Origin of the sequence: Orrella marina, assembly GCF_003058465.1 — a bacterium.
In the GTDB taxonomy this organism is placed as follows: domain Bacteria; phylum Pseudomonadota; class Gammaproteobacteria; order Burkholderiales; family Burkholderiaceae_B; genus Algicoccus; species Algicoccus marinus.
In genome coordinates this window covers 3,226,077-3,687,449 of sequence record NZ_CP028901.1, presented here as the reverse complement: position 1 = coordinate 3,687,449, position 461,373 = coordinate 3,226,077, and the positions used below count along the sequence as shown (strand labels likewise).

Sequence of the window (461,373 nt, the reverse complement as noted above, 5' to 3'; positions counted from 1 at the left end):
GAGATCTGGCCAGTCATGACGGTCAGGGGGTGATCAGCATGCAGACTCACTGGATGACGGCGACCGAGATCGCCCAGGCTTATCGCAACCGGTCTCTCTCACCGCGAGAGCTTGTCAAAGACCTGCTCGACCGGATTGAGACAGTCGATTCTCGTACAAACGCTTTTCTTCAGGTGCAATCCGAAGATGCACTTGCACAGGCAAAAACAGCCGAAAACGATTTCATGAAAGGACGCTTAGGCGGTCCTTTGCACGGCATTCCTTTCGCACTGAAAGACATCATTGACGTCGCAGGGCAGCGAACGAGCTGCCACTCCAGTGTCATGCTGGATCATGTTGCGACTCAGGATGCCGTGGTGGTCAACAAACTGCGGGCAGCCCAGGCCATCAATCTGGGCAAACTCGCCCTTCACGAGTTTGCCATTGGCGGACCTTCGTTTGATCTGCCCTTTCCTCCCGCGCGCAACCCATGGAACCTGGATCACCATCCGGGTGGCTCATCGTCAGGTTCAGGCTCAGCGGTCGCAGCGGGTCTGGTTCCGCTTGCACTCGGAACCGATACCGGCGGATCGGTTCGGCATCCAGCCGCGGCATGTGGCATTGTCGGGCTCAAACCCACCTACGACCTGGTCAGCCGGCAAGGCGTATTTCCGCTTGCTTTCAGCCTGGATCACGTCGGGCCCATGACGCGCAGCGTTGCCGACGCGGCACTACTACTGCAAGCGATCGCCAGCCCACCGGGGGCAACAGTACCGTTCGACGCAGATCTCGACAAGGGCGTGCGAGGCATGCGGGTTGGATTTGTCCGGCATTTTCACGAGCAGGACATGGTCGCTGACGCCGAGATGGCCGCGTCACTTGAGGCTGCCGCCACTGTCTTTAAAGAACTCGGTGCCAGCGTTGTCGATATCCAGCTGCCAAGCCTTGATACCTTCGCATCCGTGCAAAAGGTCATCCAGATGTCCGAATGCTGGACTGTCCATCACCGCTGGCTGGAAGAACGACCGCAGGATTATGCACGCATGTCAAGACGCAAACTCCTGCCCGGTGCGTTTCTGGGCGCATCCGACTATGTCATGGCCATGCAGCAACGGGGCCAGCTGATCCAGTCCGTCAACGAACACCTTCGGGATGTGGATGTCCTGCTGGTCGTCAACTCAATGGAGCCTGCCTGCCGGATCGATGATGAGGCGGCAGCCGTACGCACCTACCCACGACAAGCTCGCGCTCCGTTCAATCTGACCGGACACCCTGCGCTGGCTTTGATGAGCGGGCTGTCCAGCGCCGGCCTACCCCTTTCATTGCAGTTGGTCGGGCGGATGTACGATGAGGCAACCGTACTCCGGTTCGGCGCAGCATACGAACGCGAGACGGGCTGGCAAAAGCAGCATCCGGGTATCTGAGCGTACAGATCCAATCGTCGCCGTTTGATGTATTGCGTTTCTGTCCTGGTTGAGTGAGCTGGTCAGAAACGCACGCCCGCCAGGCTTGCCAGCACACCAGCGAGTGCTCCTGCTGCCAGTAGCAGGAGCAGATGGAGCCGGGTTTTCCAGACCAGAACAGCGGTCACAACGGTCAGTAACCACAGACGCCAGTCGCCAGACCCTGACTCGTCGGCCTGCATGAGCATCCAGCCCGTTGACGCCAGTAAACCGCTGGATACGGGGGCCACCGCGATCTTGAATGCCCTGACCCAGGGTCTGGACTGGTTTTGTCGCACCCAGCGAGTGCCATAGACGGTGCAGATGGAACTCGGCAACAGAAAGCCCGCAAGCGCGGTCAGCAAGGCGATCACACCCCAGGTCCATTGCCCCTGCGCAGTGCCCACATTCCATCCAAACAGTGCAACAAACAGCATGTTTGGCCCGGGAGATGCCTGGGCAATGGCAATGGATGTGCTGAAGGCTGTTGCCGACAGCCAGCCCTTCTGGACCACCAGAAAGAGATACATCTGAGGCGTCGTGGTCAAGGCGCCTGCCCCGATGCTGAGCAGCGACAAAGACGCAAACAGACCCAGCAAGGCAAACCAGTCGGACCAGTTCAGCGCCCAGTCCATCATCGCACCTGCCCTCGCTCGCGTGCAATCAAGCCTAGCTGGCGATGTGCCCACCAGGTCGCGGTGACTGCCAGCACCAGCAGCACCCAGATCAAAGGCCACCGGAACACGCCCACCGCCACAAACGGCAAAACAGCCAGTCCGATCGTTGTCGCCGTCCCCAGCACGCTTCGTTCAATGGATGAGAGCAACTTAAGTGCGGTACCAATGATCAAACCAGCAGCAACTGCTGCCATTGCCTTGAGAGCGGAGGCAACCATCTCGTGGTCGGAGTATTCGTTATACAAAGCGGCCAGACTGACCGCAATCAGGACTGGCAGGCAGGTCATGCCAGCAAGGCTCGCGGCGGCGCCTTTGCCTCCAAAAAACCGGTCGCCCACCATCAATGAAAGATTGATGGCGTTTGGACCAGGCATCAACTGGGCGACCGCCCAGTCCTGCGCAAAATCCTGCGAACGAATCCAGCGTTGCCGCTCCACAAGCTCGCGATAAGCAACCGGTGCTGCTGCCCCAAATCCTTGAATTGCCAGCCAGCTGAATCCCAGAAACAATGCCCAGAGTGACCTGGGAGGACAAACGCCATCATCTCTCGCACTGCGTATTTCCTGACTCTCGCTTGCCATTTGCCACTCCGAAACTGCGCCAGCACCAACCAGTCACTGCCAGAATCACTTCTCTGAAACAGAAGTCTACAACGGTAGACGCGCGACCCGACACGCTCAGACCACCCCTCTCTGTTATCTCTACACGACTTTCCTGCGGCATGGCGCGCAAGCAGGCAGGGGTTGAAACACCAGATGGCCAGGGAATCTGGGCGACTTATCCAGATTCCCTGGCCATCTTTGAACTGACTCAGATCAGGCTCATGCCTGCGCGGCCAGATTTTCCCGCTTCTTGCGAGTGCGATAACGCCAATACGGTGGCACGACAGCGACCAGAACAGCGGCAACCCACAACCCAATGGTGATACCGCTCTGGAACAGGATAGCAAGATCGCCATTGGTAATGGACAGAGCCCTGCGCAGGTTCTGTTCCATCATGTTGCCCAGCACCACGCCCAGCACCATGGGTGCCATCGGGACGTCCATCTTCCTGAGGAAGTAGCCAATCAAACCAACACCCACCATCAGCATCAAATCAAACGTCGTGCCGTTCAAGGCGTACACCCCAATGAAACTGGTCGCCAGAATGCCCGGAACCAGCAACCAGGGTGGTATTGACAGCATGGACGCAAACACCCGAACCAACGGCACGTTCATCAAGAACAGCATGACGTTGGCAATAAAGAGTGACGCGATCAGACCCCACACAATCTGTGGTTGCGCATCAAACAGCACCGGGCCGGGTGTGATGTTGTAGAGGGTCAGCGCACCCATCATGACGGCTGTCGTGCCAGAACCAGGTACGCCAAGCGTGAGCATGGGAATGAACGAGCCCATTGCGGCACTGTTGTTGGCAGCCTCTGGCGCGGCCAGGCCTCTAAGGTCACCCCGACCGAACTTTGCGTTCGGGTCTTTTCCCTCGGTGATTTTCTTCTCGTTTGCATATGCCACAGCAGACGCAACGCTGGCACCCGCACCAGGCAGCACACCAATACAGAACCCCAGCACCCCTGACCGGACAGTGGTCCACCAGGTAAAGGCCAGTTCCTTGAAATTGAAGAGCTTTCGCTCACTCTTTGGCACATCGATCGACACTCCGCCGAGGAGCTTCTCAAGCATTTGCATCATCTCGGCTACGGCAAACAGACCGATCACTACGACCACAAAGTCCATTCCGTCAGCCAGATTGGGAATATCAAACGTATAGCGGTAAACGCCCGAATTCGCGTCGACGCCAATCGTGGAAATCGACAACCCCACCATGGCGGCCAGAATGCCTTTGACTGGTTGCTCTCCAAGCAAGCTGGTCAGTGCGCAGAAAGCGAACACCATCAGCACAAAGTATTCGGCAGGACCGAAAGCTATCGCCCAGCCCGCCAGTAAAGGAGCCAGCAACAGGATCCCGAAAATTGCAATTGCCGAACCAATGAAAGAAGCCCAGGCAGACAGGGAAAGCGCCACGCTGGCCAGACCTTGTCGCGCAAGCGGATACCCGTCCATGGTCGTCATCACCGCAGCAGCTTCGCCTGGCACGTTGATCAGAATAGATGTGATACGACCACCATACTCGGCACCGACATAAACCGCTGCCAACAGGATCAGCGCAGTTTCAGGTGGCAACTGCATGGCAAACGCAATCGGTACCAGCATGGCCACACCGTTGATGGGGCCCAGTCCTGGCAAGACCCCGACAATCGTACCGATGAAGGATCCAATGGCCGCCACCAGCAGATTGGTCCAGGAGAATGCAACCCCGAAGCCAATCGATAGATGATCAAGAAGAGCACTCACAGCAGATCTCCCAGAATACCGGCCGGCAGCACGACATCCAGTCCCTTGTCAAACGCCAGAAATAGCCCGATGCCCATCAGCACGGCACCAATTGCCGTCTTGAGCCAGCCGCCACCAAACAGCTTGCCGACCACCAGCGACATCAATGCTGTAGAGATGACAAATCCAAGCCACTGAAAGAAGAATGCGTACGCGGCCAAGGCTGCGACCATGCTCGCAATCCGCAGGTTCGCCCCTGGCGGGTTCGCTTCCACGTCATTTCCGCCTTTGAACACCAGGCGTAATCCGCACAGGGCGATGATCAACGCAAGTAGCAGTGGGAACGCTTTGGGGCCAACAGGTTCATAGGAGAACGGGGCTTCAAGGTCGTGACCAAACCAGGTCAGAAATGCCGCAAAGACCAGTGCCGCCACACCTAACAAACGATCATTCAGAGTCATTGTCGTGATTCCTGCAATCATGGGCGTGCGCCTGTCGCGTACGCCCATGATCAGTCAGTATGAAATCAGGCTTATTTCTTGATCAGACCAAACGAGTCTGCAAGCTCGGTGAAGAACTTCACACGTTCCTTGATGTAACCATCGAGCTCGTTACCAGTCATGTCAAACGGAAACAGACCGTTTTGCTCCTGCAGCTTGGCAAACTCTGGGGTTTTCATCAGCTCGTTAAAGCTGTTAGCCCACCAGTCATAGCTCTCATCAGCCACTTTGGGGCCCATGTAGAAACCGCGGATGATGGGCCAGTCGATATCAAAACCCTGCTCGGCAGCTGTCGGGATGTCACCCATCTTGCCCGGAAGACGCTTGTCACTGAACACGGCGAGCACCCGGATCGGTGTGCCACCGTCGAGCATCGTGCGAGCCTCGGCTGCATCACCCATGTACGCCTGGATGTGGCCGCCGCGCAACGCAGTCACCGCCTCGCCACCGCCCTCAAACGCCACGAAACGCATCTTCTTGTAGTCCACACCAGCTGCCTTCGCAGTCAGCGCTGCCTTCATCCAGTCCTGGCTACCGATTGATCCTCCCGCACCCAGCACAATCTTGGTTGGATCTTCCTTGAAAGCTTCCATCAGGGACTTCAGATCTTTGTAGGGAGAGTCATCACGAACGATCGCCACCCCATAGTCACTTCCGATTGCAGCCAGCCAGCGGACATCATCTGCGTTGTACTTGCCAAACTTGCCCTGGGCCAGGTTCAGCAAAGAGCCTCCGGAGAACGCCACAATCGCGTTCGGATCAGCTGGACGCTGTGCCACGATGTTGTTGTAGGCAACCGCACCAATACCGCCGGGCATGTAAACGATGCGCATGGGTTCGGACAAAATCCCGGTTTCAGCAAAACCACCCACGGCAAGTCGACAAGTCAGGTCAAAGCCTCCCCCAGGCTGCGCAGGCGCAATACACTCTGGCTTGGTTGGCTGACTCTGGGCTTGCACACCTGTCGCAAGGCCCAGACTCAAAACGCCTGCGGCGAGGCAGGACATCGACAAACGATACAGTTTCATAAAAGGTCTCCTGGTTGGAACTTATAAAGATCGAGTGATCCGTTCACACTTCTCAGGCGTAGACCATACGCAATTCAAGCTTTCTCTTTCCTTTCAATTCATCAGGAAAGTTCTGCAAACTAGGGAAAATCCCTACGAAAGCACGGGTCATGCGAGTAGCTGGCAGATGTGGTCAGACTAACTCACAGGAAACGACAGTCTGACCAGAAGCCCCTTTCCAGGCGCTCCCGCGAACATGTCGAGCCTCGCGTGATTGATCTGCGCGATCGTCTGAACAATCGCCAGTCCAAGTCCTGACCCTTGCATCTTCTGCCCTGACTCCCCGCGGCGGAATCGATGCCGCGCCAACGCAATGTCCTGCTCACTCATACCAGGCCCGTCATCCTCGACTTCCAGCCAGACCTCCTCCCCGACCTGACGAACCGACACAGTGATTCTCGATCCAGGCGGACAGTAGATCAGCGCGTTGGACACCATATTCGAGAGCGCCTGACTCACCAGCCAGCCGATCGCTCGCACGTGCACCGGTCCGGCAGGCACATCCAGTCCAAAGTCCATGCGCTGCTTACGCGCGGCGGGGAGGAACTCGCCAACCACTTCTTCGGCAATGCGGCACAAGTCAGTACGGGTATCAGGCACTCTGGATGCCAGTTTGTCGGCTGCATCATGCACCTTTGCCAGCGACAGCATCTGATTGGTCAGGCGAACGGTGTTGCGCAGACGCATCTGCACTGCATCAAGGACTTCCTTCATTGCATCAGTCTGTGCCAGTTGCCGGGCATACTCAACCTGAGTCGTGAGCACAGACAAGGGTGTGCGCAACTGATGTGATGCATCATCCAGAAACTGCTGCTGGGTTCTTGCTCGTTCTGCATACCGATGCATATGCAGATTGATAGCCTGGATCAGTGGCCGGATCTCTCGCGGCAGATCTTCTTCGTCGATCGGTTGCAGATCATCAAACGACCGGCGGCGAACGGCCTCGCTGGTCTGCTTCAAGGGGCGAACTACCATGATGACGCCCGCCAGAATTAAAAGAATCATGATCAAGACGACAATCACGTCCTTGCGAAACGACTGCAACATCACTCTCTCGATGAAGTCGTCTCGCTCGAGTGTTTCCTCGCCAACCACAATGATGACCCGGCTGTCCGGGGAGTAGTGCAATCCTTGCTTGAGTTCAATTGCAATCGCTGCGAGCCGCAGTGCTTCGCCGTGGTACTGGCCGTTGTAGTAAACAGGCCGGTCAGACTGCAGACTCTCGGATGGCAAGGGCAGATCGGCGTAGCCGATCTCGGTCAGACCGTCCTCGGTCCCCACTCTGAAATACACGTTGCTGCCTGTGGTGAGCGACAGGAACTCAAGCAGATAAAATGGCTGTTCCATCCCCAGTCCACCACTTTCTGTCCGAAGATTCACCTGAATGGAGCGCAGGGCGCCCGCCAGGGAGCGATCAAATGCGGCGTTGACCTGGTCACGCAACTCATGGCTTGACGCCCAGAAAGACAACACCATTGCCATGACCACTGGCGGTATCAGCAACCAGAGGAGCGTCGAACGCAAGCTTCCCGGACGCAGACGATCGAGCAAGGCAGGCACCTTCCGTTCAGGCATTGTGCTCGGCCACAGGCTCCAGACAGTACCCTATCCCGCGCAAGGTAGTGATCTGCACATCCGAACGCTGCAACTTCTTTCGTAACCGGTGAATCAGGACCTCAATGGCTTCCACCCCGATCTCGTCATCCCCGCGTTCGGTGAGGCGATCGAGTATGTACTGTTTGGCGACGGGTTCTCCACTTCGCTGCATGAGGACCCGCAAAGTTTCCGTTTCTCTGGGAGTCAGTTGCAGCAGTCCGTCCTTGAGTTCAAACCGGTGGTTGTGAAGGTCAAAATGCAGGCTGCCACAAGACATCCTGGGTTTGTCCTTGCCTCTGCTGCGACGGATCAGTGCGTTCAGACGGGCACTGAGTTCCTCGATCATGAATGGTTTCGGTAAAAAATCATCTGCTCCGGACTCCAGTGTATCGACTCGCTGGGATAGCGAGTCCCTGGCAGTCAGGACGAGAATCGGCGTTCGATCATCCTCATCGCGCAACCGTGCCAGCAAGGTGCGGCCATCCATTCCTGGAATACCGAGATCCAGAATGATGGCATCGAACTCCTCCATCTTTAGGCGGCGGTAGGCCAGCAGACCATCGTTGGCCCATTCGATCAAGAAGCCACCCTGGCGCTGCAGGCTCAGCGCCAGCCAGTGCGCTAGCTCTGGCTCATCCTCGACCAGCAACACCCGCATTCTCTAAGACCTCCTGCTGCTGCAACATTTCGCTCAAGGCGCTTCTCAGCAAATCCACAGTCCTCTCTGGATGGCTCAGCTTATCCAGTCCAAACAAACCAATCCTGAATGTTTTGAAAGCTGGTGGCTCATCACACTGCAGGGCAACACCAGCCGCTGCCTGCACACCGACCTGGGCAAACTTTCTGGTGGACTGGATGTCAGGGTCCTGCGTGTAACTCACGACCACACCAGGCGCCTCGTACCCTGGTGCTGCCACACTTTTGAAACCCATCTCCCTGAGCATCTCACGAACCTCGGCACCGAGTTTCTGCTGCGCCAGGCACGCCTGCTCCCACCCCATTTCCCGGGTCTGGTTCATGGCATCTCTCAGGACGGTCAGTGCGTCAGTCGGCATGGTCGCGTGATAGGCATGTCCGCCGCCTTCATAGGCTTGCATGATCTGGAGCCATTTGCGAAGGTCGCAGGCAAAACTTGTGCTTGTCGTCTGCTCGATTCGTTCGAGGGCTCGGTCCCCAGCATCACAAGTCCGCAACACGCCTGGGCAGACCAGCCTTTCTGGGGAGCGCTGATCAGCACATCCACACCCAGCTTCTTCATGTCGACCCATACTGCACCCGAAGCGATGCAGTCCAGTACAAACAGTCCGCCGACCTCGTGCACTGCCTGCGCTACGCGCTCCAGATATGAATCCGGCAAAATGATGCCACTGGCCGTCTCGACATGCGGTGCAAACACGACCTGAGGTCTGACCGTGCGGATGGTCTGAATGACTTCCTCGACCGGTGCAGGCGCGAAAGCGGGTTGTTCCTCAGTATCCACCGTGCGCGCCTTGATCACATCAATCTGGCTGGCAATGGAGCCCATTTCCAGGATCTGCGACCAGCGAAAACTGAACCAGCCATTGCGAATCACCACACAACGCGCGTCCTGGGCAAATTGTCTGGCAACGGATTCCATGGCAAACGTACCGCTGCCCGGCACAACCGCCACCGCGCTTGCGCCATACGCCTGCCTCAACCCTGCCGAGATGTCACGCATCACCTGCTGGAATCGGGCGGACATGTGATTCAGCGCACGATCCGTGTAGACAACCGAATACTCCAGCAATCCATCGGGATCAACGGTCGGAATCAGTCGGGACATGGCAATCTCCTCACGAGGGAACCAACTGACCTGTCATCCTGGAAGGACCAGACACGCAGGTCGGTTGTTGATGTAAATACATAGAGTACGCCTGACAAGGGACTTCTGGCAAAGTCTAGGCCACCGAACCTACCCACTGAATCCCCCCCTTCGAGGAACCTTTGCTCCTCTGGTGTAGTGTCCCTCCCAAGCACCGCATTGCGGTGGGGAAAGCGCCCGAACCGTTTGATAATGTCCTGATGCAACCTGGCAAATTCCAGCGTTCTCGCATCCAGCGTGCTGCACAGATCGACAGCCAGTGTCTGATCATCCATATTCTCCGAATGCTCAAAAGGCAGCACCAGGAACACTTGCATGTCCTGCTCGATTCTGGTCTGGTAACTTCGTGCATGCGCCTGACGGGCAAAACTCAACGCCAGCGAATCCGTGGCAAACATGTGTGCAGTGCCACGAAAGGCGTTACGGGGAAACTGATCAAGCAGGATCATCAGGGCAAGGCAACCGGTCGGATGACTCAGCCATGCATCAAGTTCGCGGCGGGCAGCGGCCATGTGTGCCGCCATGAAGCGACCTTTGAACTCGGCATCGAATGCTGCATCTTTGGCAAACCACTTTGAGGGTCCGGCCGATCGCCAGAAAGCAACGACATCTTCAATTGAACAGACTTGCGACGCATCAGTCACGACACACTCCTTGGGCAAGGAACAAAAATTGCGTACAGAAAACGAATGAAAGAAACTGCATCAGAAAAACTGCACGGGAAGGGCGAGATCGTGCCAGCCGATTCTTGCTTTCGTCTTGTTACTCGAGTCCTGCAACTATCAGATTCCATCATGCCATCGTTTCATGGTGGATGTGAACGCGGCAAACAGAACATTCTGCCTGCAGCTCCCCCAATGGTAGCGATCATGACCATGCCGCCTGAACCCAGGAAACCTGCCGGTCATGGCAAATGCTAGTCGTCAGGATGCGACCAAATCGCTACACTTGATGACGCGCTGCGTGTCTGACCGGGGACCCGAGCGGCCCCGATTCACCATATCAGTGCACGCGAAAGGATTTTTGCACAGACAGAGGGCCCCCAGGAACCAGCCCGACGCCAAAGGATATTTGGCCGTTGTGCAAGTGTTTAATTATTGATACGCTCTGCACCGATACGATAGACCATGTTTAAATATACGCAGACCCATAACTAAGTATTCAAAGCCCGTCACTCATCAGGAGAACAGACATGCGAACGCCCAAGAAAGGATTACTAGCCATTGGAACATTGGCACTAATGTCATTTGGCGCGACAGCCCAGACAACGTGGAACATGGCCACTCCCTATCCAGAAGCCGAATTTCACACGCAGAACATCAACCAGTTTGCACAGGACGTCAACAAGCTCTCTGGTGGAGAGTTGACGATCAAAGTGCACTCAGGCCAGTCCCTGTTCAAACACCCGGAAATTCCCCGTGCGGTTCGCTCCGGTCAGGTCGAGATTGGCGAAACCATCATGTCGAACCTGAGCAACCAGAGTCCACTGTTTCAGGTCGATTCCATTCCGTTCCTGGTAACCAGTTACGATTCTGCCAGGAAACTCTGGGATGGTCAGCGCCCCTTCGTCGAGGCCTACCTGAAGGATCAGGGGATGCGCCTGATCTACGCCATTCCATGGCCGGGACAGGGCTTTTTCACCAAGAAAGAAATCAATAAGCTTGCCGACCTTGAAGGCGTACGCTTCAGGACCTACAACTCGACAACCGAGCAAATGGCTCGCCTGATGAAGGCAGTGCCCACCACGGTTGAGGCGGTCGAAATCCCGCAAGCCTTTTCTGCTGGCATCGTGGACGCGATGGTGACCTCCGCTGCCACCGGTCTTCGCACAGAAGCCTGGGAATTTGCGGATTATTACTACGACATCCAGGCCTGGATGCCCAAGAACATGATCTACGTGAACGAGCGAGCCTTCCAGCGTCTGAGCCCCAAAGCTCAACAGGCTCTCATCGACGCCGGTAAAGAGGCTGAAGTACGTGGCTGGAAACTGAGTGAGGAAGTGTTCTCTGATACCACCGCACAACTTAAAGGCAAGATGAACTATCAGCTACCAAGCGAAGAGTTGATGAAAGGCCTGGCACAGATCGGTGATGTCATGACCGCCACCTGGGCAGAAGCTGTCGGCCCTGACGGCGAGAAGATGCTGGCTCCGTTGCGCTAAGCACACTGGATCCGGTTAACAGTTGTCTGTCCAAGGAAGCCGGCACACCCTGCCGGCTTCCTTATCTGAGAAGCATCTACCCATGTTAAGTAAAGTCCTGGATCGCCTGTTTACCTGGAGCGGGTACCTGGCCGGTATCTTCCTCGTACTCATCGGCATTCTCGTTGTTGCACAGATCATTGCGCGGATGCTGAACACCCAGATTCCGTCTGTCGACGAGTTTGCTGGCTACTCACTGGCTGCCAGCAGTTTTCTGGGGCTGGCCTACTCCTTTCGTTCCGGATCACACATCCGGGTCACCCTCATCACGGACAAACTGTCGCAACCCGTGCAACGCGTCGTGTTGATTCTGGTCTTGCTGTTTGCCCTGACGATGATCAGCATCTGGAGCTACAACGCCATCTATCTGGTCTACGAAAGCTGGCTGTTTAACGAAGTGTCGACCGGCATCATCAAGTATCCCATCTGGATTCCCCAGATCAGCATGGGAATCGGTGTCGTGCTTTTCTGTCTGGCGCTACTCGAGGATCTGATCCGGGTCGTGACAGGCAAAACACCGAATTTCGAGAAAAACCAGGAACGGATGGCTGAGGACTAACTACCATGGATGTATCTTTAATCGGCCTGATCGTCGCAGTCATGATGCTGTTTTTGCTGGCCAGTGGTGTCTGGGTTGCTGTCACCCTGATGTCTGTCGGGCTCATCAGCATGCTTTTGTTCTCTCACGCACCGGCAGCCACCATTCAGGCAACCGTCATCTGGGGACAAAGCTCAAGCTGGGCATTGACTGCCCTGCCCCTCTTTATCTGGATGGGTGAAATCCTGTATCGAACCCGTCTGGCGCAAGACATGTTTGAAGGTCTGAGCCCGTGGCTGGCCCGCTTTCCGGGCCGCCTGATCCATATCAATGTGGTCAGTTGCGGTATTTTTGCAGCTGTTTCCGGCTCGTCAGCAGCCACCACCGCCACCATTGGGCGCATCACGGTACCGGAGTTGCTCAAGCGTGGATATCACGAGTCTACTGTCATTGGCAGTCTGGCTGGCTCATCTACTCTGGGGTTTCTGATTCCGCCTTCGATCATCATGATCGTTTACGGCGTTGCCGCCGATGTCTCCATCACGCGACTTTTCATTGCAGGTGTACTGCCTGGCGCCATGCTGATGATCCTGTTTTCCGGATACCTCGCGATCTGGTCGTTGTTGAACCCGTCTAAAACACCGCCACCAGAGCCATCGGTCCCGATCCTGCAGCGCATCCGCGAAACCGCCAAGCTACTGCCGATCGTGCTGCTGATGATCGCAGTCATCGGTTCGATCTATGCCGGGGTCGCCACTGCGACCGAGGCTGCTGCGGTCGGCGTGGTGGGCGCACTGGCAATTGCACTGGTGACTGGCTCCCTGACCAAACAGAGCTTCATCGACAGCGTACTGGGTGCAACCAAGACCAGTGTGATGGTTTCCTTCATTCTTGCAGGTGCCGCATTCCTTTCCACGGCAATGGGTTTCACAGGCATTCCGCGTGAGCTGTCTGCCTGGGTTGGCTCAATGGGATTGAGCAAGTTTGAGCTACTGATTGCGCTGACGCTGCTGTTCGTCGTACTGGGCTGCTTTCTGGACGGGATTTCGATTGTCGTGCTCACGGCCGCTGTCATTATGCCGATCACCCAGCAAGCAGGCATTGATCCGGTCTGGTTCGGTATCTTTCTGGTTGTGGTAATCGAGATGTCTCAAATCACGCCACCAGTCGGGATCAACCTGTTCATTCTGCAATCGATCACTGACCGAAACCTCTGGGAAGTTGCAAAGGCTGCTTTCCCGTTTTTCATGCTGCTGATCCTGGCGGCCGTTCTGCTGATCGTCTTTCCGGAGATCGCCACCTGGCTCCCGAATACGATCCGTCAATAATCAGGATCCCAGTCTGAGAATCCAGCCCTTCGAGGACTCGAGGTACAGAAAGACAAGAGCCACCATGAACACTCATGGTGGCTCTTGTCTTTCTGTACCTCGATGCTTCTGATTTACTGGCTTATGGACAAGGACTTCAACCCTTCATCCACCTTTACGCATCTTCACGTTCAGTGATCAGAACGCGGGAACAATCGTGCCTTTGTACTGGTCCTTGATGAACTGGCGCACTGCATCACTTTGCAACGCATCGACCAGCTTCTTGACAGCAGCGTTGTCTGCGTTCCCTTGCACGACGGCCACAAGGTTGGCGTACGGAGATTCAACACCCTCGATCACCAGAGCATCCACAGATGGATTCAGACCAGCTTCGAGTGCATAGTTGGTGTTGATCAGTGCCAGATCAACATCGGGCAGCACACGCGGCAGATTGGCCGCTTCGATCTCACGGAAACGCAGTTTCCTGGGGTTCTCGACAATGTCACGAGACGTCGCCAGTATATTGGTCGGGTCTTTGAGCTTGATCAGCCCCGCTTTCTGCAGCAAAAGCAATGCACGGGCACCATTAGACGGATCATTCGGCAAGGCAACTTGTGCACCTTCCTTGAGCTCATCGAGACTTTTAATCTTGCTGGAATAGGCTCCAAAGGGTTCGACGTGGACCAGCCCGACAGAAACCAGCTTGGTTCCGTGCTGCTGGTTGAACGAATCCATATACGGTTTGTGTTGAAAGAAATTGGCTTCGATCGCGCCATCCGCCACCTGACGATTCGGCTGCACATAGTCAGTGAACACCTTCACCTCCAGGTCCACACCTTGCCTGGCAAGCTCGGGTTTCACGAACTCGAGCAGCTCTGCGTGTGGCACAGGCGTGGCGGCCACACTCAAGGACTGTGCCTGGGCCAGCGAAATACCCAGTCCCAATGAACCAAACAGAACGACTGAAACAGCTTTTTTAATAAACATTCCTTCACCTTTAAAAAACTCAGGCAATCCGGTGGTTAAGCCTGGCAACCAGCCAGTCACCGAACACCTGCATCAACTGCACCAGCACAACCAGAATCAGTACGGTCACGACCATAATGTCTGTTTGATAACGCTGATATCCGAATCTGACGGCCAGATCACCGAGCCCGCCACCGCCGATCACACCGGACATGGCGGAATACCCCACCAGCATGATCGCAGTCACAACAGTCGCAGCAACAATGCCAGTGCGGGCCTCTGGCAAAAGCGCCATGAGGACAGTCTGGGTCGAACTCGCCCCCATCGCCCGACTGGCTTCGCTGACCCCAGGATCCAGCTCCTTAAGCACGTTCTCAACCAGTCTCGCAAAAAATGGTGCTGCGCTGACAACCAGCGGAGGTATGGAACCGGCCACGCCCAGTGATGTTCCGGCCAGCACTCTTGTGAGTGGGATCATGACGATCAGAAGAATCAGAAACGGGATCGAACGCAGCACGTTCACCACCAGGGAGAGCGACTGATAGACCGGGGCGTTACTCATCATCTGCTTCGGGCCGGTCAGAAACAGAATGACACCAATTGGCAAACCGATGATGACCGCAAACAACAGCGACGCCCCTGTCATCAGCAACGTGTCCTGGGTAGCGTCCCAGATCATCAACCAGTCCAGATTACCCCACGTCATGGGTGCAACTCCTCATGCTGTATACCGAGATCGTTCATAGCCGACTCCAGTCGCGCCAGCTCCTCTGGCGCACCCTCTGCCTGGATGACCAGCTGTCCATAAGGGGTCGCATTGATCTGTCCGACCGATCCCTGGAGGATACTGACATCCAGGTTCAGCTCACGGCTTAGGCGACTGATCAATGGCTGGGTCGCCGTTTTTCCCTTAAAGCTCAGCCGCATGATCCTGCCCTGGGTAGTACGCACCATGTCTCGCCAACCTTCTGTGTCATTGCCACTTTGCGCCAGCAAACTTTGCGTGGTTGCATCCTTCGGGTGAAGAAACACCTCAAGCACATCGCCACTCTCAACCAGTACACCGCGCTCGATCACCGCCACGCGATGACAGATCTGACGGATCACATCCATACTGTGGGTGATAAGCACGATGGTAAGCCCCAGTCGTTGATTGATCTCGCGCAGCAGTTTCAAGATGGACTGGGTTGTCTCGGGATCCAGCGCCGAGGTCGCCTCATCGCACAACAACAGGTCAGGCCGATTGGCCAGCGCGCGGGCGATGCCCACCCGTTGCTGCTGACCCCCCGAGAGTTGGCGCGGATACTTGGCAGCATGGTCCGCCAGTCCGACGAGCTCGAGCACCTCCAGCGCCCGGTTTTTCTGGGCCTGCCGGCTCATACCTGCCAGTTTGAGCGGGAAGCAGACATTGTCCAGAACTGACCTGGACTGCAACAGATTGAAGTGCTGAAACACCATGCCAATCTTTTGCCGTATCACACGCAGCTGCGGCTCGGCGAGCTCAGATATGCACTGGTCGTTGAGAATCACCCTGCCCGTGGTTGGCCGCTCGAGCAAGTTCAACAGGCGTATCAGCGTGCTCTTTCCCGCACCTGATCGGCCAATAATGCCAAACACCTCTCCCTGTTCGATACGCAGGTTGATGTCGGACAGGGCCACCACCTCACGCCCGGCACTCAGGTAAGACTTACGGATATTTTCTAGCTGAATCAAGGAAGGAAACCATCGAATAGTCTGAGGATAAGACGAGATTGTGCATCACACTCAAGCAGTTGCACCGACAGGAATTTAGCACTGACAGATCAGAATTGCATGGCAACCGGAAATTACACATGGTTTATTTATTACCAAAAGGAATATGGGTGAACATGCCAGTCTGACTCACTACTCACTGCGTGGGCCCTGATTCTTTACTTCCCGGCAAGGGTTCAGCCCCGAGGAGTCCCGAACATTCAGAGCTGACGCGTTTCACGTATGGCCCGTTCGAGCCGCTCGGATCGCTTGTCAGCCAGATGACTGTTTACGACCAGGATGGCGTGTACCGCTCCTGGAATGAAAAGGCAAAGCGTCAAGATGATGTTCAGGATGAACTGAAACGGCTTCCCACAAAACAGCACCGCCAGAGGCGGCAGCAAAATCGCCAGCAAATACAGCATGCAGACTCCCCTTCATTCGGATTCCTTCATTCGGACTCCTTCATTCTAAAGCCAGACTTGGCACAGGACACGCAAACCAGACAGACCCGAAAGCTGACCCCGCCCCTGCCGTTTATATGACACCCTGATCGCGTAACGCCGCAACGGCTTCGGTCGTAAGTCCCAGCTCATTGACGAGAACAGACTCGGTGTGTTCACCGAGCCTGGGCGGTGGCCGATGCGAAACAGGCGCCTGGCTAAAGCGAAGCGGATTGCGCAACACGTGAACCTCACTGTCTGGTCCATATGGCAATTGCACGTCCAGCCCCTTGTGTTGCACCTGGGGATCACTGAACACATCCTGCATGGTGTTAATAGGGCCACTGGGCACACCCGCGGACCTGAACGACCTGAGAAGCTCCGCGCGTTTTCTGACCAAAATGATGGTGCTCAGATACTCCTTGAGTGCCGACCTGTTGGCCACACGGGCAGCGTTGGTTCGGAATCGCACGTCAGACGCGAGGGTGGCACATCCCAGCGCCTGACACAGTGCCTTGAACTGTCGATCGTTACCCGCAGCCACAATCAGATGTCCATCGCTGCATTCGAACACTTCCGACGGTGCTGCAATCGGATTGGAGTTACCAGCGCGCCCCGGCACCAAACCCGTATTCAGATAGCTCACAGCCAGATGACCGTTCATGGAGACAGACGCGTCAAGCAACGAGGTATCGATATACTGACCCTCCCCTGTTCGCAAGCGATGAAACAGCGCCCCCACCACGGCACTGTGGGCGTAGAGGCCGGTCACAATGTCGGTAATCGGGATCGATGTTCGCATGGGTTCAGCGCCTGGAGTTCCGTCGGGCTGGCCGCAGGTGCTCATCAGCCCCGCCATGCCCTGCAAGATAAAGTCATACGCGACATGCTTGGCGTACGGTCCGCTCTGACCGTACCCACTGATCGAGCAGTAGATGATCCCAGGGTTCAGCTTGCGTATGTTCTCATAATCCAGACCATACTTGGAGAGGCCACCTGCCTTGAAATTCTCGACAAACACGTCGCATTTCGTAGCCAGTGCACGAACCAGTTCTGCGCCTTCCGGATCAGCAATATCGACCGTGACAGACTGTTTGGATCGGTTGTAGGCCAGAAAGGTGGTCGCTCTATCCTGATCAGCAGACTCATCATCCGACTTCAGGAACGGGCCCATCCTGCGGGTGTCATCCCCCTCGTTCGGTCGCTCGATCTTGTACACAGTGGCCCCGGCATCGCCGAGCATCTGGGTGCACAAGGGTCCCGCAATGACCCTGGAAAGATCCAGCACCTTGATCCCTTCGTAAATTCCTGCCATGCCAGTGCTCCTCAATGCGTTTAGCTGATTCTTGCTCCGACAAAGCTTAAGCGCAAAGGAAACGTCCTGACCACATTGCTGTGCGCTCAACGGACTAGGGACAACCCGACAATCTGCGTTCAGCGACGGTTGTGGTGCCTGTCGTTGTCGATCATGAGCAGCCTGGAAAAAACTCAATCCACTCCTGCTTAAAGACCGAAAAACAATCGCTTACCCCGGCGAACGGCCCATCAGTCGTATCTGAGCCCATTCGTAGCCGACCAGTTCTTGTTCGAGCCGCACCGACTGCCCAAGTCGATTGTCGCGAAGATCATCAAATAGTGCGAGCTCATCTCGCGTGAGCCGATGCAGATCAGCCAAAAATGGCCTCGGTTCCTGAACCCAGTATGGCTTGTGAGCCATGAGCGTATCCCGGTCCATCAACACGGAGCGGACATGAGGACAGAATGCCCGCAATCGGTCCAGAATCGCAAAACCGTGTGTATCAACATCACCCCAGTAGTCCATCACGCATTCATGAAGCCATTCAACTTCTGCAAGCGACTCCCACCCGTATCCCGACCCGAACATCGCCAACGTTGCAGGCATAGCGGGTAGCGCCAGAAAGTTGACTTCGTTTTCTGTGATGATCACTCTTTGAAGATCGAGACGCAGTCTTGCGAAACTCCCGGCATCGAGCGTGACGTCCGGGCTCTTGATACCCGGAAACATTTCCATGCCCGGGTCCAGGACCCGAAAACGAATCCGGACCGGCTTTTCTCGAAAGCCATAGCGACTCGCGAACCGGCCAACACCCGTCTGCGCGATATCAATCTGGGCGGGAGACAAAACGATATCCAGAAGCTCGATCAGCACCGAACGATGAGCTTCCAGAAACTTGGTATGAACCCCCGCTATGTCGACCTGCCTCAGGTAGATAGCCGGGCGCGGATGCTCGTGCAACCATTGGACGACAGATAACAGTCGGACCCAGTCCTGTGCCAGGTCCAGCACCCGCAATGGATGACGACGCATCCAGGCAGTGAGAGCCGGAATCTGGTGTTGAGTCAGATGGACAAGTTCTTTAAACCTTGCTGCCTCACGCTCCTTGCCAAGCCAGCGCAATGCCTGCTCCAGCGAGTCGATCCAGACTGCAACCGGCAGCCGCTGACTGCCCTGCACTCGATTGCGCACCTCAGCCCATTCAATCCGGATGGGCGCGGTCGTGCCCGTCAGTCTGGTCACCCAGTTTCTGACCCCCTGAAAGTTCTCCGTGATATTCGAGGCGCGAGGCCCCTTGAGCGGAACACGAAGCGGGAATCGTTCAGTGACGGATGATTCGTCAGACACATCATCAGCCAGGGTGTCGCCAAGGCAGTCACGTAGCAGATCACCCCGATCCCATCGCCGCATCAACTGTCGTCTGATGTCTTCTGGCCCACTCCACAGTTTCTCACTCACATCTCACCACCTTGCCAAAACAACTACCGGGCTGCGGCCAAGGCTCGGCATGAGCCACTCGCACCAAGACGGTCAAGGCTGCCCGGCAGAAGAGAGAGCCGATGCCCGTAACTGGCTCTTCTGATTCTGATACTCCTCGATGGTCAGGTTTCTCAGTGCAGAGGCCTGGCCATCTGGATTGTGTACAAACCCGACATTCGACACGAAAGGTTCAATGATGTGAATCTTCTGCAACGGCGTCACGATCAGCAACTGCAGGTTGAGTTGTTTGAAGAGCTTGAGTCCATATTGAGCAGACTCATCCGAGCCTCGGCCAAATGCCTCGTCAATGACCACGAACCTGAACGATCGCGATCGCACGGCGCCCCACTCCAGCCCAAACTGATAGGCAAGACTGGCAGCGAGAATCGTGTAGGCGAGCTTTTCTTTCTGGCCACCGGACTTGCCACCCGAGTCCGAATAGTGCTCGTGCTCACTACCATCTTCACGCCAGCGTTCACTAGCTGCAAACAAAAACCAGTTACGAACGTCAGTCACTTTTGCGGTCCAGCGCCGATCGTGTTCTGTGAGCCCTTCTCGACCTCGAAACCTGTCGATGACCGCCTTGACCTGGAGAAACTTGGCTTCGGAGTACTGCTCGTCCTCAGAACCTGTCACAGAGCCTTCAGTGCAACTTCTGAGCTCCTGCTGAAAAGTCCGGATCTCCGCGTCCGCTGTGGGCTGCGACTCCAGCACGATATAGCGTCCCGTGTTGTAGTCGATTTCGGCCAGTGAGCGGTTTATCAGTGCGATCCGTTCCTTGATCGTCTCGCGCTTGCCAGCCAGCTTGGCGTTAAAGCTCGCAATCTCGTTGATGGTGTTGACGTTGAGCAACTCTTTAAAGCGGCTGGCAAATCGCGGCAGATCATCATGATTGAGCCGATTGAGCAGATTCTCGTATTCGTAGGCTGCCGCCAGACTCGCATCAAAATCCGCTGTCTCAAGCTTGAACGCGTCTTTGAAGCTCGCCATGGCCTTGATAATGCGCTCGGCGAGCCGTCTAAGCTTCTGATCCTCCTGATCGATCCGGGTCTGCAGCCAGCCCCGGACCTCCTGCTCACACCCATCGCAATTATCCAGCGTGACAGCCTTATCCGGTATCGCCTGCGCTGTGATCTCGCTCAGTGCCATATCCATCCCGGACGGCACGGGGCAGGATTCAATGAGCGAGCGGGTTCGTTCGCGAAGCTCTTCGCAATCTGCCTGGCGCTGCTGCACACGAGCACGCTTGTCTCGCATCGCCTGCAACCGGGTCTCGAGAGTCGCCTGCCGGGCCTGTGTCTGATTCAGCCGCTCGTTCATAGACCTCAATGCGTCCGATGCCCGTTCCAGGGTGACGCGTTCTTCTTCGAGGGTCGCAATTCGAGTCGCAATCTCGGCCCAGTCCAACTCGTCGAAACTGACAAACTCATCCAGACGGGTCAGGGCATCGAGTCTGCCTTGAAGGGCTCTGCGCTGTTGATCAGCCTGACTGATCGCGGAGCCTGTGTCTGCCATCCGCGTCTCGAGCAGATCCATTTTGGCCTGCAACGCGGCGATCTTGGCCTGGTTGCTCCAGCCCAGCACGTAGCGGCCACGATCATCGATGCGATGGCGGTCATCTTTTTCGTGACGTCCGGATGGATCCTTGATCTGACCTGCCTGGGTGATGGCGCGCGATTCGCGCCGAAACTGTTCCTGGGTTTCGCAGCACGCCACATCAAACCGATATGCAAGCTCTCTCTCGAGCCAATCGTAAAAACCGGAATCTGGTTTGACCGAGAGCTTGCGAACCAGCGAGTCCCGATGCAGCTCTGGCAGGGCTGCCGGCTGGCGGGCCCTGACATGAAAATACACAAACCGGCCTCGAAGCGAATTGCGATCAATCCACTCGACCACCTTTCGGTAATGCTCGTCGGGCACCAGCATCGACAAACCAAAACCGCGCAGCAGCCGTTCTGCCGCGCCTTCCCAGTCACGCTCTTGTTCTCGCACCTGGATAAGCTCGCCCACAAACGGCATCTGATCTTCGTTGAGCTTCAATGCCTCACACAAGGCCTGCCTTATCTGCACCTGCCTGACATCGATGTTGCTGCGACGTCGCTTCAAACTTGAAATCTCGTCGTCCAGCTGATCATGTTCAAGCTTGTCTTGACGCATCATTACGCCTAGCTCGGTCAGCCGGTTCTGGAAGTCCGCATCCTGCCCTTCGATCTCGGTTCGCCACTGACCGAACTTCACTCGTTGAGCCTCAAAACGACCCCGCTCGGTTGCAGGCGCTTCGCCCAACACGGCTGCCAGCTCGGCATAGCGAGCAGACTTGGCCTTTCGCGCATCGCGCGTGGGTTCAAGTGTCCGGATTTCTGCGGCCAGCCGGGCCAGTCGATCTCCACCGTTCTCGCTGATCGCCTGCTTGAGCTCATCAATCTGGATCAGCAAGGTTTCTCGCTGTCGTTCAACCGTCTCGATCTGCGCCGATTGCTCGACGATATCCTCACCGAGCTGCACTAGACGCGCTTCGGAAAGCGTCAGTTTCACGGTCGCAAAATACCCCTGCAGAGCATCCCGACACTCGCGTAGTCGCGTCACTTCAGACTGAACAGCATCGTGACGCTGGGCATCCGTAACCAATGGTGTCAACATCTCAACCTGTTTCTGCGCTTTGAGCACCGCTTCATGGGCCCGGTTCAGATCATCAAAGTGCTCAATAAGCGACTCGATGCTGGTTTGTACATCGAGTGACTCAAGCATGTGACTGCGCACAAAGTCAGTCAGATTACCGATTGACTTCATCGACACGGTCTGATGAAACAGATCAAGCGCCTGATCGTTCTCGCTACTGATACCAAACCGGCGCTTGAACCAGGCGGTGTACGGAGGAAATGTCTGATGCACATCCATGCCGGCATCGCGCAGGCGCTTGCGCAGAGCTGTCATGTCACTGCCAAACCCGGCAAAGTCCTTTGTGATCGTCAGATCTTTTTCCGCGGTGACATAAAACCTGTCAGGCTGCCCACTCGGTTCTTTCATCCAGTACACATGGGCCAGCGTAATGGTCTGGTCGTAACCAGCGTTATGAAACACGCCAAGAATGACCGAGTAACTGCCGAGCCCTCTAAGCGAGACCGGGCGTGCGGCACCAGTGGTTTCGTTACGCTCGGACTTGTAATAGCCCATCACGTAGGATCGCAGACTGCGCTCTTTGTTGTCAGCACCTGCAGCCTTGTTATAAGCCACGCGCTGAGCGGGCACCAGCAGCGTGGTGATCGCATCGACCAGTGTCGACTTCCCTGATCCGATATCACCCGTGAGCAGGCCGTTGCGTCCATCCAGCTGCAGGGTCCAGACACGTTGATCAAAAGTTCCCCAGTTCAGCACTTCCAGTCGGCGCAGCCTGAATCCCGAGAGCGTATCGTCGCCCAGAAAATCCAGCATTCCTGGCATCAAGTCATTCATCGTCTGGCTCCCGTACCTGATCACCATCCGCCTGCTGAATCAATTCTCCTCGCAGGGCCGCCTGATAGGCGGCCAGTCGCACATCGAATTCCGATAGCCACTGCGCGTCCACGAACGCCTTGAGGATGCGGCGCACTTCGTAATGCCCGGGGCCTTGCTTTTGTGAAGAGGTTGACTTGAGCTTGTGCAAAAAACCCAGCTCCACCACCTTGTTGATCGATGCCTCGATCTGGTCAATCAGTCTGACCTCGTTGGACTGATCAGGCATGAAAAGCCGCACCTGCTCCACGATCTCGTCACGCGACAGTACCAGCCTGGTATCCACCCCCCCTGCATCGAACTCAAGCAGTTGCTTGCGAAGAAGTGCCAGCAAAAGACTGACCTGAAACGAAAGCGGACGACGCGCAATCAACCGGGGCAGCTTTGGACCGGACTCCGTGTCGCCATCCTGTGCACGACTCTTGAGAAAGGCGTAGCCTTCGGCCTCATCAAGGACCAGCTCCAGTCCCAGGACAGACACATAGTCCATCACATGTGGCTGCAGGCTCAACAGCCGGGCCCACTGCCGCTCGTCCTGTTCCCGGTACTGGACGCCCTTCAGGAGGTTGACAAGGAGAATCGAAAGGTCTGAAGGTGCATCGGCCGCAAATGATCCGCCGTCTTGCATCGACTGCCCGGATTCAGCGCTCATTTGATGGGCCGTTTTATCGTTGTCATGCATGAAGATCAGGAGTAAGCAAAAGAATTAAAACAATGAAACACAGGGATGAGTACACCAGTCCCGGAGTCCGGAACTGTAAAGCACGAGGTGACTTCGCTCAGGTTAATCTGATCATCATCGCATGAAGATCACCCGGGGCAAACGGGCCACTCTTCGCACCGAATCACCAGATGCCGTCTCGCCAAACCACTCGATGTCATCCATGGTCTGCTCGTCGACCGAGCTCGAGAAGCCATCATTACCCAGTTGCAGATAGGTGATCAACTCGGCCAGACCCTGTTCGATCGGCTGTGCCGCGACCAGATCCCGCAGGGTGACCTGATCGCGTTCTTGCAGCATCTGACGTACGTGCCGCGTGAGCCTGGCCTTGTCGACCATGATTTGCTCGAAAAGTGTCTGCGCGTCAACATCATCGTCTTCAGCCTGCAGGACCAGATCATTGATCACCGGTTTGAACGCCGGCGTATACAAGGGTCTCTCCATGATGAGATCAATGGAAGCACGCGTGCTCGCAATCTGCATAAAGGCGCCAGCAGGCATGCGATCGCGAACACTCAAGGCACGCCCCTCGAGACTGCGCATGATATCCATGATGCGACGGTTCTCCAGCCAGGCCTGATCATCCAGAAATCGCCGTAACTGCTGTGACAGGACCGCAACCGTTCGCTGAGTGTGTTCGCCCGCCTCGACCCAGTCATGATGCATCCGCCGGGTGCGCGGATCAGGTTCGAGAGAGGCAACGACCGGCAACGCCAAAACGCGCTCAAGCAGATCTGTCAGCTCGTCCTGCCGTCGGCTCGATAGCAGGAAATCCCAGAAAGCCCGAAAGCTCTTGCCCTGATCAGAGTCTGCAATCGCATCGCGCTCACCCATGATGTCTTCAAGCAAAGCGCCCTTGCCGCCCTCCCACTTGGCAATACGCTCGCGTACGCGTCGATCCAGCATTCTGAAGTTGTGTTCGACTTCACGGAAATCCGACAAAAGCTCGCGCGAACCTTGCATGAACTGCTGGAATCGATCTTTAAGGGCTGTGTCATCCAGAACCGGCATATCACCACTGGCCACCCGCTCGATCTCTGCATCAATTTCAGCACGTTTTCTGACCAGCTCGGCCATGCGACGCTCGGGGTCGGTATCACTTCCCTCGCTCATCTGCTTGAGCAGATCAAACAACGTGAGTAACCGTGATTCGGTGCCGACAAACTGCCTCTCGGTCAGCTGGGTAAGCCATGCAATCGCTTTCTCGGTCGCGGGGGTGATATCGAACTGCGCATCATCGGTTCCCGCCTTGTAGAACTTGCGCAGCCATCCCTTGTCTGGTGCCGCCCACTCGTTCAGGTAGTGCAACGCCGCACCTGGAAATGAAGCATCCCCCAGCCGCAAACGCAGCGCGTAGAGTTCATCTTCCAGTATCTCGACCAGATCAGCCTGGGACATCACCCGTACATTGGGCACGACAAACACTCGATGCAGAAAGCTTGCAATGAGCGGCGCGTGATCCGAGCGCATGAGACGCCAGGCCGGATGCTGCAGACGCAATGTCGAAAGGGTGTCAAAGTCAAGAGACATGGTTAGAAATCAGGAAAGACAACAAAAAAACGCATCAAAAACTGCACCCTGACATGCCGGCATCATGATCACACACGGCTTATGCCCGGCGCATTGCCGTTGGTTGAAAGCGGGTCCTGCCGGCTCACCAACCCGTTCAGCAATCAGGATACACGACCCGATCCTTTTTTCTGTATCCGCGAATACAGGCGCGGCTGCGCACGAGAACCCGACGTCACACATCCCGGCCAATCCTCGCTCTACGCCTGGCTGCATTGCACCTGGTCTGTGACAAATCCAGCCATCCGACACAAAGCGTTTACTGTTACGCTTGAAATCCTCAGTCACCGGCAGGATCAAACCAACCAGGGCGATTGTCTGCCACGCAAGAGGGGAACATCATGAGCATCACGCGCAGAGACTTCTTGAATGGCGTCGCACTCTCGATCATACCGGGTGTCGCACCGATCAATCTGCTCAGAGCCAACCCAGGCGAGTCGGACCTCGTCCGCCAGACACTTCAATCCCCGATACCCGCCTACCCCCCCACACTGACCGGCCTGCGTGGCAACCACCCCGGATCATTTGAAGTCGCTCACGGATTTGCCCGTGAGGGACAGGCGTACGACTTTGACACTGTGCCTTTGCTAGAAGAGTACGACCTGGTCATCGTCGGTGCGGGCATCAGCGGACTGGCCGCGGCCTGTTTCTATCAGGAAAAGTTCGGCTCTGGCAAGAAGATCCTGCTGCTGGACAACCACGATGACTTTGGCGGGCATGCCAAACGCAACGAGTTCGACACATCGTATGGATTGGTACTGGGTTATGGAGGCAGTGAGTCACTGCAGTCCCCCCGCTCCGTGTTCAGTCCAGTTGCCATGGGCTTGCTCAAGGACCTGAAGGTTAATATTGATGCGCTCGCCGCCGGGTTCAGGCGGACGTTCTACCCGGATCTTGGATTGAGCAGAGGTATCTACTTCGATCAGAAGACCTTTGGAGTGGACAAGGTTGTCAGCGGCGACCCGGGCCGTACAGTGGCCGATGACATCCCGCCAGACCGGCTCAACGGGCGTGCGCTCGCAGAGTTCATCGGCGAGTTTCCGTTGCCGGAACTCGACAAGGCCGCATTGCTTGCCCTGCACGAAGAGAAGACTGACTATCTTCAAGGCATGACACTGCAGGAGAAAGACGAATGGATCTTGCGAAACAGTTACACCGCCTTCCTGCGAGACAAGGTCGGACTGAGCGAGCAAGCCATCGCCTACTTTCAGCAGCGAACAAATGACTTTCAGGGCGTAGGCATTGATGCGGTGTCCTGTTCCGACGCGCGCCTGTGTGCGTTGCCGGGGTTCGGTGCGATGGGACTGAGTCCGCTAGACCCGGAAGAACAGGCTGAGCTCGATGATCCATACATTTTCCACTTTCCGGATGGAAACGCAGGACTGGCACGTCTGATGGTGCGCAAGCTGATCCCGCAGGTTGCTAACGGAACAACCATGCAGGACGTTGTGTTAACCCGATTCGACTACAGCAAGCTCGACCGGCCCGAGCATCCCGTGAAATTGCGCCTGAACAGCACCGCGATCCAGTCCAGAAACGTCCGGACAGACGATGGTCAATCCGCTGTGGATACGTTCTACGTGCATGACGGCAAGCTGGTTCGCGTGCGCTCCAGACAGGCCATCATGGCAGGCTACAACATGATGATTCCGTTCGTCGTGCCCGAGATGTCCAAGCCCCAGAAAGACGCGTTGCGCCAGAACGTGAAGGTACCGCTGGTGTACACAAAAGTGGTGATCAGCAACTGGGAGCCCTTCATCCGACTGGGGGTACACGAAATCTACTCGCCAGCTGCCCCTTACAGTCGCGTCAAGCTTGACTACCCGGTTGACCTGGGCGGTTATCAGCATCCGAGAGACCCAGCCAGGCCAATCGGGCTGCACATGGTCCATGTACCCACTGTTGCCGGTAGCGGGTTGCCAAACCGTGATCAGTCGCGAATCGGACGTGCGATCTTGCTTGGCACAACGTTTGAACAGCACGAACAGATAATCCGGGACCAATTACAGGGCATGCTCGGTCAGGCCGGATTCAATCATGAAACTGACATCCTGGCGATCACAGTGAACCGGTGGTCTCACGGCTACTCGTACATCGTCAACACGCTATTTGATGATGAGGACCAGAGCGAGCAGACCATGCGGCTGGCCAGACAGCCTGTTGGCCAGATCACCATAGCGAACTCGGACGCAGGATGGAGCCCCTATGCCCATGCAGCCATCGACCAGGCGTGGCGTGCGGTCAATGAGTTACGGGACCTGTCGGCATAGATCAAAACTCACGGATCACCGAGCAAAACTTACATCACCCCCAGGATCCAGCCTTCGATTTGCGCGATCCCCTGCTCGTGTGGCGCAAGCTGTGGACTGAAATACCGGGCAAGACTGCCCTGCTGGTCCATCTGTCTGAGCCAGCTCGCCACGACAAAAGCGTCATGCTGATCAGGGGTACGCCCTTGTGCCGGATACTGCCTGTTCCAGAGCGAGGGATAAATTTCGGTGATGACGGATTGACCGGCAGCAACGTCCCAGCCGTCAAAGGGCCAGAAGTGAGTCCGGGCACCCAGTTGCTGGCGAAGATAGAGCAACCATGGCAGGCCGGCGTGGGTGGATTTGGCAACCGACCCTGGAACATCAAAGTGAAACACAGACTTGGCGCGCGTTCGCTGCTCGGCCAGTCTGCGCCATCTGGCTGACCCCGTGCGAATACGGCCATTGCCTCTGGAGCCGTTACGTACAAAATCGACGTAAACACCCCTTTGATCTGTCGGCCAGTGAGCATGAAAATCCATCAGAAACGATGGCCAGTCCGGAGCCAGGTGATGGGTTTCAAAGTAGCGCATCGGAAAAGAGAAACCGTGATCGATTCCGACGATGGTCGGCACGTTGTCTGACAGACGAGTCACCAGCCAGTGCGCCAGGTCAATACGGCTCCAGTATCTGCGCGAACCCGGTACGGGCAGTACCTCTGTGGCCTCGCGATCTCGGGCTGCTTCATAGACCCGCAGGCCTTTCAGGCTGGCGTCCGGGGTTTTTGCGCCGGAATAGTCAACACCAACATAGCGATCGAACACGGGCGTCCTCATTTGAAAGCAGCAATCACCAGACACATCCGCACTATCGGTCAGACTCTCTTCATGTCAGGTTTGCGACCATCGCAAGAGCCCTGCTGTCGGGCGAATCAGGCCACGTAAAAGTTCGCTGGTTTCCCCAGTCGACCTCTTTTTGGTGAATTTGTCTGTCATCCCTGCTGATTGACATACTGTGTTACCAAACGGGTAAGACAGTCTCTGTCTGCGCACGCACAATGAGAGCTTATACCAAGCCTCCCATACCGGGTGGCGGAGCCTGTCCATGAAATCCCTGCTGCATTATTTACCGATCAAAGGCCGTACCCTTGCGCTTGTAGCGGTGCTTTTGCCCTTACTAGCCGTGTTTGTCTATGTCGGGCTGCGATCTGGCCCTCTGGCCCCGGTAGCTGTCACTGTCGTGCAAGTCCAGACCAGGGAGATCACGCCAGCCCTGTTCGGCATCGGAACTGTCCAGGCGCGCTACACCCATGCCATCGGACCGACCAGCGCAGGACGCCTCGATAGTTTGAGAGTAGATGTCGGAGACAGGGTGCGTCAAGGCGAATTGCTTGGAGAAATGGACCCCATTGATCTGGACTTTCGGCTGACAGCCCAGGACGCAGCGATTGAGCGGGCACGTGCCGGTGTGCGCGAAGCACAGTCTCGGCTCGAATTTGCGCAGACGCAGGCCGAGCGCTACGAGCAGTTGTTTGCTGTCAAATCAACCAGCCAGGAGATGCTGGCAACCAGGCGCCAGGAGTTGCGACTGATGCGCGCAAGCCTTGATGTCGCAACGCGGGAACTTGATCGGGTTCAGGCAGAACGCGAAGGGCTGCAAGCCCAGCGAGACAATCTTCGCCTGCGTTCACCCATTGACGGCCTGGTCGTCAAGCGAGATATTGAGCCGGGGACAACCGTCGTAGCGGGTCAGGCAGTTTTCGAGGTGATTGATCCGGACAGTCTGTGGATCAACACACGATTCGACCAGATAAACGCAACCGGAATTGCAAAAGGCCAGCCTGCCGACATTGCATTACGCTCGCGTGCTGGCCAGATTCTGTCAGGCGAGGTCGTGCGCATCGAGCCGCTTGCAGACTCCGTCACCGAGGAGATGCTGGCCAAGGTGACATTCATGCGCACGCCCCAGCAGCTGCCACCGATCGGAGAGCTCGCCGAAGTCACGGTCACACTGGATGGACTCAAACCAGCACCGGCCATACCCAATGCCGCCATCAGACGTGATGGCGCTCGCCCGATCGTCTGGCGGATCGTGGATGGCGAACTCCAAAGCGCTACCGTCACACTGGGTGTACGAGATCTTGACGGCAATGTTCAGGTACTCACTGGCCTTGAGCCGGGTGACGACGTGGTGGTCTACAGCGAGAGTGAGCTCAGAGCCGGGCGCGCGATCCGAATCGTGACCGACATTGCAGGAGTCAGCAAGTGATCAGCCTGGCCGGTCGTGACATCCTGCACTCATGGGGAAAGTTTGTCTTCACCGGCGTAGGTCTGGGTCTCTTGATCGGTGTCACACTTGTCATGGCCGGTGTTTATCGCGGGATGGTCGAGGACGGCAAGGCACTGCTCGACAACACGGGCGCAGATATGTGGGTGGTGCAGAAAGACACGCTCGGACCCTATGCCGAATCATCGAGCATCAATGATGACCTCTACCGTAGCATCGCCACCATGCCTGGGGTTCAGCAGGCCGCCAACATCACCTATCTGACCATGCAGGTTCGCAAGGACGATACAGATGTCCGTGCGATGGCGGTCGGCATTGCAGCTGACGCCCCTGTCACGACGCCTGGGTGGCCGCCCTACCTGGTGGCCGGGCGGCATATCACTCGCGGTCACTATGAGGCCGTAGCTGACATTGGCACAGGCTTCAAACTCGGCGACACCATCAAAATCCGGCGTAACCAGTACACCGTCGTAGGGTTGACCCGACGAATGGTCTCTTCGAGCGGTGATCCTATGGTTTTCATACCGCTCAAAGACGCGCAAGAGGCACAGTTCCTCAAGGACAACGATGCCATCTGGGCGAGTCGCCGTCGCACCGAATCGAATCCGGCTTTCAACCGGCCGGGTGTGCCCGGTCTGCTTGATGCGGTGATTGCATCGCAAAGCACCAATGCCTCGGTCAACGCAGTGCTGGTGACAATCAAACCCGGATTCTCGCCAGATGAGGTCGCGAACGACATCGAGCGTGCCAGAAGACTCACGGTCTACACCCGTGCCGACATGGAGGACATCCTGATCGGCAAGCTGATTGCCACCTCCTCCAGGCAGATCGGCATGTTTCTGGCCATTCTGGCTGTTGTCAGCGCTGCTATCGTCGCTTTCATCATTTATTCGCTCACGATGGACAAGATTCGCGAGATCGCCGTACTCAAACTCATTGGTACGCGTAACACCACAATTGCGGGCATGATCATGCAGCAAGCCCTGGCGCTAGGCGTGATCGGGTTTGTGGTGGGTCGGGTCACCGCCGCGTTCGCTGCGCCCATGTTTCCCAAGTATGTCCTTCTGATGCCACTCGATGCGGTGATCGGATTCGCCATTGTGATGGTGATCTGCGTGCTTGCAAGTCTGGTTGCCATCCGGATGGCACTCAAGGTCGATCCGGCCGAAGCGATTGGAGGCTGACATGGTCGACACCCAGCCCAGAGGCATCCTCATCGAGGGACTGACCAAACGCTATGGTCGGGGAGACACGGCCGTAGACGCACTGAAATGCGTCAACATGAAGGTTGCACCCGGTGAGGTCGTCGGGCTGATCGGTCCATCCGGTTCCGGCAAAAGCACCTTGCTGAAGTGTCTGGGCGCCGTGATCGATCCAACTGCCGGTCGCATGACGCTGGGCGATGACGTGATCTTCGATCAAGGCTGGAAAGTACGCGACTTGCGGGCAATGCGGCGCGACAAGATCGGGTTCGTTTTCCAGGCTCCCTACTTGATTCCGTTTCTCGACGTCACAGACAACGTTGCCCTGCTACCCATGCTCGCAGGAGTACCGAACGGGCCGGCCCGCCAACTGGCGATGGACTTGCTGACCGCACTGGACGTGCAGCACCGTGCCAAAGCCATGCCCTCACAATTGTCTGGCGGTGAACAACAACGCGTCGCGATTGCCCGCGGACTTGTCAATCGCCCTCCGGTCATCCTGGCCGACGAACCCACTGCGCCACTGGACTCTGAACGGGCGATGGCCGTGATCCGCATTCTGAACGACATGGCAGCCCGATTCGAGACAGCCATCATCGTGGTCACCCACGATGAAAAAATCATACCGACTTTCAAACGGATTTATCACATCCGGGATGGCGTCACGCATGAAGAAGCAGGCGAAGGGCGGGGATTCCAGTGAAATCAGTCAAAGCAGAGACAGCGATGAAACGCGAACCACCGAATCATAAAAACGCAAAAGATGTCTTTCGACATCGTCTGAACCTTCTTGCGGCAAGTCTCGTCATAACTGGTCTGGCAGGTTGTACAGCTGGACCGGAGTTTGTCAAACCAGCCAGACCGGACATCCATCGGTACACCACTGGAGCGGTGGTCACACAAACAGTATCGGCGCCAGGTGAGCTGGGTCGGGCGCAGACCATTGTGCAGGGTATGCCAGTTCAGACGCAATGGTGGCGAACGTTTCAATCTGACGAGCTTAGCACCCTGATCGAAAGTGCGTTCACCAACAGCCCGACCCTCGCGAGTGCACAGGCCAGATTGCGTGAGTCGCAGGAACTGCTGGCAGCCTACTCGGGCTCCATGCAACTTCCCCAGGTGCAAGCTTCGCTCGGCGCACAACGGCAGCAGTCAAGCCCTGCCAGTCAGGGTTTGCAGGGAGATAGCCGGCAATTCAGTCTTTACAACGCAAGTGTTGGAGTGTCCTACAACCTTGACATCGCAGGGGGTATCCGTAGCCAGGTTCAAGCCCTGTCAGCACGAGTGGATCTGCGTGCATATGAGCTTCAGGCTGCCCAACTGACGCTCGCCGGCAATATCGCCACAACAGCAATCACCCGTGCAAGACTGGCCTCACAGTACGCCGCCACGGAGCAGATCCTGAAAGCTCAGAACGAACAGGTACGGCTGGCCTACCAGCGCATCCGTCTGGGCAACGCATCACCTGATGAGGCATTGAGCCTGACGGCACAGGCCCAGCAAACCCGGGCAGAGCTCCCCTTTCTGCAAAAGCAGATTCAGCAAGCGGACCACTTGCTTGCAGTGCTGGCAGGCCAGGCACCAGGCACCACAAGCATGCCAACCTTCACATTGTCAGACTTCAAGCTGCCAGGTGAGCTGCCGCTGGTCGTGCCCTCAGAGCTGGTGAAGCGCCGTCCTGACATTCAATCGTCGATTGCCCTGATGCAGGCTGCCAACGCAGAATACGGCGTGGCGCTTGCCCGCCTGTACCCGCAACTCACCATCAGTGCCAGCACCGGCACCCAGGCACTGTCGACTGGTGCACTGTTCGGTCCAGGCTCTGCGGTCTGGGCGCTGCTAGCACAGCTTGCCCAACCGGTTTTTAATGCCGGGCTACCGGCTGAAAGCCGCGCAGCGCTGGCCGCGTTTGATGCCGCTGCCGCAAATTATCAGAATGTTGTGTTGCAGTCTCTACGGGAAGTGGCTGACAGCCTTCGTGCCATCGAGAACGACGCTCAGGCGCTTGCTGCAATCGCCTCGGCCGATGCAGCTGCCCGGGGATCCATGCGTTCGACCGAGCGGCAGTTCGAGCTGGGCGCAGCCAGCAGCCTGGAATTACTGGTCATTCAGCAACAAGCGCAGCGGATCAGGATTCAATACGTTTCAGCGCAGGCTCAACGTCTGACTGACAGCGTTGCGCTTTATCTGGCAATGGGTGGCTGACGCTCAGCGTATCGGAAGCACCATCATGGCACGCAATCCACCTTCAGGCCGGTTGAACAATTGCACGCTGCCACCGTGACTTTGTGCCACCAGCCGGACAATCGCCAGACCAAGTCCGGAACCGCCCGTCTCGCGCGAGCGTGACTCCTCCAACCGGAAAAAAGGATCGAACACTGCTTCAATTTTATCGACCGCAATGCCCTGCCCCTGATCATCGACAGAAATCATGATGTCCTGCCCCTGCTGACGCAAACTGACGTGAGCGCAGTTGCCATACTTGATTGCGTTGTCGACCAGGTTACGCAAAGCTCGCTGCAGTGCGATGGGTCTGCCCCGAAAGCGCATCTGATCTGGCACGTCCACCGTCACTTGTTCGTCGTAGCTGAAATCATCTGCAACGCTTTCAATCAACGCGACAAGATCAACCATCTGTAGCGGTTCATCGACCGAGCGTCCTCGCAGAAAGTCGAGCGTATCGTCGATCAGGCTCTGCATCTCGTTGACATCGCGCTCGATATCAACGCGCAGATTGTTGTCCGGGAGCATCTCGGCACGCAAACGCAGACGCGTCACCGGGGTTTTAAGGTCATGAGACACAGCTGCGAGGAATCGCTCGCGCTCCTCGATGCCATCACGAATGCGCTTTTGCATGGTGTTAAAAGCACGTGCAGCTTCCTGTACCTCGCTCGGACCACTCACGTCCAGCTGAGGATGCCTGAGGTCCTGAGCCACGCCATGTGCAGCCTGTGCCAGCCTGGTCAGTGGCTTGACGGTGTTGCGAGCGACAATCATCACCAGCAAAATGATCACCAGCAGCATGGCGACCAATCCCATCAGCAGATGCCAGGGCTGGCCCAGCACTTCTTCGGGCGGCGCACCGGTCACTTGCAGCAGTTGACCGTCCGAGAGTTCGAGTTCAACCACGAATCTGAGATCCCCCATCGCAGGAACATGCAGAAGGCGCCACTTGACGTCTCGACCCATTGCACGCTCGAGTTCATCGGAGAACCGGAAAACCAGCGAGTCGCGCCCACTCGAAATCTCCTGGTCGGGACTGGCATGCCCGGTATCCGCACCAGCGGCTTCAGATGGCTGGAGTGCCAGCACCATTCTGGATCGGGATAACGCTGACACCAGGCCTGGCCGGACAACTTCAGGCTGAGAATTGATCGTCCGGTAGACAGCAGCGATCTGTTGTGCAAACTCTGACGTCATCGTCTGACTGATCAGGCTGAACCGCTCCGACAGGTGCAGACTTGCCCCGATCAGCTGCGCCCCAATCACCCCTGCCGTGAGTATCAAGACGATGCGCCCGTACAGCGAGCGCGGCAACCAGGCTCTCATTCAGACTCGACCCGTGTCGCCAACACGTACCCCTGACCCCGTATGGTCTTGATCAAGGCGGGCTCCTTGCCTGCATCATTGAGTCGTCTGCGCAAGCGACCAATGAGCACATCAACACTGCGATCAAATGGCATACTCTCTCGGCCAGAAACCAGTTCGAGCAACTGATCCCGGGACAGGACAACATTTGGATGTTCAAGGAATACCCGCAACAGACGGAACTCAGCACCTGACAGTGGGACGACCAGGCCATCGGCAGCCGTCATATTGCGTGTGACCACATCTAGCGACCATCCTCCGAACCGGTACGCACTGACATCCGGGTCAACTGACTGAAGCGGTAGTGATTTTGCACGCCTGAGCACACTGCGAATTCTGGCCAGTAGTTCGCGTGGACTGAATGGCTTGGCAAGATAGTCGTCCGCCCCCATCTCAAGGCCCACGATGCGATCGACTTCCGAGCCACGGGCGGTCAGCATGAGCACAGGAATGTTTGAACGAATGCGCAATGTCCGGCAAAGCGACAACCCGTCCTCACCAGGCAGCATGAGGTCCAGCACGACCAGATCGATCTGATACTCATCGAGCGCCTTGCGCATGGCCCGCCCCTCACCCACATCCGTGACCCGATAACCGGACTGCGTCAAATATTCTTGCAGTAGCCGGCGTATTTCTCGGTCGTCATCAACGATCAGGATGTGTTCCGGATGGTCACTCATATCGGCACCCAAAGTGTCACTGTTTCACCGATCTATGGCTACTTGCCAATCCCCATGTGAGCCATCAGTCGGTCTCTCAGAAAGAACTGATGATACAAGGCTCCCGCAACATGCAGCGCAACCAGGCCCATGACCACTTTTGTGAGGATGCCGTGCACCTTGCGTGGCAGGAATTCCATGAAATCTGCCGGCAAAGAACCTGAACCGAACACTGCTTCGAAGGCACCGCTCTGAAACGCGAGCACCGTCCCACTGATGACCAGCAACAAAATCCCCAGATTCATCGCCATGCGAACGATCCGGGCAAGCTTGTGACCGATGACGGGGGGTGGAACTGGATGGCGACCACGTAGCCAGAAACGCCACAGAACCAGAAGCCCGGCGAATCCACCGATCAGCATGTGAATGCGCAAGTTTCCGACTTTTTCCGGGGTATTGGGCAATTCCGCGAGTATGAATGTGCCGGTGATCAGAAGAAAAACAATGGCTAACGCCGAGAACCAGTGAACGAGAATCTGGCTGGTGGCGTAACGAAACTGTCGCATGCTGCACCCCTTTGTTGTAGTCAGTCAGTCTGGACCATTGTCCCGTGCTGTCGACTCTTTGTGGGGGCATCTTGGTAACGTACTGTGACAACAGGTACGGCAGACAAACAGCGTCACAATAAAATGGTTCCTGCGTTACATCACCCTGATGCTTGCAGCTAAGGAACGCACCCTGTCTCACAGGAAGAATCTGGCGAACAAGGAACCGGCTGTCCCTGCCGAGAAGCAGGTTCCTTCCTGCCTGATGGAGCGGCCGGTCCTGAAAAACGGGGAACCTGACAAGTCAAACCGGCTCCGCAGGTTTGACTAATCTTCGACTTACCTCTTTCGGGGCGGCAGTCCTGTATGCTGGGTCAACAGTCGCCCCTGCCTGACCCCTGAACCGACGGTGGGTCTGACAGAACGCATCGTCTGCGCAGCCTTCGCGCCCGTACTGTTCTTACGACGCGCCGCCTGATAGCCGCCATCCGTTCTGGGCTGATGAAATGGCACCAGGTGTTTCTTGCCATTGCCGATCAAGTCAGCGCGTCCCATTGCCTTGAGCGCATCTCGCAGCAATGGCCAGTTATTGGGATCGTGATATCGCAAGAAGGCTTTGTGCAGACGTCTGCGGCGGTCCCCGCGAACGATGTCCACTTTCTCGCTTTCACGCGTGACCTTGCCGAGCGGATTGCGTCCGGAGTGGTACATCGCCGTGGCGGTTGCCATGGGACTAGGATAAAAGGTCTGCACCTGATCAGCCCGAAAGCCGTTTCGCTTGAGCCACATTGCAAGATTCATCATGTCCTCATCGCTTGTTCCCGGGTGGGCTGCGATGAAATACGGAACCAGAAACTGCTTTTTACCAGCCTGCGCACTGAACTTGTCAAACAACTGTTTGAATTTGTCGTAGCTGCCAATGCCCGGCTTCATCATCTTGGACAGCGGCCCCATCTCGGTATGCTCGGGTGCAATTTTCAAGTATCCACCCACATGATGGGTAACGAGCTCTCGCACATAGTCGGGCGACTTCACCGCCAGGTCGTAACGTAACCCGGAACTGATGAGAATCTTCTTGACCCCCTTGAGTCCGCGCGCGCGCTGATACATGTGAATCAGCGAGCTGTGATCCGTGTTCAGGTTCTGGCAGATATCGGGATACACGCAGCTTGGCTTGCGACAGGCTGACTCGATCTCCGGACTCTTGCATCCAATACGGTACATGTTCGCGGTCGGTCCACCCAGGTCCGATATGACACCAGTGAAACCGGGCACCCGGTCACGTATGTCTTCGATCTCGCGGATGATCGAGTCTTCGCTGCGGCTCTGGATGATACGGCCTTCGTGCTCGGTGATGGAACAGAACGTACACCCCCCGAAGCAGCCTCGCATGATATTGACGCTAAAGCGGATCATCTCCCATGCCGGAATCTTGGTCTCACCGTCATGACTACCGTTCTGGTCGGCATACACCGGATGAGGACTGCGAGCGTACGGGAGGTCAAACACAAGATCCATTTCTGGCGTTGTCAGAGGAATCGGCGGTGGATTGATCCAGACATCCCGGGCAGTACGGCCGGTGCCGTGAGCCTGCACGATGGCGCGCGCGTTGCCAGGGTTGGTTTCCAGGTGCAACACGCGATTGGCATGCGCGTATAAAACTGCATCCGACTTGACCTGTTCATAAGATGGCAGGCGTATCACGCTGCGGTCTCGGGGCGGGACTCTGAACTTGCCGTTGCCACCCAGACCCTTCAACGAAGGGTTGCGCTGAAACACAAGTGGTGACTCGGATGTCAGACCAGGCGGCTTCACCGCATTCTCGGCATTGGCTGCATCAGCAACTGCACGCGCCTCATCTTCTCTTGCGCAACTCTGACCCTGCTCAAGCGCCTGCTCGCTGATCATAAGGTACGGATTGACATGGGCTTCGACACGCCCCGGGGTGTCGACGCTCGTGGAATTGATTTCGAACCAGCCCTCAGGCGTTTCACGTCGCGCAAAAGCAGTACCCCGAACGTCTGTAATCTGATGGATCGGTTCCTTTGCCGCGAGACGATGTGCAATCTCGACCACGGCACGTTCGGCGTTGCCATAGAGCAGAAGATCGCACTTGCTGTCGACCACGATTGAGCGACGCACCTTGTCAGACCAGTAATCGTAGTGTGCAATCCGGCGCAACGACCCTTCAATCCCGCCCAGCACGACAGGAACGTCCTTGAACGCTTCCTTGCAGCGCTGGGTGTAAACGATCGCCGCCCGGTCGGGACGCTTGCCACCGACATCACCGGGTGTGTACGCATCATCGCTACGCATCTTGCGATCAGCCGTATAGCGGTTGATCATCGAGTCCATGTTGCCAGCTGTCACCCCGAAGAACAAGTTGGGCTTGCCCAGCACTTTGAAGGGGTCTGCACTCTGCCAGTCAGGCTGCGCAATGATGCCGACGCGAAACCCCTGGTTTTCCAGCATGCGACCGATGACCGCCATCCCGAAACTCGGGTGATCGACGTACGCATCGCCCGTCACGACGATGATGTCACAACTGTCCCAGCCGAGCTGGTTCATCTCTTCCCGACTCATGGGCAGGAATGGCGCCACACCGAACCGCTCGGCCCAGTACTTTCGGTAGCTGCTCAGCGGTTTGGCATTTCGTGGAAAAAAAGAAACGTCGGTATAGGCGGTCATGTCGATCACGCAGACTTTGAAAGGGGCGGGCGAAGTTGCCGCGGGCAAGCAAGCGCATCGCGACTCATTGATCGCAAAAACTGGCTGCTAAGGGATTGTCACGACAACAGGTTTCTCATAAACCCGAGCGCAATGAGGCATCAGAACGGATTGTAACGGGTGATTTGCGAGGAGACAGGATTCTCCCCGCGTGACGATAGCATCACAAGGCTCACATCCACACTGAGCAGGCAGCGGTCGACCTTATCCGAGCCGGTTTCAGAACGTCTGCTACGCACGCTCGACGGATAGGCCCATGCAGGGAAACACTCCACCCCGCCGCCCTGTCTGCTCAGACAGGGACCATCATCTTCTAAAGATTCCGAGCTTGCCGAGAATGAAAATCAGCAAAACAGCCCCGGCGACCGACACCAGAAACCGTCCGATCCCGCCTGCTGCCGAGACACCAAGCAGCCCCGCCACCCAGAACCCGAGGGCCGAACCCCCTATGCCGATCAGAACATTGGCGATGATCCCCATCTGGGCGTCCGTACTCATGATCTTGCTGGCAACCCAGCCCACAATACCGCCAATGATCAAACTGATGATGAAGCTCATGGACATTCTCCGAAAAGTGTTGACACTCGAGCACCAACCCGAAGTGCTGTCGACTCAGGTGTGTTGCTACTCGCACAGCCCTGTCTCAGGATACAGGACCGTCAGCCACATCAATCGCATCAACTGTCATGCAAACCCACGGATCAGGCGCGATCACGGATCTGCTCCCAAAGCTGGATCGTTGCACGCGCAAGCGCCTCGGTCGAGTCGACACAATGCTGGTCGAACTCACCCGACAGACCCGCTACCGCAATAGGCGCTTCAGTACAGGCAAGAATCACTTTCCTGGCGCCCTGGCTCAGAAGATGCTCGATGGTGACCTTCATCATCTGGGCAGACTCAGCAACTCTTCCAGCCTTCACCAAGGCAATCGACGGGAGCATGTACCGTTTGACTACGTCTTCTGACGGCAAAACGACTCGACGGTGGCGCTGCTCTAGCTGCGTCTGGAACAATCCGCTTGCCAGCGTAGCCTGCGTTGCAATCAACGCGACCGGATCACCATCGACCGTTTCAGCGATGACATGGTCACACGTCACGTCAATGATTGAGGGAAATGGCAACGCGCAACCCTCGGTCAATGCGCCGTGCCAGTAGTGCGCCGTGTTGCAGGGCATCACCAGTGCAGTCGCTCCTGCACCGATCAGACGATCCCGGATGTCAATCAGTCTGGGTACGGGTGACTCCCCTGCAGCCAGTATGGCAGCGGGTCGCCCGGGAATGCGAGGGTCGTTACTGATCAGCAGCGGCACATGCTCCTCGTCATGTTCGGCCGCGGTGAGCATCACCACCTTCTGCACAAAATCTGCCGTGGCAAGCGGCCCCATCCCACCAATCACCCCGATCATCTCACCCTCCGGTTCTCCTGCTCGTCATCACCTCGAACTTGCACTCGCTGCGGGTCGCTGTTGCCGGACAGTTTTCTGGCGTGTGGCTTCACTGCCTGCATCCAGAACATGTGAAACCAGCATCCATGCTTGCCCGGCAAACTGCCGACCTGCTCCTAAACGGGCTCCAGTCCAGTGAATGCATGCATGTACCCGAACAGTCCAACCGATCCGCCCGTATGAAGGAAGACGACGTTCTGACCCTTTTTGAAATGTCCTTTGCGACATAGATCGATCAAACCGGCCATGCCTTTGCCGGAGTAGACCGGATCGAGCAGAATGCCCTCCAGGCGTGCCAGCATGGTGACCGCTTCAATCATGCCAGGTGTGGGCTTGCCGTATCCCTCACCGATGTAATCGCAGTTGGCGAACACGTTCTCTCGTTCGATCGCATTCGGCAAACCCAGCAGCTCGCACGTTTGCTGTGCGAGCTCGAACACCCGTGCTTCCTGCGCTTCTTTGGGAGCTCGCACACCGACTCCGTAAACCGGGATCTGTGATCTCGAACCGTAAAGTCCTGTGACCAGGCCCGCCTGGGTGCCCGCACTGCCGGTGGCATGCACCAGGCTGTCGATCGCCAGCCCCATGTTGTTGGCCTGATCCATCAACTCGAGCGCGCAGGTCACATAACCTAGCGCGCCGATCGCATTGGAACCGCCACCCGGAATGACATAGGGCTTTAAACCTTTGTTACCCAGCTCTTCGGCCAGCGTGGCCATCGCCGCGTTCATGTCGGTATCAGCCGACACCTCAGATACGTGGGCGCCATAAAGATGGTCAAGAAACACATTGCCTGAGTGCTTGTAATCCTCGACCGTGTAACCGGTCCGGTCTTCAAGGATGATGTCACAACGCATGCCCATCTTTGCAGCAATCGCCGCGGTCTGACGAGCGTGGTTGGACTGAGTCGCACCCTGCGTGATGATGGTATCGGCACCCTTTTGCTGCGCATCGGCCATCAGGTACTCAAGTTTGCGTGTCTTGTTTCCACCACTGGCAAGCCCGGTGCAGTCGTCCCGTTTGATCCAGAGATTCGGCCCACCTAACGCTTCGGTCAGGCGCTTCATCGGCTCAAGCGGAGTCGGGCCATGGGTGATACGCACACGCGGGAACTTTGAAAGTTTCATCTGTCATGTCTCCTGGTTGTATGTCGAACCGATGACTTCAAACCACCAGCACACCGGTACCTGGCAAGTGTCCGCTACAAACGCACAGGGTCTCAACAAGGCAGACTCAGCGTATGCACTTTACGTTCCCCACACAAAACTCACGAAATCCGCAAAGCGAAGGGAGCAACCGGACGAAGGCGCAATCTCGTACGCGCGGGCCACCACAGTCAGAGTGAAATACGCACGCCAAGAATCAAGCAAACCTGAAGAGCAGAATAACTCACGCGACCGGTTTCGAGGGGGTAATAATCCTCGCCCGGACATCAGAGGTTAGTGTAGTGAACTGACTGCTTGCCTCACATCACCTTCCGAGCGGCAATCCCGCTGCAGACCAGATCTCGTCGAAGTCCTCGTCAACGCCCCAGCCAATATTGTGATAGCGATGACGCACCTGATCGAGACGCGCCAGAAAAGATGCCTGCCTGCTCTTCGGTAAAGCCAGCACGTATTTCAGACTGGACCGTACCCACAAAGTGGGCTCCTGGGTCGAGCACATGGAGAGCGGCCGCTCCCGCCCATGCGTGGCTGCATTGGCGGCTAGTCTTCTATACTGCTCACTCAACCTGGTGATCCAGCCGCCTGACCCACCCGACCCACCTTACAAAACCTGTCGATCGACCTGTCTGACAGACAGCGCTCGTCACTCCGGAAACACTCAGATACCCAAGCGCCTGTATGTCCACACTCGTTGAAGGAATGCTAAAAGTCGTCATAGACCCCATGTCACTGACTCGGGGCAAGTCCTATGCCCGTGCTGGGCGCGTCAAGTCCTGGGACCTCGCGCCAGACGGCAAAACCATGACGGCCATCGTTCGTGGCAATTCGACCTATCGACAAGTGATCGAGTTCACCTGGTCAGCAAAAGGTATGCTGTCTGACCTGTCAGGCTATTGTTCTTGCCCGGTTGGTTTTAACTGCAAACATGTCGCAGCCGCAATTCTGGTGGCGGATGAAGCAGGTGCCCTATTCAGGGTCACTGGGGAGTCGGCACACCGGAACCCGTCCCGTCAGCAGGCACCGCTCCTCAATTGGAAGTCGCCCGGTTCAGTATCAGCCGGCAAGCACTCAGCGGCCACTCGGTCACAGAGTGGCGCAGCAGCCAATACCCCCAGTACGCCCCAGGCACCAGCGCTCGACAAAGCACTCACGTCATGGCTCACCCAATACGAGAGCCAGCAGTCAAACAGTCTTCGAAACGCGCCGCTAGCAACCGCCCCCAACCAATACCCTTCAACGGTCAAAGACCGGATCTGGTACGTCATCAGCCATGAACAGGATTGCGTCACCATTCTCCCTATGAAAGTGGCAGTACGCAAGAATGGCAGCATAGGAGCCCGCAGAGCGACTCACTATGAGTTCCGAAACATCAATCAAGAGAGCCCGCCCAAGTTCATTCTTCCGGTCGATCTGAGGATTTTTCGGTTACTGAGTTTGTTACGCCGGGACTGGATAGGCAAAGCATGCATTGTCTCGGACGATGAAGAGGGACAAACGCTTTTCAGGCTGGTTCTGGATACTGGCCGCGCCTATTGGGGCGATGAGTACGGCCTGCCGTTACACGCGGACTCCCCGCGCAAGGGTCAATTCGTCTGGCGTGAACTCGGCGAAACGCAGCAGCTGATGGTAAAGGCCGACACCGCCGAAAGTGACGCCAGCACCGGAAGCACCGAGCGACTGGCTCGCAGTGAGTGGCTCAGGCCATTGCCATTGGTTCCAGCCTGGTATCTGGATACAGAGACTGGCAGCTGCGGGATACTGCAGACTGATCATCCTGCGCACCATGTCAAGTGGCTGGCAAGTGCACCGCCCGTGCCTGCAAGCCAGGCAGATCAGATGCTCGCGGCCATGGCACAGGCCAGGATAGATTTGCCACGACCGAAATCAGTGGCACAGAAGTGGATCACTGATATCACACCGGTGCCCGTTCTGACGCTTGGTACGATCAAGGCAAGATCGCTGGACGCAGGCTTGTTTCGGATTTACTCGCCTCCATGGCAACCCGATGAAATTGCACCCGTGCTTCGCCTGGCGTTTGAATACGATGGCCACCGTGTCGCAGCCGAGAGGTCAGATCCCATCATCCAGCATATGGTCGACGGGCAGCTGCTGATCATTGAGCGCCAGCATGAAAGTGAGGACAGGTTTCTGGCCTCACTGGTCGAGCGGGCAAAGGATTGCGAGTTCTACCCGGTCGACTGGTACAACGGACTGATAGACTTGGCCGACTTCAAACCGCAGGACCTGGTGCTCTGGCCGTTTGACAGTGCAAACCCTTTATCCTCCGAGGGAGGAGGGCACCAGGCGCTGGACTTCGTGGAGGATGTCGTGCCGGCACTCAAAGCGCAGGGCTGGCAGGTGACTATAGACCCCACATGGCCATGTCAGGTGTACGAGGGCACACCACAAATCAGTGGTGGCATTCAACAACAAGAAGGTTCCTGGTTCTCTGTAGGATTGAATTACGAAGTCGAAGGACAGGAGTTTGATCTTTTGCCGGTGCTTGTCGATCTGGTTGAATCGATTTCCGAGGACATACTGGAAAATGAACAGGCGCTCCTCAAAGCCCTTGCCGGCAAGCGATTCGTCGCTCGACTGAAGGATGGACGATATACCAGGTTCCCGATTGAACCTCTGATACCGGCTTTACGATTCATTCGGGACTTGAACCAGCAGATGCATGCTGCGCAAGCGGGCACCATCAGCGACCTGGCACAAGCACTGGCTGGTTGCAACATCCCGTTTACCTGCGGACAGGAGCTGCTGACCCTGGGCGCCAGGTTGCGTGATCTGGCAAGTCGCAGCACCAGCCCGACTGAACTCCCCGACCCTCCCCCAAATTTCAAAGGCGACCTGCGTCCCTATCAGAAGACTGGGATGGCCTGGATGCAGGCACTGTCTGACACGGGATTTGGTGGCATTCTGGCCGATGACATGGGCCTCGGAAAAACCGTGCAGACGCTGGCTTTCCTGACAGCCAGAAGACGAGGTTCCAAACAGGGTCTCCTTCAGTCAGTCGATCAGAGTGCGACTACCCTTGAAACGGATAGCTCGCGGACTCAGGATCTCCCTTGTCTGCTGGTCGTGCCCACATCTCTGGTGAGTAACTGGACCCGCGAAGCTGCACGCTTCGTACCTGACATGTCAGTCCTGGCACTACATGGACCCGATAGAAAGCAGTACTTCAACCAGATCACACAACACGATCTCATCATCACAACCTATCCATTGCTGCACAGGGACAACGACATACTGTTTGCGCAAGACTATGACACCGTGATCCTGGATGAAGCCCAGCACGTCAAGAACCCGGCATCGCAAGTGGCCAAACTGGTTCGACAAATACCGAGCAGAAACCGGCTGGCGTTGACCGGGACGCCAATGGAAAACAATCTGGAAGAGTTATGGTGCCTGTTTGACTGGCTGATTCCCGGGTTGCTCGGCAACCGTAAGTCGTTTGGCGAGCGTTTTCGCAAGCCGATTGAGAAAGAGAGAAACCTGATGCGCCAGGCGGCTCTGTCAAAGCGCATCTCCCCCTTTCTCATGCGCCGAACAAAGGATCAAGTTGTCACGGACCTGCCCCCGCGTACTGAAATGACGGAATCCGTGCAACTGACAGGTTCGCAACGCGCCTTGTACGAGACAGTTCGCAGCACCATGCATGAGCGTGTACGGCAGGCGCTCGCTCAAAAGGGACTTGCCAGCAGCAGAATCACGGTCCTGGATGCACTGTTAAAACTACGCCAGGCTTGCTGTGATCCACAGCTTGTGAAGCTGGCCAGTGCGGCGTCGATCACGACAAGTGCCAAGCGCGCCAGACTGATGGAAATGCTTGAATCCCTGGTTGCTGAAGGCAGGCGGGTACTGGTGTTCTCTCAATTCGTGGAAATGCTGAACCTGATCGAAGCTGATATCAAAGCCAGTGGCTGGAGCTACCTGATACTGACAGGACAGACACAGAAGCGTGGAGAGCTTGTCGATGCGTTTCAGGCTGGCAAGGCCTCGATTTTTCTCATCAGCCTGAAAGCCGGTGGCGTAGGTCTGAATCTCACCGCCGCGGACACTGTGATCCTGTATGACCCATGGTGGAATCCCGCCATTGAGCGACAAGCCATGGACCGCGTCCATCGTATTGGTCAAGACAAGCCAGTGTTTGTTCATCGACTGATAGCAGAAGGCACTGTCGAGACCCGAATCGCCGAGATGCAAGCCCGTAAACAGGCATTGATGGACTCGGTATTTGATCCTGACACAGCCAACACGATGGACATGAGTGAAGACGAAATCTTGTCTTTGTTTGCACCGGTTAGTAACTAGGTCTGTCCTGCCTGACCGGATGGGCGACTGCTGTATCTGAATACCACGACTGAAGTGTGCCTGCCGGGCGAGCGATACGTGCAGAAGAACTGAGCATCACCGTGCACGAGGTCAAGGAGAAGATCCACCCGCAGAAGCTGAACTCGGTGCATAACCTGTACTCGGTGATCTCGCAGGTCGCCCAGGAGGCTCCACCCGATGACTGAGATGGTCTGCATGCGCGATCCGGTCAAGACCGCCGGACAGAAGAAAGCCATACTTAGCCACACAAATATGTAAAAGAGGTGCTTGCGCAAGGAACTCCCCTTTTCATTTGTACAACCATACCTGGGCAATCAGCACATGACGCGTGTGTAGCAACTCAAGTGACGCTACTGCTGTGAAACTTCATGTGGGGTTTCTGCGCATGACTCCCCCTGTCTTGCCTGGATTTCAGGCAGAGCCCCCCATACTTCCACAGAACCTCATGAAAGCTCACTGCAGAGAGATTCTTCGAGATGCGGTGACGCCAGGGTTCTGCATTGGTGGCCTCTTTTGAATTTTGAGTGGGTTCGTTGTAGATTTGAAGATCTGATTCGCAGGGGTCAAGGGCAGGTTTTGCCTGACGAAGTGAACCCTTGATGCCTGCGAACCAGTGCCACGCTGGTGACATGGCTGGATGCAGCGTAGCGACCCATCCAGCCATGTCAAACCTTTGAGCGATTTGTCCCTCGTATCTTTCAGATCTGTATTGGTTAGTGTTTCAAGGTAGTCAGTTATGCACGCATCAATTTTCGAATCCGCACTGGGTATCTCTCATCCATGGCACGTCAAGGCAGTCGATTTCGATTCGGCCTGCAAGGTATTGACCATCAAAATTGATTTTGCTGCGGGCACACGCTTTGCTGTACCGGGTGTTGAAGCTGAGCATCCGGTTCACGATACGGTTCCCAAACGCTACCGGCATCTGAATTTCTTTCAGCACGAGTGCTACCTCGAAGTCCGGGTGCCACGCGTTCGAACGCCCGATGGCAAGGTTCGGCAGATCGATCCTCCCTGGGCTGGCAAGCTCAAGGGGTTCACGTTGCTGTTTGAAGCGCTGGTCATGTCCCTTTGCCGGGAGATGCCCTTTGCAGCGGTGGCCCGCCTTGTGAACTCGAGCTGGCACCGTGTGAATGCGATCTGCAAACGTTATGTTGAACTGGCCCTCGCACAGGCGGACTTCTCTGAGGTTAAACGACTGGCCGCAGACGAGACCTCGCGTGCCCGCGGCCATGAATACATCACGCTGATTGCCGATGCGTTTGAGCGTCGAGTGCTCTTTGTCACACAAGGCCGGGGTGCTGACACGATCAAGTCCTTTGCCGAAGACTTCAAGGCGCATGGTGGCGACCCGCTGGCTGTCGAGTCGATCTCGATTGACATGTCACCGGCCTTTATCAAGGGTGTGCTGGTCAACCTGCCCAATGCCACGATCACCTTTGACAAGTTTCACGTCATTGCACACGCCAGTGCGGCGGTCGACAAAATGCGTCGCATCGAACAGCGCAGTGACCCTTCGCTCAAAGGGCTGCGATGGAAGTTGCTCAGGGATCGTGACTCGCTCAAGCCAGAGGCAAAGGCCGACCTCGATGCGCTTGTCGCACAGGTGGCCACCAAGCGTACCTCTCGAGCATGGCTCTACAAGGAGCAATTGCGCGAGATTCTCGATCGCAAGCAGATCCATGTCGTGCGGGCAATGCTTTGGCAATGGACAGTCAATGTCATGCGATCAAAGATCGAGCCGATGAAAGCCGTGGCCAGAATGATCCGATCACATCTTGAAGGGATCGTGGCCTGGGCCAGAACCCGTCAGACCAACGGATTTCTGGAGGCCATCAACGGGTTGTTTCAGGCTGCCAAACGCAAGGCCCGTGGTTACGGAAACTTCGAAACCATCCGGACCGTCGTGTTCATGCTGGCTGGCAAACTCAACTTTGCAAACGTCAACGAACATGCCGCCTAACCCACTCGTTTTTTAAAAGAGCCGAAAAAAAATCCCAACCGATAATGGTTGGGATTCTATGACTTGGTGGAGCCGGGGGAATTGAACCCCCGTCCGCAAGCCCTCTGCAGGCAGTTCTACATGCGTAGTCGATTAATTTTTGATTTAACCTTGGACTTAGCCAACCGACAGGCCGGACCTTGGCGATTCACATCGTTTTAAGAATGCACTGTGTGACCCAGCGAATTCCGATTCTTTGTAAATGACGCTGCTGTGGGTTTCCCCACCTGACCCAAAGACAAATCAGTGCAGCGGCTCACCGCTTAAGCGGCCAGAGCGAAACGCTCGTCGTTGGCGTTTATTGGTTTTCCAGTGGATTTACGAGCGAACTGGTGCTCGGCATGCCCTGCTCTGTTTCGCGACCCACGTCGAATCCGGATCGGCCCCAGAATTACTTAAAGAACAATTATTGTACAGCTTATATGACAGAAGAGACTATCAAAAGTTCAAGCTTCTTGCTCACAGCGTTACTTTTAATCACGATCCCATGACTGACGGCGACACAGCCTCCATCACGATCTCGCGCGAAATCGTCTTGCTAACCGGGCACCTCGCCAGGATTTCGGTCAACCGGTCACGCTGGTCTTGCGGCACCACATCATCAAACTCAATCGCATAACAAAACTTTGCCACCGCTTCGTTTGACCGGTCAAGACTGACCTTCACAGTGGTGTCACCGATCGCTATGTTGTGCTTGTTTCCAGCCATGCGCAAGGTGATGCTCATACAAGCCGCCATCGCAGCCTCAAGCAGATCATGAGGCCCCATTGCCTGGCCTTGACCACCCTTCTCTACTTTCAGATCCGACTCGATCTGGTGTGCTCCAGAAAAAAGCACTGTCCCATAATCCTGCTCTCGCACCTTCGCCGTGATCACTCGCCATTCCCCAATGTTCAGATTGTTATAGGATCAATTCTGACACTGAGGATGACTGTCGGCAATCAGCATCCGGGGATGCTGATTGAATCAATGGAGAATCTGGCTCAGGAACAGCTTGGTTCTCTCGCTCTGCGGGTCATCAAAGAACTTGTCTGGCTCATTCTGTTCGATGATCTCGCCCTGATCCATGAAGATCACCCGGTTGGCCACTTTCCTCGCAAACCCCATTTCGTGTGTCACACACAACATAGTCATGCCAGTCTGTTCCGCAAGTTCGACCATGACGTCCAGCACCTCCTTGACCATTTCAGGATCCAGTGCCGATGTTGGCTCATCAAACAACATGATCTTGGGGTTCATACAGAGTGACCGTGCAATGGCCACCCGCTGTTGCTGTCCACCTGATAACTGACCAGGATACTTGTTGGCCTGTTCTGGAATACGCACACGTTCCAGGTATTTCATCGCCTCCTGCTCAGCCTGCGTTTTGGGAGTCTTGAGTACCCAGATCGGGCCCAGGGTCAGATTCTCCAGGACAGTCAGATGCGGAAAGAGATTAAAGTGCTGAAAGACCATACCCACCTCTCGACGGATGAGCTCGACGTCTTTGACATCGCTGGTCAGCTCGGTTCCATCAATGATGATTTCTCCTTTCTGGTGCTCTTCCAGCCGGTTCAGACACCGGATCAACGTTGACTTGCCGGAGCCGGAAGGCCCGCAGATCACGATCCGCTCCCCTTGAGCGACTTCAAGATTGATGTTCTTCAACACGTGGAACTTGCCATACCACTTGTTGACATTGTGCATCTGGATGAGGGCCTCAGCCATGCAGATTCTCTCCGGTTTCTAACGTTCATGTCCCGTGGACAGGCGGCGCTCGAGCGCCTGACTGTACTTGGACATCGAGTAACAGAACACAAAATAAATGGCCGAAATGAAGATGTAGACCTCCACTCCAAATCCCTGCCAGGCTGGATCGGTCAGAGCAGCCTTCGCAGCGAGCGTCAGATCAAAGATGCCAATGATCACAACGAGCGAAGTGTCCTTGAACATCGCGATAAAGATGCTCACTAGTGGCGGAATCACGATCTTGAGTGCCTGCGGCAGGATGATGAGCCTCATTTGCTGCCAGTAGGTCAAGCCCAGCGAGTCAGCACCTTCATACTGCCCCTTTGGAATAGCCTGCAACCCGCCTCTCACGGTCTCGGCTACATAGGCAGCAGCAAACATGACAATTGCGATGAGCGCCCTGAGCAATTTGTCGATCGTCATGCCTTCGGGCAGGAACAGCGGCAACATCACCGATGACATGAACAGCAGACTGATCAGTGGAACGCCTCGAATCAGCTCGATGTACGTCACACAGAGCGTTTTGATTGCCGGCATGTTGGAGCGACGTCCGAGCGCCAGAACAACACCGAACGGAAATGCCAGGGCAATACCGAATGTGGCAAGGATGAGTGTGACTGGCAATCCACCCCACAGGCTGTTCTCTACGTAAGTAAGCCCTAGAACTCCACCCCACATAAGCACGCCCACAATGGTCATGCCGACGACCCAGACTAGCAAAAGCCAAATGTTCCAGAGCTTTCGCCATGTACTCAGAAGTAGCAAGGCCACCAGAGCAACAACTGCCAGCAAAGGTCGCCACTGTTCAGCGTACGGATAAGTACCAAACAGGATCAGACGATGCTTCTCACCAATAAAAGCCCAGCAGGCTCCTTCGACTTGCCGACACTCCTGACCGCTCTGCGCTGAAAACTTCGCCTGCATGAAAGCCCAGTCAAACAGGGCTGGTATGGCCATCAGAAGCAGCCAGACCGACAGCACAGTCAGAAGGGAGTTGGTCGGTGAATTGAACAGTTGCTCCCGCATCCACACCAGGGGCCTGGCCTTGATGATAGGAGGACGTTCCTGCTCTGTGGTGTTCGATGATGTTGTCATGGTCACCGCTCCACCAGCGCGATACGCTTGTTGTACCAGTTCATGAATACCGAAATGGATAGACTGACCGTCAGATAGGCCGCCATGATGATCATGATGCCTTCAATTGCCTGACCTGTCTGGTTGAGTGTCGTGTTGACGACTGAAACGATGTCTGGATACCCGATCGCAACAGCCAGAGAACTGTTCTTGGTGAGGTTCAGGTACTGGCTAGTCATGGGGGGAATGATGACCCGCAATGCCTGGGGCAACACCACCAGTCTCAGGATCAAACCACGCTTTAGACCCAGAGCGCTGGATGCTTCCCACTGCCCTTTGCCCACGGACTGGATGCCTGAGCGCACAACCTCGGCGATAAATGCCGCCGTGTAGATCACCAATCCGAGAAGAAGCGCTGCAAACTCCGGCGTGATCGTCATTCCTCCGCGAAAGTTGAAGCCTTTCAACTCGGGCACATTGAGCGCGAGATCAGCCCCGCTGATAAACCAGGCCACCAGCGGACAGGCGATAAACAGCACAAGAGCAGGTTTAAGAACAGGAAAGATCTCCCCGGTACGCTCCTGCCTGCGCCTGGCCCAGTTCGCCAGGACGAGCGTGAGCACGATCGCAAGAAACAGGCCCCCGAGTATCCATGTCACGCCAGCACCTTCGAGCGTGGGCATTTTCAACCCTCGGTTCGAGAGAAAGACACCGGGAATCGGGTTGTACGCCTGCCTGGGACCGGGGAAACTTTCAGAGATGATTGCGTACCAGAAGAACAGTTGCAGCAGCAGCGGGATGTTACGCATGACTTCAACGTACACACTCGCCAGTTTGGAGATGAGCCAGTTGCTTGAAAGTCGGGCAATACCAATGATGGTGCCAAGAATGGTGGCGAGAAAGATACCAATGACCGCTGCGCGTAACGTATTGAGCAGCCCAACCGTAAGCGCAGTCGAGTATGTGTCTGCCGGGGTGTAGTCGATGATGCCTTCACCGATGGCAAAACCTGCTTCGCGCGTCAGAAAGTCAAAACCCGTCGCGATATTGCGCGCGGAAAGATTGTGCAGGGTGTTCGAAACCAGGTACCAGATACCACCGGCAACAAACAGGATGGCAAGGATCTGATAGATGACAGACCGGAACTTTGGATCGTTCCAGATCTTCCGGCTAGAACCCGGCTTTCGGGGGATACGGTCTGACTCATGGGCACCGTCTGACTGGAGCCTGCCGTTGTGACAGGCTCCGGGTTTATCGGTTGAATGAAGTTCGGTATGTATCGCCGACCTCAGTCGGCGACACCAAGTCAGCCTTAACGGATAGGCCAGCCGTACATGAGACCACCATCACGCCAGGTAGCGTTCAGGCCTCTTTCGAGTTTCAACGGGCTTTCCTGCCCAACGTTCCGCTCGAAAATCTCGCCGTAGTTACCCACTTGGGAAACGATATTCATGGCCCACTCGTTACCAACGCCGAGGTTCTTGCCCATGCCCGGGGTCACACCCAGAATACGCTGAACGTTCGGGTCGTTGCTCTTGAGCATCTCGTTGACATTCTTCGAGTTGATGCCATATTCCTCGGCCTCGATCATCGCATTCAGTGACCAGCGAACCACATTGAACCAGGCTTCGTCGCCCTGACGCACCATGGGGCCGAGTGGCTCCTTGGAGAAGTCTTCCGGCAAGATGAGGTAGTTGTCAGGATTGGTGAAGGTTGTACGAACAGCTGCCAGCTGCGATTTGTCAGTCGTGAAAGCATCACAACGTCCCGCCACGAAGGCGCGAATCACTTCGTCAAGCTTCTCTACCACTACCGGCTGGAATTCGAGTTTATTACCACGGAACCAGTCCGCCAGATTAAGCTCGGTGGTGGTGCCTGGCTGCACACAAACAGTTGCGCCGTCCAGTTCCTTGGCACTTTTGACACCAATTTCCTTCTTGACCATGATGCCCTGACCATCATAGAAATTCACGCCCGTTCCAGTCAGGCCCAGCGTGGTGTCACGCGTGAGTGTCTGAGTGGTATTACGGGTCAGCACATCCACCTCACCCGACTGCAATGCAGTAAATCGCTGCACGGGCGTCAAGGGTGTCACTTTGAACTTCTCTGCATCACCGAACATGGCCGCTGCGATCGCACGGCACGTATCCACGTCGATTCCCGTCCATTTGCCCTGACTGTCCGGGTTAGAAAACCCCGGGATTCCGGTCGAGACTCCACACTGGACAAATCCCTTTTCCTTGACTGCGTCAAATGTGGGGCCTGCTTGAGCCACACCGGTCACGGCCACCATCGCAGCAGTTACGGCAGCGAGTTTCAATCCTTTCATATTGATCTCCGACGTTAAATGAACCTGCCTAAGTCTGGGGATCGACCAGAGACGACCCCAACGCACTAAGATAGTATCCTCAGGTTTATCTACAGCGCATGGGGGTATTCCCTTTAAGGATTTCCCTCATCGATCCGTTGTCAAACCTGCACATAGCAACGTAAGCAATATTCAGACCAGCTTGGAAAATGGTCGGGAAATGTTAGTGTTGACCCACCTCAAAATGACACAATCCAAAGAATCAAGATGATCGAGTTCGCCCACGTATTCAAGTCCTATTCTTCGGAACATCCGGTCCTGCAGGACGTCACGTTCAGAGTCGGACCCGGTGAATTCGTATTCGTCGCGGGGCCATCCGGCGCGGGCAAGTCAACTCTTCTCAAACTTGTCGCAGGACTCGAACCGCCAAGCAAGGGAAGAATCGAGGTCAATGGCCAGCGACTGGACCAGTTGACACCGCGAGCGACACCCTACCTCAGACGCGCGGTGGGCGTCATCCTGCAGGACACCCATCTGCTGTATGACCGCAGCGCGATCGACAATGTGATGCTTCCTCTGGCCGTCGCCGGCCATCCCCATGCGACAGCGGCAAGCCGCGCCAGGGCAGCACTTCAGAAGGTAGGCTTGTCTGAGAAAGAGCGTGCCAACCCACTCGCGCTATCTGGCGGCGAGCAACAGCGTCTTGCCATTGCCCGAGCAATCGTCAACCGCCCTGCACTCCTGATTGCGGATGAACCGACAGCCAACCTGGATCGTGAAACAGCGCGCAAAGTGATGACAGTCTTCAAGGACTTCAACCAGGTCGGCGTCACAACACTCGTGGCCACCCATGACGAGGACCTCATGGCAGAATTTGCACATCGGGTACTCGTGATCGAACCTGGCCGACTGAGGGATTTTCCTGTTCGGAGAGCATCATGAGACGCTGGCTCGAACATCACCGCTACGCCTTGGCAGTCACGCTCAGACGCCTTGCGATTCAGCCATTTTCTTTCCTGTCGAACCTGGCGGTTCTTTCACTGGTCCTGGCGCTTCCCTTACTTGGTGCATCTGTCCTGGTCTCAGTGCAGCCGCTAAGCAAGGAGATCTCGGCAACACCCGCATTGACTGTCTACATGGAGCCGGATGCAACCAGTGAACAGGCTGAAGAAGTCAATGAGCGAATCCTCAAGGCACAGGATCCAGCAATTGAAAGCGTAGTGCTTGTAGACAAGAACGCAGCCATCCAGGACCTGCAGCGCAATGAAGCCTGGCATCAGGCGCTTGAAGCTCTCGGTGAAAATCCTTTGCCTGACGCGATCGTCGTGCACCTCAAAACCGATGACAACCTCACCCAGATCGCTGATGGACTGGCCAGACAATGGCGAACCTGGGATAACGTCGCGCTGGTGCAGCTCGACAGTATCTGGGTACAACGGCTTGAAGCCCTGCTGCGACTCGGTCGTATCGGACTCTTGCTCATCACACTCATCGTTGCCCTGGTGGTGCTGACAGCAGTATTCAATACCGTGCGCATGCAGGCACTTTCCCAACGTGACGAGATTGCGGTTGCCAGGCTGGTCGGCGCCACGGAGGGCTTTGTCAGACGTCCTTTTCTGTATCAGGGGGCGTTTACATGCGCACTTGCGACCCTGGTCGCTATGCTTTGGACGCAGATGTTTCTGGGGCCACTAAACAGTGCTATCGGTGGGCTGGCCCGGACCTATGACGCATTTTTTGTCCTGCAGATGCCCTCGGGGCCGTTACTGCTTGTTTACCTGTTCTGTGCTTCGCTGATTGGCGCGTTTTCTGCACGGTGGTCCGTCACCCGCACAACACGCTTCTGAACAGGACTTGTAATCGTCACCGTGGCATGGTTGGTATGCTCGCTTCCCCAAAGGCCAGAGCTTTACATCCAAACTGGTCAGACAATGCATCGTACCCCGCATGAACACGGGTGACACAGACTCCATCATCATGAAAATGACGCCATCATCCACGCGAGACGATCAAGCCCTGAAGATTGCACCAACCCTCATCCGGTGGCAAAGATCTGCCGGGCGTAACCACCTGCCGTGGCAGAACACCGCTGATCCGTATCGCATCTGGCTGTCAGAAATCATGCTGCAGCAAACTCAGGTGGCGACGGTGATTCCTTACTATCAGAGGTTTCTGGAGCGGTTCCCGGACGTCATCAGTCTTGCACATGGATCACTCGACGAAGTGATGGCGCTTTGGGCAGGTCTTGGCTATTACAGTCGTGCGAAAAACCTGCACGCATGTGCAAAGCGGATTGAACAAGACTGGCAGGGATCATTTCCGCCTGACAGTCGCTCACTGGAAACACTACCGGGCATTGGACGCTCCACGGCTGCAGCGATAGCAGCCTTTTGCTACGGAGAACGAGCGGCCATACTGGATGGCAACGTCCGGCGTGTATTCTGTCGATTTTTCGGGATCGAAGGCGACCCTGGCAGCCGCCAGACGTTGCTCGAACTTTGGGCGCTTGCAGAACTGGCTCTGCCGAGTTCGTCCTTCATCGAGACACAACCCGACGGAATGCGCCGCTACACGCAGGGCCTGATGGATCTGGGTGCCACCGTCTGCACACGAAGCCGCCCGGACTGTCAGAGCTGTCCCTTGAGAACTGACTGTACGGCAGTCGCCACGGGTCGAACGGACTCACTGCCAACTCCGAAAAAACGCAAAATCCGTCACGAGAAAGATGTACACGTTCTACTGATGACATGGCAGAACGCTGTCTATCTGCATCGCCGGCCAGACAAGGGCATCTGGGCGAACCTGTGGAGTCTGCCTGACGCACCGACCGAACCGGACCTGAAAAAAGTGTTAACCACGCTGGCAGACAAGATCGTCCCAAGGCTCGAGCCGATGGCCGCGTTCTCCCATGAACTGACTCATTTCCGGATGGTGATCAGACCTTGGCGTGCCAGCTTGCCAGACGACGCCGCTCTCCCTGCCCTCACGAATACTGATCGCGAGCAATGGGTGAAACTCGAGGAGCTCGGGCGATACGGCATTCCAGCAGCCATCCGGCCACTGATTGAAGGCATCACCCAGACTTGCCATTTCTCTTAGTTTTTAACGATTGTTCACCGCTAATTCCCATCAGCAATCCAAGCGCAACGGCCATCGTCAGTAGTGCCGTACCTCCGTAGCTGAAAAGAGGCAGTGGCACACCGACGACAGGCAGTATGCCGATGACCATTCCGACATTCACAAAAACGTAAATAAATACAATCATCGAGAGACTGCCAGCAAGCAATCTCCCATAAGTTTCCTTGGCTTTGGTTGCGATATATAGCCCTCGCGCGATCAGCAACATGAAGAGAAACAGCAGCGAGACTGCACCAAACAATCCGAATTCTTCCGCAAACACCGCAAAGATGAAATCAGTGGTGCGCTCCGGAATAAAGTCGAGCTGAGCCTGGGTCCCATTCATGTAACCTCGTCCATAAAAGCCGCCTGAGCCGACTGCAATTGTGGACTGAATGGTGTGGAAACCTTTACCCAGTGGATCCCGAGTCGGATCAAGCAGAGTACAAACCCGACCCTTCTGGTATTCATGCAGTACCACCCAGTCAGTCTCGGGTGCGCACAGCACATCCTGATAGGTGATGACAGACCCGATACCGATGACACCGGCCATCGCGACTGGCACCAGCAGTTTGAAGCTCAACCCTGCAAAGTACATCACAAAGAATCCGGACAACATCACTAGCAAGGCTGTTCCAAGATCCGGCTGTTTGACAATCAGCACAAAGGGAACGAGGATCGCGATCATCACGACAACAAAATCGTACCAGGCAATTTTTCCGTCACGCTTCTGGAAATACCACGCAAGCGCCATCGGTAGCGCTATCTTCATGAGCTCCGATGGTTGGAGTCTGACAAATCCGAGATCCAGCCAGCGAGTCGCACCTTTGCTGGTTTCTCCAAAAAACTCGACTCCGACTAGCAAGACAAGCCCCAAAGCGTACGCTGCGGGCGACAGTTTCGCCAGCCAGCCTGGTGGCAACAGGGCAACGCCCCACATCACGATCAGTGCGTACACAAAATACCGGCTTTGATCAGCATATCGCCAGTCGGTGCCACCCACCGCTGAATGCATGATAAGCAGACCGATCGAGGACAACAGTATCAGCATGAGCATCAACGGCCAGTCAATGGCCTTAAAGACACGCATGATCGCATTGAACAGGCTGATCATGGTGCTGTCACCACCGCATCAGGTTCGGTTTGCAATAGCCATGCATCCATGACTGTACGAGCAATCGGTGCAGCAGTCTCGCTGCCCCAGCCCCCGTTCTCGACCAGGACGGCCAGCGCGATGGTTGGATTCTCTGCAGGTGCAAAGCCCATGAAAAGAGCGTGGTCACGCAACCGTTCATCCACATCATCCCGGCGGTATTTTGTCCCTTTGAGGTTGAACAACTGGGCGGTACCCGTCTTGCCCGCCGCAGTGTAGGCTGCACCCGCAAACGCGCGCCGGGCGGTACCTTTCTTTGTCACATCGATCAACGCATCATGAACAACCTTGATGTGCTCGGGCTTGATGTCAATCACATGCTCTGGCTCCAGACTCTCGATTCGCCGGGTGTTTCCATGGCGATCTTTGGCGGCCATGACCAGATGTGGACGGTAGTAACGTCCACCATTGGCCAGCACACTGGTTGCCTGGGCAAGCTGCATGATCGTGAACGCGTTATATCCCTGACCAATCACGGCAGAAACCGTTTCGCCCCCGAACCACCTCTGCTGTTCAGGTTTTCTGAACGCTCGACGCTTCCAGTCTGTCGAGGGCAGGACACCCGTGCGCTCTCCCTTCAGATCAATCCCTGTCTGCTGCCCGAATCCGAAAGGTTTCATGAACCCATGCAAAGCATCAATACCGATCTCGGGCGCAAGAGAGTAATAGTACGTATCGGACGAAACAACCAGCGACTTGTGCATGTCGACATGCCCATAGGCCGCCGACCCAGCGTTGCGGAATCGCTGATTGCCCATTTCGAAATAACCTGGATCGTAGATGCGGGTCTTGGCATCACGCTTGCCAAGCTCAAGTGCTGCCAGCGCCACAAAAGGCTTGTACGTCGAGCCAATCGGATACGTACCAAGCAACGGGCGGTTCAGCAACGGGACATCCTCGGACTCGTTGAGCTCACGCCAGCTCTCATGATCAATTCCCCCGACAAAAAGGTTGGGATCAAACGAAGGCTGTGAAACGTAGGCCAGAATCTGTCCGTTCTGTGGGTCAATAGCAACCAGCGCACCCCGCTTGCCCACAAACGTCGCCTCGGCGATTCGCTGCAGACGCATGTCCAGCGACAGCACCAGGTCACTTCCTGGCTCCGGGTCAATTCGATGCAGGGTACGCATCGGCTCACCACGTGCGGTCACCTCGACTGACTCAATGCCAGTCGTTCCATGCAGCGTCTGCTCCCAGGCTCGTTCGACACCCTGCTTGCCGATGATGTCCGTTCCGCGGTAGTTGCCGAGTTCGCCTTGCCCGTCGAGCACCTGCAGATCGGCCTCTGAAATACGTCCAACATACCCAACCACGTGTGCAGCCACCGCACCTTGCGGATACTGGCGAACCCAGCGGGCTTTGAGTTTCACACCTGGGAAGCGAAACGCCTGTGCCGCAAAAAAAGCGCCTTCAAGATCCGTCAGATCATTGCGTAGCATCACTTCGTTGTAACGACCTGAGTCAGCAACTCGTCGTTTGAATAGCCGGATAGAGGAGGGGGAAAGCGTCACAACCTTTGAAAGCTCCTGCAGCAAACGATCGATGCTGTCGACTTCCGCCGGCACAACATCAAGGGTGTAGCTCAGGTAGTTGCGCGCCAGCACCTCTCCGTTTCGGTCGACAATCTCACCGCGACGAGGCGCAATCGGAACGACAGCAGTCCTGTTCCGGTCCGCACGCTGGAGCAGCCCTTCATGTTCCTCGACCTGTAGCACCCACAAACGCATGCCGAGCAAGGAAAACGCAACCAGCACAATCGCTGCCGCGACCCATGCCCGCAACAGAAACCGCCCTTTTTCACGCTGTGCTGCCGACTTGAAATCAAACATAGCAGACTAGGACCATTATCCAACCTCGGAGTTCACATCAGCCAGGCGATGACTCGGCAACAAGAGCAGCCAGCCAATTGGAACCCACAAGCCACTGGTGATCAGGACACCAAGTGCCCATCCCCAGCCTGGCCAGGTACCTGTCAGCCAGGCCGATATCAGCACTGTGAGCGTTCTTGCCACAAAAAATACCACCATCATGTGCAGAGCCTGACTCCAGAGGTCAAACCTGAGAAGGCGGCGATGCAGAATCACCCCGCCATAGCAGGCCAGAACGTAAGTCAGTGCGTACTGGCCAAGCGGACCTCCGTCGTGTACATCCAGGAGCAGCCCGAGGATGAATCCAGTCACCATCCCGACGCGTCTGGCCTCGTGGACGGACCAGAACGCCAGCACGAGCATTAGCAAATCAGGTGCCATATCAAGCAGCCGCCACGGCAGGAGTGCCAGCAGGAATGCGAGAACGATCGATCCCCAGACAAGTCTCGCGTCTGCACGCAATCCGATTGCATCGCCGCCGACACCTTGTGTCTTGAGCAGACCGGCTGACCGTTCAATTCGCTGGCGTGACTGCATTCGATGAACCCTCGTTTGGTGTCACAGATGTCGGGTCGGCGCTATCTTCCGTCTCTTGTTGAGACGCAGTCAGCTCCTCAAGGCCAGGCACTTTCAGTATCAGAAAATGCCTGTATCTCTCTGGATAGGCCGTCGGCTGGGCGACGGCCTTGGCAAACCCCGATGACGAGTCTCGCTCCACCGACTCGACTGTACCCACCGAGATACCCGATGGGAAAGCCCCCCCCACACCGCTGGTAACCAGTACATCTCCCTGTCTGATGTCTGCATCAGATGAAAAGTACCGGACTTCGACCTTACCGTTGCCCGGAGAGCCGAAGGCAATCAGGCGCAATCCGTTTCTAAGAACCTGCACGGGTACCGCGAGTTGCTCATCGGTCAACAACGCGGCCTCGGACGTAAATGGGGTCACTCTGATGACCTGCCCGACAAGCCCGCCCTCATCAATGACCGGCATGCCAGGCTGAATACCATCCCGGCCGCCCTTGTTGAAGACCAGCCGCCGTTGATACGGTGTCGCGGGCTCATACAACACCTGCACCACGACAGTCGGATGTGTGGGCTTACCCTCAACCACACCGAGCAACCGCCGCAGCTGCGCGTTCTCGGTTCCCAGCTGTGCGGCATTGGCGATCACCTGCGCGAGTTCGATTCGCTGACGCTGGAGCGCCTCGCTTTCCTGCTTGAGCAGAGCCGCAGCATTGGAGTAATCCTGGATAACAGTGACGGCATCGCGAGGGAGCATCACAACCCGCTGAAACGGATACATCACGACGCTCAGGCCTTGCCTGACAGGTTCTGTATAGCGTGAGTGTACGTCCAGGACAAGTAGCACCAGTGAAAGGATCACCAGAAATACAAGCTTGACCTCAGCCGGCACTCGACGCCTGAAGAGCTCAAGATTGACTGAAGCTGACATGGACTTTCCTATGACAAGCCAGCCCTGCGTTCAACCGCTGGGCCAGGCTTCGCAACACCGGACCAAAAAGTTCAGTCGTCGATGAAGATGGCGCCAAGCTGCTCCAGATGCTCAAGCGCATCACCGCACCCACGCACCACGCATGTGAGAGGGTCCTCGGCGACTACGACAGGTAGTCCGGTCTCTTCCTGAAGCAGACGATCCAGATCGGCCAACAGTGCGCCACCACCAGTGAGCGCTATGCCCTTGTCCGTGATATCCGCACCGAGTTCCGGAGGCGTATTCTCCAGCGCAATCTTGACAGCCGAAACGATCTGGTTGAGCGGATCGGTCAGGGACTCGAGAATCTCGTTTGAGGAGACTGTGAAGCTGCGCGGCACCCCTTCTGCAAGATTCCGGCCTTTAACCTCGATCTCCCGGACTTCGGATCCTGGAAATGCAGAACCGATTTCCTTTTTGATCAGCTCGGCAGTCGGCTCGCCGATAAGCATGCCATAGTTCCGGCGAATGTAGTTCACAATCGCCTCATCGAACTTGTCACCACCGACTCGGACAGAACCCTTGTAAACCATGCCACCAAGAGAAATGACTGCCACTTCGGTCGTGCCACCGCCAATGTCGACCACCATGGAACCGCTCGCATCGGAAACATTCAATCCGGCGCCTATGGCAGCCGCCATCGGTTCCTCGATCAGGTAGACCTGGCTGGCACCGGCACCGAGCGCCGACTCACGAATGGCCCGGCGCTCGACCTGCGTCGAACCACACGGCACACAAACGATGATCCGGGGGCTGGGGGCCAGCATGTTGCGGGGGTGGACCATGCGGATGAACTGCTTGAGCATCTGTTCGGTCACGGTGAAGTCGGCAATCACGCCGTCCTTCATGGGACGAATGGCCTCAATGTTGCCAGGGACACGACCAAGCATCTGCTTGGCATCTCGTCCGACAGCCTGAATGATTCGACGTCCACCTGCACCACCTTCGTGCCGGATTGCGACCACAGATGGCTCGTCCAGCACGATCCCTTTGCCACGAACGTAGATCAGCGTATTGGCCGTACCGAGGTCAATCGCCATGTCGCTGGAAAAATAGCTACGAAGGAATCCAAACATGCAAGAAAGCCAGAAAATGGGAAAAGAATGGGCTACTGTAGGCAACCCTCGGGAGCAAAAGGCAATTGTCAAGATAAAGACTGCTGCCTGCGCTCTACCAGAGACAGGGAATGCGGCAACCCAACTAGTAGCCGATTATGATAACTTATAATCTCGTCAAGCATGCGTACTTAGTTGCGCCTCTAAGTAATTCAACGACAGGGATTTTTGTGGGTCGTGCAACGGCCCGATCCCACAGAGGACCCCTCAGCTTGCAGGAACCTATGGCACTGACAACAGAAGACGTGGCGCGTATTGCCCGCCTTGCCCGTCTCGAACTGAGCGAAGAACAGTCCACTCTGATGCAGACTGAACTCAACCAGGTGCTCGATCTGATCGAAACACTGCAGTCGGTTGACACGACGGGTGTAGAGCCCCTGACACACCCGCTATCGGCACTTCAGGATATCGAACTGCGGCTGAGAACAGATGAGGCACTGCCAACAAACTCCACTGAAGCAAGGCGCCAGCTGATGGCAAACGCGCCCGCACAGGAAGAGGGTCTGTTCCTTGTTCCTCGCGTTATCGAGTAATTGATGAAAACAGCTCTCAACTCATTTACCGGAATCCGGGATCTCGGCGCGGCGTTTGCCGCACGCAAGCTGAGTGCCGTAGAACTCGCCCAGCAACTTTTGCAGGATATCGAATCCCAGCAATCCCTGAACGCATTCGTAGACACCAATGCAGATCTGACGCTTGATCAGGCCCGATCCGCGGAACAGATCAAGCACGACAACCCTGACAATCTGCTGGCCGGCGTCCCGCTTGCCCACAAAGACATCTTCGTGACGCAAGGCTGGCGCACAACCGCGGGCAGCAAGATGCTGCAGAACTACACAAGTCCGTTCAACGCTACTGTTGTCGATTCACTAAAAAACGTGGGCACCGTCTGCCTCGGCAAAGTCAGCTGCGACGAGTTTGCGATGGGATCGGGTAACGAACACTGCGTGTTTGGCCCAGTACTGAATCCCTGGGATCCTGACGTGGTTCCAGGCGGTTCTTCTGGCGGTTCGGCAGCGGCAGTTGCGGCAGGGCTTGTCATGGCAGCAACTGGCACCGACACGGGCGGCTCGGTCAGACAGCCGGCAGCCCTGTGCGGTATCAGCGGAATCAAACCGACTTATGGCATGGTTTCGCGTTTCGGGATGATCGCCTACGCATCCAGCCTGGACCAGGCGGGCGTGCTCGCGCGCAGCGCGGATGATCTGGCACTGCTGCTCGACTCGATAAGCGTGTTTGACGAGCGGGATGCAACCTCGATCCAGAAGTGTCATGGACAGGCTAACGCACCCGGCCGCATCCTTTCCCACTACCAGGGTCTGCTCGATTCTGCAGACCCCCGGCAACCGCTCAAAGGGTTGCGCATCGGAGTTCCTCGCGAATATTTCGACGACGGACTCGACGCTGGCGTTGGGCAAGCCGTCCAGGAAGGCATTGATCAGCTGGTCGGACTCGGAGCAACCCGGGTCGACATTTCCCTGCCCAACACCCGGCTGTGCATTCCTGCCTATTACGTGATCGCCCCAGCCGAGGCCTCCAGCAACCTGGCTCGCTATGATGCGGTACGCTACGGGCACCGAACCCAGCATTACAAGGACCTTGAGCAGATGCAGGCAAGGTCCAGGACCGAAGGGTTTGGCGACGAAGTCCGCAAGCGAATCATGATCGGCACCTACGTTCTCTCTCACGGTTACTACGACGCCTACTACCTGCAGGCGCAGAAGCTACGCAGGATGATTGCCCAGGACTTCAATCAGGCCCTCACCGAGCAGTGTGATCTTATTCTGGGGCCTGTAAGCCCGACCGTCGCGCCGGCCATTGGCAGCCAGACATCAGACCCGACCGCCGAATGGCTTGGGGACATCTACACCCTCGGCGTGAACCTCGCTGGACTGCCTGCCATGTCGATTCCCTGCGGCTTTGCAAAAGGCCATCGGGGCCAGGATCTGCCGGTAGGTCTGCAGCTGATCGGTCATTATTTTGATGAAGGCAGGTTGCTTGCTGTGGCAACGCAGTTTCAGCAACACACAGACTGGCATCAGCGTCGCCCGGGAGTCAGCCAATGAAATGGGAAGTTGTCATCGGCCTGGAAACGCACGTCCAGCTAGCCACTCAAAGCAAGATTTTTTCGCGCAGTTCGACCCGCTATGGTGCAGCCCCAAACACCCAGGCAAACGAAGTCGACATGGCATTACCGGGTTCATTGCCCGTACTGAACCGGTCGGCAGTCGAGTGTGCCATTCGTCTGGGACTGGCGGTTCAGGCTGACATCGCACCGCGATCGATCTTTGCGCGCAAGAACTACTTCTACCCGGATCTGCCCAAGAACTACCAGATCAGCCAGTACGAGATCCCTGTCGTGAGCGCAGGGGTGATACATTGCGTGGTCGATGGTGAGCCACGACAGTTCGAACTCACTCGCGCGCACCTGGAAGAAGATGCGGGCAAATCTATTCACGAGAATTTCACCGACCCTGCGGGCCTGGCCTGCTCGGGCATAGACCTGAATCGTGCAGGCACCCCTCTGCTTGAGATCGTTTCCGAACCCAACATGCGATCAGCCGCTGAAGCCGTCGCATACGCAAAAGCCCTTCACGGACTGGTCGTCTGGCTAGGGATCTGCGATGGCAATATGCAGGAAGGCTCATTCCGGATCGATGCCAATGTATCCGTACGTCCAGAAGGACAGAAGGAGTTTGGCACCCGCACGGAAACCAAGAACGTCAACTCTTTCCGTTTCCTCGAACGTGCCATTCTGTACGAGGTGGAGCGTCAGATTGACGTCCTTGAAAGTGGCGGCACAATCATCCAGGAAACGCGTTTGTACGATGCCGACCGGGACGAGACTCGTAGCATGCGTAGCAAGGAAGATGCACATGACTACCGGTATTTCCCTGATCCGGATCTACCCCCGCTGGTGATCACACAGGAATGGGTCGACCGTGTTCGCACCGAGATGCCCGAGTTACCACAGCAGATGCTGAACCGGCTGACAGCAGATTACGGTCTGTCCCATGCGGATGCGCAGCAGATATGCCAGGACCTGGATACGGCCCGATACTTTGAAGAGCTGGTCAAAGGGCTTCCCGACGGTCAGGCAAAACTTGCCGCCAACTGGCTCATGGGCGAGGTCGCGGCTGCACTGAACAGGGACGAGATGGAGCTGGCGAGTTGTCCGGTTTCCCCCGGCACGCTGGCAGGACTTCTCGTACGGATTGCCGATGGAACCATCTCGAACAAGATTGCCAGAGAGGTGTTTGCCGACATGTGGCAGGACGGCGACTCAGCGAACGCCGATAGCATCATCGAGAAAAAAGGACTCAAGCAGATCAGCGACACCGCAGCGATCGGAGCAATGGTCGATGAAGTCATTGCAAACCATGCCGCCATCGTCGAGGAGTATCGCGCTGGAAAGCAGAAAGCCTTCAACTCGCTGGTTGGCCAGGTCATGAAGCTCGCCAAAGGTAAAGCCAACCCCGCGCAGGTCAACGAACTACTCAAACAACGCCTCGACGGATGACGATCCAGTAACTGCTGACACAGGAATCAGTCCCCCGGCACCCGCCTGAAACATGCCCGCACGGAGAACTCCCTGCGGGCATGTCTGTTTTCAGAACGAACGGCTGTCTTTAATACCGTACCGGTCGCGATACGTCAGCACCGCCTGCTCGTGCTCGGCAAAGGTCGGATCGGTTGCAAGCAAGGTCAGGATGTCGGTGAGGTCCGCGATGGCGATGACAGGCAGGCCATACCTTTGCTCGACATCCTGCACGGCGGATCCGGGTGTCAGGTCGCCATCAGGCCCTGCGCGTTCCATCCGGTCGAGCGCAATCAACACACCAGCCGGCTCAGCTCCCTGCGCACGAATGATATCGACCGACTCGCGCACCGAAGTGCCGGCCGTGATGACGTCATCGACAATGACGACACGACCTTGTAGCGGCGCACCAACCAGCAAGCCGCCTTCACCGTGATCTTTGGCTTCTTTGCGGTTGAAGGCAAACGGCACGGAACCGACGTTTGCCTGCGCAACTTGCGCCAGCGCCATGGCAGTAGCCGTCGCCAGCGGTATTCCTTTGTAGGCTGGGCCAAACAGCATATCAAAGGGCAAACCAGACTCGATCAGGGCATGTGCGTAAAATTGCCCCAATCGTCCGACACTGGCTCCCGTGTTGAACAATCCGGCATTGAAGAAGTATGGACTGTATCGACCAGACTTGGTCAGAAACCGGCCGAACTTGAGCACACCTTCTTGCAGCGCGAAGCGCACAAAAGTTTCCCGGTCATACGATGGTGGATTGTTAGGCATTTGACACTTGGAGCGTGAATTGTTGGATCAGCTGTCATTATCTCACTCAAGGGGAATTCTGTGCTTCGTGTGACTTCAATAAACGTTAATGGCCTGCGCAGCGCCTTTCGCAAAGGGCTGGCAGACTGGCTTGCCATCAACCGGGCAGACGTGGTCTGCCTGCAGGAACTCAAGGCACACGCACAGGATCTGGATGAGTCTCTCACCGACCCTGCCCCTTACACCGGGCACTTTCACTTCGCACAGAAGAAGGGCTACAGCGGCGTCGGACTTTACCTGAATGCACAAGCCGAACAGGTACACCCCGGCATCGGTATTCCCGAGTTCGACCACGAAGGAAGGTTGATCGTCGCCCGCTGGCCTGGACTCACCATCGCTAGCGCGTATCTGCCTTCAGGCTCCAGCGGAGATGAACGACAGGCGGTCAAGATGCGATTCCTGGATGCCTTTCTTCCATGGCTGGAAGACCGCATGAAGGAGCACCGCGAAAGCGGGCAGGAATTGATTGTGTGTGGTGACTGGAACATTGCGCACAAGGAGATCGACCTCAAGAACTGGCGTGGCAACCGCAAGAACTCCGGGTTTCTGCCAGAGGAGCGCGCATGGCTTGACCGGATCTTCGAAGAGATCGGCCTGGTCGACGTGTTCCGCAAGCTTGAACCAGGCGAGGATCAGTACACCTGGTGGAGCAACAGAGGGCAGGCCTGGGCCAAAAACGTGGGCTGGCGCATTGACTATCAGATCGCAACACCAGGCATCGCAGGAAAGGCCTCCAACCCAAAGATCTACAAGGACGAAAGATTCTCGGATCACGCTCCCCTGACCATTGACTACGATTGGCAATTGCCAGTGATCTGACCTGGCGTATTACAGCTGAAACCAGACAGATCTGCACAGTACTTGTCCAGCATGCTGCTGGACTATGATTATCCCTTTGACATCAGCCTGCACCGGAGACTCCATGGCTTCGCAATCTACTACCGCTAGCGGTCCGATCCTTCTGATCACCGATCTCAGTCCACGCTGTGACCGCGCTCTGGATCGGGCAGTCAGTCTGGCCAGACATCACAACGTGAAGCTGATTGCTCTTCACGTCATTGAGCCCTCGTTTCTGAGTCGGCTCATTCTTCCGTCCTGGGCGACGGTACACAAACAGCATCAGGAAGTGGCTCAGCAAAGGCTGGCCGACGACCTCAAAGGTGCTGATGTCGAACTCGAGGTTCTGGTCGAGATTGGCTATCCCATTGATGTGATCAAGGATGTCACACAGAGTCATCACTGCTCGATGATTGTCTCAGGCACAGCCAGAGATGAGTCCCTTGGCCGAATCATGCTCGGCAGCACCGTAGAACGCGTGGCACGTGAAGCAGAGACTCCTCTTCTGGTTGTGAGAAACCGCCCGGACGCAACCTATCATCACGTGCTTTCCGGAACCGACTTCTCAGGCAGCTCACGCCACGCACTGCAGACCGCAGCCACACTGATTCCATTCGAGATGATGACGGTGTTCCACAGCTTTGACGAAGTGGCTGGTGTGCGCGATCTTGACCAGGCGACGATCGATGAACGAACCCGTCATCTGCAAAAGGAGGCAGAGGACTTTGTGAAGCAGACAGAGGGACTTGACCCACAAAAACTGCCTGCGACGGTTGTCGAATTTGGCGCTCCCGGACAGACGATTCCCCGTTTTGTTCAGGAACATCACATCGAACTGGTGGTGCTGGGCACGCATGGCGCGACAGGGATTCTCAAAACTGCGATGGGCAGTATTGCAGAGCAATTGCTGACACTGCTGCGCTGCGATGTTCTGATCGTCAGAGCGAAACGCAGCTGATCAAAAATGACTGAAAATGCGGGTAGAAGATCGTGGATGACTTCTCATCACAATTCCCGCAGGCAAGGCCTGAAGGATCAGGGCTGTTCCACTTGGCGACAGACTCGACAGTCGCCGGTTGTCAATCGTCAGTTAGCTCGATCCTCTTGCATACCTTGCATATCGATTCGCTCGATATCTGCCCGCCGGATCCACAACAACCAGATTCCGGGCAGCGCGATCAGCACGGTCACGAGAAAAAATCCGGGCCAGTCCAGCTTCTCAACCAGTGGTGGTGTGAGCGGGCCTGCAAGATAAGTACGACCGACCGCTGAGAGTGCTGAGAGAAGAGCAAATTGCGTCGCAGAAAACTCCTGCTTGCACAGCCCCATCAACAAAGCAACAAAGGCAGCAGTCCCCATTCCGCCACACAAGTTCTCAAGCGCGACACCGGCTGCCATCAGCCATACGTTGTGCGGTCCCACGGCGATGACCCAGTAGCCGAGATTTGAGACAGCCTGTAGCCCCCCGAAAAACAGCAACGACCTGAACAAGCCCAGACGAGCCATCAAGGCTCCACCAAAAAGCGCACCTAGAATAGTCGCACTCAATCCAAGTATCTTGTTGACCGTACCGACCTCGGTCGGACTGAACCCGGCTCCCCGAATCAGGAACGTTGTCGACAACGCACCTGCAAAGGCATCTCCGAGCTTGTAAAGAACAATCATCAGCAGCAGTGCCCAAGCCTCTGGTCTGCGAAAAAACTCCCCCAGCGGCGCTGTTACAGCCTCCTCCAGCGAACGAGGGGCCTGCCCCGGATTAGATGGTTCAGGCGCCCACAACGTTGCGAGTGCAGTCAGCAACATCAGACCGCCCATCAGGGAATACATACTCGACCAGCCTAGCCACTGATCAGCAACGACCAGCGCAAAGCCACCAGAGACCAGCATTGCCAGACGGTATCCAAGCACCGAAAGTGCCGCCCCCGCCCCGCGTTCATAAGTGGCCAGCACGTCTGTCCGATAGGCGTCGAACGCAATATCCTGGGTCGCGGACAGAAACGCCACCAGCACCGCCATCACTGCAATCGCACCCAGCGAGGTCGCCGGTGAAATCTGCCCCATCACAAGCAGTCCGAGCGCCAGCAGCACCTGCGTGATGAGCATCCACCCCCGTCTGCGCCCCAGAAACCCAGGGGAGTATCGGTCGATCAGAGGTGCCCAGATGAACTTCAGCGTGTAAGCCGTTCCTACTAGCGTCAGAAAGCCGATTTCCTGAAGAGAAACGCTTTCGACTGTCGCCCAGGCTTGCAGCGTTCCACCGGTCAGGGCCAGTGGCAATCCACTTGCAAACCCTAAAAACAACAGAGGAGAGACCCGTCTGCCGACATAGATACTCAGCGGAATGGACATCAGACCTCGTCTAGGTGAAAGACTTTGAAGTAAACCGGTACAGGGCTAGCGTCGCGCGCCATCCGGCGAGCCACTTCACTTCAGATTTGGGACCGTAGGTCGCTCGCTCCAGAATCTGCAGCCCCAGTTTTGTGGCGAGATCCTCGAAGTCCTTGATTGTGCACAAATGAATGTTGGGCGTGTTGTACCAGGCGTATGGCATCTGTCCAGTGACGGGCATACGCCCGCGCAGCAGAGAAATGCCGTGCGGAAAATACCCGAAATTTGGGAACGAAACGATACCGTAGCGCGCAACCCGGGCCATTTCGAGCAGAATATGCTCAGTCTTGTGCATCGACTGAAGGGTCTGGGACAGCACCACCGTGTCAAAGCATTGATCAGAAAACAGAGCAAGACCTTCCTCAAGGTTCTGCTGAAGCACATCCACGCCGCGCTGGGTGCTGGCCAGCACCCGATCATCATCGATCTCCACACCGACGCCAGTCACATTGCGTGTGAGCTTCAGATGTTCGAGAAGCGCGCCATCCCCACACCCAAGATCCAGCGCGCGCGAACCCGGATCAACCCACTGGGCAATTCTCAACAAGTCGGGGCGAAGGCGGTTATTCATGATGGCCTCCAGTCCGGGAAAGCTTTAGCGCCTTGTCGATACGCTCGAAGTACGCCCGCACGACACCGTGGTATCTCGGATCAGTGAGCAGAAACGCGTCGTGCCCGTGCGGGGCATCAATCTCCGCATAGGTCACAGGTCGCTCGTTGTTCAGCAAAGCCTGAACGATCTCCCGCGAACGCGAAGGGGGAAAGCGCCAGTCTGTCGTGAAGGACACAAGTAGAAAGTCCGCTGTTGCAGCAGAGAGTGACCGCGTCAGATCCCCTCCTGTATTTCTCGCGGGATCAAAGTAGTCAAGCGTCCTGGTGATGAGAAGATACGTGTTGGCATCAAAATACCGGGAGAACTTCTCCCCCTGATAGCGCAAATAGGACTCCACTTCGAACTCGACGCCATAGTCATAACGATAAGCGCCGTTTTCAGCAGGCTCGCGACGTGTCCTCCCGAACTTCTGGGCCATGTCGTCGTCCGACAAGTATGTAATGTGACCAATCATTCTCGCAACGGTCAACCCACGCTTGGGGACGACACCATGCGCGTAATAGTCCCCCTCATGAAACTCCGGATCAGTGATGATGGCTCGGCGGGCAACCTCGTTAAAACCGATGTTCTGTGCAGACAGCTTTGGAGTACTGGCAATGACAATGCAATGCGCGAGTCTGTCCGGACAGGTGATGGACCAACTCAAAGCTTGCATCCCGCCTAGCGAGCCGCCCATCACAGCAGCGAACCGCTCGATTCCGAGTCGGTCCGCCAGGCGGGACTGCGCACGGACCCAGTCCTCGACGGTCAGCACGGGAAACGCAGCCCCCCAGGGCTTGCCGGTTTCAGGACGAATCGAGGCTGGCCCGGTCGATCCGAAGCAGGACCCGAGGTTGTTCACACCGATCACGAAATAAATATTGGTGTCCACCGGCTTTCCAGGGCCAACCATGTTGTCCCACCAGCCAAGCTGATCAGGATCATCCTCACTGTAGCCCGCAACGTGGTGAGAGGCGTTCAGTGCATGGCAGATCAAAACAGCGTTTGACCGGTCTGCGTTCAGCGTGCCGTAGGTCTGCACAGCCAGCGTGTAATCACTCAGGGACTGGCCACTGTCTAGCGGCAGTGGCTCCTCAAAGTGAAAGTACTCGGTTCGGACGATTCCGACTGAACCTGGGATGGCGGTTTCAAGTGTCTGAACGGATATGCGTTCTGGCTGACTCGACTGCAATTGTGGCGAGAGTGGTTCTGTCATATAGACGGACCTCTTTAGCTGGATTTGTGAGGCGCCCGCAAGCGGATCAAGCAAATCGGCGCCATTCGAAAATTGTCTGCCCAGTTTACCATCCAGGCCCCGCATGCGGACAGCAGACACTCTGCAAGCGCGTCACAGGTATCGTACGAACCATCATCAGCATAGCCTCCCAGACTGCCAGAAAGGCAGAGCATGACGTAGACCGTCACGCATTGAGCCATGACTGTCTTGCGAATATGTCACACTAAAATTAATGCAGCATCCGGATTACGCCTGCTTCCCGGACATGCCAGCCGGCAACACCGGGCAACAGCAATCGCTGCACGACTTACGTGTTCAACTCAACTTCAGGAGAAAGACCAACATGACCAAAGCACCTCTATCCAGACGAGAGCTGCAATGTCTGGCATGGGTGTCCCAAGGAAAAACGAGCTGGGAGATCGGTACGATACTTGGACTCAGCGAAAGCACTGTCAACTTTCATTTGCGCAACGCAAGCCGCAAACTCAATGTTTATGGGCGTCAGGCATGCATCGCGCAAGCCTGGAAACTTGGACTGCTCGACCCGTCTATCGTAGAGAAAGAGACCCAGTGAACTCCCGACCGATCTGCTCGGACAGCTCCTGTTCGGGCCCTGAAGCCATCATGCGAACGATGATATCCCGATGCTCAACTATTCTTCCCACCACTCGCAAAGGACTGGCTGACTGCTGCGACACAACGACAAACGTCTCACCCTTGAGCGCTTGTTTGCCGGGCTGTTCTCCAAGACTGCGAAACAGCGATTCCGTCATTTCGAGGCGGATCGCCGCGCGGGTCCCAGGGCTCAGATCCGCTGGCAGGCGGGCGTACCCCAAGGCAAAAATGCTGCTGTCCACCCACGCGCTTTCAACGGTGAATTCCATATCGACTCCGGCCAGCGTGATCGTTCTGGATTGTCCGTTCACCTTGGCAGGAAACGCAGCAACAGCCAGTCCGTCTGCGACGGGAATTTCGCGCCAGTTGTACTCCGGATAGCAGCCGGCGAGAGCCACTGCCGCAAGCAGAATCAGGGTGCGCCCCCATACACGACAGGATTTCATGGTAGCCAAAAACATCTGAACCTGACCCTCAATATTTTGTGCATCCCACAAGTCAGGGACTCACGTACAATCGAACCGCAACCGCGGACAAGACGAGTCGAGTCTCCAGCAGGAGCCGACCTTGTGAAAATTTTAATGACTTAACAGGAAAACCGCTTGCTTACGAAGCTACAAAAACGCCTAGCAGCCATAGAGCAGTCGCCCGGGCTTCTGTCCCGGTGCCTGCGCGGTCTTGAAAAAGAGGGGCTGCGCACCAGCCCGACTGGCCATCTGGCCATGACACCGCACCCGGTTGCGCTGGGCAGCGCATTGACGCACCCCCACATTACCACTGATTACGCAGAGTCGCTGCTGGAGCTGATCACGTCGACGCACTCCTCTGTCGACAGCCTGCTGCAAGCGGTCGAGTGGGTTCATCGCCTGACGGCTGACGGACTCGGTGACGAGTTACTGTGGAACCATTCGATGCCAGCCATCCTTCCTTCCGAGGAGGACATCCCGATCGCCTGGTACGGTGAATCCAACACCGGCATGCTCAAGCACGTCTACCGCCGGGGGCTCGCCCACCGCTACGGCAAAACCATGCAGTGCATTGCCGGCATTCACTACAACTTTTCATTTGATCCGGATTTCTGGGAGCATCTTGATCTGGAAGGCGAATCTGCCCAGACTCGCGCCTCAGCAGGGTATGTCAGTCTCATCCGGAATTTCGTGCGTCATAGCTGGTTGTTGATGTACCTCTTTGGCGCATCACCAGTGCTGAACAAACAGTTTGTAAGAGGCAAACAGACGAGTCTGCAAGAACTGGATTCCGATACGCTCTATCTGCCCTGGGCAACCAGTCTGCGAATGAGTGACCTGGGTTATCAGAACAAGGCGCAGTCCACACTCAAGCCCTGCTACAACGACCTGCCAACCTTCTTGCAGCGCATGTACGAGGCTGTGGCCACGCCATGGCCAGAGTACCAAACCATGGGGACCCACCAGAACGGAGAGTGGATCCAGCTCAACTGCAACCTGTTGCAAATCGAAAACGAGTATTACTCGACGATCCGACCCAAACGGACAACCGGACGTGGAGAAAGACCCATCACCGCGCTATCAGAGCGTGGGATTCAGTACATCGAAGTCCGGTGCCTGGACATCGATCCATTCGAGCCAGCAGGCATCAGCGCACACACGGCTCGCTTCATGGACGCCTTTCTGTTGTTTTGTGCATTACAGAGCAGCCCGGACTTTGGCGAGGACGGATTCTGCCAGGAAAGTGCAGAAAACTTCAGCACGGTCGTCAAGGAAGGCAGAAAACCGGGGCTTGAGCTTCGGCAAGGTGGCATTCCCATCACACTTAGTGGCTGGGCGGAGCAGATATTTGAGGGCATCCGGGCATGCGCCACCCTACTGTCAGAACAGACCGGGGATCCCCTGTATCTTGAAGCGCTGGATTACCAGCACGCCAAGGTTCTGGATATTTCGCTGACACCTTCAGCGCGGGTGCTGGAAACACTCAAAGAGACTCACAGTTCGTTTCACGCATTCGGTCTTGAAACCTCGCGCGAGTACACACTACATTTCAAGCGTGCAGGTCTCACGGAGGCAGAGCGCAAGCAGGCTGAACAGATGCGGCTCGCGTCTGTTCAGGCGCAAGACGAGTTCGAGGCCGATCGCTCTGTCTCGTTTGAAGAATACGTCCGGCAGTTTCACGCGGCACTCAAGGCACCCATGTAGATGACCGTGCCGACGGCTGGCCCTGACATCTCCATCCGTCATGGTCAGGCCTGACGGTCCGGATTGCACAGCGTTCTCAGAACTGATTGAATACTTTTGAAATGCACGCCAGACCGGCCCGACACACTGGATGATTGCACATCGAATCACGTATCAACATCTGTTTCCAGACACTTGCCCGACCGTTCTGACATAGACTGAGCCTGTCAAAGGGTACTGCCCTCCAGGAATAATCAGACGATAAATCAGAGCCAGCATTCGACGCTGCCAGAATCAAGACGGCCACGCGAAGGAAATGAAGGAGAAGGAAAGAAATGAAGAAGGAGAAAGAATTGAAACAACGCAAAGCAGGAGGGGCGGGGGAAAGTGGCGCGCCCGACAGGAATCGAACCTGTATCGAGAGCTTCGGAAACTCTAATTCTATCCATTGAACTACGGGCGCCAAGTCCTGAATTATACCCATAACGAGCAATCCTGCTTGAGCTTGTCGGCACAGCCCGCATTATCGGTATAATTCTCGGGATTTCCGCCATTGCAACTTAGGGCCTGCCTCATGAGTCAATCTCACGAACATCAGCAAGAACACATAGAAGAGCACGAGTCTCCGATCAAAACGCCCAAGCAATTGATCGTGACTGTATTGCTGGCATTTATCGTTCCTATCATCATCATCTTCCTGCTGGTGAGCTGGGTCACCTCTGGCACGCGCACTGCCGCGGGTTCGGATACCCTGGGACCCGAGGCAACCGCCTTGCGGATCGCGCCTGTGGCCCGGATCGAGCTGGTCGACGCCAGCGCACCCAAAGTGATGCAGACTGGCGAACAGGTCTATAACGCCGTCTGTGCAGCCTGTCACACCTCAGGCGTCGCGGGCGCCTGGAAGTTTGGTGACAAGGCCGCCTGGGCTGGTCCAATCAGCACCGGTCTCGAAGCCATGATTACCGCTGTCACCAACGGCAAGGGTGCAATGCCCCCGAAAGGCGGCAACCCGAGCCTTGACGATCTCGAGATTGCCCGTGCAGTCGTCTACATAGCGAACGCAGCTGGTGGTGATTTCCAGGAGCCGGCTGAAGCTGCTTCCGACGAATCGGCCAGCGAGGAAAAACCTGCCGCGACTGAACCTGCACCTGCACCTGCACCTGCACCTGAAGCCAAGCCGGCAGCCGATGCGGCTCCGGCTCAGGCTCCTGCCCAGGAAACTGCCCAGGCCGCAGCATCGCCTGCTTCTGACGAGTCCACACCAGCAGCAACCCCGGCTGCGGCTGCGCCGGTGGTAGCGGATGCTGACCTGGCGCTAGGTGAGAAAATCTACAAGCAGGCTTGCTTCGCCTGCCATGCCGCAGGTGTTGCGGGCGCACCCAAGCTTGGAGACAAGGCAGCCTGGGGTCCCTACATTGCAACCGGCATGGACGCAATGGTCTCGGTCGTGATTAGTGGAAAAGGCGCCATGCCTCCCAAGGGTGGCCTGGCCAGTGCAAGCGAAGGTGACCTGCGCGCTGCAGTTGCGTACATGGTCAGCAAGTCTCAGTAACATCGTCTTGCGAGGCAGCACCAGAATCACCTCTGCCTCGCACTGAACGACCTGAACGGATCAAGAGACGTGTATCGCTAGTGAAGCAGGGTGGCATCCCTGAGTTGTTTTAAATAGAAAAAGGAGCAGCCATGCTGCTCCTTTTTCTATTTCGGATGTGCGACCAGCATAAGCGTACTCTTAGGGGTGAAAGTCCCGTCAGAAACTGGTCACAACGAGCGATGTGAAGTGCAACTGTATTCGGGCGATCAGGCCAGGAACCGCGAAGATTTCGTGACCACCACTGCGAGGTGGCGTAGATGCGGCGGTTATGTGATGAAGATATGTGTTTCTTACTCGGGCAGATCTCGCCTTCTGACTGAAGAGGCAACGGCTGTGCCTGAACGAGCAGTCAGCAGAGAACATCATCACAAGCTGGGCCGCAGATGCTGAAATTTGTGGTGAAGGTCTGAAGGACAGGGAGGCAAGCCCTCTGGTCATCGAAACGAAAAAGTGTCCGAGTCGGGAGTAACACAAGCCCTGACAGTCTAACCAACCATTTCAACCACCCAGTGCGGATCTGCGGTGCGGGAGGGGTGCAGTCCGTGAGGATTGCTCCCCATCCCGATAAGGAGAGATCTCAGACCGTCGCTGGGCTCTCCAGCAAAGAACGCTCCAGCAAAACCCTGCGTCTCAACCAGAGACTGGGCCGGTAACGCATATCACCGGTAACAGTTTGCATGTTCTCCAGAATCTCCAGAACCCTTGAAGTGCCCAGACTGTCGCCAAGACTGAGCGGGCCCGCCGGGTAATTCAGACCTAGCTTGACCGCCCGATCGATATCGGCAGGCGTCGCAATACCCTGCTGTGCAATCTCACATGCGATGTTGACGATCATGGCCTGGATGCGCTGACCAATGAAACCTGGTGAATCCTGGATGATGCTGACTTGAACCTGATCCATCGAAAAAATCGCGTGCGCCACATCACGCCAGTGTGGCGAGGTGGTCATGGCCACCATCAAGGTGCGGTGCCGCTGAGGAGACATTGCACCAAAAGTATCGAGACCGATGGTTCTCTCTGGATCCAGACTTTGCTCTGCAATCGCTGTCGCCACATCCTCACCGTACGGTGTCACGACAATCAGACTGTCCTTGTCAGGATGATTCCCCGTCTGGATAGCAGCACCGAGCTGCCTGAGCCAGGCCGTCGCGATCGAGTGCCCGTGCGGATGCTCCGGGCTGACCCAGACACTGGGTAGAGAATCAAATGCCGGCACTGGATCCAGCTCGGATTCAAGCTTTTTTCCATTGGCATACTGATAGAACCCGCCACCACTCTTGCGTCCGTAAAGTCCTGCAGCAACCCGCACGGCGCCCAGCGGTGATGGTCTGAAGCGGGTTTCATCGTAAAACTGCTGGTAGATTGACTCCATCACAAAGTGCGAAACATCCAGTCCGGTGAGATCCATCAGTTCAAATGGTCCCATGCGAAATCCACACTGTTCTCGCATGACCCTGTCAACTGTTTCGTAGTCAGTCACTTGTTCCTGGACCACACGGAACCCTTCCGTACCAAGCCCTCGTCCGGCATGATTGACAATGAAACCGGGCATATCCTTGCAGCGCACAGGCGTGTGTCCCATCTGTCGAGCGAATTCCATCAACACATCACCGACAGCTGGATCTCCGCGGGTCCCGTCGATCACTTCCACGAGCTTCATGAGCGGGACGGGGTTGAAAAAATGGAATCCGGCAACACGCTGTGGATGTGTACAACCCGACGCAATGGCAGTCACCGACAAGGACGATGTGTTAGTCACAAGAACGCATGACTCGCTCACAACCCCTTCAAGCTCCTTAAACAGTGATTGCTTGATATCGAGGCGTTCAATGATCGCCTCAACCACCACGTCGCATCTGGCAAGTTCGGACAGGCTTTGCGCAACGTGAAGGTTCTCGACAGATTCCCTTGCTGCGCTCTCGGTCATTCGGCCTTTGGCAACCAGACTATCCCAGACCTTGGCGATATCCACCTTGGCGGCTTGTACCGCTTCGGTGCGCTGGTCAAACATCATGACATCGAACCCGGCCTGTGCCGCAATCTGTACAATGCCTTTACCCATGGCGCCTACACCAACTACGCCTACTGTCTTGATCTGTGTCACGAGTTTTGCTCCTTTAGATGATTGCCTGATTCAGGCTGCTTCGCCCATCATTTTGCCTGAGATCATGTCCAAGCGTTCAATCGACCCCGACCAATCAGCCAACAGCAATCAGCCGCTTCAGCCACGCCAGGCTCAGACGTCTGAGCCTGTACTCATCACACCGCAACTGTTCTGCAACATCCTCACCGGCCGTGATCCAGAAGGACACAAAGGCACTTTCGGCTCGGTCGGTATCCTGGGTGGTGCGCCGGGCATGACAGGCGCAGCCCTGCTCGCTGGCCGTAGTGCACTCAAGGCAGGTGCCGGAAGGGTTTATGTCAGTCTTGCCCAGCATCGGCCTGATGTCGTGGTTGACTATGTCCAGCCAGAGTTGATGATCCGGCCCGCGCGGGAGATGCTCGCCAACGCACGTCAAATCAATGCATGGGGGTCGGATGCGGGATGGGATCCTCTGCGGACTCAGTCAGTTTATTCAGGGAATTGTTGCACGTGCGCGCGGCAACGCCGACAGTCATTGATGCTGACGCACTGAACGCACTCGCCAATGCAACGGTCGAGCCAGACTGGTCCGACGACAATATCGTCCTTACCCCTCACCCGGCCGAAGCCGCGCGACTGTTACACACCACAACCGATGAGGTACAGGCCAGGAGACTATCGGCTGCCCTCCGGATTTCCGGCCAGTATCGGGCATGGGTGGTGCTCAAAGGCCACCGTACTCTGATTGCATCTCCGGATGGCAGACTCTATATCAATCCTACCGGCAATGTTGCGCTTGCCACAGCCGGCACGGGCGATGTCCTGACAGGCCTGATAGCCAGTCTGCTGGCACAAGGTTATGACGTGGCGACGGCTGTTTGCGGCGCTGTATGGCTGCACGGTGCCGCTGGAGAGGCTATGACCAGCAAGCTCGGCGGTCCCATCGGTGTCACAGCATCCGACATCGTTGACTCTGTCCGAACACTACGCAACTCCAGTAGCGATCTGGAGCAGGAAATTGCCTTGTACGGTATCAGCCACCAGATACCTGGCCGAGCTTGACCGCCTGTTCGTCTATCGAACCGGTCAAACCGCTTTTTTCTTGCTGGCCAGCAGATCTTTGAGCATGTCCAGCCGTTTCGCCGGAGAGAGCCCGTTCGCCGGATCTTCAACCGTCTTGTTAGACACAAGACCCATTTCCGCCACGAACCGTGACAGTTCGCAGACCCGGTCCTGGCGAGCTCGGCGTCGACGGGAACACCACGTCAGATGCAGACTACGCTGCGCCCGGGTGATTCCTACATACATCAACCGCCGCTCTTCCTGGATGCGATTGGCCAGTGCCTGAACATCATCATCAACCGTCAGATCGTCCTCCCTGCCCAGATGTGGCAGCAAGCCCTCCTCGACTCCGACGAGATAGACATGCGGAAACTCCAGACCTTTGGATGCGTGCAATGTGGACAGTTTGACCGCATCGGGGTCCTCGTCCTGCTGCCGATCCAGCATCGTGACCAGCGCCACGTGTTGCACCAGTCCTGCCAGACCGTGATCCCGCTCCTGCGCCTTACTCTTTAGCCAGTCCACCAGATCCAGCACATTCTGCCATTTTGACTGAGCCGAACGGTCATCTGACGCAGTATCGAACAGATGGTTCTCGTACCCGACATTTGCCAGCAGCTCATCGAGCAGCTTGTCCACGGGCTCTATATGACCTGGCTTGTCAGCCCGCGTCTGAAATATCCGGATGAAATGGACAAATCCCTGAACCGCATCGAGCTGCTTTGGCTGCAATATCTGGCCAAGACTGTCACTTTGCGCCGCCTGCATCAGACTCACTTGATGCTGACCGGCGTACTCTCCCAAGGCATGCAGACTCGCCTGACCGATTCCACGTCGAGGTGTGGTAGCGGCACGAATGAACGCCGGGTCGTCGTCATCGTTGGCAATCAGCCGAAGATAAGCAAGCACGTCCCGTATCTCCTGCTTCTCAAAAAAGCTTTGGCCTCCGGAAACCGTGTATGGGATACGAAGATCCCGTAGCGCTTGCTCAATCACTCGTGCCTGCTGGTTACTTCGATACAAGATCGCAAAATCCTGCCACTTTGCCTGCTTCTCGAACCGGGCCGCCGATAGCCGCACAGCAACGGACTGAGCCTCCATCTGGTCATTGTCCATTCGGGTAACCGTGATCGGATCACCCACGCCGTGCTCAGACCAGAGCCGCTTGTCAAAAAGCTTTGGATTGGCTTCGATGACACGGTTAGCCGCTGCAAGAATTGTCTGGCTTGAGCGGTAATTCTGCTCCAGCTTGATCAGATGCAGGTCGGGATAGTCTTCGCGTAATCTGGCGAGATTCTCAACAGTTGCACCGCGCCAGCCGTAAATCGCCTGGTCATCATCACCCACGGCTGTGAACATCGAACGCGGCCCAGTCAGCTCGCGTAGCAACTGGTACTGACACGCATTCGTGTCCTGGTATTCATCGACAAGCAGGTATCGCACTCTTGACTGCCAGCGCGCACGGACCTCTTGATTCTCCGACAACAAGCGTAACGGTAGCAGTATCAAATCATCGAAATCGACTGCCTGATAAGCCTTGAGTGTTGCCTGATAACTGTAATACACCCGGGAGGCATCAATCTCACCAGACTTCTGGGCAAGCACTGCCGCCTGATCCGGATCCACTGCGGCATTCTTCCAGAGTGAGATCACCTGCTGCAGATGTTTGAGACGGGCACGGTCTGTCGTCTGGACAATGGCCTGGATGAGCCCCATGGCATCCTGGCCGTCCAGAATGGAAAAGCCACGCTTGAGTCCCAGTGCCTGGGCTTCTTCCCTCAAAAATCGCACGCCGAGCGAATGGAATGTGGAGATTGTGAGACCTCGGCTTGCGCTGCGACCGAGCAAGGATTCAAGGCGATGAGCCATCTCGGCTGCTGCTTTGTTGGTGAAGGTCAGCGCGTAGATGTGGCGCGCCGAATATCCGCACTCCTGAATCAGGTAGGCAATTTTGCGTGTGATCACTCGAGTCTTGCCAGACCCTGCCCCCGCCAGCACCAGACATGGTCCGTCAAGGTAGTGAACGGCTTCTTCCTGCGCCCGATTCAATGGAATCAAAACAAACCCTCACGTTTCAAGATGCTCGCCTTCAAATTTCAAGTGGATCGACTTCAATTTGCCACCGCAGACCCGCAGCACCAAACCTTGAGCCCAGCTCTGGCAGCCATTCGCTCAGTAGCCGCTGTAGCATGACCCGTGATGACGATTCGATCAACAGCTGCGCACGACATTGTCCTGCCACTCGTACCACCCGCAACGGCACAACGTCATAAAGCATGACGCAGTCAACTTCACTCGATGCCAGCCACGTCTGCGCACTCTCTCTGGCTTGCTCCAGGAAAGAAACGGCAACCGGGAGCTCCTTTGCCTGTGCAGTCATCAAGGCCTGAAAACTGAAAGGGGGTAACCCGGCTTGCTCCCGCTCGGCGATCTGAGACCGCGCAAAACCCTCGTAATCATGCCGTATCAAAGCCTGATAAACCGACTGTTCGGGATAGTCAGTCTGCACGATCACTTTGCCCTCTCCGGTATGTCGACCGGCTCGGCCGGAGACCTGAACCAGCTGTGCAAACAGTCTTTCCGGCGCCCGAAAATCCTGGGAGAAGAGTGCTGCGTCCGAATTGAGTACAACAACCAGACCGAGGTTCCTGAAGTCATGACCTTTGGACACCATCTGCGTACCAACCAGAATGTCAACCTTTCCCGAATGGACATGATCAAACAGCTTCTGAGCAGACCCTTTGGTGCGCGTGCTGTCTGCATCAATACGCAAGATCGTGCGATCCGGGAACAGCGTTTGCAGGAATTCCTCCAGCCGCTGGGTTCCTCTGCCCATTGGTTGCAAATCCTGGTCACCACACTCCGGGCAGGCACGCGGGACCTGTCGCTGCACACCGCAGTGGTGGCAATGCAGACGCATCTTGCCGGCTGCCTTGTGTAGCACAGTGAATACGCTGCAATGCTGGCACTGAGTCAGCCATCCACAACTCTGACAGTGCAGAACCGGAGCATAACCACGTCGATTCAGGTACACCAGCACCTGCTGTCCGCCCTCGAGTGTCTCTCGCATCGCCTCACTGACCTGGGGCGAGATGCCTTGTTCGAGTTGCAATCTTCGCGTATCAACGAGTCGAACGGACGGCAGCGGTACGGTCAGCGCTCGCTCTGTCAGATTCAGCCGATGATAGCGGCCGCGCTGCGCATGCCACCAGGACTCAAGCGAAGGGGTCGCAGAGCCGAGAATCACGGGACACCTGTGCTGGTGCGCACGCCAGACCGCCAGGTCGCGCGCAGAGTAACGCAATCCTTCCTGCTGCTTGTACGAGGCGTCATGCTCCTCATCCACAACGATGAGGTCCACTCGCGGAAGGGGCGCAAAGATCGCCAGACGAGTACCCAGCACCACCCTGGCCTGACCTTCAAGGATTGCAAGCCAGCTTGCCGAGCGCTGTCCATCTGACAGACCGCTATGCATGAGCGCAACCTCATGAGCATCCACTACGTCCTGCAACCGCTGGCCCAGAGCTGCCGCAAATTGCGGTGTCAAATTGATCTCTGGGACCAGGAACAGGACAGATCCTCCACGCCGAAGGACATGAATCGCTGCCTGCAGATACACCTCTGTCTTGCCTGCCCCTGTGACCCCGAAAAGCAGAAAGGTCTGAAAGCCGTTTGCAGCATCAATCGCCTCAACAGCTTGTCTCTGATCATGGGTGAGCTCGCGTTCTACAATCGCGTTGCTGACACTGGTGTCAGTCGACTCGGCTACGATCGTCCCCAGGACAGAGGACTGCTTTGACAACTTGGCGAGCCGTTTTCTTAGTCGCGCGACGGGACGTTTTTCCGGGGGGTTGTCCAGGTAAGACGCGGGTTTACGCAGCGTGACAGGTATGGCTGGCAATATCACCTCTCCGAGGGTACGGTGATAGTAGCGTGCAGCAAAACTGGCCATCGCCAGCCATCTCGTCGATAGCACCGGCAAATCATCAAGCACTTCCATGACGGGCCGGACCTGATCAGAGGCCATGGAAGGCTCATCATGAACAGAAACAACAACACCTATCAAGGTTCTCTGACCAAATGGAACAATCACCCTTTGCCCTGGTTCACAGCGGACACGAACCTCATACTCGAACAGATCACCAATGGGCACGTCAAGGGCTACCTTAGCCCAGAACAGGTACTGATTCTCTGCTCCGGTTGTCGGGAGTGAGTCTGCTCCGATTTCGCCTTCCATTTAAAGTGATTTCTCGAGAGTCCGGCTAATTGACTGGCCTGTAGTGACTTTCATGCCCCTGGACCGCCTGTGGATAACTTTGGGGAAAACACTGTTGAATTCCTGTTCAAATCCGCTGTCAAGGTAGAGTGCACCATGAGACAAGCATTAAAAAGCGGATACAATTCTTTTTATTTCAATGCCTTATAGAAAACATTTCGCCAGAAACTTATTGAAATGAGGGATAACCTGAATACCGGGACCAACTGTGCACAACTCAGAAAAAAAACCTTCTGAACCGTCCTTCTCGTTCAATATTTGTGGTATCGAGGGCTGTACTGGTGAACTTCATCAACAAGCGCCGCAACCACTTCGGGTGGAGTGAACTGTGAAATGCCATGCCCAAGATTGAACACGTGACCACCTTCCCCGACGTCTCCGAACGAATCCAGGAGTCGTCTGACTTCAGCCCGAACCGCGCTTTCGGGTGCAAAAAGTGACATGGGATCCAGATTGCCCTGCAACGCAACTTGGTCACTGGTCTGCTTTCTGGCAACAGCCAGATTGACCGTCCAGTCCACGCCAAGTGCATCGCATCCTGTACTTGCAATCTGATCCAGCCAAAGACCACCACCTTTTGTGAAGAGAATGACCGGGATCCGGCGCTCGCCCTCACCTAACGCAAGACCTGCAACAACCCTGCGCATGTACTCAAGGGAGAATTGCTGGTACATGCCATCGGGCAGGACGCCACCCCAACTATCGAACACCATTACGGCCTGGGCACCCGACTCAATCTGTGCGTTCAGGTAGTCGATCGTTGCACGTGCGTTGATGTCGAGTATATGGTGCAACAAGTCAGGCCTTGCGTACATCATGGTTTTGATCTGACGATACTCACGCGTGCCCTGCCCTTCGATCATGTAACAGGCGATGGTGAAAGGACTCCCAGCGAAACCGATTAACGGAACCCGTCCGTCGAGTGAGCGCCTGATCATCTTGACCGCATCAAATACATACTGCAATTTGCTCATGTCTGGCACAGTCAAGGCTTTGACCTGCGCCTCGTCACGAAGAGGCGTCGCAAACCGCGGCCCCTCCCCCTGCACAAACGACAATCCCAGACCCATCGCATCAGGCACTGTCAGAATGTCTGAAAACAATATAGCGGCATCGAGCGAAAAGCGCTCCAGAGGCTGGAGCGTTACCTCAGTCGCCCATTCAGGACTCTGCGCGAGACCCATGAAAGACCCGGCTCTCGAGCGCGTTGCACGATACTCAGGCAAATAGCGACCGGCCTGCCGCATCAGCCAGACCGGCGTATACGGAACTGGCTGGCGCTTTAGCGCTCGCAGGAAGACATCATTTTTCAGAGGAGACAAGCGCGAGAGTTGTTCTGTAGTGGTCACTGTTCATATCAATCTGTTAGGCTGACCCAAGATTGTACCCATCTACCGAGTGCACTGCTAACTATGCCTTCCTCGATGAACATCGCCGCAGCCCGTTGCCTTAGCTAACGTCCCGATATGTCTTGGCATCAATCTTGTGCTTGCGCATGATTTCCCAGAACGCGCGGCGATTCTTACCCGAGGCTGCTGCGGCACGTGCAACATTTCCGTTCTGCATAGCAAGTGCGTCCTTGACGTACTGCGACTCAAATTCCGAGATAAGTTGCGCTTTCACTTCACCAAATGTTTGATAGCGATTCTCGAGAACTCTGCGCAGACGCTCGACAATTGGCAGGTCTTCGGCAACCTGATGGCTATCATGCAACTGTGGAGTGCACGACCACCCTTGCCCCAGCGACTGGTCTTTTGGCCCCCAGATACTGCGCCCTTCCTGAGGGACTGAAAGCTGTGGACTGACTGCTTCCTGCGCACTGTAGCGACTTGCGCACCAAGGACGCTCAAGCGCCAGGGCACGCCGTAAGCGCGTATAGTCTTCGTAGCGTTCCCCTGTACCCATAATGCGATCGCGCAAGACCATCCTTCTGGGGGCCCTGGATACAGCGCACAGGATCCTTGCACGCAACTCCCCTACATTGATGGGAGTCTGAACAAAGTCAATCATGCCGAGCTCAAGCAGATCCACCATCCCGGCAGGCTGCACGTTCAGTAGCACACCAATTACCGGAATACTCGGGCCGCGTGGAATTGATGCAAGCAGCCGCCGCGTCCAGGCAAGTGTCTCCATCGAAACAGGCATAAGCAAGGCGTCATATCGGCGCAAGCGCACGGCTGCGTGGTAGAGAAGATCTGTCCTGAGAGAGACATTGAGCGAATCCGATTTGGGAGGCGGAAATTCGCCATCACGCTCCCATGGCAACTCATGGCAGACAATGCGTGTAAGCGCTGGCTGTACGCTCGAGAGTTGTGACTCAAACCAGTCCCGGTTGAGTTGCACGTGAAGGACTGCAAGATCGACTTGCTGACGCATGAGAAGAACTCCAGAAACAGAAAAGCCCTCAAGCGTATCCGCTCAAGGGCTTCCTGCCTATTCGGAGTTCACGCAATCTTAATGCGTACTCTTGTTCGCTCTCAGTTTGCGAGCAGCTGTTGCCTGCGCTGCAAGCATCTCGAGTTCCGCCTGGACAACAGCCAGTTCAGCCTTGTCTTTCACCTTACCGAGACTTTCCTCGGCACGACGACGAGCCTCAATAGCCTTGGCCTCATCCAGATCATCTTCACGAATTGCCGTGTCAGAAAGTACCGTGACATGGCCAGGCTGAATTTCAAGCAGACCGCCCGCCACAAAAATCGACTCTTCTGAACCGTCTTCCAGGACAATCTTGACCGTACCTGGACGAATGCGGGTAATCAGCGGAGTGTGGCCGGGCAGTACGCCAAGCTCACCTGCTTCTCCGGGCAGCGCAACAAACTTTGCGTTGCCCTGAAACAGGGACTGTTCAGCACTGACGACATCCACTTTAATTGTGCTCATACTCAATTCCCCTTATTGAAGGGTCTTGGCTTTCTCGAATGCTTCGTCGATCGAACCGACCATGTAGAACGCCTGCTCGGGCAGGGCATCGCACTCGCCATCAACGATCATCTTGAAACCACGAATGGTTTCCGAGAGCGGAACGTACTTGCCAGGCGATCCGGTAAAGACTTCAGCGACGTGGAACGGCTGAGACAAGAAACGCTGGATCTTGCGGGCACGTGCAACGGCTTGCTTGTCTTCGGGAGAGAGTTCATCCATTCCCAGAATCGCAATGATGTCACGCAATTCCTTGTAGCGCTGGAGGGTCTGCTGAACGCCTCGCGCCACAGCATAGTGCTCTTCACCCACAACGTGAGGGTCAAGCTGACGGCTCGTCGAATCGAGCGGATCAACCGCGGGATAGATACCAAGCGCAGCAATGTCACGCGAAAGCACAACCGTCGAATCCAGGTGCTGGAAGGTGGTTGCTGGCGAGGGGTCAGTCAGGTCGTCTGCAGGCACATACACGGCCTGAATCGAGGTGATCGAACCGGTCTTGGTCGACGTGATCCGCTCCTGCAGAACACCCATCTCCTCAGCAAGTGTCGGCTGATAGCCCACAGCTGATGGCATACGACCGAGCAGCGCCGAAACTTCGGTACCAGCCAGAGTGTAACGGTAGATATTGTCAACGAAGAACAGGATGTCTCGCCCTTCGTCACGGAACTTCTCGGCCATCGTCAGCCCGGTCAATGCCACGCGCAGACGGTTACCCGGGGGCTCGTTCATCTGACCGAACACCATCGCAACCTTGTCCAGAACGTTCGATTCTTCCATTTCATGGTAAAAATCGTTCCCTTCACGGGTACGCTCACCAACCCCTGCAAACACGGAAAGACCGCTGTGCTGTTTGGCGATGTTGTTGATCAATTCCATCATGTTCACGGTTTTACCGACACCAGCACCGCCGAACAGACCTACCTTACCACCCTTGGCAAACGGGCATACGAGGTCAATCACTTTGATACCGGTTTCAAGCAACTCGACCGATGGCGACAGTTCGTCAAACTTCGGGGCAGCCTGGTGAATGGCACGCGTTTCTTCACACTGAATCGGGCCTGCCTCATCAATCGGGCGACCAAGCACGTCCATGATGCGACCAAGCGTTCCAGTACCAACCGGGACAGAGATCGGGGCACCGGTCTTGCCGACCTCCATACCGCGACGCAAACCGTCGCTAGAACCCAGCGCAATTGTGCGCACCACACCGTCGCCAAGCTGCTGCTGAACCTCAAACGTCAGACCTTTCTCGGCGAAAGAACTCGAGTCGTCCTGCAGGGTAAGCGCTTCGTAGATGTGGGGCATTTGATCGCGGGGGAACTGAATATCCACCACGGCACCGATACACTGAACGATGGTTCCGTTGCTCATTTGATTTCCTTACTCGATAACTTGTAAAGGGCTGGCTTGCAGACAGTCTGTACTATCAGACGGCTGCTGCGCCTCCCACAATTTCCGAAATTTCCTTGGTAATCGCGGCCTGACGCGTCTTGTTGTAGACCAGCTGCAATTCACCAATCACTTTCTTGGCGTTGTCCGATGCGGCCTTCATGGCAACCATCCGGGCTGATTGCTCGGAAGCCATGTTCTCCGCTACCGCCTGATAGACCACACCTTCCACATAACGCTTGAGCAATTCATCGATCACGGACTTGGGATCGGGCTCGTAGATGTAGTCCCAGCTATAACTTGCCTTGGTCTCTTCACCTTGATCGACACCCTCGAGAGGGTGTTCGAACGCGCTGTAAGGGTCCTGAAGCTTCCCTGGCAGCGGCAGCAGACGGAAGAACACCGGTTCCTGTCGCATCGTGTTGACGAAACGGCTGGTTGCAAGATATACCGCGTCGACGCGACCTTCTTCAAAGTCATCCATCTGCACCTTGATCGCACCGATCAAACGGTCCAGTTCTGGCTTGTCGCCCAACCCGACTTCCTGAGAGACAATCTTTGCGCCTAGGCGTGTTAGCGTGCCCAGACCCTTGTTTCCAAGCGCCGTGAACTGCATCTTGACGTCTTTCTCCTGGAACTCCTTGTAGCGACCCAACAAGAGACGCATGATATTGGTGTTCAAGCCACCGCAGAGTCCCTTGTCGGTCGTGACAACCACCACACCAACCGCTTTGAGCTCTTCACGTTCATTGAGGTACGGGTGGCTGTATTCCGGATTCGCCTGCATGAGATGCGCAGCCATGTTGCGCACCTTGACAGCATACGGCCGGCCCGCACGCATGCGTTCCTGCGCCTTGCGCATCTTGGATGCAGCCACCATCTCCATGGCCTTGGTGATCTTTCGCGTGTTCTGCACGCTCTTGATCTTGGTACGAATTTCCTTAATTCCTGCCATCTTGGTTCCCGATTCAGTGGATCAGACGGATCAGTACGCGCCGTGTTTCTTGAATTCCTGCAGTGCAGCAACCAGTTCGGCTTCGTCGTCCTTGGACAGCTCCTTGCTGGATTCGACACGCTCGATAAACCCGGCGTGTTTGGCCTTGAGGTGATCCTTCAGCCCTTTCTCAAATGAAAGGACCTGGCCGACGTCGACATCATCAAGATAACCGTTGTTGACCGCGAACAGCACGACACCAAGCTCCCAAACTTGCAGTGGCTGGTACTGTGGCTGCTTCAACAACTCAACAACGCGCTTTCCGCGCTCAAGCTGACGGCGAGTTGCGTCATCCAGATCGGATGCAAACTGGGCAAAGGCAGCCAGTTCACGATACTGCGCGAGGTCGGTACGAATACCGCCAGAAAGCTTCTTGACGATCTTGGTCTGAGCAGAACCACCCACACGAGACACCGAGATACCTGCGTTGATAGCTGGACGAACACCTGCGTTGAACAGATCGGTCTCCAGGAATATCTGGCCGTCGGTAATCGAGATCACGTTGGTCGGAACGAATGCAGACACGTCACCCGCCTGGGTTTCGATGATCGGCAATGCGGTCAGCGATCCGGTTTGACCCTTGACTTCGCCGTTCGTGAACTTCTCGACATAGTCAGTGTTCACGCGTGCAGCACGCTCAAGCAGACGTGAGTGCAGGTAGAAAACGTCACCAGGATACGCTTCACGGCCCGGAGGACGGCGCAAAAGCAGTGAAACCTGGCGATAGGCCCAGGCCTGCTTGGTGAGATCGTCATAAACGATCAGTGCGTCCTGACCACGGTCACGGAAGTATTCGCCCATGGTGCAACCTGCATAGGCTGACAGATACTGCATTGCAGCGGAGTCAGATGCTGCAGCTGCGACAACAATCGTGTACTCCAGCGCGCCGTGCTCTTCGAGCTTGCGCACGACGTTATTGATTGTGGAAGCCTTCTGACCGATCGCAACATAAACGCACTTGACGTCTTTGCCCTTCTGGTTAATGATCGCATCAACCGCAACAGCCGTCTTACCAGTCTGACGATCACCGATGATCAGTTCACGCTGGCCGCGACCAATTGGAACCATCGAGTCAATCGCCTTGATACCAGTCTGAAGCGGCTGGGAAACGGATTGACGGGCGATCACGCCAGGCGCCACTTTCTCAATAATGTCTGTTTCTTTTGCGTTGATCGGGCCTTTTCCGTCGATTGGCACGCCCAGTGCGTTGACCACGCGGCCAAGCAACTCGGGGCCAACAGGCACTTCAAGGATTCGACCGGTTGTCTTGACGGCATCACCCTCAGACACGTTGGTATAGTCACCGAGAATCACGGCGCCCACCGAGTCACGCTCCAGGTTCAATGCGAGACCGAAAACATTGTTCGGAAACTCAAGCATTTCGCCCTGCATCACGTCGGAAAGACCGTGGACACGAGTAATACCGTCGGACACCGACACCACCGTTCCCTGGGAACGAACATCGGTCGAGGCACCAAGACCCTCGATACGGCTTTTTAGTAGTTCACTGATCTCTGAGGGATTGAGTTGCATGTTCAGGCTCCTGAATTCTTTTTGCTGGCGTCAAGCCACCAGCGCATCACGCATGCGGTTAAGCTGCGCTTGTACTGATGTGTCGAGCACGTGATCACCTACGATCACCCGTATCCCGCCAATGAGGGAAGGATCGACCGTGACGTGCGGTTTTAGTTTGATATTGAACTTGGGCTCAAGCATCTGAACCAGATCGGCAACCTGATTGTCATCAAGCGGAAACGCACTGGTGATCTGAGCCTGCGCGACACCTTCTGCCGCGTCCTTCAAGGACTCGAACTGTTCGGTGATCACTGGCAACAGAAGCAACCGGTCGTTCTCGACCAGAAGGCGCACAAAGTTGTGCATCTGTGACGAAAGCTGCTGGTTCTGCAGCAGAGCGTTCAAAATTTCGATGCGCTGATCATCCTCAAGTCGTGGATCGGACAACGCAATACGTACGTCCTCCATCGACATGAGTTCCGTCAACACACGCAATTCTTCTACACACGCCTTGGTCGCCGCCGCATCTGCCTTGACTGCAGCAAACAGGGCTTCCGCATAAGGACGAGCAACTGTGGAAATCTCTGCCATGTTTTGCCTGCCTATTAAAGCTGTGCCTTCAACTGAGCAAGCAGCTCAGCGTGGGCCTTCGCGTCAACTTCACGCTGCAGAATCCGGCCAGCACCCTGGACGGCGAGGTCGGCCACCTCGTTGCGCAGCGATTCGCGAGCACGTTGCATTTCCTGAGCAGCTTCCTGACGGGCCTGCTCAACAATGCGTGCGCGTTCGCTTTCAGCTTCAGCACGAGCCTGCTCGACGATATGAGCGCCGTGCTTTTCGGCTTCAGTCACTCGCACATGCAGATCGGACTTGGCCGATTCTTCCATGGCTGCAATTCTGGCCTTGGTTTGAGCAAGATCAGACTTGCCTTTATCAGCGGCAGCCAGACCCTCGGCAATTTTCTGCCGGCGCTCTTCGATCGCCTTCGTAATAGGCGGCCACACGAACTTCATCGTGACCCAACCCAGCACGAAAAAAACGATCATCTGAAAGAAGAGAGTCGCATTCAGATTCACGGTCGTTTTCCTATCACATCTGAAGTGTCCGCCTTGTGGAGGAGCACTTGACTAGACTGAATGTCCCACAATCGGTCTGTCATAAAACAACAGACTCAACAGCAGGCGGTGAGTGTTCTGCGCTCCCGTAAGAGCGCAGGAGAGACACTATTCAATCAGACGAAAGGATTGGCGAAAGCGAACAACATGGCGATACCAACACCGATCAGGAACGCAGCATCGATCAGACCGGCCAACAGGAACATCTTGGTCTGCAGTGCGTTCATCAGTTCAGGCTGACGTGCCGAAGCTTCCAGGTACTTGCCGCCCATCATAGCGATACCGATGCAGGCACCAATAGCACCCAGACCGATAATGAAAGCGCAAGCGAGAGCAACGAAAGCGACGTTGGTCATGACAACTCCTTGGTTAGTGTCTCAAAAAATCAAAGTTAAAAGTGGTACTACTCGTTAAAACAGATCGACTGTTATGTCTTTCTGCCGTCAGTGCCCTTCATGCGCCTGGCCGAGGTAAACCAGCGTCAGCATCATGAAGATGAACCCTTGCAACAAAACAATCAAAATATGGAAGATTGCCCAGATTGAACCAGCCAGAATGTGACCGAGGCCGAGCGCAAGGCTGGATCCATTGAATCCGGTGAATGCGCCACCAAGCAAGGCAACCAGCATGAAAATCAGTTCACCAGCAAACATGTTTCCGAACAGTCGCATCCCCATGGACACTGACTTCGCCGCATATTCGACCAGGTTCAGGAGAAAGTTGGCAGGGGCCAGCAAAATTGCGGCAAAACCGTTCGCATGAAATGGAGCCGTAAACAGTTCCTTCACGAATCCGCCGAAGTGCTTGATCTTGATGCCATAGTAGAACATCAGAAGCAACACACCAAAGGCCATACCAAGCGGCACGTTCAGATCCGCCGTTGGCAGAATCTTGTGATAGTAAAGCGGGTCACCCACTTGCGCACCGAGCCCGGTCGTCTTCCAGATCCAGGGCATCAAATCCACAGGAACGAGATCCAGTGCATTCATCAACACGATCCAGATAAACACAGTCAGCGCCAGCGGAGAAATAAACTTGCGACTTTCCTCATTGGGAACAATGCTGCGCGCTTGCTGGTCAACCATATCAACAAGCAACTCTACAGCGGCCTGCCATTTTCCCGGGACACCGGCCGTTGCACGGCGCGCACCGCGCCACATGAAATAGACAGCAATCAGACCCATCAACAACGACCAGAACATCGAGTCATAGTTAATGACACTGAAGTCCGCGATGAACTGTTGTGGTCCACCAATGTTGTTGTTATTCACCAGATGGTGCTGGATGTAATAGGACTGGGGGGAGACGTCACCAGCGGCAGCCATGCAAACCCTTTCTATTCGTTAAACCACTACAGACCCTGAGATCCGCAGCAATGCTTGACCCATCGCAAACCGGACGTAAAAAATCCGGCCTACCCTCTACATTAGCTTGGTGACCCGTCCGCCCGTAAGCAAGACAGCCACCCAATAACCCTTGAGCGTCACAACCAGACCCGCAACGACTGCAAGCCAGTTAACCCACTCGCCGTCCACTCTGGACAAGGCCCAGAGCAGGGCAATTGCGACTACGACTTTCAGTCCGTTACCGAGCAGGAACATAATCGGACCCGACCCCTTGGCACTGAAAGTTGACAACACCAGACGCGCCACGAAAACAGCGTTCGGCGCAAGGTAACTCATACTGCCGCACAAGGCACTCAAACCGGCTCCCCACCCCACAAACAGCCACAAGAGCAAACTAAGCAAGAATCCGGATACGGCTTGTGCCAGCAAAACCGTTGCCAGCCCTCGCCGGGAACGCGCTGCAATTTGTGCTTTCTGGGCCGAAGTCAGCCTGACCGGCTCACTTTTACCCTCAACCGGGAATCCATGCATAAAGTTTGAATCCATGATGCCCAGTCACTCACAAAATACGCCGGGCGGACTTGTCCAACTCGGCGTGATACAGAACTTTCCCTAAGCGGGTTTATCAGGATTGACAGGAAATTCACTACCTGTAAACCCCAAAGCCATAAGAGTATAGCGTGAAAAAGCAACTGAAAGCAAAAGTTGTAACCAGATTTAACTATGTTTAAAGTCTGGCTGTCGTTTTTCAAGGAAGGCGGCCATACCTTCCTTCTGGTCATCGGTCGCAAATAACGAGTAGAACTGACGTCGTTCGCCCAGCACGCCTTCGGCCAGAGAAGACTCCCACGCGCGGTTGACACACTCTTTTGCCATGATCACGGCAGGTAGTGACATTGATGCGATCACGGTGGCAGCTTCGATCGTCTGTTCCATGAGCTTGTCAGCGGAAATGACCCTCGAGACCAGGCCGGCACGCTCAGCTTCCTGCGCATCCATCATTCTCGCCGTCAAAACCATATCCATTGCCTTGGACTTTCCGATTGCCCTCGGAAGACGCTGTGTTCCTCCTGCGCCTGGAATGATGCCCAGTTTGATTTCTGGCTGACCAAACTTCGCTGTGTCCGATGCGAAGATCATGTCGCACATCATCGCGAGCTCACACCCGCCCCGAGTGCGTATCCTGACACCGCAGCAATGACGGGCTTGCGAACTTTGAGGATCGTTTCCCAGTTCCTTGAAATAAACTGCTCTCTGGTAACCTCGGTGAATGATTTTTGATGCATGGCCGATATATCAGCGCCAGCGGCGAATGCTTTTTCGCTACCCGTCAAAACGATTGCGCCGATGTTTTCGTCAGCGTCATACTTGAGCAATGCAGCACCCAGAACATCCATCAATGCGTCATTAAGGGCATTGAGAGCCTTAGGTCGGTTTAGCGTCAAAATGGCAACGCGGCCCTCCACCCGCTCAAGCAGCAGCGACTCACTCATTCGATTCTCCTTTCATTCTTGTAAAAGCTTCGTGCTCATAACATAACACCGTGAAACGACAAACTCTACATTACTCGATTGATCCATTTGATCCTGCCGGGCATCGCCTCAAGGTAACACTGCGTATTGAGGCGCCAGACCGAGAGAGGCAAATTCTGAGCATGCCCGCCTGGATTCCTGGAAGTTACCTGGTCCGGGATTTCTCGAAAAACATCGAAACGTTAAAGGCGTTCTGCGGAAAGTCTGCCATCGAAGTAAGCCAGGTGGACTCCCACACGTGGATCGTTGAGAACTGCGACAAGGCACTCACGGTCGAGATCGTGATTTACGCCTGGGACTCATCGGTTCGCACGGCCCACTTTGACGACACCCACTGTTTTCTGAACGGCACCAGTCTGTTCCTGATGCCACATGGGCTCGAGGACTGTGAGTGTGCACTGACCATCATGCACCCACCACACGCGAGCAACTGGCGCGCGTACACCAGCATGCCAGCCGGCAAGAAGCCCGGCAAGAAAGACAAAAAGCTGATCGGCTCGTTTCTGGCACCGGACTATGACGCACTGATCGACCATCCTTTCGAGATTGGTACCCCACAGGTTGTCCGCTTCAAAGCCCACGGTGCAGCGCACGAGTTTGTAGTCACCGGACACTACCCCAACCTTGATCTGGAACGAATTGCTGCAGACACTCGCAAGATCTGCGAGTCGCAGATCGAGCTGTTCGAACCTGACACGCAACACCCGCCCTTTCTGGATTGTTCGCAGAAATATGTCTTTATGCTCATGGTCACACACAATGGATATGGCGGACTTGAGCACCGGGCGTCTACCGCGCTTATGTTTGCACGCCGAGATCTCCCTACCAAAGGTCAAAATACTCCACCGGACGGGTACACCGATTTTCTGGGGCTCGTGAGCCATGAGTACTTTCACACATGGCATGTCAAACGGATCAAGCCTGCTGAGTTCGTACCATACCGGCTCGACCGCCCTGCCCACACCCGCCTGCTCTGGGTGTTTGAGGGCTTCACATCCTATTACGATGACCTGATGCTGTTACGCAGCGGTGTTCTGGACCTTCCGGGCTATCTGAAGCAGATCTGCAAGGGCATCAACCAGGTTCACAACGGAGGGGGTCGCTTCAAACAAAGCCTCGCACAAAGCAGTTTTGATGCCTGGACCAAGTACTACAAGCAAGACGAAAACGCACCAAACGCCATCGTGAGCTATTACACCAAGGGTGCACTGGCAGCGATGGGTCTGGACTTGATCATTCGTGAGCGCAGTCATCGGAGCCGGAGTCTGGATGACGTCATGCGAGCCATGTGGAAGCGATATGGGCGCGACTTCTACACACAGACACCCAGCGGGCTGGACGAATCCGAACTGGCTCCACTCATTGAGGAGGCTACGGGCGTTGACGTCAGCCAGGAGATCCGGCAGTGGGTGTACCGCGCCGAGGATGTGCCGCTAGAGGCACTGCTCGCAAGATCAGGCTACGAGATGACGTGGACCAGCACTGACGAACTGCCAGGTCTGGACCTGACCCTCAAGACACAGGATGGACAGTTCGTCGTTCGCAATGTGCTTGAAGGAGGAGCAGCCCACAGAGCAGGAATCAGTGCTCACGACAAGCTGGTCGCACTGGCAGAAATCGAACTGGCAGGCGACAACACCCAGCTTAAACGGGTACTTGGAATGCACCATCCCGGTGACAGAGTCGCCGTCCATGCGTTCAGGGACGGCGTTCTCAGGCGCTTTGAGGTCGACTTGAGCCCACCGGGAAAGACCGCATGCAAGATCCAGCCCGTTATATCGCTTGATAAGTGAGCAAAACATGACTTTTGTGCCTGAGGATGTCGTGAACAGCAATTTGCCGCAGCGGACCGATCTGAAGCAGATCTTTCTGCATGACGTGCCACTGCTGGATGTCAGGGCCCCCATTGAATTCACTCAAGGTGCATTTCCGGCTGCACAAAATGCCCCCCTGATGGATGACGAGCAGCGCCATCAGGTCGGGATCCGCTACAAGGAGTCTGGCCAGGAAAGCGCCATTGAGCTTGGTCACCAACTCGTACGCGACGAGATCAAAGCCGAACGAGTCAGGGCATGGGCTGAATTTGCACGCCGCCATCCCGGCGGTGCCTTGTATTGCTTCCGAGGCGGATTGCGCTCCCAGATCGCGCAGACCTGGCTGCACGAGGCCGGCGTGGAATTTCCGCGCATCACAGGCGGATACAAGGCCATGCGCCAGTTCCTGCTGCAGCAACTTGAAACGCTCTCAGCGGATACCGACTTCATACTGATCGGTGGCTTGACCGGTTGTGGCAAGACGGACGTGGTCCATGCAATCAACCACGCGATCGACCTGGAAGGACTGGCCCAGCATCGGGGATCAAGCTTTGGCGGACGAGTCGAGCGACAGCCCTCGCAGATCGACTTTGAAAATCAGCTAGCGATTGCCATGCTCAAACTCCACGACAAAGGTGTCAGCAGGATTGCGGTAGAGGACGAAGCACATCTGATCGGTCGTTGTGCCATACCGCAGTGCTTCAGGGAGCGAACCGCGAGCGGGTCAATGGTATGGGTCACCGGGCAGCTCAAGGATCGGGTCAACCGGATACGCCGTGACTACATAGACAATCTGCGTCAGGATTACGAACTGGCATTGGGACCTCAAACCGGTTTTGAGCACTACCGGAATCACCTTGCACGCAGTCTGCATAACCTTCGCAAGCGCCTTGGAATGCAGCGTTATGCAGAGCTTGAAGCAAAACTCCAGGACGCCCTGCAAGCCCAGGAAAAGACAGGCAAATCAGAACAGCATGCAAGCTGGATAGAACCGCTGATGACCGAGTACTATGATCCAATGTACACCTATCAGCGAGCGCAGAAAAACTTGCCTACCCTTTTTGAGGGCACGCTCAGCGAAGCAATCGATTTTCTGAAGGCTCAGCCCCCGGTTTCTTCCCGGCCCACCTAATGGCAATCAAGACAATGTGCGCGGCCCTTGCTTATCCTGAACCACCCCATGGCTAAAGCCAGAGGGGGTTCTGAAGGCGTGCGTGCGAGGGGTATCCGGGCTCTCCGTCTGGCGACGTACAGCATCCCGGCCGGGACCTTGCACAAACCTTCTTTGCCGCGCGATCGACTCTGACGCAATAGCCACCGTGGGATTGCCGCAAGGCAACCCGCTTGTCGATTCGTGAAGCTGGCACAGTCCCGCGCGTTCTGGTAGCGATTGCGCAACCGCCTGGCCCTTTGGCCCTTTGCGAGCCGGGACGGACTGTGCCCGTCTTGCGTGGCGTGCTTTGCCAGGAAGGCGCTATCGCAATCCCGCTGCACGATCATGCTGGCACTCTCAACCTGAACCCTCGCAATGCTACGCATGACGAACAGGTTCAACTCCCCTGTACTTCGGCGTTACTAATGAAATTTCCTTGTGAGATACGTCTTTCAATCGCCTTGGCAGCAATGACACCATCCGCCATCGCAGTTGGCACACAGGGATGCGTACGCTGGGTGACTTCTCCAATCGCATACAGCCCCGGGACACTCGTTTCAGTTGTCTCTGGGCTCACGTGGATGAAGCCGCGCGAATCACGCTGGACTGGCAAGGCACCGATATAATCTGCGCACGGCTCCCATCCGTAAAAAACCAGAATACAGTCGAATGGCTCACCATTGACTGTGCGAGCCTGAGTGTCAAGATCAATGTCTCCCGCGACCACATCACCAGCAGGGACCTGATTGACAAACTGCTGCTGGGCACGCACCGTCCTCGCAAACAACTTCACATTACGGGCCCCTTGATCACGGGCATACAGATAGTTCTCGAACGCGTTATCCCCTCCCCCGAGCACAGCCACCGAAAGCCCCTGAAAAGGGTATTGCATGACTTGCTGACCCGGCCCTACCAGGATGCCCGCCGGGGCGGCGCCCTCAATACCGGCGGGAGAGCGTGCGCGCACACCTGACGCGATCACGACGTGCCTCGCGTACTCTGCATACGCGGAATGGGCACCACCTACCCGGTCCTGCAAACCGTCTGGACCAGCGCAATCGGAGGATGCACAGCACAAAGTGACGGTGAAGCCGGATTCACCCTGCTTGTCACGAGCATCACTGTCAACTTTGAGAACCTTTGTCTCGCAGCGCAATTCAAGTCCGGCGTTCTGTATCTGCCTCGCAAGGTGGCGGGCCATATCCTGCCCCGTCTGATCAGGACTTGTTACCGTCCAGACATCAAGATAGGAATTGGTCCTCAACAGACCGCCAGGCTCTGGTGCCGATTCGACCAGCAACACGGTCAACCCCAGTTGTTTGAGCCAGACGGCACAACTCGCTCCGGCTGGCCCGGCCCCAATCACGATCGCATCCCACCATTTGCTCATGCTCCGGCTCACCCTCTATGGCCCTTTGGCTCACGTACTCTTATCCTGAACCGATTGTAGGTCGACTCACACTGCCAGCTTCACAAAAGTTCCTCGCGATACGGACTCTTCAAACCCGACACTCACCGTTGGGTAATACAATTCCACCAAAATCCCCTCTGAAAACAACCATGCCCACCAGAAAAATTGTATTTTCCAGAATCGCTCTGGACGCCAGCATTGGCATTCTCGACCATGAGCGCAAGAGTACACAGCCGATCCATGTCGATGCAGAAATCGATGTCGATATCGCGCAGCAGGTCAACGATCATGACATTGGTTCCGTACTGGACTACCGTGAATTGCACGACATTATCGTGCGCGAGTGCACCCGGGGTCACGTCAACCTGCTCGAGACGCTCACCGACAAAGTTGCCCATGCACTCCTGGTCCGGTTTGATGACATTCGGTGCGTGACCGTCAGAATTACCAAACCATCCGCATTTGCCGACTCGGCAGGCGTGGCGATCGAAGTGACTCTTAACAGGCACGACTGCTAGACCAAGGCAAATCAATGACGCAAGTTCAACCCATTGAGTTTCTGGATACCCGGAACCTGAAACGAAGCAGCAATCGAAGCACAGGCAAGGACAAGGTGTCTACCAACAAACTTGAGAAACGCCTGCTCAGAGAGACCGGCAAGGCCATCGCCGACTATCAGATGATCGAGGAGGGTGATCGCGTCATGGTGTGCATGTCGGGAGGCAAAGACTCCTACGGTATGCTCGATTTGCTACTTAAACTCAGAGATCGTGCACCGATCCGGTTCGACGTGATCGCTGTGAATCTCGACCAGAAGCAACCCGGATTTCCGGAAAATGTACTTCCCGACTACCTCAGATCGCTGGATGTGCCATTTCATATCGAGGAGCAGGACACTTACTCCATTGTCAAGCGGTTGATTCCTGAAGGAAAAACGACTTGCTCGCTATGCTCCAGGCTACGGCGCGGCGTACTGTACCGGGTCGCATCGGAACTCGGCGCAACCAAGATCGCACTGGGGCACCACCGTGATGACATTCTGGGTACGTTTTTCCTGAATCTGTTCTTTGCCGCGCGGCTTAAGGCAATGCCGCCCAAACTGGTCTCCGACGACGGACGGCACACTGTCATACGCCCACTGGCTTACGTCAAGGAATCTGACCTGCAGACCTATGCCGATATCCGGGAGTTTCCCATTATTCCCTGCAATCTGTGTGGCTCCCAGGAGAACCTCAAGCGAAAGGAGATCAGTCAGATGCTGCGTCAGTGGGAGCGGCAATCTCCGCAGCGGGTATGGAACACTTTCAAGGCCCTGGCCCATGTTGTGCCATCACATCTGATGGATGCGAATCTGTTTGACTTCAAGAGCCTCAAACCCGACGGCAATACATTTGAAGATGGAGATACCGCGTTCGATGAACCCGAGATTGAGCTCCCCGACTCTGTCCTGACAGCGTTTTCTGAGGACGACTGATTTGGAGCGGTATACCCTCTGCTGGAGTTCGCATCGGTGATCTTCTGAGATACGATCATTCCTGAGACAACCGATATCAACCACAGGAAACCCTCGAGATTATGGACGCCAGAAAAGTACTCGTGACAGGCGCAAGCGGCGGCATCGGACGAGCTATCGCGCAAAGGCTGACAGATGATGGTTACCAGATCATCAACATTGACCTGGTCGAACCACGAAACCCGGTTTCGGGAGAAGTCTGGATCAAGGCAGACCTGACAAATGTAGAAGAGGCCAGGACAGCGCTTGAGCCATTGGTCAAGAGTGGTGATGTACTCCGAATTGTCAACAATGCAGGATTTATCCGCCCTGCCACGCTCGAAAACACCAGTATCGAGGATTTTCAGGCGGTGGTTGACCTGAACCTGCGCGCGCCTATCCTGGTGACCCAGGCACTGATGCCAGCTATGCGTCAGGCAAAATTCGGACGGGTCGTGAACATATCCAGTCGCGCATCTCTCGGTAAGGAGTTACGCACCGCCTACAGTGCGACCAAGGCGGGGATGCTGGGCATGACACGGACATGGGCTATGGAAGCGGCGGCTGACGGAGTCACAGTCAATGCAATCGGGCCAGGGCCTATTGCAACCGAACTCTTCCTTTCAGGCAACCCACCCGACTCCCCAAAAACCAGACAGATCATGGAAACAATCCCGGTCAAGCGAATGGGCACGCCTGAGGACATTGCACATGCTGTAGCGAGTCTGATTGACGACAGGGCAGGTTACATCACAGGCCAGGTGCTTTATGTCTGCGGAGGGATGACAGCAGGCATTTCGCACACAGCCTGACTATTACTGATCTGACACCCGCTCCCGCGCTGGCATAGCCACTGGAGCGGGAGTCTTGCAGCACAAGAGACTGAATGATGAATAGTTTCGTCCGACACGCCTGACGTCTCACGCATCGCCTTCCTGACTGGCGTAAAAGCCATCCCAAGAGGCTGACCCCGTGTCAATTCCGATCAAGTCCAGCACACGTGCAACCGAATGATCCACCAGCTCTTCAATTGTTTTGGGCAAATGATAAAAGGCCGGTAAAGGCGGAAATATGATTCCACCCATTTCAGTGACAGCCGTCATGTTGCGCAAATGGGCCAGGTTAAAGGGTGTCTCTCGCACCACCATCACAAGCCTGCGCCGCTCTTTTAAGGTCACGTCAGCTGCCCGGGTGATGAGGTTATCCGAGAACCCGTGTGCGACAGCGGCCAAGGTGCGCATCGAACAGGGCACGATAACCATTCCAGCTGTCTGAAATGCTCCACTTGCGATAGTTGCCCCGACATCCCGGATGTTATAGACGTGATCAGCCAGCGCATAAACATCCTGGCGGTTGATCTCAAGCTCGTGTTTCAGATTCAGCACGCCAGAAGAGGAGATCACCAGATGCGTCTCGACATCTGGACGACCTCGCACTCGCTCAAGTAGCCGGGTCGCATACAGTGAACCTGTCGCTCCGGTAACACCGACTACCAGACGTTTTTTACTCACGCGGTTGCGCCTGCTTCCTGTAGCAAAGTCTTGAGCTCACCATTCTCGTCCATTTCAGCCATGATATCCGACCCGCCAATGAACTCACCCTTGACGTACAACTGGGGGATGGTTGGCCACTGGGAATACTCCTTGATTCCCTGACGAACCCCATCATCTTCCAGAACGTTGACCGTCACCAGTTTTGTCACACCACTCTGACGAAGAATCTGGATCGCACGCCCGGAAAAACCACACTGGGGAAACTGCGCCGTGCCCTTCATGAACAAGACGACCGGGTTGCCGGTCACGGTTTCTTTTATAAAAGTCTGAACGTCTGACATGGTGTTCTTTCCAAAAATTAAATAATTAAAACAAGGCGAGTCTGCATTTCTCGCCTGACATTCTGTGAGGTCGCCCCCAAAATCCTTCAAGACATTGATCGTGCTTTATCCTTCAAGCATCAAAGGTCCCACTCAACAAGTAAGTTGAACGCCATTACGCGCAACCCCACTGAGCTATTGACCACGCTATGCATCATTATAGGGAGCAGTTGTCCTCATGGCAGGGGATCACACAACGCAAGTGGGGTTCTGTCTACAGGACGATCCTCAGGCCAATCCACTTCCCCTAACGACGCCAGACACCGCCCGATATCCGGTCAAGGCCGGCAAGATCCGGATCGGTCCTGACATCATCAAACCCGGCCTGACGAAGCAAATATCGCACAGACTGACCTTGATCGTATCCGTGCTCGACCCATAAACTGCCGCCTGTCTTGAGCCACATGGGCGCTTTGGTGACAATTTCATCCAGCGCCGATAGCCCATCCTTTCCGTCGGTCAGAGCGACTGCAGGTTCGAATCGCAGATCACCCTTTAAAAGATGTTCGTCGTCCTGGTGAATGTATGGAGGATTCGAAACAATGAGATCGAACAATTGCCCTCGCTCCAGCGCGTCAAACCAGTTTCCATAACAAAACGTAATTTGCACACCAAGCCGGCGTGCATTGCCCTTCGCTACGTAAAGCGCCCCCTGACTGGCATCTGTTGCAGTCACGCTGGCATCTGGCCTTACCCTCGACAGTGCAATCGCAATCGCGCCGCTACCTGTTCCAAGATCGAGCAGTGCAGGTTTCTTCAGGTCGGAAATCAAGGCAAGCGACTTCTCGACCAGCAACTCTGTCTCGGGTCTCGGAATGAGTACCTCTGGGGTGACTTGTAACTCGAATTCCATGAAAGACCTGCGGCCGATCAAATAAGCCATCGGCTCCCCCGCCAACCGCTTCTGCAGCAGACAGTTGAACTGGTACAACTGATCGCTGCTCAGCGATTCATCATCATGTGCAAGCATCCACGCCCGAGGTCTTTCCAGCACATGCTCCAGTAGCATCCGCAATTCGAGCCTGGGCAATTCTGCCCTTGCCAGGCAATCCTTGATCGATGGCAAGCTCGTCAACTCCTTAGAGACCATCAGCCAGTGCGGCCAACTGGTCCGCCTGATGCTGGGACAGCAACACCCCGGTCAGCTCATCCAGGTCTCCCTCCATGATCGCACCAAGCTTGTACAAAGTCAGATTGATCCGGTGGTCCGTCATCCTTCCTTGAGGGAAGTTGTAGGTCCGGATACGCTCGGATCGATCCCCCGTTCCGACCAGGCTTTTGCGCTGGGCGGCTTCCTTGTCCTGCTGCTCTCGCAACTGGCGATCCTTGAGCCGGGCTGCCAGCACCTGCATGGCCTTGTCCTTATTACGGTGCTGCGAACGGTCATCCTGGCACTCTACCACCAGCCCGGTAGGCAAGTGGATGATACGGACGGCCGAGTCAGTCTTGTTAATGTGCTGACCGCCCGCCCCACTGGCGCGAAACGTGTCGATGCGCAAATCAGACGGGTTGATCTGAATGTCAGTCTGCTCATCAGCTTCGGGCATTACCGCAACTGTACAAGCCGACGTATGGATTCGGCCCTGAGATTCCGTCTCAGGCACACGCTGAACCCGATGCGCACCTGACTCGAATTTGAGCCGGCCATACACACCATCTCCTTCGATCCGGATAACCACTTCCTTAAAACCACCCAGCTCGGCCGGGCTTTCAGACATGAGTTCGACTTTCCAGCCCTGGCGCTCGGCGTATCGACTGTACATGCGCAACAGATCACCGCAGAACAGGGCACTCTCATCTCCACCTGTGCCGGCCCGGATCTCGAGAAAAACACTACGAGAATCGTCCGGATCCTTCGGCAACAGAAGGATCTGCAGATCTGCCTCAAGTTTCTCGATGCGGTCCTTGCATGCGCCGATCTCCTCATTCGCCATCGCTTTCATTTCAGGGTCCGACAGAAGATCTCTGGCTTGCTTGAGATCGATCTCGGTACGCTCTAGTTCGCCAAAGGCAGTGACAACTGGTTCCAGCTCGGATCTTTCACGCGAAAGCTGTCGAAACTGCTTCATATCATTGGCGGTTTCGGGCTGAGCAAGCATGGCATCGACCTCTTCGAGCCGTCGAGCCAGTTGCTCAAGGCGTAATCGCATGGATTCATTCATCGGCAAGGTCAGTCCAGATGGAGTTATTTAATAAAAAGTGCAAGATGGCAAGCCCGATCACGATCAGGCTTCAAAAAGCTCATCAGGCCGTGCCACGCATCGCCTGACGCCCCATGGCATACACGGGGTTTGAGTGTCGCAGCTAACGCCGGATATCGCGGGAAGGAAAAAGTCGTGGCAACCAGCCCATCAATTGCTGCCGCTCTGTCTGCTCACACTTGTGAAGTGCGGCCAGTGTGCCATGAAGATACTTCTGGCTCAGTGCGTGAGCCATCTGCTCAAGAACCAGTTCAGGTGACTCACCTCTTGCCAGTGCCCTGCGAGCCTTTTCCAGCTCTTTATGCTGGATATCCTGCGCACCTGCCTGAAGAGACTGAATCACGGGAACGGTCGAACGCAGCTCCAGCCAGTTCATGAAATTACGTACTCGCGCATCGATAATAGCTTCAGCCTGGACGACAGCAGCCTGACGGGACTCTGCACCGGACTGAACCACAGCACCAAGATCATCCACAGAATACAGATACACATCATCGAGACGACCAACTTCGGGCTCGATATCCCTGGGCACAGCAAGATCGACCATCACCATCGGTAGCCTGCGGCGCTCGCGCGATGCCCTCTCTACCATCCCCAGTCCGAGGATGGGCAAGGAGCTTGCCGTACAGGATACGATGACATCGAATTCAGACAGTCTGCCAGGCAAGTCCGCGAGGCGCATGGTGGACGCCTCGTAACGACTTGCCAATGTTTCAGCACGCTCGATTGTGCGGTTCGCTACCGCAATCTGTCGTGGGTTACGCGCGGCGAAATGGGTGGCACAAAGCTCGATCATTTCACCTGCACCAATGAACAGGACGCGCGAATTCGAGAGGTCACCAAACACGCGCTCAGCCAGGCGCACAGCGGCAGCCGCTAGCGAAACCGACTGTGCGCCGATTGCGGTCGTGGACCGCACTTCCTTGGCAACAGAAAATGTGCGCTGAAACAACTGGTGAAGCAAGGTGCCAAGCGAGCCTGCTTCTTCTGCCACGCGAACGGCATCCTTCATCTGCCCGAGGATCTGGGGCTCCCCGAGCACCATGGAATCAAGACCGCTGGCAACCCGGAACGCATGCCGGACCGCCAGGTCGCGATCATGAACATAGACGTGAGGCGAGAGCGAGCCTGAATCGATCTGGTTGAACTGAGCGAGCCACTGCGGCAAGTTTTGCGCGACGTTGCTGTCAGTTGCACAGTACAACTCGGTCCTGTTACAGGTTGAGAGGATGGCCGCCTCGCGAACCTTGCCACCAAACGCCTCTTTTAAAGACTTGATCGCGGGCCCGACAAGATCTTCAGACAAAGAAACTCTCTCGCGCACAGAAACTGGCGCAGAAGTATGATTCAGACCTAGCGTGTAGACTCCGACAGACATAGGATCTCATTCTGCCGCCTGGATGCGACAGACAGGTTGATGATTGACGTCAAGTACGATTATAAGTGACAGACTGCTTACACGTCGCAATAGTTGAACAAGATGACAGACCAGCCCCCCCCTGTTTGTTGATGGCACGGCTAAGAGCATCTGACCACTCCCCTCAGCCCACGGCTTTTAAAGCCAATATTAATGCGGGTTAACACTGACAATCGATGGAGAGTGCTCGGGGATTTTGCGCTGAAGCAGGGGTTTGAAGCCTGTTGCGTGTGCGCGACAATTTATTTTAGTGTATGATTCCGTTCCTGATGGCCCGGTAGCTCAGTCGGTAGAGCAGAGGATTGAAAATCCTTGTGTCGGTGGTTCGATTCCGCCCCGGGCCACCAAAGTTTGAAGCCCCAGCGTGAAAACGCTGGGGCTTTCTTCTTGGATCAACTCGGCAGCAATTCTGGTGAACCCATCCAGTGGACATGGTGATCGATGCCACCCGACAACGTGACGGTGCATCACGAACATCACACGTCACATTTGCCTTGAAAGCTCCGGCAAAGATGCCGTACACCCCTCGCCAACTAACACCTTCTCGCTCTCATCCACCCCTCTCTTCCTGGACTCCAGGCCGCCCGATGACCGCAGCCGTCACTCTTTCCGTCTTTATAAATCAACAGCCAGGGCCTGCGGCAGGCGTGCTATTCACAACACATCTGCGACTGGTTTTCCACCTGTATTCTTTCGATCCGCTACAATCACAAGCCTCAGGCCCTCAAGGCACTCCTCGAGGCACATTCAAGGCGCCGTCTGAGTGAAAGTCCGGCAAAGTCGTAGCGCTCTTGCTTCTTGATTCACTCCTTCATCTGCTTGCGCAGCTTCGCTGCCCTCTCGTGCCCTGTTCCCTCACCCCTTATTGAGACCTTGCCATTAATTGGCCGGGCTTCCGCAATTCATCAAGAAGGCACACTGCAATGATTATCCTTAAGAACGTGACCGTGCGTCGCGGCAGCAAAGTCTTGCTCGACAAGACGTCTGTCACGCTGAACCCTGGTGAGAAAGTCGGCCTGGTTGGTCGTAACGGCGCGGGGAAATCATCGCTGTTTGCCGTGCTCAACGGCAGCTTGCAAGAAGACTCTGGCGAGTTCTCGATCCCGCCTCAATGGCGCATGTCGCAGGTGGCGCAGGACATGCCAGAAACCGAACAAAGCGCGACAGATTTCGTGATAGAAGGCGATACCTTCTTGTTGGCCGCGCAGGCCGAAGTCGCCGCTGCTGAAGCCGGCGACGATGGCATGCACATGGCTGAGGCCTACATGGCATTGCATGACGCCGGCGCCCATGATGCCGCCTCCCGCGCCCAGGCACTGATCCTTGGCCTGGGGTTCAGCGTGACCCAGCTCGATGACCCTGTGAACAGCTTCTCGGGGGCTGGCGAATGCGCCTGCAATTGGCTCGTGCACTGATGTGCCCGTCAGATTTGTTGCTGCTTGACGAACCCACCAACCACCTGGATCTGGATGCTCTGGTCTGGCTCGAAACATGGCTCAGGAACTACGCCGGCACTATGGTTGTCATCAGCCACGACCGCGAGTTTCTGGATGCCGTCACCAGCGTGACTCTACATATTGATCAAGGCAAGCTGGTGCGCTACGGTGGCAACTACAGCAAATTCGAAGACATGCGTGCCGAACAAATGTTGCTGCAGCAAGCAGCCCATGCCAAGCAACAAGAAAAAGTCGCACATCTGCAGAAATTCATTGACCGATTCAAGGCAAAAGCAAGTAAAGCCAAACAGGCACAAAGCCGCGTCAAGGCGCTGGAGCGAATGGAGAAAGTGGCTCCGTTGCTGGCCGACGCTGAATTCCAGTTTGGTTTCAAACAACCCCTCAGCCTGCCTAATCCGATGCTGTCGATGGCAGGTGTCGACATTGGCTATCCGCCGTTGCCTGGTGACACCCAGGCGGTCCCCGCGGATGCCAAAGCGACCGTCATTGTTCAGAAAATCAACCGCTCTGTGCTTGCAGGCCAGCGCATTGGCATTCTGGGAGCTAATGGGCAGGGCAAGTCCACACTCGTCAAGACCATCGCCAGTGCATTACAGCCACTCTCAGGCGAACTCATCACCGGGAAGGGACTGAATATTGGTTATTTCTCGCAGCAGGAACTGGATGTGCTGCGCCCCGCCGAAACTCCGCTCGAACACATGATCCGCCTGGTGCGCGAGACGCCCGCCGCGACCCGACCCGGCGCAATGGATTGCCGTGAACAAGGATTGCGTAATTTCCTTGGGACCTTTCACTTCAGCGGCGATATGGTAAAGCAAGCTGTCGGCAGCATGAGTGGGGGAGAAAAAGCACGCCTGGTGTTATGCATGATTGTCTGGCAGCGCCCCAACCTGCTGTTGCTTGACGAACCGACCAATCACCTGGACCTTGCCACCCGCGAGGCGCTAGCCATGGCCCTCAATGACTTCGAAGGATCGGTGATGCTCGTTAGCCACGACAGAGCGTTGTTGCGTTCAGTATGCGATGAATTCTGGCTGGTCTCTCGCGGCGGCATCAGTGACTTCCTGGGCGACCTGGACGACTACCAGATCTACCTGCTGGAAGAAGCCAAACGCCAGCGTGAGCTTGTCTCACGACGCGCCGCATAACGGGCCATCAGCTATGCCGGTGCCGCCAAATCGATGGGACCGGCACAGGCATTGTCAGTTTTTAATGACTCGCGCATTAATTCTGGCATGCCTTTTCATGTATGCGACCGAACCCATCAAATATGTATCATTTTGTAACACCACTATCTTTATGGACGGGAATAGATCAAAGTGGCGCTGGGACTTTTTCCCTGAATACATTTAGGATCTACATTGAAGACAGAAATCGGTATTGTGAAGTGGTTCAACAACGACAAAGGCTTCGGCTTTATTATGCCTGAGCAAGGTGGCAAGGACCTCTTCGCACACTACAGCGAGATTCAAGGCGAAGGCCACAAGTCTCTTGAAGAGAACCAGCGCGTATCGTTTGTTGCAGGACAAGGTCAAAAAGGCCCCTGCGCGACCAAGATCCAGGTGATCTGATACATCGCGTGTGCACTATGCACACGATGAGCGCTTAGCAGTAATAACGGAACCGTTTCACATTTGTGGGGTTCCGTTTTTTATTAGGCGTTGACGTCTCCGGCATTCAGGCCCATTTGCCAAAAATCGACTTCCAGACGAGTCGCTTCACGGAAGGTGACGGCCAACGCATCAAACCGCTCTGGCGCCTGTTTAGCTAGCTTCTGGTCCATCCAGTCGCGTTCGACTTGTGCTGCAGCCTGAAACTCTGGACTGATGTACATGCTGATCCATGCTTCATATGGATTTGCGTCGCCACGCACGGTAAATGACTGGGCCACCAGCCATTTGGCAATTTCAGCATAGCCAATCAGGCATGGGGCAAGCGCCACGTGAAGATCAAGCAAGTCGCCACGATTGCCTGCGTCCAGTACGTATCGCGTATAGGCAACCGTTTCTCGAGCCTCGGGAAGCTGCGCAAGCTCTTGCTCACCAATCCCCCATTGAGCGCAATACTCAATATGCAAGCCCATCTCCAAGTCGACAATTGCCTTCAGACTGTCGAGGCTTTGACGCAACTCATTCATATCGCGGCTTTTGTAGACAGCAAGACCCCAGGCCCGGGCAAAATGTACGAGAAACAGATAATCCTGGCGCAGGTAATGGCGAAAGGCCTCTGGGTGCAGCGTGCCTTCGCCAAGCTGTCGAACGAAATCATGCTGGCAGTACGCTCGCCAGTCAGACAGACATCCTTGAACCAGAGCATCAAAACCAACTTCATTTGAGCGTGACATGTAACCTCCGCAGGTCAAAGCAGAAAGAATCATTTACAAACGGGCTCGAGACACGACATCAGCCCCTCTCCTCAAAGTACCGTTCCGATCATCAAAACCTGCTCTGATGCAACCACTGCGCACTGCTTTGGATCGGATACGGTGAGCGAGTCACCACCAAAACAGCCCTCGCTCAAATGAACCCGGGACGCATCGACGATGCGTCCCGGGTTCATTTGAGCTCGAGACTACTCAGCCGGTCAATGTAGCCTACCAGCGTTCGAGAATGGGATCCATCCCTGCTGCCTTGAGCGCATCCGCGCGTGTCTTCATCCAGTCTTCCTGGAAGGCGTCATCACTATCATGCTGGCGACTGTTAACGTCTTTCCAGGCAGCTTCCAGCACTTCCTGTCTTTTGACCAGATTTTCCTGATTTTGCTGCAGGTCATCGGTCCACATGCCTTTGTCCTTGAATACATTGACGGCACCTTCGTGAAGCGGCACGACCCACTCAAGACGCTGTTTATCCAGCGCCCAGCCATCAGCACCCGGGGCTGCATCCTTGTACATATCGAAGGTATCAATCATGGCATTGGTTACCTTGCTCACCAATGACGCATCCCGATCAGCATAGGTCATCAGAATCGGGTACGGGTAGGCTGACGAATGAACACCATTTTCCGCGCTCAGTCCTGCACCTTCCGTGGCATAAAGCGGATAAAAATATGAACCAACCGCCTGAACCCGTGCCCAGCCTTCCTTGTCCTCGGGGTCCATGACAGGATAGGTAATGCCTCGGTTGGACTTCTCCAACGCATACGCTTTACCTGCAATAGATGATCCGAATACAGAATCCGCCTGGTTGGCCACAATGCCATCCCAGGCTGCACCATAGCCACCAAACTCGACTTTCTCTACATCGTCCCAGGTCAAACCACCAAAAGCCAGCGTGGCTGTCATGTTCTGGTTCAGTGCAGGCGCTCCGATAATCCAGGCGACACGTTTACCTTTGAGATCAACCGGTGTCTTGACCCCGATGTCGCCTGCCGTCATTGCCGACAGGGCAGACTGAACCGAGTTAAGCATCAGGTTTCTGACAGGCTGCGGCCCCCACGCCCTGGATCCAAACTCGTACATCCCTTCCTGCGCAAAGAAGACCCCCCCCCACGCCGTTGACCGAGAAGCTGACCTGCCCCTCGCGTAAAGGCAAGTTGCGTGACACGTCGTTCTTGCCTGGCAGTACACGGATGCTGACACCGTACTTCTGCCGGAACGCGTTGCCAATCGCCACCGCCTGGTTGTAACCGGCTGACCCCACATCGTATGCACTCCAGGCCAGCACTTTCGGGAGCTCCAAGGTGTTTTCCTGTGCCAGCGCAACTGGGGACAGCATCAGTCCGACCAGAGATAAACCAGCCCATTTGAAAGTACGTTTCATATTTTTGTCTCCTGTAAGTTCATGCACGCAAACCAGGTATCAGTGCTTCTGTTTTCTCTGTTTGAAAGGGCGCGACATACCCGCCTGGATGTTGTATTCATGTGGTTTCATATGGCTTTTCGTTTGCGTACCCAATCTGCCAACCAACCACAACGGCTGACGTCCTGACCAAGGGTACCAGCAATGATGTCGCCTTGAACACTGCAACGCGATGCGCGTGACGAACAGGCGGATCGGACTTAGACGATGAACCAGGGATCTGGTCCATCACACTGACCAGATCAAACTGATCAATTCTGAAATCGCCTGATGGCGAGTTTCGTCGCAACAACCTGTTGGCCAGGCAGGCACTTAACCTGCTTTAGCAACTCTGATGCGCCCATAAAACTCAGCACCTGTAGAGCCTGCCCTTTTACCTGAGATAATTCTTAACAAAGGGAAATCACCTAGCCCGGATTTTTCACGGAAATGGGCGGCATTTGTTTAACCCATTGATACAATTGGGATTACGCCAATAACGCTTCGTAAGAAGCTTAAACAAAACCGCCCATGAATGATTCTATCCCAACCCAGCTTCGCTTTCCTGCCAGTGCTGGTTTCACCGTGCGTGCACAGTTTGATGGTGGTGCCCTGTCGAGCGATTTCGGCGCCATCCTGCTTCGGGGTACGGATCTGCAAACCGGGCTGATCTCGCGTCTGGCTGGCGCAATCCATGACAAACGCCATCCGTCGTATATCTCTCATTCCATGACCGATCTGCTGCGCCAGCGCGTGTTCCAGAGCGCATGCGGATATGCCGATGGCAATGACGCCAACGCCTTGCGTGCAGACCCGATGTTCAAGCTCGCCGCGGGCCGTGCACCGCTGGACGCAGACACCGACCTCGCCTCAGGCCCGACGCTGTCATGGCTGGAGAACAATCTGACTCGTCGTGATATCTATCGTCTTGCCAAAAGCTTTGTCCACGCCTTTATCGACAGCTATGCCCAGGCCCCGGCCTTGATCGTGCTCGACATGGATCACTCCGAGGATCCCACTCACGGCCAGCAGGAACTCGCCTTTTACAACCACCATTACCGCCACCACTGCTACATGCCGTTGTTTCTGTTCGAGGGACTCTCGGGCAAGCGCCCCACAGGTCGGGAAAATGCCGCCATCATCGCGCGTGTGGTGCGCGCGCTGCGCCAGGCCTGGCCCGACACCCACATCATCTTGCGCGGTGATGGCCATTTCTCCAACCCGGAACTCATGGCGTTATGTGAGCAGGACCCCGCAATGGACTTCATCTTTGGACTGGCGGGCAACAAGGTGCTGCTACCCCTGGCGCAACCGTTGCTTGAGCGAGCAAAGTCCCATTACCAGTCGCGCTGCGAAAGCGCCCGCCATCTCGGCTTGCCTGCCCCGGGTGCAACCCGCCTGTATGACGACCTGTCCTATCAGGCCGGCACCTGGCCCAAGGCCTATCGGGTCGTGCTCAAGGCTGAGGTGATGGCGCTGGGCGAGAACCCCCGGTTTGTGGTGAGCTCACTGAACGAGCCCACAGCCGAGTTGCTCTATCGCGAGCTGTACTGCGCTCGCGGCCAGGACGAGAACTACATCAAGGCCATCAAGAACGATCTGGCCAGCGATCGCACCTCTGACCACACCTTCCTTGCCAACCACATGCGGATGTTCTATGCCTGTGCAACGGATGTGCTGATCCACAGCCTGCGTGAGAATACGCTGGCACACACGGAGCTGGCCAGAGCGCAGCCCGGGACCATCATCCTCAAGCTGTTCAAGCTCGCCGTGCGGGTCGTGCAGTACAAAGACCGGATTCGTCTGTCCTTGCCCACAGGGTGTCCGGTGAAAGGGATTCTGGAGCGGGTGACCGAACTGCTCTACCAGACACAGCGGCCACCCGCACCGGCCTGAGCGCAGACGCGCGATCAGACAACCCTTTAAAAATTCAAAACCGAGACATCGGAGGTTGATGCACGCTTGTTGCTGACCCGTTCAGGCCGAAATCGGCGAAAGCAGGTAAGAAGTTGGCAAAATCCACTCTCCAATCTGCATGGCACGCGCAACGGAAACGTCAAAGGGTGCAGAAATCAGGAAGAACCAGGGAAGTCGCAGCACTCAGGCCCGGTTTATGAAACGTTCGGGCTAGTTGCAGTCTTACTCATTCGCAGATCCAGAACTGACGCCCTCAAGCTATCCGTTGAAGCAATGGTCATGGGCGCACGCCACGCATTGCCTGTGGCGATTGCATGTGCACTGGTAGGGGTCATCATCGGGATCATCAATCTCACCGGTGTGGCTGCGACATTCGGCGGATACGTAATCGCGGTTGGTGAAAACAGTCTGTTTCTGGCGCTCTTTCTGACGATGATCACCTGCCTGGTGCTGGGCATGGGAATCCCGACCATCCCGAACTACATCATCACAAGCTCACTCGCGGCCCCCATTCTGCTGGAGCTCGGTGTACCACTGATCGTATCCCACATGTTTGTGTTCTATTTCGGGATCATGGCAGACCTCACCCCACCGGTCGCGCTTGCTTGCTTTGCCGCAGCACCCATCGCAAAGGAGTCAGGACTGAAGATCAGTTTCCAGGCATTGAGGGTTGCAATCGCCGGCTTCATCATGCCGTACATGGCAGTCTATGCGCCTGCGCTGATGATGCAAGGTGATGGCGGATTTCTGGCAGTTGCCTACATCGTCTTCAAGGCACTACTGGCTATTGGTTTGTGGGGGCTGGTGCAATTGGCTACCTGTTCGGACCGCTTGGCTGGATCAGCCGACTGATTGCCATTGGTGCCGCAGCATTGCTGGTCCTGGCAGCACCGCTGACAGACGAGGTCGGCCTGGTGCTGTGCATTGGATTCATCCTGTTGCATGCATGGCAGGTCAGGCGCAAGAGTCGTTCAGCGCCGACCGCTAGCGCATAGTGTCCGGATGAGTGTCGTGATGTGGGGCGTATGTCTTGCGCTGGCATCCATGCCGGCCGCAAGCGTGCGCTTCATCGAAACGGATCAGTTCACTCTAGCCTGGACGCACTCGATCGAGAAGGTCCGCTGGGAAGAGGATTACCGGATCGTCACACCTGAAGACCGATCTGAGCAGAAATCTTCTCGGCCGCGCCTGACCGCAGATCACGCCCGTATCCGGGGATCAGCGGCAGGAATGGAACCCCCGTCAGATGCCAGACTGCTGGACGGATGGTATGTCTATCAACCTGAGCAGCCGCTCGAGCCTGTGTTGCGCCTGACGCGCTCGGGGTATACCGCCGACTACGAATGGTGCGTTAACGGGAACTGCGTGTCCATGGAGTCGATTTTGCCGAGCGACGGTGGCGTCACCTTGCTTTATGCATGCAAAAACCCTGCAGCCCTGTCACAGTAGAATGATGGCGGTTTTTGGCGAAGTGGTGTCAGGAGATGTTTGTAACCGAAAGACTAACCGGTTCAAACATATCGTCGGGTCCGGCACTTTGACATTGCAACTCGGGAATACTGACTGAGCGGCGCTGATCGCAACCGCCCAGCGTCACATCACTGCAACATCCCGGGTAACCACGTTGCCAGCGATGGAAACGCAATCAGCACTGCAACCATCAGCATGCTGCACAGGATGTAAGGAATCGCAGCGAGGTAGATTTCCTTCATCGAGGTTCCCTGCGGCGCCACACCTTTCATCACGAACAGCAACAATCCAAACGGCGGTGTCGTGAAGCTGATTTCGAGCGAAAGCAGTACGACGACGCCAAACCAGATCGGATCGAAACCCAGAGACTGAGCCAGAGGAAAGAAGAATGGCACGGTGAGCATCATGATGGAGATCTGCTCCATGAATGTGCCAAGCACAATCAACACAGCAAAGATAGCCAGTAGCATCAGGATGGGCGACAGATCAAAACTTGTCGCCCAGTTGATCAATCCACTTGATGCTCCCGAGAACGCGAGCAACTGACTGAAAGTCGCAGAGCCCAGAACAATCATGAAGGCCATGAGCGTTACCTTCAAGGCCCCCTCAATTGAGGCGAGAAATGCTTTCCACGTCATGCAACGGTAGGCAAATCCGAGGATGACCACACCCAGTGCGCCAAATGCGGCAGACTCCGAAGGGGTCGCCCACCCGAACAACAACATGATGACAACGATGGCCATCACGCCGACCATGGGCAGCACATCTTTCAGGAAAATGAGAAGCTTCTGAGCGAGCGGAATTTCAGGTACGTCATAAGATGGTGCGGCATTCGGATCGATCCGGGTCTGTATCCAGATGAGCAAGACGTACAAGCCTGCCAGCAAGAAGCCTGGAATGATGCCCGCAACCAGCAAAGCACCAACATCAATCTTGGCAAGTGTCGCGAGCAGAACGGCCAGCGCCGATGGCGGAATGATGATCGCCAGGCCACCGGTGCCCATGATAGGTCCGATGGACATGTGCTTCTTGTATCCGCGCTTGACCATTTCGGGAACAAGCACCGACCCCAGCAGGGCCGTGGAACCCATGGATGACCCACTGACCGTTGCAAACCCTGTTCCACCAACGACCGTCACGTACGACAGGCGTCCGGGAACCTTACCCATCAGAACGTCCACCGCATTGAACATTCGCATGCCCAGTCCGGTCCTGAAGAACAGTTCCCCCATCAGCAGGAAAAGCGGAATCGGAACCAGACTAAAGCTTGAGAGTGCTCCAAAACCGTTGTTCAGCACCTGAATGATGCCGTTGGCCCCTCCCATGAAAATCCAGGCACCGATCAGGTTGGCAGAAAGAAACGCAAACGCAATCGGCACGCCGATCAGCATGAATGCGACGATCAGGCCGAGCAGAAGGCTCAGTGCAAGATACCACTCCATCATTCTTTGAGCCCCGTCTCGCCGGTGTGAAGAATTTCACGACCCACGACAAATTTCATGAATTCAATAGCCATCAACGTGAAGCTCACCGGGAAGGTAATGTTCAGGAGCCAGGTCGGATAAAAGTAGGCGCGCACATCCAGATCACCCCGATCCAGATTCATCTGGACGAGCTCCGCCCCTTTGAACGCCATGACCGCGCACACAATTACACAGAGCAGACAGACAAGCCGGCTAAAGACATTCAATGCTGACCTGGACAGAGCTGCAGTTAACAGCTCGATATGGACATGACCCCGTTCCCGCACCAGCCAGGGCGCGCCGAGCAATGTCAGGTAGAACATGCCGTATTCAGTCGACAAAAATAACCAGGCGGTTGGCTGATAGCCCAGATTTCGCTGCATCACCGAAAAGATCACGGCCACACCGAGCCAGACCAGCAGGCTGCCGGAGACGATGGCTAGCCCCGTCACCAGCCCGTTGTACGTTTTAACCAGCGTGCGCATTGAAAATTCCCTGCATAAGCCTGCCAAGTGGCTATGGGCTTGCAAATGAAACCATCACAAAAACAGGCCATCCTGGTCGCATTGCAACTGGTTATGGCCTGTCTTCTCTCATTCAGTCGAAAGACTCAATCAAGGACGGTTAAATTTCTCGATCAGTGTGTCGTAATACTCAAGACCCATTGGCTGCTTCTGCATCTGCGTACGCATGCGATTCCAGGTTGCCTCGCGTGCGCCGGTAGAGAATTTCTCTGCCGCAGCACCCTCCAGGTTTACGACCTGCATTCCATCCGCATCGAGTTCAGCCAGTTGCTTCTGAGCAAGCTCAGCAAACTTCTCCGCACTCTCGCGCTCATGCTCGATCGCAACTTCTTGCAGAATCTTCTTGGCGGGATCGCTCAACTTGTTCCAGCGATCGAGATTGACAATCACGCCCATGTCCGTCGAGAAGAAAGCGGGATTCACACGATACTTTACAAACCGGTTCCAGTTAAGGTCTTTCAGACCGATCTGCGTCCAGCCCGTTGAGTTGACCACACCACGCTCAAGTGCTGAATAAACTTCGGGGGTCGGAATGCTGATTGGCTGAGCGCCCAGCACGTCTCTGAAGAATGCGTCGTAAACAGGGTTGCTACGCAGCCTCATCCCTTCTACAGTCAGGTTTCCGTCTGGATCCAGCTTGGGAGGGTTGATGGTGTAGAGGTTGTACTTGACTCCACTATCAAACCAGCCCAGGTAGTACACACCCATCTTGTCCTGGTGAATCTTGTTCAACAGATCAATACCGCCATTTTCCCGGGCATAAACTGCGTCAGTGTTGGATGCGACCATCACATCACGTTCGGGAACCGCGCCACCATAAAAACTGGCGGCGGTGTAGGCCATGTCAACGACACCGTTACGCACCGCGTCGGGTTGTTGTGGAAGACCAATCACTTCCGGGCCACCTCTGACCTGAATCTGCACCACCCCCTCACCTTTCTCGTTCACTTTTTTCACGAAATCCAGAAAGCTCTGGGTATAGACAAGGTTTGGCGGGAACGCATGCACCGCAGTGACTGTCTCAACCGCAAAAACAGGGGAAGATGACAGAACTGTCATCGTGGCAACTGCGGCAAACCAGGACTTTTTCATCGATATTCTCCTTGCGTGCATTGACAACACAACTGCATATGAATTTTTTGGGCAGTGCAACATTCACACCGGGCAGACTCCACTCAGGGCTATTCCGGGTCACTCTCGTACGGCATCCCCGCTGACCGGAACCAACGTGACTCACGATCATCAAACCTCTGAATCAGACACCATACAAATGTATTTCTTTTATAACAATAAAAAGACTAACATAATCTTTGAACAGTTCAAGATTTTTTTGTTGAAGTCCGTTTGACGATGCTTCCCCGTTCGCCTGTGATGGGCTGCCAGTAACGGGAACTGGACTCACCGGCCCGCCCAAGATCAACCTGGATCCGGTAGCGATCCGGACGGTAGAACGCATCCAGATGCTCCACACCGCGACCTCCCTTGTCGTACACGACTCGCTGCAAAGCAATAAGCGGTGCCCCGACTGGCACATCCAGAGCCTGCGCAATCTCCTCTGTCGCCAGCGTTGCAGAGATAGTCTGTGTCGCATGGTCTACTTTGACACCACTACGTTCCAGCAACATGAACAAGGAGGTGGTCGCCAGTGCTTTCTCGTCATAACTCTGGGCGATGTTGGCAGGAACGTGAGTGATCAGATAAGAAAACGGCTTTCCCTGCATGCTGCGCACGCGAACCGAATACTGGACCCTGTCGCGAGGCGCAAGCTTCAACCGGGACGCGACCGCAGCAGAAGCCGGGCGGTAAGCAAATTCAAGCAACTTGATGCTCGACTCTTCACTCATCCGCACGAAATTCGGTAGCAGATTCGAAACATCGGCCGTAATCTGCGCGGCCTCCATCGGCCTTTCGAGCACAACCGTGCCAACCCCTGGGCGACGGGTGACCAGACCTTCGTCAGCCAGTGCTGCCATGGCCCGTCGGACCGTAATCCGGGAAACCTGGTGCTTTTGTGCGAGCACCAGTTCGCCTGGCAAGCGAGTCCCCGCAGGCATCTCGCCACGCTCGATTGCATCTTTGAGCAAGAGGTAGACCCGGTGGTATTTGGTGCTGTTCACGATTTGGAAATTGTCTTGTTATTGATGATTGTCAGGCTTTGTGTTCTGCTATAGTTTGTTCTATAAATACGACAATTAATTGCACTTAACGAACTATACGCAATTCGCTTCAAGAATGGAACAGGGAGAGTCTGCAATGCCAGTCCTGAATGTATCCCTAATAAAAGGCTACGACGCCAAGACACGTCAGGCACTAGGTGAGTCGCTTACTTCAGCTGTTCTCCAGGTCATTGATGCTGCGCCAGAAGCCATCGTAGTCTGTATCAATGAACTTGACGAGCAGAACTACTATCGCGGCGGCCAGGCCAGACGCGCGGGTCTGGCCAAAGCGGCGCCGATGGAAACCGTACGAGCATTTCTGCACGCCATGCAGGACCGAGACCTTGCCAAGGCAAGAACCTATCTTGCACCGGAATTCAAGATGACATTCCCAGGCGATGCAACCATGACGCGGCTCGAAGATCTTGTCGAGTTTTCCAGACTTCGCTACCGCTTCGTCCAGAAAACATTCGAATCCTTTGATACATCATGGAAAGGCGATGTTGCTGTGGTGCACTGCCACGGCACACTCAATGGTGAAGCACTTGACGGCATCCCGTTTAAAGGCGTGCGTTTCATTGATCGGTTCGAACTCCAAGGGACGCTGATTGTCAGGCAGCAAGTCTGGAATGATCTCGCTATCTTCCTGAACACACCTGGCCAGTCATCCACACCCGCATCCGGCGCCAGCGCAACACGCTGAGCAAGCCCCGCCAACCATCAGGCAGCTGCAAGACAACCCGTTGTCGCAAGCTGCGAGTTCACAAAAAAAGGGATAGCAGCCATGACCCCAAGAAATATCACCATGACAAGCATTCAGGAACAGATGCGCACAGATCTTTGCCTGGCGCCTGGCGTCTATGACGCACTTTCTGCGCGTATGGCCCAGCAGGCCGGATTTGAAACCGTCTACCTGTCAGGTGCCAGCGTGGCATACACCCGACTGGGCGGCCCGGACATTGGTCTGCTGGGACTGACTGAGGTCGCCGATGTCCTGCGCTACATCAGCGAACAGACCGATGTGAACGTGATCGTCGACGCGGACACCGGATTTGGCAACGCGATCAACGTGATGCGCACAGTTCGCCTGCTTGAACGCGAAGGCGCCAACGCCATACAGCTAGAAGACCAAGGTTTTCCCAAGCGCTGCGGCCACCTTAAAGGCAAGTCACTAGTATCCAAAGCCGAAATGGTCGGCAAACTCAAGGCCGCCCTGGATGCCAGGCGATCGGAGAACACCCTCATCATTGGTCGAACCGACGCCATTGCTGTCGGCGGCATTGATGATGCGATCGAGCGTGCTGTAGCGTACCAGGAGGCTGGCGCAGACATCGTCTTTGTGGAAGGTTATCGCGGGCAGGAACACGTTGACCGCATCATGCACGCGCTACACGGCAAGGTCCCATTGATGGCCAATATGGTTGAAGGTGGCGACACGCCGATCGACTCTGCGCAGACGCTCAAGGAAAAAGGGTACTCACTCGTGATTTTTCCGGGAGGACTGGTGCGAGCACTGACTTTTGCCATGCAGGGATATTTCGCATCCCTGAAGCAAACTGGCACGACCGACAGCTGGCGCGACCGGATGCTTGACTTTACCCAGCTCAACGACGCCCTGCAAACGCCTGCCGTGCTTGAACTTGGCCAGCGGTACGAGCCCTGAAATGCCCCACACCTCAGAAACAACCAGGAGCCTCCCATGATCGAATCCAACAAAACTGCCCGCGAAATCTTTCACGAAGTGATGGCCAACCCTCAGCGCGTGCCGTTCGGGTTTGGCGAGAAAGCCATCCTCGTCAACGTTGACTTCCAGAAGGCCTACACCCGCACGGACCTCTTCAAGACCGCGTATGAGACTGACCCACGCCAGATCGAATACGTCAACACACTGGCCAAGGCATTCCGAGCACTGAACTGGCCAGTTGTCTGGACGCACGTTGCGTACATGGAGTCTGGCGAAGACGCCGGCGTATGGGGAACACGAACCAACACCGAGGACTCTCTGCAGAACATCAAAGTCGGCTCGGTCCGATCCGAACTCGACGACCGTCTCGAGCTCGATCGTGCGCAAGACGTTTTCATCAACAAGCGCATGGCGTCAGTCTTCTTTGAAACCAACCTCCAGTCCCTGATGGTCTGGCACAAGGTGGACACCGTCATCATCACAGGCGGGTCGACTTCTGGCTGCGTTCGTGCCTCAGTAGTAGAGAGCCTGTCGCGGGGCTATCGCACCATTGTGCCGATGGAGTGCGTTGCGGACAAGCACGAAAGCTATCATTTTGCCAACTTGACGGATATGGTTCTGAAATACGCCGACGTCATGAAAGTCGAGGATGTCCTGTCCTGGCTCAAGAGCCAGCAATCCTGACCTGCGAGGTGACCGCGATGAAACCCAGCCCTGGCTACTACGACTACTGGTCCTACGAAAATCGTCCGAAGATCACCTGGCCGGGCGGTGCCCGCGTCGCATTCTGGGTGGCACCCAACATTGAGTTCTACGAGCTCGACCCTCCTGCCAATCCTCATCGAAAAGCCTGGCCGACGCCGCATCCCAGCGTTCCTGGCTACTCGATTCGTGACTATGGGAACCGGGTCGGACACGACCGACAGATGCGAGTCCTGGATCGATATGGTGTAAGGGGATCTATCTCGCTGTCGACTGCGTTGTGCGAACACCATCCCGAGATCATCGCAGCCTGCAAAGAGCGCAACTGGGAGTTCTTCAGCCATGGCATCTACAACACCCGCTACACCTATGGCATGACTGTCGAACAGGAACGCGAGATGATTCGTGATTCCTTGCAGACCATTTATCGGCACACCGGACAGGAATGCGCGGGCTATCTGGCACCTGCCCTGTCACACTCGGACCACACACTGGATCTTTTCAGTGAAGTCGGCGCCGAACTGTTTGGCCAGGAAAGCTCCGCAGGCATCTACACATGCGACCTGTTTCACGATGATCAACCCACACCGATCAAGATCCAGAGCGGGCGTCGTTTTGTATCCGTCCCCTATTCACTGGAGATGAACGACACAATCGTCTACACCGTGAACAAGGTAACGCCGCGCCACTACCTGACCATGCTCAAGCGTCACTTCGACCGACTGTATCAGGAAGGAGCCACCTCCGGAACGGTTATGTGCATTCCCACGCATAACTATCAAGTCAGCTGCCCACATCGCCTGGCAGCCCTGGAAGAGGCGCTGGACTACATAACCAGCCATGAAGGCGTCTGGGTGACCACAGGCCGCGAAATCGCCCAGCATTACATGCAAAACTATTACGACCAGGCGGTCAAAGATATTGACGGTAAAGCCAGCGCAGGAGGTGCAGCATGAGCCAGCTCGACCACACTTACCTCCAGTACTCAAAGCGTCGTTACGGATACGACCACGACTGGTACGAGTGGAGCATGCTTGAGAGCCGTGCACCACTGGTCTGGCCAGACCGAAAGCCCCTTGCTGTCTGGATCAACGTCAGCTTGCAGCATTTCCCTCTTGACCAGAAAGGCAAGCCTTTCAAGACGCCTTTCGGCATGACTATGCCCTATCCCGACTTACGCCATTTTTCTTTGCGTGACTACGGCAACCGGGTCGGCATTTATCGTTTTCTGAAGTTCTTTGAAGCAAACGGACTGCCTGTTACGTATGCCATCAACGCATCACTGGCAGGGTCAGCACCCCAGTTGATAGAACGTGTCTGCCAAAGCGCGGGGGAAATCGTCGCTCACGGCTGGGACATGGATCACCTGCACTCCCCGGATCTCTCCCGTGACGCAGAGTCCGAACTGATTTCCAGGTCTGTCGATGTGCTGCGGGCTGCCACAGGGAAGAAGATTCAGGGCTGGCTCAGTCCAGCTCGCAGTCAGAGCTGGAACACGTTATCCCTCCTGCCGGAGGCTGGCCTGTCGTATTGTATGGACTGGGTTAACGACGATCTTCCCTATCCGGTTTCCGTCGAGACGGGACCGCTGACCATGCTGCCCCTGAACACTGAGGTCGAGGACAGCTTTGTAATGGGGAGTAACCTTCACAGCGAAGACGAATGGGCAGATCAAGTCATCGATGCAACGGACTTCATGCTCAAGGAGGGCAGGACCCAGAACGCTGGACGCATGCTTGGCATCAGCCTGCATCCATGGCTGACTGGCCAGCCGCACCGGATTGGATGCGTCGAGCGCGTGCTTAATCACGTGCTGGCCCATCGCGACCAGATCTGGCTCGCAACGGCGGGCGAGATTGTGAGCACATTCGCCGAACAGCAGAAGCAGGCGGCACAGAAACCATGACAGAAACATCCGAGTCAGATGTTTTGACCGTCGATAAACTGCCCGAAACGCACGTACCGGTGGTGATTGTCGGTGCGGGTGCCTGTGGCCTGGTTGCGGCACTTGCTGCGCGGGATGCGCGCGCAGAGGTTCTCGTGCTTGAACGTGACACGCTCCCACGTGGCAGTACGGCAATGTCTTCAGGGCTCATTCCTGCTGCCGCCACCCGATGGCAGCAGGCACTGGAAGTCACTGACAGCCCTGATCTGATGGCCAGCGACATCCAGCACAAGAACCATAACGAAGCTGACCCGGTGATTGTTCAGATGGTCACGCAACGCTCCGCGAAAACATTGCACTGGCTTGCGGATCGCCATGGTGTCGAGTTCAGTCTGGTAACCGGGTTCCTGTATCCGGGACACTCCGCATTGCGTATGCATGGAACGCCACGCCGCACGGGTGACGAACTCATGGGCGCTCTCACCAATGCCGCAGAACGGGCAGGCATTGATATCCTGTGCGAAGCCCGGGTAGACACTATTCTTGTCACCCACTCAGGTACTGTGTGTGGTGTGCGAGTCAGTCGACCTGACGGATCATCAGAAGAGATTGGTTGCGATGCAGTGATACTCGCCTGCAGCGGCTTTGGCGGTCACGCAGAGATGGTTAAACGCTACATGCCTGCAATGGATGCCGCGGTCTACTACGGGCATGCCGGCAACCAGGGCGACGCGCTCAGGTGGGGCGCGCGGCTTGGTGCCCAGGCACTGGATCTCGCCTCCTATCAAGGTCACGGCTCGCTGGCATGGCCTCACCAGACACTGATCACCTGGTCGGTCATGATGATGGGCGGCATTCAGATCAACAGTCTGGGTGAGCGTTTTTCAAATGAACATGAAGGCTATTCGGAACAGGCCCGTCGTGTACTGGCCCAGCCCGATGGCATTGCCTGGAACATCTTCGATCATCGCATTCATGACGCCGCGATGGAGTTTGAAGACTACCGGCAAGCCTGGTCCGCTGGCGCAGTGCAAAAGGCAGACTCTGTCGAGGCACTGGCCGGATTAATGCGGGTTCCCGCGGACACCTTGAGCGAAACGATCGGCCAGACGTGGGCGCTTTGCGATCAGGGAGGTGTGGACAGCATGGGACGTCGCTTCCAGACAGACCAGAGATTGACCTCACCCTTCTATGCGATCAGAGTGACTGGCGCCTTGTTTCACACCCAGGGGGGCTTGCGGTCGACCCTGAAGCGAAAGTACTCAGTGCCAACGGCCAGCCAATCCCCGGCCTGTATGCAGGTGGCGGAGCGGCTCGCGGCGTTTCCGGCTCTGGGGACAGTGGTTACCTTTCGGGCAATGGCTTGCTGGCCGCCGTGATGCTCGGAGCAACGGCAGGGGAAAGTGCCGCACGTCAGACTTTGGACAAGTGACGTTCAAAGTGACTGCCAAAGCGCCTGCCGGTGACCAGCAGCATCATTGCTGTTAAGCAATCACAAGCGGGCAGACTGTGTGCGGATGCGTACCCTGATCTTATCTGTCACCGCAAGTGTGGGCCCGTGGTGCACTGCTGATCCGGTCAAACAACGGACATAGCGCGCCTGACCATCAGGCACCTGGTGCGAACCAGGGGAAGTCCTTTCTGTACCGAGACTCAAAAGCGTCGATCTGATCACGGTATGAAAGCGTTAGCGATAGCTCGTCGAGCCCTCTCATCAAGCACTCTTTCCAGAAAGCGTCCACTTCAAAACTGGCATCACCGTCATCCCAGCGAATCCGGCCCTCTTCCAGACTGACAGTCAGCTGGGTCAGAGCATCCGGACCAGCCAGCACGCCCATCAGTCTGGCATGGTCGTCCGGGTGCAAACGCACTGGCAAGACACCATTTTTGAAACAGTTGTTGTGAAAGATATCACCAAACGTTGTGCCTACCACCACTCGTACGCCGTAGTCCGCGAGCGCGTAGACCGCACCCTCTCTCGAGGATCCGCAACCAAAGTTCTCTTCTACAACAAGAATGCGCGGGTGCTCTCCTTCACTCGTATTTAACGGATGTGATCGGATCCCGCCATCATCAGAAAACCGCATGTCGTGAAACAGGAACTGCCCATATCCCTGTGCACGGTCCTTCTTGAGGAATCGAGCCGGGATGATCTGATCCGTATCCGTGTTCGGCCCACGCAGGACTGCAACGCGGTCGGTCAAGGTGGTCAGGGGTTCAAACGTGGTTTCTTGTGTGCTCATGATCAATTCGCGCCAGTCAGTGTTCGTACGTCAGTCAGCTTGCCGGTCACAGCCGCAGCGGCTGCCATCGCTGGACTCATCAGATGTGTTCTTGCACCAGGACCTTGGCGTCCCACAAAATTTCTGTTCGAGGTGGATGCGATGCGCTCACCAGGCTGACCAATGTCACCATTCATGGCCGCACACATGGAGCAACCCGGAGAGCGCCATTCAAGTCCTGCCTGCACGAAGACCTTGTCCAGTCCCAGCGCTTCAGCCTGCTCCTTGACCAGTCCGGATCCTGGCACCACCATTCCGGGCACACTCACCTTTCGCCCCTCAAGGATCTTTGCTGCCTCTTTGAGATCGCTCAGCCGGCTGTTCGTACAGGAGCCGATGAAGACACGATCAATGTTGATGTCCGCTATCCGCATGCCGGGCTGCAGACCCATGTATTCCAGCGCCTGCCTGGCGCCATCACGTGACTGCGCATCTTTGAGCAGATCTGGATCCGGCACGACACCATCGATGGCACAACCCGCATCAGGACTGGTTCCCCAGGTCACCATCGGCTTGATCTCGCTGGCATCCAGCACAACCTCACGATCAAACTGCGCATCATCATCCGAACGCAAGGTGCGCCAGTATTTCAGGCCTCGATCCCAGTCCACACCCTTCGGGGCCTGCGGCCTGCCTGCGAGATACTCGAAAACGGTATCGTCTGGTGCAATCGAACCCAGCCTTGCACCTGCTTCAATGGACATGTTGCAGACGGTCAGACGTCCATCCATATCCAGTGAGGTAATGGCTGATCCTGCATACTCTATCGCATGTCCCACTGCGCCGGAAGCACCGATTCTGGCGATGATGGCCAGGATGATGTCCTTGGCTGAAACTCCGGGGTGCAATGCTCCTTCGACGCGAACTCGCATAACGCGCGGCTGGCTCTGCCACAGTGTTTGCGTGGCCATCACGTGCATGCTCTCGGATTGCCCGATTCCAAATGCAATCGCACCAAGCGCACCATGCGTCGATGTATGACTATCGCTACAGACCACCGTCATACCGGGTAGCGTCAGTCCTTGTTCTGGTCCCACCACATGCACAATTCCCTGCCGCTTGTCTGCCAGATTGAAATGCGGCACATCGCCCCATTTCATGTTGCTGTCGAACTGAGTGATCATCCGTGCAATCTCGGGTGTTGCCGCATCCTGAGCACGCCGCCCATTCGTCGGAACGTAGTGATCGGGCACACCAAACACCTGGGAAGGATGACGCAGTTTCAGGCTCCGGGCCCGCAACTGGTTAAAGGCGTGAAAGGAGCCTTCGTGCACGATGTGCCGATCAATGTACAGCAATGAGGGCCCCTGCTCTCTGGGCACGATGATATGCGGTGACCAGATCTTCTGAAAAAGTGTCTGACTCATAACCTTGATACATCCTTTGAATATGCGTTGGCAACCGCATCCCGACTGCGTCGGAACAACCCGTGCACAGCTCGTGGACTTTCTCGTAGTGTACCTACCATACAAGCAGATGAGCGTAATTTCATCGTATTTATTGTGCTACTTATAGTACATATAAGCAGGCTATCTTCCCCGCATGTATTGGACGTCCCTCACTCAGCAGCAGTACAACACTCCCAACCTCAGGTCGATTCCTCAGACTGGCACGATTCTTCACACGCAAACCCGTCCGAACGCACAGTCTGCTCGGTCTGGGACATCTGGTTCTGGCATTTCCCGCACCTGCTGTCTGGACTTGGTACACAAAAGAAGCAAGCAGATTGATCTGGATCAGGCGTTGGTGGCCAGATGCTCGATTCATATTTCAGTTATCAGATATGATGCTGATAACTACTATCATTCGCATTAACATCATGAGCCAACTTCTTTCCATCAACCAGTGGGTTGACCCTGAAATCACCGTCATCGACGAAGGTCGCTCAGTCACATTCCACATCCAGGACTGCTTCGACTTCCACGGTTACGACGCAGTGGGCGGGGTCGTACTGGGGTTTCGGTTGCTACAAGCCGTTCAGCGCGAGCTCAACCACGGCCTGCCATTGAGCCGACGGGCAGTCAGCCTGTTTACTGCGTTCCCCGGACTTGGTGCCCGCGATGTTTTTGAACTGGTGACCCGCATGTGCAGCGAGCAGCGATTCGAACTCGATACGAGCTTCGAGCATCCGGTCGCACTCAAAGGCGTGGCTGGCGCCTTCTATTTCCAATTTACATACGACGCAAAGTCTGTCGAACTGTCCCCGATTGAAGGCGCGCCAAGTGCAGACTTCATTGCAACTGGCAAGGCAAGCAAAGATCCCAACGCAAGCAAGGAGCTGCTCGCGCACTGGACGAACCTCAAGCACGAACTCGCCAACACCCTGTTGCAACATACAGCCGAGCAAGTCATCCGGAAGCTATGATGCAACGCGCGAAGTCGCTGGTGATGCCACTGGCGATATTAATGTACTGGCAGTTGATTGCCAGTTCGGGTCTGGTTTCATCCTATCTGCTGCCCGCTCCGGAAACGGTATGGACTGCGGCGAAGAGTCTTTATGCAAGCGGCATACTGAGCCACAGCATTCTGGTGTCGCTCAGTCGTGTGTTTCAGGGATTTGGAATCAGCTGCGTGCTGGCTTTCGCACTGGCACTGCTCGTGAACGGCTCCCGCACGGTTGAGCAACTTCTGTCTGCACCTTTGGCCCTGCTTCGCATGATCCCGCCACTGGCCATGACGCCACTGTTGATCCTGTGGTTCGGGATAGGCAGCACAACCCAGCTGGCGATCATCATTCTGGCATCGATCTTCCCTGTGTTCCTGAACACCCGGGACGGGTTGCGACGGGTCGACCCGTCACACCAGGAACTAGCCAGAAGTCTTCAGCTCGGCCGTCTTCGCTACTTTCGATGGATCGTACTGCCTGGTGCCGTTCCCTCGATCATCACAGGAGTCCGGGTCGGATTCGGATACAGTTGGCGCGCCCTGATCGGGGCAGAGCTTATCGCCGCGTCGGCCGGTCTGGGCTATCTGATCATTGACTCTCAGGAAATGATGCGCACAGACGACGTGATGGTTGGCATCCTGACCATTGGCATGATTGGCTGGCTGCTAGACACCCTGTTTGATCAGCTGCTCTGCCGCAAGCTGAGCAGGCGATTTCCGGAAATTTGCCGCTCATGACCATCCTCAAGAACATCACCAGACGTTTCGGTGACCAGGTGGTCATCAATGACCTGACCGTCGAACTCGGATCCCATCCGGTCACGGCGCTTGTCGGCGCGTCTGGATGCGGAAAATCCACCTTGCTGCGAATCGTTGCAGGCCTTCTCACCTGCGATTCGGGTGTTATCGACGCCAATCACAAGAATATGGCCGTGGTGTTTCAGGAACCGCGTCTGCTTCCGTGGCTGGACGTCCGTGAGAACCTTGCTCTGGCTCTGTCTCGCGCGCACAACAGTGACCCGCAGTGCATCCAGCACGCACTGGGTCAGGTCCATCTGGCAGGTATCGAACAGAAGTTTCCGCGAGAACTATCCGGCGGGATGGCTCAACGTGTTTCGATTGCCAGAGCACTGCTGCAGAAGCCGGACATCCTGCTGATGGATGAGCCATTCGCTGCACTCGACGCCATCACGCGCTCAGAACTCCAGCAGATGCTGATTTCACTTGTCGCACAGGAGTCACTGCAATGCCTGTTTGTCACACATGACCTGAATGAGGCGGAGTTGATAAGCAACCGCCTGCTGGTCATGCATGCGGGCAAGATCGTCGCCTCCTTCGTGAAGCGAGACGGGCAGTATCCATGCAGCATGAGCGCCGACATTCATCAGTATCTGAACCAGAGTCTTGGACATAACGAAAACCTTTCCCATCATTGAATCAGGAAGCATCATGAAAAAAGTAATTACTTCGATTCTGCTCAGCGCCAGCGCACTGGGTGCAACTGCAAGTGCTGAAACGCTCGACATCAGCTATGTACGCTCGCCTTTTAACCTACAGATGATTGTGATGAAGGAGCACGGATTACTTGAGAGCGAAATGGCGAAGCAGAACGTCGATGTGAAGTGGCACGAAATCACGTCCGGCTCACAACAGGCGCAGGCTCTCGCCAGTGGAGACCTGGACATTGCCGGCGTCATGAACACAGCATCCGTACTAATGGCCAATGCCGCAGGCAATCCTGTCCAGATACTGGCTGGCGTCTCGCGACCGACCGATACTTTCGCGATCGTGGGTGCGAAAGGCGGACCCAGCACCGTCGCCGAACTCAAGGGCAAAAAGGTGGCCGGACCGAAAGGAACCGTGCTGCACCAGACTCTGGTTGCCGCACTGGTTAAAGAAGGCATGACCATCAACGATGTTGAATTCATCCAGATGGGGATTCCTCAAGCGTTCGCAGCCCTTCAAAGCGGCCAGATTGACGCCGCACTGCTTGCTGCCGGCGCAATCATGAACGCGCAGCGCGAAGGCGCGCAGACTATCACGACAGCAACAGGACTAACTGTGCCGACGCTTGTCATGGCAACCAGTGAAGGCGTCGCACACAAACACCCTGAGTGGATCGATGCAGTGATACGCGCACACGACATGGCCGCCAGGTGGATATCCGAGAACAAGGAGCAGGCTATTGAACTTGGTGCCAGACAGCAAGGCGTCAGCCTGGCAGATGCCAATACGCTATACGACTGGGCACATTTCACGCAGCGACTGGACCAGAGTGACATCCCCAACCTGCAAGCTGAGATGAGCTTCATGCTCGACAACGATCTCATGCGCAAACCGGTGAACATTGAAGCCATCATTCTGCCCCAGGCCATGCAGGCCAATTGATGTCTCCCGCCAGACATCAGTCTGACGCCAGGCCCCGGACAGACAGAGCAAGAATCGGCTCAGTCTGTCCGTTGCTGCGGGCTTTTCTTACACACATGACTTCCATCACCCAAACACCATGAACGAATACTCAGTAACTGTCTGCGATCAGGACGGCATCATCACGCTGACACGGGAAGACCTTCTGAAATACACGGGTTACGGCAATGTGATCGCTGCCGCGTTGATGATCCGCGTCTGCAAGGCGGCCTTCGACAGGCTGTCCCCGAGTGAGCCAGTCAACCGAAGGGAACTCTACTGGACGCTAGGATTCTGTGGACCCGGGATTCTGGATTGCGTCGAGATGATCAGTCTGGCGATCCGCGAAGGCCGATGCCTGCAAAAGCCGATGCTCGACCACCCGCAAGCGCCCATGTCAATTGGTGGACAGTTTGTGTTCGACATCACTTACAGGAACCGGAGCGTGCGCATCTGGCCAGATGCGCGCATCTTTGATGATGAGTTTCGAGAACAAGTCGCGAACTGGCAGGACAAACCGGTATCTGAAGAGCGTCAGGCGTTCCTTGAATACAAGCATCGCAAAGTGTCGCAAATCCTGAACGAGCCCGAATCAACGCTGTTCACGATCGAACATGGATCATGACGGTCCCCCGTGCATACAAGCGCTCACACGACGTAGCCAGTGAGCAGGATTTTGCCTGAATGAATTCAGTAAGGCTGACTATTATCTTCAAAATATTCCTATACTTCGACCATGATTTAAATCGTGGACAGGGACAGGTATGGCAATTCTGGTAACGGGCGGAGCAGGTTTCATCGGATCAAACTTTGTGCTCGACTGGCTCGCACAGAGCAAAGAACCTGTCATCAACCTGGACAAGCTGACGTATGCCGGCAATCTCGGAAACCTGGTCTCTCTTGAAGGCAACTCATCCCATGTTTTTGTTCAAGGAGATATTGGAGACCGCTCTCTGGTCTCCCGACTGCTGGTTGAGTACAAGCCACGTGCCATTCTAAACTTTGCGGCGGAGAGTCATGTCGACCGGTCCATCCACGGACCAGGTGAGTTCATCCAGACCAATATCCAGGGCACGTTCAACCTGCTCGAATGCACTCGAGAGTACTGGCTGAACCTGGATGAGCAGGCGAAATGTAATTTTCGGCTTCTGCATGTGAGCACCGATGAGGTGTATGGGACACTTTCACCTGATGCACCTGCGTTCACCGAAGAGCACGCTTACGAGCCAAACAGTCCCTACAGTGCCAGTAAAGCCGCCTCAGACCACCTGGTGCGAGCCTGGCACCATACGTACGGACTACCAGTACTGACAACCAACTGTTCGAACAACTATGGTCCGTACCACTTCCCTGAAAAGCTCATCCCGCTCATGATCGTCAACGCGCTCGCTGGCAAACCGCTCCCCGTCTATGGTGACGGCATGCAGATTCGCGACTGGCTCTACGTAAAAGACCACTGCAGCGCCATTCGCAGGGTCCTGAGCGCCGGGCATGTTGGCGAAACCTACAACGTTGGTGGCTGGAACGAGATGCCCAATATCGAGATCGTCAAGACTGTGTGTACCATTCTTGACCAACTCAGACCCAAGCCTGATGGCAGCAGTTACGACACCCAGATCTGCTACGTACAGGATCGCCCTGGTCACGACCGGCGTTACGCAATTGACGCTCGCAAGATTGAGCGTGAACTGGGATGGAAGCCAGAAGAAACTTTCGAGACAGGTATTTACAAGACGATCAGATGGTATCTTGACAATCCGCAATGGGTACAAGACGTTCAGTCGGGCGATTACCGTGAATGGGTCGGCAAGCAATACGGTTCAGTGGCAACGCCCTGACTTTGATAATCCAAGTATGTATCCATCGCTGCCCAACCAGTTTTTCCAGCCACATACACGAATTTTGGACTGAACCTGACATGACCATCAAGCGCAAAGGCATCATTCTCGCGGGCGGCTCTGGTACCCGTCTGCACCCGGCAACGCTCGCCATCAGCAAACAACTGCTTCCCGTGTTTGACAAGCCGATGATCTACTACCCTTTGAGCACGCTGATGCTCGCGGGCATCCGGGACATCCTTGTGATCAGCACTCCTCAGGACACACCCCGATTCGAGCAGCTGCTCGGGGATGGCAGCCAATGGGGCCTGAATCTGCAGTATGCAATCCAGGCCTCCCCTGACGGGCTCGCCCAGGCGTATCTGATCGGTGAGTCATTCCTGGACAACAGTCCTTCGGCACTGGTTCTGGGGGACAATATCTTCTATGGTCATGACCTTCACCTTCTGCTGGCCAACGCCGTACAAAGGACGAATGGAGCCAGCGTCTTTGCCTATCACGTGCACGATCCGCAACGATACGGTGTAGCCGAATTTGACGAGAACGGCAAAGCCCTTTCGCTGGAAGAAAAGCCCAGTCAACCCAAATCTAGCTATGCTGTTACCGGTCTCTACTTCTACGACAACCAGGCCGTGGAATTTGCGAAATCCCTGAAACCATCGCCACGAGGCGAACTCGAAATCACGGACCTTAACCGCATGTATCTCGAGCGCGATCAGCTCAATGTCGAGATCATGGGCCGGGGTTATGCCTGGCTCGACACGGGTACACATGAATCATTACTGGACGCGAGTCAATTCATTGCGACACTGGAAAGCAGACAAGGCCTGAAGGTTGCCTGCCCTGAGGAAATAGCGTTCCGGCAACAGTGGATTGACGAGGCCCAGTTAAAGGAACTTGCACAGCCACTACTCAAAAACGGATACGGGCAGTATTTGCTACGTCTCATCAACGACCGTATCTATTGACACGAATCCGCATTGCCATTGACCGACGGGATCAAAAGCCACAGACTGTCGGTGTAATCTTCTCCGTTTAAAGAAGACGAGATGGTCTCGTGATGATTGAATCTGTTCATAAGGTCTGGGTCTTCCGCCAGTTCATTGTCGGCAACGTTCGCAGGGAGTTTCAGTCACGCTACCGAAACTCCCTGCTGGGTTCTACCTGGGTCGTTTTGAGCCCCTTGTCCCAGATCCTGATCTACACAGTCATCTTTTCCCAGATCATGAAGGCCAGACTACCTGGCGTTGAAAGCACATTCGGCTACAGCATCTTTCTATGTAGCGGCATCATCATGTGGGGACTCTTTTCAGAGATAACCAGCAAATGCCAGAGCATGTTTCTCGATAATGCCAATCTCATAAAAAAGGTCAACTTCCCGAAGCTGTGTATCCCGATCTCCGTCACGATCAACGCTCTACTCAACTTCCTGGTCATCTTTACGTTATTCACAATTTTTTTGCTGGTGAGCGGAAATTTTCCAGGAATCGTCTACCTGGCGATATTTCCGCTGTTGGCCATCCTGGTTCTTTTCTCAGTCAGCCTGGGAGTGATCGTTGGCATCATCAATGTATTCTTTCGAGATGCTGCTCACTTCTACAGTATCTTTCTCCATTTCTGGTTCTGGCTTACACCAATTGTCTATCCTTCTTCTATTCTGCCGGAACCAATCAAAGCACTTATCCAGATCAACCCGATGACGGGATTCATCAAGGAGATTCAAACAATCATCGTCCATAGGCAGTGGCCTGGTAGCGAATGGATCTATCTCGGAGCCTTCTCACTCACACTGTGCACATTTGCCGCGATCTTATTCAAAAGAAGAGCGGCAGAAATTGTGGACGAGTTGTAATGCCAGCAATCTCTATTAAGGGCTTAAGCAAGGTCTACCGCCGCTACAGGACAAAATGGGCAAGGCTGGCAGACTGGCTTGACCCACTGGGAAAGACCAGATACGAGTCTCAATGCGTGCTCGACAGCATTAGCCTCGACGTTAACAAAGGTGAAGCGCTGGGGATCGTGGGTTTCAATGGGGCAGGAAAAAGCACATTGCTCAAACTGATATCCGGAACCAGTGCGCCAACCAGTGGAAGCATTCAAATCAATGGTCGAGTTTCAGCGCTGCTTGAACTCGGCCTGGGATTTCATCCAGACTTCACCGGTCGGGAGAACGCCTACATGGCCGCTCAACTTCTAGGGTATCAGTCGAATGAAATCCACGACCTAATGCCTCACATAGAAAGGTTTGCTGAAATTGGCCATCACATTGATGAGCCAGTACGCACATACAGCAGTGGAATGCAAATGCGCCTCGCATTTAGCGTCGCCACAGCGAAACGTCCGGACATCCTGATTGTTGACGAGGCATTATCCGTAGGTGACGCCTACTTTCAACATAAAAGTTTTGAGCGTATCAGACAGTTTCGCCGGGATGGAACTACCCTTTTGCTGGTCAGTCACGACAAACAGGCCATCCTGTCCATCTGCGATCGGTGCATCCTTCTGGATAAAGGGCGAATTCTCAGGAGTGGCCCTCCTGATCTCATCATGGACTACTACAACGCCATGCTGGCAAGTGGTCAGGAGCAGACCATCGCAGTGGTCAAGCTGCCAGACCACTCATATCGAGTCGTTTCCGGAACCGGCGAGGCAACTACTCTTACGCTTGAGCTACTGGACCATCAAAACTCCCCAGTTGAAGTCGTACGAGTAGGTCAGACCATCACATTGCGAGTGAAAGTGAGAGTACACGCAGACATCCCGCGACTGATTGTTGGCTATGGCATCAAGGACAGACTTGGTCAAGTGATGTACGGCACGAACACACACATCAAAGGCATTCCGGTTCTGAAGACCAAGTCTGGAGACGAACTAGCAGTCGAGTTCCGTTTCGACATGACTCTGGGACCCGGGGAGTACTCAATACAGACCTCTCTTTCGAGCTCTGAAACACACCTGTTAAATAACTATGAGTGGCGAGAACGCGCATTGCTTTTTAAAGTGATAAACACCACAGGCGAGGAGTTTTCTGGTTGTAACTGGATGAACCCATCCGTCAAAATTGATAAGCACCATGACTCATATTGATGGTTTTGCCTATTGCCGTTGATCTTACGAATACTAACGAATCCCGCTAAATCCGAATTCCATTCGGCGCTAGAGAATTTCAGAGGCCACGAAAGTCCTGGCGCAACACTCGCCAAGGAAATCCCGGCGATAACAAGGCCAGATCGCCACGTATAGCACGATACTTAATGACAATGCGTTTCGTGAATATTACTGATGAAACGACATCTTTGAAAATAAATATCAAGGAAGAAAGAAAAATATTTTCAAAAGAAGAAGATTAAAGGAACACACGCCTCCGGAATGCGCTTGAGGATGTCAGGCATTCTTCTTTCACCACCTGAGGGGTGCTCATAGCCGCAGAATCGGAGTGCACCATGTTTAAAAAAGATCGCTCAGTGCGATCCCATTCTGAAATTAGAAAGAACCATGAATTCGCATTCCAGAAAACTCTGATTCAAGGCCTGAGAAGCATGGTCCTGTCCAGCCCAGGAGCAATCCGCGTCGGAAAGAAAATTCTAAAAACAAACCCGTGGGTGTGGAATAAAATCAAGAACAAGCTTTTCTTTCAAGACAGTATTAGTTTTGGATTCACAACACTCAAGCACGGCGACATATTGATTCACTTCTCGAATGCGCCACTGGTCGACGAGAGAGGAATAGGAAGGGTCACGAGAGAGCTGCTCAAATCACTTTCAAAAAATCTTGAAGCTGTTTCTTCGCACTGCTCCAGTGATGAAGAATACAAACATGTTTATTTTTACTCTTCAATCCACTGGTGCCCGGCGGACCCTCCACGACCGGCAGTGGTTATGATCCATGATGTCATTCCGCTTCTTTTTCCGGACCAGTTTCCCAGACCAATCGTAGAAGACTGGAAGAACAGACTCCGTGAAACCGCCAGAAAAGTTGATCACATAGTTACGATCAGCAAATCAAATGTTCAACACCTCCAGCATGAGCTAGCCATTGATCCCACAAGAATCTCGGTCATCCACAATGGCGTCTCCCCACTAGAGACTCGAGCAGACTGCAAAGTAGATTTGCCCCACGCACCGTTCATTGTTTACCTAGGCTCATATGATCGGCACAAGAATGTCGAGGTTGTACTACAGGCCCTTACAAGCCGGAAACTAGCTGAAATCCACCTTGTCTTGATTGGCGACAACCACCGGTGCTCGGGAGTGGCTCAAAGGCTTGGAATCGCCGACCGGGTGCACTTTCTCGGCAAACTCGATGATGGTGCTGTCGCAAACGTTCTCAAAAAATCCGTTGCCCTGGTTTTTCCTAGTCTTTTCGAAGGTTTCGGACTTCCACCACTCGAAGCCGCGTTGCTCGGCGTTCCTGTCATCTGCAGCAATCGCCCTGCCATGACCGAACTGATCCAGACGGGGTTCATCTTTTGTGACCCGCTAGATCCGGAAGAATGGGAAAAGGCGATACTCAAGGTTGCAAAAGCCGGAGTGCCAATCGCTGACCTGGCGAAGCTGACGACACTCGTCCAGAACAGGTTTAGCTGGGAAAGATCTGCTGACCAACTGACGCAGACTTTAATCAAATGCGCCCGAACAAGTTTCCGTAATAAATAACCTGTTGATCACATGCCATCAATCGCTCTTAAATCTTCCATTCGAAAGCTGCAATGAAAGTTCTTCATGTATACAGAACTTTCTTTCCTGACCCGCCCGGAGGTTTACAAGAGGCTATTCGTCAGATCTGCATATCAGGGCAGCGATTTGGCCATGAGTCACGCGTATTCACGCTATCCCCCAACCCTGATCCAAACCATATTGAAAGAAGCGGAATTCATATTCTGAGATCCCGGTCCTGGATTTCTCCCGTTTCATGCGACATCGGCGGACCTGATGCGTTCATGCTCTTCAGGAAACTGGCTAAATGGGCGGATATTCTACACTTTCACTTCCCGTGGCCGCTTCTTGATTTTCTAAACATAACCCTTGAAAAGTCTAAACCCAGATTAATGACTTATCATTCAGACATAGTCAGGCAAAAGTTTATCGCGAAAATATATGCTCCTTTGATGTGGAGAACGCTACGGTCAATGGACAGAATAGTTGCTACGTCGCCAAACTATGTCGAAACCAGTCCGGTCCTGTCCTGCAAACAGCTTCAGGGACGCGTTTCAGTGATTCCACTCGGCATAGACGAAAATCATTACCTAACGGGTTCTGCAGACGAAATCGACAATGACAAGTGCACGGATTCTTTCCAGACGCCCTACATTCTATTTATTGGAGCACTCCGCTACTACAAAGGGCTCGATATTCTGTTACACGCTGCTACCGCGTTCCATGGCGATCTGGTTATAGCAGGAACCGGATCTGAACACGACTTTCTTTGCACACTCAAACAGAACCTGAATCTCAAAAACGTACACCTTATCGGACAAGTATCTGAAGCGAAGAAGATTCGACTACTTAAAGGCTGTAGCGCCTTGGTACTACCTTCTCAGCTCAGATCGGAGGCATTCGGAATGAGCATGGTTGAAGCCAGCATATTCAGCAAGCCTTTAATCAGTTGTGAAATCGGAAGCGGCACCAGTTTCGTCAATAAACACAATGAATCCGGCCTGGTTGTACCTGCTGCCTCCGCTCGAGATCTTGCAAACGCAATGAATCAGATCTTTCACGATCAAGTACTGGCAGAGCGACTTGGAACCGGGGCGAGAGCCCGTTACGAGAGGCTTTTTTCGGGGAGCATCCTTGGAGCGTCTTACTCCAGGGTTTACGGCGAAATCCTTGCCCGGTAGGACACTGAGCGGCCAACTCGACCTGCTGCAATACACAGGCGTCATCCTGGGCAGGAAGTAAACATCAGGCAAGTTGTGCCCGAAAAGCTCAACAACCGAGGTCTTCATTTGTGAGGGCACGAGTTCACGTAAAACTGAAACCCGTTGCGGCCGACCTGTTCTGATACTCCAGACCGAAATCCTGGAAGTTTCTGGATCACCGTGCAAACTCAGAGACTGGCAGCGAGTCCTCACCACCTTCCGGGTCTATGCAACAAACAGTCCAGACCGTCGCGGTAACTATGGCGCTACCAACCGATGCAACATCCTCACAGCAACAATCTCGCGTTAGACTGTCGTGCTGGAATCGACCGCGACCAATCATTGAAACACTTAATCTAATGAAGATCTCCATTGCAGGCACTGGGTACGTAGGGCTTTCTAATGCGATGCTCCTCGCTCGACATAACGAGGTCGTTGCTCTTGACATCGACCCTCTAAAGATTGACTTGATCAACCAACGACGATCACCAATCGAGGATCCTGACATCCAGGAACACCTGCAGAAGGACGACCTTAACCTTCGTGCCACCCTGGACAAGTATGAGTCTTACGCCGGCGCTGACTTCGTCATTATCGCAACACCAACAGACTACGACCCCAAGACAAACCGGTTCAACACGACATCGATCGAATCAGTCATCCATGATGTGATGGCCATCAATCCAGATGCCGTCATGGTCATCAAGTCTACAGTCCCCGTGGGCTATACGGAACGAATTCGCCAGGCGTTCGGGACTGACAACCTGATCTTCTCACCGGAGTTTCTCAGAGAAGGCAAGGCGCTACACGACAACCTGTACCCATCGAGAATTATCGTTGGGGAGGAGTCCGAACGGGCCAGGCTATTTGCCGACCTGCTGGTACAAGGCTCTCTCACTCCCAACGTCCCGGTGTTGCTCACCCGAAGCACGGAAGCTGAAGCGATCAAGCTCTTTGCCAATACGTATCTAGCCATGCGGGTTGCATACTTCAACGAACTCGACACCTACGCCTGCACCCATGGTCTGGACACCCGCCAGATCATTGATGGCGTTTGCCTCGACCCGAGGATTGGCAGTCATTACAACAATCCGTCTTTCGGCTATGGTGGCTACTGTCTGCCAAAGGACACCAAGCAGTTGCTTGCCAACTACCATGAAGTCCCTCAGAATCTGATCAATGCCATAGTGGAAGCGAATAGCACGCGAAAGGATTTCATCGCTGACGCAGTCCTCAAGCGGCAACCCAGCGTGGTTGGCATCTACCGCCTGATTATGAAAGCAGGGTCAGACAACTATCGCTCTTCAAGCATTCAGGGCATCATGAAAAGGATTAAGGCGAAAGGAATCGAGGTCATCGTTTACGAGCCTGTTTTGTCCGAGAAGACGTTCTACAATTCCCGGGTCGTCAATGACATCGACGCATTCAAGCGCGAGTCGGACCTGATCGTGGCCAATCGCATCACAGACGAGATCCGGGATGTGTCCGATAAGGTTTATAGTCGCGATCTGTACAGTAGCGACTGACATCACCAACAAACTCGTCGAGAGCGAACACACCAACATGAAAGTACTTGTGACCGGCTCCGCCGGATTTATTGGTTCAACCCTCGTTCTGCGTCTGCTCGCTCGTGGAGACACAGTCATCGGGATCGACAATCACAATGATTACTACGATCCAGCCATCAAGGAAGCCAGGCTTGCCCGGTTTGCCGAACACCCAGATTACACTCACATTCGAATCGATCTGGCCGACAAACAGGGCATCGAAAATGTGTTCAAGTCGCACAGGCCCGAACGGGTTGTCAATCTGGCCGCACAGGCAGGTGTTCGTTACTCGATCGAGAACCCACTCGCCTACATCTACAGCAACATCGTCGGGTTTGCCCATATTCTGGAAGGCTGCCGTCATTATGGCGTCGAGCACCTCGTTTACGCCAGCAGCTCCAGCGTCTACGGGGCCAACACAACGCTACCGTTCTCTGTTCATCACAACGTCGACCACCCACTGAGTCTGTACGCGGCCAGCAAGAAGTCCAATGAGTTGATGGCGCACACTTACAGCCAGCTCTACAGCCTCCCGACGACTGGATTACGTTTTTTCACTGTGTACGGTCCCTGGGGTCGCCCTGACATGGCGCTGTTCAAGTTCACTAAAGCCATCCTGGCAGATGAGCCTATCCAGGTGTTCAACTACGGAAAGCATCGTCGGGACTTTACGTACGTTGATGACATCGTTGAAGGCGTGATCCGGGTGCTGGATCGTCCCGCACCGGTCAACCCTGACTGGAATGGTGACCAACCGGACCCTGGCACGAGCAAAGCCCCATGGCGCGTGTACAACATTGGCAACAACAGTCCAGTTGAATTGCTGGACTACATTGCCGCCATCGAAAAGGCACTTGGCAAGAAGGCGCAGATGGAGTTGCTACCGCTGCAGGCGGGTGATGTACCCGATACGTATGCAGACGTTTCGGATCTGGTCCAACAGTTCGATTACAAGCCGAGCACTCCTGTCGAGAAAGGGATCGCGAACTTTGTGGCTTGGTATCGAGATTACTTCAAGGTATGACAGACATGCATCTGGATGACATCAGACTGGCCGTCATTGGCCTTGGATATGTTGGGTTGCCGCTCGCTGTTGAGTTTGGCAAGGTACGCCCGGTAGTCGGGTTCGACATCAACACCAAGCGAATCGACCAGCTCAAGGCGGGTGTTGACCAAACACTCGAAACCTCCCAGGAAGAGCTTGAATCGGCGAGCGAACTGAGCTTCACGACTGAGATCAATGATCTGACTCCCTGCAACTGCTACATCGTGACCGTTCCAACTCCAATCGACGAGCACAAGAGGCCGGACCTCACCCCATTGATTCGAGCCAGTGAAACCGTCGGTAAAGTGCTCAAGAAAGGTGACATCGTTATTTATGAGTCCACGGTTTATCCTGGATGCACAGAGGAAGACTGTGTTCCGGTCCTGGAGAAGCAATCGGGGTTGAAGTTCAACGTAGACTTCTTCTGCGGTTACAGTCCGGAACGGATCAACCCAGGTGATAAAGAGCACCGTGTAACGACCATCAGGAAGGTCACCTCAGGATCAACACCAGAGATTGCGGACCTTGTCGACTCACTCTATCGACAGATCATCATAGCTGGCACCCACAAGGCGAGTTCCATTCGTGTAGCCGAAGCCGCCAAGGTTATCGAGAACACCCAACGCGATGTCAACATTGCACTCATTAACGAGCTGGCGCTGCTTTTTAACAAGCTCGGCATCGACACGCTGGAAGTGCTTGAAGCAGCTGGCACCAAATGGAACTTCTTGCCTTTCAGACCAGGGTTGGTCGGCGGTCATTGCATTGGCGTCGATCCATACTATCTGACACACAAGGCGCAAGCTGTTGGCTATCATCCTGAAGTCATACTGGCCGGGCGCAGAATCAATGATGGCATGGGTGCCTATGTCGCAGATGAGGTCGTCAAGCTCTTGATCAAGCGTAAACAGAATCCCGTGGGCGCACGCGCTCTGGTTCTGGGTCTGAGTTTCAAGGAAAACTGCCCAGACCTCAGGAACACTCGAGCGGTCGACATCATTCAGAATCTCAAAAACTACAACCTCGAGGTCGACGTTCACGACCCGTGGGTTGATCCTGCCGAGGCGATGCACGAATACGGAATTCAGATTGTTCCGTCGCCAGAATCGAAGCAATATGACGCGGTGATTCTGACTGTGGCCCACAAACAGTTCAAGGAGATTGGTGCAACGGCCATCAGGGGCTGGCTAAAGAACGACCAGGGCGTTCTGTTCGATGTCAAGGCGATCCTGCCCAGGGAGAGTGTCGATGCCAGACTGTAAGCGAACCAAGAGAAAACTGATCGGCGTAAACCATCGAGGCAAGAGACCAGCTCTTGCCCCAGCACGGCATAAGGGACTCTCAACCAACTCCGCAGACCCGTGCCACTCAAGCGGTTAAAGTCTCGACTCCAGAGCGCACACCCGGATCACCATGCCATCGCAAAGGGCATGCTGTGGGTGGTGTTTTTTGTGTTGCTGGGATCCATTGCTCGAGCGGGTAAAGAGGTTGCGATTGCCTACCGCTACGGGGTGAGCGCAGATGTTGATGCCTATCTATTCGTATTCAACATGGTCACCTGGCCAGTCGGGGTCTGGTTCAGTGTTCTGACAGCCGTCATGATCCCACTGGTCGCAAGGATACGGGAGAATGCACCAGATGATCTGCCACGCTACAGAGCAGAAATTGCCGGGTTCAGCCTCATGGTGGCAGTTGGCCTGACTGTACTAGCCGGTTACGGCCTGACATACCTGTTTTCAGGAGACTTAAGCGGACTAGATCCGCAGACAAGATCAATTGCGAATGACATCAGCCATCTGATGGTACTACTGATACCACTCGGTCTGCTTATCAGCCTGTACTCAGCCTGGATGTTATCTTCGGGGCATCACGCCAACACATTGATGGAAAGCGTGCCTTCAATCGTAATGGTGGGGGCACTTCTGATCTTCTCAGTTGCCGATGCCATGTTACTTGTCTGGGGCACACTTGCAGGCTTTGCCTTCCATCTGATCAGTCTCGGTTTGCCTCTGTGGCGACGCAGCGAGATCGACTTCCCGAGGTTCTCATTCCAGTCATCCCATTGGGCTGCCTTCTGGCATGGATTCGGGATCATGGTGGTTGGACAGGCGATCATGAGTCTCGTAACAATCATTGATCAATTCTTTGCAGCCCATCAAGGCACAGGTGCTGTCGCGACCCTGAGCTATGCGAACAGAGTGTTGATGCTTCTGCTCGGTGTGGGTGCCATGGCTGTGTCAAGGGCAACCTTGCCAGTATTCTCACGCGCAATTGCCAGCGGAGAGAAGCAAGTCAAGCAAATTGCTGTCCACTGGATCAAACTCATGCTGTTGCTAGGCGTTGCCGCGTCTATCGTGAGTTGGCCTCTGGCAAACTGGGGCATCAGTCTTCTTTTTGAAAGAGGAGCATTTTCCGCTGAGGACACGAAAGATGTCGCTCGAGTATTTCAATTCGGCCTGGTGCAACTACCCTTCTATTTCGCAGGGCTGGTATTGGTCAGTCTAATGACAAGTCAGCGAAAGTACCATTTCCTGTTCTGGTCAAGTGTCATCGGCCTGACAACAAAAGTCTTCGGAAACGCTGTGCTCTCCAAAGCGTTCGGGATAGAAGGGATAGCACTGGCGACTGGACTGACCTATGCTGTGACCTTCATGTTCTTCCTGTGGGCCCTAAAAACACAGGAAAAATAAGACATGGCTGAGTATTTCTTTAAAAACAAAATCTAAAGACTGATAAATCAAATAATGGCGCCTCACAATATAGTTTCGCTTGACGCAAAGCTGGATCGCACCGGTGACGACCCAGGCCAAACCCTGAGCCTCAAGAAAGCGTGAGTAGCACACTGATTGTCTCACGGCCACAGCGCCTCTATTTGTAATCATGATTTTCAGACGAACATGACTCGCCACATTCCGGAAATGCTCCAGAAATACTTGACAAGTTCCATCACTGCCGTAGTCCTGATGGGACTGCCCGAGTATTTAAGAATAAATGAATTTCCAGTCCCCCCGTTTGTCTGGGCGCTCTCCCTGCTAATCACTTTCGGCTTCATTGCACTGAGAGGAAGAGACCGAGTGGAGTTCACACATGCCACTCAGACACTCATAAAAGAACCATTATTCTGGTGGTGGATCGGATTTGTGATATCCGGGCTCATCGCGATTTTGGTGCACGGAGCACACTCATTTGCACTTGAGGATCTCATGCGCAGAGTGTCAGCAGCAGGCGGGTTTCTATTAATGCTTCTTTTCATGCTGATCAGCACGAATGTAAGAAAATGGGCGCAGACAGGAATTCTCTGGGGAGGCATTTTATTGTCCGCAAGTATCCTGTTAGGGTACTTGCGGATCGGGTTCATCGACGCAATTGACTGCCGACCTGGAGGATTTCTAGTCAACCCGAACACGGCAGCTTATGCGCTATGTTTCTGTTTGCTTGGATCCTGTTCCGCATGTAAAAGCAGAACCTTGCAGACAGTTTCCCAGACGTTCTTTCTTTTCGCAATTTTCATTACAGCCTCGCGCTCGGGGTTGCTTGCAGCAGCGATCACCATTGCCGCACTGGCATTCACCCAAAGGGTTGATGTCGTGAGAACTCTAGGCTTGACTGTAGTTTTGTTAGCATCACTGGCAACCATTTCGCTGCTTGGTGTTACCCATAACAGGACAACATCCTGTCTCCAGGAAGTTGTAAGTGACAGGTTCAACTTTGGTGTGTTTCAAGTGCAAGGACCTGAAAACACCGGGACGGCCGTTCCCGCCAAACCACTTAAGCCAGATGGGCCTGACGAGCGCTCTTTAATAGATCACCTGTACACAAACCCTTCGACCCAAGAGAGAATAGAGTATGGAAGTGAGGCTTATGAGCGCTTTATCGAAAGCCCATTGACCGGAGATGGAATTGATCCAGAACTTGGAAACCAGACACACAACGAGTTTCTGTCACTCACTTCACAACACGGACTAATCGGATTAATTCTGTTTATTTCGTTCTGGTTCGTTCTTTACAAATCAGGCGTCACTATTCTCGTGCTACTCCCGTTTTTCTTCGTCGCCATGTTTTCTCACACTTTCTATTATGAGCGGTTCACGCTCATTGTTCTTGCATTTCTCACCGCCACCGCAATCACCGAACGTCGCAAGAGGAACGGACCAGATACCACTCTTCAATCAACACGAAATAGCAGCCTCAACAGTTAGATGCTCATGAAAATCAGCCAAAGAGTCTGCATTTTTCTACCTTCCCTTGAAGGTGGCGGAGCCGAGCGCGTCATGGCGACGCTTGCCAACGAGTTTGCCCGTAGAGGATTCACTGTGGATCTGGTGCTCGCGAAGGCGAAAGGGCCCTATCTCTCCAGTATCAGCGATCAGGTCAATATCGTAAATCTTGATTGCGACCGTGTATTCAGTGCCCTGTTGCCGCTGTCGCGATACCTGAAAAGCAAGAAGCCTTCAGCGGTTCTGAGCGCGATGACGCACACTAACGTCATTGCCATCCTCGCACGGATGATGTCAGGCGTACATACACGGTTGGTGATCTCCGAGCGGTCAACCATTTCAATGGAGGCTGGCAAGGCAACCGGACTTGCTTCCAAAGTAATCTACACACTGGCTCCGCGACTGTATCGACGAGCTGACAAGATCGTGTGTGTCTCACAGGCTGTTGCGAGCGATCTTCTGGAGTTTGCCCGACTACCTCAAACCCTGGTTCAGACCATCTACAACCCGTTTGACCTGCAAAGAATCAGAGCGCTATCGCAACAACCTGTCGAGCACCCTTGGTTCGCACCCGGGGAGCCGCCCGTCATTCTTGGAATTGGACGCCTGACTGAACAGAAGGATTTTGGTCTGCTCATCAAGGCATTCACTCACGTCAGAAAGAAGTACCCATCCCGGCTTGTCATTCTTGGTGATGGTTCTGACCGTGAACATCTCCTGAAGCTCGCCAACTCGCTCGGACTGAGTCAGAACGATTTCGACATGCCAGGATTTACCGACAACCCGTTCGCATATCTCGCACGCAGTAAGGTTTTTGTACTCTCATCGCGCTGGGAAGGCCTTCCTGGTGCCCTGATCGAAGCAATGGCGTGTGGAACACCCGTCATTAGCACCGACTGTCCAAGTGGACCTAACGAGATCCTGCAAAGTGGTCACTGGGGAACCATCATTCCTGTAGGGGATACCCAGGCGCTCATCATGGCACTGACCGAGCAACTGGATCCCGACACAGTCCGCAAACTGCCAGATGTACGAGTACGTGCCGAGGACTTTGCACTCGAGCAATCGGCCACCAGCTATCTGGGCAGTCTGGCTTTGCCAGTCTATCCGCAAGAAGGGAGAGCGAGCGATTGAGTCCGAGAATTCTTTTTATTTCGACAACCCTCCATACTGGTGGTGCAGAGAAGCAACTGGCGAGACTGTTAACACAGATGCAGCAGAACTCTGGGGAAAGTTCGATTACAACCGCAGTCATTTCGTTGACCGAAAGAGGCAAGGTTGCCGATGAGATTGAAGCAATCGGAGTCCCGGTCTGGTGCCTGAGTCTGCAAGGAATCTCGACATTGCCCAGGGTCGTTTGGCGCTTGAGACAAATGACACGCCAGTTCCAGCCTGACTTGATTCAGGGCTGGATGTATCACGGCAATATCGCAGCGAGCCTGGCAGGCAGAATTGCCGCTGGCAATCCAAAGATTGCCTGGGGAATCCGGCAGAGTTTGCCGGATATTAGTCGCGAGAAACCAATGACAAGGAAGGTAATCGCCCTGTCTGCGCGCGTTTCACGCGGTCCGGATCAGATCATTTACAACTCACATACGGCCAGGTCTCAGCATGAAATGTTCGGCTTTGACGCGACCCATGCTCGTGTCATCGACAACGGCTTCGATCCTGATCACTTCCATCCCGATCCCGCAGCCAGGCGCGCACTCAGGACTGAGCTTGCCATTTCCGAGCGAACCCAGCTGATCGGACTTGTTGCAAGGTATCACCCCTTGAAAGGTCAGGACATCTTTCTTCGGGCAGCAATGAGACTTCTGGAGATCAACCCTGATGCTGACCAGCACGTAAAGTTTCTGATGGCAGGCAGGGATGCGACACCAGACAATCCGGCTCTAGCTTCCTACTTTCAGAATAGCCATCTGGCCAGACACGTCATCTGCCTGGGCGAGAGATCTGACATCCCTTCCATCACAGCAGGGCTCGATATTGCAACATCGACCTCTTGGGGGAGGCGTTCCCGAACGCGGTCGGAGAGGCCATGGCCTGCGGCGTACCTGTAGTCGCCACCGATGTCGGGGATGTTTCCCGTATTATAGAAGGTGCAGGCATCACGGTGACGCCTGGAGACCCCGATGGCATCGCCAGGGCATGGACTGAATTGCTCGCGGATCCAGATCGAAGAGAAATGTACGGAAAGCAAGGACGCGAGAAGGTCATTCGCGAGTTTTCCATCAAAGCGGCAAGTCAGTCCTATTCCAGCCTGTATTACGACTTGCTCAGTGCGACATAACGCGGGTGATACCAGTACAGATGACAACCATTGGCCTTTCTATTGACTCCATGACAATTTCTATTAATAGCGCGCTGAATCCATGTGTGGCCTGACCGGATTTTTTGCTCCCCCAGAATCCTGGCCAGAGCACGCGGAAGATACCGTCCGACGAATGGCATCGACGATATTCGCCCGCGGACCGGACGATAGCGGCACATGGAGTGATCAGCAACACGGCATTGCTTTCGCGCACCGACGACTGTCCATTCTTGATCTGTCTCCGGCCGGGCATCAACCGATGCACTCACACTCTGGTCGATACGTGATTGTGTTCAATGGAGAGATATACAACCATCTCGACTTGCGCAAGGAACTGGACGACAGCGCTTCTGGGACCTCACGCTTTTGCTGGAAAGGGCACTCAGACACTGAGACGCTACTCGCAGCGATTGAGACATGGGGACTGGAGACCACGCTAAAAAAGGCGGTGGGCATGTTTGCGCTTGCGCTCTGGGACCGACAGAACAGAGCCCTCAAGCTGGCACGCGACCGGGTTGGAGAAAAGCCACTCTATTACGGATGGGTTCGAGGCGCGCTCGTATTCGGGTCTGAGCTCAAGGCACTAAGAGCCTTTCCGGGGTTCGACAACCCGATCGAACGACAAGCGCTAGCCCTCTACATGCGGCACAACTACGTACCTGCACCTTGGAGCATTTACCAGAAGATCTGGAAACTCCCCCGGGCTCCTGGGTTGAGTTTGATATGCCGGAAAATACAGCCAGTGCCGATCGTGGGCAGATCCGGAAGTACTGGTCGTTCCGGGATACGGCCCAGGCTGGCATTCAAAACCCGTTCAGAGGTTCTGAAGCGCAAGCGATCGATGCACTTGAACAGCACATCAGGCAAAGCCTCAGAGGCCAGATGCTCGCAGACGTTCCACTCGGTGCATTCTTGTCTGGCGGCATCGATTCGTCCACAATCGTCGCACTGATGCAGTCGATCTCAAGCACGCCTGTCAAAACATTCACGATCGGTTTTCACGAAGGCGAGTACGACGAAGCCAAACATGCAAAAGCCGTTGCCAGACACTTGGGGACTGACCATACAGAATGGTACCTTTCTCCCCAAGACGCCCTGGATGTTATTCCGACACTGCCGGCCCTGTATGACGAGCCGTTTGCTGACTCGTCACAGATTCCGACACATCTGGTTTCGAAGCTTGCACGCCAGCATGTCACGGTTTCCCTGTCAGGCGACGCCGGTGACGAACTGTTCGGCGGATACAACCGCTATTTCTGGACGATGTCAATCTGGAAAAAACTCTCGCGTCTGCCCCATCCCATCCGCAAGGCGCTATCTTCGGGAGCCTCAGCCATTTCCCCTGCTGCCTGGAACCGCATTTTCTCTTCAGTCGAATTTGCACTTCCCTCACGTCTGCGATACAGCAACCCAGGCGACAAGCTGCACAAGGCAGCCTCATTGTTTGGAGCAAAGCAACCAGAGGATATCTACCTGAAGCTCGTCTCACACTGGGACGACCCAGCAGCGGTTGTCCTCGGAGCGGTCGAACCTGAAACAGCGGTTACAGACGCTGACCAATGGCTCGATTGCGACGATATCGAGCGTCGAATGATGTACCTTGACTCCGTGACCTATCTGCCCGACGACATCCTGGTCAAGGTCGACAGGGCAGCAATGGGCGTCAGCCTGGAAACACGGGTCCCGTTTCTCGATCACCGTCTGATCGAATTTGCCTGGAGCATTCCACTCTCGATGAAGATTCGAGAGGGACAAGGAAAATGGCTGCTCAAGCAAGTGCTTTACAGGCACATTCCCAGAGAAATCATGGATCGCCCCAAGATGGGGTTTGGTGTCCCTATAGAACAATGGCTACGAGGCCCCCTGCGTGGATGGGCTGAAGACCTGCTTTCAGCTGAAAGGCTGGAACGAGAAGGATTCTTTAATCCGGTCCCGGTTCGCCAGAAATGGGAGGAGCATTTGTCGGGCCGCCGTAACTGGGCCTACTACTTATGGGACGTGTTGATGTTTCAGGCATGGATGGACTCTGAGCGTGCCTAAACTACTTTTTCTGGTTACCGAAGACTGGTACTTCGTTTCGCACCGCCTTGAGCTCGGGAGGCGTGCCAGCCAAATGGGCTACGACGTGGTTGTCGCGACGCGCTGTGCCGAACACGCGCACCTGATCGAGCAGGCAGGCATCCGGGTCGTACCATTAGAGTTATCCAGACGCGGAACTCGCCCGTGGACAATCATGCGGGAAATCATGCGTGTGCGAGCACTCTATCGCCGGGAACGACCGGATGTGGTACACCATGTCGCACTAAAACCTGTCGTAATTGGCGGGCTTGCAGCCAGATCTCTCGGCATGAGGCGTGTCATTTCAGCAATCGCCGGAATGGGTTTTCTATTTACAGACCAGGATCGGGCAAACAGAACCCGCCGGATTCTGCAATACGTTCTACCTGTCGCGATCGGCCATGGCCTCGCAATCGTTCAGAACTCTGATGATTTTTCGATTGTGCAAGACACCGGCATCCACAAGGACCGCATCCGGTTGATTGCGGGCGCAGGCGTTGACATTGACAGGTTCGCTCCGTCCGCTGAGCCAGAGGGAAGTCCTGTGGTCATGCTGCCCTCACGAATGCTTTGGGACAAAGGGGTGGGGGAGTTTATCGAGGCGACCAGAAGCCTCAAACAGCAGGGGACACAGGCGCGCTTCGTGCTGGTCGGCGACCCGGATAGGGACAATCCCGCAAGCGTTACCGAAACTGATCTCAAGTCATGGGTAACTGATGGATTAGTGGAATGGTGGGGACACAGTGAAGACATGTCGTCAACGCTTGCCAAATCTGCTGTCGTCTGTTTGCCCTCTTACCGGGAAGGCATGCCAAAAGTACTGCTCGAAGCGATGGCATGCGGAAAACCTTGCATTACGACCGATGCACCGGGATGTCGAGACGCTGTTCAGGATGGATACAGCGGCCTTGTGGTCCCGGTTAAAGACGCCGAGAGCCTCGCACGTGCAATCAAGCACCTTCTGGATCAGCCGCTTGAACGATCACGAATGGGGGTCAATGCCAGGGAGCGTGCGCAGAGCACATTCAGCCAGAACACAATCAACAATGCGACACTTGAACTCTACAAGGAAGTGCTTGCATGAAGGTATTGATCACCGGCGGAACCGGATTTGTTGGCCGCCCCCTCAGCACCTATCTTGTCTCGCGTGGACACAAAGTCGTCGTCAGTGTGCGCGACCGGCGTCGGTTCGAACAAGTGGTGCGCTGCACTGACCCGGGTCTTGATGCAGTTTTTCCGATCGAGGTCGCCTCGTTGAGCGCGTCAACAGACTGGACAAAAGCCCTCGCTGGTATTGACGTCGTGATTCACTGTGCTGCACGAGTGCATGTCATGAACGAGGTATCCGAAAGCCCCGCAAATCTCTACTTTGAAACAAACGTCGCCGGTACGGAAGCACTCGCCGATCAGGCAGCAAAAGCGGGTGTCAAACGATTCATCTTCATAAGCTCGATCAAAGTAAATGGCGAATCGACCGGTCTGGATCAACCGTTCACCGCAGACGACGAGCCAGCCCCAATCGATCCCTACGGCATCTCAAAACGTGATGCCGAAAAGCTCCTTCTGAATCTTGCCAACGAGACTGAGATGGAGGTGGTTATCATCCGACCGCCACTTATCTATGGTCCGGGTGTGAAGGCAAACTTTGAAACTTTGATCCGTTCAATCTCGCGAGGCACCCCGCTACCACTAGGGGCGGCAACCCATAACCGGCGCAGCCTTCTCGCGCTTGGAAACCTGATTGATTTGATTCACATTTGTCTGGACCACCCTGGCGCTATGAATCAGATCTTTCTGGCTTCAGATGGTGAGGATCTGTCAACAGCTGAGCTCGCGAGAAGGATAGGACTAGCACTAGGCAAAAAGGCTCGACTCATCTATGTTCCGCGCTGGCTGGTCAAGCTAGGCGCGACTGTACTCAATCGCCCTGGCATCTACGGTCGTCTTTTCGGGTCACTCAGGGTCGATATCAGCAAGAACAAACGATTGCTTGGGTGGGTTCCACCCGTTTCTATCGACAGTGGATTGAGAGACACCACCCAGGCATTCAATCAGCCCCCCCTTTAACCAGAAACGGAGTGGCCCACCAGCCTGGTTCTCATGTGAACCGACAGCGCATACGCCATACCTCGCCAACCGGGTACAGTCAGTCACAGAGCAGATCAGCTTAGGAGTGTGCGCATGTCAGACAGAAGCATCACAATCGAAGGGCGTACCATCGATCGGCAAATCGTTGAGGAGCGAAGTCTCAAACTGGCGAGCGGTCTGGCATCGCTTGGCATTCGCGAAGGTGACGTCGTAGCTGTATTTATGCGCAATCGACAAGCTTACCTTGAGACGATTCTCGCTTGCCGGCGACTCGGGGTCTATTACTGCCCTGTAAACTGGCACTTCACCGCCAAAGAGGTTCAGTACATCCTCGAGGACAGCGGTGCAAAGATCATCTTGACGCAAACAGAGTTGTTGCCAGTCGCAATCGAGGCAAACGCAAACGACACTGAGGTGATATGCGTAGGCCTGAGTGACTCTCTCGCAACCGCTACGACTGCCGTTCCTGCAACGTACATCGAAAAAGCGCAGGATTACGACAAATGGATTCGCTCCCATTCAATCTACGAAGGCCCGATTGTGTCACCGCGCGGTCATATGGCCTACACATCTGGAACCACAGGTCGCCCCAAAGGGGTTGTACGGTTTCCCGTTCCGCTAGAAGACCTCAAGGAGAACCAGGCGGTCGTTGCACGCATCGTTGAAAAAGCATACGGTTTGCGGCCTGGTGCTCGTGCTCTCCTGCCTGCGCCGATCTACCACAGCGCACCCAGCCTCTTTTGTCAGATGTCCTTGCTGATGTGCGATCACCTGGTCGTGACGGATCGTTTCGACCCGGAAGATCTGTTGCAGCACATCGAGAAGTACCGCATCGAAGTCGCATACATGGTACCGATCATGTACGTGCGTCTGCTCAGACTGGAGCCAGCTATACGGCAAAAGTATGATGTCTCTTCGCTTCGATTTGTCGCGTCAACAGGATCGCCCTGCCCTCCTGACGTCAAGCGACAAATGATTGAGTGGTTTGGGCCTGTCATACATGAAACGTACGCATCCAGTGAAGGCGGGTTAATCACACTCGCAACACCTGAGGACGCACTGGCCAAGCCTGGCACCGCGGGCAAGCCTGTCGAAACCGCGACGATCCGTATTCTTGGCGCTGACGGAAAAACGCTGCCTGCTGGTGAGGCCGGACATATCTATGTCAAAAATACGGCCTACGCAGATTTCACCTACCGAAACCGACCAGAGTCAAGACAGGCAATCGAGCACGATGGCCTGATCACGCTGGGCGACATTGGCTATCTCGATGAAGATGGCTATCTGTTCGTGTGCGATCGGGAAACAGACATGGTCTTGTCCGGCGGGGTCAACATCTATCCAGCCGAGATCGAGCACGCATTGGTCGGCTACCCTGGAATTGCGGACTGTGCCGTGATTGGGATGCCTGACGAGGAGTTTGGCCAGCGTCTGGTTGGTGTGATCCAAACCAATGGAGAGCCAGAAATCCCGGCTCTGGATCTTGTTCAGTGGCTCTCCCGACAACTGGCCAGGTTCAAGATCCCGCGGTCCTATCTGTTCATGGAGAGCTTGCCAAGAGACCCGAACGGCAAGATATCAAGAAGCAGGCTGCGCCAGAACCTGCTGAGATCAACCAGGGCGGATTAATTGCCGTGATTCACGGTAGCCCTCCGGGCATGCATCGTAACGCTAACTCGTCAAGACCTCTTCTGTTCCATACCTGTGATCGAATCAATCATGGCGGCAGCCTGTCGCATCGGCCATCTGCCACTTTTTGCTCGCACCATGAAGTCACCGACTACTTTGTTGAATTGATCTGGCACCTCAAGGTTGATTGTGTGTCCACAATTTGGGAGAACACAAAGTGCTGCCGAGGGAATCACGCGTTTGAGCATCAGCCCTGGAGCCAGACATGGCCAGTCTTCGTCACCATTCAAAACCAGTGTCGGGACGGTAAGTCTGGACAGGTCATCCTGCAGGTCATACAGGGACGGCCTCTCACGCTGCACCCCCAGTTGGGTATTGGCTGAGCCCAGCGCACTGTGGGTCTTTAACTGTTCGACAAACTCATCAAAGCCCCGTGCATCATCACGCTGAAACGGAATCCGTGTAGGACCCTGTGCATACCGTTGCGCAAAAGCTTCCATGCCAATGTCCATGAGCGATGACGCAACCACTTCTGCTTCGTGCCTGAACTGGCTGCGCTTCTCGGGCTCTGCGCCATAACCAACTCCGGCAACGCACAACGACAATGCGCGAGCAGGAAGGGTCAACCCAAAATGCAGAGTTGCAAATCCTCCCATGGAAAGGCCAACAATGTGTGCCTTCTCAATCTCCAGCGCATCCATGACGCTCGCAATGTCGCGCACTGCCTGTGCCTGAGAATACGCCTGAACGGACTCAGGCACATCCGACGGCGGATATCCTCTGGCATCGAAGACGACACACTGATACTGTCGACTGAAATGCCGAACCTGAGCCTCCCAGCTTCGACTGTCCCCGGCAAACTCGTGCACAAAAATGATGGGTTCTCCCTGTCCGGTCGACTGGTAGTGAAGACGAACTCCATCCGAAGCTACTGCGTAAGGCATTTCAGTACCTCTATCTGACAATCTGGTTATGTGTCGGAACAATGTCTCACTGATACTGGACAAGCAATCAACCCGTGAGACACTCTCAGGCACGCTGGATATACATCGCCGTCGCCTGCTTGCGCCAGGTTAACGCACTCACCAGAATAAACAGACAACTGGATAAAGCAAACGGATCAGCGGTATTATTTGGTTAATATAACGTATGTATATGATTTTCAATTATATATTTGAGTCCATAGTACACTATACGAACGCAGACAAATCTGCAAGACAGACAGCCAACCTAGAACCAGGAACTCATGAAGGTCAGCGACAGAATCCGTCAATCGATCGAGCAGCAAATTAGAGAAGCCAGCTTACTCCCGGGAGATCCCGTCGACGAGTCCAAACTGGCAGCCACTCATGCTGTCTCTCGTACGCCCGTGCGCGAGGCGCTGCTACAGCTTCAAGCTCAGGGCCTTCTGACCAGTCTGCCTCGCGGCGGCATGGTCGTGGCCAAGATGGACGTTCAACAGCTCCTTTCGATGTGGGAGTTGCTGGCAGAGCTCGAAAGCCTTTGTGCTAGATATGCATGCGAGCGGATGACTAACGAGGAACGCAAGTCACTCCAAGACTTGCATCAAAACACCCTGCCGATCGTTGAGTCAAATGATGAACTCGGATGGCAGCAGGCCAACATGGCATTTCACGAGATTCTATACAGAGGCTCGCGCAACCCCTATCTGCGTCAGGACATCCTGCGCATGCGTACCCAGACAGGTGCCTACAGGCGGCATGCATTTGGAGCAGTAGGACGTATTCCGGCGTCCTACGCCATGCACACTGATATCGTAAAAGCCATCATAGATCATGACTCCAGACAGGCTGCCAGCGCTATGTTTCTTCATATGAGTCCTGGTCACGGCACCAGAGGCGTCACAGACATGATCGTCAATATGCCCAGGGACTTGCTGAACTGACCGCATGGACCAGAAGCTGAACCAGTTACATCACAGCGCTGGTCCAGCACAGTCTCTTGGGCTGTGTTATTTGTTGGTCCAGATATCTGACTCGATCTGACCTTTCAGCTCCGGATAATCATCACTGTTAAACCGAGGCGTGCCAGTGCGCTTCTGATCCAGATAGTCTCTGGTGAGCTTGATGACCACCTTTGAGAGCAGCACGATGGCGATCAGGTTTACGCTGGCCATCAGCCCCATCGCAGCATCGGCGGCGTTGAACACCGTCAAAACACTCTCGTAGGCACCCCATACCACCATGAGCAGCACGCCCGCGCGAAGTGCGTTACGCCAGAAATGTCCGTGGGCATTCAGATAACTCAGTGCGTTCTCTGCGTAAGCGTAATTGCCAATGATGGACGTAAACGCAAACAACAGCACCGCGATCGCGATGAAGTAGACCCCGGCACCGCCAACATGAACGGAAAACGCCTCCTGTGTCAGGGCGGCACCTGTCATCCCCGGTGCCCCGGACAACACTCCCGACAACAGAATGAGAACTGCCGTGGCCGTGCAGATCAGAATTGTGTCGATAAACACACCCAAAGCCTGAACAAAGCCTTGGGACGAAGGATGATGCGGTTGCGGGGTGGCGACAGCAGCAATGTTAGGCGCGGACCCCATGCCAGCTTCGTTGGAGTACAGGCCACGCTTGATACCCTGAAGCATGGCCCCTATCACGCCGCCCACAGCTGGCTCGAACCCAAAAGCGCTCTTGACGATCAGCGCAATGACTCCAGGCACTTCCGTGAAATTGACGATCATGACGTAGATCGCCAGCAACAGATACGCGATTGCCATAAAAGGCACCAGCAACTCGGCGACTTTAGCAATTTTCTGTATCCCTCCAAAGATGATGACTCCGGTGAGGACCGCGATCGCAACACCCACCCAGAGCTTGGGCACACCAAACGCCCCTTCCATCGCCTCGGCAATCGAATTAGCCTGGACAGCATTGAACACCAGCCCAAACGCAAGAATGAGACAGATCGAGAATATGACAGCAGCCCACGGCGCCTTCAAGCCGTTTGCAATGTAGAACGCCGGACCACCTCTGAAGTTGCCCTCTTCGTCCCGTACCTTGTACAACTGGGCGAGCGTGCTCTCCGCATAAGCGGTCGCCATACCGAGAAGCGCAACCACCCACATCCAGAAGATCGCCCCTGGCCCACCCAGTGAAAGGGCAACGGCCACACCGGCGATGTTGCCTGTCCCGACTCGCGAAGCCAGGCTTGTACACAATGCCTGGAACGGCGTGATTCCACCCTTGTCTGCCTCCGGAGCCTGCATCACCAACCGGAAAAACTCCGGAAAGTGGCGAAACTGCAAGAACCCGAGCTTGAGCGTGAACCACACACCAACGGCCAGCAAACCGTAGATGAGAACGTAGTTCCAGAGGATGCCGTTGATGAAATCGATAATGAGGTCCATGCGTAATCCAGTCAAAAGTCAAGTCACCCGGTGCACCACGCCCAGGCTCTTCAGCACCCGTATTGTATTGTCCGGTCACCTGTTTGCCACACGCAGAACCAGGCAATTCTAAGATCTCTTTTATCCCACTCTGGCATCAAAAGTAAGTGGTGAAAACAATAACCACCACACTGGAACGCCGAGTTTTGCGAGCAATCCGTTCTGTACAGGAAATTTGCACGAATGATGACTCACACCCTTTCCAGTCGCCGCACACGTCTGCCCTGCTGCGAGACGGAACAACTACACGAAGAATCGCTCCAGGTTGCAATGCTGCGACGTGACACGGCGTGTCGCAATCAACGCCTGCGTCAAGACGAGCGTTTCGCATCCTTTGTTTGAGCCACTTTATGGCACGGATATATTCAGAAGCACAAAGTCAACGTGAGATAATGAAAAGTTCGAAGCGTTACACTCGACCAATCACCCGATCTCCTCATTGTTCTCTACGCCATGAACCTGTCAAGTCTGCTTTCCAATCATTTCGATGATCACATCGAGACAGCAAGCCGAACGCTGGATGCGCTTGGAACCCCGTTAGAAGTCGCGATCGAGGTCTGTTTTCAGGCACTGACCAATGGCTCCAAGGTGCTCGCATGCGGCAATGGCGGATCTGCTGCTGACTCACAACATTTCGTGGCCGAACTGGTTGGGCGCTTTGAGCGGGAACGCTTGCCGCTTGCTGCGGTCACACTGAGCGCGGACACATCGATCATGACCGCAGTTGGCAACGACTATGGATTCGACCAGGTTTTTTCGCGTCAGGTAGCTGCGCTGGGCATGCCGGGGGATATTCTGCTTGCCATTTCGACAAGCGGTAACTCTGGCAACGTCCTGCAAGCCATCCAGACGGCACATGAAAGAGAGATGGCTGTCATCGCTCTGACAGGCCGAGACGGCGGCAAGATCGGACAGATGCTCTACGAAACCGACGTTCATTTATGCGTCCCACACCACCGAACCATGCGAATACAGGAGATGCACATTCTGTTACTCCATCTTATTTGCGACGGTATCGATGCCTTGCTTCTGGGGGAGCCACAATGACAGTACACAGCACATCCATTTCGAGTAAAAGCAACGGAGCTGTCCTGCACGACCAGCATTCGACCCAGCCAGCATGCCCGGGTACAAGTGCTATGCGCCTGGTCCTCATGAGCGCGATGACTGCCATGAGTCTCGCCATTGCGGGTTGCGCACCCATGGTTGTCGGTAGTGCGGCCCTGACAACCGCTTCAATCGCATCGGATCCACGTACGACCGGCCAGCAACTTGAGGACACCGAGATCGAGTTCAAGACAGCCAGTCTGTTGCAGTCACAGTTTTCGGAACTCGCCAGGATCAACGCCTCGTCTTACAACGGTGTCGTTCTGCTGACTGGTGACGCCAGTGATGCAGAGGTCCGTAACAAGGCGGTGAGTCTGGTCAGCGGCATACCCAACGTGAAGTCGGTCATCGACCGGATCAACGTCGGCAGCAAACTGCCCTTCTCGCAAGTCACCGCGGACACATGGTTGTCTTCGAAAATTCGCACCACTCTGATTGCCACCCGAGGTATCCCTTCCGGCTCACTCAAAGTGACTGTTGAGGACGGTAACGTATACATCCAGGGCATCGTGACCCAGCAGCAGGCTTCCGACATCGCAAGGACCGTCAGCTCTATCAGCGGAGTCAAGGAAGTGTTCACCCTCTTTGACATCCGCTCAGAAGAGGAAATCAATCGACTGAGAGGTGGGACCGACCCGAACCCGGTGCAGACAGGTGGCAGTGGAGCATCGGCCTCTCAGCAACCTGCCACAAGCACGAGCGTGGCACCGGGGCCAACCCCAAGTACGGTACCCGTTTTACCGCAATCCTCCCCACAGGCACGACCCATCTGAGTTGCAGGCAAATTTCAAATGCAAACCTGACCGAATGACACCATGAAAAAGCTCGTATCAATCCTGGTTCTCGCCTGCCTGATCGGCGCAGGCGCGTGGTTCCTGTTAGCGCCGAAGCCCCAGGCGCCAGCAGTCACGTTTCATACTCTGGAAGAGCAACAGATCCCGCTTGAGGACATGCGCGGCAAGGTCGTACTGGTCAAGTTCTGGGCAACCAGTTGCGTCACCTGTGTACGTCAAATGCCCGATACAATCGCTCTTTACGAAGAGTTTGCGCCTGAAGGTTTTGATGTTGTAGCGGTCGCCATGTCTTATGATCCGGTCCCGTACGTTAAACAGTTCGCCCAGACTCGAGAGTTGCCTTTTACCGTGGCGATTGACGGCTCCGGCGAAGTCGCCAAGGCGTTTGGAGATGTCCGACTGACCCCGATTGCCTTTCTGGTTGGCAAGGACGGGTCCATCATCAAGCGGTACCTGGGCAACTATGACAAACAGGAATTGAAAAACACCGTGCAGACAGCTCTGGCGAGCTGATCATTCCCACCACTCCACACCACATAAGGGTCCGCCATGTCGAACTCCGCTGACTCCCTCGCACTCGCTCCGGATCTCGTTGCCCGGGTTCTGTCAGAATCACTGCCGTATATCCGACAATTCCATGGCAGAACGATCGTCATCAAGTATGGTGGCAACGCCATGACAGAAGAGGTTCTGCAGCGAAGTTTTGCGCATGACGTCGTTCTGTTGAAGCTTGTCGGGATGAATCCGGTGGTCGTGCATGGCGGCGGACCGCAGATCGATCAGGCGCTGAACCTGATTGGCAAGAAGGGAACTTTTGTGCAGGGAATGCGGGTGACCGACCATGAAACCATGGAAGTGGTTGAATGGGTACTTGGTGGCCAGGTCCAGCAAGACATCGTCATGATGATCACCGAAGCGGGCGGAAAGGCCGTCGGCCTGACCGGAAAGGACGGCGGACTTATCCGGGCGCGCAAGAAGCTGATGGAGAACAAGGACGACCCCGAGAACCCGTTTGATATCGGATTCGTTGGTGACATCACGCAGATCGATCCTGCTGTGGTTAAAGCCTTGCAGAAAGATCAGTTCATACCGGTCATTTCACCAATCGGATTTGGAGAGGATGGTCTGGCGTACAACATCAACGCGGATGTGGTGGCGGGCAAGATCGCAGAAGTGCTTGGCGCTGAAAAGCTGCTGATGATGACCAACACCCCTGGTGTACTCGACAAAGATGGCAATTTGCTGGGCGAGTTGTCTGCTCGCAAAATTGACGCATTGTTCGAAGACGGCACGATATCCGGTGGCATGCTGCCCAAGATCTCGTCTGCACTCGACGCTGCCCGCAACGGAGTCAAATCCGTGCATGTCGTCGATGGACGGGTGCCGCACTGCCTGTTGCTCGAAGTACTGACTGATCGAGGCGTAGGCACCATGATCTCGTCGCACTAATGTCTTACAGGCAACTGACACGCCCTGCGACTCGCGTTCGCAGGGCCAGCATTCACAGATCAAGTCACCGTCCTGATGACTGGGTGTGGCTATTCGATCTGGACAACACCCTGCACGACACCTCCCACAAGATCTTCGCGCACATCAGTGTCGGCATGACTGAAGCTGTGATGGAAAGTCTGAACGTCGATGAGACCACTGCACATGAGCTACGCCGTAAATACTGGGAGCAATACGGTGCCACCATGATCGGACTGGCCAAACACCATGATGTCGACCCCCACCAGTTTCTTTATCGCAGCCACTCTTTTGATGTCAGGCCCCTGATCAAAGCAGAGAAAGGATTGGCTCACCGCTTCAGAAAGCTACCCGGGCGCAAAGTTCTGGTCACCAATGCGCCTCTGCACTATGCCAAAGCCGTTTTGATGCACCTCGGCATCCTGAAAGACTTCGAAAGCATCTGGTCTGTCGAGCACATGCGGGTTCACGGACACTACCGCCCTAAACCCTCTGTATCACTGATGCGCCACATACTGGCTTGTGAAGGGACACGTCCAGGTAGAACCGTTCTGATCGAAGATACACTCAGCAACTTGAAAGCCGCTCGCGCAGTCGGGTTGCGCACAGTGCACATTTACCATCCAGGCACGCCCTTTGCGCACAGAAGAAAGGGCCGACCTCACTATGTCGACCTGCGCATCAATCAGATCCGGGACTTGCTGACGGGACGACGCAAGCTGACCCGCAGATCCACATTATCTGAGCCATCGTATTTACACCGTGATTAAGCAAACGCGACAGTTGCTAAGGGCGATCGCTACAGACGGGACAGTGTGGGTCGCGCGGGACCTTGACTTCATGCCAGTGCATCAAACGCACATCGAACATCACCAGCCGACCTTTTAGTGTTCGACCAAGCCCGGTCAGGACCTTGATGGCTTCGGCAGCCTGAAGACTGCCGATAATACCAACGAGCGGAGCAAAAACACCCATCGTCGCGCAACTGGTCGGGGTGACGTCCTCTGCCTCCGGGAAGAGGCAGTGGTAGCAAGGACTTTCAGCATCACATGGATCGTAGACAGCAATCTGGCCGTCGTACCGTAAGGCAGCACCAGAGACCAGAGGAACCTGATTTCTCACGCAAGCGCGATTGACGGCATGACGGGTTTCAAAGTTGTCACAACAATCCAGAACCAGATCAACCTGTGCGACCCTCTCGTCGAGCAACGCCTGATCGAGCCGGGTCGCATGGGTGGTAACGATCGTATCCGGATTGATTTGTACCATTGCCTGGCGAGCTGATTCCACCTTCAGCATGCCCACACGATCACTAGTGTGCATGATTTGCCGTTGCAAATTGCTCAACTCGATGTGGTCATCGTCTGCCACCTCGATATGCCCCACCCCGGCTGATGCCAGATACAGACAGACAGGAGATCCCAGCCCGCCTGCACCGACCACCAGCACCCGGCTGTCAAGCAGACGCGCCTGCCCTTCTATCCCAAGATCGTCCAGCAGGATATGGCGGGCATAGCGCAGTAGCTGTTCGTCATGCATGTGCAGGCGCAATCAGTCTTTCGAGGCAGCGACCTGTGGGTCACCCGGGCCTGGATCAACGTCTTTTCCTTGCAGGAAATTGACTGCCTGTTCAAGCTGGAAATCACCATCTTCACCAAACCGGAACGGCTTGGGCAACTCTGTTGGCACATTATCCGAAGCCGGCTTGGCACCATGCCGGAAACCACTCGGCTTTGCCTTTTCTTCTTGAGCCTGACCATTGGACAGATGCCGCTGAAGATCTGCTTCGCGCGCAATTGTGAACAGATTGCCCTGTCGAGTATCTGTTACATAAATATCCGGCTCAATCCCTTTGGCCTGAATCGACCTGCCATTAGGTGTGAAGTACCGTGAGGTTGTGAGCTTGATTGCCGTGTCCTGTGACACTGGCAGAATAACCTGGACCGAACCCTTGCCAAACGTCTGGTTACCCATGATGGTGGCACGATCATGATCCTGCAAGGCCCCTGCGACAATCTCGGACGCAGACGCTGAGCCCGCATTCACAAGCACAACCATAGGTACTGTCTTGACCCATTCTGGCATGTCTTTCAGATAATCCGGCTCACCGCGTGCATAGTCGACCGGGTTGGCAAGATACTTGTGACGCGAGTCCGGAATCCTGCCATCGGTCGAAACAACCAGCATATCGGGTTCAAGAAACGCAGCTGACACCCCAATCGCGCCCGACAGCAGCCCGCCCGGGTCATTTCTCAGATCAAGAATCAGCCCCTTGGGCGCCTCTTTCTCTCCGATCTCTCGCAAATGCCTCACCAGATCAGTACCTGTGCGCTCCTGGAACTGGGCAACCCGGACATATCCAATGTCGTCAGGCAACATCTTGCTGCGAACACTGCGAACCTTGATCGTGTCACGGATCAGCTCAACCACCACGGGCTGATCCTGCCCCTGCCGCAGCACGGTCAATGTGATGGGGGTCTTGATCGGTCCACGCATCATCTTGACGGCCTCGGTCAGGCTCATCCCTTTGGTCGACGTATCATCTACCTTGATGATCAGGTCACCGGCCTGAATGCCAGCTCTTTCTGCCGGCGTGTCTTCTATAGGGGAAATGACCTTCACAAAGCCATCTTCGGAGCCGATTTCGATACCCAGGCCGCCAAACTCGCCCTGAGTAGAAGTCCTCATTTCCTTGAAAGCATCTTCGTCAAGATAGGCAGAATGAGGATCCAGATCAGTCAGCATGCCCGAAATTGCGCTGCGGATCAGATCCTGATCAGTAACATCCTCAACATAATTCGACTTGATAGCCGAAAAGACATTCGAAAACTGGCGCAAATCGTCCAATGGCAAGGGTGCCGAATTTTTCTGCGCCATGGCAGAAATGCCGACGCTAAGCATGACCCCCGCCACAAGGCCGGAGCAAACGAGTCCAAGATTGCGCAAATGACGACTGGTCATCAATTATTCCTTTCAGATCAGACCCGGACAATCTGCCGGCTCAGGTCTGCCTTATTGGCTTTTAAAGTACAGCATCGGGTCAAGCGGATTACCTCGATGCCTGAGTTCAAAGTATAGGGCCGATTCAAGCTGACCGCCTGTATTGCCAGCACTGGCAACCACATCACCTGACTCGACAATATCCCCGGCATCTTTCAACAGACTCTGGTTGTATGCATAGACAGTCAGGAAATCATCGCCATGGTCAATGATCAGGATATTTCCAAACCCCCTGAGCCATTTAGAAAACACAACCGTGCCTGACGCCACCGCCCGCACCGGCTCACCTTCGCTGGCATCTAGCAGGACACCCCGCCAGGACCCTCCTTCAGGCCTTTTAGAGCCAAACCTCGCAAGTGTACGCCCCTGCACAGGTCGACTCATCCCCCTCTTGACTCCACTCCCTTGCGGCAGGGTCGCCAGTGCAGCCTCGCGGGCTTCCCGAGTCTTGAGAGCCTGTTCCTGCCGCCAGCGCTCGATCTCGACCGAGAGTCCCTGAATCAGACGTGAGAGACGCTCCTCATCTTTTGCCAGCTGACTGGCTTGAGAGCGTTCCTGTGCAAGCTGCTTTTCAATCTGCACCAGCACTTTCTGTCGCTGCTCTTTTTCCTGAACCAGCAACTCACGCTCCTGCGCGAGCATCTCTTTTGTCTGCTCAATTGAGACTTTCTGAGCATTTTGAGCGACCCGGAGCGCGGAAAGTTCCTTCTTATTGTTGCGCAACTTTTCTATAGTTTCGGTTCGGGAGCGTGACACGAACTCGAGATATCCCAGATCTCGTCCAAGCGCCTGGGGATCCTCCCCTGCGAGCAAGGCACTCCACTCATTCAAACCGCTACTGTACTGGGCACGCAACTGCTTTGCCAGTGCTTCACTTTGTAGAGCAACCTGCTCATTGACGACTTCGATGCGGCTCTCAGTCTCAGACAGGTCCGCCTCAAACTGCCTGAGTGTCACGTCAAGCTTCTCAAGGCGACGGACTGTCGCAGAGATCGCCACTTCCGACCTCTGCAAGGCATCCGCGGCACGGCTCTGCTGCTGTTGTGTCTTCGCGAGTTGACCTTGCAACGATTCAAGCTTGTTGCGCAATGCCTGCTGCTGCTGAACTGCCTGGGCTTTCTCCTTCTCAAGATCGCGCGGCTGGGCCTGAGCCATTGTTGCAGTCAGCGTCAGGCACGCAAACAAGCACAATCCCAACCTGCCAGGCGTTCGCAGCATCATGCTGATCAAGCCTTCTTGGCTTTACCCTGCGCTGCCACCGCGGCCATGGCTGCCTCGATCACTGCAGGATCAGCCAGGTAGTAATGACGCAACGGCTTGAGTTGTTCATCAAGTTCGTAAACTAGCGGCTGTCCGGTAGGGATATTCATGTTGACAATATCCTCGTCCGAAACGTTGTCCAGGTGCTTGATCAGTGCTCGCAAGCTGTTGCCATGCGCAGACACCAGCACCCGGCGTCCAGACTTGATCGCTGGCGCGATCGAGTCGTTCCAGAACGGGAGCACGCGATGCACTGTATCCTTGAGACACTCGGTCGCAGGTAGCTGGTCCGGGCTCAGGCGTGCGTAACGTGGATCAAACTTCGGATGGCGTTCGTCGTTTTCATCGAGCGGCTCAGGCGCGATCGCATAGGCGCGACGCCAGATCAGAACTTGTTCATCTCCGAATTTTGCGGCGGTCTCGGCCTTGTTCAAACCTTGCAGGTCGCCGTAATGACGCTCGTTCAGGCGCCAGTTGTTGTGAACAGGGAGGTACATCTGGTCCATGGCGTCAAGCGTAATCCAGAGCGTGCGAATGGCCCGTTTCAGAACAGAGGTGAACGCCAGATCAAACTGGTACCCCTTCTGCTCAAGCAGCTTGCCAGCCTCCCAGGCTTGCTGCCGACCTGTTTCGGTCAGATCAACGTCGGTCCATCCGGTGAATCGGTTTTCCAGATTCCACTGGCTTTCGCCATGGCGCATCAATACGAGTTTGTACATGTCTGTGGTCGTTTCCGGTTAAATGTGTGTGCTCATTTTATAATCCCTGTCATTGTCCGTGATGGACGTCACTTGCCTCAAGAGGAACTGTGGACTTTTTCCTGGAAACTAACAACCTGATGCTGATCGGCACGGCCATCCTGTCCGGTCTCATGCTGATCTGGCCAACCATCCAGCGCAAGCGCGCGGGCTCAGTGGTCGGCACGACAGCCGCCGTACAGATGATCAACCAGCAGAATGCAATGGTGATCGATATTCGCCCTCTGGCCACCTACCAGAACGGTCACATCCCCCAATCACGTAACATTCCTCTCGCAGACCTGGACAAGAAGACGGCCAATCTGCCCAAGGACAAACCAATCATTCTGGCTTGCGATCGCGGCCAGACCGCAGTTGGCCCTGCAGCCAGGCTGCGTCAGGCCGGATTCACGAACGTGTCTGTGCTTGAAGGAGGCCTGAACGCATGGGTCAGCGCGGGTCTGCCGACATCGACCAAACGATAGAAAGCTGCGGTGCAAGTACACCGCAGCGCTGAACAACCAACAGGAGATCGAATGAATCCCGTTTTGATGTACTGCACGGGCTATTGCCCTTACTGCAACATGGCAGAGGCATTGCTGTCCAAACGCGGCGTCACGTCAATCGAGAAAGTATTTATTGACCAGGATACAGCCCGGCGCACAGAAATGATGGAGCGCACCAAGCGCAGGACAGTTCCCCAGATCTACATCGGCGACACGCACGTTGGCGGTTATGATGAGCTCGCTGCGATGGACCGGGCAGGACAACTCATGCCCTTGCTTGAAGGCAAGGATTGATCTGGCAATGACATGTGCCATAGCGATGCGGGTTCTGCAGAACCTCTCGCGCGACACCTTCACAGCACACATACCCCGAACTTTTTTAACTGGATTTCCGAATGGCTGAACAGAACAAAGCTGCTGACAACAGTGCTCAAACCGACTCCCCTTCATTCAACCTGCAGCGCGTCTACGTCAAAGACATGTCGCTGGAGATGCCTAATGCCCCGCACATCTTCCTTGAGCAGGAAGCGCCGGCAGTCGAGGTCAACATCGGCATTGGTGGTCAGCGGATTGCGGACACCATGTTCGAAGCAACAGTAACCGTCACGGTCACAACCAAGATCAATGACAAGGTTCTGTATCTGATCGAGGCAACACAAGGCGGAATTTTTGAGCTGGCCAACATCCCGGCGGAGCAAATGGATCCCTTGCTGGGCATCGTCTGCCCGACCATGCTGTACCCGTATCTGCGTGCGAACGTCGCAGACGCCATCACCCGTGCTTCACTGCCTCCCCTGCATCTGACGGATGTCAACTTCCAGGCTCTGTATCAACAGCGCATCGCCGAGATGCAGAAAGAGCAAGGTGGCCAGACAAATGGTCAGGCAGACTCCGGCATTATTCTGCCCCCTGGTGCAACTCGCCAGTAATCATGCACGGATGATCGGCACACACACCAGATGAACCCATCCCCGTGGCCTTGCCGATCCAGACCGCTGCCGCCTGGAATCAACGCTGGAATCAAATCATGAGCATTGGGGATCACCCTCCTGTCGCCGTGCTTGGCGCAGGTGCCTGGGGAACTGCACTGGCTGCTGCAGCCAGCAGAACGTCACCCACTTTGCTTTGGGGCCGCGATCCGGCTAGAACCCGCGCGATACAGGCGCAGCGCACGAATGATCGATATCTGCCAGGAATCACCCTTCCCGCCCGACTCGGCTATGCTCCAGACCTGGACCAGGCGCTTTCTCACGTTACCTGGACACCAACACAGCAGGATCGGCATCCTGGTCTGATCATTCTTGCCACGCCCGTCGCTGGATTGCGCGCAATCTGCCAGCAGATCACTGACTATCTCAATGCCTGCGACGGCATGATTGCCGGCATGGTCTGGACATGCAAAGGACTCGATGCCGAGACCGCCGAGTTGCCGCAGGAAATGGTGGAGTACGCTCTGCAGTCTGCTCGCCGTCCGATTACATTCGGAGCACTGTCAGGTCCCTCCTTTGCCAGAGAAGTTGCGCAAAATCTGCCCGTCGCGCTGACAATTGCGAGCGCGAGCCAGGCCCTTTGCGAAACGGTTACACATGCTCTCCACACAGGCAACGTTCGTATCTATCGCTCGACCGATGTCATGGGTGTCTGCGTGGGAGGCGCACTCAAAAATATCATGGCGATCGCCTGCGGTATCTCCGATGGACTGAAACTCGGAAACAATGCCCGCGCAGCGCTCATCACTCGGGGACTTGCCGAGATGACTCGGTTCGGAGTCGCGCTCGGTGCGCGCGCAAGTACATTCCCCGGACTGACAGGCCTCGGCGATCTGGTACTAACGGCTACTGGAGACCTTTCGCGTAACAGACAAGTTGGTGTTGCGATCGGGCAAGGCATGTCAGCACAGGACGTTCTCGCTGCCGGCATGACAGCCGAGGGCGCACGCTGCACGCGCGCCGTTCTGACTCGAGCACAGGCGTTAGGTGTGTCAATGCCGATCACGCAAGCGATCAACCGGGTGCTGTTCGAATCGATGTCACCCGAACAGTGCGTCGCCCAACTTATGGCACGAGATGCCAGGCAAGAATCTGAGTAACGTGCAAGCACGAGTGTTCGTCAGGCGCCATCCTTTGTGTGATCAGACTCCGTCAAGATAATCGTTCTGTCGCCAGGCCTCATACACGATGACAGAAACTGAGTTTGACAGGTTGAGGCTACGCTGACCTGCACGCATCGGCAACCTCAATCGCTGCTGCGGTTCAAACAAACTGAGATGTTCTGCTGAAAGACCTGCCGTCTCCCGTCCAAATACAAAGACATCGCCTGGCTTGAATTCAACCGCGCGCATCAGCCTTGACGCACGCGTAGTCATGCAGAACCGGCGATCAGCAGGGGCGGCAGTGGCGTCCAGAGCATCTGCCAGCGAATCATGTATGAGCACAGGCTGCCACTCGTGGTAGTCGAGTCCGGCGCGGCGCAGGCGTCTGTCGTCGAGTTCAAACCCAAGCGGCCTGACGAGATGCAACTGCGCACCGACGTTTGCACATAGTCGGATGACATTACCTGTATTAGGCGGGATTTCGGGTTCAACCAGGATCACATGATACATGGCCGTGATTGTGCCAGACAGATGAATTTCGCGCCGCACAAACCACCCCGATCTGTTGCGCGCCAGCCACTCGAAGCGCGTTCGCGGCCGACTCAACCAGTTCCCGCGACTCCATCCTGTCGAGCACGAGGGTCACGATATGCCCGCGCACTTCCGAACTGGCCTCAAACCTTGTCTGCGATCCGCTGTCATCCATCCACTCGTAGCGAGTCAGCCATCGATCACGAACCGGTGTCAGGCTTTGGCGACCCAGCGCCTGTGCAAGCTCTCGAGCAGGACTGCATTGACACGCACGCAATCTGTCAGGTGCGACAGGCAGAGCAATCCAGTTTGAAGGCAAAGCAACACTGCCATCGAGTTGCATCCTGATCGCATCCAGCAAGCGCTCTGCGATCAATGGGGCGAGCGTCAGATCGGTGCGCGGTCCGGTGAAACGGTCCAGCATCAGATCAACGGGAAATCCGGCATCGAACGCACAAATCAACCAGTCAAAGGATGCTGTGCCCCTTGTGCATGAATGACAACGCCGGCGTCTGACGGTACCATTCTCAGCTGCCGTAGAATATAGCCTGTCATCGAGGTCGTCCGAGCAACCGATGCACAGGTTGCGTGCTTGTCGAACATGAAACGTATCTTCAAGGCACCCTTGACACATTCTGCCCTGGCGGGACGGCCCCAGGCAAAGTGGACACTCCGTATAACGCCAACCGGACAGTGCAGCCAGCATACCTGAACGGAACAGCCCGGACAGCCGACCCGGGACTTTTTGCCCTGCGCCCACCCCAAAGGCACCTACGCTTTCTGACTCTCTTGATCGACGAAAAGGCCAACGCATGCTGACACCCTTGAATACTCCTCAAACCGGAGATTTTGAAGGGACATTGCCGCCCTCGTCATTTGAACTATGACAGATTCAGCCACCACCAAACATCTGGCCATTCGAGCGCAAGATGTCATGCTGCAGTTCGACCGGCGCGGTAGACCGCAATCAGGTGATTTCCTGCACGCAGAAATTGCTGAACGCATGCGCCAGCGACTCAAACTGATCCGGATTCAACCTGAGACCGTTCTGGATGCTGGCTGCGGAGCAGGGGAACGCACGGAACTTTTGCGAGACCGGTTTGCGCAGGCAAACATCATCAGCCTGGATCACAACCCGCGCCTGCTCGCCGCCTTGCGAAAGTCCTACAGGCTAGAGGGGTTCGGTCGCTGGATTTCTCGATGGAAGGGTCAGCAAAAGCACAGAACCGTCTGTGCCGATCTTGCGACCACCGGTCTCGAGCCAGAGTCTCTTGACATGGTCTGGTCAAATCTCGCCTTGCACTGGCACCCGAAGCCCCACGATGTCATTCGAGAGTGGGGCAGAATACTTCGACCAGAAGGCCTCGCATTCTTCAGCTGTTATGGCCCGGCTACCGCGATCGAACTACGCGCAGCCCTGAGAGACGCCGATCTCGACACAAGCACCATGCCCTTTGTGGATATGCATGACTTTGGTGACATGCTGGTCGAACACGGGTTTGCTGATCCTGTCATGGATCAGGAGACGCTGACGCTCACTTACAGGAGCGCTGACGCCTTGTTGCGCGATGTGGCAGCACTCGGTGGCAACGCCAGCAGCGAACGCCGGCGCGCACTACCTTCTCGTCAATGGCTGGAAAAACTCAAACGCGCACTCGAATCAACAGCCGACACGGACGGACGCCTAAAGCTGACGATCGAAGTCAGTTATGGTCATGCCTGGCGCCAGGCGATTCGCCAGCAAGGCTCTGAAACGCTGATCAGCCTGAATTCGTTGAGAAGAAAAGGGCCTCAGTTCTGAAGCGTGCACCAGATCAGATGTGATGTCGCTTCCCTGTGAGGCGTCGAATCGTGCAACCATTCTCTGTACTATGCCCTCGGGTCGAGTCACACGGATTGCTTGCTGGTGTAGCCAGTCAGCATCACAACGTCTCGTCTGGACCCAGGACGCGACCTCATCAATCTGATCGACACTGCCAATCTCGTCAGCCACGGTCAACACTTCATCCATGAGAGCCAACAGTTCCTGGCGCAATGGCACGCTACGGCCGCCGTCAAGTCGTAGATAGTCTGCATTCAACCCGAGGAAACAAGCCTGGGCTCGATTGACCGACTGAAGCGAAGGACTCACGGAATGCATATCGTCCTGTCGCAGCACCCATTGGGAAAGCGCCTGCACAAAACCGGCGAGGGAACACGCCCTTTCCACGGTCAGAGAAGCATCCATAACCCGTATTTCGACCGTCCCCAGTTCGGGCCGCGGCACCATGTCCCAGCCAAGATCCGCCGGATCGGACCGACCCCCACTGCCCAGGAGTGCAATGTAATGCTCAAAGTCATCCCAGGTCTGGATGTTGGTCGGCATACTGGTTGTTCCGCCTCGCTCCAGTCTGGACAGCAGTCGAGCGCAGACCATACCGACGGACTGGCCTGTCATCACAGGGGAGCTCGCAGACAGGGCGATCAGATGCGGCACATACGGTGTCAGCAATCGAATCAGTCGAATCGCTTCATCCCCGGACTTCACGCCAACAAACACACGCGCCGCGTAAAAGGATGCCGCTAGCTCTGACTCGACCGCCTGACCGGACGGTCGCACTGCGTTAGCCTCCATCCAGAATGTGCCAGGATGCGCACCTGCGCCACTTAAAAAGCTCTGATTAGCCAGCGCAGACCGAATCGCCTCCGATCGGATTTCGCTCATCTGTGCAAGCAGTCCGGCTGGATGCTCGTGTTCGCCGGAGACCAGCTCCAGAAAGTCCTGTCGCGCGCCCGTTCGAACACGACGGCTGGCATGGCTGGACTGGTCGAGACTGGCAATGATGTCTGAACCTCGACGTACTAGCGCCTGACTCTCCTGATCGACAATCTGCAGTTCAAGCGCAAGGCCGAACATGCCAGCAATGGAAGACTCGAATGGAATACGCAATTGACACCTCCCATTTAACAGTGCATTCCATAAAACTTGGATGCATGTGGCGGATCATACCTGCGGGATTGTTTCAATTACGTATTAATTGGTGACGCAATAGTCACACTTGTTACAACTGAAGGGAAAAAGCCACGGAGTTTTGATCCGTGTAGCAATCCCCCGGGACGATCTGCGGGTGTGCGCTCTTCAGAGCTGGCCAGCCTACCCCGTTCCTGATCGATCAGGAACAGGTCACTCAGTCAGTTAAAAGTTACCGAACCAGTTAAACGCGACCGAAGCCTTGTAAAGCATGTAAATGGCCAGCATGAATAAAAGTCCTGCAAAAACTTTCTTCAGGGCCGGTACAGGCAACTTGTGGGCAACCTTTGCGCCGATCGGTGCAAAGATGACGCTAAAGAAGAGCAACACCAGAAGAGCCGGCCAATAGACATAACCAATCATACCGGGAGGCAGGTCGGTCGCATTCATGCCCGACCAGACATAACCAATCGTGTTGGCAACCGCAATCGGAAACCCGAGTGCGGCAGAGGTTCCGACCGCCTGGTGCAACGCCACGTTACACCACAGCATGAACGGCACGGAAACGAACCCGCCACCTGCACCCACCAGGCCCGACAAAAAACCGATACCGGCACCTGCAGCACCTGTTCCCAGGGGCCCTGGCATCTGACGGCTCGGCTTGGGCTTGCGATTGGCGACCATCTGTACCGCCGAATAACCGACGAACACAGCAAACACCAAGGCCAGCCAGCCTGTTCTCAGGGCAGCAAATACCGCACCACCTGCAAGCAATCCGCCAATCACGATACCTGGCGAGAAGCTCAGAACCAGATCCCAGCGTACAGCGCCTTTCCGATGGTGCGCTCTTACACTGGACATGGAGGTAAAGATGATGGATGCCATGGAGGTGGCGATCGCGGCATGCACAACCAGCTCCAGTGGCAGTCCCTGCGCAGTCAGCAATGCAGTCATGAACGGTACCAGCAACATGCCGCCGCCAATGCCCAGCAGTCCTGCTGCAAAGCCCGCGACACAACCGAGTATCGCGTAAGCCAGAAAAAACAAGGGTTCCATGATTGGGTGTCGTCTTGATTCAGAGTAATCGGAAAGTATACCGGGGTAGCGCTCCGTAGCGCGTCCTTTTGCCAGATTGAGTAACTGAATCCATTACTTGCGCCAGAAGCCGGATGTAAACAGCACTAGCACCGTGAAAAGCTCGAGTCGCCCTATCATCATCGCAAAACTGCACAACCAGATCTGGAAGTCGTTCAAGCTCAGATAATTGCTCGAAGGACCAACATCTCCCAAGCCTGGTCCGATGTTGTTCAAACACGCGATGATCGCAGTGAATGCGGTCCTGGGTTCAGCCCCGCTCAACAGCATGAGTGCAACCAGCACCGCAATCGACAGGCCGTACAAGAGCATAAAGGCCAGCACGGATGTCAGAACCTTTCCCGGGATAAGACGGCCTTTGAGCAAAACCGGGGTTACGGCATGCGGATGGAGGATACCGATCATCTCCTGGCGCGTCTGCTTGATCAGCATCAGCACTCGGATCATTTTGATGCCACCACCCGTCGAGCCTGAGCTCGTGCTGAACATCCCCAGGAGAATCATGAGCAGTGGCGCAATCAACGGCCATTGTTCATAGTCAGTGTTCGCAAAGCCGGCTGTTGTTGCAATCGAGACCGTGTTGAAGACTGCGTAGCGGAGCGCAGTTAACGGATCCTGGTAAACATCTGTCACCCACAGATACAGGCCGATCAGGACACCCATGCCTAGCACTGTAGCGACGAAGGGAATCGCCTCTGGACATCGACTGTAGGCGCGTATACCGCCTTGCTGAAAGGCCTTGAAGTGTGTCGCGAAATTGATTCCTGACAGCAACATGAAGACGATGCAGATCGCTTCGATGAGCGGGGAGTCAAAGTACGCAAAACTTGAGTCATGTGTCGAAAAGCCACCAAGCGCAACCGTTGATGCCATCTGACACCAGGCATCAAACCAGGACATACCGGCCGCGCGGTATGCCAGAAAACAGACGATCGACAGGCCAAAATAAATCGCATACAGCGCCTTGGCAGTGCTGGCGATACGTGGTGTGAGTTTCTCTTCCTTCATGGGACCCGGTGTTTCTGCGCGAAACACCTGATGACCACCCACGCCCAGCAAAGGCAGAATTGCGACCGCAAGCACGATGATCCCCATCCCGCCGACCCAATGCATGGTGAAGCGCCACAAGTTGACCGAAGGCGCCATCTCATCGACGTTCGATAACAGTGTTCCGCCCGTTGCTGTCAGTCCAGACATCGACTCGAAGTAAGCGTCCGTGAAAGACAAATGCATTCCGTTGCCGTTGAAGTACAGCAGCAGGGGAATGGTGCCAAGCAGAGGCAGAAACGACCACACCATCGAAACCAGCAGAAAACCATCTCTCGGACGCAGCTCAGCCCGATATGCGAGGGTGCCAAGCCACATGACGACACCAATTAGCAAGGCAATCGCAAATGACTGTATGAACAGCATCAGCTGCCCATCTTCCAGGATCACGGACCAGACCATGGGCACGAACATCGTCGTGGCAAACAGTGCCATGGTGAATCCGAGCACGTGGACAACCGCCAGAAACCGTTTCATGAATCCTCAAAAAAACGACGCAGATACCTGAAACAGCTTCTCGACCTTGGCCACCTTGGCCTTGGTCGGCACAAACACGATGACATGATCTTCTGACTCAATAAAGGCATTCGGATCTGAAATGATGATTTCGTCTCCCCGCACGATTGCACCGATACTGGCCCCTTTTGGCAAATCAAGCTCCGATATTCTTCGCCCGACAACCTTGGAGGATTTCCGGTCACCATGGGCAACCATTTCCAGCACTTCCGCGACACCGCCCCGAAGACGGTGCGCTGCCACAATGTCGCCACGCCTGACATAGCAAAGCAACTCACTCATGGTGGCCTGTGAGGGTGAAACAGCAATGTCGATGTGACTGCCCTGCATGAGTTCACCGTAAGCTTGACGATTGATCAGCGCAATCACTCTGCGTGCACCCATCCGTTTGGCCAGCAGAGAAGACATGATGTTGTCCTCGTCCTCACTGGTCAGCGCAAGCCAGGTGTCGGTGTCCTCGATCCCTTCTCGTTGCAGTAGCGACTCATCAGTGCCATTGCCGTGCAGGACCAGAACATTGTCTGGTAGCGTACTGGCGAGCTCCTCGCAACGTGACATGTTCTGCTCGATGATTCGCACGTTGTAACCGTTCTCGGCCAGGTTGCGTGCCACCCGAGCCCCGATGTTGCCACCACCGGCAATCATGATCCGGCGCACCGACTCCACGCTCTTGTGCATCTGGTGAACAGCCTGGTGTGCGTGTTCGGTATCTGCAATCAGCAAAAGCTCGTCGCCAGGCAGCAGAACGGTATCGGGAGACACCGTGACGGGCCGCCCTCCTCGCAAGATATCGACAACACGTGCATTGACATCCGGACGCATCGCCCTGAGGTCCTGAAGCTTGTGATTGGCCATGAAGCCGGAAATACCGACCCGCATGGTGATAACACTGACCCGGCCATCGCCAACCTCGACAACCTGCAACGCTTCGGGAAACTCGATCAGCTTCTGAAGGTACGATGTAACGCTGCCCTCTGGACTGATTACGGCATCGACACAAAAGCCTTCTTCTCCAAGCAGCTCTGGCATGGCCGGCAGTTCGGACGAGCGGACTCGGGCAACCCGACGGGGAACATTGAACACCATCCGTGCAATCTTGCATGTCACCAGATTGACCGCATCACTGGCCGCGCAAGCAATCAGCATGTCGGCATCCTCTGCTCCCGCGCGCCGGAGTGACGAGACCAGTGAACCATCTCCCACCACGCCTCGAAGGTCAAACCGCTCCTGCAGGTCAGAAAGCCGGCTTGCATCAGCATCGATGACAGTGATGTCGTTGTGTTCAGACACCAGGTTCTCCGCGACACTGGTGCCAACCCGACCTGCTCCGACAATCAGGATTTTCATGATCCTCGCTTACGCGATTCGATTCCAAGTTGCTTGAGTTTTCTGTAGAGATGCGTACGTTCAAGCCCGGTACGCTCAGACACACGTGTCATGCTGTAATTCTCCCGGGCGAGATGGTACTCGAAGTAAACGCGCTCAAACTCGTCACGCGCATCACGCAGCGGTTGATCGAGCGAGATATTTCCAAGCAGATTCGACGGGCCTTCCGGCTTCTTTTCTTCGGGCGGTTCGGCAAATGGATTGGCCAGCGGTGGCGGTGCGATCACTTGCGCCGTCGGCGGAGGTGGGACCGGCGTCACTTTTCCAAGCGTGGGCTTGAAGGGCCTGCTCAAAGCCGAGGAGATGGTCTTTAACAAGCGCTGAAGGGTGATCGGTTTCTCCAGAAAATCCACAGCCCCGATACGTGTCGCCTCGACTGCCGTATCGATTGTTGCGTGACCACTCATCATGATGACGGGCATGTCGAGCAACCCCTGTGAGCCCCACTCCCGCAACAGCGTCACGCCGTCGGTATCGGGCATCCAGATATCAAGCAAAACAAGATCGGGACGAATCCGAGCGCGCGCTGCACGTGCCTGCGCGGCGTTCTCGGCCATTTCAACAGTGTGCCCCTCGTCGTACAGGATCTCGAAGAGCAACTCACGAATGCCGACTTCATCGTCGACCACCAGAATGCGGGCCATAGTTTCTTTTTAATTTACCTAGAGCTGTTGTGATTATCGTTTGCTTGCGACGCCTCGTCTACCGGATACGCAGAAGCATCAAACGGCGCAAGCATGATTGTGACGCGCGCCCCCCGGCACGCAGATTGGAGAGTTCGATATACCCACCGTGCTCTTCCACAATTTTTCTGACAATGGCAAGACCGAGACCGGTTCCTTGAGCCTTGGTCGTGACGTAGGGCTCGAACGCTCGCTGGAGCAACTGACTCGAAAACCCTGGCCCGTTGTCGGCAACTGTCAGTAAGACAGCTGGCTCGCTGGCATCGTCACCCGACCCGCCCAGAGTCACCTCTGTCGAGACCTGAATCATACCTTCGCTTTGCGTCTCAGCGAGGGCCTCCCGGGCATTTCCCAGCAAATTATGAATCACCTGACGTAGCTGAGTCGGCTCGCCGCGCACTTGTGGCAAATCAGGATCAAGCCGGATATCAAACTGTACCGGGCGACCTCCGTCACGGCTTCTCGAATCATAGGGATCCCATCCGTAAAGCGTCAGAACATCTTCAATCAGCGAATTCAGGTTGACCGGACCGTAAACCGTCGGTGGCTTGCGCGCATACTCCCGAAACTCGTCGACCATGTGCTTGAGCGAGGAGACCTGATTGATGATCGTGTTGGTTGAGCGTTCCAGCAGCGCGGCATCCTTTTCATCAAGCTTGTCTACGAGCTTCATCGCGAGTCGCTCGGCCGAAAGCTGTATCGGCGTGAGCGGGTTCTTGATTTCGTGTGCAAGTCTTCTGGCCACCTCGGCCCACGCAACACTGCGGTTTGCAGAGATCACCTCTGTAATATCGTCAAACACCACGACGTATCCGTTGCCACGCCCCTCACCGGTAAGATGGGTGCCACGGGCAAGCAATGTGAGTGTGAGAGGTCTGTCTCCATCCCCGGTCCGGGGCAGTGTCACTTCAAATTGCTCCTGCCAGTGCAGTCGTTCGCTACCCATTGCAACATGCTGGGAGAAAGCCCTGCGAATGGTTCCGGCAAACTCGACCATCCCGTTGGCAGTTTCGAGCGGCCTACCCGCCACTTCCCTGAAGTCTGCTCCCAGGATGGACTGGGCCCCCTGGTTGAAGATGGTCACCCGGAACTGTTCGTCAAATACCAGTACGCCGGCCGAAAGGTTGGCCAGGATACTCTCGATGTAGAGCTTGGATCGTTCGAGCTGACGCCGGTTGGTATCGACAAGTCGCCTTGCCTCCTCCAGTTGATGGGTCATGGCATTGAACGAGCGGGTCAATTGACCCACCTCATCGTTCTGTGGGGGCTCTGGTAAAGGCCGATAGTCTCCGACACTAACCGCGCGGGTCCCTGATGCCAGCGCAAGCAAAGGCTGCACCAGTCGTTTGGAAAGATACAGCGCAACAGCCATGGCAGCAAAGACGGCCAGCAACAGCGCCAGCGTCAACGTAACACCAAACAGTTGCTGCAACCCATGCCTGGACATGGCGAGTTCCTGATAATCACGGTAACCTGCCCGGACCTCCTCAGCATTGAGAACAAGCTTGTCGGACACTGGTTTGATCAGTTGTAACCAGCGCATTTCATTAATCAATGGCCCAGTGGACGAGACCATGGGGGTCGCCAGCGGCACAATCACCCTGAGCAACATGCTGACTGTTTCATCTCCGACCAGCCCTTCAGTCATCGACTCTGCGGCTGTATAGCCACGCGTCACCCTGAGCTGATTCAGGACCTGGGATGGAGGCGGCTGGGGCAGCAACTGTCCAAGTTGCTCGGTTACGAACGCAACTGGCCTGCCAGAGCCGGTAAAAACCATGGCTTCCTGCACTCCAGTCACTTCCCTGACCCGGGACAGAATCTCTGGCAGATCGGACTCGTCCGCCCCTGAAAGCAACGGAACCATGGCGCGTGCGCGGGTGTCGAGCTCGTTGAGCTGGGCGTCCAGTGCCGCACGTCCCAGCGCCAGGCCCGCATCAAGCGCAGTGTCAACCCGAACGTTGAACCAGGACTCGATCGACTTCGACATGAACTGTACGGAAACGGTGTAGATCAATGCGCCTGGCAACACCCCGATCAGAGCAAACGCCAGTGCGAACCGGCCGGTCAGCCGGGCGCCGAACTTTCCCTTGTACAACTGATATGCCAGCCTCGTAAACAAACCGATCACCCACACAAACAGCCCTGCTGCGAGCGCCACATTCAGATAGACAAGCAGTTCGTGATACTGAGCCAGCAAAGAAGCGCTAGCCGTCGACCAGGCCAGCAGGATGAAGAGAGCAAGCCCTCCTGCGATTCCAAACGCAATCAGCCATCGCCCCCAGTGCTTCATGAATTGTCCCTCTCTCGACCAACACTGAACTCGAACTCTCGCCATGGACTGATCAGCGTCCAGTCACTGCGCTTGTTGGCATCAAGCTGCATGGGCCGGGAAAGCTGGGTTGCATCAAGCATGATGCGAACCCGGCCTTTGTAGTCAGCATCTGATTCGAACCGATCAATCGGCGCGACCTCCCAGCCGCGCACCCGGCGCACCAGATCAAGCGCCTCGTTATAGGTCGCCACAACCAGGCCCAGATCCCCGATACTGACTCGCCACTGTCGGGTTAGAGTATTGAATGAAACACGTCTGGTCAGCCTGGCATCGACCAGCACCTTGTCAAACCACCACCAGCGTGGCTGGTCAATCTCGACCTCGATCGTGAAGGTCAGCGCAACCCCTCTCTTGAGGGCCTCTGCCATCGAATGGCTCAGGGACATCTCGATATCGATATCCATGCTCAGGTGTCCTTGATGAACTAGCGGCTCGATACGCTGCACAGAAGCCTGAGCGTGATCGGGTAACTCCGCATCGCTGGCCTGCCCGTAAGCCTGCCCTCCTCCTGCGCCAAACCAGACAAAACCCAGCAGCAGGCACACCTTGAACAGTTGTATTGCCCGACCCGAAACCAGATGATCAAATCCCGTCTTCACGATCGCATGAATCGCCAGCGCCCTCACGCCCTGGCCTCTTTTGTGAATAGCGCATAGAAAAACCCGTCATGGCCACACGTCATCTGCTCTCCTGCACTCTCAGGAAGAATCAGCCCGGGCGCTGGCAGACGCCGGGCATCCGCATGGCGCTCAAGCATGGCTACGGCCTGTGCCTCACCTTCCTGCTCAAAAATCGAGCAGGTTGCCAGCAGCAGGCGGCCACCCGGGACCAGCGCAGGCCAGATAGCATCAACAATCGCACGCTGTAGCGCAACTGTCTGCTCAAGATCGGACTGCCTCCGTAGCCAGGCAATATCAGGATGGCGTCGAACCACACCCGACGCCGTGCACGGCACATCCGCAAGGATCAGGTCAAAAGGTGCCGACCCAGCCCACGCTCTGCTATGGAGCAGATCAGCATGAACCAGCTGGACGCGTTCAGGGTCGAGCAGACCAAGCCGCTCGAGGTTCTCGCGCACCATCTCCAGTCGTCTGGCATCCTGATCCACTGCTGTCAGCGAAACATTCGCAAGCTCAAGGATATGTGCGGCTTTGCCGCCCGGGGCAGAACAGGCATCGAGCACCCGCGCCCCGCCCCTCAGGCCAAGCAACGGCGCTGCTTGCTGTGCTGACAGGTCCTGCACAGACCACCAGCCTGCTTCGAATCCCGGCAAACGTTCGATCGCCCCCGCGCTTCTGACCTTGATGGCGGCACCGCCCACATGGACCGCCTGTACACCAGCGTCTTCCAGCGACGACAGAACCTGCTGCACACTGGACCTTCTCTGGTTGACCCGCAAGACCAGGTCCGGGGCTGTCTGACTGACCTGCAAGATGGATTGCCAGTGATCGGGATAAGTATCACGTACCTGGGCGATCCACCAGGCAGGATAGTTCCATCTGGCAACCTCATCCCTCGCCACTGCCTCGACAAACAAGGTCCGCTCCCTCTGGAATCTGCGCAAGATCGCATTCAGAAGCCTGGGAGCAAACGATGCCTTGCTGACAAGCCTGGCAGCGCGGACAGACTGATCAACAACCGTGTGGACTGCGTACCGGGGCGCACCGTCTCCAGGCGGGCACTGGAACGAATCCGGCACCCCCTGCCTACCCGTGGCAGCCTCCTCGACCATGGCAATGTCAAGCAACAGCAGACTCAGCGCAACCAGACTGTTCAGGGGACCGCTTTGAGAACGCCGCTGCATGGCAATCGAACGCCAGGCCTGAGCCAGGCCCCAGTGACGCATTGCATACATGGAGAGCGCTTGCACTGCAGCGCGTTCGGAAGGATGAACCCTGGACAGCAGTGCGCTCAACGATCTTCCTGACTCAACCTCCGAAAGACAGCGGGCCGTGGTCAGCAAGGTTTTGTTAAGGGACAGTCGATTCTCGGTCATGTTTGGATTTTAGGGGCAAGAAGACGCTTCTCGTCTGACGTAAACGCTAAAATGCCGGATTGCCTGCACACAAAGAGTTCCACATCATCATGTCAACCCCAAAGGTCGGATTCGTCAGTCTCGGATGCCCGAAAGCACTCGTTGATTCGGAGCGCATCCTCACACAGTTGCGCACAGAAGGATATGAAATCGTACCTGACTATGACGGTGCTGACGTGGTCGTGGTCAACACCTGCGGATTTATTGACAGCGCCAAAGCAGAGTCGCTCGACGCCATCGGCCAGGCAATCACTGAGAACGGACGTGTCATTGTCACTGGCTGTATGGGGGTTGAGGAAGATGTCATCCGGGAGGTCCACCCGTCGGTTCTGGCCGTCACCGGCCCCCAGCAGTACGAGCAGGTCGTGCGTGCAGTCCACGACGCCGCTGCACCGCCGGTCGAGCATGACCCCTTTGTTGACCTGGTGCCTCCCCAGGGCATCAAACTCACGCCACGACACTACGCTTACCTCAAGATCTCGGAAGGCTGCAACCACCGCTGCAGCTTCTGCATTATTCCTTCCATCCGGGGGGACCTGGTCAGCCGCCCGATTGGCGATGTACTGGACGAAGCCCAGAGACTAGTGCGTGCAGGCGTCAAAGAATTGCTGGTCGTCTCGCAAGACACCAGTGCCTACGGTGTCGACACACGGTTCAGGACCGGATTCTGGCAAGGCAGACCCGTGCGCACCCGCATGACGGAGCTGTGCGATGCCATGAGTGAACTTGGCGCGTGGATCAGGCTGCACTACGTCTACCCCTACCCACACGTGGATGAGGTCATTCCCCTGATGGCGCAGGGCAAGATTCTGCCGTATCTGGACATTCCCTTCCAGCACGCCAGCCCCCGAATCCTGAAGGCAATGAAGCGTCCTGCGTTTGAGGACCGCACACTGGAACGCATCCACAAGTGGCGCGAGATCTGTCCGGACCTGACGATCCGGTCAACCTTCATCGTCGGCTTTCCGGGAGAAACAGAAGAGGACTTCGAATACTTGCTCGACTGGCTGACTCAGGCCCAACTGGATCGGGTAGGCTGTTTCCAATACTCACCGGTTGAAGGGGCCAGTGCCAATGCCCTGCCCGACCCGGTCGCGCCCGAGATCATGCAGGATCGCTGGGAACGGTTTATGGCACATCAGCAGGCGATTTCACGTGCCAGACTGGCCAGAAAAGTCGGCACGGAAATCGATGTCCTCATTGACGAAGTTGATGAGGACGGCGCCATTGGTCGATCCAGCGCTGATGCGCCCGAGATCGATGGCTGTGTCTACATTGAGCATGATCCGGATAGCGGTGTAAAGCTGGTGCCTGGGCAGCTGGTCAGAGCCCGGGTCACCGACTCGGACGACTACGATCTCTGGGCCAGTATTCAGGACTGAGGCGGGTGCCAGCCGGACAGAAATACTGCTACCGGCTGGCGCTTTCCGCCCGCGCGCTGCAATTCTGTCACCCGCAGAATGCCTTCACCCGTTTGAAGGTCGATACCATCTGCTGAGACGCCAAGGAGTTCGCCGGGCTTACGCCGCGTGCCCTGCGCCTGACGACTGGCTGAATCATTAGCTAAAGCAGTCGCACAAAACACCTTGACCGGATCAGCCAGTCCCGGCAATGTCAGCTTGGCCCCCGGAAAAGGTGTGAATGCCCGAATCCTGCGCGCCAGTTCGGTCGCCGGGCGTGACAAGTCAAGTTCAGACTCCTGCTTGAGCAACTTCTCTGCGTAAGTCACCCCGTCAACGGGTTGTGGCGTTCTGACGAGTGCTTTCTTTTCAAGCAACTCAAGTGCCCGCACGATCAACGACGCACCGCAGGCAGCCAGCTTGTCATGCAGGGTCTGCCCGTTATCGCCAGGGTCAATGGCAACCTCTGCCTTGATCAGCATATCCCCCGTATCGAGCCCTTCGTCCATCTGCATGATGGTGACGCCGGTCAGATCGTCCCCGGCCTCGATTGCTCGCTGGATGGGTGCTGCGCCACGCCATCTGGGCAAAAGACTCGCATGGATGTTCAGGCAGCCAGACTTTGGCAGATCGAGTAGCCATGCGGGCAGAATCAGCCCATACGCTGCGACAATCAAGACATCCAGATCCAGCTTCTCCAGCTGATGGCGAACCTGCAAGGCCTGCTCCGCATAGCGGCCATCAAGCTTGAGACCCGCCGGTTGCAGCACCGGAATATTGTGTGCGACCGCAGCCTGCTTGACCGGACTTTGTGTCAGTTTCATGCCCCTGCCTGATGGCCGGTCTGGCTGGCTCAGGACCACAACAACCGAGTGGCCTGCCTCGATCAAGGACTCCAGGGCAGTACTCGCAAACTCGGGGGTACCCGCAAAACCAACTTTCATTTGACAACCCTTCTTTCGCTAATTTCTCTACTTTCTGTGTGAACAACAAGCAGGTGCCTGCCTGCTCGCTCCATATTCGGGGACTGGGTGCTGGACAAGACAAGGCGCTCAAACTCCCGTATCCTTTAGGCACTAAAAATCAGACGTTCAGAGTTACGGACGTCCGCAAGCAGACTCCTACGAGCAAGTCACTGCAAATTCTTGCCATTGCCTATTGTATGAGGGCTAAACGTCATACCTGGCGCCCAGGCGAATCAGAGTCCGGGTGTTTCTCCTGAATTCAAACGAGTGGAATAATCGAACTATGCAAGACATCACAGCCGACTTTCTAGCCAGCATGGGCATTGACAGCACACCCGCGTGGGCATCGATGCTGATTGCCAGCATCAACGTCATCATCATTCTGATTCTGGCGTTAATCATTCGGGGCGTCGTGAGCAGACTCCTCACAACACTGCACCAGCGCCTGAGCGCCCGTGCACCGGGCGTTGAAGAGCGCAAACGCATCGACACGTTGAGTCGGATATTCGGATACATCTCTTCAATCGCGATCGGCGTGGTGACGGCCATGCTGATTCTGGCAGAGCTGGGCATTTCGATCGCCCCCCTGCTCGCCACAGCCGGTGTGGTTGGTATCGCTATCAGCTTTGGGGCACAGAGCCTGGTCAAAGACTACTTCATGGGTTTCGTCATGCTCATGGAAAACCAGATCCGCCAAGGCGATTTCATTGAAGCGGCAGGAAAGAGTGGCACCGTTGAAGAAGTTACACTGCGTCACGTGCGTCTGCGCGACGGAGAGGGCGCCGTTCACTACCTTCCCAACAGCGCCATTACCACCGTTACTAACCACAGCCGGCAATTCGCCTACGCTGTAGTTGATATTGGTGTGGCCTATGATGCCAACCTTGGCAGAACATACGAAGTCATCAAAGAAGTGGGTCAAGCCCTTCGCCAGGATCCGGACCAGAAAGACAAGATCCTTGACGATGTCGAGATCCTCGGTGTCAATCAACTGGAAGACTCTGCCGTCGGCTTGCGACTCAGAATGAAGACCGATGCATCAGCCAAATGGGGGATTCGTCGGGAGTTGCTGGCACGACTCAAACAGGCATTTGATACCAACGGCATCGAGATTCCGTTCCCGCAACGAGTCCTGCGCGTTCAGCGCGAAGAGGACATTATGGGCAATGACTCTTCCAGACAAACCAGGTCTGGCCAGGTCTGAACGTCCTGCATGTCAGATCCCGCAGTCTCGCGTCCACGGGGTCTGACATGGCCAAGATGGCCGAGAGGATTTCAAGGCAAGGTTTGCAGTCGGTTCAGGGACGCTCCGGACCCTTGCTCCTGCATCGGTCTTCTTCGAATCAAACATCCACCTGGCGGCGGGATGTATCTGCGCAGCCAGATGCGGCCACCGACTCGCTGACCACACCGGGCACGGGACTCAGCTGGCCGAAGCGACCTGCTCTTCGCGTCGTTGTTTCAGAATCTTGTTACGAATACGATTCTGTTTGAGGCTGGAAAGTCTCTGCACAAACACTTTACCGTTCAGATGGTCAAGTTCGTGCTGGATACAGACTGCAAGCAACCCATCCGCATCGAACTCCCTGGACTGACCGTTCTCGTCCAGTGCGCGAACCTTGATCTGCGCCGCACGCTTGACCTCGTCGTATACCCCTGGCACCGACAGACAGCCCTCTTCGTAGACCTGAACATCCTCACTGGCCCAGATGATCTCCGGGTTGATCAGAACCATCAGTTCACTCTGTTCCTCGGACAGATCCATCACAACCACCCGCTCATGCACATCAACCTGTGTCGCAGCCAGGCCAATTCCTGGTGCGTCGTACATGGTTTGCGCCATGTCCTTCACTAGTTGACGAATACGATCATCCACCTGCGCGACAGGTTTAGCGACCTTATGCAGTCTGTGATCGGGATAGCGGAGAATATTGAGGATAGCCATATCGTTATTTTAAGTCAGAGTCTAGCTCTTGCAGCAACAATTGCACATCGCCAGTGGTGTTATCGCATGGTTTGATACTTTATGAGTGTGACTTTGTGTTGACTTGTTTGACCACTGGAACAGACTGCAAGCTCAACTACCTGCACTCACGACCGGCCAGACACCCGACCACTGACCCGCCAGGGCAAGCAGGACACACAGCAGGACAACGGCCCATGCTCGGGCCCGCCCCCAGATAAGCCATGCCGCGGCCGCGAACGCCACACACGCGTCAATCCACGTCTGAAACGCAGTCATCATGATCGGGTTGTACCAGGCGGCAGCCAGCACGCCCACCACGGCAGCGTTGGCACCCGCAAAGGCTGCAAGGGCCCAGGACTGCTCCCGCAATCGGTTCCACCACGGCAGCACACCGCATACCAGCAACATCCCCGGCAGAAACACAGCCACCAGTGCCAGCATCGCACCTGGCCATCCAGGCAAGGACTGATCAAGCGCTCCCACCCATGCAGCGAAGGTAAAAAGAGGCCCCGGTACTGCCTGCGCCAAACCATAGCCTGCCAGAAAGTCATCCCGACCAACCAGTCCGGTATCAACCACAGCACTCTGAAGCATCGGCAGCACGACATGTCCGCCACCGAACACCAGAGCGCCAGCCCGATAAAACGTTGCAAACATTTCCGTCACGGGTGCCTGAGCCACCACAAAAGGCAGACCCAGCAATAGCGCCAGAGCGACCAGCAGCAGCACAATTCCTGCGACAGGACGGACCCGAACGACACCCACTTCACCAGTCAGATTCGCCTGCGCCTCCTGCCGCAGCAGAACCAACCCGACCAGAGCACCGGCAAGGATGGCCCATATCTGACCCGACCAACCGATGAACCAGATTGTCAGCGCGAACCCGGCCAGAGCGACCACCCGGGTCACGGTCGACTTGCAGAGACTGGACCACATTCCCCAGACCGCCTGGGCCACGACCGCGACCGCGACCAGTTTGAGTCCGTGCACAACCGTCATCGCCCACTCTGACTCTGAACCAATCCCATAGATCGCCAATGCCACGAGAACGACTGCAGATGGCATTGTGAATGCGAACCAGGCCGCCAGCGCACCCATGAAACCACCGCGATGCAACCCGATCAGGAATCCTAACTGACTCGACGCTGGACCAGGCAGGAACTGGCACAGGGCCAGCCAACCACTGAAGGTGGAGTCGTCAACCCATTTTCGCTGCCGCACAAACTCGGTATGAAAAAAACCGATGTGCGCCACAGGGCCGCCAAACGAAGTCAGGCCCAGTCGCAGGAACACCAGAAAAATCTCTATCACGCTATAAGCTCTTTGAGTCCGTGTCTAAAATAGTCAGGTCAGACACCCTGTTCTTGATTGTGTTCATCCATGTGGCGTGCCTCACGCCACGCGACGGTTATCGTCGCGGCGATCGCCATTTGACGTGACCACACACAAAAACACATTTGTTTCATACGAGGAAACCACACAACAGTGCCCTGGCATGGACAGGTTTGTATCGCAAAAGAGGATGAATCTGAACCGCGCACTGAATATGTACAAAATTGTTACGAACGCAAGTGTAAGTGACTGATCATGTCACTGCATAGAACTCGACTCACTGAACAGGTGTAAAAAGCACTTGTTGCAAGGGATTGTTGTGAGGTTATCGCCAAAGGCCTACGATGTTCCCAGCCTGCCCCCTGCACATGCGACTAATTTTTGTCCCGATGTCTAACCTGCCCTGAATTTAATGAAGCCTCATTTACTGCTTTGCGCTCTGGCCACGCTCGCCATCCTGCCTGCCGCCCATACCGAACCGATTTGTACGACTCAGATCCGGGGGAGTGATGCGCTTGAATTCGACACCAGCGTCATCCGGATTCCAGATACCTGCACCACTTTCACGGTCGAACTCATACACACGGGGATACTTCCGAAATCAGCAACCGGACATAACTGGGTTTTGACGACTCAGCGTGATCTGGAAAAGGTCGCCCGAGACTCGTACCGGGCAGGCCAGGCGCAAGGCTGGATCATGCCGGATGACAACCTGATCCTCGCCAGCACACCTATCATCGGGCGTGGGGAAACAGCATCCGTCACGCTGGACGTCAAGAGCCTGGATCCGCAGGTCAAATATGCTTTCCTGTGCACGGTCGGCGGTCATTCGCCCAGGATGCGCGGAACGCTGGAGCTATTTTCTCCGTCCACGCCATAGCACATCGGGGAGGAGCCGGGTCGGATCAGCGCACCCCAAAAATGGCTGTCCCCACGCGAACCTCGGTCGAGCCTTCCTCGACCGCCAGTTCCAGATCTGCGCTCATACCCATTGACAGCCGCTCCAGACACTGCGGATCAATCCCCGCGTCAAGGGCCTCCTGACGACACCTGACAAGCATCCTGAAACAGTCGCGCACAGGTTGAGGATCGTCTGACAACACCGCAAGCGTCATCAGCCCTTTCATGCGCAGATTGGGAAACGCCTCCAGCTGGCGCAGCAAGGGCATCAGTTCTGAAGCAGGCAATCCAGACTTGCTATCCTCTGGCGAGGTTTTAACCTGAACCAGCACATCAAGCGTGCGCTCGAGCGGCTCCAGACGGCGCTGCAGCGCCTCGGCCAAAGAACCGCGGTCAAGCGACTGCAACTCCGACGCCCATCTCGCCACATCCTTGGCCTTGTTAGTCTGGACCTGACCAATCACAACCCATTGCACATCGAGATGCTGGAGCAAAGGCGCCTTTCGAACAACTTCCTGTGGGCGGTTCTCGCCAAATCGGCTGAACCCCAGGGAGACAGCCTGCTCAATTGACTCCACCGGGAAGGTCTTGCTTACCGGCAGAATGCTGACATGCGACGGATCTCGACCAACCCGCTCACACGCCAGGCGAATCCGTTCCTGCACTGACTGCACACGCTGCTGCATTGTCTGACTGATCATGATTTCAACCCGTGATTGTTGCGATTGCGCGATCCAGACTTTTTGACACACATTCAGGATGCGCACTTCGGCTGGACTGCTCATCTGAGGCTCACAAGCGTATCATTCTTGCATCACCTGACAAAGACTATGGACAATCGCTTGTGGCCCTCTCTTCGCCAAGCACCCTCGAACTGCTTCCCGACATACTGGTTGCGCTCGCAATCGGCCTGCTGATCGGCGGGGAACGGGAATGGAGTCAGCGAGAACGCCAGAGCGAGCGAGTCATGGCGGGCATCCGCACGTTCGGCCTGCTCGGGCTGTCGGGCGCACTGGCGGTCCTCCTCAGCGAGGCCCTGCATCCCGTTTCCTGGGCGATTATTCTGGCTGGCGTCATGACGCTGATTGTGGCGGGCTACATCGCCGAGACGCGTGCAAGCGGTGACTGGGGTATGACAACAGAAATCGCAATGCTCAGCACATTTTTGCTCGGATCACTTGCAATATCTGGCCAGGCGACACTGGCTGCTAGCCTGGGCGTCCTGGTAGCACTGCTGCTGAGCATGAAAAGTCTGCTGCACACTCAGGTGCACCGCCTGTCTGAACACGAAATCTCGGCAACCCTCAAGCTGCTTTTCATTTCTGTGGTCATGCTACCCCTTCTACCCAACGAGACCATGGGTCCACTAGCAGTCTTCAATCCGTACGTCACCTGGTGGATGGTGGTTCTGATTGCCGGTCTCGGATTTGCAGCTTATGTCGCTGTACGGATTGTCGGGCCTGGCAGTGGCATCATGCTCACAGCCGCACTTGGCGGCATGGTTTCCTCAACCGCCATGACGGTCACGCTGTCCAGACTATCGGCTAGCATCAACCAGCCCGCCACAATCGCGGCCGGCCTGCTACTGACGTCTTCGATCATGTTTCCACGCATACTGCTGGAAGCGGCTGTTATCTCACCCGCCGTGGCGATGGAGATCGCATTGCCCATCGGTCTGGGCATGGTTTGCTATCTGACTGGTGTCGGCCTGCTGCTTTTGCGTGCGCGCAAGCAGCGCGACGTCGACACAGGATCTGTGGAGCAAGCACTGAAGAACCCGTTCGAACTGGGTCCTGCGCTGCGTTTCACGGCACTGCTTGTCGGCATCATGTTTCTGGTCGAGATTGCGCGAAGGGCCTTTGGCGATGCAGGGGTGTTCATCATGGCCGCCATTTCGGGGGCAGCCGATGTTGACGCCATCACGCTCTCACTGGCCCGTCTGGCCAACAACGGCCTGGATCAGTCGGTTGCCGCAAACGGCATCCTGATGGCAGCCATCAGCAACAGCACATTGAAGCTCGCACTTGCCGGCTTCATTGGCGGGCGCAGGCTACTGATGGACTGCCTGCCCGCCGTCGCAGTCGCCACGGCGATCATGGCAGCAACTATCATTTTCTGAGAAGCGTTGGCGTCTCGAACGGGGCCTTGAGCCGCATCGATCAGACTACATCCACGATGCCCGCGCCTGCAACCACCTCACCTACCACCGCGGCCTGAGTACTTCCGTGTTGGCTGGCGAGCCTGAGGACCTCGTCTACAGCATCTGGTGAACACGACACCAGCAAGCCACCCGACGTCTGAGGATCTGTGAGCAGAGATCGCCAGAGCAAGTCACCCTGGGGAAGGCCTGTGACTGACGACCCATATGCATTCCAGTTGCGGCCAGATGCGCCTGTCACCATGCCGCGCTGCGCCAGCTCGAAAACCCCATCGAGCAACGGCACCGAGTCTTTGTGTAGCCGGATCGACACACCTGCGGCTCTGGCCATCTCGTGCGCATGACCGAGCAGCCCAAACCCGGTCACATCGGTCATGGCATGTACAGAGTCCATGCTGGCCAGTTGAGGCCCTGCACGATTCAGCAGGGTCGTACTGCGAATCATGGCTTCATAGCCCTGCTGGTCAAGCTGTTCTTTCTTGAAGGCCGCAGAAAACACACCGACCCCAAGTGGCTTGGTGAGTACGAGGCGGTCGCCAACACGCACATTGCTGTTGCGCCGAATCTGGTCTGGATGGGCCAGTCCCAGGGCGACTAACCCATAAATGGGTTCGACTGAATCGATCGAGTGACCGCCTGCGACCGGAATACCCGCCTCCTGACACACGGCTTGACCGCCTCTGAGTACTTCGCCAATGGTCCGGGTTGACAGCACGTTGATCGGCATGCCGACAATGGCAAGTGCCAGGATGGGTGTGCCGCCCATCGCGTAGACATCGGACAGCGCGTTAGTCGCGGCAATCCTTCCAAAGTCAAACGGGTCATCCACGATTGGCATAAAAAAATCGGTTGTTGCAATCAATGCTTGCTGATCATTGATTTTATAAACTGCCGCATCATCAGCCGTTTCGGTGCCAACAAGCAGATTGGCATACGGCTGCACCGCCGGCATAGCGGCAAGCAATTCGCTCAATACACCGGGTGCAATCTTGCAGCCACAACCACCACCATGTGCAAGTGAGGTCAGTCGGGGTTCTGTGGGAGAGACAGCTGCCTTGGCTGGCTGACTACCGTCATGTTCAGTGGACGTGTTCATGGTCTTGATTCCTGAAGTGTGAAACGCATCAGACGCAATGTTAGCCCTGGTCATGCAACAATGCCGGTATGGAACTGCGTCAGCTTCGCTATTTTGTCAAAGTTGTCGAACTCGGCAGCATGGGAAGGGCTGCGCAGGCCCTCGGTGTCGTCACGTCAGCACTGAGCCAGCAGATTGCCCGTCTCGAAACAGAGCTCTCGACTGTGCTGCTAAGACGAAGTGCCACCGGCGCCACGCCGACCGAGGCTGGTCTGGCTTTCTGGCAACAGGCACAACTTGCCTTGCGTCATGCTGACGAGGCGGTTCAAGCTGCACAGCACGCCAGACTGTCCGGACATGTCAGTCTGGGCATGACGCCGACTACGGCTTCGGTGCTCGGACTGCCTTTGCTCAAGGCAATGCGCAGCCAGTATCCGGACGTGAGACTACAAATCGTTGAAAGCCTGTCTGGCAATCTGTCGACATTGCTCAGTGCCCGCCAGCTCGATCTGGCGATCGTCTTTCAGAGTGGTCAACGCGGGAAGTGGCTGACAGAGTTACTTCTGGACGAGCAACTCTTCATGATCGCGCACGAGGAACTGTTCCGGGCCGAAACTGACGATTCCATGACGCTTGCGACTGTCGCGAAGTTGCCGCTTGTACTCCCGAGTGGCAACCATGGCCTGCGTGCTGTGCTCAATGCCGCATTCGAGCGCGCTCAAGTCTGGCCTAACCTGGTCGCCGAAGTCGACGGCCTTGCCATGCTGATGGATGTGGTCCAGTCCGGTCTGGCCGCCACGATTCAGCCCGGCTCAGCCATGGCCAGAATCACGGGCCCCGGCCTGCATGCGCACGCACTAAGCGACAAGGAGTTGCGACGGCCTAGCTTTCTGGCGACACTACCAGAAGAAGAGCTCTCCCCGGCGGCACTGGCCATGCGTAACATCATCCGGGAAGTGGCCGCCACGCTCGTTGAAGACAACCAGTGGCCCGGTGCAAGTCTTTACAAATCGTGAACACCCAGTGTCAGATTGACGTCTAGCGTACAGAGATCAGCCAGAGTACAGTCATCTCATTTCAACGAATTCGATTGTTTCCAGGAGACGCCCATGTGGGACGTTGTCGTCGTCGGTGGTGGAAATGCAGCACTGTGTGCCGCACTGACCGCCAGAGAAGCCGGCGCAAGCGTATTGATACTGGAGGCTGCCCCTCGCGAATGGCGCGGTGGCAACTCTCAGCACACCCGAAACCTGCGGTGCATGCACGACGCGCCGCAAGATGTTCTGATCGACGCTTACCCGGAACAAGAATACTGGGAAGACCTGCTTAAAGTCACCGGCGGCATCACCAATGAAGAGCTGGCCCGAATGGTGATACGGGAGTCGTCACGGTGCCGGGGCTGGATGCGCAAACACGGGGTACGGTTTCAGCCTCCCCTGTCCGGCGCACTGCACGTCGCACGTACCAACGCCTTCTTCATGGGTGGCGGGAAGGCGTTGGTCAACGCCTACTACCGGAGCGCCGAAGCACTCGGCGTCGAGGTCCGCTATGAGACACCTGTCGACGCTATCGAGCTTGAAGATGGACAGTTCGTGGCAGTTCGAAGCGGGCAAAACCGGTTTGAAGGCAAAGCCTGCGTACTGGCCGCTGGTGGCTTCGAATCCAATCGCGAATGGCTACGTGAAGCATGGGGACAGAACGAGCGCGGTGAATGGCCTGCGGACAACTTCCTCATCCGGGGCACGCGCTTCAACATGGGAACGGTGCTCAAGCTCATGATGGATGCGGGTGCTGATATTATCGGTGACCCGTCCCAGTCACATTGTGTGGCGATTGATGCGCGGGCGCCACTCTACGATGGTGGCATCTGCACCCGGATTGACTGCGTATCGCTTGGCATCGTGGTCAACCGGGACGGAATACGGTTCTACGACGAAGGCGAAGACTTCTGGCCCAAGCGCTATGCCATCTGGGGACGACTGGTTGCCATGCAGCCTGGCCAGATCGCCTACTCGATCATCGACAGCAAGGCGATCGGACGCTTCATGCCGCCCGTATTCGATGGCACGACTGCCGACACAATCGAAGAGCTCGCAGGCAAGATCGGTATTGACCCGACCGTGCTTGGCAAGACCGTTCATGACTACAACCAGGCCTGCCAGCCCGGCACGTTCGACCACACCGTGCTCGATGATTGTCATACCGAAGGAGTCGAGCCCCGGAAAACCCACTGGGCACTCCCGTTGAACAAGCCCCCCTTCTATGCCTATCCGGTTCGCCCGGGCATCACCTTTACCTATCTTGGCCTGAAGACCGACAAGAATGCGAGCGTCTTCTTTGATGGTAAAGCATCGCCAAACGTGTATGCAGCTGGCGAGATCAACGCTGGTAACGTGCTCGGCAAGGGTTACACAGCAGGGGTGGGCATGTCGATCGGAACCGTATTTGGAAGAATTGCAGGCGCCCAGGCTGCCCGGGCTGCACTGACTCAGAATGAACAGGGAGTACGCGATGCAATCGCTTGAAACCATCGCAGACAAGGCCATTCACTGGCACGCAAAACCGTTATCAGACAACGAGACCGAAGTCGCCCGCATCATGCAGATCTGCAATGCCTGTCGCTATTGCGAAGGATTCTGTGCGACGTTCCCGGCCATGACACGCCGCCTGGCGTTTGACAACAAGGCAGACCTCAACTATCTGGCCAACCTCTGTCACAACTGTGGTGCCTGTCTGCACGCCTGTCAGTACGCGCCACCGCACGAGTTTGCGGTCAACGTGCCGCAAGCCATGGCCAAGGTTCGCAAGGAGACCTATACGGAATACGCCTGGCCCGCGACAATGGGCAAGCTGTATTCCAGCAACGGGCTGGCATTGTCGCTTGCTGTTGCATTTGGACTGGCGCTGTTTCTGATTCTGGCAGTGATGTCGACCGGCTCACTGCTTCACGAACCACTTGCAGGCGACTTTTACGCAATCTTCCCGCACAACACGCTGGTGCTGCTGTTTGGAACCGTCTTTGTCTTCGCCATCTGTGCGCTGGGTATCGGCGTTCGACGGTTCTGGAAGGATGTCTCACCTGGCAAAGTGACGTCTCCTGCCGCAGCCGAGGCGGCACATGATGCTCTGAAACTGAAGTACCTCGACGGTGGTCACGGACTTGGATGCAATGATGAAGACGACCGGTTCACACTACGCAGAAGAATGTTTCACCACCTGACATTCTATGGCTTCATGCTGTGCTTTGCGGCCACCTCAGTCGGGACTATCTACCACTACGTGTTTGGGTGGCAGGCACCTTACGACTACTTCAGCCTGCCGGTCATCCTCGGAACGGTTGGCGGAATCGGACTGCTAATTGGTCCTGCAGGATTGTTCTGGCTCAACATGAACCGTGCGCCGTTACATGGTGACCCGGCCCAGCAAGGGATGGACAGAGGGTTCATTGCGCTTCTGTTTCTGACCAGCCTGACCGGACTGTTGCTTCTGGTGTTTCGCGAGACAGGCTACATGGGCTTGTTGCTGGCCATTCACCTGGGCGTGGTGATGGGACTGTTCCTGATGCTACCTTACTGCAAGTTTGCCCACGGCATCTATCGCAGTGCTGCGCTGCTCAAGTGGTCAATCGAAAAACGGCAACCCAACAAACTTGGCTTGTCCGATTAAAGACGATCAACGGGTCGGTCCATAAAGACCCGATTGTCTGCCTCAGGGGCAACCCATGTGCTTGCGGTACATCGCTGGGTCATGCCCGGGCGGCACAGAGGAACATCGGCCGGTCTCTGCTGCCGCAGGCCCCGGCTCATACCCTCGCAACTGGTTGTACGCTCTGGTCTGCTTATCCGTAATAACCTTGAGGGTACGGTCATGATAGGACAAGTGCAGGAAACGCAGTCTGGCCATCGCGTCAGCGCTATTCTGCACCAGTTCCATCAGCCTCTCATCAGAAAAATCTCCGGCCCGGAAGTATGAGTCGATGGCCCGTTCCGCTTCAACATACTGAGACCCTAGCTCAATCGCCTCACCCTTCATCCGTTGATACATCCGCTCTAGCGCATCGCGCTGCGAACTGGACAATTCGATCTGGTCCGCCAGCTCCAGCAAGTGTGCTGGCCCGGGTACGCCGTTGAGTTCGGCAGGCCTTGCAAGGCCCCAGCCCTGCCCCTGTCTCAACGCAGACAAATCCTCCGCCGACAGCGTAGTGACGTCTCGATGCTGCTGCCCCGCATACTGGGAGTGTTCTGGTTGTGCACCCGCATGCTGGGCGTGTATCGGTTCGGACGACTGAAACACCGCGAGCCCCAGTAGCAGCACAAAACCTGTCGCTGCCAGCACGCGTCTGACAGGCTTTGGGTTGGCATCACTTGCACCGCCTGCACCGCGACGCGTCCTGTTCATGAGTTTCATTCGATCTCTCTCCATCACGAGATTCAGACGACATGCTGCACCCTGCATCGCCTGTTTCGGGCAAGCCTCTCAGAAAGTAGACCGTCCTGTATGGGCGGTGGTTCCCGAATACGGCATAGTGATCGTCAAAATGGATCCTGTCTCGGACTCAGTGCAATACAGGGTCTGGTTATCCGGGCCGCCAAAGGCAATATTGGTCAGAGCATTGCCAGCCGGACTGCTCCAGATGCCGATCGGGCACGCCTGGTGGTCGAGCAACCACACGCAACCCAGGCCAGGATTGGCAATCACAAGGTTGCCACGGGCGTCCATGGCCAGTCCGTCGGGGCCACTTGGCCCGTGCGACACAAAAAACCGACCAACTTTGGAGACAGTGCCATCCTGCATCAGCGCCGCTCTCCAGACCTCATTTCCGCGGGTCGCTCCAACAAACAGGAATTTCTCGTCTGGCGACAACACCACGCCATTCGGACTCGGGACGTTCGCAAGCATCAGATCCAGGTGTCCATCCGGACTCAACCGGTAGACCCGTCCAGTCGGATCATGCAGGCCGGTCTGTCCCTGATCCGTGAAGTAAAGATTGCCGTGGCTATCGAAGGTCAGATCATTGACACCTTTGAAACTCTCCGAGTTACGGCGACTGAGGTAAGGTCTGACGTCTGCACTAGCAATATCAAGTGTCATCAGGCCATTACGGTAGTCGGTGATCAGCAACACTCCGGGGCGCAACCACTTCATTCCATTAGGCTCACCCGAATACTGGACGATCAGCTCCCACTGTCCCGCCGGGCTGATGCGAAATACCCGGCCAAACGGGATATCAGTAACATACAGATTGCCCTGCTCATCAAACACTGGACCTTCAAGAAACGAATCGATCCACTCACCTGACTTGTTGGCATCGGCCCAGTCGGTCTGGCAGGACTGGCGAAACTGCTCTGGCAGGCGGGTCCAGACAGTTGCCTCAGCCCTTTGTGGTGGCGTCTGTAAAAAATACATAACATCTCCTGAAATAATTTAATCAAGGCTCAGGCAAACTGTTTTACTGACAGGCATTGTTGAAAACAGACGTATCAAGTTCCCAGAAGTCGAGCTCGATCAACGCAAGGAAATAAAGAAAACTACTCTTAGATTTCTTCGATTTTGAAATAAAAATTCTTACACGAAGGACAAAAAATCAGATTCGAAATAATTATAAAAATAAACTAAAAATTTATCTCACGATTAAAATAATAGAAGTAAAATCAACTCTTAAAGTTAAATTAAATATTAGAATTTCTTGCCTCGTTCTCATCCGAACAGATGGACCGGCAGGGAAACAAACGAAAAATTATTTCAAATTCATTGGCTTAAACAAAGGAGAATCGACAAGATGCATGATCGTGAATACGGATCGAAAGCAATTATCGGCGTTGCTGTTCCTCAGGCAAATCCAACTGTTGAGCCTGAGTTGGTAGCACTACTACCACCTAATGTAAATTTAGTCACAGCCCGGCTCAACAGTCAGTGCGTTAGTTCAAAGGATCGCCTTTACGAATACGAATCGAGTTTTTACAAAACACCTGAAACATTCGACACGCTCAAACCTGACGCTCTTGGATTTGCGTGCACAGGCGCTTCATACTTGATAGGATCCGATTCTGAAGACAAAAAGACATCAGAACTTTCCACAAGAACTGGAATCATAATTATGACAGCCGCGCAGGCAATCCGCGCGGCTCTATCCAGACTAAATGCAAAACGTATCGCGCTGCTTTCTCCTTATCCTGCATGGTTGACAGACGCCGGGCTCGAATACTGGAACAAGCAAGGCATCGAAGTCACCCACACAGAACTGATTTCTCTGCCAAGTGGAGACACTAGAGGTGTTTATGCAATTCGCAATAGGCAAATATTAAAGACTGGGGAGAAGTTTATTGGTAGCGGTGCTGATGTGCTACTAATGTCCGGGACTGGCATGCCAACACTACGAGCGATTCAGCCGCTTCAGGAGGAGCTTGGAATCCCAGTGATTAGTTCTAATTATTGCCTTGCGTGGGCCATGTTCGACTCACTTGGAATTCTTCCAGAGAGTCACCATGAGAAGTCACTTCTGTCTGGGTATGAAACGAATCTGGATAATTTGTAGAATTGTGATAAGGCAGATCCGTAGTCAAGAAAAAATTATTTTCAGGAGTACGGATCAAAACGCAACTTTATAGAAAACGTTTCAAGAGATAAACTTAAAGCAACAATACAAACCTTTAATCGAGCAGTTTCAATGCTCGATCTTGATCAAACTTTATATTGACGTTTCTGCGAACCCTTCATTTTCCATTGGAACCGTTCCAGTCAGAATGGACCTGGAATACCCAACTCAGATGCAGCCTCGTCCCATGTACGTGAAGCATCTATCATCGTCGGCCCGCCCCTGTGAAGCAGGACGTAAGACAAGCCCTCGGCGATCTGCTCCCGTGTTGCACCATACTCAAATGCACGAACAAGGTGAACACGCATGCCAGATGCACTCCTTCTCGATGCCTGACACACCACGCCTGCAACTTCGGCGATGGCTTTAGGGAGGCCACCACGCGCAGCGTCAAATATGGAGCAATATCGCTCCAACGCAGCGTTTTTTGAAATCCACTTGTCAAATGCCGAGTGAGAGAGATCAATTGTGTCAAAAGACTCACATGCAGCACCTATTGCTGCAGAGTCCGAGATCTCCTCATTTGTCATGCCCGCTTTCACACCGCGATCAAAATGGAAAAACGCGTATTTCTCTCGCGTGATGGCAATTAGGGCAATCCATACTACTTCCCGCTCCTTCATCGTCAAGACTCGCTCATCTAGCGTCAGCCTTGTGTACAGCGAATCGTAAGTCCTTAGCAAAGTAGGATCCGACTCACCTAGGAGACGATGATATGGCAACAGATATCCACGTTTAGCGAACATCTCATCAAGCAGATCCTTGGCTTCCTGTTTCTTTAAATCATGATTCATTCTAATTCTTCCTAAAATCTTGGTCTCACTATCAATCACATGCTGTGTCTAAATTTCTTGCAAAAGAAGATTGATCGAGCAAGCTCGACTATTTCCCGTTTAATACATCGCCATACCCACGGTCTCTTCAGGCAAACCGGATTATCTGAGCGTAAAAATTCCTGACATTCACGCTTAACCCACGGTATATCCGCCGTCAACACATAGCACCTGACCTGTAATGAATGAAGCTCGCTCTGACAGAAGGAAGCTTATCGCCTCTGCGATCTCCTGAGGATCACCCACCCGCCCCATCGGGACACCGCTTGTGAGTCTATTCCGTGCCTGCGAATCAGCTAGTGCCGCTTCTATCATCGGAGTTCGTACTGGGCCGGGTGCGACAGCGTTTACCCGTATCGGGTCCATGGCCGATTCGAGAGCGAGGGACATCACAAGACTATTCAAGGCTGCCTTGCTGGACGCATATGCCACGCCGTTTGGATACCCAACCAAACCAAGTTGACTGCTCACTAGAACGACACTTGGAGTTTCACACGAACTGGCACGCATGCGGGCGATAACAGATCTAGTCAAGAAGAAAGTTGACCTGAGATTCAAATCAAAAGTAGCATCCCACTGCTCACGACTAATTTGATTCAATCTTCCGCGATGAAATACACCAGCGCAGCAGACCAGTCCGTTCAAAGATGCATCGAGCGCCTCCTCCGCATCTCGGGGAAGATCATCGCACACATCCAGATCTAACAGATCCCTGATCAAAACGCTAACATCCGGAACTGCTCTCTTGAGCTCCTTTGACTGTTCCTGGTTTATAACCACGCCAACTACGCGCGCGCCATTTTGCGACAGTCGCTTTACAGTCTCAAGACCAATCCCGGACCCTGCCCCAGTCACCACTACTCGGCGACCACTCAGTTCGTTCGTCACGACATTCTGCAAACCTGCCTCCAGCACCAAACCAGGACGACTGCCAGGTGATGGATTCGTCACGCTTCGTGACCACCCATCACCTGAAAGCAGCCCTTACTATGGCTTCAGATTTCGCTCATTAATCAGATCGGCCCATTTCGTGCGCTCATCCATCAAATAGCTCTTGAATTGTTCCGAACTCCCACCAACCGGCTCTAGACCAAGAAAATTCATTCGCTCAACGATAGCCGGATCACTCAATGCCTCCGCGAATGCTGCCTGAAGCTTGTCAACAGCATCTTTAGGCGTACCTGCGGGCACTAGTGCGCCTGACCATCCACTCGCGTCAACGTCCACAATTCCGACGTCACCAAGACTTGGAATCTCTGGGGCAAGCTTTGTTCTTCCAGGTGCCATGACAGCCAGTGGCTTGACTTTATCTGTATTGATCAGGTCGGAAAGACCAGCAAGCCCATCAACGCCAAGCGCAATGTGACCACCAAGCAGATCAGTTTTCAACGGACCACCACCTTTGTAAGGAATGTGTTGCATTGAAACACCCGACTTCACACTGAGGAGTTCCATGCTTAAATGGGCATTCGACCCCGCCCCAGCTGACCCATAATTCACACCTCCTGGGTCTGCCTTCGCAGCATCAAGCACCTCCTGCATAGATTTGAACGGGGAGTTTGGACCTGCTACGAGAATGTTGCTGTATCTGGCGAGTTGTATGACTGGGATAAAGTCCTCAAACTTCCAGCCAAGGTTATCAAACATTGCCTCGCTCGTAGTGAAATTCGGCGCGGTAATCAGAATCGTGTAACCATCGGCGGGGGATCTCGCCACCGCCTGAGTGCCAATATTGGCCGAAGCGCCTGCCCTGTTTTCGACGATGACCGGTTGTTTAAGCGAATTAGACACTTTCTCACCAACGAGACGGGCCACAGCATCAGTTCCACCACCAGGGCTGTAGGGGACGATGATTCTTATTGGCTTATTTGGATAGTCTTGCGCCCAGGCGATACCCGTCGATAGCGCGAACGCCATAACAATCTTTCCAGTAAATCTCAGCATAGCGAATCCTTGGTTAACTCTTAAAGTAAATAAAAATCAAAACAAACACGCGTTGGCGTATGGAGTGCTTACCGCACTATCGTTCAAAATACTCTCCGCCATTACCGCCAAAGTTGTCTTGCTGCCGTCATTTTTCTTACATTCCTGCAACCGCTTGCTTTGCAAACGAGTTGTCTAGAAAGCTGCTCAAGGGCAATCCTTTATTTTTAATCAATCCGATCTTTTCCATAAGAAGAACACCGTCTTGCCAAGCCTGCTCGTCACAAACGATTCTCTGAACGCCACCTGTAGGCTCGTAATAAACCTTTAGCATCTCAAGAACACTACGTCCCTTAACGACATCCGCACCTTCGACCGGATTGAACTTCGCAACGATTTGAATCAACTCATCAAAGTTCTTTTCATTCTGCATGTAGTCCAGACCCATGCGGCAGACTTTAAGGAACTTGACGATCGCGTCACGATTGTCCGGGTTGGACGCGTTGGATTTGGAAACTAATATCGCGTCTCCCGGGAGCGGCACGTACGTGTGTGCTGGTGTGTACGAAAGGTCAACATTCATCTGCCTCAATGCGAACTTACTGTCCGGAAATACAAAAAACGCGTCTACGTCTCCTCGCTGAAGAAACGCAGCACCAGACGAAGAAGTTCCAGTCACGACCTTTCTTACTTTGGATGGATCAAGACCAACCGCAAGGCTCATCGCATCAAGCAAGACGTCGGTTGTTCCGCCAAGAGACATTACGCCGATGGTCTTGCCCTGAAGCTGGGCCGGGTCTGTAATTGGTTGGTTCGGTGGCGCAGCAAGTTCGAAAAATCCTTGGTATGCGACCTGACCAATCGTGATCAAGTCTGCATCCTGGTCTGCGATAGCGGGGCAAGACGTTGAGGATGAAGCCTGCCCAAAAAATGAGTTGGACGACGCAACTTGAATAACGCTTTGCGCAGTACCTGTGCCAACGCGAATGTCTACGTTTAGCCCTTCATCTTTGAACCATCCTTTAGCAACTCCAGCCAGAACGTAAGAGTGAACCAGATTGATTCGCGCCGGGGAAACCCAACTTAGTGTGGTTGGACTAGAAAATGCAATCTTCGGGAAAAGTGTGGCTCCGGCAAGTCCGGTCAATGCTGCGGATGTCGAGAAACAGAATGAACGTCGATTCATGATTAGTCCTTTTTTGGTTTTTCATGCCTTCATTGCACTCAAAGCCCATCTTTCTGGATCAGAAAAGCGAGACTCATAACAAGGTGGTCGTTGCAAATTCATCCGATTGCTTACATAAAGACGCCATAACAATCTGCGACGATCCATTTCCTCAAAATCTTCGAATGCTGTACGCGAATGCAAGATGACGTGGTTATTGAGAAACTGAATATCTCCTCTCCGGAAGTTCATATGCAAAATAAAATCTGCGCTGTGACAAAGTCGATCGAACTCATCCATGGCCTCAATCTGCTCTTTCGTCAATCTAGGTACCTCTGGAAATCTTTGAGCAGACTCAATATATTCACGGCAGTAACGATTAAAAATCTCTCCGTCATGTTGATGAAACAGCGCAGTTTCATAAAATGGTGAAACTCCATCTTTCTCCTCACCTCGTCTGTCATAGCTAAAAGGCCTACACAGAACTTTAAGGAGATCAGGGGAATGCTCCCTCATGTGGTTATAAATTGAAACCGAACTCACAATCGCAGATAGCCCGCCGGATTTAGCCGGATTTACACACAGAAGTGCAACACAATCGCATGAGTCACTGTGGAAATCCATATGCATGCTTGTCTGGTACCCTCTGACAGTCGGGTCGGATTTCCAGTCCTTTGCCATATTCATGACTTTACCGATTACGTCGCCTTTTGGATTCTGTGCCTGAAGACGCCCGAAATATCTACCAACCGCAGCATATCCATAGGCAGATTCTCGTTCACTCAATCCATCCAGCGGAAAGTCTCTGAACAGAACGAATCCCAAACCTTCAAGTACCTGTTTACCAGCGTTGCATAGCGTTTCGTGAAGAGTTCCATTCATTTCCTCGAATATCAAATCCGGAATTTGGTCTGTAGGGCACTCCTGTTGTTCAAGTTTGCGAGCCACATTTCGAATCTGATTTTGCTCATCAGGCGTAAATTCAACCACCCAGTCACTGTCTTCAAGATTTCTCGGCATCCATGCTGCGGGATGGACTGCTGTATCAGTGGTAATCATTTTTATTCCTCCGAACTGTTACTTGGCGGGGTTCTAACAAGAAACCGACGCAACGAAGACACGCTTGTGTAGAAGAAAATTCCGAAAATCATGAGGATCAGAACTGTGGCGAACATCTGATCTATCTTCAGTGCATTTAAGGTCATTACAATTAGCGCACCGAGCCCTTCATTACCGCCGAGGTACTCACCCACAATCGCACCTGTTACGGCGAGAACACTTGCTGTTTCAATTCCAGTAAGTACAAAAGGGAGAATGGCTGGAATTTCAAGCGACTTGATCACTTTAATCCGACGGGCACCGATTATTCGAAAAAGGTCATATTGCTGCTCGGGGATAGACCGGAAGCCCAAAATTGTGTTTTTAAGAATTGGAAAGAAAGAGAGCAAGGAAACCATGAAAATCTTTGATTCAAGGCCGAATCCAAACCAGAGAATGAAGAGCGGCATCAGTGCCACCTTTGGCGTAACCTGAGAACCAATCAAGAATGGACTCAAGACCACTTCAGCCATTTTAGATTTCGCAATGAGCGCCCCGAAGAAAACTCCAAAAGAAATTGCAATCGAGAATCCTATTAGAACTTCAGACACCGTGATAACAAGGTGACGCCCAAACCATGGTTGAGTAACAAGATAATAAGCTGATGCAAGAATCATTGAAGGTGAGGGTAAAACCAAGGGGCTGACGTTCAGCACTCTGGTCAGCACCTCCCAGATCAACAAAAACGTAACAAGGACGACTGCGGATACCCCGACACGCTTGATGTTCTGTACGCTGAACACTGTATTGCTCGTCTTTCCTCGCATCGATCAACCCTCGAGATCAAGTTTAATTTGGGAAGACAGTGCAACCGCTTCTGACTTGGCCAACCATGCAGCACCTCTAGGCCGCGGCTCGTCAATTCGGTACGTCGTCTTAATTCTCCCCGGGTGGGGAGTCATAACGATAATTCGATCCGCCAAAAGAACGGCTTCCGAAATGGAATGGGTAACCAGAACGACTGTTGCCGATGATGCCTGCCAAACTTTCTCGAGCAATTCGTTCATGTTTTCTCTGGTAATGGCATCAAGAGCACCAAACGGCTCGTCCATCAAGATCAGGCGAGGCTCGCATATCAGTGATCTCGCGAGAGAGACCCTTTGCCGCATCCCACCTGAAAGCTCAGACGGAAAAGCATCCAGGAATTCTTCTAAGCCCACCAGGGCTGCCAGTTCGGCAACTCGAGACTCCTCTTTCAGCGTTCCTGTTGCTTCTAGCGGTAAGCGAATATTCTGAGCAACAGTACGCCAAGGCAACAAATTTGGCTCCTGAAACACAAACCCCACTCGACCGGCCACTCTCACGAGCGCTTCCTTCTTTTCCCCATATAGAGAGCGACCGTCAACTTTTAACTCGCCGCTAGTCGGTGGATTCAACCCTGCAAAAGCTCTGAGTAGACTTGTTTTCCCGCACCCAGATTTCCCAACAAAGACACAAAACTCTCCTTCGTTGATCTGCATAGAGAGATCTTCGTATGCCAGGACAGATTCGTTGTAGCGTTTGGACAATCGCACGGTCTCGATGGCGAACTTTTCCAACTGTACATCCCCCCACTTTCCGGCCGTTAGCCAGATATCAAGATCCCATCAATTTGCTGGCAACAACATGGTGCTTTGCAGAGATGGGTTGAAGGCTGCTACTTTTTACTTTTTGACTTAAGTGCAGTTCATAGTACCGACCCGGTAATTGTCTTGTCAATAGAACATTTAAAACTGAATTTAATATCACATTTAACTGCATAAATTTTAGAACAATCGCCATATCGCTGCACTTTATACAGATATTTTTTATCATAATTAATTGATTTTAAATAACTTAAATTAAACACAGAAAATTCCAAGCACCCAACGGCTGCGATACCTGCCCCATGTAGGATCGCATGTGCAAAAGGATAAAATCGGCTAAATGTATCTTCGCTTTAATCCACCAACATGCCGAGTCCAGATCAGACATGAAATGAACGCTAGCAAAATCTGTGCCAGTAGAAAGGTATGATTGGCATTTGGCTTAGTTGACCCTTTGCACCGGCCATGAATATCAACAAAAGGCACCACGCACCAGAGCATGGCCGCAAGCGTGGTTCTCAGAAGTACTCCTGTCTATCCCAGAAGTTGGTGGGAGGGCGTTCGTCAGCTACCATTGCTGCTTGAAACCCATTAGATGAACCACCCTAAAGGCCAACATAATCCTCACGACACACCGGAGGCATTCCAATGAATGACATGACTGACATAGAAACCGCGAATCAGACTGGCGACACCACACATCCCGACATGTCCAGTTTCTGGATGCCTTTCACAGCCAATCGCCAGTTCAAGGCCGCGCCTCGCCTGTTCAAGCGCGCCAAAGGCATGTACTACACGACAGTGGATGAGCGGCCGGTCCTGGATGCTGTTGCCGGACTCTGGTGCGTCAACGCTGGTCATGGCCGTGACGAGATTAATCAGGCCGTGATGCGCCAGATGTCAGAGATGGACTACGCTCCATCGTTCCAGATGGGGCATCCGATTGCATTTGAAGCAGCCTCAAGCATTGCCAAAGTCATGCCAGAAGGGCTGGATCGCATCTTTTTCACCAACTCTGGATCAGAATCAGTCGATACCGCACTCAAAATAGCACTGGCGTACCATCGCTCCCGTGGAGAAGGTCAGCGCACACGCTTTATCGGCCGCGAAAAAGGCTATCACGGCGTGGGCTTTGGCGGCATTTCTGTCGGTGGAATCGTTTCAAATCGCAAGGCGTTTTCCGCCAACCTGATTCCCGGTGTTGATCATCTGCCCCACACGCTAAACATTGAGCATGCTGCATTCAGCAAGGGTCAGCCAGCCTGGGGGCTCATCTAGCCGACGAGTTGGAGCGAATTCTCGCATTGCATGACCCATCTACGGTTGCAGCAGTCATCGTTGAGCCCGTGGCCGGTGCAGCGGGCGTGCTGATTCCACCACAAGGCTATCTGAAACGTTTGCGTGAAATCTGCTCACGGCACGGCATTCTGCTGATTTTTGATGAGGTCATTACCGGCTTCGGACGGCTGGGCAAGGCCACAGCAAGTGAATACTTTGAAGTCAAACCCGATCTGATGACACTCGCCAAGGCCATCAACAATGCAGCCATTCCCATGGGTGCAGTGGCAGTCAACCGCAATATCCACGACACCATCGTCCACAGCGGTCCAGACAACGGAATCGAGCTTTTTCATGGGTACACTTACTCGGCACACCCTGCGGCCGCAGCAGCATGCATTGCAGCCCAGAAAGTGTATCAGGATGAGGGTTTGTTCGAACGTGCAGCCGCCATGGCGCCTAAGTTCGAAGCTGCGATCCATGACCTTAAAGGTGAGCCATTTGTCAAAGACATCCGTAATCTTGGTCTGATCGGCGGTGTTGAGCTTGAACCAAGAGAAGGCAAACCTGGTGCGCGTGCCTACGACGCATTCCTGAAGTGCTACGAGCAGGGGGTCATGGTCCGATTTACTGGCGATGTCCTGGCTTTCTCGCCCCCGCTGATCATCGAAGACAGTCAGATCGACCAGGTCTTCTCAGCCGTTAGAACCGCGTTACGCGAGCTTGCGTGAAATTTCCTGATCACTAACATCCACCTGAAGTTCCTGCGTTAAAAAAACGCACTTCACCCGCGAGGAGATGAAGTGCGTTCTGTTGTGCAGCGTAGTCTTTTTAACCTGACCTGCGGCGACCGTGCCTGGCGGCCGCAGGAGAGCAACCGTTCGAATGACGGCGCTCATTCAGCACGAGCAGGGCCTCAGGCTGCCTGGCGATCCTCGACCAGCAGCGGCTCCTGCTGACCGCCAATGGCGATCTTGCGAGGCTTCTTCTCTTCCGGAATGATGTTTTGCAGGCGAATCACCAGCAAACCATCAACCAGATCAGCCGACTTCACCAGAACCGTCTCGGCAAGCGTGAACTGGTGTGCAAAGTCACGCGTAGCGATACCGCGGTGCAGGTATTCTCCTTCGCGCGATTCTTTGACCTTCCCGGTCACGGTGAGTTTGTCACCTTCGAAAGTGATCTCAAGCTCGTCACGCTTGAACCCGGCAACAGCCAGTTCAACAGCGTAGTCATGCTCGCCGGTCTTGATGATGTTGTAAGGCGGGTAGCTAGGCGTCTTGTTCTCTGCCGTGGCGTTCTCGATGTCACCAAAGGCACTGAGCAGACGCTCGAATCCAACTGAGTTCAAAAGCAGGTTGCGTCCAAATGGATAGTTCATGATTCATCTCCTGATAGCAAGTGAATGTTTTGACACCGGCCTCGTTGAGCACCGGTTCACTTCAAGAGATGGGGATTCCACAACCCGTTTCAAGATGGTGTCCGGCAGAATTTGCAACAAATTGCAAACAGCGCTCACCTGTTACTTGTTCCATAAGTCTGTAGCCATATCGAACGCACCTGGGATCAGGGAAGGTGACTCGAATCAACGCGCTGTACGGCCGCACGTATCCGCTCGACCGTTTCGCCAATCGGTGCACGGCGAGAAACCTCCAGGCCGAGAGAACGGGCGATCGCGTTGACCCGCAGCGGATCCGAAGGAACACCCCCCCGATCAATGGCATCAATCAATGCGCGGGCACGATCGATATCACTCGGTACGGGTGAGTGGTCAGACAATCTGAACCAGCGCCTGATGCGCACGACAACTCCCAAATCGCAATCCTCCTGGAATCGATTACTGCCAAGTATGGCAAACACAACACCCCATTGTGCCAGCAGCTCACGCAAAGCAGATACTCCCATCGTGATGACCGACCAGTTTCAGGGTCCGGTGGCCCCGTTCTTTTAACCAACCTGCGGGTGTTCGATGGCCTTGAGCTGACACTGCGTGATGACGTTCAGATCCTGATGGACGACGGAAAGATTGTCGACATGCCAGCGGTCAATACCTCTGTGAACGACGTCAGTCAGACCATTGACTGTCAAGGCAAGGCCGTCATCCCGGGGCTCATCAACGCGCACTGACAATCGATGTTCTGCGGACTGCATGAGCTGGTAGCGATGACCGCCGACGTCGGGTACGGTCACCTGGTGGCTGCGCAACAGGCCCGGATGACTTTGATGCGCCGATTCACAACCGTCAGAGATGCTGACGGACCGGTGTTTGCACTCAAGCCCGCAATTGACGAGCACCTGTTTGCTGGTCCCAGGATCTTCCCCAGTGGTGCCATGATTTCCCAGACAGGCGGGGAGGTGTGACATCACTGTACGATCCGATTGACTCGACACAGTACTCCCTTGAAGAGATGAAAGTCGCTGTCGATTGCGCACAGGACTGGGGCACATACGTCATGGCTCACGTCTACACTCCGAAGGGCATCAAGCGCGCGATACAGGCTGGCATCCAGTCCATTGAGCATGGTCAGCTGGCGACACTGGAGTGTGCGCAGCTGATGGCAGACCGTGTCGTGTGGTGGAGTCTGCAGCCGTTCTTTGGTGATGCAGACGCTAACATCGAGACCGATCCGAAAGGAAAGGCTGCCCAGCAGATGATTGGGCGCGGCACAGAGCAGGCATATGCACTGGCACGCGAGCTCAGGATCCGGACTGCATGGGGGACAGATATTCTTTTTACCCCCCGGAATGTACATACGCATGGGCATCAACTCGCAAAGCTGACCCGGTTCTATGAGCCACTGGAACTGCTTCGGATCGCTACCGCCGGCAATGGTGCACTGTGTCAGCTTTCAGGGGATCGCAGCCCTTACCCAGGCAAACTCGGCACGCTTGAGCCCGGTGCCCACGCGGACTTGCTCGTCGTGGATGGTGACCCCAGCCAGAGTCTGGATTTTCTGGCGACCCCGGATAACAGTCTGAAGCTGATCATGAAGGACGGTCGGATTCACAAAAACACCCTTGGCTAACGCGGCGCAGCGACCCAGGCCTTGTCAGATTTGCGAAATTTGTTAAATTTGCCATTCTGCAATTCAATCTGCACGCAATCCATGCGACGATCGAGACAATGGCTCCCAAATCCGATTTTTCTGCGTTACCTCCGAATGTACTGACTACCCAGCAAGCCGCGAAGCGGCTCGGGGTATCTGTATCAACGGTTCAACAACTGGTCGAGGCCGGTACGCTCTCTGGCTGGAAAACATCGGGCGGGCATCGCAGGATCCTGTATGACTCTGTCTCCCAGTACCTTGAACATCGCACGGCCGGCCATAGTGCCGATGTCGTCTTCGGGAGCCAGACCAAACTGTTGCGTATCCTCATACTTGAGGATGAACCCATGCAGCGCACGCTTTATCAGCGCCGCATGGCGGGCTGGAATTTGCCTGCACAGATCAAGTTCTGCAAGAATGGGTACGAGGCGTTGATTGAGGTCGCACTTCAGAAGCCAGATGTCTTTCTGCTCGACCTCAGCATGCCTGGCCTTGACGGATACGAGGTCCTCAAGACCATCTCGGAGCGATCCGATCTGGGGCTTGCCCACATTGCGGTCCTGACCAATATGACGCGCGAAGAAATCGATGAGCGGGGCGGGCTACCGGTCGGTGTCGTCTACATGGCCAAACCCATCAATTTTGATGAGCTGCGAGGTTACCTGATGGCTTGCTGTGCGTCACTCGCAAGACGCCAGGCACCCTGACGGCTCATCGGCTCAAGGTTTCAATGGGAAAGTTTGCATCGCGTTTTTCTGAAGCACTTCTTGGTCGCCCGAAAAGATGGGCTTATCTTTTTGCGACATTGCTGACCGGCATCATCTGGTTCATCACTATTTCCCAGCTCAACCTTGCTCGGGAAATGCACATGCAGTCCACCGAAAAGAATCTGCTTTCAGTCACCCGGGCCCTGCATGCACACGCGACCAAGACACTCGAGCTCGCAGATCAGGCGGTGATGGTGATCCTGAACGAGTACAAGCGCAAGGGGCTCGATCTCGAACTCGCCACGCTGGTTCAGGAAACCGGCCTGAAAAAGGACATCTTCAACCTCTTTTCTGTTGTTGACAAATTCGGCAGCATCGTCCTGTCGACCCAGCCATTTGTACGCATCGACATCGCGGATCGCTCGCACTTCAAGACTCACTCGACGGTTGATACGGGCCGGCTTGAGATCGGCGAACCGGTGGTCGGACGCGTGACCGGCAAGGTGTCTATCAACATATCGAGGCGAATCAACGACGAGGACGATGGGTTTGCTGGCGTGGTTGTCGTCTCGATGGATCCGTTCTATTTCACAGATGTCTATGGTTCGCTTGGCCTGAGCGACGAGAGTGTCATCAGCCTGATCCGGGAAGATGGTCTGGTTCTGGTCAGACGCACAGACGGGCAACAGGCCGTCAGCGTGGATATCAGTGAGACTGACATTCTCGAGCGGGTCAAGTCCGGTGAGGGGCCGATCTTGGACTCATCAAGTCCGGTCGATCATGTCCACCGCCTGTGGGCCTACCAGCAGCTCGACAACCTCCCGCTCTACGTGTCGGTCGGTGTCAGTATTGATCAGGAGATCAAGCCCTACCTTGAGCTGCGATCACAGGTCTACTTGCTCGCCACCTTGCTGACAATCATCATCTACGGCTTTGCCTACTCGATTGGACGATTTGTGGAGAAGCTCAACAAAAGCCGACGTACAGCGGTCGACGCCAATCAGGCAAAAAGTGAGTTTCTCTCCAATGTGTCACACGAGCTACGGTCTCCGCTGAACGGCATCCTTGGGTACGCCGAGCTGCTTGAGCTCAAGGAAACCGATAAAGAAAAAATCAGTTTCATCCGCTACATCCATCAAAGCGGTGAACACCTGCTCTCGCTAGTCAATTCCCTGCTTTCGTTGAATCGCATCGAAAAGGGGCAGATCGAAACCAGCATGACCCTGGAGCCCATTCGCGACCTGATTCAAGAGGTGCTTGATGCCCACGCACACTCGGCAAAAGAAAAAGGATTGGCTCTGAGCCAGTTCATTGATATATCGGTACCTCAGACCATCCTCTGCGATCGCGTCAAACTGCTCCAGATTCTGCATAATCTGATACAGAATGCAGTCAAGTTCACATCCAGAGGATCGGTTCATGTCGATGCCAGGGCACGCGGCAACACTCTCGAGATTATCGTGGCTGATACCGGGTGCGGGATTTCAGAAGCTCATCAGAAAGTGGTCTTTGATCGCTTCTTTCAAGCCAGGGCCGACACACCTGTTGCAGATGGTCTCGGCATCGGGCTGTCAATTGCGCAACAGATGGCTCACCTCCTGAAAGGGAAGATCACCGTAGAATCCAGATTAGGGGTAGGCTCGACTTTCACACTCAGACTGCCGCTAGATGCAAGCATGCAGTCCGGTCCCGCCAACAACGGGCAAAGCCAAACTGAATCGCTGGGAGTTGACTGATGGGCAACGCGGAGCACCAGATCGTTGTAGTGGAAGACAACGCAATCAACGCCAGATTGCTTGGATATCAACTCGCCCATCTGGGCTTCGAGCAGGTGCAGTTTTTTGAGGAAGCCGCCGCGGCACTGGCATGGTTCAAGCAGAACACCTGCACGATGGTGCTGACCGACTGCCAGATGCGACCCATGAGCGGGTTTGAACTAACACAATCCCTGCGAGAGTACGAGTCAGGCTCAGATCAGCATCGTCGCGCAATCGTCATCGCAGTCACAGCGGGAGCCATGCCTGCAGACCTGAAACGATGCCTGGATTGCGGCATGGATGACTACCTGGTCAAACCGGTCCAGATTGAAGCACTGCGCCAGATGCTAGACAAATGGCTATCCCGGCAGGATCAAACATGACGCAAGGAATAATTGACCGGTCAGCTCTTTTGCACACCGCTGGCGAAGATCATGAACTAGGCATCGAACTACTCGAAATCTTCGTCAGAACATTTGCCCAGGATATTGAAACACTCGCTACGGCCATACAGGCCGATGATATCCAGGGTGCACGCCACATCCTGCACCGCCTCAAAGGATCACTCCAGATTCTCGGCGTACACCATGTCGCTGTCCGAATCGACAGGATCTCGGAGTCACTCTACGCCCCCATCGCGGTTGAACAGGCCAGAAGCCTGAAAGATCTGTTCGAGTATTTTCAGGCAATCATGGACGATGCCACCTCCATCCTGGACGCAGGCACACTCTGACCACAGTCCTGTTAACCGAGCTCGAAGGTTGTCACACCAAACATCCGGTGCATATCCAGCGCGGGCGCGCATCCGGTGTACATTCGCGCCGTCTCGAAAACGGGCTCCATGCCCAGATACCGGACAAGAGACAGGGCCTGCTGGTTCTGGTCAGGGATATCGAACTGGATTTGCGAGCCGGTTTCAACCTCTTCTGTCAGTGCGCCGTAAATCTGCAATGCAATCATCTCATCATCTGCAAATAACGGACCAATCTTGTAGCCGACCCGGCACGCGCGCAACACACCAAACCCTCGCAAGACCCCGTTGATCAAGACCGCCTTGGCGTGGCTACCCGGCTGCTGGATCCAGTACTCGAGAAACGCTTCACGCTGCCTGGGAAAACAGCGCCTGTCATAGGCAAACAGCTCCGTGAGCGAAACCTCGCGCACATCAGCCAGATCCCCTGCAGCGTCCGCCTGGACAGGCTTCGACACCATCTGATAGCGAACATTGTTGTAAGCAAGTTTAAACCCGCTACGCTGATAGTTTGCTTGCTGCGCAACCACACCATCGAGTCCGATCAGTCGTCCCTGAAGCCGGGCCATTGCCTCCTTCCAGATTGCCAGTCCGTAGCCCTTGCCACGGTGTTCCGGCGTTACAAGGTAAAAACCGATAAACCCGAAGTCAGGGCCATAACGGACCGCAGAGATAGAGGCGATCGGTACGCCATCAAGCAATCCCACAAGGAAACCCTGGGGATCAGCCAGATAGAAGACCTGGGCATCGTTGAGCCCGGGGTTCCAGCCCTCCTGGGCAGCCCACTCTATACACAGGTCCAGCTCGGCACGCGTCATGGTGCGTATTGTGTAATCTGGCTGGCTCACAAGCATTCTCCGTTCTGGATCTGTCAGTTCTCGCCTGATCGTGGCTTGATCACGGGTCTGGCACTCTGCCGGACGAAGGGGCACCGTCATTGCCTCTGACAGGTCAACTACACCCGGGACACCTGCCACCTGTCGACAGGTTAAGTGAGTTCTGAGCAACATCCCATCAGGGACATTACTCATGTGTTCCGAGCTCACTCCCCTGCTCACTCGCCGGATTCAAGACAGTACTTCCCGCTAGCAAAGTACCCGCCCGGGCAGGGCCCGGAGCGGTGAGTGGCCAGCGCGCTTTTGTCGGAAGACGCCACACAGTACCTGGCGCTCGCAAAATAGCCTGCGGGGCAGGATCCGTTGCGCTCAATCGCATAGCGTGCCGACGGACCAGGCACACAGTATTGGCCGCTGGCATGGTAGCCCGTCGGACAGGACCCCGATCGCGGCAACGGCTGCGGCGCTGGTGCAGCATCGGCCGGACTCCCGGCCACCACAGTCATCAGCAGTAGACTCTGTGCCACATAAAACCCACATTTGTGCAACGACAACCACCTACGAAACAGCATGAACACACCCCACTGAAGAACTGGCGCAATCAACCTCGGCACTGGCCTCGCCCTCATCGACAGTGCGCGGGTACCTGGACATTCTGTGTCGCCCTGTCAATTCCAAGTTTCAAGCTCGATACGCTGTTCGCGGTAAACACCTGACCACCTGTGGCCGTAGCCAGACACGTTCCGCCCCCACTGCTGCCAATATCAACGACATTGATTTTCAGGTGAGGTTTAGTCGCCGCCAGTCGACGGGCGACAGCGCATGGATCCCCGTTGCAACTCTCCACCCCGTCTGTTACCACCAGAATGGTCGACTCCCGGCCTCGGCCGTCCAGCATGTCACCCGCCCGGCTGATCGCGTCAGCAAGTGGCGTCCCGCCTTCAGGCTGCAAACCTTGTATCTGGCCTAGCAAGGCATTTCGAAACCCCATATCAAAGAACCCACGCACATCTGCCCGGGGACAGGTTCTGGCCGTCACCAGACCCACACTCATGTCCCTGGGCAGTTCCCGCACCAGATCGGACACAGCGGTCTTCGCCACAGAAATGCGGCGCGGCTCGCGCTCCATATGATTGATGTAATGGATATCCTGCTGCCCCAACAGCCCGGAGAACGAGTTCATGCGCCAGACTGCATCGTAATACTGCTTTTCCTCGTGCGAGAGCGTACCGATATTCAGCTTCATTGATCCGGATGTGTCGAACACAATCACCAGTTGCGGCACCAGATCCCGCGGTCGCTCCTCGGGACAGAACTCCTTGGCGTTGGTGATGGTGACCGGCTTGGGCTTAGGTGCTGGTTTGGGTTCGGGCTTCGGTACAGGCTTAGGCTCGGGCTTGACCGGGACAGGCTCAGACTCTGGCTCTGGCTCTGGCTCTGGCTCTGGCTCTGGCTCTGGCTCTGGCTCCGGTTCAGGTTCTGGTTCTGGCTCCGGTTCAGGTTCTGGCTCTGGTTCGGGCGCAACAATGTGCTCCACAGGTTCTGGCTCAGGCACAGGAGGTTCAGGCTGATTTCTACATGACATTGGACAAAAGAACCACCACAACAGGAACAACAACAGCAACAGGGCCAGCAGGCCGGTGAACCACCAGAACCAGACTGCCACGCTTCGCTTGCCTTGATCACCTTTCGGTTGCGGGGAAGATGGTGGCGACGCGACCAATGGAGCCAGTGGCAGGAGCGTAAGCGCTGCCATCGACTCGGGCAAGGCACTTGACCAGTACAGCACAACTGGCTCTTCGCCCACCACCAGCAGCGCTTCTTTTGGGACTGTGTTCAGTATGAGGCATAGTTGCTCAGCCTGTTCCTGACTCAGCACGCCATCCGCCTTTCGCTGCAGAATTACCGAGTGAATGGCGGCAAACCGCTGCTCGACGCCCGCAAGCACCTGCGCTGCCTGTTTCGCCGGCAAGTCTTCAAACTGTCTGGGCTGACCGGACATCTCGCTCAACCAGACGATCTCGCCATCCGATCCAAATGATGGCTGGGGAAACATCCCCAGGAAGCGGGGAGGCAGGTTTTCCCGGATGAGCGAGACCAGTCGATCCCTGTCCTGGGTCAACTGATCAAGGACTGATTGAGGAAACTGTCGCTGCGCGATCCTGATCATGCGACGGGGCTGGCTCCTGTAGGCGTTTCACCGCGGATTGATCGCATCAAGGATCCGAGCAGTCCGGTTGGCTCAGGGCAACATGGCTCTGAGCGTCTCAATCTCACTCTGTACACGACTGAGCGCTTGTTGCTGCGTGTCCGGCGAGGTGGACGCGGGCAGACGACCAAGTCGATCAACTTCTGCGCGTGCCTGCCGAACCTGCTTCTGGAGCAAGGCGTTCTGGGCTGCCTGCTGATCGACCTGGGCAATATAACTGTTCAGGGAGCGTACCAGACTGTCACGCCGGGCGCGTTCGACGACCAGTCCTTGCTCCAGGTCACGCTGTTCAGCCTGTAACTGTAACAAGGCAACATTCAGCTCATGGTTACGAGACTGCGCCAGTGCGAGTGCCTGTTGCTGGTCCTGGGAGCGGGCATCATAGGAGCCTGACACATCGCAGGATAGCTTGGTAAAGAAACTGGCTGACCGCGTCACCGCCGGGTCGCAACCCACCTTGTCCACCGCACATCCCGTCAGTAGCCAGGAAGCGAACCCCACCGTCATCATCCGCACCATCCTGCTGACACACATCACTTTGACCTGACCCACTTTCAACTCACCCCCATCATGAAGACGCGACGATCGCTGGCAGATCCTGGTATGTCTGCTCGATCAGACGCTGCAGATCGTTGCGTTCATTCTCAAGCGACTGCAACGCAGAGAGAAACTCCGCACTTCGCACACCCTGCCGGCTTTCTTCCATGGCAATCACGCGGTACTGCTCAATCTTTTTGTCCAGCCCGGCAAGCTCGTCAGTCATGATCTTGCGGTTGGCCTGCATTTCCATGAGTTGCTGACGATGAACGCGTTCGTTGCCTCTTTTCTGCTGGATATCGCGACGGATGCGGTCGAGCTCGGCCCGGTTATCCTTCAGCACCACCTCGTAGGTCGACATGCGTTGTTCAAGCAAGCGAGAGTCGGCCTCGACATCGCGGATATAAATCTGCATGCGCTGCTCGGCGTTGGCGTACTTTGCACGGCGATCGTCAAGCACGTAATTGGTGGTCGAGCCGACCGCACAACCAGCCGTTGCGGCCACCGCCATACACGATGCACGTTCCTCGCCCGAGACAAACAGACAGGCCAGGGCCCCGAGGCTTGCACCAACCAGGCACGCCTGAACCCCTGATTCGCTAAAGAACTCAGGTTCGTCTGAGCCAGACAGCCTGGCATCGGCGGAATATCTTGCATCGAACTCACCGGTGTAATAAGAATCTACCCAGCTCTTGCTGGACTGACACCCTGCCAGAGAGATCACCAGCGCAGCCAGCCATACAGTTCGCCATCTTGCGACTTGACCTGCTCCCATCATAGGAAACACCACCCTGTTTCTTCACACGCAGCCCGGTCGGCCGAGTACCGTAAGTCATCCAGCCTGTTAGCTGGCAGGTTAACTACTGAGCCACTGCACTGCAGCTCTCCAGCCACTGCTGGCGCTGAACTTTCCGATTTCGCATGTAACCCGTCAAATCTCCGAGGTAAGTATCGGCGAATGGTTCAAGGTTGATCCCTTTTCTCGATCGAAGGGATTGTCCGGCGACACGCGCCTGCTCGGCGAGCTCCTGTTCTGGATAAATACTGCCTAGTTCAACGATCGTATCAGAATATAGTCCCACAATCGTGTTCAAGGAAACCTCAGTCTGATCGATGACAGACTGGATGTTGGCGCATGTCTGCTGGCTGCTACGAGGCTGGACGGGATCACAGCTCATTCTGATGAAATCCTCACGTCGACCAACCTCTCTTGCGAGCTGACCAATCTGGGCACACAGAAACCCACCCAGCTGCAAGCTCGATCGCATTGCACGCTCGCGCTGCTCACGCTGGAGTTGATTGGCAGCCCGAAGTTGATCCCGCAGTTGATTAAGCTCCTGGCGCACCTTCTCGTTCTCAGCTTGCATAGCAAGACGCTCCAGTCGCTCGCTTGCACCATCTTCAGCTAATGCCTGACCGGTATCCGCCTGGTCCCGTCCTCGCTCGACCCACTGTGACTCAAGCGCCTGCACTCTCGCCGCAGACGTGACGGCGGGTGCCACAACAGCAAGCCTGAAGCCTGTGGTCGGCAACACATTGCGCTTGCCATCCCGGTAGTAGGGTTGCTCCACTCGCCAGGCGCTTCGCACCGCTTCCTGAGGTGTCAGGTAACTGGCTCCTCGCACAACATACCCACCAGACTGACCGTGGGCCCGTCCATGCGTTCGCATCTGAAACGGCTCGAACATCATCTCGTCAGCGTTGCCGAGCACGTCATGCAAACCCAGCGGGTTAGGTTCGAGCACTCCGGCCGGGCGCAACGTACCATTGGAAGACTGGGGTCCGGCAAACCAGACATACTGGCTCATCGGACCTGCCATGGGGAACACTCGCTCCTGAAACTCACTTGGCGAGACCATCAGCCCGCCACGTGCGGCAAATGACCACTCCACTTCGGTGGGCAGGCGCAGAAATCCCGACATGCCGTCTTCTCTGGGCAGCGCATCCGGATGATGCCCAAGCAACCACTGGCTGTATCGATCAGCAAAATCCACAGCATCAAACCAGCTGATCGATGTCCGGGGCCGGCGCAAGCGTGTGGCCGGCGCCGGACAAGCCCCGGTCATCAGAGCCTCATATTGCAACTCCGAGACCTCGTACTTTCCAAGCAGGTAGTACCGCCCAAGCTCACCCTGGGACTGAGCAAAGCTGCCCGCAATATGGGTGTCCCGGGTGCTCTCCAGGAATCCCCATTCGTCCGCGTCCGATCCCAGCGTCACCGGATAGTCATCCATGGGATGCTCAACCGGAATCAGCACCTTTCTAAAGGTCATGGCTCCCCCGCATGGCATGGGTAAAACCACATCGTCAGGCAAGGGCTGGGGATTGAAGTACGCCGCTTCCCACTTGATCTCGCTTTTGCTGGCCGCATGAGCGGGTTGACCGACCGTGCTCGCCAAACCGGCGAGCATCATCAGACAGACCCCACCTATACAAGGCAGATGCGCAACACCCAGGCTGACCGGGCGGCTGATTCGACTTTTCGAGAACATCAACACACACTCCCCCCGACTGGCAGTTTCCCGCCTTGTTTCAGATGTCACGCAGGCTTTCACTGGCTTGCACACGCATCGCCAGCCATCCACCGAAGCCTGACACCAGCAACGCCACCAACAGGGACAGGCCGATACCGGCCAGCCAGTGTGATGGATCAAGCCGTGTCATATACTCACCCTGAGGCAATGTCTGGCCCAGCAAGACGTTGAATGTCTGCGAGCCTGCCAGATACAGCACGGCCCCAATGACAAACCCGGTGAGCGCGATAGCACAGGCTTGCATCAGGACATAACCAAGCAGGGTGGCCCTTCCGTACCCCATCAGTCGCAACAAGGCGAGATCCTTGCGCTTTCGGTCTATATTGGCCGCGAATGCGCCCATCAGCGAGGCGAGGCACCCGATCACCCCGAGCCAGGCGATGACGCTGAACACCAGGCCCATCAGCCGGTCAATGGCTTGCACAGCCTGGATCTCGGACAGGCGTGACATGGTCTCGATCCCCTGCTGCTGCAGCATGAAAGACACGGTCTGAACGTCATCCAGACTACTTGCATACAGGCGTGCCCGGGGGTACTGCTCGCGGGCTACAGGGGTAACAGCCAGTTCAGACCCATCAAACGCATAAACACCGGGGGACGGTGCCTGAGCACCGTCCCGGAAGTCTTCGAGCATCGTCAGCAAATCAAGCGTGATCAATGCCCCCGGACGGGAAAATGCCCTGGCCTCCAGAATACCTTGCACGTTCAAGGGCACACTCAGGCGTTCGGTCGCTCCGCCACGCTGTCGCGCAATCACTAGCTGCATGGAATCGCCAGGCCTGACAGCAAGTCGCTGGGCAGCGACTTGCGACAGGATCACATCCGCGTCGCTTCGCGGACCCGGCTGATCAAGCAACATCGGATCCCCGCTGGCTGATGGAATCAGTTCCACATCGGGAAGATAGGCACTGACCGACACTCTCAGATCACCGGTGGTATTGAGTGAACGGGTCATGGGCATCACAAATCCAAGGCGGGGATCGCTGCGGATGGATTCAAACCAGGACCGGTCCAGCCCATGGCTGCCAATCATGCGCAATTCCAGATTAGACGGTTGACTGGCCAGCTCTACCCGCATGTGTGTCACGATGCCATGCTTTAAACCGAACAGCAGCAACAAGGGCGCCACCACCGAGATGACCGCGGCCACCATGCACAAGGTGATGCGCCGGTCATGCCAGACATCGCGCCAGGCCAGACTGGCCAGAACGCGCAGACTCGGAGACTGGGCAACACCGGTGCTCATGTGGTTACAAACTCCATCTGTGACGGACTGACAGAGCGGGCCTGCAAACGCGTCAGAGCAAACGAGTCGATCAGATCCCACTCATGGCTCACGACCACCATTGCGATATTCGCTTCGCGTGCGATCTCGAGCATGACCTCAAACAGACTGGCGGCATGATGAGGATCAAGCGCAGCGGTCGGCTCGTCGGCCAGCAGAATCGCGGGCCGGTGTGCAACGGCCCGGAGAAATGAGACACGCTGTCGTTGTCCCACGGAGAGTTCGCGCGGATAGCGTTCAAGCAGAGCCTCAATACCCAGTCTGACGATTGCATCCGTGAACCAGGGTGGCTGGGTAGACTGCCCCTGAATCCTGGCTTGCAGCAGGATGTTCTGCCCGGCAGTCAGATAGGGCAGCACCCCGCCGGTCTGTGGCACAAACCCAAGGTGCTGGCTGCGCAGATGCGCCAGTTGCGTATCACGAGCAGCATCCGGAGCGCGCACCAAATCCGTGATGTCCTGGCCAAGAAGTTCGTACTGGCCAAGCGAGCGAGGCGTGAGAATCAGTCCGAGCCCCTCGACGAGCGTGCTCTTGCCGCAACCACTCGGACCGGTAACTGCGACCACTTGACCTGCTTCCAGACGCAGAACAGGCAGGCTGACTGAGAACGCCTGGTCACCCGCCCCCCGGGACAGGACCATATCACCGATAGTGATGATCGGCATGGCTGGCAGCGTCAAGGTAACGCTTCAAGCGGAACCGGATAGACGTTATCTCCCGGATCGGCATCTGGCGCCAGGGCCACCCACCGGTCCAGATCAGCGTTGAAATCCCGATAGAGCGCGAGTTTACTGGTGAGGTTACGAATGAATTGTTGCTGCTGGGCCGCTGACCAGCTCTTCCAGGTCTGCTCGTCAAGGTTCAGCACATCACTTCGGTACGGCAGCCCCTCCAGATACTCACCGAGCAGCCCCAGTTCTGCAAGCCGTGTCTGACCGGCCTGGCTGATCTGATTGGGGTCACGTCCCATGGTGGCTGCCACCGAACGCAGTTGTTCAAACATGACCGATGGGGAGATATGACTCTGATTGGCGGCGTCAACAATCGTCCGGACTGCATCACTCATGTCGCTGAGCTGCGCCTTGGTCATCAGTACGCGCACCTGGGTGGTAGCACGAGACGGACTGGACAGGTCCCTGTCAGTCACCCAGGCTTCGATAACGCCTGGGGCCTGCGTGCCCTGCTTTTCTCCAAGGTACGCCAGCTGCATGGCATGCCCCATCAGTCGCGCGTCACGCGCCAGTGACTTCACCGGATCAGTACCTGGTTCCTCGCTGGCGGCCAGCGCACTGCCGATTGCCATCTCGCCCTCATTGGCTAGTTCAACCTGCTGCACAATCGAGCTGGCGAGTGCGTCAACCATCTGCCCGAAACTGTCAACACTGCCGGCCTGAACCGGGTAATAAAGAGGCCGGTTGACGACTGGGTTGAACGCCAGTTCTTCGTACTGAGCCTGCGCCGACTGGTGGTTGCGCTGACCCGCCGGCGTCTTGAGGTGAAGGACGTAGATCGCCACCCCACGCTCCTGCGCAGCCAGTCGAATCTGGGGTGCGTCGGACTTTGTACTGGAAAACGGGTCATATCCTGGCACTGCACCCGCATCCGTCACCAGAACGATATAGCGTCCACCAAACTGCTTCCAGTCGATCTGGGTAAGTGCCGTTTCAAGGCCAGCATAGGCATCCTCGTCAAATCCCTTGCTCGAAACAGTCGCAGGCTTGAGATCAGCAATTCGCTTCAAAAAGTCTGCGCCAGTCGTCATGGTTGCCGGATCAACGTAAAGCTTGCTGACGTACTCCAGCCCCGGCACAGCAGTTGTGCTGGCGCGATAGGCGATCAGACCGAACTTGACCTGACTGCCCACACCGGAATCTTCGATGCGTGTCGTGATCGTGCGAACTGCCTGGCGGGTACGATCAATATAGGGGCCCATGGAGATGGTCGAGTCAATCACGAACACCACGGCGGCCGTGAATGCCTTGAGTGTGCTCTGCTCAGGTGCCGCCGGTGTTGCCGGGTCTTGCTCCGCCTTGGCGACAGACGCCACCCTGAGCACTCGCAGGGGCTCACCGGCCTGGGTGTAAAGCTCCTGCGCTTCAAAGATCGGCAACAGATAGAAGTTCTGTTGTTGCTGCACAGCCAGTTCTGGCTCGCGCGCCACAACACCCGGCGCTTTGCCATCACGCTTGATGCGATCCATCAGCGGCTTGACCGCATCCTTCGGGCTTTCCGCATCGACCAGATCTTCAAGGGTCTTGCGATTCTCGTAAAACAGCACCGGATCCCGGTTGGCTGGGTTGGTGAATGCCAGTGTCAACTGCATCGTCCAGTCAACTGCACAGGACTCAGGCAGCCATCCCGCCTTGTTGCCACGTGTATCCGGGCCCACCTCGATCCAGTCCACCCCGTTCACCTCACGGCGACTGTAGACATAGAAACGGGAGAAAGCCGGTACCGGTTCGGTTGTCTGCCCAGCGACCTGATCATAAAGTCTGCAGTCAGGAGTCGTCAGTACCCGCTGATACAAAGACTTCTTGCCTTCCTGCAACAAAGGGCTGGTCTGGGCTTGCACCGCAGACACGGTGAGCGCGATCCCTACGATCGCCATGACCCTCAAACTTCCTGGAAACCCCGTTCCAGCAGTCATCCGAGTCGACCAGGCCAGCGCACTACTCGCAAAGGTCCTGCGGGCACGTCCCCGGCTGGCTGGCGCAGATCCGGATCTGCGTGCGTTGCGCTCAGATGTTTCAGTCCTGAATGCTTCTGTCATTGAACGGCCTCCAGATCTTTTTTAAGCTGTTTCACGCGCTCGGCCACCGTGTTCTGGTCAGGGTCCAACTGCAAAGACTTCTCGTACCAGTAAATCGCAGTCTGTCCATCTGCCTGTTCAAAGCAGCCACCTTCAAATGTCTGTGGATCAAACTCCCGGGCATAAGCCAGTGCGATCCGGGCATTGCCCGCCTGAGCCTGATGCGCGTAGAGACGCTGAATCAGATCACAACGCCCCGCATCCTTTCCAGCCTGGATGATCGCCATCACCAGGTCGGTATCCGGGCTGTCCTGCACACACTTCTGCAGAAAGGCCAGATCATCGGTCTGGTCTCGCATGGCTTGCAGCGAACAAGGTCCGGGTGCTGTTGCAAGACCCGTGGGCTGTTCACCTTCTACCGCAGCAGTTTGCTGCCCCACGACAGGTTCCTTGAGCCAGCGATCAAGCAATCCGGCATACCAGGCAATCGCCAGCCCCAGCAGAGCGAGCAACAGCAGGAGTAGCAGGATGGGCATTTTTCGCATTGCAGGCTCGCGCCGCGGTGGATCCGGACGGATCGCTACAAACGGCTCTTTCCCCTCTGTTTCTTCTGGTGGAGCCACAGTCGCAGGCTCCTGGACGTCCTGGGCAGGCGGCTGGATCTGTCTGGCAGCAGCGGGGGATTGCCCTGCAGCACCCGATGGGTAAATGCCTTGGCCCATGCGCAAGACACCCGCCCAGGAGTCACCCTGCGCCTGAACCTGGATCCGGCAAACTGTTCGCGGATCGGCGAGCAACTCGTCGACCAGTTCCGGGCCAATCCGCAAAATCAGGTCAGCCCCGCTTTGGGTGACATCATGGGGAACATGCCAGACTTCCGATGCACTCCAGCCCGAGCGCTCATCCAGAAACCGGCCGTCCTGATTGCGCTGCAGGGACATCCTCACCGACTGTCGATCCGGCGTTTCTGGCCCGCCAGCGCCAGACAGCACAAGACGCGCCCACCCAGGCCCCGCATCAGGCTGCACATCCACCCTCACCTGCCTGACACCTTGACTCACGCGACCTCCACTCTGGCAGACTTGAGCGACTTCAGAATATCGCCAAGTTCGGCATTGAGCTGAGCAGAGATCTCGCGACCGGCATCATGTCCGGCATTGCCCACAATCAGCGCGCCCAATGCCACCAGCCAGTCCGCAAGATAGATCCGGCCGTAATCGACCGCAGTATCGGTGACCGGCGGCAACTCACCCGATGCAATGCGGTCCGGCCTGGCAAACACCGAGTGGCCCGGGTTGATGCGGCTTGGCAACGTGTTGGCGGGATCAGTGTGATCAAACCCCAGCCACGCCACAAAATCCCCAAGAACAGCCTTGACTGCCAGCGCCTGTCGATCGGCCAGACGTTCGCGTTTGGTGCCAACCTGCTCGGTCCGGGACACCTTCACCAGCAATCGGGACTCCAGGTCATGGCGTGCAATCCCGGTGATCAGCTCATCTGCGATCTGCTCCAGGGTCCTGCGGCTCAACCCCAGATAACTGGCGAGCCGTGTATTCTCGGGAATGCCCCGCAAGTGATTGATCCATTCGCGCACCACGGCTCTCGCAAACCGCGCATCAGAGCCAGACACAGCCGGGGACACTGGCTCCACGGCCGGACCCGCCGAAGTGTCTCCAAACAGGTCCAGTCCCATGCCCAGCCCCAACCCGTCGTCCACTGGTGAAGAGCCAGATCCACCATCCTCGTGCGGCCGGTCCGTATCCTGTTTCGCTGCCGGGCTGTCCAGCCCACTGCGCATATACAGTGACTGCAAGACTTCGTCTGACAACAGCAGGCTCGTCTGCAACTCACCCAGCAGACGGGCCCTCGGAACAATGGCATCGACCACGTTCTGGGCAATGCGTTTGCGAGCCTGAACCTCATCTGCACCCTGATGGTAAAACCAGGGACCAAGTCGGCCCTCCACAAGGTCCTGCAAGGACCGTTCAAGCTGTTCGGCAAGGCGCGTGAGCTTGTGCTGTCTGATCGCAACCCGGGAGATATAGTCGCTCAGGCGCGAGATTCCGCCATCGTTCAACGACAGCATGGATCGCCACGCCTGCTCTGGTTGCGCGACATGCTCATTCACCAGTGCGTCAGCGCAGAAAGTGCGCTCCATCAGAGCCAGTGCATCGGCACTGGCCGGGTTGACCCTCTGCTCGACACCGTTATCCAGCGTGAGAAAAGTGACCGGCATGCGTGGTTTACGCACCAGAAAAGTGGTATCAAACGGCTGATCCGGCGACCACTCCTGCATCCAGTCGTACTGCGCAAAACGCTCGAGCATGGTCATCTTGACGAGATCTTCCCAGACCATCTCCATCATCGCTTCGCTCTTGTTGAGCGAGTCAGCAATCTTGAGATCAAACATCGTGATCGCCCAGATCAGTCCGGATGGCCGGTTTGCGCGCTGGCACGCAAGCTCGCCCTGCGTTCGTCTGATCCAGCCAGACAGCACAGGGCCGACGTCAGCCACATCCGACTGCTTGTGCGAGGCGGTGCAGACTACCAGTACATTCATCTCCTGCAGATCCGTATAGCGCTCGAAAAGATACGCCACCTTGCCTCTGAGAAACAGTTGCGCAACCGGATTGCTACGTCCATCCTGAGCCGCAATCGTTTCAAGGTGGTCCAGGGACTCGTGCTTCAGACGGCCGCGGTATCCGGGGAAATCCAGCAAGTCGACAGACTCGAAGGTGGACTGGACCGGCGCATTGGCCAGGCAGATCGTCAACTCTGCCGTGAGCGCGGCCAGTTCAGCACGGGCAATCGAATGGACCGCACCATTCCCATCCGCGCCACCTGCTTCATCGTCCAGGACCAGCACATCAATTGGTGCATCATCAGATCGACCGAGTCGCTCCAGCATGTCCACATTCATGATGCTGTCTCGCTGAACAAAACCCTCACCAGAGGACGCCGGTTCCACCAGTGCATTGAGCGGAGCCTGCACACTCTGCGGATACCCCAGCGCAGACAGACGCCCTGACAAGCGCAAGAACAGATCTGTAAACCCCTGGATACGACCCCACAGAAAGGCAAACAGCTGCGCCCGGTCCGATGGATCGAGGCACGGTGCCAGATCGACCAGTCTCGGCAGAAAATCACCCTCAAGCGAAGCGACGGTCCAAGGAAACCTCTCCTTAAGGTAATCCCAAAGATCGACCACGTCCTCTTCAGTCACACCCGCTACCCGTTCACTGCGCGCCCGGATCTGCATGGCATTAAGTGCCTGATGAGCTGCCTCGGCCTGTTCACCCGCAAACGAGAAACCGATCTTCTCCAGGTTGAAGTCATTAAAGAACGAGTTCACAAAAATCTTGACAAGTTCGACTTCCGAAAACAGGCGAAGCCGCAACGGAAACCCGCTGATCAGTGCATGGTGGGTGCGGGTGAAACGCGTCACGAGGCCCGTTGCCTCCTTGCCGCCCCCCGGGGGATTGATATGTTCCACGAAGTCCAGCCGCTGACCATCAAGCACGGTCTCGAGCTTGCCCGACTCGCCTGCAGCCAGAGCCGAAATCAGATATGACTTGCCCGCCTGGGACAACCCGAAAAATCCGACCGTTGAAGCGGAGCGCGAAACCTGCTGCAGGCTTCTGGCCTGGTTGCGTGCACGCCTGAGCTTGAGTACCAGATGATCTGCCTCGCCATCCAGGCGCCTGGCGCTCCGGCGGGTCCGCCCGATCCACTCAATCGCCCGACCGGACTGTTCATAGACCGAGTGCCAGCTTTCGGAGAGGCGATCTGCCAGTTCATCTTGTTCCATACCTGTCACCCCTTTCACTTCATTCACCTCACGCTACCGCTATCAAGCCAGTAATGGGTTTCACCGAACCCGGCATCGGCCATGGTGTTGAGCTTGAGGCTCAGCTTGTTTCTGGATGCGCCCTCTACGGACGCAATCTCGAAACTCTCGCGCATGAACCGGTCCGAGCGTCGCAGACTGACTTTCAGCACCAACCCCTGGGAAGACAACTTTTCACGGACCTGCCGGTCCTCGATCACCAGCTTGTATAGCGGTGACGCCGGCCAGCGCTCGACTGGCAACTGGCGAAATCCGATACGCATCGAGCCTCTGACCTCAAAACTCTGGTCTGGAAACTGGTAGTCAGGGTCGTCCAGACGGATGTCACTGTAGAAAACGTCAGTCGTCTTGATCGCATTGTTGTTATCGATCAGTCCCAGGTAACGTACCGTCGAGTAAGGAACAAACGCAGCCGACCGGAAAAAGAAGTTCGGCAGACGCAAGTCCTTGCTCAGCAGACAAATCATGGCGCCCACAGCGGCAGTGCTCTTGGGATCGTCAATCCGGCCATTGCGATGAAACGGATACCAGGCACCTGCCCGGTAGTGATGCATCGGGACGATCCGGCTAACGGGCAAGGCCTGCAAAGACCGGATGTAAGCGATCACCCCCGGTAGCCGCGAAGGTCGGCCAGACAGCAACAGCACGTCGGGCCGATACGCCCAGACCACCTCGGAGAGCGCCTGAAGCGTCTTGCAGATGTTGAACTCGCCACGCAGGAACCGTTGATGAAGCTGGTCGAGCCGCACGTCGATCATCACATCCATCAAACTGAATGCCGCTTCAGGAGACGCGCTGCGGCTCACTGCCCGCTCAACGTACTCCAGTACATCAGGTGAGGCAGACTCGTGTCCGGCCAGTAGATCACGTATGCTCAGAGGGCCCAGATGACCAGGTTCGAGCGGGTCGTGGCGTTCATACTCCTTGATAATCCGTAGCCCGAGCGGATAGAGCACCTGAAGGGTCAATTGCTGACGCAACAAGGACTCGTGCACGTTCAAGGGTTCTGACCCCATCAACTGCGAGACCATCGCTTCGGCATCAGGCACCCCCGCCTGAGCGATCGCATGGGTGATCTGTGGCACCACCATGAAACGCAGCACATCGAGCACGATGTCATCGCCCGCCACCCGGAAGCCGTCACGAAAGCGCTGTTGCGGCACGATATAGGCGCCACTACCCATGGATTGCAGGTCACCGCTGGCCTGATCGGCACGCTCACCACGATCCAGAAAGTAGTCATTAATGACCAGATCCGTCGTGCCGCCCCCGATATCGATCGTTGCCACCGAAACACAGGGCTGACGTGCCTCGTGACGTGCAGGCTGGTCGGATCTGGCCAGCGTCAGGAAAAACTCCTGGGCGCGGCCGCCAAACTTGTTCTGAATTTCACTAAAGAGGTATACCGCCTGGCTCCCGGTGGCTTCGTCCCACTGCAGGTGGACCTCCGGAAACGGTGGGTAGGGCTGGGCACTCTCATCATCCGGATCGGCATCGATAGCATGCCAGCCCATGCTCTTCCAGACAACACCGATAGCCTGGTGCATGCGTCTGCGAAAGATTTCGCGCTCTGGCTGCGGCATGGACGGCGGCACCGTGAGGATGATGGTCCGCAAATGACGCGGCATCCTGGAGTGGCTCTGACGCAATCGCTGGGCCGGACTGTTCATCTGGGTAAGCGCCTGCACCACCACTTCGCTGAGCATCAGCATCATCAGCGAGCTGCGCGAGTAGTGCGGATGGAACACCGGCATGCGCTCATCGGGGTCAAGCGTATAAAGCGCCTCACCGAGCTCATTGATCAGGCTGGAAAGCGGCGCGGCCGTTGCGTACGGCTCGGAGTCAAGCTTAAGACTGGCAGTATTGAAGCGCCATCCCGGCTCAAAACTGTCCGTATCCCATAGATAGCGTTTGGGACTCGAGAGACCTGTTGCGCCTTCTGTGCCACGCCTTAACGCACCGAGCCGCGCGGCTTCCTGGCCGACCCGCACGATCGTGGGCCAGAGAAAGGCGTCCGTACGACCGCTTTGAGCAGAAAAATTTTCTTTCCCGAACGACGCCTGAGCGAACTCGATCCGGCTCTCGAACGGATCCCGGTAGACTCGCTCGGGCTGACTCAGGTCTCGCAAGGCCAGTTCGTATCGCCGCCTCAAGCCATCGCTCTCCTGAGGGTGATCCTCGATCAGGATGCCACAACTTCGCGAATTGCCAACATCGAGCACCATGTCGACCATGATCGGTCGATACAGATCGCTGGGCGTATTGGAAATCAGCTTGATCTCCGGAATGTCGAGCGAGGCTCCGACCAGATCCAGCAAATTGAGATAATGCGCCTGGTGATGCAGCCCTTGAAGGTCGAGCTGCACTTCTTCGGCATCCCGGCGAATCTGCACACCAGCGAGTTCCTGATAAAGTTCAGCCAGCCAGTCAGCCACCCATTTCTGATCCAGAAACCAGCCGATCTCGTGCGTCTGGTGCGCCAGCGCAAAAGACGAGCCGGCCAGCACGTCATCCATGGTGGGAGACAGATACGTCGTATCCTGACGCCCTGCCAGCACCTTCGTATCAAATGCCAGCGTGATCCGGTGAGTATGGCCCAGATCATCTCCAGGTACGCGCACTACCCGCATACGAGCCCAGTTCAGCGGCCCCTGCTCGAACTGCCTTCCCGGCGCACATCGAAAGAAAGGTGCAGGCAACCAGCGTCCGTCAAAGAGTTTCAGGGACTCGTCCAGGTCCAGTTCAAACTGTGGTTTGAAAGACTTGCTGGTGTCCGGCGCCAGGTAGTAGCGTCCATCGCGCTCGTTCTCGAGCAGCTTGCCTGCCGGACCGGCCTGCGTGAGCAGGACAAACGCACCCGTCCTGCCCTTGAGCGAAAAGGTGGCTGCAAAGTCCAGAAACTGCACACCGCTGTCCATGATCAGCGCCGTCTGTTCCTCAAAACTCGTAATCTCTGCCAACATCACTGTCATCCTGTATCAGGGCATCTGCCTGATCGTTATCGGCAAGGCTCGTCCATCTGGTGTCTGACCCGTGCACTGCGATCGCCCAGACTGATCAGGCGTGCATGAAATCGCGGGGATGGCGAAGGACGAGCCATCGGAACACCTGGCCACAGTACCCTGCTCTGATATCTGCAATCGCCCGTCCACAATGGACGATTCGCCGAACCCTTCACACTGAACGCCATTACCACGATCAACTGTCACTTTTGCGCGCCCGTCCTCAAACTGGTATTGCAACCTGACGGGTTTGCCAGTCTGCGAATCCTGAATACCTCCCGCAGCACGCCAGTTGCCATTCAAGAACCGGACTGAGCCTGACTTCAAGGCATCGGGCGGGATAGCCAGCGGATTACCCAGCCCGCTGCCGGGATCGATCTGAGACGAAGGCGACGGGGCGTCCCGGGAGACTGGCTGATCATCAGCACTGATTGCAGGCTCCTGACCAGGTAACTCCTGGAACTCGTTCTCCTGGGCGGCATCCTCAGTGCCTGCCTCGGCAAGGGGCGATGGATCCTCAGTCAGTTCTGGCCCAAGGCCATCACCCGAAGTCTCGTCCTGTGCACTGCCCGACGCCGCTGTCACCGGGTCGACTATATCGGGGTCGGTGCCCCCCGGATCGACTGCTGAGGGATCAACGGTCGCAGGATCAATCACCCCGGCTTCGGTCAATCCGGTTGCAGCTGGGTCCACCGTCACAGGTTCCCGACCGATCGCGCGCTGCCACCAGCGCTGGACCTGCTGAACCACACCTGTCGGTTCCTCCAAAGCGGGATCTGGAGGCTTCAGGGGATCGGTCTGCTCGAGCTGGCTCACCGGCACAGATGGATCAGCACCTGAAACCGGCTCGTTCTGCATACAGCTTCGCAGTAACCAGAATAACAACAGCGCCAGTAAAAGCAGCAGGAGCAACCAGAGCCACCAGGGACGGCGTCTGGCGGGCTCCTGTGGACCAGGCGCTTGCGGCGGGATCGGTGGCGGCACGGCCGGTGTGACAGGCCTGAGGGTATGGAATGGGTCGGAAACCGGATGCACATTGCCTTGCTGAAACCCCCAGAAGGTCAGGACCGGCTTGCCGTCGACCAGGAACACACAGTCGCGCCCAGGAAAATGGAACACTTTGCCAAGCAGATTCTGCACGGTCTGCTTCTCTCGATCGGACACACCACCAAGCTTTCCGATCGCCTGCTCCATTTCCTGTTCGAACAGGTCCAGATCACGCAACGCACCGGTTCGTTCCTCATCCGTCGCTGCTGACCAAGGTACAACCATCCCGTCAACCGGGCTGTACCAGTCGATCACGGAGCGTGATTCGTTCACGCGGGGAACAGCCAGACAGTTGGCCGCCGCTGCGCCCACCTTCAGGCGAACCGCTTCCCTGAGCTGGGCGGCAACCGAATAGACCGGCTGACCTTCGTCACCGATTGCGGTGTATTGCTGCAAACTGCCACTGTTCAACAAAATGCCTGCCATCACCCGCTCACCATCGTGTTGCCCCCGGACTGCCGCCCAAGCTTCGCCGGGGCGGCCATCATTGGCGTCAGCATAACCAGACCTTAGTTTGCCGACAGTATGCGACAGTATCGCCCAAGAGCCTGGCGAATCAAACCAGGAGACAGTGACCAGAGCACACCAGCGCGATTTCTCACACAAAGCGTCCGGGCAACGTCAGACCACAGATGCTCAGGCGTTGATGACCAGACTGATTGCCGGGGCATACTTCTCGCCATGGCCCTTCTCGATGGCCTTGTCGAAACAGGCCACCAGATTCCGTGCGCCCGAAGCGTCTATACCCAGTGATTCAGCCATATCAACCGCAAACTGAACATCTTTTCTGGCGTAGGTCACAGGAAACGCCCGCTCCGGAAAATCCTGGGGCAAGATGGCCTTCATTCCGTGGTTGCGCAATGCGAAACTGTCAGCCGAACCGGTGGACATGGCGTGAAACAGGGTCTCGGGGTCGTAACCCGCCTTGACACAGATCGCCCGGGCTTCGGCCAGTGCCAGAACCGTCTCATACAGAACCATGTTGTTGAGTATTTTGACCATCTGCCCGGCACCAACGGGACCACTGAGGGTGATATCCGTTGCGAATGTAGCGATGATGGGCCGGATTCGCTCAAACAACTCCTCGCTCGCGCCCACCGGAACCGCGAGTGACCCTGCTTCAGCTGCCGCGCGGGTTCGCATGACCGGTGCATCCACAAACTCGATTCCACGTTCAGAGAAATTGGCGGCAATCTCCTTGGTGAGTGTCAAGGGAGAGGTACTGAGGTCGATCACGACCTGACCCGACCGGCACAGATTCAGCAATCCCGATGTCGCGTCAGTGGCGCCACCACCTTCGACAACAGCCCGGACAACCTTCTCCGAGGGAAGTGACATCAGGATCACCTCAGACTGACTGACAATTTCCTGAACCGATGCAGGCGTCACACCGTGCGCCCGAAGGCGCTCCAGCGGGGCAGCATCAGGATCTGTCGCCAGAACACGGGCGCCATACTTGGTTGCAATGTGACGGCACATCGGCTCGCCCATGACACCCACTCCGATAAATCCGATCGTCTGAAATTCACTCATCTGGAACCCTGTTGTAGTTGAAAAACATCCCTGGAAAGACTCGCCACTTCACTACCATAAACCCATGGCCTTATCCTGCCCCTGGCAGCGAGACGCTATGGCTCATTCTCTTGTCTGCGCAAGACTTGTGTCAACACAGATCCGGGTTCACCGTGTCAATGCATGCGTGCAGAACGGATCGGCCCACTACGCAGGAAGCATTCAGTCAGCGCGATCCACCACCTTGAAGAAAGGCATCTTGCGACCTTCCTGCGTTCTCCTGAAAACAGCCTGCACTGACGCGTCGATCCGTACCGATGGCCAGTCGCTATCAATAATGTTCGTAATCAACGTCGGCCCTTCCTCAAGTCGTACATACGCCAGCGTGTAAGGGGGATCGGCGCGCTCAACGCGACTGTAGGAATACACGGTCCCTCGACCACTCGCCTTGACCCAGATCGTGGCAGGACTGCCGCAGTGCGGACAGACCACGCGCGGATACCAATGCGGTTGATGACAGTCCTCACATGACTTGAGGAGCAGCTCGTCGCGCTCGGCTGCCTCCCAGAACTCACGGGTTTCAGGATAGGCTTTTGCAAAGGGATCCGTCAGATGATCCTGCAGCCGGGTATCAGACATGGATTACTCCCGCTCAAGAATAATGGTGGAATGGGCGTGACCAACCCCCACGACCAGACCTGGACCTGTCGCGAGCGCGATGTCGCAATCTTTGACCTGGACCATTGGGTGGGCTTCGCCGCGCAACTGACGCACCGCCTCAATCAGCTTGGTCATTCCGCCTCGATTGGACGGGTGGTTGTTGCACAGTCCGCCGCCGTCCGTGTTGAAGGGCAGCCCCCCTTGACCGGAGATCAGATTGCCTTCGGCCACAAATGGTCCTGCCTGACCTTTCTGGCAGAACCCCAGGTCCTCGAGCTGCAACAACACCATGATGGTGAAATTGTCGTAAATGGAGGCGTACTTGATATCTTTGACCGATACACGTGCTTCCTCGAAGGCCATCCTGCCCGTGACGGCCGCTCCGGTCACCGTGGCGTCGAAGTATCCGCCCCGACTGGTATTAATCGTTTCGCCAGTGCCGATGATGCGTACTCTGGGCCGGTTGATCCGATGGGCGATCTCACGACTGGTCATAACCAGAGCTCCACCCCCATCTGTGATGACGCAGCAATCCAGACGGTGCAATGGGTCAGCGATCATGGGTGAGCTCACCACATCCTCGATCGTCACTGGCTTTCGAAGCAAGGCGCGCTCGTTGTATTGCGCATGATGGGCTGCAGCGACTTTGACAGCCGCCAGCTGTTCGGACGTGGTGCCGAACTCGTGCATGTGACGCCTCGCCAGATTGCCGTAGATTCCGGTAATCGTTGGACGATAAGGCAGATCCCACACTGTTTCAGGACGCTCAGGTCCGGTTGCTCTGGGCGCAGTGCCAGTTGCCATGCCCGAACTCCTGGGATTGCCTGCCAGCGTGATCAGAGCAACCGAGCACCTGCCCTCCCGGATTGCCATCGCCGCATGCCGCAAGAGAATCATGTACGAACAGCCACCGAGCTCGGTGCCGTCGACCCATTTAACATTCAGACCGAGGTACTCGACCATAGAGATGGGACCTCCTCCAGGTGCGTCACCCGCACAGAAGTACCCGTCTACGTCCTTGAGCGTCAGCCCGGCATCTTTCAATGCACCCAGGGCCGACTCGGCATGCAACTGGCTGACTGACTTGTCGGGTGCGTGACGGGTGGGATGCTCGAATGCCCCCACGACATAGGCCTGCCTATTGATGCTCATCATGCCTGTCCATCCTCTTTACCCCTCCTCACTAACTCTCACCATCGTGTTCATCACAGCGACTTTCTGTCAGCTCTTTTGACTGTTCCCAATTCGGTTCTATCTTCGCATCCTGAACGACTTGATTTGCGCCGTCACGCTCATCAAAGAACAATTTAGCTATGATTAAGCGGTATGGGCTGACAGTGACAGTCAGCAACCTGGCTGATGTGATACCGGATACATTCTCCGGGAGACTGTTCGATACGCTGTCTGTGATGTCACCAGTTTAAATTTGCCCATACAGCATCTGATCCGTCAGTCTTGTACCTGGAAATCTGTTTCGCCTGGCAAGGTGCCCTCAAAGATGAACATTGACATTCTGTTTGACGTGTTTCGAGCACAGCCAGACCCGCTGCTATGCGCACTGCTCGCCGCGTTCAGCGCTTTTTTGATGGGGTTCGCGCGTAGCGGGATCGGGGCCGGCGGATTCGTGGTGTCCCCACTCATGGTGCTGGCCCTCGGACCATCGGTTGGTATCGCAGTAGTCGCTGCCCTCATGGTCCCGGCTGCGATCACCGGGTACCTGCAGCACCGCAAAGAAGCTGACCAGACAATGCTCAAACCGCTGATTCCGGCCGCGTTCGCAGGCACCGCCCTCGGCGGAGTCATCCTCTGGCTCCTGGTCTCCGGGGGAGAGATGGCCATCATCGATCGCCGACTCGAGATTCTGGTTGCCGGACTGTCGCTGGTCTACGTCGCCTTGGTGAGCCTGCGAAAGCAGATTGCCAGTCTAGGTAGCCATCTGGACAAACCGGGACCCGTTGGCCTGTTCCTGATGGGGACAGGCCTCGGGTTGAGCCAGACTGTCGCCAATTCCGGATCACCACTGATGACGGTATATTTTCTGTGTTACAGAATCGGAAAGGAGAAGTTCGTCGGTGCCCAGACAACCTTTCTGATGGTCCAGAACACCGTGAAACTGGTGCCCCTGGTTCTGCTTGGCATCCTGCACCCTGGCAACGCGACTGCGGCACTGATCCTGCTTCCACTAACCTTTGCTGGCAGCTGGCTCGGACAGCGTTTTTACAAACACGCCAGCGAGGGCGCATTTTTCAAGTTGTACATTATTCTGCTGATCATCGGCTTTATCACCAGCGTCTTGCTTCTGATTGGCAGGGATACAGTGTTCAAAATAACCTGAGTTTTAAGATGAGGCGAGGTGTAGGTCCCCTATGGGGTGCAATGAGGTTGCCATGCAAGCCTGTAAAGTGACGTCAAAGACCCATCCTGTTGCACCTCATGGCTGACCAGCGCCTGGAAACGAGAACCGGAACGATCAAGATATGACCACCAGAACAGAGCAACCGGCAGAACCGTCAGCAGAGCACACAGCTGACCACCCATCTGAGCGCCCGATCGTTGAAGATGAGTCATTTGATGAATTTGACCCGGGGCTGGTCCAGCTCCTGCTGGTGTCGGCCTTCGCCGGATGTCTGGTCGGTCTGGCTGGCGGTGCGTTTCACTGGGGCCTGAATCATGGCTCAAGCGCATTCCTGGGGTTCTTGCAGGATCTGCGTACAGACGGAACATCCGCGATCCCGGGATGGCTGATTGCGATGCTCATCGCCGGACTCAGCGTGGGACTAGCCCGGTATCTGGTCAAGTTTGCACCGGTCGCTGCGGGCAGCGGCGTGCAGCACGTCGAGGCCGTGATGCGTGGCGACGCGAAACCTGCAGGTTTGATCGTGCTGCCAATCAAATTCTTCGGAGGCCTGCTAGCCATGGTGCCGGGTCTGGCACTCGGACGCGAAGGTCCCACCATCCAGATGGCTGCGGTCATCGGCACGCAGTGTGGAAAAATCTTCGGACTACAGAAGGAAGACCGAACCCTGCTATACACGGCGATTGCGGGTAGCGGCCTGTCTGTCGCCTTCAATGCCCCGCTTTCAGGGGCCGCATTTGTCATTGAGGAAGTGGCCAAACGCATCACGGTGCGCCGGGTGCTGGCCACGCTGACTGCTGTGGCAACGGGCATGGCGGTCTATCGCGGATTTTTTGGGGACCAGTTGTCATTTACGGCAGGTGACGTGGCCCAGGTGCCCGGCACACAGCTAATCTTCTTCGTCTTTCTCGGCATGGTCATGGGTGTGCTGGGTGTGCTGTACAACCGTTCGATTATGTTCGCAATTGATGCGTACAACGGAATCGCCCCAAGTACCAGCCCGTGGATCAAGACAGGCTGCATTGGAGCCCTGTTCGGTCTGCTGGGGTATTACCACCCAGTCCTTGTGGGCAGTGGCGAAATGCAGGTCAATGTCCTGCTGGCCGGTCAATACGGCACCTACACGTTGCTGTTGTTGCTGGCGGTACGCTGGGTTCTCGGTCCTCTATCCTACACCAGTGGCACACCCGGCGGTGTGTTTGCCCCGCTGCTACTGGTCGGCGCAATCGTGGGTTCACTGTTTGCCCAAAGCCTGAACCTGGTGACAACCGACATGGGTATCATCCTCAGTCCCGAGGCTTTCGCACTGGTTGCCATGGCTGCTTTCTTCACAGGCGTCGTCCGGGCCCCGATCACCGGGGTACTGCTGATCTGCGAGATGAGTGGAACTGTTTCCCTCATGATCCCGCTGCTGCTGGCCAGTGTCAGTTCTGCAGTTGTTGCGAGTCTACTGAGAGGTGAACCGATCTACGACTCCTTGCGGGCACGCATGCATCTCTCAGACACCAAGTCGTAGGAAATAGAGGAAAAGGAGCAGGCGCGAGGAATGCACTGGCAACAGGCGCGTCATCGACGTGGCGATTCGGCATGTGTTCCCCTGTGCGCAGTAAAATGATGGCTGGTTCTAAAGTTTCACTGATTGATGGGCGAACCGATCGAGGCGCCAGAACGGTACCCGGGCCGTGCAGAAGCGGCTGACCGCTTGAGTGACGCACGATGTCATGATCAGGCGCACCACCGCCCGGCCAGTCGTTCTCGATCTTGTTTCAGGCTTCAGGTTTCGCTTGCCTCGTGCAGACACGAATCGAGAAGCCTTAACCCGCACCTGCTCAATGCCATCGCTCGATGGATCAGGAGGTAGCTGGTTCCATGGATCTTCGCTTTGGCGACTTGCTCTGCTGATGCTGTGATCCTGCGGGACCCCGACTCATAAGCGCGCGCGTCAGAAATCAAGGCCGCCGGCGACAAACTGATTCACGACGCCACCTGCAACCAGTTGCCACTTATTCGTCCTTATCCACCCTTATTTTGCGCCGATTCCGAGGTTATCTTGCTACGCCAGTTTGAACAATTGCTGGCTCCGTTTCCACCTGAGGAGCCTCTTCAGCCCCCAAAAGGGCTATTTCCGTTTCTGTGGTTCTGCACCCGGGGATCGAGGCGCTATCTCGCCTTTCTGGCGGTATTCAGTGCTGGTGTGTCAATCTATGAAGCCTGGCTGTTTGCCTTTCTCGGACAGGTGGTTGATCTGCTTTCTACCTGGCAAGTGGGCGAACCCGCATCGGCCGAGGTTCGCACGGTCTTGTGGGGCATTGGCATCGTGATGGTGGCCAGCATCGGGTTGGTCACCTTGCGAACCTTGTTTCAGCATCAGGCAATCGCGATCAACCTGCCACTGCGTCTGCGCTGGGACTTTCACCGGATGATGTTACGCCAGAGCCTGTCGTTTTTCTCGGATGAGTTCGCGGGCCGCGTCACCACCAAGGTGATGCAGACCGCGCTGGCAGTTCGCGAAGTGTTGCTCACTTTCACGGAAATCGTACTGGGAATCGGGGTCTATTTTGTGACGATTCTCGCCTTGGCAGCAGGGTTTGACATCCGGCTGATACTACCGTTTCTTGCCTGGATCACGCTCTTCGGACTGGCCATGCTCTACTTCGTTCCGAAGCTGGGCAAGGTTGGCCAGGAGCAGGCCCATGCCCGCTCCTCCATGACCGGTCGCGTGACCGATGCCTATTCGAACATCACGACAGTCAAACTCTTCTCCCACACGCGGCGTGAAGCCCAGTTTGCACGCGCGGCGATGGAAGATTTCAAGATCACGGGCTATCGTCAGATGCGCCTTGTCAGTCAGTTCGAGATCGTCAACCAGACACTGGTGACCGGCCTGATTCTGACCTCCGGCGGCTATGGGCTCTGGCTCTGGCATGGTGGCGAGATAGGTACCGGTGCCGTGGCGGCTGTCACCGCCATGGCGTTACGGGTTAATGGGATGTCGCACTGGATCATGTGGCAAATGGCATCACTGTTCGAGAACATTGGCACGGTCCAGGATGGTATTGCCACGCTGACACGCCCCGCCAAAGTACAGGACGAACCGGGTGCGCCTGCTCTGGAAATCACTCGTGGAGAGGTCGAGTTTGACAATGTCCGGTTTAATTACAACGGCGAGCGTCAGGTACTTGATGGTCTGACCTTGAAAGTCAGGCACGGCGAGAAGATCGGACTGGTGGGGCGTTCCGGAGCTGGCAAATCGACATTGATCAATCTGTTGCTACGTTTCTATGATACCGACAGCGGTGCGATCCGCATTGACGGTCAGGACATCTCGAAGGTCAGTCAGGACAGTCTCAGACGTGCAATCGGCATGGTGACGCAAGACACGTCACTGCTGCATCGCTCGATCCGGGACAATATCTCGTATGGGTTGCCCGATGCTACCGAGGCCGAGATCCGGGCCGCTGCGGCAAGTGCCCACGCAGAAGAGTTCATTGACCACCTGACTGATGCGGATGGACGACGTTCGTATGACACGCTCGTGGGCGAACGCGGGGTCAAGCTTTCTGGTGGCCAGCGCCAGCGCATCGCGATTGCCCGGGTGATGCTCAAGAACGCCCCCATCCTGCTTCTGGATGAGGCCACCAGTGCACTGGACTCGGAAGTGGAATCGGCGATCCAGGAAAGCCTCTACAAGATGATGGAAGGCAAGACGGTGATCGCGATTGCCCACCGCCTGTCGACCATTGCTGCCATGGATCGGCTGGTCGTGATGGATCAAGGCCACATCATTGAAGAGGGCAGTCACGCTGAATTACTGCAGAAGAATGGTGTTTACGCCCGACTCTGGCGCCACCAGAGCGGGGGTTTTCTGGGGAGGATGCTGGTCGGGACTGACCGAACACCGAAAACACGGGTCACCCGCTCGTACCGAAGAGGACTGCACATTCGCCACCAGTGCACGGGCAAGGAACAGCGATCCGGCTTTATCGAACATTAACCGTCGACCTTACACACTGAACCACCCCATGGCTAAATCCAGGGGGTTCTGAAGGCGTGCGTGCGAGGGGTATCCGGGCTCTCCGTCTGGCGACGTACAACATCCCGGCCGGGACCTTGCACAAACCTTCTTTGCCGCGCGATCGACTCTGACGCAATAGCCACCGTGGGATTGCCGCAAGGCAACCCGCTTGTCGATTCGTGAAGCTGGCACAGTCCCGCGCGTTCTGGTAGCGGTTGCGCAACCGCCCAGCCCTTTGGCCCTTTGCGAGCCGGGACGGACTGTGCCCGTCTTGCGTGGCGTGCTTTGCCGGGAAGGCGCTATAGCAATCCCGCGCTGCACGAACCAGCCTTGAGCACATCACAGCGATGCTCTGGACACCAAACGACGTGGTTGATACAGGAATACACCACATTATGGCTGGACTAGTAGCGGATGCGATATTCAGACATGCAGCGATGATACTCAACCAGTCTCGAATAACAATAAAACCATTCGCTCACCTCATGACTAAAGTCAGGGGCTTGCGCTCACAGCTGGTCATTGACCAGACGGGCCTCCGAAGTGCACTACTCAACGTGGACTGCGCCCGCATATACCGCAAGCCCGTCATCCCGGACAAACCCCATCAAGACCAGGTTGTGCTGTTGCGCCAGTCTGGTCGCCATCGCGGTCGGTGCTGAAACCGCGGCAAGTGCCACATGCCCGGCCGCCAGCGTCTTTTGCACCATCTCAAAACTCGCCCGACTCGACACCATCACCATCGCACGCTGGTTGACTCCTGCCGTTGCACCTATGAGTTTGTCCAGCGCATTGTGCCGACCCACGTCCTCCCTGACTGCAATGAGGCTCCCGTCAAGCGTCGCCAGTGCGGCCACGTGAGACGCACCCGTTGCCTGAAACATGGGCTGTCTGGCCGTCATCTGCCGGTGTGCTTCCAGAACAGCGGCAGGCGAGATCACGCCAGGCTCGACAATGGGGTAAACAGGTCGCAACACCTGATCAAGTGACTCTACCCCACACAGTCCGCATCCTGTACGTCCTGCCATCGAACGCTTGCGGGCCTTCAGCGCGTGGGCACGGGCGCTGGCAATGTCCATATGCAATACGATTCCGTCCGGTGTGGGCTCAACCTCGATGCCATAGATTTCCTGGGCTTTTCCGACGATGCCCTCCGTCAGCGCAAACCCGCGCGCGAAGTCATCCAGATCCGCAGGTGTCACCAGCATCGTGGCGTAGGTGATGCCATTGAACTCAAGTGCGACCGGCACCTCCTCAATCAGCACATCCTGAGATGACGGCTCGACTGTTCCATCTCGCCAGCGTTGTACGGTCAGGGTTTTAGTAGGTTGCAGCACAGGCGGGCAAGGCTCATGTAGTCAAAGTTGTTCGGTTCTGTGAAAGGGACATGACGCACAGACATGCTCACATTGCCATCCCCCTGTGTCATGACGTTAACAGTCACGCAAGATGATCGTCCTCACTGATCGGACGATGCTGCTGTGGTGGCTGACGGAGCCGGCTTCATGGGCGTGAGTGCTATCCGGTGACTGTCGACTGCTTTGCACACTACGGGATCCAGTACCACATCACCGGAACGCCCGTCCGGGTGCTGATCCAGAAATGCCAGCAGTTCTCGGCGCATACGTGGCTCCCAGAACTTGCGCAGGTGTTCAGCAATACCCTCCAGGGCCTTGTCCTGATCCGGCATCGTCACAAAGAATGCTCCGATCTGATTGGCCATCCGTACAAGCTGCCCAATGTTCATGATGGCTGTCCTGCTTCGTGTGGTAGCGCAGGCGTTGCGCCCTCTGCGCTACGCTCACCTCCCATTCCCTTGCCCTTGCGCTTGCCTTGGCTACCATACAGACGCTTTTGTTGCTCGGCCATGGCAGACCAGTGACGCTGCCACTGCGAAGGCTCGGTCACCCGCATGACGTCGACAGCGGTCACTTTGTATTCCGGACAGTTGGTCGCCCAGTCCGAATTCTCGGTTGTCACGACGTTGGTACCTGAGGCCGGAAAGTGAAACGTGGTATAGACCACACCAGGCGCCACCCGGTCGGTCACGAGGGCTCTGAGCACGGTCTCGCCGGCCCGACTGCGAATACCCACCCAGTCACCACCCCCGATCCCTCGCGACTCTGCATCCTCGGGATGCATCTCCAGCAGATCCTCGTAATGCCAGATGACGTTGGCCGTTCGACGCGTCTGCGCCCCCACGTTGTAATGGGACAGGATGCGACCCGTCGTTAGCAGCAACGGAAACCGCCTGTTGGCACGCTCGTCTGTTGGCACGTACTGCGTGATCATGAAGCGCCCTGATCCATTCACGAATCCGTTGACGTGCATGGTGGGGGTGCCTTCGGGAGCCTGGTCATTGCATGGCCATTGAATGCTGCCCAGTCGGTTTAGCTTGTCATAGCTCACCCCTGCAAATGACGGCGTGAGTCTGGCAATCTCATCCATGATCTGGCCCGGATGGTCGTAATGCATGGGATATCCCAATGCATTGGCCAGCGCCATGGTCACTTCCCAGTCAGCCAGACCGGCCAGTGGCTCCATCACCTTGCGCACCCTTGACAGGCGCCTCTCGGCATTGGTGAAGGTACCGTCTTTCTCCAGGAATGAAGAACCCGGCAGGAACACATGCGCGTACTTGGCCGTTTCGTTCAGAAAAATGTCCTGCACCACGATGCATTCCATGGCGCCAAGCGCTGCTGCCACATGCTGGGTGTTGGGATCAGACTGGACAATGTCCTCTCCCTGGCAGTACAACCCTTTGAAACTGCCATCAAGCGCCGCGTCAAACATGTTCGGGATCCGCAATCCCGGCTCCGGATCAAGTGTGACACCCCAGTCTGCCTCAAAGAGGCTACGGACTGTTTCGTTGGAGATGTGCCGGTAACCAGCGAGCTCATGCGGGAACGACCCCATATCACACGACCCCTGGACGTTGTTCTGTCCACGCATCGGATTGACCCCCACCCCTTCCCGGCCCATGTTGCCTGTGAGCATGGCCAGATTGGCAATCGCCATCACAGCCGTCGAGCCCTGGCTGTGCTCAGTCACTCCGAGTCCGTAATAGATCGCCGCGTTACCACCGCTTGCGTACAGGCGTGCCGCCGCACGCACCGCGGCTGCCGGCACACCGCTTGCTGCCTCGGTGGCTTCGGGCGCGTTCTCCTCACGCTCAATAAACGTCTGCCAGTCCCGAAACGCCTGGGTGTCGCACCGGCTTGCGATGAATTCGTGATCCAGCAGCCCCTCAGTCACAATCACATGTGCCATGGCGTTAAGCACCGCAACGTTGGTACCAGGACGCAACTGCAGGTGATGCTCTGCCTTGACGTGGGGGCTCTTGAGCAGTTCGATCTCACGCGGATCGATCACGATGAGTTGAGCGCCCTGGCGCAACCTTTTCTTTAGCCGGGACGCGAACACTGGATGTGCAGTGGTCGGGTTCGAACCGATGACCAGCACCACATCGCTGTGCATGACCGAGTCAAACGACTGTGTGCCCGCCGACTCTCCGATCGTTGACTTGAGACCGTACCCGGTGGGGAATGGCACACCCTTGCACACGTATCAACGTTGTTGGTTCCAAACGCCGCCCGGATGAGCTTTTGCACCAGCCAGGTTTCCTCGTTGGTACACCGCGAGGAGGTGATCCCACCGACCGAATCCCGGCCATACTGCTGCTGGATGCGCCGAAACTCGCCGGCTGCGTAACCGAGCGCCTCCTCCCATGAAACTTCTTGCCACGGATCGGTAATCCGCTTGCGGATCATGGGCTTTGTGACACGATCAGGATGGGTGGCATACCCCCACGCGAAGCGGCCTTTGACGCAGGAATGCCCATGATTGGCCTGCCCATCCTTCCAGGGGGTCATGCGCACAACCGTCTGCCCCTTCATCTCGGCCTTGAACCCGCACCCTACGCCGCAGTAGGCGCAGGTCGTGATAACCGCGTGCTCGGCCTGCCCCAGTTCGATCACGGATTTCTCCTGAAGAGTAGCGGTCGGACAGGCCTGAACACAGGCACCGCACGAAACACAATCACTCTCCAGAAACGGCTCGCTCTGGCCTGCACTGACGCGGGACTCAAACCCTCGCCCGCTAATCGTCAACGCAAACGTACCCTGGACTTCTTCGCATGCTCTGACACATCGGCTGCAAACGATGCATTTGGACGGGTCATACGTGAAATAAGGGTTGGACTCGTCTTTGACGTCATCCAGATGATTGGCACCGTCAAACCCATACCGCACCTCGCGCAAACCCACCTGCCCTGCCATATCCTGCAGCTCGCAGTTGCCATTGGCCGGACAGGTCAGGCAATCCAGCGGATGGTCCGAGATGTAGAGCTCCATCACATTGCGTCGTAGTGTCTGCAAGCGCTCGTTCTGTGTGGTGACAACCATCCCTTCCCGCACAGGCGTGGTGCAGGACGACGGATAGCCATTCTGGCCTTCGATCTGGACCAGACAGAGGCGGCAGGATCCGAAGGCATCCAGACTGTCGGTTGCGCACAGACGCGGGATATTGACCCCGGCCATGGCAGCCGCGCGCATCACGGAGGTGTCAGCAGGCACGTCAAGTCGTCGGCCATCAATGGTGACCGTCACGACCTGGGCAGACTGGCTTGCCGGCGTGCCCAGGTCCCGCTCACGAACACGTACGATTTCCTGCATGTCAGTCTCCCGATACCGTGATTGATGATGACTCGCTGACTATTCCAAAGTCCCCCGGAAAATGCCTGAGTGCCGAGAGCACCGGATACGGTGCCATCCCGCCGAGCGCACAGAGTGACCCTGCGACCATGGTGTCACACAGATCGTTGAGCAACTCCACATTCTGCCTGCGAATGGCCGAACCGGCTGGCGCCGTGACAATCCGGTCGATCACCTCCACACCTCGTCGGGATCCGATTCGGCAGGGAGTGCACTTGCCACAGGACTCGATGGCACAGAATTCCATTGCGTACCGGGCCATCCGGGCCATTTCGACGGTGTCGTCAAACGCCACGACTCCGCCATGGCCAACCATGGCGGAAATATCCTTGTAGGCCTCGTAGTCCAGTGGCACATCCCATTCGGACTCGGGCAGATAAGCGCCCAGGGGACCGCCCACCTGCACGGCACGCAATGGTTTGCCGGACGCGCTGCCGCCCCCGAAGTCATACAAGAGTTCTCTGAGCGTCACCCCGAAAGCCAGTTCGACCAGTCCACCCTGCCGGAGGTTGCCTGCCAGTTGAAACGGCAGCGTGCCGCGCGACTTGCCCATGCCAAACTCGGCGTAGGCTTGTGCTCCATTTGCCAGAACGAACGGCACCGTGGCAAGCGAGATGGCGTTGTTGATCACCGTGGGTTTGCCAAACAGTCCCTGAATTGCTGGTAGCGGAGGTTTGGCACGAACCTGTCCTCGCTTGCCCTCGAGACTTTCGAGCATGGCGGTTTCTTCGCCGCAGATATAGGCACCGGCAGCCATACGGACTTCAAGATGAAACGAGCGGCCACTTCCCTGTATGTTGTCACCGAGCCAACCAGCCTGAACCGCGCGATCAACCGCCTCGCGCAAGGTGGCGCAGGCGTGAGGGTATTCACTTCGGACAAAGATGAAACCAGCCGTTGCGCCCACAGCCAGGGCGGCGATTGTCATGCCTTCGATCAGCGCGTATGGATCGCCTTCCATCAGCATGCGGTCGGAGAACGTTCCGGAATCGCCTTCATCGGCATTGCAGACAATGTACTTCTGGTCAGCCTGTGCCGACAGAACCGTCTGCCACTTCACGCCCGTGGGAAAGGCTGCACCGCCCCGGCCCCGCAGTCCCGATGCTTTGACTTCGTCGACGATCTGCTGAGAAGTTAGGGCGAGTGCCTTTTGCAGACCCTGCCAGCCACCATGCTTCTCATAGTCTTTCACACACAGTGGATCTGTCACCCCGACGCGTGCAAAGGTCAACCGTTGCTGCCTGGCCAGGTACGGAATGGATTCGGTCAGCCCATGAAACAACGGATGTGACCCTGCCGTCAGAAAACCGGCATCAAACAGACCGGGCACATCGTCCGCGGTCACCGGACCGTAGGCCACGCGCCCTCGCTCTGTCTGGACTTCGACCAGGGTTTCGAGCCACAAGAGGCCTCTGGATCCATTGCGTACGATGCGAATCGACAGACCGCGTCTTGCAGCCTCCACCTGAATCGCCTGTGCAACCTCGTCAGCCCCCACAGCCAGCGCGGCTGTATCGCGCGGCACGTAGACCGTTGGCCGGCTACCAACCTCTCCCTGTTCTCCACCCGTAGCACCTTCATCCACCACGCTGTCATCAGCCGAGTCATGATCTGCCCTGGCATCGAGGCGATCAACAATAGTATCGAAACGTTGCGCATCGACCCGTGCATACGGTTGCTCGTCAATCATGATGGCGGGCGACTCGGCGCACAGGCCCAGACAGTAAGCCGGTTCAAGCGTGAAACTTGCATCACGGGAGGTCCCTCCGAGCGTACAGGAGAGACGCTCACACGCATGTTCAATCAGGCGGTTCGCCCCCATCGACTGACAGGCCTCTGCCCGGCAGATCTGTACCCGATGACGACCCGCCGGTGTACTCCGAAAATGCGAGTAGAAAGTGATCACACCGTGCACTTCTGCACGGGAGATCTGAAGTCGCTCAGCGATGTCACCCACTGCTTCAGGTGGGATATACCCGAATCCGTCCTGGACCGCGTGCAGCACAGGGAGCAATGCGCCCGGCATCTGGCCGAGATCCGCCAGAATCTGCAGCAACCGGGCGCGCTCGAGGTCGGGGAGCACGGGTCTTGCCGCCAGATTTGGCATATCCGTCGAAAAGCCCGGCGCACCGGGAATGGTTGGGACATCAGGGTGATTCATTGCTACGCCTCTCCATGCGGACAGGGCTTGTGTGCACTCATGAAACCGGATCACGAACCGCCCTGTACCTCAGATGCTAAGCCTTGTGCGATCACAAGACAATGGCAGGTACCTGATGGGTTGGGCGTAGCGAGTCAGCGCAGCGAACAAAGGAACATCTCTGACAGGAACAGGACCAGAACATCCTGCCATTTTTCTGATTCAGGGGGGTCGCGCGAGGGGATGGCTGGCACGAGGCTTCTTGATCTGATATGAATAGAAAAGGGCTGTTTTCTATACACGTTCGTTCGGACATGTATAGAAAATCGATTTTTTTATACATATCAGAACGAACTGCTTACCAGAGCCATGGTGACTGTCGTACGCAAAAGGCGCTGACTCTACAGATCTGACACGCCAACAACGACTATTCCGTTATCACGGCCAACCACCACTCCATCCTGCGGCACACAACAACCGGCATAGGCAGGGTATTGGCACTCAGCTCAAAACCTGAACCTCGGCGACCAGAAGATCTCGGGGCACCAGCGTCGAGTAAAGCCCAATGACGGGTCGTACACGCGCGGACGGAGAACTTGTGGCCCATTTGCCGGTACCTGAAACCCCGTTGACGGCAAGCGGATCGACTTCCTTTCTGAGCTTGTCGGCTTCGTGTCGCTCCTGCGTCTTGAGTGCAATCCTCAGCACAACCTCATATGGGTCATTGACTGGTCGAGGTGAGGCCTCACGGTGCACCCCGTTCAAGCCCACATAATCCATCCGCAATTCCGAGGCGTTGAGCTGGTTCATTTCGAATCGCTTTTTGAGAATCTCTTGTGTGAGCTGCGCTCTCGCCATCGCACCTGGCCCGGCAAAGAGCACCATCTCTTCCGCCATATACCCTTCCTGAATTCCAACCAGCGCTTTCAAGGTATTCGTTCTGGGGCGCCCTGCCTGGTCGATCAGTACCTCGACACGATCTTTACCTGCCTGCCTGAAACTGACTCGAGTCAGGTCGGCAATCACATCCGGGCACAAGTAGGCGCCAGGATCCTGGACTTCATAGAGCAATTGCTCCTTGCAAGTCGCCTCCGACACAAGACCACCGGTTCCCTCGAGCTTTGTGATGGTGACCGAATCGTCACTCACCTCGGCAATCGGATTGCCAACATTGTGCAAATCCGGCACATCCTTGTAGCCTGGATCTGCGAAGTAGCCGCCACTGACCTGGGCACCGCACTCCATCAAATGACCAATGATCATCCCTTTAGCCATCGCATGATGATCTTCAAAAGACCATCCCAGCTCAAAAGCAAGCGGGCCCAGGTAAACGCACGCGTCCGCCACCCTGGATGTGATGACAACATCCGCCCCGTCACGCAGGGCCTGCACGATTCCCTGGGCTCCCATGTACGCTTCCGCGGAAACAATTCTCTCTCGAGAGTCAGCGACGGCTTCACCTGTCTCGACAAATCTCAGACCGAGATCGCAAATCCGGTCGTCAAGCAAAGCGCCACCAACGGCCGCAACCTTGAGATTCCGGATGCCTTCGGACTTCGCGATTTCAAGGACTTTCCGTGCAGCGGCCTGTGGGTCCAGCCAACCCTGATTGGTGATGATTCGCACCCCTCTCTCTTTGGCAGATTTGAGAATCGGGGTGAGTCTCATCTCGAGATACGGGTCATATGGAGCCGTGTCGGAGTGCTCCATACGGGCCACTTGCGCCGCGCTCATGGTCACTTCGGACATCGAGTCAAAACACAGATAGTCCAGATTACCGCGCTCAATCAGATCAGCCGCAGGTTCGAATCTGTCCCGTGACCAACCCGTCGCACACCCGAGCCTCACCATCTTGTTATTGGCGCTCATGATCTTTCCTTTGCGAACGAATGACATACTCGTCTGAGACCACAACAGGCAAAGTCAGCATGAGAGACGACAAGGCTTTACCTGACTCGTCGAACGCCAACGTTCTCGAGCGCCCGCCCTCCAGGACATCGCGCAACACGAAGTTCAGCGCCCCGATACGTGGCGCCTCGTAGCGAACGATCGTCCCTCTGGTGATCGGACCGTAAAGTGCCTTGACGGCCTGCACGGTAACCTGCTGACAAAGCACCTCATAATCAGCCATGTCATACGCAATCACCGACACATTTGAATCGTTGCCCTTCTCGCCCGAGCGGGCATGGGCGATTTCACGTAAAGCAATTGTTTTCATAGAGCCGCCAAGGAATCATGGTAAGTGGTGGAGCAGCCGTAGGACGCACTGCTGTTTGATCAAGTCCATGGAGTCATCAAGCATCATAGCGTCAGCGCGGCCTTGTACAAACCGGAATGCGGGATCGTTTCTAACAACCCCTCCTTGACAAGGAAGAGGACGTTCAGGATGCGTCCGGTTCGACCATTACCGTCAAAAAACGGATGGTGGCATAGAAATCTTCTCTTTCGTACAAGTCAGCTGACCGTATCAGTCAGGAATGAAGATTGGCTTGAACGCAACCCTTCCGGTTTCCCGCTCTCACTTACCAAGTACAGCCTTGGACGCAACGATTTCGCGGCGTTCGACAAACGCCTCATGATGACGTTCAATGTCACGCAACTTGTACAAGTAGTTGACCATCAGACCATGGGACTGTTTTAAACCGTTCGGTGACACATCGCCCAGGAAGTTGAGCTGATGCAACTCCGCTCCGTTTCGCAGATGGAATCTGGCCACCGGATCCAGAACAATCCCCTTGGCATTCCTGGCGCGCAGAAAATAGGCACGCGCACTATCGAGCATGGCAGCTCGCACGCCCTGTGTCTTGTCTTCGTCCTCGTACCAGTGATCGTCGTCCAGTACCTTGAGTGCTTCAATCGTTTCCTCTGACAGCATTTCTGACTTTTCTGCGGCGCGCTCGCCACCGAGCCAGCGTGCGAACCCGGGGACAGGAGAGAGCGTGACAAACGTGTTGAGCGTCGGGATCTCGCGCTGCAGCGATTCGATCACGTGCTTGAGCAGAAAGCTGCCAAACGGCACACCGGCCAGGCCCTTTTGGGTATTGGAGATGGAATAAAAGACCGCAGTGCTCGCCTGCGCCGCAGGAATCGGAATGTGTTCGGGATGCAGCAGCGTCTGGATCGATGACGGCACTTCGGTTGTGAGTGCCACCTCTACAAAGATCAGGGGTTCCTCTGCAAGCTGGGGATGAAAGAACCCGAAGCAACGCCTGTCAACGGGTTCGAGGCGGTTGCGCAGATCACTCCAGTCCTGAACGGCATGCACGGCTTCGTATTCGATCAGCTTCTCCAGCACGTTCGCAGGTGTTCGCCAGTCCATCCGTCGCATCTCCAGGAACCCGGGATTGAACCAGGATTCGAACAGATGCAGAAAGTCCGCATCGACCGCAGCGAGTTCCGGATGCGCTCGCAGGAAACCTTGCAGGCTTTCACGCATCTTGATCAAACGATGCGTACCACCAGACGAGTGATTCAGGCGTCGAATCAGCTCCTGACGGCGTGGCTCGACTGCACGACCAAGGCGCGCGAGTGCCTCATCACCAGGTGATTGCTGATATTGCTCGATCGCAGCGCTGAGCGACTCAGGGTCCGCTGCGAAGTTCTGCGCCAGATCCAGAAAAAACGCCAGACGAGCTTCCTGAGTCGATGTTTCGAAGGTATCCAGAAGGCGCTGTGCCAGCATCATGCCCGAGGCTTCGCCACGCCGGGACAGCAAGGCTTGTGCGATTGAACTCAGGTCCAGCGCATCATCTGAATCCCCGGGCACCAGCTTCTTGAAGACGCTCCAGTCTCCCCGGATGAGGCGGTTGAACAGATCGCCTGTTCGGCTGTTTGATTTGGCGGTTTTAGTGTTCATGGCAGGATTCTACTGCTGGTTTGACTATCCAAATACAGAAATCCTTGATCGTTACCATTGTTCACACAATGCCCTTGTGTCTTTATCCAGTGCAGCAAGAAGGAACGTGTTACACGGCAAATGGACTTACGAAGTGGGTCTGTATCAAGTGGGTCTGTATGAAACGGTTCTGCTGCAACCGGATCACCTGCATTGACTCGTATCATCAGTCACAATGGAGAAACTGCCGGGAGACTCTCTGGACCAGAACCGGGATCCACCTCGCAATGGTAAAGCAGGTGATGACAAATGACGTCACACCACATGTGCGTATGAAACTGTCGGACTTCGAGTCCATCAAAACGAAAATAGAAGATTTTGGGGGGAACAACACCATGAAAGCCGTCGGATACATTCAACAGCAGGCAGGGCTTGGTGTCGAGGGGTTGATTGACCTTGAATTGCCAGTCCCTGTACCGGGTCCGAAGGACATCCTGGTCCGGGTCCAGGCGATCGCCATCAACCCGCGTGACATCAAGATGCGTGGATCACAGCGCGCATCTGCAGAAAGCCCACGCGTGCTAGGCTGGGACGCGGCGGGTATTGTTGAGGCAGTTGGTAGCGAAGTCACCGGCTTCGCAAAAGGCGACCACGTGCTGTATGCGGGAAACATGTTGAAGCCAGGTGCGAACGCTGAGTTCCATCTGGTCGATGCCCGGATTGCCGGCCAGGTGCCCAAAGGTCTCTCGTTCGCCGATGCCGCCTCACTGCCACTGGCCACTCTGACGGCCTGGGGCATGCTGTTTGATCGACTGGGTCTGCCCAGATCGGGTGGGCAAGGCAGGAACCTGCTGATTCTTGGCGGTGCAGGCGGTGTCGCCACCATGGCAATTCAACTGGCCCGCCAGTTCACGGATGTCACGGTCATCGCAAGCGCGTCTCGACCAGAAAGTCAGGCGTGGATCCGAAAGATGGGAGCACATCACGTGATCTCTCACCAGGACGACATCGCAGCCCAGATCAAGAGTCAGAAGCTTGGCCCTGTTCACTGGATCTTCTCCATGAACACAACACCAGCATCATTTACCGCCATGGCTGCGGTTGCAGCACCTTATGGCAAGATCGGATTCATTGACGAACCAGAAGGACTCGACGTCAACCTGCTCAAACCCAAGAGTCTGTCATTGCATGCAGAGGCTGTCTTTACCAAACCTATCTTCGAGACGGACGATATCGGTCAGCAACGCTGTGTGCTGGAGGACGTCGCACAAAAGATTGCAGATGGAACACTCCAGTCACCCGTAAACGCCCACTTCGGCACCATCAATGCCGAGAACCTGCGTCGTGCCCATCAGGCCATCGAAAGTGGCACATCAATCGGCAAGGTCGTACTGGAGGGATTCTGATCAGCGACCTATACGTGGCTCGACCAACAGCAAGAGATAGACAGCCAGAGACCGGCAGCAACGAGCCATCAACAGAAACACCCTCATCAAGCGGAGACAACCAGCATGATCAGCTACCAAGTTAAAGACCAGATCGCCGAGATTCTGTTTAACAATCCACCCGTCAATGCGCTCTCCGAGGAAATGCTTGACGAGTACCTGGGGCTGCTCAGGCGTGCAGCCAAGGACCCGGAGGTCCGTGCCGTGATTGTGGGCAGCGAGGTGCCAGGCCGATTCTGCGCCGGCTTGAATCTTTCTGCCATCTACCAGGGGGAGCCTGGAAAGGTTCGTGCCCTGCTAGACCGTCTCTATGTACAGATGACGGACACCCAGTTTCATATGGGTAAGCCAACTATCGCTGCAGTCGGGGCACCGCACGGGGTGGCGGGATGACTCTGGCGATTTCCTGCGACATGATCGTAGCCTCCCGATCGGCCACATTTGGATACCCCGAGATCGATGCAGGTGTGCTGCCTTCGATTCACTTCAGTCACTTGCCCCGCATTGTGGGGCGTCATCGGGCGTTCGAGATCCTCTTCACCGGACGCGCATTTGACACCTCGGAAGCCGTCTCGCTAGGACTTGTCAGCCGTGTAGCCGAAGATGGCAAAGAACTCGACGAAGCCAGGGCGCTCGCGCGCACCATAGGCGGTAAAGCCGCTGGTGTGGTTGAGTTCGGCAGAGCCGCTTTCATGCAGGCCAACGACAATGGTTATCGGCAAGCCGTTGCCGCTGCCGCAGACAGCTTCTGCAATATCGCTGCCACCGACGACGCCAGAGAGGGTATTGCCGCATTTGTCGAGAAGCGTAAGCCCGTCTGGAAGGATTGAGCGAGATCAGAATCTAGCGGCCCAGACAGACCGGAGACCGTCAGATCTGACGATCTGGATAAAGCCGGGACATCAGCCTTGCGGGTAGGCAACATGGCTCAAGTCTCGAGATATCGAGACTTGAGGAGTACGTTCTCCTGATGAAACTCGAGGTAAACCTGTTGCGCATTTGAAAAGCGGCCAACAGTCTGGGGTGACCGAGTATCAATACCCATTCTGCTCAAGGACTCTTCGTGGGCAACAGGCGAGACGATCAGTCTGCCATTGCCTTCGAAACTGATGAAACCCCGATCGAACAGATGATCGATACTTGGTGTTAAAAGCAAACCGTTTTCACCGTCCAGTCGCTCCTCATTCGTGGCATCACGCCAGGGCTTGCAGTGACTCGCGACCAGATGCTCCAGTCGATCAACACCGGTTATTCGGCAAGCCTTCTCAATACGATTGACTCTTTGCTTGAACAGCCCTTGTCCTCTTCTTGCCATGACAATGGCCAGGCGATCTGTGGACGTCATGGTCGTATCCGACTGCACCCGATGCAACTCATGCTCTTCCCACTGGACCAGACCGATCGCTGACGTATCGTGCCCGGAATCGGTTGCAGAAAGGCGAATGGCATTGACCAGACTGTGAGCCTCTGCACCCAGAATGTCGATCAACTCCGCCGCAAAATCTTCTGGAACCATCGTCAGATAAACACTTTGCAACCCCGAGCCGTTGGGTCTCAATGGCGCGTACTTGACAGGCAGGTACCGGGCAAGCCTGGACATGTGCTCCGATGGTCTGGCAGGCAGGCGCAGCGGCTGAAATCTGACATCGATACGCCAGCCGATCTTGTCCCAGTACGCACCCGCTTCTCCGAACTCGATCGGTTTGGGCGCCTCGTAGGCATACGACTGCGCAACTCCGATTGCCCGGATCTGCGTATTCGCAAACGAAAAAATGACGTCGCCGGGTTTGACCTCGCGCATGAAGTCATAGAACGGGTTGCTGTGTCCATTTGCCTTGCGCTTGGGCGACCAGAGATAGCCACCTTCTACTTCGTGGCGATAGGTCTGGTTCTGATTCACCCACCAATATCGCATTGTTCGCCTGGCAATGGGCTGGTTCGTCACACTCTGCATGAACCAGTCAAGGCACTCGGCAAACAAAGACTGGCCATTAAAGCGAGAGCGGCTCGAGAGCAACTAAAAAGAGCAACTAAAGTTTGGTTGAGTTTATCACCAGGACACGCTTGATCACTCAATCGATGTTTAGATCGGCACGATGGTTTCCCTAGCGCGTGAAGAAAGCATCTTCCGGTCGCAGAATCTCGACACGCCCTGGGTACACGCCATCGCCGACATCGACGGCCAACCCCGATTAGCGGATCCTGACACTACCGCATGACAAAGGGATTAGTGGGCACGTTCTGATCGTACGAAATCCAGACACTCTTGGTTTCCAGGTACTCGTGAATGGAGGCCATGCCACTTTCGCGTCCCAGACCGGAATGCTTCATGCCTCCGAACGGCATCATGTAGCTGACTGCCCGGTATGTGTTCACCCACACAGTACCTGCCTTGATGGCTGCTGACATCCGAAACGATCGTCCCATGTCCTGGGTCCAGATACCGGCGGCCAGACCATAGATCGTGTCGTTGGCAATGCGAATGGCATCGGCTTCATCATCAAACCCGATAATCGACAACACCGGTCCAAACACTTCTTCCCGGGCGATCCGCATGCCAGGTGTCACGTCTGTGAAGATGGTCGGCTCTACAAACTGGCCACCCGGCAAAGATGCATCTGTTGCGGGCCCTCCCCCCAGTACGCAGCGCGCACCCTCCTGCTTGGCGACCTCCATATAGTCGAGGATCTTCCGGTATTGCTGCTGTGTGGTCACAGGACCAATATTGGTCTCAGGTGACATCGGATCACCCTTGCGGGCGATGGACCCAAGCTCAACCAGTCGCTGCGTGAACGCCTCCTTGATGGAGTTCTGCACCAGGAGACGTGAACCTGCGATACAGGTTTGTCCCGTCGCAGCAAAAATACCCGAAATCACGCCAGAGGCTGCTGCGTCAAGATTGCAGTCATCAAACACGATGTTGGGCGACTTGCCACCGAGCTCCAGCGATACCCGCTTCATGCTCCTGGCGGCCTGTGCGTAGATTCTTGCACCAGTTGCATCCGATCCCGTGAAAGTGACTTTGGCAACATCTGGATGATCGATCAGCGCAGAACCGATTTCCGGACCGTAGCCGGTCACGACGTTAAAGACCCCATCCGGAAAACCGGCCTCACGGGTCAGTTCCGCAAATTCGAGTGTAGAAACCGAGGCAAATTCCGACGGTTTGATGACGACTGAACATCCTGCAGCGATCGCCGCCGCACACTTCCAGGCGACAAACAGCAAGGGAGAATTCCACGCAGTGATGGCCACTACGACCCCGACCGGTTCGAGCCGGGTGTAGGTGAAGTGCTCTGGCTTGTCGATCGGAACCACACTGCCTTCAATCTTGTCTGCCAGTCCTGCGAAGTACCGCCACCAGTTGGGGTGGTACATCACCTGTCCCCGCATCTCTGCAAGCAACTTGCCGTTGTCTCGAACCTCCGTCTCTGCCAAGCGGTCTGCGTTTTGTTCGACCAGATCTGCAAGGCGAATCATCAGACGTGCACGGTTGGACGGACTCATCTTTGACCAGGGGCCTTCGGTCATGGCCCGGGATGCTGCCTTGACCGCCAGGTCTGCGTCAGTGGAATTGCCCTGCGGGATCTGCGCCCATGCCTCGCCGCGGTATGGGTCCATGCTGTCAATCCAGCTTGCACTGCTCGGCTCAACATACTTGCCATCGATAAAGTGACCATATTTCTTCACAGCATTGTCTCCTCTCTGTGTCTCTTCGCACCGCAATGATGCAACGGAAATTCGTGATCCTTGAGCAGCATCAGGAGGCTCTTTGCTCCACTCTGCCATCGCTACGCCATCTAACTGCCCTCATAGACTGATACAGCCCACCAAACGCCAGATCGTCGCTCGAACATAGCGCCAAGACGGCGCTTGTGGCAACGGTTTTTGATGTGGCCGCATTTACTAGCCAGGCGCAGGGAGGGTACAGACCTGAAGGACAGCCAGCCAGGCTCACCCGGACACGAGCCATCCCAAAGCCCATTGAGCAGGCGCTGCTGTAATCCTTCAGTGCCAGAGAATGACTCTGTGTCCGGCAGGACAGCATGAAGTATTCAGCGCTGGACATTGTGAGTCGAACGCATGACTGACCAAAGAACACCTGAGATCTGGTTCAATGTCACTATGCCTGCGGCAACCGCTCGAAGATCACGTGATTGACTGGGCGGGCGCGGCTGCCCATTTTCTTGATCAGGAATACGAACGCATGTGTACATCGCTCATTTATCGAGACGCCAGCAATCGCCCTTATCTCGGCCGCACACTCGAACTCAGTGTGGACTTACCGTACCAGGTTTCCTTCGTGCCGCAACAGATGGCAATGTCATCCAAAGTGGGTGATCAGCCCGCACTCACCTGGCAAAACAACCATGCCTTTATCGCGGTGACGATGCCCGCAGCAGTCCCGGCAAATGGATCGCCGCTCGACAGCACCATCCTCAAAGTGGTTGAAGGCGTGAACGATGCAGGACTGACCTTCAGCGTGCAAGCATATTCACAGGCAGGCGGCCCTCAACCTGGGCTAAAGGAAGATCAGATCGCGCTTTCGGCGGCAGATCTCGGCGCCTACGTACTAGGGAATCATGCAACTGTTGCTGACGTGAAAGAAGCCTTGGCTGCCCTTCCCGTCATTCTGGAACGGGTACCCATCCTGGGTGGACTGGAGATGCCGTTTCACTATGTTGTGCATGACGTCTCAGGCGCCAGCCTGGTGATTGAGTTTCATCATGGGGTACGAACGCTATACGACAATCCTGTCGGGGTGATGACGAATGCACCTCCGTTTTCCTGGCACCTGGTCAACCTGAACAACTACACATTTCTCTCGAATGTTGATCGTTCGACTTCTCAGTTCATGGACTACAAAGCCATCGCGCCAGGATCCGGAATCGCCAAAGCGGGACTTCCTGCCTCAGACAACTCGGTGGATCGATTTATCCGTGCTGCGTATTACGCCCACTATGCAGAAAAGCAAGCCGATCCTGACAAGGCGGTCCAGATGGTGGCGCACATCATGAACAATTTCGACCGCCCGCGTGGCATCACGATTGACCCACCAGACGTTGGCAGTGGCCATATGCAAATTGAGGGACATGAAGGAGACGCCATCCCGACCGAGTTCACCACATGGACCAGTGTCACCGACCTGAACCGACGCCATTTTTATCTACGTGACAGCGGTGGCATGCGTTACGTGCAGATAGCCTTGAACAACATCAAGGACGCAAACAAGTTCAGAACACTGCCAATGTCCGCGCTGATGTCGCCGGTGGCGGATGTGACAGAGATGTTTTAGGGGTCGAACGATCAGACGACCCACAAGCTCGGCGGGGCGCTCGCATGGTCAATTTGAAAGCGGCCACACAATCAGCAACATGGGAACTGACACCGCAACCACTATGATTTCCACCGGCAAACCTAACCTCCAGTAGTCTTCAAAGCGGAAACCTCCCGGGCCCAGAATGAGCGTATTGTTCTGGTGCCCGATCGGGGTCAGAAATGCGCACGATGCACCAACAGCCACTGCCATCAGGAACGGGTCCGGGCTCGCACCCAGCGCCGTGGCCGTGCTAATCGCAATCGGGCACATCACAGCCGCAGTGGCTGCGTTATTCATCAAGTCCGAGATGAACATGGTCACCACGAGAATCAACACCAACCCCACAACTGCGTGACCTTGGGCGACATTCTCGATCATAATGCGTGCGATGAGTTCAGCTGCTCCTGTACTCTGCATTGCACCAGCAACTGGGATCAGCGCACCCAGCAACACGACAACTGGCCAATCAATTGCACCGTAAACCTGCCTGGGCGGCACAGTGCGCAGCGCCATGGACGCAAGCACGCCAATCGCAAAGGACACTGACGCGGGCAGAAGACCAAACGCCGCACCAGCAATGGCGAACAACATGATAAGACTGGCCTGCCAGGCCTTTCGCTTATCTGGAATACGTAGATCGCGCTGGGCCAGTGGCACACATCCGTTGTCAGCCGCGAACTCGGCGATCGACTCTGGCGGCCCTTGCATCAGTAACAAGTCCCCAGATCGCAGGTTAATGGATCGCAGCCGTTTCATTGACCGCTCGCCTTCACGCGACAGCGCTAGTAAGTTCACTCCATATCGTGTCCTCAGGAGGATATCCTTGGCAGAATGACCGCATAGCGGCGAACTGGGCAATACAGCGAGTTCCATCAACACAACATCGCCCTCTTCCGCAGAAGAGTCACGATCTGATTCGTCCCCTTCTGCCGTTTCGCCATCCTTTCTTGGTTTTGTGTTGCGACTCTTTGATACGTCACTGGTCACCGACTCGTCATTTGTCTCGCCTCCTGCAGAATCTTCGGCTTCTTGAGGTTCTTTGGACTCTTCGAGTTTCAGCCCAAGGATAGACAGCACATCGGTCAGTGAGTCGGCCTCTGCCTCGATCATCAGGATATCGTTGGCATGTACCCGTCGACCAGAATTGGCCGCGATGATTCGGACTTCGTTCTGCACGATCCCGATAATCTGGGCATCAATCTCGGCGAGCTCAGCTTCGATTTCGCGAAGAACCATTCCAGCAGCCTTGCTGTCCTCCAGGACCCTGACTTCGGTTACGTAGGCGCCTGACTCAAATCCCTCTTCACCCGATTGCCTGCGCGCGGGCACGAATCTCCACCCAGCAATCACGATGAACACGATTCCGGCGATGGCGACGACCAGGCCGACGGGCGTGAAATCGAACATCCCGAAACCACCCATGCCGGATTCAGCACGAAAACTGGAAACAATGAGGTTGGGTGGGGTACCGATCAGCGTGGTCATACCACCCAGAATGGTGCCGAAGGCTAACGGCATCAGTACCTGGCCAGGGGCCAACTCAAGCCGCTGAGACACATGAATAGCCACTGGCATCAGTAACGCCATGGCACCAACATTATTCATGAAGCCTGACAGAAATGCGCCCAGACACATCAGGGCACCGAGCGTGACCAGTCGCCCCGCGTTGGCGGGCAGGACAGCACGGGTCAGCGCATCGACAGCACCGGAGCTTTGCAAACCTTGACTTAGCACCAGGACACAGGCCACTGTGATCACAGCCGGGTGACCAAACCCGGCGAACGCTTCTGAAGGCGTTATCAGACCGGCTAGCACACAGGCAAACAATGCCCCGGCCGCCACCATATCGTGACGCCACCTCCCCCATAAAAACATGACAACCGTTGCTGCCAGTATTGCCAGAATGGCCCATTGATCGTTCGTCATGTACGCCTGCACTGTTGGTGAGGTTGAGGCAAGAAGATTGGCACGATCACCATGGGTGTTCCTGCGTCCGGTGGATAGCCGGTTAAAGACGATCCGTCTTTCACAATTAACCCGGATCGTGCATATTGCAAAGGGTATGCGCCAGCGCTACTGGCGAAATCAACATCGCCAACGAGAGCAGATGACCTCAGTGTACTGCGGACGATTGCTTCACAGATCACAGGACGGCGGGCTTTACATCCGTACACCTTCCGATCTTCAACATTCTTGCAAACTGGTGTGCTTAATGAAGGGCCCAGAATGATAGAGAGGATACGAGTATCCCTGTGGGACATCTTCACATTCTTCATGACTGGGCTTCTTGCCGCATTAGTGACCAGCGCATTCGTGGCGTATGCGGGTACATTCAGTGCACCGGAGCTTGCCTCGAATCTGTTGCTGACTCCTACTAAGGTGGACCCTGTTGTCAAGACAGAATCTGTTGCGGTTTAAGCTAAGTCCATTTCTTCAACCGCAGCGGTACAGCGCTGCCCTGTTTGCTCCCGGGGTGAATCCCCCGTGGAGCGTAGCGAAACGGGGGATTCACCCCTCGTGTCTCTGAAGTGATCCGGGATGCTCGCGCCACCGCCTTCGCAGGTGGCATAGACCTCATCGGGCTTTTTGTAGCCCAGCCCTTGATGGGGTCGTTCAGTGTTGTAAAACGCAAAGTACTCGGCCAGACCTACGGTCAGCTCGGCCATGCTGCTGTAGCCCCTGAGGTACAGGTCTTCGTACTTCACGTTGCGCCAGAGCCGTTCCACGAAGATGTTATCCAGTGCACGGCCACGACCATCCATACTGATCCGTATCTCTTCACGCTTCAGAATGTCGGTGAATGTCGTGCTCGTGAACTGGGAGCCCTGGTCACTGTTGAAGATCTCAGGCTTGCCGTGAGTTGCCAGGGCATCTTCCAGGCAGTCAACGCAGAATGCAGAGTCCATGCTGTTACTGATGCGCCAGGAGAGCACTTTGCGTGAGTACCAGTCGATGATGGCCACCAGATAGGCGAACCCTCGTGCCAGACGAACGTACGTGATGTCCGTGCTCCACACCTGGTTCGGCCTGACGACCTGCAAACCACGCAAGAGGTATGGGTAGATCCTGTTCTGCGGGTGCTTCCTGCTAGTGTTTGGCCCGGGAGCCATCCCAGCCAGCCCCATGCTCGCCATCAGGCGCTGTACCCGCTTGCGGTTGACCGTCAGACCACGATCTTTCAGACAGCGCACCATGCGGCGGCTGCCATAAAAGGGACGCTGCGTGTACGCCTGATCAATCAGGTGGCACACTTGCAAATCATCGCCACTCGCGGGTTTGAGGCTCTGGTGGCTGTACCAGGTCGCACGGGAAACACCCGCCAGCGCACATTGCCTGACCAGCGAGAGACTATTCGACGGATCAATCCAGCCCATTCTCGTCTCCAGGCTCATAGTCCGGACTTTTTTTTAAGCCAATCCAGCTCCATCTTGAGCCGACCAATCTCGCCATACAAGGCGTCCTCCTTGGCGTGCTCGACTGGCTTGGGGCCACGCTTGTTGGCAAAGACGCTGCCTGCATTGTCCAGGAACTCCTTTTTCCACTGCCGAACCATCATCGGATGCACCTCAAACTTCTGTGCGATCTCGTTGATCGTCATCTCGTTGCGTACGGCTTCCAATGCCACTTTGGCTTTGAAGTCGGCACTGTGAACCTTGCGTTTCTTACCTTCCGTCATGCTATTGCCCTCCAGGGACATTAGCTTAAACCGGTGTCTGAAAACTGGGGTCCACTTTATACTTCGATCACACTCTTCATCGCGCCACTGGTATTGACGATGCTCGGTATGCTGATTAAGCCTCTGGCAAACTACGCTGACCGATATGTTCTCAAGCACCTGCTTGGCTGGGCTACCAATCCAAAATCTGAAGCGCGAGACAAAGAGGAGGACTTACTTAAACATCAAATCAGACACCGCCATCTGGGGGATCTGAATGGGAAAATTGAAAATCCATTCCAGCTTTGCAAAGATTACGTCGAATACAAGCAACTCAGCACGACGTTCATGGCGCTCCTCGCACGCTACGGCTTCTATCGAAATTGTGCATTTATTTCTCTGACTGCAGGAACTGCCGCAGTGACACTGTCGACCACCTGGTCTGGTGCGATCACTTCCGCATCCATTTCCCTTCTTGCTGTCGTCCTTTTTCGCAAAAGAGCTGAGGAGTTCTACAGCTATCAGGCTCCAGCCATATATCGAGCGTTTCTTATCGACAAAATCACTTGGAAGACACGGGAAAAGGATGGCGTTGGTAACTGACCTCTACCTCTGATCAGAGTGAGCGACACCAGCCTGGTGTCACAAATGACGCGGCCACTGAAACTCGTGAAGCGGTTTCCCCCAAGGCTAATGATTGCCTAACCCAAGTCTAGGGTTCATCGGTTCAGAGCATCCATATCAGGATCTCATGCCTTACGGGCAGCCCAAAAACCGTCGGATAGCGACGATCTTTGTCTACCGTCGGAATCGCAACCCCGGTCTCAAAAGTCCGTCATTCTTGCTCATCCGAGCTGGATTCAGTGCCCACACTATCTATCTGAGAACAGGAAATCCGCATGATCAGTGAATTTTGACCAAATTATCGCAATTTTTAACAGACGTTAGATGCAATTTCACCGATCATGCAAATCGACAGACTTTATTTCCGATCGACAGACTTTATTTCTTGTTTTCAGTCTTCAGCTCACAGTTGGTCATCTACTCCACCGTCACACTCTTGGCCAGGTTCCGGGGCTTGTCCACGTCTGTTCCACGCGCACATGCAGTGTGGTACGCAAGAAGTTGCAACGGAATCACATGCAGAATCGGCGAGAGGTAGCCATAGTGTTCCGGCATACGGATCACATGCAGCCCCTGCTCCGCCTGAATCCTGGTGTCAACGTCTGCAAACACGTAGAGCTGACCACCACGTGCCCTGACTTCCTGCATGTTGGACTTGAGCTTCTCCAGAAGTGCATCATTTGGCGCGATCGTCACAACCGGCATCTCGTCTGTGACCAGTGCCAACGGACCATGCTTGAGCTCTCCGGCGGGATATGCCTCCGCATGGATGTAGCTGATCTCCTTGAGCTTGAGTGCGCCTTCCATCGCGATCGGAAAGTGCATGCCGCGCCCCAGAAACAGCGCATTCTCATGCTTGGCAAACTGCTCTGACCAGGCAATGATCTGTGGCTCAAGCGCAACCACCGCGCCAATGGCAACAGGCAGGTGACGCATTGCGCGCACATGCATAGCCTCATCTTCTTCACTCAATCTGCCTTGCGCTTGTGCAACCGCCAAGGTCAGGAGGAACAGTGCGGTCAACTGAGTCGTGAACGCTTTGGTCGAAGCCACCCCGACTTCGACTCCGGCCCGGGTGATGAAGTTGTAACGGCAGGCACGCACCATTGCGCTCGTTGACACGTTACAGATCGTCAAGGTTTCCAGCATACCGAGGGACTGGGCGTGCTTAAGTGCTGCCAAGGTATCGGCCGTCTCACCCGACTGAGAGATCGTAACGACTAATGTCTTAGGGTTAGGCACGCTATCCCGATAACGATACTCACTGGCAATCTCGACCGATACCGGAATTCGGGCGATCGATTCAATCCAGTACTTGGCCGTCATGCCCGCGTAATAGCTGGTACCACACGCCAGAATCAGAATCCGGTCGATCTGCTTGAACGCACCGTAGGCACCATCCCCGAAGAGCTCTGGCATGATCGACATGACGTCATCGAGCGTATCAGCAACTGCACGCGGTTGCTCGAAGATCTCCTTCTGCATGTAATGGCGATAGGGGCCCAGTTCAACTGCAGCACTATGCGCCTGCACCGTCTGTGCCTGGCGTTCGACCGCCTGCCCATGCGCATCAGTGATCCAGACATTACCGATCTGCAAATCCACCACATCACCATCTTCCAGATAGATGATCTGATCGGTTGATCCAGCCAGTGCCAGCGCGTCTGAAGCAAGGAAATTTTCTCCGGTGCCGATACCCACGACCAGTGGCGAGCCGTCCCGCGCGGCAACCACCCGGTGCGGCTCGTCCTTACAGATCACGCCGATTGCATAGGCACCTTTGAGTTGACGGACACTTGCCTGAACGGCGGCCAGGAGATCTCCCTCGTAGTGGTAATGCACCAGGTGAGCAATCACCTCGGTATCGGTCTGGCTCTCGAAGACATAGCCGCGCTCGATAAGGAGCGCGCGCAGCTCGTCATGGTTTTCAATGATGCCGTTGTGGACCAGAGCAATTCGTGGATCCGACCCATTGGTTCCAGAGAAATGGGGATGAGCATTGTGTGTCGCCGGTGCGCCGTGAGTGGCCCAGCGTGTGTGCGCAATACCCGTAAACCCGGTCACACCATCAACCGCCACCTGATCAATCAACTCAGCCACACGCTGGGTGCTACGAGCACGCCGCAACTGCCCATTGTCCGCATCATAGACAGCGACACCACAAGAGTCATAGCCTCGGTACTCCAGTCGCTTCAAGCCCTCGAGCAAGACTGGAACGATATCCCTGGATGAAACAGCGCCGACGATTCCGCACATGATCTTGATTCCTCGAACAGTAGTAACCCATCACCTGTGACGCGGTGTGGGTTTTGAATGTTGGTGGCTGACAGAACTCATGGCACAGGGCACTGTTCAGCTGTGACTGGGTTGAATGCAGTGATGAAGATCAATGCTGGCGTTTGCACTTCGTGTGTGCTTCGATTACGAGGAACAGGACAGGCGAGCTCGACTCGCTCTCACCGTGCACGCTCCATCATGAACACATTCAACCGATACGAGATTGTGCGACAAGCCCAAGGAAATTTTCTTTCTAATTTTAAGTATTTTTGTTCTAATATTGCATAGATTCAAATTAATAAACTTTTATTTCAATAAGATAAAATATTTGCAATAAATGGACGAATTAGACTTCAAGATTCTTAATCTACTACAACGAGATGCCAGCATCACCAATCAGGAGCTGGCCGATCGCGTGCATGCATCTGCACCGACCTGCCTGAGAAGAGTCAAACGCCTGGTTGAAACAGGTGTGATCGAAAAACAGGTCGCCATCCTGTCCCCGGAGGCATGCGGTCACCCCCTGACGGCCATTGCCGAACTCACCCTGGAGTCTCAGGCAACGGACGAAATTGAACGCTTCGAACAGAAGATGATGAGCGAGCCCGCGGTCACACAGTGCTACCGGGTCTCGACAGGACCTGATCTCATCCTGATCCTGCAACTGGCTGACATGCAGGCTTATCACGCGCTGGCACATCGCATGTTCACATCCGCCCACCGGGTGCGCAACGTGCGGACCTTCTTTGCCACCCATCGCAGCAAATTCGAGACGCGACTGCCACTCAGGCCGCCTCGCTCGTAGAAAGTCCAATCTGACGATAGACATTCAGGGCGACAGCCAGTAACGCAAACACAACCGACACGATCAACCCGTAGGTTGGCCCCAGATCCTGATTCAAGGCCAATGCGGAGGCTACCAGTGCCGCGCCCACTGTCTGGCCAAACGTGCGGGTGACCGCCTGCGTGCCCCCTAAGGCACCGGAGCGCTCGCGCGGTGCCGTGGTCAACAGAACCCGGTTGTTTGGCGTCTGAAAGAAACCAAACCCCACCCCGCACAAAATCATACAGAGCATCACCCACAAATTGTCTATCCCGGGAGACATGAACGCAATTGAAGCCATTCCGATCGCCATACAGCTTGCGCCCAGCGCACACAACAGTGGAATCGAATGACGATCGGCCATGCGCCCGGCCACGAGTGCCATCACGCCGGCACCGGCTGGCCAGCCCGCCATCAGCCAGCCCAGCGTGAGCTGATCTCGCTCAAGCGTATCCAGCAAAAAGAAGGGAAGCGACACAAACGCCGCCATTTGGGACGAGAACGTCAACTGGGAGGCACCGATCGCGTAGCGGAAGGGTCGGATTCGCAGCAAGTCCACTGGAAACAATGGTGCGGTCTGTGTGGAAGAGCGACGCACCAATCGCACGATAATGACTGCACTGGCTGCGATCAGCAGCAGCGATTGCCACGTATAGATCGCCAGAAAGTCCAGCCCCAGGATCAAGAGGCCAATTCCAAGACCACTCTCTATCGCTGAACGCACATCAAAGGGCCGTTTGACGCCTTTGGCGTCTGGCAAATGATGTTTGATGATCCAGACGAAAGCACCAACAGGCAACATCACCAGAAACAACCAGCGCCAGCCGCCCAGCGTCAGAATAACGGCCCCGAGTGATGGCCCTACAACGGCCCCGACAGAGACCGTCATCGCGATCATCCCGATACCACGTCCAAGCTGATTGATGGGAAACGTCAGGCGTATCAATCCGGCTGTCAGACAGAACAGTGCCGCGGCACCTAGCCCCTGGATGAGCCGGCCAGCCAGCAGCATCGGCAGACTGATTGAACTGGCGCTAATCAGGGCGCCTATCGTGAAAGTGGCCAGTCCTACAGAAAAAATTCGCCTGAACCCGAACCGCTCAACCTGACTGGAAAACGGCAAAAGCGTCACCACAACAGTAAGCCCGTATGCATTGACAATCCAGACCGACGTAGAGGCATCCACTCCCAGCGACTGTGAGATGGTGGGCAACGCCACGTTGATCATGGATGCGTCCAGCACACAGGTCGCCAGCATCAGGATCTGAGCGAGTGCAGCCCAGTACCTTCTGGGTACAGGCAGGCCCTGATGCTCGGGCCGGCTTTGGGCATCAGTGCTTTCTGGACGCGTTACTCCGGGAGTCGGGCCTGTTCCGGATTCAGGATTTTTTGGAGAATTCACCTTGCTTGACGGGTCTTTGCCATTGTTCGATGGTTTTCTGAAGGCTGCGGGAAATCGTCAGCTTCCCCCTCGGCGCGTCCATCGTCAAGGTCGTTCCCGCACCAAGCGTCGCACCAGCCCCGACCTTGACGGGCGCAACGAGCTGGGTATCAGACCCTATAAAGGCATCATCTTCAATGACTGTCAGGTGTTTGTTGACCCCATCGTAGTTGCAAGTAATAGTTCCTGCGCCAATGTTCACCCGCGCACCGATCTGGGCGTCACCAAGATAGCTCAGGTGATTGGCCTTGCTGCCATGACCCAAAGTCGCGTTCTTGATTTCCACGAAGTTGCCAACGTGGGACTTCTCCCCCAGGTCTGAACCGGGCCTCAGTCGCGCAAACGGTCCGACGACTGCGCTGCTCCCAACCTTTGCTCCCTGCAGGTGGCTAAACGCGTTAATCGTCACGTCATCGGCCACTACCACATCCTTGAGCAGGCAGTTCGGGCCGATCACCACACGATCACCGAGGGTCACTGTGCCCTCAAACACGCACCCCACATCGATCGAGACGTCCTGCCCGCAGGCAAGCGCTCCCCGCTGATCGAAACGATCCGGGTCGGCCAATGTCACCCCTGCGATCATCTGGCGCTCAGCCAGTTCACGCTGCCAGAGCCGTTCGAGATCCGCTTGCTGAGAGCGGCTATTCACCCCCAGCGTCTCAAACCGTTTCTGCGGCTCGACCGTAGCGACCACCTGACATTCGGACACAGCCATTCCGATGATATCAGTCAGGTAATACTCGCCTTGCGCATTGTTGTTCTGAAGGCGTCCGAGCCAGCTCTTCAGTGACGCTGTCGGCGCAACCAGCATGCCCGTATTGACTTCGCGAATCGCTAGTTGTGAGGGTGTCGCATCCTTGTGCTCGACAATCGCCGTCACCCTGCCTTGATGATCCCTGACGATACGACCATAGCCGGCGGGATCCGGCAATTCTTCTGTCAGCAAGGCCAGGCTGTCTTCACTGGCGGCCAGCAAAGCCCGCAATGTGCCACTCTGCACCAGCGGCACATCGCCGTAAAGCACCAGCGTCTGATCGTGCTCACCCTCTTCTACCAGATCCCTCGCCACCTGCTGAACCGCATGCCCGGTTCCAAGCTGCTCGGCCTGAAGCACGAAACGCAAATCGCTCTGCCCTTCAAACTCGGCCTTGACCCGCTCGGCGCCATGCCCCACCACAATAAAGAGACGATCAGGATTCAGGGAGCGCGCGGTCTCTAGCAGATGCGAGAGCATCGGTCGACCTGCAATGGGGTGGAGAACTTTGGGCAAACCGGATTTCATTCGCTTGCCCATACCGGCGGCGAGAATGACGATATTCAACATACAACGTTTCCAATCAAAAGCCTCGCCGCTGGCGAGGTGTCGAGTCTGTAATCAGCTTTTTGTGTTTTTAACAGGTCTGGACGCACTGGACTTACGCGCCCGGGTAGTCGAGCCCGATCTAGTGGCGGATTTGCTGGCCATCTTCTTTCTCGCACGAGGCTTGTGATCAGCCTCTGACGCGGTTTGCTGACCGACTTCTTCTGGTTTCGCAAACTGGGCAGCCTGTGTGGTGGCTGCCGCAATCTGACTAAACTGATTCTGCAACATATCCCACCATGCCTGGGCAGCGGCCTGACTGCTTTCTGGCGTGTTCGGCATACCAGGGATGCCAGGCACACCTTCCCCTGCACCTGGTGTATCAGAACTACCGGCATTGTGGGTGTGCGATGCCGCACCCGTAGAAGGCGCTTCAGGCTCGGGGCGAGGCTGCGGTGCTGGAGCAGGAGTCGATTCTGGAGCAACTGTTGCTGCAGGCGACTCTGCGGGTGGGCGACGGATCCCCAGAACAACCTCAAGGGGAGAGGGCTGCTGGCCGTCTTCCGATACTGGCTGGGAACCCATCTCCACAAAAGATCGTAAAGTCTTGATCGTTGCTAGCTGAACCTCCATGCCCTGAATCGAGCCACTGAGCATGGACAGATTGAGCTTGAGCCAGTTCTCCACGACCTTGAGCTCAGAAATACGTCGCTCGAGATCTTCTGGGTTGAGAGATTGTGCCATGGTGCCACTCGCAAGACTTGCCGACTGTCCAAAGGAACTCATCGCCTGACGCATCAGATCGAGGCTTGCGGTCAGCGGATTTCCCTGACCTGCGGCGCCGGGATGGTTGATACCCGGCAGTCCGAACGGGTAAAAAGAATCAGAGGTCATGATTTCCTCCACTGTGATAGATTTAAGATCGATCATACGGGATATTCTGCGAGAATACGCAGATGAATTCTGAAATCACTTTGACCGAAATCGAATCGGCGATCAATTTCTGGCGACAAAGACTCCCCTCTGTGGGTGAGGAGTTGCGCCTGTGCGACCAGGCATCTGCGCTGGCGAATCATTACGCAATCATGATTGTGTCAGGAACCGGCAGCATGCCTGTCGATGCGCTCGAACCGACTGCGCGGGAAGCCTATGAGGTGTGGCTCGCCCAGAATCGTCCGGGCGGACTAACAAACAACCCTGACTGACAAGCCTGCTAGCTACCTGCGCGCGTGGGCGTAGATCAGTTCTGCAACAGCGTCCGGATATCATCGGCGATGGCTTGTGGACCGACTTGATTGCTCAGCAAAACTCTGGCTTTACCATCCTGATCCATCAGGTAGAAAGACGTGCTGTGGTCCATTGTGTAGCTTCCATCCGGGGTAGGAGCCTTTGCGTAGTACGCCCGAAACGACCCGGCTGCCTGACGAATCTGCTCGGTTGTGCCAGCCAGCCCGACGAACTCCGTCGGCAGCTCGGCATCGAAAGCACCGAGGTAGGCCTGGAGTATCTCGGGCGTATCGCGTTCAGGATCGACCGACACCATCAGCACCTGAACGCTTTGTGCGTCATCTCCAAGCAGAGAAACCGCCTGCGACACGTCTGCAAGCGCAGTGGGGCAGATATCCGGACACTGTGTGAAACCAAAGAAGACCAGGCTGACCTTGCCTTGATAGCTGGCGGGCGTCACTGTCTGGCCGTTGAAATCAACCAACTCCCAGGATTCGCCAATTCCCGCTCCTGCGATATCACTACCATTGAATTCCAGCTCAGGCTCACTGCAACCAGCAAGCACGACAGAAAACCCGAGCAACAACCCCGCGAGCCAGCGAACTGACCAAGTCATGACATCAAACCGTTGCATTGTTTTAAACCAGTAGGATCCAGTGATCGATCAGCAGCGCACCAAACAAAAGCGCAAGATAGAGAATGGAGTAGCGAAACAGCTTTCTCGCCCGTGCATCACTGTAGGAAAGGTAAAGGGCCCAGCTGAGCCAGATGAAGCGCAGCCCCAGTGCCACCGCACACGCCAGGTACAACCAGCCGCTCATGCGCACGACAAACGGCAACATGGTCGTCGCGAGCAAAGCGATGCTGTAAAGAAGAATATGCAAACGGGTAAAGCTCTGTCCGTGTGTGACGGGCAGCATCGGCAAGCCGGACTTCTCGTAGTCGAGTTTGCGGTATAACGCCAGGGCCCAGAAGTGTGGTGGTGTCCAGATGAAGATGATCATCACCAGCAGCCAGGCTTCGGCTGGCACGCTGTCTGCAACCGCAGCCCATCCGAGCGCGGGCGGCATCGCACCAGACAGACCACCGATCACGATGTTCTGCGGTGTGCGTGGTTTGAGAATGACGGTATAAATGATGGCGTAGCCGACAAACGTCGCGAATGTAAGCCACATCGTCAGAGGATTGACCCACTGATATAACACGAACATGCCAGCACCACCCAGCAATCCGGAAAGTGCCAGGACCTGGGTGGCCGAGATCGTACCTCTTGCCGTCCCACGCCGTGCAGTGCGCAGCATGCGTGCGTCCACCTGTTGCTCGATCAGGCAGTTCACCGCAAAGGCGGCGGCGGCCAGCAACCATATTCCGATGGTTCCCCAGATGACCTTCTGCATGTCGGGAATACCAGGCACGGCCAGGAACATTCCGATCACAGCACAGAAGACCGCGAGCTGGGTGACACGCGGTTTGGTTAGCACCCAGTACTGGCGCCAGAGTGAATCCTGTTGTGCGAGGGCTGTAGACATGGCGGTATTTTAGTCAATCTCTGCCAGTTTGGGATGCCTGACTTGCGGCGGCTCGATTCCGGCGACTCGTACCAGCAACGTCACCATGCCGATCACCAGACCAGCTGCCCCTGCATTATGCAGCACCGCGATCAGCAACGGCCACTGGAAGAAGATGGTGGTCAGGCCCGTCACGAGTTGAGCCAGGAGCAAAGCCAGCACCAGATGGGAAGGACCACGCAGACCTGGATCACGACGTAACTTGAGCGCAAGTGCTCCTACAACAGCGAACACGAACCATGCAAAATTTCGGTGCACCCAGTGTATGGCAGTCAGCGCATGTTGCGAGATCGTCTCCCCGCCCGGTAGCTCACCCAGTGCCCGCACGATCGAGAATCCGCCATGCAGATCCATTTCCGGCACCCACTCACCGTGGCAGGTCGGAAAATCCATGCAAGCCAGCGCCGCATAGTTGGTGCTGACCCATCCCCCCAGTGCTATCTGGAAGAACACAATCAGCAAACCGGCCACCACCCAGGGAGTGCTGGACTTCGACTGCGGTTGAATCGGTGCGTGGGTTTTCTCTCGGGCGGCGAGCCACGTCATCAACGCAAGCAGTCCCATTCCTCCAAGCAGGTGGGCGGTCACAATCATCGGCATGAGCTTCATGGTGACAGTCCAGGCGCCAAAAGCACCTTGCAGACAGACTGCGAACAGGGTGAACGTCGGCAATTCCGGTGATCGACCAATTACGTCGCGCCAGCGCCATGCCATGTAGGTGAAGCCGATGATCATCAGGCCAAGTAGCGCGCCAACGTAGCGATGGATCATCTCTATCCATGCCTTGGGCAAGGTTACAGGGCCGTGCGGCATGGCCTGCTCTGCGGCGCGAATATCGCTCAAAGCGCCGACCGGAGACAACTGGCCATAGCAACCAGGCCAGTCAGGGCATCCGAGGCCTGAATCGGTCAGACGCACGAACGCACCGAACATGATCAGGTCAAGCGTGAGAAACCACGTCAGAAATACCAGTCTGCGATAACGCCTGCGGCGCGCAAGCGCCTTTTGAAACTCCTGTTCCTCTGTCATGTCTGTTCGCTAAAAGAGTCTACCCTGGGTCAGCTTTCTGGAGGCCATACGGACTTAAGCCTGAGTCGTGCACCGATACACCCGCCCGATTACCCGATGCGTGAGTTATGCAGTAATTTACCGATGTCCTTCCTGATCCGCAGTGGATCAGGATCCTCGGGATACTGCATGATGAGATTGCCCAGCGGATCAATTATCCAGATCGATTTCTCCAGGCCGTCACGGTCCAGGTACTGGGCCAGTTGCTCCGGATCCGCTCTCAGCATGAGGGTACCCTTGTAGGCTTCGAGCACCTTTTCCGGGACTGGTTCATCATCAGTCACGAACCAGACACGGGCCAGGCGTTCCACGTTCTTGCCTGTCATGGCGTGCACGTTACGGATGATAAAGAGCTTCTTCGCGCAATCTTCTTCACAGGATGCATTGTCTGCAGTCACAAACACCCACTGGCCTTTGATCGTTTCGAGATCAAACGGCTTGCCATCAAGCGTGGTCACTTTCAGCGTGTCAGGACCTGGCAGCGGCTTCTGAGGCTGAACAAAGCTACCGTAGTTGGTCTGCCCCTCTGGCTGCAGGGACGGGTAGTAATACACCACAAAGGCTGCAATAACAGGAATAAGGCTGATCACGATAATCCAGATCAAGGGCGCATTCGAGCGGGGCTTTTGCGGACCAGACGTCTGACGAGGTGACTGCTGTGAAGGTTGCATGGAGGATTGGGCGTTCATCAAGTTTCCAGAATCAAGGCGCGATTGTCGCACGACGACGGGTGCGCCATAAAAGTACTACCAGTGCCCCAAATGCAATTGAGGCGAACATGAACCACTGCATCGCATAACCCATGTTCTTGTCAGCATCCACAGACGGTTGCGGCCAGTCCCGGATCAGTGAGCGTCCGTCGACCAGAATCGAGTCATCTTCGGCAGTCTGGGTGAGTACAAACGGCAGAACCGCCTGACCTGGCAATGCGTTTGACAGATCATCCAGAGACAGGTTCTGCCGACGCGGCAAGTTCATCAGATCAAGTGTGATCTCACTTTCGACAAGACGCTCAGAACCATCAAACTGCAATGGTCCGTCTTCCTGGAGTTCGTACAGCCTGGGGACGTGCTCGGCGATTTCACCACGGATGGTGACGAACCCATCGGGCAGCTCCATCTTCGCGATCTCTCCCTGTCCTGCGATCGGCCGCGGCACCCAGCCTCTCAACACCAGCAGTACTGTATCGTCTGCCAGGGCAAGCGGCATCGCAAGCCACAGGCCAGGTCTGCCATCTTGGGCCCGGTTATCCAGCAATACCGTATATTGCGGCAACCAGTGCCCGGTCGCCTGAGCGCTCTGCCATGGGTTTGCATCCGATGTCTTCATGCCTGGACGGATCTGAACGGGTGCAGTCATGCGCCCTCTTTCGATCTGTGCACCGATCGCCCGGCGCTCGTCTGCACGGTTCAGTTGCCACCGTCCCATCCCGACAAAGGTCAGCCCCAGCACTGCAAGCAACGAGACTGCCAGCCACCACCGTACTGAACCACGTTTCAAACCGTTCTCTGCCATAATTGACGCAGTGAATCTGAGGCACACATGCGAATATTTGTCATCATCGTTTTCCTGGGCATTCTGGCCAGCCTGGGATCGGCTTACGTTTATCTCATGAAGGACAAAGGTGGAACAAACCGCACGGTCAATGCGCTCACCGTCCGGATTGGCCTGTCTGTTGCGTTGTTTCTGTTCCTGCTCCTGGCCAACCAGTTAGGCTGGATTGAAAGCACTGGATACCGGCCCGGGCAGTAAACACTGGCCTTGACCTCTCTTGGGCCGCACCCTGTTGTCCGCGCCAGACGCACATCATCGCATGGGGACATGTCATGGCATCTTGAGCGACGGCCCACCCACTGATTAACATTCCTGTCTGAACCATTGGCGATGGGGTATGGTCACGACCGGAAGGGATCATACCAGCCAGGGACTGACCGAGTAGGTTTTTATATTAGCGCATACGCAACAAAGGGGCTTTAAAAGCCCCTTTGTTGTATCACCCCGGTGATCGGGGCGATTGATCGGCTGTGAGTATCAGAACCAGTACACGAAGAGGTACAGCCCGAGCCAGACTACGTCAACAAAGTGCCAGTACCATGCAGCTCCCTCGAATCCGAAGTGGTTGTCAGCCGTAAAGTGACCCTTCAGCATCCTGAACAGAATCACGGTCAGAATGGTCGCACCGAGGATCACGTGAAAACCGTGAAAGCCAGTCAGCATGTAGAACAACGATCCGAACACACCTGAGTCAAAGCGCAGGTTCAAGTCGCGATATGCATGCAGGTACTCGTAGGCCTGACAGCCGACAAAGATAAAGCCCAAAACAATGGTCGCGAACAACCAGAAAATGGACTTGCTACGATGATTCTCACGCAAGGCATGGTGAGAGATCGTCAAGGTCACCCCTGAAGTCAGCAGCAGCGCCGTGTTGATGGTCGGCAGCCAGAACGGGCCCATTGCCTGAAACTCTTCCACAATGCCTGCTGGACCCAGGTTAGGCCAGACGGCAGCGAAATCAGGCCAGAGCAACAGACTGTGATCCAGATCGCCCAGCCACGGGGTGGTCACGACACGCGTATACCAGAGCGCGCCGAAGAACGCGGCAAAGAACATGACTTCCGAGAAGATGAACCAGCTCATACTCCAGCGATACGACACGTCAATGCGTTTGCTGTTCAGGCCGCTTTGCCCTTCACGGATGGCATCACCAAACCAGAAAAAGAGCACGATCAGAAGACCTGCAATGCCAGCGTAAAAAACCCACTTGCCTGCAGTCAGGTCATTGATCCAGGCCGATGCGCCCAGCATGACCAGCAATAGCGAAAAACTTGCACGCACTGGGTGCGGCGAGTCTGCCGGAACGTAGTAATAGGGTGCCTCTTTTCCTGGCGCGGAGTGACTTGCACTCATTGTTATCTCCTGGTACCTGCAAATATTCTTAAAGACTTAACCTTGTCCCGTCATTGAACTGACGACCCATCCGGCCAAAAAAACCAAGCTGATCACAAAAACGATCGTGAACAGAACACCAATCATGATGACGTAAACCGGGTTGAGCCTGGCAACATCTTCCCGCCAGCCCGCCCCCCTGCGCACACCGAACATCGCCCAGAGCACTGCGCGCAATGTCTGAAAGAAACTCAATTTGCGTTGTGTTGATTCCATGACGGACTTCTCTTCAATATCTTTCACAATTGTCAAAGCGGATTGATAAGGAGGTACTGTTTCACAACATACCATCCAAACACCAGCGCAACAATCGCCAGAAAAATCAGACCTGTTCGTTTGTTCTTACGACGTTGCTCTGGTGTCATGCTTAAACATCCGTCCTGCAGTTACTTGACAACCGGGGGTGTCTCGAAGGTGTGGAAAGGTGCTGGCGAAGGCACAGTCCACTCCAGACCTTCAGCGCCTTCCCATGGCTTGGCCGGTGCAATTTCACCTTTGCCTGCATAGGCCTTGAGGACAGCCCACAGGAAGATCAGCTGGGACAGACCAAACCAGAATGCACCAACCGTTGCGATCATGTGGAAGTCCGTGAACTGGGTTGCGTAGTCAACATAGCGACGGGGCATACCAGCCAGACCCAGGAAGTGCATCGGGAAGAAGGTCACGTTAAAGGAGATCATGCTCATCCAGAAGTGCCACTTGCCCAGCCTCTCGTCGTACATGCGACCAGTCCACTTGGGAAGCCAGTAATAGGTGCCCGCGAACAGCGCAAACAGGGAGCCAGCGACCAGCACGTAGTGGAAGTGTGCAACGACATAGTACGTGTCATGTACCTGGATGTCGATCGGAGCGACCGACAGAATCAGCCCCGTGAAGCCGCCGATGGTGAACACAAAGATGAAACCAACCGAGAACAACATTGGTGTTTCAAAGGTCATGGACCCTTTCCACATTGTCGCAACCCAGTTGAATACTTTCACGCCAGTCGGGATGGAAATCAGCATGGTTGCGTACATAAAGTACAGCTGCGCGGTCACTGGCATACCGGTCGTGAACATGTGGTGCGCCCACACGATGAACGACAGGATGGCGATCGATGCGGTTGCGTACACCATCGAAGCGTAACCGAACAGCTTCTTGCGTGCGAACGCGGGCACGATGGCAGACACAATCCCGAACGCAGGCAGAATCATGATGTACACCTCCGGGTGTCCGAAGAACCAGAAGATATGCTGATACAGAACAGGGTCACCACCGGCTGCTGCATTAAAGAACCCGGTGCCGAAGTGACGGTCGGTCAGCAGCATGGTGATGGCAGCGGCCAGAACCGGCATCACGGCGATCAGGAGGTAAGCAGTGATGAGCCAGGTCCAGCAAAACAGAGGCATTTTCATGAGCGTCATGCCAGGCGCACGCATGTTCAGGACCGTCACGATAATGTTGATCGCACCCATGATGGACGATGCACCCATGATGTGGACGGCGAAGATGGCCAGGTCCATACCGGGGCCCATCTGCAGCGTCAAAGGTGCATAAAGGGTCCAGCCGGCGGCCGTCGCGCCACCGGGCACGAAGAACGAAGCTGTGAGCAGAATTGCTGCAACAGGGAGAAGCCAGAAACTGAAGTTGTTCATCCGGGCAAACGCCATATCGGATGCACCAATCTGCAGCGGGATCATGTAGTTCGCAAACCCGACAAATGCCGGCATGATCGCGCCGAACACCATGATCAGGCCGTGCATGGTGGTGAACTGGTTGAACAGTTCGGGCTGAAAGAACTGGATGCCGGGCACAAACAGTTCTGTACGAAGCAGCAGCGCCAGCACACCGCCCTCCAGGAACATCGCGAACGAGAATATCAGGTACATCGTACCGATATCTTTGTGGTTGGTTGCAAACAACCAGCGACGCCACCCATGGGGCATGTGGTGAGCGTGATCTTCGTGATGACCGTGGGAAGCGTCAGTGCCCTTCCCCGGAATATGATCAACGGTAACGCTACTCATCGTTTTACTCCTGACCTTTCGGTTTGTGCGCCCGATTAAGGCGCAGTCTTGATATCTTAGCCAAACTTGTTGAAGTTCGATTCTTTATCGTCTGAGCGCCGGATCAACGTGCTGCAGCGACTTCTGCCGGCATGACCACGGGGTCTTGACCCTGACCACCATTGCCCCATGACTGACGAGCATAAGTGATCACAGCTGCCAGTTCAACGTCGTTCAGATTAGCAAACGATTGCATGGCAGTGCCCTCTACGCCATTGAGCATGATGTCGATTTGATCAGCCATCGGACCCAGCACGATCTGACTGCCGTCCAGTGCGGGGAAAGCACCTTCTACACCCTTGCCGTTTGCCTGGTGGCAGGCGACACACTGTGCGCCGTAGACCTGCTCGCCACGAGCGAGCAATTCTTCTGCTGTCCATTCCTTGTTGGGATCATCGGCCAGCGCTGCGAGCTTCTTCTGCTCGCCCTCTGCCCACGCGGCATACTCTTCTTCGGTCACGACTTTCACCACAATCGGCATGAAGGCGTGGTCCTTGCCGCAAAGCTCCGCACACTGTCCACGGTACTCACCGACCTTCTCTGCACGGAACCAGACTCCACGCAGGAAACCGGGAATCGCATCCTGCTTGACGCCGAAGTCCGGAACCATCCACGAGTGGATCACGTCTGCTGCGGTCACCATCACGCGCACCTTCTTGCCTACGGGAACCACGAGCGGGTTGTCCACTTCCATCAGGTAAAACTCACCTTTTGATTCGCGGTTCTCGATTTGAGCAAGCGGTGTGCTCATGGCGGAAAGGAATTTCACACCCTCAGCAGGACCATCCATGTACTCATAGCCCCACTTCCACTGGTACCCGGTGACTTTGACAGTCATATCCGAGCCAGACGTATCTTTCATTGCCACGACCGTACGTGTGGCGGGCAACGCCATGCCGATCACAATCAGAAACGGAATCACCGTCCAGGCAATCTCGACACCCACGCTCTCATGAAAAGAGGCGGATTTGGCCCCTTTAGACTTCCGGTGAGCCCAGATCGAATAGAACATCACCCCGAACACACCGAGAAAGATCACCAGACAGATGATCAACATCATCCAGTGAAGCCAGGCAACGTCACGTGCAATCTCGGTCACCCCAGTGCTCAGGTTGAGCTGATTGACTGCTGGACCGCCGGGCATATCCCTGACCTGAGCGGCCGTAGCACCACTCACCAGCATTGCACAGGCCAGAAGAAACCCCTTCAACTTCATCATGCTCACCTCGAGACAAGCGTCAAACGAACCGAATCGATGTCATACATCAAAAAACCGATATATGCCTGTTGAAATTCGGACCGTCTGGATTAGAAATATGTCATTAAGTGGGCGGATTATAGCGAAGCGGCGGGGGCTGCGGTAATTGCTGGTTACAATTTCACGCCATAACCCCTTGTCAAAGGCCTGTTTCACTATGTTTCCGACCGTCAGATTGCCCGCAGAAAGTCTGCAAAAACTGCTTTTAGAGACACTCGGGCGGGCCAGCGATTCCCCGCATGATAACTCGTACTCGCTCATGATTCAGGGCGAGACCTGTGGTTCAGTGTTTCAGCCAGCGGTTCAGGCGTTGCAATCTCACCCGGACATCAGGCTCAATCACTCTCTCAAACAGATCGAGATCAACCCGTCCGGCGAGCTTGATGCCAGTATCGCCGACATTGCACAAAGCCTGGATCGGGCTGGTTGTGTGCCACGCTGGCGTGGAGAATTGCTTGATCTCTGGAACGATCGCAATGCATCGGTGGCCGCGATTGAACGAGGTGTCGTTCGGCCTCTTGGCACACTCACCAAAGCCGTCCACCTGAATGCCTGGTCCGAGACCGGATCCCTCTGGGTTGCACGCCGCAGCCTTACCAAACCGACCGACCCGGGGATGTGCGACACGCTTGTCGGAGGACTGGTCGGACACGGGGAAGAACCAGCACTCGCACTGGAGCGTGAGTCATTCGAAGAGGCGGGACTGACGCCTGATCAACTGGCACAACGCACGCCTGTCAGACCCATTGCTTGCATGCAGAGACGTTTGCCGGAAGGACTGCAGCGCGAACTCGTACTGACTTCCGAGTGCGTTCTACCCACGGCCGTTACACCAGTCAATCAGGATGGCGAAAGCATGACCATCGAATGCCTGCCGCCCAGTGAAGTTCTGCAAATGCTGCAAGCAGGACGGTTCACGGTGGAAGCCAGTCTGGTGATCCTGGAGGACCTGCTGTTTCGCGTAACTGGCGAACGGCCAGTGATGGGTAGCATTTCCGTCTGAAAACACGGGGTTTGTCCCGCAGACTTCGGTACTATATTCATACTGCTAACACTGACTACCCGCACAGATCAACCATTCGCATCTTCGTTTTTGGCGCTGGTCTGCGTTACCGCACCTGTCGGTTAGGATCGTCCGGTGCATCTTTGACACTCTCCTCAGCACCGGCCGGGTGTGACTTGCCAACGTTGATATCCTCAGGCACGGGAGAAGCAGCAAGCTTCTTGCCTGTTTCAGCGCCGTCTTTCTGAGAGGCATTTTCGTTCTGGCTATCCTGTATCGCTTGTTGCTGAGCCCGCCAGGTCTGAAGCGCTTTGAAACGCTGGCTGGCAACTGTTTCGATTGTCTGCCTCAGCTGCGCATCATGCTCAAGCGCTGCCTTGAAATCTCTGGCCGACAACTCAAGCAGCTTGGTGTACCCCAGCGACCGCACCTCGAACTGACCGGTGTCATGCCCGAGCAGTTGCAACTCCCCAAAAAACTCACCTGAGCCGAGTTCCACGTGCGTTGAATCCGGCAATAGAACCGAAACAGCACCGGACGCGACAAAGAACATGGATTGCTGGTGCGGCCCGGAGCGCAACACCCGCTCGTTGGGTAGCGCAAGCCGGGGCTTGAGACGCTTTGCGAGCGGACTGATGCGGTCTGCCGGGAGATCTCGCAACACCGGCACCTGCTGCATCAGACCCGTTGGTGACAGTTCTACGTCCAGCAATGGGTTTGTGTCGAGGAAAGCCCAGCGCTTCTCCAGTTCTTGCACAAGCGCATCGTAAACCTCACCGGAAATCAGAGAATTGTCCAGCATCTGGCGGTATCTGGCCCTCTCCAGCCCTCTGGCTGCACGCCCAAGATAGGTCTGTTCGAGCCACTCTGCATACTTCGGGTATTGCAAACGTAATGCATGAAGGCTCTGCTCGACGCGCGCCAGACGCTTGCGAAGCACGTCCTGCAGCTCTTGAGCAACCGTCTCTCCAACGAGGGATGTCAGTTGCGCATCACTGAACCCGATCAGCCGACGCGTGACCCACCGCATCACGATCAACATGACAAATCGCTGACTCAGCTTTCTGCCAAGCCATCGCGGCATTCCGATGCTGTAATGCAGACGCAAAACAAGACGGAAGTGCCACGGATAGTGCAGGGAGCGTTCCATCGCACTCATGTAACCCTGCTGGCCTTTTTCTTTGGCGCCGTCCTCCATTGCTTCGGCGAATCCGAGCAAGTGATCCGCCGTACCAGAGTCTATGCCTTGATCCCGAAGGCTGTTAAACAGCATTTCAAATTCCCTGCGGGCCAGGATCGTCAGACCTAGCTTGAGGCGATCGGTATCGGCCAGTTGTGTCGTCTGATCGCGTTGCACCTCTTGAATGCTTTGCTCGAACACCTGACTGATCTTCTGACGTGCCTGACGACTGATCTGCTCGTCAACCGCCATCTTCTCGGTTTCCTGTTGCAGGATCGCTGTTGCCACAACCACGGCCTGATCCCGTAGTGCCTGCTCGCCTTCGCTCAGCTTGTCCAGGCCTAACAACTTGATCAGGGGCCGCAAGGTCAGTCCGTTGACGAGCAGCGTCCCGAGTACAAACCCTGTGGCACCGATCGCGACAAACTCGCTGATTTCATCCGACAACAGCTGATGCTCTGTGACCGACAATGCAAGCGCCAGTGACAGTGCGCCTCGTAACCCGCCCCAGCAGATCACGATCTTGTACGCTTTGCTGACTTTGGTACCTACGGCTGCCGTGACAGCTGGCATCAGGCCGAACACGGTCACAATCCGTGCCAGCAGCGCTGCTAACATCATCGTCAGGACCACAAACACATTGTCCCAGGTCACATCTGCAAGCAGCCTCGGAATCATCATGGCAGCAAACAGGAAGATCAAGGAGCTCGCCCAGAACCCCAGCTGATGCCAGGACTCGGACATCGCATAGAACGTGCTGCTGGTCATCCGGGTCCGGCCAACCGTGGAGATCACCAGACCCGCCACAACGGTCGAGACCACACCGGACACGCCGAGATAATGCTCAGGCACGATATAGGCAATGTAGGCTGTGGCGACTGACAGCGAGATTTCTGCCGTGGGCCACCCCCGCAGCAGCGAGAAGGCGGAACACGCGATCCTTCCGATGACATACCCTGCTGCAGCCCCGCCAAGCAGAAGGGTCAGGAAGTTGGTCAGGAGATGCCCAAGATTCCAGTGGATCAGACCATCGCGCGAAACAATCACGAGCAGAACCGAGTACAGTGCAATGGCAGCGGCATCGTTGAGCAGGCTTTCCCCTTCCACGATGGTCGTCAGGCGTTTTGGCGCCCCCACCTCCTTGAAGATCCCCACCACGGCAGCCGGGTCAGTGGTCGCCACAATCGCCCCCATCAGAAGACAGGTCGCCAGATTCTGAGTCGAAATCAGACTAACGCCCCAGCCAACAAACAGCGTGCAGATAAACACCGCCACGACTGCAAGCAGCATGATTGGCGCAATGTCGTTGATCAAACGTCGCACGTTCATCGCCATGGCGGCTTCAAACAGAAGCACTGGCAGGAACACAACCAGGATCGTATCCGAAGGCACTTCAAAGGCTTGCAGGGTGTCGAGATAGTCACCCACCCATGTGGGTGCCCAGCCGTGGACGTGCACCATATAGCCCAGCAGGGCGCCTGCGGCCGAGAGGGCAAGTGTGAAGGGAATCTTGAGCGCGCTCGCCAGTGGTGTCAGAAAGCACACCAGCACCAGCAACCCGGCCAGCCCAAAAACGATCATGTTTGTTTCCATGGCCGTAATAGTAGCGGGATTGTGGTTAAAAAATGGGGCAAGCAATCCTGAGATGCTTGCCCCGTTTAATCCAGATCAAGTGAGCAGATCAGCCATCCTGCAGGGCCACGCGCAGTTTCTTGAAGGCGGCGGTTTCAATCTGCCGGATCCTCTCAGCCGACACGCCGAATTCTGCGGCCAGATCGTGCAAGGTCAGCGATTCATCGTTATTGAGCCAGCGAGCCTGAACGATCCGCTTTGAGCGGGGGTCCAGGTTCTCAAGCGCTGTTGCCAGCCCTTCGCTATACAGTGCATCCTGATGTCGCTGCTCCAGCATCTGCTCTGGTCCGCCCGTTTCGTCGGCCAGATACTGGACCGGCGCGAAATCCGCATCATCATCATCGCCAGTGGACATGTCAAATGACACCTCGCGACCACTCATGCGAACTTCCATCTCTCGTACATCTTCTGTACGGACATTCAGTTCCTGGGCGATCTCGTTGACACGCTCGGTGTCAAGCTGCCCACCATCTGGTCGCATCCTTCGCAGGTTGAAGAACAACTTGCGCTGTGCCTTGGTCGTGGCAACTTTGACCAGACGCCAGTTTCGGATGATGAACTCGTGAATCTCGGCCTTGATCCAGTGGACGGCAAACGACACCAGTCGCACGCCCCGCTGGGAATCAAAGCGCTTGACCGCTTTCATGAGTCCGATGTTGCCTTCCTGGATCAAATCTGCCTGAGGCAGACCATAGCCAAAGTACTGTCTCGCAATCGACACGACCAGGCGCAAGTGTGAGAGCACCAGCTTGCGAGCAGCTTCCAGATCTTCATGTTCCTGAAGTCGGGTCGCAAGCGTTGACTCTTCTTCTGCGCTCAGCATAGGAATACGATTGACGGCCGCGATATAGGCTTCAATGGAACCCAGGGCACCCGGGTTCGAAATCGCCATCGCCATCGTATTCGGACTGACTATCAGGGCATTCTGAGCAGACATTGGTTGACCGAGCTCCATGCTTAATGGTTGTGCGTTCAAATTCTCTCTTGCTTTGTTCAGGTTGGTATTGATCGACATCATGAGATGACTGGTGAGCAGCCTTTCAAGGCGTTTGAAACATTACCCTGCCTCTCGGGCTTGAACCACTGCAACTGCGCCAACTCGTCTTGTTCGATATTAGCACTCTACGATTGAGAGTGCTAATAAGATGGTTTTTGAAAGAAATAGTTCCGGATTTTATCGCTCTCCATGCATAGTCCAGTCATCTTTGGCCAAATGACCAAGGTTGGCGGATAATCAGAGGCCTCTGCTCCAGACACCGTTCTTCAGTCCGCTCAGTGATCTTTTCGCATACCTTTCTGCACGAATGGTCACGCGCGATCCAGGTAAGACGAGCCTGCGAAAGAGATCTAACATCCAGAGTCACTGTTGTCATTTGCGAGTCAAGTTTTCATGCGCCTGCCACGCCTGTATGCTCCCGATCTTTCACAACTGGTTGTAGCAAACTTTTCCGATTCCCTGCGCACGCTCTGGTGCAATGGCCCTGACACAGAACAGTTTGATCGACTCGCGCACTGGCTTGGCGAGGCGTCTCAGAAAGAAGGCGTCCGATTGCACGCCTGGACCATCACTCCATGTGCCATTCGACTGGTGGCGACTCCTGCGCATCAGGCATCACTCTCCCGGCTCATTCAGGGCCTTGGCAGAAGGCTGGGATCTACTCTGCGGTCTGGCCCGGTGTTTCAGGGCCGCTACCGCAGTGCCCTGCTAGAACCCGGGAGCTGGGTGATACCGGCGATCATCTGGGTTGAGAGTGCGCCTGCCGACAAAGGCTGGGCTCCCGGACCACTGGCCTGGCGATGGAGCTCTGCTGGTTCACACGCCGGATCTGAACGCGGGCTGATCTCGCAGCTAGGCTTTCATCATGATTACTGGAGCTGTGGAAACACACCGTTTGACCGGCAGGCCCGCCACCGGGCTGCCCTGACACGTGGACTAGAGCCCCTGGAACGAGCTCGAATAGATCAGGCGATTCGTGGGCAATGGGCACTTGGTTCGGATGCCTTTGTGGCGGGCCTCGGGACGTTGGTCAGTCGACGCGCCGTGCCAACCCGTCGTGGTCGCCCACGCAAAACAGAGAGTCACGCCCAAACCAGCGACAAGCACCAACAGGCGCAGGAGCAAAACTGAAGCGAACAAGAGAACCATCCCGGGGGGGGTCGCTCACACGTCCTGCGCCGTTATTTGATCCGTCCCTATTTGAAAAACAAATGAACTGATAGTCAATTAATTAGGGTCAGACCCTTTTTATTTCTCTTGCAAAGCACAAAAGAGGGGGTTATCGTCTCGAACCGCACGCATCAAGCGCAAGGTTTCGAAAGGAGTCGCACCATGACGACCTACCCTCTGAAGTTTCAACCCCGCCAGGCTGACGCTCCCGTCGCCCAGGGTCTGTACACCCCGCAGAACGAGCACGACGCCTGTGGCGTCGGGTTTGTCGCCCACATCAAGGGACAGCCCTCTCACGCCATCATTTCTCAGGGTCTCAAGATCCTGGAGAACCTGGACCACCGCGGCGCAGTCGGTGCTGACAAGCTGATGGGCGATGGCGCCGGCATCCTGATCCAGATTCCTGACGCGCTGTATCGCGACGAGATGGCCAGGCAGGGTGTCACCCTGCCCGCACCGGGCGAATACGGCGTGTGCATGGTCTTTCTCCCCAAGGAAATTGCATCCCGTCTGGCCTGTGAACAGGCACTCGAGCGCGCGGTGCGCACCGAAGGCCAGGTTGTACTGGGCTGGCGTGACGTGCCGGTCGACACTGACATGCCCATGTCACCCACGGTCAAGGCACGCGAGCCAGTGATCAGACAGCTCTTTATCGGGCGAGGTGAAGACGTGATGGTGCCCGATGCACTTGAGCGCAAGCTTTACGTGATCCGTAAAACCGCCAGCCACGCCATCAACGCCATGAAGCTTGCCCACGGCAAGGAGTACTTCGTACCGTCGATATCTGTGCGTACAGTCGTCTACAAGGGCTTGCTGCTGGCCGACCAGGTTGGGACCTACTACAAAGACCTTTCAGATCCTCGTGCGGTTTCTGCACTGGCTCTCGTACACCAGCGATTCTCGACCAATACTTTCCCGGCCTGGCCGCTGGCGCACCCATACCGGATGATTGCCCACAACGGTGAAATCAACACGGTCAAAGGTAACTTCAACTGGCTGCGAGCCCGTGAAGGCACCATGGAATCGGCCGTTCTCGGCCAGGACCTCTCCAAGCTGTATCCGATCGTTTACGAAGGACAGTCCGACACCGCCACCTTCGACAACTGTCTCGAGTTGCTGGCGATGTCCGGCTACTCGCTCGCACACGCCATGATGATGATGATCCCGGAAGCCTGGGAACAGCATGAACATATGGATTCTGCCCGCAGGGCCTTCTATGAGTATCACGCCGCGATGATGGAGCCGTGGGATGGCCCGGCTGCTGTGGCCTTTACTGATGGCAAACAGATCGGTGCCACACTGGACCGTAATGGTCTGCGCCCGGCTCGCTATCTGATCACGGATGACGATCTTGTCATCATGGCGTCCGAAGCGGGAGTACTGCCGATCGCCGAAAGCCGTATCGTCAAAAAGTGGCGTTTGCAGCCCGGCAAGATGTTCCTGATCGATCTGGAACAGGGCCGCATCATCGACGATGAGGAGATCAAGGCTCAGTTGTCGAACAGCCGCCCATACCGCCAATGGATCGACCGTCTGCGCATCAAGCTCGAATCTCTGCCTCAGCCAGAGTCAGCCGCAAAGGCCCAGGTACGTTCTCACGTGCCAATGCTGGATCGTCAACAGGCATTCGGCTGGACTCAGGAAGACTACAAGTTCATCCTGGAGCCCATGGCCAGCAATGGCGAGGAAGCGACCGGCTCAATGGGTAACGATGCCCCTCTGGCCGTGCTATCAGACCGATCCAAGCCTTTCTATAACTACTTCCGCCAGATGTTTGCGCAGGTGACCAATCCGCCGATCGATCCGATCCGTGAACAGCTGGTCATGTCGCTAGTCTCGTTCATTGGCCCCAAACCGAACCTGCTCGACATCAACAATGTCAATCCGCCGCTGCGTCTGGAGATTGCACAGCCTGTGCTGGACGAAGATGCGATGGCGCAAATCCGTGACGTGGAAGCGTATACGGGCAACAAGTTCCGCAGCTTCGAGCTCGACATCACCTATCCGGCCAAGTGGGGCCCCGAGGGAATCGAAGCGCGCCTGGCCGCGCTGTGCGCCAGCGCAGCCGACGCAGTCGAAAGTGGCTTCAACATTCTGATTCTGTCCGATCGCAAGGTCGACGCCGATCGTGTTGCCATCCCGGCACTGCTCGCTGTCTCGGCCATCCATCAGCATCTGATCAAACAGGGCAGCCGCACCAAGACCGGACTGGTCGTCGAAACCGGCTCGGCGCGCGAAGTACACCACTATGCGCTGCTAGGCGGCTTTGGAGCTGAGGCTGTCCACCCGTTTCTGGCACTGGAATCCATCCGTGCGTACGCCGAAGATGGTGACAAGGCCGTCAAGAACTACATCAAAGCCATCGGCAAGGGCTTGAACAAGGTGATGTCCAAGATGGGCATTTCCACCTTCATGTCCTACTGTGGCGCACAGATTTTTGAGGCGGTCGGCCTGCACTCGAGCCTGGTGCGCAAGTACTTCCCGGGAACCGCGAGCAACATCGAAGGCATCAACATCTTCGAAGTCGCCCAGGAGGCATTGCGTTCTCATCAGGCTGCTTTCAGCAAGGACCCTGTACTGGCCAATGCACTGGATGCCGGGGGTGACTACGCCTTCAGGATCCGGGGTGAAGCCCACATGTGGAACCCGGACTCTATCGCCAAACTGCAGCATGCAAGCCGGTCAAACAATTACTCGACCTATAAAGAGTACGCACAACTCATTAATGATCAGAGCCGCCACCTGATGACTCTGCGCGGTCTGTTCGAGTTCAAGTTCGACCCCGCCAAGGCCATCTCGCTGGACGAAGTCGAACCCGCTAAAGAGATCGTCAAGCGTTTTGCGACGGGTGCCATGTCGCTGGGCTCGATCTCGACCGAAGCCCACACGGTGCTGGCCGTTGCCATGAACCGCATCGGAGGAAAGTCCAATACGGGAGAAGGTGGTGAGGACGAACTGCGCTATCTGAGTGAAATGCAGACGGGCAAGAGTGACATCAAAGACGGTGACACCCTCGCATCGGTTCTGGGTGCAGAACGCATCGAGGCAGACGTTGCCCTGAAGGCTGGCGACTCCCTGCGCTCGCGAATCAAGCAGGTCGCTTCGGGACGTTTTGGTGTGAACCCGGACTATCTGGCCAGTGCCGACCAGATCCAGATCAAGATGGCCCAGGGCGCCAAGCCTGGTGAAGGGGGACAGTTGCCCGGCCACAAGGTGTCAGAATACATCGCCAAGCTGCGCTGCTCCGTGCCGGGTGTGGGCCTGATTTCGCCTCCGCCCCACCACGACATCTACTCGATCGAGGATCTGGCCCAGTTGATCCACGACTTGAAGAATACCAACCCGATCGCATCGGTCTCGGTCAAGCTCGTCTCTGAAGTGGGCGTCGGCACGATTGCGGCAGGGGTTGCCAAAGCCAAGGCTGACCATGTCACCATCTCGGGTCACGATGGCGGTACGGGCGCATCTCCGGTCTCATCCATCAAGCATGCAGGCACCCCGTGGGAGCTCGGCCTGGCTGAGACCCAGCAGACACTGGTGCTGAACCAGTTACGTAGCCGGATCCGTGTTCAGGCTGACGGCCAGATGAAAACGGGTCGGGACGTGGTCATTGGCGCCTTGCTTGGTGCCGACGAGTTCGGGTTTGCGACTGCTCCGCTGGTCGTTGAAGGCTGCATCATGATGCGCAAGTGCCACTTGAACACCTGTCCGGTAGGCGTGGCCACACAGGATCCGGTCCTTCGCAAGAAATTCCAGGGCAAGCCCGAATACGTCGTGAACTACTTCTTCTTTGTTGCCGAAGAAGTTCGGGAACTGATGGCACAACTCGGTGTGCGGACTTTCGACGAAATGGTCGGACGCACCGATCTGCTTGACACCCGTCCGGGCATTGAGCACTGGAAAGCACACGGACTTGATTTTGAGAGAGTCTTCCATCAGCCTGCAGTCGAAGGTGCGCGCTATCAGACGCAAACCCAGGATCACGGCCTTGCTGGAGCGCTCGATCACCAACTGATCGAGCGTAGCAAACCGGCCATCGAGAAAGGCGACAAGGTTTCCTTCATCATCGGCGTGCGCAACCGCAACCGTAGTGTGGGAGCGATGCTTTCTGGCCACATTGCCAAGATCTATGGCCAGAAAGGTCTCCCGGAAGACACCATTCATATTCAGTTCAACGGTAGCGCAGGCCAGAGCTTTGGCGCATTCCTGACCCGTGGTGTCACGTTTGACCTCGTTGGCGAAGGCAACGACTATGTCGGCAAGGGACTGGCAGGTGGACGGATCATCGTCCGCAGCCCCAACGATTTCCGTGGCTTTGGCCCCGAGCACATCATTGTGGGCAACACGGTTCTGTATGGCGCCACTATTGGAGAGGCTTACTTCAGTGGTGTCGCTGGTGAGCGTTTTGCGGTTCGCAACTCAGGCGCAGCCGCTGTCGTTGAAGGTGTCGGTGATCATGGATGCGAATACATGACAGGTGGCACAGTCGTCGTTCTGGGCCAGACCGGGCGCAACTTTGCCGCCGGCATGTCGGGTGGCGTGGCATATGTTTACGACCCCGAGCAGAAGTTCGCCAACAACTGCAATACTGCCATGGTCGATATCGAGCCGGTGCTAAGCACATCGGCCCAGAAAAAAGAACAAGACATAGATATCTGGCATAGCGTAGTTCGAGGCGCTGATCGCGAGACGGATGAGGCCATCCTGAAGCGGCTGGTCGAGAGTCACTTCCGCCTGACCGGAAGCTTCCGCGCACGCGACATCCTGGGCAACTGGCAGGCGTCTCGCGGCCACTTCGTCAAGGTCATGCCTACTGAGTATCGTCGCGCACTGGCCGAGCTCTGGCAATCCGCCAAAACCTCTGCGAAAGCAGCCTGATCTGGGGAATAACATGGGAAAAGTCACAGGTTTCTTGGAACTTGAACGCATCAAGGAAGCGTCAGAAGCGCCTGAGAGCCGGGTCAAGCACTGGCGCGAGTTCGTACTGCGACTCGATGACAAGCAGGCGTCAGATCAGGGGGCACGCTGCATGGATTGCGGCATCCCGTTCTGCAGCAACGGCTGTCCGGTCAACAACATCATTCCGGACTGGAATGACCTGGTCTACCGCCAGGAGTGGAAACAGGCGCTCGAAGTGCTTCACTCCACCAACAACTTTCCGGAGTTCACCGGACGCATCTGCCCTGCACCGTGCGAGGCAGCCTGTACGCTGAACATCAACAACGACGCTGTTGGCATCAAGTCGATCGAACACGCCATCATTGACAAGGGATGGGAGCAAGGCTGGGTGACCCCGCAGCCTCCTCTGCAACGCACCGGCAAGACTGTGGCCGTTGTCGGCTCTGGTCCGGCCGGACTGGCCACTGCCCAGCAGCTTGCCCGGGCAGGACACGAAGTGACGGTCTACGAAAAGCAGGATCGCATCGGTGGATTGCTCCGGTACGGCATTCCTGACTTCAAGCTCGAAAAGCATCTGATCGACCAGCGCGTTGTCCAGATGCAGGCAGAAGGTGTCACATTCAGCCCTTCGACATACATTGGTCAGCCCGATGACGCAGCTGCTCAGAATGTATCCGTCATCACGCCCGAACAGCTCAACGAGCAGTTTGACGCGATCGTTCTGTCGGGTGGCTGTGAAACCCCCGGGACTTGCCTGTTCAAGGCCGTGAACTCGATGGCGTGATGTACGCAATGGACTTCCTGCGGCCGCAGAACAAGGTTGTTGCAGGTGACAAGACCACGCAGCAGGTCCTGGCCAAAGGCAAGCATGTCGTAGTCATTGGCGGGGGAGATACCGGTTCAGACTGCGTTGGAACGAGCAACCGCCATGGCGCCAAGTCTGTCACCCAGATTGAATTGATGCCCAAGCCTCCTGTCGAGGAAAACAAGGAAATGGTCTGGCCCTACTGGCCTGCCAAGCTGCGCACATCGTCTTCTCACGAAGAAGGCGCAGATCGCGACTGGGCCATCACGACCAAATCGATCGTGGGCAGCAAGGGCAAGGTCACCAAGATCATGGCAGCCCGGGTCGAATGGAAACGCGACGAGGCAACCGGGCAGATGAAGATGCAGGAAGTGCCTGAGTCTGAATTCGAGATCAAGGCCGACCTGGTTCTGCTCGCCATGGGGTTTGTGTCACCGCTCAAGCAGGTGCTGGATGCATTTGGCGTGCAGACCGATGGTCGCGGTAATGCCTTGGCCAATACTGATGATTATCAGACCAGTGTCAGCAAAGTCTTTGCTGCGGGGGACATGCGCAGAGGCCAGTCGCTGGTAGTGTGGGCCATTCGCGAGGGACGTCAATGCGCCCGGGCAGTTGACGAGTTCCTGATGGGTGCAAGTGAGCTACCACGCTGATCAACCCATAAAACACCCATGACTGTACCGGCGTTCTGAGACTTACCCGGATTCACAAGTAAAATTAGGCATGGAATCTACTCAGACGCCGGATTTGACTCCGGCGCTTTTATTCGACAAGGTTACGCTTGGGTACGGTGATTTTACCGTTTTGCGCGATATCTCCCTGAAGGCACGGCGCGGTGAAGTCGTGGCCATCATGGGCGGGTCCGGCTCTGGCAAGACCACGATTTTGCGGGCTGCAACCGGACAATTACGCCCGTTTGCCGGTCGCATGGTCCTGTTTGACCAGGATGTCCAGACGTTTGACCAGTCTGCCTGGCAGACTATGCGCCAGCGCCTGGGTGTACTGTTTCAGCAAGGCGCGCTCTTTACGGATCTCGACGTCTTTGAGAATGTGGCGTTTCCGCTGCGCGAACACGCCTTGCTCGACGACGCAGAACTCACCGCCAAGGTGCTTGATACCCTTGAGGCGGTTGGCCTGCGTGCAGCCGCACATTTGAAGCTGTCCGAGATTTCCGGTGGCATGGCCAGACGCGTTGCACTGGCAAGGGCGGTCATCCGCTCACCGGATCTGGTCTTTTACGACGAACCGTTTGCTGGACTTGACCCCATTTCGATGGGAATTGCCGCCAGACTGATCCGCCGCCTGTCCGACCAGCTTGGATGTGCTAGTGTACTGATCACACATGATGTGTCCGAAACCTTCTCGATTGCCGACACTATTTACATTGTTGGCCAGGGAGGGCTCAAGGCGAGCGGGTCGCCCGAGGACCTGATGGCCTCCAGGGATCCCTATGTACGGCAGTTTCTGGACGGACTACCTGATGGACCGGTGGCGTTTGACTACCCGGTGACACCCGCATTCGAGCGGTGGGCCAAGGCTCGGGGAGTCGGCCGATGAACTTTCTGACGCAACTCCTGATCAGACTCGGTAGCTGGACTGGCGGCACGCTGACCGGGCTCGGGGTTTTTACACGCTTTTTCGGGGTGGTGTTGTCGCGCTGCGGCATTTTGTGGCAAAGACCGCGACTGACCATCTCGCAGATACATTTCATTGGCAACCATTCGTTGCTCATCATCGCCGTGTCAGGCCTGTTTGTCGGGTTCGTCCTGGGGCTGCAGGGCTATTACACGCTCAACCGATATGGCTCTGAAGAGGCTCTTGGGCTCCTGGTTGCGCTGTCGCTCACCCGTGAGCTGGGTCCGGTAGTGACTGCCTTGTTGTTTGCCGGACGTGCAGGCACCTCTCTGACCGCTGAGATCGGACTGATGAAGGCGGGCGAGCAGCTTGCTGCCATGGAAGTCATGGCAGTTGACCCGATCCGGCGCGTACTGGCGCCGCGATTCCTGGGTGGGGTGATTGCCATGCCGATCCTGGCTGCCGTGTTCTCGATGGTCGGCATCCTTGGTGGCTGGGTCGTCGGCGTGATCCTCATCGGCGTTGATACCGGTGCGTTCTGGTCCCAGATGCAGGATGGCGTAGACGTGTTTGCAGATGTCCTGAACGGGGTTATCAAAAGTTTCGTGTTTGGTGTCGTCGTGACACTGATCGCGCTGTATGAAGGCTGGCAGTGCCGGCCCACCCCCGAGGGCGTATCCCGAGCCACCACTCGCACGGTGGTGGCAGGTTCCCTGGCCGTACTCGGGCTTGATTTCATTTTGACTGCGCTGATGTTCAGTTAAAAAGTTTGGAGTTGCAATGAGTAATCAGAAATATGATGTCTGGGTAGGACTGTTCGTACTGCTAGGGATCATTGCGCTCGTGTTCCTGGCTTTTCGGGCTGGAAACCTGAGCAGTTTCACTTTCAGTGAGACATACCCGGTCAAGGCCAGTTTCAACAACATTGGCGGACTCAAGGTCAGAGCCCCGGTCAAGAGCGCCGGCGTGGTCGTTGGGCGGATCAAGTCTATCGAGTTCGATGACGCAACCTACCGCGCAGTCGTCACCCTCGATATCGAACGCAGGTTCGAGTTTCCGGCCGACACCTCGGCCAGTATTCTGACGTCCGGACTGCTTGGCGAACAGTACGTCGGGCTCGATGCGGGTGGTGAGGACAGGATGCTGGTTGCTGGCGACTCCATTACACTGACACAAAGCGCAGTAGTTCTGGAACAACTGATCAGCCAGTTCCTTTTCAGCACCGCTGAAAATGAAGGCGCTTCCAATCCATCAGGAAACTGACACAATGTCCACAGTTCAATTTCGAAATGTGCTGGCCGGTCTGGCTTGCTCGGTTCTCGCAGGGTGTGCCGCTGTGGGAAACGAGCCTAACCCGGCCGACCCCTGGGAAGGCTCAAACCGCAACATGTACGCCATCAACGATGCCGTTGACAAAGCGATTGTGCGTCCAGTGACGGAACTTTATGCATTCCTGGTCCCGCGTCCAGTGCGTACCTGCGTCCTCAACATGTTCGTGAACATCACCGAACCATGGTCCGGACTGAACAGCATTCTGCAAGAGCGTGGACATGACGGCATCAACACATTGGGCCGGTTCCTGCTCAATTCCACAGCGGGGATTGGTGGATGTATCGATGTCGCAAGCACTACAGGCCAGCCCCGCATTGCCAACGACTTCGGCATCACACTGGGCGTCTGGGGTGTGCCGAGTGGTCCGTACCTGGTCTTACCCATCATCGGCCCGAGTACCGTCCGGGACGGATTGAGCGACATTCCCAATCTTTACGGCAATCAGATCATCACCATCGGCCTGATCAACGATGTAGCATTGCGCAACTCTCTGTGGGGACTTGAATTTGTGGCGCGTCGTGACGCCCTGCTACCCATCTCCAAGACTGTCGACAGTACTGCGCTTGATCCTTACAGCTTTATCCGCGATGCCTACCTGCAGCGCCGTGAGGCAATGATCCGCGGCAACCTGCAAGATGCCGAACAACTACCCGACTATGAAGACTTTGAGGCCATCGAGGCCGACGAGAAAGCGTTGGGCATGAAAGAGGACACACCGCAATGAGAAAAATGACATCCAGGCAGCCCTGGTTTCTTCAAAAGATTTTCAGTTTCGTCGCCTGCGCTGGCGTTGCCTTGACGCTCGCGTCTCCGGTCGCCGCGCAAGCCAACCCCAATCCCGAAGCCCCTCCACCAGAGTTCGTCGGTCAGGTGGTCGACCAGTTGATTGATGTCATCAAGAAGGACGAAGCGGCACGCAAGCTGGATCTGGCCCGAATCAACCAGATTGTGGGTGAGTACGTTCTCCCCTATGTCAATTTCGAGAAGACAACCCGTCTGGCGGCCGGCAAGTACTGGCGTCAGGCAACACCTGAGCAACAGACCGCACTGGCCGACGCGTTTCGCAACACGCTGATCCGCACCTATAGCGGCGCTCTGACACGCGTGGACGATGGCACAAGCATGACCATCATGCCGTTCCGTGGAGACGCCAGCGCCAATGATGTCGTGGTGCAATCCCAGGTCGTGGAATCCTCCAACTCCTCACCCGTGCGGATCGACTATCGCCTCGAAAAGACGCCCCAGGGCTGGAAAATATACGACATCAACGTTGAAAACATCTGGCTGATCCAGAACTACCGCAACCAGTTCTCCCAGGAAATCAGCCGCAACGGTATTGACGGACTGATCGCTGCACTCAACAAGCGTAACAGCAGCAACTGATATGTCTTCTTTTGCGATTGAGTTCGATCGAATCCACAAAACCTATGCCCCTGCGCGCCAGAAGTTCTGGAAGCGATTCGGACAAGCACCTCAAACCGGGTTCAAGGCCTTGCAGGATGTCAGTCTGCAGGTCGAGCATGGCGAATTCTTCGGGTTGCTCGGACCCAACGGCGCGGGCAAGACTTCGCTGATCTCGATTCTGGCCGGTCTGGCACGCGCCACCGAAGGTAAAGCATCGGTCTGTGGTTACGATGTATTCAGCGAGTTCAAGCATGCCAGACGCAGTCTGGGTGTGGTACCGCAGGAACTGGTCTACGACCCCTTCTTCACAGTACGCGAGACGCTGCGACTGCAGTCCGGTTACTACGGACTTCGCCACAACGACGACTGGATCGACGAGATCCTGCACAACCTGGGCTTGACGGACAAAGCCAGCACCAACATGCGCGCCCTGTCTGGTGGCATGAAGCGCCGGGTACTGGTCGCGCAGGCACTGGTGCACAGACCGCCTGTCATCGTGCTGGATGAGCCCACTGCCGGCGTCGACGTAGACCTCAGGCGCAGCCTGTGGGAATTCATCTCAAGACTCAACAAGCAGGGACACACCATTCTGCTGACCACCCACTATCTCGAAGAGGCCGAAGCACTCTGCGGACGGATTGCCATGCTCAAGCAGGGCAAGGTCATTGCACTTGACACGACCGAAGCCCTGCTCGCACGTGTTGGTGGAGCAGGACTTGAAGAGGCATTCGTGCAGATCATGCACGCACCTGCAGCGGAGGCCCTGGCGTCATGACTCCTTCCCAGCCCACTTCCATGCAGCCACAGTTACGATCGGGCTTTAGGACGCTCCTGTACAAGGAGATGTTGCGCTTCTGGCGAGTTGCGTTCCAGACCATCGCCGCACCGGTGATGACTGCCCTTCTCTATCTGGTGATATTTGCCCAGGTTCTGCAAGACCGGGTCAAGGTCTACGACACAATCGACTACACCCAGTTCCTGATCCCGGGGCTCATGATGATGAGCATGTTGCAGAATGCGTTCGCCAACCCGTCCTCCTCGCTGATTCAGAGCCGGATCACCGGCAACCTGGTCTTCATCCTGGTGACGCCAATTTCGAATCTGGAGTTTTTTGGGGCCTATGTACTGGCCGCGGTAATGCGCGGTCTTGCAGTCGGCGCAGCAGTCTGGGGCGTGTCCATGCTGTTTCTGCAACTCCCGGTGGCATACCCGCTCTGGATTCTGGTATTTGCGGTACTAGCCTGTAGCATCATGGGCATCCTGGGCCTGATTGCGGGTTTGTGGTCCGAGAAGTTTGACCAGCTTGCCGCATTTCAGAACTTCCTGATCATGCCAGCCACATTTCTGTCTGGCGTGTTTTATTCGATTCACACCTTGCCACCGTTCTGGCAGGCCGTATCCCACTGGAATCCGATTTTTTACACGATTGACGGATTCCGGTACGGATTCTTTGGCGTTGCCGACTCATCACCCTGGCTCAGTCTGTCGGTTGTGCTGTTCGTCTTCATTACGTTAACGCTGATTGCCATGCGACTGCTGGAAACAGGCTACAAACTTAGACATTGATGGAAACCAGATATGCTGCCCACTCCTGAAGACATTCGCGGCTACATTGCCAATGGCCTGGAATGTGAACACATTGAAGTCACTGGTGATGGCGCTCACTTTGAAGCGATCATCGTGAGCCCTCACTTCGAAGGCAAGCGCCCGATTGCCAGGCATCAACTCGTCTACAAAGCACTCGGCGACAGGATGCGCGAAGAGATTCACGCCCTTTCCATGAGAACCCTGACACCCGAAGAGTACAAGGCTCAGAACTGATGGATCGACTCAGAATTACGGGTGGCAAGCGCCTGGATGGAGAAGTCACCATCTCCGGCGCGAAGAACGCAGCGCTGCCAATCCTGTGCGCGTGCCTGCTCAGTGCCGAGTCGCTGGAACTGACCAACATACCGGCACTACGGGACATCCACACATCCTTACGCTTGCTCTCGCAGCTTGGCGTGAAATCTGAGTGGACGTCCGATCAGGGCGTCACCCTGAGTGCTGCTTCGATCAGTTCAGTCGAGGCACCCTACGAACTGGTCAAGACCATGAGGGCATCAATTCTGGTGCTTGGACCGCTGGTCGCACGCTTTGGTGAAGCCCGGGTCAGTCTGCCTGGCGGTTGCGCAATCGGGCAACGTCCGGTCGACCAGCACATTCGTGGACTCGAAGCGCTCGGTGCAGAGATATCCATCGAACACGGTTATGTCGTCGCGCGGGCATCCCGGCTGAAAGGGGCCGTGATCCGTACCGACATGGTGACGGTTACTGGCACCGAGAACCTGATGATGGCCGCGACACTGGCGCAGGGCACGACAGTCCTGGAGAACGCCGCACGCGAGCCAGAAGTGGTCGATCTGGCCAACCTGCTCAACAAAATGGGCGCACACATCACTGGACATGGCACAGACCGGATCGTCATTGAAGGGGTAGAGCACCTGCACGGAGCCCGGCATCACATCATCTCTGACCGAATCGAGGCTGGCAGTTTCCTGTGTGCGGTCGCTGCGACCGGCGGCGATATCCGTCTTAACGCAGTCGAACCCCAGTACATGGGCGCGACGCTGAGCAAGCTTGCTGAAGCCGGACTCACGCTCGAACAGGGTGAGAACTGGATTCACGCCTGGATGAACCAACGCCCGCGTGCAGTCGACATCCGCACCCATGAGTACCCGGGCTTTGCGACCGACATGCAGGCACAGTTCATGGCCATGAATACCGTTGCCGATGGGGCCGCAATGATCGTGGAAACCATCTTCGAGAATCGATTCATGCACGTGCAGGAACTGATCCGTCTTGGCGCCGACATCGAAATTGACGGACATACTGCGATGGTACGCGGGGTCAGTCGCCTGTCAGGCGCGACCGTCATGGCAACCGACCTGCGAGCATCAGCGAGCCTTGTTATCGCCGGACTCGCCGCTGAAGGCGAAACAACCGTAGAACGGATCTACCACCTTGACCGGGGCTACGCAAAAATGGAAGAGAAGCTCCAGTCGCTTGGCGCATCTATCGTTCGCGTTACGAGCAAAGAAACATCATGACCACTCAAGCATCAACTCCGACCTCTCCCACCCCGCTGACACTCGCCCTTTCCAAAGGCCGGATCTTTGAAGAAACGCTGCCGCTACTGAAAAGTGCGGGTATCGAAGTGAATGAAGATCCGGAAAAGTCACGCAAACTGATTCTGGGGACCAGTCGTCCTGACGTGCGGATCATCATCGTGCGCGCATCTGATGTCCCGACCTACGTGGAATATGGTGCGGCCGACATGGGGATTGCCGGCAAAGACGTACTCGTGGAGCACGCCGCTGCCCACCCGGGTGCTCTGTACCAGCCGATTGATCTGAACATTGCCCGTTGCAAGCTATGCGTGGCCACTCGCAAGGACTTTGACTATGAGGCTGCCGTCAAACAGGGCGCCCGACTGCGGGTTGCAACCAAGTACGTCAGTGCAGCGCGTGAGCATTTTGCGTCCAAAGGCGTGTACGTAGATCTGATCAAGCTCTACGGCTCCATGGAGCTTGCACCCCTGATCGGGCTGGCTGATGCCATCGTGGATCTGGTTTCGACTGGCAACACACTCAAGGCTAACGACCTGGTCGCAGTTGAAGATATCATGCCGATTTCATCGCGTCTGATCGTCAATCGCGCCGCACTCAAACTGCGTCGAGAGGGCATCGAGCCCATCATGGAGGCTTTTGAGCGGGCAAGTCTGGCAACTATGGCATGATTACCCTGTCTAACAATAATTAGCGATTTATTCACGGCTCATTCATAGCGTCTTGGGAAGTTACGGGACGTTTCGCTACGTGTCGCTACGTGTCGCAACTTTGCCCGTCAACGCCTCATTGTCTATTCACGTTTGTTTCTCTGGAATCATGGCTACCATCTCGCGCCTTCGCAGCTCCGACCCCGACTTCGACAGCCAACTGCAGCGACTACTGCACGTGGACGAAGAGCAGGATCACGAGATCGACTCGGCAGTCGCATCCATCCTGAGACGGATTCGCACCGAAGGTGATCAGGCTCTGCTGGAGCTCACAAAGCGATTCGACAGTGTTCAGGCCTCTACTGTTGTCGAACTGGAGATCCCGCGCAGCGAGTGGGAATCAGCACTGGAGTCCCTTCCCGCTGCCCAGCGTGATGCCCTGCAATCTGCGGCGAGGCGCGTGCGCGAGTATCACGAGCGTCAGAAACAGTCGAGCTGGGACTATCTGGAAGAAGACGGTACGCGTCTGGGACAGAAAATAACGCCGCTTGACCGGGTCGGGTTGTATGTCCCGGGCGGCAAGGCTGCCTACCCGTCATCGGTATTGATGAACGCCATCCCTGCCAAGGTGGCAGGTGTCGAGGAAGTCATCATGGTGACCCCGACGCCCCAGGGAACCCGCAATCCGCTTGTGCTGGCTGCGGCTGCCATCAGCGGCATTGATCGTGTGTTTGCCATTGGCGGTGCCCAGGCGGTAGGTGCGCTGGCTTACGGAACAGCGACCATCCCGGCCGTAGACAAGATTGTCGGACCAGGCAATGCATATGTCGCAGCGGCCAAACGACGCGTGTTTGGCAAAGTCGGTATTGACATGATTGCAGGCCCGAGTGAAATTCTGGTGATCTGTGACGGCAGCACTCCTGCGGACTGGATCGCCATGGACCTGTTCTCGCAAGCCGAGCATGATGAACTGGCCCAGTCCATCTTGCTGTGTCCGGATGCGAGTTACCTCGACGAGGTTCACGCCGCGATTGAACGCCTTCTGCCTTCCATGCCCAGAAAGGACATCATCAGCACCAGTTTGTCCAATCGTGGGGCACTGATCGAGGTTCGCGATCTGGAGCAGGCCTGTGAAATCGCCAACCAGATTGCACCTGAGCACCTTGAAATTTCGACCGAATCACCCGAGCGATGGGTTGATCACATACGCCATGCGGGCGCGATCTTTCTAGGCAGGCACACGTCCGAATCGCTAGGAGACTACTGTGCCGGACCCAACCACGTGCTCCCGACGTCAGGCACCGCCAGGTTCTCTTCGCCGCTTGGGGTCTATGACTTTCAGAAGCGATCCAGCATCATTCATGTCTCAAAAGCAGGTGCGCAAAAGCTAGGCGCGATCGCCCAGACGCTTGCCATGGGGGAAGGATTGACAGCCCATGCCGCCAGTGCAGCATACCGTAACGAGCCTGAGAGTGGACCAGCCTCGTAATCTGAGACGGGTCGTCGCCACTCAAAATATCCGAAATGCCTGCCTTTCTCATGACGGGCTTCGCGTAACCGTACAATAGAAGGTGTGCCCGCCTGCTGGCGGGCTTACCGAGACTTAACGAGATACAGTTCTTTCATGCGTACCGCCGACATTACCCGCAATACACAGGAAACCCAGATTCAGATCAGCATCAATCTGGATGGCACCGGACAACAGTCAATCGACACGGGTGTGCCCTTTCTGGATCACATGCTGGACCAGATTGCACGCCATGGCCTGATCGATCTGGACATCAAGGCAAAAGGGGACCTGCACATTGACGCACACCACACGGTGGAAGACGTTGGCATTTCATTTGGTCAGGCCCTGCATAAGGCGATCGGCAGCAAAGCAGGTATCCGCCGCTACGGACACGCCTATGTGCCACTTGACGAAGCGCTCTCGCGCGTCGTGATTGATCTATCGGGCCGACCAATGCTGACGTATGACATACCGTTCACGCGTGCGCGTATCGGCGATTTCGATGTTGATCTGACGCGAGAATTCTTTCAGGGACTGGTGAACCACGCCCAGATGACGCTGCATATCGATAACTTGCGCGGTATCAACGCACACCACCAGTGCGAGACGGTCTTCAAGGCGTTTGGCCGTGCCCTGCGCATGGCGATTGAAGTCGATGAGCGCCAGGCCGGTGTAATCCCTTCCACCAAAGGCACTCTCTGACTCACACCCGCCGGACTTAGACCATGACATCGATCGCCATTGTCGAATACGGAATGGGCAACTACCACTCCGTTGAACGCGCCCTGCGCCATGCCGCACCGGAAGCAGATATCACCCTGACGGGCGACCCGGAAATCATCCTCAAGGCTGAGCGAGTTGTTCTGCCTGGACAGGGCGCGATGGGCGACTGCATGCGCACCCTGGAACAGGCCGGGCTCGTTGAGGTTGTCCTTGAAGTCAGCCGCAACAAACCATTGCTCGGGATATGTGTCGGTGAACAAATGCTGTTCGAACGCAGCGAAGAAGGCCCGACGCAATGCCTGGGACTGTTCCCGGGAGATGTCAGGCGCTTCAGAGGCGAGCTGTTTGACAGCGCCCACACAGGTGTGGACCGACTCAAGGTACCTCATATGGGCTGGAACGCCGTTCGCCAGTGTCGCGAACACCCAATGTGGGCCGGCATTGAAGATCTGACCCCGTTTTATTTTGTGCACAGCTATTATGTACATCCGGAGGATCCGTCACTGACTGTCGGAGAGACGGATTACGGCGTGACGTTCACATGCGCCGTTGCAAGAGACAACATTTTTGCGGCCCAGTTCCATCCAGAGAAAAGTGCAGACCCCGGTTTGCGTCTCTACCGCAATTTTGTAGACTGGAAACCATAAGAACCAACCCTTATTCACTTAGCCACTGCCATGCTTCTGATCCCTGCCATTGACCTTAAAGACGGTAAATGTGTACGCCTGCGCCAAGGCGACATGAACGATGCCACCGTGTTCTCGGAAGACCCTGTCGAAATGGCCGAACACTGGGCCGATCTAGGCGCGCGTCGCCTCCATCTGGTCGACCTGAACGGCGCCATTGCTGGCAAACCCGTCAACGAGGCTGTTATCCATGAAATCGTCGACGCGATGGGCGATGATGTGCCCGTCCAGATCGGCGGTGGCATTCGTGACCTTGACACGATTGAACGCTATCTTGATGCTGGCATCTCTTACGTCATCATCGGAACTGCTGCGGTCAAGAGTCCAGGTTTTCTGCGCGATGCCTGCGGTGCATTTCCGGGCAAGATCATCGTCGGACTGGACGCCCGTGACGGAAAGGTCGCAACGGACGGCTGGAGCAAACTGACCCGTCACATGGTCACCGATCTGGCACGCAAGTTTGAAGACTATGGCTGCGAGGCCATCATTTACACCGACATCGGACGTGACGGTATGCTGACGGGCGTGAACGTCCAGGCAACGGTCGCTCTCGCCCAGGCAGTCAACATTCCTGTGATTGCTTCCGGTGGCATCACCGACATGCGCGATATCGACGAACTGTGTGCAGTCGAGGCAGAGGGCGTTGAAGGCGCCATCCTTGGACGCAGTATCTATGAAGGTACGCTGGACTTCAAGAAAGCCGTCGAACGCGCCGACGAGTTGTGCCCATGACAGGTATCGACACCCTGTCAGTCCGTAACGGACTGACTCGCCGGGTCATCCCTTGCCTGGATGTGACTGCAGGCCGAGTCGTCAAAGGCGTGAATTTTGTCGGACTGGTCGATGCGGGTGATCCGGTCGAGATTGCCCGTCGCTACAATCTCGAGGGTGCAGACGAACTGACTTTCCTCGACATCACAGCCACGAGCGATGATCGGGACCTGATTCTCCCCATCATCGACGCTGTGGCGTCTGAAGTGTTCATACCGCTTACGGTTGGCGGCGGTGTTCGTCAGGTCAGTGATATTCAGCGACTGCTCAACGCCGGTGCGGACAAGGTCAGCATCAACAGTGCGGCCGTGGCCAACCCGGATCTTATCAAGGCGGCGAGCGACTATCACGGTTCGCAATGCATTGTCGTTGCCATTGACGCACGTCAGGTACCTGACTCGCCAGCCGATGCCCCCCGCTGGGAGGTATACACCCACGGAGGACGACGTGCGACCGGGATTGATGTACTTGAATGGGCAGACCGTATGGCACACTACGGCGCTGGCGAGATTCTCCTGACCAGCATGGATCGTGATGGCACCCGTAGTGGATTTGATCTGGTGCTCACGCGTGCTGTCAGCGACGCAGTCAGCGTACCCGTGATTGCATCCGGCGGAGTTGGCACTCTCGAACACCTCGCTGAGGGCGTGAGCGCAGGCGGCGCCAACGCGGTGCTGGCAGCCAGTATTTTTCATTTTGGGGAATACACCATTGGACAGGCCAAGGATCACATGGCCCAGCGTGGTATCCCCGTTCGCCGGAGCGTGCGATGAACTGGCTGGATCAAGTGAAGTTTGACTCGGCAGGCCTGATCCCGGCGATCGCGCAGGATGCCCAATCCAGGCGCATCCTGATGGTAGCCTGGATGAACCGTGAATCACTGGAAGAAACCCACGCGAGCGGCATCGCTGTCTACTGGTCGAGATCGCGCCAGAGCCTGTGGCGCAAGGGTGAGTCCTCTGGCCACACACAAAAGATCAAGAATATCCGTCTGGACTGCGATTCAGACGTGATTTTGCTGGAAGTGGAACAGATCGGCGGAATTGCCTGTCATACAGGGCGGGAAAGCTGTTTTTACCGCAAGCTTGAGCAATCAGGCGACGAACCTGCCTGGGTCAGTATCGACCCTGTACTAAAGGATCCGGAGCTGATTTATAAATGACATATGAAGAAGCTATTCTTGCACGTATCGCGAACGTTCTGGAAAGTCGCAAACCTGATGCCGGGGCAGACCCGAAGCAGTCATATGTTGCCAGCCTGTTTGTCAAAGGCCAGGATGCCATCCTGAAGAAAGTCGGCGAGGAGGCAACAGAGCTGGTCATGGCCTCCAAGGATGGCATCCCCGACAGAATTGTTTCCGAGACCGCTGACCTCTGGTTTCACTGCATGATTGCGCTAGCGCACCATGGCTTGCGTCCTGAGGACGTTCTGGCAGAGCTGGCACGACGCGAAGGCATTTCGGGGCATCAGGAAAAGGCATCCAGATCCACACAGGGAGATAGCAGCAATGAGTGACTCATGCATTTTCTGCAAGATCGTCAAAGGCGAAATTCCTTCAAAGAAGGTCTACGAGGACGATCAGCTGATTGCGTTTCATGACATCAGTCCGCTCGCGCCGGTCCATATTCTCATTATCCCGAAACATCATGTCGTATCCATGCAGGACGTCAGCGACGCGGATAGCGAATGGTTGGGTAGAATGATGGCATTGGTGCCCCGCATTGCATCCGAAAACGGATGCGAGCCAGGGCCAGATGGTGGCTTTAGAATCGTTGTAAATTCCGGGGCTCATGGTGGTCAGGAAGTTCACCACCTGCACCTTCACATTCTGGGTGGTCCGCGTCCCTGGACGCCAAAGGCCTCTCTCACAGCATAAGCAGGAGTTTGTATGGGCGCTTTTAGTATCTGGCATTGGTTGATCGTTCTGCTGATCGTTGCGCTGGTTTTTGGGACCAAGAAGTTGCGCAATATCGGTTCAGACCTCGGCGGTGCAGTCAAAGGCTTCAAGGAAGGCATGAAAGACGCCAACGACCCGTCTGCTGGTGCTGCGGACAAAGACACGACACAGCGAGTTTCCTCCGACGACACGATCGACGTTCAGGCAAAAGAAAAGTCCAGCTCGTCTTCACAGTAAGTGCCTTGCAGAGATCAGCCAGTGCAGGTGGCTCTGTACGTTTGCACGGTTTGACCTGTCCGACCTGAGCAGCCCGGCTGCCTGGTCACCCGGAGACATTTGAGAGTCGATCTTGTTTGATATCAGTTTTACGGAGCTGTTGCTTGTCGGTGTGGTAGCGCTTGTGGTCATCGGCCCCGAGCGTCTGCCCAAGGTCGCCCGTACGGTTGGCCATCTGCTTGGGCGGGCGCAACGCTATGTCAGCGACGTCAAGAGCGACATCCAGCGCGAAGTCGAGCTCGAAGACCTGCGCAAGATGAAAGAAGAAATGGAGAGCGCGGCTCAATCCATTCACTCCTCATTTCGTGACACATCAGACTCTATTCGCGAGCAGGTAGAAGAGCCATTGAACCAGATGCGTGATGAAATTGACTCGGCCAAAGCCTCTCTGTCAGATCTGGGGGCCGATAAGCGGTCCAACACCCAGAGGGTCGAGTCCGGCTCTGAGGGTACTTCTGCTGACGCAGCTCGCCTGACCGCCCAGGACTCCTCACTGACTGCTTCGTCAGCCAGTCGAACTGCGGAAAAGCAGCCCGAGAAACCCGCCCCGAAAGCGGCCCCGAATACAGCCCAGGAGGGGGTCCCGGTTGATATATCAAGACCCAAGGAATCGGAGCAAAAGAGTTGACTGAGAACGCGGAGTCAGGCCAGGAAGGCTTTCTGTCGCATCTGGTTGAGTTGCGGGACCGCTTGATCAGGGCCATTCTGGCTGTGGTCGTGGTTTTTACGATCCTGTTCATTTACCCTGGCGCGTCCCTTATCTACGATTTCCTGGCGCAGCCAATGCTCGCCACGCTTCCACAAGGCACCCGGATGATTGCCACCGGTGTCATCACGCCGTTCATGGTGCCCGTCAAGGTCACCATGCTGGCCGCGTTTGTGGTCGCCTTGCCTTACGTTCTTTATCAGATGTGGGCATTTGTTGCGCCGGGACTGTATCGGCACGAGAAACGCCTGGCCTTGCCACTGATTGTGTCAAGCTCGTTGCTGTTCCTGCTCGGCATGGCGTTCTGCTACTTTGTCGTGTTCCAGACAGTCTTCAAATTCATTGCGTCGTTTGCGCCGCAGTCGATCACCCCTGCCCCGGATATTGAAGCCTATCTGAACTTCGTACTGACCATGTTTCTTGCGTTCGGCATCACATTCGAAGTGCCAATTGCGGTGATTCTGCTCGTTCGCATGGGCATCATGTCGATCGAGAAGCTGCGCGAAATTCGCGGCTACGTCGTCGTCGGTGCTTTCATCATTGCTGCGATCGTGACGCCCCCGGATGTTATCAGCCAGTTCATGCTTGCCGTCCCATTGTGGATCCTGTACGAGGTAGGCCTGATTCTTGCTGCAAAGATCAAACCGATTGATCGAGATGCTGAACGGGAAGACGGCGACCATCCCGTCTGATCAAGCATCCCCGCATATCTTTCAGGCTTGAAAAGTCACGTACGCTGTTTATTGTGTACGTTGCTTGCATCAGGAACGGTCTGCTATGCGACGTTCTTCCTGACGTTTTCGATGATCAAGACCATGCTCGGCCACCAGTCTGCTTGCCAGTGCGTCATGAAACGCCTGAGCGGCCTTTGTCATCGGGCGACGAAGATTATGCGAACAGACAATCTGCCTCTCAAATCCCTTGTTCTTAAGCTCGTATGTTCGTAACGCGAAGTTGTAGCGAGAACGCAATCCACGTACGATGCTTTCTGGCATCAGGCTGACATAAAGGGATTTTTCGATCAGGCGCGCGCTCGTCAGTATCGAGTCAACCTCGATGGCCGGTGCAAGGTGGCCGTCATCAGCCTCCAGTGCCTGTTCAACGATGTGGCGCATGCCGTTTTCCCGGGTAGGCAGAACAAAGCGGCAACCCGTCAATTCGACAAGGCTGACCTTTGGCGGGTACGGAATGTCGTTTATCCCTGTCACAAAGACAATCCGCTCGCGCAGCACCACATCAGTGGCAACCGGCCGGACACGATCGGATCGGTTGGTATAGCAAAGATCGAGTTGTCCCCCGGCCACCTGCTCAATCAGATGATCTGTCAACCCCTCAGAAATGGACAGTGTGACTTCAGGGTGGCGCTCAACGAATCTCTCGAGAACATCAGGAAGAACATGCTGACCGATGCTGGGTACCAGGCCTAGACGGACGTGCCCGCTGAGCGCATCACCGCTATGCATCAGGCGCTCTCTGGCACGCCCAAACTCGGTCATGATCGGCAGAAAGAGCCGATACATCTCTTCGCCTGCTGGCGTCGGGATCATTCGTCGCGGTGTTCGAGTGAAGAGCGGCTTGCCAATATCTCGCTCAAGCTTGGCGATCTGCATACTCAGAGCAGGCTGCACAATGTTCAGTCTGCGAGCTGCACGGGTCACCGACTGCTCTTCAAACAACGATAAAAAATATTGAATCTGTCGCAAATCCACAACCAATCGCCCTTTTTTGTTGCTACTGAAACGATGATTTCATCCGCTTTGCCTTTGCATAATATTAATTGATCGATCTCATAAATATTTATTAGTAGACACAATGCCAGTGAAATTTTTAGCATTGTCCGAACAAAAGCAGTGCAACGCTCAGTTGCATAGGGGTACAACGCAGCTGTCCGGACTCTCCGGACACGCCTCTACTTTGGGGAACGGACAAATGATCAGCGATCGCCTGAAAGCCGCGCGTCTCCGCGCAGGTCTATCTCAAGAAAAACTTGGCAAACTGGCCGGGATTGATCCCACATCAGCGAGTGCCCGTATGAACCAGTACGAGCGAGGCAAGCACTCGCCCGACTATCGGCTGATGTGTCGTGTTGCGGAAATTCTCAACATGCCTGTCAGCTGGTTTTACACGCAGGATGACGAACAGGCAAGACTCCAGGAGCTTTTTTACCACCTGGATGCAGATGCCAAAGAGTCGCTGCTGGCACGCGCAGAAGAATTGGCCGCAGGCAGAATCAAGACCGTCACGCTTTGATTGAAGCCTGAATGATTGCACGTGTCTGGCGTGCGCCTGTGTAAGGTTGCCCGCCAGACAGCAGAGGTCTTATAGTGATCACCTATCGTACTCGAAGGTGAATCCTCATGATTGAAACCAGCAAACTGGTCGCATGGCTGGACCAGACACTGGAACCAGAAAAATTTACGGACTACTGCCCAAACGGTTTGCAGATTCAAGGCAAGGACCAGATCTCGCATATCGTGACGGGCGTGACGGCTAGTCTCGCCCTGATCGAGAAAGCCCGTGAACTGAACGCCGATGCCATCCTGGTTCATCATGGCTACTTCTGGCGCAACGAAAATCCAACCCTTCAGGGCCAGCGTCTCAAGCGAATTCGAGCATTACTTGAATCAGATATCAATCTGATCGCGTACCATCTGCCGCTCGACGCACATCCCATATTTGGAAACAATGCCCAGCTCGCAAAGCAGCTTGGGCTCAATCCCCTGCGCGATGCACAGGGAGCACCAGTAACCTGCGGGCCGGGGAGCCTGGTCTGGCTTGGACACCCCGAGGTCACTGAACAATCCGTTCGTGAATTAGCGGGCCGGATCCAGACACAACTCGCCCGACATCCTGTCGTGGTTGGCAACTTCGAGGCAAAAGCAGGACTGGTCGCATGGTGCACGGGCGGTGCTCAAAGCATGCAGGAGGCCGCAATCGCCGCTGGTGCACAAACCTATGTAACGGGCGAGATTTCAGAGCCCAATGCGCATATTGCCCGGGAAACCGGGACGACGTTCATCAGCGCGGGACATCACGCGACGGAGCGCTACGGTGTGAGGGCACTGGGAGAGGAGATTGCCAGGCAGCTTGATGTCAAAGTCACTTTTGTAGACCTCGACAATCCCGCCTGACAAACTGAAGGAGAGATCTGGAAAGAAAAAAGAAAGAAGACAAAAGAACGAAGAAAGAAGACGCTGGCCGGTGGAGTCAGGCCGGTGACCACACCTGTCGCCGAACCACCCCATGGCCAAATCCAGGGGCTTGCGCTCACAGTTGATCAGCTGCCGGGTGTCCCGGATAACGGGGACACCCGGCGCGATTCAACAAGCACGCATCAGCCCTCCTCTGGACAGGCCTCAGGGTCTGGAGCTCGAGCCTGCGTCAGATCCTGAAAGCTTCTGGCTGGCTGCGGTCGTTTCCTGTTGCTTGAGCAGATCACGGATTTCAGTCAGCAAGACGATATCGGCTGGCGGTGCGGGGGGTGGTGGTGCAGGCTGCGCCGCCTCCTCGGCCTTGGCACGATCTTTGGCCATGTTCACGAGCTTGACCATCCAGAAGATGATGAAGGCCAGAATGACAAAATTGATCAGGATAGTGAGAAACTCGCCCCAGGCAAAAACGATGGCTCCGGCCGTAGTCAGATCGCTGTATGTTTCAGGGCCGGCATAACCATCTGGACGGGAGAGAACCAGAAACTTGTTGGTGAAGTCAACAGAGCCGCCCATGATGAAATTCACAATGGGCATCACGATGTGGCGAACGAGCGAGTCAACGATTTTTCCGAAGGCTGCGCCGATGATCACACCGACGGCAAGATCGATCACATTCCCGCGTACAGCGAAATCCCTGAATTCCTTGAGAATTCCTTTTTTAGTAGACATTTTTATCCTTTGGACATTCAAAGAGCACCCTGGCGCCCAGGGCGCTATAATAATAGACGATCGAGAGTTTGTAACCTCGGGACGGATTGCGTCTCGACCGGCAACACAAGGATTGAACGATGAGTCAGGATTCCACTTTGCACCATGATGATGAAGGTGCAGCACCACTGAATTTGCCAGCCGACCCGAATCGGCGGTTCTGGATTGGAACAACCTGTGCGGTAGGAGGTGTTGCTGGAGCTGCGTTGGCTGCGCCCTTCGTTGGCAGCTTCGCGCCTTCAGAGAAAGCACGTGCCGCAGGTGCGCCAGTCGAGATTGATGTCAGCACCATCCCCCGGGTGAGATGCGCACGGTTGAATGGCGCGGCAAGCCCGTCTGGGTGATTCACCGCACGCCGGAAATGCTGGCAGGCCTCTCCAAAGTCAATGACGAGCTGGCTGACCCCAACTCGGAACGTCCCGGCTACACCCCTCCCTACGCAAAGAACGAATGGCGTTCACGCAAGCCCGAAATCTGGGTTGGCGTCGCAATTTGCACTCACCTCGGTTGTTCACCCACACCCCGCTTCGCTGCGGGTGCCCAGCCCAGCCTGCCGGCTGACTGGGAAGGTGGCAGCCTCTGTCCTTGCCACGGCTCCACGTTTGACATGGCTGGCCGCGTTTACCGTAACAAACCGGCGCCTGACAATCTTGAAGTGCCGCCTTACCAGTACGTCAGTGATAGCAGGATCCTGATTGGCGTGGATGAAGACAATCCCGCCTGACGCGGCGACTGCTGATTTCCTTAATTGAAAACCGACATTGATAGATTGAAAGGAGCCGTTTCATGGCTGGCGAGAAAAGCGTAGAAACGACTGGCGTACTGGGGTGGGTCGATAAACGATTCCCCCTGACGGCCAACATCAAAGGTCACCTCACCGAATATTACGCACCGAAGAACTTCAACTTCTGGTACTTCTTCGGTTCGTTGGCAATGCTGGTGCTGGTTCTCCAGATCGTAACCGGCATTTTTCTGGTGATGCACTATAAACCTGATGCGGAACTGGCGTTTCAGTCGGTCGAGCACATCATGCGCGAGGTTCCAGGTGGCTGGTTCATGCGCTACATGCACTCAACCGGAGCATCCATGTTCTTTGTGGTGGTCTACCTCCACATGGTTCGTGCATTGCTCTACGGCTCCTATCGCAAGCCACGAGAGCTCGTGTGGATCTTCGGTGTCGGCATCTTCCTCTGTCTGATGGCGGAAGCCTTCTTCGGATACCTCCTTCCATGGGGCCAGATGTCTTACTGGGGAGCCCAGGTGATCGTGAACCTGTTCTCCGCGATCCCCTTTATCGGACCTGAACTTGCAATCTGGATTCGTGGTGACTACGTTGTTTCAGACGCGACGCTGAACCGGTTCTTCGCTTTCCACGTGATCGCGATTCCACTGGTTCTGCTTGGTCTCGTGGCTGCTCATATCATCGCGCTGCACGAAGTAGGTTCAAACAACCCCGACGGCATCGAGATCAAGTCCAAGAAAGACAAGTATGGTCGCCCCCTTGACGGGATTCCTTTCCATCCCTATTACACCGTTCACGATATTCTCGGCGTTGCCGGATTCTTTATCGTGTTCATGGCGATCGTTTTCTTTGCGCCTGAGATGGGTGGTTACTTCCTCGAGTACAACAACTTCATCCCGGCTGACCCGCTCAAGACACCGCCGCACATCGCCCCGGTCTGGTATTTCACGCCGTTCTACTCGATGCTGCGTGCGACCACTGACGATTTCACCTGGGTTCTTGCAGGCTCATCCCTCATCGCTGCACTGGTCATGTTCGTGAAGTGCAAGGGTCTGGCGAAAGTCATCGTCCCGGTGATCCTGATCGCTGTGGCTGTGCTGTTTCGCCTGATCGACGCCAAGTTCTGGGGTGTGGTTGCAATGGGTGGTGCAGTGGTTTTGCTGTTCTTCCTGCCCTGGCTTGACTACTCGCCTGTTCGCTCGATCCGGTATCGCCCGAACTGGCACAAGTGGCTGTACGGCATTTTCTTTGTTAACTTCCTGATTCTTGGCTATCTTGGCACGCAGGCACCGACCGATGTGTTCAATCTGATGTCTCAGATTGGCACGATCATCTACCTGGCATTCTTCCTGCTGATGCCTGTCTGGAGTCGTATGGGCACGTTCAAGCCGGTCCCTGACCGCGTGACCTTCCATGCCCACTGAGCCAACACGATACGGAATGAACATGATTAAGAAGATCCTTGGCGCCATCGCCCTTTCCCTGACATGTGCCACCGCGATGGCCGCGGGTGAATCCATCACGCTCGACAAGGCACCAAACCGTCTGAACGACCAGGCAGCACTGCAGAACGGCGCCAAGCTGTTCATCAACTACTGCCTGAATTGTCACAGTGCGACCTCTATGCGCTACAACCGTCTACGCGATATCGGACTGACAGACATCCAGATTCGTGAGAACCTGCTGTTCACCGGCGAGAAAGTCGGTGATCTGATGACAATCTCAATGGATCGGAAAGACGCAGCAGCCTGGTTTGGTGCCCCGGCACCCGACCTGTCGGTGATGGCCCGTGCAAAGTCAATCAACGCCGGCCCTCCTGGTGGCGATTACATCTATACCTACTTGCGCACCTACTATCGCGACACGACCAAGCCAACCGGCTGGAACAACCTGGCATTCCCCAACGCGGGTATGCCTCACGTGCTCTGGGATTTGCAGGGGCCGCGCGAACTGACCACGACCACTATCCATCAGGTCGAGCGTGACGGCAAGCAGGTTTGGGAGAAAGTCGAAACCAAGTTTGGCCCACAAGGTTACTGGGATGCCAAGGCAGAAGTCCTCGACAATTATCGTGGATCAGCAACAGAATCCTTTGCTTTCAAAGCGCTTGACCCCAGGCGCGCTGCAGCATACGACGACAAGGTTGCAGACATTTCGAACTTCATGACCTGGATGGCTGAACCCGTACAGCTCAAGCGCAAGCAGATCGGCGTCTGGGTGATGATTTTCCTGGGTCTGTTCCTGGTCATTGCATGGCGACTGAACGCGTCCTACTGGAAACACGTCAAGTAGGTCTGTAGCTTGGATGGCCAGCGCCGTGCGCAAGCCCGGCGCTGGCTTTTGTATTTTGAATTTATTTCGGGACGGTACTAAATCATGATGGTCCTCTACTCCGGCACCACCTGCCCCTTTTCACATCGTTGCCGATTCGTGCTGTTCGAGAAGGGCATGGATTTCGAAATCCGTGACATCGATCTGTACAACAAACCTGAAGACATCAGCGTCATGAACCCGTACGGGCAAGTGCCGATTCTGGTCGAACGTGATTTGATTCTGTACGAGTCCAACATCATCAACGAGTACATTGATGAGCGTTTTCCGCACCCCCAGCTGATGCCAGCTGACCCGGTGATGCGCGCCCGTACACGTCTGTTCCTGTACAACTTCGAAAAGGAACTGTTCGTGCATGTGTCAGTTCTTGAGGACCAGGTTGCACGAGCCGACGAGAAACGTTGCGCAGCGGCTCGCGCAGCGATTCGTGACCGTCTGTCCCAGCTTGCTCCTTTGTTGATCAAGAACAAATATATGCTCGGTGATGAGTTCTCGATGCTAGACGTGGCTATGGCCCCGTTGCTCTGGCGTCTGGATCACTACGGTGTTGATCTTCCAAAGACTGCAGCACCAATCCAGAAGTACGGCGAGCGCATCTTCTCTCGCCCTGCCTACATTGAGGCACTGACACCTTCAGAGAAGGTCATGAGACGCTAACAGGAGCACTTGCCATGTCCGAGATTTCGACCAAACCATACTTCATCCGTGCACTACATGAATGGTGCACAGACAGTGGGTACACCCCACACGTCGTTGTGCAGGTTGATTCTCGGGCACGTGTGCCCCGTGGATACGTACAGGATGGTCAGATCACACTGAACGTTGGTCTGATGGCGACCAACAAACTCGAGCTCGGTAATGATTTCATCGAGTTCCAGGCACGTTTCGGTGGCAAGACAGAGAGCATTTCCATACCGGTGAACTGCGTGACCGCAATCTATGCGCGCGAAACCGGCGCTGGTATGGGGTTTGAGGTGGAAGCGTTTGAGGGCTCGGAAGAAGACACCGACATGACCGACAACGTAAGCGATACGGAAGACACCAAACCGCAAGAAGCCGAGAAGCCTAAAGCTTCTCACCTCAAAGTCGTCAAGTAAGCCAGAAAGCAGCGATCAGAAGCGCGATCCGGCTCGTTGCCGAAAGAGTCGTGCTCCAGCTGTTCAACCGCGACCCATACCATCGCATTGCTTGCAACTAGACTTCCCGGAAATGACAAGCGAATGTCTTGTCGACTCACGAGAGAATCATTTCATCGCGTCCGAAATCACCAGATTCGACAAGTTGCTCAAACCGGCAAAAACCAGATAACTGTCAGAATCTCGAGAAGAAGGGAGTGGGAATCTGCCGTCTGAGTTGACGGCACGAAATGCTGTCTTCTGGCCGTCTGTCAACGCGATTTTCTGGTCCGTCAATTGAATATCTGCACCCTCAACAGATCTGTTTTTCAGCCAACCCTGACATTTCGATCAGCCACTCTTCAAACTGACGGTGAAGCAGGGTTTTCTGGGTGGCAGTCGGTGTGATCGCCCAATACTGTCGTTCAGGCGTACGAATATCTGGAAACGGCGCAACAATTCGTCCTGCCTCGAGATCTGCGCCCAGGGTTGGCAATGGGCCGATGCCGACACCCAGGCCATCCAGCAATGCACTGTAGGTCACATAAAAATGATCAAACCGGTACATGTTCCAGGGTTGGTTTGGCAGATTAGCAGCCTGCAGCCACGCGTCCCAGTGACGAGGCCGTGTTTCCGAGTAGAGCCACGTGTGCTCAAGCACTTGATCAATGGACTGCAGCGGATGGCGTGCAAGTACCGCTGGTGTCGCAATCAGCGTGTGCCACTCCTTGAACAGGCCAATTCCGGTAAATGCCTGACTTGACGGTGGGTCACGCCTGATTGCCAGGTCAAACGCCCCCTCCAGAGACAATTGCTGTGTCGTGACAGACTGGATCTGAATTCGCGCATCCGGATATTTCTTTCGGAATTGTGGCAACAAGGGAATCAACCACTTCATTGCAAAGGTGGCTGGCACACTGACCCGTAGCAGGCGGGTGGCCAGTCCTCGACCGTAGTGCAGACTCGCCTGTTGTATCTGACTGAAGGCGCGCGAAATTTCCTGCGCATAGGCCAGCGCATGCGGTGTCGGCGCCCGACGCAAACCTTCTCGCTCAAACAGCGGTTGCCCAAGCCACTCTTCCAGTAACCGCATCTGACGGCTGACCGCTCCATGCGTCAGCGACAGTTCTTCTGCAGCAGATGTGAAGCTGCGATGGCGACAAGCAACCAGAAAAATTCGGAGTGCGTTCAGTGGAGGTGACGAGTTCATGTCAAGAGTGTGAGTTTTACTCACTAGGATAAGACTATTTATGAATCTCTGAGAGTTTTACTTACGATAGCATGGAGCCTCTGAAAAAAGTCAGGAGCTTCTAGTGGGATCAGTTGAACTACATGGGCGACGTTACCGCTTGCCCGGCAAACCAGTGGTCGTGATCTGCATCGACGGGTGCGATCCCGAGTACATCGAAAATGCCTTGTCACGCAAACTGTGTCCTAATCTCTCTCTCATGGTGTCTTCCGGGTTCTCTGCCATCGCAGACTGTGTCATGCCCTCCTTCACCAACCCGAACAACGCCTCCATTGTCACGGGTGCACCGCCTTCTGTACACGGAATCGCGGGCAACTACTACCTGGACCGCGAGACAGGTGAACGCGTGATGGTCAATGATGCGCGGATGCTTCGGGGTACCACCCTGCTGGCGCTCCTGAGTCAGGCCGGGATTCGAACGGCGGCCGTGACGGCAAAGGACAAGTTGACCCGAATCATCGGGCATGGACTGGATGGTCCCTGCTTCTCTAGCGAACGCGCCGGGCAGACCACACTGTCGGAATTTGGTGTCGAGTCCGTTGAAGCGTTGGTCGGGCGACCAGAACCAGATATGTATTCCCCGGACCTGTCACTGTATGTGCTTGATGCCGGTCTGGCGCTTCTGCGACAGAACATCAGCCAGGTTCTCTACCTGTCCTTGTCAGACTTTGTGCAGCACAAGTACGCCCCTGGCGAACCGGAGTCCGACGCCTTTCTGCTTGCCATCGACCATCGTATCGGCCAGTTCATCCAGCTCGGTGCCATCGTCGGATGCGTAGCGGACCATGGCATGTCGCGCAAGACTGACTTTCTGGGGAACGCCCAGATCCTGTTTGTGCAAGACCTGCTGACGGACGCGCTTGGACCGGATTCAGCCCAGGTGATCTGCCCCATCACGGACCCGTTTGTGCGTCATCACGGCGCGCTCGGCTCGTTTGTGAGGGTCTATCTTGCGGATCAGAGAAACACTCAAGCTGCAACTGACTTGCTGCGGCAGTCACCCGGCGTTCACGACGTCTTGTCACGAGACGAGGCAGCAAGAGAGCTTTCGCTCCCCCATGACCTTGAGGCGGATCTGGTTGTGATATCCCAGCAGGACTGGGTACTGGGTGCATCCAGACAAGATCACGACCTCTCTGCTGTTCAGGACAGACCTCTGCGCTCGCACGGTGGGTACACGGAACAGCGCGTTCCGTTCCTGATTTCCCATCCACTGGACAGCGAGGGACTGGCCTGGGCTCTGTCGACGCGCCTGCACAACTACGACATCTTCTGCGCGATCCTGAATCACACCGACTCTGTGGGCCAAGATTGAAGAACTGTCACATTTCACGATTAAGGTGGTCATCATGTTGAAAAAGCGCGGTGTGGTTGTCATATGCGACAGCCTTCGTAATGACTTCGTGGGGCAACAGACCCCTGTCCTGAATAACCTGCAACAAACAGCAACCCGCTTCACCAACACGAAGGCCGTGTTCCCCTCCACCACCCGAGTCAGCTCCGCAAGCATTGCCACGGGCTGCCACCCGCGGCAACACGGCCTTCTCGGCAACACCATGATCCTGTCAGAGCCAGAGGGACTGATTACCCGTTCTGTCGGCAAGCCAGCCTTCCGGCAGGAGTTGTTCGAAGCCACAGGTCACTATCTTCGTGTCCCGACCCTGGCGCAGCGGCTACAACCCATGTACACGACCGCGATCTACTCAAACGTGTCACCCGGCGCCGCCTACTTCTTCGACCCGGAGAACTTCGGTTATGTGTACCACCCGGCTGGTTCCTACGCCCCCGGCGGCTCGCAGATAACGGGCTCTGACGCACTCGACATCAAGCCTGGTGCGGACGGAGATCAGGAGATGACGAGACGGTTCTGCCAGAGACTGCTACAGGACGACACACTTGGCCTTGCGGTTCTCTGGCTGTCCGAGCCCGACAAAAGCGGCCATGCCCAGAGCCTGGGAAACCTTGCCCACAGGGCTGCAATTGAACACGCGCAGGACTGTGTCGACAAGGTTCTGTCTGTGATTAGCACCCTTCGCGCCCGTGGTGAGGACATCTTGCTGATGGTGGGTTCTGACCATGGGATGCAGACCATCACACATCAGGTCGACATCGGAGAGGAACTGGTCAAAGCTGGCTTTAAAGCCAGCGTAACAAGCAGGGACCTCGTTGTCGCGCCCAATGGCACCTCGGCCATTCTCGGATTTGATGACGACTATCCGCACCGGGATGCCTTGTTGCCATGGCTGGGCAGCCAGCCATGGGTAGGTGAGTACGTCTACGGTGAGTCATTAGCAGACTGGGGCTTGCCGGATGAGTCCGCCTGTCGAGTCGCGATCTCGCTTGCGGGTGATGAGTCCTGCAACCACCTGGGTATACCCGGCACATCCTGGTACGCATTTGATCCCGACACGCCCAAGGACATGATCGGGCAGGGACAACATGGTGGTCGTCACCGTTACGAGAGCCACCCATTCCTGATGGTACAGGGCAAAGCGTTTCCCGAAGGACTGCAGATCAGCACCCCCACTTCGCTCGTCGATTACGCCCCCACCATCCTCAACCACCTCAGTATCGAGGTGAGCGCAATGCAAGGCCAGCCCCTGCAAACGCTCGCCCGGATCAACATCGAACCCCACTCTCATTTCATCGCATCATGAGGACTCCCATGAAACACTTCAAGTTTGCCCCATTCGTTCTTGCCTGTGCCATGCTCGCCGCGACACCGCTGGCGACCCATGCCACAAGCGCGGTCGACCCCCAGGCACAACGGGGCGGAACACTTCAGATCGCTGTGCTCGGGCTCGACACCTCCGACCCGCACAGACATGCAGGCTCGATCGCCGTGCAACAAGTCTACGTCGAAACACTGACCAGCATCGCCGATGATGGCCGTGTGCAACCGTTCCTTGCAGAAAGCTATGACGTATCCGAGGACGGCAAGCAGTACGTGTTTCATTTGCGCGAGGGCGTCAAGTTCCATAACGGTCGCGAAATGAACGCCAGCGATGTCAAGGCGAACTTCGAACGTGTCTCTCAGAAGGTCACCGGCGGCTGGCTGAGCGGGGCAATGAAACTGATCCGCTCGGTCGAGGCACCCGATGCAAAGACTGTGGTGATCAAGCTTGACAAGCCTTACGCTCCGTTTCTAAATCTGATTTCAGAGCTATGGATCGTGGCACCAGAATCACCGGGCTGGGATGATCAGATCACCCAGCCAATCGGCACCGGTCCCTTCATGTTTGGAAGATGGCAACCAGATGTGCAGTTGTCTGCGCCCAGGTTTGATGAGTACTGGCAGACGGGCCTTCCTTATCTGGAAGAGATCGTGTTTGACCTGCGAGACAGCCGCGACAACAGTCTTGGATTACGTGCAGGTGACCTGCACATCGGATCTGTCGGGAACGACAAGATTGATACGCTTAAAAAAGCCGGGTTTGATGTTCAGACCCTCAAGGATACGGCCTGGTATTTCCTGTCATTCAACAATCGCAACCCATCTGAGTTGATGTCCAACCCACTGGTCAGAGAAGCGATAGCAAGTGCCATCGACAAGAATGCCTACATGAACTTTGTTGCCGGATCGGCCGGAATGCCGAGCAATCAGCCAATGCGCCCCGGGACATACTACTGGGATGAAGCGATCGAGGCAGATGACAAGTTCGCCCAGCCCAATCTCGACCGCGCTCGAGAACTGCTCAAGCAGGCAGGCGTCAACCCGGCAGACCACACGCTCAAGATTGTTTCGTGGCAGCGAGACTATGCGCAAGTCGCCTCACAAATGGTGCGCGCACTGGGATTCAAGATTGACCACCAGGCGCTTGACGACATCGGCGCACAAAAGCTGCTGGGTCAGTACCAGTGGGATCTGGCCCCCTTCAATTCCGGACCACGCGCCGATGTTTACCTGCGCTACGCCCGCTTCCTGAGCGATGGTCCCAGTCCAATGCTCTGGGGTGGGATTCAGGACAAGGAGCTCGATGCCAGGATTGCCAGCGCAGTCAGTTCTCCGAACTCCGATCAGGCACGTGCAAACTACCTTGATGCCTGGCGCCACATGATTGACAAGCAGTACACCGTTGGCATCGGCCATGCAGCCAACGCTATTGCTGTCTCGCCCGAGGTACGCGGCTATCAGACAGGGTACACCTGGAGTCAAAACCGGGTTGACGGCGGAGTGGCCCGCACATGGCTCGCCAGATAGTGTCAAAGACCATGTCAAAGTACTGGCCTTGGACAGTCCTGACAATCGTGGTGGTTGCAGGTCTGTTATCCACCTTTGGCCTCACCCAGGACCCCTATGCGCAGGACTTTATGGCGCGCAATCAGGGTCCTGGCGCCGATCACTGGCTCGGCACAGACCAGTTCGGGCGAGACCTGCTTGCTCGCCTGATGGCAGGCGCCTGGCTCACGCTAGGCGTATCCGCCAGCGCCACCGCAGTCGCGCTGGCGGCTGGTGCTGGCATCGCACTATTCGCGTGCCGGACCGGAGGCCTGTTTCGCCAGACCGTGTTCACCGTATTTGATCTTCTGAGAACATTGCCTGCGATTCTGGTAGGCCTGGTGATCATGACCGCGATGGGGGCTGGGACGCTCACAGTGATCCTGGCGGTCGGTCTGACCTTTGCGCCGCTGTTTGCCTACATCACCAGTGCCACTTACGACCGCGAGCGGGTGGCGGGTTATGCCGTCGCGGCCCGGCTGATGGGCGGGACATCAACCTGGGTGGCCTGGCGTCACATGCTGCCGAACATGACCGGTGCACTCATCACCCAGATAGCCATTGTGCTGCCACGTGCCATCACAACAGAGTCAGTCCTGAGTTTTCTGGGGGTCGGGGTGGCACCGGACATCCCAACGTGGGGTCGCATCATTGCCGCTGCATCCGACTACGCGGAACAGGCCCCATGGAGTCTCGCCACACCCGTTCTGATTCTCGCGGGCACAACACTCACCCTTTCCGTCATCGGTCATCGCTTGCGAGACACACAGCGTAATGGCGATACCCAAGGATCGCTCACATGAAAAGACGTGTTCTGACAAATAGCCTGTGGCTCTGGTCGAAGATGATGCTCAGCGTACTGGCGATTGCCTTTGCGGTCTTTTACCTGATCAGAGCTGTACCGGGCGACATCACAGATCTGCATGCAGCCACGGGCGACCTGACGACAAGTGATCAGGCAAGGATGCGGGAGGAGCTTGGACTCAATGCCAGTGTGATTGAACAGTTCGCTGGCTGGTTGTCTCATGCCGTTCGTGGCGACCTCGGCGTCTCTCTGAGATTCCAGACCCCTGTGACGACCATGCTACTAGATGCCCTGCCCGATACGGTCATGCTGGCCAGTGCCGCCCTGCTAATCGGGCTCTTTGTTGGTGGATCCATTGCCTTGCTTGCTTGTGCGTACCCCCAGGGGCCGTTCAAACGCATCGTTGAAGCACTGAACATCTGGTCGATTGCCATGCCAACTTTCTGCATCGGCATCATCGGTGTCCTGACTTTCTCGATCTGGCTGCAGTGGCTACCGATCCGGGGGCAACTGCTGCTTCCCGTGCTGATCATTGGTCTGGACGTGGCAGGCCAGGTGGTCAAACCGCTTTACGAGGAACTGATGGACGTGACCCGGCGCGGGTTCGTGCGCACCGCACAGTCCAAAGGTCTGAACGGTTGGCAGATCGCATGGCGCCACCTCTTGCCCAATTCTTCTGCCGTGGTAATCAGTCTGATAGGGGTGATTTTCGGGACCCTCATCGGCGGCGCCCTCACCATGGAGGTAATCTTCGGACTCAACGGCGTGGGCGGACTGACTTTCACAGCGATTCAAGGTCGAGACTATCCATTGGTGCAGGCTGGTCTGATCTGGATGGCAGCCGCAGTGATTCTCGTCAATGCTCTTGCAAAAGTGCTGAGCGTAGCCATTGATCCCAGACTCAGGAGTGCAGAATGAGTACTTTGCTTTCAGTTACCGACCTGCGAGTGACGACAGGCAGGAAGGAACTCGTATCCGGTATCAGCTTCTCTCTGGATGCAGGCGAGTTCCTTGCTATTGTCGGCGAATCCGGCAGCGGCAAATCGGTCAGCTCGATGGCCTGCTGTGGTCTGTTGCCCCCGGAGTTGTCAGCCGTGGGCAGTGTCCGGTTTGACGGTCAGGAGCTTCTGTATCTCGGCAGCGCCAAATGGCGAACATTGCGGCGCAACGGCATGGCCGCTATATTTCAGGACCCCATGTCGTCACTTAACCCACTGATGAAGGTCAGCACGCAGATCAGCGAAGCGATGGACGGGACAACTCGACTCGATGCGTCCAGGCTCTGCGCCATCGGGGCTCTGATGCGCGAAGTGGGACTCGAGCCGGACAACCGCATCCTGCATGCCTACCCGTTTGAGCTCAGCGGCGGACAGCAGCAACGCATCATGATCGCCATGGCATTGGCCACGAACCCCAGACTTTTGATTGCGGACGAGCCGACAACGGCGCTCGATGCCAGTACGCAGGCCCAAGTCATCGAGCTTTTGCAAACACTGAGACTGCGCCGAAACATGGCGGTGCTGATGGTCACCCACGATCTCTCGATCGTGAGGTCCACGGCTGACAGAATGGCCGTGTTTCATGAGGGGCGATGCGTCGAGCAGGGCACGGCAAGACAAGTGATGTCCAGCCCGCAGCACCCATACACCCAATCTTTGGTCAGGGCGTCGCTTGAAACTGTGAGGCGTACCCGATCTGAATGCGACGTCATGAATGCCCGCGGCCTCGTGCTCGACGCGCAGAACGTATCCTTTCGCTATCCCGAAGCAAAAGAGGATGCCCTCAAAGACATCTGCATCAGCGTCAAGCCGGGTGAGTGCCTCGGCATTGTCGGGGCGTCCGGATCCGGAAAAAGCACCCTGGCCAAGGTTCTGGTTGGCGCACTGCCTGAATTCAGCGGGAAAGTGGACGTGTGCGGAATATCGTCTCAGTCTCGGTGGCAGTCAAACAACATCAATCTCGCGTTTGCCAGACACTGCCAGTATGTGTTTCAGGACACAACGGCTAGCCTGAATCCGACCCATACGGTCGAAAAAACGCTGATCGACTCGTTGAAACTGGCCGGACATGATGAGAGCCGCCAGATACTGCGGAACAAGGCGGGCGAACTACTGCTTGAGGTTGATCTTGACTCGGAGATGCTGACAAAGCTGCCCTTACAGCTTTCGGGAGGGCAGCGACAAAGAATTGTGATCGCCAGAGCTTTGGCCATGCGACCCAAAGTGCTGGTGTGTGATGAACCGGTCTCTGCTCTTGATGCTCATCTGCAGAAGCAGGTCGTGAACCTGCTGGTTGACCTGCAGCAGCGACATGGGATGGCACTGGTTTTCATTGGTCACGATTTGCATCTCATGAGCCAGTTCTGTGACCGGCTTGTCGTCATGGACCGTGGGACGATTGTCGAATCAGGCGTTGCCGAAGAAATGTTCACACAGCCCAGGAGTGCTGCGTTGAAAGAGTTGCTTGGGTACTCCACCACTTCTGTGGAAGCCAATCCCGGACCGTCATGGGATGAAAGACCGTCCCGACAGGCCAACAGCGGCGGGCCAGACTCACACAGCACCAGAACGTCGATTACGGCATACTTGCGATCAAAACCTGTGGTTCAGACTGAGGCGGCATAAACTGGTACAATTCATCCCCGTTATCGGGTAATCCTCGCTCTCATGCGGGAATGACAGGACAACAAGCACCAAAAGCCGGTGTAGCTCAGTTGGTAGAGCAGCTCACTTGTAATGAGAAGGTCGAGGGTTCGACTCCTTTCACCGGCACCAATGAATTCAAACACTTACGCCAGTCCTTCGGGGTTGGCGTTTTGTTTTTTGAGGCTGTGTAAGCACTTTGTAAACATTTTTTCGGAATACATCGACAGGTCTCAACGCTGCAGCCAACAGAAAAATGGATAGACTAGGCTACTGGTGGCGAAGCAGTCGATCAGATAATGAAGAACTCGTCAGGCGAACTAGGCCAAGGCGAAGAATCTCTACCAGTCTCTCTTCGAGCACAGTCAAGTCCCGACGAATCCGATCAAAAGTCGTCTGATGCATTCCCGCAGGCTTGAACTTCCATTGCCAATCCGACCCGTCACTACCAAGCCGAGCTGCCAAACGGCGCTTACGCCGCCATATTCGATCGATCTCCGACTCCGATTGGGATGGATAACGAAGATCCAGGCACTTACGACAAGCAACCCTTCCAGCAAGAAAGAGTGTCACTGCGCGTTGCTCGCAATTCGGGCATTCGAACCACCAGCGCACTCCACCAAATCCGCACGAGGTCTCTGCTAAAGAGATTCGTATCCCAGCAGATACATACGATGGATCGAGACAGGGCAAAAGCTCGATGTGGTGTTCAAACGCTCTGACCCACAACTGGAAACTTTGATTGCTGTTAGCAGACGGCCAAGTCAGTTCGCTGGTACAGCCCGCAGACAATCCTCCAGCTCGGTCCAAAAGCCGAACATCAAGGCGCCTGTGCGCAGTGACCTTCGAACGTGTTGACGGCCTACCTGCTCCAAACCTGTATCCACCTCGCGCCATGGCCAACTCCATTGAATACGAAATCAATTGAGATTGTTAACTTTTTTCAAGTGTTTGCGAAGCGTGAATGAAATCAGGATTAACCTGCAAATTAGCGCCATAGCGACTGCCCTTGTCCTTCACTCTGCTCTCGCACTCTGTCGAACAGTTCAAACACCGTGATTCCAAGAGCGTGAGCAATGACCTCAAGCGCATTGATTGTAGGATTTGCATGACCGTTCTCGATACGGCTGAGATAGGTTTGATAAAAGCCGCATCGCTCGCTAAAGACGACCTGACTCAAGCCTGCCGCCTGACGCAAGCCTTTAATAACCGATCCGAGATTCTTGGCGAGTGGACTACCTGCAATGGGCCGTTCGGGCATTTCGTGTGACGGCCAATGGTGTGCGTGACGACACGCAGATCCACACCCACATGTGCTATTCCGAGTTCAACGATATCATCGAAGCCATTGCCGATATGGATGCCGATGTGATCACCATCGAAACATCGCGCTCGAACATGGAGCTGCTGGATGCCTTCGAGCGGTTTTCCTATCCGAACCAGATCGGCCCTGGCGTGTACGACATTCATTCGCCGAACCGGCCGGACTGCGGCCTGAAAACCCGGACGTGGGACGAGGTGATGCCGGCGCTGGCAAACATGGTGGCGGCGGCGAAGGCCTTGCGGCAGTCTGCGAAGGCGGCCGCCAGCTGAGCTGCTGGTTACTGCGCGGGGGTGGCGGTTCCGTGCACGGGCGGATTCACGCCCGACCTAGCTCAGCCCCTTCCTGACTTCAACACGCGTGCAATGCCTGCAGGGTTCAGCTTGTACAGCGTGCCCTTACCCTCGAAATACACCACAAAATGCTGATTATCCGGGCTAAAAGCAGCCGTTGGCCAATTTACGAGATTATGCGTGGAGGGCGTGTGATTCAAGACGAGAAGACGCTTGCCCGTTTCAATATCAGACAAGTACACATTATCGGATATTCGCGAGGCATCCAGCAAAAGGCGACCCTGGGCATTAATGCGTGTTTCATCAGCACCCAGCGACGACAGCCATTTTTCACGCGCTTTGAACGCTCGCTGGCCTGTTGACGTATCGCGCACCACCATCCCGTCCTTCAGGTCATAAAGCACATACTTGCCATTGCCGGTGAACACCGGCCCTGAAAATGCCGTCAAATTATTGATGGGGTATTCAATAAGTTTTTTGCCATTGCGGGTGTCATGAATGACAATCATCATTGGCTTGTTTTTACCCGTCTTTTCCTTGGCCATTACCACAGCCTTGCGACCATCCCGGCTCAAGCCAAAGCCAGAAATATAGCGGTCATCATCAAACTGTTTGACTCGTTTGCCGGTCTTGATGCTGAAACGATCCAGGTACGTCGTGCCAAACGTCTCTTGATACAACACAACCACATGGCCGGCCGCATCATCAAACGCAATCTGGAATTCATTAATTCCGTTGTCTTTTGGATCCCGATACGCCAAAGGCGACACTTTGGCGGTTTCTACATCAACAAGATAGGCCTTGCTCGTTGTTCCCAGAAGCACATGGCGCCCATCACCGGAGACGCGCAGGCCGTTTTGACCCCTCGAGACACTTGCCTTCAGGGGCAGGCGCTTGACCAACTTGCCATCTGCAACGGTATAAATCAGCAGTTCGCCATTGCCAAAGGTGTACAAGCGTGAGCCGTCAGGGTTAAACGCATAGGCACGGAACAAATCCACTTGAGCAACGGCTTGCACAGGCTTGACGGTTTCTTGCGACGCCTGACCGGCGCACTGCCCTTGGGGGTATTGCTTGTTATATGCTGCCCACGTCGTTTCACTGTTGACTTGACGAGCTATCGCACAGCCCAGCGCATCACCTTCTGGCGCCATCACCCACTTTTCGTCCTTTCGCATCAAGTACAGCTCAATGGTATTGTCTTGCACGGTTTTCGGGCGGCCATCTGTTTTTGAAGATTTTACGACCAGCTCGCAACCCAGGGTCACGTAATACACCCCCAGATCGGAAAACCATTGGTCACCGTCTTGTGTGCACGAACGCACAGTTGTTTCGCGCCGCATTTTTTCCATGACTTTTTGTATGATCGCATCTTCGGCGCGTTTGCCTGCGTAGGATCTCAAAAATGCCTCCTGGAACGACCAGTACCAGGGGATAAGGTCATCACCCGTGGCAAAGGAGGCTGGTGGTTTATGCTCCACGCTTCCGGGAACTGCTTGCGCTGCAGTTGCCATCGCATTGGCAACAGATATCACGGGCTTTCCTCCTGACGGTTCAGAGCCCCCCGACAGAGGCTGTCTGGATGACGTAACCTGACCTGCCTGCGCAGTAGTTTGCCGCATGATGTCGGGTGCTTTCAGCTTGTTGAAGAAAGCACCCAGCTGCTCAAACGCCAGCTGTGGCGACGGCTGGGCCACAATCTCGACGGAGAAGCCCACAAGAGTTTTATTCGCACTGACTGAAGTCGGGCCTGCGGCCACCACCAGCGTGCCTGTTGTGTTGTCAACACCGATAGCGCTCATGCGAGAAGAGTTTCCGTACACCGCAGGCGGCCTGATACCGACAAACCCACCCTTTTCAAGGCCAATCAGCGGATGAAAACTGTCCCATTTCCCGGGCGTGGTAGTGCTCCATCGAGATTCCACGACATCGGCTAAAGGCAGTACCTGATAGTTCTTCTTTCTGGCATCTTGAACTACGTGAAGCAGTGGCTCGCCTGAACCCGGTAACTGTGGTGAAAACCGGGCAGTGACCTTTGCCGTGACAGACTCGCCATCCTGACGCTTGTTAGTGATGGAATGTGAAATACTAATCACATTATTCGCCGGATCAAAACTGTATCCCCTGACCACAGTCACACCGACCTTTGGCAAAGGCATCTCGAAAAACACATAAACCTGCTTTTCTTTCACCCTGTGCTGTCGTTTGGATGAATACGGTGACCAACCTGCCTGTTCGAAAGCACCCACCGTTTTACCGTCAATTTCCAGCCCAAACAGCAGTCCTGGTTTCTTTCCATCCAGCACAGCAAAATTTTTACTGCCCTGATTACCAGGATCTGATTTTGCCGTGTAATGGACAATTGCCGCCGTCTTGACGTTGATTTTTACCCGGTAACCCGGATGCTCAACAGAAACGATGTCTTGTGCCAATACCGCGGAGGGAAGGAGAAGGCACAGTGCGAGGATCCACAAATATACTTTCAGATTCATTGGGCACATCCGGTAATAAGTAAACAGCCGAGAGTAACTAACAGCAGCACAGTGAGGCAAGCCGGGCGCCCCATAAACGAAATGCCTGATTGAGAGTGTTTGTCGCCCGCATGCGATTGGTTGCACATGGCGTAATCCGTCAGCTTTGACCACCGCTGCAACGGCGGTCGGGCACAAGCTCAAACTCGGATCAGCGGAGCCCCTAAGTTCGACACCAAATGCGCTAAGTAATTGATTTGTATAGACCGAGGCCTTCAAATTGCCACTACAGGAGGCTGAGCTGCTCTTTCTTGGTCGGCTTTTTCAGTGTCAAGGCTCCCAGCAGGTCAGTCTGGTCTTTGGTTAAGGTTGAGACGCCAGTCAGCGGTCGGTCATTGACCTTGATTTGATGGCGATGAATACGTTTCAGTTGTGCCAGGGCTTTTTCGGGCGTCAGGCTGGATTTGGCATTCTTCAGTCGTTCGCGCATAACACGGTACAGGATCAGAGCCATGAAGCAGATCATTGCGTGGGCACGGATACGCTGAGGTAGGCGGTGGTATACCGGCGCAATCTCGATCTCGGATTTCAGGACTTTAAAACCACGTTCGATGTCCGCCAGGCTCTTATAGCGTTTGACGACGTCTTGGGGCGTCAGGTCTGTGGCGTTGGTCACGAGCAGCAATTTTCCGTCCACAAGCTCGGCTTGCTTGAGCGCCTTTTCAGTATCCAGTCCATTGAACACATAATTGTTTAGTGGCCGTGCCTGGTGGATTATTTGTCTGACGCAATTTTCGGAGTCAGACAAATGCATGGAAGAGATCCATCCTGGTGGCAAGGTCACCTGCAACGTTTCGAACAAGAAGGCATCGGGACCAAGGCCTACGCGCAACGTGAAGGTCTTGATGTCAAAGCGCTGTATGAGAGCCGCCGCAATTTCAAGCGACGCATCAGTCCCCCGATGGCGGCTGATAACCCGCCCCGGGTCTCGCGTCAGTTCGTAGAACTCAGGCCATGCCCCGACTCATCGAAAGATGGGAGTGCGTCCGAGATGAGCTGCAGCCTGGTTCTGCCCTCAGGTGTACGTCTGGAGATGTCAGATCTGCCCGGCATTGGCTGGATCACGGCCCTTGCGCACGAACTGGGTGGTCTGGGTAGGGAGCAGCGCTGATGCATCCGGGCTACAGCATCGGATCGGTCTATCTGCATCGCGATCCCATTGACTTCAGAAAGCAGATCAACGGACTGGCAACCCTGGTGCAAGGTGAGCTCGAGCTCAATCCATTCATGGATGCCGTGTTTGTGTTCACCAACCGAGGGCGCACCAGCCTGAAAGTGCTCTATTGACATCGTAACGGTTTCTGTCTCTGGCAAAAACGTCTTGAGACCGACCGTTTTGCCTGGCCCAAAGGGGCGTCATTTGAGCAGGCTCACCCGGTGTCGGCCAGCGAGTTCCAGTGGTTGCTGGAAGGTCTGGATCCGTGGCACAAAAATGCGCATAAGGTGTTGAATTACAAACATATTTAAGCCATTTCGAGGTATAACGCAGCATGTCTGATCGTGCTGCAAACACCCCCTCATCCGGAACCGATTCCTTGCTGTCTTCACTGGTGGCAGAGGGTCTGAATCCGTCTGCTGCGAACAAGATCGAGCTTGCAATCGAGGCCATGATTCAGGCGCAGGTCGAGCAACGCATCCAGGCTGAGATCGATCGCAAAATCCAGTCAGAACTCGACAAATTCATCCAGGAAGAGAAAGCCCGTCAGGATGCGCAGTTCGATCAGCACGTGGCCCACGAAGTCGTCCAGAAGGTGCTCGAGATCATCGAGCAGAACCGCCTGGCCCGGCATCGTCAGTTTGGCGCCAGCAGCGAAGCGTATCAAGGCACGCTCTTTAACGAAGCCGAGCTCCTCACCGATCAGAACCCGGATGAGGACGATGAGTCGTGCGACGAGCAGGCGCCGGCCGATGACACATCGACGAAGCCTTCGCGCAAGAAGAAGTCCAAGGCACGCGGTCATCGCGGTCCATTGCCACCGGAGCTGCCCCGCGTTGAGGTGCTCATCGATGTACCGCAAGACCAGCGCACGGATGCCCGTGGTCAACCCATGGTGCGCATTGGCGAAGAAGTGAGCGAACAGCTCGACATCATCCCGATGAAGATCCGGGTGATCCGCACGGTGCGCCCCAAGTACGCACCGGCCCGAGGCGATGGCAAACCCGTGATCGCTGCGCCACCTGCGAATCTGCTGCCACGCAGCATCCTGAGCGCAGGCGCCATGGCGATGGTGATCGCAGTCAAGTTTGTCGATGGTATGCCATTGTTTCGCATCGCCAAGATCCTGGCGCGCAGCGGGGTGCATCTGCCGCCGCAGACGCTGGCCCGCAACTGCATCAAGACCGCCCAGGCGTTGCAGCCACTGTACAACCTGCTCCAGGACACCTTGCTCGATGGTTCCATCATCCACATGGATGAGACTTACGTGCAGGTGCTCAAGGAGCCAGAACGAAAGGCCACCACCAAATCCTACATGTGGGTGCGGCGAGGCGGTCCACCGGGCAAGACCGTTGTCCTGTTTGATTACGAACAGAATCGCTCGGGCAAAACACCGGCGCTTTTGCTTGAGGGCTGGCGTGGCCATTTGATGACCGACTGCTATTCGGGCTACAACGGCGTGGGCCATCAACCCGGTGTCATCCGCATGGCATGCATGGCGCATTGCCGCCGCGAGTTTGTGAAGGCTGATCGCGCCAACCCCTCCAGAAAGGAGACACCGGCCAAAAAGGCCATCAAATTCTTTGCCCGCCTGTACCGTATCGAGAAACGGGTGCGTAATGCACCAGACAGTTTCCGTTACCAGGTTCGCCAGCGACTGAGCAAGCGAACACTCGATGAGTTGCGAGCCTGGCTTGATCAGATGAGACCGCTGGTCACACCCAAGAGCCAGCTGGGTAAAGCCCTGGCGTATCTGGACAACTGCTGGGACCGGATGGTGCGATATATCGACCGTGGCGATCTGCCCATCGACAACAACGAAGTTCATGCCGCCGGCGGCATGAAGATGGTTATTATCCAGATCGATCTCAGGGTGATCGAGAAAGGTGATCAGATCAGGCCAATGCTTTTGCATACTGCGCAGCACGCGTGCTCAGGGTGCTGGTTAGCCAGTTGCAGGAAATCGCGGCGCTGATGTGCCCAGCACAGTGCAAGTTTGACTCCGGGGGTGCCACGCACATACTTGCGATACGCCGCGTACCGGTCAACCGACAACACGCCGTCTGTCACGCCCTCGAGGACGGCCGTCGGTACACTCGAGGCGCGCGACGGATCCATAACGAAATGCAAAACATCTTTGGCCTTGAACACCCACAGATACCAACGATGACCGAGCTTGTCCTCCTGCGGCTCGAAGACCTCCCAGCGGGTCTCATCGACATGCCACTGGCGGGCTTGGCGCAGGCGGTCCAGACCAGCCTCGTACAAGGGCTTGAACAAGGGCACAAGGCGCAACAAGCTCTCGGTCAACGTGCCCTGCGCCACGCGTAAGCCCTGATCACGCCATTGGCTAAGCAGCCGATACGTGGGCTGGCCGTGACGGTATTTCGAGAGCAAGGCCTGCACGAGCAATGAGTTCCCCAGCTTGCCTCGTGGGGTCAGTTGTGCCGGTGGTGGCGCCATGACAATGCCGGGCAGCGCACGGCAGTCGCAGGTGGGTCGATAGCGATGACGACGGATGACGCGGCGGTACGCCTTGACTTCGATCTCCAGCACCTGGGCGTCCTGCGTGCCCTGGATTTCGCTCACGTCTTTGCCGCAGCTTGGACAAACACAATCATCCAGGCGTAGCGATTCAATGCGCGAAGGCAAGTGCGTTTCGAGCACGCGCCCATGGCCTGGCTGACCAGGTTGTTGACCGCGTTTGCGTCGGACCGGGTTCGGTGACATAACCTGAAATGGGGACGTGATTGTCTTTGTTTGCTCGAGCTCGGTGTTCAGCGCAGCCTGTTCGGCCTTCAAGCCTTGAACGATGCGTAGATGGTCTGCTTGCATGACCTGCATGCGTTCGACGGCGCGGGCATGCAGCGATTGATACTGGCGCGCTTGGGTACGTAATTCGATGTGTTCGCGACGCGTGATCGTGACGTGTTCAAGATCGAAAGGCGCGATCTCTGCCGCCGCCGGTTGGGCGTTTGAGTCTGCAGAGGTGGGTGTGAAAGGCGTGTCCATGGATGACACGATACTGATGAAAAAAGACGTGTTCAGCATTTTTTACTTGCCGGATCTTGGCAAATAACGTGCTCACCGAATATTTACGAACTTCAGTGGGCAAGGCTGCTCATGCTCTACGAGCTGAACCATGGTCGATGTTGAAGGTTAGTTGGCAAACTGTAAATGACAGCAGGTCATAAGTATGGCCTGTTGTACAGGGGCGCTCCTGCATGAGTAGGATTCGGTTGTCTGGGTTGCGGCTTCTGATTGACATCACAGGGCTATCCTTCTTCAAAGCCATGCTACGTACGGCAAGCTCCTGCAATGTGTCGACTGGCACCTCGGGCATAAAATTCAAACGTTTCAGCTCCCCATGTGCAATGCATGATCTCGATGCCCAGGTTGCGAGCCAATCTACGTGGCTGAGAATAAATATGCTGATTTGCGCTCGGTTTTTCATGTTGCGGCGTTCTGTGCGTGGCGATAAGGACCGGCTGAGATAGGCCAGGAACGGCTGCCGGCGATGGTGACAGTAGTTAAGTGCCTGAAGGCTAGTTGAGCTTTGTTTGCAAAGAAGTTTTTATATGAATGACGCAAAGCTTTGTAAATTGTCTGACGTGTTTAATCACGTTGATTATCAAATGCCTGTAATCGTATTCCAGTCATTTTGTGAGGCCTTTTGAGGGTAAACACGTATGGTGTGGCGCGGCGCGGGATTGTTGAATGATTATCAGGGGGAAGCGGCGCCGTACGGCGGAACTTCCGGGATATAACGATCCGGGTTCTGGAAAATCTGGGGAAACAAGAGACAAAAATTGAAAGAGACAACTCCTTCGAGCATCTCCCTTTTTTCGAGAGCTGAAAACGTTTTGTGCGGGTTTTCCGCACTCGCGATTTTTTCCATGATGTGTGTGATGACCCTGTCAGTGGTCATGCGGTATGTCTTCAATGCGCCACTTATCTGGCCCTACAAACTCATCAGCGTGTATTTCCTTGTCGGTGCCTTTTATCCCATAATTTCGCATACGCTGCGGGAAAATGAGCACATTGCTATCGACGTTATGGTGCCGTATCTAAAAAAACAGATCATTGCACCCATACGTGCTTTCGGTTATCTAGCCTCTTCGGTTCTTCTGGCCGTGATCTGCTGGTTGTATTGGGACCGGTTTGTTACCAGTTGGGTTGGCAATGAACTCGTCAGCATGGCTATTCCGTTGCCCTTGTGGGTGACGTACGGAATGGTTTGTGTTGGCTCCATTTTTGTAGCACTGCGTTGCCTGGTTAAAGCGCGTGATGAAATGCGCGATGCTTTTGCCAAAGACAGCAGCAAATGATCTGTGCACAATGAGTGGTCGCAACTTAGGTGACTTCAAAAAAAGCATATAAAGACGAGGAAGATATTCAAATATGGAACTGGCAACCGGGTTGGTCATACTGTTTTTGTTTTTAATTATTGGGTTTCCAGTTGCACTTTCCATGGCACTGGCCGGGGCGGTAGGGATCTGGCTGATCGGTGGCGATGTGACGCTATTGAGCATTTTGCGTACCTCGCCGATGAGCAGCGTCAACAATTACGAAATTGTGACGATACCGCTGTTCATTCTGATGGCAGAATTCATCATCATTTCCGGTGTTGCAAAAGACCTGTTTACATCCGCTTCTGTATGGGTCGGAAAGGTACGTGGTGGTCTGGCTATGGCCACGGCGCTGGCAGGCGCCGGGTTTGCAGCCATATCTGGCTCCAGCACGGCAGCGGCGGCCACGCTGGCATCGACATCTTTGCCAGCCATGATAGATGCTGGGTATGACCCGAAAGTTGCCGCTGGTACGGTGGCAATTTCCGGGACCTTGGCAATGCTGATTCCTCCTTCCATTGCGCTCATTATCTACGGCATTATTGCGGATGTCCCTGTTGGAAAGTTGCTCATTGGCGGAGTGATCCCCGGGATTTTAGTGACACTGGCCATCATGACGACGATCCTTGTGATCGTCACCAAAGATCCTTCGTTAGCGCCTACGGGAAGACGCTATACGATCATGGAGAAAATTCGCTCCCTGAGGAATACCGGTCCGATGATACTGCTGTTGTTTGCGGTAACCGGATTGATTTATACGGGAATTGCGACACCGACTGAATCGGCAGGAATTGGTGCTTTTGTGGCCTGTCTGATTGCAGCCTGGAAGCGCCAGCTTTCATTTCAGGGAACCTGGAAGGCACTCATCAACACTGGGCACACCACCTGCATGATTCTCTTCATCATGTTGGGGGCCCAGTTGTTTGGCTATTTCCTGACACTGTCTCAGGCCACGGTGGAACTGGTGAACTGGATCGATACGTTGCCTTTGCCGCCCTTAGCGATCATGGCAATTATTCTGGTGGGCTATATCATTCTTGGTTTTTTCCTGGATCAGGTGGCGATTCTGATTCTGACCGTACCGGTGCTATTGCCTGTCATCATAAACCTTGGGTTTGATCCGGTCTGGTTTGGCGTCATCGTTGTGGTGACGGCTGAGGTGGGCATGGTCACGCCTCCCATGGGAATGAACGTTTTCATTGTCAAAAAATATACGGATCGCTCGCTGGTCGAGATTTTTCAAGGCGTCATACCTCATATTTATGCGCATATTGTGGTGATCACACTGCTCACCATTTTTCCCGCACTCGTACTCTGGTTGCCGAATTCGATGCGCTAGCGCATGGTTGTGATCAAGCAAACCCGGTGTACGTGTCAACATAGGTTACTAACCTGATTACCAATCGAAGTTGGAGGAGAAATTATGAAAAAAATGAAACTAACAGTCTTGGCATTAAGCATGCTCGCGGCATCTGGTGCTGTGCTGGCCAAAGAGAAGATCCGTGTTGCTGACAGCCTGCCGGTCAATCATTTCATCGCGGAGGCATTGATCAAGCCCTGGATGGAGGAAGTGAAAACGATGTCCAATGGTGACATCGTGTTCCAGTATTTCCCCGCCGAACAGCTTGCCAAAGAAAAGGACATGTTTGAGTTGGTGAGGAGTGGCGGGGCGGATGTCGCCTATTTTGTGCCTTCCTACACTCCGGAGAAGTTTCCATTGTCCGTGGTGGGTGAGATTCCCGGCACCAACAAAACCCCATGCGAAGCCACCATGGCCTATTGGGAGTTGACCAAGGAAGGTGGGTTTTTAGATGAGCAAGAACTGTCCAAGCAGGGAGTCTCTATGCTGTTGCCCTTGAGTCTGGCTGCATACCAGATTCAGACGACAAAGCGTCCAGCCGATAGTTTGAAGGCCTTCAATGGCTTGCAGATCCGCACGGCGGGTGACATGAAGGAGCTGGCATTGAGCAAATTGGGGGCAACGCCCGTCTCCATGACTGCCACGGAAATCCGTGATGCAATGGCGCGAGGCACTGTTGATGGTAGTGCCCTGAGTTTTTCCAGCGTTCCACCCTATGGCATTGAAGAGGTGGCCAAGTACTCCACTGACAACTTTGATTTGGGTACGGTTGCATTGGGCTACTACTTCAATAGAGACAAGTGGAATAGTTTCTCTGATGCACACAAGAAAATTATGAACGATGCTGCTGCTAAAGTCGTTCCACTGGGCTGCCAGATGATCATCGACTTAAGTAACAAGGACAAGCAAAAAATGGTCGATGCTGGGGTCGAGATGGTTCAGTTTGCCGAGTCAGATCAACCCAAATTGAATGAAATCCTGGGTAGTGTTCAGGAGGAGTGGGCTGCGAGTGTCGAAAAAGCTGGTAAGCCAGGTAAAAAGGCGTTAGAGCTGTACCTTGAGGCACTTCAGAAGTAATGCCTGAGTGTCACTGTTCTGTCGCGCATGCACAGCAGTGACTTTCATGGCCATCGGCAACCAGATTGAGACTAACGTCCTCCGGGGCGAGTTCACCCTCTGGAGGCGATGGCCATTTTTCGGCTTCACACGCCGATTTGAATAAAGGTCTGGTGAAGCTAGCAGCAAACAGGATTGCAATCATGACATACCAATTATCTGAGCTTTCTGTCCCAGAACTGGCCACGGGCCTACAGGAAGGACGCTTCACGTCGCTCGAACTCGTTGAGCATTATCTCGAGGAAATTACAGCGCGCAATGACAAGTTGCATGCGTTTGTTGAGGTATATGCTGATGAGGCTCGTCTTGCTGCACAGGCGGCCGACCTGCAACGGCGCTCGGGTCAAGTGTTGAGTTGCTTTCACGGCATCCCCATCGCTATTAAAGATATCGCTGACATTAAGGGAAAGACGCGAACCAACGGCAGCCTGATTTGCAGTGCTACGCAGGCGCAAAACCACGCCGATGTCATTCAGAACCTGCTAAATGCTGGCTTTATTATTCTTGGGGTGACGCATCTGACCGAGTTTTGCGCTAATTCGTGGGGCATCAACGAATCGATGGGAACGCCCCACAACCCATCTGATATGACGGTTGCACGGCTACCAGGGGGATCCAGTAGTGGCTCTGCGGTTGCTCTTGGCGGCAATCTGACGCCATTGGCGATTGGAACTGATACTGGCGGTTCAGTCCGAATTCCGGCAGCCTGGTGTGGTGTCGTAGGCTTCAAGCCAACAATGGGTCGGATCAGCACCCAAGGTATTTTTGATTTGAGTCAATCCTGCGACACCGTGGGTCCTATGGCACGTTCAGTGCGTGATGTTGCCCTGCTATATGACGTCATGAGTAAAGACAACGCAGGCAAGCAATTTGATGTGAGCTACCTGGCACAACAACAAGCCAGAGGTGAGTTCAACCCATGGCGTGGTGCACGAATATGCGATGTGATCCCGGACGTGCGCGATGTATTTTCTGCCGATGTGTTGCGTGCTTATGATCGAACGCTGGCGAGTATGGCGAATCTTGGTGCAGAGATTTTCTCTATGAAATTGCCAATTTCTATCGAAGAGATGGCCAATGTTCATGGCATTGTGCTTGCAGCTGAAGGATATTCGGCGACACGTGACTTTATTCAGGGTGACACTTCTCTTATCAATGAAACAACGCGCAAGATTCTTGGACACGGCAAGGGTGTTTTGGCGGATGACTATTTGGATGCCATCAGAAAACGTGACAGGATGGCCGCGGAGCTTGAAACCTTCATGGCGCAATATGACGCCATTATCCTGCCAACAACCATGACCACATCGCCACCTGTTGCGAATGTCAGCTTTGAACGGGTGCCGTCGTTGTACACGCGTTTTGTAAACTTTTTTGATTTGTGTGGTTTGGCTTTTCCGAACGGTGAAGATGAGAAAAGTCTACCAACTTCAGTCCAGCTGATCGGGCGCACTGGTGAAGACATTAGAATTCTGGATCTTGGTGTGTCCTTCGAACATCTGACGCGCGAGACTTAAGCATGGGTTTAGATCTGACGACTGGGGATACGGATAAACGGAAGTCAGAGCCATAGATATCAGTGGTGGTGATCAACCGTGTGAGAAGGTCTCTTTGTACGGATCACATGGCACGTGCAGAAATTAGTCAGAACCACCACCACAACCATCCTCATGCGACCTTCAGGCTTGGAGGGTGGTGCGTTTAAAGGACACCAGAACTCAATTTATGGTGGTAGAGGGCCCTGTCTTTGAGGGTTGATCGGAACGCGTGAATACGCGCTATCCTGGTGAAGACGCATCAGGGCGAAGGCGCCCTATAGGAACTGTTACCCGGTCGCTTGCGTCAAAGATTGGTTGCGGTAGGGACATCGGTTTCCCGATGCCCCCCGCACAGATCCGTACGTGCGGAACTACCGTACATGGACGCCCCGGGTTTGCCAAGCCCTCAATCGTTGATGATGAGAAGGAAGAGATTGCAGCCGTACATTCGGACTTTCTATGTGGGCAACGCCCACTGTCCCTGATGGAATCTGCTGGTTAGCGCCTCTATCGCATACTCGCATTCAATTGATGCTGCGGTAATTACGGGCTTTGCCAACCACGGTCTGACCTGTCTTGCCATCAATGTCATGATTGCCTGAGCAATCGGTGGGGTGTACCTCTCTGTAACGGGTTCGCTTGCTGTTTGCTAGCTTGGGTTGTTCGGTTTCATACGGGCCGGCTCGATTACGCGGGTGCTTTTGACGCGTAATCGGGTCGGAAATCTCGTCCATGGGCCAGCATCGCCCAGACAATCCGCGTGGTCTTGTTGGCTTGTGCCACCACGGCCACATTCATGTTTCGTCGATTGATCAATTTGTTTAACCAGTGATCCGGATTGGCTTTCCTGCCCGCGTGATAGGCCAGTGCTCGAGCGCCATGAATCAGTAGTTTTCGCAGGTACGCATCGCCTCGTTTACTGATGCCCAGCAAAGTCTGTTTCCCGCCTGTGGAGTGCTGTCGTGGCACCAGACCGATCCAGGCAGCAAGTTCTCGGCCATTCTTGAAGTTGCGGGCATCCCCGATCATGGCAATCATGGCTGTGGCAATGATCACGCCAATGCCCGGAACTTGTTCAAGGCGCTGGCTGTCAACGTTGTTTCGATGCCAGGCATGGATTTCTTTTTCGATCATCTCGATCTGCTCGTCGAGCCAGCGCAGATGGTTGAGCAACTGATCGATCAGCCTTCTGAACATGCCTGGCAGTTCGTTGGTCGCATCTTCAATCAGCTCAGGGACCTTGCTGCGAACATGTCCGATACCTTGCGGGAGGATCAGGCCGTACTCCGCCATCAAGCCCCGGATGCGGTTGGCCGTGGCGGTTCGATCAACGATGAATCCTTCACGTGCGCGGTGCAGTGACAGCATCGCCTGTTGCTCGACATTCTTGACCGGAACAAAGCGCATGGTGGGTCGGCTGACGGCCTCACAGATGGCTTCAGCATCGGCCACATCGTGCTTGTTGGTCTTCACAAAGGGTTTGACAAACTGTGGCGAGATCAGCTTGACCTCATGCCCCAGGCTTTGCAACTGACGGGCCCAGTGATGTGCACTGCCACAGGCTTCCATGCCAATCACGCAAGGCTCCATGTTGGCGAAGAACGCCATCACCTTGTCGCGTTTGAGTTGCTTGCGCACCACGGGCTTGCCGCGCTCATCAGCGCCGTGAATCTGCAGAACGTTCTTTGCCAGATCAATGCCAATTGTCGTAATCTTCATGGTGGACGCCCTCCTGTCAGGTAATGGTTTTGACACCCATAATTTAAGGCACTCTGATGCCGTAGCCTCAGATCGGGGCGTCCATACCATTGCATACGGCTCCTACCTCGGGTATGACGCATAGAAGCGCTCTTCAGGATAAGGGTGCAATTTGCGCGGGCCAGGGAGGTATCGAGCAACCAGGCGGAGGAACCGATCCCACGGCAGCCGATGACGTTGGCTTCTTCGTTTGAGGGCGTGCCGCCAGGCGCGGCAGACCTCGGAACGGAAGCTACCCAAACGGTACAGGTTTGTGGGAACCGCATAGTAAGCAAAGTAGCCTTGCACAACCGTGCGAAGCCACTTTCCGACAACAGGCACTGGATGGTGCCTGCGACGCATCAGCTCCAGCCTAATGGCCTCAAGCGTCGCTCGCATGCGCTTTTTGACAGTCAAGCGGATCACATTAAATTGCCCGCCTCGACCTACGCCGCAACAGTGCGTGAATCCCAGAAAGTCAAACGTTTCAGGCTTACCAGCCCCGCGCCGCCTCCGATTCGAAGCAGCAAAGCGCCCAAACTCGATCAACCTCGTTTTAGAAGTATTCAAGGTCAGTCCAAATTTGTGCATTCTCGCCTGCATATCCTCGAGGAAGCGCTGAGCATCCTGTTCTTTCTGGAATCCAAACACGCTGTCATCAGCGTAGCGTACGACAATCATCGCGCCACGGGCATGCCGCTGCCGCCATTGCCGAGTCCATAGATCGAGAACGTAATGCAAGTAGATGTTAGCAAGCAACGGTGATATGACAGCCCCCTGAGGGGTGCCCTTGTGTGCCGCCATCCTGCACCCATCCTCAATCACACCCGCTTTGAGCCATTTGCAGATCAAACGTAACAGCCGTTTGTCGGCAATTCGGTGTTTCAGAAACTTGAGCATCCAGTCGTGATCGATCTCGTCGAAGAAAGACTGTATGTCTGCATCCAGTATCCAATTCACATGTCGGCTCTTGATCCCGACTGTGAGAGCATCGAGCGCATCGTGCTGACCCCGTCCCAGTCGAAACCCATACGAGAATCCGAGAAAGTCCTCTTCGTAGATCATGCTCAGTACGGTCGAAACCGCCTGTTGCACAATCTTGTCCTCCAGAGAGGCAATCCCGAGTGGACGTTGCCTTCCATCGGCTTTGGGTATGTAAACCCGCCGTGATGGACGGCAGCGATATGCACCCGTGTGTACAGCCCGGTGCAACCGATTCAACCGCTCGGTCAGGTCTTGCTCGTAGTCTCGCCACGTCACGCCATCCACGCCCACCGCCGCATCACGGCGAAGAGCGTAAAAGCTCTCTCGCAGCAATTGCGGGGTCACATGATGTAGCAGTGCCGTGAACTGCACGTTCTTATCCTTACGTGCCAACTTCAGGCTACGAAATCAACGGATTGGTAATTTGGGATTAATGGAAAAGCAAAGCAGACCGGCAATCGTCGACCCACTGCGTCTGGGCGTTTTGCTTCGAGACATCCGTGGTTACGAGGGCAAAGACGTGAATGTGAAGGCCGCACTGGCATGCAGATCATGCGCTGGACAAAATGAAGTCCGTTTCTGCCAAGGCCAACGACACGTAAGCAAAGAATCCCAGGCTCATGTTGTGTTCTCCTGCCAAAGTACCCTTCGCTCCCAATCTGTCGGAAAGCCCATGTGCAGCGGATCAATGGAGTGCTGCAACAGCGAAGTTTTCAAGCGTTGCTTCCAGTGGTGCTGAGGACTGATGCTGTCGAGCAGCCACGCCAACACAGTCAGCGTATTGTAGAGACGGCGGGAGTCCTTAGGGTTCAGACTAGCCACCAGCGCGGAAGGGCGGTGGCCCGGGACGCGAAAAGTGAAGGTGAACTCGCGATTCCACAGGCGGCTGTGGTGCGCGCAGAGATTGCGTATGACGCTAAGATGATGCAGAAAGGACGTGAGATTAGTCTCGTCCATGTTGTAGCGGTGTGCCACCGCATTGCGATCCGCACCGTGGCGTAAATTGCCATACCACTTGGACAACTGGCCAAGCGTCATGATCTCGACGAGGGCCCACACCGGAGGCAGGGGCTCGTCGTACTTCTGGTAATGATGCCGCAAGAATGTTTCCTGGCTCTTACGCGCCTCGATTTCCAGCTTCTGGCGTTGCTGGGTGTGGTTCCAGTTAGGTGCGAGCTTCTTGAACAGACTAGCGTTTGTTAGTGGCCAACTAAACTGACCCAGTACTGGCCATTAATTTTGACCCACCTCCGGGTGGCCTTCTGGCCACAGAAACAGTTACTGTCTCCCGCGTTTATCTACCGCCGGAGGCATGTCAGTGAAGGAGTGGGTTTTGATACACAAAATCAAGGCACTGCACGATAACGGCAAAGGGTTGTCGATTCGCGCCATCAGTCAGGAACTGGGGTTGTCGCGCAACACGGTTCGCAAGTACCTTCGCATGCCGGTCGAGGCTATTTCGGATCAGTTGGCTGATCCGTCTCGCAGCAAACGCCTCGATGACCATCGGGGTTATCTCGAGCATTTGCTCCAAAGTTTCCCTAAGTTGAGTGCGGTCAAGATCGCACGTAAGCTTCAGGCCAAGGTCGGAGAGTTACCCGCCTCGGATCGTTCCATCCGTCGCTATGTGCGTACGCTCAAGGCGCAAGTTGCCACGGCACAGGTGCGCTACTACGAGCCCATGCTTGATGATCTGCCTGGCGTTCAATGTCAGGTCGATCCGGGTGAGTTGCGCAAAGTGATGGTGGGTGACCAGGAGCGCACACTGCACTTCGTGGTGTTCGTGCTGTCCTACTCCCGGTTGATGTACGTTGGAGTGGTATTTCGCCCGTTGGACACCCAGCTTTTTATCCAACTCCATGATGAGGCGATGCGGTACTTTGGTGGCCTGCCCCAGGAGTGTGTTTACGATCAGACCAAGTTGGTGGTGATCAACGAACAGTACCGGGAGTTGACGCTGAACCAGCGCTTCCATGCGTATGCGACGACAGCCGGATTCCGGATACACGCCTGTGAAGGATATGACCCTGAGAGCAAAGGCAAGGTCGAAGCGGGCGTGAAGTACGTCAAGCAAGACTGTTTGTATGGAGAGGTCTTCCGGGATCAGGAGCATGTGCGTGAGCATGTGCAGCAGTGGCTCGACAATGTCGCCAATGACCGCGTGCACGGCACCACCGGCGAGTCGCCCCGTGAGAGGTTCGAGCGCGATGAGCGTGAACACCTGAACGGTTACCTGTCACCGGCTTGTGTGCAGCCTGTGGCCGGGCAAACACGAAGAGCCGACAAGACGGGTCTGATTGCCTGGAAGGCCAACAAGTACTCGGTACCGATGCGTTGGCAACAGGCCCGGGTGGGGGTTCTGGAGTCCAACGATCAACTGCACATCAGCGACTTGAGTACCGATGAGGTCATTGCCAGTCACGCCCTATGTCATGACAAGGGCAAGGTGATCAAAAACACCCACCATTACCGGGATCATGCCCAGCGTGTGAGCAAGCTCGAAGCTGACATCGATGCCCTGATTGGCTCGCAGACTGGCGGTCAGTTGTGCCAGCAACTCAAGCGATCCGAGCCTAAGATCTATAAGGATCAGTTGGTGGCGGTACGCGAGTTGCTCAAGCGCCACAAGACCGTGAATCTGGCGTTAATCGCTACGTTGGCACAGCGCCCTGGCATGACGGCAACCCGGCTGCAAGGCTACCTGGAGGCAGCCACGGCAGCGGTCTTGCGGGAGCGACACCCAGAGCCGATACGGCCATCGCGACATGCACTGGATCTGAGCGCTTATCAGCAACTTGGCCACTGCACTGGCCAGGAGGTGACCCATGAGCCAGCTTGAACGAACCGTGGCCCGTTACCGCAGTCTGCGACTGAGCGCGACTGCCGATGAACTCACCAATTTATTGGCCGAGGCAGAGGCCAATGAAATGTCCTATCTCAACTTTGCCGATCGGCTTGCCAAACACGAACTGATTCAGCGCCAGGATAACCGCGTGCGTCGCAACCAGAAGCTGGCGTCATTCCCGTCAGACAAGCGCCTGGAGGGCTTTGATTACCGACATCAGACCACCATCACCAAGCGTCAGGTCAATGCCTTGCTGGACTTCCAGTTCATCGACGAACGAAACAACCTCGTGTTCATCGGACCACCCGGTGTGGGCAAGACCCACCTGGCCATCGGTATCGGTCACAAGGCTGTGCAAGCTGGATACAGGGTACTGTTTCGCAACGCCCTGGATTTGGTCGAAGAGCTTGAACTGGCCGAGATGAAAGGAGAGCTCAAAAGGCGGGTCAGTTCCCTGGCCAAATACGACCTTCTGATCATTGATGAGCTAGGTTACCTGCCAATGACACGACAGGCCCGCTACAACCTGTTCCAGCTAATCAACAGCCTGTATGAATACCGGTCCATCATCCTGACCACCAATAAAGACTTCACCAGTTGGGGTGAGTTCTTCCATGACGACAACGTGGCGGTGCCGATCATTGACCGGGTCATTCACCATTCACAGATCTTTATGCTGGGAGGAGAGAGTTATCGCTTGAAACAGAAAACCGCAAATTAATCTTAGAAAGGTGGGTCAATTTTATTGGCCAAAGGTGGGTCAAAATTAATGGCCATTGACAAGCGTTCAGGTGCGCATGGGGGCCATACCGATGGGCCAAGGTATAAGCCCAGCCCGTGCGTACAGAAACCTCGACGCGTTCAATGGCATCAAGTACCAGCAGGCGCAATTCACGATCAAAGATGTAGAGGTTCAGGACATCGACGAAACGGGTGCCTGGCTTGAAGGAATGGCTAGCATGGTCCGCCTCGAAAGGTAGCCAGTAAGCCGCCAGCCGATAGTAGTTGATGTGCCCGAGATAGTGCAGCGCTTCGGCACGATCGCCGCAGACCACGCCGCGCTGGATCAACTGGTCGAGTTGCTGGTCGTCGGTGAACGCGGGCTTGTTGAACTTCATTTTTCCGGCCTCGGAAAAAAGTAACCCCCCATGGTGCGCATCTTTGAGAGGCGTGGGGGTGTTGTTATATAGAATTATACACAAAGTATGGCCTTGCGCCATAACGCACATAGACGCCCATCGTTTGCCAAACCCTCAACGTTGATTGCGGTCTCTAAACGTTGTGTTTCGGTAACGGATTCAACTCTTTACCCAGGGGTTTACCAATTTATTTTTCGGAATCCTGGATCTCTCTGAAAAGCCGCATAAATAAAGACTTTGGCGTTTTTGTTCGATTCCTTTCACCGGCACCATTTAACCGTAGTCTGGTAGAGTCCGATCAAGTCGCGACACTCCGACCAGGAAAGCCTAGTACATAGTGCATCAAGCAAGAACGTCCTGCGGGGCGTTTTTTATTTTCCGATTGTTTTGCACAATCGCCTACAGTGACTTCTGGCTCGACCCTTCGTTTGTGTTAGTTAACCAGAATGGAATTGATCTTTAACGATCGTTCTTGGATAGACGAAATCGCCACCCCATAGGCTTTACGCACCCACGGTATGTTCAGAGTCTGTACCGGATAGCTCGGAGCCCCAGTCGACTGAAATCACTCACCACGACACGTTAGCAAAAGACCTCCTGTCAAACCTGAACACCACCGGAACAATTCGTTCAGTACAGCTCCATCAGTGCCGTGTTGTCGCTGAACTCCGCGGGAGCACCCTCCTTGATCAGTGCCCCGGACTTCATCACGATCACCCGGTCCGAAATCTTGAGCGCCTCCTTGACGTTCTGCTCCACAATCAGGATCGACATCTTTCGCTCTTGCTGCAACGCCTTGATCGGGCCCATCAGGTCCTGAAACAGCTTCGGTGCCAGTCCGATCGACGGCTCGTCGAGCAACAGACAACGCGGCTGACTCAGCAACGCACGGCCCAGCGACACCATCTGCTGCTGCCCACCCGAAAGCGTGCCGGCACGCTGGTTATAGAACCGCTTGACCATCGGCAAAATCTCGAACACCCACTCCAGGCGCGCCTGCTGATCAGCCGGCTTGATCCCGGCCGCCCAGAACCCCAGCCGCATGATCTCGGCCACACTCAGCCCCGGAAATATCCCGCGTCCTTCGGGCACCATGGCCACGCCATTGGCATTCATGAACCGGGAATTCAGACTCCGGATCGGCTTGCCCTCGAGCCAGACCTCACCGGACGATGGGGCCACCAGCCCGAACAGGGCTTTGAGCAACGTGGACTTGCCGGCCCCGTTGTGACCGATCAGACACAGCACCTCGTCGTACCCGAGTCTGACATCAAACCCCTCGAGCACGGGGCGCCCGCCATAGCCGACCTTGAGCCCGCGACCTTCCAAAAACCAAGACGATGTCGACATGCTCATCGATCTCCAAAGTAAATTGCAGCCAGATGGGGATCTTTCAGAATCTCCTCTGACGATCCTTGTGCCAGCACCTTGCCCTGATCCAGAAACGCCACCGTGTCCGAGAGCTGGATCACGATATCGAGGTTGTGCTCGATGATGCAGATCGTCACCCCTCGACGCGCGTAGTCCTTGAGCAACGCCACGAAACGATCGAATGAGCGTGGATCCAGACCCGAGGCTGGCTCATCGAGCAGCCAAAGTTTGGACTTGGCTGCCATGATCCGGGCCATGCTTAAAAACTTGCGCTCGGCATACGCCAGATCCACGGCCCGCTCGTTGCGCTTGGCCGCCAGGCCAGTCTCCTCCAGAATCTCGTCGATGCGCGCCGCATCAGAGGCACCGAACTGCCACAGCCAGCTGCTGTTCTCCATGACGCTCTGGATGTTCTCCTGCACGGTCATGTGATTAAAGAGCCGCAGATCCTGAAAGGTGCGCCCGATCCCCTTTCGCGCGATTTTCCAGGGGGGCATGCTCACCAGCGGCTCGCCAAGCCAGTGGATGGTTCCGCTCGTAGGCACCAGGTGCCCGGTCACCATGTTGAACAGCGTCGTCTTGCCCGCGCCGTTGGGTCCGACCAGGGTCGTAATGATCCCCGCAGGCAAATCCAGCGACACTTCGGAAATCGCCTGCAAACCACCAAAATTCTTGTTCAGACCCCGGATCTCGAGCAGGATCTCGTTCGAGGAACGCGTTTGACTCATGCTGACTTTTCCTTGCTGCGTCCACCAACCAGACCACCCGGCCGGTACATCATCAGAATGACCATGGCTGCGCCATAGATGATCTGCTGGATCGTGCCGAGCTCGCCCGGCGGAATGAACGGCAGATAGGTCAGTGCCGCAGGCAGTGCCATGACGATGGCCGCCCCCACGAGTGGCCCCATCAACGTGCCGGTGCCTCCGATGATGACCATCGCCATCAGCAGGATCGACATGTTCAGCGTGAACACCTCGACGTTCACAAAGCTCATGTAAAACGCGTACAAGCCGCCACCCAGCGCCGCAAGCGCCGCTGACACCGCAACCGACAGCGTCTTGATCGCGTTGACGTGCTTGCCGTAGGCCTGGGCGGCCGATTCGCTATCGCGAATGGCCATCAGGCTCCGTCCAAAGCTGCCCCTGACCAGTAGCGCCAGCACCCCCAGCACCCCCAGCAAAATCGCCAGCGACAGCCCCACGAACTGGCTGGTACTGGTGAACGTGTAGCCAAACAGCACCGGCGGCGGAATGCCGACCATGCCGCCCAGACCACCGGTGACCGACTTCCATTCAGAAAAGATGGTCACACCAATAATCTGCAGGCCCAGGGACGCCGCTACAAAGTACTCACCGCGCACGCGCAGCGCGGGCAAGGCCAGTGCCATGGACAGAATGGCGGACAAGCCCATGGCCGCCAGCATGCACAGCAGTAGCGAATCGGTGAAGTTCAACGCCACGTAGGCAGCCGTATAGGCCCCCACCCCGAAGAAGATGGCATGGGCGAGCGAGAAGATGCCCGCATAGCCCATGATGAAGTTCAGCGTCAGCGCCAGAATCGCGTTGATCGAGAACAGGATGAAAATGTTCTGAAGATAGGCAAGCATGGCTTTTATGACACGATGGCTCGCCCGTAGAAACCGCCCGGACGAAAGATGATGAAAAGAAACAGGATCACGAAGGTGACCGCTTCGCTCCACTGCGGCTCAAAGAATGCAAGACTCAGGTTCTCGGCCAGTCCAAAGAGCATCCCGGCCATGGCCGCGCCTCGCAGACTGCCCACACCCCCCACGATCGTGGCCGCGATACTGATCATCATGATGTGATGCCCCATCGAGGCACTCAAACCGGTGGTCGTGGCCGTGAGCACCGCAGCCGGCACCACCAGCACGGACCCAATCAGAAAGGCGTACTTGCCAAGCTCGCGCTGGTTCAGACCGAACACATCGATCAGCATCGGATTCTCGCCCAGCGCCCGTAGCGCCACCCCCAGACTCGTGTGGGTGAACAGCCAGTGCAAAATGGCAAAGCAGACGATGGCCACAATCACCGCGACAAACGACATCGGTGCAACAAAGAGCCCCGGCATCATCTCGACACTGCGGCTCCAGTCGGTGCTGACCGTCATCAGACCCTTGCCAAAGAAAATGGCGATCAGGTTCTCGACCACGATCGCAGCACCAAATGACGCCGCAAAGACGGTAAAAAACGACCCCTCATGGCGCTGAATCACCACATAGACCCAGCGGTTGAGCAACATGCCAAACAGACCCGCAGCCAGGGCCGAGCCCAGAACCGAGAGGATCAGTCCGAGCTCGAACACCTGGTAACACTCGTAGAACACGAAACCGGCAATCGTGAAGGTGGCACCATGTGCCGCGTGAAACACCCTGGTCATCCCGAAGATCAGCGAGAATCCCGCGGCAATCAGGGCATACATCGCCCCGGTCTGTATGCCGTTAACCAATAGTTGCAAATACAGCATGACGCCACTCTTCCTTGAAGCTGATTATTTGCCGGGTTTGACGATCTTGGTCGTTCCATTGGCAATCTCGTTCACCTGAACCGGTGCCCTGACCGTACCGTCATCCTGGAACGAAACAGTCGAACCGACAAACTGAAACGAAGGAGTCGCCTGACGCTTCTCAAGCAGGTTGGCGCCCGTTATCGCCTTGCCTTCCTTCTGCAGTGCTTCGACCAGATCTGCGAACAACATCGTGGCGTTGTAGTAGTTGATAGCGTAGGTGTTCGGCTCCTTGCCATGTTTGGCTGTGTAGTCCTTGACCATGCGCTGGGTACGCGCATCCTGACTCTGGCGATTCACTTCCTGACTGGTAAAGAAGCTGCCCTGGGCCTCTGGAAGTGCAAGCATCGACGGCATTGAAAAAACCGAATAACTCGCGATGGGTTGACTGACCCCGTTGTCTCGCAACTGCTTGGTCAATTGCACCTGCTGGTTGCCATAGGATGCGATGTAGACGGCATCGGGACGGGTATCTCTCACACGCGCTGCAATACCCGAGAACTGCTGGGCCGATGCGGGGATAGAGAACGCCCCCACCAATTCGGCACCTGCCGCCTTGAGTTCCTTGTCGAGCACCTTTTTTGCGGCATCGCCAAGTGGATCATCGATGTAAACGAGGGCCACGCGCTTGAGACCCTTGTCCTTGACCAGAAATGGCACCATGGTGGCTACTTCCAGGTTGGCCAGAGGAATGACGTTCCAGAAGTACGGTCCGAGTTCCGCCAGGTCAGGACCCACACCACCCCCATTCACAATCACAACCTGATTACGCTGACCGAGTGGTGCGACTGCCTTGGACACACCGGTGTAAGCTGAAAGAATATAGGGCACACGCTCAACGTTGATCAGTTTGTTGGCGGCAATCACACCTTGGGTCGGCAAGGCCTGACTGTCTTCGTAGACCACACCAAACGATCCATTCAAACGCTTATCAGCATTGATGTGTTCGACCGCGAGATCGATACCTGTTGCAAAGAGTTGTCCTGCTTCGGCATTGGGTCCGCTCAACGGAAATGCTGCCCCCAGTTTGATATCCTGCGCAACCGCTGATCCAGCAACCATGGCCTGGCAAATCACCAGTGCGCTGAGTAATTTCTTCATTTCAGTCCCCTCACTATGTTGTTATCCAGACCATACACATTCCTAAGTCTGGTGATCGAAAAGATTCACTCACTACATTCGCGCTACGACACTGGCTTCAGAGTCGCGAAGCGCGTTTCTTGAAACTGTCAGTCCGGACGGTAAACGCTACAGTCCGGTGCCAATATCAAGCTTGCCTGCGTAATTGCCTGCAAGTCCTCCAGCGTCATACCTTCAACCATTCGATCAACCCGCAAGCCTGCTTCGGTAATGGTCATGAGCGCGAAATTGGTATAGATCCTGTTGACGCAACCCATACCGGTCAAGGGATATGTGCACCTTTCCAGCACTCTGGGTGCGCCATCCTTTTGGCAGTGTTCCATCAACACCCAGACCTGTCTGGCACCCGCAGCCAGATCCATCGCACCACCCACGCCCGGCGCGAACTTGTCAGATCCCGTTGACCAGTTGGCAATGTCACCGTTTGCAGCCACCTGAAATGCACCAAGACAGGCGATGTCGATATGCCCGCCGCGAATCATCAGAAACGAATCGCTATGACTGAACACGGATGCACCTGGCAACAGCGTCACGAACCCCTTGCCAGCGTTGACTACATCGGGGTCTTCCTGTCCGGGTTCGGGTGCCGGGCCAAGACCGAGAAGCCCTTGCTCGCTCTGCAACTGCACCTCCTTCTCACGCGCCACATAATTCGCGATCTTGGTCGGCAAGCCGATGCCCAGATTGACGTAAGCGCCATCTGGCATGTCGTTGGCGACTACACGCGCAATGTCTTCTCGCGCCAGTCCGCACGGCGTGGGCGACTGTGCGCCCAAGTTGGGTTTCACTCCTTGCTGCATGTGACCTCCACCAGACGATCCACAAAAATTCCGGGTGTGACGACGTGTTCCGGATCAATCGCACCCACCTCGACAATCTGGGCCACCTGCGCGATGGTGAGGTCTGCTGCCCCCGCCATCACCGGATTGTTTACCCTGGCACCGCGGTGATACGTCAGATTACCCATCCGGTCGCCACATTGCCCGCGTATCAAGGCCACATCCGCGCGCAAAGGCTGCTCCAGGACGTACAACTTGCCGTCGATCATGCGGGACTCCTTGCCCTTGGCCAACTCAGTACCGGCCGCCGTCCGGGTAAAAAAACCGCCGATACCCGCCGAACCTGCCCGGATCCGCTCCGCCAGTGTTCCTTGAGGAACAAGCTCGATATCAATCTTTCCGGCCTGGTAGAGATCATCAAAAATGCTATGCCCTTCGATACCGCGAGGAAACGAGCAGACAATCTTGCGGATGACACCGGCGTGAAGCATGTCTGCCACCACATCCGTGCCGGTCGTTGCGTTGTTGGCAATCAACGTCAGGCCCCTGATGCCCAACTCGAGCACACCACGCAGCAAATCGGAAGGTCTGCCCGAGGTACTGAATCCTCCCACCAAGATCGTGGAGTCATCTCGCAAACCCTCCAGGGCGTTCGCGATACTCTGAACACGTTTATCAATCATTTCTTATCCTGTCTGACGGTCATTCTGTCTGGTTACCTTGCTGTCTTCATGTGCAGCTTTCAAGTTGTGTGGTTACGAAACTGCGGAGCGCGCTTTTGCTGAAACGCCGTGACAGCCTCTTTGTGATCTGCTGACTCGACACACGCGACGTGCCGTTGCGCCTCAAGATCAAGCATCCTGGACAGATCGGCGTCCAGTCCGTCGTTCAGATTGGCCTTGATACTGGCATAGGCAAACGTGGGGCCATCGGCTAGGTCTCGGGCCAGCTTCAGTCCGTGCTCACGCAGGATCCCGGCATCGACGAGTTCAGTGACCAACCCCAGTTCAAGCGCCTGCTCTCCCAGAACCGGTCGGGACAGCAAGTACATCTCGCGCGCTCTGGCCATACCAACAATACGCGGCAAAAAGTAGTGGCCACCAAAGTCGCCCGACAACCCGACCCGGGCAAACCCTGTCATCATGCGAATCGTCGCGTCCCCAAGTCGAATGTCACAGGCAAGCGCGAGAGACAATCCAGCACCGACCACGTGACCGCGCAGCAGTGCGATCGTTGGCTTCGATGTCTGATGCAAGAGTTCAACGATCTCCGTGCGACGTCTCAGGTCCGCCTCACGAGTGGCCTGATCGGATGATGCCCCCTCCTTTGCGCTTGCCGTGGCGTTCGATGCCATTCGCGACACATCACCTCCGGAGCAGAACGACGCGCCAACACCCTCCAGAACCACGACTCTTACATCAGGGCTTTGGTTAGCCTGAACCAGCGCATCACGCAAACCCGCGTACATACCGAGGGTGAGCGCGTTGTGCTGCTTCGGTCGATTAAGAGACAGAATCAGGACCCCGTCGATCAACGTCTGCAACAACTCTCCTTCTGTTCGATTCCATTGACTCACAACGCGCTCCTGAACGTTTCTTTTACAAGTTCCAGCACAGATTCAGTCCCGATCTCGGCCATCTGGATTGGGTGCATGTTCATTCCTGTTCAACAACTGCTTTGACCAGTTTGATGAAGCTGTCCCGCGCCGGTGACTCCACTTCCTGGTTCCACGCCATAGCCATGACAAGCTCCTGTTCTACGCCCTTGATGTTGCGAAACTCCACTCCCCGAAACTCCATCTCACGCGCTGAGGAAGGAACCAGCGCGACCCCCATCCCGTGGGCAACCAGGCTGATCATCGTCGGCACGTCACCCACCTCCTGTTCGATGTGTGGATGAAACCCGGCCTCGTGACAGACACGCAACATGGTGGTCGTCAGGGCAGAGTCCAGTCCCCTGGAGAACATCACAAACGGTTGATCGGCAAACCGGGAAAGATCCACTTCCTCATTCTGCAACAGAGGATGACCAGCCGGGCACGCCATTAAAAGAGTCTGCCTGGCGACCACAAAAGTCTCGATTGCCGCGTTTCCGACGGGTGGGCGCAAGAATCCGATATCCAGCTTGCGGTCGATCAGCGCATCGATCTGCATGGGCGTGAGCAGGCTGTCACGCAAGACAATCTCGACCTGCGGGTGGGTACGGCGATGTTGCACCAGCAGTCGCGGAAACAAGGTATAGATCGCGGAGTTCGTGTATCCGATCGAAACCCTGCCGTACAGCCCTGCGGCTGCTTTGACCGCACCTTGACGGGCCTGCTCGGTCGTCGCCAGGACCGCTCGGGCATGCGCGATGAAAGCACGCCCTGCCTCTGTGAGCTCCACGCGGTGCCGGGTTCGATTGAAAAGCTTCACGCCCAGCGAGTCCTCGAGCTGACGGATCTGCCGCGACAGCGGGGACTGGGCAATATGAACCTTCTCGGCAGCACGTCCGAAATGAAGCTCCTGGGCGACCGCCAGAAAGTAGCGCAACTGACGTAATTCCAATCGATTCTCACAACTCAGAAATCATGAACTGCCGACTAACAGGCCGGCCTATCTATCGGCCTTGTCGACACCCCACCACCCGATTCTTTGCAACACAATCATCCGGGCCTCACCATCAACCGCGTTCCCTGGCCTCTAAAACCAGCTCATGAATGTATCTGCACCATTCAATCTGACGCACAGCCGATTGCTCAGGCCTGAGTCTTGCGCCCTGTATCCGCCGTTCGCAAAGCCTTGTCCTTCGCGGTCTGCGCCTTGATGCGTTCACGAGCCTGCGTCCACTGCTCATCAGTCCATTCAGAGTAATGAGTAAAGTATGCACCTTGAGCGAGGTGATAACCGCCGTCAATGGAGATGGTTTCACCATTGATCCACTCGGCTCCATCAGCCATCAGGAACGCAGCAAGATTGGTCAACTCGGACATCCTGCCAAGCCGACGCATTGGATTGTCTGCAATTTCGCGCGCGTGAGGATTGTCTGCGGGACGCAGGCGAGCCGTCGCGCCTTCGGTCGGGAAGATACCGGGTGCGATGGCATTGAGTCGAATACCATAGTGTCCCCATTCCGTTGCAAGGGACTTGGTCATCACGTCAATCCCGGCCTTGGACATCGCTGAAGGCACCACATAGGGTGAGCCAGTTTTAACCCAGGTCACCACAATCGACAGAATCGACCCCCTGAGGCCTTGTTCGATCCAGCGCTTGCCCACCGCATGCGTGACATAGAAAGTGCCATGTAAAACGGTGTTGGCGACGGCATCAAAACCACGCGGAGACAAATCTTCCGTCCTGCTGATGAAATTGCCGGCTGCGTTGTTGACCAGTCCAGTCAGCGGACCATCCGCCCAGATTGATTCGATGGCGGCGTCAACTGACGCTGCATCCCGCAAGTCAACAGAAACCCACTTGACGCATCCTCCGTGCTGGTCCATCAATTCCTGCGCCGCTTCCTGCAACACAGATTCACGCCGACCACAGATGTAGATCGTTGCACCAAGCGACAGAAGATGCTCCGCAATCTCCTTGCCTAGACCAGTTCCCCCACCTGTCACCAACACGCGATGTCCCTTGAACAATTCCGGGATAAACATGAAACAGTCTCCGATTTATATTGAACCCCACAACATTCCGATTGATAGGGTTCTTATGATGTTTGGATGAAGTTTGAAACACCGGACATGCAATGTCTAACACTTAATTTATCGTTTGTAAGACCTTTAAAGTCTTACCGCTTCACAACAACCTGTTGTTTCCGGGAAGGCTGGCTCCAAGTATGGGAAGTCGCCTTCAGCGCGCAGTCACTGTTCAGTCACATGATCATCGAATCAAGTCCTCTGACATGAACAGGGATGGCGTCTTTCCACCAACCTGTCATCCTGCCGCACATCACAGAACGGACAAGACTACGTCCATGCGTGAAGTACTCGCACCACTGTCGGCTTACTTCAGGACAACATCGGTAACCAATATCTGCCGACCTAACGCCCTGAGGCATCAACCGTTCAGATGCAGGATCTTCTTCAGAGTATTTTGATATCGATTGGATACCTGCACTCGCAGCAGCATCTCTCTCAGATTGAATCCCTGATCGCCACCAGTGCTCTCCGGAACACCAACGAAGTTCCTCTGGCTACTCAACGCCGGCCCTGGTCACAGGGTCGACGCCAGAATCACGCCTACAAATTCAATTGTCCAGAAGCAACGCCCAGCTGATGGTCCGAAGGTGGTCACGATCAAGCGGAATACTCACCTGAAACAAGATTCTTGACTGTGTTCCAGATAACGAGGCATTGCCATCAGCAGGATAAAGCGAATTCGTTGCGACTGACCCATCAGAGCAGATTGACGGAAGCGGTCAACGAAAGATGGAGTGACAAGTACCCGAATATGGAGCCCACCAGATGCTCACCCATGCACACCACACCTGCCGCTTGGCATACTGGCGTCATGAACAACAGAGGGGATAACTCACATGGCGCGATACAACATTGCCACCATTGAAGGTGACGGGATCGGACCTGAAGTCGCACAATCCACAATCACTGTACTCAAAGAAGCATTGGGTTCTGACACGCTGCATTTCGAGATGCTCGATGGCGGAGCGGATCATTACCAGAAGTCGGGTGAAGTTCTACCCGAAGATACCTTCACTGCCTGCCGGGACATGCATGCAATCCTGCACGGAGCAGCTGGCATGCCTGGCATCACCTACCCTGACGGCACCGAAGTGGGCAATGACCTGCACCTGCGCCTGCGGTTCCGTCTGGACCTGTACGCAAACATGCGTCCCATCAAGCTACTCAAAGGCGTCCGTTCTCCCCTAAGGGATCATGACGGCGGATCAATCGACTACGTGATCGTACGAGAGAACACCGAGGGCCTGTACGCGAGCCGCGGTGGCGGGATCGTCATGCGAGACGAAGTGGCAACCGATACGCTCGTGATGACACGCAAAGGAATCGAGCGCGTTGCGCGATTCTCATACGAACTGGCACGCCAGAGAAACGGCGCACTGCGTGATGGCAAACCACGCGTGACGATCTGCGACAAAGCCAACATCTTGCGTTCGTACGCCTATTTTCGTGCCGTGTGTAATGAAGTCGGTGTCAACTACCCTGACGTCGAGACAGATTACGCCTACGCCGACGCGATGACGGTGCATCAAATCAAACGACCGGATTTCTATGACGTCATCGTCACCGAGAATATGTTCGGCGACATCATTTCAGATCTCGGTGCCGCAACTGTGGGCGGCATGGGAGTATCCCCCTCTGCAGAGCTCGGTGACAATCACGGACTATTTCAAGGGGCTCATGGATCGGCTCCGGATATCGCCGGTCAAGACCTGGCAAGCCCTGTGGCCACCCTGCTTTCGGCCTGCCTGATGCTCAACTGGCTATCGACCTGTCACAATGACCCGCAACTGGCTCAGGCAGCCGGCCGGATCGAAGCTGCCGTCAACACCGTCCTCGAAAAAGGCGAAGTCGTGCCGACCGATCTGGGCGGAACGGCAAGATGCTCCGCATTCACGAAAGCCGTCTGCGAGGCCATGGTCTGATCAGTGCCCGACGATCCACGCCTGCCCTGACAGTCCCGATGGGCAGCGTGGCGCTGGGCACAAAGTAGTGTCCTACGTCCAGGCTGGACATGCAAAGTGAGGGCTCAAGCATAAAGAGAGGTTCTGAGGCCCCTGCATCACTCGCTGAACCCACTGTGTCTGAGCGTAACAAACTGTGCATGGCCCATAGCCCGAGTAGGGGCCAAGGCACCAGCGACCGCGAGGCACCTTCACCCCAGTACGGCATGGCTTTGCTCAGCAGCACAATCGAGATCGCGGAAATCAGGAACCCGATTTCGTTTTGCAGCTCGAGCGCAGGCCCGGGCAAGGCACTCGGGGCTGCCTGCGACGACATGGTCAAGAACTGTGGAGGGTCCGCACCCACCGAAACACCCCACAGCAGCAACAGAACCACTTTGAACGTGACGGCAGAAGGCGATATCAGAGGATAAACGAGACAGATCAGGCCCGGACCCTGCGAGCGCAATGAACGCCACACGAGCGCTTCCGATCCAGTTGCTTGCATACCCGCCAAGCAGACAGCTGGCCGCGCCGATTGCAACGACAATGGCAATCAACCAGTACATCAATTCCAGACCAGCACCGCGCGGATCAGACGTAATGATTGCACCATGAGGGACGCCTGTATACATTGCATTAACAATGGCCGCACACAGTATGGGTACGACAGCCCAGAAGGCATAAAGCTCCCACATGTGTCGGAGGTAGCCACCAACTGACGCACGCAATCTCAGGGTTTGTAAAAGCGTTCGAAGGTCTTTCGCATTCAGACGCAAGGCTGCACCGGGTGACGAACGATACGGACCATCGCCAACCGCGAAGACCAGTGCCCCCCACCGATCAGGGCCAGTAGCGTTGCACCCGCGAGCACATGCTGCCATGGACAGAGAACACCGATGGCCCGAAGAATGTGTGGTGTCGCCGTGCCCAGCGTGAGCATCCCCACCACCCATGTCAACGCCAATGCCGGCTTGCTAACCTTCCCCGAAACACGGGATGCGATGAATTCGGCAGGCATCTCCACTGTAGGGCAAGGGATAACCGCGGTGTTAGATGTCCGTTCTGCCTGAAACAGGTGACGCAAGCGCAGATGCAGACACCCAGGGACTAGCGTGACGCGAGCGTGTCGCGGATTGTAAAGCAGGCTTGCAAGTGCCTTGATGTGATGACGTCGTAGTATGTACGAGAGGTACACGAACTTTGTACAGGAAGGTGTCAGCACAGACTCTGAGGGGTTCGTGTTTCTGCAACCCTCGTTTGCTTGATGGAAAGACCACAACGCGGAAAGACCACAACAATCCTCCTGTTCGGACTTACTGGAAGACGGTAGTGGTCGCACCGTTCAAATCAAACTTGAGTCATCTCCCTTAGTTCAAGTTGAGCGTAGGGACAATCCGCTGATACAACACGCGCTCCTGATCAACCAGTGCCGCGTAATCTGCGGCCGGCAAGAACGCTGGATTGACCATACGGCTCGACGCCCACTCCAGGTACTCTGGAGATGTCAGAACCTTCTGAGCCGCGTCGCTCACAGTCTTGATGATGTCCTCAGGTGTGCCTGTCGGCGAGAAGATGCCCAGGTTGACGCTAAGCGTCAGATCCACCCCGATTTCCTTCAGTGTTGGCACATCCGGCAGACTAGAGGTTCTTTCGGGCCAGAACTGGGCAATCGGTTTGAGTTCACCGCCATCAATCTGCGGCTTGATCGCAACCGGTAACCCGATCACAAAAAGAATCAGCGCGCTCTAGCCATACCTGTCTGTCTGCTGGTATCGGCAGTCCTTCAAAATAGTTCCTAACCTCCGACACATCGACCACATCCGCGAACTGCCGGTCCATGTCAAACAAGCTGATGGCGTTGGATATCGGAAAGCGATCAAACACGGCCTGTTGCGGGATGATGACCCTGTAGTTGTAGGAGGCCGCATCAAACACCGTTGCCCGCACACAGTTGCTGGTCGATCCTCCGACAATGATCACGGTGTCGATCTGTCGATCGATGAGATATCCCAGCAATGGCGTTCCATGAAAGCAGCTCGGCTTTTTCTTGACGAACTCGATGTCATTGTCAGTCGGAATCAGCGCATCGACCATTTCCGAGCCCACTTCCCCCGCCAGACACCAGTGTGGATTCGACAGCAAATCGCGCTTTCTTGCATAGACGCCCATGTCTCGGCCATCCGGGGCAATCTCGAAGCGGGTAAAAAAGACGGGCACGCCATGCTTTTGCCCTTGCCCCACCAGCGAGACAATCTGTGCAACCGCATCGTGTGCCGACTGCCCTCCGCTCGAAGGCCACTGATCTTCCTCGCCCTGGACTCCGACCATGAACTTCTGGACGTCCACAACGATGATCGCGGGCTTGCTTCCAAACCCCATCCGGCGAGCGAACTTACCCTTCTCCAGAACCTTACGATCCTGATCTCCCAGATATTGATCCCATGGTTTCGATGTCATGCCGGCCTCTTTATTTTGTAAATCAGTCTTGCGTAATAGCGCACCTCAAGCCGTTGCAGACATGAGGTGCGCAAATGAAAGTAGTCGGGCTTCGCTCAGTGGTCGACCAATGATCTGGGCACCAATCGGCATCCCGTTGCTGTCCCTGCCAATTGGCATAGTCAGGACGGGTAACCCCAGATAGTTAAACGGGCGTGTGAGACAGGTCAGCGCCCGGACAGTACGCATCATGGCGTCGGGACTATCCATATCCACCTCGCCACGTAGCGGTGTCGGAATCGTCACCGTTGGGCAGATCAGGATGTCGTTATCCTGCATCTGCTCCCTCAGAAACGATTGGAGGACCTCTATACGGCAAACCAGTGCTTCCATGTAACGGACCGCCGGAATATGAAGGCCGGTTTCCGTGCGGGTGTAAACCGATTGCGAGTAGGTCTGTGGATTCTGGCGCATCCACTGCGCATGTACCGTGGCTGCCTCAACCTTGGATATCACGTCACTGAGCGCATTGCACCGTTCCACTTCCGGGTACAGGACATCGCGCACAGTGCCAAACATCTGCTCAACAGAGCCCACAAACCCTTCAAATACAGTCGCGATCTCCGGATCACATTCGTACCCCTCACCCAGATCCAGCGTGGCAACCTGACTGCCCAAAGCCGCGTGGTCAAGGGAGCCAAGATAGTCAGGCACATCGCCGGGCAAAGAGGATGGATCGGCCGGATCGTGACCGGCAACTGCCTGAAGAAGGGCGGCACAATCCTCAGCAGTCCGGGCAAGCGGTCCGGGGCAGTCGACCGAGTACGCTCTCGGGAAGCATCCGGCCCTAGAGATGCGTCCATACGTAGGCTTCATGCCATACAAGCCATTGAGCGATGCCGGTATCCGGATGGAGCCACCGGTATCACTACCGATCGAGCCATACACGATTCCAGCGGCAACAGCACTTCCTGAGCCGCTGGAAGACCCTCCCGATATCCTCTCTGGGTCGATCGCGTTGCCGCAATCCCCGAAGATTGGATTCTGACCTGTCGGACCAGCAACCATTTCACTCAGATTCAACGTGCCCACATTAATTGAACCTGCCAGCTCCAGACGGTCAATAATGGTCGCGTTAGTACTGGCGGGTACAGCTGGTCTGGCTTTGGAGCCGATCGTCGCTGCATGCCCAAAAACGTTGAAGCAGTCTTTATGAGCCAGTGGAATACCATGCAAGATGCCGCGATCCCGACCTGCCCGCAACTCGCGGTCCAGAGTTGCAGCAGTCTCCATCGCATTGTCCGCCCAGGTGATCAGAAACGCGTTGAGCGAAAGCTGCGTTGCCGTGACCTTGTCGAGTGCTGTCTGGGCAAGTTCCACGCAAGTCACCGTACCTTCGCGCAGCAGTCGTGCTGTCTGAGTCAGAGTCGGGTGCGACGAGCCCGGCTGGGATAAGGGCATCGTTCGGGACACCGAACGAGACGCTGACCGACGTTCTGGTGACGCACCACTTTGTTGTGTTGCGCATTGTGCACTTTCAAGCAAGAGACTCTGGAAGCTGGCAGGCTGGAGAAATGGGTCCACGCCCTTGCTCGCTGCCTGCATGACGTTGCGGTTCAGACGAACAACCTCCGAGGCAAGGACCGTCGGATCGGTCCGCGCGACAACACCATGCATCCTGATTGAACTGTCACCGATGTACTGTGCTGCAAGTTCAAGAAACCTTGCCTCGTCATTGCTCGTGGTCATGTCAACTTCCAGATGAATCTCAAGAAAGAGTTACTGCGGACGAATACCGATCGCAGTGGCGGTTTCAGTCCAGCGATCAACATCCTTGGCGAGCAACTCGCGCAACTCATCAGGCGTGGATGTCGCCGGTCTGGAACCAAGCGTCGCCAGGAACTGCGTAAACTCCGGCGTTGCAACCGCCTTCCTGATCTCTGTGTTCAAGGTATCACGCGCTGTCCGGTCCATGCCCGCAGGCCCGAATGTTCCCCACCAGACATTGACCACGTAATCCAGACCCGTCTGCTCTTTGACGGTCGGGATATCGGGATAGTCCGGATCCCGGGTCGCACCGGTAAACGCAATCTTGGGCAGGCTATCGGCCGGTGTCCCCTTAATGGAGGCAATGGTCGTGAACAGAATGTCAATCCTTCCGGCAATCAGATCGATCTGGGCAGGGCTGATCCCTTTGTATGCAATGCCCTGCATCGTGACGCCCGTCTCACGCGAGAGCAGCTCTGTCATCAACTGCGCGTTGTCACCCAGACCTGCGGTGCCGTAATTAACTTTGCCTGGATTGGCCCTTGCATACTCTATAAGTTCGGGAACAGTCTTCGCCGGGAATCCTTCCCGTGTCAGCAGCACAAATGGTGCTTCAGCCACCGTCGTGATCGGTTCGAACGCGGTTTTGGTGTCATACGGTGTTTTCTGGGCTCCCGCCGATGTGGCAAGCGAACCAGAGACGAACAAAATGGTGTAGCCATCCGGATCAGACTTCGCAACGTGTCCGGCTCCGACAACACTTCCCGCGCCTGGCTTGTTCTCCACGATGTAAGCCTGACCGGTTGACTGACGCAAGCTCTCCGCCAGTCGACGTGCAATGACATCATTGCTGCCACCGGGCGCAAATGGCACCACGATATGAACAGGACGTTCAGGCCATTTGTCCGCCAGAACAGTTGCCGGAAACACGGCTGCAGCCGAGCCGATTGCGCCCATGGCGCACACGGCCAATGCTGTCTTCAATGTATGGCGTCGTTTATTCATGATGAACCTCTTCTCTTTGGGTGGAAATGACGCTTGCTACCTGCAACGAAACTGCTGGAGACGTTCACCTGCTGCGTGACCAGGTCAGAAAGGGCAGGAGCCGAACCGTGGACACTCTGCTTCAGCAATCCTTAAACGATAAGGAAAATCATGTCCCATAGGACAGCATTGCCTCTGCATCGGTGAATGACCAATTTGCATTTGCAACCTGAACTGCTCAAGCTTGCCTTGAAACCCAGATCATGTTTCTTTGGCCTATTAAAAAATGTCTTTCAATTCAATGTATTCAGGTACAGAATAAAAATCATATCGGTCCTGGTCTGTACCTGTACCAGTTTGGGGCTGTATTCAATGTGTTTCATGATAGCGATGTATTAGCGCAACAGGGCCATGCTTCGATATCATAAAAAGATAGGATTCTTATCGTTTTGAATACCAAACTCTTTTCGACATTACTGGCTGTGCACCGGTATGGATCCATGGCTGAGGCGGCCAGACGTCTGAACCTGACGCACGGAGGCGTGGCGCAACAGATTCGTGCACTCGAACAGGAACTGGGCGCCGAACTGGTGCGCCGGGCAGGCAGAGTCGTGCACCTGACCAATGCAGGTCATCGCATCCTTTTGCAGGCGCAGAAGATTGTTGAAGAAGTTGATTCGCTAGCCGCAATGGCCAATGCCGACGAGCTGCGAGGTGAACTTCAACTGGCCGCTGGCAGTACGGTGCTCACGCACAAGATGGCCGACATCTTGGTGGTGCTCAACTCACGTTACCCGGATATACGGGTCAACCTTGTCTCGGGCATCTCGGCCGAGTTCTACGGCATGGTGGAGAACCATACGCTGGACGCAGCGATCGCCATCGAACCGAGTTTCACCTTGCCCAAGAGTCTGGGTTGGCGATATCTGACCGAAGAGCCATTCTTTCTGCTGACGTCGGTCAGACATCAAGGAAAGGACCCCATGCAGTTGCTCAAGGATGAGCCTTTCATCCGGTACCACCGAGGCAGCTGGGTGCGTGACCGGATTGACATCTACTTGAAGTCGATTGGCGTCACCCCACACGGAAACTACGAGCTTGCGTCCACAGAAACCATCGTCGCACTCGTTCACAGAGGTTTAGGCAACGCGATCGTGCCTAGCTCCTGGCACTTGTGGCGTCAGGGCCCCGATGTGCTGACCATGCCCCTGAACCCCGTGTGCCCCGCGAGAAAACTTGGGCTTCTATGGGACAGGGGCTCACCCAGACTACAGCTGATCGAGGCGTTCTGGGATGCCGCAGCCCAGGTCTATCGGACCCATCCGGGCAGCCACGGCCTTGAGCCCGTGCCCCGTCTGAAAGCTGAAGCAACAACGGATCCAGTTACGCGCGAGCGAGTCAAGTGAGGCGTTCCGTTCTTGCAAGGCAAATAGGACAGCCATGCGAAACAGACATTGTGATCACGAGAAACAACAAAGGCATACCATGACACCACACCAACGGGATTTGCAAAACCATCACAGCACAATACGCATGCTGGCAGCTACAGCCTGTATCGGATACGGGTTCACCAAAGAAGCGCTCGAGGCGGCAATGACCCAGGGAATTGACTTCATCGGGGCCGATGCCGGCTCCATGGACCCCGGCCCATACTATCTGGGCGCCGGCAAACCATACGTTTCAGAGCAGTCGATCGAACGGGACCTGGAACTGCTATTGCTGGCCGCCAGAAAAGCTGATGTTCCACTGATCATTGGATCGTGTGGTGGTGGGGGTGGGGAGCCCCATCTGGAGCTGACACGATCCATTGTTCAGGCGCTGATCGGCCGGCACAAGCTGTCTCTCAAGCTTGCCATCATTCATTCTGAGCCACCCAGAGAGCTAATGGTCAGGCGATTGCAGGAAGGCCGCATTCATGGCATCTGGCCAGGCTTTGACCTTAATGAAGAAACGCTTGAAAAATCCACCCGCATCGTCGCGATGATGGGCGCGGATCCCCTGATTGAAGCCATCAGCCGGGGCGCCGACGTGATCCTGGCCGGACGATGCAGTGACAGCGCGATCTACGCCGCCGTTCCTCAGATGCGCGGCTTTTCTCCCGGACTGGCCTGGCACCTTGGGAAGACCATTGAGTGCGGCGCCACGATCGCCAGCCCCAAAACCGGCCAGGACTGCATCATCGGAACGCTCGGACACGACAGCTTCGTGGTGGAGCCCGCACACCCGGACAAGCGCTGCACACCATCTAGCGTTGCTGCCCATACGATGTACGAGAACCCGTCACCCTTCGAGTTCGTGGAACCGTCAGGCATCGTGGATACCAGTCAATGCCAATACGAAGCCATCAATGATCGGGCGGTCAGAGTCTCTGGCTCGACATTCACACCCGCATCCCGATACACCGTCAAGCTTGAAGGCGCAGACCTGTGCGGATGGCGGGCGATCGTGATCGCGGGCATACGCGACCCGATCCTGATTGCCGGAATACGTGAGTTCAGCGAGCAGATCAAGGAGCGCACAGCCCAGCAGGCGCTCGGGATGGGCATTACGACGGATCAATACACCTTGACCATTCGACGCTACGGACTCGATGCAGTGCTCGGATCGAGAGAACCCCAGGCCTACGAGATGCCACATGAGATTGGACTGATGCTGGATGTGGTCGCGCAGACCGAACAGCAAGCCCTGGCAGTGCTGGCCAAAGCGCGCTACATCGCCATGCACACCGAGTTCGATGGCAGATTGTGTACAGCAGGCAACGTGGCCATGCCGTTCTCGCCATCAGACGTTTCTGTTGGACCAGCTTATCGATTCACGGTCTGGCACGCCATGGAGCTCGACGATCCGCTCGAAGTCTTTCCGATCGAATATATCCAGTTCAACGAATCAGGAGAAAAAGTTGAGTAATCCGAAACTGATGGACTATGCCCGCATTCTCCGCTCAAAGAATGCAGGGGCATTTGTGCTGACGATTGATGTGATTTTCAAAGATCAGCAAGCCTATGACCATGTCACCCGCAGCGCCGCGCTTGACGCTCAAATCATTGCCAATCGATATCAGGTCCCATCTGAGGACGTCAGAATCATTGCGTATCCCCAGGTCCTTGCCATCAAGGTCACCATGCCTCGTCTGGTCGGATCAGGAGACCTTGCCGATTCTGATGTGTATGGCTCCCAGCAACACGTGCCGCTCATGTACTTGCCCGTCACAACGACCGGGACAGCCTGACCAGCTTTTCCGCGCAAATATGCCAATCCTTCACCAACCTCGTTTCGGGTCATTCGCGATCTTCAATATTCGCCTGAATAACCCACACCTGAACTGGAGAACTGCCTTATGTCTGCAAACCACAAGTCGCAATTCCGAGCACTGATCAACAAACCTGGATGTCTCATACAGCCTGCTATTTTTAATCCTTTGAGTGCGAGAATTGCCCAGGCCTGTGGTTTCGAGGCTCTGTGTCTTGGTGGCTACGCCATGGGTGCACACACCGCCATCACCGAGCCACTAATGTCGCTCGAAGAGGTCGCGCAGATCGTTCGAGGCGTTCGTCAGGTGTCTGACCTGCCTCTCATGGTCGACGCAGGGGCAGGCTGGGGAGATCCCTTGCACGTCATGCGAACAGTCAAAGTGCTCGAGCAGGCGGGAGCCTCTTCCATCCACATCGAAGACCAGTTTTTTCCGAAACGCGCCCGTTATCATATGGGGGTCGAGGAAGTCATTTCGATGGAGGAGATGATCCAGAAGATCCATGCTGCAAAGCAGGCAAGGCAGGACCCGGACTTTGTCATTGTCGTGCGGACCGATGCCATGCGTACACACGGATACGCAGAAGGAGTGCGTCGGTGCAATGCCTATGTCGAGGCCGGCGCAGACATGATCATGATATTCCCTGACAGCGATGAGGATACCCGGAATGCCCGGCAAGACATTCCTCACGTGCCACTGGTCTACGTGAACAGCACCGGTAACAAGTTCAACCGTGGTGTATATACACGGGACCAGCTCGATCAGTGGGGATACAAGATTCTCTATGACGCCATCAGCTCCATCAACGTTGTCGCAAAAACACTGTTCGCCTATTATTCCCACCTGAACGAAACAGGCGAACACGGACTGGACAACGACGAGATGGTTCAGATCCGGGCACGAGTAGAGAAAGCGATCGGGCTTGAAGATATGTACAAGCTTGAGCAAGCCACGCTTGGAGCCATTCACATGCCCAAGCGTGGCTAACCGTCTGACCAACAACCCTGCCGGGCGGCCTGAGTCACACATCTAACCTGGATAAAGATGTTTCATGCCTGCGATCACCATTGAACAACACCGCGTCAGTACGCAGAATGGAACCCTCTTTGCCCAGTGCTGGACGCCACCCAGGCAAACCGGTGTCCCGATCATCCTGCTGCATGACTCACTCGGTTGCGTCGCCCTTTGGCGAGATTTCCCGGGACAACTGGCCAGCGCCACGGGACGCTGCGTCATTGCCTATGACCGAATGGGCTTCGGTCAGTCATCCTCACGCGCGGACAGACTGGCATCAGATTTTGTGGAGCGCGAGGTCTGTACCGACTTTGAAACCATCCGCCAGTATTTCGACGTCTCCCGGTTTGTCGTGCTCGGACACAGCGTGGGTGGCGGGATGGCCATCTGCTGCGCAGCGACCTCACCACAATCCTGCGAAGGTCTCATCACCATCGCGGCACAAGGCTATGTCGACCGCCAGATTCTGGATGGTATCCGCGCCGTTGAAACACAGTTCGCACAAGACGGGCAGATGCAACGGCTAGAGAAGTATCACGGGGCCAAGGCATACTGGGTATTGCGTGCATGGGTCGACACCTGGTGTTCTGACGCCTTTAAAGACTGGAACCTCGACGCATGGTTGCCCAAAGTCCGGTGCGCTTTTCTATGTCTGCATGGTGACCATGACGAATATGGGTCGACCGATCATCCGCATCATCTGGTGTCTCGAACGCAAGGGCCTGCAAACCTTCACATTCTGCCGGCTTGCGGGCACATGCCGCATCGCCAACACCCGTCCACCGTGCTCAAACTGATACGTGGATTCCTTGAGTGCCAGCAAGCCGGGCGCTAAATTGAAATTGCGGCGCCAGAACACCTGTGCCCCGGATCAGCGTGTATTGTTTGCACAATCGTTTGCAATTGCGCCGTCAAACTGCTCGCCGACTGGCCCCGGATCCTGAAGCTTCCACACAATACTCATCGGCTGACTCCCTTCGTGACGGACGTAGTCGACCTCACCGTAGAACCGGAATGGTGCCGCCTTCTTGTTCTGGCCAAGCTTGTTTTCCCGCACAAACAGATAGATCCTTGATCCGAAAGCTGAGTGCCGGATGAGTGCCATCCCGCGATTACTGTTGGGACTGGTGCTGTTCTGTGATTGCCAATGAAAATGCGCTTCGTCCATGAAATAATCATGATATCGGTGCTGCGTTGCCTTACCTTGCTTGTTCAACGTCACAAGCAAGATCTGGACAGCAGGCTGGCGCAACACGACATGTCCTGAACTCCAGTTTCCGGGATTGAACTGCTTACCAAAGAGAGGCGGTATCTGTTCGCGCATGAAGTACTCGCCAACCCTGGCCTGCAGATTGGCTTGCGAGCTGGCTGGTGCACTGGCCAGCGGATTCGTCGAACTATCCGTTTCCAGCGCCTGTAAATGGGCACTCAGTCGCCACGCCAGGATTTCCGAGGTCATCTGACCACATAGTCTTGAATCGCCCGGATCGATACGCTGACTGAATCGCAACAGCAAGCCGTCCTGACGAAACCACACCGCCTGCATACCTGATTCGGCCTCACACCAGTCATTTACAGCCGTTTTGCGAAGATGCGTGACCCACTCCGCCTCAGACACGTTCTCGAGCGGCTGCAAAGACAGCGGGCTGTCCACCAGTATTCGTGGATTGAGCAGTAGCCACTCCCTGATCCAGCGGGCGAGCTCCTGAATGGTTACCGCCCGTCCAAACGCGTTGTGCTCGCACATCACCTGCAACATGACCAGCTTGATGGAACTGGAGACCCGAGTGACGGTCAAGTCTCTGAACCATTGCGTGCATGACTCCAGGATAGCCAGCTCTTGCGCACTGGCATCCCCTTGCTCGTCAACGAACTCCCACCAGCTTCCGTAGTTACGACGCAGGTTCGACAGGGTTGCGCCACTGCGCCAGAACTCAAGCAATGTCGGTCGACGTCCCAGCGTCTGTCTGAGTCGACGGTATTGACCACCAAGATTATCCTGAACCAGGCTGTCAAGAAACTCGATGAACTCGAGGTCGTAATTCACATAGCAGCCGGCCGGCAGGACTTCACTGGCTCTTTGAGCAACGTCAACCAGTTGCTTGCGAGTCGGTCTGTGCGTAAAAACCGAGCCGAGCAGCATCTCGGGCCGATTGAGAAAGCTGTGGTGGTTTCCCACGAAGTCGATGACGACAAGACGATCCTTGCCTTCGCTAGGACGTAGCCCCCGGCCAAGTTGCTGAAGAAAAAGGATTCTTGACTCGGTCGGTCGCAGCATCATCACCGTGTCGATCTGTGGCAAGTCCACTCCCTCATTAAACAGATCTACCGAGAACAGAACTTTCAGCTTTCCTCGGGCCAGCTGCTCAAGCGCTTCGGAACGGGTGATTTCAGAGTCACTGTGAACGCTACCCGCTTGAACACCGGCTTCGCAGAAATAAGTCGCCATGAAATCTGCATGTTTCTGGGAAACACAAAAAGCCAGTGTTCGCAGTTGTGCCTTGTCCTGCCATTCGGTGAGCGCATGACGGGCGCGACCTCGGGTTGCCAGCTGATTTGACAAAGCGTCCGGCTCGAAGCGGCCGTTACGCCAGGGAATATGCTCGTAGTTCACATCCTTGTCGAAGATTCCGTAATAGCTGAACAGACTCAGTTGTCCATCACTGATGCCATCAAACAAATCCCTGCGGTAAACCAGGTTGTTGTCACAAAGTTGAAGAATGTCAGAGCCATCCGTACGATCCGGCGTGGCTGTGAGCCCGAGCAGGAACCGGGGCCTGAAGTAGGCAAGCAACCGCTGATAGCTACCTGCTGCAGCATGATGAAACTCATCGACGATGATGTAATCAAAATGGTCTTTACCAAAGCGCTCGAGATGCGCGGCGCGACCCATGGTCTGGATCGATGCAAAGAGAAGGTCGGATTCCGGATCTTTCTGTTTGCCCCCATACATGCCGACCCGCTTTCTGGGCATGACCCCCAGGAAGCTCTCCTGTGCCTGCAACAGTATCTCCTCCCGATGTGCGACGAACAGGATTTTGCCTGCCTGCATTTGGCGGGCATCGAATGCTGCCAGGTAGGTCTTGCCCATGCCCGTAGCGAGCACGACCAGACCTTTTGTCATTCCGCGCGTACGTGCGGCGTGCAACGCAGCCAACGCATGTCGCTGATGCAGTCTGGGAGTCGGATTATCTGCTTTTTCATTCAAGTATTGATCGAACGGCAGAACCTTCTGAGCCTGTTCATGACGGGCCTGGTACCGCTCGATCCACTCAAAACTCAACTCCTGGACCTGAGGCTTGCGCTGCAACTGCCGGAACCGCTGCCTGATCTCATTGACCTGACGCTCTGAAGAGGTGTCTGCCTCGTTCGGATAGACCAGGTGAAAGCTCCTTTCAAGTCCGTCTGTCAGGGCTTTTGCGCTGAGATTGCTGGACCCGACAAACACATCTGCCCCGGCAAGTCTGCCATGTTCAGTCCGCACAAAAATGTAGGCCTTCAGGTGAAAACTATCCGAACCATCCGTTTCGTATACCCGGATGCTGGCGCCACGTTCGACCAGAAGCATGAGACGTCGTAAAGCCCTGGGGTCAGTGACACTCATGTAGTCACTGGTAAGAATCGTTAACTTCACTCGACGCGTCTGTGAGCACAAAGCAACCTCGAGATCTCCGAATATCAGGTCAAGTCCACTTGACCGTATAAATGAAACAGCAATCTCGATCTCTGTCGCCTGGCTGAGTGCCCGACGCAATGCGGGTAACAGCGGGCTCTGTTCGCCCCCCGACAACAGGGATGATTGCGTATTCATTTGGAACTCTACCTTTGGGAGGGAGAGGCTACTCATCGTTCTGAGGACAATCGTCACTTGAGGTGCCATATCACCGGTACACAAGGCACATCGAACGCCCCCCAAACACGGCTCGCCAGGACGTTTCCAGGATAGCACTGAACTAAGCTTTACCCACAACGAGCCATCAAAACACTCACTAGAACTCACAGGCGCTGTACCTTGCCTCAACGCCCTGTAGCAGACGCCTGAACCGCTTCAGTGAGGTACCAGGTCCGGCCTCCGTGTCTGGAAGACAGACTCATAAAAGCCATGGCACCAGGAGTTGTTCATCTCAGATGTACCGCTGCCATGAACGAAGCCATTCGCAAGAGAATGGCTTCGTCGCAACGGTGCTCTGTTTGTGCAAAGAGTGTGCAACTTCTTTCAACGAATCAACCACATCTGGTGGGCAGAAGTGCTTTGGCACAACCATTCTCTGTTCCTTCAATTCCCATTAGTTTTTTCTAATCAAATGGTTGCCCATGACCCGGACACCCGTCACACCTGACCTCGCACAATCAGGCTGCGGATTCACCCGCGGGCCCGTGCAAAGATCCATGCAGGCAGACAGCACAACTTTTCTCATCCCTGCTCAAGGCCGGATTCAACACACTTGAAATAAAATCATTCTCGTTGACAAAGCATTTCGATTGCATAAAATTCGACTCGATGGTTGACCATAATCTGAACGCCGAGTTTTCAAAGACCAGAGCCTGGCGCGCGGGTTACTCTTCAACATCGCTCTGACGCAAGGTTATGCTTCAAGAATACGTGCCAGAAGCTCGTAGCTCCGCCTTGCCAAGCTTTTCGTCATTTCATTATGAGCTGTCGTTTTCTTCGGCTGCTAACGCCTCCAACGGCTTTGGCTGGTAAGCCGCTGAACGCCGTTTTGAATCTTCCCACACCGCTTTGTCGTGATCGCCAGAATAGCTGCGGTCGTCTCGATCATTTTCTGTGTGCGACTGATTCGTCTCGCGCCCACTCAAGGGCGCGTATCAAATCCCACATCAGGCCCAAGTTGGTCAATACGAACGACCGGATTGGCCGGTTTGTCCGTGTTCCCACTCTTTCCGGAATCAACTGTTCATCAACTGGAGTTTTGCGATGCAGAGCAAACTGACCGCTTACCTTGAGAGCCAGCGCCGCGACAGTAACTGGAGCGCCCTCCTCAACCCCTTTCTATATGAAGTGTTTGCGACGCTGGGCGAAGAGCAGGCACGGCATCTGCTGGTCAATGCCGGCATTCGTGCAGGACAGGACCTGGCACTACCAGCATGTGAATCGATCGCGCAGTTGGAGCTCGAGGCCAATCTGCACTGGAGCCGGCTTGGCTGGGGCCTGGTGACCTTCATCGAGCACAGCGATTACCTGGAAATCACTCACGAGTGCATTCCAGCCCAGGCACCAGAATATGGGAGCTTCGCTGACTTCCTGCAAGGGGTGTACCAGCAGTGGTTTCGTGCCGCAGGAGCAGGAGATCACTTGAAAGTTCATCAAACAAATGAAGCACATACTGGCGTTTTTTCGTTTAGATTAGTAGGATAAGAGCAGTTTATGCCGAATCCATTGCCAGAAAGTCTTTCTTAAGGTATTTCCATGAGCAAATCGGAAGATGTCACCAAGCTTTTTGCCATGTTCGGCGAGAAGAACACAGATCAGTATCAGGAAATCTACGAGACCGAGCAAAACCGGGCAACCCGTGAACGGTGGCCGGTATTTCAGCGTATTCATGTTCAATCCGATGCACCTGAGCCCGTGACGCCGGTCACATCACGTGCCCCCCTGCCACGACCCTTCAGCTCTGTTCCTCAGTCCAGTACTGCTGCGACATCCTCGGCTGCCCCAAAACCGTTGTTTCCGGTCGCATCGGCTGAGTACAGGGATACTGCGCCAGCTACGCAGTTCGCTCCTCCCTCGCACGCCCGGGTAGAGCCACCTGCCGTTGCGCAGTCACAGTCCGCACACGAGACGTCCGGGGATCTCCGTGCCCTGTTCCAGCGACTCGAGGGCCGCAGAGCACCACTTGCCTCGCATCCTGAACAACCAGTCACACCACCGCCTGCCGCGGCACCAGAGCCTGCCGGCTCTATCCGCTCACTGTTCAGTCGCTTAAGCCGCTAATGAAGAATGTTCTGTCGATCGTTTCAGCAAAAGGCGGCGTCGGTAAGAGCACGGTCGCTGCCAATCTGGCCGTTGCCTTGCACGAACTGGGTCACCCGGCACTGGCAATTGATCTTGATCCTCAGAATGGACTGCGGTTTCACTTTTCATTCGAAGCGGGCAGTGCGCCCGGACTTGTCAGTGCGGACGCGTCAAATTTTGGCGAACTGATCGAGATGACACCTTCCGGTGTAGCGCTGTTGTCGTACGGAGAGTGCACGGAGACGCAAAGAAGGGACTTCGAGGGCCGCTTGATTGACAACCCTCGCTGGCTGGTAGAGAGACTCAATCAACTGAGCATGCCGGACAACGCGGTCGTGGTACTCGACACGCCGCCAGGACCGTCGGTTTACATGACCCAGGCACTCACAGCTGCCACTGTGGCGCTCACAGTGGTGCTACCTGACGCCGGTTCATACGTGACCTTGCCGCAAATGAAATCGTTGTTCGATACTTATTGCATCGGCAGATCAGAGTTTCGCGACTACGGCGTGGTCGTCAACCAGAGCGACCAGAGCCGCGCACTCAGTCGCGATGTATTGTCGATGCTACGTGCATCGTTCGGAGAACGTATCGTTGGACGGATCCATCAGGACCAGTCCATCAGCGAAGCGCTCGCCTGGGGACAAAGCGTGTTGCAGTACGCTCCCTTCAGTGAAGGTGCGAGTGACTTGCGTGTATGCGCGAAGTGGGTCAGCGCCAGGCTATCCAGCCCGGGAGCTGGTCGATGACCCCCACTTTCAGAGCCAGGATAGCCAAAGCTGGCAATTCGCTTGTCAGCCTTCCTGTGTGGTCTTATCCGATCTTTCAGTGGCTCGCACTGTCTGTTTCGTTGCTGTTTTTTATCAGCGTGGTTGTCACTCCACTGAGCCTGACTCACCAGATTCTGTTCGGTCTCATTACTTTCGCCACGGCCTACGCCATCACCAGGGTTTCGACCAATCGGCTGGCTGTGCTGATACTGATGATGCTTTCATCTGCGGCCAGTCTGCGCTATCTGTATTGGCGCGTCACAGAAACACTGGGCTTTGAGAACTGGGTCGATGCGATGTTCGGCTACGGTCTGATGATGGCAGAGCTTTACGCGATGCTCACGCTCTTTCTGAGCTACTTTCAGTCGGCATGGCCGCTGCAGCGCAAGCCTGCATTCATGCCGCCGGACAGCTCGACCTGGCCGTCTGTCGACGTCTTTATTCCAACCTACAACGAGCCGATCTCGGTAGTACGGCAGACTGCCGTCGCTGCCAAACTGCTCGACTGGCCATCGGATCGTCTGAACATCTACGTGCTCGATGATGGTCGTCGAGATGAGTTACGCGAGTTCTGCGAGCAAGCTGGCATCGGCTACCTGATTCGCCCGGACAACAAGCACGCAAAAGCAGGCAACATCAATGCTGCATTAGAGAAGACGGATGGCGAATTTGTCGCGATTTTTGATTGCGACCACATACCGACTCGATCGTTTCTGCAAATCGCACTGGGCTGGTTCATCAAAGATCCCAAGCTCGCCATGCTGCAGACACCACACGTGTTCTTCTCCCCCGATCCGATGGAGCAGAATCTGGATGTATTCAATCGGGTTCCTAATGAAGGGCAGCTTTTCTACGGTCTGACTCAGGATAGTAATGACCTGTGGAACGCCACATTCTTTTGCGGGTCTTGCGCAGTTATTCGCCGGGAGCACATGATGCAGGTCGGTGGCATGGCCACTGAAAGCGTGACCGAAGACGCGCTTACCGCTCTCAAGATGAACAGCATCGGGCTGAATACGGCCTACCTGGCCCTGCCACTGGCGGCCGGGCTTGCAACCGAGACGCTGTCACGCCACATCGGTCAGCGAATCCGCTGGGGGCGTGGCATGGCGCAGATCATGCGCAACCACAATCCGCTGGTCATCAAAGGTCTGAAGCTCAGCCAGCGAATCTGCTACCTCAGTGCTTCGCTGCACTTTTTCTATGGTCTTCCACGGCTGGTGTTTCTGACTGCACCGCTGGCCTATCTTTTTTTCGGGGCTCACGTCTTTCAGGCCGCCCCCTTGATGATTCTCGCATATGTCTTTCCTCACATTCTGCACGCACAGATCACAAACCTGCAGATCCAGGGTCGATTTCGCCATTCTTTCTGGAACGAGGTTTACGAGTCGGTACTGGCCTGGTATCTCATGCGACCAACACTGGCCACGCTGATCAATCCAGACAAGGCAACTTTCAATGTCACTGCGAAAGGTGGAATCAAGAACGAGTCATACTTTGACTGGGTGCTTGCACGCCCCTACATCATTTTGCTGCTGCTCAACGTGGCAGGTATGTTCATCGGTATCTGGCTGATCCTCACAAGTGGCGGTGACCAGTCTCTGATCTACACGGCCGTCTTCAACCTGGTCTGGACAACACACAACGTCGTCATTTGCGGTGCCAGTGTGGCCGTTGCTGGGGAACAGAAGCAGTTGCGCGCGTCACCTCGTGTGAACTTCAGCATCCCGGCCACACTGGCACTGCCCACCGGACACCGGTTTGTGTGTCACACCAGTGACTTTTCCGCAGACGGCCTGGGTCTGGTCATGAAGGGTCCCCTGAACATCGAACTGGGAGAGCTGGTGTACGTCTCGCTGTTTCGGGGTGACGAAGAAGAGATCTTTCCGGCCAGAGTTCGATTCAACAGTGACAACAGGATCGGGCTGCGCTTCTATGAGCTGTCGATCGAACAGCAAGTGCGACTCTCACAGATGACCTTCGGACGCGCGGATCTGTGGGCTCAGAAATGGGTCAACACGGTTCCAGACTCTCCTCTGAGCGCCATCAGGCAGATCGGCCGGTTTGGGGTGCGAGGCGTTTTTCTGCTGATCCGGGAGTCCGGCAAGGCGATTGGCAACCGGGCGAGTCGGGTCTGGAGCCGGAGGCCGGCTCAGTCATGAGAACGCCAAAACGGTCCTGGCTGAATCTCAGGAGCTGTCTGGCAGCAATCGCTGCCAGTCTAGCCTGTGCCACCTGGGCCCAAACCGAACCGGCAAATCCGCATGGTGAGAGTGTCGGTGGTAGTGCCGGCTGGAATGCCGGCTCGTACGACGGTAGCAAGCCCGCAAGCACCCGGCAATACGCCATCCGACTGGACCCTTACAGCAATGCTCCCCAATGGGACCTTCGCGGCGTGGATGCCCGCAGGGGGGTCGCATTCGGTGTGCGAGAAGATCAGCATATCCGGGGCCTGACGCTTGATCTGGCCTACACCTACTCCTCGGCACTCCTCGAAAACCTGTCGCATCTGAATGTTTTACTGAATGGAGGTGTAATTGCCACGCTGCCACTCCCCGCACGGTCAGCCACTTCGTTAAACCGCACCCAGATCGACCTGCCCGTGGCCGGACTGGAGCCCTACAACGTGCTCGAGTTGCAACTGATTGGTCACTACACCATGGGCTGCGAGAACCCGTTGCATCAAGATTTGTGGGTCTCCATTGATCAGTCCAGCAAGCTGGTGTTCGACGCCGAACCGCGTGCGTTGCCTGACGATCTGGGCATCCTGCCAGTGCCGTTCTTTGATGCCAGGGACCTGCGCATGCAGAAGATGGCATTCATACTTGGCCGCCCATCGGATCGTCGGCTAGAGGCAGCCGGCATTCTTGCGTCCTGGCTCGGAGCACTCGCCTCCTATCGGGGAACGGAGATCTCGATTGCATCGGAGGGCATTCCGTCCAGCGGACATGCCATCATCGTGCTCGGGCCGAACGAATCACTGCCAGGTGTAGACCTGCCCTCCATCCAGGGGCCCACTCTGGCGATGCGCACCAACCCCAACGACCTGACGGGCAAGCTTCTGCTGGTCATGGGACGCGATGATGATGAGATTCGCAAAGCGGCTGTCTCGCTTGCTCTGGGCGCGCAGACACTGTCCGGGCCGACCGTGCAAGCCAAGGACATTCAGGCTGAGCCACGCAAGCCCTACGACGCACCCAACTGGCTGCCCACGGATCGTCCGGTTTATCTGGGCGAACTACTTCCCTCCGGTGACATGACGGTTGCAGGTTTTGATCCGCCACCGATCAGCATGGGCGTTCGGCTTCCTCCCGATCTTTCTGGCTGGCGCACCCTCACTGTTCCCATGGATCTGCGCTATCGATACACGCCATTGAGCAAGGTGGAGGACTCTACACTGGTGGTGCTGATCAACCAGCAGTTCGTGCAGGAAGTCAAGCTTGGAGACTCTTATGAAGGGGCTTGGGGAGCACTGACCCAGGTACCCGGCATCGCCAGTCAGACAATCCCCTTGCCGCTACCACTGCTGGAGTCTCAGGCTCAGCTACAGTTTCAGTTCAAGTACCCGACTCCGCTGCGAACGGAATGTGGTGGCAGCATGCTCGACACACGCCACAGCGGGATTGACCCGCAATCAACAATCGACCTCACTGGTCTGCCCCATCATATGGCCATGCCTGATCTTGCCGCATTCCGCACGGCGGGGTTTCCATATTCGCGCATGGCCGACCTGTCAGAGTCCGTTGTCCTGCTTTCGCAAAACGCGGGCACGCATGAGATAGCAACGTTCCTGACCATTCTGGGAAAGATTGGCCAGACCACGGGCTATCCCGCAACCGGCCTGACGGTCAGGCGCGAGGCGAACGATCTGGAAGAGAAAGACCTGCTTCTGATTGCGACAGATGATTCCACCGGCATTCTTGCCAGATGGCGAGATCACATTCCAGCGCCCGCACCTGAAACAACCCAAAGTGACTGGTGGACTTCGCTGAAACGTTTCTTTACGACCAACCCGTTCAGCCACCAGACACCGCTCCCGCTCACCAGGCCCGTCAATGGCGTTTACGTAGCAGGTTTCGAATCACCAGTCACCAGTGGACGCAGCGTCGTGGTCGTCGCCGGTGAGGGTGGGCAGAGTATGCAGGAGGCGGTGCAGTTCATGCTGTTCGATGATGATCAGGCACAAGAATTCCAGGGCAGCCTCGTCTCCGTACGCAATGACCGGATCGAATCGCTTTCAACCGCGCAGACCTACTACGTCGGCAGCCTGGGCGTCTTTCAGAGCGTCCTCTGGTTTCTGTCCGATCACCCGGGCATTCTGTTCGTGATTTTTCTTGTGGGTGCCGTGCTGACTGCGGTCGTCTTGTACCTGTCACTGCGTGCCAGAGCCCAGAGCCGTCTGCTGGTCGGATCTCCCAGTGCGCACCAGCCAAACGATAACGTGTAGGTAATAAAGCAATGAAAACCGCCTTCTTGTCCAGCAAATTACGTCCAGCACCGGCCACTGCGGTTTTTGCGTTTGCTGCCATTATGCAGGTTGCGGCTTTGACGCTGGGTAGCACAGGCGTGGCCTTCGGTCAGCAACTTAATCCGGACCCGTCCGCCTGGCCTACACTGCCGTCAGCATCTGCGTCTGCGACGAGTGTTGAAGCACCGGCACTGAATCTGAAGTCACTGGAAACACCGTCACCGATTCCATCGCGCCCGCCCAAGGTCGTTGAGCCCAATCACCGCTACACCTTCGAAGAGCTCGGTGCACGCTACCCTTTCAGCCTGCGCGGCATCGACGGCAGTGACAGTGTATTTTTCAATGTCAGGGCTGACGAGCTGGTCACTCGTGCCGAAGTGGACCTGACCTATAGCTACTCACCCGCTCTGCTCAGTGAGTATTCTCATATCAACGTTCTGGTCAATGACGAGATTGCCTTCTCCATTCCGGTGCCACGTGACGAAGCAGGCAGAACGCTGAGAAGAAATATCAATCTGCCCGCACATCTGTTCACCGAATTCAACCAGTTGAGATTTCAGCTGATTGGTCACTACACCCTGGAGTGCGAAGACCCCCTGCATTCCAGCCTGTGGGCCAGCATCAGCAACAAAAGTACCTTGTCACTGAATGTGGATCACATCCCCCTGCCGAACGAGCTGTCCAAGCTCCCGGTTCCATTCTTTGACCAACGTGACTCTCGCACACTACAACTCCCCATTGTCTTTGCCAATGACAGAACGGAGACGACGCTGGAGTCGGCCGGCATGATCGCGTCATGGTTTGGCGCTCTGGCCAGTTACCGCGGCGCATTGTTTTCTGCTCACCTCGATGGTAGCTATCCCGCCAAAGGTAATGCCATCGTGCTGATGAAATCAGACACATCAGCATCATTGCCGGCTGTCTCGGGCCCGACTCTGGCCATTACTGCCAATCCGAACGACTCCAGTGGCAAGCTGCTATGGGTGATGGGTCGCAACGCACAGGAGATCAGGCAGGCCGCTCAAGCACTCGTCACAGGCGCGGCCACACTGACCGGGCAGGCTGTCACAATCAGCCAGATCGACCAGATCGATCCTCGGCAGCCGTATGACGCACCGAACTGGGTTCGTACCGACCGACCGGTCCGGTTCGGCGAGCTGATTCCAGAGCAGAATCTGAATTCGATCGGCTATCAAGGTGGCCCCGTAAGAATGGACCTTCGTTTGCCTCCCGACTTGTTTGGCTGGAGAGCACACCCGGTTCCAGTCGACCTGCGCTACCGTTACACCGTTCAACCGGGCACGACAGATTCCGCACTGATCGTCAGCGCCAACGAACAATTTCTGCGCTCTTTCTCACTGGAATCAGCCGAAGAGATGAAGGACGAATCGTGGCTTAAGAAACTCGATCCTGGTTCCATGTTTCCTGTAGATGTGAAGATGGGGGTTCCGCTGGATCTGCTGAAGTCTCAGTCTGAGCTTGAGTTCCGGTTCATGTTTGACTACATCAAGGAAGGTGCTTGTCGGGACATCATCATCGACAACGTACGCGGCCGGATTGATCCGGACTCGACAATTGACTTCAGCGGCTATCCGCACTTCATGCCGCTACCGAACCTCGAGGCCTTTGGCAGGACCGGCTTTCCATACACACGGCTCGCGGATCTCTCGCAGACCGCCGTCATCCTTGCATCGCCCCCCTCCTCCGAAGATGTCTCGGCGTATCTGACACTGATGGGTCGATTCGGCGCGTCGACGGGCTATCCCGGCACCCACCTCACCGTGAGACTGGGTCAGTCTGGTTTGGAAGTTACAGACAAAGACATTGTGATCATCTCTTCCGGCGACCAGCGCTGGCTCGAGGGATGGTCAGAACACATGCCGGCCATGCTGGCAGGCGAGCGAAAGCGATTCGGAACATCGGATCTTCTCTTCAGATCGGTGGACTGGATCCCACCGGATCCGCGCACGGTCCAGAGCCCAGTACGTAACGACCTCGTCTACGATAGTGCCGGCGAAGTAGCAATTGTTGCCGGATTCGAATCACCCGTCGCACCTGGCCGCAGTGTTGTGCTGATCGCAAGCAGTCAGCCACAGGGACTCGCTTTGGTGAACAAAGCGTTGCTGGGTGGAGACGATTTCAGTGGCAACCTGATGGGTAGCCTTGCCGTCATCCACCCAAACGGGGTGACTCCACTGGCTTCGCAGTACAGTTATTCCATTGGAGAACTCGGATTCTGGCGCGGACTTGAATGGACCATCGTCCAGTACTGGCCAGGTGCTCTGTCGTACTGGTGGGTCGGTGCAATTTTTCTGGCGCTGTTGCTGCTTTTTCTGATATCCGTCTACAGACGTCTGTTTCGTCGCCGAAAAGGCTCGTGAGGAGCACATGATGCGAGCAAGCAAGATCGGAGCACTTGGTAGTTTTCTGGTGATGATGGTACTGCAGCCAGCGCTGTCCGCTACGAGCACGACCTGCCAGAAGGCAGAGTGGGCTTTGTGGAGTGCGTTCGAGAACCACTTCATCCAGGACAGCGGCAGGGTGCTGGACGCCAGTACACCGATGCAGCACAGTTCGTCAGAAGGACAGTCTTACGGCATGTTCTTTGCCTTGGTTGCCGACGACCGCGACCAGTTCGACCGGATGTGGAACTGGTCGATCGACAACCTGAGCGGTGGCGACCCCACCCGCCAATTGCCGGCATGGATATGGGGCAAGGCCGACGACGGATCCTGGCGGGTGCTAGACCCAAACTCCGCATCGGATGCCAATCTCTGGTACGCGTACGCATTGCTCGAAGCCGGCCGCCTCTGGAGCGAACCCACTTACACGAGGCAGGCTCACAATCTGCTGGATCTCATCGAGGCACAGGAGGTCGATTCGTTACCCGGGCTTGGTGAGATGCTTCTGCCTGGCCGCGAGTGGTTCTTCAATCCGGAAGAGCAAACCTGGCAACTCAATGCCAGTTACATGCCTGTCCCATTGTTACGGCGCCTTGCACTCGAACGACCCAATGGCCCCTGGTCGAAAATCGCGGATAACACAGCGACCCTGATCGCCAAAACGTCACCAAAGGGCTTTGCACCAAACTGGACCACTTACCAGGCAAAGCAATCACCACCGTCGTTCATGGTCGATCCCAGAAAAGGCCCCGATGGCAGCTATGACGCCATTCGTACCTACCTCTGGGCTGGCATGACTGATCACCGCGATCCGCTTTACAGTCGGATATTGAAGTCGCTTGACGGGATGATTACTGCAACCCGGAATGACAGCCAGCAGTTCCCCCCTGAAGTCGTCAACACCCAGACTGGTGAGCTTTATCGCAATGGACCATTCGGATTCTCTGCGGCACTACTACCTTACTTTGTCGCCAACCGGCAACCTGACTTACTGGAGAAACAGTATCAGCGCGTGAACTCAGCGTTACTCAGGACTGCTGGACTTGAAGCCAGTATCGACCAGCAACCGCCCTATTACGACTATGTCCTTAGCCTCTTCGGACTGGGGTGGCTCAACAATATGTACCGTTTCCGACCTGACGGAACGTTATCTCTGACCTGGGGGAAAGGGTGTTTAAACACAACCGGATAGCCTGTGGCGTTCTTGTCGCGTTACTCAGCCAGGCCAGTTTTGCGCAGAACGACATTAACCAGGCGCTGATTGAGCGCGGCCTGTTCTGGCAGCAACGGGACGACAGCAAGCGCGCAGCAGAGGCCTGGAACAAGCTGCTCGAAGTCAGTGCCGACAATCCGCAAGGACTATACGGACTTGCCACGATCGATCTGCGCGCTGGTCGCATCGACCGTGCACGCAGCTACCTGCAGCGACTGGAACAAACCAATCCCTCCAGCCCGCTCGTGGTCCAGCTCCGGCAGGACATCAAGCTGGCCTCCGCACAAAGCAAGGTACTCCTGGAAGATGTGCGTCAGGCGGTTGCATCGTCTGATGTCGACACCGCAGTTCAGAAGTACGAGCAGATCTTTCAGGGGCAGCAGCCCGTGGGATCAGTCGGCAGGGACTATTACACGTTGCTTGGCTATACGCCCGGTGGTATGGATGTCGCGATCGATAACCTCAGGCGTCTTCAAAAACAGTCACCTGAAGATGCGAATCTCGAACTGGCGCTTGCCCGGCATCTGGCTCGCAAGGAAGAAACCCGGACCGAAGGCATTGCCCGTCTGGCCCGACTGTCCGCCAACTCGGAAATCGGTAATGACGCGGCTGAAAGCTGGCGCGATGCATTGATCTGGCTCAGCCCCCCGCAAGCATCAGTGCAGCCACTCTATCGTGAGTACCTGAACAAGCATCCCGATGACACGGAAATTCGCGAACTACTCGAAGAAGGTGAGGCCATTACCGCCGAGGCAAGCAAGCCCGCCCCCAAGGCGCCCCCCGACCCGCTTCGCCAGCGCGCAAATGCCGCACTCAAGGAGATTGATGCAGGCAACACGGCAACTGCCAGAGCAGAGTTTGAGGCAATACTGACCCAGCGCCCGAATGACTCTGAAGCACTCGGCGGAATGGGCGTGCTAGCCATGCGGGAAGGTAACTGGAAGCTGGCACTGGACTACCTCACACGAGCTCGCCGCGGCAATGCCGCCTGGCAGTCGTCCCTCAATACGGCCCGCTACTGGGTAAATGTGGATCAAGCACAGGCGGCTCTGGATGCAGGCGACCTGACCCAGGCACGCCGCATTGCAACACAGAGTACGCGACTCGCTCCTGGGGAGGTGGCTGCCAACATTGTGCTTGCGGACATTCTGCTTGAGGAAGGCAAGACTGCTCAGGCGACCAATGCCTATCGAGCCATCCTCAAGCGCAAGCCAGGTGATTCCCAGGCACTATTTGGATTGAGTCGTGCCACCAGACTTTCTGGTGATCCGGCCGAGGCCAGCAGACTGCTGGAGCAGGCGCTACTGGCGAATCCGGAGAGCCCATGGGTGAGATACGAGTTGGCTCAGACTTACCGTGACGCTGGCCGCACCCAGGAGGCTGACCAGATCATCAATGACCTGGTCAAGGCCAGTCCCGACAATCCGGAAGTGCTTTACATCAGTGCCATCATGGCATCGGAAGAACAGAACTGGAACCAGACGCTGCGAATGCTGGATCGTATTCCAGCGGATCTGCGCACCGCGCCCATGGATCAGCTTTACGCGACCGCAAATCGTCAGCTGCAGATCAGGGAAGCAGTCAACATGGCTCGCTCTGGACGGAAAGCCCAAGCCATCAAGTGGCTCGAACAGATTCGTAGCGATGCAGGCAATGACTGGCCTGTCACCAATGCAGTCGCCCGCGCATACGTCGATATCGGCGAAACCAGTCGCGGACTCGCCTTGCTCAAGCCTATCCGTAATGAAGGGGGCACTCGCGGGGTGAACGCGACCATCGCTTATGCGGGCTTGTTGCTGGCCTCCGGACAAGATCTGGACGCTTCACTCATGTTGCGCCAGTTGCAGGAAAGCAAGCTGACGGCATCCCAACGTGAACAAGTCGATGCGCTCGCTGACGGCTATCGGGTCAGACAGGCAGACCAGTTGACCGCCAGGGGCGAACTCGCAGCTGCCTACGATGTCATTGCTCCGGTGCTCAAGCGTCGCCCCGATGACCTGGCGGCCCAGGGTGCACTGGCCCGCATGTATGCTGCTTCCGGCCAGCCGGAAAAAGCGCTCGCCATCTACGAAAAGCTGCTTGCTGCCGACCCTGACAACCCGCAAGTTCACCTGGGGCTGGCTTTGCTTGCCCAGCAGATGGGCAATGACCGTCAAGCAGCTCGAGAAGCCGAGAAAGCGGTCGAACTCGCTCCCGACAACAGGGATGTGCTGGTCTCGGCTGCCAGCATCTCCAGGGACTCGGGCCGAACCGGAGACGCAGTCGCCTTGCTGGAGCGAGCGTTAGCACTCGAAGCCCCCGACACACAGTCCGCACGCACCGCGGGCACAGAGCCGTCAGACACAACCGGCAATCCATTTGCCACACAACCGACCCAGGTCGCTGCGGCAACTTCATCTGATCTGGCACGAGAACTCGAGACGCTGTACGAGCAGCGCAGCGCGCAAGCCATTGGGGGCGTGGAATTCCGCAGCCGGAGTGGCGAATCGGGCACCAGTCAACTGACAGAAGTCCAGGCGCCGATGGAAGCATCATTTCCCGTTGGGAATGGCCGAATGAATGTCAGAGTCACCCCCGTCACGCTCGACGCTGGTGCGATCGGCAGTGTGCCAACCTACGTCGGTCCTGCCAATCTGCTGCAGTACAGCCCGTTGCGGGTTAATGACTCGAGTCAAAGCGGTGTTGGGCTGTCCGTTGGTTATAGCCTGCGCGGCATGCAGTTCGACGCAGGTGTGACGCCGATCGGATTTCAGGAGACAAACTTCACAGGCGGAGCGCTTTTCAGTGGCACGCTCGACAATGCCGCGACGATGGGTTATCGCCTGGACATTTCACGTCGGCCCGTAACCGATAGCATGCTGTCCTTTGCAGGTCGTCGCTACGATGATCTCGGACTCGAATGGGGTGGCGTCATGGCCACGGGCGCCCGCCTGACTCTTTCTAAAGATTTCGGCAAAGCCGGCATTTACGGTTCTGCTGCCTGGCACAGCCTCAGAGGCAAGAATGTGGCAACCAACCAGCGCACCGAGTTCAATCTGGGTGCCTATTTCCGGGTCATTGAAGAGTCAGACACCAGGCTGATGGCCGGTGTCAACCTGAACGGGACCTTCTATCAGAAGAATCTGGGCTATTTCACTTACGGCAGTGGCGGTTACTTCAGTCCCCAGCAGTATTACGCCCTGTCAGTGCCCGTATCCTGGGCGCACCGTTCTGGTCCGCTGAGTTTCAGGTTTGACGGTGCAGTCGGGATGCAGCAGTTCAGACAGTCTGATGCGCCCATATTTCCGAACAATCCGGAGTTGCAGGCGTATGCAGAGCAGATGGCGGGCGCCAACAACCTGTTTGGTAGCGGCTATTATCCGGGCCAGAGCAAGACCGGATTTAGCTATAACCTGAGAGCATCAGCCGAGTACCGGCTCAACCCCAACCTGGTGTTTGGTGCAACATTTGGTGCCGACAACGCACAGGACTATCAGGAGTGGGCGGGCGGTATTTACCTTCGATACTACTTCCAGCCACAGCGCAACGTTTTACTTGATTTACCAGTTCAGCCTTATCGGTCACCATACGGAATCACCTACGGTCGTTAATTTGAGAACATAAGAGGGGAAGACCATGTTGACTTCAGCGTTAGCAGGGCTATCGATTCTGATTGTCGGGGACAGCCATCTGACTGTCCCCTATTATCTGATCGATTCGTTGCATTCAGGGCTTGAGGAGCAGGGCGCCGAGGTGCGCACATTTGGTGTGTGTGGAACCAACCCAAGTGACTGGCTCAAGCCAACAGTAGGAACATGTGGCGCGGCTGAACGTGAGCCAGGCGGCAAGGTCAAGGTGCTGCCAGCGAGCACGTCGACCATCGAAATTGACCAGATGATCGCGCGATACAAGCCCAATCTTCTGGTCGTCGTGATGGGAGATACCCTGGGCGCCTACAAGGAGCCCGTTTTCCCGAAAACCTGGGCCTGGCAGCAAGTCACTGGCTTGACGCAAGCAATTGCTAAAGCTGGCACTGCGTGCGTCTGGATTGGACCTCCGTGGGGCACAGAAGGACAGAAGTTCCACAAGACCGAAGTTCGCACCAGGCAGGTTTCAGCATTTCTCGCGTCCAACGTGGCACCATGTGAATATATCGATTCCACACAGCTTTCCAAGCCAGGAGAATGGGCAACCAGCGATGGTCAGCACTTCACCCGCTCAGGCTATCAGTCCTGGGGTAAAGCACTGACACAAGAACTACTTGAATCACCGACCGTTCAGAAACTAGAAAAGAAATGAAATCTGCTTTTGCCGCCACCCTCACTGGCGTCCTGAGCCTGTCGACGGGATCTGGCCTTCAGGCCACAGAAATCAAACTCTACCCGACCGGCCCGGCCCAGGACTCTGCTTTCGTGCGATTCGTCAATGGAAGCACGGATGACACACTCAGCGTGCAGGCGGCAGACTCGAATGCCTCGCTGGAGCTGACTACCTCGTCCCGAGCAAGTCCTTACATGCCAGTCACTGGGGGGACCAGTATTGGCGGCACGCTCAGGCTGGGCACCGATACCGAATCAGTCCAGGTCAAGATCCTGCCTGGCGAGTTCGTCACGGTGCTCGGATTTGACTCTGACCAGAAACTGCAGATCCGTGAAGTCCGTGAGGAAGGCGACGGATTCACGGCCGTGCGGGCATCAGTCGCGTTCTACGACCTGAATGAAGACTGCAAACAACCGGGAGTCCAGGTCGCAGGCAGACAGGTGTTCCTCTTTGAAAACGGTGAAGTGGGCAAATGGGCACGCCGTCAGATCAATCCGGTACCGTTACAGGTGCAACTGACCTGCTCGGGCACGCCGACTGGTGAACCACTGAATATGGGTACGTTGCAAGCTGGTGAGCGTTACAGCCTGTTCCTGGTGCCAGGCGATCCCGCTCGCAGTCTGTTTTTCATCAAAGATTCTGTCGCGAACTAAGTCTTGCGATGATCTTCTCCTCGATCGAGTTCCTGACGCTCTTTCTGCCAGCGTTTCTGGCGATCTATGCGCTTTGCCCAAAGCCGGCGCGCAATGCCACGTTGCTGATCGGAAGCTGGATCTTCTATGGCTGGTGGAGTCCAGCCTTCCTACTACTGCTGATCGGTGTCACCGCGCTAGCCTGGGCAGGTGGTCTGGTCCTGGATCGTCTGGCTGACAATCGCTCACGCAAATGGGTGCTGGTGTTGTTAATTGTCATCAACGCCGCGACGCTGTTCTGGTTTAAATACATCAACATACTGATAGAAACGCTTAGTGACCTGATCGTCTATGCAGGCGGGATGTCGGTGGCCTGGCAGCAGATTGTGCTGCCGATCGGCCTGTCGTTTTTTATCCTCCAATCGATCTCCTATCTCGTGGATGTCTACCGCAGGGAAGTTCAGGCACAGAGACGGTTTGTGTGGTTTGGCGCCTACCTTGCGATGTTCGGTCAACTGATTGCCGGTCCGATCATCCGCTACGAGTGGGTCGAGCGAGAGCTCGCCAGTCGTCCGTTTTGCTGGAACAGCTTTGCACTGGGCGCGCGCCGATTCATGGTCGGTATGTGCATGAAGGTGCTGATTGCCGACACACTCTCCCCGCTGGTTGAAACGGCCTTTGCCCTGCCTGAACCAACATTCATGGATGCCTGGCTCGCTTGCCTGGCTTATTCGTTGCAGCTTTTCTTTGACTTTGCCGGCTACAGTGCCATGGCCATCGGCCTGGGACAGATGCTGGGGTTCCGGTTCCCGGAGAACTTCAACCACCCCTATCTGGCCAACAGTATTCAGGACTTCTGGCGTCGCTGGCATATCTCGCTCTCATCCTGGATCCGGGACTATCTGTACATCCCGCTTGGCGGAAACCGAAAGGGGTCTATTCGCACATACGCCAACCTGATCACCACCATGGCGATTGCCGGAATGTGGCACGGCAGCGACAACTGGAATTTTCTGGTCTGGGGGCTTTTGCATGGGTTCGCACTGGCCACCGCCCGGATCTGGAGCCGCTCGAGCCTGCCGGCGATACCAGGGCTGATTTCCAGGGCAGGCACCTTGCTGTTTGTCTGCATGGCATGGGTGGTGTTTCGCGCAACCGACTTTGAGAGTGCGCTGTCTTTATACAGAGCACAGATCGGAATGCAGGGATGGGCCCTGGGCGAGGCTCTCAGAACAACGTTGCAGTCTGCACAACTGGTGGCGATCGCACTGGGCTTGGCATGTATCGTCGCACCGCTGGCACGCGATACCGCACGACGACTTACGCCGGGCCCAGTACTGGCGTTCGCGGATTTGTGGCCTGTGTTCGGGTTCGTTCTGGCCATGGCGCTGATTGCAAGCCGGCAGGCCGTGCCTTTCCTTTATTTTCAGTTCTAAGGGAGAGGCATATCATGAAGACCGCCCTGATGAACACAGTCAAGAACGTCTCCCCTCAAAACCTGAGGCAGACCAACTCCGGTACTGATGATGAGCAGCCGGCACAACCCTCGCAGTCTGCCGCCCGGATTGCCGGACTTGTCATGCTGCTCACGCTTGTGGCTGGCGCGGCTTCGATCGCCTGGAGTCTTGCAACCGGCCGGATCGATTTAAACGCTTCGACATGGAGCCTCAAAGGGGTCCTCAGCGGTGAGAGTGCTCTGCATCTGGCAGACGAAATCGCCGATACGCCTCTGCCCACTGCCCTGGCTGACGCAGAGCGCGCGGCGAGCTGGCTCATCACGGGATCCCTCGGGCCACGCGTTCGGCGAGGCTGTAAAAACTGGCTTTTCCTGACTGATGAGCTGTCGGTGTACCCATACGCCACACAGAATGCTGCAAGACGCCTGGAGACGGTGATCAGAGTACGCGATCTCCTCAAAGCCAATGGGACAGAACTGGTGGTGGCCACCGTCCCGGACAAGAGCCGGGTCCAGCAGGCACAACTGTGTAACGTCTATCGCCCACACTCGAGCGCAGACCGTCTCGCACGCTGGGAGCAGGCCCTGACCGACGCTGGCGTGCATCACACGTCGCTTCTGGAAGGGTTGACGGCGATTAACGAAGCGAGCGACAAGAGAAACGGTCAAACGAGCAATGAACAGGCATTCCTTGAAACGGACACACACTGGACTCAAACCGGCGCTCACGGATCGGCACAGGCAATCGCCAGCACAGTAGATCTGCTGAATATGGATCTCACGCCCAGACAGTCTTATGCGCTCAGCCTGGGCAAACGACAGCCACGCGATGGCGACCTGGTTCGTCTGGCAGGCATCGACTGGTTGCCACTATCGCTACGACCCAAACCGGATGTCGTTGAGCCAATCGAAATTCACCCCATCCAGACACTGAACTCCCTTACCGAGTCTGATGTGGGCGACGGTACGAGCGACACGAATGACACTGCACTGGACCTGTTCGGTGACACCAACCTGCCCTCGGCAGCTTTGATCGGAACCTCGTTTTCCAGGACATCTTCATTCGTACCGTTTCTCGAAATGGCCTTACAGACACCCGTGCCTAGCTTTGCCATGGACGGTGGAGATTTCTGGGGCTCCGCACAGAAATACTTGTCATCGAATGAGTACCGGCAAGCACCACCAAAAGTAGTTTTCTGGGAGATTCCCGAGCGCGTCTTGCAAATGCCCATCTCTGCGCACGAGCAATCCTGGATGGATAACCTGCCGACACGCTGATGAGACCAGCTAATTCGGTATATGCGCGCAACTCCTTGGTCACGATCGTCAGCGGAACGACCGGAATCCAGCCTCTGTCCCTTTTGTCCCATTTGTCCCATTTGTCCCATACTGACCAGGAGCAGACGAGCAAGGCCTTTACCAGTTATCGCCTTACAGGTTATAGGTTATAGGTTATCAATCAACGACGCTGCAACAAGGCCGTCAACACAGGTCAGAGTCACGCACGAGGGCAAGCCATGCCAGACAACACTAGTAGCACTCCGGATTTTCTTTACAGAATCACCATCGACGGACTCCCCGTCGAAATGGAGTGCCTGCGCACAGGTGCCATCTATCTGATCAATTTCGATGAGTGGGATGACTGCACACTGTTGCTGCGTCAGATCCTCAGAAAAGCTGATGTCAGCACTCGAGGAGTACTGATCACAACATCGGATGCATCGGCATCAGTTCAGCGAATGCAGGACACCATTTCGGCGCACGATCTCAGAACATTTCGTTTTATCGAAGGGTCGTTGACTGCACTTAAAACACTGACGAATGATCTTGATGCAACAATTCGGCCGCATCAGCGCACCATCATCCTGATGCTGCCAGAGAGTGTCACTAGCCAGATAAGCCAGGAACACCGTCGTGCCATACTTGCCAGCGCGCAACAATGGATTGCAAAGAATGACTGTGCCGCGCTCATCCTGAGTACAGGCGGCAACCTGACGCGCAACAGCAGTGCCATGCTGGAGAACAACGATTTGCTGGCCGGGCTCGTGCATCTAACGAGAATCTCCGAGACGCAGCTGGAATATCGTTGCGCATACTGGCGCTCGGCACTCGGTGTGACAGGTGTCCGAAACCTCAGCATCATTCAGAAAGTCGACGAACTACACGTTCAAGCGGATATGACCGCACAGGACCCGATGCCAACGGTGGCCGATGGTAATCGATACATCATCGAGCGATCCGTGCTGAAGGATTTTGGGCAAATCCACGAAGCTGGCTGGGAGATCATAGACTCTCGGGAGCAGGTGTATGAACGGGCCCGACAGCAAGTCAACGCAACAGTCATATTTGCATTGAACAGCTTTCAGCAACTCCCCGAGATCGCTCGACTCATCCATTCCTTGCGACGCGAGCGTGGACCATTAATCAAACTGGTGGTGCGAGAGAGCATCAGTCAACTGCGTCTGCGAGACGAACAGAATCTGCTCGATTGCGGCGCCACGCTCGTGCTTGGTACGGATCTTAGCTACACGCGATTCAAGTCCTTGCTGGAGAATATCCAGACGGTGCGCTACACGCGGGAGCTAAGCCAGTCCGTCGATTCACTGTTCCCCGAAGAGGATATCAGAGGAGTTCATGGGGTCGTCGCACCATCGACATTCCTCACCCGAGTTCACGCCAGAATCAAACAGGATCTGAAAGACTCCAGACAGACCGGGGCCAAGAATGGCGCATCAAAAGCGAACAAAAAGTCGATGGAGTTTCTAGGTCTGCTGGTCTCGATGCAGCCAGTGCCCGGGCTTTCTGCGCAGCAGGCGTTGAACCAGCTGAACATAAGGCGTTTTGAAGATCTGGCCTGCAGTGTTGCCGACGAGGTCTACGTTTTTCTGCACGGATGTTTACCCGAGGTAGTACCCGCCGTCTTGCAACAACTGTTTCGCCTGCCGTTTGACGAAATCTTCATCAACCACACTGTGTTCGAAGATCTGTCCAGCATTCAAGGCGCGCTTCAGCATATCGAAGAGAGAATGAGCCAGCTTGATGATGTGCCACAAGCATCGACAGACCCGGCTACCGAGTCAGCACCGGGCGAGAATGCCATTCGCTATGCGCCGCAGCGTGTCCGCCTGTCACTCGTTTAGGCAGGCAGCGCACCCGCGCGCCCGCTATCGTGGAGCAATCATGCTGGAACATCCCTCAATGCTGCGACCTGAGTTAAACCCTCAAACTTATCAACGGCGTGCACATAACAGTCGTAAACTGCCAATCCTCCATATCACTGAGCCCTTACCGATATCGACCGCTCGCGCATGCTGACACATGGAACCGTCGGATCGACTATTCCTCACATAAACATCGACGCTAATTGAACTGACCAGTTAAAACGACCTTGCCGCACACCAACTCATGCAGGACAACATGCCATCAAACGAAGTGAACTCGCGGACGCTACCGGACACGACTGTCCGCTGGACCGGACTTGGGCACTGGAACTTCTATTTTCTGATCAAGCTGCTGCTTTTCTGGAATGGCTACCTGCAGTTCAACGTTTTTACAACATCCTGTTTGCTGCGGCACTCCTGTTTCCGTTAGGCCATGGCTGGCTCAACAGGATCCGTCACATCATCGCCATCCCGTTCGCGATCGCCCTGCTGTACCACGACTCCTGGTACCCGCCCATCGAACGACTTCTGGCGCAACCTGAGGTCTTCAGCTTCTCGCTCTGGTACCTGCTTGAACTGATTGAACGTTTCATCAACTGGCAACTCGTCGGAGCAGGTTTCATCACCCTGGTCGTATACCTCTATCTTTACCAGTGGCTACGACTCACGACGCTGACCGTGCTGACCCTGACAGGCATCGCACTGAACCAGTACGTCACACTACCGACCTGGATCACCCAGCCTGCCATCACAACCATCGCCCAGGCCCAGCGTGCGATAGCCCCGAACACGGGCGCAGGTGCCGCCGACATGCCAGAGGTTGTTGCGCAAGGACCTGCTGCGTCCACAGGCAAACCCACCGACGACGTCCTCAACTCCTATCTAAGCGACTTCTACAAGCGGGAAAGCACGCGTCGCGTGAACTTTCCTTCAACGACGTCAGGACCGCCCTTTGACATCCTGGTCATCAGCATCTGCTCACTGGCCTGGTCCGACCTGCAGGAGGTGGACATGACTATTCACCCCATCTTCAAGGACATGGATGTCATCTTTGACAACTTCAGCTCTTCAACGTCGTACAGCGGTCCCGCTGTCTTGCGCATGCTCAGGGCAAACTGCGGTCAGACGCCCCACGCCGATCTTTACAAGGAAGGTGACTCGGCCTGCTATCTGTTCCAGACCCTGAACACCCTTGGCTTCACATCAGAAGCGGCGTTGAACCACGATGGCAAATTTCAAGGGTTTCTGGACGAGATCCGGACTAACGGCAACCTGCCTGCACCTTACATCCCGACCGACATGCGACCGAGCCTGACCGGGTTCGATGGATCCCCGATCTGGGACGACTACAGCACCCTGAGCAACTGGTGGCAAAAGCGTCTGAACGAGAACGCAGACCGGGTCGCACTGCTTTACAACACCATCACACTGCATGACGGCAACCGTGAAGCGACTGCTGACGGCGGAGGCCGCACCGCACCCTATCGGCCCCGGGCAGAGAAATTGCTCGACGGGATCATGCAGTTTATGACCGAACTCGAACAGAGCGATCGCAGGGTGATGGTCATCTTTATTCCTGAGCATGGTGCAGCACTCAAAGCCGACAAGATGCAGATTGCCGGCATGCGCGAGATTCCGACCTATGACATCACTCACGTACCAGTGGGCGTGCGTCTGATCGGCACTGCCGACACATCACCCGTCTCGCCTGTTCATGTCACCGGGCCGACCAGCTTTCTGGCGCTGTCTGATCTGATTGCCAGAGTGCTGAACGAGAACACCTTCGAAGAGACCCGTATCAACTGGGAAGCGCTGATCAAGGGGCTGCCCGAGACCGAGCACATCAACGAAAATGACGGCACGATCGTGATGCGCTACCAGGACTCGCCGTTCATCCGCCTGGGTGGCAGAAACTGGATTGAGTACCCACAATGAACAACGCTCCTGATTCCGTCTTCGAACTCCATACCGGCAGCACGCTTCGACCTGCTGATGATCTGGTTTCGCTTAAACAGCATCTGCCGGGCGGACAGTTCCACTACGTCGACATTGCCACACAGCAGGCACGCGAAGATGCTCTCATCCGCTGGCCGCTGCTAGCCGAGGTTGATCTGCATGCTCATCGCTCGAGCAGATCACGCGGGCCCTTGGTCGAGACGGAGGGCTCATGAGAGCGATCGGGATACAAGGGCTGCGGGGTGGAGTTGGCACCACCAGCATGGTTGCCATGCTCGCCGACGCCTTACTGGACTCCGGTCAGCGGGTACTGGTCATCGATCTGAACACGAGCGACATGCTCCGACTGCACTTTAACGTATCGTTTGAAGATCCGACTGGCTGGGCGCATGGCCAGCAAATCGGAGAGTCCTGGAACGAGCATGCATTCGAGATCACACAAGGGTTAACGCTGATTCCTTTCGGACGGTTTGGACTCATTGACCATGATTTATCACTCCAGGCAACGGCACAGACGGGTTCGCTCAACTGGCTCAAGGATCTCGTCAGACTGCAACCGTCACCAGACTGGATACTGATCGGTGTGCCCTGTCATCTGGCAACGCAAGAAGCCCTTGAAACTGTCCTTGACCTGCGGATCGTGGTTGCAAGTGTCGATGTGGCATGCCATATCTTGTTAGCACAAACATCCTGGCCCGCCAGGGCCCGGCTGCTGGCCAACATGCAGGACCCTTCAAGGGATCTGCCCAACGATCTGATCGTCGACTGGACAGCGCGCTACCACGACAGACTGCTACCGGTGACGGTCAAGCGTGATGAATGCGTGCATGAAGCACTGGCCTTGATGACGCCTGTCACACGCGCCTTTCCGGATTGCAGTGCCTCACTGGATGCGCAATCACTGGCTACCTGGTTACAGCTGCATGTGAAGGCTCGACCATGAACGGACGCAATTTCCTTCTGAGTCATCGATCACAGGGGGCGATACACTCCGCCTACCAAAGCGCGCGTATCAATCGCGAGATGGGACGCGTGACTTCGCTGCTCTACGCTGCGGGCATGATTCTGGCCCACCTTTTTCTACGACTCGACAGTCAGAGCTGGATCGCCCTCAGGGCACGCATGCATCCGTGGTTTGCCCATCTGAACAATCGACCCTATCAGTTCGCCGATCCAGTCCGCTATCTGTTGCAACTTCTCTGGGTTGTCACGGTCTTGCCCGTGCGGCATATCCAGCCAGGTGCGTCCAGACTGCGCAAGCGCATCAGGCAGTCTGCCCGGCAGATCCGGCAGACTTATCTGGCTTTCCTGGGGCGAATCCCGAACCGCCTTCAGTCTGCTGCAAGTATGCGGCGGCTATCACAGATGCATGCCACATCAAGTCTGGCCACCCGGGTGCTGATTTACGGCAGCGTCGTGATCATCAGCTTTCCGCTTGCCGCCCTGCTGGTGACCCAGCCGTTCAGTCTGCTCGCCCAGTCGATATTCGTGGCTTTGTTGTGGGTCATGGCACTGGTGGTCAAGCGCATCCCTTCAAGATTCTCCACATTCGTGCTGATCGTGCTGTCATTGACGGTCTCGACCCGTTACCTCTGGTGGCGCTACAGCTCCACTCTGAACCTGGATGACCCGCTCGATGCGTTCTTCGGCATCATGCTGATCGTCGCGGAAACCTACTCCTGGCTGGTTCTGGTGCTGGGTTACGTCCAGACGGCCCGTCTGTATCTCAAGACCCTTGAGGAAGTAGCGCCCGGATCGCAAGCACTGGCCCAGGCAAAAGCACTGGTTGAGCTCACGACCGAGGAGGCACAAAAACTGCTGGCGCAAGCCAGGCTTTTTGCTGCGGTCGGGCGTGTAGGCGACGCACGCAAAGAATATGACGCACTCTTCAAGGGTGCCTACCCGACGGTGGATCTGGCGGTCGAGTACTGGCGGCTACGCGGGCGCGAACAGGTTGACCGGCAGGAGGCAGACCAGCAACTCCAGGCACTCCTAAAGAAGTACCCCCGTCATCCGGACATTCTGATCGCACTGGCCAACTACAGCTTTGATGATGACAGGCCTGAACAGGGTCTGCAGTACCTGCACGAACTCTCCAGAATCTCCAGTCAGCGCGAGATTGCGTCTGCGCGCGAATTTGAGTATCTCAGCACCCTGCCTGTCACCGAGCGATCCGCCACGTTGTGGGGAGACTTTGTGGTGCGCTACGCAGGAACCCGTCTGGAAACAGAAGCCCTGGACATTTTGCGTCGCCAGCGCGCATTGCTCGACGATCCGGTCTGGGTGGCCGGCCGTCTGGGTCTGGACATGATTGAAGCTGGCGAAGGAGAGAAGGCCCTCTCCAGACTCAGGGCTGCAGTGAAGGCTTACCCTGAAGATCCCCAGTTGCTAGGGGGCCTCGGGCTGGCGTACCTGCGCATGAACGACCGGGCTCAGGCACTCAAGTACTTCGAGCTCGCCAAAGAAAACGAACTGCTTGTCGACTCGACCTGGCGCTGGGTCAGTCTGATCGACTCGACACAGTACTGGATGCTGCTCAATCAGGCTAGTACCGCACTGGAGAAGTCGAACTGGGCGCTCGCCACCCGACTGTATCAGCAAGCCCATGAGCAGGACCCTCAGAACCCGTTTGCGCTGGTTGGACTCGGTGATACTGCGCTTGGGCAAGGCCAGAATGAGCAAGCGTGGCGCTACTATCGTCAGGCCTTTGACCTGGATCCAGCCAACTCGACGGCGATACGTGGTCTGTTGGCGTATCTCTCGACGCTTGAACCATCGGTCGCCCTGGAGCGACTCAAATCATTTCCTGCGTCTCAACAGCGCTACCTGGCTGATTTGCGACGCGGCTTGCAAGTCGCAGATCTGGAAAACAAGGCGCTTGCCGCGCAGGCACAAGGCCACTGGCTCGAAGCATCTCAATGGCTGGAGCAGGCGCAAGCACTGGATCTGGGCGACCCCTGGTTGAGCTTTCGTCTGGCTAACAGCCTTCGGCAGGCAGGCGAGCCCCAGGCGGCATTACAAGCCTATCAACGCCATCTGGCCAGATTTACCAAAGACCCGATCAGTGTCTATGCGTACGGCCTGCTGCTGGAGTCGCTCGATCAATGGGAAACGGGAATCACCGCGCTTGATGCCGTGCCGCGTGCGCAGTGGACGGACGATATGATCGCGTTACAAACTCGACTGAAGACACGCTTGCTCATTGCCAAGGCACAAGCACTCTACGATTCGGGCGATGTGGACGGTGCATTCGCCCTTCTGGAGCAACCCCCACAAAACACGGCGCTCGCGCTCCAGCTGGTTGAATGGTCACTCGCGACTGGCCGTGATGCCAAGGCTCTCAAGATTTACCAGGAAATACTGAAGAAAGAACCGGACAATATCGACGCCCGACTCGGCGAACTCGAAGTGCTGATCGCGCAAGGCAAGCTCAACGACGTGCGGCAACGTCTGGTCGCGAACCCGCCAGTGGTGCCAATCGAAGAGACTGGGCCTTCGCGACGGCTGGCGATGATTCTGGCGATCGCTGGCGACAAGCCCCAGGCCTTTGCCATCTTCAGGAAACTCACCGAACGCCCAGGCCCAGCGGATCCACTGGTTTATCGAGACTACGCCCGTCTGATCGCAGCAGATGATCCGCAGGGCGCGCTCGATCTGTATCGAACCGCCATGGTAGCGTCTGGGCTTCTCACTCCGCCGCCAACCCCGACGCCATCCTCGCCATTGCTGCGACCAGCGGTCTTCGATCCCTCTGACCCGGACACCACTTCTGACTCCGTGGAGCCGTCCAACGCGACCGCAGCCCTGGATGATTCAAGCTTCACGCGCGCCATGCGTACGCCTGACGAACCCCAGGACTGGCTTCAAAGTAGCATCCGGTCTGATGCAGCAGAACTCTACCAGCAGAACAATCCGACACTAACACTGAGTTCTGATTCCTGGTTCAGGCAAGACGGGACACCTGGTGTGTCTCAGCTACGGGCCAACACCACCATGCTGCAACTGGATATGCCGGTTCAGTCAGGTACCGGTTTCCTTCGGGCAGACTACATCACCATGAATGCCGGCTCATTCGACACCAGCAGCAATGGCGAGATCACCGAACGGTTTGGCACATGTATCCTCGACGGCCAGACCGCCACGGGGCAGTCCGTATCGCTACCCGGGTGCAGCAATGTGCCCGCACAGACCACTCAAGGCACAGCAATGGCACTGGGATGGCAGGGTGAGAACTGGGGGTTTGACATTGGCCACACGCCCACCACATTCGCCGTCTCCAACTGGGTGGGGGGTGTCAACTTTGAAGGTGATCTGGGTGAAATGGGCTGGCGCGTGACGGTCTCACGGCGTCCGCTGGCAAACTCGCTACTTTCTCTGGCGGGCACGACGGACCCCGGAACAGGCACAGTCTGGGGAGGCGTTCTCGCCACAGGGGCTACTCTGAGTCTGAGCTGGGATGAGGGACTGGAAAATGGTGTCTGGGCCAATATCGGTTATCACAAGCTCACCGGAACGAACGTAGCGGACAACAACCGCCTGCGTCTGATGGGCGGATACTATCGCCGTCTGATCAACAAACCCAACGAGTTGCTGACTGCCGGGGTCAACGCCATGTACTGGCGCTATGACCGGGATCTGAGCAACTTCACGTTTGGACAAGGTGGCTATTACAGCCCGCAGATGTACGCCTCGCTAGGACTACCTGTTAGCTATGCCCGGCGCTGGGATGACTGGTCGTTTTACATTCAGGGATCCGTATCGGTGTCAGTCGCCAGAACAAACGATCAAACGTATTACCCGCTGATGGGCGCCATGCCAGGACCGGTCAACGCGCTGATCAGTCAAGGCGCCACCCCGGGCAGCATCATGGCCTCGAACATGAGCACAGGCAGCACAGGCACGGGATTTGGCTACACGCTGCGCGGCGCCATCGAGCGCAGGTTAGGCAATCACTGGGTAGCGGGCGCTGCCATTGATCTGCAAAGAAGCCAGGACAACTACGCGCCCAATCGGGTGATGGTGTACCTGAAATATTTCTTCAAACCGTGGCGGGGAGACTTGCAGCTGCAACCAGCTGGATTGACCCCCTATGTGGATTTCAACTGAGTATCCGGCATGATATCTGGTGCGCTCGCGCTGTTGCACACTCCAGCCAGCACGTCGCCCTTCGGTTTCATAGAACCCGACAGACATGGTCATCTTGACCCGACAGTAGCCTGATACGGGCCAGCACCATCCGGAAACAAAAACCGGGCTGTGAATCACCACAAGCCCGGCTTTTTGTCCTTCAGATCATCTAACCATCAAGCGGTTGGTCGCGCTCTGGTCGATCGCTGCGGTCTGCTTGATGACGTATGGGGTCGGGCCCCTGGAGTTGCGGCACCGCGACTCTGTCCTCTGGCCGGCCCTGAACCTTGACCACGACCTTGTCCCTGACCCTGGCGATGTGACCGCATGGGTGGACGCGGTGCCTCGGGAGTCACTGGACCAGGTGTCCAGTCATCTGGCAAAGCGGTCTGCACGATGGGCTGCTTGATCAGTCGCTCGATCGCCTTCAGATACTTGACCTCGTCCTTGTCAACCAGAGAAAGGGCCTGGCCGTGGGCACCCGCTCTCGCTGTTCGCCCGATGCGGTGAACATAATCCTCGGGAATATTTGGTAGTTCAAAGTTAACAACCTGAGGAAGCTGCTCGATATCCAGGCCACGGGCAGCGATATCCGTTGCGACCAGCACCGAGAGCTTGCCGGTTTTGAAACCTTCCAGCGCCTTGGTGCGAGCACTTTGGCTCTTGTTGCCATGGATCGCAGCCGCAGACAAGCCGTCCTTGACCAGTTTCTCGGCAAGGCGGTTGGCACCGTGCTTGGTACGGGTAAAAACCAGAACCTGATGCCAGCCACTGCCACGAATGATGTGACTCAAAAGATCCCGCTTGAGTGACTGATCCACCATGTGAACCTTCTGCTCGACGCGATCTGCAGTGGCATTACGAACGGCAACCGATACCTCAACGGGATTGGTCAGAATGCCTTTGGCCAGCTCACGAATCTCATCAGAGAACGTTGCCGAAAACAGAAGATTCTGTCTCGCCCTGGGAAGCAGCGTCATGATCTTGCGAATGTCACGAATGAATCCCATATCAAGCATTCGATCGGCTTCGTCAAGCACCAGGATCTCGAGTTTGGAGAGATCCAGCGTCTTCTGTCCGACGTGGTCCAGAAGGCGACCTGGGGTCGCGACCAGAACATCGACTCGCTTGCGCAAGGCCGAGATCTGCGGATTGATGTTGACGCCACCGAACATCACGAGCGAGGTCACCGAACCATGACGACCATAGGTCACCACGGACTCATGCACCTGGGCGGCGAGTTCACGCGTCGGGGTGAGGATCAGCACGCGAGGTGCGCCGGGGGCAGTTGCCTTGGCCGGGGAGCTCATCAGCTTGTGCAGAATAGGCAATGCAAAGCCGGCCGTCTTGCCGGTTCCGGTTTGTGCAGCGGCCAGCAGGTCACGCCCGGCGAGCACTTCGGGAATAGCCTGCATCTGGATCGGGGTTGGCTTCTCATAGCCTTCTTCACTTAACGCGCGAACAAGGCGATCATCCAGCCCAAGGCCAGAAAACATTTGATTTGTAGACAAAATTGATACTCCATTCGCGATGTCGGTCAGCCTTGTCGGCCAACTCCAATCAGGACATGCGAAATCTTTAGATGAAACTCATCAATGTGATGAGCGGCTGGCGCAGCAAGGCCAGCATCGCCGCGGGGACTGGTACAAGCGACGTCACAGTCAGTGTAACCTGATTACTCACTTGTGTGCTGCATCGCATCATTCAAAAGCGAGCAAACCTGCTCCACCACGCGTGTGCGTGCCTCACTATCCTCGCAGGCACCTCGCAGAGAAGACCACTCGTCATGACGTCTGGCAGTGGCAAGCAGTTTGAGCAGTTCGTTTCCTGGAAGGGCCTCTGCATTCCACTCCTGCGTCAGGCGTACCGGACCTTGTGCTGCGTGACCCCGGTGCTCCAGCGCATCGAGCAACTGTAGTTGGCGCACCGCCAGCACCAGCACCACGGCATCACTCACCCGAACCGAGCGCTCTCCCTTGACGCGTGCAAACAAATCCGTGCCCCAGCGCTCAATTCCTTGCCAGGCAGTCCCTGCTGCAGCACCAATCAACGTGCCCGTGCCTAACGTCAGCCCTGCACTCATGACGTCAACGGCCGCCCCTGCCAGTGCACCGGCGGCCGCACCCTTTCCGAGGTGCACGCCAGCCTCACGCATGGCGTCTGGACTGAACGGATCAGAATCCCAGCCCCCATCTGACCAGGCCAGATCACCAGACAAATAGTCATCACGGCCGAACTGGAACAAAAGCAGCATGCCGTCGACACAGCGCTGCTCTGCACTTCTGACATCACCTTGCTGCTTGCGAACTGTTTTTTCTGTGGCGCTCCCGGACGCCGTACTGAAATCCTCCAGCGCAGCCACATCCACCAGCATCTGAGCAACCAGCTCCAGCGCCTCCTGGCGTCGCTGCCTGCGGGCGCGTTGTGCCTGCTCTGCCAGTCGGTCAAAAACGGCCCGGTTCACCGACAAAAGCTGGCCCAGCATCTGGAACACCAGTGCCTCGCCATCGATGGGCGGGGTGACCGTATCAAACCTCAGGTGGATATGCAGGCCCAGCCGCGCGAGCGCCTGCACCCAGGGCTCAGGATCCGCCCCCTGACTGGCCGTAAAGTTCAGGACAGGCAGAACCGGTCTGGCACATGCATTGAGCAGATACAGCTCGTCCCGATACTTGGGCAGCACCGGTTCACGCGTATCCACGACATAGACGACTGCATCGCTATGCACAACCTGCTTCAGAACCCGTCGCTCCTGCTCGAACCGGCGGGCAGCGTGCTCATCCTGAAGGAACCTCTCGACCCGATCAGAGCCTTCCAGGCGCCTGCCGTCACTCGGAATCGACTCAATCCAGTCCCGCAGACTAATACTGTCCTCAAGACCAGGCGTGTCGTACCAGGCCAGGACTTCCTTGCCCTCCAGCCAGCACAAAGCAGCCTGCACGTTGCGCGTGGTCCCGGGTGCATCGGCTACTTCGCCAAACGCCCGGTCGCGGGTCAGGGTTCGCAACAGAGAGGTCTTACCCGTGTTGGTATGGCCAACGATCGCGATGTGAATCGTTGGCCGGTGTTGCTGACTCATGCCAGTTCCCCTTGCAGCCACGCTGTGGCCTGCGCCTGATCCTGTAACGGTGCCAGCAAGCCTGACTCCACCAGCTTGCCCTGCCAGAGCTCGTCTCGCTGCAGACCGGAGGCACGTGGCTGCAAATACACCCTGGCCTGTCCCGCCTTGCCTGAGAGATCCCGTACCAGGGACACCGAGCCGCGATCGGGTGTCTGACCTCCATCGACAACAATCAGCAGCCGCTCGGGGCGATACTCTTCAAGCCTTGCAAACACCTCCTGCCGGCTGTCTCTGTCATCGACCACCCCCAGTCCGGGCCGGGCACTCACCCAGTCGGGCAGCGCCGTCATGTCCACACCAACAACCACTGATCCGCTGAAATCCTGCTGATTCGCGGGGATCCTGTCAACCGGCTCAAACCGGTCTGCCTCGCCCGGTGGGCCATCAGGCAGTTGTGTACCGACGTCATGCCGGATCTGCGCCAGAACAGCCTGCGCATAGGCTGTTTGCGGGTCAGGTTTCTGGCGACGCAGTCGGGACCAGATCACCAGTGCACACCCTGCACCCGCCATCATTCGAGGCAGCACACCCAGCACGGCAATTGCGCCCACAAGCCAGTTCGCCCACTGCATGCGCACAACCGGATCAACAAGCGCCTGATTGCCACTGGCGGCGATTGCTTTGGCATCCGGAATCGACAACCCCAGCCAGCCGGCTGGCGCACCAATCACTGTGGCCAGCGACACAAACACGTCAACCGACAGCCAGGTTGTTTCCCACAAGAAGGTGTAATGGCGCAAGCTGAAAGCCGCCAGCATGGTGACAACGCCACCGAGCAGCAGAGCAAACCAGACCAGGTGAGACATCAGCCCCATCCACAATCGCAAGGTTGTGCTCTGACGCGTCGTGTCTAGCCATGCATGCCAGGCATCGAGCAGATCCGATCGGCCTATGAAACGGTTGAGCAAGGTCTGCCAGATTCGTCCAAACCAGGGGGCACCGGCTCCAGGCATCAGTAACGACACGAGCCACAGGATCAGCGTGATGGTCGGCATCAGCAGCAGGCCCATCAGGCTCCAGATCACATTGACCGGGGTAGCTCCCGGCCCCAGGGCTGCCAGTGCTGCACTGCCACCGGCAATCAGGCCCAGAACAAGCAGCACGACAATCGCCGAACCGATCAGATGCCGGATCTGGCTGTACTGCGCGAGCAGACCCTTGGTCTGAGCCAGGCAACAGGCTCGTTCGACCAACTGGTCAGACGCAACAGCATGCGCTTGCCCGACCTGACGGTTGATGGACTCATCGTGAAACAGTCCGTCGCGGAGCTCCAGTCTCGAAATGTAGTGATAGCACCAGATTTTGATCAACGTGCACCTGCCAGCAATAGAATCGCTAAAAGATTAGCATTTCGAGGTTAGCACTTCACATCGGCGCGTCGAGTTGTGACAAATGAGCCGGTGCATTGGCATCAGATGCCGACGGCCTTGCGTCCATCCTGCTGCAACTGCCAGACCAATCCTGTCAGAGAAACCAGCAAGGCCGTCGCAGCCAGGCCCAGCCCGATTTCCAGCCGTCCCTGCAGCAGCACAATTACGGCTGGTCCGAGCACCTGACCGAACGCAAACGACGCGGTCAGCCTGGCCATCCACAGACCTGAACGGGCACCACCACTTCGCTGTGCCTCCTGCATCGCCACCAGCGTGATCACAACAAAGGTTCCGCCGACACAAAGTGAGGCAACCAGTATGCCCGTCATGCTGGGCCAGACAATCGGCGTCGCTACGCCAGCCGTGAGCACCACCTGGGCGCCTGCCCAGCTTCGCAACAACCCGAGCCGCGAGGCCACCAGCCCCACCACCAGCGTTGAACACGCGGCCGCCAGGCCAAAGACCGGCCAGGCCAGACTGTAAGTCCAGCTATCCTGCAACAGCAACCTGGCCTGTGCTGGAAGATAGGTTGCCGGCAGAATGTACCCGAAACCATACAGTCCGTAGCAAACGACCAGTCTCCAGAGCCTTGCCTGCACGGCCGGATCCACGCCGGCACCAGGCAAGTCGCCCTGGCTACGACTGGCTACGACTGCCGTCTGATCCCAGGACCGTTCGAACACTGTCCACAGCGGGATGGCTAGCAGGAGCGAAACCCCCGCCAGTGACAGCCACGCTGCGTGCGAGGTCCACCCCAGCCCCACAAACACCGCACACAGCAGTCCAGCGAGCAACGTGCCAGCCCCCACCCCGGCGTAGACAATCCCTGGCAGACGCGGCGAACCCGCCAGACGTGGCAAGGTGATCATGGAGACCATGATCATCATCCAGGCACTCGCGATACCGGCCACAAGCCGCCAGGTCCCCCAGAGCAGGCCGTGATCGGTCATCGCCATGCCCGCCAGACTCAGAATGATGCCTGCTGCTGCCAGGCGCAGATTGCGAACCGGCGCACCAGTCAGATATTTGCCGGTGAGCCCACCCACCAGATACCCAAGCATGTTCACTAGCGCCACCCAGCTTCCGGTTTGCAAAGACATGCCCTGATCTGTCTGCATCATCGGTAGCAGCGGGGTATAGGCGAACCGGCCAACTCCCATTGCCAGCGCCAGACCCATCAGGCCCGTCAGTGCGATCATGAGAGATCGATTGACCGGGCCACGCGCGTCTGGATCAGGCTCATTCACGGACATACAGTTCAACGCGCATGTCCTGGTGGGCTACGGAACCTGCGTATCACGCCGCCCCCTCCTCGGCCTCTTGCGCGTCTGCAGCCTGCACGGGCATCAGGAAGTGATTGCTGACGCTGATACCAAGCAAATTGATGCGCTCAAGGAACCGTGTCAGAAACGTGTGCATGTCCATCGCGAAAATCTCTTCAATCTCAAGATCACGCAGTTCGGCCAGCATGCTGCGCGCCTCATGCTCGGTGGCACCAGACTGGCGATTGCGGATCTTGTACAGAAAATCCACCACCTGCTCCATACAGGTCCCGAGTGAACGTGGATTGTTGAATTTGAGAATCAGCATTTCAGCAACTCGCTCAGGCTCGATCACATTGCGGTACACCTTGCGGTAGTTCTCGAACGCGGAAACGGAGCGCAGCACCGACCCCCAGTAGTAATACTCGTCCACTTCGTCTATCTGATCGCCCGCGTACTCCTGGGCAGCATGGAACTTCACATCCAGCAGTCGGGCGATGTTGTCTGCACGCTCAAGAAACACGCCCAGAGAGATGAAGTTGAACACATCGTCCCGCATGAGTGTGCCGGTGTAGACACCTCTGGACTGGTGTGAGCGAAACTTCACCCACTCAAAAAACTCGCCCGGCGATAGCCGCAAGGCCCCCTGGCCGACGAGTCGCTGCGCATCGAGCCAGGTGGTATTGATCGTCTCCCACAGATCAGTGGTGACGGAACCGCGAACCGCCCGCGCATTCTCGCGCGCCGCGTGCAGACATTGCATGATGGACGAAGGATTGTCCGCATCAACAGTCATGAAGGACAGCACGTTGTTCGGTGTTAACGAACTGTAGTTCTGGCTAAACGCCTCGGACAGCTCGGACACATCCAGCATGGCCTGCCAGGCCGCCTGTGCCGTCTCTTCAGACTGCGGCATGAGCGACATGTGGTAGTTCACCTCCAGCATTCTGGCTGTGTTCTCGGCGCGCTCGGTATAGCGAGCCATCCAGTAAAGGTGATCGGCAGTTCTCGACAGCATGGGACGACCTCCAGCTAGTTCAGGATCCAGGTGTCTTTTGTGCCACCACCCTGAGATGAATTGACAACCAGCGAATTCTCTTTGAGCGCTACCCGCGTCAGTCCGCCTCGAACCATCCGCACATGCTTGCCCGACAGAACAAACGGTCGCAGGTCGATGTGACGCGGGGCCAGACCGGCACCCACCAGCGTGGGACAGCTCGAGAGCGACAACGTCGGCTGGGCAATGTAGTTCTCTGGCCTGGCAATCACTCGATCGCGAAACGCCGCGATCTCGGCCTGGCTCGCCGCGGGACCGATCAGCATGCCGTAGCCACCGGCACCGTGCACCTCCTTGACAACCAGCTTGTCCAGGTTCGCCAGCACATAGGAGAGTTCGACAGGCTTGCGGCACATATACGTCGGCACATTGGAGAGGATCGGCTCCTCATCCAGATAGAACCGGATCATCTCCGGCACATACGGATAGATCGACTTGTCGTCTGCAACACCCGTTCCCACCGCATTGCAGATCGCCACATTGCCCGCCCGGTAGGCCCGCAGGAGTCCGGGAGGTCCGAGCACGGACTCGGGACGAAACGCCTCCGGATCCAGGAAGTCATCATCGACCCGGCGGTAGATCACATCAACCTGACGCGGACCCTGAGTGGTTCGCATGTAGACAACATCGTCCTGCACGAACAGATCCTGGCCTTCGACCAGTTCCACCCCCATCTGCTGGGCCAGAAACGCGTGCTCGAAATAGGCCGAGTTGTACATCCCCGGGGTGAGCACCACCACGTTGCAATAGCGCTTCTGTCCGGGAGCAGCCTGTTGCAAAGCATCAAGCAACAGATCAGGATAGTGTTCGACTGGCGCCACACGATGCTTTGCGAGGAGATCCGGAAACAGCCGCATCATCATTTTGCGGTTCTCGATCATGTACGAAACACCGGACGGAACGCGCAGGTTGTCTTCCAGCACAAAGAATGCACCCTCATCTTCACCGTGCGTGGCCCGGACAATATCGATCCCGGCGATGTGAGCATAGACATCAAGCGGGACATCCACCCCCTGCATTTCCGGTCGGTACTGGCTGTTACCAAGCACCTGCCCGGAAGGAATGACCCCTGCCTTCAGTATCCGGTGATCGTGGTAGACATCGTACAGGAACATGTTGAGCGCCTGGACTCTCTGCTCGAGCCCCTTCTGGAGGCGCTTCCACTCGTCGGTCGGGAATATTCTGGGCACGATATCGAACGGAATGGTTCGTTCGGTATTACCGCCCTCTCCATCGCCGTACACCGCAAACGTGATGCCCACACGCTTGAACAACAACTCGGCTTCCTCATGGCGTCCCTGGAGGTAGTCCATCTCCTGGGACTGCAACCATTGCTGCAAGTGCCTGTAATGCGGTCTGGGATCTGCGTTCAGGTAGGCATCCGGCTCTCTGGCAACTTCGGCATCAGAGAGCATTTCATCGAACATTTGAAGGCGACTGGACTCGGGCATGAATTCATCCTGCTCTGGTTTGGATCATCACGGCAGACTCTGTCTTCATGACAACACGCGTTATGTTGGCAGTGCAAGCAAACGATCCCGTCACGCTTGCGAAACCGCACAGGGTGATGAACACGACACCCCCCAAGAATATGCGTTAAGACGAGTGGCTGGAATACTCTTTTCAGTTACGCTACCGTTAAGAAAGGTTTTATGCTACTTCGAGGCGTCTGCCAAGACCTGTGAGGCTTGACCCATGAAAACCCTCAGTCGTGCGAGACCGAACGGACCAGCGACGGTGGTTAGCAATCAGATGGTATGCAAATTGCAGGCCAGCAGTCTCTGATTGCACGGACACGCACTGTATGCACTGCACGTGCACCAAGCCTGGGCGAGACAGCCCTTTTTGCATACAACCACGCCGTCACGCGCCCCGTTTTAGTGATTTTGAGGAGCGGGACGGATTTTGTCGATAAACTTCGCGTAATGTGACCGCATCGACGTATTTACGGTATTTACGTTATCCGCCTGGATCAACTTTGATGAATCTGCCTTCTGGCCAACCCGTAGAACCTGATGGTCTGTCTGCCACCACCGTGTCAGCTGAGCTCCTTGATGCCCTGAACGCCTACATCGGGCCCGCCAGGCCGGGACATTTTGATGAGCTGCGCACGCACAAAGGTGAACTGAGAGGCCCCTGGAAAACATTCTTTGCCAGCATTGGATTATCCGGTTTCGAGAGCCTGCCTGAATGCGCCCAGACAATCGACCGCGTCATCCGGCTCAACGGGGTGACCTACAACGTCTACGCTGAATCTCAGGACTACGCCCGACCCTGGTCGCTGAATCCGCTTCCCATGCTGATCGACCCGGGCGAGTGGCGCGAGATCAGCACTGGCCTGGCGCAACGCGCCAGGCTGCTCAATCTGATCCTGAATGACGTCTACACATCGCGCAGCCTGCTCAAGGCGTCCTACCTCCCCAGTGCGCTGGTGCTGGGCAACCCCGGCTACCTGCACGCCTTGCAGGGCGTGACTCCGGTCAGTGGGACCTTCCTGCACGTTGTGGCGTTTGATCTCGCCAGAGGCCCGGACGGCAGATGGTGGGTAGTGGGTCAGCGCACCCAGGCACCCTCCGGACTCGGATACGCACTGGAGAACCGCCTGATCGTCTCGCGCCTGTTCACTCAGGCCTACCGGGATATGAAAATCCAGCATATCGGAGCAAGTTACCGCCGCCTCCTGGATGCACTCGAAGCGCAGACTACATCAATCGCCAACGGGCAGGCGCCCAAGTTCGCCCTGCTGTCTTCAGGTTCTTACTCAGAAACCTACTTTGAGCACGCCTACCTTGCACGCTACCTCGGGATCCCGCTGGTCGAAGGGGCGGACCTGACTGTGCGCAATAGCCAGGTCTACCTGCGTACCATCCACGGACTGGAGCGCATTCATGGCTTGTTGCGCCGGCTAGACGACGACTTCTGCGATCCACTGGAATTGCGTGCCGACTCCGCGCTCGGGGTGCCTGGACTGCTTCAAGCCGTGCGGGCCGGGCAGGTGGTCGTTGCCAATGCACTGGGAACCGGCTTTCTGGAGTCACCCTCAATCCAGGGATTTCTGCCATCCATCAGCGAGCATCTGCTGGGAGAACCGCTGAAAATACCGTCTCTGCACACATGGTGGTGCGGGGAAGGTGCAGCCTGGGAGGACGTGTCACCACATCTTGGTACCCAGGTGATCAAACCGACGTTTTCTACGCGACAGTCAACCAATTTCGAACCGGTGATTGCATCGCTCCTGAACCAGGAGCAACTGAGCACGTGGCGCGCACGGATCGAGCAGCAACCTGCTATCTACACCACGCAAACCTATCTCCCGTTCTCTCAGGTGCCCACCTGGCGCAGCAATTCAATCGAACCCCGCACTGCAATGCTGCGCTTTTACGCCGTCGTAGGTCCAGACGGCAGCTGGCAGGTCATGCCGGGCGGCATGACCCGTGTTGCGGCGGTCGATCCCCATGTCGTCTCCATGCGTAGTGGCGGCAGCACGCTGGACACCTGGATCATGACCGACGAGGAGGTCGACACATACTCTATGCTGCCCACAAGTGGCGGTCTGCCCAAGCGGTACAACGAACATGAGCTGGTCTCAAGCAGATCAGCCGAGAATCTGTTCTGGCTGGGACGCTACACGGAGCGGGCTGAAACCATGCTGCGCTGCGCGCGCGAGAGCCTGGTGCTGCTGAGTATCAACCAGCGCGACAGCCACCCGCCCTTGCACGATGCAATGAGCGAACTGGCCGTCCAGCAAGGCCTGATCAACTCCGACACACCAGGAATCCAGACGGACCCGGCCGCGTTTGGACGCAATCTGATGCAACGTCTGTGGCAACCGGGTGTGGGCGGACTCTACGATACAGTCGACACACTGGAGCGCATCATGCGTAGCGTGCGCGACCGTCTGCCGCCAGAGCACGTCGAAATCCCGGGGCGCATCAAGGCACTCCTGAAATCAGCACAGAACGAGACATCCGCATCCTCTCAGCGACACTCTCAGTATCTCATTGACGCGATCGAACAGCTTGACCTGGTCGAAGTGCCGCTGGCTGCACTGGTCGGGTTTCAGCTTGACCGCATGACTCGCGATCTGGGATGGCGTTTGCTGACCGCAGGCCGACTGATTGAAAGGCTGATTCACCTGTCGAAGGTTGTTGATGCCTTCTTTCGGCATGCAGCAGTCTACAGTCCTCGCGGGTTTGACTCGTTACTGGTGCTTTTTGACAGCACCATCACGTTTCGTAGCCGTTACCAGCGCCAGCAGGATATTCTGGCACTGCTGGATCTGATCGCCATGGACCCAACCAATCCTCGGTCCATTGTTTCAGTCATCAGCGACCTGCGTACCCAGCTTCAAGTACTGCCAGACAGGGATGCCATCATGACCCAGCTGCCCGATCTCCAGTGGCAGGACGACGCCATCACCTCGCTGATCGCCCAGATCTGCGGCGCCGGGCAAACCGGTTACGCTATCTCCGACGAAATTGGCAAGCGACTGTTTGCCCACGTGTCAGATCAGCATTTTGCGTCTTGACATCCCGATCCTGACACCGAGGCTTCACGGAGCGCCCGATGAAACATATCCGAATCGAGCATCAGACACATTATCTTTACCAGACCGATGTGCTGCTGGCACAGCATCTGGCCTATCTGCGCCCAGTCGAGACACCCTGGCAAAAGCGACTTTCCAGCAAAGTCTGCATCGAGCCCGACGTGGACTCCAGGCACGAAGACGTGGATGCGTTCGGAAACTCGCGACTTTTCTTTACCCTCACACATGCCCACCAGAACCTGGTGGTCACAGCGCTGAGTGAAGTCCGGAAATTGCCACGCTACACATTTTTTGATCCGGCGCAAACGCCTGCGTGGGACATGATCGAGGCGGGCATGAAATATTCGCTCGATCAGCCATTTGATCCTGCATCAGAGTTTGTCTGGCCCAGCCCCTACATTCCCTGGTTGTCCGAACTCAGGGACTACGCCCTGCCTTCGTTCAACCGGGGTACTCCCCTTGCACAAGCGTGCCTGGATCTGAATCACCGGATCTATGAAGACTTCAGCTACGTTTCAGGTGTGACCGAAATTCATACTCCGCTCGCCCAGGCGTTTGTAAACCGGCATGGTGTCTGTCAGGACTTCTCGCACATCATGATCGGCTGCCTGCGGGCCATCGGATTGGCCGCAAGGTATGTAAGTGGTTACCTGCTCACGACGCCACCGCCCGGTCAGCCACGTCTGCGTGGCGCTGACGCATCCCATGCCTGGGTGAGCGTCTACTGCCCGGGTGCGCCCGGCGACTGGCTTGAACTCGATCCCACCAACGATACAATCCCGGATATGTCTCACGTCTGCCTGGCCATTGGGCGGGACTTTGGAGATGTGTCTCCTTTACGGGGGATCATTCGGGAGGCGGGGCACACCAGCTGAGTATCGCCGTCACCGCCGAAGAAGCGAACGAGTATGACGCCTTCCAGGCGCAAAACGCCCCTTGAATCAAATGGAATCGTGTCCACCGGGATGAATCAGAACATTCACAGACTGCTGCTTGCACCCATCTTGCTGATCATTGCCGGATGCTCGACACCTGTTTACTACCACACAGACCCCGGCAGACATGTCGTGGTGCTTGATCGTGAGCCGGTCAGTGTGCTGCAGACGGGTAAGGATCAGTGGGAAGCATGGGGTGGCGGGTCTGCAGGTCGCCCGGAGCAGCGCACTGCTCTGTTCGAACGTCAGATCAAGGCAATCGAACTGGTGTCTGACTGCCAGGCCATCCATTCGGTCGTCGACCCGGACGATGCACGCAAGCTCACTGCCACGGTCAAATGCAGCGACTCGTTTGACGAAACAAGCCTGAGCGACTCACTACCTGCCATATCGCGATAGGAGGCGATCCTCACAGACCGCGCCCCTCCCTCACCACCCGGCATGCGGATATCCGCACCGGGCGATTGAAATGGTTGAGGTCATCAGAACTTGTGTTTTACTCCCGACTTTGACACTTGGCGTGTCGGTGTCTGGTTCGGTGAAACCGGTTTCTCGCTGATAAGGCAAGATCTCCCCGGGCAAGTAACACATACCTTCATCACATAACAGTCGCATCCAGGCTGCCTTGCATTGCCTTGTATCCGATTCTTGTCCATCGGCTCGCGACTTATTCGACACGCGTGTTCTCCGCATCTGGTCGCCCTCATGCAGTTGCGCTTCACTTCACTCGTTGTGACCAGCTTGCAGCGGGACCTTCCCCCGAAGGTATGCGCCGATGCTGGGCGCACCATAGCAAACGGGGCCCCAAACCGGAGCCCCGCTGAACTGCCCATGATCTGGCCTCACATCACCACTTCATGGCTTTGATTGCCAATGCAGTCAACCGCCACATATGCGGTTTCTGGCCTGGTCGTACTCTCGCTTGAGGCGCTCGACGATCTGCGCAACCGGCAACACCTCATCAATCTGCCCAACGCCCTGACCGGCCCCCCAGATGTCCTTCCAGGCCTTGGCCTTGGAGGAGCCGGCCGAGAAGTTCATCGTGTTCTTGTCCTTGACCGGCAGATCGTCAGGATCCAGTCCTGCGTTCTGGATGCTTTCGCGAATGTAGTTACCGTGTACTCCGGTGAAGAAATTGGTGTAGATAATGTCCGAGCCGCTGGCATTCAGAATTGAATCCTTGTAGCCCTGGCTGGCATTGGCCTCGGCACTTGCGATGAAGCGAGTGCCGATGTAAGCCAGGTCTGCGCCCATGGCCTGTGCAGCAAGAATGGCGTCACCTGTTGCAATCGCCCCGGAAAGAATGATGGGACCCTGATAGTGACGCCGCAACTCACCTACCAGTGCAAAAGGCGACTGTGCACCTGCATGGCCGCCCGCGCCGGCTGCTACCACGATCAGACCATCCACACCGGCCTCAAGTGCCTTGGCCGCATGGCGCATGTTGATGACGTCGTGCAGAACGATTCCGCCGTACGAGTGAACCGCATCGATGATCTCCGGCACTGGTGCGCGCAGTGAAGTGATGAAGATAGGCACTTCATGCTTGACGCACGTTGCCACGTCCTGCTCCAGCCGGACATTGGAATTGTGCACAATCTGGTTCACCGCAATGGGGCCAATCACGGCATCGGGATTGGCCTTCTTGTGAGAATCAAGCTCCTCTTTCATCTGGCTCAGCCAGTCTCCGAGCAACTCGGGTGGTCTAGCGTTGAGTGCCGGAAATGATCCAACAATTCCAGCCTTGCACTGGGCAAGTACCAGTTCCGGATAACTCACCGTGAACATGGGAGAGGAAATAACAGGTAGTGCCAGATTCTGCAGTGCGGCAGGCAAGTGAGACATATCCATATCGTGTTTCTCTATCAGTTAAGGTTGAAATCGTTCCATCAGGTTCGCCATGACCTGTGCATCGGTCTGATACGACTGGGACTCCAGCTCCATCTGGACCGAACCCCTGTCCAGTGGATCCCGGTTCTGGCTGATCTTGAACTTGGCCTGAACCTGGTCGATCTCGATGCGTAATCCGGTGATGGACTTGAGCATCTGGTCGATGTATTCAGCTGGAGCATCGTCGACTGACCAGGCATCTGGTCGCCCCCTCTCCATCTGTTGCGTCAACTCGCGCACGATCTCCAGCTTCTGTGCCGGATCATCAGCCAGGCATATCCTGCCATGGACGACAACCGTACAGTAGTTGTACGTTGGCACCACGCGGTGATGAACCTGCTTGGAGGGATACCAGTTTGGAGTGATGTAGGCTCTGGGCCCCATAAATATTGCGGTCACCTGCAAAGGCTGATCAGCTGATGTGATCATTGCGCTGAGCGGGTTGGCGCGTGCAATATGCCCCATCAACTGTGCACCTGCGACGACGGGTCCCGAGCAGGACAGCACCACAGGATCGACCGACAACGGTTGACCAGGGGCTGTCGCAAGCACCAGGTTTGCAAGTGGATAGCGGCGAACGATCTCGTCAACTGCAGCCGTATCGGGGGCATTGAAGTGAGCAGGCTGGTACATGCAGCAAGCCTCCAGTGCATAGAAAAAGTACAGCTGTTGTACCACGTTGAACGAGAGCCCCGGGCGCTCGCAAAGGCTGGCGCATCACGGGAACAGTTGATCCCGTTTCATTGCATCGGCCACCGGATCCGATGAACCGCGTGTGCTGGTTGCGTCCACCTGCTGTTGCCAGGATCCGGCAAACACCTCAGAATGCAGTCCCGTGTCCAGACGATTACATTTCCATGAGCGACGAACGACAGATCCTGATTCCACAAGCATTTTTGCGTCTGTACCAGCATCCGGTGAGCGGCAAGCCGATCGCGCCCCGCGCCTGGCTTGAGGAAAGGCACGAACTGTGTGAAGATTTTTCTCAGCTGCTGGCCCAGCAGGTCCAGGCGAAGGTGCTGGATCTGGGCATCACCCGAGATGATGCACTCGAGCGCGTGGCACGTGGACTCGACGCCGACCCGGCACCTCTGTCGCTGTCAGCTCAGGAAATTTCCTGGGTCAAATCCAGAGTGGCAGAGATCCTCTATCACGGTTGAATCCTCCCGTCACCCACCTGCTCGAGCGTGCCTTCCACTCACACTCGCTCACAGTGAGTCTCTCGAAAACGATAATTCCGGCCAATGGGCAAATACCCATACACTTGCACTTTCTGAATCGACTGCCCGGGAGGGGCACATGGATGATCGCAGCTGGGTTCGCAACACAATGCTCAAGCTCGAGGGAGACTATCGGCGCTCGGCCGACACACACCTGATTCCACTGATGCTGCCCGAATCACTCACCGTGCCTGGCGTTGACATCTACTTCAAGGACGAATCGACGCACCCGAGTGGAAGCCTGAAGCATCGCCTGGCTCGTTCGCTGTTCCTGTATGCCATCTGTAACGGCTGGATCCATGAAGGCACGACGGTGGTGGAAGCCTCCTCTGGTTCAACAGCCATCAGTGAAGCCTATTTCGCCAGACTGACTGGCCTGCCGTTTTACGCCGTAGTACCTCGCTCAACTGCCCACCACAAGATCGAACAGATCCGCTTCTACGGGGGTGATGTGCACTTTGTGGATCACCCCGGCCAGATCTACGAGCAGTCGCGAGAGCTCGCGCGACAGACCAACGGTCATTTCATGGACCAGTTCACCTATGCCGAGCGAGCCACCGACTGGCGGGGCAATAACAACATCGCCGAATCGGTCTTTCGGCAGATGGAGAACGAACGCTATCCCGAGCCAGCCTGGATCGTGGTGGGTGCTGGCACGGGTGGCACGTCAGCCACATTTGGGCGGTTTGTACGCTATCAACGACTGTTCTCCCGGATTGCTATCGCCGACCCCGAGAACTCGGTGTTTGCGGACTATGTAGACTCAGGGGATATCAGTCTGACTTGCCAGAACGGCAGCAGGATTGAAGGCATTGGGCGACCCAGAGTGGAACCATCCTTTATACGGGAGACGGTTGATCGTGCCATCCGGGTGTCGGACCTGGATTCGCTGGCTGCCATGCGCCTGATGAGCCAGTGGACCGGACGTCGGGTGGGCCCGTCAACCGGCACCAACCTGATTGGTGTCTTGCGCCTGATGCGGGAAATGCAGCAAGATGGTACGCAAGGCAGTATCGTGTCCCTGATTTGCGATTCAGGAGATCGTTACGACCATCTCTATGATGACGCCTGGGTCGACGCCCATTTTGGACAAGGTCTGCAGGATCATATTGATCGACTGAACAAAGGAATTTTCGCGTGAAAATGAAATCACTGACTCGATTGCTCGCCGCAACCATTACAAGTGCCAGCCTTCTCGCATCATCCGTAGCAACAGCATGCACCAGCTTTCTGCTGCCTGCATCAGATGGCGGCTTCGTCTACGGACGGACACTGGAATTTGGCATGGACATTGATTCGCGCGGCATCTCGATCGGACGCGGCGTGGAAATGAAAGGCACCGGAATTGACGGCAAAGCTGGTTCCGGACTTGCCTGGAAAACCCAGTACGCAGCAATCGGTGCATCCGGTCTGAACCTGCCCATTCTGGTCGATGGATTCAACGAGAAAGGTCTGGCAGGCGGGATGCTTTATGCACCCAACATTTCCCAGTTCCAGGAAGTCTCACCCGCGGATTCTTCCAAATCCATCGCTTCTTATGAAATGCTGGTCTACGCGCTCACCAATTTCGCTACAGTCGACGAGGCGCGCGAGGGTTTTCGCCAGATCAAGGTAAACGAGTCTCCGCAGAAGCTGTTCAAGGGCGTGGTGCCACTGCACCTTACCCTGCACGATGCCTCCGGCAAGAGTATCGTGATCGAGTATATCGGGGGCGACCTGCAGATCAATGACAACCCGACCGGTGTGCTTACCAACGCACCACATTTTTCCTGGCATCTGAACAATCTGGGTAATTACGCCAACCTCTCGACCAGCAACCCGGCCCCCGTCAAAGTCGGCGACGCCAATTTTGGCCCCCCCAGTTCAGGCGGTGGCATGGTTGGTCTTCCAGGCGACATGTCCTCACCATCGAGATTTGTACGGGCGTTTTTCATGTCGCACAATGCCCCGCGCAAGCTCGATTCGAAGCAACAGGTGGGCACAGCGTTCCACATTCTGAACAACTTTGACATCGCTCCTGGCATGGTGAGTCTGGGCGGCGGTTTCGGGGGGTCGTCAGGTGGGTACGAGATCACATACTGGTCGGCTGTATCGGACCTGAAGAACCAGATTTTTTATATTCGCACGTTTGGTGACCCGAGCGTTCAGGCAATCCGGATGTCAGACATCGACCCCGAAATCCCCGAGATTCGCAATTTCAATCTGAACAATCCCTGGAATATCAGCATTCTTAGTGACAAGAAGTAAATAGCGCACACCCGGGTTGCGAAGCACATACTGCCAGGGCGGATTAACGGCGGACTGAGCCTTGTCCGCCACCGATTTCAGAGCACCTTGCCAGGATTCAGAATACCCAGCGGGTCGAGTGCCTGCTTGATACGGCTCATCAGACTGATCTCTGCCTCGTTACGGGTATGGCCCAGCCAGGCTTTCTTGCGGGTACCGATGCCGTGTTCAGCTGACACCGAGCCCTGATAATCGCCTACCAGGCCATAGACGACCTCCTCGATCAGCGGCTTGGGAAACCCGCCCGACTCCCGTGGCACATGCACAACCACGTGCAGATTACTGTCGCCTACATGCCCAAAGTACAGTGACACCGATCCCGGAATCCGCGACTGAAGCTGCTCGCGCAGCTGCTCCACAAAACGTCCGATCTGCCGGATGGGCAGACTGACATCAAAACTTGTGTAGGGCGACAGCCTGACCGGAAACTCGGAGACGGAGTCGCGGATTTTCCAGAACGCCTGCGCCTGCTTGAGCGAACTGGCAATCGCAGCATCCGTGATCTCCTCACCCTCAAGCGCCTGTTCGACGAACGTCTCGAACGCATCCTGGGAGAGTCCTGAAGGACCACTATCACACTCCACCAGCACAACCAGCTGGCCGTCGGCCTGCACCGGCGTCTCGATACCTGGCAACCGGGTCATGAATCCATAGAAATCTGGCCACATCGCCTCAAAGGCGAGCAGCGAAGCACCGCACTGTTTTCTCGCACGACTGAGAAACCGCAGAACCGCTTCATAACTGGGTAGAACACACAGTGCACACGTGGTCTGTTCAGGTGCAGGGTGCAGTCTCAATACCGCCCGGGTGATGATCCCAAGCGTCCCTTCTGCACCAATAAACAGCTGCTTGATATCGTATCCCGCGTTGTTCTTGAGCATTTTGTTCAGGCTCGTCACAATCGTCCCATCAGCGAGCACGACCTCCAGACCCAGCACTTGTTCGCGCATCATGCCGTAACGGATCACCCTGTTTCCGCCTGCATTGGTCGATATGTTGCCACCCACCTGACAAGTCCCCCGGGCACCCAGATCAACCGCAAAGTACAGATGCTGTTCCAGCGCCGCTTCCTGGACTGCTTGCAGCGGCGTGCCGGCCCACACCGTCATCGTGGCCGCATCAGCATCGATCTCCTGGACACCGGCCAGACGCTCCAGGCTGATCACCACGTCACCCACGCCTGTCTGCCCTCCCCCGACCAGTCCGGTCATGCCTCCCTGAACAGTGACCGGATGGCGGTGGGCATGACATAGCCTGAGCGTCGTAGCCACATCCTCTGTACCCTGAACTCGCACAACAGCGAGCGGATCGTGGTGGTACTGACCAGACCAGTCGGTCCGGTAGCGGTCTTCGATGGCCGCACCGTGCAGAACCCGCTCATCACCGAGCGCTTGAATCAAAGCCTTGAGTAACACATCAGACATAGCAGGGCCCTTCGATCAGTGGATGTTTCTTGACGAACTCGAGGTCGATCCCGACTCCTGTCCCGACACCGGGGGCTGGCTGCACAAACCCCTGCGCATCGAGGGAATACGGTGGCCCCGAGCCGAGCTCATCCCGGAAAGGATTGAACGCAGTCACATCGCCTTCAAAGTAGCCCGGATTGTCCACAGCACAAAGCAGATGGATGCTTGCAGCCATGTTGAGCGCAGTCAGCGAGGTGTGAGGGTTGACTGAGAGCTTTCTGGCGCTGGCCATGGAGGCAATGCGCATGGTCTCGGTCAGACCGCCTGTCTTGGAAATATCGGGTTGAACAAAGCCCACACAGTCATCTTCAAGCAATGTGTCAAACTCGAAGCGGGTGAAGTGATTCTCCCCTGCTGCGAGCGGCACCGGACTGACACGCGCCAGTGTTCGATATGCATGGCGATCATGAGCAGGAAACGGCTCCTCAAGCCAGGCAACACCGCACTCGTCGAACGCACGCACCACGCGCCTGGCCTGCTCGAGGGTGTAACTGGTGTTGGCATCGACCAGGATCTCGATCTCGTCACCTGTTGCCGCGCGAACCGCCTGCACCCGCTCAATGTCACGGGCAGGTGAGTCACCCATTCTGAGCTTGACGGCTCGATAACCCGTTGCGATATGCGACAGTGCTTCCTCTGCCAGCGCCTGCGGTGCTTGCCAGCCAAGTGCGATGCCGCCGGCATAGGCCTTAACCAGTCGGGTATGACCACCCAGAAGCACGCACAAGGGTTGATTCGCAACCTGACAACGGATATCCCAAAGCGCCATGTCCAGGCCGCTCAGGGCCATTGCGGCGGCCGCACCCATACCGTGGCTCGCCAGCTGCATCCGGTAAACCTTGTGCCAGACGCCGACCACGTCGGTTGCCTCCATTCCAACTACCAGTTCGGACATTGTGGTGTCGATCAGGCGGGCAATTGCGCCGGGGCAGCGTCCGTGATGAGCCTCCCCCCATCCAATCAAACCATCATCCGTGTGCACCTGCACCAGCACGGCATCGCGCTTGACGCTGCGACCGATCCCCAGCGTCACCGATTTCTCGGGCGGCACCGGGAACGAAACCGGAAACGCCTTGATTTGCGTGATTTTCATCTATGTCTCCTCCTGCGTCATCGAGCTCTGGCAGTCACCATCGACTCAGCGCCGGCTCGAGAAAGGCACCTGACCTCTACGGGTCGGCTTCAGTGCCAGATCAACTACTACTCGCGAACTCTCATGAACTGGCGTCAAACACCTCCGGATTGACGACGTTGTCCGGACGCTCGCCAGCCAGCAGTGCCAGGACGGTTTCCACGCTGCCACGGCTGAGATTCTCCAGGCTGGTTGCCGTCAGCCCGGCCAGATGGGGGGTCAGAAGCGTATTTGGACATCCGAAAATGGGCTCCTCGCCTGTCAGCATCGCCGATTCGTGTACATCGAGCACTGCGGCACCGACCTGACCACTGTTGAGTGCTTGCACCAGCGCTGCCGTATCGACAACCGGACCACGAGCCACATTGACAATAGCAGCACCAGGCTTCATTGCTGCGATCGCATCGGCATTGATCAGATGGTGTGTCTGCGCATTATGCGGGCAGGCAAGAATGACGATGTCAGATCGCTCCAGCAGTGTCTGCTTGTCCACCGCCTCGACGAACGACGGCATGGTTTGCGGACGCCGGGTCAGGCCCAGCACCTTCACATCGAGCGCATGCAAGGCGGCTGCCAGACGCTTGCCGATCGATCCGACACCGATAATCCCGCAGGTGCTTCCAGCCAGTTCGATACAGTCGTTGGACATGGGCTTGGCGGCATGCCAGCCTTTCTCACGCAACGTTCTGTCGATCGTTGCCAGCCCGCGCCGAATATGAAAAATCGCGGCTAGCGCGTACTCCGTAACTGCCACCGTGTTGCCACCAGGCATGTTCGCCACGGCAATGCCACGCGCAGTGGCCTGCTCCATTGGAATCATGTCGAGCCCGACGCCGTGACGCACCACGTACTTCATGCTCGGTGCGTGATCAAACACATCCTCCGGCAGATGTGCGCGTACGATCATCGCGTCACAGTCCCTGGCAAGACGCAGAATCGTTTGCGGCGAAGGATTCTCTGCCAGTACCACATCAACCTTCTCGGCCAGCAAGGCCTGATAGTGAGGGTGGATCGGATTGGTCAACAGCACTCGAGCTGACATTGGCAGAACTCCTTGGACAGTTAGGGCCGGAAAGTGTCGGGCAACACGGCGTCGGAAATACTGGCCTACTTCATGGCCTTGAAGGCCGCGTCAACCATGCCCTGAACAAAGGGCTTGACCTTGCTGGCGACGGCTTCTCGATATTCGAACGGGTAGTCTTCGTTCATGTATGTGCTCTGGCACATCTCGAGCTGGATCGCATGAATGCCTTCAGACGGATTGCCGTACTGACGGGTGATGTACCCGCCCTTGAAACGGCCATTCAGGACCCAGGTGAAAGGACAGTCAGTCAGAGATGCCTCAACCGCCTCGAGCATGCCTGCATCGCAAGCCTTTCCGTTGTCAGTCCCTATGTTCAGATCCGGCAGTTTGCCCGGAAACAGACGTGGCAGCTCGCTGGCGATCGAATGGCCTTCCCACAGCAGGACTTTCCCGTGCTGGTCACGGATGTCCTTGAGAGCCTGTTGGAGCTTGTCGTGATAAGGCTTCCAGTACTTCTCCAGGCGAGCCGTCTTTTCCTGCTCGGTGACACCCTGACCGTCTAGATAGAGAGGTTCTCCACGAAACGCGTATTCGGGGTACAGCCCCGTTTTAGTCTGGCCGGGATACAGGTTGTCGTCTGTCGGAGGACGATTCAGGTCCACCACATAACGCGAGTACCTGGCGTGAAGCAGCGATGCACCCATCTCGCGAGCAAAGTCATACATGATGTCCAGATGCCAGTCCGTATCTGGCACCTGATGGGCAACCGGGGTCATACGTGCCTTGATGTCTTCAGGAATTTCCTGACCCATGTGCGGGATCGATATCAGCAGCGGTGCCGTACCTTGAATGAAGGTGTAAGGAACGTCGAGTGTTTCAGAGTTCATGTTGTTGAATCGCAAAAATCGTGACAAAAGTAAAGGTGTTGCGAACGGGTGCACGTTAATCCGAACTGACGAGTCTGACCTGTCGAATCAGAAGGCAGCCATTCGCCACAGGGCATCATGCCACAACCGGATGCTCCGGTCGTGCAAGGGTCTCCCGGAGTCAGTCACCTGTTGCGATCGGTGCTTCCTTTCTGGCGCACCACTCGCTCCAGGACCCAACATACAATGGAGCAGTACCCAGGCCCGCCACCTCAAGTGCCAGCAGGTTATGGCAGGCAGATACGCCTGAACCACACTGCATGATCAGATCCTCGGCAGGCCGACCACCGAAATGCTCCCTGAGCTCACGGGCAAGCACATCCGGATCCTTGAAAGTGCCATCTTCCTTGAGATTCAATTTGTAGAAACGGTTGACGGCACCTGGAATATGCCCACCCACGGGATCGAGTGTTTCATTCTCTCCCCGGAACCGGTCCTGCGCCCGGGCATCAACAACCAGCTTTTCCTGTGATGCCACATTGGCCAGCACGTCTTCAAAGGACACGGCATGAACTTTCTGGCCGCGATCACTGAAGGTGCCATGCCTTGTTACAACCGGCACGTCGGTGGTCACCGAACCATCTGCGGCCTTCCAGGCCTGTATCCCACCGTCCAGTACGGCGACTGCCTCATGCCCCAGCCAGCGCAATGTCCACCAGACGCGTCCCGCGTGGGTTCCCTGGCTGCTGTCGTACACAACGATCTGGGTATCGTCATCAACCCCCAGCATGCGCATCAGATCAACCACTTCCTCGCGTTCGGGCAATGGATGTCTGCCATTTTGTCCTGTTTTGGCACCACTCATCTGCGGCGCATCCATCCCCACGAACCGGGCACCGGGCAAATGACCCTGCGCATAGGATCGCTGACCCGCCTGGGCATCAAAGAGGTCATGACTGCAGTCCAGCAGCACTACACTGGCAGGATCGGCCTGCATCAGTGACTGAAGCTGCTCGACGGAAATGAGGGTTGAATAGGACATGATGGGACGGCCTCTGTTGATGGTCAAACACCACAAAAGAGTACTGCATTGCCAGGGTGTTGCCTACGGGTCTGTCGTTCGCCCGATCAATAGTCACACCGCTGACTGACGCGTCACCCGAGGTTGGCCGACCCATCCTGTTGCCGGCAGTCTCGCAGAAATTGCTCAAACACATCCGCGGGCAGGGGTTTGCTGTAGAGATAACCCTGGATTTCGTCACACGCCTTCTCCTTGAGAATGGCGAGTTGCTGCTCGGTCTCGACACCTTCGGCGATGGTTTTCATCCCGAGACTGTGCGCCATCTGCACGATCGCCGAGACAATTGCCCGATCGTCCGCATCCTTGCCAAGTTCTCTGACGAAAGACTGGTCAATCTTGAGCTTGTCAACGGCGAACCGCTTCAGATAGCTCATGGAAGAGTAGCCCGTCCCGAAATCATCAATCGACACCAGAAAACCGGCATTTCTTAATGCGCTGATGGCTTGCCCGGCCGCGATCGGATTATTCAGGGCAACCGTTTCGGTGAGCTCCACTTCAATGCAACGCGACGGAATCCCGGCTCTGGCAACCGTCTCGATGATGTTCTTGACCATGTCTGTCTGTACAAACTGCAAGGCGGACAGGTTCACCGCCACGCTGAAGTCACCTAGACCCGCATCTCGCCACTGACGCATCTGGTGAGCCACATGTCGCAGGACCCAGGTGCCAATCTCGAGGATACGGCCACTCTGTTCGGCAATCGGAATGAACTCGCCGGGTGACACATTGCCCCAGACCGGATGAACCCAGCGCAACAACGCCTCCGCGCCCACAAAGCGACCATCAGCAATCGACATCTGGGGCTGAAAGACCATATGAAACTCCCGATCCATGTCAGCCTGTTTGAGCGAACTTGCGATTTCAAGTGCTCGCAACGAATGCTCCTGCATGTCCTGCGAGAAAAACCGCAGACCATTGCGCCCTTCCATCTTGACCCGGTACATGGCGGTCTCGGCGTTCATCATGAGGCCCGTCACCGAGTCACTGTCGCCCGGATAGATCGACATCCCGATCGAGGCGCTGACCGCCAGCTGACGCGAATGCAGGCGAATCGGCTGTTGCAGCACATCGAGCAGATGGCGGGCCAGCAAGGCAGCCGTCTGCTGATCCGTATGTGGCAACAAGGCCACAAAACCATCACCGGCTACTCGCGACAGCGTGACCTGATCACCGAACTCCTTGCGCAGCCTGTTCGATACTTTGACGAGCAAGAGATTGCCTGCGTCGTGGCCCAGCGAATCGTTGACCGCCTTGAAGTTGTCCAGATCGAGCCAGAGCACGGTCAGCGGAAGGTCCATCTCGCTTGGACGGGTGATGAACTGTTTGAGTCGCTCCTCCAGCACCTCGCGATTGGCCAGCCCTGTGATCTGGTCATAGTTCGAGAGCTGATGAATGCGCTCTTCATTCTCACGCTGCAGCGTGATGTCTTCCTTGTGGGCGACGTAATTCGTCACCACACCAGCGTTGTTACGCACAGGATAGATCATCGCCTTTTCGGTATAAGTCGAACCATCTTTGCGTTGATTAATCAGTTCGCCCTGCCACGTCAGCCCCTGGCTCAGCTTTTCCCACATCTCCTGGTAGACAGAGGGGGGAGTCTGGCCTGACTTCAGAACATGCGGCGTCTTGCCGATCACTTCCCAGGATTCGTAACCGCTGACCTTGGTAAACGCCCTGTTGACGTACTCAATGCGCGACTGGGTGTCTGTGATCAGTACGGGATACGGACTCTGCCCCAGGGCTGTCGATAGCCGGCTGATCATCTGCTCCTGCCGATGCAGCCTGACCCCGCGCCACACGAATTCTGCCACACGCTGCAGGACCTCGATGTCAACCTGTTCGTAGCGAACTTTACGATTACCGACAGACAGAACCATACGAACTCTGCCAGCATCAAAAACCGGCACCGCCACAAAACGTTCGACCACCAGTCCGTGTGTTGGCGTGAGACGCCTCGCAACCTCTGTCGGGCTGTTGACGACGCAGACCGCGTGCGATGCAAGAACCGGTTGCCAGAGTTCGTTCAACGTCTCAAACCCCATTGAGCCGTCTTCACCGGTCACTCCCTTCGAATCAGCCAACCCCGTCAGTCTAGTCGCGCTCGTGATCGTCTGGACCACCTGTTCCTGACGATCAAGCAAATGAATGAAAGCGAACTGACTAGCGGAAATATTCAGAACACCTTCTGTGGCCATCTGCAGATACGTCTGCTCATTGTTGATCGATTCATGCTCTTCCAGCCCAAGCAATAGCGCGTTGACCCGTGCCTCTAATGCCAGGCGTTGCTGCTGCTCGACTGCTTCGGTCATGTCCCTGACCAGCACCAGAAAGGAAGGTGCAGCACCATCTGGATGGGGCTTGCGCGAAATGGACAAATCCAGATGCCGGACTGCATCCTCTGTTGGCAACTCAATCCGTATATTGCGTGCACCACCTGCAGCCTGGGCAAACTTCAAGGCATCCAGCACACGCTGTACCTGGTCACCTGGCAACAGGTCCTGCGGCTTGAGTCCCTTGGTGAAGCGTTTGAAATGCGTGCCTGCGCCTTCTCCTGAATGCACCTTCTGCAAAGTGCCGTCTCGATCAACTTCGATCAACTGGTCAGGCAAAGTATCAATTGTGAGTTCGAGACTTGACCGGGCTTGCTCAAGTTCCTGAAACGGTTGGTGCACCAGACGTACAAACACCCCCCGGTACAGAAAGGCAAATCCGGCGATCTTGAAGATGTGCCCCATCAGGTTGAAGACGTCCGTGACATCTGCGTAGAGTGTGAGGAGATACTCACTCATCGCAAAGATGACACTCGCTGCGGCGAGGTTGGCCGCGCTTAGATGACAGCCATGTCCGGCATGGCGATAAAATCCAAACGCTGCCAGGAGATACAAAACAACCAGCACATACTCAAAGTAAAGCTTGAAGTCTGTCAGCCCGCTGCCTTCGATGAAAGTGCGGGGCAGGTACTGCGGAAAGAACAGCAGCAACACTGAAACCACCACCAGAACCGGGGTGATCAATCCGAGCCAGAGATAGCGTGACTGTCTGCCTAGCCAGGCGTCTGCGGAATGCGGAACCCACGCAACCAGCAACAGTCCTAGCGCAAGCATAAACCGCGCTGCAAGCCAGAAATTGATCGCTTTCTCCGGATCGCTAGGCGTCACAAAATCCGGCATACCCTGATATGAGAGGGCGTGTAGCAGATCCAGGATGCTCACACCCAGCACAAACACACCCAGGATCGCCAGTCTGGCGGCACGTGCGTAACTCTGGGTGCTCCAGGACACCGCGAATATCATGGCGCCAACACTGATCGCCAGCACTTCCAGAATCGTGTGCAACGGAACGTAGGAAGCCAGCCCACGACTCATTTCGGGTGCCGGCAGGAGCAGGAGCAAGACAAGCACAACAGCCAGTGTGCCGATCCAGGTCAAAGCCATGCGGACATCTGAGCGCTGCGATGAATGTGACACGAATGAAAGCCTTCTACTTGAACAGACGTGCGCACATCTGTTCGCCCACCTGTTCGATTAACTTTACGTTGCTATCTGTGAACACTCAGATCGCCACAACAGCGATCATTTCAACAGACGTTCCTCTACAGCTTTAACGATAAACGCAAAACCACTTGTTCGCCTTTGTCATTTCTGGTGCGCTCCGATTTTCATTGATGCAAATCAACATACCTGATCGTCCCACTCATGCGTTGACCGGACGCGAACACAGACAGGGTGGCCAATGCCGAGTCTCTGTGATGGCATCTGCCAGAGCCTGCTGAAGGCAAACCGGGAATCCTGTTTCTGCTGACCGCCGTCAGGCTGATATTCTGCGTAGCGTCGTGCATCCGGCGTCAAACTCTCAGCAAGAGCTGGGCGGTGCTAAAATCCGGACTTTCATTGACGGTCTATGGTGACAATCTGGACCACATCCGGTGTTGTGCCAGTTGCACGTTCAGGTAGCCCTGCTTACCAGATCATCAGGTGCTTGAAAAAGAGTGTGCGGGTGGGCCGAATATGCCTGTCCTGTACCCGATCTTTGCCGTCTCAGTGATGAGATCAACTGAGTATGACGCCCACCGACCTGAATGGTTAAGTGCATCCTCACCGCTCACAGTCATTTTAGACGGCGAACCTCCGGAATGGATCCAGCGTCAGGCCTGTTGATCACCTGCTCTCTCCAGACAGCCCGCAGAGCTGGCCAGCCAGAAGGTTACCCTGCCTTTGGGCCTTGGGCCTTGGGCTTTGGCTCAGTGTCTGTCATCAACGCCGGTCGTCAATCGCCACCGCCAACCCAGTTAGCCAGAACAGATCAGGACCCCCTTATGTCCCAAGAATCGGTCGCAGATGAAGTCAGACGCAGACGCACCTTCGCCATCATCTCCCACCCAGACGCAGGTAAAACAACACTGACCGAGAAGGTTCTGCTGTTTGCGGGTGCCATTCAGATCGCTGGCAGCGTCAAGGCACGCAAAGCCTCACGCCACGCCGCCTCAGACTGGATGGAAATCGAGAAACAACGCGGCATCTCGGTGGCCTCATCGGTGATGCAGATCGAGTACCAGGATTGCGTAATCAATCTTCTCGACACCCCCGGTCACCAAGACTTCTCGGAAGACACGTACCGCGTACTGACTGCGGTCGACGCGGCACTGATGGTGATCGACGGCGCCAACGGTGTCGAACCTCAGACATTGCGGTTGCTTGAGGTCTGTCGCGCCCGCCAGACACCCATCATCACCTTCATCAACAAGTTCGATCGAGAGGTCAAGCAGCCACTGGATCTAATTGCCGAAGTCGAGTCTCATCTCAAGATGGATGCGGTACCCCTGACCTGGCCTGTTGGCATGGGCAAGGCGTTTGGTGGCGTGTTCGATATCCGGCACGACCGAATGCGCTTGTTCCGGGCAGGCCGGAACAAGTTTGACGAATCCGATCAGGCTTTCATCGAGGGTCTGGACAATCCCGAGATCGGCAACCGCTTCAACGAGTCCTGGGTTCAGGCACTCGATGAAATCGAGCTCATCCGGGAGGCTTCCCCGACCCTTGACCGTCAAGCGTTCCTGGACGGCAGGCAGACGCCCGTTCTCTTCGGCTCGGCCATCAACAACTTCGGGGTGCAGGAAGTCCTCGACACTTTAGTCGAGATGGCTCCTTCCCCCGGTCCCCGCAAAGCGCTAGAGCGCACCGTCGAGCCTGATGAACCCAAGTTCACCGGGGTGGTTTTCAAGGTTCAGGCCAACATGGATCCTGCCCATCGAGACCGCGTCGCTTTCGTGCGGGTCAGTTCGGGACGCTTCACACGCGGTATGAAGTTACGTGTGAGTCGCACCGGCAAAGACATTCGACCCAACAATGTGGTGTCATTTCTGTCGCAACGTCGCGAACTGGTTGAAGACGCGGTCGCCGGAGATATCATCGGCATTCCCAACCACGGCATACTGCACCTGGGCGACGTGCTGACCGAAGGCGAGACACTGCACTTCACCGGGTTACCCTTCTTTGCGCCTGAGCTCTTCCAGGCAGTTGAAGTCAAAGATCCGTTGCGAACCAAGCAGTTGCGGGTAGGGCTGACGCAACTCGGTGAGGAAGGTGCCATCCAGGTCTTCAGGCCAGAGGCTGCGGGCGGGGCGATGCTGCTTGGCGCAGTGGGGGTCCTGCAGTTTGAGGTCGTTGCCCATCGCCTTAAAACAGAATACGGTGTCGAAGCCCGGATGATGCCGTCAAGGTACAGTCTGGCTCGGTGGGTTTCGGCAGAAGACTCGAAGGAATTGCGCAAGTTCCTGGATGCAAACATGGCAAATATCGCCTACGATGTTGTTGATGCGCCCGCGTTTCTGGCATCATCTGTTGCCCAGCTACGGGTTGCACAAGAGCGGTATCCGCAGATCCAGTTTCATACAATGCGTGAACACGGTGGCAAAGTGTTTGATCAGGCGGGCTGATTCTGACCCTCGGCAGGTCCCCTTGCTTCATGCTGACAGGCGTAAAGCCCGCACCTATTAACGTTGATGTTCCAAGATGTCCTGGCGATTCCTGATTTTCTTTGTGGTGTTCTGCATGGCCGGTTCTGCTCTGGCGGGAATGGTCGTGGGCAACTGGCTGGTCAGCGAAGCGCCTGTTGTCGACGAAGGTACACGCACAAACGCAGGACTGAATACTGAGCAGGTTCTGGACGCATCTGGTCGGCCCCTTGCCGGCATTGCGCCGCAGCCGCTAACTGACGGCACGCTCGGCGTTCCACAGAACCGGATTCAGCCAATGTGGGAAATTCAGGCTGTCTCTCTGTTTGACTCGAACCTCGATCCGATGGTGTCACTGGCGATCGGCAGTCAGAGTTTCACTATCGCTGATGTGCTCAATCAAGCGGGTGCCGGACTCAGTGACGGTTCTTCAGACATTGCGACCTTAGACGTCACGCAGGGCGGCGGTGGATCTTCCGCGAATGATCGGGTCGGAGACATTGCCAGACAGCAGGGGGGAAGCGGCAACACACAGGGTGGCTCGGCTCCTGGCAACTGGCAGCAAGCACTTGATGAGGCAATCCGTGCCTGCGACTCGGTTGGCTTTTTCAGTCGGCCGGGATGTATCGAGCAGGCTCGCCAGCGGTTTTGTGGGCCGAACAATGCCTGGGGACGTTACCGCCACTGCCCGGCCCAGCAGGGTTTTGGTCCCTCTGGCGGTGGTGCCTGACAAGGCGGGTCACTCACCTTGCAAGCTCTCTGACCCCTGTCGTTCCCGTCGTGAGGCCGTCACGGCCTTGTTACGACGTCTGGACCGGTGTCACCTACCGCCTTCCTTGCTCAGACAATCGATGCCTGGGACTTACGCAGTGATGCCGTCGGAATACGCATCTGTTCCCGATACTTCGCCACGGTCCGCCGGGCAATCGTGATGCCCTGCTCCTCAAGCAGTTTGACCAACTGTGCATCCGAAAGAGGTTTGGCACGATCCTCGGACTGAATGAACCCTTTGATTCTGCTCTGGACAGCCGTCGAGGATGTAGCCTCCCGACCCTCGGTACTTAATCCGCCCCCAAAAAATCGCTTGAGCTCCACCGTCCCAAACGGTGTCAGCATGAACTTCTGAGTAGTCGCTCTGGAAACCGTCGACTCATGCAACCCTAGTTCTCCAGAAATTTCTCGCAACGTCAGGGGACGAATGGCTCCCCATCCCTCATCAAAGAACGCTTGCTGGTGGTCGGCAATCGCCTGAGAAACTCGCATGATTGTCTCGAATCGCTGCGACACGTTGCGAATCAGCCATCTTGCTTCCTGCAACTGCCCGTGCAAGGCAGTGTGCTCACCGCTTCGGGCTGAGCCAAGCGCCTGGGCATAGACTTCGTTGATACACAATTTAGGAACCACTGACTCATTGAGCTGGATCTGCCACCCCTTGGCAGTTCGTCGCGCAATCACATCGGGCACAGCAAAATCAGCGGCTGGACGTGTCCACTGGCTTGCGGGACGGGGGTTCAGGCGCCGTATGCCTGTACAGGCTTGTTGCAACAAGTCAGCAGGGCAGTCAAGCTGTTCGCGCAAACGGCCAAGATTACCCGTTGCCAGCGTGTCAAGGTGATGCTGGCAAATCTCCCGGCCCAGCGCAAGCACCTGTTCATCGGCGAACACCGGCAACACGGCGAGATCCGGTTGTTCCAGTTGCAGCAGCAGACACTCGGACAAATCCCGTGCACCAACACCCGGCGGATCGAAGGACTGAAGCAGCCGCAGCGCAGCAGCAAGCTCATCCAGTTCAACACCGGTTTGCGGATCCAGCATGGACAGCACTTCTGGCAATGAGGACTCCATCATGCCGTCATCGTTCAGATCGTCGATCAGCAACGACACCAGCGCGGCATCGCGTTCGCTGACATGGGTCGTCCCCAGTTGTTGTAACAAGTGCTCGCGCAAGGATATCTCACCCGCAGACTCAGGTCGTTCGAGTTGCTCATCATCGCGCTCACGTCGCAAACCGCCTGCGGGCGTCTCGGCTGCCGTTTGTGGCGATGGTTCGGCCTCAATGGTCTGCACGGGTATGTCATTGCCGTCCGTTCCGGTATCTGCGGCTTCAGACGGCTCCGGCGTGTCAAGCAGAGGGTTCTCTGCAAGGGCCCGTGCCACCTCAAGTTCAAGATCGAGCGTAGAAAGTTGCAACAATCGTATAGACTGCTGCAATGCGGGGGTCAGCGTCAAATGCTGACCCATGCGAAGCTCGAGAGACTGACGACTCATTAGTGAATTAATCCGATGCAAACAAATAGCCGATCGACCACAAGCCGGGACGATACCCGGTCCCTGAGCACCACCATCAGAAAACTTCTGCTGCCCACCCGCCTGTTACAGGCGGGTGTCATCGCTGCAGTCGTCATCATCTGGGTCTGGATTGCCCAGCAAATATTGCGGCTGGGCGGGATGATTCGCTACGACGGTCTAAAGTCCCTGGGACCTGAGTTCGTCAGGATCATGACCGATATCAACCCATACCTTTGGTGGGGTGTGGTCGCCATTCTGAGTCTGATTGTACTTTCAGTCACGCGCACCTGGCTGATCAACAGCCAGAAACGTTCCCGAACCGTCCTGGTGCCCGTTGCAGATGTACAGAGACTCGCAAACACACTCTCGGTGGAAGGCATCCAGGTACTTCGCTGGGTCTGGGACGAGAGCGCGGACCCGGTCACGGTCGGCGATCTGATCACCACGCGTCAGCAGCTTGGTTCGGGGCGGGTACGCAAACTTGCGATGGCACAGGCACAGGCGCTTGCGCTGGCTTCTGCAAGCAAGCCACCCTCGTTCAACATGCGCGACGCTGACACACCACAGACTCGGCCAGAGCCCGTTATCGACTCGCGTGCAACAGAAAGCGGCGAGCGCAAGGACCCACCGACGATCCGTGCTGAGCCCAGGACACGCAGCGAACCCAGCTTGTAAGCGAGATCGCCATCATCTGATTCCCGTTCCAGTCATGGTCGGGAGATGAAGGTTCTGACTGGTGTCGTGGATCCGACCCGCACGTCCGAACACGATGTGGCCTGAGACCCGCAAACGGGCAGCAAGCTCGGGTCAATGACCCGATCAAACTTGCATTTTTCCTCAGAATATGTTTTGCTATAGACATGAATACCTCAATGGGTCCTCGCGAGATGATTGCACAGGCAGCAACGCTGTCGGCTTTTGCTCGTCAGTGTGCTTCGACCAGCGCACGGGACGCCATGTCTTCGGCAACCCTCGCCACCAACTCCCTATCCCTACTACTAGCGATCGGTTGCCGGGCCTAGTGCCCCGTGGCAAGTCCGGCAGCCTAGTGCCACACCTGTGCGGTGATGCACGATTCGTGCGCTCGCGGGCACACTCCAGTTCAAAACCATTCACATTTAAATCGTTGCCAGTTGGCCCCGCCGATCGGGGCGAGAGAGGATTCCATGTTGACCGACCCATCCAAGAAATACATTCCCTTCAAGCCGTTCACAAAAGACTTTTCTGAGCGAACCTGGCCAAGCAAGCGCATCACTCATCCTCCAGTCTGGATGAGCACCGACTTGCGTGATGGCAACCAGTCCCTGATCGAGCCCATGAGCGTCGAGCGCAAGCTGCGCTTTTTCGAGATGCTGATCAAGACTGGCCTCAAGGAGATCGAGGTCGGCTTTCCGTCGGCTTCGCAGACAGACTTCGACTTCGTGCGCAAGCTCGTTGACGAAAACAGGATCCCTGAAGACGTCACCATCATTGCCCTTACCCAGTCACGTCCAGAGCTGATCGAACGCACGGTCGAAGCCGCGGCTGGCGCCAAGAAGGCCATGATCCACCTCTACAACGCCTGCGCCCCGGCGTTTCGCAAAATTGTGTTCAACATGTCCCGCGACGAGGTCAAACAAGTCGCCGTTGACGGCACTCGCTGGGTGATGGAAAACATGGCCAAGCATCCAGAGACCGACTGGTACTACGAGTATTCGCCTGAAGTGTTCAGCACCACCGAGCCTGAGTTTGCCCTGGACGTCTGCAACGCGGTAACCGAGGTGTGGAAACCCACCCCGCAAAAGAAGATTGTGTTCAACCTGCCAGCCACTGTAGAGGCGACAACGCCGAACATGTACGCGGACCAGGTGGAATTCATGCACACACGCCTGAACAAGCGTGACAGCATCGTCATCAGCGTCCACCCTCACAATGATCGCGGCACAGCCGTGGCTGCAGCCGAACTGGCCATGATGGCTGGTGCGGACAGGGTCGAGGGATGCCTTTTCGGGAACGGTGAGCGTACCGGCAACGTGGATCTCGTCACGTTAGCGCTTAACCTCTACACACAGGGAATCCATCCCGGGCTCGACTTCTCGGACATTGACGAAGTGCGCCGTTGCGTCGAGTACTGTAACCAGTTGCCTGTTCATCCGCGTCACCCCTATGTCGGGGACTTGGTGTTTACAGCATTTTCCGGGTCACACCAGGATGCGATCAAGAAAGGACTGGCCCAGCAAAAGCCAGACGCAGTATGGGAGGTTCCCTATCTGCCGATCGATCCGGCTGACCTTGGCCGTACGTACGACGCAGTCATTCGCGTAAACAGCCAGTCAGGCAAGGGTGGTGTGTCCTATCTGCTCGAGCAAGAGCACGGGCTGGTGTTGCCTCGCCGCCTGCAGATCGAGTTCAGTCGGGCCATCCAGCGCGTAACCGACGAGACAGGCCGTGAAGTCACATCCGACGATGTATACAGCCTGTTCTTCAAGGAGTATCTGGGCAAGAGCAGCCCCTGGAAGCTGATCAAACATCGCATCACAGGTGATCCATCTGCTGCGCAAGGACAACACTTTTCGATTGATGCAGAATTCGATGTCAACGGCCAGCGTCAATCCCTGAGCGGACAAGGCGACGGGGCAATTTCGGCCTTCGTCAACAGCCTGAGCCTGCCCGTACGGATTGTGGACTACCACGAGCATGCCATCGGGACTGGGACAGAAACGCGGGCGGCCTGCTATGTAGAAGTCAAGATCGGTGACTCGCTGCCAGGATTCGGTGTCGGCGTAGATGTCGATATCGTGACTGCTTCGTTCAAAGCCGTTCTCAGCGCAGTGAACCGTTACATTCAGGAAAACGGCATGGAGGCTGTGGAGGCCAGCACAACCAGCACGACCGCCTGATCAGGTGTCTTGCTGAACCAGTCGCGATAGCTCAGCCTCATCAAAGCCGGCTTCGCGACGAGCCTGCAGGTTGAACGGCCCCCGTACTCTGGGGGCCGAGTATTTCTGTCGTAGAACCTGTTCTGCCTGCTCACTGTCCAGCCCTCGTTGCTCACAGCACCAGTGATACCAGCGGTTGCCGATCGCGACATGACCGATCTCTTCGCGCAGAATCACATCAAGAATCTCGGCACCACGCAGATCACCCGCCTGGTAAAGCTTCTGACGAATCGGCGGAGATGCATCCAGCCCTCTTGCTTCAAGCGTTCTGGGAACCATCGCCAATCGCCCCAGCAGATCATCCGATGTCTTGACAGCCATCTCCCATAGCCCATCGTGGGCGGGGAAGTCACCATAGTCATATCCCAGTGACAGCAGGTGTTGTCGCAACATCGTAAAGTGTGAAGCTTCTTCACGCGCAACGCGCAACCAGTCTCTGTAAAAAGCGTCAGGCAGTCCAGAGAATCGCCAAACAATATCCAGCGCCAGATTGATCGCATTGAACTCGATGTGGGCGATTGCATGCAGCATCACCGCCCGACCTTCAACGGTCTGGACACCGCGGTGCTTCAGCCTTGCCGGACTGACGAGCTCAGGCACTGCAGGTCTTCCGGGCAAGACTGCGTCGGGTTCGTAGACCGCACCACTATCAATTGCGCTCCCGTCTCCGATCTGTTGGGTCAGCTGACACTTGAGGACAACGTCTGACGTCAACAGTGCGTGCAAGGCTTGAGCCCTGGATTCCCTTAATACTTCAGTCTGTAAACCGATGGTGACTGCTTTCGATGACATATGATCTGACCTGTCTGTTTCTCGTCAAAGCTACATTTTGAATTCGCTGTGGAGAGCATGTAATGTCGTTGTCTGAAACCTCTGAATCCCGGATTCCAGTTGCGGCGCTGGTGACTGGGCTCGGCGGCCTGGTCCCGTTCTGGGCGCTGGCGCTTTCACCGCTCGCTGAACTCGATTTCGCTCCCGTGATTTCGTTGTTCATCCTGAACACGTACGGTGCGGTGATTCTATCGTTTGTAGGCGCGATCTGGTGGGGACTGGCCGTCACGCTACCCAATGCACCGAGAAGCGCCATGTTCTGCTGGAGTGTCGTGCCGGCGTTGATCGGCTGGGTCGCTGCGGCTCCCATCATGCCGGCAGACATCGGGTTGCTGATTCTGATGGCAGGGTTTGCGATTCAGTGGCTACTGGATATCACCATGTTCGGCAGACTTGGCATTCCGGTCTGGGTGATCAAATTGCGCACAATTCTTACCCTCGGTGTCCTGGGAGCATTAGTCTGTGCCTGGTGGTTGCTGGTCTGAATTCTCATTAACCATGAAAGTCATCAAGCAAGTATCAGACTGAACGCGTTCGTGTCGGGTTCTCATTTCAGTATGACTTATTCCCGAGCATTCGGGGCCTCGCTGATGATGGAATCCAGCTCACGCTCCGAATTGCTATCACCAAGCTAACAATTTCTGCTTACGTCACTGGACGGCGCGCTGGTTGTTAAGCATCAACCTGTGAAGCTGAATCTTCGCCTGCGATTCGCTTGCGCATCCTCCTTATGATGGAGCCAACTTTCTCAATGACTCGCTCTGCGAGTACGCGCTGGCTGGGTTCCAGTAAAGGGATCACTTGGACTGTCGCTGCGGGGACGGCCTCCTCGACTGCGTCAGCCATCTCCTTTGCCAGTTTCTGCAAGTATTTTGGGCCAATGCTGAGGGACTTGGCCAGCTCCACGAAATGCGCCACCGTCAGCTGTTCTGGATCACTCTCTCCTGCAATCGAAAAAGCAAATCTGGAACCGAGGCCGGTGTACACCCGAGTGCACATCAGGTCATAAAATGGGGCGAGCCGCATCCCCCGTCCGCTTGCAATCATGGACAAATTCTTCGCATGTGAGTCGTTATTCCCCGTGTAGAGATTGAAGAATAGCCAGCGCAACAGATTCCGCTGATCCACACCTGGCTGAGTCGACTGTTTTAACAGCGCAAAGCAATCGTTGAAGTTTGGGCCGCCGTCGTATTCGTATTTCACCTCTGAACTCTTCCCGAGCAACTGACAGAAATCGGCTTGCCAGACCCGACGCACGACACCATCTTCTCCGAGTTTCCGGTCATAGCGTTCAATGAGACACGCGTGGGTTACCGGTTGATATGACACCTTCGCTGTGGGTAAGCCGCACTTGTGCGCGGCTAACATTATGATGGTCTCGTTCGCAGCAGATGCGAAGACATTAATGTCGGGCCGAACAATATCTGGTTTGAGGATATGTGTTGAAGGTGAACTCCCCATTGGACGGGACGGTTTTTCGTCTTTCTGGATATACAGCAGTAGTTTGTATTGAGCGCCTGAAATGGACATCCGGGGCTTTGGCAACCCTTGCGCAGCCCGCTCGATTTCCTCACGTTCTTCTATCCGTGTTCCGTTGTAGGTCAGTGCCCTAACCTGCTCCCACGTCAATTGCTGATAGATTGGTGCCTGAGGCTCCTCTCCATCCGGCAGGAGTACGATTGATCCGGCACACTCACCACCCACCTTTGATAGCAAGCCAAATGTCGTCGAAACCTGCTCCCGCATGCTGATGAGCATGCGTTGATCACCTTCGGGACGCAAATTCTCGAAAAAAGTTTAAAGGCAAAAATCAGCATCCCGACGGAAGGTGAGTCAAGCAGTCCTCGACCTATTGAGCTTTCACCGCTCGAGCTGCCTTGATCGCCCGGGATGAAAGCGCGAGCATCGTCGTACGACAACCCGGGGCACCGCAGTAGCAGGCGTACTGTGCTCTGACTTTTGCGGTCTTGCGACCCTCTATGACCAGAGCGTAGTCAAAGCTCAGCTCTTCGCCTCGCTCAATATCCCGCATGGCCACCACGAATACCTTTTCACCCTTGTCATCCTCTTCGGTTTCACAATTTGGCTCGCAGGAATGGTTGATCCAGCGCGAGTCATTGCCATCCTGATTGCCGTCGATGATCTTGCCGCTACTGAGCATGAAGAAAAAGGTGTGAAAGGGGTCATCCGGATCTGATGCGACCTGCCTGTCCGCTTGCTCGCTACTGATCCGTTTGCCCTCATACTCGAAAATCCGTGTCCCGGCCGGGATCCGTCTTCTCGCAAAAACTCCCTGCCCATGCAGCGCAGACTTCCTGACCTGGTGCCAGACAGGTCCAGGGGATTTTGCTGCGGAACGGGAATCCACCAATTCATCCGCGGATTCCGGTCGAACCGACTGAGAGCGTCTACCCGCCATTGCGCTTGACACCGAAACAATGACTGATATCAGGAAACGTTCCTGTACGCACCTCATCGGCATAGCGTTCGACAGCGCGCTTGACCTGTACGTCCAGATCGGCAAACCGCTTGACGAATCGGGGAACGCGGGTCCCGTTCATGCCAAGCATGTCTTCGGTGACCAGTATCTGACCATCGCAAGAAGCCGATGCACCAATACCGATAGTCGGAATCGCCAGGTCTTTCGTGATTTCAGCGGCAAGTGTGTGTGCTACCCCTTCCAGCACGACCCCAAAGGCCCCGGCTGTCTGGACTGCACGCGCATCAGCCTTGATGATGCTTGCCGTTTCTTCATCCAGTCCCTGTGCCTTGAATCCCCCATGGTGTTGACATGCTGGGGCATCAGCCCCACGTGGGCGAGTACCGGAATGCCGCGTTGCACGAGAAACTCGATCGTGGGTGCCATGACGGCCCCTCCTTCGAGCTTGACCGCATCCGCGCCCCCCTGCGAAAGCAGTATCGCAGCATTGCGAAACGCCTGCTCTGGCGACTCGTGATAGCTGCCGAATGGCATGTCTGCGATCACGCAGACGCGCTGGGTCGCTCTCACAACGGCAGCCGTGTGCGCGGCAACCTGTTCAATCGTGAACGACAGCGTATTGGGCAGGCCGTAGGCCACCATGGCTGTCGAGTCCCCGATCAGGATGAAGTCCAGGTACTCATCCATCAGGGAAGCCATGACGCTGCTATATGCCGTCAGCGCAGCGATCTTTCTATGGCCTTTGAAAGAACGCAACTGAGGGGCGGTAATACGTTTGACGGTGGAATGTACGCTCACTTCTGTTTCCTGCAACGGTGTATGAATCGAGGAAGAATGACCACGCCAGGAGCGGCGTGCTCATTCGGCTGAGGATCCCTTGAAAGCGAGTCCCGCCCTCAAGTGGTCCGGGTACTCGCATCAAGCAGAGTATCCCGGTATGCCATACGCTAGCTCGTCGCTGTACTGCGAGCCGACTTGACAGCCTTTTTCGCGGTGCTCTTGGTGGCTCGCCTGGTCGCACTCTTGGTAGCTTTCTTCGCAGCCTTCCTGGCGGTTTTCTTGGCAACAACTCCGTTCTGCGCCGTGTCTGCCGTACTGCGGGCAGCAGACTTGCTGGCCGTCTTTCCTGCACGAACCGGTCTGGGCTCGAACTCAAACCCGACCTTGCCTTTGGCATCGGTCACGAGAAAGGCCTTGAACTTGCGATTCGTGCGACTGGAAACAAAGCCCTCCAGGAGATCCGTCTTGCCAGTGCTCAAAAGCTTCTGAATCTGTTCCGGCGCAATCTCCTGCTGCAAGATAACCTTTCCAGTCCGGAAGTCGCAGGACTTCTGCGGACCAACGGATTTCTCGCACACATAACTCATCCCATGCTCATAGACATGGCCGTGGCACTTAGGGCATGCTCCAAGCGAAGTCTGCCTAGAGAAATCGACGGGTGTGTCGTCGTCCTCGTCCTTCTGACCAAAATCAAACTCTAGCTTGCAGTCTGCGTCCAGCTTGAGCAATGCCGCAAACGGACGCCCCATTTTGCTGATAAATCCCTGCAGGGGACCGATCTGACGTTCCTTGATCAACGACTCAACCTCAACAGGTTCGAACGTTCGTCCGCCTGGGTGCTTGCCTATCGAGAAGTCACACTGGGTGCAGGCGTATCGCCTGTAGTTCTCCTTGACCACCGCACCGCATTTCGGGCAAGGGGTTGAGAGCGTTACATAATCACCCGGTACGGTGTCCCGGTCGTATTCCTTGGCCCGCTTGACAATGATCTGGGTCATCTGCGCGATCTCGCGCATGAAGTCCTCACGACCAAGCGAACCTTGTTCGATCTGCTTGAGCTTGTGCTCCCATTCCCCCGTGAGTTCGGGTGAGGTGAGTTCTTTGACATCGAGCCCCCTCAGCAGCGTCATCAACTGACGTGCCTTGGAGGTTGGAACGAGATCCCGCCCTTCGCGACGCAAATAGGCTTCGTTGAGCAAGCCTTCAATTATGGCTGCACGCGTTGCCGGCGTGCCAAGACCACGCTCGGACATGGCCTCTCGCAGCTCCTCATCATCCACCAGCTTTCCAGCACCTTCCATCGCTGACAGCAGCGTCGCTTCTGTGTACCTGGGAGGTGGTTTGGTGACAAGCCCAACGGATTCAATGGATTCCGTCTGGACGGTTTCCCCTTCCTCGACTGGCACCAATGTGGCGTCTTCGCCCTGCGCTTCACGGCCATAAACCGCAAGCCATCCCGGAGCCGTCAGCACTTTGCCGTCTGTGCGGAACTGATACGCCGCAACATAGGTGGTTCGAGTGGTAACTCTGTACTCGGCGGCTGGAAAGAAAATCGCCAGAAAACGCTTGAGCACCAGGTCGTAGAGCTTGCGCTCAGCCTCACTGAGATCTTTGGGAATCTGCAGTGTCGGAATGATGGCGAAGTGGTCCGATACCTTCTTGTTGTCGAACACCCTGCGATTAGGTCGAACCCAGCCCTGAGACAGCGCCTTGGCGGCATGGTGGGCGAGACCGGCTGCAACCGTTCCCTCGGCGCCAGAAATCGCCCCAAACGTATCCTTGACCGTCGCGAGGTAGTCTTCCGGAAGGTAACGCGAGTCCGTCCTCGGGTAGGTCAAGGCCTTGTGGCGCTCATACAGCGACTGCGCCAGAGATAGCGTGGCTTTGGCCGAGAACCCGAAACGACTGTTGGCTTCGCGTTGCAACGACGTCAAGTCAAACAGCAATGGAGACAACTGTGAGGTGGGTTTGGATTCTTCCTTCACCTCACCCGTCTGATTCCGACACGCCGCTTCGATGGTGTGAGCGGCAGCTTCGCTCCAGAGACGGGTTTCACGCTTTTCCGGGTCCTGCGGATCTTTCTTGAAATCTGGATCAAACCACTTGCCTTCGTAGAGACCTGCTGCCGCCACAAACGTAGCTTTAACCTCCCAGTAGTCTCTCGACACAAAATCGCGAATCCGGGTCTCACGTTCACTCACAATCGCCAGTGTCGGCGTCTGAACCCGTCCCACTGGCGTCTTGAAGAAGCCACCATCCTTGCTGTTGAACGCGGTCATGGCACGAGTGCCATTGATGCCGACCAGCCAGTCCGCCTCTGCACGCGAACGAGCAGCCTTTTCTAACGGCTTGAGAGCCTCATCAGGGCGTAGATTGGCAAAGGCGTCGCGGATCGCATCACGCGTCATCGACTGCAGCCAGAGACGCTGTACAGGTTTGCTGGTGCCCGCAAACTGCTGGATATACCGAAATATAAGCTCACCCTCGCGCCCGGCATCGCAAGCGTTGATCAGACGATCGACGTCTTTGCGCTTGATCAGCCGCACAAGTAATTTGAGCCTTTCAGCCGACTTTTTGTCGGTCGGATTGAGCTCGAAACTCGGCGGAATCACCGGCAGATGGGTGAAACTCCACTTGCCCTTGACCGGGTCGTTGGGCGCAACAAGGCTGAGCAAGTGTCCTATGCTGGAAGCCAGAACGTACTGCTCGCTCTCAAAATAATCTCCTTCACGGGTGAAACCACCCAGTGCGCGGGAGACGTCCAGAGCCACGGAGGGCTTTTCGGCGATGATAAGTGCTTTGGTCATTCAGATCCTGAAGTCGCTGCTCGCGATACCAGCGGCGATGATACGGGCGCAACTCAGGATGGTGCAAGTCGGGTTTCACGAAACCGCCCTGCCCAGCGCTCAATTGCACCAGAAAAAAACGTCTGCAGATCATCTGCGCCAAATGTTTCAAAACCCAGAGCCATCCACGCCTGTTCAAGCACAACCAGCGGCCTGTCAGTCTGCACAGCCTGAGCACCATTCTGTTTGGACAGTTTCCTGCCCTGTCCATCCATTAAAACCGGAACGTGCATGTACTGCAGCACCGGCAAACCCAGCATACGGCCCAGGAGTATCTGCCTGGCGGTGCTGGAGAGCAAGTCTGAGCCACGTACGACATGTGTGACACCCTGCCAGGCATCGTCGACCACCACTGCGAGCTGATACGCCCACAGCCCGTCTGCACGGCGCAACACAAAATCCCCTACCAGCTTGTCGACCGTCTGCGACTGCGGGCCAAACCAGCGATCCTCAAAGCTGACAACCACCGGATCCACTCGCAGTCGCCACGACTTGGCGGCCCGTCCCGCAGGCAGTCCGGCACGACAACTTCCCGGATAAGGACGCTCCCCATGCGGAAACTTGCCGTGAATCGCAAGAACCGAGTCCGCTATTTCCTTGCGGGTGCATCCACAAGGATAGACCAGTCCATACGCTTGTAACTGCAAGAATGCGCTCTCATAAGCAGCCAGACGGTGCGACTGGTAACAAACCTCGCCGTCCCACCTGAATCCCAGGGCCAGCATTTGCTGCAAGATAAGCTGATCAGCACCCTCCACATTGCGGGGGGTGTCGAGGTCCTCCATTCGTACCAGCCAACGGCCACCAGCGGCCCTGGCGTCCAGATAGCTCGCCAGCGCCGCCACGACTGACCCTGCATGTAGCGGGCCACTCGGGCTGGGTGCAAATCGTCCTGCGTAATCCACGTGCATTCAAGGCGTGTTAGAAGCGTTCAGTGGGTGAGACGATCACCATCGTGACGCAGCAACTCCTCAAGAATCAGGCGGTCAACCTCGGCCTCCTGGCTCCACAGCACCATCAGCGCAATGATCTTGATCGTCTCGAGCGCAACCGGAGACTCGGAGCAGGCCAGCGCCCGCTCGATCACGATTTCTCGCACCGGAGCATGCAGCACACCACTGTTTTCCAGAAAAGTGATGAATCCAATCGCTTCAACACCAAGCTGCTGCTGCTCGGCGTGAGCGTAATAGCGCAACCCGTCCGTATCACGATTGGCCAGTTCAACACAATCTTCTGTCGCCTCTGCCAACCCCATCAACCACCCGAGTGCCTCGTCTATGTCCTCATGCTCGAAGCCGGCTGCAGCCAGCCTTTTGGCCAGCACATCGGCAGATGGACAGGCCTCGGGGTGTAGTAGTTGTGGAACAGATAAACCAGAACATCAAACATCACCAGCTCCCCCTTTTCAGTTCAACAGCATGAGATATTCCTCGCTGCAACGCGTTCAACTGTACGCTCAAATTGGACTTCAAACAAACGAGCCCCCTCGAGAGCGCGCACAAATCCGCGTCGACACATCAGGCTGCGCGTGATCATCTCTAAGCGATGTGCCCGAACCGGCGCTCCTGCGGGTAAGGCAGGCAATCCACCACATGACCATGCAGCGACCGTTGTCTGCTTCGCTGCCACCATTCTGCAGTTAAAAGATCAGCGTGATACTTCATGAAAAAGCCACGAATCTCCGGCTGGCCAAGCAGAAATGTCGAAAACTCTTCCGGAAACACATCATTAGACCCGACCGAGTACCAAGGCTCAGCTGCCATCTCTGCCTCTTCGTTTGGGGCAGGCGGGATGTTGCGAAAGTTCATCTCCGTCATGCGCTGAATCTCGTCGTAGTCATAGAAGACCACCCGCCCGAAACGCGTGACACCAAAGTTCTTGTACAGCATGTCCCCCGGGAAAATATTGGCTTCGGCAAGTTCCTTGATCGCCTGACCGTAATCTCTGACAGCCTGCTCCCTGAAGTGGGCCGGGGCGTTCACGAGATAAAGATTGAGCGGTGTCATCCTTCGTTCGATGTACAGGTGGCGGAATACAACGCTGTCGGCCTGCACATCAACCTGATCCGCGGCGACCCTCTGTAGCTCTTCGATCAGCGCCTGCGAGAACCTCTCTCTTGGCAGGGCAACCAGCGAGTACTCCCATGTATCAGCCATACGCCCGACACGATCGTGGAGTTTGACCATCTGGTACTTCTCGCGCACCGTTTCACGCGTCATGCCATCTTTGCTGATACGGTCCTTGATGAGCTTGAACACATAAGGGTAAGAGCTGAGCGTAAAAACCGACATGACCATCCCGGGGATGCCAGGTGCAAGGTCAAACTGGTCGTGCGAATGCCCTAAGTGATGCAGAAAATCCCTGTAAAACAGGGTCTTGCCCTGCTTTTGAAGACCGATAATGGTGTAGAGCTCGGCTTTGGGCTTGCGAGGCATAAGCGTGGACAGAAACTGGACGTAGGCGGCCGGCACCTCCATGTCCACCAGAAAGTAGGCCCGCGTGAAACTGAAGAGCGTGCTCAGGTCAATTTCCTCGGTCAACAAGGCATCAATGCGCACCTGCCCCGCGGGATTCTTGATCAGAGCAATGGCGAACGGATAAATATTCCCCTGGTTGATCAGCCGGCCTATCACGAACGCTGCCTTATTCCGAAAGAAAAGACTTCCCAGGACGTGCAGCTGGCAATCCGGAGCCAGCCGGTGGCCACTGCTGCGCGGCACGGTTCTGGCCAGCCTGCGACACCCTTCCCTGGCCAGCACCCGGGCATCCCGTGGCAGGTCTTCAAAGCCACAGGCCAGGCCGAAGTCAGCCATCACCTTTCTCAAGGTGCGCTTCAAACCTTCTGTGGTCGGATAGTAAACACGATAGACAGGTCGTTCGCTGTCCAGATACTCCGATGCAATGGCAGGGCGTACAAACAGAAAATCGTTATTGAAATAGTTGCGATGCAGAACTCTGGACGAAACGGAATTGAAGAACGTTTCTGCACACTCTGGCTGACGATGAGCACCGAGCAGACCGACAAACGCCTGCTTGATAGATTGCCAGAGTCGCGTCTGCTCATCAGAAAGCGTCTGGCGACTCGACGGTTCTCGAGAAGCATCCTGGCTCATGGTGGCCAGAATCGGATTCAGGCGCGCGGCACATTCGCGCACTCGCATGTCGTAATACTCGATCCGCTCCTTGGAGAGCTGCTGGATACCATGCCAGTCCCCGGCCTCGAACAGCGACTTCGCGCGCTGCGCACCATAACGAAACAGGGCGTAATGCCGATTGAAGCCTTCCAGAATGATCCCGGCCAGCTTGTCCGGTTTCGGGTCAGGACGCCTTCTCTCGATCTTGACGATATCCGCTGTATCAACCATTCGCTATCACTTGTTGTCTGATGTCCAAACTTTGGCGCAGTGCAACGCGCCCGTATATGATGCACAGAGAATAATGCAAATCTTTGGAGAGAAGACCGACATGAATCCTTTGGAACACAAGCTGACATACCCGCTGGACAAACAGCTGCCTGAGCCTGGTCGCAGCCTTGAGCTCGCACCGGGTGTGCGCTGGATCAAGATGCCCCTGCCGTTCGCACTGGATCACATCAATCTCTGGTTGCTCAGGGACAACATTGATGGACAGGATGGCTGGACGATCGTCGACTGCGGAGTCACGCGCGACGAAATCAAGGAGCAATGGGAGCAGGTGTTCGTCAACGAACTCGACGGTCTGCCGGTTTTGCGAGTCATCGTGACGCACATGCACCCTGACCATATTGGTCTGGCCCACTGGTTGTGCGAACGGTGGAACGTCCCGCTGTGGATCAGCATGACCGATTATGTCACGGCCTGTTACTGGACCACCAGCACCGGCGGTTCGTCCAACGGCGGCCAGGCGACCGTGGACCACTTCTCGAAACATGGTTTGCGCGTCCCGGAGACCCTTGAAGAAATTCGTGCTCGCAAGTCCTACTATGTCGGTCTGGTGCCTCGTGTGCCCGCCAAGTTTGTCCGCATCATGGATGGACACCAGATCGACATCGGTGGCCACAAGTGGGAAGCCATCGTCGGATACGGTCACTCGCCCGAACATATGTCACTTTTCTGTGCAGACAAGAAAGTACTGATTTCGGGCGACATGGTCCTGCCACGCATTTCGACTAACGTAAGCGTCCCGAATTACGAGCCAGAAGCCAATCCATTGCAGCTGTATCTGAGCTCGCTCGACCGCTACCAGCCTTTGCCTGAGGACACGCTCGTGCTGCCCTCACACGGCCGACCGTTCAAAGGACTGCACGAGCGCATCGCGCAGCAGCATCAGCACCACCAGGAGCGGTTTGACGAGGTCCTCACGGCCTGCGTGACGCCACTGTCGGCCTTTGAAATTCTGCCAATCATGTTCAAACGCAAGCTCGACACCCACCAGACCACCTTTGCAATGGGTGAAGCCATCGCCCACCTGAATGCACTCTACTTCCGCGGAAAACTTAGTCGTACACTAAGCGATGATGGAATCTACCTTTTCAAGACGCTATGACTAAACATCATCTGAACACCCGGCTTCTGCACACCGACAGCGCTGACTTTGACCCCGAATCCGGCATCGCACCGGTGAGTCTGCCTGCCATCCGGACCAGTACGGTCCGGTTCCGGGATCTGGATGTGCTGGACCAGACGATGGCACGCAAGAACAAGGGTGAGAAGGTGGTCAGTTATGGCATTGCCGGGCTTGACACCCACCGGGCCCTCGAGAATGTCATCAACACGCTAGAGGGTGGAAGCTACTGCGTGCTCAACCCATCTGGGCTCGCTTCCATTCATCTGGCTTTCATGAGTGTGCTCAAGAGCGGCGATCATGTCCTGGTCTCGGACAACGTATACGGGCCTGTCCGGGTCATGCATGAAACGCTGCTCAAAAGGCTGAATATCGAGCTCACGTACTTCTCGGCAGAGCACCCCGATCCCGCATCACTGATCCAACCCAACACCCGGATGATGTACGTGGAATCACCGGGGTCGTTGCTCATGGAAATGCTGGACCTGCCCAGACTTGCCGGCATTGCCAGAGAACATGACATCGTTCTGGCAATCGACAACACCTGGGGAGCCGGCATGCTCTACCAACCGCTTGCTCTGGGTGCAGATATCTCGGTTATCGCCGGGACCAAATACATCAACGGGCACTCGGACGTCATGCTGGGTGCTGTCGTCACCAATCGTGACGACCTGGCCCGCCAGATTCACGCAACCCAGTATGCCGTCGGCAACAGTGTCAGTGCCGATGATGTCTGGCTGGCGCTACGCGGCGTCAAGACCATGGCGGTCAGACTCGAGCATCACGCCCGTAGCGCCTTGCAGGTATGCGAGTTTCTGGATAGCCATCCACTGGTGAGCAGGATCTATTTCCCTGCGTGGGAGAAAGACCCGGGTCACGCACTCTGGAAACGGGATTGTCTCGGTTCAAACGGTCTGCTGAGCGTATCACTCAACTGCAGCCCGGACGCTGCCAAGGCGTTTGTCAACGCGCTCGAGCTGTTCGGAATCGGTTTTTCCTGGGGTGGATTCGAGAGTCTGGTGCAATGGGTCAGTCCAGGTGCACTGGAACCCCACAGCTACTGGAAAGAACCGGGCAAAGCCCTGGTACGACTTCACATCGGTCTGGAGAAGGTTGAGGATTTGATCCAGGACCTGAATCAGGCCCTGGATCAAATCTCAGCGAGCTGATCAGGAACCGGCTCGCTCGATCAGCTCGCTGGCGACTTCAAGCGTCTGCTGGTAACCGCCAGCTTCTGTCGGGGAGGTCACGAATCGGCCATCGACAGCAATGGACGGTGTACCTCGGATAACATAACCCTCGACTAACTGGTCAGCACGGGTCATCTTGGAAGCAACTCCAAAAGAATCCATGGTGGCCAGAAAGGCCGAGCGATCAAGCCCCTGGCTCGCTGCCCAGTCAACAATCGCTTCCTTGGTGAAAATGCGTTTGCCATCGGAATGGATCGCATTGAAGACCTCCGGGTGGAGATCTTCACGCCCAAGCGCCTGAAGCGTGTAGAAAAGCTGCTGCAGTGGCTTCATGCCGGCATTGAAAGCCACCGGGACTGAACTGAACGTCACATCCGAAGGCAGGTCTTTCTTCCACTCTGCCACCATGGGCTCGAGTACCGCACAGTGCGGGCAACCGTAAGAAAAGAACTCCAGCACTTCAATCTTGCCGGGCTCGGTTGGCTGTGGCGGGTTCACGTTGACGTAGGTTTCCTGAGCAAATGCTACCGATCCTGACACCGCAAAAATGGCGGCCGCAAACAATTTGACAATCGACTTCAACTTGAAACTCCTTGAAGATAAATCTGGAGGGAGACCGGACATTCCATCAGAAACGTCCGGTTGCAGACAATGGCTAATCGCACGGATCAACCCATCACTGACGGACCACGTTGGACTGAATACTCTCTTGAGACAGCCGGGATCGCGCTTTGTTCATTTCGTCTAACTGAGAAAACGGACCTACCCTGACACGGTTGACCAGCACACCGTTTACGTCAGCGCGCTGAATCTGCACTGGCAAACCAATCAACAGCATCTGCGCCTGCAACGCTTCGGCGTCCTCCAGTACGCGAAACGCCCCCACTTGAAGGTAGTACGAGCGGCCATCCTGAGCCGGTTTGCTCGGACTCGGGGTCGTCCTGGGCACCTCTGGCAATGGCGGTGGACGCTTGCCTGGTTCGACCGGCAAGGTAGCAATCAGTTCACCGAGCTCATCCTTGGGTTTTGGCGCGGGCGCAACCTGACCGCTCGCGCCCGAACTACCTGACTCCGAACCTCCGAACAAACCCTTGTTGGGGTCCGGTGCTGTGCGCGGGTCAAAATTGGCAACCGGATCCTCCCGGCTGGCCTTGTCGATAAACGGCATCGGTGACGACATGACGAAGTACGCCACAGCCGCGGCAGCGGCCAGACCACCAATTAATCCGACGAGGATCCCGTAGAAGGTGCTACCACCTCTTTTCTGGGTTGTGCGTTTCTGTCTAGCCATAAGGAATATGTTACATCCGTTCAGGAGCCGACACGCCTAGCAGCGCCAGCCCGTTTGCGAGCACCTGGCGGGTAGCATCAGCCAGTCTCAAACGCGCATGCCTGATCGCAATATCATCGACCAGCACCCGCTCTGCGTTATACCACCCATGGAAGTCCGACGCGCAATCGCGCAGCCAGAATGCGATCAGATGGGGCGACAGATCCTGGGTAGCCTGTCTGACTACGGCAGGGAACTCCGCCAGACGCTTCATCAGTGTCTGCTCGGTCGCAGACGTCAGAACAGAAGCGTCTGCCTTCTGGACCTCGGAAAGTGGCACCCCGCTTTGCAGAAGAATCGAGCAGATCCGGGCATGCGCATATTGCACGTAATAGACCGGATTCTCCTCTGTCTGCGAGCGGGCCAGATCGACGTCAAACACGAACTCCGTGTCAGCGCGGCGCTGAATCAGAAAAAAACGCACAGCGTCGCGCCCTACCCAGTCGATCAACTCGCGCAGCGTCACGTAACTGCCCGCACGCTTGGAGATCTTGACCTCCTCGTTGTCACGCACAACCTTGACCATTTTGTGCAGGATGTACTCGGGGAAATCCTTGGGGATTCCCATGTCCAGACCTTGCAGACCAGCTCGGACCCGCGCCACGGTTCCGTGATGGTCGCTACCCTGGATGTTGATCGCCTTTCTGAAGCCCCGCACCCATTTGGAGACGTGATACGCGACATCCGGCACGAAGTAGGTATACCCCCCTTCGCGCTTGCGCATCACCCGGTCCTTGTCGTCACCCGTACCCAGTTCAGTGGTGCGCAGCCAAAGCGCACCATCCTGCTCATAAGTGTGTTCATTCTCGACCAGGCGATGCACGACTGCCTGTACCCGACCAGTCTCGTACAAAGAACTCTCAAGGTAATAGTTGTCAAACACCAGACCAAAGGCCTTGAGATCCAGGTCTTGCTCGTGCCGCAGATACGCCACGGCAAACCGCCTGATGGCCTCCAGATCACCGGCATCTCCCGCCGCCTGGACTGGTTCGCCATCGCTTGCCTGTACGGTCTTGCGGGCGAGGTAATCGTTCGCGATTTCCAGAATGTAGTCGCCACGATAGCCATCGGCCGGGTACGCCGGATCAGATGGTTCGATTCCATTGGCACGCGCCTGGACACTGATGGCGAGATTGTCGATCTGATTGCCCGCGTCGTTGTAGTAGAACTCGCGCGTAACCTCATAACCGCTGGCCGTGTAGAGTCGACACAAGGCATCGCCCAATGCTGCCTGCCTGGCATGCCCCACATGCAAGGGTCCGGTCGGATTGGCCGACACAAACTCGACCATCACTTTCTCGTTACGCGACTCGGCGTACCCGTAACGGTCAGCTTCCGAGTCAACTGTGTCGAGTACTGCCACCACTGCAGAGTTCGACAGACGCAGGTTGATGAACCCCGGACCAGCAATCTCTGCGCTGTCGATCAGCGGGCTCACAAGGGAGTCATGCTCGAGCCTTTCAATGATTGTCTGGGCCAGATCGCGTGGACGCAACCCGGCTTTCTTTGCGAGCTGCATCGCCACATTAGTCGCCACATCACCGTGTGCAGCCACTTTAGGGCGCTCCAGCAAAATGGTGGGCTCTGCATCAGGCAAAAGCTCCTGGACAATGCGTTTGAGGCTGTCGGTGAGAATAATTGCGTGCTCGGGCAGCATAGTCAGACCATGTAATAGTAAAGTATTGAATGATAACTTGATTCATTGAGATACATTGTTGATGAATCAAGAGGCACTCAGCCTCAGTGTCCAGTTCTAGCGGGAGAAAATTAGCGATGTTGGTCACCTTCAGCAGTAAAGCCGATATGGACGTCATGATGATGGAAAAGGACGCCCGGCAGGTCCTGACTGCCGCCGGCAAGATCACCGGACCAGAGATCCCGGAAAGAGGGGTTTTCACAGTCGAACAGATTGATGAAGCACTGCATAGCCTGCAACTGGCCATCGGTCAGGAATCCGCCTCGATGGACAGGCACCCGGATGATCAGGATGAAGACGAGGATGATCGCAAACCCAAAACAAAAGAAGTCGTCCTGCTCGCCCAACGCGCATCGCCACTCATGCAGATGATGCGCAAGTCCAAGCAGGCCAACGCACCGGTCATGTGGGAAACCGGATCAGGCTGGTAATCCCCAAAAGCACGCCAGCCGGAATACGTACTGGCAGAAGTCGGGTCTGACTTCTGTCGCTGTAGCCGGCAGCGCACTGGCCTGGGAAGCAGGTCCTGCAACCTACTCTTCAAACAACGTATAGCGGTTTCTGCCCTGCTCCTTGGACCGATACAGGGCGACATCAGCCTGGCGCATCAGCTGTTCGCCGTTCATGGGTTGCACAGGATCAAAGAAGGTCACCCCCATGCTGGCACTGACCTGCACCACACCCTGATCAAGGACAACCGGCTCACGCACACAAGCGATCACTCGCTCAAATGGAGTGTCGCCCTGAACATTCCACAGTATCAGGGTGAACTCGTCTCCACCAAGCCGCGCAACCGTATCCTCGGCACGCACCGTTGCCTTGAGCCTGTTTGACACCTCGACCAGCAGACGGTCACCAGCATCATGTCCGTAGCGATCGTTGACAGGCTTGAAGTCATCCAGATCCAGCATGGCCAGTGCCAGGCTTTCCCCTGTTCGTCTGGCATGGGCAACGGCCTGATCGAGGCGGTCAGCGAGCAATCGCCGATTCGGCAGGCCCGTCAGCGCATCATAATGCGCGAGTCTGTCCAGCTCGTCCTGCTTGGAACGCATCTCGCTGATGTCCTTGGCCACCAGCACGAAATGGGTAATGTCATCGCTCTCTCCCCTCACGGGCGAAATAGAGAGCAGGACGGGAAGCGGCTCGCCCGTTGCCGTCATCCAGACTGTGTCGCGTCGGTCGACACGAACAGCGGCCTCATTGGCGGGAAACGAGACTGGATCCAGACAGTTCAGCCCATTTTGCGCAATCGTGGCAAAGTCGTACCCCGTCATCCGTATAAATGCCGGGTTCACCTGTTGTACGGACCCATCCTTGTCGAAAATGACCACAGCATCACTGGTGAACTGTACGACCTGCCCTGCCAGTCGCAACGCCTGGCGATTGTGCTGCAACTCAGTGATGTCGATGATCACCCCGTGCCAGAGAACACTGCCATCATCCTGCAGCGTCGGAGTGGAGCTACCCTCGACCCAGATTTCACCTCGTTGCGGATGCAGCACACGATACGTGGCATGCCAGACACTCATCTGTCTGGCTGAATCCTGGATGCTTCGCCTGACAACGTCCAGATCGTCCGGATGGATCACCTGGAACACTGAGCTCGCATCGTCCTGAACCTGACTCTGCGAACAACGATAGATTGCCTGGATCCGGGTGGACACCAACGGAAAGTGAGACGTACCATCCGGGCGCAAACGGAACTGAAAGAGAACACCAGGCACATTGTCTGCCAGATCCTGGAAACGCTGGTTCAGCGAGTCGGTCAGCCTCTTTGAAGCCCGAAGTTTACGTTGCAACAACAACAGAACCAGGCCGGCGCCGACCAGAAAAGTGAACAGCAGCATCCCCAGAAAAAACACCGGTCTGTTCTGACCAACAAACTCGACCCAGCTGACCTCAGGTGCGGTCTCAAACGGTGGCACGCGTAAAGCCACCATAGCCTCCTCAACCGGACGATAATCCTTCGGAATGGTAAAACCGTATATGCCAGCAGCACGGGCGGCCGGGTCAGACGAATCCAGCGACAGCAGGGCCGAAGCCAGGCGCCTGGCGACATCCTGATCAAGCTGGGGCATGGCCACAACGGCCCACTCTGGATAGAGCGGCGTCGTGATCGCAAACGGGAATCCGTCGTAGTGAGCGGGTTCGACCACCTCGAGTTCATCCGCCTGAGGACTGCCCGCTGACCGGAGACTCTCGAGAATGCCGGAGCGCACAAATCCGGCATCAACATCGCCTTGCACAACCGCCCGGACAATCTTGTCGTGTGGACTGCCAAGCTCGACGAACCGGATATCTCCCAGACTCATACCGCGCTTTTTAAGCAACATGGCCTGCGTGATGAAACCACCCAGGTATTCTCGACCTGGAATCGCAACCTGTTTGCCCGCAAGGTCTTCCAGTCTGGCAATGTCGGATCGGTCTTTGCGACGAATGACCACCCCGCCAAGCTCGGATACCGGCTGTGCGTTCTCGACCGTCACCTGCGTCGCAATCGCACCGGACAGGTGATTCTCTGCCCGCAGGCGGATTTAATGCGTCGGATTGGTAAAGACGAGATCGAGCTCACCATTGCGAATCGCCAGGGCCAGTTCTTCCTGATTCAGTACGCGCAGGTCAACTTGATGATCACCCAGTGCGTTCTCCAGAAACTGTGCAACCGGCTCCCACAGCCTTTGCATCTGTTCAGCGGGACGATAGGCGAACACGCCAAGGGTCAGCGACCTGGCGTCTTCAGCACGAGCCTGACCGAAACAAGACAGGAACAGAACTGTCAATATCAACCAGAACACGCATGCACGCAGCCTCCCGGCAGTCATCATGGCAAACACTCGATAGCAATATACCTAGCAGAGATGAGTCCTGACCGAGTGTATACGCAGATTCGAATACGTGCTGAACGACCTGATCGACATGGCCTGCATCACCCCCTGCGCCAGTCAGCGTGAGGCTGTGACCAGGGGGTACCAGAACCAGGGTCTGTCCGACCACTGCCACATCGATCCGGCATAATGTCGCACATCGTAACCATAGTGACTCAGGACGCCCGCCACCCAGGCAGACCGAAAGCCGCCAGACCCATACACCACGATCATGGGACTCTCCTGGGCAGAAGATGCGTCCAGAGCGCCGGCCCGCACAAGTATGTTGTGCACCTCGCTGGCAGATCTGAGCGTACCTTCCTCGCTCAGAAATGCCTTGAACCAGACATTGACCGCACCGGGCAGGTGACCACCTCTGGACTCTCCATAGGGCGTCGCACCAGCATATTCACGCGGCTCACGCACATCGAGAAACACGATGTCCTCGTGATCCAGCAGTTCACGCACCTGGCTGGTCGACACCTCGGCCACATCTTGAGCGGGTTGCGCCGCCTTCTGAGCAGGCAACTGATGAGATGTCTGATGCGCCATGCCATCAACAAGGGTAGAGGACTTACCGAGCGCCCGGGCTTTTTCCAGTGCTGCATGGCCACCATCAACCATGAACACTTGTCGATACCCCCACTGTCGCAAGGTCCAGACAACCCGACCGTCCTCGCCCCAGCCCTCTGCCCAGTCACCCAGCACGATCACAGGACGCTCACTTGTCACAGCCATTTCATGCAGGATCCCGGCTCCTTCTTGCGCTGGCAAAGGAACCCCCCGATCCTGAAACGCCTTGTACGAGAAGTCCTGCCAATGCACTGGCAGTGCGTTCAACGAGGCAGGCCAGATTTTTCTGGCCGCCAGGGTGCGAGCGTCCAGCAAGGTTGCACCCGCCGCAATCATCCCCAGTGCGTCATGCGGGCCGATAACCCACTGACTTTCTGGCGCCAGATCTGGGTCATCCTGTCCTTGTGGTGCGGCTGGACTGAAGGCGGCTTGCGAGCTCCCCGTTGCATAAGCCGATCCCTGATACGTGACCCACTGTGTCGCGAGGATGATCAGCAACAAGGTCGCGACTGTCCAGACCGGACGATGGACTTTTTTCATGGAGAGCATTGCTGGATAGGTGGACTGTGCCATGACATCGGAACCTGTTTGCATTCAACCAGTCCAGCTTATTCACACCCAGCCAGAAAAGAAAATACTGATAACTGATTTGCATATCCACACAAATCCTAATGACCGCACGCAATTTGCAAATCGCAATCCAGTATTGGACACGGCTGCGCCCGGATTCATACCATCAAAGAATAGTTACCAATCCGGGCAAGCCATGTACCAACCTTCTGAATTCGATCTGGCCAGACTTAAAGAGCGAGCCGTTCAGCTTTCCACGCAGATCAGTCGCAACAAGCAGGGATTGCTAAGCGACGATCAGCTCAAGCCGTTGCGGTTGCAAAACGGTCTGTACATCCAGCGACACGCGCCGATGCTGCGTATTGCCATCGCCTACGGCATGCTTAACAGTGACCAACTGCGTGCTCTGGCAGATGTAGCGCGTCGCTATGACCGCGGTTACGGGCACTTCACCACCCGCCAGAACATGCAGTTGAACTGGATCGAAGTCGAAGACACCCCGTCAGCCCTCTCAGACCTGGCTGAAGTCGGTCTGCACGGCATACAGTCCAGCGGAAACTGCCTGCGTAATATCACCAGCGACGCCCTCGCTGGTATTGCGCCTGACGAGATCATCGACCCCCGCCCCTATGCAGAACTGTTGCGGCAATGGAGCACCTTTCATCCTGAGTTTGCGTTCCTGCCCCGCAAATTCAAGGTTGCCTTGACCGGCACACCGGAAGATCGCGCACTGGTTCAGATTCACGACCTCGCCTTCGAAGTCGTAGATGCGCAACCTTCTGCGGTGTTCCGGGTTCGCGTTGGAGGTGGCCTTGGTCGAACACCCATTCTTGGACCCGTCATCCGGGAGCGTCTGGACTGGACTGACCTGCTGACCTACACACACGCCATCATGCGTGTCTACAACGAGCTTGGCCGACGCGACAATCTCACCAAGGCTCGCATCAAGATTCTGGTGAGAACGGTCGGACTGGAGCGTTTCAGAGACATGGTAGAAGCCGAATGGGAAACGCTCAAGGACGGTCCGCAGAAGCTGCCATTGAGCGAACTTGAGAGGATACGCGCGTCTTTCAAGGAACCCGACTGGAGCGCTGGCGCCCTGCTCGACGAACAACAGATCCTGCTCACAGGTGAAGAAAAGCTGGCCTGGGATCGCTGGCGTACGCGCAACGTTTTACCGCATCGCATATCCGGCCACGCAGCCGTGCTGATTGCCCTCAAGAACGCAGGACGTCCGCCTGGAGATGTCACGAGCCAGGAGATGGAAGCCATCGCCGATCTGGCAGATCAGTTCAGCCAGGGCTACCTCCGTGTCAGCCATGCTCAGGATCTGGTCCTGCCGGCTGTCCGCCAGGCGGACCTGCCAGCCGTCTACCAGGCGCTGAACGCATTGGGACTGGCATCTTCTGTCGGCGGCCTGATCGGTGACATGGTCGCCTGTCCGGGCGGAGACTACTGTGCGCTGGCCAACGCCCGTTCGCTGCCGATCGCAGACGAAATCGCCAGACGCTACGCGAACCTGGACGCGCAAGAGGACCTGGGTCCGCTGGACTTACGCATTTCTGGCTGCATGAACAGTTGCGGTCACCACCACACCGGTCACATCGGAATCCTGGGCGTGGACAAAGATGGCGCGGCCTTCTACCAGGTGTTGCTCGGTGGGCACTCAGGTCATGGCGCACCCGCCGCACTGGGAACCATCATCGGGCGGGCGTTTGCTGAAGACGAGATTGCCGATGCAATCGAAGAGATCCTCAACACCTATCTTGAACAGCGTACGTCGGGTGAGACTTTCCGCCAGGCCGTTGAACGACTCGGTAAAAAAACCTTTGCCGATGCAGCCGACACGATCCGTACCTCGACCGTGCGCAAGGCCGGATCAGGATCTGGCAAACGCGAAGCAGAAGGAACCCCGGCATGATGGCCGTTACCCTGGTCGGTGCCGGACCCGGTGACCCGGAACTGATGACTCGCAAGGGCTGGCGCATGCTTGGTCAGGCCGATATCGTATTGCACGATGCCTTGCTCGATGCCGAAGGCATGAAAGAAGCAGCCCCTCATGCTCGCTGGATCGCGGTCGGAAAGCGTGGCGGCAAGGTCTCCGTCGAACAGGCATTTATCGGTCGCCTGCTTGTGAGTTACGCCCGGCAAGGCCTGAAGGTCGTACGACTCAAAGGCGGTGATCCCAGCATTTTTGGGCGAATGAGCGAAGAGATCGAAGCCTGTCAGGAGGCAGGTATCGCCGTCGAGATCGTGCCTGGCGTGACCACTGCCAGCGCGGCGGCCGCACACCTGCAGTCGAGTCTGACACTACGCGGCATATCGCGAAGCGTCGTATTTGTGACACCCAGAGTGGGTCGCAACGAGCGGGAGCAAGACTCGGAGTGGTTACGCGCGAGTCTGGCCGCCAGTACAGTCGTCCTGTACATGGCAAGCGCCATGGCCAGAGAAATCGGCACCCGACTGATCCACGGTGGCAAATCCCCCAGACCCCGGTCTGCGTACTTGAGAACGTCAGTCTGAAAGGGCAGTCGCTGGCCCTGACCCTGCGAGAACTTTCGTTGCAAGGACTCCCTGCCATGGCAGGTCCGGTGGTGCTGATGGTGGGTGAGGCGTTCAGACTTGCGACCTTGCCTTCGACGGGAACAGAACGTGCTGTTGACAAGACAGACACCATCATCAAGAGCGACCAGCGTGAGTTGCACAGAGCGCATGACGCATACAGCGCATACAGTACTTACGCTACGAACCTGGAACCCGTTGCACAATGAACGTAGCGCAGGCAACACCACTGAAAACACAGCCAGCGGTCACAACCGGCATTCTGCTGTTTGCCCACGGATCACGTGATCCTGTCTGGCGTACACCATTCGAACGTGTACTGGTTCGTGTCAGTCAGACTCATACGGGTCCTGTTGCGCTCGGGTTTCTGGAGCACATGCAACCTGATTTCAAGCAAGTCAGTGCCGATCTGATCGGGCAAGGCGCAACCCACATCCGTGTGGTGCCACTGTTTCTGGCCGCCGGTGGTCATGTCCGCCAGTGCATTCCGGACCTGATCGGTCACGCTCGAATCGCTTACCCATCGGTGCAGTTTGAGTCCACACCTCCGCTCGGGGAGAGTGAACGCGTCATCGATGTGCTCACTGACATCGCACTTGGCCAGCACGAGCCAGTCACCTGAACTTCCCGACACCTGTTACCGGAAAACCCTCATCATGTCCGACATTCTTCTTGAAACAGAAAGACAAGCAGCGCGCATCGTCTGCGATCTCCATGGCAATCTCCTTGACGACAGGGACGACTCGAACACTGTCATCGACTTTATGATCGACACCGATGTGTTCATCTCCAATGAAAGTGACCGCAGTACGCGTGAGAAAGTGATTGCATGGCTGGCCGCTCATCCCGATGTGCGCGCCATCGAAATCAGGATTGCCAAATTTACGGACGGCCGCAGCGCTTCACTCGCCGCCCGGTTTCGCGAAGCTGGCTACCAAGGTGAGTTGCATGCAAGTGGCGACATCACACAGGATCTGATCTTTCTGTTACGGCGAGTCGGTTTCACCCACTTTCATCTTGATCTGGGCGATGACGAATCGCTGGACCCAGCAGTGCTCAATCCGTTCAAGGCATACTACCAAGGTGCACAGGATGGTAGCCAGCCGATCTGGGCACAGCGCCAGCACCACTAAGGCGATCAATGTTTTAATCCCGGGATGATCTGTCGTCCCGGTTGCGCCGCGTGCTGTATTGCACCCTCAATTTCCAGTCCCATCCCTGGCATGCCACACGGCAAGCCTGCTGGTGTGCCCTGCATCCAGTTAACTGAAGAGGGTCGCTGCAAGATCTTCGGCAAGCCGGAACGACCCATCGTCTGTCTTTCGCTCGAACCGGAACCCGAGATGTGTGGTGAGACCCGCGAACATGCCATGACGTGGCTGCACGCGCTGGAAATATCGACTAGTCCTGTCAAGTCCTGAGAGCCTGCGCAACACCTCCGTGTGAGTTGCCCTGCCCCACTGCCTGTGCAGAATCAGGATGCCTCGCGATTGGCCACAATCGAGTCTCAACACGTGATCACCCTGCTGGAAAAGTACCGGGCACCGTCAAGCCCTCCTGGAGCTGAAAAATCGTTGCCTCAGAACATCCGGGAAGCTCGGCAATCCGGTGAATCAGATGACTCAGACGGCTTCGAACAGACACGCATCCTCGTTGAATTGTGGCGGTCTCAGCGAGGGTAATCCCTCTTTGACATGAGGGTGATTTTCTCGAAATATGCAGATCCACCCTACGGGTTTCATGGCGCAGTTTCGGCATGATTGCGACGTTGCGCTACCAATGTTGATAATCGAGAGAACAATGATGTCACGATACTTTACCTTGATTGGTTCTGTGGTTGCTGTTGTTCTGCTAGCGGGCTGTGCCGCTGTGCAGGTACGTGAAGACGGTCCTGCAACCGCACAAAAGCGCACGACTGGTTTTATGGGGCTTGGCACGAAAGATGATGTTGAAGTCTCGTATGCGCCAGCGTTTAAAGGTGTCACGAGGGTCGTTATCGGCGGATTCAAAGTTGGTTTCAACGACAGCAAGAAGTTCTCCCAGACGTCGTCTGGCATCCTGAGCCCTGCAACGACGGCCACAGCACTGGTCGATCTTGAGGGGATTGATTCCTCGGTTCAACAGCAAATCACAGACAAGGTTTACGAAGAATTCGTCAGCTATCTCAAGCAAAAAGGGTTCGAAGTTGTCCCTCGCGAGCAGTTCACAAGTACTCCGGAGTATCGGGCCATGACGCAGTCGGAGTTTCCGTTCAAGGTTGACCAGTCCGGCATATTCTCCTCTTACGGTGTCGGGTACTACTATTCGCCAACGCAGATTGGAAACAAGCAGATATTCTTCCCTGGCGAGAATGATGCCGATTTCTTCAGCACATTCGGCGGCACAAGCTCCATGCAGGTCAGCGACAAGTTCAGCCAGGACACTGATATTCGCGTTCTTGGTGTCAGTCTGATGCTGGATTTTGCCGGTGCCTCAGAGGGCGCGATGTTCTCCTCAACCCGACTCGAAGTTGGCCAGTTGATGTCTGTCGATAAAGGACAGATCATCATTAGCCGGGCTGACAAAGGCATACGTACAGCCCAAACCGGAACAGTGACACTCGGTCAGCCAGTCATATCAGATAAACCGTTTGCCAAAATCACCAACATGACCTCTGATGGTGATGTCGCCATGCAGGCCACGGCCAATGCCTTTGTCGGACTATTGCAAGGAGGGCTCATGGGGGCCGTCTCCCAGCAGGCGAGCCAGACACGCGAGTTTGTCTACGATGCCGATCCGGCCGCCTACACAGAGGCCGCACAGGAGGCACTCGACAAGGCAAACGACATGTTGATCGACAAGATGGCGGAACTGCGCGCTTGACAGAGCTGACCTGAGGTAACCGGGAGGTCATGCTGAGGAGCATGGGCCAGAACGTTCGGGTTTCGTGCTGACTCATATTTACAAAGCTTACGGTATCGACGGCTGAGCCAGATCCCGTACAAACCCGGCGAAGGTCCACGCCATTGACCGGTTCCTGATGACTTTTCCCGGGTCGACGCCAGGGCCCCGCTTGTTTGCGGGACCCTGTCTTTACGCAATCCAGAGACGCATCGTATCCGCAGGAGTGCAGATTTGCCTCGCCGGATAAGCTCTGCCCCTTTTAATAAAAATCAATTGTTAATCAATCGTTAAGCAATCGATGTGCCCATATGGTCATGAGCCTGCAACACTGATCATGCAGACTTGCCTTCTGGTTATATGGGGCATCCGATGCATAACCCGTTTCTTTCGATCAAAGGCATCAACAAGCAGTTTGGTGATGTTGTCGCACTGGACAACGTGAGCCTTGACGTTGCGCAAGGAGAACTTGTCTGTCTGGTGGGTCCGTCTGGCTGCGGCAAGACGACACTCTTGCGTGTCATTGCCGGCCTGGAAAAACAAGACTCCGGAACACTGAACCTGGATGGGCGTGACATTTCCCATCTCGATCCCCAGCAGCGCGACTATGGCATTCTGTTTCAGTCCTACGCGCTGTTTCCCAACCTGACTGTCTCTCAGAACATTGCCTTTGGCCTGTCCCAGCGTCGCACAGATCGCAGCAAAGTGACGGCTCGCGTCAGGGAAATGCTCGAAATGGTCGGTCTTCCTGGCATGGAGGGCCGGTATCCAGGCCAGCTCTCTGGCGGACAGCAACAGCGGGTCGCCATGGCCCGCGCGCTCGCACCTGCACCATCGTTGCTGTTGCTAGATGAGCCCATGTCGGCACTGGACGCCAAGGTTCGTGAACACCTGCAATCAGAGCTTCGACAACTGCAAAAGAAGCTATCCGTCACAACGGTCATGGTGACGCATGATCAGCATGAAGCCATGGCCATGGCTGATCGCATTGCAGTGATGCAGTCTGGCGCCATTCGCCAGATCGGTAACGCCCAGCAACTGTACCGGTCGCCCGGCAACGACTTTGTGGCCGGGTTTGTCGGCGACGCGAACTGGCTGCCCTATGAGCGGGTTGATGCCTCCCGAGTCAGGGTCGGCAACAACATCCTGAGCCTTGGAGGCGCAGTCCCGCCTGCAACGAGCGGCAGACTCTGCATCCGGCCAGAATCGATCCAGATCATTGCCCCTTCGCGTGACATCGCCCCCAACACGTTGAATGTCCGGATTTCCGAGACCGTATTTCTCGGAACGCATTTCCGGGTCACGCTCAAACTGGCCTGCCTGCCGGAACAATGCCTTCGCGCCTGGGTACCAGCCAACGATGCCAGTCTTGCGGACCATCTGAACGGCAGCCAGGAGTGTTCTGTCCATCTGCCGGCAAACAGTCTGATTGCCTATGGTTAGCACCGCCACAAGGCCGCTCATGCACAGTGTGCACCTTCTGGCCAGACCGGTTCCGCGCAAACCTGTTGATCGCTGGATTCTCACCGGAGTACTCGGGGCATTGCTGCTCTGGCTCCTGATTTTTCTGGCCTGGCCGATGGTGGCCATTCTGTTGCGGGCGTTGTTTGATTCCGGGGGCAACTGGCTTGGTCTTTCGCTCATCAACTCGATTGTTCTACAACCCTGGTTCGTGCAACAGACGCTGCGAAGTCTGGCTGTCGGCGTTACCACCACATTGATTGTGATTCCGCTCGCCTATGGCTTTGCTTATGCATTGCAGCGCACGTGCATACCGGCAAAGAGCCTGTGGAGACTGCTGGCACTGATGCCTCTACTGGCTCCCTCGTTACTTCCGGGCATCTCGCTCGTATACCTGTTCGGCAACCAGGGACTGTTTCGCCCATGGATGGGTGATGCATCGATCTACGGATTCTGGGGCATTGTCATCGGCGAAGCGTTCTACACGTTTCCACATGCGCTGATGGTCCTGACCACCAGTCTGATGCTCGCTGATGCGCGGCTTTACGATGCTGCCAAAGCCATGGGCGCAAGTCCCTGGCGCGCGTTTCGCATCATCACGTTTCCGTCCAGCAGACATGGCGTGTTCTCCGCCGCGTGTCTGGTGTTCACCCTCACGGTCACGGATTTTGGGGTGGCAAAGGTGATTGGAGGCGACTACACAGTACTGGCCATCGAAGCCTACAAGGCCGTGGTCGGCCAGATGAACTTTTCTAAAGGTGCGGTGATCGGCCTGTTACTGCTTACGCCGGCCTTGCTGACGTTTGCGCTCGATCACTGGCTCAGACATCGCAGAGGCAGCTTCATCAGCGCCCGGGCACAGCCACTGCAGTTACGTGCGAGCCGCTACCGGGACACTGGCTTTACCGTACTGGTCGCTCTGGTGTCAGGCGTCATCGTGTCGATCATCGCCGTTTCTGTCTGGGCCTCCTTCATCCGCTTCTGGCCGTACAACCTGTCGCTGTCGTTGCGATCCTACGACTTCAACAATATGGACGGTGGTGGCTGGCTGGCTTGGCGAAACAGTGTGCAGATGTCTGCGCTCGCCGCACTTTTCGGGTCGCTGATCGTGTTTACCGGTGCCTGGATCACAGAGACCCGACAGAATGCATGCGGTCGCATCAGCGGCATCATGCAGAAAATTCTGCACGGGTTGTGTCTGGCTCCCATGGCCATACCCGGAATGGTCCTGGGGCTTGGTTACATATTCTTCTTTAATCACCCGGACAACCCCCTGGGTGTGCTGTACGGCTCGATGAGCATCCTGGTGATCTGCTCCATCGTGCACTTCTACACCAGCGCTCACCTGACCGCGGTCACAGCCATCCGCACAATCGATCCTGATCTTGATTACGCGGCGGCCTCTCTCAAAGTCTCGGCAGCCGAAACATTCATCCGGGTCAAGCTGCCCATCTGCCTGCCCGCATTGCTCGATATCGCTCGTTATCTGTTTGTCTCATCCATGACGACCGTCTCAGCCGTGGTGTTTCTTTATAGTCCGTCAACGGTTCTGGCCGCAGTGGCCGTCCTGAATATGGACGATGCCGGATTCATCGGTCCGGCCGCAGCGATGTGCTGCGTGATCATGCTGACCTCGGCCACTGCCGTCACCCTGCTGCACTGGATCAGCAGAGCGGCTGTCAGACAAACCCAGCGCTGGCGCACCCAGACACACGCCTGACCGGACATCTCATTCCACCACCCACCATTCGAGGAACGTTTCATGTCATCCACCCAATCGGCGAACAATGTGTCGGGTCACAGTACAGACTCATGCACACATCACGGAGTCGGGCGTATGTCCGACCGGGTGCAAACTGTGGTGTTCGACTGGGCTGGAACGTTGGTTGATTTCGGGTCCTTCGCACCAACACAGGTACTGGTGCAGGCGTTTGCATCCATGGATCTGACGCTCACACTCGCGCAGGCCAGAGGGCCCATGGGAATGGGCAAGTGGGAACACATCCGCGCACTCTGTGCATTACCCGACATCACACAACAGTTCAAAGCTTTATATCAGCGAGATCCGACCGATGAGGACGTCACAGCGATTTATGAGCTGTTCCTTCCGCTTCAGGAACAGCGCGTGGCAGATTATTCCGACATCATTCCCGGTGCAAAAGAAACACTGGCCTGGCTACGTGCACAATCAGTTCAGATCGGTTCCTGTTCTGGTTATCCGCGACGAATTTTGTCCCAGGTCGTGCGTCAGTCTGAGCTTGCCGGCCTGACCGTGGACTGCCATGTTGCAACAGATGAGGTTCGGTCATCCAGGCCCTGGCCAGGAATGCTCCTTCGCAATATGACCGAGCTTGGCACGCTGGACGTTCGTTCCTGCGTCAAGGTTGATGACACCCCTGTTGGCATCCTGGAGGGACATCACGCCGGGACCTGGACCGTCGCACTGCTGATGTCCGGCAACGCGTGTGGCCTCACGTTCGCAGAGTTTGATTCCCTGCCCGAACACCAGAAAACCGACATTCGCACCCAGGCAATGCAAACCTTTCTGCCCGCTGCGCCGCATTTCTGTATCGACACGATCGCGCAACTGCCAGCCATCATCACTTCCATCAACGCCAGTCTTCGCAGAGGAATCGGACCTCACCTGTCTGTACTGCCAGGATGTGTGGATCCCCGGCTGGCCTGAACCCGACACCGAATTTCGGCTCACCTTTTCTTTCACTTTACTGCCGACCTACTCGACCTACTGGAGATCATCCCATGAAATTTTCTAACCTGAGCGCCTGCGTTTTATTGGCAGCTGGTGCTTCATTTGGCGCTCATGCCCAAACAACATTGACGGTTTACTCGGCACTTGAGGCCGACCAGATGCGCGCCTATCAAACTGCCTTCGAGAAGCAGAATCCTGACGTCAAGATCCAGTGGGTGAGGGACTCAACTGGCATCATCACGGCCAAACTGCTCGCCGAGAAGAACAACCCGCAAGCGGACGTCATCTGGGGTGTAGCGGGTACATCAATGGGCCTGTTTCAGAAGGAGAACATGCTGCACCCGTATGCCCCAAAGAACCTGGCCAATATTGACAGCAAGATGCGTGACAGCGCCAATCCACCTGCATGGGTCGGAATGGATGGCTATGCAGCCACCTTGTGCGTCAACACGATCGAACTCGAGAAGAACAACCTTCCAATGCCCACAAGCTGGGAGGATCTCACCAAGCCTGCCTACGAAGGCAAGATTGTCATGCCAAATCCGGCGTCTTCCGGTACAGGGTTCCTGGACGTGAGCTCCTGGCTGCAACTGTTTGGCTGGGACAAGGGCTGGGCATACATGGACGCACTGCACAAGAACATTGGCGCATACACACACTCGGGATCCAAACCCTGCAACCTGGCCGCCGCCGGTGAGTACGTGATCGGCGTGTCCTTTGACTACCGTGCAGTCAAGCTCATGGCTGATGGTGCCCCGATCAAACCAGCATTTCCAAAGGAAGGGCTCGGATGGGAGATCGAGGCCGCTGCGATCGTCAAAGGTACAAAGAAACTCGACGCCGCACAGAAACTCGCTGATTTCTCCGCGTCGGATGAAGCCAACAAGCTCTACCGCAAGAACTTTGCGGTGCTCGCCATCCCGGCGCTTCAGGAACCCCTGCCTGGTCTGCCAGGTGACTTCTCGAGTTTGCTGATCAACAACGATTTTGAGTGGGCCGCCGTGAACCGCGAGAAGATCCTCGGCGAGTGGGCAAAGCGTTACGACGGCAAGTCGGAACCGAAGAACTGATCACAACAGGATACGGGAGTCTGTGCGTTGAAGAACCACTTTGATGTTGCTGTCGTCGGGGCCGGCATTCTGGGCGTGGCACATGCCTGGGCTGCGGCCAGGGCGGGGTTGTCGGTCATCATGTTCGAGAGGGCCGAGCAGGCGCATGGCGCAACCGTACGAAACTTTGGTCAGGTACTGATCACCGGGCAGCCGCCCGGTGACATGCACAACCTGGCTCGTCGCACCCGCGAGCTCTGGCTTGAGCTTGCCAGTCAGTGCGGATTTCATGTCAGACAGAATGGCTGCCTTGTCTTGAGTCGGCAACCCCGGGAAAGTGCTGTTCTGGAGCAGTTCGCCCACGAGCGGGCTGACGAAGACGGGTACAACGTTGACCTGGTCAGCCGATCAGAACTGGCAAGTCTGCTGGATGGGCGTTTTGCTCACCATGACATGGCTCTGCTCGGCAAGGATGATCTGCAGATCTACAGCCGGCAAGCCCTGCCGGCTGTGACCACCTATCTGCAAAGTATCGGCATCACCATCCGGACCGGTACGCTGGTCCAGTCGATCGAAGAAGATTTGCTGGTGACAACGGCAGGTCACTATACCGCGGACAGGATCTTTGTCTGCCCGGGACACGACTACCAGACACTTTGCCATGACATTCTGCAACCCATGGATCTACAGATCGTCAGACTGCAGATGCTACGGCTGAGAATGGCACACAATGCATTCGAGCTTGATCGCCCTGTTCTGACCGGACTCTCGCTGATTCACTATGGCGCCTTCAGTGATCTGTCGTCGGCCCAGACCCTGAAAAACCATCTTCAGGAAACCGAACCCTTCCTGCTCGACAACGGTATCCATCTTCTGATCAGCCCCACACCCGAAGGCGATCTTATCGTCGGAGACTCTCACCACTACGGAAAGGATGCACCTGCATTTGGTGATGAGCGCATCGATCAGGCACTCATAGAGCTTTCCGAACGTGTCTTGAACGCAAGGCTAGAAGTCCTGTCGCGATGGCAAGGAGTGTACGGTGCAAGAGGCCCCGGCCCGTATTCGATTCTGACTCCGCGACCTGGACTCTCTGTTTCTGTCATGCACTCCGGCGTTGGCATGACCACTGGTCTTGCTATTGGAGAGCGGGCCGTACAGCAAAGCCTGGACTCAGCCTGAAGAACACCTCACCGATAGTCAGCTGACACGTGTTCGTGCCGAAACGGGAGCTGGGACAGATCCAGACAGGCTGGCCCGGGGGCGTCACAATCAATGATGGCTACGCAACGATCGACAAATGCTGCCCGAAAGTGATTCTTGGCTTTGACACACAGGAGACGCAGGGATTCCAGGTCCACGTCGTGCAACGCGTAAAAAGCCGGGTCGTCACCGGCCACCACCCGTTCTGTAACGATCACGCGTGCATCCGGCAGACTCGCAACACGCAGCAATGCGGTACGCCCGCACAGCCGCTCAACCCCGTTATGCATCGGACCTGAATTGACGAACCTGCCGTCTGTCAGCTTCTCGACCACCACATCAACAGGCACCGGCGCTCCGAACTGAGTGCCGAATCTCGCCCCCAGATCGATGCTGACCTTCGCACCGACTCCTGCCTGAATGGCCACCTCAACCGCCACCGGATCCGCAAAGCTTGCATACAGTGTGGACACTTGCGGGTTCACTGCCAGCATCTGGCGAAACAGCTCTGGCGTATCGCTGCAACCACCGGACAGCGGATTGTCACCAGAATCCGTCACGGCAACCAAACCGGGCTCTTCAATGGCAAGTGCCTGGCTCAACGCCTGCCGTGCATCTGGCAATGACGCCCTGAACTGCGGGGCTAGTTCATGGATCTGTTGCATCACGATGGTTGCCGCGGTCCTCGCCTGATCACCTGTGGGGTCCTTGCGTGCATCACTGACCACGAACACTGACGCACCGGTGTATTCCGTATCAGAATACGGAAACCCGCCAAACACAGACACATCAATGACTGCGTCACGCGTGAGGGACCTGGCCAGCTCTTCAAGCTCACGCATGGGACCACCTGCCGTACGCATGTTGATGCTGGGCAGAATCACACGCTCATTCAGAAGCACTCGCCGGGTTTTGAGGCCATTTTCGGCGCAATCAACCAATCCCTGCAGTACACGGGCAGCTGTCTGTGTCATATCCACATGCGGGTGGGTTTGGTACACCGATGCAACGTCCAGGACGTCGGCCCATGCCGCAGGCATGTTGCCATGCAGATCAAAGCTCGCCCCCAGGGGAACATCTGGCAGAAGGGTTCGTACCTTACCCGCAAGTTCAAGCTCTGGTGTTTCCCGACTGCTTGTGATGGCCGCACCGTGCAAAGACAGATAGACCGCATCCCAGCCGCCAGCCGAAAGACCATTCTTCAGTCCGTCGAGCACCTCGCCGGACAGTGCCTGGTATACATCTTCAGTAATGGGGCCGGCAGGCAAGGCGGCCGCACACCGCAACACCACTACCTCCCAGTCCACACGCTCACTAGCAAACTGCGCGACGGCTCCCATCTCGGTCGCCGTGCCGCGCATGGCCTCGAGCACGTCCGGTCCAGACTGCCACTCATAGCGTTCGAACGCGTCCCTGTCAGCAGGATACGGACAGAAGGCATTACCTTCGAACCAGAGGCGGGCGACGGCCAGACGTTTCTTTTTCATTACTTTTCTGTCTCCATTTGCTTGAGCAGATTACCAAATCGTTCCTGTTCCGAGGACAGGTGTTTTGCGAGCGTGTCGGGCGGACCACCCACCGGGACAGCGCCGAGCGCGCGGAACTTCTCGATGGTCTCGGGTTGCTTTTCGAAGTTATCGACCGCTTTGGCAATTTTCTCAGTAATGGCCACTGGCGTACCAGCGGGCGCGACGAGCACAAACCATGATGGCATGCGGTAGCCAGGTGCTGTTTCAGATGCGGCCGGTACGCCAGGCAGCACCTCAAGCGACTCCTCTCCCGCGATGGCAAGTGCGGTGACCTTTCCTGCTCGGATATTGGCCAGTGCTGTCGGCACGTTATCCCCCGCCAGATCAATATGGCCTGCAATCAGATCGTTCGTCACCGCAGCTGAGCCCTTGTAAGGCACGTGAACAATGTCAACGCCTGTCATCTGCTTGAGTAGCTCAAGCTGCAGATGTCCGGTACTTCCAATGCCGGGAGACCCCCAGTTCAGCTTGCCCGGACGGGCCTTTGCCTGCTCGATGAGTTCCTCAAGGTTCTTTATGTTGGTCCCGGGATTGGCGAGCATGACATTGGGAACGTCCGCGACATAGGACACAGCGGCGAAGTCCTTGGCTGGATCAAACGCCATGTTGTCGTAGATATAGGGATTGATTGCCAAAGGTCCAGGCGTGCCCATCAGCAAGGTGTAACCGTCCGGCGCTGCCCGAGCCACTTCGGTTGCACCAATATTGGCACCTGCACCGGGCTTGTTCTGCACCACGACTGGTTGTTGCAACTCCCTTGAGATTCCTTCGGCAACCAGTCGCGCCAGCACATCGGTCGTTCCGCCTGGACCGAAGGGAACAATAATCTCGATGGGTTTTCCTGGCCAGTTTGCATCGGCATGTGCAAGCGGCGCACCCAGTAGCGCGGCTGCTACAGGGACAAGAGCGATTCCTGATGTCAGTCGTCTGCGCAACTGTCTTGGTAACGGAGATGGTCGGGTGTGCTGCATGATGGACGCCTCTTCTTGAAGTTGATGAATGGTTGGAGATGGTCGGAACTAGTCGGCGATGGAAGATGGGTAATGGTTGTTGGACGCCAGGAACGGATGCTTTGGCGTGCGCTCAAGCGGATCATCCACCACTGTCCTGATACGTCACAGGAGATGCCTGGCTTATAAGTATCAATTGATCCATGTTCTGATAATATAGATCAAACAATCTTTTTTAGAAAGTATCACAGTTCTCACCCGAACCGTCCGTTGTGCCCGTCTTGCCCAGACGGGCCGCGGGCAACTGCAGGACACCGCACCCATGACGCACATCTTTCACCGCAGTCCCTCCAGTCCACCTGCAATCGCAGTGCACGGTGAAGGCGGGTTCATCCACAGCGCAGATGGTCGGCAGTTCTTTGACGGATCAGGCGGTGCGGCCGTCTCATGCCTGGGACATGGACACCCTGAGGTCATTGATGCAGTCGTACAGCAGATGCACAAGCTCGAGTATGCACACACGGGGTTCTTTTCTTCTGAGCCAGCGGAAAAGCTCGCCAGTCTGCTGGCCAGCCACTCCCCTCCAACTCTGAACAACGTCTACTTTCTTTCCAGTGGCTCGGAAGCCATCGAAACCACCCTCAAGATGGCGCGGCAGTATCACGTGGAGCGTGGTGAGCCGCAGCGTCGGCACAATATTGCGCGCAAACTCAGCTATCACGGCAATACGCTAGGCGCACTGGCCATAGGAGGACACGTCGGACGTCGAGCACTTTATCAGCCGCTCCTTGTCCAGGCACACCATGTCTCTCCTTGCTTTGCACGACACTATCGACAGGCCGATGAAACGGATGATGCGTATGCAAGTCGCCTGGCCAGCGAGTTCGAACAACTGATTCTCGAGCTTGGACCCGACACCGTCAGTACATTCGTGGCCGAGACGGTCGTGGGTGCCACGGCCGGTGCCGTGGCACCCGTACCCGGCTATTTCCAGAAAATCCGGGCAGTATGCGATCGCTACGGCGTGTTGCTCATCATGGACGAAGTAATGAGCGGAGTCGGTCGTACCGGCACGTATCACGCGTTTGAACAGGAGGGCGTGGTGCCTGACCTGCTTACCATGGCAAAAGGCCTGGGTGGCGGCTACCAGCCCATCGCCGCGGTCATGGTAGCTGACAAGGTGGTCGATGCCATCGTTGCCGGCTCGGGTGCATTTCAACATGGACATACCTATGTCGGTCACCCGGTGGCCTGCGCGGCAGCGCTGGCCGTACAAACCATCATCCAACGCGACCAGCTCGTACAACGAAGTGCCTCGATGGGACAGCACCTGCGTGCACTGCTGACACAACGATTTGGTGACCACGCCAACGTCGGCGATATTCGTGGACGAGGCCTGTTTCAGGCAATTGAGCTGGTAGCATCCCGTGATCCAGACAGACCATTTGATCCATCACTGCAGATCCACGCGAAGATCAAGAGGCAAGCCCAGCAAGTTGGGTTGCTGTGCTATCCGGGAGGGGGCTGCATTGATGGTGTCCACGGTGATCATGTGCTGCTCGCTCCGCCCTACAACAGTCGTGAAGGCGTACTTGAAATGGCCGTTGATCGTCTCGGCCAGGCAATCGATCTGGTCCTGAACGAAACCGCGGGGAAATCAGGCACGTAAATGCGAACACAAGCAAGCGCGCGTGACAGGGTGAGTGCTCGACAGCAGGTGCTTTCATATGTCTGTCAGTGCGTGACTGTGCGTGTTGCTCATACCGGTGGGCTGCTTACAATGCATGTTTTAAAGCGGGATCGCCATGGACAAGCGCGCTGTCGACAAGCTGATCAAAGAAACGTATCCGGAGTTGCCTCCCAAACTTCAGCAGGCAGCCCGCTATGTCATCGACCACCCCAAGGCAGTAGCGCTGAACTCCATGCGTGCCGTCGCGCTTGACGCTGGCCTGCCTTCGAGTGCAATGAATCGATTTGCCGTCCAACTTGGATTCGATGGTTACGAGCCCTTGCGAGATGTCTATCGAAGATGGCTTGCGCAAGGGCCAGGCATGTTTACAGAGCGCGCCAGCGCACTGCAACAGCACGACATCCAGGCCAGTGCCAGCGGTCTGATTCAGGAGATTGTTGAAGCTGATTGCAACAATCTCGCCGGTATCCGGGAGCCCGCCACAACTCAGTCTCTGAATGCCGCATGCGACCTGCTGGTCATTGCCCGCCATGTGTACGTCGCCGGACTACGCAGCCTGTTTCCTGCTGCGTACTATTTCAACTACGCATGCAACATGTTCCGGGACAATACCCGTTTGCTCTCAGGTGTTGCGGGTGTGTTTGCCGACGATCTCAGACATGCGAAAGCCGGCGACACACTGATCGTGTTCAGCTATCACCCATATGCAAAAGATGCCATTTCAGCGGTGAAGTTCGCACGCGAACACGGGCTAAAGATCATCGCGGTCACTGACAGTGCCGTATCTCCCGTCGCACGTCATGCGACCGTCACGATTCTGGTATCCACCACGACACCCTCTATTTTCCCGTCAGTGGTTCCCGCCCTGTCCATTGCCCAGACGCTGGTTGCCATGCTGATCGCCCGTGCAGGCAGGCAAAGCTTGAAGGAGATCGAAAAGAGCGAAGCACAGCTACAAGAGTTTGCGGTGTATGCGAAGGACAGTAAAAAAGCGGTCCGGTAAGCGGGCCGTTCAAGACGAATCCCCGCGTGCTCACCGGCCTGAATGGATCATCCGGCAAGATAACGCGCTATCTGGTTTGCAGCCCCTCGAGCCGCACGCATGACGCCAACCAGCGTCGCCGAAGCAGGGCCGGTCCAGTCTCCATATCCCACTAGCCATACGCCTGATTCCTTCACGCTTTGACTGTCGTTGACCTGCACCTTACCGTCCGGCTCGACAATCTTCAACGAGACAAGGTGCTGCAACGCCGGACGAAACCCCGTGCACCAAATCACGGCATCAACAGGTTTGTGGCGTCCATCATCCCATTCAATACCCGTTTCTGTGAACCTTGCAAAGGGACGCTCAGCCACCAGAACCCCTCGCTCGCGGGCCTCGCGTACGGGGGGCACCATCACAATCTCCCCCAGACCACCTGCCGGTATATCCACCGTCCGGCCTTCCTTTTGCGCCAGCCAGCGCTGGGTGGCCCGCTCAAAAAGCACCCTGCCATCGACATCGTCAGGCAGGAATGTCGGATGCTCGACCGTGATCCACACCGTTTGTGCCACCTTCGAGACTTCAGCCAGGATCTGAGCACCCGAGTTGCCTCCACCAACAATGGCCACACGCTGGTTTCGGTAGGGCTGCGCATCCTCGTAGAAGGCGGAGTGTTGCTGACTGCCTTTGAAGTGATCTGCTCCGGGGAAGCACGGGATATAGGGATTGCTCCAGTTGCCTGTTGCACTGACCAGAGCCCGACTTGCCCAGACACCCCTGTCGGTATGAATCAGAAAGTGCTCACCTTCTCTGGTGACATGCTGCACTCGAACGGGACGGTCGACTGGAAACTGGTAGCGCTCTTCATAGCGCCTGAAATAGTCCAGCACCTCGTCGCGTGAGGGATACACGCCGGATTGGGAAGCGGGCATGGGCCAGCCTGGTAATGAACTCCAGTTGGCCGGGGAGAACAATCGAAGGGATTTCCAGCCATGCAGCCAGGCCCCGCCAGGCCCTGGCTGGTCATCCAGTAAAACAAACGCCAGGTTTGATCGACGCAAAAAATACGCCGTTGCCAGGCCAGCCTGTCCTGCTCCGATGACAACGACATCAAGCACGGGATATGTGGAAGATGATGAACGGGTCATGAACAAGCAGATCCCCGGAGT

The 461,373-nt window shown here is 56.0% G+C and carries 389 protein-coding genes, 3 tRNA genes, 1 other RNA gene, 21 pseudogenes and 1 riboswitch (1 of these 415 cut by a window edge); of the genes and pseudogenes, 204 read left to right on the top strand and 210 right to left on the bottom strand.

Features of this window, described 5'->3' with window-relative positions:
• On the top strand, window positions 1-33 hold the final stretch of the coding sequence (locus DBV39_RS16820; RefSeq protein WP_108622525.1) for a hypothetical protein. It extends 171 nt beyond the left edge of the window; the window shows 33 of its 204 coding nt (coding positions 172-204); its start codon lies beyond the left edge, outside the window; it ends in the stop codon at window positions 31-33.
• 5 nt (window positions 34-38) lie between these two features.
• Complete coding sequence (locus tag DBV39_RS16815; protein ID WP_159079011.1) at window positions 39-1,403, top strand: amidase; 1,365 nt, start codon at window positions 39-41, stop codon at window positions 1,401-1,403.
• A 62-nt stretch (window positions 1,404-1,465) separates the two neighbouring features.
• Here the strand turns inward: DBV39_RS16815 and DBV39_RS16810 are convergent, their stop codons facing one another.
• The 9 genes and pseudogenes from DBV39_RS16810 to DBV39_RS16770 all read right to left on the bottom strand — a co-directional run bounded on the left by DBV39_RS16810 (window position 1,466) and on the right by DBV39_RS16770 (window position 10,078).
• Window positions 1,466-2,059 (bottom strand): chromate transporter, encoded by a 594-nt coding sequence (locus tag DBV39_RS16810; RefSeq protein ID WP_407669210.1) that lies wholly within the window; start codon window positions 2,057-2,059, stop codon window positions 1,466-1,468.
• Window positions 2,056-2,679: a chromate transporter gene (locus DBV39_RS16805; protein ID WP_108622523.1), complete on the bottom strand. Its 624-nt coding sequence runs from the start codon at window positions 2,677-2,679 to the stop codon at window positions 2,056-2,058. The genes DBV39_RS16810 and DBV39_RS16805 overlap by 4 nt, the downstream gene beginning before the upstream one ends.
• Before the next feature lie 240 nt (window positions 2,680-2,919).
• The gene (locus DBV39_RS16800; protein WP_108622522.1) at window positions 2,920-4,449 is read right to left on the bottom strand and encodes a tripartite tricarboxylate transporter permease; all 1,530 of its coding nucleotides are present in this window, start codon (window positions 4,447-4,449) and stop codon (window positions 2,920-2,922) included.
• Entirely contained in the window at window positions 4,446-4,883 is a 438-nt protein-coding gene (locus tag DBV39_RS16795; RefSeq protein WP_108623345.1) for a tripartite tricarboxylate transporter TctB family protein, read from the bottom strand. Before DBV39_RS16795 ends, DBV39_RS16800 begins: the two co-directional genes overlap by 4 nt.
• A 77-nt stretch (window positions 4,884-4,960) precedes the next feature.
• Entirely contained in the window at window positions 4,961-5,956 is a 996-nt protein-coding gene (locus tag DBV39_RS16790; RefSeq protein WP_108622521.1) for a Bug family tripartite tricarboxylate transporter substrate binding protein, read from the bottom strand.
• Between the two features lie 177 nt (window positions 5,957-6,133).
• Complete coding sequence (locus DBV39_RS16785) at window positions 6,134-7,570, bottom strand: sensor histidine kinase (RefSeq protein WP_227870689.1); 1,437 nt, start codon at window positions 7,568-7,570, stop codon at window positions 6,134-6,136.
• Window positions 7,563-8,249 carry a response regulator gene (locus DBV39_RS16780; protein WP_108622520.1) on the bottom strand — a complete coding sequence of 229 codons (687 nt, stop codon included), beginning with the start codon at window positions 8,247-8,249 and terminating at the stop codon, window positions 7,563-7,565. Before DBV39_RS16780 ends, DBV39_RS16785 begins: the two co-directional genes overlap by 8 nt.
• Window positions 8,224-9,395: pseudogene (locus tag DBV39_RS16775) on the bottom strand (aminotransferase class V-fold PLP-dependent enzyme). Before DBV39_RS16775 ends, DBV39_RS16780 begins: the two are co-directional and overlap by 26 nt.
• Window positions 9,383-10,078 (bottom strand): DUF924 family protein, encoded by a 696-nt coding sequence (locus DBV39_RS16770; protein ID WP_193853035.1) that lies wholly within the window; start codon window positions 10,076-10,078, stop codon window positions 9,383-9,385. The pseudogene DBV39_RS16775 and the gene DBV39_RS16770 overlap by 13 nt, the downstream one beginning before the upstream one ends.
• Before the next feature lie 548 nt (window positions 10,079-10,626).
• On the opposite strand from DBV39_RS16770, the gene DBV39_RS16760 reads away from it, so the two are divergent.
• The 3 genes from DBV39_RS16760 to DBV39_RS16750 all read left to right on the top strand — a co-directional run bounded on the left by DBV39_RS16760 (window position 10,627) and on the right by DBV39_RS16750 (window position 13,500).
• Window positions 10,627-11,595 carry a TRAP transporter substrate-binding protein gene (locus DBV39_RS16760; protein WP_108622518.1) on the top strand — a complete coding sequence of 323 codons (969 nt, stop codon included), beginning with the start codon at window positions 10,627-10,629 and terminating at the stop codon, window positions 11,593-11,595.
• Between the two features lie 82 nt (window positions 11,596-11,677).
• Window positions 11,678-12,193 carry a TRAP transporter small permease gene (locus tag DBV39_RS16755; protein ID WP_108622517.1) on the top strand — a complete coding sequence of 172 codons (516 nt, stop codon included), beginning with the start codon at window positions 11,678-11,680 and terminating at the stop codon, window positions 12,191-12,193.
• Between the two features lie 5 nt (window positions 12,194-12,198).
• Window positions 12,199-13,500, top strand: a complete 1,302-nt coding sequence (locus DBV39_RS16750) for a TRAP transporter large permease (RefSeq protein ID WP_108622516.1) — start codon at window positions 12,199-12,201, stop codon at window positions 13,498-13,500.
• Between the two features lie 177 nt (window positions 13,501-13,677).
• Here DBV39_RS16750 and DBV39_RS16745 read toward each other — a convergent pair whose 3' ends face one another.
• The 9 genes from DBV39_RS16745 to DBV39_RS16705 all read right to left on the bottom strand — a co-directional run bounded on the left by DBV39_RS16745 (window position 13,678) and on the right by DBV39_RS16705 (window position 25,138).
• A complete protein-coding gene (locus DBV39_RS16745; RefSeq protein WP_108622515.1) occupies window positions 13,678-14,466 on the bottom strand; it encodes a MetQ/NlpA family ABC transporter substrate-binding protein in 789 nt (262 codons plus the stop codon).
• Window positions 14,467-14,485: 19 nt separating this feature from the next.
• The gene (locus DBV39_RS16740) at window positions 14,486-15,151 is read right to left on the bottom strand and encodes a methionine ABC transporter permease (RefSeq protein WP_108622514.1); all 666 of its coding nucleotides are present in this window, start codon (window positions 15,149-15,151) and stop codon (window positions 14,486-14,488) included.
• Window positions 15,148-16,158 carry a methionine ABC transporter ATP-binding protein gene (locus DBV39_RS16735; protein WP_108622513.1) on the bottom strand — a complete coding sequence of 337 codons (1,011 nt, stop codon included), beginning with the start codon at window positions 16,156-16,158 and terminating at the stop codon, window positions 15,148-15,150. The genes DBV39_RS16740 and DBV39_RS16735 overlap by 4 nt, the downstream gene beginning before the upstream one ends.
• A gap of 239 nt (window positions 16,159-16,397) precedes the next feature.
• Window positions 16,398-16,601 (bottom strand): YqaE/Pmp3 family membrane protein, encoded by a 204-nt coding sequence (locus tag DBV39_RS20345; RefSeq protein ID WP_108622512.1) that lies wholly within the window; start codon window positions 16,599-16,601, stop codon window positions 16,398-16,400.
• A 112-nt stretch (window positions 16,602-16,713) separates the two neighbouring features.
• Window positions 16,714-17,934, bottom strand: coding sequence for a CaiB/BaiF CoA transferase family protein (locus tag DBV39_RS16725; protein WP_108622511.1), 1,221 nt, complete (start codon window positions 17,932-17,934; stop codon window positions 16,714-16,716).
• A gap of 210 nt (window positions 17,935-18,144) precedes the next feature.
• Window positions 18,145-19,374: a DUF3322 domain-containing protein gene (locus DBV39_RS16720; protein WP_227870688.1), complete on the bottom strand. Its 1,230-nt coding sequence runs from the start codon at window positions 19,372-19,374 to the stop codon at window positions 18,145-18,147.
• Window positions 19,375-19,446: 72 nt separating this feature from the next.
• A complete protein-coding gene (locus DBV39_RS16715) occupies window positions 19,447-22,848 on the bottom strand; it encodes an ATP-binding protein (RefSeq protein WP_108622509.1) in 3,402 nt (1,133 codons plus the stop codon).
• Window positions 22,841-23,539, bottom strand: a complete 699-nt coding sequence (locus tag DBV39_RS16710; RefSeq protein WP_108623342.1) for a DUF4194 domain-containing protein — start codon at window positions 23,537-23,539, stop codon at window positions 22,841-22,843. Before DBV39_RS16710 ends, DBV39_RS16715 begins: the two co-directional genes overlap by 8 nt.
• A gap of 144 nt (window positions 23,540-23,683) precedes the next feature.
• Window positions 23,684-25,138, bottom strand: coding sequence for a DUF3375 domain-containing protein (locus DBV39_RS16705; RefSeq protein ID WP_108622508.1), 1,455 nt, complete (start codon window positions 25,136-25,138; stop codon window positions 23,684-23,686).
• Between the two features lie 380 nt (window positions 25,139-25,518).
• On the opposite strand from DBV39_RS16705, the gene DBV39_RS16695 reads away from it, so the two are divergent.
• A complete protein-coding gene (locus DBV39_RS16695) occupies window positions 25,519-27,447 on the top strand; it encodes an NAD(P)-binding protein (RefSeq protein WP_108622506.1) in 1,929 nt (642 codons plus the stop codon).
• A 29-nt stretch (window positions 27,448-27,476) separates the two neighbouring features.
• Here DBV39_RS16695 and DBV39_RS16690 read toward each other — a convergent pair whose 3' ends face one another.
• The gene (locus tag DBV39_RS16690) at window positions 27,477-28,250 is read right to left on the bottom strand and encodes a hypothetical protein (protein WP_227870687.1); all 774 of its coding nucleotides are present in this window, start codon (window positions 28,248-28,250) and stop codon (window positions 27,477-27,479) included.
• Between the two features lie 292 nt (window positions 28,251-28,542).
• Between DBV39_RS16690 and DBV39_RS16685 the strand changes: the two genes are divergently transcribed.
• The 4 genes from DBV39_RS16685 to DBV39_RS16670 are packed head-to-tail and all read left to right on the top strand — an operon-like array spanning window position 28,543 to window position 33,119.
• On the top strand, window positions 28,543-29,694 hold the full coding sequence (locus DBV39_RS16685) for an efflux RND transporter periplasmic adaptor subunit (RefSeq protein ID WP_108623340.1): 1,152 nt from the start codon (window positions 28,543-28,545) through the stop codon (window positions 29,692-29,694).
• Window positions 29,691-30,896, top strand: coding sequence for an ABC transporter permease (locus DBV39_RS16680; RefSeq protein ID WP_108622505.1), 1,206 nt, complete (start codon window positions 29,691-29,693; stop codon window positions 30,894-30,896). Before DBV39_RS16685 ends, DBV39_RS16680 begins: the two co-directional genes overlap by 4 nt.
• 1 nt (window position 30,897) lies before the next feature.
• Window positions 30,898-31,617: an ABC transporter ATP-binding protein gene (locus DBV39_RS16675; protein ID WP_108622504.1), complete on the top strand. Its 720-nt coding sequence runs from the start codon at window positions 30,898-30,900 to the stop codon at window positions 31,615-31,617.
• 23 nt (window positions 31,618-31,640) lie between these two features.
• A complete protein-coding gene (locus tag DBV39_RS16670; protein WP_108623339.1) occupies window positions 31,641-33,119 on the top strand; it encodes an efflux transporter outer membrane subunit in 1,479 nt (492 codons plus the stop codon).
• Between the two features lie 3 nt (window positions 33,120-33,122).
• Here the strand turns inward: DBV39_RS16670 and DBV39_RS16665 are convergent, their stop codons facing one another.
• From DBV39_RS16665 to DBV39_RS19600, 8 genes are all read right to left on the bottom strand, one after another.
• Complete coding sequence (locus DBV39_RS16665) at window positions 33,123-34,463, bottom strand: ATP-binding protein (RefSeq protein ID WP_108622503.1); 1,341 nt, start codon at window positions 34,461-34,463, stop codon at window positions 33,123-33,125.
• Window positions 34,460-35,182 carry a response regulator gene (locus DBV39_RS16660; protein WP_108622502.1) on the bottom strand — a complete coding sequence of 241 codons (723 nt, stop codon included), beginning with the start codon at window positions 35,180-35,182 and terminating at the stop codon, window positions 34,460-34,462. The genes DBV39_RS16665 and DBV39_RS16660 overlap by 4 nt, the downstream gene beginning before the upstream one ends.
• Before the next feature lie 38 nt (window positions 35,183-35,220).
• Window positions 35,221-35,727 carry a cytochrome b gene (locus DBV39_RS16655; RefSeq protein ID WP_108622501.1) on the bottom strand — a complete coding sequence of 169 codons (507 nt, stop codon included), beginning with the start codon at window positions 35,725-35,727 and terminating at the stop codon, window positions 35,221-35,223.
• 318 nt (window positions 35,728-36,045) lie between these two features.
• A complete protein-coding gene (locus DBV39_RS16650) occupies window positions 36,046-38,394 on the bottom strand; it encodes a YgiQ family radical SAM protein (protein WP_108623338.1) in 2,349 nt (782 codons plus the stop codon).
• A gap of 345 nt (window positions 38,395-38,739) precedes the next feature.
• A complete protein-coding gene (locus DBV39_RS16645) occupies window positions 38,740-38,991 on the bottom strand; it encodes a GlsB/YeaQ/YmgE family stress response membrane protein (RefSeq protein ID WP_108622500.1) in 252 nt (83 codons plus the stop codon).
• A gap of 143 nt (window positions 38,992-39,134) precedes the next feature.
• A complete protein-coding gene (gene cuyB / locus DBV39_RS16640) occupies window positions 39,135-39,839 on the bottom strand; it encodes a cysteate racemase (protein ID WP_108622499.1) in 705 nt (234 codons plus the stop codon).
• 155 nt (window positions 39,840-39,994) lie between these two features.
• Complete coding sequence (cuyA, locus tag DBV39_RS16635) at window positions 39,995-41,005, bottom strand: D-cysteate sulfo-lyase (RefSeq protein WP_108622498.1); 1,011 nt, start codon at window positions 41,003-41,005, stop codon at window positions 39,995-39,997.
• Between the two features lie 343 nt (window positions 41,006-41,348).
• Window positions 41,349-41,609, bottom strand: coding sequence for a hypothetical protein (locus tag DBV39_RS19600; RefSeq protein WP_159079010.1), 261 nt, complete (start codon window positions 41,607-41,609; stop codon window positions 41,349-41,351).
• A gap of 113 nt (window positions 41,610-41,722) precedes the next feature.
• On the opposite strand from DBV39_RS19600, the gene DBV39_RS16630 reads away from it, so the two are divergent.
• The 3 genes from DBV39_RS16630 to DBV39_RS16620 all read left to right on the top strand — a co-directional run bounded on the left by DBV39_RS16630 (window position 41,723) and on the right by DBV39_RS16620 (window position 47,345).
• Complete coding sequence (locus DBV39_RS16630; RefSeq protein ID WP_108622497.1) at window positions 41,723-45,361, top strand: DEAD/DEAH box helicase; 3,639 nt, start codon at window positions 41,723-41,725, stop codon at window positions 45,359-45,361.
• Window positions 45,362-45,417: 56 nt separating this feature from the next.
• Window positions 45,418-45,567 (top strand): hypothetical protein, encoded by a 150-nt coding sequence (locus tag DBV39_RS19595; RefSeq protein ID WP_159079009.1) that lies wholly within the window; start codon window positions 45,418-45,420, stop codon window positions 45,565-45,567.
• A gap of 551 nt (window positions 45,568-46,118) precedes the next feature.
• Window positions 46,119-47,345, top strand: a complete 1,227-nt coding sequence (locus DBV39_RS16620) for an ISL3 family transposase (protein WP_108622495.1) — start codon at window positions 46,119-46,121, stop codon at window positions 47,343-47,345.
• A gap of 64 nt (window positions 47,346-47,409) precedes the next feature.
• Here DBV39_RS16620 and ssrA read toward each other — a convergent pair.
• From ssrA to DBV39_RS16590, 6 genes are all read right to left on the bottom strand, one after another.
• Window positions 47,410-47,771, bottom strand: a transfer-messenger RNA (tmRNA) gene (gene ssrA, locus DBV39_RS16615).
• Window positions 47,772-47,861: 90 nt separating this feature from the next.
• Window positions 47,862-48,260, bottom strand: a complete 399-nt coding sequence (locus DBV39_RS16610) for an OsmC family protein (protein WP_108622494.1) — start codon at window positions 48,258-48,260, stop codon at window positions 47,862-47,864.
• 90 nt (window positions 48,261-48,350) lie between these two features.
• Window positions 48,351-49,091, bottom strand: a complete 741-nt coding sequence (locus DBV39_RS16605) for an amino acid ABC transporter ATP-binding protein (protein ID WP_108622493.1) — start codon at window positions 49,089-49,091, stop codon at window positions 48,351-48,353.
• 18 nt (window positions 49,092-49,109) lie between these two features.
• Window positions 49,110-50,138 carry an amino acid ABC transporter permease gene (locus tag DBV39_RS16600; protein WP_227870938.1) on the bottom strand — a complete coding sequence of 343 codons (1,029 nt, stop codon included), beginning with the start codon at window positions 50,136-50,138 and terminating at the stop codon, window positions 49,110-49,112.
• A 71-nt stretch (window positions 50,139-50,209) separates the two neighbouring features.
• Window positions 50,210-51,379, bottom strand: coding sequence for an amino acid ABC transporter permease (locus DBV39_RS16595; RefSeq protein WP_108622491.1), 1,170 nt, complete (start codon window positions 51,377-51,379; stop codon window positions 50,210-50,212).
• Window positions 51,380-51,498: 119 nt separating this feature from the next.
• Window positions 51,499-52,515, bottom strand: a complete 1,017-nt coding sequence (locus tag DBV39_RS16590) for an amino acid ABC transporter substrate-binding protein (protein ID WP_108622490.1) — start codon at window positions 52,513-52,515, stop codon at window positions 51,499-51,501.
• Window positions 52,516-52,761: 246 nt separating this feature from the next.
• On the opposite strand from DBV39_RS16590, the gene ftsE reads away from it, so the two are divergent.
• The 3 genes from ftsE (at window position 52,762) to mutY (ending at window position 55,593) form a co-directional block, all read left to right on the top strand.
• On the top strand, window positions 52,762-53,436 hold the full coding sequence (ftsE, locus tag DBV39_RS16585) for a cell division ATP-binding protein FtsE (protein ID WP_108622489.1): 675 nt from the start codon (window positions 52,762-52,764) through the stop codon (window positions 53,434-53,436).
• On the top strand, window positions 53,433-54,341 hold the full coding sequence (locus DBV39_RS16580) for a cell division protein FtsX (protein ID WP_108622488.1): 909 nt from the start codon (window positions 53,433-53,435) through the stop codon (window positions 54,339-54,341). The genes ftsE and DBV39_RS16580 overlap by 4 nt, the downstream gene beginning before the upstream one ends.
• A 130-nt stretch (window positions 54,342-54,471) precedes the next feature.
• Window positions 54,472-55,593 carry an A/G-specific adenine glycosylase gene (gene mutY, locus DBV39_RS16575; protein WP_193853078.1) on the top strand — a complete coding sequence of 374 codons (1,122 nt, stop codon included), beginning with the start codon at window positions 54,472-54,474 and terminating at the stop codon, window positions 55,591-55,593.
• Here mutY and rodA read toward each other — a convergent pair.
• The 5 genes from rodA to DBV39_RS16550 form a co-directional block, all read right to left on the bottom strand.
• The gene (rodA, locus tag DBV39_RS16570) at window positions 55,568-56,725 is read right to left on the bottom strand and encodes a rod shape-determining protein RodA (RefSeq protein WP_108622487.1); all 1,158 of its coding nucleotides are present in this window, start codon (window positions 56,723-56,725) and stop codon (window positions 55,568-55,570) included. The genes mutY and rodA overlap by 26 nt on opposite strands.
• Window positions 56,722-58,593: a penicillin-binding protein 2 gene (mrdA, locus tag DBV39_RS16565; protein WP_108622486.1), complete on the bottom strand. Its 1,872-nt coding sequence runs from the start codon at window positions 58,591-58,593 to the stop codon at window positions 56,722-56,724. The genes rodA and mrdA overlap by 4 nt, the downstream gene beginning before the upstream one ends.
• Before the next feature lie 15 nt (window positions 58,594-58,608).
• Entirely contained in the window at window positions 58,609-59,169 is a 561-nt protein-coding gene (gene mreD, locus DBV39_RS16560) for a rod shape-determining protein MreD (protein ID WP_108622485.1), read from the bottom strand.
• Window positions 59,147-60,088: a rod shape-determining protein MreC gene (gene mreC, locus DBV39_RS16555; RefSeq protein ID WP_108622484.1), complete on the bottom strand. Its 942-nt coding sequence runs from the start codon at window positions 60,086-60,088 to the stop codon at window positions 59,147-59,149. Before mreC ends, mreD begins: the two co-directional genes overlap by 23 nt.
• A gap of 71 nt (window positions 60,089-60,159) precedes the next feature.
• Window positions 60,160-61,203: a rod shape-determining protein gene (locus DBV39_RS16550; RefSeq protein WP_108622483.1), complete on the bottom strand. Its 1,044-nt coding sequence runs from the start codon at window positions 61,201-61,203 to the stop codon at window positions 60,160-60,162.
• Between the two features lie 263 nt (window positions 61,204-61,466).
• Between DBV39_RS16550 and gatC the strand changes: the two genes are divergently transcribed.
• From gatC to gatB, 3 genes are read left to right on the top strand one after another with little or no spacing between them, the layout of a single operon-like run.
• A complete protein-coding gene (gene gatC / locus DBV39_RS16545; RefSeq protein WP_108622482.1) occupies window positions 61,467-61,775 on the top strand; it encodes an Asp-tRNA(Asn)/Glu-tRNA(Gln) amidotransferase subunit GatC in 309 nt (102 codons plus the stop codon).
• A complete protein-coding gene (gene gatA, locus DBV39_RS16540) occupies window positions 61,776-63,308 on the top strand; it encodes an Asp-tRNA(Asn)/Glu-tRNA(Gln) amidotransferase subunit GatA (protein WP_108622481.1) in 1,533 nt (510 codons plus the stop codon). It abuts the gene before it with no gap.
• Window positions 63,305-64,762: an Asp-tRNA(Asn)/Glu-tRNA(Gln) amidotransferase subunit GatB gene (gene gatB / locus DBV39_RS16535; RefSeq protein WP_108622480.1), complete on the top strand. Its 1,458-nt coding sequence runs from the start codon at window positions 63,305-63,307 to the stop codon at window positions 64,760-64,762. Before gatA ends, gatB begins: the two co-directional genes overlap by 4 nt.
• A gap of 90 nt (window positions 64,763-64,852) precedes the next feature.
• Here gatB and pyrE read toward each other — a convergent pair whose 3' ends face one another.
• Window positions 64,853-65,551: an orotate phosphoribosyltransferase gene (pyrE, locus tag DBV39_RS16530; RefSeq protein WP_108622479.1), complete on the bottom strand. Its 699-nt coding sequence runs from the start codon at window positions 65,549-65,551 to the stop codon at window positions 64,853-64,855.
• A gap of 60 nt (window positions 65,552-65,611) precedes the next feature.
• On the opposite strand from pyrE, the gene DBV39_RS16525 reads away from it, so the two are divergent.
• A complete protein-coding gene (locus DBV39_RS16525; protein ID WP_108622478.1) occupies window positions 65,612-66,409 on the top strand; it encodes an exodeoxyribonuclease III in 798 nt (265 codons plus the stop codon).
• 103 nt (window positions 66,410-66,512) lie between these two features.
• Window positions 66,513-67,385 carry a universal stress protein gene (locus tag DBV39_RS16520; protein WP_159079008.1) on the top strand — a complete coding sequence of 291 codons (873 nt, stop codon included), beginning with the start codon at window positions 66,513-66,515 and terminating at the stop codon, window positions 67,383-67,385.
• Window positions 67,386-67,513: 128 nt separating this feature from the next.
• Here the strand turns inward: DBV39_RS16520 and DBV39_RS16515 are convergent, their stop codons facing one another.
• From DBV39_RS16515 to metX, 3 genes are all read right to left on the bottom strand, one after another.
• Entirely contained in the window at window positions 67,514-68,776 is a 1,263-nt protein-coding gene (locus DBV39_RS16515; protein ID WP_108622476.1) for a muropeptide transporter, read from the bottom strand.
• 10 nt (window positions 68,777-68,786) lie between these two features.
• Window positions 68,787-69,386 (bottom strand): methionine biosynthesis protein MetW, encoded by a 600-nt coding sequence (gene metW / locus DBV39_RS16510; RefSeq protein WP_108622475.1) that lies wholly within the window; start codon window positions 69,384-69,386, stop codon window positions 68,787-68,789.
• Window positions 69,379-70,623, bottom strand: coding sequence for a homoserine O-succinyltransferase MetX (gene metX / locus DBV39_RS16505; RefSeq protein ID WP_108622474.1), 1,245 nt, complete (start codon window positions 70,621-70,623; stop codon window positions 69,379-69,381). Before metX ends, metW begins: the two co-directional genes overlap by 8 nt.
• A riboswitch (SAM riboswitch) is annotated at window positions 70,617-70,695 on the bottom strand. (Overlaps the previous gene by 7 nt.)
• 292 nt (window positions 70,696-70,987) lie before the next feature.
• Here metX and DBV39_RS16500 point away from each other — a divergent pair.
• The gene (locus DBV39_RS16500) at window positions 70,988-71,218 is read left to right on the top strand and encodes a helix-turn-helix domain-containing protein (protein WP_108623336.1); all 231 of its coding nucleotides are present in this window, start codon (window positions 70,988-70,990) and stop codon (window positions 71,216-71,218) included.
• Here the strand turns inward: DBV39_RS16500 and DBV39_RS16495 are convergent.
• Window positions 71,193-71,705 (bottom strand): hypothetical protein, encoded by a 513-nt coding sequence (locus DBV39_RS16495; protein WP_159079007.1) that lies wholly within the window; start codon window positions 71,703-71,705, stop codon window positions 71,193-71,195. The genes DBV39_RS16500 and DBV39_RS16495 overlap by 26 nt on opposite strands.
• A 156-nt stretch (window positions 71,706-71,861) precedes the next feature.
• Between DBV39_RS16495 and gshA the strand changes: the two genes are divergently transcribed.
• Window positions 71,862-73,430: a glutamate--cysteine ligase gene (gene gshA / locus DBV39_RS16490; protein ID WP_108622472.1), complete on the top strand. Its 1,569-nt coding sequence runs from the start codon at window positions 71,862-71,864 to the stop codon at window positions 73,428-73,430.
• A 367-nt stretch (window positions 73,431-73,797) separates the two neighbouring features.
• Here gshA and DBV39_RS16485 read toward each other — a convergent pair.
• Window positions 73,798-73,872: transfer RNA gene (locus tag DBV39_RS16485), tRNA-Arg, on the bottom strand.
• Between the two features lie 111 nt (window positions 73,873-73,983).
• Here DBV39_RS16485 and DBV39_RS16480 point away from each other — a divergent pair.
• Window positions 73,984-74,961, top strand: coding sequence for a c-type cytochrome (locus DBV39_RS16480; RefSeq protein WP_108622471.1), 978 nt, complete (start codon window positions 73,984-73,986; stop codon window positions 74,959-74,961).
• Between the two features lie 619 nt (window positions 74,962-75,580).
• Here DBV39_RS16480 and DBV39_RS16475 read toward each other — a convergent pair.
• A complete protein-coding gene (locus tag DBV39_RS16475) occupies window positions 75,581-77,107 on the bottom strand; it encodes a 3-hydroxyacyl-CoA dehydrogenase (RefSeq protein ID WP_108622470.1) in 1,527 nt (508 codons plus the stop codon).
• 64 nt (window positions 77,108-77,171) lie between these two features.
• Here DBV39_RS16475 and DBV39_RS20340 point away from each other — a divergent pair, with 64 nt between their 5' ends.
• On the top strand, window positions 77,172-77,639 hold the full coding sequence (locus tag DBV39_RS20340) for a carbohydrate kinase family protein (protein WP_265416011.1): 468 nt from the start codon (window positions 77,172-77,174) through the stop codon (window positions 77,637-77,639).
• Window positions 77,531-78,148, top strand: coding sequence for an NAD(P)H-hydrate dehydratase (locus tag DBV39_RS20335; RefSeq protein ID WP_322348723.1), 618 nt, complete (start codon window positions 77,531-77,533; stop codon window positions 78,146-78,148). The genes DBV39_RS20340 and DBV39_RS20335 overlap by 109 nt, the downstream gene beginning before the upstream one ends.
• Before the next feature lie 24 nt (window positions 78,149-78,172).
• Here the strand turns inward: DBV39_RS20335 and DBV39_RS16465 are convergent, their stop codons facing one another.
• The 14 genes and pseudogenes from DBV39_RS16465 to DBV39_RS16400 all read right to left on the bottom strand — a co-directional run bounded on the left by DBV39_RS16465 (window position 78,173) and on the right by DBV39_RS16400 (window position 93,198).
• Complete coding sequence (locus DBV39_RS16465; protein WP_108623335.1) at window positions 78,173-80,197, bottom strand: UvrD-helicase domain-containing protein; 2,025 nt, start codon at window positions 80,195-80,197, stop codon at window positions 78,173-78,175.
• 40 nt (window positions 80,198-80,237) lie between these two features.
• Entirely contained in the window at window positions 80,238-82,385 is a 2,148-nt protein-coding gene (locus tag DBV39_RS16460) for a primosomal protein N' (RefSeq protein ID WP_108622469.1), read from the bottom strand.
• A 290-nt stretch (window positions 82,386-82,675) separates the two neighbouring features.
• Window positions 82,676-83,746, bottom strand: a complete 1,071-nt coding sequence (gene hemE / locus DBV39_RS16455; RefSeq protein WP_108623334.1) for a uroporphyrinogen decarboxylase — start codon at window positions 83,744-83,746, stop codon at window positions 82,676-82,678.
• Window positions 83,747-83,873: 127 nt separating this feature from the next.
• A complete protein-coding gene (locus tag DBV39_RS16450; protein ID WP_108622468.1) occupies window positions 83,874-84,800 on the bottom strand; it encodes a response regulator in 927 nt (308 codons plus the stop codon).
• Window positions 84,801-84,878: 78 nt separating this feature from the next.
• Window positions 84,879-85,304 (bottom strand): F0F1 ATP synthase subunit epsilon, encoded by a 426-nt coding sequence (locus DBV39_RS16445; protein ID WP_108622467.1) that lies wholly within the window; start codon window positions 85,302-85,304, stop codon window positions 84,879-84,881.
• A 12-nt stretch (window positions 85,305-85,316) separates the two neighbouring features.
• The gene (gene atpD, locus DBV39_RS16440) at window positions 85,317-86,717 is read right to left on the bottom strand and encodes a F0F1 ATP synthase subunit beta (RefSeq protein ID WP_108622466.1); all 1,401 of its coding nucleotides are present in this window, start codon (window positions 86,715-86,717) and stop codon (window positions 85,317-85,319) included.
• A 55-nt stretch (window positions 86,718-86,772) separates the two neighbouring features.
• Window positions 86,773-87,690 (bottom strand): F0F1 ATP synthase subunit gamma, encoded by a 918-nt coding sequence (gene atpG / locus DBV39_RS16435; protein WP_108622465.1) that lies wholly within the window; start codon window positions 87,688-87,690, stop codon window positions 86,773-86,775.
• A 30-nt stretch (window positions 87,691-87,720) separates the two neighbouring features.
• A complete protein-coding gene (gene atpA / locus DBV39_RS16430; RefSeq protein ID WP_108622464.1) occupies window positions 87,721-89,262 on the bottom strand; it encodes a F0F1 ATP synthase subunit alpha in 1,542 nt (513 codons plus the stop codon).
• 30 nt (window positions 89,263-89,292) lie between these two features.
• On the bottom strand, window positions 89,293-89,835 hold the full coding sequence (locus DBV39_RS16425) for a F0F1 ATP synthase subunit delta (RefSeq protein ID WP_108622463.1): 543 nt from the start codon (window positions 89,833-89,835) through the stop codon (window positions 89,293-89,295).
• A 14-nt stretch (window positions 89,836-89,849) separates the two neighbouring features.
• On the bottom strand, window positions 89,850-90,320 hold the full coding sequence (locus tag DBV39_RS16420) for a F0F1 ATP synthase subunit B (protein WP_108622462.1): 471 nt from the start codon (window positions 90,318-90,320) through the stop codon (window positions 89,850-89,852).
• Window positions 90,321-90,475: 155 nt separating this feature from the next.
• On the bottom strand, window positions 90,476-90,715 hold the full coding sequence (atpE, locus tag DBV39_RS16415) for a F0F1 ATP synthase subunit C (RefSeq protein ID WP_108622461.1): 240 nt from the start codon (window positions 90,713-90,715) through the stop codon (window positions 90,476-90,478).
• A gap of 87 nt (window positions 90,716-90,802) precedes the next feature.
• Entirely contained in the window at window positions 90,803-91,684 is an 882-nt protein-coding gene (gene atpB / locus DBV39_RS16410) for a F0F1 ATP synthase subunit A (protein ID WP_108622460.1), read from the bottom strand.
• 96 nt (window positions 91,685-91,780) lie between these two features.
• On the bottom strand, window positions 91,781-92,251 hold the full coding sequence (locus DBV39_RS16405) for an ATP synthase subunit I (RefSeq protein ID WP_108622459.1): 471 nt from the start codon (window positions 92,249-92,251) through the stop codon (window positions 91,781-91,783).
• A gap of 171 nt (window positions 92,252-92,422) precedes the next feature.
• Window positions 92,423-93,198 (bottom strand): annotated as a pseudogene (locus DBV39_RS16400) (enoyl-CoA hydratase).
• Between the two features lie 50 nt (window positions 93,199-93,248).
• Between DBV39_RS16400 and DBV39_RS16395 the strand changes: the two are divergent.
• Both DBV39_RS16395 and mnmH read left to right on the top strand, forming a co-directional pair.
• Entirely contained in the window at window positions 93,249-95,030 is a 1,782-nt protein-coding gene (locus tag DBV39_RS16395) for a M61 family metallopeptidase (protein WP_108622458.1), read from the top strand.
• 7 nt (window positions 95,031-95,037) lie between these two features.
• Window positions 95,038-96,183: a tRNA 2-selenouridine(34) synthase MnmH gene (gene mnmH / locus DBV39_RS16390; RefSeq protein WP_108622457.1), complete on the top strand. Its 1,146-nt coding sequence runs from the start codon at window positions 95,038-95,040 to the stop codon at window positions 96,181-96,183.
• 418 nt (window positions 96,184-96,601) lie between these two features.
• On the opposite strand, the gene DBV39_RS16380 is transcribed toward mnmH, so the two are convergent.
• Entirely contained in the window at window positions 96,602-97,594 is a 993-nt protein-coding gene (locus tag DBV39_RS16380) for an NAD(P)/FAD-dependent oxidoreductase (RefSeq protein WP_108622455.1), read from the bottom strand.
• A gap of 170 nt (window positions 97,595-97,764) precedes the next feature.
• On the opposite strand from DBV39_RS16380, the gene DBV39_RS16375 reads away from it, so the two are divergent.
• The 3 genes from DBV39_RS16375 to DBV39_RS16365 all read left to right on the top strand — a co-directional run bounded on the left by DBV39_RS16375 (window position 97,765) and on the right by DBV39_RS16365 (window position 99,919).
• Window positions 97,765-98,133, top strand: coding sequence for a dihydroneopterin aldolase (locus DBV39_RS16375; RefSeq protein WP_108622454.1), 369 nt, complete (start codon window positions 97,765-97,767; stop codon window positions 98,131-98,133).
• A 14-nt stretch (window positions 98,134-98,147) separates the two neighbouring features.
• Complete coding sequence (gene ttcA, locus DBV39_RS16370; RefSeq protein WP_108622453.1) at window positions 98,148-99,089, top strand: tRNA 2-thiocytidine(32) synthetase TtcA; 942 nt, start codon at window positions 98,148-98,150, stop codon at window positions 99,087-99,089.
• Window positions 99,090-99,190: 101 nt separating this feature from the next.
• Window positions 99,191-99,919: an SDR family oxidoreductase gene (locus DBV39_RS16365; RefSeq protein WP_108622452.1), complete on the top strand. Its 729-nt coding sequence runs from the start codon at window positions 99,191-99,193 to the stop codon at window positions 99,917-99,919.
• Between the two features lie 108 nt (window positions 99,920-100,027).
• Here DBV39_RS16365 and DBV39_RS16360 read toward each other — a convergent pair whose 3' ends face one another.
• The 5 genes from DBV39_RS16360 to hemA form a co-directional block, all read right to left on the bottom strand.
• The gene (locus DBV39_RS16360) at window positions 100,028-100,618 is read right to left on the bottom strand and encodes a UbiX family flavin prenyltransferase (RefSeq protein ID WP_108622451.1); all 591 of its coding nucleotides are present in this window, start codon (window positions 100,616-100,618) and stop codon (window positions 100,028-100,030) included.
• On the bottom strand, window positions 100,615-100,941 hold the full coding sequence (gene grxD / locus DBV39_RS16355; protein ID WP_108622450.1) for a Grx4 family monothiol glutaredoxin: 327 nt from the start codon (window positions 100,939-100,941) through the stop codon (window positions 100,615-100,617). Before grxD ends, DBV39_RS16360 begins: the two co-directional genes overlap by 4 nt.
• Before the next feature lie 286 nt (window positions 100,942-101,227).
• Entirely contained in the window at window positions 101,228-102,046 is an 819-nt protein-coding gene (prmC, locus tag DBV39_RS16350) for a peptide chain release factor N(5)-glutamine methyltransferase (RefSeq protein ID WP_227870685.1), read from the bottom strand.
• Window positions 102,047-102,059: 13 nt separating this feature from the next.
• Window positions 102,060-103,142: a peptide chain release factor 1 gene (prfA, locus tag DBV39_RS16345; protein WP_108622448.1), complete on the bottom strand. Its 1,083-nt coding sequence runs from the start codon at window positions 103,140-103,142 to the stop codon at window positions 102,060-102,062.
• Between the two features lie 142 nt (window positions 103,143-103,284).
• Window positions 103,285-104,559: a glutamyl-tRNA reductase gene (gene hemA, locus DBV39_RS16340; RefSeq protein ID WP_108622447.1), complete on the bottom strand. Its 1,275-nt coding sequence runs from the start codon at window positions 104,557-104,559 to the stop codon at window positions 103,285-103,287.
• 310 nt (window positions 104,560-104,869) lie between these two features.
• Here hemA and DBV39_RS16335 point away from each other — a divergent pair.
• From DBV39_RS16335 to DBV39_RS16325, 3 genes and pseudogenes are all read left to right on the top strand, one after another.
• Window positions 104,870-104,945 (top strand) — tRNA-Phe (locus DBV39_RS16335).
• 576 nt (window positions 104,946-105,521) lie between these two features.
• A pseudogene (locus DBV39_RS16330) lies at window positions 105,522-107,203 on the top strand (ABC-F family ATP-binding cassette domain-containing protein).
• Window positions 107,204-107,416: 213 nt separating this feature from the next.
• Window positions 107,417-107,626, top strand: coding sequence for a cold-shock protein (locus DBV39_RS16325; RefSeq protein WP_108622446.1), 210 nt, complete (start codon window positions 107,417-107,419; stop codon window positions 107,624-107,626).
• 83 nt (window positions 107,627-107,709) lie between these two features.
• Here DBV39_RS16325 and tenA read toward each other — a convergent pair whose 3' ends face one another.
• The 3 genes from tenA to DBV39_RS19590 all read right to left on the bottom strand — a co-directional run bounded on the left by tenA (window position 107,710) and on the right by DBV39_RS19590 (window position 109,816).
• On the bottom strand, window positions 107,710-108,399 hold the full coding sequence (tenA, locus tag DBV39_RS16320) for a thiaminase II (RefSeq protein WP_108623333.1): 690 nt from the start codon (window positions 108,397-108,399) through the stop codon (window positions 107,710-107,712).
• Between the two features lie 249 nt (window positions 108,400-108,648).
• Window positions 108,649-109,515, bottom strand: coding sequence for a TAXI family TRAP transporter solute-binding subunit (locus DBV39_RS16315; RefSeq protein WP_159079006.1), 867 nt, complete (start codon window positions 109,513-109,515; stop codon window positions 108,649-108,651).
• Window positions 109,457-109,816: a TAXI family TRAP transporter solute-binding subunit gene (locus DBV39_RS19590; protein WP_159079005.1), complete on the bottom strand. Its 360-nt coding sequence runs from the start codon at window positions 109,814-109,816 to the stop codon at window positions 109,457-109,459. The genes DBV39_RS16315 and DBV39_RS19590 overlap by 59 nt, the downstream gene beginning before the upstream one ends.
• 549 nt (window positions 109,817-110,365) lie before the next feature.
• Between DBV39_RS19590 and DBV39_RS16305 the strand changes: the two genes are divergently transcribed.
• The 4 genes from DBV39_RS16305 to DBV39_RS16295 all read left to right on the top strand — a co-directional run bounded on the left by DBV39_RS16305 (window position 110,366) and on the right by DBV39_RS16295 (window position 113,200).
• Window positions 110,366-111,730: an IS1380 family transposase gene (locus DBV39_RS16305; protein ID WP_108622443.1), complete on the top strand. Its 1,365-nt coding sequence runs from the start codon at window positions 110,366-110,368 to the stop codon at window positions 111,728-111,730.
• Between the two features lie 66 nt (window positions 111,731-111,796).
• Window positions 111,797-112,603, top strand: a complete 807-nt coding sequence (locus tag DBV39_RS16300) for a TRAP transporter large permease subunit (RefSeq protein ID WP_322348722.1) — start codon at window positions 111,797-111,799, stop codon at window positions 112,601-112,603.
• Window positions 112,546-112,746 carry a hypothetical protein gene (locus DBV39_RS20125; protein WP_227870958.1) on the top strand — a complete coding sequence of 67 codons (201 nt, stop codon included), beginning with the start codon at window positions 112,546-112,548 and terminating at the stop codon, window positions 112,744-112,746. The genes DBV39_RS16300 and DBV39_RS20125 overlap by 58 nt, the downstream gene beginning before the upstream one ends.
• A 7-nt stretch (window positions 112,747-112,753) precedes the next feature.
• Entirely contained in the window at window positions 112,754-113,200 is a 447-nt protein-coding gene (locus tag DBV39_RS16295) for a DUF1850 domain-containing protein (protein WP_108622442.1), read from the top strand.
• Between the two features lie 149 nt (window positions 113,201-113,349).
• Here DBV39_RS16295 and DBV39_RS16290 read toward each other — a convergent pair whose 3' ends face one another.
• The 4 genes from DBV39_RS16290 to DBV39_RS16275 all read right to left on the bottom strand — a co-directional run bounded on the left by DBV39_RS16290 (window position 113,350) and on the right by DBV39_RS16275 (window position 117,325).
• Window positions 113,350-114,666: a TRAP transporter large permease gene (locus DBV39_RS16290; RefSeq protein WP_227870683.1), complete on the bottom strand. Its 1,317-nt coding sequence runs from the start codon at window positions 114,664-114,666 to the stop codon at window positions 113,350-113,352.
• A complete protein-coding gene (locus DBV39_RS16285; protein WP_108622441.1) occupies window positions 114,663-115,169 on the bottom strand; it encodes a TRAP transporter small permease in 507 nt (168 codons plus the stop codon). Before DBV39_RS16285 ends, DBV39_RS16290 begins: the two co-directional genes overlap by 4 nt.
• Before the next feature lie 129 nt (window positions 115,170-115,298).
• A complete protein-coding gene (dctP, locus tag DBV39_RS16280; RefSeq protein WP_108622440.1) occupies window positions 115,299-116,300 on the bottom strand; it encodes a TRAP transporter substrate-binding protein DctP in 1,002 nt (333 codons plus the stop codon).
• 227 nt (window positions 116,301-116,527) lie between these two features.
• The gene (locus tag DBV39_RS16275; RefSeq protein WP_227870682.1) at window positions 116,528-117,325 is read right to left on the bottom strand and encodes a GntR family transcriptional regulator; all 798 of its coding nucleotides are present in this window, start codon (window positions 117,323-117,325) and stop codon (window positions 116,528-116,530) included.
• Between the two features lie 136 nt (window positions 117,326-117,461).
• On the opposite strand from DBV39_RS16275, the gene DBV39_RS16270 reads away from it, so the two are divergent.
• The 6 genes and pseudogenes from DBV39_RS16270 to DBV39_RS16245 all read left to right on the top strand — a co-directional run bounded on the left by DBV39_RS16270 (window position 117,462) and on the right by DBV39_RS16245 (window position 123,067).
• A complete protein-coding gene (locus tag DBV39_RS16270; protein WP_108623331.1) occupies window positions 117,462-118,067 on the top strand; it encodes a tautomerase family protein in 606 nt (201 codons plus the stop codon).
• An 81-nt stretch (window positions 118,068-118,148) separates the two neighbouring features.
• On the top strand, window positions 118,149-119,027 hold the full coding sequence (locus tag DBV39_RS16265) for an isocitrate lyase/PEP mutase family protein (protein ID WP_227870681.1): 879 nt from the start codon (window positions 118,149-118,151) through the stop codon (window positions 119,025-119,027).
• Window positions 119,028-119,063: 36 nt separating this feature from the next.
• Window positions 119,064-119,732 carry an isochorismatase family protein gene (locus DBV39_RS16260; protein ID WP_108622438.1) on the top strand — a complete coding sequence of 223 codons (669 nt, stop codon included), beginning with the start codon at window positions 119,064-119,066 and terminating at the stop codon, window positions 119,730-119,732.
• A 17-nt stretch (window positions 119,733-119,749) separates the two neighbouring features.
• Window positions 119,750-120,706: a polysaccharide deacetylase family protein gene (locus DBV39_RS16255; RefSeq protein ID WP_108622437.1), complete on the top strand. Its 957-nt coding sequence runs from the start codon at window positions 119,750-119,752 to the stop codon at window positions 120,704-120,706.
• Window positions 120,703-121,656: a polysaccharide deacetylase family protein gene (locus DBV39_RS16250; protein WP_108622436.1), complete on the top strand. Its 954-nt coding sequence runs from the start codon at window positions 120,703-120,705 to the stop codon at window positions 121,654-121,656. The genes DBV39_RS16255 and DBV39_RS16250 overlap by 4 nt, the downstream gene beginning before the upstream one ends.
• Window positions 121,653-123,067: pseudogene (locus DBV39_RS16245) on the top strand (FAD-dependent oxidoreductase). The gene DBV39_RS16250 and the pseudogene DBV39_RS16245 overlap by 4 nt, the downstream one beginning before the upstream one ends.
• 175 nt (window positions 123,068-123,242) lie before the next feature.
• Here DBV39_RS16245 and leuD read toward each other — a convergent pair.
• Both leuD and leuC read right to left on the bottom strand, forming a co-directional pair.
• Window positions 123,243-123,878: a 3-isopropylmalate dehydratase small subunit gene (gene leuD / locus DBV39_RS16240; protein WP_108622435.1), complete on the bottom strand. Its 636-nt coding sequence runs from the start codon at window positions 123,876-123,878 to the stop codon at window positions 123,243-123,245.
• A gap of 2 nt (window positions 123,879-123,880) precedes the next feature.
• Window positions 123,881-125,284 carry a 3-isopropylmalate dehydratase large subunit gene (gene leuC, locus DBV39_RS16235; RefSeq protein WP_108622434.1) on the bottom strand — a complete coding sequence of 468 codons (1,404 nt, stop codon included), beginning with the start codon at window positions 125,282-125,284 and terminating at the stop codon, window positions 123,881-123,883.
• 452 nt (window positions 125,285-125,736) lie between these two features.
• Between leuC and DBV39_RS16225 the strand changes: the two genes are divergently transcribed.
• The 23 genes and pseudogenes from DBV39_RS16225 (at window position 125,737) to DBV39_RS16115 (ending at window position 151,298) form a co-directional block, all read left to right on the top strand.
• The gene (locus tag DBV39_RS16225; protein ID WP_108622432.1) at window positions 125,737-126,282 is read left to right on the top strand and encodes a hypothetical protein; all 546 of its coding nucleotides are present in this window, start codon (window positions 125,737-125,739) and stop codon (window positions 126,280-126,282) included.
• Window positions 126,279-127,040 carry an ABC transporter permease gene (locus DBV39_RS16220; protein WP_227870680.1) on the top strand — a complete coding sequence of 254 codons (762 nt, stop codon included), beginning with the start codon at window positions 126,279-126,281 and terminating at the stop codon, window positions 127,038-127,040. The genes DBV39_RS16225 and DBV39_RS16220 overlap by 4 nt, the downstream gene beginning before the upstream one ends.
• Window positions 127,037-127,738 (top strand): ABC transporter ATP-binding protein, encoded by a 702-nt coding sequence (locus DBV39_RS16215; protein WP_108622430.1) that lies wholly within the window; start codon window positions 127,037-127,039, stop codon window positions 127,736-127,738. The genes DBV39_RS16220 and DBV39_RS16215 overlap by 4 nt, the downstream gene beginning before the upstream one ends.
• A 13-nt stretch (window positions 127,739-127,751) precedes the next feature.
• Window positions 127,752-128,690, top strand: a complete 939-nt coding sequence (locus DBV39_RS16210; RefSeq protein ID WP_108622429.1) for an ABC transporter substrate-binding protein — start codon at window positions 127,752-127,754, stop codon at window positions 128,688-128,690.
• A gap of 118 nt (window positions 128,691-128,808) precedes the next feature.
• On the top strand, window positions 128,809-129,333 hold the full coding sequence (locus DBV39_RS16205; protein WP_108622428.1) for a hypothetical protein: 525 nt from the start codon (window positions 128,809-128,811) through the stop codon (window positions 129,331-129,333).
• Between the two features lie 139 nt (window positions 129,334-129,472).
• Complete coding sequence (gene rfbB, locus DBV39_RS16200; RefSeq protein ID WP_108622427.1) at window positions 129,473-130,546, top strand: dTDP-glucose 4,6-dehydratase; 1,074 nt, start codon at window positions 129,473-129,475, stop codon at window positions 130,544-130,546.
• An 80-nt stretch (window positions 130,547-130,626) separates the two neighbouring features.
• Window positions 130,627-131,514: a glucose-1-phosphate thymidylyltransferase RfbA gene (rfbA, locus tag DBV39_RS16195; protein ID WP_108622426.1), complete on the top strand. Its 888-nt coding sequence runs from the start codon at window positions 130,627-130,629 to the stop codon at window positions 131,512-131,514.
• 92 nt (window positions 131,515-131,606) lie between these two features.
• Window positions 131,607-132,398, top strand: a complete 792-nt coding sequence (locus tag DBV39_RS16190) for an ABC transporter permease (protein ID WP_108622425.1) — start codon at window positions 131,607-131,609, stop codon at window positions 132,396-132,398.
• The gene (locus DBV39_RS16185; RefSeq protein WP_108622424.1) at window positions 132,398-133,633 is read left to right on the top strand and encodes an ABC transporter ATP-binding protein; all 1,236 of its coding nucleotides are present in this window, start codon (window positions 132,398-132,400) and stop codon (window positions 133,631-133,633) included. Before DBV39_RS16190 ends, DBV39_RS16185 begins: the two co-directional genes overlap by 1 nt.
• 356 nt (window positions 133,634-133,989) lie before the next feature.
• Window positions 133,990-135,201: a glycosyltransferase family 4 protein gene (locus DBV39_RS16180; RefSeq protein WP_108622423.1), complete on the top strand. Its 1,212-nt coding sequence runs from the start codon at window positions 133,990-133,992 to the stop codon at window positions 135,199-135,201.
• A 53-nt stretch (window positions 135,202-135,254) separates the two neighbouring features.
• Complete coding sequence (locus DBV39_RS16175; protein ID WP_108622422.1) at window positions 135,255-136,382, top strand: glycosyltransferase; 1,128 nt, start codon at window positions 135,255-135,257, stop codon at window positions 136,380-136,382.
• A gap of 380 nt (window positions 136,383-136,762) precedes the next feature.
• On the top strand, window positions 136,763-137,929 hold the full coding sequence (locus DBV39_RS16170; protein WP_108622421.1) for a nucleotide sugar dehydrogenase: 1,167 nt from the start codon (window positions 136,763-136,765) through the stop codon (window positions 137,927-137,929).
• Between the two features lie 37 nt (window positions 137,930-137,966).
• Window positions 137,967-138,974 carry an NAD-dependent epimerase gene (locus DBV39_RS16165; protein WP_108622420.1) on the top strand — a complete coding sequence of 336 codons (1,008 nt, stop codon included), beginning with the start codon at window positions 137,967-137,969 and terminating at the stop codon, window positions 138,972-138,974.
• Between the two features lie 5 nt (window positions 138,975-138,979).
• Entirely contained in the window at window positions 138,980-140,257 is a 1,278-nt protein-coding gene (tviB, locus tag DBV39_RS16160; RefSeq protein WP_108623330.1) for a Vi polysaccharide biosynthesis UDP-N-acetylglucosamine C-6 dehydrogenase TviB, read from the top strand.
• Between the two features lie 99 nt (window positions 140,258-140,356).
• Window positions 140,357-141,685, top strand: coding sequence for a murein biosynthesis integral membrane protein MurJ (murJ, locus tag DBV39_RS16155; protein ID WP_159079004.1), 1,329 nt, complete (start codon window positions 140,357-140,359; stop codon window positions 141,683-141,685).
• Window positions 141,686-141,892: 207 nt separating this feature from the next.
• Window positions 141,893-143,194, top strand: coding sequence for an O-antigen ligase family protein (locus DBV39_RS16150; RefSeq protein ID WP_108622418.1), 1,302 nt, complete (start codon window positions 141,893-141,895; stop codon window positions 143,192-143,194).
• 6 nt (window positions 143,195-143,200) lie between these two features.
• The gene (locus DBV39_RS16145) at window positions 143,201-144,346 is read left to right on the top strand and encodes a glycosyltransferase (protein ID WP_227870679.1); all 1,146 of its coding nucleotides are present in this window, start codon (window positions 143,201-143,203) and stop codon (window positions 144,344-144,346) included.
• 77 nt (window positions 144,347-144,423) lie between these two features.
• Window positions 144,424-144,825: pseudogene (locus DBV39_RS20685) on the top strand (glycosyltransferase); the annotation flags it as partial.
• Between the two features lie 3 nt (window positions 144,826-144,828).
• Window positions 144,829-145,502: pseudogene (locus DBV39_RS20680) on the top strand (glycosyltransferase).
• 82 nt (window positions 145,503-145,584) lie between these two features.
• Window positions 145,585-147,563 (top strand): annotated as a pseudogene (asnB, locus tag DBV39_RS16130) (asparagine synthase (glutamine-hydrolyzing)).
• Complete coding sequence (locus tag DBV39_RS16125; RefSeq protein WP_227870678.1) at window positions 147,556-148,665, top strand: glycosyltransferase family 4 protein; 1,110 nt, start codon at window positions 147,556-147,558, stop codon at window positions 148,663-148,665. The pseudogene asnB and the gene DBV39_RS16125 overlap by 8 nt, the downstream one beginning before the upstream one ends.
• Entirely contained in the window at window positions 148,662-149,648 is a 987-nt protein-coding gene (locus tag DBV39_RS16120) for a UDP-glucose 4-epimerase family protein (RefSeq protein WP_108622413.1), read from the top strand. Before DBV39_RS16125 ends, DBV39_RS16120 begins: the two co-directional genes overlap by 4 nt.
• A gap of 114 nt (window positions 149,649-149,762) precedes the next feature.
• Window positions 149,763-151,298 (top strand): AMP-binding protein, encoded by a 1,536-nt coding sequence (locus DBV39_RS16115; protein ID WP_108622412.1) that lies wholly within the window; start codon window positions 149,763-149,765, stop codon window positions 151,296-151,298.
• 50 nt (window positions 151,299-151,348) lie between these two features.
• On the opposite strand, the gene DBV39_RS16110 is transcribed toward DBV39_RS16115, so the two are convergent.
• Window positions 151,349-152,242: an alpha/beta fold hydrolase gene (locus DBV39_RS16110; RefSeq protein ID WP_108622411.1), complete on the bottom strand. Its 894-nt coding sequence runs from the start codon at window positions 152,240-152,242 to the stop codon at window positions 151,349-151,351.
• A gap of 302 nt (window positions 152,243-152,544) precedes the next feature.
• Between DBV39_RS16110 and DBV39_RS16105 the strand changes: the two genes are divergently transcribed.
• Entirely contained in the window at window positions 152,545-153,204 is a 660-nt protein-coding gene (locus DBV39_RS16105; RefSeq protein WP_108622410.1) for a GntR family transcriptional regulator, read from the top strand.
• 66 nt (window positions 153,205-153,270) lie between these two features.
• On the opposite strand, the gene DBV39_RS16100 is transcribed toward DBV39_RS16105, so the two are convergent.
• On the bottom strand, window positions 153,271-154,674 hold the full coding sequence (locus tag DBV39_RS16100; protein ID WP_108622409.1) for an alanine/glycine:cation symporter family protein: 1,404 nt from the start codon (window positions 154,672-154,674) through the stop codon (window positions 153,271-153,273).
• Between the two features lie 492 nt (window positions 154,675-155,166).
• On the opposite strand from DBV39_RS16100, the gene DBV39_RS16095 reads away from it, so the two are divergent.
• Genes DBV39_RS16095 through DBV39_RS16075 form a run of 5 tightly spaced genes read left to right on the top strand, consistent with a single transcriptional unit; the run spans window position 155,167 to window position 158,851 of the window.
• On the top strand, window positions 155,167-155,760 hold the full coding sequence (locus DBV39_RS16095; protein ID WP_108622408.1) for a phosphoheptose isomerase: 594 nt from the start codon (window positions 155,167-155,169) through the stop codon (window positions 155,758-155,760).
• A complete protein-coding gene (locus tag DBV39_RS16090; RefSeq protein ID WP_159079001.1) occupies window positions 155,757-156,593 on the top strand; it encodes a BON domain-containing protein in 837 nt (278 codons plus the stop codon). The genes DBV39_RS16095 and DBV39_RS16090 overlap by 4 nt, the downstream gene beginning before the upstream one ends.
• Window positions 156,594-156,635: 42 nt before the next feature.
• The gene (locus DBV39_RS16085) at window positions 156,636-157,127 is read left to right on the top strand and encodes a peroxiredoxin family protein (RefSeq protein ID WP_108622406.1); all 492 of its coding nucleotides are present in this window, start codon (window positions 156,636-156,638) and stop codon (window positions 157,125-157,127) included.
• A 36-nt stretch (window positions 157,128-157,163) separates the two neighbouring features.
• A complete protein-coding gene (gene argB / locus DBV39_RS16080; protein WP_108622405.1) occupies window positions 157,164-158,063 on the top strand; it encodes an acetylglutamate kinase in 900 nt (299 codons plus the stop codon).
• Entirely contained in the window at window positions 158,063-158,851 is a 789-nt protein-coding gene (locus tag DBV39_RS16075) for a pyrimidine 5'-nucleotidase (protein ID WP_108622404.1), read from the top strand. The genes argB and DBV39_RS16075 overlap by 1 nt, the downstream gene beginning before the upstream one ends.
• A gap of 16 nt (window positions 158,852-158,867) precedes the next feature.
• On the opposite strand, the gene DBV39_RS16070 is transcribed toward DBV39_RS16075, so the two are convergent.
• The 4 genes from DBV39_RS16070 to gpmA are packed head-to-tail and all read right to left on the bottom strand — an operon-like array spanning window position 158,868 to window position 163,060.
• Window positions 158,868-159,620 (bottom strand): HesA/MoeB/ThiF family protein, encoded by a 753-nt coding sequence (locus tag DBV39_RS16070; RefSeq protein WP_108623329.1) that lies wholly within the window; start codon window positions 159,618-159,620, stop codon window positions 158,868-158,870.
• Window positions 159,621-159,632: 12 nt separating this feature from the next.
• The gene (locus DBV39_RS16065) at window positions 159,633-161,042 is read right to left on the bottom strand and encodes a S41 family peptidase (RefSeq protein WP_108622403.1); all 1,410 of its coding nucleotides are present in this window, start codon (window positions 161,040-161,042) and stop codon (window positions 159,633-159,635) included.
• Window positions 161,043-161,093: 51 nt separating this feature from the next.
• Window positions 161,094-162,302, bottom strand: coding sequence for a murein hydrolase activator EnvC family protein (locus DBV39_RS16060; protein WP_108622402.1), 1,209 nt, complete (start codon window positions 162,300-162,302; stop codon window positions 161,094-161,096).
• A 5-nt stretch (window positions 162,303-162,307) separates the two neighbouring features.
• A complete protein-coding gene (gene gpmA / locus DBV39_RS16055; protein WP_108622401.1) occupies window positions 162,308-163,060 on the bottom strand; it encodes a 2,3-diphosphoglycerate-dependent phosphoglycerate mutase in 753 nt (250 codons plus the stop codon).
• Window positions 163,061-163,149: 89 nt separating this feature from the next.
• Here gpmA and DBV39_RS16050 point away from each other — a divergent pair, with 89 nt between their 5' ends.
• The 4 genes from DBV39_RS16050 (at window position 163,150) to DBV39_RS16035 (ending at window position 165,673) form a co-directional block, all read left to right on the top strand.
• Window positions 163,150-163,563, top strand: coding sequence for a rhodanese-like domain-containing protein (locus tag DBV39_RS16050; protein WP_227870677.1), 414 nt, complete (start codon window positions 163,150-163,152; stop codon window positions 163,561-163,563).
• Window positions 163,564-163,614: 51 nt separating this feature from the next.
• A complete protein-coding gene (gene grxC, locus DBV39_RS16045; RefSeq protein WP_108622400.1) occupies window positions 163,615-163,878 on the top strand; it encodes a glutaredoxin 3 in 264 nt (87 codons plus the stop codon).
• 101 nt (window positions 163,879-163,979) lie between these two features.
• Window positions 163,980-164,513, top strand: a complete 534-nt coding sequence (gene secB, locus DBV39_RS16040) for a protein-export chaperone SecB (RefSeq protein WP_108622399.1) — start codon at window positions 163,980-163,982, stop codon at window positions 164,511-164,513.
• A gap of 98 nt (window positions 164,514-164,611) precedes the next feature.
• Window positions 164,612-165,673, top strand: a complete 1,062-nt coding sequence (locus DBV39_RS16035) for an NAD(P)H-dependent glycerol-3-phosphate dehydrogenase (RefSeq protein WP_108622398.1) — start codon at window positions 164,612-164,614, stop codon at window positions 165,671-165,673.
• Between the two features lie 42 nt (window positions 165,674-165,715).
• On the opposite strand, the gene DBV39_RS16030 is transcribed toward DBV39_RS16035, so the two are convergent.
• Window positions 165,716-166,186 carry a tRNA (cytidine(34)-2'-O)-methyltransferase gene (locus DBV39_RS16030; RefSeq protein ID WP_108622397.1) on the bottom strand — a complete coding sequence of 157 codons (471 nt, stop codon included), beginning with the start codon at window positions 166,184-166,186 and terminating at the stop codon, window positions 165,716-165,718.
• A complete protein-coding gene (locus DBV39_RS16025) occupies window positions 166,164-166,631 on the bottom strand; it encodes a hypothetical protein (RefSeq protein ID WP_159079000.1) in 468 nt (155 codons plus the stop codon). The genes DBV39_RS16030 and DBV39_RS16025 overlap by 23 nt, the downstream gene beginning before the upstream one ends.
• A gap of 459 nt (window positions 166,632-167,090) precedes the next feature.
• Here DBV39_RS16025 and DBV39_RS16020 point away from each other — a divergent pair, with 459 nt between their 5' ends.
• On the top strand, window positions 167,091-168,008 hold the full coding sequence (locus tag DBV39_RS16020) for a methyltransferase domain-containing protein (protein ID WP_108622395.1): 918 nt from the start codon (window positions 167,091-167,093) through the stop codon (window positions 168,006-168,008).
• On the opposite strand, the gene DBV39_RS16015 is transcribed toward DBV39_RS16020, so the two are convergent.
• The 8 genes and pseudogenes from DBV39_RS16015 to rsmB form a co-directional block, all read right to left on the bottom strand.
• Window positions 167,892-169,136, bottom strand: a complete 1,245-nt coding sequence (locus tag DBV39_RS16015; protein ID WP_108622394.1) for a glutamate-cysteine ligase family protein — start codon at window positions 169,134-169,136, stop codon at window positions 167,892-167,894. The two genes, DBV39_RS16020 and DBV39_RS16015, sit on opposite strands and share 117 nt — an antisense overlap.
• A gap of 246 nt (window positions 169,137-169,382) precedes the next feature.
• Entirely contained in the window at window positions 169,383-170,213 is an 831-nt protein-coding gene (locus DBV39_RS16010; protein WP_108622393.1) for a sulfite exporter TauE/SafE family protein, read from the bottom strand.
• Window positions 170,214-170,306: 93 nt separating this feature from the next.
• Entirely contained in the window at window positions 170,307-171,776 is a 1,470-nt protein-coding gene (locus tag DBV39_RS16005) for a TrkH family potassium uptake protein (RefSeq protein WP_108622392.1), read from the bottom strand.
• Between the two features lie 6 nt (window positions 171,777-171,782).
• The gene (gene trkA, locus DBV39_RS16000) at window positions 171,783-173,162 is read right to left on the bottom strand and encodes a Trk system potassium transporter TrkA (RefSeq protein ID WP_108622391.1); all 1,380 of its coding nucleotides are present in this window, start codon (window positions 173,160-173,162) and stop codon (window positions 171,783-171,785) included.
• The gene (locus DBV39_RS15995; RefSeq protein ID WP_108622390.1) at window positions 173,159-173,845 is read right to left on the bottom strand and encodes a response regulator; all 687 of its coding nucleotides are present in this window, start codon (window positions 173,843-173,845) and stop codon (window positions 173,159-173,161) included. Before DBV39_RS15995 ends, trkA begins: the two co-directional genes overlap by 4 nt.
• Before the next feature lie 14 nt (window positions 173,846-173,859).
• Window positions 173,860-176,177 (bottom strand): annotated as a pseudogene (locus tag DBV39_RS15990) (sensor histidine kinase).
• Window positions 176,174-176,845, bottom strand: coding sequence for a DUF4390 domain-containing protein (locus DBV39_RS15985; protein WP_159078999.1), 672 nt, complete (start codon window positions 176,843-176,845; stop codon window positions 176,174-176,176). Before DBV39_RS15985 ends, DBV39_RS15990 begins: the two are co-directional and overlap by 4 nt.
• Complete coding sequence (gene rsmB, locus DBV39_RS15980) at window positions 176,842-178,215, bottom strand: 16S rRNA (cytosine(967)-C(5))-methyltransferase RsmB (RefSeq protein WP_108622387.1); 1,374 nt, start codon at window positions 178,213-178,215, stop codon at window positions 176,842-176,844. Before rsmB ends, DBV39_RS15985 begins: the two co-directional genes overlap by 4 nt.
• A gap of 89 nt (window positions 178,216-178,304) precedes the next feature.
• Here rsmB and rimO point away from each other — a divergent pair, with 89 nt between their 5' ends.
• Window positions 178,305-179,636, top strand: a complete 1,332-nt coding sequence (rimO, locus tag DBV39_RS15975; RefSeq protein WP_108622386.1) for a 30S ribosomal protein S12 methylthiotransferase RimO — start codon at window positions 178,305-178,307, stop codon at window positions 179,634-179,636.
• On the opposite strand, the gene fmt is transcribed toward rimO, so the two are convergent.
• Window positions 179,627-180,598 carry a methionyl-tRNA formyltransferase gene (gene fmt, locus DBV39_RS15970; protein ID WP_108622385.1) on the bottom strand — a complete coding sequence of 324 codons (972 nt, stop codon included), beginning with the start codon at window positions 180,596-180,598 and terminating at the stop codon, window positions 179,627-179,629. The genes rimO and fmt overlap by 10 nt on opposite strands.
• A 304-nt stretch (window positions 180,599-180,902) precedes the next feature.
• Between fmt and DBV39_RS15965 the strand changes: the two genes are divergently transcribed.
• Window positions 180,903-181,823 carry a mechanosensitive ion channel family protein gene (locus DBV39_RS15965; RefSeq protein ID WP_227870676.1) on the top strand — a complete coding sequence of 307 codons (921 nt, stop codon included), beginning with the start codon at window positions 180,903-180,905 and terminating at the stop codon, window positions 181,821-181,823.
• A 219-nt stretch (window positions 181,824-182,042) separates the two neighbouring features.
• Here the strand turns inward: DBV39_RS15965 and def are convergent, their stop codons facing one another.
• Window positions 182,043-182,564, bottom strand: coding sequence for a peptide deformylase (def, locus tag DBV39_RS15960; protein ID WP_108622384.1), 522 nt, complete (start codon window positions 182,562-182,564; stop codon window positions 182,043-182,045).
• A 132-nt stretch (window positions 182,565-182,696) separates the two neighbouring features.
• Window positions 182,697-183,896: a chromate efflux transporter gene (gene chrA, locus DBV39_RS15955; protein WP_108622383.1), complete on the bottom strand. Its 1,200-nt coding sequence runs from the start codon at window positions 183,894-183,896 to the stop codon at window positions 182,697-182,699.
• A 433-nt stretch (window positions 183,897-184,329) separates the two neighbouring features.
• Here chrA and azu point away from each other — a divergent pair, with 433 nt between their 5' ends.
• A complete protein-coding gene (gene azu, locus DBV39_RS15950; RefSeq protein ID WP_108622382.1) occupies window positions 184,330-184,797 on the top strand; it encodes an azurin in 468 nt (155 codons plus the stop codon).
• Between the two features lie 25 nt (window positions 184,798-184,822).
• Here the strand turns inward: azu and DBV39_RS15945 are convergent, their stop codons facing one another.
• Window positions 184,823-185,518, bottom strand: coding sequence for a YggS family pyridoxal phosphate-dependent enzyme (locus DBV39_RS15945; RefSeq protein WP_108622381.1), 696 nt, complete (start codon window positions 185,516-185,518; stop codon window positions 184,823-184,825).
• Between the two features lie 143 nt (window positions 185,519-185,661).
• Here DBV39_RS15945 and DBV39_RS15940 point away from each other — a divergent pair, with 143 nt between their 5' ends.
• On the top strand, window positions 185,662-186,936 hold the full coding sequence (locus tag DBV39_RS15940) for an MgtC/SapB family protein (protein WP_108623326.1): 1,275 nt from the start codon (window positions 185,662-185,664) through the stop codon (window positions 186,934-186,936).
• A gap of 40 nt (window positions 186,937-186,976) precedes the next feature.
• On the opposite strand, the gene selD is transcribed toward DBV39_RS15940, so the two are convergent.
• A complete protein-coding gene (gene selD / locus DBV39_RS15935; RefSeq protein WP_108622380.1) occupies window positions 186,977-188,071 on the bottom strand; it encodes a selenide, water dikinase SelD in 1,095 nt (364 codons plus the stop codon).
• A 68-nt stretch (window positions 188,072-188,139) separates the two neighbouring features.
• Here selD and DBV39_RS15930 point away from each other — a divergent pair, with 68 nt between their 5' ends.
• The 3 genes from DBV39_RS15930 to tcuB all read left to right on the top strand — a co-directional run bounded on the left by DBV39_RS15930 (window position 188,140) and on the right by tcuB (window position 191,716).
• The gene (locus DBV39_RS15930) at window positions 188,140-189,066 is read left to right on the top strand and encodes a LysR family transcriptional regulator (protein ID WP_108622379.1); all 927 of its coding nucleotides are present in this window, start codon (window positions 188,140-188,142) and stop codon (window positions 189,064-189,066) included.
• 93 nt (window positions 189,067-189,159) lie between these two features.
• On the top strand, window positions 189,160-190,575 hold the full coding sequence (gene tcuA, locus DBV39_RS15925) for an FAD-dependent tricarballylate dehydrogenase TcuA (RefSeq protein ID WP_108622378.1): 1,416 nt from the start codon (window positions 189,160-189,162) through the stop codon (window positions 190,573-190,575).
• Window positions 190,562-191,716, top strand: a complete 1,155-nt coding sequence (tcuB, locus tag DBV39_RS15920; RefSeq protein WP_108622377.1) for a tricarballylate utilization 4Fe-4S protein TcuB — start codon at window positions 190,562-190,564, stop codon at window positions 191,714-191,716. The genes tcuA and tcuB overlap by 14 nt, the downstream gene beginning before the upstream one ends.
• 42 nt (window positions 191,717-191,758) lie before the next feature.
• Here tcuB and DBV39_RS15915 read toward each other — a convergent pair whose 3' ends face one another.
• Together DBV39_RS15915 and DBV39_RS15910 are read right to left on the bottom strand one after the other, a co-directional pair.
• Entirely contained in the window at window positions 191,759-192,457 is a 699-nt protein-coding gene (locus tag DBV39_RS15915) for a hypothetical protein (protein WP_108622376.1), read from the bottom strand.
• A gap of 69 nt (window positions 192,458-192,526) precedes the next feature.
• Window positions 192,527-193,456 carry an SMP-30/gluconolactonase/LRE family protein gene (locus tag DBV39_RS15910; protein WP_108622375.1) on the bottom strand — a complete coding sequence of 310 codons (930 nt, stop codon included), beginning with the start codon at window positions 193,454-193,456 and terminating at the stop codon, window positions 192,527-192,529.
• A gap of 373 nt (window positions 193,457-193,829) precedes the next feature.
• Here DBV39_RS15910 and DBV39_RS19585 point away from each other — a divergent pair, with 373 nt between their 5' ends.
• Window positions 193,830-194,585 (top strand): maleate cis-trans isomerase family protein, encoded by a 756-nt coding sequence (locus DBV39_RS19585; RefSeq protein WP_159078998.1) that lies wholly within the window; start codon window positions 193,830-193,832, stop codon window positions 194,583-194,585.
• Window positions 194,586-194,788: 203 nt separating this feature from the next.
• Here the strand turns inward: DBV39_RS19585 and DBV39_RS15900 are convergent, their stop codons facing one another.
• The 7 genes from DBV39_RS15900 to DBV39_RS15870 form a co-directional block, all read right to left on the bottom strand.
• The gene (locus DBV39_RS15900; RefSeq protein ID WP_159078997.1) at window positions 194,789-195,478 is read right to left on the bottom strand and encodes a carboxymuconolactone decarboxylase family protein; all 690 of its coding nucleotides are present in this window, start codon (window positions 195,476-195,478) and stop codon (window positions 194,789-194,791) included.
• 135 nt (window positions 195,479-195,613) lie between these two features.
• Window positions 195,614-196,333, bottom strand: a complete 720-nt coding sequence (locus DBV39_RS20675; protein ID WP_227870937.1) for an SDR family NAD(P)-dependent oxidoreductase — start codon at window positions 196,331-196,333, stop codon at window positions 195,614-195,616.
• A 132-nt stretch (window positions 196,334-196,465) separates the two neighbouring features.
• The gene (locus tag DBV39_RS15890) at window positions 196,466-197,422 is read right to left on the bottom strand and encodes a Bug family tripartite tricarboxylate transporter substrate binding protein (RefSeq protein ID WP_108622371.1); all 957 of its coding nucleotides are present in this window, start codon (window positions 197,420-197,422) and stop codon (window positions 196,466-196,468) included.
• Window positions 197,423-197,558: 136 nt separating this feature from the next.
• Window positions 197,559-198,548 carry an ABC transporter substrate-binding protein gene (locus DBV39_RS15885; RefSeq protein WP_159078995.1) on the bottom strand — a complete coding sequence of 330 codons (990 nt, stop codon included), beginning with the start codon at window positions 198,546-198,548 and terminating at the stop codon, window positions 197,559-197,561.
• Between the two features lie 60 nt (window positions 198,549-198,608).
• Window positions 198,609-199,625: a TauD/TfdA family dioxygenase gene (locus DBV39_RS15880; RefSeq protein ID WP_108622369.1), complete on the bottom strand. Its 1,017-nt coding sequence runs from the start codon at window positions 199,623-199,625 to the stop codon at window positions 198,609-198,611.
• Between the two features lie 2 nt (window positions 199,626-199,627).
• Window positions 199,628-200,431 (bottom strand): ABC transporter permease, encoded by an 804-nt coding sequence (locus DBV39_RS15875; protein WP_108622368.1) that lies wholly within the window; start codon window positions 200,429-200,431, stop codon window positions 199,628-199,630.
• Between the two features lie 3 nt (window positions 200,432-200,434).
• Entirely contained in the window at window positions 200,435-201,202 is a 768-nt protein-coding gene (locus tag DBV39_RS15870) for an ABC transporter ATP-binding protein (protein WP_108622367.1), read from the bottom strand.
• A 684-nt stretch (window positions 201,203-201,886) separates the two neighbouring features.
• Between DBV39_RS15870 and DBV39_RS15865 the strand changes: the two are divergent.
• Window positions 201,887-203,238, top strand: a pseudogene (locus DBV39_RS15865) (aminotransferase class III-fold pyridoxal phosphate-dependent enzyme).
• Between the two features lie 185 nt (window positions 203,239-203,423).
• Here the strand turns inward: DBV39_RS15865 and DBV39_RS15855 are convergent.
• The 3 genes from DBV39_RS15855 to DBV39_RS20120 all read right to left on the bottom strand — a co-directional run bounded on the left by DBV39_RS15855 (window position 203,424) and on the right by DBV39_RS20120 (window position 204,637).
• Complete coding sequence (locus tag DBV39_RS15855; RefSeq protein ID WP_108622365.1) at window positions 203,424-203,888, bottom strand: Hsp20 family protein; 465 nt, start codon at window positions 203,886-203,888, stop codon at window positions 203,424-203,426.
• Window positions 203,889-204,073: 185 nt separating this feature from the next.
• The gene (locus DBV39_RS15850; RefSeq protein ID WP_227870675.1) at window positions 204,074-204,412 is read right to left on the bottom strand and encodes a hypothetical protein; all 339 of its coding nucleotides are present in this window, start codon (window positions 204,410-204,412) and stop codon (window positions 204,074-204,076) included.
• A 42-nt stretch (window positions 204,413-204,454) separates the two neighbouring features.
• Complete coding sequence (locus DBV39_RS20120) at window positions 204,455-204,637, bottom strand: hypothetical protein (RefSeq protein WP_227870674.1); 183 nt, start codon at window positions 204,635-204,637, stop codon at window positions 204,455-204,457.
• Between the two features lie 33 nt (window positions 204,638-204,670).
• Between DBV39_RS20120 and DBV39_RS20115 the strand changes: the two genes are divergently transcribed.
• From DBV39_RS20115 to DBV39_RS15825, 6 genes are all read left to right on the top strand, one after another.
• Window positions 204,671-204,868, top strand: a complete 198-nt coding sequence (locus tag DBV39_RS20115) for a hypothetical protein (RefSeq protein WP_227870673.1) — start codon at window positions 204,671-204,673, stop codon at window positions 204,866-204,868.
• Window positions 204,865-205,533 (top strand): amidohydrolase family protein, encoded by a 669-nt coding sequence (locus tag DBV39_RS15845; RefSeq protein ID WP_227870672.1) that lies wholly within the window; start codon window positions 204,865-204,867, stop codon window positions 205,531-205,533. The genes DBV39_RS20115 and DBV39_RS15845 overlap by 4 nt, the downstream gene beginning before the upstream one ends.
• A gap of 98 nt (window positions 205,534-205,631) precedes the next feature.
• Window positions 205,632-206,261: an excisionase family DNA-binding protein gene (locus tag DBV39_RS15840; RefSeq protein ID WP_108622364.1), complete on the top strand. Its 630-nt coding sequence runs from the start codon at window positions 205,632-205,634 to the stop codon at window positions 206,259-206,261.
• Complete coding sequence (locus DBV39_RS15835; RefSeq protein ID WP_159078994.1) at window positions 206,225-207,997, top strand: sensor histidine kinase; 1,773 nt, start codon at window positions 206,225-206,227, stop codon at window positions 207,995-207,997. Before DBV39_RS15840 ends, DBV39_RS15835 begins: the two co-directional genes overlap by 37 nt.
• Window positions 207,997-208,401 (top strand): response regulator, encoded by a 405-nt coding sequence (locus DBV39_RS15830; protein ID WP_108622362.1) that lies wholly within the window; start codon window positions 207,997-207,999, stop codon window positions 208,399-208,401. The genes DBV39_RS15835 and DBV39_RS15830 overlap by 1 nt, the downstream gene beginning before the upstream one ends.
• Window positions 208,398-208,751, top strand: a complete 354-nt coding sequence (locus DBV39_RS15825; RefSeq protein WP_159078993.1) for an Hpt domain-containing protein — start codon at window positions 208,398-208,400, stop codon at window positions 208,749-208,751. The genes DBV39_RS15830 and DBV39_RS15825 overlap by 4 nt, the downstream gene beginning before the upstream one ends.
• An 11-nt stretch (window positions 208,752-208,762) precedes the next feature.
• Here the strand turns inward: DBV39_RS15825 and DBV39_RS15820 are convergent, their stop codons facing one another.
• From DBV39_RS15820 to DBV39_RS15740, 15 genes are all read right to left on the bottom strand, one after another.
• Entirely contained in the window at window positions 208,763-209,623 is an 861-nt protein-coding gene (locus DBV39_RS15820) for a GNAT family N-acetyltransferase (protein WP_108623324.1), read from the bottom strand.
• Window positions 209,624-210,230: 607 nt separating this feature from the next.
• The gene (locus DBV39_RS19580) at window positions 210,231-211,775 is read right to left on the bottom strand and encodes a VWA domain-containing protein (protein WP_159078992.1); all 1,545 of its coding nucleotides are present in this window, start codon (window positions 211,773-211,775) and stop codon (window positions 210,231-210,233) included.
• A 72-nt stretch (window positions 211,776-211,847) separates the two neighbouring features.
• On the bottom strand, window positions 211,848-212,324 hold the full coding sequence (locus DBV39_RS15800) for a hypothetical protein (RefSeq protein WP_159078991.1): 477 nt from the start codon (window positions 212,322-212,324) through the stop codon (window positions 211,848-211,850).
• A gap of 58 nt (window positions 212,325-212,382) precedes the next feature.
• Window positions 212,383-213,129, bottom strand: coding sequence for a coiled-coil domain-containing protein (locus DBV39_RS15795; protein WP_108622356.1), 747 nt, complete (start codon window positions 213,127-213,129; stop codon window positions 212,383-212,385).
• A gap of 82 nt (window positions 213,130-213,211) precedes the next feature.
• Window positions 213,212-214,843 carry a formylglycine-generating enzyme family protein gene (locus tag DBV39_RS15790; RefSeq protein WP_108622355.1) on the bottom strand — a complete coding sequence of 544 codons (1,632 nt, stop codon included), beginning with the start codon at window positions 214,841-214,843 and terminating at the stop codon, window positions 213,212-213,214.
• A gap of 40 nt (window positions 214,844-214,883) precedes the next feature.
• The gene (locus DBV39_RS15785) at window positions 214,884-216,131 is read right to left on the bottom strand and encodes an ABC transporter permease (RefSeq protein WP_108622354.1); all 1,248 of its coding nucleotides are present in this window, start codon (window positions 216,129-216,131) and stop codon (window positions 214,884-214,886) included.
• Window positions 216,128-216,850, bottom strand: a complete 723-nt coding sequence (locus DBV39_RS15780; protein ID WP_227870671.1) for an ABC transporter ATP-binding protein — start codon at window positions 216,848-216,850, stop codon at window positions 216,128-216,130. Before DBV39_RS15780 ends, DBV39_RS15785 begins: the two co-directional genes overlap by 4 nt.
• On the bottom strand, window positions 216,847-218,940 hold the full coding sequence (locus DBV39_RS15775) for a vWA domain-containing protein (protein WP_227870670.1): 2,094 nt from the start codon (window positions 218,938-218,940) through the stop codon (window positions 216,847-216,849). The genes DBV39_RS15780 and DBV39_RS15775 overlap by 4 nt, the downstream gene beginning before the upstream one ends.
• A complete protein-coding gene (locus DBV39_RS15770) occupies window positions 218,937-219,980 on the bottom strand; it encodes a hypothetical protein (RefSeq protein WP_108622353.1) in 1,044 nt (347 codons plus the stop codon). The genes DBV39_RS15775 and DBV39_RS15770 overlap by 4 nt, the downstream gene beginning before the upstream one ends.
• A complete protein-coding gene (locus DBV39_RS15765) occupies window positions 219,977-222,727 on the bottom strand; it encodes a putative virulence factor (RefSeq protein WP_108622352.1) in 2,751 nt (916 codons plus the stop codon). Before DBV39_RS15765 ends, DBV39_RS15770 begins: the two co-directional genes overlap by 4 nt.
• Before the next feature lie 23 nt (window positions 222,728-222,750).
• Window positions 222,751-225,729 (bottom strand): virulence factor SrfB, encoded by a 2,979-nt coding sequence (locus DBV39_RS15760; protein ID WP_108622351.1) that lies wholly within the window; start codon window positions 225,727-225,729, stop codon window positions 222,751-222,753.
• Window positions 225,730-225,744: 15 nt separating this feature from the next.
• Entirely contained in the window at window positions 225,745-227,241 is a 1,497-nt protein-coding gene (locus DBV39_RS15755) for an SrfA family protein (RefSeq protein ID WP_159078990.1), read from the bottom strand.
• Window positions 227,242-227,451: 210 nt separating this feature from the next.
• Entirely contained in the window at window positions 227,452-228,348 is an 897-nt protein-coding gene (locus DBV39_RS15750; RefSeq protein ID WP_108622349.1) for an NAD(P)-dependent oxidoreductase, read from the bottom strand.
• Between the two features lie 201 nt (window positions 228,349-228,549).
• Window positions 228,550-228,966, bottom strand: a complete 417-nt coding sequence (locus DBV39_RS15745) for a Zn-ribbon domain-containing OB-fold protein (protein WP_108622348.1) — start codon at window positions 228,964-228,966, stop codon at window positions 228,550-228,552.
• 3 nt (window positions 228,967-228,969) lie between these two features.
• The gene (locus DBV39_RS15740) at window positions 228,970-230,139 is read right to left on the bottom strand and encodes a thiolase domain-containing protein (RefSeq protein ID WP_108623321.1); all 1,170 of its coding nucleotides are present in this window, start codon (window positions 230,137-230,139) and stop codon (window positions 228,970-228,972) included.
• A gap of 346 nt (window positions 230,140-230,485) precedes the next feature.
• Between DBV39_RS15740 and DBV39_RS15735 the strand changes: the two genes are divergently transcribed.
• From DBV39_RS15735 to DBV39_RS15720, 3 genes are all read left to right on the top strand, one after another.
• Complete coding sequence (locus DBV39_RS15735) at window positions 230,486-231,322, top strand: sulfite exporter TauE/SafE family protein (protein WP_108622347.1); 837 nt, start codon at window positions 230,486-230,488, stop codon at window positions 231,320-231,322.
• 142 nt (window positions 231,323-231,464) lie between these two features.
• Entirely contained in the window at window positions 231,465-232,859 is a 1,395-nt protein-coding gene (locus DBV39_RS15730) for a ClC family H(+)/Cl(-) exchange transporter (RefSeq protein WP_108622346.1), read from the top strand.
• A 534-nt stretch (window positions 232,860-233,393) separates the two neighbouring features.
• Window positions 233,394-235,337 (top strand): ABC transporter ATP-binding protein, encoded by a 1,944-nt coding sequence (locus DBV39_RS15720; RefSeq protein WP_108622344.1) that lies wholly within the window; start codon window positions 233,394-233,396, stop codon window positions 235,335-235,337.
• Between the two features lie 569 nt (window positions 235,338-235,906).
• Here the strand turns inward: DBV39_RS15720 and fdhD are convergent.
• The 8 genes and pseudogenes from fdhD to DBV39_RS15680 form a co-directional block, all read right to left on the bottom strand.
• Window positions 235,907-236,695 (bottom strand): formate dehydrogenase accessory sulfurtransferase FdhD, encoded by a 789-nt coding sequence (gene fdhD, locus DBV39_RS15715; RefSeq protein ID WP_108622343.1) that lies wholly within the window; start codon window positions 236,693-236,695, stop codon window positions 235,907-235,909.
• A 122-nt stretch (window positions 236,696-236,817) separates the two neighbouring features.
• Window positions 236,818-237,105, bottom strand: coding sequence for a formate dehydrogenase subunit delta (locus DBV39_RS15710; RefSeq protein ID WP_108622342.1), 288 nt, complete (start codon window positions 237,103-237,105; stop codon window positions 236,818-236,820).
• Window positions 237,102-240,031: pseudogene (gene fdhF, locus DBV39_RS15705) on the bottom strand (formate dehydrogenase subunit alpha). Before fdhF ends, DBV39_RS15710 begins: the two are co-directional and overlap by 4 nt.
• 1 nt (window position 240,032) lies before the next feature.
• Window positions 240,033-242,177: a formate dehydrogenase subunit gamma gene (locus DBV39_RS15700; RefSeq protein ID WP_108623320.1), complete on the bottom strand. Its 2,145-nt coding sequence runs from the start codon at window positions 242,175-242,177 to the stop codon at window positions 240,033-240,035.
• A gap of 534 nt (window positions 242,178-242,711) precedes the next feature.
• Window positions 242,712-244,079: an acyclic terpene utilization AtuA family protein gene (locus tag DBV39_RS15695; protein ID WP_108622341.1), complete on the bottom strand. Its 1,368-nt coding sequence runs from the start codon at window positions 244,077-244,079 to the stop codon at window positions 242,712-242,714.
• Window positions 244,066-244,428, bottom strand: a complete 363-nt coding sequence (locus DBV39_RS20110; RefSeq protein ID WP_322348721.1) for an AtuA-related protein — start codon at window positions 244,426-244,428, stop codon at window positions 244,066-244,068. Before DBV39_RS20110 ends, DBV39_RS15695 begins: the two co-directional genes overlap by 14 nt.
• Before the next feature lie 83 nt (window positions 244,429-244,511).
• Window positions 244,512-244,616 (bottom strand): annotated as a pseudogene (locus tag DBV39_RS20105) (hypothetical protein); the annotation flags it as partial.
• A 112-nt stretch (window positions 244,617-244,728) separates the two neighbouring features.
• Window positions 244,729-246,066, bottom strand: coding sequence for a malonyl-CoA decarboxylase (locus tag DBV39_RS15680; RefSeq protein ID WP_108622340.1), 1,338 nt, complete (start codon window positions 246,064-246,066; stop codon window positions 244,729-244,731).
• A 374-nt stretch (window positions 246,067-246,440) separates the two neighbouring features.
• Here DBV39_RS15680 and DBV39_RS15670 point away from each other — a divergent pair, with 374 nt between their 5' ends.
• Entirely contained in the window at window positions 246,441-247,451 is a 1,011-nt protein-coding gene (locus tag DBV39_RS15670) for a zinc-binding alcohol dehydrogenase family protein (RefSeq protein ID WP_108623318.1), read from the top strand.
• A 105-nt stretch (window positions 247,452-247,556) separates the two neighbouring features.
• Window positions 247,557-248,320, top strand: a pseudogene (locus tag DBV39_RS15665) (enoyl-CoA hydratase/isomerase family protein).
• 98 nt (window positions 248,321-248,418) lie between these two features.
• Here DBV39_RS15665 and DBV39_RS15660 read toward each other — a convergent pair.
• Window positions 248,419-249,444, bottom strand: a complete 1,026-nt coding sequence (locus tag DBV39_RS15660; RefSeq protein ID WP_227870668.1) for an HNH endonuclease — start codon at window positions 249,442-249,444, stop codon at window positions 248,419-248,421.
• Between the two features lie 254 nt (window positions 249,445-249,698).
• Window positions 249,699-251,180 carry an aldehyde dehydrogenase gene (locus DBV39_RS15655; RefSeq protein ID WP_108623316.1) on the bottom strand — a complete coding sequence of 494 codons (1,482 nt, stop codon included), beginning with the start codon at window positions 251,178-251,180 and terminating at the stop codon, window positions 249,699-249,701.
• Between the two features lie 427 nt (window positions 251,181-251,607).
• On the opposite strand from DBV39_RS15655, the gene DBV39_RS15650 reads away from it, so the two are divergent.
• Window positions 251,608-252,786, top strand: coding sequence for a linear amide C-N hydrolase (locus DBV39_RS15650; protein ID WP_227870667.1), 1,179 nt, complete (start codon window positions 251,608-251,610; stop codon window positions 252,784-252,786).
• Window positions 252,787-252,834: 48 nt separating this feature from the next.
• Here DBV39_RS15650 and DBV39_RS15645 read toward each other — a convergent pair whose 3' ends face one another.
• Together DBV39_RS15645 and DBV39_RS15635 are read right to left on the bottom strand one after the other, a co-directional pair.
• Window positions 252,835-254,736, bottom strand: coding sequence for an SLC13 family permease (locus tag DBV39_RS15645; RefSeq protein ID WP_108622338.1), 1,902 nt, complete (start codon window positions 254,734-254,736; stop codon window positions 252,835-252,837).
• Window positions 254,737-255,317: 581 nt separating this feature from the next.
• Window positions 255,318-256,486: pseudogene (locus DBV39_RS15635) on the bottom strand (IS3 family transposase); the annotation flags it as partial.
• 33 nt (window positions 256,487-256,519) lie between these two features.
• Between DBV39_RS15635 and DBV39_RS15630 the strand changes: the two are divergent.
• Window positions 256,520-257,068: a hypothetical protein gene (locus DBV39_RS15630; RefSeq protein ID WP_108622336.1), complete on the top strand. Its 549-nt coding sequence runs from the start codon at window positions 256,520-256,522 to the stop codon at window positions 257,066-257,068.
• A 438-nt stretch (window positions 257,069-257,506) separates the two neighbouring features.
• On the opposite strand, the gene glmS is transcribed toward DBV39_RS15630, so the two are convergent.
• Complete coding sequence (glmS, locus tag DBV39_RS15625; RefSeq protein WP_108622335.1) at window positions 257,507-259,345, bottom strand: glutamine--fructose-6-phosphate transaminase (isomerizing); 1,839 nt, start codon at window positions 259,343-259,345, stop codon at window positions 257,507-257,509.
• A gap of 358 nt (window positions 259,346-259,703) precedes the next feature.
• Between glmS and DBV39_RS15620 the strand changes: the two genes are divergently transcribed.
• Window positions 259,704-260,171 carry an Lrp/AsnC family transcriptional regulator gene (locus DBV39_RS15620; protein ID WP_108622334.1) on the top strand — a complete coding sequence of 156 codons (468 nt, stop codon included), beginning with the start codon at window positions 259,704-259,706 and terminating at the stop codon, window positions 260,169-260,171.
• On the opposite strand, the gene DBV39_RS15615 is transcribed toward DBV39_RS15620, so the two are convergent.
• Genes DBV39_RS15615 through DBV39_RS15605 form a run of 3 tightly spaced genes read right to left on the bottom strand, consistent with a single transcriptional unit; the run spans window position 260,152 to window position 263,827 of the window.
• Window positions 260,152-261,591: an MFS transporter gene (locus DBV39_RS15615; protein WP_159078989.1), complete on the bottom strand. Its 1,440-nt coding sequence runs from the start codon at window positions 261,589-261,591 to the stop codon at window positions 260,152-260,154. The genes DBV39_RS15620 and DBV39_RS15615 overlap by 20 nt on opposite strands.
• Window positions 261,569-262,957, bottom strand: a complete 1,389-nt coding sequence (gene glmU, locus DBV39_RS15610) for a bifunctional UDP-N-acetylglucosamine diphosphorylase/glucosamine-1-phosphate N-acetyltransferase GlmU (RefSeq protein ID WP_108622332.1) — start codon at window positions 262,955-262,957, stop codon at window positions 261,569-261,571. Before glmU ends, DBV39_RS15615 begins: the two co-directional genes overlap by 23 nt.
• A gap of 51 nt (window positions 262,958-263,008) precedes the next feature.
• On the bottom strand, window positions 263,009-263,827 hold the full coding sequence (locus DBV39_RS15605; protein WP_159078988.1) for a PhaM family polyhydroxyalkanoate granule multifunctional regulatory protein: 819 nt from the start codon (window positions 263,825-263,827) through the stop codon (window positions 263,009-263,011).
• A gap of 62 nt (window positions 263,828-263,889) precedes the next feature.
• Here DBV39_RS15605 and DBV39_RS15600 point away from each other — a divergent pair, with 62 nt between their 5' ends.
• Window positions 263,890-264,138: a DUF3717 domain-containing protein gene (locus DBV39_RS15600; RefSeq protein WP_108622330.1), complete on the top strand. Its 249-nt coding sequence runs from the start codon at window positions 263,890-263,892 to the stop codon at window positions 264,136-264,138.
• 35 nt (window positions 264,139-264,173) lie between these two features.
• On the opposite strand, the gene DBV39_RS15595 is transcribed toward DBV39_RS15600, so the two are convergent.
• The 5 genes from DBV39_RS15595 to DBV39_RS15575 all read right to left on the bottom strand — a co-directional run bounded on the left by DBV39_RS15595 (window position 264,174) and on the right by DBV39_RS15575 (window position 268,296).
• Window positions 264,174-264,776, bottom strand: coding sequence for an SCO family protein (locus tag DBV39_RS15595; protein ID WP_108623314.1), 603 nt, complete (start codon window positions 264,774-264,776; stop codon window positions 264,174-264,176).
• Window positions 264,777-264,798: 22 nt separating this feature from the next.
• A complete protein-coding gene (cyoE, locus tag DBV39_RS15590; RefSeq protein WP_108622329.1) occupies window positions 264,799-265,689 on the bottom strand; it encodes a heme o synthase in 891 nt (296 codons plus the stop codon).
• 9 nt (window positions 265,690-265,698) lie between these two features.
• Complete coding sequence (locus tag DBV39_RS15585; RefSeq protein WP_108622328.1) at window positions 265,699-266,757, bottom strand: COX15/CtaA family protein; 1,059 nt, start codon at window positions 266,755-266,757, stop codon at window positions 265,699-265,701.
• Between the two features lie 89 nt (window positions 266,758-266,846).
• Entirely contained in the window at window positions 266,847-267,485 is a 639-nt protein-coding gene (locus DBV39_RS15580) for an SCO family protein (RefSeq protein WP_407669209.1), read from the bottom strand.
• Between the two features lie 13 nt (window positions 267,486-267,498).
• Window positions 267,499-268,296 carry an SURF1 family protein gene (locus tag DBV39_RS15575; RefSeq protein ID WP_227870666.1) on the bottom strand — a complete coding sequence of 266 codons (798 nt, stop codon included), beginning with the start codon at window positions 268,294-268,296 and terminating at the stop codon, window positions 267,499-267,501.
• Between the two features lie 42 nt (window positions 268,297-268,338).
• Here DBV39_RS15575 and DBV39_RS15570 point away from each other — a divergent pair, with 42 nt between their 5' ends.
• Window positions 268,339-268,548 (top strand): twin transmembrane helix small protein, encoded by a 210-nt coding sequence (locus DBV39_RS15570; RefSeq protein WP_108622327.1) that lies wholly within the window; start codon window positions 268,339-268,341, stop codon window positions 268,546-268,548.
• Window positions 268,549-268,827: 279 nt separating this feature from the next.
• Here DBV39_RS15570 and DBV39_RS15565 read toward each other — a convergent pair whose 3' ends face one another.
• From DBV39_RS15565 to coxB, 5 genes are all read right to left on the bottom strand, one after another.
• Window positions 268,828-269,703 (bottom strand): cytochrome c oxidase subunit 3, encoded by an 876-nt coding sequence (locus DBV39_RS15565; RefSeq protein ID WP_108622326.1) that lies wholly within the window; start codon window positions 269,701-269,703, stop codon window positions 268,828-268,830.
• Window positions 269,704-269,739: 36 nt separating this feature from the next.
• Window positions 269,740-269,958 carry a DUF2970 domain-containing protein gene (locus tag DBV39_RS15560; RefSeq protein ID WP_108623311.1) on the bottom strand — a complete coding sequence of 73 codons (219 nt, stop codon included), beginning with the start codon at window positions 269,956-269,958 and terminating at the stop codon, window positions 269,740-269,742.
• 32 nt (window positions 269,959-269,990) lie between these two features.
• A complete protein-coding gene (locus DBV39_RS20100; protein ID WP_227870665.1) occupies window positions 269,991-270,107 on the bottom strand; it encodes a cytochrome oxidase small assembly protein in 117 nt (38 codons plus the stop codon).
• 21 nt (window positions 270,108-270,128) lie between these two features.
• Complete coding sequence (gene ctaD, locus DBV39_RS15555) at window positions 270,129-271,748, bottom strand: cytochrome c oxidase subunit I (RefSeq protein WP_108622325.1); 1,620 nt, start codon at window positions 271,746-271,748, stop codon at window positions 270,129-270,131.
• Between the two features lie 103 nt (window positions 271,749-271,851).
• Complete coding sequence (gene coxB / locus DBV39_RS15550) at window positions 271,852-273,006, bottom strand: cytochrome c oxidase subunit II (protein WP_108622324.1); 1,155 nt, start codon at window positions 273,004-273,006, stop codon at window positions 271,852-271,854.
• A 196-nt stretch (window positions 273,007-273,202) separates the two neighbouring features.
• On the opposite strand from coxB, the gene DBV39_RS15545 reads away from it, so the two are divergent.
• Window positions 273,203-274,048, top strand: a complete 846-nt coding sequence (locus tag DBV39_RS15545) for an NUDIX hydrolase (protein ID WP_108622323.1) — start codon at window positions 273,203-273,205, stop codon at window positions 274,046-274,048.
• A 106-nt stretch (window positions 274,049-274,154) separates the two neighbouring features.
• On the opposite strand, the gene DBV39_RS15540 is transcribed toward DBV39_RS15545, so the two are convergent.
• Window positions 274,155-276,809, bottom strand: a complete 2,655-nt coding sequence (locus tag DBV39_RS15540; protein WP_159078987.1) for a cation:proton antiporter — start codon at window positions 276,807-276,809, stop codon at window positions 274,155-274,157.
• A 100-nt stretch (window positions 276,810-276,909) separates the two neighbouring features.
• Window positions 276,910-277,797 carry an RNA polymerase sigma factor RpoH gene (gene rpoH / locus DBV39_RS15535; RefSeq protein ID WP_108623310.1) on the bottom strand — a complete coding sequence of 296 codons (888 nt, stop codon included), beginning with the start codon at window positions 277,795-277,797 and terminating at the stop codon, window positions 276,910-276,912.
• Between the two features lie 453 nt (window positions 277,798-278,250).
• Between rpoH and DBV39_RS15530 the strand changes: the two genes are divergently transcribed.
• The 24 genes and pseudogenes from DBV39_RS15530 (at window position 278,251) to tatC (ending at window position 300,060) form a co-directional block, all read left to right on the top strand.
• Complete coding sequence (locus DBV39_RS15530) at window positions 278,251-278,988, top strand: hypothetical protein (RefSeq protein WP_108622321.1); 738 nt, start codon at window positions 278,251-278,253, stop codon at window positions 278,986-278,988.
• A 201-nt stretch (window positions 278,989-279,189) separates the two neighbouring features.
• Complete coding sequence (locus DBV39_RS15525) at window positions 279,190-283,905, top strand: glutamate synthase-related protein (protein ID WP_108622320.1); 4,716 nt, start codon at window positions 279,190-279,192, stop codon at window positions 283,903-283,905.
• 13 nt (window positions 283,906-283,918) lie between these two features.
• Window positions 283,919-285,384, top strand: a pseudogene (locus DBV39_RS15520) (glutamate synthase subunit beta).
• A gap of 70 nt (window positions 285,385-285,454) precedes the next feature.
• Window positions 285,455-286,288, top strand: a complete 834-nt coding sequence (locus tag DBV39_RS15515) for an ABC transporter ATP-binding protein (protein ID WP_108622319.1) — start codon at window positions 285,455-285,457, stop codon at window positions 286,286-286,288.
• Entirely contained in the window at window positions 286,285-287,070 is a 786-nt protein-coding gene (mlaE, locus tag DBV39_RS15510; protein WP_108622318.1) for a lipid asymmetry maintenance ABC transporter permease subunit MlaE, read from the top strand. Before DBV39_RS15515 ends, mlaE begins: the two co-directional genes overlap by 4 nt.
• Window positions 287,071-287,086: 16 nt before the next feature.
• Window positions 287,087-287,569, top strand: a complete 483-nt coding sequence (mlaD, locus tag DBV39_RS15505; protein WP_108622317.1) for an outer membrane lipid asymmetry maintenance protein MlaD — start codon at window positions 287,087-287,089, stop codon at window positions 287,567-287,569.
• A gap of 4 nt (window positions 287,570-287,573) precedes the next feature.
• On the top strand, window positions 287,574-288,362 hold the full coding sequence (locus DBV39_RS15500; protein WP_108622316.1) for an MlaA family lipoprotein: 789 nt from the start codon (window positions 287,574-287,576) through the stop codon (window positions 288,360-288,362).
• 5 nt (window positions 288,363-288,367) lie between these two features.
• Window positions 288,368-289,021, top strand: a complete 654-nt coding sequence (locus DBV39_RS15495) for an MlaC/ttg2D family ABC transporter substrate-binding protein (protein WP_108623309.1) — start codon at window positions 288,368-288,370, stop codon at window positions 289,019-289,021.
• A 1-nt stretch (window position 289,022) separates the two neighbouring features.
• Entirely contained in the window at window positions 289,023-289,817 is a 795-nt protein-coding gene (locus tag DBV39_RS15490; protein WP_108622315.1) for an ABC transporter ATP-binding protein, read from the top strand.
• Window positions 289,814-290,608, top strand: coding sequence for an ABC transporter permease (locus tag DBV39_RS15485; RefSeq protein WP_108622314.1), 795 nt, complete (start codon window positions 289,814-289,816; stop codon window positions 290,606-290,608). The genes DBV39_RS15490 and DBV39_RS15485 overlap by 4 nt, the downstream gene beginning before the upstream one ends.
• Before the next feature lie 12 nt (window positions 290,609-290,620).
• A complete protein-coding gene (locus DBV39_RS15480; RefSeq protein WP_108622313.1) occupies window positions 290,621-290,863 on the top strand; it encodes a BolA family protein in 243 nt (80 codons plus the stop codon).
• Window positions 290,863-292,131, top strand: a complete 1,269-nt coding sequence (murA, locus tag DBV39_RS15475; RefSeq protein ID WP_108622312.1) for a UDP-N-acetylglucosamine 1-carboxyvinyltransferase — start codon at window positions 290,863-290,865, stop codon at window positions 292,129-292,131. The genes DBV39_RS15480 and murA overlap by 1 nt, the downstream gene beginning before the upstream one ends.
• Entirely contained in the window at window positions 292,128-292,820 is a 693-nt protein-coding gene (gene hisG / locus DBV39_RS15470) for an ATP phosphoribosyltransferase (protein WP_108622311.1), read from the top strand. The genes murA and hisG overlap by 4 nt, the downstream gene beginning before the upstream one ends.
• Before the next feature lie 148 nt (window positions 292,821-292,968).
• A complete protein-coding gene (gene hisD / locus DBV39_RS15465) occupies window positions 292,969-294,288 on the top strand; it encodes a histidinol dehydrogenase (protein ID WP_108622310.1) in 1,320 nt (439 codons plus the stop codon).
• A gap of 135 nt (window positions 294,289-294,423) precedes the next feature.
• Window positions 294,424-295,011 (top strand): imidazoleglycerol-phosphate dehydratase HisB, encoded by a 588-nt coding sequence (gene hisB / locus DBV39_RS15460; protein ID WP_108622309.1) that lies wholly within the window; start codon window positions 294,424-294,426, stop codon window positions 295,009-295,011.
• Between the two features lie 23 nt (window positions 295,012-295,034).
• On the top strand, window positions 295,035-295,679 hold the full coding sequence (hisH, locus tag DBV39_RS15455; RefSeq protein ID WP_108622308.1) for an imidazole glycerol phosphate synthase subunit HisH: 645 nt from the start codon (window positions 295,035-295,037) through the stop codon (window positions 295,677-295,679).
• Between the two features lie 30 nt (window positions 295,680-295,709).
• On the top strand, window positions 295,710-296,450 hold the full coding sequence (gene hisA, locus DBV39_RS15450) for a 1-(5-phosphoribosyl)-5-[(5-phosphoribosylamino)methylideneamino]imidazole-4-carboxamide isomerase (protein ID WP_108622307.1): 741 nt from the start codon (window positions 295,710-295,712) through the stop codon (window positions 296,448-296,450).
• Window positions 296,447-297,262: an imidazole glycerol phosphate synthase subunit HisF gene (gene hisF / locus DBV39_RS15445; RefSeq protein ID WP_108622306.1), complete on the top strand. Its 816-nt coding sequence runs from the start codon at window positions 296,447-296,449 to the stop codon at window positions 297,260-297,262. The genes hisA and hisF overlap by 4 nt, the downstream gene beginning before the upstream one ends.
• On the top strand, window positions 297,259-297,651 hold the full coding sequence (gene hisI, locus DBV39_RS15440; protein ID WP_108622305.1) for a phosphoribosyl-AMP cyclohydrolase: 393 nt from the start codon (window positions 297,259-297,261) through the stop codon (window positions 297,649-297,651). Before hisF ends, hisI begins: the two co-directional genes overlap by 4 nt.
• Window positions 297,648-298,004, top strand: coding sequence for a phosphoribosyl-ATP diphosphatase (locus DBV39_RS15435; protein ID WP_108622304.1), 357 nt, complete (start codon window positions 297,648-297,650; stop codon window positions 298,002-298,004). Before hisI ends, DBV39_RS15435 begins: the two co-directional genes overlap by 4 nt.
• Window positions 297,997-298,365, top strand: a complete 369-nt coding sequence (locus tag DBV39_RS15430) for a histidine triad nucleotide-binding protein (RefSeq protein ID WP_108622303.1) — start codon at window positions 297,997-297,999, stop codon at window positions 298,363-298,365. Before DBV39_RS15435 ends, DBV39_RS15430 begins: the two co-directional genes overlap by 8 nt.
• Window positions 298,366-298,377: 12 nt before the next feature.
• The gene (gene tatA / locus DBV39_RS15425; protein WP_108622302.1) at window positions 298,378-298,623 is read left to right on the top strand and encodes a Sec-independent protein translocase subunit TatA; all 246 of its coding nucleotides are present in this window, start codon (window positions 298,378-298,380) and stop codon (window positions 298,621-298,623) included.
• A gap of 112 nt (window positions 298,624-298,735) precedes the next feature.
• Window positions 298,736-299,290 (top strand): Sec-independent protein translocase protein TatB, encoded by a 555-nt coding sequence (gene tatB, locus DBV39_RS15420; protein ID WP_108622301.1) that lies wholly within the window; start codon window positions 298,736-298,738, stop codon window positions 299,288-299,290.
• The gene (gene tatC, locus DBV39_RS15415; protein WP_108622300.1) at window positions 299,287-300,060 is read left to right on the top strand and encodes a twin-arginine translocase subunit TatC; all 774 of its coding nucleotides are present in this window, start codon (window positions 299,287-299,289) and stop codon (window positions 300,058-300,060) included. Before tatB ends, tatC begins: the two co-directional genes overlap by 4 nt.
• A gap of 69 nt (window positions 300,061-300,129) precedes the next feature.
• Here tatC and DBV39_RS15410 read toward each other — a convergent pair whose 3' ends face one another.
• Window positions 300,130-301,071: a LysR family transcriptional regulator gene (locus tag DBV39_RS15410; RefSeq protein ID WP_159078986.1), complete on the bottom strand. Its 942-nt coding sequence runs from the start codon at window positions 301,069-301,071 to the stop codon at window positions 300,130-300,132.
• Between the two features lie 226 nt (window positions 301,072-301,297).
• On the opposite strand from DBV39_RS15410, the gene DBV39_RS15405 reads away from it, so the two are divergent.
• Complete coding sequence (locus tag DBV39_RS15405) at window positions 301,298-301,618, top strand: helix-turn-helix domain-containing protein (protein ID WP_108622298.1); 321 nt, start codon at window positions 301,298-301,300, stop codon at window positions 301,616-301,618.
• A 101-nt stretch (window positions 301,619-301,719) separates the two neighbouring features.
• Window positions 301,720-302,499, top strand: a complete 780-nt coding sequence (locus tag DBV39_RS15400) for a Nif3-like dinuclear metal center hexameric protein (RefSeq protein ID WP_193853076.1) — start codon at window positions 301,720-301,722, stop codon at window positions 302,497-302,499.
• A 225-nt stretch (window positions 302,500-302,724) separates the two neighbouring features.
• Here the strand turns inward: DBV39_RS15400 and mscL are convergent, their stop codons facing one another.
• Complete coding sequence (gene mscL / locus DBV39_RS15395; protein WP_108622296.1) at window positions 302,725-303,249, bottom strand: large conductance mechanosensitive channel protein MscL; 525 nt, start codon at window positions 303,247-303,249, stop codon at window positions 302,725-302,727.
• Window positions 303,250-303,368: 119 nt separating this feature from the next.
• On the opposite strand from mscL, the pseudogene petA reads away from it, so the two are divergent.
• From petA to DBV39_RS15370, 5 genes and pseudogenes are all read left to right on the top strand, one after another.
• A pseudogene (gene petA / locus DBV39_RS15390) lies at window positions 303,369-304,012 on the top strand (ubiquinol-cytochrome c reductase iron-sulfur subunit).
• 62 nt (window positions 304,013-304,074) lie between these two features.
• A complete protein-coding gene (locus DBV39_RS15385; protein ID WP_108622295.1) occupies window positions 304,075-305,454 on the top strand; it encodes a cytochrome b in 1,380 nt (459 codons plus the stop codon).
• A gap of 16 nt (window positions 305,455-305,470) precedes the next feature.
• Window positions 305,471-306,322: a cytochrome c1 gene (locus DBV39_RS15380; protein ID WP_193853034.1), complete on the top strand. Its 852-nt coding sequence runs from the start codon at window positions 305,471-305,473 to the stop codon at window positions 306,320-306,322.
• An 84-nt stretch (window positions 306,323-306,406) separates the two neighbouring features.
• Window positions 306,407-307,018 carry a glutathione S-transferase N-terminal domain-containing protein gene (locus DBV39_RS15375; protein ID WP_108622293.1) on the top strand — a complete coding sequence of 204 codons (612 nt, stop codon included), beginning with the start codon at window positions 306,407-306,409 and terminating at the stop codon, window positions 307,016-307,018.
• A 14-nt stretch (window positions 307,019-307,032) separates the two neighbouring features.
• Window positions 307,033-307,458 carry a ClpXP protease specificity-enhancing factor gene (locus DBV39_RS15370; RefSeq protein ID WP_108622292.1) on the top strand — a complete coding sequence of 142 codons (426 nt, stop codon included), beginning with the start codon at window positions 307,033-307,035 and terminating at the stop codon, window positions 307,456-307,458.
• A gap of 331 nt (window positions 307,459-307,789) precedes the next feature.
• Here DBV39_RS15370 and DBV39_RS15365 read toward each other — a convergent pair whose 3' ends face one another.
• Window positions 307,790-308,686 (bottom strand): LysR substrate-binding domain-containing protein, encoded by an 897-nt coding sequence (locus tag DBV39_RS15365; RefSeq protein WP_108622291.1) that lies wholly within the window; start codon window positions 308,684-308,686, stop codon window positions 307,790-307,792.
• Window positions 308,687-308,789: 103 nt separating this feature from the next.
• Here DBV39_RS15365 and phnA point away from each other — a divergent pair, with 103 nt between their 5' ends.
• The 7 genes from phnA to DBV39_RS15330 all read left to right on the top strand — a co-directional run bounded on the left by phnA (window position 308,790) and on the right by DBV39_RS15330 (window position 316,523).
• Window positions 308,790-310,040: a phosphonoacetate hydrolase gene (phnA, locus tag DBV39_RS15360; protein WP_108622290.1), complete on the top strand. Its 1,251-nt coding sequence runs from the start codon at window positions 308,790-308,792 to the stop codon at window positions 310,038-310,040.
• Between the two features lie 34 nt (window positions 310,041-310,074).
• A complete protein-coding gene (locus DBV39_RS15355; protein ID WP_108622289.1) occupies window positions 310,075-311,382 on the top strand; it encodes an alkaline phosphatase family protein in 1,308 nt (435 codons plus the stop codon).
• A gap of 8 nt (window positions 311,383-311,390) precedes the next feature.
• Window positions 311,391-312,926 (top strand): ABC transporter substrate-binding protein, encoded by a 1,536-nt coding sequence (locus DBV39_RS15350; RefSeq protein WP_227870664.1) that lies wholly within the window; start codon window positions 311,391-311,393, stop codon window positions 312,924-312,926.
• A complete protein-coding gene (locus DBV39_RS15345; RefSeq protein WP_108622287.1) occupies window positions 312,911-313,747 on the top strand; it encodes an ABC transporter permease in 837 nt (278 codons plus the stop codon). Before DBV39_RS15350 ends, DBV39_RS15345 begins: the two co-directional genes overlap by 16 nt.
• On the top strand, window positions 313,744-314,667 hold the full coding sequence (locus DBV39_RS15340; RefSeq protein ID WP_108622286.1) for an ABC transporter permease: 924 nt from the start codon (window positions 313,744-313,746) through the stop codon (window positions 314,665-314,667). Before DBV39_RS15345 ends, DBV39_RS15340 begins: the two co-directional genes overlap by 4 nt.
• Window positions 314,664-316,373 carry a nickel ABC transporter ATP-binding protein NikE gene (gene nikE, locus DBV39_RS15335; RefSeq protein ID WP_108622285.1) on the top strand — a complete coding sequence of 570 codons (1,710 nt, stop codon included), beginning with the start codon at window positions 314,664-314,666 and terminating at the stop codon, window positions 316,371-316,373. Before DBV39_RS15340 ends, nikE begins: the two co-directional genes overlap by 4 nt.
• 74 nt (window positions 316,374-316,447) lie before the next feature.
• Window positions 316,448-316,523: transfer RNA gene (locus DBV39_RS15330), tRNA-Thr, on the top strand.
• A gap of 856 nt (window positions 316,524-317,379) precedes the next feature.
• On the opposite strand, the gene DBV39_RS15325 is transcribed toward DBV39_RS15330, so the two are convergent.
• Complete coding sequence (locus DBV39_RS15325; RefSeq protein ID WP_108623308.1) at window positions 317,380-317,652, bottom strand: helix-turn-helix domain-containing protein; 273 nt, start codon at window positions 317,650-317,652, stop codon at window positions 317,380-317,382.
• On the opposite strand from DBV39_RS15325, the pseudogene DBV39_RS15320 reads away from it, so the two are divergent.
• Window positions 317,601-317,984: pseudogene (locus tag DBV39_RS15320) on the top strand (5-methyltetrahydropteroyltriglutamate--homocysteine S-methyltransferase); the annotation flags it as partial. The gene DBV39_RS15325 and the pseudogene DBV39_RS15320 overlap by 52 nt on opposite strands.
• Before the next feature lie 62 nt (window positions 317,985-318,046).
• Here DBV39_RS15320 and DBV39_RS15315 read toward each other — a convergent pair.
• Window positions 318,047-320,497 (bottom strand): WD40 repeat domain-containing protein, encoded by a 2,451-nt coding sequence (locus DBV39_RS15315; RefSeq protein ID WP_108622284.1) that lies wholly within the window; start codon window positions 320,495-320,497, stop codon window positions 318,047-318,049.
• A 265-nt stretch (window positions 320,498-320,762) separates the two neighbouring features.
• A pseudogene (locus DBV39_RS15310) lies at window positions 320,763-321,200 on the bottom strand (IS1634 family transposase); the annotation flags it as partial.
• Between the two features lie 84 nt (window positions 321,201-321,284).
• On the opposite strand from DBV39_RS15310, the gene tnpA reads away from it, so the two are divergent.
• The 3 genes and pseudogenes from tnpA to tnpC (DBV39_RS15290) all read left to right on the top strand — a co-directional run bounded on the left by tnpA (window position 321,285) and on the right by tnpC (DBV39_RS15290) (window position 323,667).
• Window positions 321,285-321,647 carry an IS66 family insertion sequence element accessory protein TnpA gene (gene tnpA / locus DBV39_RS15305; protein WP_108622283.1) on the top strand — a complete coding sequence of 121 codons (363 nt, stop codon included), beginning with the start codon at window positions 321,285-321,287 and terminating at the stop codon, window positions 321,645-321,647.
• Window positions 321,647-322,003: pseudogene (gene tnpB / locus DBV39_RS20095) on the top strand (IS66 family insertion sequence element accessory protein TnpB). Before tnpA ends, tnpB begins: the two are co-directional and overlap by 1 nt.
• Window positions 322,004-322,026: 23 nt before the next feature.
• Window positions 322,027-323,667 (top strand): IS66 family transposase, encoded by a 1,641-nt coding sequence (gene tnpC / locus DBV39_RS15290; protein WP_108622280.1) that lies wholly within the window; start codon window positions 322,027-322,029, stop codon window positions 323,665-323,667.
• Here the strand turns inward: tnpC (DBV39_RS15290) and tnpC (DBV39_RS15285) are convergent.
• Window positions 323,583-324,743 (bottom strand): IS66 family transposase, encoded by a 1,161-nt coding sequence (tnpC, locus tag DBV39_RS15285; protein ID WP_108622279.1) that lies wholly within the window; start codon window positions 324,741-324,743, stop codon window positions 323,583-323,585. The two genes, tnpC (DBV39_RS15290) and tnpC (DBV39_RS15285), sit on opposite strands and share 85 nt — an antisense overlap.
• A 758-nt stretch (window positions 324,744-325,501) precedes the next feature.
• Between tnpC (DBV39_RS15285) and DBV39_RS15280 the strand changes: the two genes are divergently transcribed.
• The 4 genes from DBV39_RS15280 (at window position 325,502) to DBV39_RS15265 (ending at window position 330,034) form a co-directional block, all read left to right on the top strand.
• Window positions 325,502-326,020, top strand: a complete 519-nt coding sequence (locus tag DBV39_RS15280) for a TRAP transporter small permease (protein ID WP_159078985.1) — start codon at window positions 325,502-325,504, stop codon at window positions 326,018-326,020.
• A gap of 73 nt (window positions 326,021-326,093) precedes the next feature.
• Window positions 326,094-327,380, top strand: coding sequence for a TRAP transporter large permease (locus tag DBV39_RS15275; RefSeq protein ID WP_108622277.1), 1,287 nt, complete (start codon window positions 326,094-326,096; stop codon window positions 327,378-327,380).
• An 84-nt stretch (window positions 327,381-327,464) separates the two neighbouring features.
• Window positions 327,465-328,478 (top strand): TRAP transporter substrate-binding protein, encoded by a 1,014-nt coding sequence (locus DBV39_RS15270; protein WP_108622276.1) that lies wholly within the window; start codon window positions 327,465-327,467, stop codon window positions 328,476-328,478.
• Window positions 328,479-328,660: 182 nt separating this feature from the next.
• Entirely contained in the window at window positions 328,661-330,034 is a 1,374-nt protein-coding gene (locus tag DBV39_RS15265; RefSeq protein WP_159078984.1) for an amidase, read from the top strand.
• A 708-nt stretch (window positions 330,035-330,742) separates the two neighbouring features.
• Here the strand turns inward: DBV39_RS15265 and DBV39_RS15260 are convergent.
• From DBV39_RS15260 to DBV39_RS15250, 3 genes are all read right to left on the bottom strand, one after another.
• Entirely contained in the window at window positions 330,743-331,774 is a 1,032-nt protein-coding gene (locus tag DBV39_RS15260) for an IS110 family RNA-guided transposase (protein WP_108622274.1), read from the bottom strand.
• Window positions 331,775-331,876: 102 nt separating this feature from the next.
• Complete coding sequence (ltrA, locus tag DBV39_RS15255; protein WP_108622273.1) at window positions 331,877-333,148, bottom strand: group II intron reverse transcriptase/maturase; 1,272 nt, start codon at window positions 333,146-333,148, stop codon at window positions 331,877-331,879.
• A 246-nt stretch (window positions 333,149-333,394) separates the two neighbouring features.
• Window positions 333,395-333,964: an Abi family protein gene (locus DBV39_RS15250; protein ID WP_227870936.1), complete on the bottom strand. Its 570-nt coding sequence runs from the start codon at window positions 333,962-333,964 to the stop codon at window positions 333,395-333,397.
• A 145-nt stretch (window positions 333,965-334,109) separates the two neighbouring features.
• On the opposite strand from DBV39_RS15250, the gene istA reads away from it, so the two are divergent.
• Window positions 334,110-335,615: an IS21 family transposase gene (istA, locus tag DBV39_RS15245; protein ID WP_108623307.1), complete on the top strand. Its 1,506-nt coding sequence runs from the start codon at window positions 334,110-334,112 to the stop codon at window positions 335,613-335,615.
• Entirely contained in the window at window positions 335,602-336,342 is a 741-nt protein-coding gene (gene istB / locus DBV39_RS15240; protein ID WP_108622271.1) for an IS21-like element helper ATPase IstB, read from the top strand. Before istA ends, istB begins: the two co-directional genes overlap by 14 nt.
• On the opposite strand, the gene DBV39_RS15235 is transcribed toward istB, so the two are convergent.
• The 11 genes from DBV39_RS15235 to DBV39_RS15185 all read right to left on the bottom strand — a co-directional run bounded on the left by DBV39_RS15235 (window position 336,293) and on the right by DBV39_RS15185 (window position 346,213).
• Window positions 336,293-336,739, bottom strand: a complete 447-nt coding sequence (locus DBV39_RS15235) for an Abi family protein (protein WP_108623306.1) — start codon at window positions 336,737-336,739, stop codon at window positions 336,293-336,295. The two genes, istB and DBV39_RS15235, sit on opposite strands and share 50 nt — an antisense overlap.
• 651 nt (window positions 336,740-337,390) lie before the next feature.
• The gene (locus DBV39_RS15230; protein WP_227870663.1) at window positions 337,391-338,110 is read right to left on the bottom strand and encodes an ABC transporter ATP-binding protein; all 720 of its coding nucleotides are present in this window, start codon (window positions 338,108-338,110) and stop codon (window positions 337,391-337,393) included.
• Between the two features lie 2 nt (window positions 338,111-338,112).
• Entirely contained in the window at window positions 338,113-338,859 is a 747-nt protein-coding gene (locus tag DBV39_RS15225; RefSeq protein WP_108622269.1) for an ABC transporter ATP-binding protein, read from the bottom strand.
• Complete coding sequence (locus tag DBV39_RS15220; protein WP_108622268.1) at window positions 338,856-339,740, bottom strand: branched-chain amino acid ABC transporter permease; 885 nt, start codon at window positions 339,738-339,740, stop codon at window positions 338,856-338,858. Before DBV39_RS15220 ends, DBV39_RS15225 begins: the two co-directional genes overlap by 4 nt.
• A gap of 5 nt (window positions 339,741-339,745) precedes the next feature.
• Complete coding sequence (locus DBV39_RS15215; protein ID WP_108622267.1) at window positions 339,746-340,618, bottom strand: branched-chain amino acid ABC transporter permease; 873 nt, start codon at window positions 340,616-340,618, stop codon at window positions 339,746-339,748.
• A gap of 24 nt (window positions 340,619-340,642) precedes the next feature.
• Window positions 340,643-341,758 (bottom strand): ABC transporter substrate-binding protein, encoded by a 1,116-nt coding sequence (locus tag DBV39_RS15210; RefSeq protein ID WP_108622266.1) that lies wholly within the window; start codon window positions 341,756-341,758, stop codon window positions 340,643-340,645.
• 128 nt (window positions 341,759-341,886) lie between these two features.
• Window positions 341,887-342,504: a 3-oxoacid CoA-transferase subunit B gene (locus DBV39_RS15205; RefSeq protein WP_265416065.1), complete on the bottom strand. Its 618-nt coding sequence runs from the start codon at window positions 342,502-342,504 to the stop codon at window positions 341,887-341,889.
• Window positions 342,505-342,581: 77 nt separating this feature from the next.
• The gene (locus DBV39_RS15200) at window positions 342,582-343,259 is read right to left on the bottom strand and encodes a 3-oxoacid CoA-transferase subunit A (protein ID WP_108622264.1); all 678 of its coding nucleotides are present in this window, start codon (window positions 343,257-343,259) and stop codon (window positions 342,582-342,584) included.
• Window positions 343,260-343,318: 59 nt separating this feature from the next.
• Window positions 343,319-344,152: an enoyl-CoA hydratase gene (locus DBV39_RS15195; RefSeq protein ID WP_108622263.1), complete on the bottom strand. Its 834-nt coding sequence runs from the start codon at window positions 344,150-344,152 to the stop codon at window positions 343,319-343,321.
• A gap of 79 nt (window positions 344,153-344,231) precedes the next feature.
• Complete coding sequence (locus tag DBV39_RS15190; RefSeq protein ID WP_108622262.1) at window positions 344,232-345,122, bottom strand: LysR family transcriptional regulator; 891 nt, start codon at window positions 345,120-345,122, stop codon at window positions 344,232-344,234.
• A gap of 191 nt (window positions 345,123-345,313) precedes the next feature.
• Window positions 345,314-346,213: an SDR family oxidoreductase gene (locus DBV39_RS15185; protein WP_108622261.1), complete on the bottom strand. Its 900-nt coding sequence runs from the start codon at window positions 346,211-346,213 to the stop codon at window positions 345,314-345,316.
• 881 nt (window positions 346,214-347,094) lie between these two features.
• Here DBV39_RS15185 and DBV39_RS15175 point away from each other — a divergent pair.
• The gene (locus tag DBV39_RS15175; RefSeq protein ID WP_108622259.1) at window positions 347,095-348,180 is read left to right on the top strand and encodes an isocitrate/isopropylmalate dehydrogenase family protein; all 1,086 of its coding nucleotides are present in this window, start codon (window positions 347,095-347,097) and stop codon (window positions 348,178-348,180) included.
• Here the strand turns inward: DBV39_RS15175 and DBV39_RS15170 are convergent.
• The 6 genes from DBV39_RS15170 to DBV39_RS15145 all read right to left on the bottom strand — a co-directional run bounded on the left by DBV39_RS15170 (window position 348,149) and on the right by DBV39_RS15145 (window position 353,409).
• A complete protein-coding gene (locus DBV39_RS15170) occupies window positions 348,149-348,679 on the bottom strand; it encodes a hypothetical protein (protein ID WP_159078983.1) in 531 nt (176 codons plus the stop codon). The two genes, DBV39_RS15175 and DBV39_RS15170, sit on opposite strands and share 32 nt — an antisense overlap.
• A 288-nt stretch (window positions 348,680-348,967) precedes the next feature.
• Window positions 348,968-349,219: a hypothetical protein gene (locus tag DBV39_RS15165; RefSeq protein WP_108622257.1), complete on the bottom strand. Its 252-nt coding sequence runs from the start codon at window positions 349,217-349,219 to the stop codon at window positions 348,968-348,970.
• A gap of 349 nt (window positions 349,220-349,568) precedes the next feature.
• Entirely contained in the window at window positions 349,569-349,928 is a 360-nt protein-coding gene (locus tag DBV39_RS15160) for a tripartite tricarboxylate transporter substrate-binding protein (RefSeq protein ID WP_159078982.1), read from the bottom strand.
• A complete protein-coding gene (locus DBV39_RS15155; protein WP_108622255.1) occupies window positions 349,891-350,658 on the bottom strand; it encodes a cysteine hydrolase family protein in 768 nt (255 codons plus the stop codon). Before DBV39_RS15155 ends, DBV39_RS15160 begins: the two co-directional genes overlap by 38 nt.
• A 45-nt stretch (window positions 350,659-350,703) precedes the next feature.
• Window positions 350,704-352,386 (bottom strand): amidase, encoded by a 1,683-nt coding sequence (locus DBV39_RS15150; protein ID WP_108622254.1) that lies wholly within the window; start codon window positions 352,384-352,386, stop codon window positions 350,704-350,706.
• A 30-nt stretch (window positions 352,387-352,416) separates the two neighbouring features.
• Window positions 352,417-353,409 (bottom strand): Bug family tripartite tricarboxylate transporter substrate binding protein, encoded by a 993-nt coding sequence (locus DBV39_RS15145; protein ID WP_108622253.1) that lies wholly within the window; start codon window positions 353,407-353,409, stop codon window positions 352,417-352,419.
• 428 nt (window positions 353,410-353,837) lie between these two features.
• Here DBV39_RS15145 and DBV39_RS15140 point away from each other — a divergent pair, with 428 nt between their 5' ends.
• The 5 genes from DBV39_RS15140 (at window position 353,838) to DBV39_RS15120 (ending at window position 358,487) form a co-directional block, all read left to right on the top strand.
• Window positions 353,838-354,794: a LysR family transcriptional regulator gene (locus tag DBV39_RS15140; RefSeq protein ID WP_227870661.1), complete on the top strand. Its 957-nt coding sequence runs from the start codon at window positions 353,838-353,840 to the stop codon at window positions 354,792-354,794.
• A 127-nt stretch (window positions 354,795-354,921) separates the two neighbouring features.
• Window positions 354,922-356,295, top strand: coding sequence for an acyclic terpene utilization AtuA family protein (locus DBV39_RS15135; RefSeq protein ID WP_108622251.1), 1,374 nt, complete (start codon window positions 354,922-354,924; stop codon window positions 356,293-356,295).
• The gene (locus DBV39_RS15130; RefSeq protein WP_159078981.1) at window positions 356,288-356,617 is read left to right on the top strand and encodes a DUF4387 domain-containing protein; all 330 of its coding nucleotides are present in this window, start codon (window positions 356,288-356,290) and stop codon (window positions 356,615-356,617) included. The genes DBV39_RS15135 and DBV39_RS15130 overlap by 8 nt, the downstream gene beginning before the upstream one ends.
• Before the next feature lie 108 nt (window positions 356,618-356,725).
• Complete coding sequence (locus DBV39_RS15125) at window positions 356,726-357,625, top strand: isocitrate lyase/PEP mutase family protein (protein ID WP_108622249.1); 900 nt, start codon at window positions 356,726-356,728, stop codon at window positions 357,623-357,625.
• Window positions 357,626-357,689: 64 nt separating this feature from the next.
• Window positions 357,690-358,487: an alpha/beta fold hydrolase gene (locus DBV39_RS15120; RefSeq protein WP_108622248.1), complete on the top strand. Its 798-nt coding sequence runs from the start codon at window positions 357,690-357,692 to the stop codon at window positions 358,485-358,487.
• 36 nt (window positions 358,488-358,523) lie between these two features.
• Here the strand turns inward: DBV39_RS15120 and DBV39_RS15115 are convergent, their stop codons facing one another.
• The gene (locus tag DBV39_RS15115) at window positions 358,524-361,463 is read right to left on the bottom strand and encodes a DUF3427 domain-containing protein (RefSeq protein WP_108622247.1); all 2,940 of its coding nucleotides are present in this window, start codon (window positions 361,461-361,463) and stop codon (window positions 358,524-358,526) included.
• A 1,125-nt stretch (window positions 361,464-362,588) separates the two neighbouring features.
• On the opposite strand from DBV39_RS15115, the gene bcsD reads away from it, so the two are divergent.
• From bcsD to DBV39_RS15030, 18 genes are all read left to right on the top strand, one after another.
• The gene (gene bcsD, locus DBV39_RS15110) at window positions 362,589-363,029 is read left to right on the top strand and encodes a cellulose biosynthesis protein BcsD (RefSeq protein ID WP_108622246.1); all 441 of its coding nucleotides are present in this window, start codon (window positions 362,589-362,591) and stop codon (window positions 363,027-363,029) included.
• Window positions 363,030-363,080: 51 nt separating this feature from the next.
• Window positions 363,081-363,605, top strand: coding sequence for a BcsR/BcsP family cellulose biosynthesis protein (gene bcsR, locus DBV39_RS15105; RefSeq protein WP_108622245.1), 525 nt, complete (start codon window positions 363,081-363,083; stop codon window positions 363,603-363,605).
• The gene (bcsQ, locus tag DBV39_RS15100) at window positions 363,605-364,375 is read left to right on the top strand and encodes a cellulose biosynthesis protein BcsQ (protein ID WP_108622244.1); all 771 of its coding nucleotides are present in this window, start codon (window positions 363,605-363,607) and stop codon (window positions 364,373-364,375) included. Before bcsR (DBV39_RS15105) ends, bcsQ (DBV39_RS15100) begins: the two co-directional genes overlap by 1 nt.
• Complete coding sequence (gene bcsA / locus DBV39_RS15095; protein ID WP_108622243.1) at window positions 364,372-366,558, top strand: UDP-forming cellulose synthase catalytic subunit; 2,187 nt, start codon at window positions 364,372-364,374, stop codon at window positions 366,556-366,558. The genes bcsQ (DBV39_RS15100) and bcsA overlap by 4 nt, the downstream gene beginning before the upstream one ends.
• Window positions 366,555-368,843 carry a cellulose biosynthesis cyclic di-GMP-binding regulatory protein BcsB gene (gene bcsB, locus DBV39_RS15090; RefSeq protein ID WP_159078980.1) on the top strand — a complete coding sequence of 763 codons (2,289 nt, stop codon included), beginning with the start codon at window positions 366,555-366,557 and terminating at the stop codon, window positions 368,841-368,843. The genes bcsA and bcsB (DBV39_RS15090) overlap by 4 nt, the downstream gene beginning before the upstream one ends.
• Window positions 368,844-368,854: 11 nt before the next feature.
• Window positions 368,855-371,245: a cellulose biosynthesis cyclic di-GMP-binding regulatory protein BcsB gene (gene bcsB / locus DBV39_RS15085; RefSeq protein ID WP_108622241.1), complete on the top strand. Its 2,391-nt coding sequence runs from the start codon at window positions 368,855-368,857 to the stop codon at window positions 371,243-371,245.
• Between the two features lie 7 nt (window positions 371,246-371,252).
• Window positions 371,253-372,458 carry a cellulose synthase complex periplasmic endoglucanase BcsZ gene (bcsZ, locus tag DBV39_RS15080; protein ID WP_108622240.1) on the top strand — a complete coding sequence of 402 codons (1,206 nt, stop codon included), beginning with the start codon at window positions 371,253-371,255 and terminating at the stop codon, window positions 372,456-372,458.
• On the top strand, window positions 372,437-376,069 hold the full coding sequence (locus DBV39_RS15075; RefSeq protein WP_108622239.1) for a cellulose biosynthesis protein BcsC: 3,633 nt from the start codon (window positions 372,437-372,439) through the stop codon (window positions 376,067-376,069). The genes bcsZ and DBV39_RS15075 overlap by 22 nt, the downstream gene beginning before the upstream one ends.
• Window positions 376,070-376,094: 25 nt before the next feature.
• Complete coding sequence (locus DBV39_RS15070) at window positions 376,095-376,757, top strand: SGNH/GDSL hydrolase family protein (RefSeq protein ID WP_108622238.1); 663 nt, start codon at window positions 376,095-376,097, stop codon at window positions 376,755-376,757.
• Window positions 376,754-377,431, top strand: a complete 678-nt coding sequence (locus DBV39_RS15065) for a cell division protein FtsQ (RefSeq protein WP_108622237.1) — start codon at window positions 376,754-376,756, stop codon at window positions 377,429-377,431. Before DBV39_RS15070 ends, DBV39_RS15065 begins: the two co-directional genes overlap by 4 nt.
• Before the next feature lie 8 nt (window positions 377,432-377,439).
• The gene (locus DBV39_RS15060; RefSeq protein WP_108622236.1) at window positions 377,440-378,846 is read left to right on the top strand and encodes an MBOAT family O-acyltransferase; all 1,407 of its coding nucleotides are present in this window, start codon (window positions 377,440-377,442) and stop codon (window positions 378,844-378,846) included.
• Between the two features lie 14 nt (window positions 378,847-378,860).
• On the top strand, window positions 378,861-380,144 hold the full coding sequence (locus DBV39_RS15055) for an alginate O-acetyltransferase AlgX-related protein (protein ID WP_108622235.1): 1,284 nt from the start codon (window positions 378,861-378,863) through the stop codon (window positions 380,142-380,144).
• 239 nt (window positions 380,145-380,383) lie between these two features.
• A complete protein-coding gene (locus DBV39_RS15050) occupies window positions 380,384-382,006 on the top strand; it encodes a BcsE family c-di-GMP-binding protein (protein WP_108622234.1) in 1,623 nt (540 codons plus the stop codon).
• Between the two features lie 277 nt (window positions 382,007-382,283).
• Window positions 382,284-382,457, top strand: a complete 174-nt coding sequence (locus DBV39_RS20090) for a cellulose biosynthesis protein BcsG (protein WP_227870660.1) — start codon at window positions 382,284-382,286, stop codon at window positions 382,455-382,457.
• Complete coding sequence (bcsG, locus tag DBV39_RS15045; protein WP_227870935.1) at window positions 382,388-383,962, top strand: cellulose biosynthesis protein BcsG; 1,575 nt, start codon at window positions 382,388-382,390, stop codon at window positions 383,960-383,962. The genes DBV39_RS20090 and bcsG overlap by 70 nt, the downstream gene beginning before the upstream one ends.
• Window positions 383,959-384,198, top strand: coding sequence for a BcsR/BcsP family cellulose biosynthesis protein (bcsR, locus tag DBV39_RS15040; protein ID WP_108622233.1), 240 nt, complete (start codon window positions 383,959-383,961; stop codon window positions 384,196-384,198). Before bcsG ends, bcsR (DBV39_RS15040) begins: the two co-directional genes overlap by 4 nt.
• Window positions 384,195-384,926 carry a cellulose biosynthesis protein BcsQ gene (bcsQ, locus tag DBV39_RS15035; protein ID WP_108622232.1) on the top strand — a complete coding sequence of 244 codons (732 nt, stop codon included), beginning with the start codon at window positions 384,195-384,197 and terminating at the stop codon, window positions 384,924-384,926. Before bcsR (DBV39_RS15040) ends, bcsQ (DBV39_RS15035) begins: the two co-directional genes overlap by 4 nt.
• A complete protein-coding gene (locus DBV39_RS15030; protein WP_108622231.1) occupies window positions 384,923-389,089 on the top strand; it encodes a cellulose synthase subunit BcsC-related outer membrane protein in 4,167 nt (1,388 codons plus the stop codon). The genes bcsQ (DBV39_RS15035) and DBV39_RS15030 overlap by 4 nt, the downstream gene beginning before the upstream one ends.
• A gap of 197 nt (window positions 389,090-389,286) precedes the next feature.
• Here DBV39_RS15030 and DBV39_RS15025 read toward each other — a convergent pair whose 3' ends face one another.
• From DBV39_RS15025 to DBV39_RS15000, 6 genes are all read right to left on the bottom strand, one after another.
• Window positions 389,287-390,621: a DEAD/DEAH box helicase gene (locus DBV39_RS15025; RefSeq protein ID WP_108622230.1), complete on the bottom strand. Its 1,335-nt coding sequence runs from the start codon at window positions 390,619-390,621 to the stop codon at window positions 389,287-389,289.
• 164 nt (window positions 390,622-390,785) lie between these two features.
• Window positions 390,786-392,189 carry a GTPase/DUF3482 domain-containing protein gene (locus tag DBV39_RS15020; RefSeq protein ID WP_108622229.1) on the bottom strand — a complete coding sequence of 468 codons (1,404 nt, stop codon included), beginning with the start codon at window positions 392,187-392,189 and terminating at the stop codon, window positions 390,786-390,788.
• Window positions 392,186-393,541, bottom strand: coding sequence for a DUF2868 domain-containing protein (locus DBV39_RS15015; protein WP_108622228.1), 1,356 nt, complete (start codon window positions 393,539-393,541; stop codon window positions 392,186-392,188). The genes DBV39_RS15020 and DBV39_RS15015 overlap by 4 nt, the downstream gene beginning before the upstream one ends.
• Before the next feature lie 101 nt (window positions 393,542-393,642).
• Window positions 393,643-394,848: a YbfB/YjiJ family MFS transporter gene (locus tag DBV39_RS15010; protein ID WP_159078979.1), complete on the bottom strand. Its 1,206-nt coding sequence runs from the start codon at window positions 394,846-394,848 to the stop codon at window positions 393,643-393,645.
• Between the two features lie 49 nt (window positions 394,849-394,897).
• Window positions 394,898-395,881 (bottom strand): alpha-E domain-containing protein, encoded by a 984-nt coding sequence (locus DBV39_RS15005; RefSeq protein ID WP_108622226.1) that lies wholly within the window; start codon window positions 395,879-395,881, stop codon window positions 394,898-394,900.
• Between the two features lie 14 nt (window positions 395,882-395,895).
• A complete protein-coding gene (locus DBV39_RS15000; protein ID WP_108622225.1) occupies window positions 395,896-397,371 on the bottom strand; it encodes a circularly permuted type 2 ATP-grasp protein in 1,476 nt (491 codons plus the stop codon).
• A 530-nt stretch (window positions 397,372-397,901) separates the two neighbouring features.
• Between DBV39_RS15000 and DBV39_RS14995 the strand changes: the two genes are divergently transcribed.
• The 3 genes from DBV39_RS14995 to DBV39_RS14985 all read left to right on the top strand — a co-directional run bounded on the left by DBV39_RS14995 (window position 397,902) and on the right by DBV39_RS14985 (window position 401,800).
• Entirely contained in the window at window positions 397,902-400,448 is a 2,547-nt protein-coding gene (locus tag DBV39_RS14995) for a circularly permuted type 2 ATP-grasp protein (RefSeq protein WP_108622224.1), read from the top strand.
• 38 nt (window positions 400,449-400,486) lie between these two features.
• Complete coding sequence (locus DBV39_RS14990) at window positions 400,487-401,341, top strand: transglutaminase family protein (RefSeq protein WP_322348720.1); 855 nt, start codon at window positions 400,487-400,489, stop codon at window positions 401,339-401,341.
• Window positions 401,342-401,431: 90 nt separating this feature from the next.
• Complete coding sequence (locus tag DBV39_RS14985) at window positions 401,432-401,800, top strand: hypothetical protein (RefSeq protein WP_108622223.1); 369 nt, start codon at window positions 401,432-401,434, stop codon at window positions 401,798-401,800.
• Between the two features lie 480 nt (window positions 401,801-402,280).
• Here DBV39_RS14985 and DBV39_RS14975 read toward each other — a convergent pair whose 3' ends face one another.
• Window positions 402,281-403,246 carry an NAD(P)H-dependent flavin oxidoreductase gene (locus DBV39_RS14975; RefSeq protein ID WP_108623305.1) on the bottom strand — a complete coding sequence of 322 codons (966 nt, stop codon included), beginning with the start codon at window positions 403,244-403,246 and terminating at the stop codon, window positions 402,281-402,283.
• Between the two features lie 24 nt (window positions 403,247-403,270).
• Window positions 403,271-403,924, bottom strand: a complete 654-nt coding sequence (locus DBV39_RS14970; RefSeq protein WP_108622221.1) for an FMN-binding negative transcriptional regulator — start codon at window positions 403,922-403,924, stop codon at window positions 403,271-403,273.
• Between the two features lie 224 nt (window positions 403,925-404,148).
• Here DBV39_RS14970 and DBV39_RS14965 point away from each other — a divergent pair, with 224 nt between their 5' ends.
• The 3 genes from DBV39_RS14965 (at window position 404,149) to DBV39_RS14955 (ending at window position 406,758) form a co-directional block, all read left to right on the top strand.
• A complete protein-coding gene (locus DBV39_RS14965) occupies window positions 404,149-404,451 on the top strand; it encodes an ATPase with chaperone activity (protein WP_108622220.1) in 303 nt (100 codons plus the stop codon).
• A 139-nt stretch (window positions 404,452-404,590) separates the two neighbouring features.
• Window positions 404,591-405,652 (top strand): PLP-dependent cysteine synthase family protein, encoded by a 1,062-nt coding sequence (locus DBV39_RS14960; protein WP_108622219.1) that lies wholly within the window; start codon window positions 404,591-404,593, stop codon window positions 405,650-405,652.
• A gap of 2 nt (window positions 405,653-405,654) precedes the next feature.
• Window positions 405,655-406,758 (top strand): choloylglycine hydrolase family protein, encoded by a 1,104-nt coding sequence (locus tag DBV39_RS14955; RefSeq protein WP_108622218.1) that lies wholly within the window; start codon window positions 405,655-405,657, stop codon window positions 406,756-406,758.
• Between the two features lie 77 nt (window positions 406,759-406,835).
• Here DBV39_RS14955 and DBV39_RS14950 read toward each other — a convergent pair whose 3' ends face one another.
• The 6 genes from DBV39_RS14950 to DBV39_RS14925 form a co-directional block, all read right to left on the bottom strand.
• Window positions 406,836-408,221, bottom strand: a complete 1,386-nt coding sequence (locus DBV39_RS14950; protein ID WP_108622217.1) for an FAD-binding oxidoreductase — start codon at window positions 408,219-408,221, stop codon at window positions 406,836-406,838.
• Window positions 408,214-409,356: a mandelate racemase/muconate lactonizing enzyme family protein gene (locus DBV39_RS14945; protein ID WP_108622216.1), complete on the bottom strand. Its 1,143-nt coding sequence runs from the start codon at window positions 409,354-409,356 to the stop codon at window positions 408,214-408,216. Before DBV39_RS14945 ends, DBV39_RS14950 begins: the two co-directional genes overlap by 8 nt.
• A 121-nt stretch (window positions 409,357-409,477) precedes the next feature.
• A complete protein-coding gene (locus DBV39_RS14940; RefSeq protein WP_108622215.1) occupies window positions 409,478-410,437 on the bottom strand; it encodes an NAD(P)-dependent oxidoreductase in 960 nt (319 codons plus the stop codon).
• Between the two features lie 65 nt (window positions 410,438-410,502).
• Window positions 410,503-411,306 (bottom strand): N-formylglutamate deformylase, encoded by an 804-nt coding sequence (gene hutG, locus DBV39_RS14935; RefSeq protein WP_108622214.1) that lies wholly within the window; start codon window positions 411,304-411,306, stop codon window positions 410,503-410,505.
• 160 nt (window positions 411,307-411,466) lie between these two features.
• Window positions 411,467-412,327 carry a sulfurtransferase gene (locus DBV39_RS14930; protein ID WP_108622213.1) on the bottom strand — a complete coding sequence of 287 codons (861 nt, stop codon included), beginning with the start codon at window positions 412,325-412,327 and terminating at the stop codon, window positions 411,467-411,469.
• A 113-nt stretch (window positions 412,328-412,440) separates the two neighbouring features.
• Window positions 412,441-415,800, bottom strand: coding sequence for an EAL domain-containing protein (locus tag DBV39_RS14925; protein ID WP_108622212.1), 3,360 nt, complete (start codon window positions 415,798-415,800; stop codon window positions 412,441-412,443).
• An 881-nt stretch (window positions 415,801-416,681) separates the two neighbouring features.
• Here DBV39_RS14925 and DBV39_RS14920 point away from each other — a divergent pair.
• Both DBV39_RS14920 and DBV39_RS14915 read left to right on the top strand, forming a co-directional pair.
• A complete protein-coding gene (locus DBV39_RS14920; RefSeq protein ID WP_108623304.1) occupies window positions 416,682-418,301 on the top strand; it encodes a peptide chain release factor 3 in 1,620 nt (539 codons plus the stop codon).
• Window positions 418,302-418,377: 76 nt separating this feature from the next.
• Entirely contained in the window at window positions 418,378-419,049 is a 672-nt protein-coding gene (locus tag DBV39_RS14915) for a hypothetical protein (protein WP_108622211.1), read from the top strand.
• Window positions 419,050-419,159: 110 nt separating this feature from the next.
• Here DBV39_RS14915 and rpoN read toward each other — a convergent pair whose 3' ends face one another.
• Window positions 419,160-420,587, bottom strand: coding sequence for an RNA polymerase factor sigma-54 (rpoN, locus tag DBV39_RS14910; protein ID WP_108622210.1), 1,428 nt, complete (start codon window positions 420,585-420,587; stop codon window positions 419,160-419,162).
• A 15-nt stretch (window positions 420,588-420,602) separates the two neighbouring features.
• On the opposite strand from rpoN, the gene DBV39_RS14905 reads away from it, so the two are divergent.
• Both DBV39_RS14905 and leuA read left to right on the top strand, forming a co-directional pair.
• A complete protein-coding gene (locus tag DBV39_RS14905; RefSeq protein WP_108622209.1) occupies window positions 420,603-421,283 on the top strand; it encodes a hypothetical protein in 681 nt (226 codons plus the stop codon).
• A gap of 491 nt (window positions 421,284-421,774) precedes the next feature.
• Entirely contained in the window at window positions 421,775-423,487 is a 1,713-nt protein-coding gene (gene leuA, locus DBV39_RS14900; protein ID WP_108622208.1) for a 2-isopropylmalate synthase, read from the top strand.
• Here the strand turns inward: leuA and DBV39_RS14895 are convergent, their stop codons facing one another.
• Window positions 423,488-424,318 (bottom strand): ferritin-like domain-containing protein, encoded by an 831-nt coding sequence (locus DBV39_RS14895; RefSeq protein WP_108622207.1) that lies wholly within the window; start codon window positions 424,316-424,318, stop codon window positions 423,488-423,490.
• A gap of 62 nt (window positions 424,319-424,380) precedes the next feature.
• On the opposite strand from DBV39_RS14895, the gene DBV39_RS14890 reads away from it, so the two are divergent.
• The gene (locus DBV39_RS14890) at window positions 424,381-424,842 is read left to right on the top strand and encodes a DUF3429 domain-containing protein (RefSeq protein ID WP_108622206.1); all 462 of its coding nucleotides are present in this window, start codon (window positions 424,381-424,383) and stop codon (window positions 424,840-424,842) included.
• 187 nt (window positions 424,843-425,029) lie between these two features.
• Here the strand turns inward: DBV39_RS14890 and DBV39_RS14885 are convergent, their stop codons facing one another.
• The 7 genes and pseudogenes from DBV39_RS14885 to aceK form a co-directional block, all read right to left on the bottom strand.
• Entirely contained in the window at window positions 425,030-425,986 is a 957-nt protein-coding gene (locus DBV39_RS14885) for a HipA domain-containing protein (protein WP_159078977.1), read from the bottom strand.
• Between the two features lie 220 nt (window positions 425,987-426,206).
• Window positions 426,207-426,725 (bottom strand): SET domain-containing protein, encoded by a 519-nt coding sequence (locus DBV39_RS14880; protein WP_227870659.1) that lies wholly within the window; start codon window positions 426,723-426,725, stop codon window positions 426,207-426,209.
• A 40-nt stretch (window positions 426,726-426,765) separates the two neighbouring features.
• Window positions 426,766-427,595 (bottom strand): annotated as a pseudogene (gene panB / locus DBV39_RS14875) (3-methyl-2-oxobutanoate hydroxymethyltransferase).
• A 149-nt stretch (window positions 427,596-427,744) separates the two neighbouring features.
• Window positions 427,745-430,384, bottom strand: a complete 2,640-nt coding sequence (locus DBV39_RS14870) for a DNA topoisomerase III (protein WP_108622203.1) — start codon at window positions 430,382-430,384, stop codon at window positions 427,745-427,747.
• Window positions 430,385-430,437: 53 nt separating this feature from the next.
• Window positions 430,438-431,334 (bottom strand): tRNA glutamyl-Q(34) synthetase GluQRS, encoded by an 897-nt coding sequence (gene gluQRS / locus DBV39_RS14865; RefSeq protein ID WP_193853033.1) that lies wholly within the window; start codon window positions 431,332-431,334, stop codon window positions 430,438-430,440.
• 20 nt (window positions 431,335-431,354) lie between these two features.
• A pseudogene (locus DBV39_RS14860) lies at window positions 431,355-431,812 on the bottom strand (DUF494 family protein).
• A 149-nt stretch (window positions 431,813-431,961) separates the two neighbouring features.
• Window positions 431,962-433,788 carry a bifunctional isocitrate dehydrogenase kinase/phosphatase gene (gene aceK, locus DBV39_RS14855; RefSeq protein ID WP_108622202.1) on the bottom strand — a complete coding sequence of 609 codons (1,827 nt, stop codon included), beginning with the start codon at window positions 433,786-433,788 and terminating at the stop codon, window positions 431,962-431,964.
• 100 nt (window positions 433,789-433,888) lie between these two features.
• Between aceK and DBV39_RS14850 the strand changes: the two genes are divergently transcribed.
• Entirely contained in the window at window positions 433,889-434,947 is a 1,059-nt protein-coding gene (locus tag DBV39_RS14850; protein WP_108623302.1) for an MBL fold metallo-hydrolase, read from the top strand.
• Window positions 434,944-436,134: a cystathionine beta-lyase gene (gene metC, locus DBV39_RS14845; RefSeq protein ID WP_108622201.1), complete on the top strand. Its 1,191-nt coding sequence runs from the start codon at window positions 434,944-434,946 to the stop codon at window positions 436,132-436,134. Before DBV39_RS14850 ends, metC begins: the two co-directional genes overlap by 4 nt.
• Here metC and DBV39_RS14840 read toward each other — a convergent pair whose 3' ends face one another.
• From DBV39_RS14840 to argS, 3 genes are read right to left on the bottom strand one after another with little or no spacing between them, the layout of a single operon-like run.
• Window positions 436,135-436,779 (bottom strand): thiol:disulfide interchange protein DsbA/DsbL, encoded by a 645-nt coding sequence (locus DBV39_RS14840; RefSeq protein ID WP_108622200.1) that lies wholly within the window; start codon window positions 436,777-436,779, stop codon window positions 436,135-436,137.
• Window positions 436,780-436,831: 52 nt separating this feature from the next.
• Complete coding sequence (locus DBV39_RS14835; protein WP_108622199.1) at window positions 436,832-437,446, bottom strand: SPOR domain-containing protein; 615 nt, start codon at window positions 437,444-437,446, stop codon at window positions 436,832-436,834.
• Between the two features lie 10 nt (window positions 437,447-437,456).
• Entirely contained in the window at window positions 437,457-439,142 is a 1,686-nt protein-coding gene (argS, locus tag DBV39_RS14830; protein WP_108622198.1) for an arginine--tRNA ligase, read from the bottom strand.
• Between the two features lie 116 nt (window positions 439,143-439,258).
• Between argS and DBV39_RS14825 the strand changes: the two genes are divergently transcribed.
• Window positions 439,259-439,612: a DUF1840 domain-containing protein gene (locus DBV39_RS14825; RefSeq protein ID WP_108622197.1), complete on the top strand. Its 354-nt coding sequence runs from the start codon at window positions 439,259-439,261 to the stop codon at window positions 439,610-439,612.
• 102 nt (window positions 439,613-439,714) lie between these two features.
• On the opposite strand, the gene DBV39_RS20670 is transcribed toward DBV39_RS14825, so the two are convergent.
• The 3 genes and pseudogenes from DBV39_RS20670 to DBV39_RS14810 all read right to left on the bottom strand — a co-directional run bounded on the left by DBV39_RS20670 (window position 439,715) and on the right by DBV39_RS14810 (window position 443,212).
• The gene (locus DBV39_RS20670; RefSeq protein ID WP_407669295.1) at window positions 439,715-441,028 is read right to left on the bottom strand and encodes a diguanylate cyclase domain-containing protein; all 1,314 of its coding nucleotides are present in this window, start codon (window positions 441,026-441,028) and stop codon (window positions 439,715-439,717) included.
• Window positions 441,029-441,211: 183 nt separating this feature from the next.
• Window positions 441,212-441,865: pseudogene (locus DBV39_RS20665) on the bottom strand (phosphate/phosphite/phosphonate ABC transporter substrate-binding protein); the annotation flags it as partial.
• Between the two features lie 258 nt (window positions 441,866-442,123).
• Window positions 442,124-443,212, bottom strand: coding sequence for a sulfurtransferase (locus tag DBV39_RS14810; RefSeq protein WP_108622194.1), 1,089 nt, complete (start codon window positions 443,210-443,212; stop codon window positions 442,124-442,126).
• 172 nt (window positions 443,213-443,384) lie between these two features.
• Between DBV39_RS14810 and DBV39_RS14805 the strand changes: the two genes are divergently transcribed.
• The 12 genes from DBV39_RS14805 to DBV39_RS14755 all read left to right on the top strand — a co-directional run bounded on the left by DBV39_RS14805 (window position 443,385) and on the right by DBV39_RS14755 (window position 455,032).
• A complete protein-coding gene (locus tag DBV39_RS14805) occupies window positions 443,385-445,109 on the top strand; it encodes a nitrite/sulfite reductase (RefSeq protein WP_108622193.1) in 1,725 nt (574 codons plus the stop codon).
• Window positions 445,106-445,711, top strand: a complete 606-nt coding sequence (gene cobA, locus DBV39_RS14800) for a uroporphyrinogen-III C-methyltransferase (RefSeq protein WP_227870657.1) — start codon at window positions 445,106-445,108, stop codon at window positions 445,709-445,711. Before DBV39_RS14805 ends, cobA begins: the two co-directional genes overlap by 4 nt.
• Before the next feature lie 56 nt (window positions 445,712-445,767).
• Window positions 445,768-445,959, top strand: a complete 192-nt coding sequence (locus DBV39_RS20080; protein ID WP_227870656.1) for a hypothetical protein — start codon at window positions 445,768-445,770, stop codon at window positions 445,957-445,959.
• Window positions 445,956-446,372, top strand: a complete 417-nt coding sequence (locus DBV39_RS14795; protein ID WP_108622192.1) for a sirohydrochlorin chelatase — start codon at window positions 445,956-445,958, stop codon at window positions 446,370-446,372. Before DBV39_RS20080 ends, DBV39_RS14795 begins: the two co-directional genes overlap by 4 nt.
• A gap of 34 nt (window positions 446,373-446,406) precedes the next feature.
• Window positions 446,407-446,883, top strand: a complete 477-nt coding sequence (locus DBV39_RS14790) for a DUF934 domain-containing protein (protein WP_159078976.1) — start codon at window positions 446,407-446,409, stop codon at window positions 446,881-446,883.
• Between the two features lie 24 nt (window positions 446,884-446,907).
• Window positions 446,908-447,171 (top strand): YkgJ family cysteine cluster protein, encoded by a 264-nt coding sequence (locus DBV39_RS14785; protein ID WP_108622190.1) that lies wholly within the window; start codon window positions 446,908-446,910, stop codon window positions 447,169-447,171.
• 379 nt (window positions 447,172-447,550) lie between these two features.
• Window positions 447,551-448,612: a hypothetical protein gene (locus DBV39_RS14780; RefSeq protein WP_159078975.1), complete on the top strand. Its 1,062-nt coding sequence runs from the start codon at window positions 447,551-447,553 to the stop codon at window positions 448,610-448,612.
• Between the two features lie 390 nt (window positions 448,613-449,002).
• The gene (locus DBV39_RS14775; RefSeq protein ID WP_108623301.1) at window positions 449,003-450,073 is read left to right on the top strand and encodes a putative 2-aminoethylphosphonate ABC transporter ATP-binding protein; all 1,071 of its coding nucleotides are present in this window, start codon (window positions 449,003-449,005) and stop codon (window positions 450,071-450,073) included.
• Between the two features lie 19 nt (window positions 450,074-450,092).
• Window positions 450,093-451,811, top strand: a complete 1,719-nt coding sequence (locus DBV39_RS14770; RefSeq protein WP_193853032.1) for a putative 2-aminoethylphosphonate ABC transporter permease subunit — start codon at window positions 450,093-450,095, stop codon at window positions 451,809-451,811.
• A 117-nt stretch (window positions 451,812-451,928) separates the two neighbouring features.
• Window positions 451,929-452,777, top strand: a complete 849-nt coding sequence (gene phnX, locus DBV39_RS14765; RefSeq protein WP_108622187.1) for a phosphonoacetaldehyde hydrolase — start codon at window positions 451,929-451,931, stop codon at window positions 452,775-452,777.
• Between the two features lie 74 nt (window positions 452,778-452,851).
• A complete protein-coding gene (locus tag DBV39_RS14760) occupies window positions 452,852-453,871 on the top strand; it encodes a putative 2-aminoethylphosphonate ABC transporter substrate-binding protein (protein WP_108622186.1) in 1,020 nt (339 codons plus the stop codon).
• A 27-nt stretch (window positions 453,872-453,898) separates the two neighbouring features.
• Entirely contained in the window at window positions 453,899-455,032 is a 1,134-nt protein-coding gene (locus DBV39_RS14755; RefSeq protein ID WP_108622185.1) for a TIGR03364 family FAD-dependent oxidoreductase, read from the top strand.
• An 8-nt stretch (window positions 455,033-455,040) separates the two neighbouring features.
• On the opposite strand, the gene DBV39_RS14750 is transcribed toward DBV39_RS14755, so the two are convergent.
• Together DBV39_RS14750 and DBV39_RS14745 are read right to left on the bottom strand one after the other, a co-directional pair.
• A complete protein-coding gene (locus DBV39_RS14750) occupies window positions 455,041-456,540 on the bottom strand; it encodes a M81 family metallopeptidase (RefSeq protein WP_108622184.1) in 1,500 nt (499 codons plus the stop codon).
• Entirely contained in the window at window positions 456,540-457,553 is a 1,014-nt protein-coding gene (locus DBV39_RS14745) for a Bug family tripartite tricarboxylate transporter substrate binding protein (protein WP_108622183.1), read from the bottom strand. Before DBV39_RS14745 ends, DBV39_RS14750 begins: the two co-directional genes overlap by 1 nt.
• Window positions 457,554-457,854: 301 nt before the next feature.
• On the opposite strand from DBV39_RS14745, the gene DBV39_RS14740 reads away from it, so the two are divergent.
• Together DBV39_RS14740 and DBV39_RS14735 are read left to right on the top strand one after the other, a co-directional pair.
• Window positions 457,855-459,201 (top strand): aspartate aminotransferase family protein, encoded by a 1,347-nt coding sequence (locus DBV39_RS14740; RefSeq protein ID WP_108622182.1) that lies wholly within the window; start codon window positions 457,855-457,857, stop codon window positions 459,199-459,201.
• Between the two features lie 136 nt (window positions 459,202-459,337).
• Window positions 459,338-460,225, top strand: a complete 888-nt coding sequence (locus DBV39_RS14735) for a MurR/RpiR family transcriptional regulator (protein ID WP_108622181.1) — start codon at window positions 459,338-459,340, stop codon at window positions 460,223-460,225.
• A gap of 47 nt (window positions 460,226-460,272) precedes the next feature.
• Here DBV39_RS14735 and DBV39_RS14730 read toward each other — a convergent pair whose 3' ends face one another.
• The gene (locus DBV39_RS14730) at window positions 460,273-461,352 is read right to left on the bottom strand and encodes an ArsO family NAD(P)H-dependent flavin-containing monooxygenase (RefSeq protein WP_108623300.1); all 1,080 of its coding nucleotides are present in this window, start codon (window positions 461,350-461,352) and stop codon (window positions 460,273-460,275) included.
• Window positions 461,353-461,373 lie beyond the last annotated feature (21 nt).

Bases quoted from the DNA above. Each gene is read 5' to 3' on its own strand.
- tnpC (WP_108622280.1), top strand. From the start codon at position 322,027: ATGTCTGATCGTGCTGCAAACACCCCCTCATCCGGAACCGATTCCTTG.
- DBV39_RS16145 (WP_227870679.1), top strand. From the start codon at position 143,201: ATGAAAATCAGCCAAAGAGTCTGCATTTTTCTACCTTCCCTTGAAGGT.
- hisF (WP_108622306.1), top strand. From the start codon at position 296,447: ATGACAGGTATCGACACCCTGTCAGTCCGTAACGGACTGACTCGCCGG.
- DBV39_RS16580 (WP_108622488.1), top strand. From the start codon at position 53,433: ATGAGACGCTGGCTCGAACATCACCGCTACGCCTTGGCAGTCACGCTC.
- tatA (WP_108622302.1), top strand. From the start codon at position 298,378: ATGGGCGCTTTTAGTATCTGGCATTGGTTGATCGTTCTGCTGATCGTT.
- DBV39_RS16705 (WP_108622508.1), bottom strand. From the start codon at position 25,138: ATGTCTCTTGACTTTGACACCCTTTCGACATTGCGTCTGCAGCATCCG.
- DBV39_RS16035 (WP_108622398.1), top strand. From the start codon at position 164,612: ATGAGCATTGGGGATCACCCTCCTGTCGCCGTGCTTGGCGCAGGTGCC.
- DBV39_RS14735 (WP_108622181.1), top strand. From the start codon at position 459,338: ATGGACAAGCGCGCTGTCGACAAGCTGATCAAAGAAACGTATCCGGAG.
- DBV39_RS16110 (WP_108622411.1), bottom strand. From the start codon at position 152,242: ATGCCTTACGCAGTAGCTTCGGATGGAGTTCGTCTTCACTACCAGTCG.
- DBV39_RS16480 (WP_108622471.1), top strand. From the start codon at position 73,984: ATGAGTCAATCTCACGAACATCAGCAAGAACACATAGAAGAGCACGAG.
- DBV39_RS14945 (WP_108622216.1), bottom strand. From the start codon at position 409,356: ATGAAAATCACGCAAATCAAGGCGTTTCCGGTTTCGTTCCCGGTGCCG.
- DBV39_RS15530 (WP_108622321.1), top strand. From the start codon at position 278,251: ATGCGCCTGCCACGCCTGTATGCTCCCGATCTTTCACAACTGGTTGTA.
- DBV39_RS16790 (WP_108622521.1), bottom strand. From the start codon at position 5,956: ATGAAACTGTATCGTTTGTCGATGTCCTGCCTCGCCGCAGGCGTTTTG.
- DBV39_RS15910 (WP_108622375.1), bottom strand. From the start codon at position 193,456: ATGTATTTTTTACAGACGCCACCACAAAGGGCTGAGGCAACTGTCTGG.
- DBV39_RS16520 (WP_159079008.1), top strand. From the start codon at position 66,513: ATGGCTTCGCAATCTACTACCGCTAGCGGTCCGATCCTTCTGATCACC.
- DBV39_RS16365 (WP_108622452.1), top strand. From the start codon at position 99,191: ATGGACGCCAGAAAAGTACTCGTGACAGGCGCAAGCGGCGGCATCGGA.
- DBV39_RS20110 (WP_322348721.1), bottom strand. From the start codon at position 244,428: ATGAAAACAATTGCTTTACGTGAAATCGCCCATGCCCGCTCGGGCGAG.
- DBV39_RS15855 (WP_108622365.1), bottom strand. From the start codon at position 203,888: ATGAACTATCCATTTGGACGCAACCTGCTTTTGAACTCAGTTGGATTC.
- DBV39_RS16810 (WP_407669210.1), bottom strand. From the start codon at position 2,059: ATGATGGACTGGGCGCTGAACTGGTCCGACTGGTTTGCCTTGCTGGGT.
- istB (WP_108622271.1), top strand. From the start codon at position 335,602: ATGAGCCAGCTTGAACGAACCGTGGCCCGTTACCGCAGTCTGCGACTG.
- cuyB (WP_108622499.1), bottom strand. From the start codon at position 39,839: ATGATCGGGGTGATTGGTGGGATGGGGCCGCTTGCCACGGCAGATTTT.
- DBV39_RS16780 (WP_108622520.1), bottom strand. From the start codon at position 8,249: ATGCGGGTGTTGCTGGTCGAGGATGAGCCAGAGCTAGCGCACTGGCTG.
- cobA (WP_227870657.1), top strand. From the start codon at position 445,106: ATGATGGCCGTTACCCTGGTCGGTGCCGGACCCGGTGACCCGGAACTG.
- atpE (WP_108622461.1), bottom strand. From the start codon at position 90,715: ATGACCAACGTCGCTTTCGTTGCTCTCGCTTGCGCTTTCATTATCGGT.
- DBV39_RS15915 (WP_108622376.1), bottom strand. From the start codon at position 192,457: ATGAAACTCATGAACAGGACGCGTCGCGGTGCAGGCGGTGCAAGTGAT.
- DBV39_RS16665 (WP_108622503.1), bottom strand. From the start codon at position 34,463: ATGAGAGCCTGGTTGCCGCGCTCGCTGTACGGGCGCATCGTCTTGATA.
- DBV39_RS15115 (WP_108622247.1), bottom strand. From the start codon at position 361,463: ATGAATACGCAATCATCCCTGTTGTCGGGGGGCGAACAGAGCCCGCTG.
- DBV39_RS14840 (WP_108622200.1), bottom strand. From the start codon at position 436,779: ATGTCCGGTCTCCCTCCAGATTTATCTTCAAGGAGTTTCAAGTTGAAG.
- DBV39_RS15765 (WP_108622352.1), bottom strand. From the start codon at position 222,727: ATGGAACAAGATGAACTGGCAGATCGCCTCTCCGAAAGCTGGCACTCG.
- DBV39_RS15370 (WP_108622292.1), top strand. From the start codon at position 307,033: ATGTCCGAGATTTCGACCAAACCATACTTCATCCGTGCACTACATGAA.
- rodA (WP_108622487.1), bottom strand. From the start codon at position 56,725: ATGATCAGCCTGTTCAATGCGATCATGCGTGTCTTTAAGGCCATTGAC.
- DBV39_RS14835 (WP_108622199.1), bottom strand. From the start codon at position 437,446: ATGGCTAGACAGAAACGCACAACCCAGAAAAGAGGTGGTAGCACCTTC.
- DBV39_RS14775 (WP_108623301.1), top strand. From the start codon at position 449,003: ATGCATAACCCGTTTCTTTCGATCAAAGGCATCAACAAGCAGTTTGGT.
- DBV39_RS16010 (WP_108622393.1), bottom strand. From the start codon at position 170,213: ATGGAACCCTTGTTTTTTCTGGCTTACGCGATACTCGGTTGTGTCGCG.
- DBV39_RS14930 (WP_108622213.1), bottom strand. From the start codon at position 412,327: ATGTCCTATTCAACCCTCATTTCCGTCGAGCAGCTTCAGTCACTGATG.
- DBV39_RS14940 (WP_108622215.1), bottom strand. From the start codon at position 410,437: ATGTCAGCTCGAGTGCTGTTGACCAATCCGATCCACCCTCACTATCAG.
- secB (WP_108622399.1), top strand. From the start codon at position 163,980: ATGGCTGAACAGAACAAAGCTGCTGACAACAGTGCTCAAACCGACTCC.
- DBV39_RS16805 (WP_108622523.1), bottom strand. From the start codon at position 2,679: ATGGCAAGCGAGAGTCAGGAAATACGCAGTGCGAGAGATGATGGCGTT.
- rsmB (WP_108622387.1), bottom strand. From the start codon at position 178,215: ATGACCGAGAATCGACTGTCCCTTAACAAAACCTTGCTGACCACGGCC.
- pyrE (WP_108622479.1), bottom strand. From the start codon at position 65,551: ATGCCTAACAATCCACCATCGTATGACCGGGAAACTTTTGTGCGCTTC.
- DBV39_RS15785 (WP_108622354.1), bottom strand. From the start codon at position 216,131: ATGAGCACCGGTGTTGCCCAGTCTCCGAGTCTGCGCGTTCTGGCCAGT.
- rimO (WP_108622386.1), top strand. From the start codon at position 178,305: ATGTCAACCCCAAAGGTCGGATTCGTCAGTCTCGGATGCCCGAAAGCA.
- DBV39_RS14960 (WP_108622219.1), top strand. From the start codon at position 404,591: ATGGATGATCGCAGCTGGGTTCGCAACACAATGCTCAAGCTCGAGGGA.
- nikE (WP_108622285.1), top strand. From the start codon at position 314,664: ATGAGTACTTTGCTTTCAGTTACCGACCTGCGAGTGACGACAGGCAGG.
- DBV39_RS15380 (WP_193853034.1), top strand. From the start codon at position 305,471: ATGAACATGATTAAGAAGATCCTTGGCGCCATCGCCCTTTCCCTGACA.
- DBV39_RS15710 (WP_108622342.1), bottom strand. From the start codon at position 237,105: ATGAACATTGGGCAGCTTGTACGGATGGCCAATCAGATCGGAGCATTC.
- hisI (WP_108622305.1), top strand. From the start codon at position 297,259: ATGAACTGGCTGGATCAAGTGAAGTTTGACTCGGCAGGCCTGATCCCG.
- DBV39_RS15055 (WP_108622235.1), top strand. From the start codon at position 378,861: ATGAAGACCGCCCTGATGAACACAGTCAAGAACGTCTCCCCTCAAAAC.
- DBV39_RS15350 (WP_227870664.1), top strand. From the start codon at position 311,391: ATGAAACACTTCAAGTTTGCCCCATTCGTTCTTGCCTGTGCCATGCTC.
- DBV39_RS15135 (WP_108622251.1), top strand. From the start codon at position 354,922: ATGCTGGCAGCTACAGCCTGTATCGGATACGGGTTCACCAAAGAAGCG.
- DBV39_RS15345 (WP_108622287.1), top strand. From the start codon at position 312,911: ATGGCTCGCCAGATAGTGTCAAAGACCATGTCAAAGTACTGGCCTTGG.
- DBV39_RS15745 (WP_108622348.1), bottom strand. From the start codon at position 228,966: ATGTCTGATACCCGGCTGCAGGATCATCTGACGGATCCCTTTGCAAAA.
- def (WP_108622384.1), bottom strand. From the start codon at position 182,564: ATGGCTATCCTCAATATTCTCCGCTATCCCGATCACAGACTGCATAAG.
- DBV39_RS15825 (WP_159078993.1), top strand. From the start codon at position 208,398: ATGACGCAAGGAATAATTGACCGGTCAGCTCTTTTGCACACCGCTGGC.
- grxC (WP_108622400.1), top strand. From the start codon at position 163,615: ATGAATCCCGTTTTGATGTACTGCACGGGCTATTGCCCTTACTGCAAC.
- DBV39_RS16495 (WP_159079007.1), bottom strand. From the start codon at position 71,705: ATGAAATCCTGTCGTGTATGGGGGCGCACCCTGATTCTGCTTGCGGCA.
- bcsR (WP_108622245.1), top strand. From the start codon at position 363,081: ATGAGCAAATCGGAAGATGTCACCAAGCTTTTTGCCATGTTCGGCGAG.
- DBV39_RS16115 (WP_108622412.1), top strand. From the start codon at position 149,763: ATGTCAGACAGAAGCATCACAATCGAAGGGCGTACCATCGATCGGCAA.
- DBV39_RS15325 (WP_108623308.1), bottom strand. From the start codon at position 317,652: ATGCCCGAACGGCCCATTGCAGGTAGTCCACTCGCCAAGAATCTCGGA.
- DBV39_RS16005 (WP_108622392.1), bottom strand. From the start codon at position 171,776: ATGAAACGGTTTCTGGCGGTTGTCCACGTGCTCGGATTCACCATGGCA.
- DBV39_RS15595 (WP_108623314.1), bottom strand. From the start codon at position 264,776: ATGACTTGGTCAGTTCGCTGGCTCGCGGGGTTGTTGCTCGGGTTTTCT.
- DBV39_RS14920 (WP_108623304.1), top strand. From the start codon at position 416,682: ATGTCCCAAGAATCGGTCGCAGATGAAGTCAGACGCAGACGCACCTTC.
- DBV39_RS16305 (WP_108622443.1), top strand. From the start codon at position 110,366: ATGAATGATTCTATCCCAACCCAGCTTCGCTTTCCTGCCAGTGCTGGT.
- grxD (WP_108622450.1), bottom strand. From the start codon at position 100,941: ATGTCAGACGTTCAGACTTTTATAAAAGAAACCGTGACCGGCAACCCG.
- DBV39_RS16670 (WP_108623339.1), top strand. From the start codon at position 31,641: ATGAAACGCGAACCACCGAATCATAAAAACGCAAAAGATGTCTTTCGA.
- hisD (WP_108622310.1), top strand. From the start codon at position 292,969: ATGGCTACCATCTCGCGCCTTCGCAGCTCCGACCCCGACTTCGACAGC.
- DBV39_RS14970 (WP_108622221.1), bottom strand. From the start codon at position 403,924: ATGTACCAGCCTGCTCACTTCAATGCCCCCGATACGGCTGCAGTTGAC.
- DBV39_RS16225 (WP_108622432.1), top strand. From the start codon at position 125,737: ATGAGCCAACTTCTTTCCATCAACCAGTGGGTTGACCCTGAAATCACC.
- ftsE (WP_108622489.1), top strand. From the start codon at position 52,762: ATGATCGAGTTCGCCCACGTATTCAAGTCCTATTCTTCGGAACATCCG.
- atpB (WP_108622460.1), bottom strand. From the start codon at position 91,684: ATGGCTGCCGCTGGTGACGTCTCCCCCCAGTCCTATTACATCCAGCAC.
- murA (WP_108622312.1), top strand. From the start codon at position 290,863: ATGGATCGACTCAGAATTACGGGTGGCAAGCGCCTGGATGGAGAAGTC.
- tcuA (WP_108622378.1), top strand. From the start codon at position 189,160: ATGTGGGACGTTGTCGTCGTCGGTGGTGGAAATGCAGCACTGTGTGCC.
- DBV39_RS14925 (WP_108622212.1), bottom strand. From the start codon at position 415,800: ATGGCTTTGACCTGGATCGGCACACTGGCTGTTGTGCTTGTCTTGCTC.
- DBV39_RS15270 (WP_108622276.1), top strand. From the start codon at position 327,465: ATGAAAAAAATGAAACTAACAGTCTTGGCATTAAGCATGCTCGCGGCA.
- DBV39_RS15830 (WP_108622362.1), top strand. From the start codon at position 207,997: ATGGGCAACGCGGAGCACCAGATCGTTGTAGTGGAAGACAACGCAATC.
- DBV39_RS15435 (WP_108622304.1), top strand. From the start codon at position 297,648: ATGACATATGAAGAAGCTATTCTTGCACGTATCGCGAACGTTCTGGAA.
- DBV39_RS20115 (WP_227870673.1), top strand. From the start codon at position 204,671: ATGACCGCCGACGTCGGGTACGGTCACCTGGTGGCTGCGCAACAGGCC.
- mreD (WP_108622485.1), bottom strand. From the start codon at position 59,169: ATGCAGTCACGCCAGCGAATTGAACGGTCAGCCGGTCTGCTCAAGACA.
- DBV39_RS16660 (WP_108622502.1), bottom strand. From the start codon at position 35,182: ATGAGTGACCATCCGGAACACATCCTGATCGTTGATGACGACCGAGAA.
- DBV39_RS16445 (WP_108622467.1), bottom strand. From the start codon at position 85,304: ATGAGCACAATTAAAGTGGATGTCGTCAGTGCTGAACAGTCCCTGTTT.
- DBV39_RS19585 (WP_159078998.1), top strand. From the start codon at position 193,830: ATGCATGATCGTGAATACGGATCGAAAGCAATTATCGGCGTTGCTGTT.
- DBV39_RS15050 (WP_108622234.1), top strand. From the start codon at position 380,384: ATGCCAGACAACACTAGTAGCACTCCGGATTTTCTTTACAGAATCACC.
- hisB (WP_108622309.1), top strand. From the start codon at position 294,424: ATGCGTACCGCCGACATTACCCGCAATACACAGGAAACCCAGATTCAG.
- leuA (WP_108622208.1), top strand. From the start codon at position 421,775: ATGTTGACCGACCCATCCAAGAAATACATTCCCTTCAAGCCGTTCACA.
- DBV39_RS15340 (WP_108622286.1), top strand. From the start codon at position 313,744: ATGAAAAGACGTGTTCTGACAAATAGCCTGTGGCTCTGGTCGAAGATG.
- DBV39_RS15185 (WP_108622261.1), bottom strand. From the start codon at position 346,213: ATGTTTATCCCGGAATTGTTCAAGGGACATCGCGTGTTGGTGACAGGT.
- cyoE (WP_108622329.1), bottom strand. From the start codon at position 265,689: ATGTCTACAGCCCTCGCACAACAGGATTCACTCTGGCGCCAGTACTGG.
- DBV39_RS15315 (WP_108622284.1), bottom strand. From the start codon at position 320,497: ATGAATCTGAAAGTATATTTGTGGATCCTCGCACTGTGCCTTCTCCTT.
- DBV39_RS16450 (WP_108622468.1), bottom strand. From the start codon at position 84,800: ATGCGTCAGCAAGTCGATCTTGCAGTCCTTCACGTGCAACTCAACCGG.
- DBV39_RS16025 (WP_159079000.1), bottom strand. From the start codon at position 166,631: ATGCTGGACCGTTTCACCGGACCGCGCACCGATCTGACGCTCGCCCCA.
- argS (WP_108622198.1), bottom strand. From the start codon at position 439,142: ATGCTGCCCGAGCACGCAATTATTCTCACCGACAGCCTCAAACGCATT.
- DBV39_RS15275 (WP_108622277.1), top strand. From the start codon at position 326,094: ATGGAACTGGCAACCGGGTTGGTCATACTGTTTTTGTTTTTAATTATT.
- hemA (WP_108622447.1), bottom strand. From the start codon at position 104,559: ATGTCTGTCGGAGTCTACACGCTAGGTCTGAATCATACTTCTGCGCCA.
- DBV39_RS19590 (WP_159079005.1), bottom strand. From the start codon at position 109,816: ATGAAACGTACTTTCAAATGGGCTGGTTTATCTCTGGTCGGACTGATG.
- DBV39_RS15175 (WP_108622259.1), top strand. From the start codon at position 347,095: ATGGCGCGATACAACATTGCCACCATTGAAGGTGACGGGATCGGACCT.
- tviB (WP_108623330.1), top strand. From the start codon at position 138,980: ATGCATCTGGATGACATCAGACTGGCCGTCATTGGCCTTGGATATGTT.
- DBV39_RS16255 (WP_108622437.1), top strand. From the start codon at position 119,750: ATGAAACCCAGCCCTGGCTACTACGACTACTGGTCCTACGAAAATCGT.
- DBV39_RS16100 (WP_108622409.1), bottom strand. From the start codon at position 154,674: ATGGACCTCATTATCGATTTCATCAACGGCATCCTCTGGAACTACGTT.
- ttcA (WP_108622453.1), top strand. From the start codon at position 98,148: ATGACGCAAGTTCAACCCATTGAGTTTCTGGATACCCGGAACCTGAAA.
- DBV39_RS15545 (WP_108622323.1), top strand. From the start codon at position 273,203: ATGTTTCCGACCGTCAGATTGCCCGCAGAAAGTCTGCAAAAACTGCTT.
- DBV39_RS15485 (WP_108622314.1), top strand. From the start codon at position 289,814: ATGACTCCTTCCCAGCCCACTTCCATGCAGCCACAGTTACGATCGGGC.
- DBV39_RS20080 (WP_227870656.1), top strand. From the start codon at position 445,768: ATGGCAGGTCCGGTGGTGCTGATGGTGGGTGAGGCGTTCAGACTTGCG.
- DBV39_RS20340 (WP_265416011.1), top strand. From the start codon at position 77,172: ATGTCCAAGCGTTCAATCGACCCCGACCAATCAGCCAACAGCAATCAG.
- DBV39_RS15120 (WP_108622248.1), top strand. From the start codon at position 357,690: ATGCCTGCGATCACCATTGAACAACACCGCGTCAGTACGCAGAATGGA.
- DBV39_RS15945 (WP_108622381.1), bottom strand. From the start codon at position 185,518: ATGATCAGTCAGACAATGCAGCAGCGTGTGCAGTCAGTGCAGGAACGG.
- DBV39_RS15740 (WP_108623321.1), bottom strand. From the start codon at position 230,139: ATGAGCATCAATAGGCAGGCCTATGTCGTGGGGGCATTCGAGCATCCC.
- DBV39_RS15125 (WP_108622249.1), top strand. From the start codon at position 356,726: ATGTCTGCAAACCACAAGTCGCAATTCCGAGCACTGATCAACAAACCT.
- DBV39_RS15700 (WP_108623320.1), bottom strand. From the start codon at position 242,177: ATGCCAAATCTGGCGGCAAGACCCGTGCTCCCCGACCTCGAGCGCGCC.
- prfA (WP_108622448.1), bottom strand. From the start codon at position 103,142: ATGAATGAATCCATGCGATTACGCCTTGAGCAACTGGCTCGACGGCTC.
- DBV39_RS16285 (WP_108622441.1), bottom strand. From the start codon at position 115,169: ATGCGCACGCTGGTTAAAACGTACAACGGGCTGGTGACGGGGCTAGCC.
- glmS (WP_108622335.1), bottom strand. From the start codon at position 259,345: ATGTGCGGAATCGTCGGCGCTGTTTCATCCAGGGATATCGTTCCAGTC.
- DBV39_RS16270 (WP_108623331.1), top strand. From the start codon at position 117,462: ATGCCAGTCCTGAATGTATCCCTAATAAAAGGCTACGACGCCAAGACA.
- DBV39_RS16260 (WP_108622438.1), top strand. From the start codon at position 119,064: ATGATCGAATCCAACAAAACTGCCCGCGAAATCTTTCACGAAGTGATG.
- DBV39_RS15070 (WP_108622238.1), top strand. From the start codon at position 376,095: ATGTTGACTTCAGCGTTAGCAGGGCTATCGATTCTGATTGTCGGGGAC.
- DBV39_RS15500 (WP_108622316.1), top strand. From the start codon at position 287,574: ATGTCCACAGTTCAATTTCGAAATGTGCTGGCCGGTCTGGCTTGCTCG.
- DBV39_RS16165 (WP_108622420.1), top strand. From the start codon at position 137,967: ATGAAAGTACTTGTGACCGGCTCCGCCGGATTTATTGGTTCAACCCTC.
- DBV39_RS15365 (WP_108622291.1), bottom strand. From the start codon at position 308,686: ATGAACTCGTCACCTCCACTGAACGCACTCCGAATTTTTCTGGTTGCT.
- DBV39_RS16590 (WP_108622490.1), bottom strand. From the start codon at position 52,515: ATGAAAGGATTGAAACTCGCTGCCGTAACTGCTGCGATGGTGGCCGTG.
- tenA (WP_108623333.1), bottom strand. From the start codon at position 108,399: ATGTCACGCTCAAATGAAGTTGGTTTTGATGCTCTGGTTCAAGGATGT.
- DBV39_RS15215 (WP_108622267.1), bottom strand. From the start codon at position 340,618: ATGCTGTATTTGCAACTATTGGTTAACGGCATACAGACCGGGGCGATG.
- DBV39_RS15850 (WP_227870675.1), bottom strand. From the start codon at position 204,412: ATGGGAGTATCTGCTTTGCGTGAGCTGCTGGCACAATGGGGTGTTGTG.
- DBV39_RS16210 (WP_108622429.1), top strand. From the start codon at position 127,752: ATGAAAAAAGTAATTACTTCGATTCTGCTCAGCGCCAGCGCACTGGGT.
- DBV39_RS20090 (WP_227870660.1), top strand. From the start codon at position 382,284: ATGCCATCAAACGAAGTGAACTCGCGGACGCTACCGGACACGACTGTC.
- DBV39_RS16515 (WP_108622476.1), bottom strand. From the start codon at position 68,776: ATGTCCATTCCGCTGAGTATCTATGTCGGCAGACGGGTCTCTCCTCTG.
- DBV39_RS16315 (WP_159079006.1), bottom strand. From the start codon at position 109,515: ATGTACGAGTTTGGATCCAGGGCGTGGGGGCCGCAGCCTGTCAGAAAC.
- dctP (WP_108622440.1), bottom strand. From the start codon at position 116,300: ATGAAAAAGTCCTGGTTTGCCGCAGTTGCCACGATGACAGTTCTGTCA.
- hisH (WP_108622308.1), top strand. From the start codon at position 295,035: ATGACATCGATCGCCATTGTCGAATACGGAATGGGCAACTACCACTCC.
- DBV39_RS15375 (WP_108622293.1), top strand. From the start codon at position 306,407: ATGATGGTCCTCTACTCCGGCACCACCTGCCCCTTTTCACATCGTTGC.
- DBV39_RS15795 (WP_108622356.1), bottom strand. From the start codon at position 213,129: ATGATGGGAGCAGGTCAAGTCGCAAGATGGCGAACTGTATGGCTGGCT.
- DBV39_RS14905 (WP_108622209.1), top strand. From the start codon at position 420,603: ATGCAAACAAATAGCCGATCGACCACAAGCCGGGACGATACCCGGTCC.
- mlaE (WP_108622318.1), top strand. From the start codon at position 286,285: ATGAACTTTCTGACGCAACTCCTGATCAGACTCGGTAGCTGGACTGGC.
- DBV39_RS14850 (WP_108623302.1), top strand. From the start codon at position 433,889: ATGAATCCTTTGGAACACAAGCTGACATACCCGCTGGACAAACAGCTG.
- DBV39_RS15650 (WP_227870667.1), top strand. From the start codon at position 251,608: ATGTCACTATGCCTGCGGCAACCGCTCGAAGATCACGTGATTGACTGG.
- gatB (WP_108622480.1), top strand. From the start codon at position 63,305: ATGAAATGGGAAGTTGTCATCGGCCTGGAAACGCACGTCCAGCTAGCC.
- DBV39_RS14730 (WP_108623300.1), bottom strand. From the start codon at position 461,352: ATGACCCGTTCATCATCTTCCACATATCCCGTGCTTGATGTCGTTGTC.
- gpmA (WP_108622401.1), bottom strand. From the start codon at position 163,060: ATGTACAAACTCGTATTGATGCGCCATGGCGAAAGCCAGTGGAATCTG.
- DBV39_RS14760 (WP_108622186.1), top strand. From the start codon at position 452,852: ATGAAATTTTCTAACCTGAGCGCCTGCGTTTTATTGGCAGCTGGTGCT.
- argB (WP_108622405.1), top strand. From the start codon at position 157,164: ATGTCGAACTCCGCTGACTCCCTCGCACTCGCTCCGGATCTCGTTGCC.
- DBV39_RS16090 (WP_159079001.1), top strand. From the start codon at position 155,757: ATGACAGTACACAGCACATCCATTTCGAGTAAAAGCAACGGAGCTGTC.
- DBV39_RS15605 (WP_159078988.1), bottom strand. From the start codon at position 263,827: ATGACCTCTGATTCTTTTTACCCGTTCGGACTGCCGGGTATCAACCAT.
- tcuB (WP_108622377.1), top strand. From the start codon at position 190,562: ATGCAATCGCTTGAAACCATCGCAGACAAGGCCATTCACTGGCACGCA.
- bcsZ (WP_108622240.1), top strand. From the start codon at position 371,253: ATGATGCGAGCAAGCAAGATCGGAGCACTTGGTAGTTTTCTGGTGATG.
- DBV39_RS16030 (WP_108622397.1), bottom strand. From the start codon at position 166,186: ATGTATCATGTGATCCTGGTTGAACCCGAAATCCCGCCTAATACAGGT.
- DBV39_RS15660 (WP_227870668.1), bottom strand. From the start codon at position 249,444: ATGCAGAGTGTGACGAACCAGCCCATTGCCAGGCGAACAATGCGATAT.
- DBV39_RS20335 (WP_322348723.1), top strand. From the start codon at position 77,531: ATGGGGGTCGGATGCGGGATGGGATCCTCTGCGGACTCAGTCAGTTTA.
- gluQRS (WP_193853033.1), bottom strand. From the start codon at position 431,334: ATGCACGTGGATTACGCAGGACGATTTGCACCCAGCCCGAGTGGCCCG.
- bcsA (WP_108622243.1), top strand. From the start codon at position 364,372: ATGACCCCCACTTTCAGAGCCAGGATAGCCAAAGCTGGCAATTCGCTT.
- DBV39_RS15200 (WP_108622264.1), bottom strand. From the start codon at position 343,259: ATGATTGATAAACGTGTTCAGAGTATCGCGAACGCCCTGGAGGGTTTG.
- DBV39_RS15060 (WP_108622236.1), top strand. From the start codon at position 377,440: ATGATCTTCTCCTCGATCGAGTTCCTGACGCTCTTTCTGCCAGCGTTT.
- DBV39_RS16205 (WP_108622428.1), top strand. From the start codon at position 128,809: ATGAACGAATACTCAGTAACTGTCTGCGATCAGGACGGCATCATCACG.
- DBV39_RS15840 (WP_108622364.1), top strand. From the start codon at position 205,632: ATGGCTCCCAAATCCGATTTTTCTGCGTTACCTCCGAATGTACTGACT.
- DBV39_RS15020 (WP_108622229.1), bottom strand. From the start codon at position 392,189: ATGAGTCAGCAACACCGGCCAACGATTCACATCGCGATCGTTGGCCAT.
- DBV39_RS16070 (WP_108623329.1), bottom strand. From the start codon at position 159,620: ATGCATGACGAACAGCTACTGCGCTATGCCCGCCATATCCTGCTGGAC.
- DBV39_RS16460 (WP_108622469.1), bottom strand. From the start codon at position 82,385: ATGGAAGGCGAAATCGGAGCAGACTCACTCCCGACAACCGGAGCAGAG.
- DBV39_RS15430 (WP_108622303.1), top strand. From the start codon at position 297,997: ATGAGTGACTCATGCATTTTCTGCAAGATCGTCAAAGGCGAAATTCCT.
- bcsQ (WP_108622232.1), top strand. From the start codon at position 384,195: ATGAGAGCGATCGGGATACAAGGGCTGCGGGGTGGAGTTGGCACCACC.
- DBV39_RS15065 (WP_108622237.1), top strand. From the start codon at position 376,754: ATGAAATCTGCTTTTGCCGCCACCCTCACTGGCGTCCTGAGCCTGTCG.
- DBV39_RS16060 (WP_108622402.1), bottom strand. From the start codon at position 162,302: ATGATGCTGCGAACGCCTGGCAGGTTGGGATTGTGCTTGTTTGCGTGC.
- DBV39_RS14770 (WP_193853032.1), top strand. From the start codon at position 450,093: ATGCACAGTGTGCACCTTCTGGCCAGACCGGTTCCGCGCAAACCTGTT.
- DBV39_RS14990 (WP_322348720.1), top strand. From the start codon at position 400,487: ATGAAACATATCCGAATCGAGCATCAGACACATTATCTTTACCAGACC.
- DBV39_RS16405 (WP_108622459.1), bottom strand. From the start codon at position 92,251: ATGGATTCAAACTTTATGCATGGATTCCCGGTTGAGGGTAAAAGTGAG.
- gatC (WP_108622482.1), top strand. From the start codon at position 61,467: ATGGCACTGACAACAGAAGACGTGGCGCGTATTGCCCGCCTTGCCCGT.
- DBV39_RS15600 (WP_108622330.1), top strand. From the start codon at position 263,890: ATGAATTCTGAAATCACTTTGACCGAAATCGAATCGGCGATCAATTTC.
- DBV39_RS16650 (WP_108623338.1), bottom strand. From the start codon at position 38,394: ATGACCGCCTATACCGACGTTTCTTTTTTTCCACGAAATGCCAAACCG.
- bcsQ (WP_108622244.1), top strand. From the start codon at position 363,605: ATGAAGAATGTTCTGTCGATCGTTTCAGCAAAAGGCGGCGTCGGTAAG.
- DBV39_RS16620 (WP_108622495.1), top strand. From the start codon at position 46,119: ATGCACGCATCAATTTTCGAATCCGCACTGGGTATCTCTCATCCATGG.
- hisA (WP_108622307.1), top strand. From the start codon at position 295,710: ATGCTTCTGATCCCTGCCATTGACCTTAAAGACGGTAAATGTGTACGC.
- DBV39_RS14890 (WP_108622206.1), top strand. From the start codon at position 424,381: ATGTCGTTGTCTGAAACCTCTGAATCCCGGATTCCAGTTGCGGCGCTG.
- DBV39_RS16630 (WP_108622497.1), top strand. From the start codon at position 41,723: ATGTCCACACTCGTTGAAGGAATGCTAAAAGTCGTCATAGACCCCATG.
- metC (WP_108622201.1), top strand. From the start codon at position 434,944: ATGACTAAACATCATCTGAACACCCGGCTTCTGCACACCGACAGCGCT.
- DBV39_RS16150 (WP_108622418.1), top strand. From the start codon at position 141,893: ATGACTCGCCACATTCCGGAAATGCTCCAGAAATACTTGACAAGTTCC.
- mreC (WP_108622484.1), bottom strand. From the start codon at position 60,088: ATGTCAGCTTCAGTCAATCTTGAGCTCTTCAGGCGTCGAGTGCCGGCT.
- rpoH (WP_108623310.1), bottom strand. From the start codon at position 277,797: ATGTCTGCTCAGAATGCCCTGATAGTCAGTCCGAATACGATGGCGATG.
- DBV39_RS14745 (WP_108622183.1), bottom strand. From the start codon at position 457,553: ATGCAGCACACCCGACCATCTCCGTTACCAAGACAGTTGCGCAGACGA.
- DBV39_RS14740 (WP_108622182.1), top strand. From the start codon at position 457,855: ATGACGCACATCTTTCACCGCAGTCCCTCCAGTCCACCTGCAATCGCA.
- DBV39_RS15670 (WP_108623318.1), top strand. From the start codon at position 246,441: ATGAAAGCCGTCGGATACATTCAACAGCAGGCAGGGCTTGGTGTCGAG.
- DBV39_RS15995 (WP_108622390.1), bottom strand. From the start codon at position 173,845: ATGGCCCGCATTCTGGTGGTCGACGATGAAGTCGGCATTCGTGAGTTG.
- DBV39_RS15030 (WP_108622231.1), top strand. From the start codon at position 384,923: ATGAACGGACGCAATTTCCTTCTGAGTCATCGATCACAGGGGGCGATA.
- DBV39_RS15265 (WP_159078984.1), top strand. From the start codon at position 328,661: ATGACATACCAATTATCTGAGCTTTCTGTCCCAGAACTGGCCACGGGC.
- DBV39_RS15800 (WP_159078991.1), bottom strand. From the start codon at position 212,324: ATGATGACGGTGGGGTTCGCTTCCTGGCTACTGACGGGATGTGCGGTG.
- bcsR (WP_108622233.1), top strand. From the start codon at position 383,959: ATGAACAACGCTCCTGATTCCGTCTTCGAACTCCATACCGGCAGCACG.
- tnpA (WP_108622283.1), top strand. From the start codon at position 321,285: ATGCATGGAAGAGATCCATCCTGGTGGCAAGGTCACCTGCAACGTTTC.
- DBV39_RS15875 (WP_108622368.1), bottom strand. From the start codon at position 200,431: ATGCGAGGAAAGACGAGCAATACAGTGTTCAGCGTACAGAACATCAAG.
- DBV39_RS16175 (WP_108622422.1), top strand. From the start codon at position 135,255: ATGAAAGTTCTTCATGTATACAGAACTTTCTTTCCTGACCCGCCCGGA.
- DBV39_RS16295 (WP_108622442.1), top strand. From the start codon at position 112,754: ATGAGTGTCGTGATGTGGGGCGTATGTCTTGCGCTGGCATCCATGCCG.
- DBV39_RS15645 (WP_108622338.1), bottom strand. From the start codon at position 254,736: ATGACGAACGATCAATGGGCCATTCTGGCAATACTGGCAGCAACGGTT.
- DBV39_RS14955 (WP_108622218.1), top strand. From the start codon at position 405,655: ATGAAATCACTGACTCGATTGCTCGCCGCAACCATTACAAGTGCCAGC.
- DBV39_RS15205 (WP_265416065.1), bottom strand. From the start codon at position 342,504: ATGCCAGATGGCGCTTACGTCAATCTGGGCATCGGCTTGCCGACCAAG.
- DBV39_RS15775 (WP_227870670.1), bottom strand. From the start codon at position 218,940: ATGACAGAAGCATTCAGGACTGAAACATCTGAGCGCAACGCACGCAGA.
- trkA (WP_108622391.1), bottom strand. From the start codon at position 173,162: ATGAAAATCCTGATTGTCGGAGCAGGTCGGGTTGGCACCAGTGTCGCG.
- DBV39_RS16755 (WP_108622517.1), top strand. From the start codon at position 11,678: ATGTTAAGTAAAGTCCTGGATCGCCTGTTTACCTGGAGCGGGTACCTG.
- DBV39_RS16190 (WP_108622425.1), top strand. From the start codon at position 131,607: ATGATTGAATCTGTTCATAAGGTCTGGGTCTTCCGCCAGTTCATTGTC.
- DBV39_RS15495 (WP_108623309.1), top strand. From the start codon at position 288,368: ATGACATCCAGGCAGCCCTGGTTTCTTCAAAAGATTTTCAGTTTCGTC.
- metX (WP_108622474.1), bottom strand. From the start codon at position 70,623: ATGACAGAACCACTCTCGCCACAATTGCAGTCGAGTCAGCCAGAACGC.
- DBV39_RS14750 (WP_108622184.1), bottom strand. From the start codon at position 456,540: ATGAAAAAGAAACGTCTGGCCGTCGCCCGCCTCTGGTTCGAAGGTAAT.
- DBV39_RS15525 (WP_108622320.1), top strand. From the start codon at position 279,190: ATGACGACCTACCCTCTGAAGTTTCAACCCCGCCAGGCTGACGCTCCC.
- DBV39_RS15540 (WP_159078987.1), bottom strand. From the start codon at position 276,809: ATGATCGTTTTTGGGCTGGCCGGGTTGCTGGTGCTGGTGTGCTTTCTG.
- DBV39_RS16710 (WP_108623342.1), bottom strand. From the start codon at position 23,539: ATGAGCGCTGAATCCGGGCAGTCGATGCAAGACGGCGGATCATTTGCG.
- DBV39_RS15695 (WP_108622341.1), bottom strand. From the start codon at position 244,079: ATGAGCGCCAATAACAAGATGGTGAGGCTCGGGTGTGCGACGGGTTGG.
- DBV39_RS16180 (WP_108622423.1), top strand. From the start codon at position 133,990: ATGTTTAAAAAAGATCGCTCAGTGCGATCCCATTCTGAAATTAGAAAG.
- DBV39_RS15260 (WP_108622274.1), bottom strand. From the start codon at position 331,774: ATGAAGATTACGACAATTGGCATTGATCTGGCAAAGAACGTTCTGCAG.
- DBV39_RS15755 (WP_159078990.1), bottom strand. From the start codon at position 227,241: ATGGCAGGCATTTTGTTGAACAGTGGCAGTTTGCAGCAATACACCGCA.
- DBV39_RS15735 (WP_108622347.1), top strand. From the start codon at position 230,486: ATGAACATTGACATTCTGTTTGACGTGTTTCGAGCACAGCCAGACCCG.
- DBV39_RS16695 (WP_108622506.1), top strand. From the start codon at position 25,519: ATGAGCATCACGCGCAGAGACTTCTTGAATGGCGTCGCACTCTCGATC.
- DBV39_RS15210 (WP_108622266.1), bottom strand. From the start codon at position 341,758: ATGAAGAAATTACTCAGCGCACTGGTGATTTGCCAGGCCATGGTTGCT.
- DBV39_RS16745 (WP_108622515.1), bottom strand. From the start codon at position 14,466: ATGTTTATTAAAAAAGCTGTTTCAGTCGTTCTGTTTGGTTCATTGGGA.
- bcsB (WP_108622241.1), top strand. From the start codon at position 368,855: ATGAAAACCGCCTTCTTGTCCAGCAAATTACGTCCAGCACCGGCCACT.
- DBV39_RS15515 (WP_108622319.1), top strand. From the start codon at position 285,455: ATGGAATCTACTCAGACGCCGGATTTGACTCCGGCGCTTTTATTCGAC.
- DBV39_RS15570 (WP_108622327.1), top strand. From the start codon at position 268,339: ATGCGAATATTTGTCATCATCGTTTTCCTGGGCATTCTGGCCAGCCTG.
- DBV39_RS15155 (WP_108622255.1), bottom strand. From the start codon at position 350,658: ATGACATCGAAACCATGGGATCAATATCTGGGAGATCAGGATCGTAAG.
- DBV39_RS14795 (WP_108622192.1), top strand. From the start codon at position 445,956: ATGAACGTAGCGCAGGCAACACCACTGAAAACACAGCCAGCGGTCACA.
- DBV39_RS14825 (WP_108622197.1), top strand. From the start codon at position 439,259: ATGTTGGTCACCTTCAGCAGTAAAGCCGATATGGACGTCATGATGATG.
- DBV39_RS16215 (WP_108622430.1), top strand. From the start codon at position 127,037: ATGACCATCCTCAAGAACATCACCAGACGTTTCGGTGACCAGGTGGTC.
- DBV39_RS14975 (WP_108623305.1), bottom strand. From the start codon at position 403,246: ATGTCTCACTTGCCTGCCGCACTGCAGAATCTGGCACTACCTGTTATT.
- DBV39_RS15585 (WP_108622328.1), bottom strand. From the start codon at position 266,757: ATGACAGAGGAACAGGAGTTTCAAAAGGCGCTTGCGCGCCGCAGGCGT.
- DBV39_RS14870 (WP_108622203.1), bottom strand. From the start codon at position 430,384: ATGACCAAAGCACTTATCATCGCCGAAAAGCCCTCCGTGGCTCTGGAC.
- DBV39_RS14995 (WP_108622224.1), top strand. From the start codon at position 397,902: ATGAATCTGCCTTCTGGCCAACCCGTAGAACCTGATGGTCTGTCTGCC.
- DBV39_RS16605 (WP_108622493.1), bottom strand. From the start codon at position 49,091: ATGGCTGAGGCCCTCATCCAGATGCACAATGTCAACAAGTGGTATGGC.
- DBV39_RS20345 (WP_108622512.1), bottom strand. From the start codon at position 16,601: ATGCTGTATTTGCTGGCGATTTTGCTGCCGCCTCTGGCGGTGCTGTTT.
- DBV39_RS15005 (WP_108622226.1), bottom strand. From the start codon at position 395,881: ATGCTGTCGAGAACTGCCGATCACCTTTACTGGATGGCTCGCTATACC.
- DBV39_RS20670 (WP_407669295.1), bottom strand. From the start codon at position 441,028: ATGCTGCTGTTCACTTTTCTGGTCGGCGCCGGCCTGGTTCTGTTGTTG.
- DBV39_RS15145 (WP_108622253.1), bottom strand. From the start codon at position 353,409: ATGAATAAACGACGCCATACATTGAAGACAGCATTGGCCGTGTGCGCC.
- DBV39_RS15235 (WP_108623306.1), bottom strand. From the start codon at position 336,739: ATGAAGTTCAACAAGCCCGCGTTCACCGACGACCAGCAACTCGACCAG.
- DBV39_RS16815 (WP_159079011.1), top strand. From the start codon at position 39: ATGCAGACTCACTGGATGACGGCGACCGAGATCGCCCAGGCTTATCGC.
- fmt (WP_108622385.1), bottom strand. From the start codon at position 180,598: ATGAAAGTTGGTTTTGCGGGTACCCCCGAGTTTGCGAGTACTGCCCTG.
- DBV39_RS16675 (WP_108622504.1), top strand. From the start codon at position 30,898: ATGGTCGACACCCAGCCCAGAGGCATCCTCATCGAGGGACTGACCAAA.
- DBV39_RS16105 (WP_108622410.1), top strand. From the start codon at position 152,545: ATGAAGGTCAGCGACAGAATCCGTCAATCGATCGAGCAGCAAATTAGA.
- DBV39_RS15480 (WP_108622313.1), top strand. From the start codon at position 290,621: ATGCTGCCCACTCCTGAAGACATTCGCGGCTACATTGCCAATGGCCTG.
- DBV39_RS16600 (WP_227870938.1), bottom strand. From the start codon at position 50,138: ATGCGGGAGCAACTGTTCAATTCACCGACCAACTCCCTTCTGACTGTG.
- DBV39_RS16425 (WP_108622463.1), bottom strand. From the start codon at position 89,835: ATGGCAGAGATTTCCACAGTTGCTCGTCCTTATGCGGAAGCCCTGTTT.
- DBV39_RS14785 (WP_108622190.1), top strand. From the start codon at position 446,908: ATGATCTGTCGTCCCGGTTGCGCCGCGTGCTGTATTGCACCCTCAATT.
- leuD (WP_108622435.1), bottom strand. From the start codon at position 123,878: ATGAGCACACAAGAAACCACGTTTGAACCCCTGACCACCTTGACCGAC.
- mnmH (WP_108622457.1), top strand. From the start codon at position 95,038: ATGACTTTTGTGCCTGAGGATGTCGTGAACAGCAATTTGCCGCAGCGG.
- DBV39_RS16170 (WP_108622421.1), top strand. From the start codon at position 136,763: ATGAAGATCTCCATTGCAGGCACTGGGTACGTAGGGCTTTCTAATGCG.
- DBV39_RS15620 (WP_108622334.1), top strand. From the start codon at position 259,704: ATGGACGAATTAGACTTCAAGATTCTTAATCTACTACAACGAGATGCC.
- DBV39_RS15760 (WP_108622351.1), bottom strand. From the start codon at position 225,729: ATGTTGGCAGAGATTACGAGTTTTGAGGAACAGACGGCGCTGATCATG.
- mscL (WP_108622296.1), bottom strand. From the start codon at position 303,249: ATGTCTACTAAAAAAGGAATTCTCAAGGAATTCAGGGATTTCGCTGTA.
- DBV39_RS16075 (WP_108622404.1), top strand. From the start codon at position 158,063: ATGTCTTACAGGCAACTGACACGCCCTGCGACTCGCGTTCGCAGGGCC.
- DBV39_RS19580 (WP_159078992.1), bottom strand. From the start codon at position 211,775: ATGATCAGGATCGCGCAGCGACAGTTTCCTCAATCAGTCCTTGATCAG.
- DBV39_RS14895 (WP_108622207.1), bottom strand. From the start codon at position 424,318: ATGTCATCGAAAGCAGTCACCATCGGTTTACAGACTGAAGTATTAAGG.
- DBV39_RS16380 (WP_108622455.1), bottom strand. From the start codon at position 97,594: ATGAGCAAATGGTGGGATGCGATCGTGATTGGGGCCGGGCCAGCCGGA.
- DBV39_RS14790 (WP_159078976.1), top strand. From the start codon at position 446,407: ATGTCCGACATTCTTCTTGAAACAGAAAGACAAGCAGCGCGCATCGTC.
- DBV39_RS15165 (WP_108622257.1), bottom strand. From the start codon at position 349,219: ATGCCTGCCGAATTCATCGCATCCCGTGTTTCGGGGAAGGTTAGCAAG.
- DBV39_RS20100 (WP_227870665.1), bottom strand. From the start codon at position 270,107: ATGACACCAGAGCAACGTCGTAAGAACAAACGAACAGGTCTGATTTTT.
- DBV39_RS16250 (WP_108622436.1), top strand. From the start codon at position 120,703: ATGAGCCAGCTCGACCACACTTACCTCCAGTACTCAAAGCGTCGTTAC.
- DBV39_RS15225 (WP_108622269.1), bottom strand. From the start codon at position 338,859: ATGAGTCAAACGCGTTCCTCGAACGAGATCCTGCTCGAGATCCGGGGT.
- DBV39_RS15565 (WP_108622326.1), bottom strand. From the start codon at position 269,703: ATGAGTGCAAGTCACTCCGCGCCAGGAAAAGAGGCACCCTATTACTAC.
- DBV39_RS15750 (WP_108622349.1), bottom strand. From the start codon at position 228,348: ATGAGTGAATTTCAGACGATCGGATTTATCGGAGTGGGTGTCATGGGC.
- DBV39_RS16655 (WP_108622501.1), bottom strand. From the start codon at position 35,727: ATGCGACAGTTTCGTTACGCCACCAGCCAGATTCTCGTTCACTGGTTC.
- DBV39_RS15930 (WP_108622379.1), top strand. From the start codon at position 188,140: ATGGAACTGCGTCAGCTTCGCTATTTTGTCAAAGTTGTCGAACTCGGC.
- rfbA (WP_108622426.1), top strand. From the start codon at position 130,627: ATGACCATCAAGCGCAAAGGCATCATTCTCGCGGGCGGCTCTGGTACC.
- coxB (WP_108622324.1), bottom strand. From the start codon at position 273,006: ATGATGAAGTTGAAGGGGTTTCTTCTGGCCTGTGCAATGCTGGTGAGT.
- DBV39_RS15150 (WP_108622254.1), bottom strand. From the start codon at position 352,386: ATGACCACGAGCAATGACGAGGCAAGGTTTCTTGAACTTGCAGCACAG.
- mutY (WP_193853078.1), top strand. From the start codon at position 54,472: ATGAAAATGACGCCATCATCCACGCGAGACGATCAAGCCCTGAAGATT.
- DBV39_RS14810 (WP_108622194.1), bottom strand. From the start codon at position 443,212: ATGCAAACAGGTTCCGATGTCATGGCACAGTCCACCTATCCAGCAATG.
- DBV39_RS14915 (WP_108622211.1), top strand. From the start codon at position 418,378: ATGTCCTGGCGATTCCTGATTTTCTTTGTGGTGTTCTGCATGGCCGGT.
- DBV39_RS14950 (WP_108622217.1), bottom strand. From the start codon at position 408,221: ATGTCTGATGTGTTACTCAAGGCTTTGATTCAAGCGCTCGGTGATGAG.
- DBV39_RS14780 (WP_159078975.1), top strand. From the start codon at position 447,551: ATGATGTCACGATACTTTACCTTGATTGGTTCTGTGGTTGCTGTTGTT.
- DBV39_RS16085 (WP_108622406.1), top strand. From the start codon at position 156,636: ATGAAAAAGCTCGTATCAATCCTGGTTCTCGCCTGCCTGATCGGCGCA.
- DBV39_RS15405 (WP_108622298.1), top strand. From the start codon at position 301,298: ATGATCAGCGATCGCCTGAAAGCCGCGCGTCTCCGCGCAGGTCTATCT.
- DBV39_RS16375 (WP_108622454.1), top strand. From the start codon at position 97,765: ATGCCCACCAGAAAAATTGTATTTTCCAGAATCGCTCTGGACGCCAGC.
- selD (WP_108622380.1), bottom strand. From the start codon at position 188,071: ATGAACACGTCCACTGAACATGACGGTAGTCAGCCAGCCAAGGCAGCT.
- DBV39_RS15000 (WP_108622225.1), bottom strand. From the start codon at position 397,371: ATGCCCGAGTCCAGTCGCCTTCAAATGTTCGATGAAATGCTCTCTGAT.
- DBV39_RS16760 (WP_108622518.1), top strand. From the start codon at position 10,627: ATGCGAACGCCCAAGAAAGGATTACTAGCCATTGGAACATTGGCACTA.
- glmU (WP_108622332.1), bottom strand. From the start codon at position 262,957: ATGTTGAATATCGTCATTCTCGCCGCCGGTATGGGCAAGCGAATGAAA.
- DBV39_RS15385 (WP_108622295.1), top strand. From the start codon at position 304,075: ATGGCTGGCGAGAAAAGCGTAGAAACGACTGGCGTACTGGGGTGGGTC.
- DBV39_RS16185 (WP_108622424.1), top strand. From the start codon at position 132,398: ATGCCAGCAATCTCTATTAAGGGCTTAAGCAAGGTCTACCGCCGCTAC.
- DBV39_RS15580 (WP_407669209.1), bottom strand. From the start codon at position 267,485: ATGAACGCCCAATCCTCCATGCAACCTTCACAGCAGTCACCTCGTCAG.
- DBV39_RS16715 (WP_108622509.1), bottom strand. From the start codon at position 22,848: ATGAATGACTTGATGCCAGGAATGCTGGATTTTCTGGGCGACGATACG.
- DBV39_RS16740 (WP_108622514.1), bottom strand. From the start codon at position 15,151: ATGACGTGGGGTAATCTGGACTGGTTGATGATCTGGGACGCTACCCAG.
- DBV39_RS15680 (WP_108622340.1), bottom strand. From the start codon at position 246,066: ATGAACACTAAAACCGCCAAATCAAACAGCCGAACAGGCGATCTGTTC.
- rpoN (WP_108622210.1), bottom strand. From the start codon at position 420,587: ATGAGTCGTCAGTCTCTCGAGCTTCGCATGGGTCAGCATTTGACGCTG.
- ctaD (WP_108622325.1), bottom strand. From the start codon at position 271,748: ATGAGTAGCGTTACCGTTGATCATATTCCGGGGAAGGGCACTGACGCT.
- DBV39_RS16265 (WP_227870681.1), top strand. From the start codon at position 118,149: ATGACCCCAAGAAATATCACCATGACAAGCATTCAGGAACAGATGCGC.
- atpA (WP_108622464.1), bottom strand. From the start codon at position 89,262: ATGCAACTCAATCCCTCAGAGATCAGTGAACTACTAAAAAGCCGTATC.
- DBV39_RS15890 (WP_108622371.1), bottom strand. From the start codon at position 197,422: ATGCTGAGATTTACTGGAAAGATTGTTATGGCGTTCGCGCTATCGACG.
- DBV39_RS15965 (WP_227870676.1), top strand. From the start codon at position 180,903: ATGCAAGACATCACAGCCGACTTTCTAGCCAGCATGGGCATTGACAGC.
- DBV39_RS16065 (WP_108622403.1), bottom strand. From the start codon at position 161,042: ATGACCAGTCGTCATTTGCGCAATCTTGGACTCGTTTGCTCCGGCCTT.
- cuyA (WP_108622498.1), bottom strand. From the start codon at position 41,005: ATGAAACTTTCAAAGTTCCCGCGTGTGCGTATCACCCATGGCCCGACT.
- DBV39_RS16645 (WP_108622500.1), bottom strand. From the start codon at position 38,991: ATGAGCTTCATCATCAGTTTGATCATTGGCGGTATTGTGGGCTGGGTT.
- metW (WP_108622475.1), bottom strand. From the start codon at position 69,386: ATGAATAACCGCCTTCGCCCCGACTTGTTGAGAATTGCCCAGTGGGTT.
- DBV39_RS16785 (WP_227870689.1), bottom strand. From the start codon at position 7,570: ATGCCTGAACGGAAGGTGCCTGCCTTGCTCGATCGTCTGCGTCCGGGA.
- DBV39_RS16500 (WP_108623336.1), top strand. From the start codon at position 70,988: ATGACCAAAGCACCTCTATCCAGACGAGAGCTGCAATGTCTGGCATGG.
- atpG (WP_108622465.1), bottom strand. From the start codon at position 87,690: ATGGCAGGAATTAAGGAAATTCGTACCAAGATCAAGAGCGTGCAGAAC.
- tnpC (WP_108622279.1), bottom strand. From the start codon at position 324,743: ATGCTGAACACGTCTTTTTTCATCAGTATCGTGTCATCCATGGACACG.
- mlaD (WP_108622317.1), top strand. From the start codon at position 287,087: ATGAGTAATCAGAAATATGATGTCTGGGTAGGACTGTTCGTACTGCTA.
- DBV39_RS15790 (WP_108622355.1), bottom strand. From the start codon at position 214,843: ATGTTCTCGAAAAGTCGAATCAGCCGCCCGGTCAGCCTGGGTGTTGCG.
- phnX (WP_108622187.1), top strand. From the start codon at position 451,929: ATGTCCGACCGGGTGCAAACTGTGGTGTTCGACTGGGCTGGAACGTTG.
- bcsD (WP_108622246.1), top strand. From the start codon at position 362,589: ATGCAGAGCAAACTGACCGCTTACCTTGAGAGCCAGCGCCGCGACAGT.
- rfbB (WP_108622427.1), top strand. From the start codon at position 129,473: ATGGCAATTCTGGTAACGGGCGGAGCAGGTTTCATCGGATCAAACTTT.
- DBV39_RS15220 (WP_108622268.1), bottom strand. From the start codon at position 339,740: ATGCTTGCCTATCTTCAGAACATTTTCATCCTGTTCTCGATCAACGCG.
- DBV39_RS16750 (WP_108622516.1), top strand. From the start codon at position 12,199: ATGGATGTATCTTTAATCGGCCTGATCGTCGCAGTCATGATGCTGTTT.
- leuC (WP_108622434.1), bottom strand. From the start codon at position 125,284: ATGAGTCAGACACTTTTTCAGAAGATCTGGTCACCGCATATCATCGTG.
- DBV39_RS16095 (WP_108622408.1), top strand. From the start codon at position 155,167: ATGAACCTGTCAAGTCTGCTTTCCAATCATTTCGATGATCACATCGAG.
- DBV39_RS16550 (WP_108622483.1), bottom strand. From the start codon at position 61,203: ATGTTTGGATTCCTTCGTAGCTATTTTTCCAGCGACATGGCGATTGAC.
- DBV39_RS16290 (WP_227870683.1), bottom strand. From the start codon at position 114,666: ATGATGGAGTGGTATCTTGCACTGAGCCTTCTGCTCGGCCTGATCGTC.
- mrdA (WP_108622486.1), bottom strand. From the start codon at position 58,593: ATGTTTGATTTCAAGTCGGCAGCACAGCGTGAAAAAGGGCGGTTTCTG.
- atpD (WP_108622466.1), bottom strand. From the start codon at position 86,717: ATGAGCAACGGAACCATCGTTCAGTGTATCGGTGCCGTGGTGGATATT.
- DBV39_RS15355 (WP_108622289.1), top strand. From the start codon at position 310,075: ATGTTGAAAAAGCGCGGTGTGGTTGTCATATGCGACAGCCTTCGTAAT.
- DBV39_RS15730 (WP_108622346.1), top strand. From the start codon at position 231,465: ATGACCACCAGAACAGAGCAACCGGCAGAACCGTCAGCAGAGCACACA.
- DBV39_RS14985 (WP_108622223.1), top strand. From the start codon at position 401,432: ATGAATCAGAACATTCACAGACTGCTGCTTGCACCCATCTTGCTGATC.
- hisG (WP_108622311.1), top strand. From the start codon at position 292,128: ATGACCACTCAAGCATCAACTCCGACCTCTCCCACCCCGCTGACACTC.
- hutG (WP_108622214.1), bottom strand. From the start codon at position 411,306: ATGAACTCTGAAACACTCGACGTTCCTTACACCTTCATTCAAGGTACG.
- DBV39_RS14805 (WP_108622193.1), top strand. From the start codon at position 443,385: ATGTACCAACCTTCTGAATTCGATCTGGCCAGACTTAAAGAGCGAGCC.
- DBV39_RS16020 (WP_108622395.1), top strand. From the start codon at position 167,091: ATGACAGATTCAGCCACCACCAAACATCTGGCCATTCGAGCGCAAGAT.
- DBV39_RS14965 (WP_108622220.1), top strand. From the start codon at position 404,149: ATGAGCGACGAACGACAGATCCTGATTCCACAAGCATTTTTGCGTCTG.
- DBV39_RS16725 (WP_108622511.1), bottom strand. From the start codon at position 17,934: ATGGCAGGAATTTACGAAGGGATCAAGGTGCTGGATCTTTCCAGGGTC.
- DBV39_RS15880 (WP_108622369.1), bottom strand. From the start codon at position 199,625: ATGATTACCACTGATACAGCAGTCCATCCCGCAGCATGGATGCCGAGA.
- DBV39_RS16220 (WP_227870680.1), top strand. From the start codon at position 126,279: ATGATGCAACGCGCGAAGTCGCTGGTGATGCCACTGGCGATATTAATG.
- DBV39_RS15560 (WP_108623311.1), bottom strand. From the start codon at position 269,958: ATGGAATCAACACAACGCAAATTGAGTTTCTTTCAGACATTGCGCGCA.
- DBV39_RS15820 (WP_108623324.1), bottom strand. From the start codon at position 209,623: ATGCTTGTGAGCCAGCCAGATTACACAATACGCACCATGACGCGTGCC.
- DBV39_RS15490 (WP_108622315.1), top strand. From the start codon at position 289,023: ATGTCTTCTTTTGCGATTGAGTTCGATCGAATCCACAAAACCTATGCC.
- DBV39_RS15230 (WP_227870663.1), bottom strand. From the start codon at position 338,110: ATGTCGACATCGTCTTGGTTTTTGGAAGGTCGCGGGCTCAAGGTCGGC.
- aceK (WP_108622202.1), bottom strand. From the start codon at position 433,788: ATGGTTGATACAGCGGATATCGTCAAGATCGAGAGAAGGCGTCCTGAC.
- azu (WP_108622382.1), top strand. From the start codon at position 184,330: ATGAAGCCTCATTTACTGCTTTGCGCTCTGGCCACGCTCGCCATCCTG.
- bcsB (WP_159078980.1), top strand. From the start codon at position 366,555: ATGAGAACGCCAAAACGGTCCTGGCTGAATCTCAGGAGCTGTCTGGCA.
- DBV39_RS16120 (WP_108622413.1), top strand. From the start codon at position 148,662: ATGAAGGTATTGATCACCGGCGGAACCGGATTTGTTGGCCGCCCCCTC.